Origin of the sequence: Geodermatophilus amargosae (genome assembly GCF_041028265.1) — a bacterium.
In the GTDB taxonomy this organism is placed as follows: Bacteria; Actinomycetota; Actinomycetes; order Mycobacteriales; family Geodermatophilaceae; genus Geodermatophilus; species Geodermatophilus amargosae_A.
The window spans coordinates 1-405,014 of the sequence record NZ_JABGCW010000005.1 but is presented as its reverse complement, the minus strand read 5'-3'; the positions used below and the strand labels follow the sequence as shown (position 1 = coordinate 405,014).

The following is a 405,014-nucleotide window of genomic DNA, read 5'->3' as shown; positions in this document are numbered from 1 at the left end:
CCTGGACACCCAGACGGTCACCGAGCAGCAGCAGGTCTCCGAGCAGGTGCGCAAGGAGCAGATCGAGGTCGACGGCGACGTCGACCCGACGACCCGTCGTCGCTGATCCCGCCGCGGACCGGCCGGCCCTCGCCGGCCGGTCCGCCCGGCACCCCTCGTTTCCTCAGGAAGGCACCATGAGCTCCTCTCTCGGCGGCGGCGACGCCACCTCCGGATCGGTCGGCGCGTCGGCCACCCGCGGCACGGCCCGTGACGCCGTCGACGCGCAGCACGAGCGCTTCGGCGGGATCAAGTGGGGAGCGGCCTTCTTCGGCTGGCTGTCCGCCAACGGCCTGGCCGTCATCCTGCTGGCCCTGCTGTCCGCTGCCGGCGTCGCCTTCGGCCTGACCCAGGTCTCCAGCGCCGCCCAGGCCGCCGACCAGGCGACCGAACAGGCCGACACCATCGGCCTCGTCGGCGGCATCACGCTGCTGGTCGTGCTGTTCCTGGCCTATCTCGCCGGCGGCTACGTCGCCGGGCGCATGGCCCGCTTCGACGGGGTCAAGCAGGGCATCGCCGTGTGGGTGATCGGCCTGCTGATCATCATCGTCCTGGCCGTCCTCGGCGCGGTGCTCGGCTCGGAGTACAACGTGCTCTCGCAGCTGAACCTGCCCAGCATCCCGATCAGCGGGGACACCCTGACCACCGCCGGGATCATCGCCGGCATCGCCGCGCTGCTGGTCACGCTGCTCGGTGCCGTCCTGGGCGGCAAGCTCGGCACCCGGTACCACCGCAAGGTCGACCGCGCCGGCTTCGACGTCTGAGTCGCACGGTCACGGCGGGGCCGGTCCCACACCAGGGACCGGCCCCGCTGCCGTGTCCGGGCCCGTTCCCCGCGCCCGTGGTGTCATGGCGGGCATGAGCGAACCCGGGCGGACCGTCCACGTCGGTGTCCCGCTCATCCGGGCGGCCGAGCCGCGTGACGTGCCGCGGATCGCCGCGACCCTCACCGTGGCGCTGGCCGAGTCGCGCTGGGTCCGCTGGGCGCTGCCGGTCGACGGGCGCACGCAGCGGCTGACCCGCCTCGCCGAGCTCGACGGGCACCGCGGCGTCACCACCGGGACCACCTGGGTCAGCGAGGACGTCGACGCGGTGGCCTCGTGGGACGCCCCCTCCGGTGCGGCGACACCGGTCCCCGCCGACGTCCGGGCCGCGCTCGACCGGGAGGTGCCGCGGCTGCACGCCGACCGCGCCGACGCCGTCGCCCGGACCGAGGCCGAACTGGCCGCCGCGCTCCCCGACGGGCCGCACTGGCGGCTGCGCGCGCTGGGCACCCGGCCGCGCTCCCGCCGTCGCGGGCTGGGCGGGGCGGTGCTCGGCCCGGCGCTCGCCCGTTGCGACGCCGAGGGCGTGCCCGCCGCGCTGGTGGCGCCGGCCTGGGCGATCGTGCGCTTCGCCCGCGGCCTGGGCTTCGAGGTGACGCAGGCGACGCGCTCGGCCGACGGGCAGCTGCCGCTGTGGGTCGCCGTCCGGCCGCCCGGCGTGCCGATGCCCGAGCTCTAGCCCGCGGCGTCAGTCCCAGCTGCCGCGGCGGCGCTTGATCTCGCCGCGCCGCTTCTTCTCCGCGATCCGCCGCTCCTGCGAGCCGCGGGTCGGCTTCGTGCGCCGGCGGGCCGCGGGCGGTGCGGCGAGCGCCGCGCGCAGGACCGCGGCCATCCGCTCGCGGGCCGCCGCCCGGTTGCGCAGCTGCTGGCGGTGCTCGCTGGCCGTGACGGTCAGGACGCCGTCGACCAGCCGCGTCCCCAGCCGCTCGGCCAGCCGCTGCCGATGCACGTCGGTGAGCCCGCGCAGCTCCAGCGGGGCGAGTGACAGCTCGACGCGGGAGTCGGCGGTGTTGACGCCCTGCCCGCCGGGGCCCGAGGACCGGGAGAACCGCCACGACAGCGCCGTGGCGGGGACGACGAGCGAGCCGGTGACCGGGAGGTCACCGGAAGCGTCGTCGCTGGCGGGCACCGACCCAGTCTCGCCGACCCGTGCGGGGCCGCGGTCAGGGGGCCGCCGCCTCCCCCGGCGTGTCGACACGCCCGTCGCGCGGCCGCCGCGACGACCCGGCCGTCCGCCCTGTCGGCCGTGACCTGCGCCAACGCGGACCAGTCCGTATCGTTTGTCACCGATCGCTCACGAAGAGTGGACGTCGTTACTTCGCCTACCTAACGTCAGCCCGGGCTGCCGCACCGTGATCCCGGTGGATCCCCACCGGGATCGGCGGCCCTCGTCCGACACTCGGGAGACGATCCTTGAAGAAGAGAGCTCTTCCCCTGGTCGTGGGTGCCGCGCTGGTCGTGGCCATGCCCGCGACCACCGCGCACGCAGCACCGCCACCGGAGGACGCCGCCGCGGGTCCGGCCCGGGCGCACGACCTGCCCAACCCGCTCGGCGACAAGCAGCGCGAGCTTCGCGAGCAGGCCCTCGAGCAGGTCCTCCAGGGCGAGTCCACGCCGCAGGGCCCCAACCGGGTCGTCGAGGTCGCGCGGGGTCAGTACGTCGAGCTGGCCCAGGAGGACAGCGACGCGATCTGGACCGTCCTCGGCGAGTTCAGCGACCTGCCGCACAACACGATCGAGCGGCCCGACCGGACCGTGGACAACTCCACCATCTGGACCGAGGACTTCTCCCAGCCCTACTTCGACCGACTGCTCTACGGCACCGAGGACGGGGTCGACTCGGTCGCCGACTTCTACGAGGAGCTGTCCTCGGGCCGTTACACCGTCACCGGTGAGGTCGAGGACTGGGTGCAGGTGCCGGGCGACGGCGGGTCCTACGGCGCGGGCGACGACGGCCAGCGCCCGTGGGCCTTCGTCAACGACAGCGTCGACACCTGGTACACCGGCCAGCTGGCGGCCGGGCGGACGGCCGCCCAGATCGACGAGTACCTCTCGCAGTTCGACGTCTGGGACCGCTACGACCACGACGGCGACGGGGACTTCGACGAGGCCGACGGCTACATCGACCACTTCCAGGCCGTGCACTCCGGCATGGGCGAGGAGGTCGGCGGCGGGGCCCTCGGCGAGGACGCCATCTGGAGCCACCGCTGGTACAACCAGCAGACCCGCATCGGCGCCGGCGGCCCGACGGTCGACGGCGCGGTGAACCCGCTCGGCGGCACGCAGGTCGGCGAGTCGCGCTACTGGATCGGCGACTACACCGTGGAGCCGGAGAACGGCGGCGTCGGCGTCTTCGCCCACGAGTTCGGCCACGACCTCGGCCTGCCCGACCTGTACGACACCTCCGGCAACAGCGGCGGCGCCGAGAACAGCACCGCCTTCTGGTCGCTGATGAGCTCGGGGTCCTACGGCAGCAGCGGCGACCCGGCCGACGGCATCGGCACCCGGCCGATCCACATGGGCGCGTGGGAGAAGCTGCAGCTGGGCTGGCTCAACTACGAGACGGTGCAGCCCGGCGCCCGGGCCGACACCCGGCTCGGCCCGTCGACGGCGACCACCCGGCAGGCGCAGGCGCTCGTCGTCCTGCTGCCCGACCGCGAGGTCACCACGACCATCGGGGCGCCGTTCGAGGGCGCGGACTACTGGTACTCGGGCTCGGGCGACGACCTCGACAACACGATGCTGACCGCCAAGCCGGCCGGCGCGACGACGCTGACGGCGAAGGTGGACTACCAGATCGAGGAGGACTGGGACTACGCCTACGTCGGCTACCTGCAGGGCACCACGTTCACGCCGCTGCCGACGAACCGTTCGACGTCGACCGACCCCAACGGCCAGAACGCCGGCAACGGGATCACCGGGACCACCGACGGCGAGTGGGTCGACCTCAGCGCCGACGTCAGCTCGGTCCCGGACGGCGCCCAGGTGGGTTTCCGCTACTGGACCGACGGCGCCGCCAGCGAGCCCGGCCTGCAGGTGGACGCCGTCTCGATCGGCGGCGCCCCGGTGACGACCTGGACGCTCGACGGGTTCACCGTCACCACGGGCACGGCGACGGAGTCGCACTTCAACGCCTACATCGCCGAGAACCGGACCTACACCGGCTACGACGCCGGCCTGCGCACCGGCCCGTACAACTTCGGCGACCCGGCGCGTCCGGACTGGGCCGAGCGGCTCCCCTACCAGGACGGCCTGCTCATCAGCTACTGGAACGAGCAGTACACCGACAACAACGTCGGCACCCACCCCGGTGCCGGCCTGATCCTGCCGGTCGACGCCCACCCCGGGCTGCTGTACGAGCCCACGGACGACGAGGGCACCGACCGCACCGACGGCGAGAGCTGGCGGCCGCGGGTCCAGTCCCACGACTCGACCTTCGGGCGCCAGGTGACCGACCGGATCACCCTGCACGACCCCGACACCGGCGTGGCCGGCACCTACGGCGGGCTGCCCGCGGTGCCGACCTTCGACGACACGCGGGACTGGTACGTGGCACCCGGTGAGCAGGCGGACGCCAACGGCTGGACCGGCGTGGACGTGCCGCGCACGGGCACCCGGATCACCGTGGTCAGCACCAGCGCGCAGGACACCTTCATGCAGGTGCGGGTGAACTGACCCGCTCCCAGGACGGCCCCCCGGCGGTCGCCGGGGGGCCGTCCTGCGTCCGGGCCCGGGCCCGGGCCGGCACCGGCGGGACGAGCGCGCCCAGCAGCCGCCGCACGACGGCGGCGTCGCCGTCGACGCGCAGGTCCCCGGCGGTCAGGGCGTCGTCGAGGGACCGGCGGCCGAACGCCACGGGGCGCAGCGCGGAGGACCGGCCGGACAGCACGGCGTCGGGCCGGTCGGCGGCACCCCGGATCGCCGACAGCCGTCCGCCCGCGACGGTGAGGGTGACCCGGTCCGGCGCGCCGGGGTCCTCGATCCCCAGCTCCACCCGCGCCGACCAGCCGGCGAGGCGCGCGGGGTCGGCCACGGTGCGCAGGGCGAGGACGAACGCATCGGGCGTCAGCTCGCCGGCCGCGGTCTGCACCGTGCGCGAGCCCCAGCGGCCGAGCGCCACCAGCACGTCCTCGAGCTCCCGGCCGTGCGGGGTCAGCGCGTACACCCGGCCGCCCACCGGCGGGCCGGCCACCGAGCGCTCGACGATCCCGGCGGCCTCCAGGTCGCGCAGGCGCTGGCTGAGCACGGTGGGGCTGCTGCCGGGCAGGCCGCGGGCCAGGTCGGTGTAGCGCTTGGGCCCGAGCAGGAGCTCGCGGACGACGAGCAGCGCCCACCGCTCCCCCACGACGTCGAGGGCGCGGGCCACCCCGCACGGGTCGTCGTAGCTGCGCCGGTCGGACACGTCGACGACGGTAGCCCTTGCGCTACGCCGTCGCTAGCGGCTACTACTAATTCAGTAGCAGTCGACCGGAGGAGGAGCGATGGGCGGCATCAGCATCGTCGAGAACGTGAGCCTGGACGGCGTCGTGCAGGCACCCGGCAGTCCGGACGAGGACACCCGTGGCGGGTTCGCCCACGGCGGCTGGTTCGCGCCCTATCCCGACGCCGTCCTCGGCGAGGTGATGGGCCGCGGGATGGCCGGCGAGGGCGCCATGCTCTTCGGCCGGCGCACCTACGAGTCGATGCAGGCCGCATGGGCGGGCACCACGGACAACCCGTTCGGCCCGCTGCTCGACGCCCGGCAGAAGTACGTCGCGACGCGCAACCCGGGCTGGTCCCCCACCTGGGCCAACACCACCGTACTGGCCGGCGACGCCGCCACCACGGTCGCCGACCTCAAGGCCGCCGTCGACGTCGACCTCACGGTGCTCGGCAGCCCGGACCTGCTGGCCACCCTGTTCCCGGCGGGGCTGGTGGACGACGCGTGGCTCGCCGTCGCCCCGGTGGTCCTGGGCAGCGGCCGGAGGCTCTTCCCGGACGGCGCGCACCTGCGCTGGGAGCTGGTCGAGGCGGTGCCGACGACCACCGGCGTGGTGCTCGGCCACTACCGGGCCGCGCGCTGATCCCTTCCCCGCCACCCGGGGCCGTGGTGCGCTGGCGGCATGCCTCCCACGCTCTACGAGTGGGCCGGGGGCGACGTCGCCTTCCGGCGCCTGATCGACGCCTTCTACGACCGGGTCGAGCGCGACGACCTGCTCGGTCCCCTGTTCCCCGGCGGCGTGACCGAGTCGCACCGCGCCCACGTGACCCTGTGGTGGTGCGAGGTGTTCGGCGGGCCGGCGCGCTACACCGAGGAGCTCGGCGGCTACGAGCGGATGCTGGCCCACCACCGCCGGCTGGACCTGGTGCCCGAGCAGCGCTTCCGCTTCGCCACGCTGATGAGCCGTGCCGCCGACGACGCCGGCCTGCCCGACGACCCCGAGTTCCGTGCGGCCTTCGTCGGCTACGTCGAGTGGGGCACCCGCCTGGCCCTGGCCAACTCCCAGACGGGGGCCGCCGTCGCCGAGCACGCCCCGGTGCCGCGGTGGGGCTGGGGGGTGGCCCCGCCCTACCAGCCGGGCTGACCCGCGCCGCTCAGGCGGCGGCAGGGACCGGGTCGGCTCCGCCGGCGGCGCCCGGCCGGCACCGCACCAGCCGGCGCAGGGTCAGCCACGTGCCGCGCCGGGCACCGTGGCGCTCGAGCGCCTCGACGGCGTAGGCCGAGCAGGTGGGGCTGAACGAGCAGCACGGCGGCCGCGCCGGGCTGATCTCGCGCTGGTAGACCCGTACGGCCGCCACCAGTCGCTCGGCGGCGCGGGAACCCCGCGGCCCCGTGCCTGCGCGGTGCACGTGCCGCACCGTCGTGGGCACCAGGAACATCCCGTCGACGCTGCAGCCGACGGCGTTGGCCAGGCAGCAGCCGGTGTTGAGGAACAGCAGGTCGCGCAGGCACGAGTCGTTCCGGCGGTAGCCGTAGCCGGGCGGCGGGCCGTACGCGCGGCCGTACCCGGGGCCGAAGCGGGGCCCGTACCCGTAGCCGCGGGACGGGCCGTACCGCCGGCGCCGGCGCGGACGCCAGTTGCTGCTCCAGATGAAGACCATCCCCCGATCCTGCGGGCCGACCGCGCTCCGCGCTGACCGGGACGATGGGGCGGTGACACCTCTGCCCGCCGCACTCGCCGCCGGCCCCGTCGTGCTCGACGGCGGCCTGTCCACCGAACTGGAGGCCCGCGGGCACGACGTCGCCTCGGCACTGTGGTCGGCGCGGCTGCTGCGCGACGACCCGGGCGCCGTCGTCGCGGCGCACGCCGCCTTCGCTGCCGCGGGCGCACGGGTGGCGACGACGGTCAGCTACCAGGCGAGCGTCGAGGGCTTCGCCTCCGTGGGCGTGGACCGGGACGAGGCGCTGGGGCTGGTCGCCCGCTCGGTGCGCCTGGCCCGCGAGGGCGCGCCGGGATCGTGGGTCGCCGGGTCGGTCGGCCCCTACGGCGCCGCGCTGGCCGACGGCTCGGAGTACACCGGCGCCTACGTGGCCGAGGTCGGCGTCGGCGCCCTGCGCGCCTTCCACCGGCCGCGGATGGCGGCGCTGGCCGAGGCGGGAGCCGACGTGCTGGCCTGCGAGACCCTGCCGGCCGCCGCCGAGGTCGAGGCGCTGCTGGCCGAGGCGACGTCGCTCGGCGTGCCGGTGTGGCTGTCCCTCACCACGGTGGTCGGCGCCGACGGCGTGGCCCGCACCCGCCGCGGGGAGCCGGCCGCCGAGGTGCTCGCGATGGCCCGCGGCGTGGCCGAGGTGGTCGCCGTCGGCGTCAACTGCACCGACCCGGCCGGGGTGCTCCCGGCACTGCGGGCCGCGGCCGCCGCCGGGGTGCCGCTGGTGGCCTATCCGAACAGCGGCGAGGACTGGGACGCCGCGGCGCGGCGCTGGACCGGCACCGGGGAGGTCCCCGCCGGCGACGCCGCGGCCTGGGTGAGCGCCGGCGCCCGGCTGGTCGGCGGCTGCTGCCGGGTCGGCCCGGCCGGCATCGCCGCGCTCGCGCGCACGATCAGGTGACCTGGTCGTGCTGCGTCCTGGCTCACCGCCGGCGGTGAGCCAGGACGCGTGGCGCTGAGCTCAGCTGATCGTCCGTGGGCGCCGGCTCAGAGGATGGGGTTGCCGCCGGTCACGGCCACCCGGGCGCCCGAGACGTAGGACGCCTCGTCGCTGGCGAGCAGCACGTACACCGGCGCGAGCTCGGCCGGCTGCGCCGCACGGCCCATCGGCACCTGCTCGCCGAAGCTGGCCACCTTCTCCTCGGGCATGGTCGCGGGGATCAGCGGCGTCCACACCGGCCCGGGCGCCACGCTGTTGGCCCGGATGCCCTTGTCCGCGTACATCTGCGCGAGGCTGGCGGTGAAGTTCGCGATGCCGGCCTTGGTCATCGCGTAGGGCGCCAGGCTGGGGCTCGGCATGTCGGAGTTCACCGACGACGAGTTGATGATCGACCCGCCCGAGGGCATGTGCGGGACGGCGTCCTTGCAGAGGACGAACATCGCCGTGAGGTTGGTGGCGACCGTGTGGTCCCACTCCTCGTCCGAGACCTCCTCCAGCGTGTCGTGCGACATCTGGAAGGCGGCGTTGTTCACCAGGACGTCGACCCTGCCGAACTCCTCGACGGCCTTCGGGATGATCGTCTTGGCGTGCGCGCGGTCGGAGAGGTCACCGGCCACCAGCACGCACCTGCGGCCGGCCTCGCGCACGTACGTCGCGGTGTCCTCGGCGTCCTCGTGCTCGTTCAGGTACGAGATGAGGACGTCGGCACCCTCGCGGGCGAAGGCGATGGCGACCGCGCGGCCGATGCCGCTGTCGCCGCCGGTGACGACGGCGGCCTTGCCGGTCAGCTTGCCCGACCCCTGGTAGCTCTCCTCACCGTGGTCGGGCTTGGGGTCCATCTCGCCCAGCGTCCCGGGCGGGGTCTGCTGCTGCTCGGGCTGGGACTCGGGGCGGGGTGACGACACGGGGCTCTCCTCGGTGCGCTGGGCGGACGGCGCACGACGGCGGGGGTCGTCTCCCCCCACGTCGCGTCGCGGTCCCGCCTACCCGCGCTCCCCGGTCCGAACCCGCGGGCCGGGCGGCGTCAGGCCGCGCGGGCCACCTGCACCGGCGCGGCCGAGGGCAGCTCCCAGCGCATCTCCAGGTGCCGGCGGCCGTCCCGGCCGACGACGGGAACCCAGCGGACCAACGGTCGTTCCTCTACGCGCATGCTTCCATCCACCTCTCGTTCACTCGTTGTTCACCTTCTCACCTGATCGGCAGCAGGTGCGCGGGGACGCAGCAGTCGTTGTCGTCTCGTGACCGAGGGCGGTCCGCGGGAAGCGCGGCGCCGTCGGGCACGCTGGTGCCCACGATGACGACCTCTCCGACGACAGGGACCGCGCCCCGCCCCCTGCTCGACGACCCCGGCGACCTCGTCGCCCTGCGGGCACGCGGCAGCGACCCCGACGACCTGTTCACCTCCTTCGCCGCCTGGGCGGCCGACGGCGGCACGCCGCTGTACCCGCACCAGGAGGAGGGGCTGATCGAGCTGGTCAGCGGGGCCAACGTGGTCCTCGCGACGCCGACCGGCTCGGGCAAGTCGCTGGTGGCCACCGGCGCGCAGTACGCCGCGCTGGCCGCCGGGCGGCGCAGCTACTACACGGCGCCGATCAAGGCCCTCGTCAGCGAGAAGTTCTTCGCCCTGTGCGGGGTCTTCGGCGCGGCCAACGTGGGCATGCTCACCGGGGACGCGAGCGTCAACGCCGGCGCGCCGGTCATCGCCTGCACCGCCGAGATCCTCGCCAACGTGGCGCTGCGCGAGGGCGCCGACGCCGACATCGGTCTCGTGGTCATGGACGAGTTCCACTTCTACGGCGACCCCGACCGCGGCTGGGCGTGGCAGGTGCCGCTGCTGGAGCTCCCCCGCGCCCAGTTCCTGCTGATGAGCGCCACCCTGGGCAACACCGACCGGCTGCGCGAGGACCTCACCCGCCGCACCGGCCGGCCGACGGCGCTGGTGGCCGGTGCCGAGCGCCCGGTCCCGCTGCACCACTACTACGCGACGACGCCGGCGCACGAGACCATCCAGGAGCTGCTCGACACCCGGCAGGCGCCGGTCTACGTCGTGCACTTCACCCAGGCCCAGGCGCTCGAGCGGGCGCAGGCGCTGACGAGCGTGAACGTGTGCAGCAAGGAGGAGAAGGCCGCGATCGCCGAGGCCATCGGCGGGTTCCGGTTCACCTCGGCGTTCGGGACGACGCTGTCGCGGCTGGTGCGCCACGGCATCGGCGTCCACCACGCCGGGATGCTGCCCAAGTACCGACGGCTGGTGGAGCAGCTCGCCCAGGCCGGCCTGCTCAAGGTCATCTGCGGCACCGACACCCTCGGCGTCGGCATCAACGTGCCGATCCGCACCGTCGTGTTCTCCGCGCTGTCGAAGTACGACGGCACCCGCACCCGGCTGCTCAACGCCCGCGAGTTCCACCAGATCGCCGGGCGCGCGGGGCGCGCGGGCTACGACACCGCGGGCACCGTCGTCGTCCAGGCGCCCGAGCACGAGGTCGAGAACCTGCGGCAGTTCGCCAAGGTCGCCGACGACCCGAAGAAGCGCCGCAAGCTCGTGCGCCGGAAGGTGCCCGAGGGGATGGTGCCCTGGTCTCAGGCGACGATGGACCGCCTGGTCGCCGCCGAGCCCGAACAGCTCTCCAGCTCCATGCGGGTGACGACGGCGATGCTGCTCGACGTCGTCGACCGGCCCGGCGACCCGGTCGCGGCGCTGCGGCACCTGCTCACCGACAACCACGAGCCGCGCAGGCGGCAGCTGCGGCTCATCCGCGAGGCGGTCGGCATCGCCCGCTCGCTGCTGCAGGCCGGGGTGCTGGAGCGGCTGGCCGAGCCCGGGCCCGACGGGCGCCGGTACCGGCTGACGGTCGACCTGCCGCCGGACTTCGCCCTCAACCAGCCGCTGTCGACCTTCGCGCTGGCCGCGATCGAGCTGCTCGACCCGGCGTCGGACACCTTCGCCCTCGACGTCGTCAGCGTCGTGGAGGCGACCCTCGACGACCCCCGGCAGATCCTGGCCGCGCAGCTGAACAAGGCCCGCGGCGAGGCCGTGGCGCAGATGAAGGCCGAGGGCATCGAGTACGACGAGCGGATCGAGCTGCTCGACGACGTCACCTACCCGAAGCCGCTCGAGGAGCTGCTGGAGCACGCCTTCGAGGTCTACGTGCGCAGCAACCCGTGGGCCGCCGACGCGCACCCCTCTCCGAAGTCCGTCGTCCGGGAGACGTGGGAGCGCGCGATGACGTTCAAGGAGCTGGTCGGCGACTACGGCCTGACCCGCGCGGAGGGCGCCGTGCTGCGCTACCTGTCCGACGCGGTCAAGGCGCTGCGGTCGGGGGTGCCGGCGGCCGCGCGCACCGAGGAGGTCACCGACGTCGTCGAGTGGCTCGGCGAGCTGGTGCGGCAGGTGGACTCCAGCCTGCTCGACGAGTGGGAGCAGCTGACCAGCCCGGACTCGCCGCTGGACGTGCCGGTCGCCGTCCCGGCCCGGGCGCGGCCGCTGACCGGCAACGAGCGGGCGTTCACCGCGATGGTCCGCAACGCACTCTTCGCCCGCGTGCAGCTCTGGGCGCGGCGGCGCTGGTACGACCTCGGCGAGCTCGACGCCGGCTCCGGCTGGGACGCCGAGCGGTGGGGCGAGGTGGTCCGCGGCTACTTCGCCGACCACGGCGAGGTGCGCACCGGTGCCGACGCCCGCGGCCCCGCCCTGCTCGTGTGGGACCGGGGGACGCCGGGCGTGTGGCGGGTGCGGCAGATCGTCGACGACCCCGCCGGCGACCACGACTGGGGCATCGACGCCGAGGTCGACCTCGCCGCCTCCGACGAGGCCGGGGAGCTGGTCCTGCGCGTCGTCGACGCCGGCCGCAGGGACGACGCGTGGACCTCCGGCACCTGACCACCCCGCGGCTGCGACTGGACGCCGTCGTCCCCGGCGACCTGGACGCGCACGCCGCACTGCTGTCCGACCCCGGCACGTGGGAACACCTGCCCTCGGGCCGACGCACCTCGGCGGAGCAGACCACCGCGGGGATCGCGCACTCGCAGCGGCACTGGGCGCGCGACGGGCTCGGGTACTGGACGGCGCGGCTGCGCGCGGACCTCGGCGGCCTGCGGGCCGGCCAGGTCGTGGGCACCGGCGGCTGCGCGCGCCGGGACGGCACCGACTGGTGGGACCTCCACTACCGGTTCACGCCGGCCGCGCGGGGGCAGGGACTGGCCGCCGAGCGCCTGGTGTACGCCGACCGACCGCTGGACGCGGACCTGCCGGCCCGCGTCGCCGCACTGCCGTGACCGGCGACGTCGACCGGGAGTCCGTGATCACCCCGGCCGCCGCGGGGTCTCCCGTCGAACGAGTGCCCGGTGCACCCGGGGTGGTCACGGGCGGCCTCCCCGGCGTGTGCCACGCTCGCCGGTGATGTCCGGATGACCGGCTGGGAGGCGCTCGCCGTCGCCGTGGCCGGGTGCGCAGCGGGCGCGATCAACGCCGTCGTCGGGTCGGGGACGCTGGTGACCTTCCCGGTGCTGCTGGCCACCGGGCTGCCGCCGGTGACCGCGAGCGTGTCCAACACGCTGGGCCTGGTGCCGGGCAACGTCAGCGGCGCGGTCGGCTACCGCCGCGAACTGGCCGGACAGCGCGGCCTGGTGCTGCGGCTGCTGCCGGCCTCGGCGCTGGGCGCCCTGACCGGCGCGGTCCTGCTGCTGACCCTCCCCGCTGCGGCGTTCGAGGCCGTGGTGCCCGTGCTGGTGGGGCTCGCGGTCGTGCTCGTCGCCCTCCAGCCGCTGCTCACCCGGCGGCTGGCCGCCCGGCACGGCGAGCCGGGCACCACCCCGCGCGGCTGGCGGCTGGCCGGCCTGGTCGCCGGCGCCTACGCGACCGGCAGCTACGGCGGCTACTTCGCCGCCAGCCAGGGCGTGCTGCAGGTGGGGGTGTTCGGGCTGCTGCTGGCCGAGCCGCTGCAGCGGCTCAACGCGCTCAAGAACGTGCTCAGCGCCGCGGTGAACGCCGTCGCGGCGGTGGCCTACGTCGTCGTGGCCACCGACCGGGTCGACTGGACCGCCGCCGGGCTGGTCGCCGGCGGCTCGGTGGTGGGCGGGATGGTGGGTGCCCGTTACGGCCGCCGGCTGCCTGCGGCGGTCCTGCGGACGGCGATCGTCGTGCTGGGCTGTGTGGCCATCGGCGTGCTGGTGACCCGGTGAGCGCCGTCGAGTGGCTGCTGCTGGTGCTCGCCGGGGTCGGCGCCGGCCTGACGGGCAGCATCGCCGGGCTGGCCTCGCTGGTGAGCTACCCGGCACTGCTGGCGACCGGGCTGCCGCCGGTGACCGCGAACGTCACCAACACCGTCGCACTGGTGCTCACCAGCGTCGGGTCGGTGAGCGCGTCTCGACCCGAGCTGGCCGGTCAGGGCCGGCGGCTGGTGCCGCTGGCCGTCGCCGGGGTGCTCGGCGGAGCAGCGGGCGCGGCGCTGCTGCTGGTCACCCCGGCCGAGGCGTTCGAGCGGCTGGTGCCGGTGCTCATCGCCGCCGCGGCCGTCGCCATCCTGCTGCAGCGCCCGCCCGCGGAGCTGGCCGCCGAGGGCCGGCGGGCGCACGGCGAGCGCGACCCGTGGTGGCTGGTCGCCGCCACCGCCGCGGTCGCCGTCTACGGCGGGTACTTCGGCGCCGCGGCCGGCGTGCTGCTACTCGCCCTCGTCCTGCTGGGCACCGGCGAGGGGCTGCCGCGCAGCAACGCGGTCAAAAACGTCGTCCTCGGGTCGGCCAACGCGGTGGCCGCGCTCGGGTTCGTGCTGCTGTCGCCGGTGGCCTGGAGCGCGGCCCTGCCGCTGGCGCTGGGCTGCCTCGTCGGGGGGCGGCTCGGCCCGCGGGTGGTGCGCCGGGCACCGCAGGGCGCGCTGCGCCGGCTGATCGCGCTGGCCGGGCTGGCACTGGCCGCCGTCCTGGCCGTCGACGCCTACCGGTGAGGCCACCGCGGCACCCGGGTGGTGTCCAGGGCCCGGTTCCGGGCAGGCTGTGCGGGCGATCGGGACGACAGGGAGGCAGACGGTGGCGGAGACGGATGCGGCGGGGCGGTTCCTGCAGGCGCTGAGCGAGCCGGCCGAACCGGACGAGGGCGGTCTGGAGATGGTGCCCTCGCGGCTGGCCCGCGCGGCCGCGGAGGCGGTCGGCGTGGACGGCGTGGCGCTGAGCATCCACGAGGGCGCGGGACTGCGGACGCCGATCGGCGCGAGCGACCGCGTCACCTCGCACGCCGAGCAGCTGCAGTTCACCACCGGCGACGGCCCCTGCCTGCGCGCCCATGACACCGGCAGCGCGATCGTCTTCGACCTCGACGACATCAACCGCAACTGGCCGGACCTGCACACCGCCCTGCTCGGCGAGACGCCGTTCCGGGCGGTGTTCTCGGTACCCCTGGCCCCGCCGCTGGGCCCCACCGTCATCGTCGACCTCTACGCGCGGGACCTGATCACGCTGACCCAGGTCCCCCGCGACGACGTCGAGGCGGTCGTGCTCTGCCTGACCGAGGAGCTGGTGCGCACCTCGGGCGGGGTGTCCGCCGACGAGGGCGGGGCCCGGTGGTGGGACTCCCCCGCCGCCCGCCGCCGCAGCCGGGTGTGGCAGGCGACGGGCCAGGCCACGGTGGCCCTCGGCCTCGACGTCGTCGACACCCTCACCGTCCTGCGCGCGCACGCCTTCGCCAGCGGCCGGGTGGTCGACGACGTCGCCGAGGACATCGTCGAGGGCCGGCTCGACCCCGCCGAGCTGCGCGACCCCAGCAACCGCTGAGGCGCCGCCGTCAGCGCGCGACGTAGGCGGCGAGGAAGAGCACGAAGGCGCTCGACCCGAGCAGCAGCCGGGCCGGCGTCAGCCCGTTGATCAGGCCCGCGGTCACCTCCACCCAGGCCGGGCGGACGGCGGCCTCGCGCGCGCCGCGGCGCACCAGCCGCACCTCGTCGGCCAGCAGCGCCCCGGCCGCGCCGAGCATGGTGAGGCCGACGACGAGGAACACCAGCGCCAGGCCCTCGCCGAAGGCGTCGGCCCGGCCCCGGAGCAGCAGCACGGCGAGCAGCCCGGCGAGCAGGCCGACGACGGCACCGGCGACCGGCGCCCACGGGCCCATGCGGGTCAGCGGGTCGGTCCGGCGCCGCCGCGCCACCGGCGGTGCCGCGGGTCGGCCGGTGACCGGCCCCGTCGGGTGCGGGCCGTCGTCGACGACCGCCGCGGACGGTCCGCCGGGAGGGCCGCCGGGGGCAGGGGCGGCGGTACCGGGGGACACGGCGCTCCCGGTGCCGGGGGGCACCGTGCTGGCGCCGACGGCGGTCGCGCCGGGCGGCCCCGGGACCGTTCCGGGGGCGGTCGGCGGCGCGGACCCGGCGGGGACGCCCGCGGTGGGTGCCGGGGCGGGAGGCGGTGCCGTCGGCGGGGCGGTCGGCGGGGCGGCGGGCGCGGGGACGGGGACGGCGGGCTCGGTCATCACCCGCGACGCTAGGGCGCACCCCTGACGGGTCCGGGCAGGTCAGGCGGGCGCGGCGCGACCTCGCCGGGACCGCGCCCGGAGGTCGCGGCGCGCGGCCACGGTTCGTCGACCGGGCGTGACCGCGCGTGCCCCCGCGCTCCGGTCCGGGGGCTCAGAGCAGCCGGCGGCTGTCCTCCGACACGACCCGCAGCCAGCGGTACCCGTAGCCGTCGAGGGTGAGCTCGACCGCGCCGTCCTCCCCGATTCCCGTGGACTGGGTGACCAGCAGGTCCTCCAGCCGGTGGGAGGCGTCGCAGCCGTCGAGGCGCAGTGGCACCGTGCGTGGCTCGGGCCCGAGGTTGTGGACGGCGAGCAGCGTGCCGTCGTCCCACTCGCACACGTGCGCCAGGACCGCGGCGTGCGGCTGCTCCAGCACCCGGAACGACCCCCACCCCAGCTCCGGCGACTCCCGGTAACGGCGGATGAGCAGCTTCGTGAACGACAGCATCGAGTCCTCGTCGCGGCGCTGGTCGGCCACGTTGACGAACTCGGGGGCGAAGCCGCCGGAGACCACCGGGCCGGGCAGCCGGTCGGGGTCGGCGGGAGAGAACCCGCCGTTGACGCCCGACGTCCACTGCATCGGGGTGCGCACGGCGAGCCGGCCCTCGGCGGAGAGGTCCTCGCCCATCCCGATCTCCTCGCCGTAGAAGAGCACCGGCGTGCCGGGCAGCGAGAACAGCAGGCTGTAGACCATGCGCACCCGCCGCGGGTCGCCGTCGAGCATCGGCGGCAGCCGCCGGCGCAGGCCGCGGCCGTAGACCTGCATCCGCTCCTCCGGCCCGAAGGCGGCGAAGACCTCCTTGCGCTCGTCCTCGGAGAGCTTGTCGAGGGTGAGCTCGTCGTGGTTGCGGACGAAGGTCGCCCACTGGCTGTCCGGGTCGACGAACGGCCGCTCGGTGAGCGCCTCCACCAACGGGGCGGCGTCGGCGCGGGCCAGGGACAGGTACATCGCCTGCATGCCGATGAAGTCGAAGAGCATGGTCAGCTCGTCGCCGTCGTCGCCGCCGAAGAAGTCCCGCTGCTGGTCGTGCGGGAGGTTCACCTCGCCGAGCAGGACGCCGCTGCCGGTGCGGCGGCCGAGGAAGGACCGCAGGTCCCGCAGGTACTCGTGGGGGTCGGGGAGGTCAGGGTCCGCGCCCTGTGTCTCGAGGAAGAAGGGGACGGCGTCGACGCGGAAGCCCGACAGGCCCAGCTGCAGCCAGAACCCCATGATCTTGGCGACCTCGTCGCGGACCCGGGGGTTGGTGACGTCGAGGTCGGGCTGCTCCTTGTAGAAGCGGTGCAGGTACCACTCCCCCGTCGGCTCGTTGTACGTCCAGACCGAGTTCTCCTGGTCGGGGAAGACGACCTGGTCGGAGGTGTCCGGCGGCTCGTCGTCGCGCCACACGTAGAAGTCGTGGAAGGGGTCGTCCCGGCTCTGCCGCGCCCGCTGGAACCACGGGTGCTCCACCGAGGTGTGGTTGACGACGAGGTCGGCGATCACCCGGATGCCGCGGTCGTTGGCGGTGCGGATCACCTCGACCAGGTCGCCGTGGGTCCCCAGCCGCGGATCGACGCCGTAGAAGTCGGTGATGTCGTAGCCGTCGTCCCGCTCGGCGGTCGGGTAGAAGGGCATCAGCCACAGGCAGGTGACGCCGAGGTCGGCCAGGTGGTCGATGCGCTGCGCGAGGCCGGCGAAGTCACCGCAGCCGTCGCCGTTCCAGTCCAGGTAGGTCTCGACGTCGAGGCAGTAGACGACCGCCGTCTTCCACCAGACGTCGGCCGTGTCGGTGATCTTCACGGAGGCGAGACTGTCGACCGCGCCGTCGCGGGGCAACAGGACGACGCGGGCTCGGTGGACGGCGCCCGCTGGGGCGACCTCTGCCTCGAGCCGGTTCCGGCCCTCACCTCTGGCCCAGGCCACCCCGCACGAAGGAGAACAGCGAGCCGATCAGGACCGCCACGACCACCGCGGCCCCGAGTCGCCAGCGCGGCGACACCGGCTCGGGCACCACCGCCGGCATCACGAGGTAGAGGCCCAGTCCCACGAGGAGTCCGGCCAGTGTGGACACGAGGGGTGAGTGCACCACGCCGCCACCCTGCTCGGACACGGCGACCGCGGGCTACGCGGCGCCACGGGGACCACGCGGACGAGTGGCCCCTGCGGTGCGGCCACGCGCCGCCCGCCGTCTCGATCATCGGCTGCATGAACGCGACACGCGCCGACACGCCGGCGGGTGCGACACACAGCCGATGATCAACACGGGCGGCGCCTACTTCAGGAGGGCGGGCTGCGGCTCCTGCTCCGGGCGCAGCGGCCGCGTCGCCACCGCGGGCGCGGGCCGGGTGACCCCGAGCTGCGGCAGCACGGACTCCCCGAAGGCGTCGAGGAACGGCCGCTGCTCCTTGCCCACGTGGTGCAGGTAGACCTGGTCGAACCCGAGGTCGACGTACTCGGCGATCCACTGCGCGTGCTGCCCGAGGTCGGAGGACACCCGGACGGCGGAGGTCACGTCCTCGGGGCGCACGTGCGCGCTGGCCTGGTCGAAGGACGTCGTCGTGTCGAGGTCCCAGCACAGCGGCGGCGGGAAGACGTTGCTGCGCCACTGGTCGTGCGCCATCGCCAGCGCGCGGTCCTCGTCGGGGTCCCAGGAGACGTGCACCTGGATGGTCAGCGTCCCCTGGCCGCCCGCGTCGCGGTACGCGCCGATCACCTCGCGCAGCACGTCGTGCGGCTGGTTGATGGTGACCAGGCCGTCGGCCCACTCGGCGTGCCGGGCGGCGGTGCGGGCGGTGACGGCGGGGCCGATGAGCGCCGGCTGCTGCTCGGGCAGCGTCCAGATCCGCGCCCGGTCGACGACGACCAGCCCGTCGTGGCTGACCTCCTCGCCGGCCAGCAGCGCACGGATCACGTCGATGCACTCCCGCAGGCGGGCGTCGCGGATGTCCTTGTTCGGCCACACGTGCCCGGTGACGTGCTCGTTCATCGCCTCGCCGGAGCCCAGCGCCGCCCAGAACCGGCCGGGGAACATCGCGCCGAGGGTGGCGATCGCCTGCGCCACGATCACCGGGTGGTAGCGCTGGCCGGGCGCGTTGACCACGCCGAAGGGCAGCGAGGTGGTGGCCAGCGCGGCGCCCAGCCACGACCACGCGAACCCCGACTGGCCCTGCCGCGGGTTCCACGGCTCGAGGTGGTCGGAGCACATCGCCGCGGTGAAGCCGACGTCCTCGGCGTGCGCGACGGCGGTCAGGAGGTCCGCCGGGTGGATCTGCTCGTGGGAGTTGTGGAAGCCGATCACGGTCACCGGTCGTGCCTACCGCAGCGTCGCGGCCCGCGCCCGGTGGACCGGCAGGCGCCGCAACCGCCGCGGCCCACGTCGCATGCGGTCCGACCCGACGACCGTCGGCCACAGGTGCTCGCGTCGTCGGGATTGACGCCGCGGTGACGCCTTCCGGTGTGTCCTCCTCGAGTTCGACCGACCATGGGGGTGTAGCCGTGTCCGAGGAGATCGCAGCAGGACTCGCCGAGACCATCGCCGCGCTCCGCTCCGAGTTGGCGGCCGCGTTGGTCGAGGGGCAGGGACACCCTCTGCAGTTCCGTCTCGGAGACGTCGAGATCGAGTTCCAGCTGGCCGTCACCCGGGATGCCTCGGCGGATGGCGGTGTCCGCTTCGGCGTCATCTCCTTCGGCGCGAAGGGCGGCTTGTCCAACGAGGCCACGCACCGGATCTCCCTGACGATGCAACCGGTCGAGGTGAAGGCCGGTGGGGTCGCCGTGCCCGCACAGATCAGCGGCCGCACGTCCGGCGAGCCCGAGTGACCCGGGCTGACGGAGCGCACCGTGTCGCTCGAGCCGTCCCGGGTCACCGAGATCTACGTGCCCGGCAGGGAAGCCGCACAGACGGCTGAGGGAAGCGTGGGCTCCGGGTACCTCGTAACACCGAGGCTGGTGCTCACGGCCAAGCACGTGGTGCAGGCGGCCGTCCCCACCTCGCTGGAACCGGCACCCGACGAACACCTCACCGCCGAGCGACTGGCGGCGCTGACCGCCGACAACCCACGGTGCCGGATCAGGCCCCTCGACCGGGACCAGACGTCCTTCCGGGACGCTTCGGTCGTCTGGACACATCGCGAACTCGACGTGGCACTGATCGCCGTACTGGGCGCCGACTGGCCCGTGCGCCCCGAGCTGTCGACCTCATGGACCGACATCACCGGCTTCGAGGCGACCAGGTGCACGGCCGTAGGCTTCCCCGTCGTCGACCAGGTGCCCGGACGCCGTGTCCGGGAGAGCCGGCAGGTGTTCGGGGAGATCCCTCCCTTGTCACAGTTCAAGACCCAGCGCTGGGCGATCGCGGTCCTGCACGGCATCGGGACGACCGCGCCGCCCGGTCACCACCTGTATCCGCCGGAGAGCTCGTGGGCCGGCATGTCGGGTGCGGCGGTGTTCGTCGATGACGAACTCGTCGGCGTGATCGAGTCGGATGTCGACGCCGGCGACCGGACCCGCCTGGAGCTCCGGGCTCTGCCGGCGCGCACCTTCGCCAGCGACCCGGACCTCGTCGCCTGGCTGTCGGCCGACTCGGGACCTCGTGCGTGGACGAGGTCGTCGCCCCACGGACACACCACCTCTCCGCGATCGGCCAGTGGCGTGTTCCTGGACGTGTCGGTCCCTGCGGCACGCACGCTGGTCGGTAGGACGGGACTGCTCACGGACGTCCGGCGTCGCCTGGTGGCCGGCGAGGACACGGCGCTGCTGTCCGGCCTGCCGGGGGCTGGCAAGACCGCCCTGGCCGTCAACGCCGCCCGGGACGACACGGTCCTCGGACGCTTCTCGGACGGGCGTCTCTGGCTCCCCGTCGGACGGCAGAGCACGACAGGCCTCAGCCACTGGGTCCACCGCATGACCTCGTGGGCCCAACAGCTCGGGGTCAGGGCGGATGAACGGGCCGAGGCGCAGAGCGCGGAGGACGGCCCCCGCATGGCCCAGCTGGTGAGCGAGGCCCTCGGCGAGCGGAGGGCCCTCCTGGTGTTCGACGACGTGTGGTCCCGCGAGGATGCGCTCCTCTTCAAGGACATCGGGACGAACTGCGTCCACCTGCTGACCACCCGGATCCCGAAGGTGGCCGCTCTCTTCGCCGACCAGGCGACGGTGGTCGATCAGCTCGATCGGCGTGCATCGCTGGAGCTCGTCGAGCACCACTGCCGTGGGGCACACCAGATGTTCGGTGAGGATCTCGAGGCCGTCCTCACCGTGGTCGACGGCCTCCCCCTGACGCTCGTGCTGGTCGGCGTCAAGCTCCGCCAGGAGGTGGCCGAGCTCGGTAGCGACGCTGGGCGGGAGTTCCTCCACGACGTGCTGTCGGCGGAGGAGAGACTGCAGCTGCCCCTCGACCTCCCCCAGCAGGACCTCCCGTTGGTCGGCAGCCGGCACCGGACCCTGCAGGCCGTGATCGGTCTGACGACCGAGGGGCTGGAGCCCGACGAGCTCGATGCGCTACGGGCGCTCACGGCCTTCCCCCCCAAGGCCAACACCTTCTCGCGGGAGGCGGCCAGACACGTCGCGGGTGGACGACGGCACGTCGACGTCCTCCGCTCGAACGGCCTGCTCGAGCTGGTGGACGTCCAGGGTCGCCGGATGACGATGCACCAGGCGATCGCTGACTTCGCGCGGCGAGGTCAGGAGGGAGACGACGACGCCTTCGGCCGCATGGCCGAGTACTTCGTCGACTACGTGGGACGAGAGGTCCAGGGATCTCCCTCGGACAGCTGGGTGGACACGCTGGACGCGGAGTCCGAGAACATCCGCGCCGCACTGGAGTGGACTATCCGGAGAGGCCACAGCCACCTCGGTCTGCGGATGATGGCAGCGCTGTGGCCCTACTGGTACGAGCGCAGCCTCTTCGCCCGGGGCCGGGACCTCGCCGACCGCATCCTCGCCATCCCACCCACCCAGGACGCCGACGAGGTCGAGTACCGCATCCTCAGGGCGAAGGTGCTCAACGACGCCGGCAACTTCGCCTACAACATGGCCGACCTCTCCGGTGCTGAGAAGCTCCACACGGAGGCCCTCGCCATCCGGACGTCGCTCGGCGAAGAAGCCCTCACGGCGGGCTCGAAGAACAACCTCGGCCTGGTCCTGCGGGAACGCGGGGACCACGAGGCCGCCCGTGCCTCGTTCGAGGAGGCCCTGGAGATCAACGAGCGGACCCGGCACACTCAGTGGCGGCTGTGGCGTGGCATGAACCTGAACAACCTCGGCATCCTCGACTACCGGCTAGGCCGGTTCGTAGACGCGCGGGACCGCCAGTGCGAGAGCGTTGCGCAGTTCGACGAGATGGGCCATGCGTGGGGCCGCGCGATGGCCCGGCTCGACCTCGCCCAGTGTCTGATCGCCCTGGGCGATCCCGACGTCCCCGGGATGCTGGCCGCACTCCTCGAGGAGCGTTGGGCCGTGCGCGACGACAAGGCCGTCGCGACCGCCCTCCGGGCACTCGGTGACCTGGCTCTGCGGAATGCCGCTCCTGCTGCCGCGAGCCGCCTGTTCCTGGCGGCCCTGCAGCTCTCGGCTCCGCTGTCCGACCGGCTTGGGGAAGGGATCGCCCTGCAGGGACTCGTCCTGGCCTCCCACGCTGTGGAGGATTGCCGCCTCGGTGGCCGTGCCAGTGGAGCACTGCGGGGATACCAGGAGATCAGCGGTGTCGTGCCACCGCCGTGGCAGGTCCGACGACTGACGGACGCGCAGCAGGACCTGCGGCGGGTGGACCCGGCCGGGTACGACCGCGAGGCCGCCGCGGGTCGCCAGGTCGCGACCGCCGGCATGTCCCACCTCCGTGACGCGTTGGGGTCTGCGGTCCCCGACCTCCGCCCGGAGGACGAGGTACGCCGCTTCCTCGGCAGGCCGGCTACGTGACAGGTGCCCGCGGGCCATCCGTGACGGCGCGGCGGGCGGTCAACAGTTGCCGGACGGGCGGGCAGCCCGAGTCCCAGTCCGCGCAGCGTGCGGACCAGGTCCAGGCGGGCGACGGCGCGGGGGCCGTAGAGCCGGTAGCCGCCCGTCGAGCGGACCGGCGGGTCGACCAGTCCCTCGTCGGTCCAGAACCGGACGGTGCGCACCGGCACGCCCAGCCGCGCGGCCACGGCGCCGATGGTCAGCCGCACGTCCCCGTCGTCCATCCCGCGACCCTGCACCCTCCAGCGGCTGGAGGGTCGACGGAGGGAGACCGGCACCACTCCCGCCCTGCGCTGCGATCACCCCGGGCGCACCCGAGGATCGGGGGGTGACACGCACCAGCAGCACCGACCGCTGGGGCGTCGACGCCACCTGGCTCGACGCCCTCGACGAGGAACACGAGGTCGCGCAGGCCACCATCGAGCGCCTGCGGGAGGTGATCGGCGAGCCGCCCGAGGACCTCGAGCACCGGGCGCCCATCGTCGCCCGGCCCGGCGACGCCCTGGAGGTCGACGAGGCCGAGGTGACCCTCGAGGACGGGTCCACCCGGCACGTCGACGGCGAGCTGCCGGCCGACTTCCCCCTCGGCTACCACTGGCTGCAGGAACCCGACGGGCCGCGGCGCCGGCTCGTCGTCTCCCCCGGCCGCTGCTGGCTGCCCGAGGACCGCGCCTGGGGCTGGGCGGTGCAGCTCTACGCCACCCGCAGCCGCGGCAGCTGGGGCATCGGCGACCTCGCCGACCTGCGCGCCGTCCGCGAGATGGCCGCCGCCCAGGGCGCCGGCTTCGTCCTCATCAACCCGCTGCACGCCGTCGCGCCGACGCCGCAGCAGGAGGCCAGCCCCTACCTCCCGGCCACCCGCCGCTTCCGCAACCCGGTGTACCTGCGGGTCGAGGAGGTGCCCGGCGCCGACCGGGTCGACCTCGACGGCGACGCCGGCCGCGCGCTGTCCGACGGCGAGCTCATCGACCGCGACGCGATCTGGGCGCGCAAGCGCGAGGTGCTGCGCCGGGTCTTCGACGCCACCGGCCGCGACGACCCCGCCTTCCCCGACTGGTGGTGGCACCAGGGGCAGAAGCTGCAGGACTGGGCCACCTGGTGCGCCCTGGCCGACGTCCACGGCCCCGACTGGCACACCTGGCCCGAGGAGTCGCGCGACCCGCGCGGCGCCGCCGTCGGCGCCTTCGTCGCCGACCGCGAGCACGAGGTCGCCTTCCACGCCTGGCTGCAGTGGTGCCTGTCGCTGCAGCTGGACCGCGCCACCGAGGGCATGACCGTCATCCAGGACCTGCCGATCGGCGTGGCCGGCGGCGGTGCCGACGCGTGGACCTGGCAGGGCGTGCTCGCACAGGGCGCGACCGTGGGCGCGCCGCCGGACGAGTTCAACTCGCAGGGGCAGGACTGGGGCTCCCCGCCGCTGGTGCCGTGGCGGCTGCAGGAGGCGGACTACGAGCCGTTCGTCGAGTCGATCCGCGCCACCATGGCCGGCGCCGGCGGCCTGCGCATCGACCACGTGATGGGCCTGTTCCGGCTGTGGTGGGTCCCCTCGGGCGGCAGCGCCGCCGACGGCGCCTACGTCCGCTATCCGGCCGAGGACCTGCTCGACATCGTCGCGCTGGAGAGCCACCGGGCGCAGGCCGTCGTCGTCGGGGAGGACCTCGGCACGGTGGAGGACGGCGTCCGCGAGGCCATGGCCGAGCACGGCGTCCTGTCCTACCGCCTGCTGTGGTTCGAGGACGACGACCCCGCGGAGTGGCCCGAGGAGGCGATGGCCGCGATCACCACGCACGACCTGCCCACGGTGGCCGGGCTGTGGAGCGGCGCCGACCTCGAGGAGCAGCGCGAGCGCGGGACCGGCACCGACGAGGAGCTCGAGCGCGGCCGGTCGTCGCTGCTCGAGCGCCTGCCCGGGCTGAAGAAGAAGGCGAAGGTGGACAAGGCGGTGAAGCGGGCGCACGAGCTGCTGGCGCGCGCGCCCTCGCTGCTGCTCTCGGCCACCCTGGACGACGCCGTCGCCGAGCGGCGCCGTCCGAACATGCCCGGCACCACCGACCGGCCCAACTGGTCGCTGCCCCTGCCGGTGCTCGTCGAGGACCTGCCGTCGCACCCGCTGCTGCAGCAGGTCGCGCGGACCCTCGCCGAGGGCGTCGCGGCGACGACCGACCCCGAGGAGGACGCGATCGGCGAGCAGGCCGGCGGGGAGGCCCGCGCCGACTGATCCGGCCCCGACACGCGTCCGGCGCGGCACCCGCTCGGGGTGCCGCGCCGGACGAGTATCCAACTGCCGATCAGGACTCGCGACCGCCCTGCTCGCTGCTGCCGGCGCCGCGCCCCTGGTCCAGGACGTCGGTGCCCGGGCCGCCGACCAGCGTGTCCTCGCCGTTGCCACCGGTGAGGGTGTCGTCGCCGAAGCCGCCGAGCAGCCGGTCGTCGCCGTTCTCACCCGTCAGCCGGTCGTTGCCGGCGCCACCGCAGATGACGTCGTCGCCGTTGCCCCCGGTGATCGTGTCGTCGCCACTCAGGCCCATGATCACGTCGACGCCGTTGGTCCCGCGCAGCACGTCGTCGCCCGCGGTGCCGCGGAGGGTCGGCGCCAGCCCGTTGCAGCGCTCGTCGAGGTCGATCCCGACCAGCAGCGGGTCGTGGTCGCTGGAGCGGTACGGGGTCGCCGCGTAGAGCGCCTCGTCACCCGAGTACTGGTAGGCGAACGACTCGACCGAGTTGATGTTCCAGTGCACCGCACCGGTCACCTTCGCGGTCAGCGACGCGGTGGCCAGGGCGTGGTCGAGCGAGCCGGACAGCGCGTCGAAGACGTAGCTGTACCGCTCCGCGTCCCACCGCGAGCCCAGGTCGGCCAGGCCGGCCTCCTCGAGGGCCACGATCGGGTCCTCCCGGGTGTAGGCGTTGTAGTCACCCAGGGAGACGACGTCGGGATCGCGTTCCCGCAGCTCCCCGACGAAGGCGGCGAGCGACTCGGCCTGCCGGATGCGGTCGCCGTTCCAGGCACCCTGCCCGTCGCCGGCGTCGGCGTTGTCGCCGGTCGCGTTCTCGCCCGAGCCCTTGGACTTGAAGTGGTTCGCCACGACGGTGAACAGGTCGCCGTCCGTGCTGAACGTCTGGGCCTGCGGCTCGCGGGCGTTGTCCCAGACCTCCTCGTCGACCAGGCCCACCGGGTCGCCGACCGGCTGCACGACCCCGACCTGGTAGATGATCGCGCTGCGGATCACGTCCCGGTCGACCTCGTAGAGCTCCTCGGGCAGCGGGACGTGGGCCCACTTCTGGTAGCCGGCGGCGGCGTTCAGCCGGCCCACGAGGTCGGCCAGCGCGGCGTCGGCGTTGCCCGGGCTGTGGCCGGTGGAGTCGGTGTCCTCGATCTCCATGAGCGTGACGACGTCGGCGTCGAGGGCGTTGACGGCCGGGACGATCTTGCCCGCCTGCTGCTCGAACTCCCGCGCACTCGTGGCCCCGCGGGCGTTCGGGCCGCTGAGGGTGAGGAAGTAGTTCAGCACGTTGAAGGCGCCGATCTGCACGTCGCCACCGACCTCGCCGGGCGTCTGCGGGCGGGTGTCCTGCTGCGCGAGGACACCCTGGGCGGTCCCGTCGGCCGGCTGCAGGCGCCAGGCGGTGAAGCCGTAGCCGAGGACCAGCGGCTCGGTGAAGGTCAGCCCGTCGCCGACCCGGACCGGCGTGCCCGGCGAGAGGTACGGGCGGGTCGTGGTGGTGACCCGCGCGCTGAGGCCGTCGTCGAGGACGATGCTGCGCTGCGCGTTCGCGGCGGCGATGGCCTGCGCCTCGGCGCCGGGGCGCGCGAGCTCCGTCGGCTGCACGAGGACGCCGCCCGCGGAGAGGGTCAGCTCGCCGAAGCTGGTCAGGTCGAAGACCTCGCTGACCGTGAGCGTGTCGACCGGCTGCACGTGCATGCCCTCGAGCCGCTCGCGCTCGGCGTCGCCCGCCGGGAGGTCCAGCGGCGCGGCGGCCGGCAGGTCCGCGGCGGTGCCCTCGGCGCAGACGGCAGCCGCGGCGGGCGAGCTGATCTGCGTCTGGCCGCCGAACTCCTGCGCCTGGCCGGTGACAGCGACGGTGTCACCGAGCTCGACCGCGACCGGGCTGAACACGAACACGCCGTCGGAGGTGGAGGCATCGCCGTCACCGTCGGGATCCTGCAGGTGGAAGCCGGACAGGCCCGGTACGTCGCCGACGACGACACCGCGCACGGTGACCGTCTCGCCCGCGAGCGGGGTGGCGGTGCCACTGCCCTGGACGGCGCCGATCTCGTGCGTCGGGGTGGTGTCGCAGGCGTCGGTGGTCGGCAGCGGGGGCGTCGTGGTGCCACCGCCGTTGACGACACCCTTGCTGTTGTCGCCGAGCGCCCAGGACCCACTGGTGTCGGTGGCCGAGGTGGAGGTCCGCGACAGCGACCTGCCGGGCGTCTCCGTGCCGGCCTCCGAGATCCCGATGTCGGTGCTGGTCATCCCGGCGGCTGCGGTGCCGGGCGCCGCTGTGATGACACCCTCGTAGGAGAGGAACTCGACGACGCTGCCGGTCGGGTCGACGAGGGCGAGTCCGTCGTACGGCCCGTTCTGGAACCCGTCCACGGGGTAGTCGACCACCGCCGCAGCCGGACCCGTGACGGCCGGTAGCGCGCCCAGGTCGTACTGGGCGGCGGCTCCCCTGTTGGCGCCGCTGGTGCCGCCGTTGTACAGCGCGATCCGCCAGCCGGCCGAGGTCGTGCCGGCGGGGAAGGTGACCTCGACGAACTCACCGGAGTCGGTGCCTGCGTCGTCGTAGTGGATCTCGGAGATGAAGGGCGTGGTGGGCGGAGCAGCGGACGCGGTCGCCGGGAGACCCACGACGGCGGCCGACACGGCGGCCGCACCGAGGACGGCGCGGCGCGCGAGCAGGCGCCGGGAACCGGTTGACGAGAGCACGGGTGACCCTTCAGGCAGGTGCGGGGACGTGAGCGAGGCTAAGGACGCTCGGTGCACACTCCAACAACACGAAGTGACGACGAGGTCACCGTACGCTCGGACTGTTACCCACATCACAGGACGGACGGCGTGTCGATCTGTCGACACGCCGCCGACCCGCCGCGGGCACCCGACCGCCGGTTGATCGAACGGGTGTTCGAGAGGCGTGCCAGACTGCCCGGGTGGCAGGCGGGATGCACGGGGGCAGGTCGCGACCCTCGCTCGGGGAGCGCGCCGCCGACTCCGGCGTCGCGCCGCCTCCCGCGCCGGATCCGCCGCGTCCCGCTCCGCGCACGACCGCCGCGGGCCGCCACTGCTGGGTGCACGCCCCGCCGGGCGCGGACGGCACCGTCCCCGGGCTGCTGGTGGAGTGGCGTCAGCACTCCGGCGGGTGGCAGGGCCGGGTGGCCTACGCGGTCCCCGGTCCGCACGGCGCGGTCCTCGTCGAGGCCTGGTTCCCGGCGGGGTCCCTCGAACAGCGCTGAGGTGTTTCCGCGACCGCCCGGCGGCTATGGCCTCCCGTCGAGAACGATCGACGACGCAGCGGAGGTACCGCGATGACCACCCCACCCGACCGCCCGACCCTCGACGACGTCATGGACACCGAGGAGTCGGCGCCGCGCGACCGCCAGGCGCACGGCAAGGCCGACCCCCGGCCCAGCGACGAGGCCTTGCAGCACCGCACCGAGCAGGAGCGGCAGGCCGTCGGCTCCGACGACGCCGACCCGGCCGGCGCGGAGCCCCACGCCGCCACCGACTGACCGCCCGGGGGCGGGTGCCGACCGGCGCCCGCCCTCAGCCGCGGCCGGGACCCGCGCTGCGGCCCAGCAGCAGGGCCAGGAGGAGCGCGCCGCCGATGCCGGTGCCCGCCACCGCCACCGCGCCCGGCCACCCGGCGGCCGCCCAGGCCCGGCCGGCCAGCGTGCCGCCCACCGAGGACCCGACGTAGTACCAGAACGAGTACAGCGAGGCGGCCTGCCCGACCGGTCGGTCCCCCGTGGCGGCGCGCGCGGCGACCCAGCCGCTGGCCACACCGTGCGCGGCGAAGAACCCGACGGTCAGCACCGCCAGGCCCGCGACGAACAGCGCCAGCGGCGCGGCCAGCGTCAGCGCCAGCCCGGCCGCTGTGAGCGCCAGTCCTACGGGGACGACCACGCGCCGTCCGGCCCGCTCGGCGAGGCTCCCGGCGAGCGGCGCGGCCGCCGACCCGAGCAGGTAGGTCAGGAAGACCAGCCCGGCCAGCGCGGGCGACAGGCCGTAGGGCTGCGCCTCCAGCCGGAAGGTGCCCGCGTTGTAGACCGCCACGAACCCGCCCATGAGCAGCGCCGCCAGCCCGTACAGCCCGAGCAGCACCGGGTCCCCGAGGCCGCGCGCGAGCTGCCGCAGCACCGGCGTCTGCCGCGGTACCGGCACGAAGCGGCGCGGCGCCGGCAGGAGCACCCACACCGCGACCGTGCAGGCGACCGCCAGCCCGGCGATGCCGCCCAGCGCGGTCCGCCAGCCGCCGAGGTCGGCCAGCACGCCGGCCACCAGACGGCCGCTGAGCCCACCGATCGCCGTCCCGCCGACGAACAGCCCGATCGCCCGCGAGCTCACCGACGTGTCGAGCTCCTCCCGCAGGTAGGCCACGCCGACGGCCGGCAGCCCGGCCAGCGCGAACCCCTGCAGGCCGCGCAGCCCGAGCAGCACCTCCCACGCCGGTGCCGCCGCCGTCAGCACCGCCAGGCCGCTCGAGACGGCAAGCGCGGCCCGCAGCACCGAGGTGCGGCCGATCCGGTCCGACAGCGGGCCGAGCACCAGCAGGCCGAGGGCCAGCCCCGCCGTCGCCGCGGAGACCGACAGCGTCGCGGCCGCCGGCGAGACGCCGAAGGCGCGGGTCAGCTCCGGCAGCAGCGTCTGGGGCGCGTAGAGGACGGCGAACACCGCGAGGCCGGCGAGGAGGACCGCGACCGACGCGCGGCGCAGGGCCGGCTCCCCCGCCCGGTGCCCGCGGGGCAGCGGCCCCTCGTCGGGATCGGACGAGGGCGGCACGCGCCCATCGTGCCGGGCTGCTGGGATGACCTCGTGCCCCGCCTCCAGCCCGCCGACGTCGCCTGCTGGGTGGTCAAGACCGCGCGGCCACCGGAGGTCGTGGTGCCCGGGTGGCGGGCCGGTCAGGCCGCTACGTTCTCCCGGTGCCTGCGCCCCTCCTACCGGCTGGGGCTGATGCGCCCCGGCGCGCCGTGCCTGCTGTGGCTCAGCGGCGCCGACCGGCCCGGTGTGCACGCCGTCGGGGAGCTGGCCGGGGAGGTCGGCGAGGACCCCGGTGGCCCGGCCGTCCCCGTGCGGCTCACACTGCTCGCCGCCCCCGTGCCGCGCGGTGACCTGCTGGCCGACCCGGTCGCCCGCGACGCCGAGGTGCTGCGCATGCCCGCCGGCAGCAACCCCTCCTACCTCACCCCCGCCCAGTACGCCGCCGTCCTCGGCTCCCTCGCCTGACCGGCTGGGACCATGGGTGGCGTGCCGAGCAAGTGGATCCCCTGGGGAGCGGTCGCCTGGCTGCTGACCCTGCAGTTCTTCGTCGTCGAGACGATCGCCCAGGTGCGGTCGGTACTGCCGTACTCGCGGTCGGCCGACGTCATCAGCGCGCTCGGTGACGCCGTCCAGCCGGCCTCCTCGCTGATGAACGCGTCGTTCGTGGTGCAGGCCGGCCTGATCGGCGCAGGGGCGGTGGCGCTGCTACCGGCCCTGCGCGGGCGCGCGGCGCGGCCCGCGGTGGCGCTGCTGGGCGTCGCCGCGCTCGGGGTGCTGCTGGTCGGCGTCTTCCCGCGGCTGACCTCGCCGGCCCTGCACACCGCCGGCGCCGCCCTCTACCTGGTCGGCAGCGGGCTCGGCGTGATGGCGCTGGCCTATGCCGTGCGGCCCTGGTCGGAGGCGCTGGGCACCACGCTGGCCCTGCTGGGCCTGTTCGGCACCGCGATGACGGTCTTCTACGGCGCCGGGGTGGTGGGGTTCCTCGGCGAGGGCGGCACCGAGCGCGCGGCGGCCTACGTGCTGCCGGTCGCGATGGCGCTGGCCGGCCCGTCGCTGTGGTGGCTCGGCCGCACCCGCGCCGAGCCGGACACCAGCCGCCCGACGCGGCGCCAGCTCAAGGTCCAGGAGCGCGAGCGGGAACGGCTCGCGCGGGCCCGGCGCGCCGCCGAGCGGGACGACGCGCTGCAGGCCGCCGCCCGCCGCACGGCGCCGGCACCGGCGACCACGGCCGACCACCTCCACGACGACCACCTCCACGACGACGACCTGCACGACGACGACCTGGACCCCGACGACCCGTGGGCCGGGCCGCGCCGCCGCGAGCGCTGAACCGGTCGCGGCCGTTCCCGGGCACGGCCACCAGGGGATCGTGACCGCCGACGAGACCGCGCCCACGATGCAGGAGATCCCCGTCGACGAGTGCCACCGGCTGCTGGCCGGCCAGGAGATCGGGCCCGAGCACCGCGCCGCCCTCGTGGCGCGGACCGAGGCGACCGGGGTGACGCCCTGGGCGCCCGGCGGGCACGGGCGGTGGCCGCGGCTGATCCCGACGTCGGTCACCGGCCGGCGGATCGTGCCGGGCGAGCCGCCGGCCGTGGACCCCCGCGCCTACCTCGGACGAAGCACCCCCTGCCCCCCACCACTCGCAGGCTCGCGGCGGGGCCCTGCAGAGGGCCGAGGAGAAGACGGGCTCCGCCGCCGCGAGACCGCCACCCCGGCCAGGCAGACCACCCCGCCCACCACGGCGAGCGGCGCCGGCACCTCGTCGAGCAGCAGCCACGACAGCAGCACCACCAGCGGCGGCACCAGGTAGGTGGTGACGCCGAGCCGGCCGGCCTCGGTGCGCGCCAGCGCGTAGGCCCAGGTGCTGAACGCCAGCGCCGTCGGCACGACGCCGAGGTAGACCATCCCGAGCACCGACGACGCGGGCGCCGTAGCCAGGTCCGACGCCAGCGCCCCGGCCCACGGCAGGCAGCACCCGGCGCCGATCGCGCAGGCGGTCGCGGTCACCTGCAGGGGCGGCAGCCGGCGCAGGACCGGCTTCTGCGCCACCACGCCGACCGCGTAGGTCACGGCGGCGACCAGGCACAGCAGCACCCCGAGCAGGTCACCGCCGCTCCCCCGCCCGGCCAGCCCGATGAGCAGCACCCCGGCGAACGCGACGGCCAGCCCGGCCACCAGCCGGCGGGGGAAGCCCTCGCCCAGCCACACCCCGGCCAGGACGGCGATGAGGATCGGGCCGATGTTCACCAGCATCGCCGTCGTCCCGGCGTCCAGGTGCTGCTCGGCGGCGTTGAGCGCCACGTTGTAGACGGCGAACCAGCCGATCCCGCAGACGGCCAGCAGGCCCCACTCGCCGCGTGTCGGTGCCACCCAGCCGCGACCCAGCGACAGCAGCACGAGCACCGCCGTCCCGACCAGCAGCCGGCCGAGCGCCAGCGCGCCGGGTGAGAGGTCGGCGCCGACCGCCCGGATGGCGATGAAGGCCGAAGCCCAGGCGACGACGGTGACGACGACGGCGGCGAGGACCGGCGCGGAGGTCGGACGGGCGGGCACGGACCGGACCCTAGGTCGCCCCCGGGGCCCGGGACCGGCGCTTTCCGGACCTGGCGCTCGCCTTGCGCAGAACGGCAGGGCCGCTGCGGTCGGTCAGGCCCTCAGGTGCTCGGCGTAGGTGCGCCGGCCGCGGGCGGCCCGCGGTCCGGGCAGCACGCCGCCCTCGCGGAACGCCGCGGACAGCCTGCCCGGCAGCGGGGTGGCCACCACGCGCGTGCCCGGCTCGCGGGCGGCGGCCCAGGCGCGGGCGATGTCGGCCGCGGCGAGGTCCTCGGGGCCGCCGAACTCGACGACGCCGGAGGTGGCCGGCCCCGCGGCGACCTCGGTGAGGAACCCCGCCGCCTCCGTGACGTCCACCGGTGCGGCGCTCCAGCCCATCGGCACGATCAGCACCGGCCCGCGGCGGGCGGTCGCCATCATCTCGTCGACGAAGTGGTGGAACTGGGTGATCCGCACCAGGCTCACCGGCAGCCCGGAGGCCAGCAGCACCTGCTCGGCGGCGTACTTGGCCCGGTAGTAGTTCCAGGGCACGCGGTCCACACCGACGATCGAGACGTAGACCAGGTGCTGCAGCCGGTCGCGGTCCAGCGCCTGCACCAGCCGCCGGGTGCCGGCGACGTCGACCTCCCACGGGTTCCCACGCGGGTCGCTGGCCGCGTGCACGACCACCTCGGCACCGCGGACCGCCGTCGCCAGGTCGAGGCCGGTGGCCAGGTCACCGCGCACGCCGCCCGGCCCCGCTCCCCGACGTGACATCTGCCGCACCTGGTGCCCGGCCGCCTGCAGCGACGGGACCAGGACCCGGCCGAGCGGACCGCTTCCTCCGGTGACCACGACGTCCATGGGTGCAGTCTGGCCGGACCGGTCCTTCCCGTTCCACCGGCGTGCCGCGGCATCCGTATCTCATCTGCGAGATACCGTCTCCTCTCGTGACGGCGACCGACCTCCCGGCCGAGACCACCTCCCTCCCCGCGACCGGCTCGCTCCCCGCGGCCAGTGCCACCCGGCGCATCGGGCTGCTGGTGCGCGACGCCCGGCGGCACCGCGGGCTGACCCAGCAGCAGCTCGCCGAGCGGCTGGGCACCAGCCAGAGCGCGATCGCCCGGATCGAGCAGGGCGGGCAGAACCTCACCCTCGAACTGCTCGGGCGGCTGTCCGAAGCGCTGGAGAGCGAGCTGATCAGCGTCGGCCCGGCCGGCCCCACCCACCTGCGGGTCACCGGGGGCACGCCGCTGCGCGGCAGCGTGACGGTGAAGTCGTCGAAGAACGCCGCCGTCGCCCTGCTGTGCGCCTCGCTGCTCAACCGCGGCCGGACGACGCTGCGCAACGTGGCCCGCATCGTCGAGGTGGACCGCATCCTCGACGTGCTGCGCTCGATCGGCGTCGCGGCCACCTGGGACGCCGGCGGCCGCGACCTGACCCTGCAGGTGCCCGACGAGCTCGACCTGGCCGGCATCGACGCCGACGCCGCCCGGCGCACCCGCAGCATCATCATGTTCCTGGGCCCGCTGCTGCACCGGGCGCAGGCGTTCCGGCTGCCCTACGCCGGCGGCTGCGACCTCGGCACCCGCACGGTGGAGCCGCACATGATCGCGCTGCGCCCGTTCGGCCTGGACATCGAGGCGCACGCCGGCGAGTACCACGCCTCCGTCGCCCCCGCGGCCACCGCGCGGCGGACCATCGTGCTGACCGAGCGCGGCGACACGGTGACCGAGAACGCGCTGCTGGCCGCCGCCCGCGCCGAGGGCACCACCGTCATCCGCAACGCCAGCTCCAACTACATGGTCCAGGACCTGTGCCTGTACCTGCAGCTGCTCGGCGTCGGCGTCGAGGGCCTCGGGACGACGACGCTCACGGTGACCGGCCGCGCGGTGCTCGACGCCGACGTCGACTACACGATCAGCGAGGACCCGGTCGAGGCGATGAGCCTGCTGACCGCGGGCATCGTCACCGACTCCGAGCTGACCGTGCGCCGCGCGCCGGTGGAGTTCCTGGAGATCGAGCTGGCGGTGCTGGCCGAGATGGGGCTGCGCTACGAGCTCTCGCCGGAGTACCTCGCCGACAACGGCCACACCCGGCTGGCCGACGTCACCATCTCCCCGTCGCAGCTCAAGGCCCCGATCGACAAGATCCACCCGATGCCGTTCCCGGGGCTCAACATCGACAACCTGCCGTTCTTCGCGGTGATCGCCGCCTCGGCCACCGGCTCGACGCTCATCCACGACTGGGTCTACGACAACCGCGCGATCCACCTGTCGGACCTGACCCGCCTGGGCGCCGACGTCCGGCTCATGGACCCGCACCGGGTGCTCGTCACCGGCCCGACCCGCTGGCGCAGCGCGGAGGTCGTGTGCCCGCCGGCGCTGCGCCCGGCCGTCTGCATCCTGCTGGCGATGCTCGCCTCGCGCGGCACGTCGGTGCTGCGCAACGTCGACATCATCGCCCGCGGCTACGAGCACCTCTACGAGCGCCTGGTCGAGATGGGCGCCTCCATCGAGGTCTTCTCCGACTAGCGGGGCACAGGAAGCTCTCCGCACGTCCTCGCGACCAGGACGTGCGGAGAGCTTCCTGTGCCTCAGCGCTCCTGGGCGGTGGGGCGGACCAGCACCTCGTTGACCGCCACGTGCGCGGGCTGGCTGACGACGTAGAGGACCGCCCGGGCGACGTCGTCGGCCTGCAGCGGCGTCATCTCGGTGTACATCCGCTGGGAGGCGGCCTTCGCGTCGGGCTGGGTGATGTGGTCGGTCAGCTCGGTGGCCACCGCGCCCGGCTCGACCAGCGAGATCCGCACGCCCCTGGCCGTCACCTCCTGGCGCAGCGACTCGCTGAAGGCGTTCACCGCCCACTTGCTCGCGTTGTAGACGCCGGCACCCTTGCGCGCGGTGCGTCCGGCGACGCTGGAGACGTTGACGACGTCGCCCGAGCCCTGCTCGACCATGCCGTCGATCGCGGCGTGGGTCATGTACATGAGGCCGAGCACGTTGGTCGACAGCATCCGGCGCCAGTCCTCGACGTCGGCGCCGACGATCGTGCCGAGCAGCATCACCCCGGCGTTGTTGACCAGGACGTCGAGGCCGCCGAGCTCGGCACGCGTGCGGGCGACGGCGTCGCGGCAGGACGCCTCGTCGGTCACGTCCAGGTCGAGGGGCAGCACGCGGGTCCCCTCACCCTCCAGCTTCGCGGCCAGCGCGGACAGCCGGTCGGCGCGGCGGGCGCCGATCGCGACGGCGGCCCCGGCCTGGGCGAGCGCGACGGCGGTGGCCTCGCCGATCCCCGACGACGCCCCGGTGACCAGGGCGACCTTCCCGGACAGTGGTCGGCCGGCGTCGGTCATGCGGTCCTCCTCCCGGGCCGCCTGCGTGCGGCACCCCGGACAGCCTGCGCCCACCCGCGGCATCCGGCAGCACGGGACTCAGTCCGGCGGCAGGCTGACGCCGAAGCCGCGGACGGCCAGTCGCAGCAGCACCGGCCCGCCGCGCTGCAGGTCGGCCACCCGCGCGGCGGCCGCCGCCTCGAGCTGCGCCGTCCGGCGGGCGAGCTCCTCCGGCCCGCGCAGCCGGGCCCGGTGCAGGAGCGTCGTGTTGGCCCACACCCGCCGCCGCGACTCGCGCAGCAGCACCCGGGTCGCCGCCCGGTTGAGCCCTCCCGTGAGCCGGTCCAGCGGCGTGCGCGGGCTCCCGGCCGCCTGCAGCTCCCGGTCCTCGGCGGGCACGCGCGCGGCGAGCACCTCGTCGATCGCCTCGTGGTCGCGGCGGCGGGAGTCCAGCAGCGGCGGGTCGGCGAAGTCGGCCGGGCCGATGACCCGTACCAGTGACTGCGGCAGGTCGTAGTTGATGTGCGCGTTCATCCCGAGCAGCACGTGCGCCTCCGGCCGGGCCGCCGGGTCGGTGCGGAAGGCGGCGCGCCAGGGCGCCGGCGGGGTGGCGGGGTCGCGGCGGTGGGCGTCGAGGGCGTCGAGGTAGAGGCCGGCGAAGTCGACGTCCCACGCGGTCACCCAGTCCGGGTCCTCGAACCGGCCGGCGTCGATGGCGGCGTTCACGGCCCGCGTCGTGCGCAGGTAGGTGCCCAGGAAGTGGCGGGCCGGGTCGCCGGCGGCGGTCACGTCGTCGAGCAGCTCCTGCATGCGGGCGACGAGCTCGTCCACCGGTGCGGTCACGCGGCGATCCTCCCCGGGACGCCCGCGGTCCGCCGGTCAGGCCTCGAGCAGGCCGGGCAGGCGGTCGAGCGCCGCCGTCAGCAGGTCCGGCAGGTCGCCGGGCCCGCCGGCCAGCCAGTCGGCCTGGGCCACCTCGAAGCAGGCGACGACGAGCTTGGCGAGCAGCAGCCCGTCCTGCTCGGGGACGCCGCGCCCGGCGACCAGCCCCTCGGCGAACGCCGCCTCCCAGCGGCGCAGCTTGGCCGCCGCCCGCGACCGCAGCGCCGGCACGCCGGCCACCACGCGCTCCCGGGTGAGCAGCACGTCGCGCAGCGGGGCGACCTGCCCGGCGATGGCGACGGCGGCCGAGCGCAGCGCCGCCCACGGCGGCAGGCCGGCCGGCGCCCCGGCCACGGCGGCCCGGGCCGAGGCGAGCAGGTCGTCCTCGAGGCCGAAGAGCAGGTCCTCCTTGTCGGCGAACAGCCGGAACAGCGTGCTGCGCGAGACGTCGGCCGCCGCGGCGACCTGTTCGGTGCTCGTGCCCGCGTAGCCATGCTCGGCGAACAGGGCGACGGCGCGGCGGGTCACCTCGGCGCGCAGCCGACGGCGACGCCGCTGTGCGGCTGTCTCCTCCACCGGTCCTCCTGTTGACACGACGTCCAGTTCTGACACAGAGTCCCACATCGGGACGACGTCCCGGAAGTACCCGGCGAGGACGCGGGAGACGCGATGGACGGCAGGCGCACGGCACTGGTCACCGGGGCGACGTCGGGACTCGGGCGGGCCGCCGTCGGGCTGCTGGCCGCCACCGGGGACTGGCGGGTGCTGGCGGGCGCCCGCGACCCCGGCCGCGGCGCGCAGGTGGCCGCGGAGCTCGGGGCGGCCGCGGCCGTCGTCGAGGTGGACCTGGCCTCGCTGGACTCCGTCCGGGCGGCCGCCGCCTCCGTCGCCGCCACCCGGGCCCCCCTGGACGCGCTGGTGCTCAACGCCGGCGTGCAGTTGCCCGTCGCCGACCGGGCGAGCGCCGACGGGTACGAGCTGACCTTCGCGGTCAACCACCTCGCGCACTTCGTGCTCACCGTCGAGCTCCTGCCGCACCTGGCCCCGGGCGCCCGCGTCGTCGTGGTCAGCAGCGGCACCCACTGGGGCACCTGGCGGAAGTCCGGCCCCTTCCCCGCGCCGCGCTGGGCCGACCCGCGTGAGCTGGCCCGCCCCCGGCGGGAGTCCGGGCAGCGCGCCTACGCCACGTCCAAGCTGGCCAACGTCCTCTTCGGCGCCGAGCTGGCCCGCCGGCACCCGGAGGTCGACGTCGCCGTGCTCGACCCCGGCCTGGTGCCCGGCACCGAGCTGCACCGGAGCTACCCGGCCCCGGCGCGCGCGGTCTACAGCGGCCTGGCGCCGCTGCTGGCCCGGCTCCCGTTCGCGTCGACGCCGGAGCGCGCGGCGGCCGTGCTCGCCGCCGCCGTCACCGGCCCGCCCGGCACCAGCGGGCGCTACCTCGAGCGCGGCGCCGAGGCGCCGTCCTCCCCCGCCAGCCGCGATCCCGCCCGCGCCCGCGAGCTGTGGGAGGCCAGCGAGGAGCTCACCCGCCCTCAGACGAGCGCGTCGTAGCCGTCGTCCGGCGGGAGCAGCCCCGAGTCGACGGGCGGGCGGTGCGGCTGGTCCAGCCCCCGCATGCGGGCCGCGTGCAGGGCCAGCAGCAGGTTCAGCCGCAGCGTGGGGTCGGTGGTGAAGGGCCCGAGCAGCCGCTCGAGCTTGCCGATGCGGTACCGCATCGTGTTGTAGTGGAAGTGCAGCCGGCGGGCGGACTCCGCGACGTTGAGGTTGGTCTCCAGCAGCACCCGCAGGGTCTCGCGCAGGTCGGCGGAGTCGGGGTCGGCGGCGTCGGCCAGCGTGCCGAGCACCTCGTCGACGTAGGAGCGCAGCTCGGTGCTGTCGGGGATGAGCGACAGCAGCCGGAAGACCCCGAGCTGGTCGAAGTGGGTGACCGCCGCGGTCCCGTGGATCTCCTGGCCGACGCCGAGCGCCCGCTGCGCCTGCTGGTGCGCCTCCCCCAGCGCCGAGATCGACTCGGCGGGGCGGCCGATGCCGGTCCCGAGCACGCGGCCGACCCGGCGCACCCGCGCGTTGACCCGGGAGGTGACCGCGGTGACCAGGGAGGTGACCTCCTCCGGCGTCCGCCCGTCCAGCGGCAGCACGGTGACGATCTCGGTGGACAGCCCCGCGACGGCCGCGCCGGTCACCTCGGTCTCCAGGGCCGCCCGCCAGCCGTCGGCCAGCCGGTCGAGGACGTCGAGGGCGCGGGTCGGGTCGGCCTGCGGGTCGGCAGCGGTCTCGGTGGCGGTCACCAGGACGACGACGGGGCCGTCGAGCCGCCAGCCGAACGAGCGGGTCTGCGCCAGCGCGCGCTCGGTGTGCCGCAGCGAGCCACCGACCAGCCGCCGCACGAGGTCGCCCTGGAAGCGCAGCTCGACGGAGTGCACCGCCTGCTGGCGGATGACCGACAGCGCCGAGATGACGGCGGCCCGCTCGAGGACACCGCCGGCACCGACCACCATCTGCCCCGTCCGGTGCACCGCGACCAGCCAGCCGTGCCGCTGGTCGCCGGCCATGATCGGCGCGACCGCGTACTCCCCCACCCCGCCGGGCAGCTCGTGGTGGCCGGGCACGAGCAGGATGCCGTCGGCCGGCGAGAGGTCGGCGTCGGCGAGGACGTCGGCCGGGGTGACCACGGTCTGGTCGGCGCGCACGCCCGAGAGCCGGTTCGACGGCGCCATCATCGCCAGCTCGTCCTCGGCCTCGGCGTCGAGCAGCCACAGCCAGTCGCTGATCTCGGCGACGTCGTCGGCAGGGCCGGCACTGGTGGTGATCTCGCGGTCGGAGCCCAGCCCGAGGACGGCGGCGCCCTCGAGGTAGGTGGCCAGCTGCTCGGTCACCTCGGGCAGGCCGCCCCCGCTGAGCGCGACGTCGATGAACTGGTCGTGCATGCGGGCCGAGAGGGCCAGCGCCTCGCTCTGCTTGCGCACGACGGCGCCGAGGACCTCCGAGACCGCCTCGTCCATGCGGACGCCGGCCGGCAGCGCCACCACCGGGAAGGCGTGCCGCTCGGCCTCGGCCAGCAGCTCCGCGGGCACCGGCGGCGGGCCCTCGGTGCGGCGGAAGGCCAGTGCGGCGGCGCCGACCTGCACCAGCCGCTCCACCAGGGCCCGGCACGCGGCGGGGTCGGCGGGGGGCAGGCGGGCCCCGAGGACGACGAGGACGTCGGGTCCCGCGGCGGCGAGCGGTGCCGACGGGTCGTCGACCACCATGTGCCGTACGGTGCGGTCCGCGCCCGCGCGGCCGGCGACGACCTCGGCCCCGGCCAGGCGGGACAGCCGCAGGGCCTCGTCGACCCGCAGGCCCACCCGGTCACGCCACTCGGTGCGGTCGTCTCGGGCCGGCGCGGTCCGGGGAGGGTCCTGCCACCCCCGGGGCAGCTGGAAGGGTGCGGTCGGGTAGGACCCCGAGGTCATCGATGCCTCACTGTGGGTCACGACACACTCTCCTCGTCGGCCAGTGTCCATGTCGAGTTGCAGCAACCTGGCAGGTGTGCCTGGACGGGCACACCCATTCTTGGCCACATTCGCCATACGAGGACGTGCGACTCGCCGCCTAGCTTCGAGCCAGTCGGCCCGTCCGCTGGATGGTAGGCGCTCACCGGAGACGGTGTGCCGCCCCCTCCGGAGGACGATCCGGCTCGGCTGGAGCCGAGTGGAGGGTCGCTCCCGCCGTCCGACGGGGAAGGGCAGCTCAGATGCGCACCATCGACCACACGACCACCGGTCCCACGACCGCCGGCCCCGGACGGGCCGCCCGTGCCGGCGTCCCCACGATCCCCCTGCCCCGCGCGTCGGCGCAGGAGACGGTGCGGACCGCGTCGCCGGTCCGCACCCCGTCCGCCGTGCCGTCCTCCGCCAGCACCGGCATCGCCGACCTGCTGCGTGGCCCGGTGCGCCCGGCCCGGGTGCTCATGAGCGGGCCGGCCGCCGTGTACCTGCAGGTCTCCACCGAGCGCGGCAGCGACGTCGTCGGCGTCCTCACCAGCGACGCCGCCCGCCTGCCGCTGGGCTGCGTGCTCTTCCGGCCGAGCAACGGCCGCCCCCTGGTCGCGCTGCCCAGCGGCGCGCCCGCGCAGGTCGGTGGCGGCCGGATCGTCGTCGGCGACCTGGTCGTGCGGGCCGCGGCCTGGTGGGACCCGCAGCCCCGGCTGCCCAGCCCGCACCCGGCGCTGCTGCCCGAGGGCGTGCGCCAGCTGCGCACCACGCTCTACGGCGAGGGCGTCCCGCACAGCGCGTTCACCCTCCCCGGCCTGCCGGCCGGCCCGGGTGGCCCGCTGGCCGCGCTGCGCGGCGCCGTCCGCCGGGCCGACCTCGACGCCGCGCTGCGCACCGCCGCCCGGCTGATCGGCCTCGGCCCCGGCCTCACCCCCGCCGGCGACGACGTCATGGCCGGCACGATGGCCGGGCTGGTGCTGCTGCGGCACCCGGCCGCCGAGCGGTTCGCCGCGGGCGTCTACTCGCTGGCCGCCGGCCGCACCACCGAGCTGTCCCGGGCGCTGCTGCGGCACGCCGCGGCCGGCCGGGTCAGCGGTGAGTACGCCGCCGTGCTGCAGGGCCTGGTCGGGGAGCGCCCGCTCGGCCCGGCCATCGAGTGCCTGCTGGCCACCGGCTCCACCAGCGGCCGGGCCATGGCGCTGGGCCTGTGCACCGCGATCGACCTGGTGGACCGCACCACCCGGCGCTGACCGCACCGGCACACGCCGGCGGCCCCCTCCCCACCCGGGGAGGGGGCCGCTGTCGTGTGGTCGACGAGTTCCCGCGCCGGCGGGCGTCTCCCCTGCGACCCCCCTCGACTCCAGGAGTCCGCGATGTCCTTCCGGCCCACCTCGACGCGCTCGAGGGGAGGACCGGGCACACCCCGCGCGAGCTCCTCGCGCAGGCGCACGAGCGCGGCCTCGACGCCCCGGGCACGAAGGCCGGGGTCGTCGTGTCCTGGATGGCCGACGACCACGGGGTCGGCCGGCGGCACGCCATGGCCCTCGTCCACGTGCCGAGGAACGGCGCGACGATCAGCGCGGGGCACGTGGGCGGCACCGGCTCGCACCGCGACGGGTCCGGCACCCTCCGGCTCGACGGCGTCGCCACGAAGCCGGCCTGAGGACCGCGCCCGGGTCCTCAGATGCGGCAGGCGTGGATGCTCGTGACGAGGATCGCGCGGGCGCCGAGCTCCCAGAGCTCGTCCATGACCCGGTTGGTGTCGTTCTGCCGCACCATCGCGCGCACCGCCGACCAGCCCTCGGTCTGCAGCGGGCTGACCGTCGGCCCCTCCAGGCCGGGGGTCAGCGCGGTGGCCCGCGGGAGCAGCTCGTTGGGGCAGTCGTAGTCGAGCATCACGTACTGCCGGGCCACGAGGACCCCGCGCAGCCGGCGCCGCAGCTGGGCGACGGCGGGGATCTCCTCGGCGCCCTCCCGGCGGACCAGCACCGCCTCGCTGGTGAGCACCGGCTCCCCGATGATCCGCAGGCCCGCCGCGCGCAGCGTCGTCCCGGTCTCGACGACGTCGCACACCGCGTCGGCCACCCCGAGGCGGCAGGCGGTCTCCACCGCGCCGTCGAGCTTGACCACGGCGGCCTTGATGCCGGACTCCTCCAGGTACCGCTGCAGCAGCACCGGGTAGGCGGTGGCGATCCGCTTGCCGGCCAGCTGGTCGACGGAGTCGATGACGGACTCCACGGGGCTGGCGAAGCGGAAGGACGAGCGGCCGAAGCCCAGCGGCATGACCTCGGCCGCGGCCGGGCCCTCGCCGTCGGCCGGTGCGGTCTCCAGCAGCATGTCGCGGCCGGTGATGCCGACGTCGAGGGTGCCGGCGGCGACGTAGACGGCGATGTCGCGCGGGCGCAGGTAGAAGAACTCGGTGTCGCTCTCGGGGTCGTACACCGCGAGGTCCTTGGTGCTGCGCCGCTGCCGGTAGCCGCTCTCGCTGAGCATATCGGCCGCGGGCTCGCTGAGGACGCCCTTGTTGGGCACGGCGATGCGCAGCACTGTCTGTCTCCTTCGTCGAGCGGGTGGGACGGCCCCCGCGCAGGGGCCCGCGGTGTGCGGAGCGTGCCGTGGGGGCCGTCGTCAGAGGTGGGTGTAGACGTCGTCGAGGCTCAGCCCGCGGGCGAGCATGAGGACCTGCACCCGGTAGAGGAGCTGGCTGATCTCCTCGGCGGTCCGCTCGGGCCCCTCGTGCTCGGCGGCCATCCACGACTCGGCGGCCTCCTCGACCACCTTCTTGCCCGCGGCGTGCACGCCGTCGCGGACGGCGGTCACGGTGCCCGAGCCGGGGTCGCCCACGGCGACCTTGGCCGAGAGCTCGGCGAACAGCGCGTCGAAGGTCTTCACGCCAGGCCCTGCCCGACGACGGGGGTGGCCTGGAAGCCGGTGGCCCGCGGCGCAGGACGCAGCCCGCGGAGGGTGAGGGCGGTGGCCAGCGCGGCGACCGCGGCCTCCCAGCCCTTGTCCTCCGTCGAGCCGGGCAGGCCGGCCCGGGCACGCGCCTGCTCCTCGGTGTCGCAGGTCAGCACGCCGTTGCCCACCGGCTTGCCGGCGTCGAGCGCCACCCGGGTGAGGCCCGCGGTGACGGCGTCGCAGACGTACTCGAAGTGCGGCGTCCCGCCGCGGATGACCACACCGAGGGCGACGACGGCGTCGTGCCGCTCGGCCAGCGCCTGCGCGACCACCGGCAGCTCCACCGCGCCCGGCGCGCGCACGACCGTCGGCGACGGGATGCCGCTGGCGCGGGCGGCCTCGACCGCGCGGCTGAGCAGCGCGTCGGTGATCTCGGCGTGCCAGGTGGTGGCCACGATGCCCAGCGTCAGGCCGGCGGCGTCGACCGCACCCGCCTCCGGGCGCCCCTGACCGCTCACAGCTGCTGCTCCTGCTGCCGCAGGGGGACGTCGGTCCCGGGGACGGTGGCCGGCTCCCCGGCGGGGACGTCGGCCGGGCCGGACTCGGTCTCGGGCTCGATGATGTCGAGCAGGTGGCCCATCCGGTCGCGCTTGGTGCGCAGGTAGGCGAGGTTCTCGGCGGTGACGGTGCTGGGCAGGGGCACCCGGCCGGTGACCTTGAGCCCGTAGCCCTCCAGGCCCGCGCGCTTGGCCGGGTTGTTGGTCAGCAGCCGCATGGTGTGCACGCCGAGGTCGACGAGGATCTGCGCGCCGGTGCCGTAGTCGCGGGCGTCGGCGGGCAGGCCGAGGTCGAGGTTGGCGTCCACGGTGTCCACGCCGGCGTCCTGGAGCTGGTAGGCCTGCAGCTTGTGCAGCAGGCCGATGCCCCGGCCCTCGTGCCCGCGGACGTAGAGCACGATGCCGCGGCCCTCGTGGGCGACGGCGGCCAGCGCGGCCTGCAGCTGCGGGCCGCAGTCGCAGCGCAGCGAGCCGAAGACGTCGCCGGTGAGGCACTCGGAGTGCACGCGGACCAGCACGTCCTCGCCGTCGCCGATCTCGCCGTAGACGAAGGCCACGTGCTCGCGGTCGTCGTAGGAGCTCGCATAGCCGACCGCGGTGAAGGTGCCCGGTGCCAGCGGCACGGTGGCCTCGGCGACCCGCTCGACCAGCTTGTCGAAGCGCTTGCGGTAGGCGATGAGGTCGGCGATGGAGATCAGGCAGAGGTCGTGCTCGTCGGCGAAGACGCGCAGCTCCTCGGCGCGGGCCATGCCGGTCGGGTCCTTCTCGCTGACCAGCTCGCACAGCGTGCCCGAGGGGCGCAGGCCGGCGAGGACGGCGAGGTCGACGGCGGCCTCGGTGTGCCCGGGCCGGCGCAGCACGCCGCCGTCCTTGGCGCGCAGCGGCACGATGTGGCCGGGCCGGGAGAGGTCGGCCGAGGTCGTGTCGGCGCCGGCGAGCAGCCGGATCGTGTGCGCGCGGTCGACGGCCGAGATGCCCGTCGAGATGCCCTCGCGGGCGTCCACGGTGACGGTGTAGGCGGTGCCGTGGCGGTCCTGGTTGACCCGGAACATCGGCGGCAGGTCCAGCCGGTCGGCGTCGGCCTCGGTGACCGAGACGCAGATGTAGCCGGAGGTGTAGCGGACCATGAAGGCCACGAGCTCCGGCGTCGCGAGCTCGGAGGCGAAGATCAGGTCGCCCTCGTTCTCGCGGTCCTCGTCGTCGATGACGACGACGGGCCGGCCGCTCTTGACCGCGGCGATGGCGGTCTCGACGGAGTCCAGGCGGACGGTGCCGCTCATGCGCGTGCTCCCAGCAGGCGTTCCACGTACTTGGCGATCACGTCGACCTCCAGGTTGACCGGGTCCCCCGGGGCGCGGCGGCCCAGCGTGGTCTCGCGGAGGGTGGCGGGGATGAGACTGACCTCGAACCAGGGCTCGGGGTCGTCGGCAGCGCTCAGCGCGCTCACCGTGAGCGAGACGCCGTCGACGGTGATCGAGCCCTTCTCGACGACGTAGCGCGCGAGCTGCGGCGGCAGGGCCACCCGGACGACGTCCCAGTGCTCGCTCGGCGTGCGGCTCGCGACCGTGCCGACGCCGTCGACGTGGCCCTGCACGACGTGCCCCCCGAGACGACCGCCGGCGGCGACCGCGCGCTCGAGGTTGACCGGGTCACCGTCGGCGAGGGCGCCCAGGCTGCTGCGGCGCAGCGTCTCGGCCATCACGTCGGTGGACCACACGGAGGCGCCGTCGCCGCCGGGCTCGACGCCGGTGACGGTGAGGCAGACGCCGTTGACCGAGATCGAGTCACCGAGGGAGACGTCCTCCAGCACGCGGCGGGCGCGGATGCGCAGCACGGCGGCATCGGCCGAGTCCTCGCGTGCGGCCAGGGAGCCGACCTCCTCGACGATGCCGGTGAACACGTCAGCCCCTCTCGTCGGCGTGCGCTCGGTCCCCAGTGTGACGGGTGGGCCGCAGGCGGATCTGCACGTCCCCGCCCAGCGGGGTGACCTCCCGTAGCTCCAGGGACAGCGCCGCGCCGATCGTGCTGATTCCCAGGTCCCCCACCAGGGAGGGACCGGCGCCGAGGAGTGCGGGTGCGAGGTGGACGACGGCCTCGTCGACCAGCCCGGCGCGCAGGAACGCCGCGGCCAGCGTCGGGCCGCCCTCGAGCAGCACCCGGCGCACGTCACGCTCGAACAGCTCGGCGAGCAGTTCGGCGGGGCCCTCGGCGCGGCTGACGTGGGTGGGCGCCGCGCCGTCGAGGACGCGGGCGGTGGCCGGCAGCCGGCCGCGCCGGTCGTGCACCACCCGCAGCGGCTGGCGGGCGGCGTCGCGGCCGTCGGCGTCGCGGACGGTGAGCCGTGGGTCGTCGGCCAGGGCGGTGCCCGAGCCGACGACGACGGCGTCGCAGGTGGCGCGCAGCGCGTGCACGGCCGCGCGGGCGACCGGGCCGGTGATCCAGCGGCTGGTGCCGTCGGCGGCCGCGACCCGCCCGTCGAGGGTGGCGCCGACCTTCCAGACGACGAACGGCCGGTGCTCGCGGACGCCGGTGAGCCACGCGCCCAGCGCGCCCTCCTCGGCGGCCTCCTGCTCCACGCCCACCTCGACGTCGACCCCCGATGCGCGCAACCGCTCGGCACCGCCGACGGCGAGCCGGGTGGGCTCGGGCACCGCGACGACGACCCGCGCGACCCCCGCGGCCAGCAGCGCGTCGGCGCAGGGGCCGGTGCGGCCGGTGTGCGCGCACGGCTCGAGGGTGACCACGGCGGTGCCGCCGCGGGCGCGCTCTCCGGCCCGGCGCAGCGCGTGCACCTCGGCGTGCGGCCCGCCGGGCGGGGAGGTGGCCCCCTCCCCCGCCACCGTGCCGCCGGCGTCGAGGACGACCGCGCCGACGGCGGGGTTCGGGCTGGTGGTGCCGAGGACGCCCGCACCGAGCTCACGGGCCCGGGCCATGGCGGCCAGCTCCACCGGGGTGACGGTCACGCGGCTCCGGCCGCCTGGGCCCGCAGCGCGGCGATGGCGCGGGCGGGGTCGTCGGCGCCGTAGACCGCCGAGCCCGCCACGAAGACGTCGGCGCCGGCCGCGGCGGCCTGCTCGATGGTGTCGGCGTTGATGCCGCCGTCGACCTCGACCAGCAGCCGCAGGTGGCCGGCGGCGACCAGCTCGCGGGCCCGGCGGACCTTGGGCAGGACCTCGGCCATGAACGCCTGGCCCCCGAAGCCGGGCTCGACGGTCATGACCAGCAGGGTGTCGAAGTCGCGCAGGACGTCCTCGTAGCGCTCCAGCGGCGTGCCGGGCTTGAGTGCCAGGCCGGCCAGGGCGCCGGCGGCGCGGATGTCGCGGGCGACGTCGCGGGGGTCGCCGGTGCAGGCCTCGGCGTGCACGGTGACGTTGCGGGCGCCGACCTCGGCGTAGCCGGGCGCCCAGCGCTCGGGCGCCTCGATCATCAGGTGGCAGTCCAGCGGGATCGGGCTGACGGCCTGGATCGCCTCGACCACCGGCCGGCCCAGGGTCAGGTTGGGCACGAAGTGCGCGTCCATGACGTCGACGTGCAGCCAGTCGGCGTCGGCGACGCGGGCCACCTCGTCGGCCAGCCGGGCGAAGTCCGCCGAGAGCAGGCTGGGGGCGATCATCGGGGTCCGGGCCCCGTCGTCCGAGTGCACGGCGTCCGAGTCTAGGTGCGGGGTGATCACCCCCGGTCCGGCCGGGTGGGCGACCCGTGACACAGCTGCCGGTGCCCCGCGAGATCTGCGCACTCGGGCCCGTCGGGGTGCTGGATGCCCCGAGTGCGCAGATCTCGCCCGAACGGAGGGCTCGATCCCGCTCGGGCAGGGCGTTCCACTCGGCCCAGGAGAGGTCGCGGCCGACGTGGCGGGGTGCGCGCAGCGGCCAGTCCTCGGCCAGCCAGCGGGGCACGAAGGCGTCCAGCGCGGCCTCGACGTCGGTGCCCACCAGCCGGTCCACCACCCACCAGGACACCTCCGCGTCGGCGTCCCCGGCCTTCTCCGGCGGGTCGACGTACACGCAGCCGAGCAGCTCGGTCTCGTCCTCGTCGAGCAGCGCGTGGTCGAAGCTCTCGTGCGCCTCGATCTCCCGCTCGTGGCGGGCGAGGTCCTCGCGGTCCTGCTCCTCGGTCATGGTGGCCGGCGGCCAGCCCCACGCCTCCCCGTAGACGCCCCACAGCCGCTCGCGCGAGCCCATGACGGCGGGGTGGTCGATGGCGGTGTCGGACGCGCGGATCGGGCGCAGGTGCTGTCCGGTGGGCAGGTCGGCACGGGTCGGGTGGGCGAAGTCGTCGGGGAGCCACGGCACGGGCGGGGAGGCTGGGCGGGAACGCCGGCCCGGGGAACGGTGTCCGTCACGGAGCCGGGTGACCGGCGGCCGGACGGGCGTCACCTGGGCGGGTGCCCCCGACCCGCCGTCCGCCTGTTCCCGCCTACCGTCCGTCACCGTGCGTACCGCGACGTCCCCCGGCCACCGGCGCCCGACGTGGCCGTCGGGTGATCCGGTGACGGTCGGTCACCCCCTCCCCGTCCGGCCGGACGTCGACGCCGAGCAGCGGGCCCGCCGGTCGGCGTTCCTGCTGCCGGCGCTGGTGCTCGGGCTGGGCGTGCCGCGGATGGTGCTCACCGGCGAGTACGCCGGCCTGCACGGGGACCTGGCGTGGACCGTCCTCGTCGCCGTCGCCGTGCTCACCGCCGCCGTTCCGCTGCTGGCGCCGCTGGTGCCGGCGCTGGAGCGCCGCGCGGCCGACACCGCGCGGCTGCACGTCGCGCTGCACACGCACACCGACCCCGGCCCGCGGCTGCGGGAGCGGCTCGACCTCGCGGCCCGGCGGGTGGTCCGGCTGCACTGGGTCGGCCGCTTCGTGCCGGTGCTCCCGCTGGTGCTGCTGCTGCAGGCCGACTGGGACCGGCCGGGCGCGGTGCCGGCCGCCGTCGCTGTGGTCGGCGGCTACGCGGTGCTGCGCTCGTGGCACCAGCGGCAGACGCTGGCCGCCGCGCGCTGGGTGGCCGAGCCGCCCGGGCCGCTGCGGGAGGTCCCGCCGCCGTCCTGGTGGGAGCCGTGGCTGGGCGGCCGCCGCCTGCTGGGACTCGTCGCGCTCTACACCCTCGCCGTCGCCGTGGGAGTGCTGACGACCGGCTGACGCCGCACGTCGGCCTGCGGTCGTCTCGCGCCCGCCGGGACGACCACGGGTCGACGACGGGCGCAGGCCGACGACGGGCGCGAGCTCAGCGGGTGCGGCGGAGCAGGGCCATGAACATCGCGTCGGTGCCGTGCCGGTGCGGCCACAGCTGCCCGTACGGCCCGCGCTCGACCCCGGGCACCCCGGCGAACAGCGGCGCCACCGGCAGCACCTCGACGTCGTCGCGCGCGGCCGCGGCGTCGGCGACGTCGACGGTCTCGGCGGCGTGCGGAGAGCAGGTCACGTAGGCCACGACGCCGCCGGGACGCACCGAGGCCAGCGCCCCGTCCAGCAGCGCCGTCTGCAGCTCCACCAGCGGGCCGACGTCCTCGGGCGTGCGGCGCCAGCGCACCTCCGGCCGGCGGCGCAGCGCGCCCAGCCCGGTGCAGGGCGCGTCGAGCAGCACCCGGTCGAAGGAGCCCGGCGGCCACGGCGGCTCGCGGCCGTCGGCGACCAGCACCTCGACGTCGTCCTCCCCGGCCAGCGTGCCGCGGACGAGCTCGGCGCGGTGCGGCGCGCGGTCGGCGGCGGTCAGGTGCACCCCGGCCGGGCGGACGGCGGCCAGCAGCCCCGCCTTGCCGCCGGGACCGGCGCAGACGTCGAGCCAGCGGACGTCCGGGCCCTCGAGGGGTGCGCGGGCCAGCAGCAGCGCCGCGAGCTGGCTGCCCTCGTCCTGCACCGCGGCCGCGCCGGCGCGCACCGACGGCAGCCGGCCGGGGTCCCCCCCGCCGAGCCGCACCGCGTGGGGCGACCACGGCCCCGGCGTCCCGCCGGACTCCTCGGCCAGCGCCGCGCGGTCCACGTGCCGGGCGACCAGGTGCACCTCGGGCGCGGCGTCGTCGGCCAGCAGCGCCGCTTCCAGCTCGTCGTCGCCCCCCAGCGCCTCCCGCCAGGCCGACACGATCCACTCGGGGTGGTCGGTGGCCAGCGCCAGCCGCCGGTCGCCCTCGGCGGCGAGCTGTCCGAGCCAGGCGGCCCGGTCGCCGCCCGTGGCCACCTTGCGCAGGACGGCGTTCACCAGGCCGGAGGCGCCGGTGCCGACGATGGCGCGGGTCAGGTCGACGGTGGTGGTGACGGCGGCGTGCGCGGGCACCCTCAGGTCCAGCACCTGGTAGGCGCCCAGCCGCAGCAGGTCGAGGACGCGCCGGTCGAGGTCGGCCAGCGGGCGGTCGACCAGCCGGGCCAGCACCGCGTCGAGGGTGCCCTGCGCGCGCAGCGCCCCGTAGGCCAGCTGGGTGGCGAAGGCGGCGTCGCGGGGCTCGAGGGAGCGCTCGCGCAGGAGCTGGGGCAGCAGCAGGTTGGCGTAGGCCCCGCGCGCCGAGACGCCGTCGAGGACGTCGTAGGCGGTCAGCCGGGCGCCGTCGAGGGGCGCGCGCCGGGTCGGTCGGGAGGGCCGCCGCTCCGGGCGGCCGGCCGGGCGCCGGGGCGGCCGCGTCATGCGCCCAGCCGCTCGCCGGGCGCCGGGCGGGCGCCGCGGGCCCAGTCGGCGGCCGGCAGCACCCGCTTGCCGGCCGGCTGCACCTCGCCCAGCCGGACCGCACCCCGGCCGGTGCCGACGACGACGCCGTCCGGACCCGCCGCGACCTCACCGGGCTCCAGCGCGGGCGGGCTCGGCAGCGGCTCGACCGGGCCCAGCCGCAGCCGGTCCCCGCGCCAGGTGGTCCACGCGCCCGGGGCCGGGGTCACGCCCCGCACCCGCCGGTCGACGACGTGCGCCGGCAGCGCCCAGTCGACCTGCGCGTCGGCGGTCTCGATGCGCGGCGCGAGGCTCACGCCGTCGGCCGGCTGCGCCCGGGGCACGAGCGTGCCGGCGGCGATGCCGTCGAGGGTGGCGACCAGCAGCCGCGCGCCGCTGACCGCGAGGCGGCCCAGCAGGTCCCCGGCGGTGTCGCGCGGGCCGATCGGCTCGGTGACCACGCCGAAGACCGGCCCGGTGTCCAGGCCCTGCTCCAGCCGGAAGGTGCACGCGCCGGTGACCTCGTCGCCGGCCATGAGGGCGTGCTGCACCGGAGCGGCGCCGCGCCAGGCCGGCAGCAGCGAGAAGTGCAGGTTGACCCAGCCGTGCGCGGGGAGGTCGAGCGCGGCCGGCGGGACCAGCGCGCCGTAGGCGACCACGGGCGCGCAGTCGACGGCGAGGTCGGCGAGCTGGGCCAGGAACTCCGGCTCGCGCGGCGAACGGGGCTGCAGCACGGGCAGGCCGGCGGCGTCGGCGCGCTCGGCCACCGGGGAGCGGCTGACCTTCCGGCCGCGGCCGGAGCGGGCGTCGGGGCGGGTGAGGACGGCGGCCACCTCGTGGCCGGAGGCCAGCAGCGCCTCCAGCGAGGGGACGGCGGGCCCGGGCGTCCCGGCGAACAGGAGCCTCAGTGGGGGCTCACCTCCACGCGCGGCACCCAGGCCTGCATGCCCCGCCACTCGGCCTCGGCGAGCTCGGCCAGCGCGGCGGCGCGCGCCTCGGGGTCCAGGCGGTCGACGAACACCACGCCGTCGAGGTGGTCGACCTCGTGCTGGACCGCGCGGGCCAGCAGGTCCGAGCCCTCCACCCGCACCGGGTCCCCGTGCACGTTCCAGCCGGTGGCCACGACGTGCAGGTGGCGCCGGCAGTCGAAGCGGTAACCCGGGATGGACAGGCAGCCCTCCGGCGCCTCCTCGGTCTCCTCGCCGACCAGGTCCACCGACGGGTTGACCAGGTGGCCCAGCTCGCCGTCGACGTACCAGGTGAACACCCGCAGCCCGACGCCGATCTGCGGCGCGGCCAGCCCGGCACCGCCGGCGGCGTGCATCGTCTCGGTCAGGTCGGTGACCAGGCCGCGCAGCTCGGCGTCGAAGTCGACGACGGGGGCCGCGGGCCGGTGCAGGACGGGGTCGCCCAGCAGCCGGATGGGGGTGACGCTCACCGGTCGATCGTAGGTGAGCGGCAGGAATGGCCATCTCCGCCGCCCGGCTCCTGCGGCTAGACCAGCTCGAGCGGGTCGAGCTGGACCCGGACGTGCTCGGGCACCTTCCTCGCGCTGCGCACGCCCTGCACCTCCGCCAGCGCGGTGGCCAGCGCCAGGCCCTCGCCGCGCGGCACCCGCACGAGGAAGCGCTCGCGCTCCCCCTCCTGACCCGGGCGGGGCGGCTCGGGGACCGGGCCGAGCAGGTCGGCGGCGGCGGGGAGGCGGGCGGCCGCGAGGAACTCCGCCAGCGCCGACGGCGACCCCGACAGCGCGGCCATCCGGGTGGCCGGCGGGAAGCCGAGCTCGCGGCGGTCGACGAGCTCCCGCTCGGCCAGCCAGCCCGGGTCCCAGCGGACCAGCGCCTGCACCACCGGGTGCGCGGCGTCGGCGGCGACGACGACCGAGCCGTGCGGCCGCACCAGCGTGGCGGCGTTCATCCAGCGGCGCAGCGTCTCCTCCCCGGCGCGCAGGTCGGCGCGCCCCAGCAGCGCCCAGGAGTCGAGCAGCAGCGCCGCGCCGTACCCGCCCTCGGCCACCGGCTCGGCGCCCGGGGTGGCCACCACCAGCGACGGCCCGCCCGGCACGGACGGCAGCACGCCTGAGCCGCGGCCCGACACCCGCACCGCCGCGCCGGGGAACGCCCGGCCCAGCTCCTCCGCGGTCCGCGAGGCGCCGACGACGGAGGCGCGCAGCTTGGTGCCGTGGCAGTGCGGGCAGTCGAAGGTGGCCGCCGGGCGGGCGCACCAGCGGCAGGCCGGCACCCGCGATCCGCCCGGCCCGGGGGCCGGCGCGATGCCGAGCGGCCCCGAGCACACGGCGCAGCGGGCCGGTCCCCGGCAGCGGTCGCAGGACAGCCCGGGCGCGTAGCCGGCGCGCGGCACCTGCACCAGCACCGGCGCCCCCTCCGCCAGCGCGGCGCGGGCCACGCGGTGGGCGAGGCTGGGCAGCCGGGCGGTGCGGGCGGCGGGGTCGCGGGCGAGCTCGTGGTCCTCGCCGAGGGCCTGCACGCGCGGGGCGGCCGCGCGCAGGGTGGCCCGGTCGGCGGTCAGCTCGTGCGCCCAGCCGCTCTGCACCAGCAGCTCCGCCTCGGCCGTCCGCGCGGTGGCCGCGACGACGGCGGCGCAGGAGGTCAGGTGCGCGCGGTGCACGAGCACGTCGCGGGCGTGCGCGTAGGGCGCGCGGGGCTCGGCGTGCAGGTCGTCCCCGTCGTCCCAGACGGCCACCAGGCCGAGGTCGGCGACCGGCGCGAAGGCCGCGGCGCGCGTGCCGAGGACCACCCTCGCGCTGCCGCGGGCGGCGTCGAGGAAGCGGCGGTAGCGGGCGTCGGGGGCGGCGTCGGCGCGCAGGACGACGAAGGAGCCCCGTGGCAGCCGGGCGGTGGCCGCGGCCTCCAGTCGGTCGAGGTCGCGGCCGTCGGGGACGACGACGAGCGCGCCGCGGCCGCCCGACAGCGCCGCCTGGCACAGCTCTGCCAGCCGCGCGGGCCAGTCCTCCCCCGGCAGCGCCGTCCACACCGCGCGGGCCGGACGGCCCTCGGCGACGGCGCCCAGCAGGGCCGGGCCGGTCGGGTAGCGGGCGAAGCCGGCCGGGTCGGGCGGTTCCGGCGGCGGGGGCGGATCGGCGGCGGGGCGCTTCTCGGCGGCGGCGCGGCGCGGCGGGACGGCCAGCCGCAGGACGTCGGTCAGCGTGCCGCCCCAGCGCTGGGCGACCGAGCGGGCGAGCGCGGCGACCTCCGGGGTGAGCACCGGCTCGCCGGAGACGAGCTTGGCCAGCGGCGCGAGCGTGCGGCCGCTCTCGCTGGTGTCGGCGAGCTCGAGGACGAACCCGTCGACGAGCTGCCCGGCGAAGCGGACCCGCACCCGGCAGCCGGCCCGGACCCCACCGGCCAGCTCGTCGGGGACCGCGTAGTCGAAGGTGCGGTCCAGGTGCGCCAGGGGCACGTCGACGACGACCCGGGCCACGCGGGGATGGCCCGGGTCGCCGGGAGGGAGAGCGGGAGCGGACGTCAGCGGGATCTCCGTTCGGCGCGGCCGGTCCCCGGCAGTCTCGTCGCCGGGTCCGACAGCGCCGGCGGGGACGTCCTCAGGCCCCGACGGCCGAGCGCAGCGCCTCGACGCGGTCGGTGCGCTCCCACGGCAACTCGACGTCGGTGCGGCCGAAGTGCCCGTAGGCGGCGGTCGGGCCGTAGATCGGCCGCAGCAGGTCCAGGTCGCGCACGATGGCGCCCGGGCGCAGGTCGAACACCGTGGTGACCGCCTTCTCCAGGACGTCGTCGGCGACGGTGCCGGTGCCGTGCGTGTCGACGAACAGGCCGACCGGGTGCGCGGCGCCGATGGCGTAGGCCACCTGCACCTCGCAGCGGCGGGCCAGGCCGGCCGCGACGACGTTCTTCGCCACCCAGCGCATCGCGTAGGCACCCGACCGGTCGACCTTCGACGGGTCCTTGCCCGAGAACGCGCCGCCGCCGTGGCGGGCCATGCCGCCGTAGGTGTCGACGATGATCTTGCGGCCGGTCAGCCCGGCGTCGCCCATCGGCCCGCCGATGACGAACTTGCCGGTCGGGTTGACCAGCAGCCGGTAGCCGTCGGTGGGCAGCCCGAGGGCCTGCAGCTCGGGCTCGACGACGAGCTCCTGCACGTCCGGGGTCAGCAGCTGCTCGATCGAGATGTCCTCGGCGTGCTGGGAGGAGACGACGACGGTGTCCACGCCGACCGGCCGGTCGTCCTCGTAGACGACGGTGACCTGGGTCTTGCCGTCGGGCCGCAGGTAGGGCACCGAGCCGTCCTTGCGGACCGTCGAGAGCCGGCGCGAGAGCCGGTGGGCCAGCGCGATCGGCAGCGGCATGAGCTCGGGGGTCTCGTCGGTCGCGTAGCCGAACATCAGGCCCTGGTCGCCGGCGCCCTGGCGCTCGATCTCGTCGTCGTCGGCGGCGCCGGTGGTGCGCGCCTCGTAGGCGGTGTCCACGCCCTGGGCGATGTCGGGCGACTGGGCGCCGATCGAGACGCTGACCCCGCAGGAGGCGCCGTCGAAGCCCTTGCGGGAGGAGTCGTAGCCGATCCGCAGCACGGTCTTGCGGACGATGTCGGCGATGTCGACGTAGCCGGCGGTGGTGACCTCGCCGGCGATGTGCACCTGGCCGGTGGTGATCAGCGTCTCGACGGCGACCCGGCTGCGGGGGTCCTGGCGCAGCATCTCGTCGAGGATCGCGTCGCTGATCTGGTCGGCGATCTTGTCGGGGTGGCCCTCGGTCACCGACTCGGACGTGAAGAGGCGGCGTGGCACTCGGTTCTCCCTGCTTCGGTGACGAGCTCGTGGCGCGGCCGGCCTGCGCCGCGTGAGCACGGTACCGGCGTCCCTCCCCCGCGGCGGCCGACGGTCACCCCAGGCGGGGGAGCACGACCTGCCAGACGGCCGCGGCGACGGCGTCCTTGGTGCCGTGCGGCACCTCGGTGGCGGTGCCGTCGGCGGCGAGGACGACGGCGGAGTTGTCGGGCCGCCCGAACACCCCGCCGCCGGAGACGTCGTTGACGACGAGCAGGTCGCAGCCCTTGCGGGCGAGCTTGGCGCGGGCGTGGGCGAGCACGTCGGCGTCGGCGTCCCCGGTCTCGGCGGCGAAACCGACCACGACCTGGCCGGGCGGGCGCTTGGTGACCAGCTCGGCGAGCACGTCGGGGTTGCGCACCAGCGGAACGGCGTCGGGCTCGCTCGCGCTGTCCTTCTTGAGCTTGGTGGCGGCGACCGTGGCCGGCCGGAAGTCGGCGACGGCGGCGGCCATGACGACGACGTCGGCCGTCGCTCCCCCGCCCGACCCCGCCTCGGCGAGCATCGCGGTGCGCAGCTCCTCCGCCGTCCCCACGGGGACCACGCGCACGCCGAAGGGCGCGGGCAGGTCGACGTTGGCCGCGACGAGGGTCACGTCGGCGCCGCGGGCGGCGGCGACGCGGGCCAGCGACCACCCCTGCCTGCCCGAGGAGCGGTTGCCCAGGTAGCGGACCGGGTCCAGCGGCTCGCGGGTGCCGCCGGCGCTGACCACCACCCGGCGGCCCGCGAGGTCGGCGCGCAGCACGTCGGCGCCGGCGGCGAGGACGACCCGGGCCAGCGCGGCGACGTCGGCGGGCTCGGGCAGCCGGCCGGGGCCGGAGTCGGGACCGGTCAGCCGCCCGACGGCCGGGGGCAGCACGATCGAGCCGCGGCGGCGGAGGGTGGCCACGTTCTCCCGGGTGGCCGGGTGCAGCCACATCTCGGTGTGCATGGCCGGCACGAACACGACCGGGCAGTGCGCGGTGAGCAGCGTGGCGGTGAGCAGGTCGTCGGCCCGGCCGGCGGCGGCGCGGGCGAGCAGGTCGGCGGTGGCCGGGGCGACGACGACGAGGTCGGCGGTCTGCCCGATCCGCACGTGGGCGACCTCGGGGACGTGCGACCACACGTCGGTGGTCACCGGCTTGCCGCTCAGCGCCTCGAAGGTGGCCGCGCCGACGAAGTGCAGCGCCGACTCGGTGGGCACCACGCGGACCTCGTGTCCGGCCTCGGTCAGCGCGCGCAGCAGCAGCGCCGACTTGTACGCGGCCACGCCGCCGCCCACGCCCAGCACGATCCGGCTCATGCGCAGGATCCTCCACGTGCGACGAGGCACCCGGCGACTGCCGGGTGCCTCGTCCTCAGTACGGGTGGGACCGGCTCAGTTCTCGCCGGCGGTGTGGGTCAGCAGACCCTCGTTGATCTCGCGCAGCGCGATGGAGAGGGGCTTCTCCTGCGGAGCGGTGTCGACCAGCGGGCCGACGTACTCCAGCAGGCCCTCGGAGAGCTGGCTGTAGTAGGCGTTGATCTGCCGCGCGCGCTTGGCGGCGAAGATCACCAGCCCGTACTTGCTGCTGGTGCGCTCGAGCAGCTCGTCGATCGGCGGGTTGGTGATGCCCTCGGGAGAGGGTGCGACTCCGGACACGGGCGCGTGGACTCCTCGGCTGGTCTGGTGGGAGCGACGGGCCTCGCGGCCGGTCACTCGGAGGCGCCGACGGACCTCTCGGACGACGGCGCAGCTAGCAAGGATACCAACTCGTCCGCAGCCCGCGCGACGTCGTCGTTGACCACCACGACGTCGAACTCCCCGGCGGCGTCCAGCTCGGCCTGCGCGATGGCCAGCCGGCGCTCCTGGACGGCCGGCGGCTCGGAGCCGCGGCCGGCCAGCCGGCTGACCAGCTCGGCCCAGGAGGGCGGGGCGAGGAAGACCAGCTGCGCCTCCGGGGCCCGCGCGCGCACCTGGCGGGCGCCCTGGAGCTCGATCTCCAGCAGCGCCGGCGCCCCGGCCGCGAGGCGCTCGCGGACCGGGGCGGCCGGCGTGCCGTAGCGGTTGCCCGCGTACTCGGCCCACTCGAGCAGGCCGTCGTCGGCGACCAGCCGGTCGAACTCGTCGTCGGTGAGGAAGTGGTAGTGCACCCCGTCGACCTCGCCCGGACGCTGCCGGCGGGTGGTCACCGACACCGACACCCACACGTCGGGGTGCCGGCGGCGGACCTCGGCGACGACGGTGCCCTTGCCGACCCCGGAGGGACCGGAGAGCACCGTCAGGCGCGCCTGGGAGAGAGCCGGCTGAGCTGTGGGCAACGCGGAGGTCCTCGTGGTGCTCGTGTCGGACGGGTGGTGCGGCGGGGACCTCAGGCCGTCGAGTCGGCGGGCACCTGGTCGGCGACCACCTGATCGCCGCCGAACTCGGCCTCCAGCGCCCGGCGCTGGTTGGCGCCCAGGCCGCGCACCCGGCGGGTCGGGGAGATCTCGAGCCGCTCCATGATCTTCGCAGCCCGCGCCTTGCCCACGCCGGGCAGGGACTCCAGGACCGCGGAGACACGCATCTTGCCGATGACCTCGTCGGTCTCGCCCTGCTTGAGGACGTCGCCGACCGTGGCGCCCTTGCTCTTGAGCCGCTCACGGAGCTCGGCGCGCGCCTTTCGGGCGGCGGCGGCCTTCTCGAGAGCGGCGGCGCGTTGTTCCGGGGAGAGGTCGGGGAGGGGCATGGTGCGTCCCATCGTGTCGTTGCCGGGATCTGCCACCCGGCGGGTGCGTGCGGTGTCGTCGGCCGGGGCCCGCGGTCTGAGCCCGGCGGTCAACCTAGTAACCCCGAATGCGCAGGTCACGCCCCCTGCGCGCGACCAATCCGATCTCCACTCGTCCGCCGGTGACGCGCTGTGGAGCCCTCGGGTGACCGTCCGTGAGGACTGCAGGTCAGGAAGTATACGAAACGCATTCGTTCCGAGCTCGTCTCCGGTACCGACCTCGGCGCGACACGCCGGTGCGAGCTGCCCGCCGGCCCGCTCAGCCGGCGCGGCGGCGACCCGACCGGCGGCCCAGCGCCCATCCGCCGACGGCGGTGAGCACCAGGATCCCGGCCGCGACCAGGCCTGCGCCGACGAGGTGGCCGCGCTCCCACAGCACCGCCCCGCCGTCGAACGTCAGGGTCAGCGTGCTCGTGTAGGCCGAGTCGGGCACCAGCGGCGCGTGGGCCCGGGGGGCGCCGGCTCCCCCCGGATGCGTGTTGGTCCACCAGAAGACGGCGACCCCGGCGACGGCGAGGCCCGCGCCCAGCGCCGCGAGCGCCCACGGCAGCGCGCGCCTCACCGGGTGAGCTCCTGCACCCAGCGGGCGGCGGCGGTGCGCAGCGCGGCCGGGTCCGGGCCGGCGGCCAGCACGTCGCGGGACACGGTCGGGACGACGGCGCGGCCGGGGCCGAACAGCCGCCGCAGGTCCGCCGGCGTCCCGCCCTGCGCGCCCAACCCCGGCGCCAGCACCGGACCGCCGAGCCCGTCGAGGTCGACGTCGAGGTCGGTCAGCGTGGCTCCCACGACGACGCCGAAGCTGCCCGTGGTGGCCCCCCAGCGGCTGGACAGGTCCTGCACCGCGCCGAGGTCGGGCAGCGGGTCGCCGACCACCCAGCCCGGCGTGTTCCACCCGCGCACGGTGTCGACGACGACCTGCGCCACCGAGCGCCCCCCCACGGCCGCGGACTGCAGCGTGGCGGCGTCGGGGTTGGAGGTGCGGGCGAGCACGAACAGCCCGCCGCCGGCCAGGCGGGCGGTGTCGACGGCCGGCTGCAGCGAGCCCGGGCCCAGGTACGGGCTCACCGTGAGCGCGTCGACGGCCATCGGGTGCTCCGGGCGCAGCACGTCGGCGTAGGCGTCCATCGTCGAGCCGATGTCGCCGCGCTTGGCGTCGAGCAGCACCAGCGCGCCGGCCGCGCGGGCCCGGGCGACGGCGTCCTCCAGCACGGCCAGGCCGCGCGAGCCGTGCCGCTCGAAGAACGCCGACTGCGGCTTGAGGACGGCGACCTCGCCGGCCAGCGCGTCGACGACCGTGTCGGCGAACCGGCGCAGCCCGTCGACGTCGTCGGCCAGCCCCCAGCGCTCCAGCAGCGGCGCGTGCGGGTCGATGCCCACGCACAGCGGGCCGCGGGCGGCGACGGCGTCGGCGAGCCGCTGCCCGAAGGGCAGGGTCCCGGACCGCGCCGTCCCGGACGGTGCCGTCACCGCGGCACCGACCGCGGCAGGGTGTCGCCGAGGGCGGCGATGCAGTCGCGGGCGAGGAACGGGTCGGCGAAGGCGCCGGAGGCGGACTGCACGGCGTCGGCCCCGGCCTCGAACAGCGCCGCGAACGAGGCGACGTCGGTGACCCCGCCCATGGCCAGCACGTCGAAGCGGTGCCCGCCGGCCTCCCGCAGCACCACCAGCCGGCGGGTGAGGTCGAGGGCCGCGCCGCGGGCCGCCGCACCGGACAGCCCGGCCAGCGCCCGGCCGGGGAAGGTCGGCTCGCCGTCGCTGCGCACCACGCGGCGCTGCAGCGTGTTGATGCCCGCGACGCCGTCGACCAGCGGCGCGAGCCGGGGCACCAGCGCGGCCAGGCCCGGCTCGTCGAGCCAGGACAGCTTGGCCACCAGCCCGGTGCGGTCGTCGAGCGCGCGGCGCACCCCCTCCACGACGGCGAGCGTGGCGTCGGCGTCGAGGCACAGCGGCGGCTTCACCCCGTCCGGAGAGCCGCTCAGGGTGTTCGGGCAGGACAGGTTCAGCTCGACGACGGGGGCGCCGGCCTCCTGGGCCATGCACGCGACCCGCGCGAAGTCCTCGACCAGGCCGGGGCCCTCGCCCTCCCCCATCACGCTGGCCAGCAGCAGCTGGTCGGCGTCGACGGTGGCCAGCGACCGCTCGAGGTCGGGCATCCACTCCTCCGGCGCCGGCGAGGGGACGCCGAAGGAGTTCACCGTGCTGACGTCCGGGGAGCCGGGCGCCACCCAGTCCCACGGGTCGGACACCACGACGTCGGCGGCCGGCCGCGGCGCGAAGGTCCAGTTCGGCTGCACGTTCGGCTCGTGGGCGCGGCTGCGGACGGTCTTGTACGTGAGCACGCCGAACCCGTTGCGGGCGTGGAAGCGCACCCACTCCGTGCTGCCGTTGAGCACGCAGGCGGGCACGCCCAGCGGGAAGCCGACGTCGCGGCCGAGCACCCGCCAGCGCCGGTCACCGGCCCGCGGCCGCTCCGCCAGCCGCGGGCCGACCGGGGTGCTCAGGTTGTCGCGGTAGGAGCCGAGCACGTCGTAGGACGGCGTCCGCACCCCGTGCGCGGCGAGCAGGCCGCCGTGCCCGGCGAAGAAGGCGACCCGGGTGAGCAGCGGCAGGTCGTCGTCACCCGCCTCGCCGGCCGCCAGCCGCGCGGCCAGGTCCCGCGCCGCCGTCCCGAGCGCGTCGAGCTCGGCGGCCGGCGGCGCCGCGAACCGGGTGACCCCGGCGAGGAACGCCGCCGGCAGCCCGTCGAGCAGCCCCAGGGCGGCCAGGTCGTCCCGCACCCGCCCCACCACCCCGGAGGAGCCCTTGTCGCGACATCGGCCGTTCACGGGCGCGGGGCGAGCAGGGCCGCGTGGACCTCCTGCAGGCTGCGCACGCCGAGGCCGCCGCGGCGCAGCGCCTCGATGCCCTGCACCGCCGCGGCCATGCCCTGCACCGTGGTGATGCACGGGATGCCGGCGCTGACCGCCGCGGTCCGGATCTCGTAGCCGTCCAGCCGCGGGCTGCTGTTGCCCGGCGACCCGAACGGCGTGTTGACGACGATGTCGACGTCGCCGGCGAGGATCCGCTCCACGCAGTTGCCCGGGCCCTCGCTGTACTTGCCGACCACCTCGCAGTCGACGCCGTTGCGGCGCAGCACCTGCGCGGTGCCGGCGGTGGCCAGGACGCGGAAGCCGAGGTCGGCCAGCCGCTTGACCGGGAAGACCGCGGCCCGCTTGTCCCGGTTGGCCAGCGAGACGAACACCGTGCCCTCGGTGGGCAGCGAGCCGTAGGCGGCGGCCTGCGACTTGGCGAACGCCGTGCCGAAGCCGTCGTCGAGGCCCATGACCTCGCCGGTGGACTTCATCTCCGGCGAGAGCACCGTGTCCACCCCGTGCCCGTCGACGGTGCGGAACCGGTGGAAGGGCAGCACCGCCTCCTTGACCGCGATCGGCGCGTCCTCGGGCAGGTCGGTGCCGTCGCCGGTGGCCGGCAGCACCCCGGCGGCGCGCAGGTCGGCGACGGTCTCCCCCACCGCGATCCGGGCCGCGGCCTTGGCGAGCTGGACCGCCGTCGCCTTGGACACGAACGGCACGGTGCGGCTGGCCCGCGGGTTGGCCTCGAGCACGTGGAGGACGTCGTCCTTGAGGGCGTACTGGACGTTGATCAGGCCGCGCACGCCGATCCGCGCGGCGAGCTTCTCGGTGGCGGCCCGGATCCCCAGCAGGTCCGCCGACCCCAGCGTGATCGGCGGCAGGGCGCACGCGGAGTCGCCGGAGTGGATGCCGGCCTCCTCGATGTGCTCCATGACGCCGCCGAGGTAGAGGTCGGTGCCGTCGTAGAGCGCGTCGACGTCGATCTCGACGGCGTCCTCCAGGAACCGGTCGACCAGCACCGGGTGCGCGGGGCTCACGTCGGTGGCCTTGGCGATGTAGGCCTCGAGCGTGGCGTCGTCGTAGACGATCTCCATGCCGCGCCCGCCCAGCACGTAGGACGGCCGCACCAGCACCGGGTAGCCGATCTCCGCGGCGATGGCGCGTGCCTCGGCGAACGTCGTGGCGGTGCCGTGCTTGGGGGAGAGCAGGCCGGCGTCGGCGAGCACCCGGGAGAACGCCCCGCGGTCCTCGGCGTCGTCGATGGCCTCCGGCGAGGTGCCCAGCACCGGCACGCCGGCGTCCTTGAGCCGCTGGGCCAGGCCCAGCGGGGTCTGCCCGCCGAGGGTGCAGACGACCCCGGCCACCGGGCCGGCGGTGCGCTCGGCCTCCACCACCTCGAGGACGTCCTCGAAGGTCAGCGGCTCGAAGTACAGCCGGTCGGCGGTGTCGTAGTCGGTGGAGACGGTCTCGGGGTTGCAGTTGACCATCACGGCCTCGTAGCCGGCGTCCTGCAGCGCCATCACCGCGTGCACGCACGAGTAGTCGAACTCGATGCCCTGCCCGATCCGGTTGGGGCCCGAGCCGAGGATCAGCACGGCCGGCTTCTCCCGCGGCTCGACCTCGCTCTCCTCGTCGTAGGACGAGTAGTGGTACGGCGTGCGGGCGGCGAACTCCGCGGCGCAGGTGTCCACGGTCTTGAACACCGGCCGCACGCCCAGCCGGTGGCGCAGCAGCCGGACGCCGTCCTCCCCCGACAGCTCCGGGCGCAGCGCCGCGACCTGCCGGTCGGACAGGCCGTGCCGCTTGGCCCTCCGCAGCACCGCGGCGGTGAGCGCCGGCGCGTCGCGGACCTCGGCGCCGACCTCTCCGACCAGCGCGATCTGGTCGACGAACCACGGGTCGAAGCCACTGGCCTCGGCCACCTGCTCGACGGTCGCGCCGGCCCGCAGCGCCGCCTCGGCCACGTAGAGCCGGCCGTCGACCGGCGTCCGCAGCGCCTCCAGCAGTTCCTCGGCGCTCGACCCGTCGTCGGGGCCGGTCCAGAACCCGGCGACCTTCGTCTCCGTGGACCGCATCGCCTTGCCCAGCGCCTCGGGGAAGTTGCGGCCCATCGCCATGACCTCGCCGACGCTCTTCATCGTCGTGGTCAGCCGCGGGTCGGCGCCGGGGAACTTCTCGAACGCGAACCGCGGGATCTTCACCACGACGTAGTCCAGCGCGGGCTCGAAGCTCGCCGGGGTGACGCCGGTGATGTCGTTGGTGATCTCGTCGAGGGTGTAGCCGATGGCCAGCTTCGCGGCGATCTTGGCGATCGGGAAGCCGGTGGCCTTCGACGCCAGCGCCGACGAGCGGGACACCCGCGGGTTCATCTCGATGACGACGAGCCGCCCGTCGGCCGGGTTGACGGCGAACTGGATGTTGCAGCCGCCGGTGTCGACGCCGACCGCGCGCAGCACCGCGATGCCGACGTCGCGCATCCGCTGGTACTCCCGGTCGGTGAGCGTCATCGCCGGGGCGACGGTGACCGAGTCTCCGGTGTGCACGCCCATCGCGTCGACGTTCTCGATCGAGCAGATGACGACCACGTTGTCGCTGCGGTCGCGCATGAGCTCGAGCTCGTACTCCTTCCACCCGAGCACCGACTCCTCGACCAGCACGGTGTGCACCGGGGAGTCGGCCAGGCCGTGGGAGGCCATCCGCCGCAGCATCGCCTCGTCGGTGGCGAAGCCGGAGCCCAGGCCGCCCATGGTGAAGCTCGGCCGGATGACGACCGGGTAGCCGACCTCCTCCGCCGTCTGCAGCGCCTCCTCGACGCTGCCGCAGACCCGCGAGCGCGGGGCGTCGGCGCCGATCGACCGGACGATGTCCTTGAACATCTGCCGGTCCTCGCCGCGGTTGATCGCGTCGACGTCGGCGCCGATGAGCCGGACCCCGTACCGCTCCAGCGTGCCGTTCTCGTACAGGCCGATGGCGATGTTGAGCGCGGTCTGCCCGCCGAGGGTGGCCAGCAGCGCGTCGGGGCGCTCCTTCGCGATCACCCGCTCCACGAACTCCGGCGTCAGCGGCTCGATGTAGGTGGCGTCGGCGACGTCGGGGTCGGTCATGATCGTCGCCGGGTTGCTGTTGACCAGGCTGACCCGCAGCCCCTCGGCGCGCAGCACGCGGCAGGCCTGGGTGCCGGAGTAGTCGAACTCGGCGGCCTGGCCGATGAGGATCGGCCCCGAGCCGATGACCAGGACGTGCTCGATGTCGGTGCGCTTGGGCATCAGGACTGACCCTCCCCGCCCGCGCGGACGGACTCCATGAGGTCGACGAAGCGCTGGAACAGCGGCGCGGCGTCGTGCGGACCGGCGGCGGACTCCGGGTGGAACTGCACGCTGAACGCCGGGGCGTCGAGCAGCCGGAGCCCCTCGACGACGTCGTCGTTGAGGCCGACGTGGCTCACCTCGACCCGGCCGTGGGGGGTGTCGGTGGGCCGGTCCAGCGGCGCGTCGACGGCGAACCCGTGGTTGTGGCTGGTGACCCGGACGGTGCCGCTGACCCGGTCGAGCACCGGCTGGTTGAGCCCGCGGTGACCGAAGCGCAGCTTGTAGGTGCCCAGGCCCAGCGCGCGGCCGAGGATCTGGTTGCCGAAGCAGATGCCGAACAGCGGCCGGCCGGCGTCGAGCACGCCGCCCACCGCGGCGACGGCGTAGTCGGCCGCGGCCGGGTCGCCGGGGCCGTTGGAGAGGAAGACCCCGTCGGGACCGGCGGCCAGCAGGTCGGCCGCGGTCGCCGTCGAGGGCAGCACGTGCGTCTCCACGCCGAGCTCGGCGAGGTGGCGCGGGGTGGCGGTCTTGATGCCGAGGTCGAGCGCGGCGATGGTGAACCGCGTCTCCCCCACCGCCGGGACGACGTAGGGCTCGCGGGTGCTCACCTGCGGCGCGAGGTCGGCGCCCGCCATCCCCTCGGCGGCGCGCACCCGGGCGAGCAGGGCGCCCGCGTCGGTGTCGACGCTGCTGATGCCGGCGCGCATCGCGCCGCGCTCGCGCAGGTGGCGGGTCAGCGCGCGGGTGTCGATGCCGCTGATCCCGACGACGCCCTGCGCGGCGAGCTCGTCGTCGAGACCGCCGGTGGCCCGCCAGTTGGCCGGGCGGCGGGCGGGGTCGCGGACGACGAAGCCGGCCACCCACATGCGGCCGCTCTCGTCGTCCTCGCCGTTGACGCCGGTGTTGCCCACGTGCGGCGCGGTCATGGTGACGATCTGGCCGGCGTAGCTGGGATCGGTCAGCGTCTCCTGGTAGCCGGTCATCCCGGTGGCGAACACCGCCTCGCCGACCGTCGTGCCGACCCTGCCGTAGGCCTCGCCGCGGAACGTCCGCCCGTCCTCCAGGACGAGGATCGCCTCGGTCACTTCTGTGCCTCTCCGTCCAGAACGGTCGCCGTCCCCCGGAGGAACGTGGCGACCACCCGGCCGGGCAGCTCCCGGCCGGCATAGGGGCTGTTGCGGCTGCGGCTGGCCAGCGCGGCCGGGTCGACGACGGCCCGGGCGGCGGGGTCGAGCAGCAGCAGGTTCGCCGGCTCGCCGGGCGCCAGCGGACGCCCGTGCCCGTCGAGGCGGCCGATCGCCGCCGGGCGGACCGACATCCGGTCGGCCACGCCGGCCCAGTCGAGCAGGCCGGGCTCCACCAGCGTCTCCAGCACGACCGACAGCGCCTGCTCCAGCCCGAGCATCCCGGGCCGGGCCTGCGCCCACTCGCTCTCCTTGTCCTCCACCGCGTGCGGGGCGTGGTCGGTGGCGACGGCGTCGATCGTGCCGTCGGCCAACCCGGCGCGCAGCGCCTGCACGTCGGCGTCGGTGCGCAGCGGCGGGTTGACCTTGAACACCGGGTCGTAGGACGCCGCAGCCGACTCGGTGAGCAGCAGGTGGTGGGGGGTGACCTCGGCGGTCACCTGCACGCCACGCGACTTGGCCCACCGCAGGATCTCGACCGACCCGGCGGTGGACACGTGGCAGACGTGCAGCCGCGCGCCCACGTGCTCGGCGAGCAGCACGTCGCGGGCGATGACCGCCTCCTCGGCGGCGGCCGGCCAGCCGGTGAGCCCCAGCCGCGCGGAGAGGTCGCCCTCGTTCATCTGCGCGCCGGCGGTCAGCCGCGGCTCCTCGGCGTGCTGGGCGACGACGCCGTCGAAGGCCTTCACGTACTCCAGCGCGCGGCGCATGAGGGCGGGGTCGGCGACGCAGTGCCCGTCGTCGGAGAAGACCCGCACGCGGGCGGCGGAGTCGGCCATCGCGCCGAGCTCGGCCAGCCGCTCGCCGCGCAGCCCGACGGTCACCGCCCCCACCGGGACGACGTCGACCAGCCCGGCCTGCCGGCCCAGCCGCCACACCTGCTCGACGACGCCGGCGGTGTCGGCGACCGGGTCGGTGTTCGCCATGGCGTGCACCGCGGTGAACCCGCCGAGGGCCGCGGCGCGGCTGCCGGTCTCGACGGTCTCGGCGTCCTCGCGGCCGGGCTCGCGCAGGTGGGTGTGCAGGTCGACCAGGCCGGGCAGGGCGACCAGCCCGTCGGCGTCGACGACGGTGGCGCCCGGGACGGACAGGCGCTCCCCCACCGCGGCGATGCGGCCGTCCCTGAGCAGCAGGTCCGTGGGATCGCCGCCGAGCACGCGCGCCCCCTTGATCAGCGTGGTCACGAGGGAGCCCCTCCCAGGAGCAGGTAGAGGACCGCCATCCGCACGCTGACGCCGTTGGCGACCTGCTCGACGATGGTCGAGCGGACCGAGTCGGCGACGTCGGCGGCGATCTCCATGCCGCGGTTCATGGGGCCGGGGTGCATGACGATCGCGTCGTCGGAGAGCACGCCCATGCGGCGGGCGTCGAGGCCGTAGCGGCGGCTGTACTCCCGCGCGCTCGGGAAGAACGAGGCGTTCATCCGCTCGGCCTGGACGCGCAGCATCATCACCGCGTCGGCCTTCGGCAGGACGGCGTCGAGGTCGTAGGAGACCTGCACCGGCCAGGAGCCCACGCCCACCGGCAGCAGCGTGGGCGGGGCGACGAGGGTGACCTCCGCGCCCAGCGTCGACAGCAGCCAGACGTTGGAGCGGGCCACCCGGCTGTGCAGGACGTCGCCGACGACGGCCACCCGCACCCCGTCGAGGCGGCCCAGGCGGCGCCGGATCGTGTAGGCGTCCAGCAGCGCCTGGGTGGGGTGCTCGTGGGTGCCGTCACCGGCGTTCACGACGCTGCCGCGCACCCAGCCGGCCAGCCGGTGCGGCGCCCCCGACGACGGGTGGCGGACGACGATCGCGTCGCTGCCCATCGCCTCCAGCGTGAGGGCGGTGTCCTTGAGGCTCTCGCCCTTGGAGACGCTGCTGCCCTTGGCGGAGAAGTTGATGACGTCGGCACTGAGCCGCTTGGCCGCCAGCTCGAAGGAGATGCGGGTGCGGGTGGAGTCCTCGTAGAAGAGGTTGACCACGGTGCGCCCGCGCAGGGTGGGGAGCTTCTTGACCTCGCGGCCGGCCAGCGCCGAGTCGATCTGCGCGGCGGTGTCGAGGACCAGGGTGGCGTCGGCGCGGTCGAGGTCGGCCGCCTCCAGCAGGTGCCGCTTCACGCGTTGCTCCCCTGGCCGGCTCCGGCCACGACCAGGACCTCGTCGACGCCGTCGGTCTCGGCGAGGTGCACCCGGACCTGCTGGGCCCGGGAGGTGGGCACGTTCTTGCCCACGTAGTCGGCGCGGATCGGCAGCTCCCGGTGTCCGCGGTCGACCAGCACCGCGAGCTGCACCGCCCGGGGCCGGCCGAGGTCCCGCAGCGCGTCGAGCGCCGCCCGGACCGAGCGGCCGGAGAACAGGACGTCGTCGACGAGGACGACCAGCCGGCCGTCGATGCCCTCGGGCGGGAGGACGGTGTCCTCCAGCGCGCGGACCCCGCGCAGGCGCAGGTCGTCGCGGTAGAGGGTGATGTCGACGGTGCCGACGTCGACCGCGGTGCCGGCGAAGGCGGCGATGCGGCCGGCCAGCCGGCGGGCGAGCGGGGCGCCGCGGGTGGGGATCCCGACGAGGACGACGTCGCGGAGCCCGGCTCCGTCGTCGCCGGCCCCACCACCCCCGGCGCACTTCTCGATCACCTGGTGGGCGATCCGGTCGACCACGCGGGCGACGTCGGCGGCGCCCAGCAGGACGGTGGACGGGTTCTCGGGCACGGGCGCGGGCGAGCCGGCCATCGGGCCTCCTTCCCCGCCTCACGGGACGGGTCGTTAAAGGAGTGGGGTGGACCGGCGCCGACCGTACTGCACCCGTGCGTGTGATCGTCGTCGCGCGTCGTGGTCCCGCAGGTGGGCGCCGGTGTCCCAGGATGATCCGGAAGAGGGATGCGCTGTCGCTCGGCGAGATCACTGAGTACGCTGCGTGACGACGGAGCCCCGGACACGACGACGGACAGTGAGCGACTGACGCATGAGCACCGACTACTCTCGGGCCCTCGGTGCCCGGCTGCGGGCGATCCGCAACCAGCAGGGCCTCTCCCTCCAGGGCGTGGAGGACAAGTCGCACGGCCGCTGGAAGGCCGTCGTCGTCGGCTCCTACGAGCGTGGCGACCGCGCGGTGACCGTGCAGCGACTCTCCGAGCTGGCCGTGTTCTACGGCGTGCCGGTCTCCGAGCTGCTGCCCGACCCGCGCCCGTCGTCGGCCGTCACCTCGACGACGAAGATCGTGCTCAACCTCGAGTCGCTGGGCTCGCTGCCCGCCGACGAGGCCGGCCCACTGGCCCGCTATGCCTCGACCATCCAGGCGCAGCGCCACGACTACAACGGCAAGGTCCTCTCCATCCGTGCGGAGGACCTCAAGTCGCTGGCGATCATCTACGACATGAGCCCCGACGAGCTGACCACCCGGCTCATCGAGTGGGGCGTGCTCAACCCCGGCATGGACGCCGCCGCCCTCATGGCCGAGGACGAGGACGAGAGCTGGGACCGCCGCCGCGCTCCCCGCTGAGGGAGCGCTCCCCACGGTCCGCCCCCGGACCCACGGGGACGTCACGGGGAGGGCACCGGGAACCGTCGGTGGGCGGACCTAGCGTCGGCGGCGCCGAGACCGCGCATCCCGAGGAGCAGCCGTGAGCACCGTCCCGCCCGTCCCGATGCCCGACCGGGACACCCTGCTGGCCGCGGACCGCCGGGCCGCGGTGCGGCGCGCACGGCGGCTCAACGCCGGCGCCCGGGCCGCGGCGATGCTGGCCGCCGCGGAGGCCGGCCGGCGGGCCTGAGGGCTGGGACCCGGCACTCAGGACCCGGCACTCAGGACCCGGCACTCAGGACGAGGTGGGCACCTCGGCGTCGAGGATGGCGCCGAGAACGCCGTTGACGTAGGCCGGCGAGTCGTCGGTCGACAGCGACCGGGCGAGCTCCACGGCCTCGTCGATCACGACGGCGTCGGGCACGTCGTCGGCCCAGAGCAGCTCGTACACCGCCATCCGCAGGATCGCGCGGTCGACGTCGGGCAGCCGGTCGATCGACCAGCCGCGGGCGTGCCGGTCGATCAGGTCGTCGATGCGGGCGCTGTTCGCCGCCACGCCCTCGACCAGCCGGACGGCGTGGTCGGGGACGGGCGGGGAGACGTCGGCGATCCGCTCGCGCAGCAGCTCCACCGGGTCGGCGCTCCGCAGGTCGGCCTCGTAGAGGACGTCGACGGCGCGCTTGCGCGCCTTGGTGCGGGCAGCCATGTCAGTCCTACCCGGCCCGCCCGGTCAGTTGGCGCGGCCGAGGTACCGGCCGTCGCGGGTGTCGACCTTGAGCCTGTCGCCGGTGTTGACGAACAGCGGCACGTTGATCTGCGCCCCGGTCTCCAGGGTCGCGGGCTTGGTGCCGCCGGTCGAGCGGTCGCCCTGCAGGCCCGGGTCGGTGTGCTGCACCACGAGCTCCATGGTCACCGGGAGCTCGACGTAGAGCGGGGTGCCCTCGTGCACCGCGACGACGGCCTCGGTGTTGTCCAGCAGGTAGTCCGCGCCGGTGCCGACGGTGGCGGCGGGGACGTAGATCTGCTCGAAGGTGTCGCCGTCCATGAAGACGAAGTCGTCGCCCTCGCGGTACAGGTAGGTCATGTTCCGCTTGTCGACCGTGGCCGTGTCGACCTTCGTGCCGGCGTTGAAGGTGCGGTCGACGACCTTGCCCGAGAGCACGTTCTTCAGCGTCGTCCGGACGAACGCGCCGCCCTTGCCGGGCTTGACGTGCTGGAACTCGGTGACGGCCCACAGCTGGCCGTCGAGGTTGAGGACCAGGCCGTTCTTGAGGTCGTTGGTGGTAGCCATCTAGAGGACCAGCAGTTCCTTGCTCGTGAGGGTCAACAACTCCGGCGCGTCCGCCGTGACGACGAGCGTGTCCTCGATGCGGACACCGCCGTGGCCGGGGAGGTAGACCCCCGGCTCCACGGTGACGGCCATGCCTGCGGTGAGCCTACCCGCGCCCAGCGGGCCGATGCCCGGCGCCTCGTGGATCTGCAGGCCCACCCCGTGCCCGAGGCCGTGGGTGAAGTGGTCGGCGTGCCCGGCCGCGGCGATGACGTCGCGGGAGGCCGCGTCGACGGCGACGACGTCGGCGCCCACCGCCAGCGCCGCGCGCCCGGCAGCCTGCGCCTCGGCCACCAGCGCGTAGACCTCCCGCTGCCAGTCGGCGGCGTGGCCGAGCACCAGCGTGCGGGTCATGTCGGAGTGGTAGCCGTCGACGGTGGCGCCGAAGTCGAGCTTGAGGAAGTCGCCGCCGGCCAGCACGGTGCGGTCGGGGCGGTGGTGCGGGATCGCGGAGTTGGCGCCGGTGGCCACGATTGTCTCGAACGACGGCGCCTCGGCACCCAGCGCCAGCATGCGGGCGTCGAGCTCCCGGCCCACCTCGAGCTCGGTGCGCCCGGGGCGCAGCGCGCCCTCCGCGGCGAGCTCGGCCAGTGCCTGGTCGGCGACCGCGCAGGCCCGGCGCAGCGCGTCGACCTCGTCGTCGTCCTTGACCGCGCGCAGCTCCTCGACCGCGCGGCGCACCGACACCAGGTCGGGCACCGTGCCACCGGCCGCGGCGTCGGCGAGCACCCGCTCGAGCTGGGCGAGCCCGTCGACGGTCACCGAGTGGCTCTCGTAGCCCAGGCGACCGGCGCCGGCGCGCACCGCCTCACCGGCCAGCGCCGGCACGGTGGCGCGGTCGACCAGCAGCTCGAGGTCGGGGACCTGGGTGCCGGCCTGGGTGGTGTAGCGGCCGTCGGTGCCGAAGAGGTCCGACCCGTCGGTGCGCAGCAGCAGCGCGCCGTTGGAGCCGGTGAACCCGGTCAGGTACCGGACGTTGAGCAGGTCGGTCACCAGGACGGCGTCCATGCCCCGCTCGGCCGCCGTGGCCCGCAGCCGCTCCCGACGCTCGGCCGCCCTGCTCACCGCACACCCCGCAGGGACAGCCACTGCAGGGCCAGTACGTAGCCCTCGATGCCCAGGCCGGCGATGACGCCGTCCGCCACGGCCGACACGTGGGAGTGGTGCCGGAACGGCTCGCGCTTGTGGATGTTGCTGATGTGCACCTCGACCAGCGGCGCGCCCAGCGCGGCGAGCGCGTCGTGCAGCGCGATCGAGGTGTGCGACCAGGCGGCCGGGTTGAGCACCACGGGGTCCCCGGCGTCGGTGGCCTCGTGTATCCAGCGCAGCATCTCGGCCTCGTCGTCGGTCTGCCGGACGCGGACCTCCATGGCCAGCTCGCGGGCGGCGTCCTCGAGCAGCTGGACGAGCTGGGCGTGGGTGGTGGTGCCGTAGACCTCCGGCTCCCGGGTGCCGAGCCGGCCGAGGTTGGGACCGTTGAGGACCTGGACGGTCACTGTTCCTCCGATACTGCGGCCCACGCCGCGTCCAGCCACGCCGGGTCGGGGTCGGTCAGGATGCCGGGGTTGCCCAGCCCGTCGAGGACGACGAACCGCAGCGTCGCCCCGCGGGCCTTCTTGTCCACGCGCATCACCGACTGCAGCGCCGCCCAGTCGCCGTCGTAGCGGGTGGGCAGCCCCATCGCCGTGAGCAGCTCGCGGTGCCGGTCGGCCTCGGCCCGCGGGAGCCGCCCCGCCTGCACGCCGAGCTCGGCGGCGAAGACCAGCCCGACGGCGACCGCCTCGCCGTGCCGCCAGCCGAAGTCCTCCACCCGCTCGACGGCGTGGCCCAGCGTGTGCCCGTAGTTGAGGTACTCGCGGACGCCGGTGTCGAACAGGTCCTGGCCCACGGCGTCGGCCTTGACCCGCACCGCGCGCTCGATGAGCTCCTCGGTGTCGCGGCGACCGGTCGGGTCGGCGGCGAGCAGGTCGAGGATGACGCCGTCGGCGATGAAGCCGCACTTGACGACCTCGGCCATGCCGGCGCGGAACTCCGCCTCGGGCAGCCCGGCGAGGACGTCGGTGTCGGCGAGCACCCCGGCCGGCGGGTGGAACGCGCCCACCAGGTTCTTGCCGGCGCCGGTGTTGATGCCGGTCTTGCCGCCCACCGCGGCGTCGACCATGCCCAGCACGCTGGTGGGCAGGTGCACCACCCGCACGCCGCGGGTCCAGGTGGCGGCGAGGAACCCGGCGAGGTCGGTGACCGCTCCCCCGCCGACGCCGACCACGGCGTCCGAGCGCGTGAGGCCGAGCCGGCCGAACTGTTCCCACGCCTGCGCGGCGACCTCGGCGGTCTTGGCGGCCTCGCCGTCGGGCACGACGACGGCCTCGGCGGCGACCCCGGCGGTCTGCAGCGTCTCGACGGCGGCCCCGGCGAGCGCGGCCAGCGGTGGGGCGTGCACGACGGCGGCCTTGGGCGTGCCGGCCAGCACCAGGCCGAGCTCGACCTGCGCCCCCGGGCCGATGACGACGTCGTAGGGCACCTCGCCCCCGACGGTCACGCGCCTCACCGGCCGGCTCCCGCGGGCAGGGCGGCGAGCACGGCGGCGACGACGTCCTGCGGCGCACGGCCGCCGGTGGGGACGACGGCGGTGGCCACCTCGGCGTACAGCGGCGCGCGCTGCTCGAGGAGGGAGCGCAGCATCGCCCGCGGGTTGACCGCCAGCAGCGGGCGGTCGCGGGAGAGCCCGGCGCGCCGGGCGGCCGAGGGCAGGTCGACGTCGAGGTGGACGACCGTCCCGCCGGCGCGGCCGTACTCCACCAGCAGGGCCCGGCTCGCCGCGCTGAGCACCGCGCCGCCGCCGAGGGCGAGGACACCGTCGTGCCCGCCGAGGGCGCGGGCGACCGCCTGCTCCTCCAGGTCGCGGAAGTGCGGCTCCCCGGCGGTGATGAACAGGTCGGCGACGGTGGTGCCGGCCACGGCCTCGACGTCGGCGTCGGTGTCGCGGAAGGGCACCCCGAGCCGCCCGGCGACGGCCCTGCCGACCGTGGTCTTGCCCGACGCCGGCGGACCCACCAGCACGAGGACGGGCCGGATCACCGGTACGGGAGGGCGTCGAGGTAGGCCCGGGCGTTGCGGCGGGTCTCGGTCACCGAGTCGCCGCCGAACTTCTCCAGGGCGGCGTCGGCCAGGACCAGCGCGACCATCGCCTCCATCACCACGGCACCGCGCGGGACGGCGCAGGCGTCGCTGCGCTGGTTGATCGCGACCGCGGCGTCCCCGGTGGCGACGTCGACGGTGGCCAGCGCCCGCGGCACGGTGGAGATCGGCTTCATCGCCGCGCGCACGCGCAGCGCCTCGCCGTTGGTCATGCCGCCCTCGATGCCGCCGGCGCGGTCGGTGACCCGGCGCAGCCGGCCCTCGGAGCTGACGATCTCGTCGTGGGCGACCGAGCCCCGGCGGCGGGCCGTCTCCAGGCCGTCGCCGACCTCCACGGCCTTGACCGACTGCACGCCCATGAGCGCGCCGGCCAGGCGGGAGTCCAGCCGGCGGTCCCAGTGCACGTGGCTGCCCAGGCCCGGCGGCAGCCCGTGGACGACGACCTCGACGACGCCGCCGAGGGTGTCGCCGTTCTTCCGGGCGTCGTCGACCTCGGCCACCATCGCCTCGCTGGTGGCCGGGTCGGCGCAGCGCACCGGGTCCTCGTCGATGCGGGGGTTGTCCTGCGGGCCGGGCAGCACGCCGTCGGGCACGGTGACCGGGCCGATCGCGACGACGTGGCTGACCACCTCGACGCCGAGCGCCTGGCGCAGGAACGCCTTGGCGACGGCGCCGAGCGCCACCCGCGCGGCGGTCTCGCGGGCGCTGGCCCGCTCGAGCACCGGCCGGGCGTCGTCGAAGCCGTACTTCTGCATGCCGGCGAGGTCGGCATGGCCCGGCCGCGGGCGGGTCAGCGGCGCGTTGCGGGCCTGGCCGGCGAGCACCTCGGGGTCGACCGGGTCGGCGGACATGACCGTCGTCCACTTCGGCCACTCGGTGTTGCCCACCTGCACGGCGATCGGGCCGCCCTGGGTCAGCCCGTGCCGGACGCCGCCGGTCAGCGTGACGGCGTCCTGCTCGAAGGACATGCGGGCGCCGCGGCCGTGGCCCAGACGGCGGCGGGCGAGGTCGACGTCGAGGTCGGAGGTCTGCACCTGCACGCCGGCGGGCAGGCCCTCGAGGATGGCGGTGAGCTGCTGGCCGTGCGACTCACCGGCGGTCAGCCAGCGCAACATGCCCCGGAGTGTAGAAGGCCCCTCAGGAGAGCGGTCCCTCCACCAGGAGGGCGAGGACGGCCCCCACCAGCAGCGGCGGCCCGAAGGGCACCGGGGTGCGCCAGCCGGCCCTCCGGGTGGCCACCAGCAGCAGCGCGGCGGCCGCGCCGGCGAGCAGGCCGAGGAACACCCCGGCCAGGAGCACGCCCCAGCCGGCCCAGCCCAGCAGCAGGCCGAGCAGCGCGAGCAGCTTGACGTCCCCGAGGCCCAGACCCGACGGCCCGGCCAGCGCGGCGAGCACCGCGATCCCGCCCGCGACGGCCGCGGCGATCAGCGCCCGCAGCAGCGCCGGCCAGGTGCCGAGCAGGGCGGCGTCGGCGAGCAGCGCGGCCGCGGCGACGGCGGCGGCCGGGTAGGTCACCCGGTCGGGCAGCCGGTGCACGGCGAGGTCGACCTGCGCGAGGACGACCGCCGCGCCGGCCGCCCAGGCGTAGGCGGCCGTCGCCGGGCGGGCGCCGGTGAGCAGCACCGCGCCGCAGAGCAGCGCGGCGAGGACGACGGCGCTCGCGACCGCGCGGGCGGCGGTGGGTCGCGCGGCGTCGGAGCCGGCCAGCCGGACGGCGGTGCGCGCCAGCAGCGGTCCGGCGGCGGCACCGGTCAGGACGGCGGCGGCGAGCAGCAGCCCGCGCGGGAGGACGTCGTCCACCAGGTCAGCGGTCGTCCAGGGCGGCGCGCATCGGGCCCAGGGGCGCGGGCAGCCCGGTCATCAGTTCCACCTGCGCCGTCGCCTGCCAGAACAGCACCTCGATGCCGCTGATGACGGTGGCGCCCGCGGCGGCGGCCCGGCCGGCCAGCGGCGTCGGCCACGGCGCGTACAGGACGTCGAGCAGGGTCTGCCCCGCGCGCCACTCCAGGCCGGCGAGGTCGGGATGGGCGCCGATCGGGACGGTGCTGACGACGACCGGCGCCTCGACCGGGCCGGGCGCCAGCGGGCGGACCGCGGCCCGGACGCCGAGCACGCCCAGCACCCGGGCGACGTCGGCGGCGCGCGCGGGCTCCCGCACCAGGACGTCGACCGACTCGGCACCGAGCTCGGCCAGCGCGACCGCCGCGGCCGCCGCCGTGCCGCCCGCGCCGACGATCGCCGCGTGCGCGACGTGCTCGACGCCGCCGGTCTGCAGCGCCATGCCGACGCCGTGCACGTCGGTGTTCTCCGCCCGCCAGCCGTGGTCGGTGTGCACGAGGGTGTTCGCGGCGCCGAGCAGGCGGGGCAGCGGGTCCACGTCGTCGGCGACGGCGACCGCGGCCTGCTTGCACGGCATGGTGACGGAGAACCCCCGCCACTCCGGGCCGAGGCCCGCCACCAGGTCGGGCAGGTCCCCGGGCCCGACGTCGAGGGCGTCGTACGTCCAGCCGGTCAGGCCGAGCGCGGCGTAAGCCGCGCGGTGCAGCAGCGGGGAGAGCGAGTGCCCGACCGGGCGGCCCAGGACGGCCGCCCGGCCGGGCGGGATCGGGTCGGGCACGGGCCGGTCAGCCACCGCACCCGAGGCCGGCGGCGGCGCAGCGCTGCTTGGCCGCCACGAACTCGTCGTAGCTGGCGGTGAAGAAGTGCGTGCCGTCGCGGGACTCCAGGACGTAGTAGAGGAGGTCCCCCGTGGTCGGCGCCAGCGCCGCCTCGAGGCTCGCCTCGCCCGGCGCGCTGATCGCGGTCGGCGGGAGGCCGGCGCGGGTGCGCAGGTTGTACGGGTGGTCCGACTGCAGGTCGCTGACGGTGAGGTCGTTCCCGTTCTTGTCCAGCCCGTAGGCCAGCGCGGCGTCGATGCCGAGCGGGATGCCCTCCGTCAGCCGGTTGTAGATCACCTGCGCGACGTCCGCCCGCTCGTCGTCGACCCCGGTCTCGGCCTGGACCATCGAGGCGACGACGACGACGTCGTGCACCGAGCGGCCGGCGGCGGCGGCGCGCTGCTCGAGCTGCATGCCCGACGCCGTGTCGGTGAACCGGGAGACCATGGCACCGAGCACGTCGGCGGCGGTGTCCCCGGGCTCGACGTCGTAGGTGGCCGGGAACAGGTAGCCCTCTAGCTGGCCCTCGGCGTAGGCCGGCAGGCCCAGCGCGGCGGGGTCGGCGGCCGCGGCCTGCAGGTCCTCGATCGGCAGCCGGGTGGTCTCGGCGATCCGCTGCAGCGTGGCCTCGAGGGTGAAGCCCTCGGGGACGGTGACCCGCGAGACCTGGCGGGTGGCGGGGTCGAGCAGCAGGTCGAGGGCGGCCTGGCCGCTCATCTGCGCCCGCAGGACGTAGACGCCGGGCTGGATGCCGGTGGCGGCGGGCTCGGACTCGGCGGCGTCGACGAACGGCTCGGAGGAGGCGATGACGCCGGAGTCGACGAGGGTGCCGGCGATGTCGCTGAGGGTGTCGCCCTCGCCGACGCGCACCTCCACGGTGCCGCTGCCCGCGCCGGCGTAGTCCTGGGCCTCGGGGTTGACCAGGCCGATGAGCGCCCGGCCGCCGAAGACGATGCCGGCGATCACGCCGGCGAGGACGAGCAGCGCCAGCACGTTGGCCAGCGGGCTGCGGCGACGTCGTCCGCCGCGCGTGCGGCGCGGCCCGTGGTCGTCGTGGTGGTCGTGGTGGTCGTGGTGGTCGTCGTCGTGGTGGTCGTCGTCGTGGTGGTCGTCGTCGTGGTGGTCGTGGTGCTCGTCGGCGAAGAGGCCGGGCGCCTCGACGGTGGCGGGCTCGGCGGCGGCCTGGCGCCGGGCCCGGCGGCCGCGGCGACGGCCGACGTCGGAGCCGCCGGCCCCGAGGACCTCGAGGCCGCCGGTGGCGTCCTCGTCGTCGTGGTGGTGGTCGTCGTGGTGGTGCTCGTGGGGGTGGTCGTCGTGGTGCCCGCTGTGGGCGTCGACGGCACCGTGGTCGCCGGCGTGCGGGCCGAGGGCCTGCGCGGCCACGGTCGGTGCGTCGTCGGCATCGCCGGGGGCCGCGCTGCGGCGGGCGAGCTTCGACCAGGGGCCGGACGGCCGCGGCGGCAGCCCGGCCGGCGGCGGCACGGGCTGGCCTCCACCGGGCAGGGGGCCGGTGCGGTCGTCCTGTGGGGCACCGTCCTGGGCAGCACCGTCCTGCGGGGGGCCGTCGGGAGCGGCGTGCCGGCCGGCGGACACCGACCGGACCTCCCGGCCGAGCAGTTCCGCGCGGGTGCGGCCGGCGAGGTGCCCCGGCACCGGGCCGGAGGGCGGCAGCCGCGTCGTCGGCGGTCCGGCCGTCCAGGGAGCCGGAGGGCTCCCGGCCGGGACGGCGGGCAGACCGGTCGGGCCCCGCCCGAACGGCGGGACCGGACCGTTCACGAGCGCCCCCGCTGGGCGTCCAGATACGTCTGGAGGATGACCACGGCCGCGGCCTGGTCGATCACGGGGCGCTGGGCGCGGCTGTCGAGCCCGTTCGCCCGCAGGGAACTGGCTGCGGTCACGGTGGAGAGCCTCTCGTCGACGAGGTGCACGGGCACGCTGCCGATGCGCCCGGCGAGTGACCGAGAGTAGGCACGCGCTTCCCGCGCCGAGGCACCCGACGCACCCGACAGGTGCCTCGGCTCCCCCACGATCACCTCCGTCACCTCGTGTTCCTCGACGAGGGCGACGATCCGGTCGAGGTCCCCGCCGTCGCGGCGCCGCTCGACGGTCTCCAGCGGGCTGGCCAGCATGCCGGTCGGGTCCGACAGCGCGACGCCGATCCGCACGGTGCCGACGTCGAGACCGAGCCGCCGGCCCTGGCGCGGCCGCCGCGGCGGCAGGGGCAGGCCCTGCGACATGTCGATCTCGGTGGTCTCGTGGCGCACCGGCGGGAAGCCGGCGCGCAGGTCGATCTGCTCGGTGCGGTGGTGCACCGGCTGCCGCGTCGCGGGCGGCGGCGGGCTCTGCCGGGGCCGCGACGGCGGCACCGCCGGACGGCCCTGCACCCGCCGCTCCTCCATCGGACCGGTCTCGTCGGGGCGCTGCTCGGGCACTCCGCTCACCTCCCTGCGGCGGTCGAGACCGCCTCTTCGCCGGCCTGCAGGGCGGCGGGGATGCCGCCCGGGTCCGTGCCGCCGCCCTGCGCGACGTCGGGCTTGCCACCGCCCCGGCCACCGACCGGGGCCGCCGCGGCGCGCAGGACGTCGCTGGCGGAGAGCCCGCGTTCCTGGGCGGCGGGGTTGAGGGCGGCGACGAGGGCCACCTTGCCGCCGCTCTCCGACGCCAGCAAGACGACGGCCGGGCGCTCACCGAGCCGGCCGCGGACGTCGAGGGCGAGGGTGCGCAGGTCACCGCCGGACAGGCCCGCCGGCGAGGCGGTGACGACCGCGAGCCCGCCGACGTCCTTGGCTCCGGCGGCGAGCGACCCGGCGGCGGCCTGGGTCTGCTGCGCGCGGAGCTCGGCGATCTCCCGCTCGGTCTCGCGCAGCCGGGACAGGATGCCGCCGACCCGGTCGACCAGGCCGTCGGGAGGCGACTTGAGCAGGTCGCCGAGCTGGCGCACCAGGTCCCGCTCGCGGGCGAGGTAGCGGAAGCCCTCGATCCCGACGACGGCCTCGACGCGGCGCGCGCCCGCCCCGACCGAGGACTCCCCGGTCAGCGCCAGCGTGCCGATCTGCGCCGAGCCCGCGACGTGCGTGCCACCGCAGAGCTCACGCGACCAGGGACCGCCGATCTCGACGACGCGCACCTGCTCGCCGTAGGTCTCGCCGAACAGCGCGAGCGCGCCGATGGCCTGGGCCTCGGGCAGCGTCATGTACGTGGCGCTCACCCGGTGGTCGGCGCGGACGGCGGCGTTGGCGACGTCCTCGATGTCGTGCCGCTGCGCAGACGTCAGCGCGCCCTGCCAGGCGAAGTCCAGCCGCAGGTAGCCCGGGCGGTTGTAGGAGCCCGACTGCAGCGCCTGCGGTCCGAGGACGTGGCGCAGCGCGGCGTGCACCACGTGCGTGCCGGAGTGCGCCTGGCAGGCCGACAGGCGCCACTCGCGGTCGACCTCGGCGGTCAGCTCCGCGCCCTCGGCCAGCTCGCCCTCGAGCACCCGCACCTGGTGCACGACCAGGCCCTTGACCGGGCGCTGGACGTCGAGCACCTCGGCGCGGCCGCCGTCCCAGGACAGCGTGCCGGCGTCGGCCACCTGGCCGCCGGACTCGGCGTAGAACGGCGTGCGGTCCAGGACCACCCGGGTGACCTCGCCGGGTCCGGCCGGGGTGGCCACGCCGTCCTCGCCGGCCAGGTCGGCGACCAGGCCGAGCACGCGGGAGTCGGTGCGCAGCGTCCGGTAGGCCTGCCAGTCGGTGGGGCCGTGGTCGGCCAGCAGCCGGCGGTAGGCCAGGACGTCGACCGAGCCGGTGCGCTTGGCACGGGCGTCGGCACGGGCGCGGTCGCGCTGCTGCTGCATGAGCGCGCGGAAGCCGGCCTCGTCGACGGTCACGCCCTGCTCGGCGGCCATCTCGAGGGTGACGTCGATCGGGAAGCCGTAGGTGTCGTGCAGCGAGAACGCCTGCTCGCCGCTGAGCGCCGGCGTGCCGGCCGTCTTGGCCTCCCGGACGGCGGTGTCGAACAGTGCGGTGCCGGAGGTGAGGGTGCGCCGGAACGCCTCCTCCTCGGCGTAGGCGACGGCGGAGATGCGGTCGAAGTCGGTGGCCAGCTCGGGGTAGCTGGAGCTCATCGCGTCGCGCGACACCGGCAGCAGCTCGGGCAGCGAGGCGGCGTCGACGCCGAGCAGCCGCATCGAGCGGACGGCGCGGCGCAGCAGCCGGCGCAGGATGTACCCGCGGCCCTCGTTGCCGGGCGTGACGCCGTCGCCGATGAGCATCAGGCCGCTGCGGACGTGGTCGGCGACCACGCGCAGCCGCACGTCGGCCTCGTGGTCCTTGCCGTAGGTGACCCCGGCGAGGTCGGCGGCCCGGCGCAGCACCGGCGCGACCTCGTCGATCTCGTACATGTTGTCGACGCCCTGCAGCAGGAAGGCCACCCGCTCCAGGCCCATGCCGGTGTCGATGTTCTTCTTCGGCAGCTCGCCGACGACCCGGAAGTCCTCCTTGCTCCGGACGTCGGTGAGCTCGTACTGCATGAAGACGAGGTTCCAGATCTCGAGGAACCGGTCGCCGGCGGTGTCGACCAGCGGACCGCCGTCGGGGCCGAACTCCGGCCCCCGGTCGAAGTAGATCTCCGAGCAGGGGCCGCCCGGGCCGTCGGCGCCGGTGTGCCAGTAGTTGTCCTTCTTACCCAGCCGCTGGATCCGCTCGTGCGGCAGCCCGGCGATGCGGTGCCAGGCCTCGGCGGCCTCGTCGTCGTCGAGGTAGACGGTCACCCAGATGCGGTCGGGGTCGAAGCCCAGCCCGCCGCCGTCCACGGGGCCGGTCACCAGCTCCCAGGCGTGCTGGATGGCCCCCTCCTTGAAGTAGTCGCCGAAGGAGAAGTTGCCGTTCATCTGGAAGAACGTGCCGTGGCGGGTGGTCTTGCCCACCTCCTCGATGTCGAGGGTGCGCACGCACTTCTGGACGCTGGTGGCCCGCGGGAACGGCGCGGGCTCGCGGCCGGTCAGGTACGGGATGAAGGGCACCATGCCGGCGACGGTGAACAGCAGGGAGGGGTCCGGCGACACCAGCGAGGCGCTGGGGACGACGGTGTGGCCGCGCTGCTCGAAGTGCTGCAGGAAGCGGCGGCGGATCTCGGCGGTCTGCATGGCCTACTTCGTCCTCGGGGCGGGGGCGTCCCCCGCGGAGTGGGTGCTGCTCAGCGGTCGGCGGCGTGCGCGCCGCGTCGTGCGGGGAGCTGACGGCCGGGCAGCGGGAGCTGGGTCTCGTCGCGCTCGGGCAGCGGTGCGTCGAGGCCGGTGCCCGAGCGCAGCTCCTCCTCGCGCATCGCGGCGGCGGCCCGCACGTCGGCGCCGAAGTCGCCGATCGCGTCGGCGAGGTCGCGCAGGCCGTCCACCAGCGCCCCGGCGATGCCCTGCGGGGTCAGCTTCTCCGCGGCCCGGGAGAGCTTGCGGACGACGAGGGCGCCGATGGTGATGCCCATCGCCAGCCAGAACAGCCGGCGCATCAGGCGGCCCGCCGCGCGGCGCGGCGCGTGCGCCGGTCGGCCTTGTCCCGGGCGGCGGCCTCGGCGAGGGCCTGGCCCTCCCGGCGCTTCTTGGTCGCGCTGCGGACGCCGTAGCTGAAGGCGGCGACCTTGATCAGCGGGCTGCCCACGGTGGCGGCGACGACGCTGGTCAGGGCGGCGACGTTGCTCGACACGTTGGCCGCGTTGCCGGTGATGTCGTCGACCCGCTCGAGGTTGCTGTTGACCTGGGCGATCGTCGTCTGGGCCTGACCGAGGATCGGCGCGCTCTGCTCGCGCACCTGCCGGATGGTCAGCGTCGTCTCGTCGAGCGTGCGCCCCAGCTTGAGCAGCGGGACGGCGAGCAGCACCACCAGCAGCACCAGCGCCAGGGCGGCGATCAGTCCGGCCCACTCTCCTGCGGACACGCGGGATCTCCTCTACCTCGTCGGCTCGTTCGTCGGCGGCCGGCGTGGTCGCACGCCCGGCGTGGCAACAGTAGTCGCGGCCCTCGGCGGTCAGCGGGTGCGGCGGAGGATCGCCCGGAGCTTGCCGAGCCGGGCGCCGATGCCCGCCTCGGCGCCACGCGAGGTGGGGCGGTAGTAGTCGCGGCCGACCAGCGCGTCGGGCGGGTACTGCTGCGGGACGATCCCCTCGGGCGCGTCGTGCGGGTACACGTAGGTCTTGCCGTGCCCCAGCTTCCTGGCCCCGCCGTAGTGCGCGTCGCGCAGGCCCGCCGGGACGGGTCCGCCGAGGCCGGCCCGCACGTCGGCCACCGACTCCCCGATCGCCACGGTGACGGCGTTGGACTTCGGTGCGGTGGCCAGGTGGACGACGGCGTGCGCGAGCGGGAAGTGGCCCTCGGGCATGCCGATGAGGGCGACCGCCTCGGCCGCGGCCACGGCGGTCTGCAGCGCCGTGGGGTCGGCCATGCCGATGTCCTCGCTGGCGGAGATCACCAGCCGCCGCGCGATGAAGCGCGGGTCCTCCCCCGCCACGACCATGCGGGCGAGGTAGTGCAGCGCGGCGTCGACGTCGCTGCCGCGGATCGACTTGATCAGCGCGCTGGCGACGTCGTAGTGCATGTCGCCCTGGCGGTCGTAGCGCACGGCGGCCTGGGCGACGGCGGTCTCGAGGGTGGCCAGGTCGATCTCGGCGGCGCCCGCGGCGACGGCCGCGCCGGCGCCGGACTCCAGCGCGGTCAGCGCCTTGCGGGCGTCGCCGCCGGCCACCCGGACCAGGTGCTCCTCGGCCTCGGCGCTCAGCGTCACCGCGCCGGACAGCCCGCGCTCGTCGTCCAGCGCGCGGTGCAGCACGGCGCGGACGTCGTCGTCGCCCAGCGGCTGGAGGGCGAGGACGAGGCTGCGGGACAGCAGCGGGCTGACGACGGAGAAGAACGGGTTCTCGGTGGTGGCGGCGATCAGGCTGACGATGCGGTCCTCGACGGCCGACAGCAGCGAGTCCTGCTGGGTCTTGGAGAACCGGTGGACCTCGTCGATGAACAGCACGGTGCGCCGGCCGGCGTAGGTGAGCTCGCGCCTGGCGCCGGAGATGACCGCACGGACCTCCTTCACGCCGGCGTCGAGCGCGGAGAGCTGCACGAACTGCCGCCGGGTGGCCAGGGAGATGACGTGCGCCAGCGTCGTCTTGCCGGTGCCCGGCGGGCCGTACAGGACCAGCGACATCGGCTCGTCGGCCTCGACCAGGCGGCGCAGCGGCGAGCGCGGGCCGAGCAGGTGCGCCTGGCCGACGACCTCGTCCAGCGAGCGCGGGCGCATCCGCACCGCCAGGGGCGCGCCCGGGTCGACGGCGTCGCCGCCGGGCTCGACCGGCTCGTCGAACAGGGACGTCACGCGTGAGGACGCTACCCGCGGGGCACGACGGTCCCGTGCAGCAGCGACGCATCGGTGACCGTCCCGTCAGCGCCATCGGCCTCGGGGCGATGCCCCTGTCGACCAAGACCGACCGCCCCTCCCGCGAGGACGCGGTCGCCGTCGTGCACGCCGCGCTCGACGCCGGCGTGACGCTGGTCGACACCGCCGACGCCTACGCCCGCGACGAGGCGGAGTTCGGGCACAACGAGTCGCTGGTGGCCGAGGCGCTGGCCTCCGCCGGCGCGTCCGACGTGCTCGTGGCCACGAAGGGCGGGCACACCCGGAAGGGCAGCGACTGGCTGCTCGACGGGTCCCCGGCGTACCTGCGGCAGGCCTGCGAGGCGTCCCTGCGGCGGCTCGGCGTCGACGCGATCGGGCTCTACCAGTTCCACCGGCCCGACCCGGACACGCCGTGGGAGGACTCGATGGGCGCGCTCCGGCAGCTCGCCGACGACGGCCTGGTGCAGATGGTGGGCATCTCCAACGCCGACGTCGCGCAGATCGACGTCGCCCGCTCGATCGTGGGCCCGGCGCTGGTGAGCGTGCAGAACCAGTTCTCGCCCGGCTGGCGGTTCTCGGCCGACGAGGTGGCGCACTGCGCGGCGCACGGGCTGGCGTTCCTCCCGTGGAGCCCGTTCGGCGGGGTGACGGCGGCCGGTTCCCTGTCGGCGACGGCGCCGGCGTTCGCGGAGGTGGCCGGCGAGCTGGGCGTGTCGGTGTACCAGGTGACGCTGGCCTGGCACCTCGCGCAGTCCGACGTCGTCGTGCCCATCCCGGGGGCGTCGCGGCCGGCGTCCGTCCGGGACTCCGCGGCCGCGGCCGACCTGCAGCTGACGCCGGAGCAGCTGGCCCGCCTCGACGCCTGAGGTGGGTTGATCATCGGATGCGTGCACGACACCGCGCGGGACACGCCGCCGGGACGTGCACACGTCCGATGATCACGGTGACGCCCCGGCCGCTGCGCACAACCGCCGGCGCCGTCCACAGATGACCGTTGCGCGCCCTCCGTCGACCAGGTGCGCCCGAGCGTGGCGGCATGGAACCCCTGGACCTCGGGTCGACGTGGACGTGGCGGGACGCGCGGGCCCGCGGCGCCACCCGCCGGCAGATCGCGGCAGGCGGCGAGGAGCTGACCCGCGGCCTGTACCTCTCGCACGCCGACGCTGCCTCCTTTCGCGCCCGGTGCGCAGCGTGGACCCGACTGCTCCCTGCCGACGCGGCCTTCGGACTCCAGAGCGCCGCCGTGCTGCTCGGCGCGCACCCTGACCCTCCAGCTGAGGTACAGGTCGTGCTGCACCCACGCCCCGTGCTGCCGCAACGGCGCGGACTGTCGGTGGCCGTGCGGCAGCTGAGGAGCGAGGACGTCGTCGTCTCGGGCGGCCTGCGGGTCACCTCCGGCGCGCAGACCCTCCTCGATCTGGCGGCCGTCCTGCCACCCGCCGAACTCGTCGCGGTCGGTGACGCCCTCCTCCGCACCGGGGTGCTGAAGCCGGAGGCGCTCGAGGCTCGACTGCACCGCGCCTGCCGCGTGCGCGGTGTCGTGCGGGCGCGGGAGTGTGCCGCCCTGCTCGACGGCCGCGCGATGTCGCGGCCGGAGAGCCTGTTGCGCTACTGGCTCGCGGCCAGCGACCTGCCGCTCCCCGAGCCGCAGGTGCCGGTGTGCGACCGCCGTGGGCGCGTGGTCGCACACGCCGATCTCGGCTGGCACCGGTACCGGGTGGCCGTCGAGTACGAGGGACGCCAGCACGCCGACGCCGGTCAGTTCGGGCGGGACGTCGACCGCTACTCGCTGATGGCGGCGGATGGATGGCTGGTGCTGCGTTTCGCCGCCCGGCACCTGTCCGGACCCGCCGTGGTGGTCGAGCGGTCGCGCGGCGCACTGGTCAGCCGCGGATGGCGTCCCGGGACCCTGTCGTGTTGATCACCGGATGCGTGCACGGGACACGCGCTGACACGCCGCCCGCCCGTGCAGGCATCCGATGATCGACGACGACCGGGGCGCTCAGCGGCCCAGCACCTCGCGGAGCGCGGCCAGCACCAGCGCCACCTTGTCGGGCGCGGCGTTGGGACCCATCAGCCCGATCCGCCAGACCGTGGCCGCGTAGGCGCCGACGCCGCCGCCGATCTCCAGGTCGTAGCGCTCGAGCAGCTCCTTGCGCACGGCGGCGGAGTCCACGCCCTCGGGTACCCGCACGGTGGTCAGCTCCGGCAGCCGGTGCCCCTCGGCGGCGAACGGCTCCAGGCCCATCGCGTGCAGGCCCTCGTGCAGCAGCCGGCCGGCCTCGGCGTGCCGGGCGTGCACCGCGTCGAGGCCCTCCTCGAGGATCCGGCCGAGCCCGGCGTGCAGTGACACGACCATGCCGGTGGGCGCGGTGTGGTGGTAGGTGCGGCCACCCGACCCGGCCGCCTCGCCCGCGTAGCCGCCGAGCATGCCGAGGTCGAGGTACCAGCTGCGCGGCTTCTCGATCCGCCGCTCCCAGGCGCGGTCGGAGATGGTGAACGGCGCCAGGCCCGGCGCCACGCCCAGGCACTTCTGCGAGCCGGAGTAGGCGAGGTCGACGCCCCAGTCGTCCAGCCGCACCGGGATGCCGCCCAGCGAGGTGACGCAGTCGGCCAGCAGCAGCGCGTCGCCCTTCCCGGCCGCCAGGGGCCCGAGGTCGGACAGCACGCCGGTCGAGGTCTCCGCGTGCACGGCGGCGATCAGCTTCGGCGAGGGGTGCGCGGCGAGTACCCGCTCGGCGTCCACGGGCGTGCCCCACTCGTGGTCCACCCGCACGACCTCGGCGCCGCAGCGCGACGCGACGTCGACCATCCGCTCGCCGAACAGCCCGTTGACCGCCACGACGACGACGTCGCCCGGGCCCACGGTGTTCACGAACGCCGCCTCCATGCCCGCCGACCCGGTGGCCGACAGCGGCAGCGTGCGCCGGTTGGCGGTGCCGAACACCGTCCGCAGCCGCTCGGAGGTCTCGTCGAGGATGCCGAGGAACACCGGGTCCAGGTGTCCGAGCAGCGGCTGCCCGAGGGCGACCATGGCCTCCGGATAGGGGTTGGAGGGGCCGGGACCGAGCAGGGTGCGGGCGCGCAGCGGCATGCGCCGCACCCTAGGACCGGCTCCGGGTCACCGCTCCCCCGACACCCCACGGGTCGGCCTCCGCGCGCGGCACCGGCCCTCCGTCCCCGACCAGCCGTTCCATGAGGTCGACGGCGGCCGGGGTGCCGCCGTGCCGGGCCAGCGACGCGGCCACCGCGCCCGCCCGGTCCCGGTAGCCGGGGTCGGCGAGCACCTCGGCGACGGCCTCGGCCACCCGGCGCGGCGAGGGCCGCCCGGTCCGCAGGTCGACGCCGGCACCGGACCGGGCCACCCGCCGGGCGATCTCGGGCTTGTCGAGCGTGCCGCCGGCCACCACCAGCGGCACCCCGGCCCCCAGCGCGGCCAGCACCCCGCCCCACCCGCCGTTGGTCACCACCACCCCGGCCCGCGGCAGCAGCACGTCGTAGGGCAGGAACTGCGCCTGCCGGGCGTTCGCGGGCACGGCGTCGGCCGGCAGGGGACCGGACCCGGTCGCCGCCGCCACGACGACGTCGGCGTCGGCCAGCCCGCGCAGCGCCGGGAGCAGCAGGTCGCCCAGGTCGACGTCATAGGTGCCCTGGGTGACGTGCACCAGCGGCCGGCCGGCGGCCAGCAGCTCCGGCCACCAGGGCGGCGGCTCCCGGCCGGCCGGCGGCGGCGCGAGCTGGCCCACGAAGTGCACCTGCGGCGGCAGGTCGCGGCGCGGGTGCTCCAGCTCGGGGACGCCGTGCGCGAGGACCAGCTGCGGCGAGGCGAACGCCTCCAGCGCCGAGGACCGCGCCGGCGGCAGGCCGACCTCGGCCCGGGCCGCGGTCAGGGCGGCGTCGAGCCGGCGCACGAGCGTCCGCGCCACCACGGCCCGCAGCGCGGCGTCGCGCGCCCGGCCCACCCGCGTCCGCCCCGGCAGCAGCCCCGTCCCGAACGGCGGCAGGTCCCGCGACGGCATCGACAGCGGCACCAGCGACACCGACGCCCACGGGGTCCCCCGCCGGTCGGCGACCAGGCTGCTGCCGATCGCCAGCTGGTCGCTGACCAGCAGGTCCACCGGCCCGGCGGCCTCGATGTCCCGGGCCTGCCCGGCGCCGGTGCGCAGGAAGACGTGCTCCAGGTTGGCGGCCACCGCCCTGATCCCGCGGCCGTCCCCGACCTGCGGGAAGGTGGCGCGCAGGTCGGCGTCGTCGAAGTCGGGGGCCTGCTCCCACGGGTGCCAGGACGCACCGACGGCGGTGAACCGGTCGGCGTACCGGCGGCCGGTGTAGGCGACCACCTCGTGGCCGCGGCCGGTCAGCTCGCGGGCCAGCGCGGCCATGGGGGCGGCGTGGCCGGCGAAGGGCATGGCCGCGACCAGCACGCGCATGGCAGACCTCCTCCGTGCGCGCGCAGTCTCCCGCCCCGGGCGGGTCCGCCGCCAGACCCGGCGAGGATGGGCCCATGAGCACCGACGACGCACCGGCACCCCTGCGCCGCGACGAGGCCGCCGCGATGTGGCGCGAGTACGCCGCCACCCTCCCGCCGGGCGGCCCGCCCGGGGACGAGCCACCCGTCGAGCGCTTCGGCGACAGCCGCCCGCTCGCCGAGGAGCTGCTCGCCCTCGTGCTCGCCGGCACCAAGCGGGCCACCGCCGGCCTGGTCGCCGACTTCGCCCACGAGGGCGAGCCGCTCCCCCGCATCGGCGGGCACTGGATCGCCTGCGACGGCGAGGGCCGGCCCCGCGCGGTCCTGCGCAGCACCGAGCTGCGGGTGGGCCGCCTCGACAGCGTCGACGACGCCTTCGCCCGGGACGAGGGCGAGGGCGACCGCACCCGGGCGAGCTGGCTCGCCGGCCACCTGCGCTACTTCACCCGCACCCTCGCCGCCCGCGGTGGCCGGTGGGACGACGACCTCGAGGTGGTCTTCGAGCGCTTCGCCGTCGTCTGGCCACGCGAGGTGGCCGACTGAGTCAGGCCGTCGGGTCGGTCGGCCCCGGGGCACCGGGCGGGCCGGGCAGCGCCGGCTCCTCGGCGACGGCGTCGATGCCGGCCTCCGTGCGCTGGGCGTCGCTGATCGGCGTCGGGGCGCCGGTCAGCGGGTCGTAGCCGGCACCGGTCTTCGGGAAGGCGATGACCTCGCGGATGGAGTCGACGCCGGCCAGCAGCGCGGTCAGCCGGTCCCAGCCCAGCGCGGCGCCGGCGTGCGGCGGCGGGCCGTACGCGAAGGCCTCGAGGAAGAACCCGAACCGCTCGCGGGCCTCCTCGCGCGACATCCCGAGTGTCTCGAACACCCGCTCCTGCAGGTCCGGGTCGGCGATCCGGACCGAGCCGCTGGCCAGCTCGTTGCCGTTGACGACCAGGTCGTAGGCGTCGGACAGCGCGTTGGCCTTGTCCTCGGCGAAACCCTCGCGCCACTCCGGGGTGGGCGAGGTGAACGGGTGGTGCATGAAGGTCCAGTCGCCGTCCTCGGTCTCCTCGAACATCGGGAAGTCGACGACGAACAGGAACGACCAGCTGCCCGGCTCGATGAGCCCCAGCCGCTTGGCGATCTCGTTGCGGGCGGCGCCGAGCAGCTCCTGCGAGGAGCGGCGCGCGCCGGCGGCGAAGAACACGCAGTCCCCCGGCGCGGCGCCGACGGCCTCGACCAGCCCGGCGCGCTCGGCGTCGGAGACGTTCTTGGCCACCGGGCCGCCGAGCGTGCCGTCCTCGGCGACCGTCACGTAGGCCAGGCCGCGGTAGCCGCGGGAGCGGGCCCAGTCCTGCCAGGCGTCGAACGCCCGCCGCGGCTGCGACCCGCCGCCGGGCATGACCACCGCGCCCACGTACGGCGCCTGGAACACCCGGAACGGGGTGTCGGCGAAGAAGGAGGTCAGCTCGGTGAGCTCGATGCCGAAGCGCAGGTCGGGCTTGTCCGAGCCGAACCGGTCCATGGCCTCGCGGTAGGTCATCCGCGGGATCTCCCCCACCTCGTGGGCGGCGAGCTCCGCCCACAGCGCACGGACGACGTCCTCGACCACGGCCAGGACGTCGTCGCGCCCGACGAAGCTCATCTCGAAGTCCAGCTGGGTGAACTCCGGCTGCCGGTCGGCGCGGAAGTCCTCGTCCCGGAAGCAGCGGGCGATCTGGTAGTAGCGCTCCAGCCCGCCGATCATCAGCAACTGCTTGAACAGCTGCGGGGACTGCGGCAGCGCGTACCACTTGCCCGGCTGCAGCCGCACCGGCACCACGAAGTCGCGCGCGCCCTCGGGGGTGGAGCGGGTGAGGTCGGGCGTCTCCACCTCGGTGAAGCCGTTCCGGGCCATGACGCCGCGGGCGATCCGGTTGACCTCGCTGCGCAGCCGCAGGATCCGGGCCGGGCCCTGCCGCCGCAGGTCGAGGTAGCGGTACTTGTAGCGGACGTCGTCGGAGGCGGCCTGGTCGGTCTCGATCGGGAACGGCAGCGGCGCCGACGACGACAGCACCCGCAGCTCGGTGGCGGCCACCTCGACCTCACCGGTGGGCAGGTCCGGGTTCTCGTTGCCGGCCGGGCGCCGGCGCACCTCACCGGTGACCAGCACGCAGAACTCGTTGCGGAGGGCGTGCGCCTCCTCCTCGCGGACGACCACCTGGACGTAGCCCGAGGCGTCACGGAGGTCGACGAAGACGACGCCGCCGTGGTCGCGCCGGCGGGCCACCCAGCCGGCGAGGGTGACGGTCGAACCGGCGTCGGAGGCGCGCAGCGTCCCGGCGTCGTGGGTGCGGAGCACTAGAGGGCCTTTCGGGGGGAGGGGGTCGTCACCAGCGGTGGTGCACGTGCGGCCGGATGCGCTCGTCGTAGAGCCGCTCGAGGTCGGCGAGCTCGGTGTCGGTCAGCGGCGGGAGGTCGGCCGCGGCGGCGTTGGAGCGTGCCTGCTCCACCGAGCGCGCGCCGGGGATGACGCAGGTGACGCCGGGCTGCTGGACGACCCAGCGCAGCGCGACCTGGGCCGGGGTCCGGTCGCCGCAGATCGCGGTGAACTCCCGGGCCGCCGCCACGCCGACGTCGTAGGGCACGCCGGCGAAGGTCTCGCCGACGTCGAAGGCCTCGCCGTTGCGGTTGAAGTTCCGGTGGTCGTCGGCGCCGAACGTCGTCGACTCGGTGTACCGCCCGGACAGCAGGCCGCTGGCCAGGGGCACCCGCGCCAGGATCCCGACGCCGCGCGCGGCCGCGGCCGGCAGCAGCTCCTCCAGCGGCTTGCGCCGGAAGACGTTGAGGATCACCTGGACCGTCTGCACGCCCGGGTGCTCCAGCGCGGTCAGGCCCTCGGCGACGGTCTCCACCGAGACGCCGTAGGCCGCGATCGCCCCGTCGGCGACGAGGGAGTCCAGCGCGTCGTACACCCGCTCGTCGGAGTAGACGGCGGTCGGCGGGCAGTGCAGCTGCACCAGGTCGAGGGTCTCGACGCCGAGGTTGCGCCGCGACCGGTCGACCCACGCCCGGAGGTTCTCCGGCGTGTACTGCGCGGCCTCGAACGGGTCGGCGCGGCGGCCGGCCTTGGTGGCCACGAACGGCCGGTCCGGGCGGGCGGACAGCGCCTTGCGGATGCGCTCCTCGCTGCGCCCGTCGCCGTAGACGTCGGCGGTGTCGAGCAGCGTCACGCCGGCGTCGAGGGCGGCGTCCAGGACGTCGCCGGCGGTCGCCTCGTCGACGTCGCCCCAGTCACCGCCCAGCTGCCAGGTGCCCAGGCCGACGACGCTCACGTCCGCGCCGGTCCGTCCGAGGGGTCGGGTCTCCATCAGATGCTCACCGCAGCCTTCAGCGCCTCGAACAGGTCACCCACGGGGACGGCGCGTTGCTCCCCCGTGCGCAGGTCCTTCAGCTGGCCGACGCCGTCGGCCAGGTCCCGCTCGCCGACGACGAGGGCGTGCGACGCCCCCGACCGGTCCGCGGCCTTCATGGCGCCCTTGAGCCCGCGGTCGCCGTACACGGTGTCCGCGGACACCCCGGCCGAGCGCAGCTGCCCCACCAGCCGGACGGCCAGCCGCTTGGCCTCGGCCCCCAGCGGGACGACGAACGCCTGCACCCCGGCGGTCGCGGTGACGTCGAGCCCCTCGGCCTGCACCGCCAGCAGCGTCCGGTCGACGCCGACGGCGTAGCCGATGCCCGACACGTCGGGTCCGCCCAGCGCCGCCGACAGCCCGTCGTAGCGGCCACCGCCCCCGATCGCCGACTGCGCGCCGAGGCCGGAGTGCACGAACTCGAACGTCGTCTTCGTGTAGTAGTCCAGCCCGCGCACCAGCCGAGGCGCCTCGGTCCAGGTCACGCCGAGGTCGGTCAGGTGCTGGCGGACGGCGTCGTAGTGCGCCCGGGTGGAGTCCGACAGGTGGTCGACCATGAGCGGGGCGTCGTCGAGCTGGGCCTGCACCTCGGGCCGCTTGTCGTCGAGCACCCGCAGCGGGTTGATCTCCGCCCTGCGCCGGGTCTCGTCGTCGAGGTCCAGCTCGTCCAGGTACGCGACCAGCAGCTCGCGGTACCGCGGCCGGCAGGTGGCGTCCCCGAGCGAGGTCAGCAGCAGCTCGAAGTCGGTCAGCCCGAGGTCGTGGAAGCCCTGCACGCCCAGCGCCACGACCTCGGCGTCCAGCGCGGGGTCGTCGACGCCGAGCGCCTCCATGTCGACCTGGGTGAAGTGCCGGTAGCGGCCGGCCTGCGGTCGCTCGTAGCGGAACGCCGAGCCCACCGTCCACAGCTTCACCGGCAGGGGGCCGGTGTGCAGCCGGTGCTCGATGAACGCGCGCATCAGCCCGGCGGTGAGCTCGGGGCGCAGCGTGAGCGAGCGGCCGCCACGGTCGTCGAAGGTGTACATCTCCTTCGTCACCACGTCGGTGGACTCCCCGACGCCGCGGGAGAACACCGCGGTCTCCTCGAACACCGGCGTCTCGACGTAGCCGTAGCCGGCCCGCCGCAGCGGCGCGGTCAGCGTCTCGCGGACGGCGAGGAACCGCGCCGAGTCCGGGGGCAGGACGTCGAAGGTCCCCTTGGGGGCGGACAGCCCGCTCACAGCCCGCGTCCCCGCGGTTCGGCCGCGCCGGCCTCGGCGAGGTAGGGGTTGGTGGCCCGCTCGCGGCCGATGGTCGTCGCCGGGCCGTGGCCGGGCAGCACGACGGTGGCGTCGTCGAGCGGCAGGACGACGTCGCGCAGCGACGTGAGCATCGCCTCCCACGAACCGCCGGGCAGGTCCACCCGGCCGACCGACCCGGCGAAGAGCACGTCGCCGGCGAGCAGGCCGGGCGCCTCCCCGAGGTCGAGGGAGAACACGACCGACCCCTGCGTGTGCCCGGGGGCGTGGCGGACGGTCAGCTCCACGCCGGCCAGCGACAGCACCGCGCCGTCGTCGAGGCGGCGGACCTCGGAGGGGTCGGGCAGGCGCAGGCCGGTGAGGAGCGGCGCGAGTGCCGGGCCGTGCCAGCGCGCGGGGTCCGACAGCATCCCGGCGTCATCGGGGTGCAGGTAGGCCGGGATGTCGTAGCCCTCGCAGACGGGCAGCACGGAGAAGGTGTGGTCGAGGTGGCCGTGGGTGAGCACGACCGCGACGGGCTTGAGGCCGTCCTCGGCGAGCATCCGGGCCAGCGGCTCCACCGCGTCCATGCCCGGGTCGACGACGACGCACTCCTGGCCCCGCCCGGGTGCGACGGCGTAGCAGTTGGTGCCGAAGGCGCCGGCCGGGAACGAGCGGATGAGCACCCGTGCAGGTTACGCGGGTGATCAGGGGCCCTCCGGTCCGGCAACCGGGCGCTCACAGGCGCGCCACCTAGACTCGCGCATCGACCAGCGGGCTGACCGCGGAGCGCGGCCGGAGGCCGCGGCCCGGCCCCGCGGAACACGTCGCCCGTCCGAGGAGTGCCCGACCCCGTGCCGACCAACAAGCAGCAGCGTCTCGCCGCCCAGCGCCGCCTGCAGCGACAGCTCGAGAAGCGCGCCGAGACGGCCCGCAAGCGCCGCCGCAACCTGCTCGTCGTCGTGACCGTCGTCGCCGTCGTCCTCGTGGCCGGGGCGGTGGCCCTCGTGGCCGGGCTCGGCGGGGACGACGACAGCGCCCGGGCCGCGGCCAGCAGCAGCTCGGCCCCCGCCACCGACGGCACCGGGGCCACCGCGGCACCGGCGGTCCCCAACGCCGACGGCACGGTCACCTGCACCTACGCGCCCGACACCTCCGGCAACCCGAGCCTGACCGACGTCGGCACCCCGCCCGACGCGGCCTCGACGCCGGCCAGCGGCACCCTGGGGCTGCTCATGTCGACCGACCAGGGCGACATCCCGCTCACCCTCGACCGCACGCAGGCGCCGTGCGCGGCGGCCAGCTTCGCCTACCTGGCCTCCGTGCAGTTCTTCGACGGCAGCCCCTGCCACCGCGAGGTCAACCAGCCGACCTTCGGCGTGCTCCAGTGCGGCGACCCGACCGGCTCGGGCTCCGGCGGCCCCACCTACAAGTTCGCCGAGGAGGTCACGCCGGAGACGACCTACCCGCGCGGGACGATCGCCATGGCCAACAGCGGCCAGCCCGGCTCCACCGGCAGCCAGTTCTTCCTGTGCTTCGTCGACACGCAGCTGCCGCCGGACTACACCGCCGTCGGCACCGTCGACGAGGCCGGCCTGGCCGTGCTCGACACCATCGCGGCGGCCGGCAACGACGGCTCCTTCGAGCCCAGCCCCGGCGGCGGCGCGCCCAACCTCCCGGTGACCATCACCTCGATGACCGTCGTCGCATGAGGCCGGCGCGGGCGGGCGCCGGCGGCCTCCTCGGGCTGGCTGCCGGTGCCCTGCTGGCGCTCACCGCCTGCACCGGCTCGGTGGACGGCTCGGCGTCGCCGGTCCCCGGCGGGACCCGCGACACCCCGGGGAGCGACGACGGCGGCAGCGCGACCGTGGGCTGCGAGTGGGTCGCCGCCCGCTCGGGCAACCCCTACGCCGTGGAGGTCGCCCCGCCCGACGCCGAGGCGCCCGCCGACGGCACCGCGGCGCTGCGGATGACCACGAGCCTGGGCGAGCTGGTGCTCACCCTCGACCGGGCCGGCGCCCCGTGCGCGGCGGCGAGCATGGTCCACCTGGCCGGCCTGGGCTACTTCGACGGCTCCCCCTGCCACCGCGAGGTCGACAGCGCCGGGCTGCGGGTGCTGCAGTGCGGCGACCCCACCGGCACCGGCGCCGGCGGGCCCACCTACGCCTTCCCCACCGAGGTCGACGGCAGCGAGACCTATCCCCGGGGCACGATCGCGATGGCCAACAGCGGCCAGGGCCTCGACGGCAGCCAGTTCTTCCTCGTGTGGGGCGACAGCGACCTGCCGCCGGACTACACCGTCGTCGGGACCGTCGACGAGGCCGGCCTGGCGGTGCTCGACGTCGTGGCGGCCAACGGCAACGACGGCTCGCTGGATCCCTCCCCCGGCGGCGGCGCCCCGGCCGTCCCGGTCACCGTGACCGCGATGACCCCGCTGCCGTGACCGACCCCTACGCCGGTTTCCCACCGGGGTTCTTCGCCCGCGACGACGAGGGGCCCGACGCGCTGTTCTACGGCCCGCCCCGGCTGGTCACCCACATCGACGACGCCGCGGTCGCCGCGGTCGGCGACCTCTACGCCGAGCTCGGCATCGACGGGTCCGCACCGGTCCCCCGCCGGGTGCTCGACCTCATGTCCTCGTGGGTGTCGCACTTCCGCACGCCGCCGGCCGAGCTGGTGGTGCTCGGCATGAACGCCGCGGAGCTGGACGCCAACGCCGCGGCCACCGAGCGGATCGTGCGGGACCTCAACACCGACCCCACGCTGCCGCTGCCCGACGGTTCCGTCGACGCCGCGGTGTGCTGCGTGTCGATCGACTACCTGACCCGGCCGATCGAGGTCCTCGCCGAGGCCGGGCGGGTGCTGCGGCCGGGCGGGCCGCTGGCGATCACCTACTCCGACCGCTGCTTCCCGACCAAGGCCGTGCACGGCTGGCTGGCCACCACCGACGAGCAGCACGGCGCGCTGGTCGCCGAGCTCGTCCGGCGGACCGGGCTCTTCACCGAGCCGGAGGGATCGCTGCGCACCCGCCCCGGCCGCGGCGACCCCCTCTACGCCGTGGTGGCCCTCAGGCGGTGACGCGCTCGACGTCGAAGACGCCCTCGACGTTGCGCACCGTCTGCAGCACCGCGCCCAGGTGCGCCGGGTCGGCCAGCTCGAAGGTGAACCGGCTGACCGCCACCCGGTCGCGGCTGGTCTGCACCGACGCCGAGAGGATGTTGACCCGCTCGTCGGCCAGCGCCTTGGTGACGTCGGAGAGCAGCCGGTGCCGGTCGAGCGCCTCGACCTGGATGGACACGAGGAACACCGAGCCGGGCTGGCTGGCCCATTCGACCTCCACCAGGCGCTCGCTCTTGCGCCGCAGGTCGGCGGCGTTGGTGCAGTCGGTGCGGTGCACGCTCACCCCGCCGCCGCGGGTGACGAAGCCCAGCACGTCGTCGCCGGGCACCGGGGTGCAGCACTTGGCGAGCTTGGCCCAGACGTCGCTCATCCCGTGCACGACGATGCCGGGGTCACCGCTGGCCGCGCGCCGGTGCGACGGGCGGCGGGTGGGGATGGCGGTCTCGGCGATGTCCTCGACCGCGCCCTCGGCGCCGCCCAGCGCGGTGATCAGCTTCTCGACCACCGACGTCGCCGAGATCTGGTTCTCCCCCACCGCCGCGTAGAGCGCGGTGACGTCGGCGTGGCGGAGGTCCCGGGCCAGCGTGACCAGCGCCTCGCCGCCCAGCAGCCGCTGCAGCGGCAGGCCGGACTTGCGCATCGCCCGGGTGAGGGCCTCCTTGCCGGCCTCGACCGCGTCGTCGCGGCGCTCCTTGGTGAACCACTGGCGGATCTTGGTCCGCGCGCGGGAGGAGCCGACGAAGGTCAGCCAGTCCTTGGAGGGGCCGGCCGTGGGCGAGCGGGAGGTGAAGATCTCGACGACGTCGCCGTTGGACAGCGTGCTGTCCAGGCTGACCAGCGTGCCGTTGACCCGGGCGCCGATGCAGCGGTGGCCGACCTCGGTGTGCACCGCGTAGGCGAAGTCCACCGGCGTCGCCCCGCCGGGCAGGCTCACCACGTCGCCCTTGGGCGTGAAGACGAAGACCTCCTGCGGACCGAGGTCGTAGCGCAGGGTCTCGAGGAACTCGCCGGGCTCCTGGGCCTCGCGCTGCCAGTCCAGCAGCTGGCGCAGCCACAGCATGTCGTCGGGCGAGCCGACCTTGGTGGCGCCGAACTCGCCGGGGCCGGGCTTGCCGCCCTGCCGCGCCTTCTCCTTGTACTTCCAGTGCGCGGCGATGCCGTACTCGGCGGTGCGGTGCATGTCGTGCGTGCGGATCTGCAGCTCGACCGGCTTGCCCTGCGGCCCGATCACCGTCGTGTGCAGCGACTGGTACATGTTGAACTTCGGCATCGCGACGAAGTCCTTGAAGCGGCCGGGCACCGGCTGCCAGTGCGCGTGCATGATGCCCAGCGCGGCGTAGCAGTCGCGCACGGTGTCGACCAGGATGCGGATGCCGACGAGGTCCCAGATGTCGGTGAAGTCCCGGCCGCGGACGATCATCTTCTGGTAGATCGAGTAGTAGTGCTTGGGCCGGCCGGTGACGACGGCCTCGATCTTGGCGGCCTTGAGCTGCTCGGTGACCGACGTGGTCACCTCGGCGAGGTAGGTGTCCCGCGACGGCGCCCGCTCGGCCACCAGGCGCACGATCTCGTCGTAGCGCTTCGGGTAGAGCGTGGCGAAGGCGAGGTCCTCCAGCTCCCACTTGATCGTGTTCATGCCCAGGCGGTGGGCCAGCGGGGCCAGGATCTCCAGCGTCTCGCGCGCCTTCTTCTCCTGCTTCTCCGGCGGGAGGAAGCGCAGCGTGCGCATGTTGTGCAACCGGTCGGCGAGCTTGATGACCAGCACCCGCGGGTCACGGGCCATCGCGACGATCATCTTGCGGATGGTCTCGGCCTGGGCGGCGTCGCCCAGCTTGACCCGGTCGATCTTCGTGACGCCGTCGACGAGGTGGGCGACCTCGGGGCCGAAGTCGGAGCTGATCGCCTCCAGCGTCTTGCCGGTGTCCTCCACGGTGTCGTGCAGCAGCGCGGCGACCAGCGTGGTCGTGTCCATCCCGAGCCCGGCCAGCACCGTGGCGACGGCGAGCGGGTGGGTGATGTAGGGGTCGCCGCTCTTGCGCTTCTGGGCGGCGTGCGCGGCCTCCGCGACGTCGTAGGCCCGCTGCAGGAGCGCGAGGTCGGCCTTGGGGTGGCTCTGCCGGTGCAGCGCGGCCAGCGGCTCGAGGACCGGCCGGACCTCGCTGCGCTGGCCGGCGACGATGCGCCGGGCCAGCCGGTCGCGGACGCGGCGCGGGCGCGGAGCGCCCTCCTCCGGCGGCTCGCTGCCGACGTCGTCGGGACGGCGGACCAGCGGTCGGGACGGCAGCGGGATGCGCTGGTCCTGCGGCGTGGCGGTGCCGTCCGGGGCGGTGCTCCCCGGGGCGGTGACTTCCGGCGCGGCGCCCTCGGGCCGCGCAGCAGCCACGCGGGTGGCGGGCGCGTCGGGGGCCACGGCGACTCCTGCGTGGACGGCGGAGGAACGACCCTGACCATGCTAGCCGCGCCGGGTCGGCGCGAGCCCCCGCCGGGCGGGAGAGCTCCCCCTCAGGTGGTCCAGAGGGTGTGCACGGCGTGCGGGGCGATCCGCTGGCGCCCGCCGAGGGCGGCCAGCTCGATCACCACCGACACCGCCGTCACCACCGCGCCGAGCTCCTCGATCAGGGCCACCGCCGCCGCCAGCGTCCCGCCGGTGGCGAGGACGTCGTCGACCAGGAGCACCCGCTGACCGGGGTGCAGCGAGTCGGTGTGCATCTCGATGGTGGCGGTGCCGTACTCCAGCGCGTAGTCGGCCGCGATCCGCGCGCGGGGCAGCTTGCCGGCCTTGCGCACCGGGACGACGCCCACACCGGAGTGCAGCGCGACGGCGGCGGCCAGCAGGAAGCCGCGGGCCTCCACGCCGACGACGACGTCGAAGCCGGGGTCGCCGGACGGGCCGTCGTCGGTGTGCGCCACCGCCGCCGCCCGCGGGTCGACGAACGACGGCGCGGCCAGGCCCTCGACCATCCGGCGGAAGGCCGGACCGTCGGCGAACACCGGCGTCAGGTCGCGGAACACGACGCCGGGCTCCGGGAAGTCCGGGACGTCGACGGCCAGGCCGGCGATGACCTCGTCGAGGGGCGGCAGCGCCTCGGCCGTGCTCACCGGCGCCGCTTCCCCCCGCCCGGCCGCTGGGGGCGGACGCCGGGGCGCGGAGCGGCCGTGGCGCCGTGCGGGCGGCCCGCGTCGGGCCCGACCGAGGACGGGGACTCGACGACGACGTCGGCCCGCGCGGGACCCAGCGACCCGGCGTCCCGCTCGGCGAGGGCCACCCCGCCGCGCGCGGCACCGCGGGCGCGGCGGGCGCTGGCCACCGGGCCGGCCGCGGCACGGGCACCCTGGCGGGCGGCCGCCGACCGCCGGGCGAGCACCCGGCGGCGCAGGGCCACCTGCTCGGGCTCGCGCTCCTTGAGGTCGGCGACGATCGGCGTGGCCAGGAAGATCGACGAGTAGGTGCCGGCCGCGAGCCCGACGAAGAGCACCAGCGCGAGGTCCTTGAGCGTGCCGACGCCGAGCAGGCCGGCACCGACGAACAGCAGCCCGGCCACCGGCAGCAACGCGATGACCGAGGTGTTGATCGAGCGCATGAGGGTCTGGTTGACCGCCAGGTTGGCCGCCTCGCCCCACGTCATCCGGGCTCCCGAGGACAGGCCGCGGGTGTTCTCGTCGACCTTGTCGAACACCACGACGGTGTCGTAGAGCGAGAAGCCGAGGATGGTCAGCAGGCCGATCACCGTGGACGGCGTGACCTCGAAGCCGATCAGCGAGTAGATCCCGGCCGTGACCACGAGGTCGTGCAGCAGCGCCACGATCGCCCCGACCGCCATCTTCGGCTGGAACCGGATGGCGAGGAACAGCACCACGGCGACGAGGAAGACCACCAGCGCGATCAGCGCCTGGTCGGTGATGTCCTGACCCCACTCGGCGCTCACCGACTCGGGGCTGACCTGGTTGGTCTCGACGCCGGCGGCCTGGGCGACCGCGTCGACGACGGCCCGCTCGGCGTCGTTGTCCAGCCCGCCGGTGCGCAGCAGGATCTCGCCGCCGCCCACCACCTGGGCCGAGGCGACGTCGGCCCCGGCGTCGGTGGCGGCCTCGCGCACCTGCTCGAGCTGCTCGGTGGTGCCCGGCAGCCGGAAGCTGTTGCCCCCGGCGAAGTCGATGCCGAAGTTGAAGCCGCGGAACACCATCGAGGCGATGCAGATCAGCACGATCACCGCGGTGACCTTGTAGATCAGCCTGCTCCGGCCGACGACGTCGAGGCCGGCCTCGCCGTTGTAGAGCCGGTGCGCCAGCGAGGCCCGTTGCCGCCGGCCGCGCGAGCCGCCCTCGGCCGGCAGGCCCGCGTCGGCGAGCGCGGCGTCGTCGGCGGCCGCGGCCGCGTCGTCGACCGCGTCGACGTCGGCCGCGCGCGCCTCGTCGGCCTCGGTACCCACCGGCACCGGGGTCTCGGTGTCGTGCCCGGTGTCGTGCCCGGTGTCGTGCCCGGTGTCGTTGCGGCGGTCGCTCATGACCGGCTCCTGTCCTGCGACGCGCGGGCACCCGACCCGGCGCCGACCAGCTCGCGGTCGGGAGGCACGGACGGCGCGGTCGACCGGCGGGACCGGTCGACGCGGCCCAGCCCGGAGAACCGGCTGGTGCCGAAGGTGCGGAACCGGGCGAGCACGGCCATCAGCGGGTGGGTGAAGAGGAAGACGACGACGAGGTCGAGGACCGTGGACAGGCCGAGGGTGAACGCGAAGCCCTTCACGTCGCCGATGGCCAGCCAGTACAGGATCGCCGCGGCGAGGAAGCTGACCGCGTCGGCCGACAGGATCGTGCGGCGGGCGCGGACCCAGGCGCGCGGCACCGCCGAGCGCAGCGTCCGGCCCTCGCGGATCTCGTCCTTGAGCCGCTCGAAGTAGACGACGAACGAGTCCGCCGTGATGCCGATGGACACGATGAACCCGGCGATGCCGGCGAGGCTCAGCGTGAAGCCGATCTCCCGGCCCAGCAGCACCAGGCTGGCGTAGACCACGACCGCCGACAGCAGCAGGCTGACGATCATCACCAGACCGAGCAGCCGGTAGTAGAGCAGCGCGTAGACGAACACCAGGGCCACGCCGATGGCACCGGCGATGAGGCCGGCCCGCAGCTGCTCGGCACCGAGCTCGGTGGAGATCGACTGGGCGGTCGCCTGCTGGAAGGTCAGCGGCAGCGCGCCGTAGCGCAGCTGGTTGGCCAGCTCCTCGGCCCCGGACTGGTCGAACGAGCCGGTGATCGTCGTCTGGCCGTTGATGGCGCCCTGGATGGTGGGCGCGGAGACCACCCGGCCGTCGAGGGTGAAGGCGACGTTGCTGCCGACGTTGGCGGCGGTGTACTCCGCCCACGTCGTGCGGCCCTCGGAGTCGAAGTCGAGCAGCACGACCCACTCGCCGGTGGTCTGCTGCGTGCCGGCGCTGGCGTCGGCGATGTCGGTGCCCTCGATGATCGTGGGGCCGAGCAGGAACTTGGACGTGCCGTCCTCGCTGCAGGCGGCGACGAAGTCGTCGGGACGGGCCACCTCGCCGGTGGTGTCCGTGGCCTCGCAGGTCAGCGTCGCGTACTGCGCGGCGGCCTCCTCCTGCGTCACCGCCGGGCGGTCGGTGTCCAGCGCCGGGTCGCTCACCGCGCCGTCGTCGTCCGGGGTGGCGGCGTCGGTGGCGGCGTCGGTGGGGGCGGCGGGGTCCGTCGGGGTCGCGCCGTCGGTGGGCTCCGCGGGCGCGGCCGCCTCGGGGCCGGTGACCACGGGGCGGAACCGCAGCTGCGCGGTCTGGCCGAGCTCGCGGGCCTGCTCACCGTCGTCGCCGGGCACCGAGATGACGATGTTGGCGTCGCCCTCGGTGACCACCTCGGCCTCGGCGACACCGATGCCGTTGACCCGCTGCTCGATGATCTGGCGGGCCAGCTCGAGGTCCTCGGGCGCCGGCGCCTGCCCGTCGGGGGTGCGGGCGGTGAGCGTGACCGTCGTCCCGCCGCGCAGGTCCAGGCCGAGCTGGGGCGTGCGGTCGGTGCCGGTGAAGAAGATCAGGCCGTACATGACGGCGATGATCAGGACCAGCGCGCCGAAGTACCGGCGGGCGGGCAGGGCGCGGTTGGCCACGGGTCCTCCGTCAGAGGGTCTTGCCGGACGGGCCGTCACCGGGACGGTCGTCCCGGACGGAGGGCCCGTCCACGGCGGGGTCGACCACGGTCTCCCCGGTCGCGAGCGGTCCGGGCACCTCGCCGGCCGCCGGGCGCACCTGGATGACCGCCTGGCGCGCGTAGGTGACGACGACACCGGGCGCGATCTGCACCTGGATGGTCGCCGGGTCGTCCAGGCCGGCCACGCTGCCGTACACGCCGCCGGCCATGGTGACCGGAACGCCGATCGCCAGCGCCGACTGCGTCTGGGTCTGCTGGCGCTTGCGCGCCCGCGCCGGGAGCACGATGAGCGCCACGAACGCCAGCGCGAGCAGGAGCAGGGGGAACAGTTCCACGACGGGAGTGCCTCTCTACCGCGCGGGGTGCACGCGGTCGGTGCGGCCCGGGTCGGGACCGCTCGGGTACGTCGGCCGTGGCGCGCGGGCACCGGCCCACGCCGACACGGGATCGCGCGGCCGGGACCGGTCGGCCCGGGGAGGGCCGGGTTGCGCGCCAGCGGCGATGAGTCTAGGCGTCGAAGAGCGGTTCCGACGACGCCCCCGGGTCACGCGGGACGGCTGTGACACCACCGAGGGGGATCCCGCCGCGCGGCACCGGGTGGCCGAGGTGCTGCCAGGCCGCCTCGGTGGCCACCCGCCCGCGCGGGGTGCGGGCGAGCAGCCCGGCGCGCACGAGGAACGGCTCGCACACCTCCTCGACGGTGGTCGGCTCCTCCCCCACCGCCACCGCCAGCGTGGACACGCCGACCGGCCCGCCGGAGAAGCGCAGCACCAGCGCCTCGAGCACCGCCCGGTCCAGCCGGTCCAGGCCGAGGTCGTCGACGTCGTAGAGCGCGAGCGCGGCCTGCGCGACCGCGCGGGTGACCCGGCCGTCGCCCTCGACCTCGGCGTAGTCGCGGACCCGGCGCAGCAGCCGGTTGGCGATGCGCGGCGTCCCCCGGGAGCGGCCGGCGATCTCCGCCGAGCCGTCGTCGGTGAGCTCGACCCCGAGCAGCGCGGCGCTGCGCGCGAGCACCTGCTGCAGCTCGGCGGGCTCGTAGAACTCCATCTGCCCGACGAAGCCGAACCGGTCGCGCAGCGGCCCGGTGAGCAGGCCGGCCCGGGTGGTCGCCCCGACGAGGGTGAACGGGCTGATCTCCAGCGGGATGGCCGTGGCGCCGGGTCCCTTGCCGACGACGACGTCGACGCGGAAGTCCTCCATCGCCATGTACAGCAGTTCCTCGGCCGGGCGGGCGATGCGGTGGATCTCGTCGATGAACAGCACGTCGCCGGGGCCGAGGTTGGACAGCATCGCCGCGAGGTCGCCGGAGCGCTCGATGGCCGGGCCGCTGGTGATCTTCACCGCGGTGCCGAGCTCGGACCCGATGATGAGCGCGAGGCTGGTCTTGCCGAGCCCGGGCGGGCCGGACAGCAGCACGTGGTCCGGCGGCCGGCCCCGGCGCTTGGCGCCCTCGAGCACCAGTGCGAGCTGGCGGGCCACCTTGGGCTGGCCGATGAAGTCGTGCAGCGAGTGTGGCCGCAGCGCCGACTCGACGACCCGCTCCTCGTCACCGGCCTGCGGCGAGACGCCGAAGTCGCGGCTGACCCCGGACTCCAGCTCGCCGGTCAGCGACCGGTCGAACGGCGCGCTCATGACCGGCCCAGCAGCTGCAGCGCCTGGCGCAGCAGCGACGCGACGTCGACCCGGCCGGTGCTCGTGAGCTGCTCGTCGGCGACCGGCGCCAGTGCGGTGAGCGCGGTGTCGGCCTCGCGGGTGGACCAGCCGAGCCCGACCAGCGCGGAGGACAGCTGGTCGCGCCAGGGCGCCACGGCGGGAACCGGCGCGCTGCCGGCGGCCGGCGGGCCGTCGAGCTGGGTGTCGGTGGTCGTGGAGCCCAGCCGGTCGCGCAGCTCGAGGATCAGCCGCTCGGCGCCCTTCTTGCCGATGCCGGGCACCTGCATGAGCGCCTTGACGTCGGCCAGCGAGACCGCGCGCCGGACCTCCCGCGGCGGGTGGATGGCCAGCACCGCCTGCGCCAGCCGCGGGCCGACGCCGTTGGCGGTCTGCAGCAGCTCGAACAGCTGCCGCTCGTCGTCGTCGGCGAAGCCGTAGAGGGTGAGGGAGTCCTCGCGGACCACCAGGCTGGTGGCCAGGCGGGCGTCCTCCCCGACGGCGAGCCGGGCGATGGTGCCCGGGGTGCACTGCACCGCCAGCCCGATGCCGCCGACCTCGACCACCGCGCCGTCGGGCGAGACGGCGGCGACCCGGCCGCTGACCGAGGCGATCACCGGGAGACCCCCTGCCAGCGCGGCAGCGTGCGCTGCACGACCGGCGCGCCGATGCCGCCGGCGATCGCGGCCGACCGCAGCCGCTGCTGCGCCGGGCCGCGCCACACGTGGCAGACCGCCAGCGCCAGGGCGTCGGCGGCGTCGGCCGGCTTGGGGGCCGACGCCAGGCCCAGGACCCGGGTGACCATGAGGGTGACCTGCTCCTTGTCCGCCCGGCCGTTGCCGGAGATGGCCGCCTTGACCTCGCTGGGCGTGTGCCAGGCGACCGGGCGGTCGGCCTGCGCCGCCGCCAGCGCCGCGACGCCGGCGGCCTGCGCGGTGCCGGTGGCGGTTCCCTTGTTGTTCTGGGTGAACACCCGCTCGATGGCCACGACGTCGGGCCGGTGCTCACGCAGCAGCGCGGTGACCTGGGTGTGCAGCTCCAGCAGCCGCAGCTCGAGGTCCAGCTCCGCGGAGCTGCGGATCACGCCGACGCCCACGGCGGCCGGGCGCGCGCCGGGCCGGCCGTCGACCACGCCCCAGCCGCACCGGGTCAGCCCCGGGTCGATGCCGAGCACCCGCATGCCCGCTCCCCCTTTCCCCGAACGCCTGTTCGACGGTCACCGTAACCGTCGCCGACGACGGCCCTGCGACGCAACACGCGGCAGGCCCGGGCTGCGGCCGGGAGGGAGGGGGCTCGGGTCAGGAGGGTCGGTCCTACCCGACGTCGGCCATGACCTCGTCGGGGACGTCGTAGTTGGCGTAGACGTTCTGCACGTCGTCGCAGTCCTCGAGCGCGTCGATGAGACGGAACACCTTGCCGGCGCCGTCCGCGTCGAGCTCCACGGAGACGCTCGGCACGAAGCCGGCCTCGGCGGAGTCGTAGTCGATGCCGGCGTCCTGCAGGGCGGTGCGGACGGCGACCAGGTCGCCCGGCTCGCAGACCACCTCGAGGGTGTCGCCGAGGTCGCGGACCTCCTCGGCGCCGGCGTCGAGGACGGCCATGAGCACGGTGTCCTCGTCCACGCCGTCGGCCCGGGACACGACCACGACGCCCTTCCGGGAGAAGAGGTAGGAGACCGAGCCCGGGTCGGCCATCGACCCGCCGTTGCGGGTCATGGCGGTGCGGACCTCCATGGCCGAGCGGTTCTTGTTGTCCGTCAGGCACTCGATGAGGACCGCGACCCCACCGGCCGCGTAGCCCTCGTAGGTGATCGTCTGGTAGTCGACGCCGCCGGCCTCCAGGCCCGCGCCGCGCTTGACCGCCCGGTCGATGTTGTCGTTGGGGACCGAGCTCTTCTTCGCCTTCTGGATGGCGTCGTAGAGCGTCGGGTTGCCCGCCGGGTCACCGCCGCCGGTGCGCGCCGCGACCTCGATGTTCTTGATCAGCTTGGCGAACAGCTTGCCGCGCTTGGCGTCGATCCCGGCCTTCTTGTGCTTGGTCGTCGCCCACTTGGAATGGCCGCTCACGGCTGTCCTCCCTCGTCCCGGCGCCCGGCACCGGCACCCGGACGCACCGGTCGATCCTACCGGCGGGGCCGGGGAGCCCGTCCGGGCGGCAACCGGCGCCGGGGTCCTCGGCCGGAGGCGCCGATGTCCTCGGCCGGAGGCGCCGATGTCCTCAACCGGAGGCGCCGGCGCCGGTGGTCACGGCGTCCAGGCCGTCCTCGACGTCGAAGAAGCGCGGCAGCGGGCGGTCGGCGTGCAGCCGCAGCAGCCGGGGCAGCCGCCGCGTGCGCAGCAGCGCGGTGTCGCGCACGGCGTCGTTGTAGAAGCGCCGGGCCAGCCCCATGCGGGCCTCGGCCTCGGCCAGGTCGGCCAGCAGCGCCCGCGGGACCCCGGGCACCTCCGCCGGCAGCGCCCGCAACTCCCGGCCGAGCGCGTTCTCCGCCAGCTCCCGGTCGCCGGCCGGCGTCGCGCGGGCCTCGTACGCGGCGGTCTTCAGCCGGCCCGCGCGGTCCTCACCGAGGGCGGCGCCGTGCAGCGACACCAGGTCCTCGGCGAGCGCGGCGCGCTGCCGGAGCCGGTCCTCCAGCACCGCACGGGCCCGGGCGACCCGGGCCTCCAGGCGGCGCAGCCGGGTGAGCGTCCAGGCGGTCCAGGCGGTCAGCAGCAGCGCGACGACGCCGAGCAGCAGCCAGGCGTCGGGCGTCACGACCGGTCACGCTAGCGCCGGACCCGCCGCAGCAGGGAGGGCAACACCCCGTCAGTGGGGGCGCTCACCCCGGCCACCTGTGCCCACGCCTCGTCGTCGCTGGCGGTCACCGCGCCGGCGCCGGGCAGCACGACGGTCTCGTAGACGGCGAGCACCCGGCGGGCGACCACCTGCCAGTCGTAGGCGGCCGCCGCCTCCCGGCCCGCTGCCGACAGCGCGTCGCGCCGGGAGGGGTCGGCGAGCAGGTCCGACAGCGCCCGCGCCAGCGCCACGCTGTCGCCGCGGCGGACGAGCACCCCGGCCGCGCCGTCGGCGAGGACCCGCGCGAAGGCGTCGAGGTCGCTGGCCACGATCGGCGCACCGGCGGCCATCGCCTCGATGAGGACCACGCCGAAGGACTCGCCGAGCAGGTTGGGCGCGCAGTAGACGTCCACCGAGCGCAGGAAGGCGGCCTTGTCGGCCTCGGAGACCTCGCCGAGGAGCGCCACGTGCGCGCGCAGGTCCTCCCCCACCGCCTCGCGCAGCGCGTCGGGGTCGCCGCGGCCGGCCACCAGCAGCCGGGCGCCGGGGTGCTCGCGGACGACGGCACGCATCGCCTCGAGCAGCACCGGCAGGCCCTTGCGCGGCTCGTCGAAGCGGCCGAGGAACCCGACGGTCGGCCCGTCGACGCCGCGCGCGGCACCCGGCAGCGTCGGTCCCTCGGCGAACACGTCCACGTGCACGCCGTTGGGGATGATCACGGCGTCGCCGCCGAGGTGCTCGACCTGCAGGCGGCGGGCGAAGTCGGAGACGGCGATCCGGCCGGAGATCTTCTCCAGCCACGGCCGCACGACCGGACCCCAGGCGGCCAGCCACTTCGACCGGACGCTGGCGGCGTGGAAGGTGGCCACGATCGGCCCGGTGGCGATCATGCAGACCAGCAGGCCGATCGACGGCGGCGCCGGGTCGTGCACGTGGACGACGTCGAAGTGCCCCTCCCGCAGCCAGCGGCGCACCCGGGAGGCCGAGACCGGCCCGAACTGCACGCTGGCCATCGAGCCGTTGTAGGGGATCGGCACGGTCCGCCCGGCGAAGGTGATCCAGGGGTCGGCGAGTGACTCCTCGTGCTCGGCTGGGGTGAGCACCTCGACGTGGTGGCCCAGCCCGCGCAGCGTCTCGGCGAGGTCGCGCACGTGGTACTGGACGCCCCCGGGGACGTCCCACTGGTAGGGACACACCAGCCCGATGCGCATCAGCGGCGCTCCCCCGTCGGCGGGTCCGGGGGCACGTCCGCCCAGATCCGGCCCAGCACGTGCCAGTCCTCGGGGCGGACGGCGAGGTCGGCGGTGAACGAGTCGGCCACGCCCTGCATGCCCGCGGCGACCCGGTCGCGCAGCCGCCCGGGGCCGCCCACCGGCACCTCGGGCCGGATGGCGAACTCCCAGCCGCGGTCGGTGAAACGGCAGATCGCCGGGTGCAGGGCGGCACCGGTCTGCGCGGCCAGCAGCGCGGGGCCGGCGGGCATCGTCGTCGGCCGGCCGAAGAGGTCGACCGGGACCCCGCCGGGCCCCAGGTCGCGGTCGACGACCAGGCAGCTGAAGCCCCCGCCGCTGAGCCACTCGCGCAGCACGGCGGAGCTGGGCCGCTCGCCGCCGGTCAGCGGGAGCACCCGGATGCCGAGGGACTCCCGGTACTCCAGGAACCGCCGGAACAGCGACTCGGGCTGCAGGCGCTCGGCGACGGTCGCGAAGGGCCCGCCGAGCCAGTCGACGAGCCACACGCCCGCGGCGTCCCAGTTCCCGCTGTGCGGCAGGGCGGCGATGAGGCCGCGGCCGGAGTCCCGGGCCCGCTCGAAGTGCTCGACGCCGGAGTGGACGGTGTCGGCCACGATCCGCTCGCGGGGCAGCCGCGGCAGCCGGAAGGCCTCCTGCCAGTAGCGGGCGTAGGAGCGCAGCGCCCGGGTGGTGAGCTCGTCGAGCTCGTCCTCGGCCAGCTTCCCGCCGGTGGCCACCCGCAGGTTCGCCTTCAGCTGGCGGGCGCCGCGGCCCGCGCGGCCGGCGGCGTACCGGCCGGCGGCGTCGAAGGCGCCGCGGGCCACCGGCTCGGGCAGCCGCTGCACCGCCTGCCAGCCCGCCGCGTAGCCCAGGTCGGTGAGCCGGGCGGCGGCCCGCGCCCGCAGGCCGCTCACGAGGCGGGGGCCGACGGCGTCAGCGACGTCCCCCGGGCGCCGCGGCGCACGGCGACCACGCGCTGGGCGACGGTGACCGCGCCGCCCACCACGAGCAGCCACAGGCCCACGTCCACGGCGTACGGCAGGCCGAGGCCGGTGAGGCCGGTCCCGGTGAGGACCAGGATCAACCGCTCGGTGCGCTCGACCAGCCCGACGTCGCAGGGGATCCCCACGCCCTCGGCGCGGGCCTTGATGTAGCTGGTCAGCACGCCGAGGACCAGGCCGACGAGGGCCAGCAGCGCCAGCAGCCGGTCGCCGCCGGCGCCGGTGTACCACCAGATCAGGGCCCCGAAGACGGCGGCGTCGACGGCGCGGTCGCAGGTGGAGTCGAGCACCGCGCCGAACGCCGAGCCGCCCCCGCGGGCCCGCGCCAGGGCACCGTCGAGCATGTCGAGCAGTACGAAGATCGTGACGGTGAACGCGCCCCAGAACAGGACGCCGTGGGCGATGAGCACCACGGACGCCGCGATGGCGCCGACCGTCCCGGTGACGGTGATCGCGTCCGGCGTGACCCCGGCCCGGGCCAGCCGGGCCACCACCGGCGCCCAGAACCGGCCGACGGCCGCCCGGGCGCCCGACCCCAGCACGGTCAGTCCCCCGCCGGTCGCGGCCGGACGGCGGCCGGCCAGGCCGCGGCCAGCAGCGCGCGGGTCTCGGCGAGCACCTGCGGCAGCACCCGGGTCAGCCCGATGACCGGCATGAAGTTGGTGTCCCCGCCCCAGCGCGGCACCGTGTGCTGGTGCAGGTGGTCGGCGATGCCGGCGCCGGCCACCGAGCCCTGGTTCATGCCGATGTTGAAGCCGTGCGCTCCGGTCACCTGCCGCACCACCCGCATCGCCGTCTGCGTGAACGCGCCCAGCTCGGCGACCTCGTCGTCGGTGAGGTCGGTGTAGTCGGGCACGTGCCGGTACGGGACCACCATGAGGTGCCCGGCGTTGTAGGGGTAGAGGTTCAGCACCGCGAAGACGTCCTCCCCGCGCGCCACCACCAGCCCGTCCTCGTCCGGCATCGCCGGGATGAGGCAGAACGGGCAGTCGTGCTCACCGGTCGGCTTGCCCGAGCCGCGGATGTAGGCCATCCGGTACGGCGTCCACAGGTGCTCGAAGACGGTGGCCGGGCCGCCGTCGTCACTGGAGACGGGGACGGTGAAGCCGTCCGGGCCGACGGTCACCGCCGTTCCAGGGGCGCGTCCGCCGTGGGGTCGGCGTTGTGCCGCCCGGCCACCCACGCGGCGACCGCCTCGACGGCCTCGGCGACCGGCACGCCGTTGCGCTGGCTGCCGTCGCGGTAGCGGAAGGAGACCGCGCCCGCCTCGGCGTCGGTGGCCCCCGCGATGAGCACGAAGGGCACCTTCTGCTTGCTGGCGTTGCGGATCTTCTTCTGCATCCGGTCGTCGGAGTCGTCGACCTCGGCGCGGATGCCGCGGGCCCGCAGCTGCAGGGCGACGTCAGTGAGGTACCCGACCTGGTCGTCGGTGACCGGGATGCCGACCACCTGCACCGGCGCCAGCCAGGCGGGGAACGCGCCGGCGTAGTGCTCGGTGAGGACGGCGAAGAACCGCTCGATCGAGCCGAACAGCGCGCGGTGCAGCATCACCGGCCGCTGCCGGGAGCCGTCGGCGGCGGTGTACTCCAGGCCGAAGCGCTCGGGCAGGTTGAAGTCGACCTGGATGGTCGACATCTGCCAGCTGCGGCCGATCGCGTCGCGGGCCTGCACGGAGATCTTGGGTCCGTAGAACGCCGCGCCGCCCGGGTCGGGCACGAGCTCGAGGCCGGAGTCCAGGGCGGCCTGCCGCAGCGCCTCGGTGGCCACCTCCCAGCTCTCGTCGGAGCCCACGGACTTGTCCGGGTTGCGGGTCGACAGCTCCAGGTGGAAGTCGGACAGGCCGTAGTCGGCGAGCAGGCCGAGCACGAAGTCGAGCAGGCCGCGCAGCTCCCCGGCCATCTGCTCGGGGGTGCAGTAGATGTGCGCGTCGTCCTGGGTGAAACCCCGGGCGCGGGTGAGGCCGTGGACGACGCCGCTCTTCTCGTAGCGGTAGACGGTGCCGAACTCGAACAGCCGCAGCGGCAGCTCCCGGTAGGACCGGCCGCGGGACCCGAACACCAGGTTGTGCATCGGGCAGTTCATCGGCTTGAGGTAGTAGTCCTGCCCCTGCCGGCGCAGCGTGCCGTCGGCGTCGCGCTCCTCGTCGAGCTGCATCGCCGGGTACATGCCCTCGGCGTACCAGTCGAGGTGCCCGGAGATCTCGAACAGGCGTCCCTTGGTGATGTGCGGGGTGTTGACGAAGGAGTAGCCGCCCTCCTCGTGCCGCTGCCGGCTGTAGGCCTCCAGCTCCCGCCGGACGACGCCGCCCTTCGGGTGGAACACCGCCAGGCCGGAGCCGATCTCGTCGGGGAAGCTGAACAGGTCCAGCTCCGCGCCCAGCCGGCGGTGGTCGCGGCGCTCGGCCTCGGCCACCTGCTCCAGGTACGCCTTGTGCGCCTCGCGGCTCTCCCACGCGGTGCCGTAGACCCGCTGCAGCTGCGGGTTCTTCTCGCTGCCCCGCCAGTAGGCGGCCGCCGACCGGGTGAGGCTGAACGCCGGGATGCCGCTGGTGCGCGGCAGGTGCGGGCCGCGGCACAGGTCGGTCCACACCCGGTCGCCGGTGCGGGCGTCGAGGTTGTCGTACATGGTCAGCTGCGCGCCGCCGACCTCGACGTCGGCGCCCTCGGCCGCCTCGCCGGCGCCGCCCTTGAGGCCGATCAGCTCGAGCTTGTAGGGCTCGTGCGCCAGCTCGGCGCGGGCGTCGTCGTCGCTGATCTCCCGGCGGGAGAAGCGCTGCCCGGCCCGGACGATCTGCTGCATGCGCTTCTCCAGCGCCTGCAGGTCCTCCGGGGTGAACGGCTTCTCGGGGTCGAAGTCGTAGTAGAAGCCGTTCTCGACCGGCGGGCCGATGCCCAGGCGGGTGCCCGGGAACAGGTCCTGCACGGCCTGGGCGAGCACGTGCGCGGTCGAGTGGCGGATGACCGCGCGGCCCTCGGGGCTGGCCGCCGGCACCGGCTCGACCTCGGCGTCGGCGCCGGGCACCCAGGCCAGGTCGCGCAGCTCGCCGGTGACCGCGTCCCGGACGACGACCGCGCCGTCGGGGCCCTTGAGCGCGATCCCGGCGTCCTTGAGCGCCTGCTCGGCCGTCGTCCCGGCCGGCACCCGGACGGGGGTGGTGGCGGCAGGACGGGGCGCGGCGGACACGGGGTCTCCTGGGGGTCGCGAGGTGCTCGGGACGGCGTCCGGCAGGGCGGACGCGCACCGCTCAGCCTAACGAGCGCCCTCCTCCCGTCCGGGCACCCGACTCCGCTCCGACGACCCCGCCGGGACGACCTCGTCCCCGACGGCGACCGTCCCGGCCTCGGCCACCTCGGCGTACACGCCCAGGCAGTGCTTCGGCAGCCGGGTGACCTGCAGCACCGCCGAGCCCAGCCGCAGCCGCCGGCCGACCCACGAGCGCTCGTCGTCGGCGGGCAGGTCGAGGAGGAGGTTGGCCCGCGGGTCCTCCGCGCCGCAGCCCGCGGGGACGATCCCCGAGGCCGCCCGCTCCAGCGCCTGGCGGGAGACCAGGTGCACGGCCGCGCCCCCGTCCGGGCGCCCGGCCAGCGGCTCGAGCCGCACCGGCTCCCCCAGCGCCGCGGCGACCGCGGCGGCGTCGGCGGCCGGGTCGCCGGTCACCGCGACGCCGGCCAGCGCAGGGGCGTGCTTCCCGCGCACGACCTCGCCCGAGGCCGCCGCGACGACGGCCCACGCGCGGTCGCCGGCCAGCCCGGCCGGGCCGACGTCGGCCCGGGGCAGCACCGTCCCGGCGCAGCCGCGCACCGGGTAGACCGAGATGCCGACGAGGGTGCTCACGCCGTCACGCTACGACCGGCGGACCGCGGGAGTGGAGGCGGCGCGGGGTCAGGCGGCGAGGGCGCCGCGCCTGCGCAGCCGGCGGAGCTGTGACTCCAGGTACGGCCGCGCCTTGCGCTGCCCGCCGCGGACGGAGATCGCGGCGGCCAGGTCGGCCAGGACCCGGGCCAGGCGCGCCTCGTCGGCCGGCCAGCCGCGGCGCAGGCACTCCTCCAGCCACTCGACCGGCGCGGTGTGCCCCCGCTCGCCGTTGCACCGGCCGCAGGCGGCCACCTCGTTCTCCAGCCACGACGGGCCGCCCTTGACCCGCGGCACGACGTGCTCGGTGGTGGCGGGGACCTGCCCGGTGAGGGCGCGGCCGCACCAGATGCAGGTGGGGCCGTCCCGTTCCACGGCCGCCTCGAGACGGGCGGCCCTGTCCAGTGCCATCCCCTCCATGGTGCGCCGGGCCGCGCCGCGGCGCCTGAGGGATCGGCCACGTCCCCCGGCGGCGCCGCCCGGCCACCCGGCGGGTCCGCCACCGATGAGCGACGGGATCGGCCAGGGTCTGACCCACGGAACCGACCGACCTCGCGAGGAGAGCAGACATGGGCGTCATCCGGGTGCACGAGTTCACCACCGTCGACGGGGTCGTCGACGCGCCGATGTGGACGATGGACTACGGCTTCCCCGACGACCTGGCCACGTCCATCGGTGCGCTGACCGCGCCGGCCACGGGCATCCTGCTCGGGCGCACCACCTTCGAGATGTTCGCCCCGGCCTGGTCGACGCGGACCGTGGAGGAGGACCCGGGCGCGCCGTTCTTCAACGACACCACCAAGTACGTCGTCTCCTCGACGCTGGCCGACGCCGAGGGCGTGTGGCAGAACTCGACCGTCCTCGGCGGCTACGACGCCGACCGGATCCGCGCGCTCAAGGCCGACCACGACCTCTACGTCAGCGGCAGCGCCACCCTCGTCCGCGGCCTGGTCGACGACGGCCTGGTCGACGAGCTGCACCTCTACGTCTACCCGGTCGCCGTCGGCTCGGGCATCCGGCTGTTCCCCGAGGGCCGGCCGCAGACGAACCTGTCCCTGCTCGGCGTCGAGCAGCTGAGCAACGGCGTGGCGCACCTGACCTACGGCCCCGCGGCCTGAGACGGCGGCCGGCCCGGGCCCCCGGGGGCCCGGGCCGGCCGATGAGTCCCGGGGCCCGCGCGGGTCACGGCCTCCAGGACCACTCGGAGACCCACGCGCCCGTACCCGGAGGAGACGCATGGCCAGGCTCGTCTACTCGATGATCACCTCGCTCGACGGCTATGCCGAGGCGGCCGAGGGCGGCCTCGGGACCGGGGCCGACGACCCGGAGGTGCACACCTTCGTCGGCGACGTCTTCCGCTCCCTCGGCACGTACCTCTACGGCCGGCGCATGTACGAGACGATGGTCTTCTGGGAGACCGCGCACACCGAGCTCGACGCGCCGCCGCACATCGTGCAGTACGCGCGCGACTGGCAGGCCGCCGAGAAGGTCGTGTACTCCACGACGCTGGAGTCGGTGTCGAGCGAGCGGACCCGCATCGAGCGGACCTTCGACCCGGACGCGGTACGCAGGCTCAAGGACGAGGCCGAGGCCGACCTCTCCGTCGACGGGCCGAACCTCGCCGCCCAGGCGATCGCGGCCGGCCTGGTGGACGAGTACCACCTGTTCATCACCACGAGCGTGGTCGGCGGCGGCAAGCGGTTCTTCCCCGACGGCGTGCGCCTCGATCTCGAGCTGGTCGAGGAGCGTTCCTTCGACAGCGGGCTCGTCTACGCGCGCTACCGGACCCGCTGAGCCGGGGTCCCGATCACGACGGAGGGCCAGGCTCCCCCGTCCCCGGGTTCCCCTGGCCCTCCGTGCGCGTGGGCGATACTGGGTTCGAACCAGTGACCTCTTCGGTGTGAACGAAGCGCTCTACCACTGAGCCAATCGCCCGCTGCGCCGTCCATGATGCCAGACGGTCACCGCCAGAGCGGCACCCACCCCGGCATCCAGTCCGGCACGCCCATCACGTGCAACGTGACCACCACGACGCCGTAGACGAAGGCCGCCGTCAGCAGGGCGATGCCCAGCCGCACCCAGACCGGCTGGCGGCCCAGCCACTCGGTCCAGGCCGTCACGTGGCGCTTGGTGTACTCCAGCAGCCGCTCGGCCCAGGTGAACTCGGTGGCGAGCACGAACAGGCCGGCGATGACGGTCAGCCAGCCGGGACCGGGCAGCGGGATGGTGACCAGGCCGACGGCGACGATCACGGCGCCGACGATGCCCACGCAGACGCGGTAGGCGTGGTCCAGCGAGCGGCGGGCACCCAGGCGGCGGCGCCAGCCGGTGTCGGCGACGCGCTCGCGCAGGCTGTGGTGGCCGTCGTGCGCGTACTGCTCCCGCCGCTCCTCCGCGGTCGGCCGTGCCCGTCGCGCCCGCGGGGGCGGGGGCACCGTGTCCTGTTCGCTCAGCTGGTCACCTGCCCGCTCGCCACCACGTCCGACGGTTCCGACGGAGCCTGACGACCGGGCTCGATGCTGATCGCGTACCCCACGTAACCGTCCAGCCCGGTCGAGGCGGAGCCTACGGTCCGGAGGTCCGTTTGTGGGGAGACGACGTCGAAGGTGCCGAGCGCCACGGGCGCGTCGTCGGCCATCCCCCACACCACGTACACGCTGGTGCTGCTGTCGTTGACCTGCAGTCCGTGGGTGACGACCTCCAGCTGCGCCTCCCGGGCGACGACGGTGGCCACGCGCTCGCCGTCGCCGTCGCGCTGGACGGGCGCGATCGTCGCGCGGCCCGGCTGCAGCAGGGCCTCGACGACCCGCTGCTGCTCGGCGGCGACCTCCTGCGCCTCGTCGCGGGCGGAGCCGAGGACGACGTTCCAGGTGCCCAGCGCCAGGATCGCGGCCACGGCGGCGGCGACCAGCGCGTTGGGCAGCACCCGGCGCCACGCGGTGCGCTCCTCCGGGACCGGCGGCCCGGCCTGCGGCGGCGCGTAGCCCGGGAAGCCGGTGGCCGCCGGGACGTCGGTGCGGCGACGTCTGCCGGAGGCCGCGGTGGCCCCGGACGGCAGGTCGGCGGTCGTGCCGGCGGGCAGCTCGACGCCGGCCGGGGGCGGCAGCTGCTCGGTCTGCTCGACGGCGGCGCGCAGCCGGTCGCGCAGTCCCTCGCCGGGCTGGGCCTGCGGGAGGTCGCCGGCCAGCGCCGCCATCACCTCGGAGGTCTCGGCGACCGTCCGGGTGCAGCGGGGGCAGCTCGGCAGGTGCGCGCCGAAGAGCGCCTCGTCCTCGGGCTCGAGCGCGTGCAGCGCCCAGCCGACGGCGAGCTCGTCGTAGGGCTCGTGGTCGTCGTGGCGCGGGTTCACCGAGCACCTCCGTCGACCGCGGCGGGACCGCTGAGGGCGCCGCCGGCGGTGGCTCCGCCGACCGCGCCGAGCTCCTCCTTGAGCCGGCGCATCCCGGCGAGCATGCGGGTCTTGACCGTGCCCAGCGGGGCGCGGGTCAGGGCGGCGACCTCCCGCTGGGTGTAGCCGCCGTAGTAGGCGAGCGTGAGGGCCTCCCGCTGGGCGTCGGGCAGCGTCCCGAGGGCGGTGCGCACCCGCTCGGCCACCAGGCGGGTCCAGGCGTCGTCCTCGACGTCGCGGGCGCTCGTGGGCGCGCTGAGCGCGAGGTCGTCCTCGGCGCGGGCCTGGCGGCGGCGGTGGGACTCCTCGCGGCGGACGGCGTCGACGGCCTTGTGGTGCACCATCGCCATCAGCCACGAGGCGAAGCTGCCGCGGGCGCCGTCGTAGGCGTGCGGATCGCGCCACACGGTGAGGAAGACGTCCTGCACGACGTCCTCGGCGAGGGTGTCGTCGGCGAGGATCCGGCGGGCCAGGGCGAAGGCGGGCCGGCGGAACCGGTCGTAGAGGTCGTCGACGGCACCCCGGTCCCCGGCGCGCACCCGCACGATCAGGTCCGCGTCGCCGGAGTCCCCCTCCGGACGTCGTGCCGGACGCGTCACGGCTCCCATCGTCACACGCCGCGTTCGTGTCAGACAGGCATCATGGTTCACCACGCGGGGTAGGAGTCCCCCAGCCGAGGTCCCTGCCCCGACCCGGCGAGGTCCGTGGACCGGTCCAGAAGGCGACCTCCGCGGCCTCAGCCCGCACGGGCGACACGCCCGGAGCCCGGTCGGCGCAACATCCGGCCGTTCCGGTCGTTCTACGGAACATGGATCGAGGCGACATGGCAGACCGCACCTCCCCCGGGTACTCCGTCCCCACGACGCTGTACCTGGTCGGCCCCACCTCCTGGACCGAGGTGCCCGCCGTCCTCACCTACGCGATGTCGGACCCCTTCGCGGTGCGCATCGGCTTCGGCGACGCCGGGGACCCGGTCGACGACGGCATCACCTGGCTCCTGGGCCGGGAGCTGCTCGCCGACGGGCTGGAGCGGCCGGCCGGCGACGGCGACGTGCGGGTCTGGCCGGCCCGCACCAGCGGCGACGTGCTCTACCTGCACCTGCGCGCGCCCTCCGGCGAGGCGCTGTTCGAGCTGTCCCGCGCCACGGTGGCCGCCTTCCTCCAGCGCACCGAGGAGCTCGTGCCCTCGGGGCAGGAGACCGCGGCGCTCGACGTCGACGACGCGCTGGCCGCACTGCTCTCCGGCGGCGGCGCCGACCCCGGGGCACGGTGATCCAGCGGGGGGACCCCCCGTGAAACCCCCTCCCCGGGTCGGGTATCGTCCTCTCTGCACGACAGCGACACGGAAACACAGCAGCACAGCAACGCGGACGTGGCTCAGTTGGTAGAGCATCACCTTGCCAAGGTGAGGGTCGCGGGTTCGAATCCCGTCGTCCGCTCGGGACCTCGGGCGCTGGTCGCGAGACCGGCGCCCGTGTGTGCGGTGGAGTGGCCGAGAGGCGAGGCAACGGCCTGCAAAGCCGTCTACACGGGTTCAAATCCCGTCTCCACCTCGCCTCCTCGCAGCAGCGCGGTGGAGCGGGCCGGTCAGCCGACCGGACTCGGGCGATTGGCTCAGTGGTAGAGCGCTACCTTGACACGGTAGAGGTCACTGGTTCGAACCCAGTATCGCCCACCAGCACGCAGAGCCCCGGACCCTCGCGGTCCGGGGCTCTCGTCGTCCCGGGCCCCGGCCGTCCCCGGGCTAGCGCTGCCCGCCCACGGCCGGCGCCACGTGCTCGTCCCAGAACCGCTCGACCTGCCCGGCCAGGTCCTCGGGGGCGCCGCTGTTGTCCAGGACGACGTCGGCCACGGCGCGCCGCTGCGCGTCGGTGGCCTGGGCGGCGATGCGGGCGCGGGCGTCCTGCTCGGACAGGCCGCGCAGCCCCAGCCGCGCCACCCGCGTCTCCAGGTCCGCCTCGACGACGAGCACGAGGTCGTGCACGCCGGCCTGGCCGGTCTCCACCAGCAGCGGCACGTCCTGCACGACGACGGCGTCGGGCGGGGCGGCGCCGATCAGCTCCCGCGCCCGCGCCCGCACCAGCGGGTGGACGATGCCGTCCAGCCGCGCCCGCGCCTCCGGATCGGCGAACACGATCGAGGCCAGCGCCGGGCGGTCCAGCACCCCCTCGACGGTGAGCACGCCGGGGCCGAACGCGGCCACCACGGCGGCCAGCCCCGGCGTGCCGGGTTCGACGACCTCCCGCGCGATCCGGTCGGCGTCCACCACCAGCGCCCCGCGGGCGGCCAGCAGCGCCGCCACCGTGCTCTTCCCCGACCCGATCCCGCCGGTCAACCCGATCCGCAGCACGTACGGACGGTAACGAGCACGCGGACAGCGGTCACGGACGGGTAACACCTGCCCGCCCGGCGCGGCGCGTCGCTCCAGTCACACCCGTCACTCCTCTTAACGTCCGCCACGTCGGTTCCCCATGGAGGGGGACGCAGCCGAGAGAGGCAGGCACTCCGATGTCGCAGTCCCGCACCGCCGTCGCGACGGTCCCCGCCGGTCCCCGTACCCCGGGACGGCACCGGGCGGAGCGCGCCGGCGGCATCCGGGTGGCCGACCTGCCTGCCGTCCGGGAGCGTCTCGCGGTGCAGCCGGCCACGCCGTCGCGCCGCACCACCTTCCTGCGCTGGCTGCTCGACGCCGCACCGGCCGGCCGGCACACCTGGCAGGCGCTCGCCGCCGCCGGTGGCCGCCCGCGCTCGGCGTTCGCGATCATCCTCAGCCTCTGAGGAACGGCCCCCTGCCGGGGCCGCCACAGACCGGGTGCCCGCCCGGACGGGGACGGCGGGCGGGCACCCCTCCTCCTGCGCCTCCCGGCGAGGTGCGTGCACGACGGAGGCCCAGGACCTCGCGGGTCCTGGGCCTCCGTCGTCGATCGGACCGTCAGCCGACGGTCAGCGGGTCACTCCCCGCCGGCGAGCTTGGCCCGCAGCGCGGCGAGCGCCTCGTCGCTGGCCAGCGTGCCACCCGTGGCGGCCTCGGGGCCGGGCTCGGCACCGCCGGAGGTGTAGTTGCCCCCGGCAGCAGCCTCGGCGTCGGCCTCGCGGGCCGCGGCGATCTGCTTGCGGTGCGCCTCGAACCGGGCCTGGGCCTCGGCGTACTGCCGCTCCCAGGTCTCGCGGGCCTCGTCGTAGCCCTCGAGCCACTCACCCGTCTCGGGGTCGAAGCCCTCCGGGTAGATGTAGTTGCCCTGGTCGTCGTAGGACGCGGACATGCCGTAGGCGGCGGGGTCGAACTGCTCCTCGTCGCCGACGACGCCCTCGTTGGCCTGCTTGAGCGACAGCGAGATGCGGCGCCGGTCGAGGTCGATGTCGATGACCTTGACGAGGATCTCGTCGCCGACCTGCACGACCTGCTCCGGGATCTCCACGTGGCGCTCGGCCAGCTCGGAGATGTGGACCAGGCCCTCGATGCCCTCGTCGACCCGGACGAACGCACCGAAGGGCACCAGCTTGGTGACCTTGCCCGGCACGACCTGGCCGATCTGGTGGGTGCGGGCGAACTGGCGCCACGGGTCCTCCTGCGTCGCCTTCAGCGACAGGGAGACCCGCTCGCGGTCGAGGTCGACGTCGAGGACCTCGACGGTGACCTCCTGGCCCACCTCGACGACCTCGGACGGGTGGTCGATGTGCTTCCAGGACAGCTCGGAGACGTGCACGAGGCCGTCCACGCCGCCCAGGTCGACGAACGCGCCGAAGTTGACGATCGAGGAGACGACGCCGGTGCGCACCTGGCCGCGGGCGAGCTTGTTGAGGAACTCGCTGCGGACCTCGGACTGCGTCTGCTCCAGCCACTGCCGGCGGGAGAGGACGACGTTGTTGCGGTTCTTGTCGAGCTCGATGATCTTCGCCTCGAGCTCGCGGCCCACGTAGGGCTGCAGGTCGCGGACGCGGCGCATCTCGACCAGCGAGGCGGGGAGGAACCCGCGCAGGCCGATGTCGAGGATCAGGCCGCCCTTGACGACCTCGATGACGGTGCCGGTGACGACCTCGTCCGCTTCCTTCTTGGCCTCGATCGTGCCCCAGGCGCGCTCGTACTGGGCGCGCTTCTTGGACAGGATCAGGCGGCCTTCCTTGTCCTCCTTCTGGAGGACGAGGGCTTCCACCTCGTCGCCGACCTTGACGACCTCGTTGGGGTCGACGTCGTGCTTGATGGACAGCTCACGCGAGGGGATGACGCCCTCGGTCTTGTAGCCGATGTCCAGCAGCACCTCGTCCCGGTCGACCTTGACGATGACGCCTTCGACGATGTCGCCGTCGTTGAAGTACTTGATCGTCTGGTCGATCGCGGCGAGGAAGTCCTCGGCGGTGCCGATGTCGTTCACCGCGACCTGGGGGGTGCTGTCGGGACGGACCTGGGTGGAGGTCATGTGGTCGAGTGCTCCGGACGGGGGGTGCGTAGGGACGGGGTACCGCGGCCGGGTGACCGCGGGAGCGGGGAGAGCCGGCGCGGGCCGATCCCTGGTGGGGACAGCACTGACAGACCTCTGGCGCATCCCCATGGTACGGACGCGTGCGCACCCGGGTCCACCTGGGTGGGCGACCTCTGCCGGCCCCCGGCGGCGTGTCACGCTGGGCGTGTCATGGTCCCGCCGCCCGAGCTCCCCCTCGGCTCCGACGGCTACCCGGCCGCCGGGGGTGTCGAGCGCCGGCCGGCGGGGTCCGCGGAGTCGGTCCGCGCGAACCGCGGCTGGTGGGACGCCGCCGCGCCGGCCTACCTCGCCGAGCACGGCGGGGACCTGGGCGAGGTCGACTTCCTGTGGTGCCCCGAGGGTCTGCGCGAGGCCGACGCCTCCCTGCTCGGCGACGTCGCCGGGCGCCGGGTGCTCGAGGTCGGCTGCGGATCGGCGCCGTGCGCGCGGTGGCTGCGGCGGGCCGGGGCCGACGTCGTCGCGCTGGACCTGTCGGCCGGGATGCTCGCCCGCGCCGCGGAGCTGAACCGGTCCACCGGGGTCGCCGTGCCGCTGCTGCAGGCCGACGCCGGCGCACTGCCGCTGGCCGACGCGTCCGTCGACGTCGTCTGCTCGGCCTTCGGCGGGCTGCCGTTCGTGGCCGACGTCGAGGGGGCGCTGGCCGAGGTGGCGCGGGTGCTGCGCCCGGGCGGGCGGGTCGCCGCGTCGGTCAACCACCCGTTCCGCTGGCCGCTGCCGGACTCCCCCGACCCCGACGACCTGCGGGTGGTCTCGTCCTACTTCGACCGGCGGCCGTACGTGGAGACCGACGGCGGGGGGCGGACGGTCTACGTCGAGCACCACCGCACGGTCGGCGACTGGGTGCGCGCCGTCGTCGGCGCGGGCCTGGTCCTCGACGACCTGGTCGAGCCGGAGTGGACGCCGGGCCGCACCCAGGAGTGGGGCCAGTGGTCGCCGGCCCGCGGCGCCCTGGTCCCCGGCACGATGATCCTGGTCGCACACCGACCCTGACCCTCCACCGCAGGTGGAGGGTCGGGGTCCTCCGTCAGTGGGCCGCGGCGTCCCAGCTGGCGCCGAGGCCGACCGAGACCTCGAGCGGCACCGACAGCGAGGCGGCGCCGGCCATCTCGCGGCGGACGACGGTCTCCAGCGCCTCCCGCTCCCCCGGCGCCACCTCGAGCACGAGCTCGTCGTGCACCTGCAGCAGCATCCGTGAGCGCAGCCCCGCGGCCTCGATGGCCCGCTGGACACCCAGCATGGCGACCTTGATGACGTCGGCCGCGGAGCCCTGGATCGGGGCGTTGAGCGCCATCCGCTCGGCCATCTGCCGCCGCTGCCCGTTGTCGCTGGTGAGGTCGGGCAGGTAGCGGCGGCGGCCCAGCGTCGTCTCGGTGTAGCCGGTCTGGCGGGCGTCGTCGACGACGCCGTCGAGGTACTCGCGGATCCCGCCGAAGCGCTCGAAGTAGGCGTGCATCTGCTCGCGCGCCTCCTCGGTGGAGATGCGCAGCTGCGCGGCCAGGCCGTAGGCGGACAGGCCGTAGGCCAGGCCGTAGCTCATCGCCTTGATCCGGCGCCGCATCTCCGGGTCCACCTGCTCGATGGGGATGTCGTAGGCCCGCGAGGCGACGAAGGAGTGCAGGTCCTCACCGGAGGTGAACGCCTCGATGAGGCCGGCGTCCTCGGACAGGTGCGCCATGATCCGCATCTCGATCTGGCTGTAGTCGGCCGTCATCAGCGACTCGAAGCCCGGCCCCACGACGAACGCCCGCCGGATGCGGCGGCCCTCGGCGGTGCGGATCGGGATGTTCTGCAGGTTCGGGTCGATCGAGGACAGCCGGCCGGTGGCGGCGATCGTCTGCTGGAAGGTCGTGTGGATGCGCCCGGCGTCGTCGACCATGGGGATCAGCCCGTCGATGACCGTGCGCAGCCGGGTGACGTCGCGGTGGCGCAGCAGGTGCTCCAGGAACGGGTGCCCGGTCGAGGCCAGCAGGCCGGTCAGCGCCTCGGCGTCGGTGGTGTACCCGCTCTTGATCTTCTTGGTCTTGGGCAGGCCGAGCTCGTCGAACAGGACCGCCTGCAGCTGCTTGGGCGATCCGAGGTTGATCTCCTTGCCGATCACGGCGTAGGCCTCGGCGGCCGCGGCGGCCACGCCCTCGGCGAACTCGCGCTGCAGCTCGTGCAGCAGGTCGGTGTCGACGGCGATGCCGGTCCGCTCCATGCCGGCGAGCACGCGCGTCAGCGGCAGCTCGATCTCGCCGAGCAGGTGGTCGCCGCCGCGCTGGCCGAGCACCTGCTCGAGGGCGTCGGAGAGGTCGTTGACCGCGACGGCCTTGAGGACGTCGGCGTGGGCGGCCTCGGCCGCCAGGTCGGCCTCGCTCGGCCCCAGCCCGTCGAGGGTCATCTGGCTCTCGGGCTCGGCGGTGTCCCTGAGCTCGCGCTTGAGGTAGCGCACCGAGAGGTCGCCGAGGTCGAAGGAGCGCTGCCCCGGCGTCGCCAGGTAGGCGGCCAGCGCGGTGTCGCTGACCAGTCCCTGCAGGTCCCAGCCGCGCGCCCAGACCGCCAGCAGCGGGCCCTTGACGTCGTGGGCGACCTTCCCGGCGCCCGGGTCGGCGAGCCAGGCGGCCAGCGCCTGCTCGTCGGCGACGTCGAGGTCGGGGCCGAGGTCGACGAAGACGGAGTGGTCGTCGGCGGCGGCCAGCGCCAACCCGGTCAGCTCGCCGGTGCCCCGCCCCCACGTCCCGCGGAGGACCACGCCGGTCCGCCCGGTGCGGGCGTGCGCGTCGAGCCAGGCCGAGAGCCCGCCGGCGGGGACGTCGTCGGCGGTGACGTCGAAGCCGCCCTCGACCTCGGGCTCGGCGCTGGTCAGCGTGGCGAACAGCCGGTCGCGCAGCACGCGGAACTGCAGGTTGTCGAAGAGCGTGTGCACCTCGTTGCGGTCCCACGCGCGGACCGCGAGGTCCTGGGGGCCCAGCTCCAGCGCCACGGACCGGTCGAGCTCGGTGAGCCGCCGGTTCTGCAGCACCGAGGACAGGTGCTCGCGCAGCTTCTCCCCCACCTTGCCCTTGACCGTGTCCACGCGGTCGACGAGCTCGTCGAGGGAGCCGTACTCGCGGACCCACTTGGCGGCGGTCTTCTCCCCCACGCTCGGGATGCTCGGCAGGTTGTCGCTCGGGTCCCCCCGCAGCGCGGCGAAGTCGGGGTACTGCCGCGGCGTGAGGCCGTACTTGGCCTCGACCTCCTCCGGCGTGAACCGGGTCAGGTCGGACACGCCCTTGCGCGGGTAGAGCACGGTCACGTGCTCGTTGACCAGCTGCAGCGCGTCGCGGTCGCCGGTGCAGATCAGCACGTCCATGTCCTGCTCGACGGCCTGGACGGTGAGCGTGGCGATGACGTCGTCGGCCTCGAAGCCCGGCGCGGTGATCACCGGGACGTGCAGGGCGGCGAGCACCTCCTGGATGAGGCTGACCTGCCCGCGGAAGTCGGTGGGGCTCTCGCTGCGGTTGGCCTTGTACGCGGCGTAGATCTCGCTGCGGAAGGTCTGCCGGCCGACGTCGAAGGCCACCGCGAGGTGGGTGGGCTGCTCGTCGCGCAGCACGTTGATCAGCATCGACGTGAAGCCGTAGACGGCGTTCGTCGGCTGGCTCGTGGTGGTGGAGAAGTTCTCCACCGGCAGCGCGAAGAAGGCCCGGTAGGCCAGGGAGTGCCCGTCGAGCAACAGCAGCCGTGGCCGCGTCCCCGGGCTCGTGGGGGCGGCGGACTCTGTGGTGGTGACCGGAGCGGACATCGCCGCCGATCTTAGGTGCGCCCGACGACGGCCCGAGGGTCCGGCGGGGACGTCGTCCTGGCGCTGACTACCGTGCCGGGCGTGACCACCGCTCCCCCGGACTGGCTGCCCCCGAGCGCGAGCAGCCCGCTCGACGACAAGCTCGGCATCACGATCGTCGACTACGACCCGGCCCGGATGGTGGCGACGATGCCGGTGGAGGGCAACCAGCAGCCCTTCGGCCTCCTGCACGGCGGCGCGACGTGCTCGCTGGTCGAGACGATCGGCTCCTGGGCGGCGATGCTCAACGCCGGGCCGGGCAGGAAGGCCGTGGGCGTGGAGCTCAACGCCAGCTACCTGCGCGCGGCCACGAAGGGCACGGTGACCGCCGTCTGCACGCCGGCGCGCACCGGCCGCACGCTGTCGACGTTCCTCATCGAGGTCACCGACGACCGGGGCCGGACCACGGCCACCGCGCGGCTGACCTGCGCGATCCTCCCGGCCTGAGCCTCCCCTAGACCTCCGCGGCCACGGGCAGCACCCGCGGCACCGGGCGGCGCCGCGCGAGCGGCCGGCGGGGAACCGGGACCCCGCCGCGCTGCCAGGCGGCCAGCGACCGGGCCAGCGTCTCGCGCGGCACGATCCGGCGGGTGGTGAGCGGCGCGAACCCCATCCGCGCGAAGAAGCGCTGCCGCTCGGCCTCGTGCCCGCCGACCGCCGCGACGACGTGCTCGGCGCCGACCTCCGCGGCGTACCCGGCGGAGGCCGCGAGCAGCGCGGCGCCGGCTCCGCGGCGGCGGTGCTCGCGGTGCACCACGAGGTTGTCCACGGTGACCTGCGGGACGCCGAGCACCGTCGAGAGCGGGTCCAGCCCCAGGACGGCCAGCCCGACGACGACCTCCCCCGCACCGGACGCCGTCGCCGCGTTCGCCCCGGGCAGGACGGCGAGGACGACCCGGTGCGCCGGGTCGGCCAGCAGCCGGCGGAACCCGGCCGCCGCGGCCGTCCCCGGGACCTGACCGGTGAGGACGCCCTCCGCGTGGGCCTCGGCGCGGTGCTGGCGCACCAGCGCGAGGACGGCGGGCAGGTCGTCGGGCCGCGCCGTGCGCGTGACGACGCGGGACCGCTGGCCGGAACCTGACACGGGACACCCCCCTGGACGGTGCCGCCGAGCGTGCACCCCGCACCCCCGGCCGCCGCGCCGACGCGCCGGTCCTGGGACGGGAGTGATCACGGCGACGGGGACGTCGGCGCGTCGCTCTTAGATCACAGTGCGGCGACGAGGGACCGGGGACGCAACACGCCTGGGTTACCGTCACGCCTCCACTGCCACGACCAGGGAGGTTGTGTGAGGCACCCGTCAGCCACTGCGGGGCGACCCGAGCCGCTCCGGAGCGCGATCCGCCCGGGCCCCGGGACCGCCCTCCGCGGGGTGCTGCTGCGGCTCGTCCTCGTCCTCGTCGCCGCCACCGGCCTGGCCCTGCTCGTCCCCGGCGTCGCGAGTGCCGAGGGGGAGACGATCGTCGGCACGCTGCAGACCGGACGCAGCGGCCCGATCGAGGGCATCGAGGTCACGGTCGCCACCGCCGACGGTGACGAGGTCGAGAGCGTGGAGACCGACGAGGACGGGAAGTTCGCCGTCGAGGTCCCCGGCGCCGGCCAGTACACCGTCAGCATCGACGCCGACTCGCTCCCCGAGGGCGTCGTCATCACCGGCGAGGACAGCCGGACGGTCACGGTCGACGTCGGACGGCGCCAGCCGGTGCAGTTCGGCCTCAACGACGGCACCCAGGGCTCGGGCAGCGGCAACATCCAGGCCATCCAGCTGCTGGTCGACGGACTGCGGTTCGGCCTGCTCATCGCGATCTCCGCCGTCGGCCTGTCGCTGATCTTCGGCACCACCGGCCTGACCAACTTCGCCCACGGCGAGCTGGTCACCATCGGCGCCCTGTTCGCCTGGTGGGTCAACACCGGCCTCGGCGTCCCGCTCCTCCCGGCGGCGATCATCGCGATGATCGGTGGCGCGGCCTTCGGCGCGCTGAACGAACTGGGCCTGTGGCGGCCGCTGCGCCGCCGGGGCACCGGGCTGGTGGCCGCGCTCGTCGTCTCGATCGGCCTGTCGCTGCTGCTGCGGTACCTGATCCAGATCCTCTACGGCGGCGGCTCCAACCCCTACCAGGGCCTGGGCACCTCGCGGGCGGTCGACTACGGCCTGTTCCGCCTGACCAACCAGTCGCTGGTCTCGATCGTCATCTCGGTCGTCGTGCTGGTGCTCGTCGCGCTCATGCTGCAGCGCACCAAGATCGGCAAGGCGATGCGGGCGGTGGCGGACAACCGCGACCTGGCCGCGTCGTCGGGCATCAACGTCAACCGGGTCATCCTCGTCGTCTGGATGATGGGCGGCGGCCTCGCGGCCCTCGGCGGCGTCCTGCTGGGGTTGTCCGACCAGGTCCGCTGGGACATGGGCTTCCAGCTGCTGCTGCTCATGTTCGCCGGCGTCACGCTCGGCGGGCTCGGCACGGCCTACGGCGCCCTGGTGGGCAGCGTCATCGTCGGCGTCTTCGTCCAGATGTCGACGCTGGTGATCCCCAACGACGTCAAGTACGTCGGCGGGCTGCTGCTCCTCATCGTCATCCTCGTCATCCGGCCCCAGGGGATCCTGGGCAGCCGCGCACGGATCGGCTGAGCCATGGGCGACCTCCTCAACGCGTTCGCCGTCGCCGGCAAGTCGGCGCTCGGCTTCCAGGCCGTCTTCTTCGCGCTGCTGGCCATCGGCCTCAACGTGCACTTCGGCTACACCGGCCTGCTCAACTTCGGCCAGATCGCCTTCGCCATGCTCGGCGGCTTCGGGATCGCCATCTCGGTGTCCCAGTGGGGCCTGAACTTCTGGGTCGGCGTGCTGGTCGGCATCGTGGCGACCGTCGTCCTCGCCCTGCTGCTCGGTCTGCCGACCCTGCGGCTGCGCGCGGACTACCTGGCCATCGCGACCATCGCCTCGGCGGAGGGGCTACGGCTGCTGTTCCGGTCGGTCTCGGCGAGCGAGGTCACCGGAGGCACGCGCGGCCTCTCGGCGTTCAACGGCGACTTCGTGTCCCTGGCGCCGTGGGACACCGGTCAGCGCTACTCCGTGCTCGGCACCCGCTGGAGCGGCGGCGAGCTCTGGGTGGCGCTGGTGGGCTGGCTGCTCGTCGCGCTGCTGTGCCTGCTCGTGTGGCTGCTGATGCGCAGCCCGTGGGGGCGGGTGCTCAAGGCGATCCGCGAGGACGAGGACGCCGTGCGCGCCCTGGGCAAGAACGTCTACCTCTACAAGATGCAGTCGCTCGTGCTCGGCGGCGTGATCGGCGGCCTCGGTGGCATGGTGTACGTCATCGGTACCGGTGCCGCGAACCCCGACCAGTTCCAGAACGCGAACACCTTCCTGGCCTACGCCGTGCTCATCCTCGGCGGCGCCGCGCGGGTGCTCGGGCCGGTCGTGGGCGCGATCATCCTGCTGTTCGTCATCCAGTTCGCCGACACCGGTCTGCGGGCACTGATCAACAACGGCGTCATCCCGGAGGGACTGCTGTCGGCCACCGACGTCGCACAGATCCGGTTCGTGCTCGTGGGCCTGGGTCTGATGCTGCTGCTGGTCTTCCGTCCGCAGGGCATCTTCGGTGACCGACGAGAGGTGATGCTCGATGCCCGCTGAGGACACCCCGCCCGGCGCGACCGCGGCCTCGCTGCAGAAGGGCGCCGCCGGCACCGGCCGCGCTCCCCAGCGGCTGGCCCAGGCGGCGCTGCGCGACCTCCCGTGGGAGGTCGGCGTCGCCAAGCCCGACCCGGTGGTCGTGGTCGACCACGTCACGCGCACCTTCGGCGGCCTGACCGCCGTGTCGGTCGACCACCTGGAGGTCCAGCGCGGTGGCATCACCGGCCTGATCGGCCCCAACGGCGCCGGCAAGACGACGCTGTTCAACCTGCTCACCGGCTTCGACCAGCCCAACACCGGCACGTGGACCTTCGACGGCCGGTCGCTGGGCAAGCTCGCGCCGCACCAGGTGGCCCGGCTCGGCGTCGTCCGCACCTTCCAGCTGACCAAGGCGCTGTCGCGGCTGACCGTGCTGGAGAACATGCTGCTCGGCGCCCAGGGCCAGCGCGGGGAGAGCTTCCTGCGCGCCCTGGTCCCCGGCACCTGGCGGTCCCAGGAGAAGGCGAACACCGCCAAGGCGATGGACCTGCTGCGGCGGTTCAAGCTCGACGCCAAGAAGGACGAGTTCGCCGGCACCCTGTCGGGCGGCCAGCGCAAGCTGCTCGAGATGGCCCGGGCGCTGATGAGCGACCCGAAGGTCGTCATGCTCGACGAGCCGATGGCCGGGGTGAACCCCGCACTGACGCAGAGCCTGCTCGGCCACGTCAAGGACCTCCGCGAGGAGGGCATGACGGTGATCTTCGTCGAGCACGACATGGACGTCGTCCGGGACATCAGCGACTGGGTGGTCGTCATGGCCGCCGGCCGCGTGATCGCGGAGGGCCCGCCGGAGTCGATCAGCCAGAACCAGGCCGTCGTCGACGCCTACCTCGGCGCGCACCACGACGCGCCGCTCACCGTCGAGGAGGAGGACCGGGTCCTCGCCCAGGCGGAGGCGGCCATCGCGCAGGAGGAGCACGGCGGCGGCGAGGTGCTGGGGACCGACAGCACGACCGGGAGGACCGAGCGTTGAGCGATCCGCTGTTCGAGGTCGACGAGTCCGGCGAGGACGTCACCCGGGCCGACGAGGCCGCGGCCGGGAGCACCGAGCTCTCCCCCGCGGAGAAGGCCGCCACCCGTGAGGAGCACCTCCGCCTCGCGGAGGGCGCCCTGGTGCGCGCCGACGACCTCGTCGCCGGCTACGTGCCCGGCGTGAACATCCTGCGCGGCTGCGACTTCTACCTGCAGGAGGGCGAGCTCGTCGGCATCATCGGCCCGAACGGGGCCGGCAAGTCGACGCTGCTCAAGACCCTCTTCGGGCTGATCCCGGTCCGCTCGGGCCGGGTGTCCCTGCGCGGCGAGGACATCACCTCGGCGCCGGCCCACCGGCTGGTGTCCCTCGGCGTCGGCTACGTCCCGCAGAACAACAACGTGTTCCCCTCGCTGACCATCGAGGAGAACATGCAGATGGGCGTCTACCTGCGGTCGAAGACCTTCAAGGAGCGCTTCGACTACGTCATCGACCTGTTCCCGCTGCTCGGCGAGCGGCGCAAGGGCAAGGCCGGGTCGCTCTCCGGCGGTGAGCGGCAGATGGTCGCCATGGGCCGGGCGCTGATGATGGACCCGTCGGTGCTGCTGCTCGACGAGCCGTCGGCGGGCCTGTCCCCCGCGTACCAGGACGAGGTGTTCATCCGCTGCCGGCGGATCAACGCCACCGGCGTCTCGATCATCATGGTCGAGCAGAACGCGCGGCGGTGCCTGCAGATCTGCGACCGCGGCTACGTCCTCGACCAGGGCCGCAACGCCTACACCGACACCGGCCGGTCGCTCATGACCGACCCCAAGGTCATCGAGCTCTACCTGGGGACCCTCGCCAAGGCCCAGTGAGCTCCCGCACGGCACGACGGAGGCCGGTGTCCCCGCGGGGGCGCCGGCCTCCGTCGTCCGTCCCGGACCGCCCGCCCGGTCGACGTCCCGCGATCTCGCACGTCCACGGCCCGGGGGCCTCCGAGATCGCGCGATCCCGCCACCCTGGGACGCAGGGCTGCGGCACCTGGGCGGTGCGCCCGGTGCCGGGAACGACAGCGGCCCGGCACCCCGGGTGGGGTGCCGGGCCGCTGCCCGGGACGAGGTGGATCAGCGCTGCGGGCCGATGCCGTTCTCGTTGAGCCCCTCGATGATCCGGGAGGACTCGTTGAACCCGATGACGACGATGCCGTCGGGGTTGAGCTCCACCATCTGCTGGACCTCGGCGTCGAAGTTCGCCGCGTTGGGGTCGTAGATGACGTTCACGACCTGGTCCTCGCTCAGACCGCCGGCGAGCAGGTTCTGGCGGGTGTTCTCCGCGAGGCCGTTGCCGTAGGCGTCGTTGCGGGCGAGGATCCCGATGGTGTTGTTGCCGTCCTCGGCGAGCAGGTCGGCCAGGGCGCGGGCCTGCAGGACGTCCGGCGGCGCGGTCCGGAAGAACAGACCGTTGTCGTTGTACGTCGTGAACTGGTCCGACGTGTTGGCCGGGCTGATCTGCATGACGCCGGCCGCGGTGATCCGGTCGATCACGTTGAGGCTGACGGTCGAGGACGCCGCACCGACGATCACGTTGACGCCGGCCTGCAGGAGGCGGTCGACGGTCTGCGTGGCGGTGTCGGTCGTGGCGTCGCCGGAGTCACCCTCCTCGAGGCGGATGTCCTGACCCAGGACACCACCCGCGGCGTTGATCTCCTGCACGGCCAGCTTGGCGCCGGCGACCTCCGGGGGCCCGAGGAAGGCGAGGTCACCGGTCAGCGGCAGCAGGGTGCCGACGACCAGCTGCTCGCCGGTGGTGCCGGGGGGCGCGGGAGCGGGGCCCTCGTCGGTGGTGGCGTTGGCCTCGTCGCCGGCGAGGACGAACTCGGTCTGCGAGTCGTCGATCGCGTTGTCGTCGCCGAACGTCTGGATGCCGAAGCTCGCCGCCGCCGGCTCACCGGCGTCGACGAAGGCCAGCGGGCCGCTGATGCCGTCGTAGTCGGGGTTGCCCCCGGCGTTGACGATGTCGATGCAGGCCTGGAAGGTGTCGCACTTCTCGCCACCGGTGGTGGTGCCGTTGACGTAGGCCTTGAAGACATTGGCGTCGTTCGTGCCGGCCAGCTGCGCCGCCAGCGCCGTGATGACGATGGCGTCGTAGGTCTCGCCGGCGTAGTTGAACGTGTTGCCCAGTTCCGGGTCGACTTGCAGGAGCCGCTCGGTGAAGTCACCGGACAGCTCGGTGAGGGGCAGCGTGCCGCTCATCCCGGCCAGGGCCCCCTCCTCCTCGAAGTCCTCCCCGAGGGTGGACCCCATGTTGCCGTCGGTGCCGTAGATGTTGACCTGCTTCTCGCCGCCGCCCTCGGCGGCCTCGCCGCCCGAGCCGCCACCGCTGTCGTCCCCGCCACCGCTGCAGGCGGAGAGGACGACGAGGGCGGCGGACGTGACGGCGATGCTGCGGGCGTAGGTACGCGTGCGCATCCAGCAACTCCCAGTTGTCGAGCGTCGGTCCGGCGGGCTCCGGGCGTGCCGGGGCCCCGTCAGTCCGCAGAACCTAACCGCTGTGCCGGGGAGTGGAAGTGGGTGCGGAGAGACCGTGACGAGGTCGTGACCTGCTCTGTTACGGGCCTGTCCCGGCTCACTCAGGAGGGTGTGCCCTCCGCCGTCGTCGCGTCCGCGGTCAGGATGCGCTCGGCGAGTGCCCTCATCGACGTGCGCTCGTTCATGGCCGTGCGCTGGATCCACCGGAACGCCTCTGCCTCGGTCATCCCCTGCTCCGCCATGAGCCGGCCCTTGGCCTTCTCCACGACCTTGCGGGCCTCGAGGCGCTCCTCGAGCGTGCGGACCTCGCCGTCGAGCGCGGTCATCTCGGTGAAGCGGGCGCGGGCCACCTCGATGGCCGGCACGAGGTCGTTCTTGGAGAACGGCTTGACCAGGTAGGCCATCGCGCCGGCGTCGCGGGCACGCTCGACCAGCTCGCGCTGGCTGAAGGCGGTCAGCACGATGACCGGGGCGATCCGGTCCGAGGCGATCTGCTCGGCGGCCGCGAGCCCGTCGAGGACCGGCATCTGGATGTCGAGGATGACCAGGTCGGGGGTCAGCTCGCGTGCCCTGTCGACGGCGGTCTGCCCGTCGCCGGCCTCGGCGACGACGACGTACCCCTCCTCCTCGAGCATCTCCTTGAGGTCGAGGCGGATGAGTGCCTCGTCCTCCGCGATGAGGACCCGGGTCGGCTCGCTGCTCACGCGGAGGAGCCTAGCGACGACGGCCGGGAGCGGCTGCCCGGTTACGCTGACCGGGCTGCGACCTCGGTCGCAGCACCTGCCCCCGTACCCCAATCGGCAGAGGGAGCGGATTCAAAACCCGCGCAGTGTGCGTTCGAGTCGCACCGGGGGCACGACGACACTGCGGTCCTCCGGACCGCACCGCGGCCACGTGCCGTCCCCACGGCCGCGGAGCCCGTCCCGGTCCTCGTCGCGGAGGCCTCCGGCCCCACTCCTCGAACCGCCTCGCGGGGCGGCTCTCGTCCCGGCGTCCTCGTCCTGCGGCCCGCCGTCGGGCACCGCATACGGTGTCGGGGTGAGCGAGCCCGTGCCCCACATGACGCCCGAGCAGTTCCGGCAGCACGGTCACGAGGTGGTCGACTGGATCGCCGACTACTGGTCGCGCATCGAGTCCTTCCCCGTCCGCTCGCAGGTCTCCCCCGGCGACGTCCGCGCCGCGCTGCCGCCGTCGGCGCCCGAGCAGGGCGAGCCGTTCTCCGCCGTCCTCGCCGATCTCGACCGGGTCGTGCTGCCGGGCGTCACGCACTGGCAGCACCCGGGCTTCCTCGCCTACTTCCCCGCCAACACCTCCGGCCCGTCGGTGCTCGGTGACCTGCTCTCGGCCGGCCTCGGCGTCCAGGGCATGTCCTGGGTGACCAGCCCGGCGGCCACCGAGCTCGAGCAGCACGTCATGGACTGGCTGGCCGACCTGCTCGGGCTGCCGGCGTCCTTCCGCTCCACCGGCACCGGCGGCGGTGTCGTGCAGGACTCGAGCTCCGGCGCCAACCTGGTCGCGCTGCTGGCGGCCCTGCACCGCGCGAGCGGCGGGGCCACCGTCCGGCACGGCGTGCTGCCCGACGAGTACACGGTCTACGTCTCCTCCGAGACGCACTCGTCGATGGAGAAGGCGGTGCGCATCGCCGGCCTGGGCACCGACGCCGTCCGGATCGTGGAGGTCGACGGCGACCTCGCCATGCGCCCGGCCGCGCTGGCGGCCCGCCTCGAGCGCGACACCGCCCGCGGGTACCGCCCCGTGCTGGTCTGCGCCACGGTCGGCTCCACGTCGACCACGGCGATCGACCCGCTGGCCGAGATCGGGGCGGTCTGCCGGAGGTACGGCGTCTGGCTGCACGTGGACGCCGCCTACGCGGGCGTCAGCGCCGTCGCCCCGGAGCTGCGGGCGCTGCAGGCCGGCGTCGAGGAGGCCGACAGCTACACCACCGACGCGCACAAGTGGCTGCTCACCGGCTTCGACGCCACCCTGTTCTGGGTGGCCGACCGCGCGGCGCTGACCGGGGCGCTGGCGATCCTCCCCGAGTACCTGCGCAACGCCGCCACCGACGCCGGCGCCGTCGTCGACTACCGCGACTGGCAGATCGAGCTGGGCCGTCGCTTCCGGGCGCTCAAGCTGTGGGCGGTCCTGCGCTGGTACGGCGCCGCGGGACTGCGCGCGCACGTCCGATCCGGGGTCGCGCTGGCGCAGGAGCTGGCCGGCTGGGCCGACGCCGACGACCGCTTCGACGTCGCCACGCCGCACCCGCTGTCGCTCGTCTGCCTGAAGCCCCGCTGGCCGGCCGACGTGGACGCCGACGTGGCCACCATGACCCTGCTCGAGCGGCTCGACGACGGCGGCGAGGTGTACCTGACCCACACCACCGTGCGCGGCGCGGTCGTGCTGCGGGTGGCCATCGGCGCGCCCACGACGACGCGGGCGCACGTCGAGCGGGCATGGGCGCTGCTGTGCGAGGGCCACGACTGGCTGGCGGCCGACTTCGCCGAGCAGGCCGCCGAGCGGGCGCGGGCGGAGGCCGAGCGCAAGGAGGCCGAGCGCCGGGCGGCCGAGGAGGAGGCGGCACGCCGCCACGCGCGCGAGCAGGCGGCGGAGCGGGCGGAGTCGGAGCAGGCCGCGGAGCAGGCTCCGGAGCAGGCCCCGGCCGACGACCAGCCGGTGGCGGCTACTCCTCCAGTGACCGGATGAGCCCCTCCTGGGCGACCGTGGCCACGTGCCGGCCGTCGGCGGTCCAGATGCTGCCGAAGCACAGCGCGCGGCCCTCGGAGGCGGCCGGGCTGTCGGTCTCGTAGAGGAACCACTCGTCGGCGCGGACCGGTGCGTGGAACCAGATGGCGTGGTCGAGGCTGGCGCCCACGTAGCGCCCGCCCCAGCCGCCGCCGACCCGGGCCAGGCCCGCCGACAGCAGCGTCAGGTCGCTGACGAAGGTGAGCGCCGCGGCGTGCACGCCGGCGTCGTCGGGCAGCCGGCCGGCCACCCGGAACCACGCGTGCGACTGGGTCCTCGGCGGGGACTTCGGCTCCGGGGCGAAGGGGTCGGCCAGCGGCCGCTGCTCCACCGCCCGGCTGATCTCCAGCGCCGGGGCGGCCAGCTCGCCGTACCCGGCGGCGTGGTCGGCCAGCGTGCGCAGCTCGTCGGGGCCGGGGACCTCCGGCATCGGCTTGGCGTGGGTGACCATGGCCGGCTCGCCGGCGTGGAAGTCCGCCGTCAGCGCGAAGACGGCGACGTCCTCACCGCGGCGCCGCTGGCAGGCGATGACCCGGCGGGTGGAGAAGGACCGGCCGTCGCGGATGCGCTCCACGGTGTAGCGCAGCTCCTCGTGCGGGTCGCCGGGCCGCAGGAAGTACGAGTGCAGGGAGTGCACGCCGCGCCCGCCGGGCACCGTCCGCGCCGCGGCCATCAGCGCCTGCCCGGCGACCTGACCGCCGAAGATGCGCTGCAGCCTGGTCGTGGGCGTCTGCCCCACGAAGACGCCGGCCGAGCGCTCCTCGAGGTCCAGGACGCCCATCAGCGCGGCGGCCTGGGTCTCCCCACCGCTCACGAGTCGGTGCCGACTTCGTGCACCCGGATCAGGTTGGTCGAGCCGACCGTGTTGGGCGGGCTGCCGGCGACGACGACGACGCGGTCGCCGACCCTGAGCCGGCCGATCGACAGCAGCGAGAAGTCCACCTGCTCCACCATGTCGTCGGTGTGCTCCACCGAGGGCACGAGGAAGGTCTCCACGCCCCAGGACAGCGCCAGCAGGCTGCGCACCCGGCCGTCGACGGTGAAGGCCAGCAGCGGCTGGCGGGGGTGCAGCGAGGCCAGCCGGCGCGCGGTCTCGCCGGTCTGGGTGAAGGTGCACAGCGCCTTGACCTCGAGCGCCTCGCCGATGTCCTTGGCCGCGCGCACGATGGCGCCCGAGCGGGAGCGGGAGCGGCGCACGAGGTCGGGGACGTGCACGTCGTCGCTCTCGACGGCGTCGATGATGCGGTCCATCGTGCGCACCGCCGCGATCGGGTAGCGGCCGACGGAGGTCTCGCCGGAGAGCATCACCGCGTCGGCGCCGTCGAGGACGGCGTTGGCCACGTCGGAGGCCTCGGCGCGGGTGGGCCGGGAGTTGGTGATCATCGACTCGAGCATCTGGGTGGCCACGATGACCGGCTTGTTGCGCTCGCGGGCGGCCTGCACGGCGCGCTTCTGCACCAGCGGCACCTGCTCCAGGGGCAACTCGACGCCCAGGTCGCCGCGGGCCACCATGATCCCGTCGAAGGCCTCCACGATGGCGTCGAGGTTGGCCACCGCCTCGGGCTTCTCCAGCTTGGCGATGACCGGGACGACGACGTCCTCCTGCCGCATGATGTCGCGCACCAGCTCGACGTCGGCGGGCGAGCGGACGAACGACAGCGCGACGAAGTCGACCGACAGGTGCAGGGCGAAGCGCAGGTCCTCCTCGTCCTTGTCCGACAGCGCCGGGACGCTGACGGCGACGCCGGGCAGCGACAGGCCCTTGTTGTTGGAGACCTCGCCGCCTTCGACGACCAGGCACCACACGTCCGGGCCGTCGACGGAGACGACCGACAGGGCGAGCTTGCCGTCGTCGACCAGCAGCCGGTCGCCCACGCGGGCGTCGTTGGCCAGGCCCTTGTAGGTGGTCGAGACCCGCTCGGCGGTGCCCGGGACGTCCTCGACGGTGATGCAGACCCGGCTGCCGGTGGCCCAGTGGACCGGGCCGTCGGCGAACGTGCCGAGGCGGATCTTGGGGCCCTGCAGGTCGGCCAGGACGGCGACGGCGTGCCCGGTCTTGTCGGAGGCCTGCCGCACGTTGACGTAGGCCGCCTCGTGGTCGGCGTGCGCCCCGTGGCTGAAGTTGAGCCGGGCGACGTCCATCCCCGACTCGACCAGGGCCGTGATCTGCTCGAGGGAGCTGGTGGCCGGACCGAGGGTGCAGACGATCTTCGCGCGGCGGGACATGGGTCAGACGCTAGTAGAAGGACCTCCCCGGCCTCCCACCACTCAGGAGACCGGAGTGGCGGGAGACGGGAGGCCCGATCAGCGGAGCGCGACCGCCGTCGGGGTGACCGGACGCGGGAGCATCGAGCTGCCGGTCAGGTACGTGTCGACGGCGCCGGCGGCGGCACGGCCCTCGGCGATGGCCCACACGATCAGCGACTGGCCGCGGCCGGCGTCCCCGGCCACGAACACGCCGGGCACGGTGGACATGAACTCGTCGTCGCGCGCGACGTTGCCGCGCCCGTCGACGTCGACGCCGAGCGCCTCGACCAGGCCCTCGCGCTGCACGCCGGTGAAGCCCATCGCCAGCAGCACCAACTGGGCGGGCAGCTCGCGCTCGGTGCCCTCGACCTTCTGGAACCGGCCGTCGACCCGCTCCACCTCGTGGATCACCAGCGCGCGCACGCGGCCGTCGTCGTCGCCGACGAAGCGCTCGGTGTTGACCGAGTACAGCCGCTCGCCGCCCTCCTCGTGCGCCGAGGAGACCCGCATGACCATCGGGTAGGTCGGCCAGGGGTTGCCCTCGGAGCGCTGGTCCGGCGGCGCCGGCATGATCTCCAGCTGCGTCACCGAGCGGGCGCCCTGGCGGTGCGAGGTGCCCAGGCAGTCCGCGCCGGTGTCGCCGCCGCCGACGATGACGACGTCCTTGCCGCGCGCGGTGATCGGCGGGTCGTCCAGCTCGCCGAGCGCCTGCTTGTTGCCGAAGGGCAGGAACTCCATCGCGAAGTGGATGCCGTCGAGCTCGCGCCCGGGGGCGGGCAGGTCGCGGCCGATCGTCGACCCCGCGGCGAGGACGACGGCGTCGTGCTCCCCGCGCAGCTGCTCGGCCGAGACGTCGCCCTCGCCGCTGCCGCCGACCTCGACGCCGGTGACGAAGCGGGTGCCCTCGGCGCGCATCTGGTCCAGCCGCCGGTCCAGCACGGACTTCTCCATCTTGAACTCGGGGATGCCGTAGCGGAGCAGCCCGCCGACCCTGTCGGCCCGCTCGAAGACGGTCACGTCGTGCCCGGCCCGGGTGAGCTGCTGGGCGGCGGCCAGGCCCGCCGGGCCTGACCCGACGACGGCGACCTTCCGGCCGGTGCGCTCGGCCGGCGTCTGCGGCTCCACGTGGCCGTGCTCGAAGGCCTGGTCGATGATCTCCCACTCGATCTGCTTGATCGTGACCGGTGAGTCCTGCAGGTTCAGCACGCAGGCGCCCTCACAGGGCGCCGGGCACAGCTTCCCGGTGAACTCCGGGAAGTTGTTCGTGGCGTGCAGCCGCTCGATCGCGTCGCGCCAGTCGTCCCGGCGGGCGAGGTCGTTCCACTCGGGGATCAGGTTGCCCAGCGGGCACCCGTGGTGGCAGAACGGGATACCGCAGTCCATGCACCGCGCGGCCTGCTGGCGCAGCGCGGCGACCGGGTAGACGGCGTCCTCCCCGTTCTGCCGGGTGAGGTAGACGTCCTTCCAGTCCAGGATCCGGACGTCGACCGGCCGCCGGGGCGGCATGGCCCGCTCGTACTTCAGGAACCCCGTGGAGTCAGCCACGTGCGGCCTCCATCACTGCTCGGTCGACGTCGGTGCCGGCGGCCTCGGCGGCGCGCCGGGCCTCCAGTGCGCGACGGTAGTCGCGCGGCATGATCACGCTGAACTGCTCGGACCAGCGGCCCCAGTCGGCCAGCAGCGCGGTGGCCACCGGCGACTCGGTCTCGGCGGCGTAGCGCACCAGGACCTCGCGCAGCCACTGCGCGGACTCCCCGTCCAGCGACTCGACGTCGACCATCTCGGGGTTGACCCGGTGCCGGGCCAGGTCGAGGACGTAGCCGACGCCGCCGGACATGCCGGCCGCGACGTTGCGCCCGGTGGGCCCGAGGATGACCGCGCGGCCGCCGGTCATGTACTCCAGCGCGTGGTCGCCCACGCCCTCGACGACGGCCAGGGCCCCGGAGTTGCGGACGCAGAAGCGCTCGCCGACCCGCCCGCGCAGGAAGAGCTCCCCGCTGGTGGCGCCGTAGCCGATGACGTTGCCGGCGATGACGTTGTCCTCGGCGGCGAAGGTCGCCTCCCGGGCGGGGCGGACCACGATCCGCCCGCCGGAGAGGCCCTTGCCGACGTAGTCGTTGGCGTCGCCGAGCAGCCGCATGGTGATGCCGCGCGGGACGAACGCACCGAAGGACTGCCCGGCCGACCCGGTGAAGGTCAGGTCGATCGTGCCGTCGGGCAGTCCCTCGCCGCCGAAGCGGCGGGTGACCATCGAGCCCAGCATCGTGCCGACGGTGCGGTTCACGTTGCGCACCGGCAGCTCGAGGCTGACCGGCCGCGCGTCGAGCAGCGCGCCCTCGCACAGCTGGATCAGCGTCTGGTCCAGGGCGACGTCGAGGCCGTGGTCCTGGGTGCGCACCGCGCGGCGCGGGGTGCCCTCGGGCAGCTCGGGCAGCGCGAGCATCTTCGACAGGTCCAGGCCGCGGGCCTTCCAGTGGTCGACCGCCTCCCGGGTGTCGAGCAGCTCGACGTGGCCGATGGCCTCCTCGACCGAGCGGAAGCCCAGCTGCGCCAGGTACTGCCGCACCTGCTCGGCGAGGAACTCGAAGAAGGTGACGACGAACTCCGGGCGGCCGGTGAACCGCTTGCGCAGCTCCGGGTTCTGGGTGGCCACGCCGACCGGGCAGGTGTCGAGGTGGCAGACCCGCATCATGATGCAGCCAGAGACGACCAGCGGAGCGGTGGCGAAGCCGTACTCCTCGGCGCCCAGCAGCATCGCGACGACCACGTCGCGGCCGGTCTTCATCTGGCCGTCGACCTGCACCACGATCCGGTCGCGCAGGCCGTTGGCCAGCAGCGTCTGCTGGGTCTCGGCCAGCCCGAGCTCCCACGGGGACCCGGCGTGCTTCAGCGAGGTCAGCGGCGCGGCACCGGTGCCGCCGTCGTGCCCGGAGATGAGCACCACGTCGGCGTGCGCCTTGCTGACGCCGGCCGCGACCGTCCCGACGCCGACCTCGGCGACCAGCTTGACGTTGACCCGCGCCGCGTCGTTGGCGTTCTTCAGGTCGTGGATCAGCTGCTTGAGGTCCTCGATCGAGTAGATGTCGTGGTGCGGCGGCGGGCTGATCAGGCCGACGCCGGGCGTGGAGTGCCGGGTGCGGGCCACCCACGGGTAGACCTTGCCGCCGGGCAGCTGGCCGCCCTCACCGGGCTTGGCGCCCTGCGCCATCTTGATCTGGATGTCGTCGGCGTTGACCAGGTACTCGCTGGTCACGCCGAAACGGCCGCTGGCCACCTGCTTGATCGCCGAGCGGCGCAGGTCGCCGTTGGGGTCGGCCACGTACCGGTCGGGGTCCTCGCCGCCCTCCCCGGTGTTGGACCGACCGCCGAGCCGGTTCATGGCGATGGCGAGGGTCTCGTGCGCCTCCTGCGAGATGGAGCCGTAGCTCATCGCGCCGGTCTGGAAGCGCTTGACGATCTCGCTGACCGGCTCGACCTCCTCGACCGGCACCGGCGGGCGCTCACCGGTCCGGATCCGGAACAGCCCGCGCAGCGTCGCGGCCTCCTCCGACATCTCGTCCACGGTCGCGGTGTAGCGCTCGAAGACCTCGTACTGCCGCGAGCGGGTGGAGTGCTGGAGGAGGAAGACCGTCTCGGGGTTGAACAGGTGCACCTCGCCCTCGCGGCGCCACTGGTACTCCCCGCCGGTCTCCAGCCGGCGGTGGGCCCGCTCGGTGGGGTTGACCGGGTAGGCGCGCCGGTGCCGCATGGCGACCTCCTCGGCGAGCACGTCCATGCCGACGCCGCCGAGGGGGCAGGAGGTGCCGGTGAAGTACTCGTCGACGACGTCCTGCGACAGGCCGACGGCCTCGAAGATCTGGGCCATCGTGTACGAGCCGACGGTGCTGATGCCCATCTTGCTCATGACCTTGAGGACGCCCTTGCCCAGCGCCTTGACGACGTTGCGCACCGCCTGCGCGGGCTGGACGCCGGTGAGGACGCCGTCGCGGATGAGGTCCTCGATGGACTCGAAGGCGAGGTAGGGGTTGACCGCGGCGGCGCCGTAGCCGAGCAGCAGCGCGACGTGGTGCACCTCGCGGCAGTCGCCGGACTCGACGACCAGGCCGACCTCCATGCGGGTCCGCTCGCGCACCAGGTGGTGGTGGACCGCGGCGGTCATCAGCAGCGACGGGATCGGGGCGCGCTTCTCGTCGCAGTCGCGGTCGGAGAGCACGATGACGCGCGCGCCGGCCGCGATGGCCTTGCTGACCTTGGTCCGCAGGTCCTCGACGGCCTGGACCAGCGCCGCGCCGCCGCCGGTCACGTCGTAGTGGCCGGTGATCCGGACGGCGGCGAAGCCGGGCAGGTCACCGTCGTCGTCGATGTGCAGGATCTTGGCCAGCTCGTCGTTGTCGATGACGGGGTAGGGCAGGTACACCTGCCGGCAGGACGCCGGCGTGGCCGAGAGCAGGTTCTGCTCCGGCCCGAACGTGCGCCCGAGGCTGGTCACCAGCTCCTCGCGGATGGCGTCCAGCGGCGGGTTGGTCACCTGGGCGAACAGCTGCTGGAAGTAGTCGTAGAGCTGCCGCGAGCGGTCCGACAGCGCCGCGATCGGGGTGTCGGTGCCCATCGAGCCGATCGGCTCGGCGCCGCTGGAGGCCATCGGGGTGAGCAGGACGCGCAGGTCCTCCTCGGTGTAGCCGAAGAGCATCTGCCGGCGCACGACCGACTCGTGGCTGGGCCGCGCCCGCCGCCGCGTGGGCAGCGAGGGCAGGTGCACCAGGCCGGCGTGCAGCCAGTCCTCGTAGGGCTGCTGGACGGCCAGCGCGCCCTTGACCTCCTCGTCGGAGACGATCCGCCCGGAGGCGGTGTCGACGAGGAACATGCGGCCGGGCTGCAGCCGGCCCTTGGCGACGACGTCGCCGGCCGGGATGTCGAGGACGCCGGCCTCGCTCGCGAGGACGACGAGGTCGTCCTTCGTGCGCCACCAGCGGCCCGGGCGCAGGCCGTTGCGGTCGAGGACGGCGCCGATGAGCGTGCCGTCGGTGAACGCGACGCAGGCCGGCCCGTCCCAGGGCTCCATGATCGAGGCGTGGAACCGGTAGAAGGCCCGGCGGGCCGGGTCCATCTCGTCGTGGTTCTCCCACGCCTCCGGGATCATCATCAGCACCGCGTGCGGCAGCGAGCGGCCCGACAGGTGCAGCAGCTCGAGCACCTCGTCGAAGGTCGCCGAGTCGCTGAAGTCGCTGGCGGTGACCGGGAAGACCCGCTCCAGGCCGAGCTCGCTGGCCGGGCCGGCGGGGCCGTCGAACAGCTCGGTCTCGAGCTTGGCCTCGCGGGCGCGCATCCGGTTGCGGTTGCCCTTGATCGTGTTGATCTCGCCGTTGTGGGCGATGAACCGGAACGGGTGGGCCAGCGGCCAGCTCGGGAAGGTGTTGGTGGAGAACCGGCTGTGCACCAGCGCGATCGCCGACTCGTAGCGCTCGTCGCGCAGGTCGGGGAAGAACGCGGGCAGCTGGTCGGTGGTCAGCATGCCCTTGTAGGTGATGGTGCGCGAGGACAGCGAGACCACGTAGAGCGAGCTGCCGGCGTCGCGGGCCTCCCGCTCGGCGCGCTTGCGCAGCACGAACGAGCGCCGCTCCAGGCGGGTGACGCCGTTGACCTCGCTCGGGCCGCCGAAGGCCGCCGCGTCGGCGCGGGCGCCCATCGTCTCGGCCACGAACAGCTGGCCGAAGTGCGGCATGACGGCGCGGGCGGTGGGGCCGAGGTCGGCGCCGTCGGGGTCGACCGGCACGTCGCGCCAGCCGAGGACGGTGAGCCCCTCCTCGGCGGCGATCCGCTCGACGTCGGCGTAGCGGGCGGCCCGCTCGTCGGCGTCGACGGGGAGGAAGGCGATGCCGACGGAGTACTCGCCCGCCGGCGGCAGGTCGAAGTCGACGCCGGCGCGCAGCAGCGCGTCGGGAACCTGGGTCAGGATCCCGGCGCCGTCCCCGGAGTTGGGCTCGGAGCCGGCGGCGCCGCGGTGGTCGAGGTTGTGCAGCGCGGTCAGCCCGGCCGCCACGATGGAGCGCGAGCGGCGCCCGCGGGCGTCGGCCACGAAGGCGACACCACAGGCGTCCGAGTCGTTGGCCGGGTCGTAGAGACCGTCGGCCGGCGGAGTGGCCGAGAAGGGGACCGCCGAGCCGGTGGCGGCGCGGCGGGCGGGGGTGGTGGACCCGGACATGATCACTCCCGTCGTCGGCTCACGCGCCGTCCGGGGAGGACGGCGCGGGGCGCGGGGCCCGGCCGGTGGTCAGAGGTGCGGTGCCTCGGCAGGTGCGGGGCACGACGAGCAGCGGAGGACAGCGGTGACCGGCGACCGGCCGGGACACGGTGGCCCGGGCCGGGAGGAGGACCGGCGGCCCCACGGGTGGTGCCGCGGGGTCGTCGTCCCGCGGGGCAGCGCTGGCCCGGTTCCGACGCGTGGACCCACCGGGATCACCGGTGGATCTGACGAGGAGGGTACACAGCCGTCACACCGTGCCCACCCGTGAAAACCGGCCGGTCAGCGTGTCCGGTCAGGGCGTTCCCGGCGCGTCGTGAGACCGGTCACTCCGCCGCCCCGGGGTGTGCACGTCGGTGCTGGTCGGCGCCTCGTCGGCGGTCGCCGGGACGTCGTCGGCGGTGTCGTCGTCGTCACGCCGGCCGTCGTCGCCGGTGCTGCCGGTGCGGTCGATGACCTCGCGCGGGCGGCCCCGCTGCCACACCAGGTAGGCCACCGCGAGCAGGCCCACGACGATGCAGGTGAACACGTTGAGCCGGATGCCGGAGAAGCGGTTGGCGTCGTCGATGCGCAGCACCTCGATCCACAGCCGGCCGGCGCAGTAGAGGGCGACGTAGAGGGCGAAGACGCGGCCGTGCGACAGCCGGAAGCGGCGGTCGGCCCACACCACGATGGCGGCCGCGGCCAGGTTCCACAGCAGCTCGTAGAGGAACGTGGGGTGGAAGGTGGCGAAGGCCTCGTAGCCGTCGGGCCGGAAGCGCGGGTCGATCTCCAGGCCCCACGGCAGCGTCGTCGGGCTGCCGAAGAGCTCCTGGTTGAACCAGTTGCCCAGCCGGCCGATGGCCTGGGCCACCAGGAGGCCCGGGGCGATGGCGTCGCCGAACGCGGGCAGCGGGATCCCCCGGCGCCGGCAGGCGATCCAGGCGCCGACCCCGCCCAGGGCGATCGCGCCCCAGATGCCCAGGCCGCCCTCCCAGATGGCGAGGGCCCGCAGCGGGTCACCACCCTCCCCGAAGTAGGGCTGGGGCGTGGTGATCACGTGGTAGACCCGGCCGCCGACGATCCCGAACGGCACGGCCCACAGGGCGATGTCGAGGACCTCGCCGGGCCGCCCGCCGCGGGCCACCCAGCGCTTCTCGGTGATCCAGGCGGCCGCGACGATGCCGGCGATGATGCACAGCGCGTAGGCGCGCAGCGGGAAGGGCCCGAGGTGCCACACGCCCTGGGCCGGGCTCGGGATCGCGGCGAGGACGCTCACGGCACGGCCACCCGGCGGCGCACGCCCGCGGCGAGCTCCTCCGACAGCGCCCGGACGCCGTCGGGTCCGGTGCCGTCGAGCACGCGGCGCACGTAGGCCGTCCCGACGATGACGCCGTCGGCGAAGGCGGCCACCTCGGCGGCCTGGTCGCCGTTCGAGACGCCGAGGCCCACGCAGACCGGCTTGCCGGTGACCGCGCGGGTGCGGACGACGAGGCGCTCGGCGGCGTCGCCGACGGTGGCGCGGGTGCCGGTGACGCCCATGGTGGAGGCGGCGTAGACGAAGCCGCGGCACGCCTCGGTGGTGGAGGCCAGCCGCACGTCGGTGGACGACGGCGCGACGAGGAAGACGCGGTCGAGGTCGGCGGCCTCGGCGGCGGCCAGCCACGCGCCGGCCTCGTCGGGGATGAGGTCGGGGGTGATGGCCCCCGCTCCTCCGGCGGCGGCCAGGTCGGCGGCGAACCGCTCGACGCCGTAGCGCTCGATCGGGTTCCAGTAGCTCATGACCGCCGGCACCGCACCGGCCGCGGCCACCGCCTCGACCGCGCGCAGCACGTCGCGCATGCCGACGCCGGCGCGGACGGCCGGCTCCACCGCCTGCTGGATGACCGGGCCGTCCATGCCCGGGTCGGAGTACGGGACGCCGATCTCGACGACGTCGGCGCCGCCCTCGACCATCGCGGTCATCGCGGCGATCGAGCCGTCGACGTCGGGGTAGCCGACCGGCAGGTAGCCGACCAGGGCGGCGCGGCCCTCGGCGCGGGCGGCGCCGATGCGGTCCTCGAGCAGGCTCATGCCCGGCTCCCCGCGTCCTGGCCGGGCACCGCGTCGCCGTTGGTGACGGCGCCCTCGGTCGGGTGCTGGTCGGTGTCCATGCCGGCGCCGGGCTCGACGCTCCCCCGGTCGCCGAGGCCGAACCAGCGCGACGCCGTCTCGACGTCCTTGTCGCCGCGGCCGGAGAGGTTGACCAGCAGCAGCGCGTCCGGGCCCACGTCGCGGCCGAGCTTCATCGCGCCGGCCAGGGCGTGCGCGGACTCGATCGCCGGGATGATCCCCTCGGTCCGGCACAGCAGCGCGAAGGCCTCCATGGCCTCGGCGTCGGTGACCGGGGAGTACTCGGCGCGGCCGATGTCGTGCAGGTACGAGTGCTCGGGGCCGACGCCCGGGTAGTCGAGGCCCGCGCTGATCGAGTGCGACTCGATCGTCTGGCCGTTGTCGTCCTGCAGCAGGTAGGAGCGGGCGCCGTGCAGCACGCCGGGGGCGCCCCCGGTGATCGTCGCGGCGTGCCGGCCGGTGCCGACGCCGTCGCCGCCGGCCTCCAGGCCCACCAGGCGCACGCCCTCGTCGGGGACGAAGGCGGTGAAGATGCCGATCGCGTTGGAGCCGCCGCCGACGCAGGCGAGCACGGCGTCGGGCAGCCGGCCCTCCCGCTCCAGCACCTGGCCGCGGGCCTCGTCGCCGATGACCCGCTGGAAGTCGCGGACCATCGCCGGGAAGGGGTGCGGGCCGGCGACGGTGCCGAAGACGTAGTTCGTCGTCTCGACGTTGGTCACCCAGTCGCGGAATGCCTCGTTGATGGCGTCCTTGAGGGTGCGCGAGCCGGTGGTCACCGGGATGACCTCGGCGCCGAGCAGCCGCATGCGGGCGACGTTGAGCGCCTGCCGGCGGGTGTCCTCCTCGCCCATGTAGACCGTGCAGGACAGGCCCATGAGCGCCGCCGCGGTGGCCGTCGCGACGCCGTGCTGGCCGGCCCCGGTCTCGGCGATGACGCGCTGCTTGCCGATCCGCTTGGTGAGCAGTGCCTGGCCCAGCACGTTGTTGATCTTGTGCGAGCCGGTGTGGTTGAGGTCCTCGCGCTTGAGCAGCACGCGGGCGCCGCCGCAGTGCTCGGCGAAGCGCGGCACCTCGGTGACCGGGCTGGGGCGGCCGGTGTAGTCGCGCTGCAGCGCGGCGAACTCGGCGAGGAACGCGGGGTCGACCCGCATGGCCTCGTAGGCCTCGGTCAACTCGTCCAGCGCGGCGATCAGCGCCTCGGGGACGAAGCGGCCACCGAAGACGCCGAAGTGGCCGGTGGCATCGGGCCAGGTCGGGCGGGCCGGCTCGAGTCGATCCTCGGGCGGGTGCACGGCACTGGTCGTCATGCGCCCAGTGTCGCGCGCCTCCGCCTCCTGGTGGTGGAGGGGGTCAGCGCGTGGTGCGGGGCACGGCGGGGTGCGACCCGGCGGTGACCAGGTCGGCGACCGCCTGGCGCGGGTCGCCGGCGGTGACCAGGCCCTCGCCGACCAGGACGGCGTCGGCGCCGGCGGCGGCGTAGGCGATGAGCTCGCGCGGGCCGCGGACGCCGGACTCGGCGATCTTGACGATGCCCGACGGCAGCCCGGGGGCGATCCGCTCGAACGTGCCGAGGTCGACGTCGAGGGTGGTGAGGTCGCGGGCGTTGACGCCGATCACCGACGCGCCGGCCGACAGCGCCCGGTCGGCCTCGGCCTCGGTGTGCACCTCGACCAGGGCGGTCATGCCGAGCGACTCGACCCGCTCGAGCAGGCCGGTCAGGGCGTTCTGCTCGAGCGCGGCGACGATGAGCAGGACGACGTCGGCACCGTGGGCGCGCGCCTCGTGCACCTGGTAGCTGCTGACCACGAAGTCCTTGCACAGCACCGGCACGCCGACGGCGGCACGGACGGCGGCGAGGTCGGCGTGCGAGCCGCCGAAGCGGCGCCGCTCGGTGAGCACGCTGATCACGCGCGCGCCGCCCGCGGCGTACTGCGCGGCGAGGACGGCGGGGTCGGGGATGTCGGCGAGCGCGCCCTTGCTCGGGCTGCGACGCTTGACCTCCGCGATGACCCCGACGCCGGGCTCGCGCAGGGCGGCGAGCGCGTCGAGGGCGGGACGGGCGTCGCGGGCGGCGGCCTTCACCTCGGCGAGCGGGGTGGCCGCCTCGCGCGCCGCGACGTCCTCACGGACGCCGGCGACGATGTCGTCGAGGACGGTCACTCCGCCTCCTCGCTGCTGGGGGTCGGCCGTGCCCGGCCGGACGGTGCGTCCACCCTAGCCACGGCGGCTCCCGCGGTCGGTCGCCGGGTCGGGGGCCTCCCCCGGCGTCCCGTCGCCGGGGTCGTCGGTCGGGTCGTCGGTGGGGTCGTCGGTGGGGTCGTCGCCGCGGTCGAGGGCGCGCCAGGCGTCGAGCGCGCGGTCCTCGTCGGTGCGGGTCCGCGCCGGGGCCGGGGCGGCGCCGGCTGCCCGTTCGTAGCGGCGCCCCATGGCCGGCCAGCGGCGGCCGCGGACGGCGACCAGGAGCCCGGTCGCTCCCGCGAGGACCGCGGCGACCACGACCAGCACCGGCCAGGCCGCGGCGAGGTCGGCCGCGCGCTGCTCCCCCGGCCCGGCGGCCGCGGTGTCCGCCCCGCCGACGAGGACGCGCAGGGCCGACCACGCCAGCGCGGCCCCGGCGAGGGTGACCAGCACCCCGACCGCGATCCGCCCCGCGCCGCGCACCGCGAGGACGGCGACCGCGGCGGCCAGCAGCAGCAGCCCGGCAGCGGTGACCATCGGTGCGACCGCCGACCCGGTCAGCGTCTCGGTGACCGGCGGCAGCGGCGGCGTGCGGGTCACCGTGACCGTCGCCCAGGTCTGCCCGCCGGCCGACAGGGCCAGGCCGCCGGCGACCGCACACCCGGCGACCGCGGCGCCCACCTCGCGCCGGGACGCGTTCTGCATCAGGCTCCGCTCCCGCGGTGCGCTCCGCTCCCCGCTCGTCCCTCGCTGCGGTGCTCACGCCCCTGTCCGCTCACCGGACCTCCCGCATGCCCTCCGCCGTCGCGATGGCCGACAGCACCGCCCGCGCCTTGTGCCGGGTCTCGGCCTCCTCGGTGGCGGGGTCGCTGTCGGCGACGACGCCGGCGCCGGCCTGCACGTAGGCCCGGCCCCGGTGCAGGACGGCGGTGCGGATGGCGATGGCCATGTCCATGTCGCCGCTCGCGTCGAGGTAGCCGACGGTCCCGGCGTAGAGGGCCCGCCGGGTCGGCTCGAGGGACTCGATGATCTCCATCGCCCGCGGCTTCGGGGCGCCGGAGACGGTGCCGGCCGGGAACGTCGCGTCGAAGACGTCGAGCGCGTCGCGGCCGGGCGCCACCTCGCCGGCGACGGTGGACACCAGGTGCATGACGTGGCTGTAGAGCTCGACCCGCATGAAGTCGGGGACCTCGACGGTGCCCGGCACGCACACCCGGCCCAGGTCGTTGCGGGCCAGGTCGACGAGCATGACGTGCTCGGCGCGCTCCTTGGGGTCGGCGAGCAGGCCCTCGGCCAGCCGCAGGTCCTCCTCCTCGGTGGCCCCGCGCGGGCGGGTGCCGGCCGGCGGGTGCACCACCGCGCCGGTCCCGGTGACGGTCACCAGCGCCTCCGGCGAGGAGCCGACGACGTCGAAGGGCGTCTCCCGCCCGGCGAAGCGCAGCAGGTACATGTACGGCGAGGGGTTGGTGGCCCGCAGCACCCGGTAGAGGTCGAGTGCGTCGACGTCGGTGTCGGTCTCGAACCGCTGGGCGAGCACGACCTGGAAGGCGTCGCCGGCGCGGATGTGCTCGCGCACCGTCTCCACCCCGGCCTCGTAGACGCCCGGCGCCATCGTGCTGCGCACCGGCGGCGGCTCGGCGGGGGTGAACACGGCCACCCCCGGCGGGACCGCCTTGGTCAGGTCGGCAACCATGGCGTCGAGGCGGGCGACGGCGTCGTCCCAGGCGGCGCCCGGGTCGCCCGCGCCCGTCAGGGCGTTGGCGATGAGCAGCACCGTGCCGTCGGTGTGGTCGAGCACGGCGAGGTCGGTGACCAGCATCAGCGACAGCTCGGGCATGCCGAGGTCGTCGGTGGCGGTGTTCGGCAGCCGCTCCAGCCGCCGGACGACGTCGTAGCCGAGGTAGCCGACCAGGCCACCGGTCAGCCGCGGCAGGTCGGCCCGGCGCGGCGAGCGCAGCCGGCGGGCCAGCGTGCGGACGGCGGCCAGCGGGTCGGCGGGCAGGTCGCCGGTCAGCCCGGGCAGGTCCTCGCCCAGCCACAGGGTGCGGCCCTCGCGCTCGCTCAGGACCCCGGCGCTGCGCACGCCCACGAAGCTGTAGCGCGACCAGCGCTTGCCCTGCTCGGCGGACTCGAGCAGCACGGTGCCGGGCCGGTTGCCGGCCAGCTTGCGGTAGATGCCGACCGCGGTCTCGCCGTCGGCCAGCAGCCGCCGGGTGACCGGCACCATCGCCCCGCTCCGCCCGGCCCGGCCGAGGGCGGCGAACTCCTCCCGGGACGGGCCGGTCTCAGCGAGTCGCACGGGGGACCTCCGTGTCACGGGAGGGGAGGTCGCGGGAGAAGCAGGAGCGGGTGCCGGTGTGGCAGGCCGGGCCCTCCTGGTCGACGAGCACCAGCAGGGCGTCGCCGTCACAGTCCAGGCGCACGTCGCGGACCCACTGCCGGTGACCGGAGGTCTCCCCCTTGACCCAGTACTCGCCCCGGCTGCGCGACCAGTAGGTGGCCCGGCCGGTGGTGAGGGTGCGGTGCAGCGCCTCGTCGTCCATCCAGGCGACCATGAGCACCTCACCGGTGTCGTGCTGTTGGACGACGGCGGCGACCAGCCCGGCGGCGTCGCGGCGCAGCAGTGCCGCGACGGCGGGGTCGAGGGTGGAGTCGACGGCGGGCACGGCGGACATGCCGGCGATTCTCCCCCGCCGCCGGGGTGGACCGGGTCAGCGGCCCCGCACGGCCCTCCGGACGGCGCTCAGCGCGCGGGTGCGGCGTCGGTGCCGTCGGCCCAGCGGCGGACTCCCCCGACGAGCAGCAGGCCGAGGGCGACGGCCGGCGCCGCCACGTAGAACAGCACCGCGGCCACGAGCAGGCCGGCGGAGCCGACGACGTCCTCGGTCAGGGCGTCGAGCGTGGACAGCCGCACCAGCCAGTAGAGGGCGATGACCAGCTGGACGGCCAGCGCGACGACCAGCGTCAGCCAGGACGAGCGGCTGCGCCGGTTGAGCACCAGGATGCCGCCGACCACCAGCGCCACCACCGACAGCACCTGCACGACGGTGACGACGACGCCCTCGGTGACCAGGGCGTCGGCCTCGGCGTCGCCGCCGAACCCGGTGGAGACGACGCCCAGGGTGCTGGCCAGCAGCAGCACGTAGGCCGACGTCAGGGCGACCAGGGCGGCCTGGACGAAGGCCAGCACCGCGGACGCGACGACCTGCCCGGGACGGCGCGGGCGGGCCGGCACCGGCGGGCCGTAGGCCGGCCAGTACGGCGCCGGCACGGGCCACCCCTGGGACGCGGTGGCCGGGTACGCGGCGCCCGGGTACGCGGCGCCCGGGTACGCCGCCGGCGGCGGGGCGTAGGGGATCGTGGGCGGCGGCCCCCCGTAGGCGACCGGCTCGGTCGTGGTGGCCGGGTCGGCCCACGGACTGCCGGGCGCGGTCACAGCGCCGCCGCCAGCGCCCGGCCGGCGACCCGCCCGGAGAACAGGCAGCCGCCGAGGAAGGTGCCCTCGAGCGACCGGTAGCCGTGCATGCCGCCCCCGCCGAAGCCGGACGCCTCGCCGGCGGCGTACAGGCCGGGGAACGGGTCGCCGCCGGCGCGCAGCACCCGGCCGGACAGGTCGGTCTCCAGGCCGCCGAGGGTCTTGCGGGTGAGCAGGTTGAGCCGCACGGCGATGAGCGGGCCGGCCTCCGGGTCGAGCAGCCGGTGCGGCGGGGCCACCCGGATGAGCTTGTCGCCGAGGTAGCTGCGGGCACCGCGGATCGCGGTCAGCTGCAGGTCCTTGGTGAAGGGGTGCGCCACCTCGCGGTCGCGGGCGACCACCTCGCGCTCCACCGCCTCGAGCGCGATCTCCGGGGTGCCGCCGGTGACCCGGTTCATCCCGGCGACGAGCTCGGGCAGCGTCGTCGCCGTCACGAAGTCCTCGCCCCGGTCGAGGAAGGCCTGGACGGGCGCGGAGACGCCGGACCTCACCCGGTTGAGCAGGAGCCTGACGTCCTTGCCGGTGAGGTCGGGGTTCTGCTCGGAGCCCGAGAGCGCGAACTCCTTCTCGACGATCTTCTCCGTCGAGACGAACCAGGTGTGCTCGTACCCGGTCTGCCCGATGTGGGCGAGCGTGCCGAGGGTGTCGAAGCCGGGGAACAGCGGGACCGGCAGCCGCTGCCCGGTGGCGTCGAGCCACAGCGAGGAGGGGCCGGGGAGGATCCGGATGCCGTGCCGCGCCCACACCGGGGAGTGGTGGGTGATGCCCTCGGTGTAGTGCCACATGCGGTCGCGGTTGATGAGGTGCGCGCCGGCGTCCTCGGTCGCCTGCAGCATCAGCCCGTCGACGTGCGCCGGCACGCCGGAGAGCAGCCGCTGCGGCGCGGGGCCCAGCCGGGCCGGCCAGTTCCGCCGGACGAGGTCGTGGTTGCCGCCGATGCCGCCGGAGGTGACGACGACGGCCTGCGCGGCGAGCTCGAAGTCGCCGGCGGCGGTGCGCGAGCTGGCCTCGCCGCGGGCGGCGTCGCTGGGCTCGAGCACCTCGCCGCGCACGCCGGTCACCGTTCCGCCGGTGACGACGAGCGAGGTCACCCGGTGCCGGAAGCGCAGCTCCACCAGCCCGCGGTCCACGGCGGCGCGCACGCGGCGGGCGAAGGGCTCGACGATGCCGGGCCCGGTGCCCCAGACGACGTGGAAGCGCGGCACCGAGTTGCCGTGGCCGTTGGCCGTGTAGCCGCCCCGCTCGGCCCAGCCGACGACCGGGAAGAAGCCGATGCCCTGCTCGCGCAGCCAGGCCCGCTTCTCCCCCGCCGCGAACTGCAGGTAGGCCTCGGCCCACTGCCGCGGCCAGTGGTCCTCGGGGCGGTCGAAGGCGGCGGTGCCGAACCAGTCCTGCCGGGCCAGCTCGAGGGAGTCGTGCACCCGCAGCCGGCGCTGCTCGGGCGAGTCGACGAGGAACAGGCCGCCGAAGGACCACCACGCCTGCCCGCCGAAGGACGCCTCCGGCTCCTGCTCCAGCAGCACCACCCGCTTGCCGGCGTCGGCCAGTTCTGCGGTCGCCACCAGGCCGGCCAGGCCGGACCCCACGACGACGACGTCTGTGTCGCTCACGGCGGGCACGCTAGCGGGCGCGGCCGTTCCCACGGTCACGCGCGGCCGACGGGGGCGGCGGTGTCGCCCGGCCGGGGCGGGTCCACTCCCGGATCGGGCGGCGCACTGCCAGCGCGAGGCACCCGACCGGGCCGACGAGCAGCAGCAGCGCCCAGCCGACCGAGGAGTCGTCGCCGAGCGCGCCGAAGAGCGCGGCCACGCCGAGCAGCAGGAGCAGCGGGAGCGCCGCGGCGACGGCGAGGACCAGCCAGCCGCGGCCCCGGCCCCGCCAGACCAGCACCGCGCCCGTCACCGCGAGCAGCGCGCCCGCCGCCGACACGGCCAGGTACCGGCCCCAGCCCTCGGGGAGGCCCGCCCACAGCAGCCAGCCGAGGTAGAGGTCCTCGGCGGCGACCAGCAGGCCGAAGACGGCGGCGAACGGCGCGGTGAGCGGGCGGCCCGGCGGAGGCGGGAGCGGGGCGGTCCGCCGGACCGCCGACGACGTCGCGGCCGCCGCCCGGGGCGAGCGGCGGGTGGTCGTCCGGCGGGGTGGGGACGACGGCATGCCGCGCAGCGTAGAGAGAGGACCTCCCTGCCCTCCCGCCACGCGCACGCTCGCGGCGGGACCCTGCGGGGAGGCCACCTGTGGTGGCTCAGGCCGCGCGGCCGCGTCGCTGCGCCCGGGCCTCGGCCAGCCAGCGGCCGACCGCCGGGGTCATCGCCAGCACCGCCGCCAGCACCGGGCAGATCGCCAGGACGAACGGGCCCAGGCCCACCGACGAGCCCACCGACGCGGCCGTGGTGAGCACCAGCACGCCGACGGCGATCGCGGCGAGCGCGGCGAGCACCAGCGGCACCCGGCCGCGCCGGAACAGGAACCAGCCGAGGGCGAACAGCTGCAGCAGGGGCGGGAGGACCAGCAGGACCACGCTGACCCAGTCCCGCCCGGCGTCGGCCTCCAGCCCGCCCAGCGCGACCACCAGGAAGGCGACCACCACCAGCGGCAGCACGCCCAGTGCCGCGAGGACGGCGGCGGCGAGGGCCGGCCCGGGGATCGACGAGGGCGCGCTCATGCGGCGCAGCCTAGGACGGCGGAGCCCGTCCCGACCCCGCCGCTCCCGCGCGTCAGCCGACGCGCTGGGGGACGCCGGCCGAGGAGCGGCGCCAGGAGGTGTGCAGGCGCGCGTAGGGGCCGACGGCGTCGACGAGGTCGGCGTGCGTCCCGCGCTGCACGACCCGGCCCTCGTCGACGACGAGGACCTCGTCGGCCCGCTCGGCGGTGGACAGCCGGTGGGCGATGGTCAGCGTGGTGCGCCCCTCGGTGAGCCGGTCCAGCGCCAGGGTCAGCCGCCGCTCGGTGGCCGGGTCGACGGCGCTGGTGGCCTCGTCGAGCACCAGCAGGTCGGGCGCGGCCACGTGCGCGCGGGCGATCGCGACCAGCTGCCGCTCCCCCGCCGACAGCGAGTCCCCGCGCTGGCCGACCGCCGTGGCGACGCCGTCGGGCAGGCCGGCCAGCCAGTCCCCGAGGCCCAGCTCGTGCAGGGCCGCGGTCACCTGGGCGTCGGTGAGCCCGGGGCGGCCGTAGCGGACGTTGTCGGCGACGGTCGCGTCGAACAGGAAGCCGTCCTGCGGCACCATGCCCACCCGCCGCCGCAGCGAGGAGAACGCCACCTCGGGCAGCGGCACCCAGCCGGACTCCGCCGACCCGAGCAGCACCCGCCCCCCGGTGGGGTCCATCAGCCGGGTGACCAGCTTGGCGAACGTCGTCTTGCCCGAGCCGGTCTCCCCCACGACGGCGTAGCGGCGCTGCGGCGCCAGCGTCAGGTCGACGTCGTCGAGGGCCGGCCGCGCGCCCGGCGCGTAGCGGAAGGTGACGTGCTCGAGGCGGACGCCGAGCGGCCCCGCGGGCAGCTCGAGCGCGGAGCCGGTGGCGGCGGGGTCGCGGACGTCGGGCTCGGTGTCGAGGACGTCGAGCACGCGGCGGAACCCGGCGATGGCGTTCTGGCCCTCGTTGAGCACCTCGCTGGCGGTCTGCACCGGCGCGACGAACAGCGTGACGAGGAAGAGGAAGGCCACCAGCGTGCCGGCGGTGACCTGCCCGGCGAGCCCCAGCCAGACGCCGACCACCACGACGGCGGCGTTGGCGACCGCGGCCACGAACTCGCCGCTGACGAACACCGCGGCAGTGACCTTCTGCGCGTCGACCTGGGCGCGGTAGTGCCGGCCGATGGCGGCGTCCAGACGGGCCGCCGTCCGCTCGCGGATGCCGTAGGCGCGCACCGTCGGGGCGCCGACGACGGACTCCGAGACCGCGGCCAGGACGTCGCCGACCCGCTCGCGGACCACGCCGTAGGCGAGGGCCAGCCGCTTGGCGAACCAGCGGACGGCGATCGCCAGCGGGATGAAGCAGACGAGCACCAGCAGGGTCAGCTGCCAGGAGTAGACCGCCATGACGACGGTGGCCACGACCAGCTGGCCGAGGCTGACCACGCCGAGGACGCCGCCCCACTGCATGAAGGTCGACAGCTGGTCGACGTCGCTGGTGACGCGGGAGACCAGCGAGCCGCGGCGCTCGCCCTGCTGGTGCAGGACCGACAGGTCGTGCACGTGCCGGAACGCCCGGGCGCGCAGCCCGGCCAGTGCGGTCTCGGTGGTGCGGAACAGGCGGACGTTCATCCGGTAGACCGCGACGCCGGTCAGGAGGACGACGACCGCGCAGACGAGCACCAGCGTGCGGACCAGGCCGAGGTCGGGGCCGCCGGGGGCGAGCAGGCCGCGGTCGATGACCTGCTGGACGGCGATCGGCACGACCACCCGCCCGGCGGTGGCGACCAGCGCCAGGGCGAACGTGGCCGGCAGCCCGCGGCGGAACTCCGGCATGGTGCGCAGCCCGCGGCGCAGCGTCGCGAGCGCGCCCTCCCGCTGCTCCCGGCTCACGCCGCCACCTCCGCCTGCGAGTACGCGCGGACCAGCGCGGCGTAGCCGGGCACGGTGGCCAGAAGCTCGTCGTGGGTGCCGCGGGCGGTGACCCGGCCGTTCTCCAGCCAGACCACCTCGTCGGCCAGGGCGATGGTGGCCTGCCGGTAGGCGACGACGACCACGGTCGAGGGCCGGTCGGCCGAGCGCAGCGCGTCGAGGATGCGCGCCTCGACGGAGGGGTCGACGGCGCTGGTGGCGTCGTCGAGGACCAGCAGCCGGGGACGGCGGATCACGGCGCGGGCCAGTGCCAGCCGCTGCCGCTGGCCGCCCGACAGCGTGGCGCCGCGCTCGCCGACGCGGGTGTCGAGGCCCTCGGGCAGCCGGTCGACGAAGTCGTCGGCGGCAGCCACCCGCAGTGCCGCGCGGACCTCCTCGTCGCCGTACTCACCGCCCAGGGTGACGTTGCCGCGCACGGTGTCGTCGAAGAGGAAGGTGCCCTGCGGGACGAACGCGACCTGGCCGCTGACCTCGCCCTCGCGCAGCCGGCGCACGTCGACGCCGTCGAGCAGGACCTCACCGGCGGCGGGGTCGACCAGCCGTACGAGCAGCCCGGCCAGCGTCGACTTGCCCGAACCGGTCGGCCCGACGACGGCGACCGTGCTGCCGGCCACGACGTCGAAGGTGACCCCGGACAGCACCGGCTGCGAGGCGCCGTCGAAGACGTGGTCGACCGCGCGCAGGCCGAGCCGGGCGCCGCCGGTGCCGCCGGCCGCGGTCTCCGGACCGTGCGGGGTCTCGCCGGTGGCGTCGAGGACGGGCGTGACCCGGTCGAAGCCGGCCAGGGCCCGCGGGAGGTCGGCGAGCACCCAGCCGATGGCGCGGATGGGCAGCGCGAGCAGGGTGAAGAGGTAGGCGATGCTGACCAGGTCGCCGGCGTCGGTGTCCCCGGAGGCGACCCGGCCGGCCCCGATGAGCAGCACGGCGAGCGTCCCGAGGTTGGGCAGCGCCTCCATGAGCGGGTCGAACAGCCCGCGCACCCGGCCGACGGCGACCAGCCCGTCGCGCAGCTCCTGCGCGCGCTCGGTGAACCGGGCGCTCTCCACGTCCTCGCGGCCGAGGGTCTTGACCACCAGGCCCGCGTCGAAGCTCTCGTGGGCGATCTCGCTGACCTCCGCGCGCAGCTGCTGGGCGCGCTGCATGCGCGGGCTCATCACCTGCGAGTAGACGGCGTTGACGACGAAGACCAGCGGGAAGACGACGAGGCCGACCAGCGCGACCACCGGGTCGGTGAGGACCAGCGCGACGGCGGTGATGGCGATCATCACGAGCGTCCCGCAGGCGAAGGGCAGCGGCGAGACGAAGTACCAGGCGGCCTCGACGTCGGAGTTGGCGTTGGACAGCAGCTGCCCGGTCGGGTGGCGCTGGTGCCAGGCCAGGGGCAGCCGGAGGTACTGCCCGGTCACCCGGCGGCGGTAGTCGGCCTGCAGCCGGTAGGCCATGACCCCGGCGAACAGCCGGCGGCCGAGGATGCCGACGATCTTCAGCAGCGCGACGCCCAGGAGCACCGCGACGGTGAGGGCCAGCGCGCCGCCGGTCGTGTCGCCCTCGGCGAAGGCCGGGAGGATGACCCGGTCGGTGATGCCGCCGATCACGAAGGCCGAGAGCACGGTCATGGCGGCGTAGAGGCTGCTGGCGAGCACCGCGAGGGTGAACATGCCCGGCTGCTCGCGGATGGACAGCAGGACGTGGCGCAGGCCCCGCCGGACGACGGCGTCTCGGGCGCGGGGCACGGGTCTCCTCGGGGACGGGACGGCGGCCGGGCCCGGGGGTTTCCGGGCACGGCCCTGTCGGTAACCCGCCGCGGTGACCGATGCTTCCCGCCCGCTCGCCGCCCGCGAGCGCGCGGCCCTCGCGGACCTGCTCGACGACCTCGGACCGGACGCGCCGACGTGCTGCGAGGGGTGGACGACGGCGCACCTGGCGGCCCACCTGGTGACCCGCGACCGCCGGCCCGACGCGATGCCCGGCTACGCGCTGGAGCGCACGCCGCTCGGTGCGCGGCTGCACGCGTACTCGGACCGGGTCGAGGACCGGCTGCGGACGTCGACGCCGTACCCGGAGCTGGTGTCCCGCGTCCGGAAGGGCCCACCGGGGTGGCTGCCGGGCGGGTGGCCGGTGGCGCAGCTGGTCGACGGCCCCGAGTTCGCCATCCACCACGAGGACGTGCGGCGCGCCCGGCCGGGCTGGGAGCCGCGCCCCCTCCCCCTGCCCGACGCCGACCGGCTGTGGAGCGCGGCGCAGCTGTTCGCCCGCATGGCGGCGTCGCGGTACCCCGGCGGCCTGGTGCTGCAGCGCAGGGACGTCCCGGGGCCGGGGAAGCGGATCCGCGCGGGCTCGGACGTCACGACCGTCGAGGGCGAGCCGCTGGAGGTCCTGCTGTGGGCGACCGGCCGCGACGTCGCCCGGGTGGCCGTGCGGGGCGGCGCGCCGGCCGACTGAACGGTGTTGCGCCGAGTGGGCCCCCGGAGGGCTCCGCGCAGGCGGAACGGACACGCTCCGCTCAGCGGGGGGACGGCACCTGGCCGCGGTGCGATCCGGAGGACCGCGGTGTCATCGCCGGGGGGTGTCGCGCTCGGCCCGCACCGGGGCGCCGGCCTGCGCGAGGGCTGCCTTGACCTCGCCGATCCGCAGCGTGCCGAAGTGGAAGACGCTGGCGGCGAGCACCGCGTCGGCGCCCGCCTCGACCGCGGGCGGGAAGTGCTCGACCGCGCCGGCGCCGCCGCTGGCGATGACCGGCACGCTCACCTCCCGGCGCACCGCACGGATGAGCTCGGTGTCGAAACCGGCGCGGGTGCCGTCGGCGTCCATGGAGTTGAGCAGCACCTCCCCGACCCCGAGTTCAGCTGCCTGCACCACCCACTCGACGGCGTCCCGGCCGGTGCCGCGGCGTCCGCCGTGGGTGGTGATCTCGAAGCCGGAGTCGGTGACCGCGCCGTCGCGCACGCGGCGGGCGTCGAGGGAGAGCACGAGCACCTGGTTGCCGAAGCGGTCGGCGATCTCGCTGATCAGCTCGGGCCGGGCGACGGCGGCGGTGTTGACCGCGACCTTGTCCGCGCCCGCCCGGAGCAGCCGGTCGACGTCGTCGGGGCTGCGCACGCCGCCGCCGACGGTGAGCGGGATGAACACGCTCTCGGCGGTGCGCCGGACGACGTCGTAGGTGGTCTCGCGGTCGCCGGAGCTGGCGGTGATGTCGAGGAAGGTCAGCTCGTCGGCGCCCTCGGCGTCGTAGACGCGGGCCATCTCGACCGGGTCGCCGGCGTCGCGCAGGTCGACGAAGTTGACGCCCTTGACCACCCGGCCGGCGTCGACGTCCAGGCACGGGATCACGCGGACGGCGAGGCTCACGGCGCCCTCACCGCGTCGGCCTCGACCTCGACGAGCATGTCGGGGTGCAGCAGCGAGGCCACACCGATCATGGCGGTGGCCGGACGGACGGCGCCGAAGACCTCGCCGTGCACGCGTCCCACCTCCTCCCAGCGGGAGGTGTCGGTGACGTACATGCGGGTGCGGACGACGTCGGCCGGGGTGAACCCGGCGGCGGCGAGCGCGTCGACCAGCACACCGAACGCCACGCGCGCCTGGGCGGCCGCGTCGCCGGGGTGCACGACGGCGCCGTCGACGGTGGCGGTGCAACCGCTCACCCACGCCGAGTCGCCGACCGCGACGACCCGGCTGTAGCCGACGACGTCCTCCCACGGCCCGCCGGAGCCGATCCGCCGCACGGTCACGACGACGCCCCGCGGGTCACCTGCAGGGCCTCGGGCAGCGTGAAGGCGCCGGCGTAGAGGGCCTTGCCGACGATGGCGCCCTCGACGCCGACGGCGGTCAGCCCGGCCAGCGCGCGGATGTCGTCGAGGGAGCTCACGCCGCCGGAGGCGACGACCGGCTTCGGCGTCGCGGCGCAGACCTCGCGCAGCAGGTCGAGGTTGGGGCCGCGCAGCGTGCCGTCCTTGGTGATGTCGGTGACCACGTAGCGGGCGCAGCCCTCGGCGTCGAGGCGGGCGAGGGTCTCGTAGAGCTCCCCGCCCTCGCGGGTCCAGCCGCGGGCGGCCAGCCGGGTGCCGCGCACGTCGAGGCCGACGGCGATGCGGTCGCCGTGCTCGGCGATGGCGCGGGCGCACCACTCGGGCGACTCCAGCGCGGCGGTGCCGAGGTTGACCCGGCGGCAGCCGGTGGCCAGCGCGGCGGCCAGCGACTCGTCGTCGCGGATGCCGCCGGAGAGCTCCACGTCGGCGTCGAGCTCGCCGACGACGCGGGCCAGCAGCTCGCGGTTGCTGCCGCGGCCGAAGGCCGCGTCGAGGTCGACCAGGTGCACCCACTCGGCGCCGTCGCGCTGCCACTGCATCGCGGCGTCGAGCGGGTCGCCGTAGGAGGTCTCGCTCCCGGCCTCCCCCTGCACGAGACGGACGGCCTGGCCGTCGGCGACGTCGACGGCGGGGAGCAGCTGCAGGGTCGGCACGCCGTCAAGCCTAGGGACCGGCCCGCTGTGACCCGGGGCACCCGGGGCAGGCTGCAGCCGTGGAGTTCGCCGACGTCGTCCGCAGGCGCCGCATGGTGCGCGACTACGACCCCGACCGGCCGGTGCCCCCGGAGGTGCGCGAGCGGCTGCTCGCGCACGCGATCCGGGCGCCGTCGGCCGGGTTCACCCAGGGCTGGGCGTTCCTCGTCCTGGAGTGGGCCGCCGACCGCGAGCTGTTCTGGTCGGTGACCGCCTCCGATGCTCTCCCCCACCCACCCGGCCGCGACGCGTGGCTGACCCGGATGCGCCGGGCACCGCTGCTGGTGGTCCCGCTGTCGTCGAAGGACGCCTACCTCGACCGCTACGCCGAGCCGGACAAGGGCTGGACCGACCGCGACGAGGCCCGCTGGCCGGTGCCCTACTGGGACGTCGACGCCGGGATGGCCGCGCTGATGGTGCTGCTGACCGCCGTCGACGAGGGGCTGGGCGCCTGCCTCTTCGGCATCCCGGCCGAGCGGGTGGACGCCTTCCGGGGCGCGTTCGGCATCCCCACGACCCACCGGCCGGTCGGGGTGGTCTCCGTCGGCTACCCGGGCGACGGCGACCGGCGCTCGCCGTCGCTGCGGCGCGGGCGGCGGGGCGTGGACGAGGTCGTGCACCGCGGGCGCTGGTGAGCCGGCTGGTTGACTCCCGGGCCGTGACCGACTCCTCCCGCGCCGTCCTCGTCACCGGTGGGTCCCGCGGCATCGGCCGGGCCATCGCCCGCGCCTTCGCCGAGCGGGGCGACCGGGTGGCCGTCCACTGGGGCACGTCCCGGGAGCGGGCCGAGGCCGTCCTCGGGGAGCTGCCCGGGTCCGGCCACGTGCTGGTGCAGGCCGACATGGCCGACGCCGCGTCCGTGGGCGCGATGGTCGACTCCGCCGCCGCCGCCCTCGGCGGGCTCGACGTGCTGGTCAACAACGCCGGCGTCTTCGTGGCCTCCCCGCCGCTGACGTCGTCGTTCGAGCACTGGCAGCAGGTGTGGGAGCAGACGCTCGCGGTCAACCTGCTCGGCGCCGCGCACGCGACCTTCCGCGCCGTGCCGCACCTGCGGGCCGCCGGCGGTGGCGCGGTGGTCAACGTGTCGAGCCGCGGGGCGTTCCGCGGGGAGCCGGACAACCCGGCCTACGGCGCGTCGAAGGCCGGGATGAACGCGTTCGCGCAGTCGATGGCGCTCGCGCTGGCGCCGCTGGGCATCTCGGTGACCTGCGTGGCGCCGGGCTTCGTGCAGACCGAGATGGCGCGCGAGGTGCTCGACGGCCCGGGCGGGGACGCCGTCCGCGCCCAGTCGCCGTTCGGCCGGGTGGCGCGGCCGGAGGAGGTGGCCTCGGCGGTGCTGTGGCTGGCCTCGCCGGAGGCCCGGTTCAGCACCGGGACGATCGTCGACGTGAACGGGGCGTCCCACCTCCGCAGCTGAGCACCCGGGGTCAGCCGCCGTGGGCCGACGCCCAGTGCGGGTTGGTCATGACGCCGAGCAGGTTGCCGAACGGGTCGGCGACCACGGCGGTGACCCAGCCCTCGCCCCGCACGGTGGGCGGCTGGACGACGGTGGCGCCGGCGGTCCCGAGCCGCTGCACCGCGGCGGGCAGGTCGTCGACGTGCCAGTGGACGACGACGCCGGCCGGCTGCCCGGCGGCCCAGGTCGCGTAGCGGGCGTCCATGATGCCGAGCTCGTCCTCGTCGTCGCCGACGCGGAACTCGACGTAGGCGGGCGGCCCCTCGACGGGGCGGGTGAAGTAGGGCTCGGCGTCGAGCACGCCGGCGTACCAGCGGGCGGCCGCGGGGACGTCGTCGGCGAGCAGGGTCACGGTGGCCAGGCCTCGGAGCACGGGAGGGTCCCTCCGTCGGGCGGTCCGCCCGCTGCGGTCCGCTCGAGGTCCACCCTGCCGCTGGAAGTGCTCACCTCCTGAGCACTTTCTCCGGCATCCTCAGCCCCGTGCGCGCCGACCGGCTGGTGGCCCTCCTCCTGCTGCTGCAGACCCGCGGCCGGGTCACCGCTGCGGAGGCCGCGGGCGAGCTGGAGGTCTCGGTGGCCACGGCCCGGCGGGACCTGGAGGCCCTGTCGGCCGCGGGCGTGCCCGTGTACCCCCAGGCGGGTCGCGGCGGCGGGTGGCAGCTCGTCGGTGGCGCGCGGACCGACCTGACCGGGCTGTCCGCGCCGGAGGCCCGGGCGCTGTTCCTGCTGCTGGGTCCCGCGTCCTCGGCCGGGCCCGACGCGCGGGGCGCGCTGCGCAAGCTGCTGCGGGCGCTGCCGGGGACCTTCCGCGCGGACGCCGTGGCCGCGGCGGAGGCGGTCGTGGTGGACCCGGCGGGCTGGGGAGAGCGGGTGCGCGAGCGGCCGGAGGTGGCGCTGCTGCTCGACGCCGTCGTCGCCCGGCAGGTGGTGGAGTTCGACTACGCGGGCCGCGGGGGTCCGCCGGGCCGGCGGCGAGTGGAGCCGTGGGGGCTCGTGGACAAGGACGGCACCTGGTACCTCGTCGCGGGGACGCCCGCCGGGCGGCGCACGTTCCGCCTGGACCGCATGGGAGCGCCCGCGGCGACCGGGCAGGTCTTCCAGCGGCCGGCCGACCTCGACCTGCCCGGGGTGTGGGACGAGGTGGTCGGTGCGATGGAGCGCTCGCGGTCGCTGGTGTCGGCGACGGTGCGCGCTCCGGCGCGGCTGGTGCCGGTGCTGCGCGACCGGTTCGGCCGGCACTGCGCGGTGGAGGACGGCCCGGACGACGACGGGCGCGTGCGGCTGCGGGTGGCCGCGCACACGGCACGGTCGGCCGCCGAGCAGCTGGCCGGCCTCGGCGGTGCGGTGGAGGTGCTCGACGCCCCGGCCGTCCGCGCCGGGCTGGCGGCCCTGGGCGCGGAGCTGGTCGCCCGCCACGGCTCCGCCTGAGTCCGCCGCAGGCACCGTCCACCAGATGGGGCAGTCGGCCGCACTCGGTGGGTCGGTGCCCGCGACCTCGTGCAGGTGTGCGCCGGTCCGCACGAGCGGCTCGTCGACCGTCCGCGGCGGGTCGGTGGCGCGGGTGACGCCCGAGGGCGTGGTCACCTCGGGCCGTCCGCCGGGGAGCATCCGGAAGCGCCAAGCCGCGGGCGTGGGTCTCGAGCCGGTGGTGCCGGCGGCACAGGCAGCAGAGGTCGTCGCAGCTCGTGGCGCCGCGTGGGCAGGGGACGCAGCGGTCGAGGTCGGTGCGGCCCACCCGGCGGGTGCGGTGCGGATGACGGCACCGGCGGTCGTGGATCGCCGTGGACCGCCGCTGACCCGCGCGCGGGCGGTGGTGCGGGGTGTCGGGGGGACGCCGGAGGCCGGTGCCGCGGGCGGCCCGCGCAGGCGCCCGCCGGGTGCCCCCGGCGACCAGGTCCCCGGCCGCGTCGTGGACGGCGACCTCGAGCGTCCCGCCGTCGGGGCGCCGGAGGCCCAGCGCGTCGGCCTCGGCCAGCAGCGACCGGCACTGCGCCGCGGTGACCGCGTGCCGGTCCACCTCGGCCGGCTCGTCCCCGCCGCCCAGCGTGGACGGCTGGGCGTGCACGACGAGCGAGACGCCCACCGCCGGGCGCCGCTCCCAGGGCCTCCCAGGGCCACCCAGGGCCACCCAGGGCCACAGCACGAGGTCGCGAGGACCTCGGCGCGCAACTGCCCGATCGGCCGCTCGTCGCCGGCGTCGCGCAGCCGGCGCGCCAGGCGTCGATGACGGTGCCGCACGCGGCGGCCTCGGGGAGCGGCAGGGCCTCCACGAGCCGGCCCGTGCCGTCCTCCGTCGCCCACCAGCGGACGTCGGCGGCGGCACGGGCCCGCTGGTGGCGCCGCTCGCGCGCCGCGGGGTCGAGCCGGTCGATCCGCCGGCGGAGTGAGTCGCGCAGCCGGGCGGGTGTCGGACCGCCCGCCCGCGGCAGGACGTCGGCCTCCACGCGGGCGGCGAGGTCCGCGTCCAGCGGTTCCGACAGGTCGACGACGGCATCGGCCTGCGCCTCGTCGATCCCACCGCGGCGCAGCGCGTCGAGGTCGCCGGGAAGCGGGTGGTCAGCGCCAGCGACGTCCGGATCAGCCGTCCGGCCCGGCGTTCCCCGTAGGGGTGCACGAGGGCGAGCCCGCACGGCAGCCACTCGCCGTCCAGGACCTCGGGACGGCGGGCTCCTGCCCGGCAGGACGCTGGGCGGCAGCAGCCCGACCAGCTCGGCGCGGTCGGCGACCAGGGCGGCGGCGCGGCGCTCCCCCCGCTGGAGCAGCCGCACGAGCCACCGGTCGGGCAGCGCCGCCCGCGCGGGACTGCCCGGTGGGCACGCGGCGGCCATGGACTCGTCGGTGGACGGCAGCGCGTCCAGGGCCGCGAACAGCTCGTCCCGGGACACCGGTGTGCCGTCGTCGGCGAAGCAGCCGAGGAGTCGCAACCACCCCGTCGGCCGAGACCTCCGCACGCTCGAACACGTGGACGAGACGAGTCGATCGTGACGTCGCACACCAGCCGAGATCCCGGGTCAGGCGGCTGTCCACAGATCTGCCGAGGGGCTAGCCGAGGTCCGTCGTCGCCCCCACCACCACGAGGTCGGAGCTGTGCGTGCCGGCCGCGTCCACCCCGGCGGGGCGCGACTCGAAGCCGGGCAGCCCGGTCAGCCCGTCGCTGCCGTCCACCACCCGCAGCGACAGCGGCCCGCCGCCGTCCACGGTGAACGTCGCCTCGAGGCCCCCCGCCGGCGGCGCGTGGAAGGGGATCCACAGCCGGTCCTCCCCCAGCGCGTCGGCGGGCACCTCGCGCGCCGCCACGCGGGCCGCGGTGACCGCGCCCCCGGGAGCACCCAGGTCCAGCACCACCAGCCGGACGTCACGCTGCGGCGTGACCCGTACGGTGACCGTCCGCTGCCCGCCGGAGGACCGGTCGTCGACCACCTCCACCGTCGGCGCGGGCAGGCCGGCGACCTCCGCGGGACCGGCCGCCACCGCCCGCCCGGCCAGGTAGGGGTAGTCGTGCGGCAGCGTCCGCGGGGTGCCGACGTAGCGCGCGGTGTACTCCCCCGGCTGCTCCTCGGTGCTGGCCCACCACGCCTCGCCGGTGTCGGCCTCGAGCGCGTACACGAGCTGGCTGGGCACCGGGTGCTGCTGGTCGAAGCGGTCCACCGCCAGCCCGACCGCCGTCAGCAGCACCACCAGCACGACGGCCACGCCCGGCACCGCGAGCGCCCGCACCCGCGCGGGCCCGGACGGGAACAGTCCCTCGAGCGCCGGCAGCAGGACGAGGGTCAGCAGGGTCGCCACCGCCGCCGGCGCCGCCCCGCCGGCCAGCCCCAGCGCCGGGAAGAACAGCGCCACGGTCGGCGCAAGGACGACGACCGCCACCGCCCCCGCGCCCAGCGCCCCGAGCACCCGCACCGGCCGCGGCAGCAGTCCCCCGAGCACGCCCGCCAGCGCCGGCAGCGCGGCGAGGTAGGACCCGCCGGGCGCCAGCGCCGCGAGCACCACCGCCAGGGCGGCGAGCAGCGCCAGCCCTCCGGTGCGCAGCGCGGGCGCGCCCAGCCGGCGGCGCAGCAGCGCGTACCAGGCGAGCACCACGAGGACGACCAGCGCGACCGCCGCCAGCCGGAACCAGCCCGGCCGCCACGGGTCGATCATCGAGGCGTACGCCGGACGGACCAGCACCAGCAGCCGCCACAGCCCGACCACGGCCAGCGGGGCGAGCACCAGGGGCACCAGCGCGGCGAGCGTCCCGAGCAGCGTCCGCGGCAGCGGGGTCCCGCGGCGCCGGTCCACGACCGCCAGCACGACGACGCCGAACACCGCCAGACCCGCCAGCGGCCACACCAGCCACCCGGGGTAGCGCACCAGCCCGGTCGGCAGCGGGAAGTACGTGGCGTCGCCGTCGCCGGGGCGGGCGAGGTCGGTCAGGTCGGCGTCGCCCAGTTCCCGGGTGAGCGCCAGCGTGTTGTCACCGAGCGCCTGCAGGGTGCCCCGGTCCAGCCGCGAGGGCGTGTCCTGCGGGGTGTGGTAGGCCGCGTTGCCGTCGATGAAGGCGGTGTTCAGGCCGGTGAAGCCGTCGGCGAGCAGGACGCTGAAGTCGGTGTCGTTGGGCAACGTCCGGTAGACCTCGACGGCGAAGCTCGTGGCCACCGGGTGCGGCGCCGCGGCGGCGTAGCGCGCGGCCAGCCCCTCGTTGCCCAGCGACGTCTCGAAGGTGATCGGCGGCCCGGTGGTGCCGCGGGCCTCGAGGTTGAGCACCACGCCGCCCTCGCCGGCCAGCGGGTGGCTCTCGGCGAACGCCTCCGCGCCGCACAGGCACGCCTCCTCGGCGTCGGTCAGCACCACGACGACGTCGTTGCGCAGCGGCTCGCCCTCGGTCAGCGCCCGCACGGTCTCCAGGAGCGTGGCCACGCCGGCGGCGTCGTCGCCGGCGCCCGGCCCGGTCTCCACCGAGTCCGAGTGCGCCGTCAGGAACAGCCGCCCGGTGCTGGCGGTGCCCGGCAGCACCGCGACGACGTTCCGCACCCGCGCCATCTCCGCCGCGCCCGGCCCGGACTGCCAGGTGCCGACGGCGTTCTGCACGCGGGTGTCCAGCCCCAGCCCGCCGAGCGTGGCGACCAGGCCGTCGACGACGCGGTCGTGCGCCGGGCTGCCGGTGACGTGCACCTCCGCGGCGATCTCCTCGACGTGCACGAACGCCCGCTCCGCGCTGAACGACGCCGCGGGCGCGTCCGCCGCGGCCGGTGCCGGCGGGTCCAGCGTCAGCACGCTCCACGCCGTCAGCCCGGCCAGGAGCAGCAGGACGACCAGCGACCCGAGCAGGCCGCCGCGGCTCTCGGGTGCGGGGGCGGGCGGGCGCGACGCGGGCAACGGTCCTCCTCGACCTGGTGCGGGACCGCGTCACCCTAGGTGCGCGGAGGGGACACTCCGGGGATGCCCGCCGTCGCGCTGCCCCGTCGTGCCGGGCGGCGGACCAACCTCGGCCTGCTCGCGCTCCTGCTGATCGCGGGGGTGTCGGGGGTGCTGGCCTTCGGCGTCGGGACCCCGCTGCCCTCCCGCGTGGTGGCCGCCGTGCACGGGGCCGCCGGTCTCGGGCTGCTGCTGCTCGTCCCGTGGAAGGCCGTCGTCGTGCGGCGCTCGCGGCGGCGCACCCGGGGTCGCCGCGACCCCACGGCCGCGTGGGCCCTCGTCGTCCTGCTGGGGCTGACCGTCGTCACCGGCGTGCTGCACAGCGTCGCCGGCACCACGGTGGCCGGGGTCGGCGTGCTGCAGGTGCACGTGGCCGCCGCCGTCGGCACCGCCGTGCTCGTGGGAGTGCACGCCGTCGGCAGCCGGCAGCGTCCCCGGCGCACCGACGCCTCCCGCCGCGCCCTGCTGCGGACCGGCGGGCTGGCCGTCGGCGCGGCGGCGCTCTGGGGTGCGGTGGAGGGCGGCCTGCGGCTCACCGGGGCGCCCGGCGCGCGACGGCGCGGCACCGGCTCGCACGAGCGCGGCAGCGGCGACCCGGCCGCCATGCCCGTCACCCAGTGGTTCACCGACACGGTGCCCGACGGCGACGACGGCGGGCTCGAGCTGGTCGCGGGCGGCCGCACGTCACGGCTGCGGCGGCGCGACCTCGACCGCGGCGACACCGTGCGGGCCGTCCTCGACTGCACCGGCGGCTGGTTCGCCGTCCAGGAGTGGCGCGGCGTGCGGCTCGACCGGCTGCTGGCCGGGCTCGACCTGCCCGGGGACGGCAGCGTCGACGTCGTCAGCGTCACCGGCTACCGGCGGCGGCTGCCGCTGGCCGACGCCGGGTCGCTGCTGCTGGCCACCCACTGCGCGGGCCGGCCGCTGTCGGCCGGGCACGGGGCGCCGGTGCGGCTGGTCGCGCCGGGCCGCCGCGGCTACTGGTGGGTCAAGTGGGTGCGCCGGGTGGAGGTCGTCGACGCGCCGTGGTGGCTGCAGCCGCCCGTCCCCCTCCAGTAGTCAGAGCGTCCCGAGAGTCAGAGCGTCCCGAGCCAGTTGGTGAGCAGCTGGGCGCCGGCGTCGCCGCTCTTCTCCGGGTGGAACTGCGTCGCCGACAGCGCGCCGTTCTCGACGCCGGCCACGAACCGGTCACCGTGCTCGGCCCAGGTCACCTTCGGCGGGGCCAGGGGGCCGGGCCGGCCGTCCTGGCCGAGGGGGAACTCCCGGACGCCGTAGGAGTGCACGAAGTAGAAGCGCTCGTCGGCCAGGCCGTCGAAGAGCACCGTGTCCTGCGGCGCGGCGACGGTGTTCCAGCCCATGTGCGGGAGCACCGGTGCCTCCAGCTGCTCGACCGTCCCGGGCCACTCGCCGCACCCCTCGGCGTCCTGGCCGTGCTCGACCCCCCGCTCGAAGAGCACCTGCATGCCCACGCAGATGCCCAGCACCGGGCGGCCGCCGGCCAGGCGGCGGCCGATGGTGCGCGGGCCGTCGACGGCGCGCAGCTCCTGCATGCAGTGGGCGAAGGCGCCCACGCCGGGGACGACGAGCCCGTCGGCGTCGAGCGCGGCCTGCCGGTCGGCGGTGACCGTCACGTCGGCCCCCACGCGGGTCAGTGCCCGCTCGGCGGAGCGCAGGTTGCCCGACCCGTAGTCGAGGACGACCACCTTCTTCACGGCTGCCACGGTACCGAGCAGCGTCGCGCGGCCCGGCCGTTGTTCCCGCGCCGCTCAGACCAGCCGCAGGATGCCCGACGCCGTCGCGAGCAGGGCCGCCACCAGCAGGATCACCGCGAACAGGACCTGCGGACCGGTGCGGCCCGCGGTGTCGTGGTCGGCCCTCCAGATGCTCCACGCCCCGCCGAGGAGGAACCCGCCGAGGATCATCAGGCCGACGCCGAAGTCCATGCGGTTACAGCGCGCCCTTGGTGGAGGGGACGTCGGCCACCCGCGGGTCGATCGCGACGGCCGTGCGCAGCGCCCGCGCGAGCGCCTTGAACTGGCCCTCGACGATGTGGTGGGCGTCGCGGCCGGCGTAGAGCACCCGCACGTGCAGCGTGATCCGCGCGTTGAAGGCGAAGGACTCCAGCACGTGCTTGGTCAGCGACGTCGGGTAGTCCGGCCCGATCATCGGCGTCATCGTCTCGGGCTCGGCGTGCACGAAGTACGGCCGGCCGGAGAGGTCGACGGCGGCCTGCACGAGCACCTCGTCCATGGGGATCGTGGCGTCGCCGTAGCGGGTGATGCCCCTCTTGTCCCCCAGCGCCTCGGCGAAGGCCTGGCCCAGCGCGATCGCGACGTCCTCGACGGTGTGGTGGGCGTCGATGTGCAGGTCGCCGTCGGCGCGGACGGTGAGGTCGATGCCGCTGTGCTTGGACAGCGCGGTGAGCATGTGGTCGTAGAAGCCGACGCCGGTGCTGATCGAGCTCTTCCCGGTGCCGTCGAGGTCGAGCTCGACGACCAGCTTGGTCTCGCTGGTGGCGCGCTCCACGCGGGCGGTACGACTCATGGGTCTCAGTCTCCCAGGCGGTGGTCGGGGGCGACCTCACCCAGCGCGGTGAGGAAGGCGTCGGTCTCCTCGGCCGTGCCGGCGGTGACCCGCAGCCAGCCGGGGATGCCGACGTCGCGGACGAGGACGTCGTGCTCGAGCAGTGCCGTCCAGGCGGCCGAGGCGTCGGCGAACCGGCCGAACAGGACGAAGTTGGCGTCGCTGGGCACGCTGGTCAGCCCGAGCGAGGGCAGCGTGGCGACGATCCGGTCGCGCTGCTCCTTGACCGCGTCGACGGTGGCCAGCAGCGCCTCGGTGTGCGCCAGCGCGGCACGGGCGGCGGCCTGCGTCAGCGAGGACAGGTGGTAGGGCAGCCGGACCAGCTGCAGCGCGTCGACGACGGCGGGGTCGGCGGCCAGGTAGCCGAGGCGCAGGCCCGCCATGCCGAAGGCCTTGCTCATCGTGCGGCTGACCAGCAGCCGCGGCCGGCCCGGCAGCAGGGTCAGCGCCGACGGCGTCCCGGCGCGCGCGAACTCGGCGTAGGCCTCGTCGACGACGAGCACGCCCTCGGTGGCGTCGTACAGCTCGGTGACCGTGTCCAGCGCGACGGCGGTGCCGGTGGGGTTGTTCGGGCTGGTCACGAAGACGACGTCCGGGCGGACCTCGCGCACCTGCGCGACGGCGGCGGCGGGGTCGAGGGTGAAGTCCGCGCGCCGGTGCCCGTCGACCCACGCCGTCCCGGTGCCGGCCGAGATGATCGGGTGCATCGAGTACGACGGCGTGAAACCCAGCGCCGTCCGCCCGGCGCCGCCGAAGGCCTGCAGGACCTGCTGCAGGACCTCGTTGGAGCCGTTGGCCGCCCACACCTGCGCCGGCTCGATCGGCTCGCCGCCGCGCGACAGGTAGGTCGCGAGGTCGGTGCGCAGCGCGACGGCGTCGCGGTCGGGGTACCGGTTGAGCTCCAGCGCCGCGTGCCCCAGCGCCTCGCCGAGGGTGGCCAGCAGCTCGGCGGGGAGCGGGTGCGGGTTCTCGTTGGTGTTGAGCCGGTGGGCGACCTGCAGCTGCGGGGCGCCGTAGGGCGTGCGGCCACGCAGCTCCGGGCGCAGCGGGAGCTCGTCGAGGGGTGTCACTGCTGCTGCCGGAGCCGGACGGCGGCCGCGTGCGCGGGCAGGTCCTCGGCGTGCGCCAGGGCGTCCACGTGCCCGGCCACCTCGGCGAGGGCCTGCTCGTCGTACTCGACCACGTGGATGCCGCGCAGGAACGTCTGCACCGACAGGCCGGAGGAGTGCCGCGCGCAGCCCCCGGTGGGCAGCACGTGGTTGGAGCCGGCGATGTAGTCGCCCAGCGACACCGGCGACCAGGCGCCCACGAACACCGCGCCGGCGTTGCGCACCCGCATCGCCACCTCGCGGGCGTCCCGGGTCTGGACCTCCAGGTGCTCGGCGGCGTAGGCGTCGACCACCGCGAGGCCGGCGTCGACGTCGTCGACCAGGACGACCCCCGACTGGCTGCCGTCGAGCGCGGTGAGGATGCGGTCGGAGTGCTTGGTGGCCGCGACCTGCGCCGGCACGAGGCCGAGGACGGCGTCGGCGAGCTCCTCGCTGGTGGTCACCAGCACCGCACCGGCCAGCGGGTCGTGCTCGGCCTGGCTGATCAGGTCGGCGGCGACGTGCACCGGGTCGGCGGTGTCGTCGGCGAGGATGGCGACCTCGGTCGGGCCGGCCTCGGAGTCGATGCCGATCAGCCCGCGCAGCAGCCGCTTGGCGGCGGTGACGTAGACGTTGCCCGGGCCGGTGACCAGGTCGACCGGTTCGCAGGAGCCCGCGCCGTACCCGAAGACGGCGATCGCCTGCGCCCCGCCGACGGCGTGGACCTCGTCGACGCCGAGCAGCGCGCACGCGGCCAGCACGCCGGGGTCGGGCAGGCCGCCGTGGTCGCGCTGCGGCGGGGAGGCGACGGCGATCGACCGCACGCCGGCGATCTGCGCCGGGACGACGTTCATGACCACGCTGGACAGCAGCGGGGCGAGGCCGCCGGGCACGTAGAGCCCGACGCGGCGCACCGGCAGCCAGCGCTCGGTGACCGTGCCGCCGCGGACGACCTGGGTGGTGACGTCGCTGCGCGCCTGGTCGGCGTGCACCCGGCGCACCCGGGCGATCGACTCCTCGAGCGCGGCGCGCACGGCGGGGTCGAGGCCGTCGAGCGCGGCCCGGATGGCCTCGGCCGGGACGGCGAAGTCCTCGGCGTCGACGCCGTCGAGGCGGGCGGTGATCTCCCGGACTGCCTGGGCGCCGCGGACGCGCACGTCCTCGCACAGCGGGCGGACGGTGGCCAGGACCGAGTCGATGTCGGTGGCGGCGCGCGGCAGCAGGCCGGCCAGGTCGCGGACCCCCGGCAGCACGGAACCGCGCAGGTCGATGCGGGCGAGCACGGGCGGGCCTCCGGGGACGACGAACGGGGGGACGGCGACCCCCGAGGGTAGTCGGGGCGCCGCGGCGGCCTGCCGCCAGCGCCCGGCCCCGCGCCCGCCCCTCTAGTCTCGGCTGCGTGGGCGACCTCATCCCGCTCTTCCCGCTCGGGTCGCCGCTGTTCCCCGGGGTCGTGCTGCCGCTGCAGGTCTTCGAGCCCCGCTACCGGGTGCTGGTGCAGGACCTGCTGGCCCTGCCCGAGGACGGCGACCGGCGGTTCTTCGGGGTGGTCGCGATCCGCCAGGGCTGGGAGGTCGAGCGGGTCGCCCCCGCCGAGGCCCTCTACGACGTCGGCTGCACCGCGCGCGTGCAGGTGGTCCGGCCGCAGCCGGACGGCGGGTTCCGGATCGTCACCGTGGGCGGGGACCGGTTCCGGCTGCTCGACGTCGTGGTCGGGGACGCGCCCGGGGAGGACGCCGGGAGCGCCCCGCCCTACCTGCGCGCCGAGGTGGAGTGGCTGGCCGAGGAGGAGGCCGCCGAGGAGGCGGCCGGCGACCAGGAGCAGGTCCTCGGCGGAGCGCCCGCCGCCGGTGTGGACGAGGGCATGGTCGCCGAGGCGGCCCGCGGGTCGCTCGGCCTGCTCGAGCGTGGGGTGGGCCGGCTGTTCACCCGCTACGTCACCGCCGTCGCGGGCCTGCAGACCGGCCGCGAGGAGACCGCGGTGGCGGGCGAGGCGGAGGAGTTGAGCGGCGCGGCGGCACTGCTCGACGCGGTGGCCGGGGACCCGCGCGCGCTGTCCTACCTGGTGGCCTCGGCCGCGCTGCTGACCACCGAGGACCGGCAGGCGCTGCTGGCCGAGTCGGCCACCCGCCGCCGGCTCGTGACCGAGACGCGGATGCTGCGCCGCGAGCTGACCCTGCTGGAGACGGTGGGGGCGGTCCCGGCGCCGCTGCAGCAGTTCGCCGGGCCGCTGAGCCTCAACTAGGTCAGGCCGGGTCGCAGCGGCCCAGGTCGTCGGCGTCGGCGAAGAGCGCCGCGACCACGTAGACCAGCAGCGCGGTGAACGGCGCCACCGCCAGCGCCGGGAGGCTGGAGAGGTCCAGGCCGGTGGTCACGCGGGCGCCCACGTCGCCGAGCTGGGCCGCGGTGGGCCCGGGTGCGAGCAGCTCCCCCAGCTGCCAGGCCAGGACGGCGGCCAGCGCCGTGCCGAGCGCGGTGGCCACGACGGTGGCCACCCCGCGCCGGCGGCGCATCGCCCAGGCGACGCCGCCGGCGAGCAGGCCCAGGCCGGCGAGGACGAGGACGAGGACCGAGTCGTCGGCGACCAGCAGCTCGGCGGACGGGGTGCCCACCGGCACCGCCCCGCCCTCGACGACCTCGAACCGGGCGCGCGGGGCCAGCCACACCCACAGCAGGCCGGCCGGGATCCCGGTGACGGCGAGGACGAGCGCCCACACCGCGGCCCCGCGCAGGTCCCGCCGCACCTCGGCGAGGACCGCGCCGGCGACCGGCGTCACCGGCACCGCGGCGGCGCCGGTGACGTCGGACGCGGTGACGTCGGACGCGGTGCCGTCGGACGCGGTGCCGGCGGATGCGGTGTTCGTCAGCACCGCGCCGGGTGGGGCGTACGGCCCGTCGGGGAGCGGGGAGGGACTGCTCACGGACCCCAGTGAACCCCGCCTCCCCGGGTCGTCGCTCACAGGAGGGCGACGCTCGTGGGTCCCAGCAGCGCCTTGATGTCCCCCATGAGCGCGGTGCTCGGCCGCACGCGGAGGCCCTGGTCGAGCCGCAGCACGGTCTCCCGGCCGTTGTTCACCAGCTTCAGGTGCACCTCGGTGGTGCCCGGGTGGCTGCCCAGGACCTCGCGCAGCCGCTCGACCACCGGCGGGGTGCAGCGGGCCGCCGCCATCTGCACCAGCACCGGGCCGCGCGGCCCCTCGGTGAGCTCGGGGACGGTGACCTCCGACCCGAACAGCGAGGGCTGGTCGTCGCGGCGGCTGATCCGGCCCTTGACCACGACGATCTGGTCGCGGACGACCTTCTCCGAGACCTCCGCCCACGTCTTCGGGAAGAACAGCACCTCGATGCCGGACTCGAGGTCCTCCAGCGTCGCGATGGCCCACGGCGCGCCCTGCTTGTTGGTGCGCGGGGAGACCGCCGTGAGGATGCCGGCGATCGTGACGTTCGCGCCGTCCTCGACACCGCCGGCGTTGATCTCGGCGATCGGGGTGTCGGCGTTCGACGCCAGCACGTGCTCGACGCCGTGCAGCGGGTGGTCGGAGACGTAGAGGCCGAGCATGTCGCGCTCGAAGACCAGCCGCTCGGACTTCGACCAGTCCGCCGTCGGGACGACGATGTCCAGCGCGCCGCCGAACGGGTCGTCGTCGCCGGCGTCGGCACCGAAGCTGCCGAAGAGGTCGAACTGCCCCTCGGCCTCCTTGCGCTTGAGCGCCATCGCGGAGTCGACGGCCTGGGCGTGCACGGCCGCGATGCCCTGCCGCGAGTGGCCCATCGAGTCGAACGCGCCGGCCTTGGCGAGGGACTCGATGACCTTCTTGTTGCAGGCGACGGTGTCGATCTTGCGCATGAAGTCGGCGAAGTCCTTGAACGCACCCTTCTCCTCGCGCGCCCGCACGATCGAGTCGACGACGTTGTGCCCGACGTTGCGCACCGAGGCCAGGCCGAAGCGGATGTCGGTGCCGACGGCGGTGAAGTCCCACGAGGACTCGTTGACGTCGGGCGGCAGCACCTTGATGCCCATCCGCCGGCACTCGGCCAGGTAGACCGGGCGGCGGTCCTTGTCGTCGCCGACGCTGGTGAGCAGGCCGGCCATGTACTCGGCCGGGTAGTTCGCCTTGAGGTACGCCGTCCAGTACGAGACCAGCCCGTAGGCGGCCGAGTGGGCCTTGTTGAAGGCGTAGTCGGCGAACGGGACGAGGATGTCCCACAGCGTCTTGATCGCGGCGTCGGAGTAGCCGCGCTCCTTCATGCCGCCCTCGAAGCCGACGAACTCCGCGTCGAGGACCGACTTCTTCTTCTTGCCCATGGCGCGGCGCAGCAGGTCGGCCTTGCCGAGTGAGTACCCGGCGACCTTCTGCGCGATCGCCATGACCTGCTCCTGGTACACGATCAGGCCGTAGGTGCCGCCGAGGATCTCCTCGAGCGGCTCGGCCAGCTCGGGGTGGATCGGCGTGATCTCCTGCTGGCCGTTCTTGCGCAGCGCGTAGTTCGTGTGCGAGTTCGCACCCATCGGGCCGGGCCGGTAGAGCGCGCCGACGGCGGAGATGTCCTCGAAGTTGTCCGGCCGCATGAGCCGCAGCAGCGAGCGCATCGGCCCGCCGTCGAACTGGAAGACGCCGAGGGTGTCACCGCGGGCCAGCAGCGCGTAGGTGGCCGGGTCGGTGAGGTCCTTGCTGATCTCGTCGAGGTCGATCGGCTCCTTGCCGTTCGCGACGATGTTGCGCAGCGCGTCGTCGATGACCGTGAGGTTGCGCAGCCCCAGGAAGTCCATCTTCAGCAGGCCGAGCGTCTCGCAGGTCGGGTAGTCGAACTGCGTGATGACCGCGCCGTCGGCCTCGCGCCGCATGATCGGGATCGAGTCGATCAGCGGGTAACGGCCGATGATGACGCCGGCGGCGTGCACGCCCCACTGCCGCTTCAGCCCCTCGAGCTTGCGCGCCTGGTCGACCACCTCGGCCGCGCCCGGGTCGGACTCGTAGCGGGCCCGGAACTCCGCGGCCTCCTTGTAGCGCGGGTGCGCCGGGTCGAAGACCCCCGACAGCGGGATGCCCTTGCCCATCACGTCCGGGGGCATGAGCTTGGTCAGCTCGTCGCCCACCGAGTAGGGCCGGTCGAGCACCCGGGCGGCGTCCTTGATCGCGGCCTTGGCCTTGATGGTGCCGTAGGTGACGATCTGGCTGACCCGCTCCTCGCCGTACTTCTGCGAGACGTACTGGATGACCTCGCCGCGGCGGCGGTCGTCGAAGTCGATGTCGACGTCGGGCATGGAGACGCGCTCGGGGTTGAGGAACCGCTCGAAGATCAGCCCGTGCGCCAGCGGGTCGAGGTCGGTGATGCCCATGGCGTAGGCGGCCAGCGAGCCGGCGGCCGACCCACGGCCGGGCCCCACCCGGATGCCGTTGTCCTTGGCCCAGTTGATGAAGTCGGCGACCACGAGGAAGTACCCCGGGAAGCCCATCTGCGTGATGATCCCGACCTCGTAGTCGGCCTGCTTGCGCACGTGGTCGGGGATGCCGTTCGGCCACCGCTTGTGCAGGCCGCGCTCGACCTCCTTGACGAACCAGGAGGTCTCGTCCTCCCCCGGCGGCAGGGGGAAGCGCGGCATGAGGTCGGCGCCCTCGGTGAAGGTCACCTCGCACTGCTCGGCGACCAGCAGCGTGTTGTCGCAGGCCTGCGCCAGGTCGCCGGGGAACAGCGCCCGCATCTCCGCGGCGCTCTTCAGGTAGTAGCCGTCGCCGTTGAACTTGAAGCGGTTGGTCTCGTTGAGCCGCGCCCCGGTCTGGATGCACAGCAGGGCGTCGTGGGCCTCGGCGTCCTCCTTGTGCGTGTAGTGCAGGTCGTTGGTGGCCAGCAGCGGGATCCCGAGGTCCTTCGCGATCTCCAGCAGCGCGGGGCGGGTCTTCTGCTCGATGGACAGGCCGTGGTCCATGAGCTCGGCGTAGAAGTTCTCCTTGCCGAAGATGTCCTGGAAGTCGGCCGCGGCCTGCCGGGCGCGGTCGACCTTGCCCGCGCGCAGCCACATGTTGACCTCGCCGGACGGGCAGCCCGTCGTCGCGACGAGGCCCTTGCCGTACCGCTCGAGCAGGTCGCGGTCGAAGCGCGGCTTGCGGTACTGCCCCTCGAGGCTGGCCAGCGAGGAGATGCGGAAGAGGTTGTGCATCCCCTCGGTGGTGCGGGCCAGCAGGGTCATGTGGGTGTAGGCGGCCTTGCCCCGGTTGGACCCGCCGTCCCCCTCCTCGTCGATCAGCTTGTCGCCGAAGTCGAACGGGGCACGGTCGAAGCGGGAGCCGGGCGTGTAGTAGCCCTCCATGCCGATGATCGGCTTCACGCCGGCGTTCGTGGCCTGCTTGTAGAAGTCGTAGGCGCCGAACACGTTGCCGTGGTCGGTCATCGCCAGCGCCGGCATGCCCTGCTCGGCGGCGGCCTTCGTGACCTCGGGGAGCTTCGCCGCCCCGTCGAGCATCGAGTACTCGGTGTGGACGTGCAGGTGCACGAACGAGTCGGACGGGCTGCTCACGGCGGTGCGGTGCTCCTCACGGGTCGTGCTGGCCCGGCCGTCGGGTGCTCCGGCGGGCGACCGGCGGGGAAGACCGGGTGGTGCGGTGCGGGCTCGGGGAGGTCCTCCGGCCGGGCGACCGACGCGGTCCGGGCCGGTCCCTGCGATCCTCGCACCGGGGACGTCCTACGCCGAGGGTCTGACAGGACGTGTCTTCCGTCCGGGAGGAGGCGCCGGTCACGTCCGCAGGGCGCCGTGGCCCAGGAGTAGTCGCATCGTGACGTGCACGATCCCCGCCTCCTCGTACTCGCCGCCGACGGCGGTGTAGCCGGCCCGCTCGTAGAAGCCGCGGGCGGTGACCTGCGCGTGCAGCTCCACCTGGGTCAGCCCCCGGGCCAGGGCCTGCCGGTGCAGCTCGTCGAGCACCGCCGCCCCGTGACCGCGGCCGCGGACGCCGGCCTCGACGGCCATGCGCCCGATCACCGCCCGCCCCTCGCGCTCGAGGAGGCGGCCGGTGGCCACGACCCGGCCGGTGGCGTCCCTGCTGACGGCGTGGACGGCCGTGGCGTCGGCGGCGTCCTGCTCGACCTCCGGCGGCACGCCCTGCTCCTCGACGAAGACCCGGGTGCGCACCGCGACCACCTCCGGCCAGTCGGCGGCGGTGGCCACGGCGGCCGTCACGGCGCTCACGCGAGCGCTCCGCCGGGTGCGCGCGGGGCGGGCAGCACCTCCGGCAGCGCCGAGGACGGGACCAGCAGGAACCGCAGGTCGACGGCTGCGTGCAGCAGAACCGGCAGCAGCAGCGACCCCGTCTCCAGGTACAGCGCGGCGAACACCCCGCCCAGGACGCCGGTGAGCACGATCCCCGACGGGCCCTGGTAGGCGTGCGCCAGCCCGAAGGCCACGGCCCCGACGAGGACGAGCGCCACGTCGGGCAGGCCGCCGGCGACCGCGGCCACCACGGCCAGGAAGAAGCCGCGGTAGAGCCACTCCTCGCAGACCCCCGCGGTCACCCCCACCACGGTGAACAGCCGCCGCTCCGAGCGGCTGCGCGGCAGCAGCGCCAGCGTGGCGTGCACCGGGGGCTCGGCGTGCCGCCCCTGGGGAGGCGGGGACGAGCCCGGCCGCGGCTGCGGGACCGCCCGGGCGAGCGCGCCGCCGCGCAGCGCGCGGACCGACGCCAGCGCGAGGACCAGGACCAGCACCGCGGCGACGCCGGCCACCGGCCCCGGCGGCCCGGTGGGCCAGGCCAGCCCGACGGCGGCGGCGTCGACGTCGGTGGCGGCCAGCCAGATGACCAGCGCCAGCAGCGCCAGCCCCCACTCGAGGACCAGCAGCCGCAGGTAGAAGGAGCGGCGCGCGTTGGGGTCCGACCGCAGCCGGCCCTCGAACCGGCGGTGCAGCACGTGCCCGGCCAGCGGCTCGCCGAGGACGAGGTACACCCCGACGACGACGGCCGAGAGCGCGGCGGGGCCGTAGTCGGCGAGGGAGGCGGGCAGGCCGGTCACGGGCTGCCCTCAGGGCTGCGGGCGCACGGTCAGGACTCGGCGCGCAGGATCGCCAGCGCCCCGGCGAGGTCGTCCGGGTAGTCGCTGGTGAACTCGACCCGGCGACCGTCGGCGGGGTGGGCGAAGCCGAGCCGGACCGCGTGCAGCCACTGCCGGGACACCCCGAGGCGGGCGGCCAGCGTCGGGTCGGCGCCGTAGGTCGCGTCGCCGACGCAGGGGTGGCGCAGCGCGGAGAAGTGCACCCGGATCTGGTGCGTGCGGCCGGTCTCGAGGCGGACGTCGACCAGGCTGGCCGCCGCGAAGGCCTCCACGACCTCGTAGTGGGTGACCGACGGCCGCCCGCCCGAGACGACGGCGAACCGCCAGTCGTGCCGCGGGTGCCGGTCGATCGGGGCGTCGATGGTGCCGCGCGAGGGGTCGGGGTGGCCCTGCACCAGCGCGGAGTAGCCCTTGTCGACGGTCCGCTCCTTGAACGCCGCCTTGAGCACGGTGTAGGCCCGCTCGCTCTTCGCCACGACCATCAGCCCCGTCGTCGCGGCGTCCAGGCGGTGCACCACGCCCTGCCGCTCCGCGGCACCGGAGGTGGAGATGCGGTAGCCGGCCGCGGTCAGGCCGCCGACGACGGTCGGGCCGTCCCAGCCGGGGCTCGGGTGCGCGGCGACGCCCACCGGCTTGTCCACGACCACCACGTCGTCGTCGTCGTGGACGACGGTGAGGCCGGGCACCGGCTCCGGCGGCGGGGCCTCGACCGGGGGCGGGGGCAGCTCGACCTCCAGCCAGCTGCCGCCGCTGAGCCGGTCGCCCTTGCCGCGCACCCGCCCGTCGACCCAGACCCTGTCGGTGTCGGCGAGCTGGGCGGCGACCGCGCGGGAGAGGCCGAACAGCCGCGTCAGCGCCTGGTCGACCCGCTGGCCCTCGAGGCCGTCGGGCACCGGCAGGGCGCGGTGCAGGCCGGGAGCGCTCACGCCCCCATCGTGACAGGTGGGGCCGGTCAGCCGCGGGACACCGTGTCGTCGCCGCGGTCGCGGGCGCGGCTGCCGTCGAACTCGATGCCCCGCAGCGCGAGGACGGCCCCGAGCAGCCCGCCGCAGACGATGGCCGAGTCGGCCACGTTGAAGATCGGGTAGACCTCGCCGTTCGGCGCGAACACCGACACGAAGTCGACGACGCCGCCGCGCAGGAAGCCGGGGTCGCGGAACACCCGGTCGACGAGGTTGCCCACGGCACCACCGAGCACCAGGCCCAGCGCGACCGCCCAGGCGGTGGAGGACAGCCGCCGCGCCGTGCGGACGATGACCACCACCACGACGACGGCGATCAGCGTGAAGACGACGGTGAAGCCCTCGGCGAAGGAGAACGCCGCGCCGGTGTTGCGCGCGTGCGTGAGGTAGAGCAGGCCACCGAGCAGCCGGACGTTCTCGCCCCGGTCGACGGTGGCGACGACGAGCAGCTTGCTGCCCAGGTCGGCGAGGAAGACCAGCGCCGCGAGCAGGACCAGCAGCCGGGTCCGCGGCCGGCGGACCGGTGCCGCGGCGGCCCCGGCCCCGTCGTCTGCGGCGTCCTCGGGCTGCTCGCTCAGCGGGGGCTCCTCGTGCTCACGGTCGTCTCGGGGCGGCCTCGGGTCGGGCGGCCGACGAGCCGACGATAACCTCGGCCGCCGTGCCCTCCGGGCCGCCGCGCGGCCGCGCGGCCGGGCGGCACCGTCCCGACGGTGGGGCACGTCACGCACCGGTAGACGAATGTCACACCCTGCCGGGGGCGTGTTCGGCCGCCGGTCGGCCGATCGTCGGAGTTGGCGCACGTCCACCCGGCAGGAAGGCAGTCGTGTCCACCGACCCCGGTTCAGCAACCGACCCCGATGTGGTGCTCGTCGGCGGGGGCATCATGAGCGCGACGCTGGCGTCGCTGCTGGGTGTCCTCGCGCCGGAGTGGAGCATCACCGTCTTCGAGTCCGCGACCGAGGTCGCCGGCGAGAGCTCGGACGCGTGGAACAACGCCGGCACCGGGCACGCGGCGCTGTGCGAGCTCAACTACACCCCCGGCGGGCCGGACGGCCGAGTCGACACGACCAAGGCCCGCACCATCAACGAGCAGTTCCAGGTCTCGCGCCAGTTCTGGTCGCACCTGGTGCGCACCGGCCTGACCGGCTCGCCCAAGGAGTTCATCTCCCCCGTCCCGCACGTCAGCTTCGTCACCGGCGAGGGCGGGCGCACCTACATGCACGCCCGCCACGCGGCGCTGTCGGCCGAGCCGCTGTTCGCCGGGCTGGAGTACACCGACGACCCCGCCGAGCTGGCGCAGTGGGTGCCGCTGGTCATGGACGGCCGCGACCCGGCGCAGGTCGTGGCCGCGACCCGCTCGGTCGCCGGCACCGACGTCAACTTCGGCACCCTGACCCGGCTGCTGCTCGAGCAGGGCGCCGAGCGCGGCGTGCAGGTGCACACCGGCCAGCGGGTCACCGGCTTGGAGAAGCTGGACGACGGGCGCTGGAAGGTCACCGTCACCGACAAGCGGACCGGTGAGGAGCGCTCGGTGCGCACCCGGTTCGTCTTCGTCGGCGCCGGCGGCGGGGCGCTGCCGCTGCTGCAGCGGGCGGCGATCCCCGAGATCCGCGGATTCGGCGGCTTCCCGGTCAGCGGGCTGTTCCTGCGCACCCGCTCGCCGGAGCTGGTCAGCCGGCACCAGGCGAAGGTCTACGGGCAGGCCGCCGTCGGCGCGCCGCCCATGTCGGTGCCGCACCTGGACCTGCGCCTGGTCGACGGCGAGTACTCGCTCCTGTTCGGCCCCTACGCCGGGTTCTCGCCGAAGTTCCTCAAGGCCGGCTCGGTGTTCGACCTGCCGCTGTCGGTCAAGCCCAACAACCTCGGCTCGATGCTGGGCGTGGCCCGCACCGAGATGGCGCTGACCAAGTACCTGGTCACCGAGCTCCTGCAGAACCGCAAGGCCCGCCACCGCACGCTGGTCGAGTTCGTGCCGCTCGCCGAGCAGGCCGACTGGGAGATGATCACCGCCGGGCAGCGGGTGCAGGTCATCAAGCAGGACCCGCGGTCGGGCAAGGGCGTGCTGCAGTTCGGCACCGAGCTCATCGTCGGCTCCGACGGCTCGATCGCCGGCCTGCTCGGCGCCTCCCCCGGCGCCTCGACGGCGGTCTCGGCGATGCTCACGCTCGTCGAGCGGGCGTTCCCCGACCGGGTCGCGGCCCGGCGCTCCGCGCTCGAGGAGGCCATCCCCTCCTACGGCCGCGACCTCTCCTCCGACCCGGCCCTGCTGGCCGCCGTCCGGGCGGAGACGATGCAGACCCTCGAGCTCAACGGCTGAGCCCCGGGGGCCTGTCAGTCGCGGCCGGTGGCGGCGCCCTCCTCGCCGCGCCAGGTGGCCAGCCGGCCGGCGCGGCTGACCGCCCGGAGCCGGCGCTCGGCCTCCCGGCGGGACCGTCGCGCCGAGACCAGCAGTGCCTGGTCCCCGCGCATGAGCCGGGTGCCGGCGTCCGGGACGAACGAGCGGCCGTCACGGACGATGAGCACCACCGCGGCGTCCTCGGGCAGCCGCAGCTCGGGCAGGTACACCCCGTGCAGCCGGGAGCCCTCGGGCACCGTCAGCTGCATCATCTCGGCGTCCAACTCCTCCAGCGGCGCCGCCTCGACCTGCACGTCGCGGGGGGTCACCGGGGTGGCGATCCGCAGGCGCCGGGCCACCCAGGGCAGCGACCAGCCCTGCACGATCGTGAAGACGACGACCAGCACGAACACCGTGTCGAAGACCGTCGCCGCGCCGGGGACCTCCGCGGTCAGCGGGATGATGGCCGCCACGATCGGCACCGCCCCGCGCAGGCCCGCCCAGGAGATGAACGCCTGCTGGGCCCACGGGAAGCGGAACCACACCAGGCTGGCGGCCACCGACAGGGGCCGGGCGAGCAGCAGCAGCGCGCCGCCCACGACGAGCGCGGGCCCGACGGCCTCGGGCAGCCGGCCCGGGGACACGAGGAGACCGAGCAGGACGAACAGGCCGATCTGGGCCAGTGACGCCATGCCCTCGGCGAACCCGATGCTGGCCGCCCGGTGCGGCAGCGTGGCGTTGCCCAGCACCAGCCCGCACAGGTAGACCGCGACGAAGCCGGAGGTGTGCGCCAGCGACGCCGACGAGTACGCGAGCACGCAGAGCGCCAGCGTCGCGAGCGGGTAGAACCCGGCCACGGGGAGCGCCACCCGGCGCAACAGGGCGACACCGCCGAAGCCGATCGCGACCCCGATGACGGCGCCCCCGACGAGCTCGACGACCACCACCAGGGCGACCAGCCACCACGCCTGCGTCACCGCCCCGGTGAGCGACTCGGCCAGTGCGGTCACCAGCAGGATGACCGGGGCGTCGTTGAGGCCGCTCTCGGCCTCCAGGGAGGCGGCCACCCGGCGCGGGAGGGGCAGCCGCCGCAGGGTGGCGAAGACGGCGGCGGCGTCGGTCGAGCTGATGACCGCGGCCAGCAGGAGGGCGAAGCCCCAGTCGAAGCCCAGCACCCAGACGCCGACGGCCGCGGTCGCGCCCACGCTGACCGCGACGCCGACGGTGGACAGCGCGACCCCGGGGCCGATCGCCCGGCGGACGTCGCCCCACCTCGTCGTGAGACCGCCCTCGGCGAGGATGACGAGGAGGGCGGCGTACCCCAGCGTGTGCGTGAGCCGGTAGTCCTCGAACTGGATGCCGAGGCCGCTCTCCCCCAGCGCCACGCCGAGCGCCAGGTACAGCAGCAGGCTGGGCAGGCCGAGCCGGTCGGCCAGGCGCAGGGCGATCGCGGCGACGAGCACGACCAGCGCGCCGACGGCGAGGGCCACGGTGACCGTGGTGTTCACCGCCGCACGCCCATGGTGATCAGTCTCCCGTACGCCGTGGCGGGCCCGGTGCGCCTGCACGCGAAGGCGCTCGACGGCTCGGGGACAATGGGACCGTGAGTTCTCCGTTCCGTGCGCTGCCGCCCCAGGTCGACCTGCCCGCGCTCGAGCAGGACGTGCTGCGGCGCTGGGAGGAGGCCGACGTCTTCGCGCGGTCCCTGGAGGCCTCGCAGGGCCGGCCGCAGTGGGTCTTCTACGAGGGTCCGCCCACCGCCAACGGCCGCCCGGGCACCCACCACATCGAGGCGCGCGCCTTCAAGGACGTCTTCCCGCGGTTCAAGACGATGCAGGGCTGGCACGTGCCGCGCCGCGCCGGCTGGGACTGCCACGGCCTCCCGGTCGAGATCGCCGTCGAGCAGGAGCTCGGCTTCGCCGGCAAGCCCGACATCGAGCGCTACGGCATCGCCGAGTTCAACGCCCGCTGCCGCGAGTCGGTCATGCGGCACGTCGGCTCCTTCAGCGACCTCACCCGCCGCATGGGCTACTGGGTCGACATGTCCACCGCCTACTGGACGATGGACCCCGCCTACGTCGAGAGCGTCTGGTGGTCGCTCAAGACGGTCTTCGACAAGGGCCTGCTCGTCGAGGACCACCGCGTGGCCCCCTACTGCCCGCGCTGCGGCACCGGCCTGTCCGACCACGAGGTCGCCCAGGGGTACGAGTCGATCACCGACCCCTCGGTGTACGTCCGGCTGCCGGTCACCGACGGCGAGTGGGCAGGGAAGGCCGACCTGCTGGTCTGGACGACGACGCCGTGGACGCTGCCGTCCAACACCGCCGTCGCGGTCAACCCGGAGGTGACCTACCTGGTCGCCCGCCGCGGCGAGGACACCCTCGTCGTCGCCGAGCCCCTGCTCGGCACGGTCTTCGGCGGCGACCTCGACGACGTCGAGGTGCTCGCGCGCACCACCGGTCGCGACTGGGAGCGCACGCACTACCGGCGCCCCTTCGAGCTGGTCGACTTCCCCGAGGGGGAGGACACCCACTACGTCGTCCTCGCCGACTACGTCACCACCGACGACGGCACCGGCCTGGTCCACCAGTCCCCCGCCTTCGGCGCCGACGACCTCGCCGTCTGCCGCGCCTACGGCCTGCCCGTCGTCAACCCGATCGACGCCTCCGGCCACTTCCTGCCCGAGGTGCCGCTGGTGGGCGGGCGGTTCTTCAAGGCCGCCGACGACGAGCTCGTCGTCGACCTGCAGAACCGCGGGGTGCTGTGGCGCGAGCAGCGCTACGAGCACAGCTATCCGCACTGCTGGCGCTGCCACACGCCGCTCATGTACTACGCGCAGCCGTCCTGGTACATCCGCACCAGCGCGATCAAGGACCAGCTGCTCGCCGAGAACGAGAAGACGTCCTGGCACCCGGAGACCATCCAGTGGGGGCGCTACGGCGACTGGCTGAACAACAACGTCGACTGGGCGCTCTCGCGGGACCGCTACTGGGGCACGCCGCTGCCGATCTGGCGCAACGACGCCGACCCGCAGCGGATGGTCGTCGTCGGGTCGCTGGCCGAGCTCTCCGAGCTGACGGGGCAGGACCTCGCCGACCTCGACCCGCACCGGCCCTTCATCGACGAGGTGACCTTCACCCGTGCCGGCGAGGAGGGCACCTACCGGCGGGTGCCGCAGGTCATCGACGCCTGGTACGACTCGGGGTCGATGCCCTTCGCCCAGTGGGGCGCCCCGCACCGCAACCAGGAGCAGTTCGAGGCCGCCTACCCCGCGCAGTTCATCTGCGAGGCCATCGACCAGACCCGCGGCTGGTTCTACTCGCTCATGGCCGTGGGCACGCTGGTGTTCGGCCGGAGCTCCTACGAGGACGTGCTGTGCCTCGGCCACATCCTCGCCGAGGACGGCCGCAAGATGAGCAAGCACCTGGGCAACATCCTCGAGCCGATCCCGCTGATGGACCGGCACGGCGCCGACGCCGTCCGCTGGTTCATGCTCGCCGGCGGCTCACCGTGGTCGGCGCGGCGGGTGGGCCACGAGACGCTGTCCGAGGTGGTCCGCAAGGTCCTGCTGACCTACTGGAACACCGCCAGCTTCCTCAGCCTCTACGCCGAGACCAACGGCTGGGACCCCGTGGGCGACCGGGAGGGCGACCGGGTGCCGCCGCGCGCCGAGCGGCCGCTGCTGGACCGCTGGGCGCTGGCGCAGCTGGCCGCGGTCACCGAGGGCGTCACCGACGCGCTGGAGGCCTTCGACACCCAGGGCGCCGGCCGGCTGCTCGCGCAGTTCGTCGACGACCTGTCCAACTGGTACGTCCGCCGCTCGCGCCGGCGCTTCTGGGACGGCGACCCCTCGGCGCTGGGCACGCTGCACGAGGTGCTCGACGGCCTGACCCGGCTCATGGCCCCGTTCACGCCGTTCGTCACCGAGGAGGTGTGGTCGCGGGTGGTCCGCCCGGGGCTGGGCGCCGACGCGCCGGACTCGGTGCACCTCGCCTCCTGGCCGGCGGTCGACGCCGGCGCCCGCGACCCGCAGCTGGTGGCCCAGGTCGACCTGGTGCGCCGGCTGGTGGAGCTGGGCCGCGCGGCCCGCACCTCGGCGAAGGTGCGCACCCGGCAGCCGCTGGCGCGGGCGCTGGTCGCCGCGCCGGGCTGGGCGTCGATGGGCCGCGACCTGGTGGCCGAGGTCGCCGAGGAGCTGAACGTGGCCGAGCTGGCCGAGCTCGCCGCGGTGGGCGGCGACCTGGTCGACGTCAGCGTGAAGGTCGACTTCCGCGCCGTCGGGCGGCGGCTGGGCAAGCAGGTCCAGGCGGTGGCCAGGGCGGTCGCCGCGGCCGACCCCGCCGCGCTGGTGGCCGCCTACCGGGCGGGGACGGCGTCGGTCGACGTCGACGGGCAGGCCGTGCCGCTCGAGGACGGCGACCTGGTGGTCACCGAGACGCCGCGCGAGGGCTGGACGGTGGCCAGCGCCGGCGGGCTCACCGTGGCGCTGGACCTCACGCTGACCCCGGAGCTGGAGCGCGCCGGGCTGGTCCGCGAGGCGGTGCGGCTGGTCCAGGAGGCCCGCAAGAACGCGGGTCTGGCGGTCAGCGACCGGATCGCCCTGTGGTGGACCGCCGAGGGCCCGATGGCCGAGGCGCTCACCGGAGCCGGCGACCAGCTGGCCGGCGAGGTGCTGGCGACCGCCGTGCACGCCGGCGCCGCCGGCGAGGGTCCGGGCGTCGAGGGGCCCGCCGGCTCACGGTTCTGGCTCGCCCGCGCCTGAGCCTCCGGAGGGGCCCTCCTCAGCGGCGCCGGGCGGCCCGGCGGGCGCGCTCGGCGCCGGCCAGGAACCGGTCGGGGCCGCAGCGTCCGCACGGGGTGAACCCGTCGGTGCGCGCCTCCTTCACCGGCAGCGGGAACGTCGGCCGGCCGGCCAGCCACGGGCAGCCGGCCAGGTGGTAGCGGGGGTGCTCGTCGACGACGAGCACCTCGTCGGTCAGGTCCACGACCATCAGCAGGTCGGTGAACTCGACGTCCTCCTCCGGCGGGTCGGCGGGGCCCGCGGGGGCGCTGTTGTCCCGAGCGGCCGCCGTCGGCCGGGCCGCGGTGACCGGCGCCGGGGGCTCCGGGGATTGCGGGTCCTCCCCGGTCGCCGGCTCGTCGGGTGCCGCCGGCGCCACCGGCACCGCCGCGGGGATCGCCGTCGCGGGAGTCTCGGCGGTGCTCGCGGTCCCCGCCGACGCGCCGGCCGCCGGACGGCCGACGGACCGCGCCGGCGGGGGGACGGACTCCGGCCGGCCGGCCGGGACGCCGGTCCCGGCCGGCGTGCGCAGCCGGGCGACCAGCAGCAGCACCGCGGCCAGCGCGCAGGCGACGACGCAGGCCCAGTACCAGACGGTGACGGCGGTCAGGACGCCGGCGACGAACAGCCCGAGGCCGGCGAGCACGAGGAGACCGGCGGCGACGACCACTGCGCGACTGTAGCGGCGGCTCCACCGGCTCCACCGGCGCCCCGGCCCCGGCCGGCCCCGGACGCGACAGGACCCCCGGACGCGGAGTCCGGGGGTCCTGTCGGCAGGCGGTTACGCCGTGGCGTGCTGCGTCTGCCGGCTGGCCGACGACGGCTCGGCCGAGCCGCGGGCGTCGAGGTCGCGCAGGTGCGACTCGAGGTAGGACCGGAAACGGGTCCGGTACTCGCGCTCGAAGGTGCGCAGCTCCTCGATCTTCCGCTCGAGGCTGGCCCGCTTCTCCTCGAGGCCACCCATGACCTCGGCGTGCCGGCGCTCGGCGTCCTGGTCGAGGGCCGCGGCCTTGGCGCGGGCCTCGCGCTCCATCGTGTCGGCGCGGGTGCGCGCGTCGTTGAGCATCGAGTCGGCGCGGGTGCGGGCCTCGTTGACCATCTGCTCGCTCTTGGCGCGGGACTCGGCGATCATCCGGTCGCTGCTGGTCTTGGCGCTGGAGACCATCTGGTCGGCCTGCGACTTGGCCTCGTTGACGTAGCGGTCGGCGGTCTCGGAGGCCAGCGCCAGCATCCGGGAGGCGCGCGCGGTGTCGTCCTCGCGGGCGGCCGGCGGCGGCGGGGCGGGCGCCGGAGCCGGCGCGGGGGTCGGCTCGGGGGCGACGGGCTGGGCGGCGACCCGGCCGGTGCTGGACCCCGCGCGCAGCTCGTTGTTCTCCTCGATCAGCCGGGCGAGCTCGGCCTCCACCACGTCGAGGAACGCGTCGACCTCGTCCTCGTCGTAGCCACGCTTACCGATCGGCGGCTTCTTGAAGACGACGTTGTGCACGTCGGCTGGCGTGAGTGGCAAGGGGCTCACCTCGGGTCGGACGGCGGGTACGGGATCTGTCGGGTCGCGCGCCGGTGCGCGCGCACGGCGGTCACGCGGTGAGGGCGAGACCGGACGTGATGCTCCGCAGGATGTAGACGGCGATCAGGAGCACCATAAACGCGAGGTCCAGACGGATGGACCCCAGGTTGAGGGGCGGGATCACCTTCCGGATCGCCTTGAGCGGCGGATCGGTGGTCGCGTACACGACCTCCAGGCCCGCGGCGACGAGGCCGGACGGGCGCCAACTGCGCGCCAGCACCATCACCCAGTCCACGACGAAGCGCGCGAACAGGAGGATGAGGAAGACGAGCAGGATCGATGACACGACCTGCCAGAAGATGCCCACTGTCCTCGCTCGTCCCGGGGCACCCAGCGGTGCCGACTCTGCCTGCGCTCCAGCGCCCCGGCCGACGGCGTCAGGACTCCTCGAAGAACCCGCCTTCGCGGATCTTGGCCTTGTCCTCGGCCGTCACGTCGACGTCCCGCGGGCTGAGCAGGAACACCTTGGCCGTGACGGGCTCGATGCTACCGCGCAGCCCGAAGACGAGTCCGGCGGCGAAGTCCACGAGCCGTCGCGCGTCGGCGTGGTCGAGCTCGGTGAGGTTCATGATGACCGGGCTGCCGTCGCGGAACGCCTCGCCGATGGCGCGCGCCTCGTTGTACGTCTTCGGGTGCAGCGTGGTGATCCGGTAGGGCTGCGCCACCGGGGCGGGCGCCGGCTCGGGTGCCACGGTCACCGGCTCGCGGGCGGCCAGGCCGGCCGCGGCGCCTGCGCCGCCGCTGACGCCGCCGCTGACGCCGCCGCCACCGATCCCGCCGCTCATGCCCCCGCCGACCGCGCCGATCCGGGACGGGCCCGAGGCGGCCGGCGCGATGCCGGACACCGGCTGTGCCAGTCCGAGACGGGTCGCGCCCGCGCGGCGGAGGACGGCGGGCTCGGAGCCGGCCGGGGCGGCGGCGCGCACGCCGGGACGGCCGTCGTCGACGCGGTCGCCGTCGTAGCGCTCGGGGTCGAAGCGCTCGCCGTCGTAGCGGTCGCCGTCGTGCCGGTCGGCCTCGCGGCGGCGCCCCTCCTCGGTCCGGTCGCCGGGGTAGGGGTCACCCGGCCGGTCGTACCGGCGCTCGTCGTAGCGCCCGGAGTCGTACCGGCCGTCGTCGTAGCGGGCCGGGTCGTAGCGGCCCTCGTCGAACCGGCCCTCGTCGTAGCGGCCGTCGTCGTACCTGCCGTCGCCGTACCGGTCGTGGGGGTCGGACTGGCGCACGTCGTAACGCCCGTAGGCGCGGGCGTCGTCGTCCTCGACGAGTCCGAGGTAGATGCCCATCTTCCGCATGGCACCGGCCATCAGACGACCTCCTCCGGGGATCCGGCTGGGACCCCTGTGACTGGTGTGACTCGGGCCGAGGTTAGGGGTCGGGAGCCGAAGATCGCGGTACCGACACGCACGAGCGTGGCGCCCGCCGCGACCGCCTCCTCGAGGTCGCCGCTCATCCCCGCGGACAGCTCGGCGGCACCGGGGTGGTCGGCCCGCACGCGCTCGGCGAGGGCGGCCAGCCGGAGGAAGGCGGGGCCGGGCTCCTCGCCGCGCGGCGCGACCGCCATGAGGCCCCGCAGGGTCAGCCCGGGCAGGTCCGCCACGGCGTCGGCGAGCGCCGGGACGTCGCCGGGCGCGGCGCCACCCCGCTCGGCCAGCTCACCGGCCGCACCGCCGAGGTCGACCTGGAGGAAGACGCCGACCGGCCGCCCGGCCTCCTCCCCCACCCGCGCCAGGGCGCGGGCCAGCGGCAGCCGGTCGACGGAGTGGACGACGGCGCCGGTGCGGGCGACGGCGGCGGCCTTGTTGCGCTGCAGCTGGCCGATGAAGTGCCACTCGAGCGGCAGGTCGGCGAGCTCGGCGGCCTTGGCCGTGAGCTCCTGGGCGCGGTTCTCGCCGAACGCCGCCTGGCCGAGCGCGGCGAGCTCGCGGACCGCCTCGGCCGGCCAGGTCTTGCTGACCGCGAGGAGGGTCACCGCCGCCGGGTCGCGCCCGGCGGCGCGGGCGGCGGCGGCGATGCGGTCGCGCACGGCCCGCAGGCGGTCGGCCGGGGAGGTCATGGACCGATCCTCCCCGGTGACGTACGGGAACGGCTCTCCTGCCGGCCCTGCGATCAGCCGAGCCAGGTGACGCCGGCCTGGCGGCCGGTGACGCCGTCGCGGCGGTGGCTGAACAGCCGCCGGTCCTCGACGGTGCAGCGCGGGTCGTGGACCACCTGGGGCAGGCCGGCGCGGGTGAGCAGCTCGGCGAGGCCGGCCCGCAGGTCCAGCCCCGGCGTCCCCGTCCGGGTGCGCACGGCGGACGCGGGCGCCACCCGGGCCAACTCGGCCTGCATCACCCGCGGCACCTCGTAGTCGGCGCCGCAGACGGCGGGGCCGAGCAGCGCGGTGGTGTCGGCCGGCCGGCTGCCCAGCCGCGCCATGGCGGCGAGCGTGGCGGGGACGACGCCCTTCCGGACGCCCTCCCGGCCGGCGTGGACGGCGGCGACCACCCCGGCGACCGGGTCGGCGAGGAGCACGGGGACGCAGTCGGCGACCAGCACGCACAGCACCAGGCCGGGCGTGCGGGTCACCAGCGCGTCGGTGCCGGGCAGCGGCCCCTCGACCGGCCCGTCGACGACGGCGACACCGGCGCCGTGGACCTGGTCCATCCACACGAGCTGCTCGCCGGTCACGCCGAGCTCGCGGGCCAGCCGCTCGCGGTTGGCCGCGACGTCGACGGGGTCGTCGCCGACGTGGCCGCCGAGGTTGAAGGCGTCGTAGGGCGGACGCGAGCGGCCGCCCCGCCGGTCGGTGACGACCCTGCGGGGTCGCACCGCCGACGGGGCGACCGGGATCGAGCTCACCGCGCGGCCCCTACTGGCGGAGGAACTCCGGGATGTCGAGCTCCTCCTCGAAGTCCTCGTTGCCGAGCGGGCGGCGGCCGGCCGAGGCGGCGCTGGCCGCGGAGTTGTGCACCGGCGGCAGCGGCGGGACGGTGATCCCCCCGCCCGTGGGCGGAGCCTGCCGCGCCGGAGCCGGAGCCGGAGCCGGGGCCTGGGCGGCCTGCGGCGCCGACACGGGCGCCGGAGGCACGTGGCCGACGAGGCGCTCCCCCGTCGCCCGCGGCGGGGCGGGCGCGACCGGCGGCGGCGGGCTGCTGAACCGGCTGGGCGCGGCCGGGGCCGCCGCCGGGACCGAGGCGACGGCGCCGTCCTTGCGGGAGGAGGGCCGGCCGCCGTCGAAGCCCGCGGCGATGACGGTCACGCGGACCTCGTCGCCCAGGGCGTCGTCGATGACCGCGCCGAAGATGATGTTGGCGTCGGCGTGCGCGGCGTCCGACACCAGCGAGGCGGCCTCGTTGATCTCGAACAGGCCCAGGTCCGAGCCACCGGAGATCGACAGCAGGACGCCGTGGGCGCCCTCCATCGAGGCCTCCAGCAGCGGGCTGGCGATCGCCTGCTCGGCGGCGAGCAGGGCGCGGTTGTCGCCCCGGGCGCTGCCGATGCCCATCAGCGCCGACCCGGCACCGGACATGACCGACTTGACGTCGGCGAAGTCCAGGTTGATCAGGCCCGGCGTCGTGATCAGGTCGGTGATGCCCTGGACACCGGAGAGCAGCACCTGGTCGGCGGTGCGGAACGCGTCCATGACGCTGACGTTGCGGTCGCCGAGCTGCAGCAGCCGGTCGTTGGGGATGACGATGAGCGTGTCGCACTCGTTGCGCAGCTCCTCGATCCCCGATTCGGCCTGCACCGCGCGCCGCTTGCCCTCGAAGGAGAACGGCCGGGTGACCACACCGATGGTCAGCGCGCCGAGCTTGCGGGCGATCGAGGCGACGACGGGTGCACCGCCGGTGCCGGTGCCGCCGCCCTCGCCGGCGGTCACGAAGACCATGTCGGCGCCCTTGAGCACCTCCTCGATCTCCTCGCGGTGGTCCTCGGCGGCCTGGCGGCCGACGTCGGGCTGCGCGCCGGCGCCGAGGCCGCGGGTGAGCTCGCGGCCGACGTCGAGCTTGACGTCGGCGTCGCTCATCAGCAGCGCCTGCGCGTCGGTGTTGATGGCGATGAACTCCACCCCCTTCAGACCGACCTCGATCATCCGGTTGACCGCGTTCACACCGCCGCCGCCGATGCCGACGACCTTGATGACCGCGAGGTAGTTGTGCGGAGGTGTCATGTGGGGCTCCCGACCTCGACCCTCATCCTCAAGTGGAGACTTAGTGTTATGTCAACTGGGTCGACGCGGACGAAGTTAGGTGGGGCACGTCAGGCCCTACAAGCACCCTCCCCGGCCCGGCGTGTCGCGAGCACGACACCTCACGGACACCGGACGACCCGGTGGTCACATCTGCACCACGGTCGGTGACGACCCGCCTGTCGCAGGCCTCATCCCCGGCTCGAGGGTCGCCACCCGGGCGGGACGGGGACGAATCGGATCCGGACCGCGTGTCGGGCGTGTCGCGGAGCTGGGCGTGTCGGCGCCGCGCCGCCCGGACCGCCCTCCGCACTCGCGCGCACACGGTGCGCGAGGACGCGGTCCTCAGCGGAGGACGACGGCGCCCGGCGCGCTGACGTCGATGGTCGCCGCGGGGTCGAGCCCGCCGGACGCGACCTGGGCCAGGAGCGCGACCAGGGCCGCGGACTTGTCGTCGGCGTCGTCGGCACCGCCCCAGACGACGGCCGTGCCGTCGGCGAGGGTCAGCGTGACGTCCTCGCCGGTGGTGGCCCGGGCGCCGGTGACCTCTCCGCGGACGTCGGCCGGCAGCGACACCAGCGCGCCCAGCGCCGAGCGGGTGGCCGGGTCGTCAGGGCCGGGCGAGGCGACGTCGAGCGGGACGACGCCGTCGGGCGCGGGGCCGGTGACGGTGTCGAACAGCATCCCGGAGGCGTCGACCAGCGAGCGCGTCCCGGCCTGCTCGACGACGGCGACCGGCCGCCGCTCGACCACCGTGACCACGACGCTGCGCGGCCAGCCGCGGGTCACCGAGACGTCGGCCACCTGGGGCAGCCGGGACACGCGCGCGGCGGCGGCGTCGACGTCGACCCGCAGCAGCGGGGTCCCGTCGGCGATGCCGGCCGCGGTGCGGACCTGCTCGGCGGTGAGCGTCGTGGCGCCGTCGACGTGCACCCGGTGCACGGCCAGCAGCGGGCTGGCCCACACCGCCCACCACGCCAGGGCGACGACGGCGACGGCGACCGCGGCCCGGACGACGCGGCGCCGGCGGCGGTCGGCCGGGGTGTCGCGGCGCGGGCGGCGCCGGGCCGGCCGGGCGACCTCCGCCGGGGCCCCGCGCTCCCGGTCGGCGGTCGTCAGACCGGTGCGGCTCACTGCCCCGGGCCCCCGTCCCCGGCGACGGCGCCACCGGGGACGCCGTCGCCCAGGACGGCGAGGACCTCCGGGCCGAGCATGGACACGTCGCCGGCGCCCATGGTGATGACCAGGTCGCCGGCACGGGCGCGGCCGGCCAGCGCCGGGGCGGCCGCCGACCACGAGGGCTCGAAGGCCACCCGGCCGGGCGGGAGCGGGACGGCGTCGGCCACCAGCGCGCCGGTGACGCCGGGGACCGGGTCCTCGCGGGCGCCGTAGACGTCCATCACCACGACCTCGTCGGCCAGGCCGAGGGCCGTGCCGAAGGCGGTCGCGAACTCCCGGGTGCGGCTGTAGAGGTGCGGCTGGAAGGCCACGACGACGCGGCCGTCGCCGGCCACCGCGCGGGCGGCGTGCAGCTGGGCGGTCACCTCGGTCGGGTGGTGGGCGTAGTCGTCGAAGACGCGCACGCCGACGGCCACGCCCTTGAGCTCGAAGCGGCGGCGCACTCCCCCGAAGCGCTCGAGCCCCGCGATCAGACCCTCGGCGGGCAGGCCGAGCTCGAGGCCGGCCAGCAGCGCGGCGGCGCTGTTGCGGGCCATGTGCTCGCCGGGCACCAGGATCCGGACCCTGCCCAGCACGGCGCCGTCGAGGACGGCGGTCCAGCTCGTGGCGTCGGGGCCGACGTCGAGGTCGACGAGCCGCAGGTCGGCGTCCTCGGCGGTGCCGTAGGTGCGCACCCGGGCCGGGGTCGGGACGCCACGCAGCCGGGCCGCGCCCGGGTCGTCGGCGCACAGCACGACGAACCCGTCGGGGTGCACGGTGCCGAGGAACCGGTCGAAGGCCGCCTCGACCGCGGCGAGGTCGCCGTAGTTGTCCAGGTGGTCGGCCTCGACGTTGGTGACGATCCCGCCGTGGGGGGCCAGCAGCAGGAAGGAGCGGTCGCTCTCGTCGGCCTCGGCGACGAAGACGTCGCCCTCCCCCGCGTGCGCGTTGCTGCCCGACTCGTTGAGGTTGCCGCCGATGGCGAACGACGCGTCGACCCCGCAGGCCTGCACCGCGACGGTGAGCATCGAGGTGGTCGAGGTCTTCCCGTGTGTCCCGGCGACGGCGACGCTGCGCCGTCCGGCCATGACCGCGGCGAGCGCCACCGCACGCGGCAACACCAGCAGCCCGCTGGCCCGGGCGGCCGCGAGCTCGGGGTTGTCCTCGCGGATCGCCGAGGAGACGACCACCGAGTCGGCGTCGCCGAGGTGGGCGGCGTCGTGCCCGACCTCCACGCGGGCCCCGAGGGCGCGCAGCGCCAGCAGGGTGGGGGTGTCGCGGCGGTCGCTGCCCGACACCGGAACCCCGCGGGCGAGCAGGATCCGCGCGATGCCGCTCATGCCGGCACCGCCGATCCCGACGAAGTGCACCGCGCCGAGGTCCTCCAGCGAGGGCACGGGCGCCGACCAGGCCGCCGTCGCGTCAGCGGTCACCGGCCGCCACCTCCAGCACGATGTCGGCCAGCCGCTCGTCGGCGTCGGGCACGCCGGCCGCGGCGGCGTGCGCGGCGTAGCCCGACAGCGCGGCGGGGTCGGTCAGCAGCGGGAGCAGCGTGGCCTCGATCCACTGCGGCGAGAGCTCGGCGTCCTCCACGAGCAGCCCGCCGCCAGCCTCGACCACCGGCAGGGCGTTGCGCCGCTGCTCGCCGTTGCCGATGGGCAGGGGCACGAACGCCGCGGGCAGGCCGACGGCGGACAGCTCGGCGACGGTCACCGCGCCCGAGCGGCACAGGGCCAGGTCGGCGGCGGCGTAGGCGAGGTCCATCCGCTCCAGGTAGTCGACGACGACGTAGGGCGCCGCACCGGCCGGGCGGGGCGGCACCGCGACGTCGGTGTTCTTGGGGCCGCGGGCGTGCAGCACCTGGACGCCGGCGGCGGTGAGCGCGTCGGCCGCGGCGGTGGCCGCCCGGTTGAGCGAGGCGGCGCCCTGCGAGCCGCCGACGACCAGCAGCGTGGGCCGGTCGGCGTCCAGGCCGAGGGTCTCCCGTGCCTCGGCGCGGCGGGCGGCGCGGTCCAGGCCGCTGATCGCGGTGCGCAGCGGCATGCCGACGTGCTCGCCGCGGTGCAGCGGCGTGCCGGGCACGGTCACCGCCACGCGGGCGGCGATCCGGGCGCCGACCCGGTTGGCCAGCCCCGGCAGGGCGTTCTGCTCGTGCACCACGACCGGCACGGAGGCGCGCCGCGCGGCCAGGTAGGCCGGCAGGGCCACGTACCCGCCGAAGCCGACGACGACGTCGGCGGCCAGCTCGTCGAGCAGCGCACGGGTGTCGGCGACCGAGCGGCGCACCCGGCCGGGCACGCGCAGCAGGTCGAGCGTGGGCCTGCGCGGCAGCGGCACGGGCGGGATGAGCCGCAGGTCGTAGCCGCGGGCGGGCACCAGCCGGGTCTCCATGCCGCGGGCGGTGCCCAGGCAGGTGATCCGCGGCGGGGCGTCGTCCCCGGGGGTGGTGCGGCGGCCCAGCGCGTCGGCCAGCGCCAGCATCGGCTCGATGTGGCCGCCGGTGCCGCCACCGGCCAGGACGACCGACAGCGGGCTCACCGGGACCGTCCGGGACGGTCGGCCGGGCGCACCGGCGTGCGGTCGCGGTCGGCGGGCCGGGTGGGCACGCGGTCCCGGTCGGGACGCCGGAGCGCCGGCCGGGGCACGTCGGCCGACGGCCGCCGGACGGGGTGGGCCTCCACGGGGCGGCGGGCACCCGGAGCGGCCGGGCGCCCGGGCCGGTCCCTGCGGGGCCGGACCGGGTCGACGGCGTGGGCGGGGACGGGCAGGAGCCAGCGGGCCAGGCGGCCGCGGGGTGCGCGGCGCAGGTGCTCGATGGCCTCGGGCTCGGATCGGGCGAAGCGGATGAGGAGCCCCACGATGAAGAGGGTGAGCACCAGCGAGGTGCCACCGGCGGAGACCAGCGGGAGGGTGACCCCGGTGACCGGGAGCAGTCCCACCACGTAGCCCATGTTGAGGGCCGCCTGGCCGACCAGCCAGACGGTGATCGCCACGCTGGCCAGCGACACGAAGCGATCGGCGGCGCGGCGGGCGATGCGGAAGCCGGCGTAGGCCAGCACCGCGTAGAGGGTGATCACGACGACGCAGCCGAGGAAGCCGAGCTCCTCGCCGATGATCGCGAAGATGTAGTCCGACTCGGCCTCGGGCAGCAGGTTCCACTTCATGGCGCTGTTGCCCAGGCCCACGCCCCACAGGCCGCCGGTGGCCAGGGCGTAGAAGCCGCGGATGGCCTGGAAGCCGGTGTCGGTGGGGTCGTCGAAGGGGTGGAGGAAGGCCGTCACCCGCTCCATCCGGTACTCCGACGTCCCGACCATGAGGACGACGAGGGTGACCACGCTGGCGCCGCCGACCGCCCAGAGCCGGCCGGGCAGGCCACCGGCGTAGAGGAGGCCCGCCACCACCAGCAGCAGGCTGATCACCGCCCCGAAGTCGGGCTCGAGCATGAGCAGCCCGCACAGCAGGACGAACACCGGGATGAGCGGCAGCAGCAGTGTCTTGACCGTCAGGTGCCGCCCGTGGACGGCCAGCACGTGCGCGCCCCACAGGGAGACGACGAGCTTGGACAGCTCGGAGGGCTGGAAGTCGGTGAACCCGAGGCTGATCCAGGCCCGGGAGCCGTTGTACTCCACGCCGATGCCCGGGACGAGCACGGCCACGAGCAGGACGACGACGGCGATGAGCGCGATCGGCGACCAGCGCCGGACCAGCCCGGCGGGCAGCCGCACCGCCACCCCGAGGGCGACCAGGCCGAGCGCGGCGAACAGCAGCTGGTCCACGCCCGGGCGCCAGGCCGGCTGGTCGGCGAGCGCCGCCTCGATCGCCGAGGCGGAGAAGACCATGACCAGCCCGATGGCCAGCAGCAGGCCGGCGGCGCCGATGACGAGGTGGCAGCTGGTCATGGGCCCGTCGAGCCAGGCGGGACCGCGCAGCCGCCGCCGCGTCCCCGCGGCGGGCGTCCGGCGGGGCGTGCGGCGGGCGCGGGTCGACTCGCTCCGGCCGTCCATCCCGCCATCGTCGCCGCTGCGGGCGCGCAGCCCGGTCAACGGCCGCGCGTGTCGCGCGCGGTCCCCGCGGACCGGCACGCTCCCCGACCGCCCGCTCACAGTCCGGTGATGGACAGCCAGTCGGCGTAGAACAGGCCGAGGCCGAACGCCACGGCCATGCCGGTCACCAGCCAGAACCGCACGATGACGGTGTTCTCCGCCCATCCGGCCAGCTCGAAGTGGTGGTGCAGCGGCGCCATCCGGAACACCCGGCGCCGGGTGGCGCGGAAGAAGGCCACCTGGATGACCACCGACAGGGTCACCGCCACGAACAGGCCACCGAGGACGATGAGCAGCAGCTCGGTGCGGGTGACGACGGCCAGCCCGGCCAGCAGGCCGCCGAGGGCCAGCGACCCGGTGTCGCCCATGAAGATCCGTGCCGGGCTGGTGTTCCACCACAGGAAGCCCAGGCAGGCGCCGAGCCCGGCGGCGGCCACCAGCGTGATGTCCAGCGGGTCGCGGACCTGGTAGCAGCCGTCGACCACCGCGCTGGAGCAGTCGTGGGTGAACTGCCAGAACGAGATGACCGTGTAGGCGCCGCAGACCATCGCCGAGCAGCCGGCCGCCAGCCCGTCGAGGCCGTCGGTCAGGTTCACCGCGTTGGAGAACCCGGCGATGAACAGGTAGGCGAGGATCACGAACCCGACCGAGCCGAGGAACAGCGGCCCGATGTCGCGGACGAAGGAGACGAACTCCGAGGCCGGCCGCACGCCCGCCTCGTCGGGGAAGTTCAGCGCGAGGACGGCGAAGGCGACACCGATCACCAGCTGGCCGACCAGCTTCGAGGTCTTGTTCAGCCCGAGGCTGCGCCGGAACCGGATCTTGAGGTAGTCGTCGAGGAAGCCGACGGTGCCCAGCCCCACCATGAGGAAGAGCACCAGCAGGCCGCTGGCGGTGACCCCGCGGTTGGGCTGGCCGATGAGGAACAGGTGCGAGAGGAGGTACCCGCCGACGGTCGCACCGACGATGACGGTGCCGCCCATGGTGGGCGTGCCCTTCTTGGACAGGTGCGACTCGGGGCCGTCGTCGCGGATCTCCTGCCCGAAGCCGCGCCGGCGGAAGACCCGGACGGCCAGCGGCGTGCAGAGGATCGAGATGATCAGCCCGAAGGCCGCGGCGATGAGGACGGACTTCACGCGCCTGCCCCGGACCGGTCGCCGTCAGCGGCCCCGCCGCGGGCCAGCAGGCCGTCGGCCACGACCTCCAGCCCGTGGGACCGGCTGGCCTTCACCAGCACGACGTCACCGGGCACCAGCACCTCCGAGAGCAGGTCGAGGGCGGCCGCCCGGTCGGGCACGGACACGACCCGTGTCCCGGCGCCCACCCCGTGGTGGGCACCGGCGGCCGTGGCACCCGCCACCATCCCTACCCCATCCGGTCCGACGGCGACGAGCAGGTCGACCCCGGCGGCGAGCGCGTCGCGGCCCAGCCGCTCGTGCTCGGCGTCGGCGTCGGGACCGAGCTCGGCCATCCCGCCGAGGACGGCGACCCGGCGGGTGGCGGACAGGCCGGCGAGCGCGGCGAGCGCGGCGCGCATCGACTCGGGGTTGGCGTTGTAGGCGTCGTTGACCACGGTCACCCCGTCGGCGCGGCGGGAGACCTCCATGCGCCAGCGGCTGCGCGGCTGCGCCGCCGAGAGCGCCTCCGCCACCGCGGCGGGGGTCGTGCCGGCGGCCAGGGCGGCGGCCGCGGCCGACAGCGCGTTGGCCACCTGGTGCTCCCCCACCACCTGCAGCGCCACCGGGTGCTCCTCGCCGCCGGCGGCGAGCGTGAAGCGGGCGCGGGCGGCGTCGTCGAGGGTGACGCCGGTGGCGCGGACGTCGGCGCCGTCGGCGCGGCCTGTGGTGACCACCCGGGCCCGGGTGCGCGGCGCCATCGCGGCCACCCGTGGGTCGTCGGCGTTGAGCACGGCGGTGCCCGACTCCGGGAGCGCCTCCACCAGCTCGCCCTTGGCCAGCGCGATCCCGTCGGCCGAGCCGAACTCGCCGAGGTGCGCCGAGCCGACGTTGAGCACCACGCCGACGTCGGGCCGGGCGACGGCGCACAGCCGGGCGATGTGCCCGATGCCGCGCGCGCCCATCTCCAGCACGAGGTAACGGGTGTCCTCGTCGGCCGAGAGCACGGTCAGCGGCAGGCCGATGTCGTTGTTGAACGAGCCGGGCGGGCTGACCGTGGGCCCGGCGGCGGCGAGCACCTGGCCGAGCAGGTCCTTGGTGGAGGTCTTGCCCGAGGAGCCGGTGATGCCGAGCGTGAACAGCCCGCCCGCGGCCAGCCGGGCGTGCACCGCGGCGGCCAGCCGGCCCAGCGCGGCGACGGCGTCGTCGACCACCAGCGCCGGCAGCGGCCCGCCGGGGCGGGTGGTCAGCGCGGCGACGGCGCCGGCGGCGGCCACGTCGTCGAGGAAGTCGTGCCCGTCGACGCGCTCGCCGGCGACCGCGACGAACAGGTCGCCGGCCCCGACGGTGCGCGAGTCGAGGGTGACGCCGGTGACGGTCCCCTCGGCGGCGTGCGGCAACGCTGCGCCGACGGCCTCCGCGACCTCGGCGAGGGTCAGGGCGATCACCGGCGGGCCGCCCCGGCGGGAGTCCCGGTGATGACCTCGCGCAGCACCGCGCGGTCGTCGAACGGCGTCACGGTGCCGGCGACCTCCTGACCCGACTCGTGTCCCTTGCCGGCCACCAGGACGGTGTCGCCGGGTCGTGCCAGCGCGACCGCGCGGGCGATGGCCGCCCGCCGGTCGCCGATCTCCTCGACCGACCCCCGCCACGCGTCCGGCACCCCGGAGAGGACGGCGGCGCGGATGGCCGCGGGGTCCTCCGAGCGCGGGTTGTCGTCGGTGACGACGAGGTGGTCGCTGCCGAGCGCCGCGGCGGCACCCATCGCCGGGCGCTTGCCGGGGTCGCGGTCGCCGCCACAGCCGAGCACGGTGACCAGCCTGCCGGTCGTGGCGCCGCGCAGCGCGGCGAGCGCGGAGGCGACGGCGTCGGGGGTGTGCGCGTAGTCGACGACGGCGGTGAACGACTGGCCGGCGTCGACCGGCTCCATGCGGCCGGGCACGACGGCGCCGCCGATCCCCTCGAGCGCCGCGGGCACCGGCACACCGACCGCGTCGAGCAGCGCGACGGCGAGCACCGCGTTGGTGACGTTGAACCGCCCGGGCAGCCGCACCCGCGCCGGCCAGGTGCCGCCGGGGCCGGCGACGGTGAACGCCGAGCCGCCGTCGGGGGCCCGGACGACGTCGGTGGCCGTCCAGTCCGCGTCCGCCCCCTCGGCGGAGACGGTCAGCGCCCGCTCCCCCACCATCCCGGCCAGGCGGCGGCCGTGGTCGTCGTCGACCACGACGACCTCCCGCGCGGCGCGGCCGTCGAACAGCAGCGCCTTGGCCCGGAAGTAGTCCTCGAGGTCGCGGTGGAAGTCGAGGTGGTCCTGGCTGAGGTTGGTGAACCCGGCCACGGCGAAGGGCACCCCGCCGACCCGGCCCTGCACCAGCGCGTGGCTGGAGACCTCCATGACCACGGTGTCGACGCCGGACTCGGCCATGGTGGCCAGCAGCGCGTGCAGCACCGGCGCCTCGGGCGTGGTGCGGACGCTGGGGAAGGCGGTCTCGGTGCCCCGGGCGCGCACCCGGGTCTGCACGGTGCCGATCAGGCCGGTGCCGCGCCCGGCGGCGGCCAGCCCGGCCTCGACCAGGTACGCCGTCGTCGTCTTGCCGTTGGTGCCGGTGATGCCGACGACCGGCAGCCGGCGCGCGGGCTCGCCGTAGACGCGGGCGGCGACGTCGCCGAGCAGCGCGCGCGGCTCCTCGACGACGCACACCGGCAGGCCGGTGGCGGCCGCCTCGTCCCGGCCGGTGGGGTCGGTGAGGACGGCGACGGCGCCGCGGCCGGCCGCGTCGGCGGCGTAGCGCGCGCCGTGCGTGCGGGCGCCGGGCAGGGCGGCGTAGAGGTCGCCGGGCCGCACCTCGGGCGAGGCCAGCGTGACGCCTGTGACCGCCGTCGCGGGGTCCCCCTGCACGGGGTCGCCGACGAGGTCGCGCAGCGCGCTGAGGGCGAGCGGGCGGGTCCCCGCAGGCCGGGGCACCGACGCGGGTCCGGTCGGGCTCACGTCGGGCCAATCTACCGGCGGTCCGGTCCCGTCCCGCGCACCCGCAGGCGCTCGGCGGTGTCCGGGGGCGTGCACCTCCGCGGAGTCGCCCGTCCCGGGGTCAGTCGCCGGCCGCGGTCCCGGCGAGGTCGGCACCGGTGAGCGCGAAGTCCGGCCGCGGCGTGCCCGACGGCACCACCCCGCCCTCGGTGAGCACGTAGCGCATGACGTCGGCGAACACGGGCGCGGCGACCTGGCCGCCCTCGGCGGAGCTGGTGGGCCGCTCGAGGTCGACCGCGACGACGTACTGCGGGTCGTCGGCCGGGGCGAACCCGACGAAGGTGGTCACGTAGCCGCCGCCCTCGTAGCAGCCGCAGTCGGGGTTGGCCCGCTGTGCCGTCCCGGTCTTGCCGGCCACCCGGTAGCCGTCGACCTCGCCCAGTGGCGCCGTGCCGCCCGGGCCGACGACGGCCTCGAGCATGTGGGCGAGGTCGTCGGCGGTGTCCTCGCTGACCACGCGGGTCGGCTCGGCCGCGGCCGGGGTCGACGTCGTCCCGTCGGGCGCGGTCACCGAGGCGACCACCCGCGGCGGGACGCGGACGCCGCCGTTGGCGAGGGTCTGGTAGATCGAGGCCATCTGCAGCGTCGTCACCGACACGCCCTGGCCGATCGGCACGTTGGCCGCGCGGCTCTCGGTCCACTCGGCGGAGTCCTGCAGGATGCCCGCGCTCTCGCCGGGCAGCTCGATGCCGCTCCGCTCGCCGAGGCCGAAGGCGCGCAGGTAGCGCTCCAGCGTCTCGTCGCCGACCTCGCGGGCCAGCATGATCGTCCCGACGTTGCTGGACTTGGCGAGGATGCCGGTCACCGTCCAGTCGATGGGGGCGTGGTCGTGGGCGTCGGTGACGACGGCGTCGCCGGCCTGGATGTGCCCGTCGACCGTGAGCACCCGGTCCGGGGTGGCCCTGCCCTCCTCGATCGCGGCGGCCAGGGTCACCGCCTTCATCACCGAGCCGGGCTCGAAGACGTCGGAGACCAGCGGGTTGCCGAGCAGCTCCGGGTCGGTGCTGCTCGCCCGGGCGGGGTCGTAGCCGGGGCAGGACCCCATGGCGACCACCTGGCCGGTGTGCACGTCGAGGACGACGGCGGAGGCGCGGGTGGTCGCGCCGTCGGCGCAGGCCTGCGCGAGGCGCTGCTCGGCCATGTACTGGACGTCCTGGTCGATCGTGAGCTCGACGGTGCTGCCGTCGGTGGCCGGTGTGGACTCGTCGATGCCCGACGGGATGGGGTTGCCGCCGCTGCCCACCTCGACCCGGCGCTGCCCGTCGGTGCCGGCGAGCGCGTCCTGGAAGCCCAGCTCGACGCCGGCCAGGCCCTCGCCGTCGCGGCCGACGAAGCCGATCACCTGCCCGCCGACGGTCCCGGTCGGGTACAGCCGCACCGGGTCGTCCTCGAAGGAGACGCCGGCCAGCTCGAGCGCGTCGATGGCCTCGACCGTCTCCGGCGACACCTGCCGGGCCAGGACGACGTAGCGCCCGTCCGCCGTCAGCCGGCCGGTGAGGTCGGACACCGGCACGTCGAGCAGCGCGGTGAGGGCCAGCGCGGTGCGCTCGGGGTCCTCGACCACGGTCGGGTCGGCCACCACCCGCGAGGCGTCGACGGTGTAGGCGAAGGGGTTGCCGTCGCGGTCGACGATCGCGCCGCGCAGGGCGGCGATCGGGTAGGTGCGCAGCCGGTCCTGCTCGGCGGCGTTGGCGTACGCGCCGCCGTCGACGCCCTGCAGCAGCACCAGCTTGCCGGTCACCACCAGCAGCGGGACGACGACGAGCACCAGTCCCCACCACAGCCGCCCCGGGCCGGAGGTCAGCGGCCGGCCGACCCGCCGGCTGCCGGGGGCGCGGCGCGGGGCGAAGGCGCCGGAGCGGGGCAGCGGCTCGCGCGACAGCGGCTCACGCGGGGCGCGGGGCGCGCCGGCGCGCGGCGCGGGACGCGGCACCACTCCCCGGCTCCCCCGGGGAGCCGTGCGCGGTGCGGTGCGGCGGCCGGGCTCCGGGCCGCGGACGGGTGGCGCCACCTCAGTCCCCCTCCGCCGGTGCGCCGGGGACCGGGGCGGGCTCGGGCTCGCCGCGCAGGACGGCGGTGCCGTCGGGACCGATCACCAGGTGACCGGCGGCACCGGCGGGCACCAGGCCCGCGGCGACCGCGGCCGCGGCCAGCTGCGCCGGCGTGCTGCCGGAGACGACCTGCTGCTCCAGCTGCTGCACCTCCTCGGCCTTCTCGGCGTTGGCGGTGCGCAGCTCGGTGGCCCGCAGCGAGTTGACCGCGATCGCGGTGTTGAGCACCAGCAGGCCGATGGTGGTGAGCACCAGCAGCGCGACGAGCAGCAGCGCGAACGGCGCGCGCCGCCGGGCGGCCGCGCGGCGGGACCGGGACGCGCCGCCGGGCAGCAGCCGCAGCTCGGGCGCCGGGGTGCGGGGGGTCGGGGTCCGGGGGGTCGGGACGCGCGGGGCCGGGCCGGTGCCCCGCGTCCGGCCGGGAACGGCCCGGAGCGGACGGGACGGGACGGCGCGCGAGGGGACGGCCCGGGCGGCCCGGTCCCCCGGCGGCCCGGGCTCGGCGCGCGGGGCGCGGGCGGTGGCGCTCATGCGGCCCGCCGGATGCGCTCGGCCGCGCGGACACGGGCCGAGGCCGCCCGCGGGTTGGCGGCCAGCTCGTCGTCGCCGGGGCCCTCGCCGCCCCGGGTGAGCAGCCGCAGCACGGGGCCGTACTCGGGCAGCCGGACCGGCAGCTCCGGCGGCGTGCGGTCGGTGGCACCGGCGGCGAGGGTCTGCTTCACGATGCGGTCCTCGAGCGAGTGGAAGGTGATGACGGCGATCCGGCCGCCGACGGCGAGCGCGTCCAGTGCCGAGGGCAGCGCCCGCTGCAGCGCACCGAGCTCGTCGTTGACCTCGATCCGCAGGGCCTGGAAGGTCCGCTTCGCCGGGTGGCCGCCGGTGCGGCGGGTGGCGGCGGGGATGGCGTCGCGCACGAGGTGGGCCAGCCGCTCGGTGCGGGTGAACGGCTCGCGGGCCCGCTCGCGGACGATCGCGGCGGCGATCCGGGAGGCGAATCGCTCCTCCCCGTACACGCGCAGCACCCGGGCGAGCTCGGCCGCGGGATAGGTGTTGACGACGTCGGCGGCGCTGCGCGGGGCGCCGGGGTCCATGCGCATGTCCAGCGGCCCGTCGCCGGCGTAGCTGAAGCCGCGCTCGGGCCGGTCGAGCTGCAGCGAGGAGACGCCGAGGTCGAACAGCACCGCCTGCACCTCGGGCAGGCCCAGCCGGTCGAGGACGTCGGGGAGCTCGTCGAAGACGGCCGGCACGAGGGTGGCGCGGTCGGCGTGCCCGGCGGCGTCGATGCGGACGGCGGCCTCGGCACGGGCCTGCGGGTCGCGGTCGAGGCCCACCAGGCGCAGCCCGGGGTGGGCGTCGAGCAGGGCCAGCGAGTGCCCGGCCAGGCCGAGGGTGGCGTCCACGAGCACGGCGCCCTCGGCGGCGCAGGCCGGGCCGAGCAGCGCGGTGACGCGGTCGAGGAGGACCGGCACGTGCACCGCGGGCGTGCTCACGTCGTCCTCCTCGCGGGTCGGGCCCCCGGGCGGGGCGGGCGTCTCATGGTGACGCGGACGGCGGGTGGGCTGCGGGAGCTCGCCGGGCGTGCCGCGCGGCAGGTGCGGTGCCCGGGTGCTGTGGTCGGGGGTGCGGAGAAGAGGAGACCCCCGCCTCCCGCGGGACCGCCTGGCGCCGGGGAAGTGCGTCAGGAGGCCGCGGGGGGCGGGGGTCGCCGGTTGCCGGTGGCCGGTCCGGCCGGGGGCGCGGGGAGGCGCCGGTCCGCGCGGGGACCGAGCCGCGGGGAAGGCGGTTCGGGCCGCATCCGGTCGAGCCGCGGGGAAGACGGCTCGCAGCGGGGCGCGCGGCGGTCGGGGCGACCGGCGGGACGGAGGATCAGGACAGCGTGGGCATCCCCTCGCTCTCCATGGCGGCGTAGGCCGCCTCCTGCTCCTCCACGTAGGCGTCCCACGTGGCCTGGTCCCAGATCTCGAAACGGGTGTCGACGCCGACCACGACGACGTCGCGGTCGAGGCCGGCGTACTGGCGGAGGTTGGCGGGGATGGTGATGCGGCCGGTCTTGTCCGGTTCGACCTCGACCATCGAGCCGAAGCTCATGCGGGCCCGCATGCGGGCCTCGGCGGTGTCAGCGGGAGCCATCGAGGCGGCGGCGCGGCTCTGCTCGGCGACCCGGCCCAGGGTGAGGCCGTAGATGCAGCGCTCCTGCCCCTTCTTGATCACCATGCCGTCGGCCACCTGCTCGCGGAACCGCACGGGGAGTGCAAGCCGGCCCTTCTCGTCCAGACGCAACGCGAAGCTGCCGACGAACACCGGAACACCTCCCCCATCGGTCCTCCTCGTGCCCTCCGCGGACCCGGGACGGGCCCTGGCTCCCCACCGCGCCACACCCTAACCCACTACGCCCCACCAGACACCACTCGACACCATGTCGTGACCGCTCTCCTCCACCCGCTCGCGTGCAGGTCAGAGGCGTGGGGACGGCCGGAGGGAGCGGGGTGGGGCGCGGTGGGGTCCCGGCCCGCCCCGAGGGGTCCCGGGGACGTCCCACGGAGGGGCCGGGTGGGGACCGGGCGGAGGTGCGCGCGGGGCGGTCCGGTGGGAGCGCGATCGGCCGTGCGGACGCCTCCGGGCACGTACCGTGGGTCGGGTGACCGACACCATGCGTGCGGCTGACGGGACGGCAGGGCTGCCGGTCGACGTCGCCGCCGAGGGCGCACGGATCGCGGCCAACGTGTCGCGCGTCGTCCAGGGCAAGCCCGACGTCGTCCGCCTGGCCCTCGTGGTGCTGCTCGCCGAGGGGCACCTGCTCGTGGAGGACGTGCCCGGGACCGGCAAGACGACGCTGGCCAAGGCCCTGGCCGGCTCGATCGACGCCAGCGTGCGCCGCATCCAGTTCACACCCGACCTGCTGCCGAGCGACGTCACCGGTGTGGCCGTCTACGACCAGGAGACGCGGGCCTTCGAGTTCAAGCCCGGCGCGGTGTTCGCCAACGTCGTCGTCGCCGACGAGATCAACCGGGCCTCGCCCAAGACCCAGTCGGCACTGCTGGAGTGCATGGAGGAGCGCCAGGTCACCGTCGACGGCGTCAGCTACGAGCTGGCCCGGCCGTTCCTGGTGATGGCCACCCAGAACCCGGTGGAGATGGAGGGCACCTACCCCCTCCCCGAGGCGCAGCGCGACCGGTTCACCGCGCGGGTGTCCATGGGCTATCCCGACCGCGAGTCCGAGATCGCCATGCTCGACGACCGCGGCACCACCGACCCCCTCGCCACCCTGCAGCCGGTGGCCGACGCCGCCACCGTGCGCGCCCTGGTCACGGCGGTGCAGGGGCTGCACGTCTCCGACGCGATCCGCCGCTACGTCGTCGCGCTGGTCGAGGCCACCCGCCGCTCCCCCGACCTGCGGCTGGGCGCCTCGCCGCGCGCGGGTCTGCAGCTGCTGCGCACCGCCCGGGCCTCGGCCGCGCTGGCCGGTCGCGACCACGTGCTCCCCGACGACGTCCAGGCGATGGCCGGCCCGGTGCTGGCCCACCGGCTGCTGCTCACCGCCGACGCCGCAGCCACCCGCCGCACCGCCGAGCAGGTGGTGTCGGGCCTGCTGTCCACGGTCCCCGTCCTCCGCGGGCGCTGACCGGCGTGGGCGGGCCGCTGCGCACGGCGCTGACGTCGCTCACCCTGCGCGGCCGCTGCCTGGTCGCCGCCGGGGTCACCCTGCTCGGCCTCGGCGCGCTGCTCGGCGAGCGTCCGCTGGTGCAGATCGCCGTGTTCGTGCTCGCGCTGCCGGTGCTGTCGGCGCTGTCGGTGGCCCGGCAGCGGTTCCGGGTGGGCGTGCGGCGCACGGTCAGCCCGGCGCGGGTGCCCCGCGGGCAGGACGCCGAGGTGCTGCTCGAGGTCACCAACGCCGACCGGCGCGCCGGCCGGCTGTGGCTGCTGTCGGAACAGCTGCCGGCCGAGCTCGGCCACACCCCCTCCTTCGTCGTCGAGCGGCTGCCGGCCGGCGGCACCGCGGCGATGCGCTACCGGGTGTCCGGCGCCCGCCGCGGGCGGTTCCGGCTCGGCCCGCTGCGGCTGCGCCTGGTCGATCCCTTCGGGCTCGTGCAGCGCACCACCAGCGGCACCGACGGTGCGCCGCTGGTGGTCGTGCCGCGGGTGCGGCCGCTCGGGCCCGGCGGCCCGGCCGGCGGGCACGGGGGCGGCGGCGCGGGCGTCCGCCGCTCCATCGCGGTGCACGGCGAGGACGACGTCAGCACCCGGCAGTACCGGCACGGGGACGACCTGCGGAAGGTGCACTGGCGGGCCACCGCCCGCACCGGGGAGCTGATGGTGCGGCTGGAGGAGCGGCCCTGGCGCGCCCAGGCGGCGCTGCTGCTCGACACGCGTGCCGGCGCGCACCTGCTCACCCGGGCCGCGGGACCGGGGCCGGCCGCGGGCAGCACGCCCCCCGGCCCGGCCGGTGACCCCGCGCCGCCGCAGGACAGCCTCGAGTGGCTGGTGGAGGCCGCGGCCAGCATCGGCAGCACCATGGCCGGGCGCGGCGCGGTGCTGCGGGTGGTCACCACCGGCGGCGAGCTCACCCCGGCGCCGGGCGCCGCGGCGCGGGCGTCCGCGGGCCTGGGCACTCCCGAGCTGCTCGACCGGCTGGCCGCGCTCGGCCCGAGCCGGGGCCACGGGCTCGGGCACGCCGTCCAGTCGCTGCACCGCGCGGCCGGCGAGGGCCCGGTCGTGGCGCTGCTCGGCGCCGTCGGCCCCGACGACCTCACCGAGCTGGTCTCCCTGCGCTCCGGCCCGTCCACCGACGTCGCCGTCCTGCTCGACGTGACCAGCTGGGCCGATCCGGCTCCCCGCAGCCGGCGCGGCCTGTCGGCGACGGCCCGCGCGGCGCTCACCGCCCAGCTGGAGCAGTCGGCCGCGCTGCTGCGCGGCGCGGGCTGGCAGGTCGTCGTCGCCGACGCCTCCCGCACCGTCGAGGCCGTGTGGGCGGACCTGGCCCTCGCGGGGAGCGGAGCCGGGTCCCGATCCGGCGGCGTCGGGGTGCCGGCGTGACCGCCCTCGCCCCGCCGCCCGTCCGCGCCGGCGGCCCGGTCCCGCCGCCGGTGCCCCCGCCGCTCCCCCCGGCCTCCCCGGCCGTCCCGGGCACGCTGCGCCGGGAGGGCGCCACGACGCTGGCCGCCGCGGTCGCGACCGCGCTCGGCGCCTGGGCGCTGGGGCCGGTCTTCACCCGTCCGGCCTGGGTGCCGCCGTCGCTGGCGGCGGTGGCCGTCGTCGCACTCACCGGGCTGGCGCTGCGGGCGGCCGGCCCGGCGCTGTGGGCCTGGGCCTCCGGCGGCCGCGCCCTGCCCGCGCGGGCCGCCGCCGTCGGCGTGCCGCTCGTGCCGCTGGGCCAGCTCGCCGCCCTGCTCGGCCTGATGACGCTGCTGTTCTCCCCCGGCGAGGCCGTCTGGGGCTGGCTGCCCACACCGGACTCGCTGGCCGACCTCGGCGCGGTGCTCACCGACGGCTCGGCCGAGATCCGCGAGCAGTCGACCCCGGCACTGCCACTCACGGGGCTGCTCGCGCTCACCGTGCTGCTGGTGGGGATCGTCGCGGTCGTCGTCGACCTCATCGCCGTCGGCGGGCGGCAGCCGGCGCTGGCCGGGCTCGGCCTGCTGGTGCTGTTCTGCGTGCCGGTCAGCACGGTGACCGGCGGCATCGGGCTGGCCGCGGTCGCCGCGCCGGCCGCCGGGCTGGCGCTGCTGCTGTGGTCCGACCAGTCGCGGCGGCTGGCCTCGCGGGCCGGGCGCGGGGGCGTGGGCGCGCTCGCCGCCACCGGCACCGCGGTGCTCGCGCTGGCCGTCGCCCTGGTCGTGGGCAGCGTGGTCCCGACGCTGCCCGAGGGCCGGCTGGCGCAGGGCTTCGGGTCCGGGGACGGCGGCGGGTCCACCGGGACCGCGCTGGACCCCGCGGCGGCGCTGCAGGGCCAGCTCATGCTCCCCGAGCCGATCAGCCTCCTGGAGGTCCAGGCCTCGGTCCTCGAGCCCGGGTACCTGCGCGTGGTGACCCTCGACGTCTACTCCGCCGAGGAGGGGTGGACGATCGGCAACCTCGACGGCGAGGCGTCGGTGGCCCAGGCCGAGGAGCTCGCGCCGCTGCCGGGACGCCGCGAGGGCCGGGAGGTCACGGCCACGATCACCGCCGTCGGCCACGACGACCGGTTCCTCCCGGTGTTCGCCTCGCCGCTGGCGGTGTCCATCTCCGACCCCGGCGCCTGGCGGTTCGACCCCGCCACCGGGACCGTCTTCGGCCGGGACGTGTCGACGACCGGCGACCGCTGGGCGGTCACCGCCGTCGAGCCGCAGCCCACCGAGGAGGAGCTGCGCGCCTCCGGCCCGCTGCCGCCCGGATCCCCGGTGCTCGAGCGCGACACGGCGCTGCCGCCGCTGGACCCCACCGTCACGGAGCTGGTCGCCGGCCTCACCGCGGACGCGGCCACCCCGTACGACGCGGTGCGCGCGATCCAGGGCCACTTCTCCCGGGAGAACGGCTTCGTCTACAGCCTGGCCACCACGCCGGGCACCACCGGCGACGACCTCGCCGACTTCCTGCGGTTCAAGCAGGGCTACTGCGAGCAGTACGCCGGGGCGATGGCCGCGATGGTCCGTGCCGCGGGCATCCCCGCCCGGGTGGCGCTGGGCTACACGCCCGGCCGGGTGCAGCCCGGCGGCGGGCGGATGGTCACCAGTGACGACGCGCACGCCTGGGTGGAGGTCTACTTCGACGACCTCGGCTGGATCCCCTTCGACCCGACGCCGATCGACAGCGAGCGCGCCGTCGACCTGCCGTGGGCGCCGCGTCCGGCCGACCAGGAGGTGCTCGAGCGCCCGCAGGACGTGCCGGCCGTGCCCACCGTGCCCACCGGGCCGACGGTGCCCCCGGTGGACCGGGTCGACAGCGGCATGCCGCAGGGCTCGGCCGCCGCGCAGTCGTCGTCGGCGCGCCCGGTGCTCGTCGGCGCCGGCGTGCTGCTGGGGCTGGCGGCGCTGCTGGCGGCGCCGGCCGGCGCCCGGGCGCTGCAGCGGCGCCGCCGGGTCGCCACCAGCACCCCTGCCGCGCTGTGGGACGAGCTGGCCGCGACCGCCCGCGATCTCGGTCTCCCCTGGGACCCGGCGCAGACACCACGCCAGCAGGCAGCCGAGCTGACCTGCACCCTCACCGGTCCGGGCGGCGGCGGTGCGCACCGGGCCGGCGGCGCCGCTGCCGGCGGGGGGGTGGAGCGGCTCGCCCGCGCGGAGGAGACGGCCAGTTACGGCCGTCCCGGCACGGCCGCCGACCCGGCGCTGGAGGTCGCCCTCGCGCAGGCACGGCGGGGGCTGACCGCCGCGGTGCCGCCCCGGACCCGGCTGCGGGCGCTGCTGTGGCCGGCCTCGCTGGGTGACGCGCTGGGCGCCGCGGTCACCGCCCGGCTCCCCCGCCGCACCTAGAAGGACCCCGCTGCCTCCACCGCTCGCACGCTCGCGGCGGGACCCTGCAGCGGGGCCGGACGCCGGTGGCAGGAATGGCCCGTTCCTGCCGACCCCGGGAACGCCGACGGCCGCCGTCCCGGGTGGGACGGCGGCCGTCGAGGAGGTCGGGGTGCCTGCGGCTACTGGTCGTAGCGGCGGCGGAAGCGCTCCTCGAGCCGGTTCTTCAGCGGCTGCTTGCGGGGCCTGCCGCCGCGGCCGCGGGCGGCGGTGCTGCCGCCGCGGGCACCGGCCGCGCCGGCCGGACCGGCCTCGACCGCGCCGGTGGCGGAGCGGTAGTTCAGGACGCCCAGGGCGGCGCCGCCGAACATCACCAGGAAGCCCAGGACGCCGAGCGGGACGGACGGGGCGACCGCGCCACCGACGAGGACGGCCAGGCCCACCAGCACCAGCAGCGCACCGAGTTGCAGCTTCCGGCGGGCCTTGAGCCTGCGGTCACCCGTGCGGACGGAGGAGGCGAACTTGGGATCGTCGTCGACGAGGGCGCGCTCGATCTGCTCAAGCAGTCGCTGCTCGTGCTCGGAGAGCGGCACCGAGACCTCCAGGTGGGCGGAGCCAAATACCCCCGGTCTCTACCCGGGGGTGACACCGAGGATACGAGCCGTTGGCGGGGTGCGAAAGGCGAGCGCGCGGCGACCCGCCGCAGCACCCCCGCGACCACCCTCACGGGTGGCGTCGGGGCAGGTCAGGAGGGCCATCGGGTCAGCGCACCCGGCGGTCGCCGTCGCGGTGCAGCAGGGTGGCCGGCCGGACGGCGCCGGCGCCGAACCGGCGGGCGGCCCGGTCGGCGGCCAGTTCGGCGTCTCGGCGGCCGTGCTCGCGGGCGCCGAGCTCGAGCTGGCGCGGCGTCTGGCCGGCCTCCACGAGCCGCTCGGCGCGGACGCCGACCAGCCGGATCCGCGCCCGCTCCAGGCCCAGGGCGTCGAACAGCGCGCGAGCGGTCTCGTACACCTCCTGCCCGACGTCGGTGGGGACGCCGAGCGTGCGGCTGCGGGTGATGGTCGTGAAGTCGGCGAAGCGCACCTTGATGCTCACCGTGCGGGTCAGCCAGCCGCCCGAGCGCAGTCGGCCCGCCGTCCGCTCCGACAGCCGCAGCAGCTCCCGGTGGATGACGGCGGGGTCGTCGACGTCGGTGGCGAAGGTCTCCTCGTGCCCGGTCGACTTCTCCGGCTCGTCGGGCACCACCCGGCGCGGGTCGCGGCCCCAGGCCAGCTCGTGCAGGTGGCTGCCGGCGGCCGGCCCGACCGCCCGCTGCAGGGTGCGCGCCGGGACGTGCGCGAGGTCGCCGACGGTGCGCAGGCCCAGCCGCAGCAGCACCTCCTCGGTCTTGGCGCCCACGCCCCACAGCGCACCGACCGGCAGCGGGTGCAGGAAGTCGATGACCTCGGCCGGGCGGACGACGAGCAGCCCGTCGGGCTTGGCGCGGGTGGAGGCGAGCTTGGCCACGAACTTGGTGCCGGCCACCCCGACCGAGCAGGTGATGCCCTGCTCGTCGAAGACGCGGGCGCGCAGGTACTCGCCGATCTCCGCGGCGTCGCCCAGCCGACGGCCGGCCCCGCCGACGTCGAGGAACGCCTCGTCCAGGCTCAGCGGCTCCACGATCGGCGTCACCGACCGGAACAGCGCCATGACCGCCCGGGACACCTCGGCGTAGAGGGCCAGGTCCCCCGGCAGCACGGTCGCCGTCGGGCACAGTCGCAGCGCCCGCGCCGTCGGCATGGCGGCGTGCACGCCGTACGCGCGGGCCTCGTAGGTGGCCGAGGTGACCACCCCGCGGTTGCCGGCGCCGCCCACGATGACCGGGGTGCCGGCCAGCTCGGGGTGGCGGCGCACCTCGACGCTGGCGAAGAAGGCGTCCATGTCGACGTGCAGCACCGTGCACCCCTCGGCACGCCCTCCCGACGACCGCACGCGCCCTCCCTGATCGAACACCTGTTCGGACCGACCCGCGGAGGGTAACGGCACCGCCCGGCCCGGGGCGCGTCGTCCCCGCGGACCCTCCCGGCGTGTCCGCGCGCGGCGTGGACTCGCTGGTCGACGCATGTGTGACCGGCCCGTGATCGCGGTAGGTGGGACACGACCGACCGTCGTCCGGCGGCCGGTCCCGACCCGGATCCCGGAGGAGCTCCATGGCGCTCGACGACGACGACATGACCAGCGTGGAGGGCCCGGCCGACAGCGGGGCCGGCGAGGGCACGCCCGGTCACCAGGACGGCGGCGCGGACGGCGGCGCCGACGGCGGTGCCGGCCACGGCCCGGCCGACGGCGGCGCGGCCGGTGGCGGCTCGGACGGCGGCGCGGACGGCGGTGCCGACGGCGGTGCCGACGGCGGTGCCGGCCACGGCCCGGCCGACGGCGGCGCGGCCGGTGGCGGCTCGCGCGGCGGCGCGGACGGCGGCGCGGACGGCGGCGCGGACGGCGGTGCCGACGGCGGCGCGGACGGCGGTGCCGACGGCGGCGCGGACGGTTCGGCCTGAGCCAGGACCCGACCGTCGCGGGGCCGGGTGGGGCGCAGGCCCGCCCGGCCCTGCGCCGGTGCACGCACCTCGACCCCGCGGCCTTCGCCGAGGAGTACTGGTCCCGCCGCCCGCTGCTCGCCCGCGCGGAGGACACCGGGGAGTCGTTCACCGACCTGCTGACGCTGACCGCCGTCGACGAGCTGCTCTCGCGCCGCGGCCTGCGCACGCCGTTCCTGCGGATCGCCAAGGACGGCTCCGTCGTCGACCCGAAGCGCTTCACGACCTCCGGTGGCGCCGGCGCCGAGGTGGCCGACCAGGTCTCCTCCGACGCCGTGCTGCGGCTGTTCGCCGACGGCAGCACCGTGGTCCTGCAGGGCCTGCACCGGCTCTGGCCGCCGCTGATCGAGTTCGCCGACCAGCTGGCCGCCGACCTCGGGCACCCCACTCAGGTCAACGCCTACGTCACGCCGCCGTCCTCGCGCGGGTTCTCCCCCCACTACGACGTCCACGACGTCTTCGTGCTGCAGGTGGCCGGCGAGAAGCACTGGACGATCCACGCGCCGGTGCTCGACGACCCGCTGCGCACACAGCCGTGGACCGACCGCGCCGCCGCCGTCGCCGCGGCCGCCGGACGCGAGCCGGTCATCGACGCCGTGCTGCGCCCCGGCGACGCCCTCTACCTCCCGCGCGGCTACCTGCACTCGGCCGTGGCGCTGGGTCAGACCAGCGCGCACCTGACCATCGGCGTCCACCCGGTCACCCGCTGGGCCGCCGCCGAGTCGGCGCTGGACCTGGTGCGGGTGCTGGCCGCCGAGGACCGCGAGCTGCGCCGGTCGCTGCCGCTGGGCCTGGACCTGTCCGACCCCGCGTCGGTCCGCGACGACGTCGGCACGGTCGTCGCCGCGCTGCAGGAGTGGCTCGGCCGGGTCGACCCCGACGAGGTCGCCGACCGCCTGCGCTCGCGGACCTGGTCGCAGGTGCGGCCCGAGCCGGTCGCGCCGCTGGCCCAGGCCACCGCTGCCGCGGCGCTGTCGCCGGACACCGTCCTGCGGCTGCGCCGGCGGCTGCGCTGCACCCTGCGCGAGGCCCCCGCCGGCGCGGACGGCGAGCGGGTCGCCCTGCTGGCCGGCCGGCGCCGGCTGGAGTTCCCCGCCTCCGTGCGCGAGGCGCTGACCGGGCTCCTGGCCACCGGTGAGACGAAGGTCGCCGACCTGGCCGGGCTCGACGCCGGCGAGCAGCTCACCCTCGCCCGCCGGCTGGTGACCGAGTCGGTCGCGCTGGTCGCCGACGCGGCCGTCCAGGGCGCCGACGGTGCCGACGGCGTCCCGGCCACCGCGCCCGAGCCCGGACCGACCGGACCGGGCGCTCCCGCCCCGGACGCCGGCGGGGACGATGGGGAGCGTGCCGACGCCCTCGGGACCGGGTCGTGACCGGGCCGCTCCCTCCCGGGTGAGCGGCGCAGCCCTCGAGCGCAGCGGCCGGCTCGACGCGACCCGCTGCTCGGTGACGGCCCTGGTCCGGGGGGACTCCCCCGTGGCCTCGGCCGGGCCGGCGCAGCGCTGGCTGCTGGTCGAGCAGCCGGGACCGTGGGGCCGCGACGCGCTCACCGGCTCCCGCTTCGACCAGGCGGTCGCCGCCCGGTTGTCGTCGCGGGCCCGCGCCGAGGGTGTGCGGGTCCTGCTGGTCCGTCGGCCGGGCGGCCGACTGGCCGACTCCGGCCGCGGCTGGGCCTACGTCGACGGCCGCCCGGGCCGCGAGGGCCTGTGGTGGTCGGTGCGCACCGACGACGCCGACCTGGTCGACGCGCCGTGGGACGGCTCGGTCGGCGAGCGCACCGACCGGCCCACCTACCTGGTGTGCACGCACGGCCAGCACGACGCCTGCTGCGCGCTGCGCGGCCGGCCGCTGGCCGCCGCGATGCCGGCACCCGACGTCTGGGAGTGCAGCCACCTCGGCGGGTGCCGCTTCGCCACCAACGTGCTGGTGCTGCCGCACGGGTTCGCCTACGGGCAGGTGCCCGGCGACGGCTCCGACGTGGTGTCGGCCCACGCGCGCGGCGAGGTCGCGCTGCCCTGGCTGCGCGGGCGCGCCGGGGTGCCGCTGCCGGCGCAGGCCGCCCAGCAGGCCGCGCGCGAGCGGCTGGGCCTGCTGGGGGTCGACGACCTGCCGGTGCGTGGGTCGCGGCGGCTGGCCGGGACCGGTACCGAGGACGCCGACGGCGTCGAGCGGTTCGAGGTGGTGCTCGGCGGCGCGGACGGCGACGTGGTGGTGCGGGTGGAGAGCCGGCCGGCGGACGAGGCCGCGCAGCTGACCTGCCGGGCGGTGCACCCGGCGCACCCGCGCACCTGGACGACGCTGTCGGTCTCGCCGGTCCGCTGAGCCGGGACCCTGGGCGCCCGGGAGCCGCTAGCCGAGCGCGCGGCCGCGGGCCAGCAGCAGCGGGATCGCCACCTCGGCCTCGGTCAGCGAGCCGTGGTAGGCCGCCAGCCGGCTGGGGCCGGGCTCGGTGGCCGACGCGGTGATCGCCCACGGGCCGCGGGCCAGGGCGACGACGTCGCCGATGCGGGCGGCCAGGCCCTCGCCGACGGCGCCGAAGACCCCGCTGGCGACGGCCTGCTCGCGCCCGGCCACCCACGCCCGGTCGCCGAGGACGCCGCGCCAGGCGTCGAGGACGTCGCCGGCGGCGCCCGGGACGGCGTGCACGTAGCGGGCGCGGGGCTCCCCGGCCAGCAGCGCGACGCCGTCGAGCAGCGCGGGCTCGTCGTCGACGTCGACCCGGGTGGCGCGGGGGACGTCGAGCATCCCGTGGTCGGCGGTGACCAGCAGGGCGGCGTCGTCGGGCAGCCCGTCGACGACCTGCTCGACCACCCGGTCGACCAGGGCGAGCTGCATCCGCCAGCTGTCGGAGTCGACGCCGCGGACGTGGCCGGTGAGGTCGAGCTCGGGCGTGTAGCCGTAGACCAGCCCGGTGGGCGTGGCGGCGAGCGACCGCAGGATCCCCGCGGCGAGGTCGCCGGCGCCGACCGTGCCCGAGTAGCCCGCGCCGCGGTAGGCGGCGGTGGTCAGCCCGGAGCCGGCGTAGGCGTACGGGGCGACGGCGGTGACCGGCAGGCCCGCCGCCGCGGCCTGCTCGAAGACGGTCGGGCGGGTCTGCCAGTCGCGCGGGTCGGGGTCGTCGGCCCACTGGACGTGGTTGAGCAGCCGGTCCTCGCCGGGGACCGCGGTGACGAAACCGAGGACGCCGTGCCCGCCCGGCGGGACGCCGGTGCCGAGCGTGACCAGGCTGACCGGGGTGGTGCTCGGGCACGGGGCGGCGAGGTCGCCGGCCGGGCCGGCGAGCGCGGCGAGGACCGGGGCGAGGCCGGCGTGCGCGCGCAGCAGGTGCGCGCCGAGGCCGTCGACGAGCAGGACCGCCACCCGGCGGGCACCGGCCAGGGCGCCGGTCAGGCCGAGCGGGTCGGCGGGCAGCCCGCCGCGGTCGACGGCGACGCCCAGGGCCGCGGCCGCGCCGGGCAGGACGTCGGCGAGGCTGGCCGCCCCGTAGGCCGGCCGGACCAGGTCGGGGGGCAGCACGCCGGGGGGCACCGCTGTCACGGGCGGGTGGCCAGGACGTGCAGGCCGGTGGCGACGTCGCGGTAGGGCGAGGTGCCGGCCAGCGCGAGCTCGAGCCGGCGGACGGCCTCGGGGTCGGCGCCGGAGTTCGCGTCGAGCAGGTCGGCGACCACCGCGACGCCGCGCCACTCCGCCGGCTCCAGGCCGGCGTTGCGCAGGAGGGCGAGCAGGTCCTCGGGGGTGAAGCGGCGGCGGGCCGGGCGGGCGCGGCTGGGTGCGGGGTCGCGGTCCTCGAGGAGGGCCAGCGCCTCCTTGGGGTGCCCGCTCAGCGCACGGGCGAGGACGGCGCCGGCCCGGTTGGCGGTGGCGACGCTCACCTGCCCGCCGGGGCGCAGCGCGCGGGTGATCTCGCCGAGGGTGGTGACGGGGTCGTCGACGACCTCGAGGACGGCGTGGCACAGCGCGAGGTCGTAGCCGCCGTCGGAGCCGCCGTCGGAGCCGCCCTCGGCCAGGGGCAGCTCGTGCAGCAGGTCGCCGTCGCCCTGCAGACCGCGGACCCGGTCGCCGACGCCGGCGGTCGTGGCGCGGCGCCCGAGGGTGGCCAGCGCGTCGGCGCTGGGGTCGACGACGGTGACCTGGTGGCCGAGTCGGGCCAGCGGAACGGCGAAGACGCCGCTGCCCCCGCCCACGTCGAGCACCCGCAGCGGGGTGCCGCCCCCGGCCAGCGCGTCGAGCGCGGCCCAGACCGCGGCGGTCCGGACGGGCAGGTGCTCGCCGGAGGACGGTGCGGGGGCGCTCACCCGTCCGACCCTAGTGGCGCGGGCGCGGGCCGGCCCTCGCGCCGCCCGGCCGTGCCCTCAGGCGGAGACGGAGTCGGCGGCCCGCTCCAGGTCGGCGATGACGATCTTCGTCATCGTGAACATCTCCTCGACGGCGCGCCGCCGGCGACCGGGGTCGTGGTCGTTCTGCAGCTCCATGAGGCGGACGGGCACGACCTGCCAGGAGACGCCGAAGCGGTCCTTCAGCCAGCCGCACGGGGCCTCCTGGCCGCCGTCGGTGAGCCGGTCCCAGTAGTGGTCGACCTCGGCCTGGTCGGCGCACATGACCTGGAAGGAGACGGCCTCGCTGAAGTGCCAGTCCGCGGGGCCGCCGTTGAGGGCGACGTACTCGGTGTCGCCGAGGCGGAAGTGCACGGTCATGGCCTGGCCCTCGCGCTCGGGGTTCTCCGAGCCGTAGCGGAGGGCGCCGAGGATCTCCGAGTCCGGCCAGATGGACGTGTAGAACCGCGCGGCCTCCTCGCCCTCGGTGTCGAACCACAGGCACGGGATCTGCTTGGGCATGGTCGTGTCCTCTCCGGACGGGCCGGCGGGATGCCGGCGCTCACGGGTCCTGACCTCCCGGCGGGACGGGACTGATCGGTGCGCAGCCCCGTCAGTGGCCGGAGCTGCCGGGACTGGAGTGCCAGAGCTTGCGCGGCGCGGCGGCGGCCTTCCGCACGGCGGTCGCGGCGTCCTCGCCGGCGGGCTTGACGTCGGCGTAGGGCGACATCCGGAAGCCGGTCGGGTGCACGAGCACCGGCTTGACCACCACCGGCCGCGCGCCGTGCGAGGCCGCCGCCCCGGCGATGGCCCGGTCGGTGTACTCCCCCGGTGCGGCCATGTGCTCGGCCACCGCGGCCGGCCCGCCGGCCTCCCACGCCTCGTGCAGCGCCGGCAGCTCCCACGCGCCGGTGGCCCGGATCGACACCCCGCGGGGGCCGGTGCGCCGCAGCACCCCGCGGATCACCAGCAGCCAGGAGTGGAACACCGTCGCCGCACAGGGGCCCTGCACGTCCTCGAAGAAGGTCGAGTCGGTGCAGCCGGTGCCGTCGTCGAGGGTCACGAAGACCACCCGGCGCCCCGACCGGATCGGCGGGGTCTGGGTGGCCACCTTGACCCCGGCCACCAGCACCTCGGCGCTGCTGCGGCAGCCGAGCAGCTCCCCGGCCGGGACCGCGCCGATGGCGGACAGGAACGGCCGGTAGAAGTCGACGACGTGCCGGCTGGCGTCGAGCCCGAGCACCTCGAGCTCGGCGCGGACCAGCTCGGCGTCGGTGAACTCCGGCAGCCCGCTGCCGCCGGCCCAGTCCGGCCCGGTCCCGTCGGAGGCACCGTCCTCCCCCGGCGGCTCCCCGCCCTCGAGGTCGAGGCCGGGCAGGTCCAGGCTGAGCTGCCCGACCGCGCCGGCCTTCCTCCCGCTGCGGCTCCAGCGGTCCAGCTCGCTGATCTGCAGCAGCAGGTCGCGGCGGGTCACCGACCGGCGTGAGCGGGTGGGCCGGCCGGCCTCGCGGTCGCGGATCCCGAAGCCGTAGAGCGAGTCGAACCCGCCGGCGAGCACCAGCCGCTCGACCACCGGGCGGGACACCGAGGCCCTCGACCAGAAGTCGGTCAGCGACCGGTAGGGCTGCCCGGCGACGATCCGCTCCACCTCGTCCCCGCCGATGCCCTTGACGTCGGTCAGCGACAGCCGGATGCCGTGACGCGACGGGTCGGCCATCGACGGCGGCATCCAGTCCGGCCGCCGCCAGTCCTCCCGGCGGTCGTCCTCGTCGTCAGTGGGGGCCAGCCGTTCCACCCGGTAGGTGCCGGCCGAGGCGTTGACGTCGAGGCCCAGCACGCGGATCCCGAAGTTGCGGGCGTCGTCGAGGATCAGCCGCTTCGGGTACATGCCGGGGTCGTGGGTGAGCACCCCGGCGAGGAAGGCCGCCGGGTGGTGGGTCTTGAGCCACGCCGACTGGTAGGTGGGCAGCGCGAACGCCGCCGCATGCGCCTTGCAGAACCCGAACGAGCCGAAGGCGACCAGCACCTGCCACACCTGCTCGACCACCTCGACCGGATAGCGCCGCAGCGCCTCCGGCATGAACCAGGCCCGCACCTCCGGGTGCAGCTCCTTGTCCCCGAGCGCGCGGCGCGCCTCGTCGGCCTGGGCGAGGTCGCAGCCGGTCATCTGCGCCACGATCTGCAGCACCTGCTCGTGGAAGACGACGACGCCGGCGGTCTGCTCGAGGAACGGCGCGAGGTCGGGGTGCGGGTAGACCGGGTCCCGCCAGCCGTTCCGGGCCAGCAGGAACGGCGTCACCATGTCGCTCTTCACCGGCCCGGGCCGGAACAGCGAGATGTCGATGACGATGTCCTCGAACGTCTCCGGCCCGAACTTGCCGACCAGCTCCCGCTGCCCCGGCGACTCGATCTGGAACATGCCGAGGGTCCGGGTGCTGCGGATGAGCTCGAAGGTGGTCGGGTCGTCGCGCGGGACGGCGTCGATGTCGACCGTCTCGCCGTCGACCCGGGCCACCTCGTCGAGGGCGTGCGCGATCGCCGACTGCATCCGGATGCCGAGCAGGTCGAGCTTGAGCAGCCCGAGCTCCTCGACGTCGTCCTTGTCGAACTGGCTCATCGGGTAGCCGAGGTAGCTGCTCTCCACCGGCGTGCGGTCGAGCAGCGTGGCGTCGGACAGCAGCACCCCGCACGGGTGCAGCGCGATGTGCCGGGGCAGGCCGTCGAGCCGGGCGACCAGGTCGAAGAGCAGGTCGAGGTCGCCGGTGCCGCCGCCGCGCGTGGACCCCAGCCGGCTGGCCCGCAGCTCCGGCAGGTCCTTGAGCGCGGCGTGCACCTGGTTGGCCCGGATGTGCGGGAAGGCCTTGGCGACGGCGTCCACCTCGGCCGGCGGCAGCCCGAGCGCGGCGCCGACGTCGCGGATGGCGTGCCGGACCCGGTAGGTGTCCATCATCGAGATGCAGCTGACCCGGTGGGCGCCGAAGCGGTCGATGACCGCGTCGTAGACCTCCATCCGCCGGGCGGACTCGACGTCGATGTCGATGTCGGGCAGCTGGTGGCGCAGCGGGGAGAGGAACCGCTCCATCAGCAGGCCGTAGCGGATCGGGTCGACGTCGGAGATGCCCAGCAGGTAGGTGACCAGGCTGCCGGCGCCCGACCCGCGGGCCGCGGCGCGGACCCGCAGGCCCTTGATGAGGTCGACCACGTCGGCGACGGTGAGGAAGTAGGACGGGTAGCCGAGGGAGTCGATCACCGCCAGCTCGTCCTCCAGGCGCCGGGTGACCTGCGCGGTGGGTGCCATCCCCCGCCGGCCGAGCCCCGCCTCGCAGCGGGCGCGCAGCACCTCCGAGGGGACCGTCCCCCGCTCTGCGGGCGCGGTGACGACGTCGAGCTCGGGATAGCGCACGGTGCCCACGCCGAGGTCCTCGCGGACGTCGACGGCGCACTGCTCGGCCAGCCGGGCGGTGCGCTCGGTCAGCCGCAGCGCCGCGTCGCGGTCGGGGCCGGCGAGGTCGGCGGCGACCTCGGCCATCTCCTTGCCCGACTTGAGGTACCCCTCGGCGGTGCGCCGGTCGACGTGCCGGGTGTCGAGGGCGACCAGCCGCCGGGAGGCGTCGAGGACGTCGGCGGTGGGCGCGTCGAGGGCGTCGACGTAGCGGACGGCGTTGGTGAGCACCACCGGCACGCCCTCCTCGTCGGCCAAGCGCAGCAGCCGCTGGGCGCGGGAACGGTCGCCCCGGCCGCGGTGGTGCACCAGCTCGACCACCAGCGAGCCGGGGCCGAACACCGACCGCCAGGCCGACAGCCGCGCCGAGGCGACGTCGGCCCGCCCGGCCGCGAGCGCCCGGCCCACCGGCGAGTCCGGCCCCATCACCGCGACCAGCCCCGGCGCGTGCTCGGCGGCCAGGGCCAGCGAGGCCACCGGCTCGCCGCGGGTGCCGCGCAGGTGCGTGGCGCTGGTCAGCCGGCACAGCGAGCGCCAACCGGCGCCGTCGCGGGCGAGGAAGGTGACCCGCGGCAGCCGGGGGTCGACACCGGCGCCGCCGCGCACCGGACTGCGCCGCGCCGGCGCCGGCCGCACCGAGGCACCGGTGCGGCGGAGGGAGAACTCGTCCTCACCCAGCACGTGCGCCCGCGCCGGCGGCACGGCCGTGTCCACCGCGGGGGCGACCGCCAGGTCGACCCCGAACACCGGCCGCAGCCCCGCCGACCGGCACGCCAGCGCGAACTTGACCGCGCCGTAGAGACCGTCGCGGTCGGTCAGCGCCAACGCCGTCATGCCGTGCTCGGCGGCGCGCGTGACCAGGTCGCCCGGGTGGTTGGCCCCGTACCGCAGGGAGTAGCCCGAGGCGACGTGCAGGTGGACGAAGGGGTCCCCGCTCACCGCCCGCGGACGGGACGGGAGGCGGGGGCGCGCATCTGCGTGCCACCGACCACGCGGGGCCGGGGGGCGGGCTCGGGCGTGCTGGCGAGCGCGCTCTGGACCACGGTGAGGAAGGCCCCGACGTCGCGGACCAGGTCGTCGGCCTCGCGCTCGGTGACCGCGCGGGACAGCCCCGCCTCGGCCGCGGCGCGCTTGGCGGCACCGGCGGCGAAGAAGGTGGCCCACTCCCCCAACTCGGGGGCGACCTGCTCCAGCAGCACCCAGGCGCTGCGCGGCCGGCGGCGGCCGCTCTCGGGGCGGGTGCGCGCGGCCAGCACCGCCGCGGCGGCGCGCAGCGCGCCGAGGTGGGCGGTGGCGTAGCGGTCACGCGCGTCGGTGGCGCGGGCGGCCTCGGCCAGCGCCCGGGTGGCCTGGTCGAGCAGCTGGGCCGCGGCCGCCGGGAGCGGCGGGGGCAGGGGCAGCTGGTCGGCCGGGTCGTGGGTCATGGCGTACGCGGCGCCCATCAGTCGTGCACCCGGACGAGCGACCAGCGGTTGTCCGCCGCGTCCCAGCACAGGTCGTAGACACCGGCGAAGCTCGTCCGCGAGCGCCCGGCCCGCAGTGCCTCGACCCGGAACACCTCACGGGGTGCGACCAGGTCGGCCGAGGCACCGCCGGCGGCGCGCTGCCACCACGGCGCGGTCTCGACCCAGGAGTCGAGCAGCTCACCGACGACGTAGCGGCCCTGCCCGCGCCAGAACTGCGCCGGCCCGAGCGGACCGCGCTCGACCTGCACCTCCTCGCCGACCCGCTCGCCGACGTCTCCCAGCACCCGGCTCATGTCCGACTCCCCACCCCGTGCCGCTGACGGTCGCCACCGGCCCGGGCGGGGAAGGTCCCGGGAACGGTGGTCGACCCGTTCGAACGCCTGTTCGAACACCTCGAGTAGACCCGACCCCGCCGGTCGCGTCAAGCCGGACGCGCCACCCCGGTCCTCCCAGGTGGGAGGGCCCCTCCCGCCCGCATGCCCGGACGGTACGGCGGGGGTCTGACAGCGGTGGCAGGATCGACGCATGAGCCGACCCACCCACCCCCGGGTGGCCGCGATCGCCGGCCTGCTCGCCGCGGCCGGGGTCCCCGGACGGGTCCGCGAGCTCGCCGAGGGCGCGCACACCGCCGCCGCGGCCGCGGCCGGGCTCGGCGTCCCGGTCGGGGCGATCGCCAACAGCCTGGTCTTCGACGTCGGCGGGCAGCCCCTGCTCGTGCTCACCAGCGGCGCGCACCGGGTCGACGTCGGCCGGGTGGCCACCCTGCTCGGCGTCCCCCGCGTGCGGCGCGCCTCGGCCGACTTCGTCCGCGAGCACACCGGCCAGCCGATCGGCGGGGTCGCCCCGGTCGGCCACCCCGCGCCGATCGGCACGCTCGTCGACGTCGAGCTCGCCCGGTACGAGCGCGTCTGGGCCGCGGCCGGCCACCCGTCGGCCGTCTTCCCCACCACCTACGACGAGCTGCTGCAGCTGACCGGCGGCACCCCCGCCGAGGTCGGCGACGGCCCTCCGACCGACGGCCCGACGACCGACGGCCCCCCACCTGACAGCCTGGCCACCGTGACCCACCCAGCCGCGGTGGGCCCGTGAGCGAGGAGACCCCCGTGACCGGCACGACACCCGCGACGCGGGTGACCGAACTGCCCGCCGGCTGGCTGCGCGAGCACATGCACGAGGCGCTGACCATCTACGGCGAGGCGATGGGCTACGACGCGTCGGTGGTGGCCGGCCGCTACGGCTACGCCGTCCAGCACACCGAGCGCCCCGGCTTCCGCGCCGTGGGCGGCTTCGAGGCGGTGGCCACGGCGGACGGGCCCGACGGCGAGCGGCTGGTCGGCTTCGCCTACGGCTACCTCGTCGCCCCCGGGCAGTGGTGGCACGACCAGGTGCGCGCGGCCCTGGACCGGCGCACCGCCAAGCGCTGGCTGCCCGGCGCGTTCGAGGTCTGCGAGCTGCACGTGCACCCCGACGCGCAGAGCCGCGGGCTGGGCCGGCAGCTGCTGCACGCGCTGGTCGAGGGCGTGCAGGCGCCGGTGGCGCTGCTGTCCACGCCCGACGCCGACACCAAGGCCTTCCGGCTCTACCACGCCGACGGCTTCGTCGACCTCGCCCGCGGCCACCACTTCCCCGGTGACGCCCGCCCCTTCGCCATCCTCGGCGCCCGCCTGCCGCTGCGGCCGGGCGCGGGCCCGTCCTGAACGCCCCGGCACCGGCCCGCGCCGTCGACACCGCCGTCGACGCCGTCGTCGTCGGCGCGGGCCACAACGGGCTGGTCGCCGCCTGCTACCTGGCGCGGGCGGGGCTGTCGGTCGAGGTCGTCGAGCGCGACGAGGTCCTCGGCGGGGCGGTGTCCACCGTCGAGCGCTGGCCCGGCGTGCGGGTCGACCGCGGCTCGAGCGCGCACGTGATCGTCCGGCACAGCGGCGTCGTCGAGGAGCTCGACCTGGCAGCAGCCGGGCTGCGCTACCTCGACTGCGACCCGTGGGGCTTCGCGCCCGCCCCCGTCCCCGGCGACCCCGGTCCCGACGGCTGCCCGCTCGTGTTCTCCGTCGACCTCGACGCCACCTGCGCCTCGATCGCCGCCGCCTGCGGGGACGCCGATGCCGACGCCTACCGCCGGTTCGTCGGCGTGTGGGGGCCGCGCAGCCGCGCCGTCGTCGACTCCTTCGGCCGCCGGCCGACCCCGCTGGGCCTGGCGCGGGCGTTCTGGCCGCTGGGCGCCCCCCGCGGCGACGCCCCGCGCACCCCGGGCGGCGACCTCGCCGTCGACTTCCTCGGCTCGGGCGACGCGCTGCTGGACCGCTGGTTCACCAGCGAGCGGCTCAAGGCGGCGCTGGCCTGGTTCGGCGCGCAGTCCGGGCCGCCGATGTCCGAGCCGGGGACGGCGGCGATGGTCGCCTGGGTGGCGCTGCTGCACGACACCCCGCCGGGCCACCCGGTGGGCGGCTCCGGCGGCCTCACGCAGGCACTGCGGGCCCGGCTGGAGGCCGACGGCGGGACCGTCACCCTCGGGGACGGCGCCGCGCGGCTGCTGGTGGACGACGGCCGCGTGACCGGCGTCGAGACGGGATCCGGACGGCGGCTGCACGCGCCGGTCGTCGTCGCCGCCTGCCACGTGCTGGCCACCCGCGACCTCGCCGGCGCGGCCGCCCCGCCGGCACTGGCCGACGCGGCGCCGCCGGTGGGCAACGGCTTCGGCCTGGTCCTGCGGGCGCTCACCGACGCGCTGCCCACCTATCCCGGCGTGGACCCGGCGGTGTCCAGCCAGGGCCTGCAGCTGCTGTGCACCGACCGCGCCCAGCTGGCGGCCGCGCACGGCGACTGGCTGGGCGGCCGGCTGCCGCGCGAGCCGGTGCCGCTGGCGATGTCCTTCTCCGCCAGCGACGACACCCTCGCCCCGCCCGGGCAGCACGTGGTCACGGTGTGGGGCCAGTGGTACCCCTACGCGCTGGCCGACGGCGGCGACTGGGACGCCCTCGCCGAGGCCGAGGCGCAGCGGCTGGTGGCCGCCGTCGACCGCCACGCCCCCGGCTTCGCCGACTCGGTGCGGGAGCTGTACGTCCAGACGCCGCTGCTGCTGGAACGCGAGCTGTCCCTGCTGCGGGGCAACGTCATGCACGTGGAGATGGGCCTGGCCAGCATGTTCTCGCTGCGCCCCACGCCGGCGCTGGCCGACTACCGGGTGCCGGGGCTGGCCGGGCTGTACCTCGCCGGCGCCTCCACCCACCCCGGCGGCGGGGTGTCGGGCAACTCCGGCCGGACGGCGGCGCGCGCCGTCCTGGCCGACCGCCGTCCGCTCGCCCGGGCACGGGCGGCCGCCGGCCGGGCGGTGCGCGCGGCCCGCGCCCGGTGAGCGTCGGCCTGGCGGCCGTACGGCGGGCCACGGCACCGGCCGCGCGGCTCCCGCTGGCCCTCGCCGTGCTGCTCGTGCTCGCCGCGGTCGCCTATCCGCTGACCGGCGGCGCCGCCCGGGACGCGGTGTCCTGGACGATCGTGCTGCTCGGCTCGGCAGTGTCGGTGGCCTCCGCGGCGGCCGCGCACGGCGCCCGCACCGGCGCGGCGGTGCTCGGGACGGTGGCGGTCACGGCCGTGGCGTTCGAGGCGGTCGGGCTGGGCACCGGGTACCCCTACGGCGAGTACTCCTACAGCGACGCGCTGGGCCCCACGCTGCTGGGCGTCCCGTTCCTGGTGCCGCTGGCCTGGCTGATGATGGCCTGGCCGAGTCGGGTGCTGGCCGCGCTGCTGACCCGCCGGGTGGCGCCGGCCCGGCGGCGGGCCGCGCGGGTCGCCGTCGCGGCGGCGGTGTTCGCGGGCTGGGACGTCGTCCTCGACCCGCAGCTGGTGCAGGCCGGCTACTGGACGTGGGCGCACCCCGCGCCGGGGCTGCCGGGCATCGACACCGTGCCGCTGACCAACCTCGCCGGCTGGCTGCTGGCCGGGCTGGTGCTCATGACGCTGCTCGAGGTCGTCGTCGCGCGCACCGCCCGCGCCGACGTCCCGGGCACCGACGCCGCTCCGCTGCTGGTGATCGCCTGGATGGTGGCCGGCGGGGCGCTCGCGCACGCCGTCTGGCTGGACCTGCCGGGCTCGGCGGCGTGGGGCGCGGCGCTGTCGGCGGTCGTGCTGGCCGGGCTCGCGGTGCAGGCCCGCCGCCGGTGAGCGGCCCGGCCGTCCGGGTGCTGTCCGGCCTCGCGGTCGCCGGTGCGGTGCACGCGGCGGTCAACGCGGCCCTGCTGCGCCGCCCGCCGGCCGATCCGTCGGAGGTGACCCGGCCCGTCACCGTGGTGCTGCCGGTGCGCGACGAGGAGGCCCAGGTCGGCGGCTGCCTGGCCGCGCTGCTGGCCTCCACCGGCGTGCCCGGCCTGCGGGTGGTCGTGGTCGACGACGGCTCCACCGACGGCACCGCCGCCGTCGTGCGCGCGGTCGGCGATCCCCGCGTGCGGCTGGTGACCGCTCCTCCCCCGCCGGCGGGCTGGCTCGGCAAGCCGCACGCCTGCTGGGTGGGCGCGCAGACCGTGCGCGACGACGGGTACCTCGTCTTCCTCGACGCCGACGTCCGGGTGACCCCCCGCGCGCTCGCCGGCGCCGTCGCCCTGCTCGACGCGCACGGCCTGGCCCTCGTCTCGCCCTGGCCGCGGCCGGTGGCGGGCACGCTCGCCGAGCGGCTGGTGCAGCCGCTGTCGCCGTGGCTGTGGATGACCATGCTGCCGCTGCGGCTGGCCGAACGCTCCCCGCGGCCCTCGCTCACCGCCGCCAACGGCCAGTTCCTGGCGCTGACCCGGCGCGGCTACCTGCGCGCCCGCGGCCACGCGGCGGTCCGTGACGAGGTGGTCGAGGACGTCGCGCTGGCGCGGGCGGTGAAGCGGTCCGGCGGGCGGGCGGTGCCGGCGGCCGGTGCGGCGCTGGCCGAGTGCCGGATGTACGACGGCTGGGCGGCGATGCGGGAGGGCTACGGCAAGTCGCTGTGGGCGTCGGTCGGCGGGTCGCCGGCGGCGTCGGGAGCCGCGGCCGCGGTGCTGACCGCCGTCGGCGTCGTCCCCCCGCTGGCCGCGCTGCGCGGGTCGCGGGCCGGGCTGGCCGGCTGGGCGGCCGGCGTGGCCGGGCGCGCGGTGAGCGCGGCGGCCACCGGCGGGCGGGTGTGGCCCGACGCCGTCGCCCACCCGGTCTCGCTGCTGGCCCTCGACGTGCTGCTGGCCGGATCGGTGGCCGGGCACCGGCGGGGCACGCTCACCTGGCGCGGGCGCGCGCTGGCCTGACCCGCGCGAGGATGGGGCGTGACCTCGCCCGACGACAGCCCGCCCGACAGCAGCCCGCCCCGCACCGCCTTCGACCCCGGTGACATGCGCCCCTCGGACTTCTACCGGGTGATGAACTCCGTGGTGGTCCCGCGGCCGATCGCGTGGGTGTGCAGCCGCTCGTCCGAGGGCGTCCACAACCTGGCGCCGCACTCCTTCTACACGGTGGCCTGCGTGCAGCCGCCGGTCGTGCAGTTCACCTCGGTGGGCCGCAAGGACTCGCTGAACAACGTCGAGGCCACCGGCGACTTCACCGTCAACCTCGTCCCCGAGGAGCTGTTCGAGCAGGCCAACGCCACCGGCACCGACTTCCCGCCGGACCAGAGCGAGGCCGAGGCCGCCGGCGTCCGGCTCGAGCCCAGCGAGAAGGTGGCGGCGATGCGGGTGGCGCAGTCGCCGGTGAGCATCGAGTGCACGCTGCACTCCACGATCCGACTGGGCGACAGCACCGTCGTCTTCGGCCGGGTCGAGTGGGTGAGCGTCTTCTCCCGCGCCGTCCGTGACGGCCGCCCGCGGGTCGAGGAGCTCCGGCCGCTGGCACGCCTCGGCGGCAACGAGTGGTGCACCGTCGGCGACCTCCGCGTGATCCCGCGGATCCCCTACGCGACGTGGGCCGAGGACCCCTCCATCGGCGAGCAGGTCCGCGGCACCCCTCGGGCATAGGAAGCTCTGCCCACGTCCCCGGCCTCAGGACGTGCGTATCGCTTCCGATGCCTCGTCAGGCGGGCAGGTGCTCGGCCACCTCGGCCGCCGCGTCGTCGCCGAAGGCCGCGGCGAACCGCTCGAGGAAGGGCTCGCGGCGCAGCTCGTACTCCTGCGTGCCCACCACCTCGACGGCCTCGGTGGCCACCGCGGAGCCCAGCTGGGTGGCGCGCTCGAGGCCCAGGCCCCAGGTGCGGCCGGCGATGAAGCCGGCCCGCAGCGCGTCGCCGCCGCCGGTGGGCTCGACCGGCTTGGTCTCGGGGACGGCGATGACCTCGATCGGGTCGGCCCCGGCCCGGCGGACGAGCACGCCGCTGGCCGCGCGCGTGGTGACCCAGGTGCCCACCCGCCCGAGGACCTCCGCGGCGTCCCAGCCGGTCTTCTGCATGAGCAGCGCCGACTCGTACTCGTTGGTGAACAGCAGGTCCGCGCCGTCGACCAGCTCGCGGATCATCTCGCCGTCGGCCCACGCCAGCTGCTGGCTGGGGTCGGCGGCGAAGGCGTAGCCGCGGTCCCGGCACTCGCGGGTGTGGCGCACCATCGCCCTGGGGTCGTTGGGGCCGACGACGACGAGGTCGGGGGCACCGACCCGCTCGCACACCGGCGCCAGCTCGATCTCCCCCGCCTCGCTCATGGCACCCGAGTAGAAGCTGGCGATCTGGTTGTTCACCGCGTCGGTGGTGCACACGAACCGCGCGGTGTGCTTGAGCTCCGACCAGCGCACGTCGGCGGTGTCCACGCCGTTGCGGGTCAGCCAGGCGTCGTAGTCGGCGAAGTCGCTGCCGACCGACCCGACGAGCACCGGCGAGAGGCCGAGCAGACCCAGACCGAAGGCCATGTTGGCGCCGGCGCCGCCGCGGTGCTGGATGAGGTCGTCGACCAGGAAGGACAGGGAGACGTTCTCCATCTGCCCCTCGACGAACTGCTCGGTGAACCGACCCGGGAAGGTCATCAGGTGGTCGGTCGCGATGGAGCCGGTGACGACGACGGGCACGGGGGCTCCTCGGGAGCTGCGGGAGGACGGCGAGCAGCGCAACCCTAAGAGGCGCCGGCGAGGGACCGCGCCCCGGCGGGGTGCCCGACCCTAGGCGGGCGGAGCGGGGGGCGGGAGGTCCCCGAGCGCCCGGCGCAGCGAGAACCCGAGCTGCGCGGTGCCGACCAGCCCGAGGACGGCGCCCACGGCGGTCCCGGTGGTCACCACGACGGCGGGGCCGGCGACCCCGCCCACCGTCTCCGCCAGCCCGGTCGCCGCCACGATCCCGGCGCCACCCACCGTGAACCCGGTCATCACCACCCGGGTGGGCCGCTCCCACACCGAGATCGACCCGGTCTCGGCCACCCCCGCCTGACCGGCACGGGCGCGCAGGTAGTCCGGCAGCCAGCACAGCGCCCCGAAGACGGCGGCCAGCCAGCCCGGCGCCCCTGCGACCCACAGCGTGAGGGCGTAGGCGGCCTCGGTGAGCCGGTCGACCGCGGAGTCGAGCACGTACCCGCGGCGCGAAGCGCGCCCGCCGGCCAGCGCGAGCGCGCCGTCGAGGGAGTCCAGCAGCCCCGACAGCCCGACCAGCAGCCCGCCCGCGACGAGCCAGGCACCGCCGGCCAGCGCCGGGCCGACGGCGGCCAGCGACACCAGCAGGCCCAGCGCGGTGGCGGCCAGCGGCGGCAGCCACGACACCGCACGGGCCAGGGCGTAGGCCAGCGACAGCCAGCCGTGCACCAGGCGGCTGGCCGCCGGGTCCGTGCCGCCGTGCCACCGCGACCACTCGGCGAGGTACTCGTCGCGGCTCAGCACCGGCGCAGTCTCCCCCAGTCGCGCACGTCCCCGGACGCGACCGGGGACAGTGGGGAGGTGCTCGCCGGCCTCGCTCCCGCCCGCCGCCGCCTGATCCTCGCCGCGCTGGCCCTCCTCGTCGTCGCCGTCCTCGCCGCGGTCACGCTCGTGCTGGTGACCCGCGACGGCGCTGCCGGCCCGGCCGCGCCGGTGTCGCAGGAGGAGCCCGGCCCGGTGCTGCTCGTGCCCGGCTACGGCGGCGGCACCGGCTCGCTGCGCGGGCTGGCCGACCGGCTGACCGCCGCCGGCCGCGACGCCACGCTGGTCGCACTGCCGGCGAACGGCACCGGCGACCTCGCCGCCGCGGCCGACGCCCTGGACGCCGCCGCCGGCGCCGCGCTGGAGCGGACGGGCGCCGGCAGCGTCGACGTCGTCGGCTACTCGGCCGGGGGCGTCGTCGCCCGGCTGTGGATCGCCGGCGGCGGGGCGGACCTCGCCCGGCGGGTGGTGACGCTGGGCTCGCCGCACCACGGGACGACGCTGGCCGACCTCGCCGCCGGCGTCGCTCCCGGCCAGTGCCCCGAGGCGTGCCGACAGCTGGCCACCGACAGCGACCTGCTCGCCGGTCTCAACGCCGGCGACGAGACGCCGGCGGGCCCGACGTGGGTGTCGGTGTGGACGGTGCAGGACACGACGGTGACCCCTCCGGACTCCGCCCGGCTCGACGGCGCGCTGAACCTCGAGGTGCAGTCGGTGTGCGCCACCGCGCGGGTGGCCCACGGCGACCTGCCGCGCGAACCGCTGGTCCAGGCGATCGTGCTGGCGCAGCTCGCCCCGGGCGACCCCGTGCCGCTGGGCGCGGCCGACTGCCCGCGCCTGGGCGGTTGACGGCTCCTCCCGTCGTCGACGCATGCAGGCAGACACCTGCACGACGTGACGGTGGACGCACCCGACGCCGACCGGTATGCGAGGCCCTGGCCGACCGCACGCGCCGGCTGCTCCCCGACCGGCTGCGCGAGCAGGACGGGCAGACCCTCGGCGAGCGGTGCGCGCGCCTGGGCACGGCCCGGCAGTCGGCCACCCAGCACCTCGACGTCCTCGTCGGCGCGGGCCCGGTCACCGTGGTCCGCCGCGGGCGGGAGCGGCTGCACTCCTCGACCCGGCGGCGATCTCCGAGATCTGGGGGCACGGCAAGGTGTCGGACTGGCAGCCCGGCAGCCGCCGGGAGCACCGCCGCACCGACGGCTCGGGGACGGTGGACGCCGGCGGCCGGGTGCTGGAGACCGATCCCCCGCACCGGCTGGTGATGACGTTCGGCGACGCCACCGGGGACCGAACCGCCGGGCGGCGCCTCGGTCGTCACCTTCCTGGTCGAGCAGCACGGCGGGATCGTCCGGCTGACGGTGACCCACGAGAACCTCGCCGACGGTCAGGCGCTGCGCGAGGTCCCGCTGGGCTGGCCGGCCGTCCTCGCCGACCTCGAGTCGCTGCTGGGGACCGGCGAGGTGCTGCCCGAGGAGCCGTGGGCGATGCCGGCGCGGGTCCGAGGCGGCCGTCCGGCGTCAGCGGGCCCGGGTGGCGAGGTGCGCCAGCACCTCGTCGTGCGTCCCCCGGGCCTCGGCCCACCGGAGGAACTCGACCTCCGGCACGCGCACCTCGGCAGCGTCGGGCCGCTCGCGCAGGACCCGCATGACGCCGTCGAGGTAGTCCTCCAGCGGCATGCCGGCCCCGGCGCGGTCCTGGCCCATGAGCGACGTCCGCACCGCGGGCGGCACCAGCTCGAGGACCTGCACCGGGGTGTCGGCCAGCTGCACCCGCAGGCTCTGCGTCCACGAGTGGACCGCCGCCTTCGTCGCGCTGTAGGTCGGGGTGGCCGGCAGCGGCACGAACGCCAGCCCCGAGGACACCGTGACGACGGCGGCCGACGGGCGCGACAGCAGGTGCGGCAGGAACGCCGAGACCAGCCGCATCGGGCCGAGCAGGTTGGTGGTCACCGTCGCCTCGGCGGTGGCCAGGTGCGCGGGGTCGCGCAGGTCCTCGGGCAGCATGATCCCGGCCATGGCGACCAGGACGTCGAGCTCCGGGTGGGCGGCCGTCACGGTGGCCGCGCACGCGGTGATCGACGCCGGGTCGGTCACGTCGAGCACCGCCGTCCCGACGCCGGGGTGCTCCCGCTCGATCCGGTGCAGCTCCTCCTGACGCCGTCCGGCGACGACGACGGTGCTCCCGGCCGCCTGCAGCCGCAGCGCCAGGCCCAGGCCGATGCCCGAGGTGCCGCCGGCGACGAGCACGGTCTTCCCGCTGGTGTCCATGGGTCCTCCTGTGGTGGATCGTGTCCCCACCCTCCGGCGGGCGGCGGCCGCGCGGCAGAGAGCACCTGTCCGGGGACCGGCGGTCCCTGGATGGGCCGGCGGGCGGCGGCGAGGATGACCGGCGTGGACCGTCCCCTGCTCGCCGACTTCCTCCGCCGCCGCCGTGAGGCGCTGCGGCCGGCCGACCTCGGCCTGGTCGCCGGACCGCGCCGGCGGACCAGCGGGCTGCGCCGCGAGGAGGTGGCCGCGCTGGTCGGGATGTCGGCGGACTACTGGACGCGGCTGGAGCAGCAGCGCGGCCCGCAGCCGTCGGAGCAGATGCTGACGGCGATCGCCCGGGCGCTGCGGCTCACCCTCGACGAGCGCGACCACCTGTTCCGCCTCGCCGGACACTCCGCGCCCCTGCGGGTGCGCCGCTCCGAGCACGTGGCGCCGGCGCTGCACCGGGTCTTCGACCGGCTGGCCGACACCCCGGCGCTGGTGCTCTCCGACCTCGGCGACACGCTGCTGCAGAACCGCCTGGCCACCGCCCTGCTCGGCGACGAGACCCGTCACACCGGCCTGGCCCGCAGCGCCTTCTACCGCTGGTTCACCGATCCCGACGCCCGCAGCAGGTACCCCGGACGCGACCACGCCCACCAGAGCCGGCTGCAGGCGGCGGGGCTGCGCGCGGCGCTGAGCGCGGGCGGGACCGATCCCCGGGCGGCGGAGATCGTGCGCCGGCTGCTGGCCGGGAGCGCCGAGTTCGCCGCCGTGTGGGAGCAGCACGAGGTGGCCCGCCGGTTCGACGACGCCAAGACGCTGGTGCACCCCGAGCTCGGCGAGATCGACGTCGACTGCCAGGCGCTGTTCACCGAGAACCAGGCCCAGGTGCTGCTGGTGCTCACCGCGGCGCCGGGCAGCGGGAGCGCCGAGAAGCTGGCGCTGCTGTCGGTGATCGGCGAGCAGTCGTTCAGCTCGTGACGTCCTTGGTGGCGAAGTTGGCCCACGCGGCGGTCAGCAGCACGCCGACGTAGACGCCCTGCAGCGCCAGCCCGCGGACCACGTCGCGCTCCAGGACCGGGTCGCGGAACAGGTCGACGAACGCCAGCCAGTAGCGCGTGGGCAGGTACGGCGCGATCGGCGAGGCGGCGTCGAGGGTGAGCAGCAGCGAGGAGGTCACCAGCACCGCCAGCGCGCCGAGCGCGGCGGCCAGCGGCGAGTCGGTGAGCGTGGAGAAGAACAGCCCGAACGCCGCGACGCCGAGCATCGACACCGCCACGTAGCCGATGGCCAGGCCCGTCCGCGCGGCCAGCTGCTCCGCCGTCAGCGAGGTCCCTGACACCGACGTGCCCGCACCCACCGGCCGGGCGTCGAACAGCAGGGTGCCCACCAGGTAGCCGACGACGGCCACCACCACCACCGTCACGACGACGAAGGCGAGCACCGCCACGAGCTTGGCCACCAGCAGCCGGGTGCGCCCGGCCGGGCGGGCGAGCAGGTAGCGCAGCGTCCCGGCCTGGGCCTCCCCGGCGACGGCGTCCCCGCTGACCACCGCGACGGCGATCGGCAGGAAGAGCGGCAGCACGATGGCCAGCGCGGCGAGCGGGTACAGCTGGCCGTTGGTGAGGACGGCGGACAGGAACGGCGGCCCCTCCCCCGGACGCGGCGCCAGGTCGGTGAGCCGCAGCAGCACCGCCACCAGCACCGGCAGCGCGTTGAGGACCGCGATGGTCACCCAGGTGCGTGGCCGGCCGAAGGTCTTGCGCAGCTCGACCCCGATCACGGCCGCTCCACCCGGTCGGCGCTGGTGCCCGCGGCGGCGAGCACCACCTCCTCGAGCGTGGGCCGCTGCAGCGCCAGGCCGGTCACCGGCACGCCGGCGCCGACGAGCAGCGCGTTGACCTCCGCCGGGTCCGCCCCGCGCACCACCACCCGCTCGCCGGAGGTGTCCAGCACCCGCCCGTCGAGCACCGCGCGCACCCGCTCGGGCGCCGGGGTGTCGACGACGGTGGCGCCGGTGGGGGCGGTCAGGTGCGCCATCTCGTCCTGCAGCACCAGCCGCCCGCGGTCGAGCACGCCGACCCGGCTGCACAGCTGCTCGACCTCGGCCAGCAGGTGGCTGGACAGGAACACCGTCGTCCCGCCGCGGTGCAGGTCCAGCAGCAGCTCCCGGACCTCGGCGATGCCCTGCGGGTCCAGGCCGTTGGTCGGCTCGTCGAGGACCAGCAGCTCCGGCCGCCGCAGCAGCGCCCCGGCCAGCCCCAGGCGCTGGCGCATGCCGAGGGAGTAGGCGCCGACCTTCCGCCGTCCCACGCCGCCCAGGCCCACCTGGTCGAGCACCTCGGCGATCCGGCGCTTCCGCGTGCGACGCGACCCGCCCGGACCGGCGGCGTCGAGCAGCGCCAGGTTGGCCTCGCCGGACAGGTGCCGGTGGTGCGCGGGGCCCTCGACGAGGGCGCCCACCCGGGGCAGCACCCGCCGTCCCGCGCGCGGCATCCGCCCGCCCAGCAGCTCCACCTCCCCGCGGGTGGGCAGCACCAGGCCGAGCAGCATCCGCACCGTCGTCGTCTTGCCCGAGCCGTTGGCCCCGAGGAAGCCGTAGACGTCGGCGGCCCGGACGTCGAGGTCGATCCCGTCGACGGCGCGCACCCGGCCGTACTGCTTGACCAGCCCGCGCGTGACGATCACCGAGGTCACGACGTCATCCCGGGCAGCGCCGCCGCGGCGTCGGCGAGCGCGTCGAGGGTGACCGTGCCGGTCAGGACGTACGCGCCGCTGCGCGGTGGCTCGACGAGCATGAGCCCGAGCGGGCCGGCGGCGATCCGGGTGCCGAGCTCGTCGGTGACCGCGTCGGGCGCGGCGGTCAGCGTCGAGCGCAGCCCCGCGGCCAGCCGGCCGGGCACGGGGGCCACCGCCAGCAGCGTCACCCCGCTGCCGTAGAGGCCGACCGCGGCCGGCGCCCCGGCCACGTCCCGGCGGCCGAGGCCGGCCAGCTCGACCGGGAGCCGGACGGGCGACAGCTCCCGGTCGGCCGCCTCCCGCAGCAGGCCCGCGGGGTCCTCGCCGGTCCGCACCCGCGCCTCGGCGGGCGGGGTGAACGCGACGATCCCCGCCGGCGGGACGGTGAGGTCGAGGTCGAGGAACCGGGTGTCCAGCGCGGGCACGGACGCCTCCCCGCCCCCCTCCTCGACGGCCACCACCTCCACGGCCAGCGGCAGGCCGGTGGCGGCGTCGGCCCACACGTCGACGCGGGCCACCGAGGCTGCGGGCGCGGCGGGCACCAGCCGCAGGCCGAGCGCGTCCCGGCCGGCCACCCGGCGGGCGCCGATCCGCGACAGCTCGCCGTCCTCGGCCTCCGACAGCAGCCGCCGGCCCAGGCTCGCGGGCACCAGGTCCGGCGGGGCGGGCAGGGTGAGAGCGGCGGGCGCCGTGCGGGTGGCGGTGGCCGACTCGTACTCCCACGTCCAGGTGCCGTCCGCGCCGACGTGCACGCCGGTCTCCCCCGCCGCGGACACGACGTCGACCCGGTGCTCGCCGGGGCCGCGCCACCAGACGCGCAGCGCCGTACGGTCGCTGAGCAGGTCGGCGACGCCGGGGAGCTGGTCGCCGACCGGGAGTGCCAGGCCGCCGGCCGAGACCGCGTACCCGGAGAACCCGACGCCGTCGCTGGCGAGGACCGCGGCGCGCAGGTCCGCGGCGTCCACGTCGGCGTCGTCGGCCGGCAGGGCGCCGACGAGCGCGGGCAGCGAGGCCAGGACGGCGACCAGCGCGACCACGACCGACCAGCGGCGGGTCCGCCCGTGCCCCGACATGCGCGCCACGCTACGACCGCCGCGCGCGGACGGCTCCGGATGACCAGCACGCGTGTACGGCGGTTCCACGGCTGCCCGGACCGCCCGGGACGGGAGGTGATCACCCGGCACCCGGCGGGTAGGTGTCCGGCATGGCCCCTCCTCTCAGTGACGCCGTCGTCGTCGACGTCCTGCGCCGGCTCGACCGGCTCACCGCGCCCCTCGTGCGGCGGCTGGGCCGCCCGCCGGAGATGCCGGCGGCCGCGCGCGACGACTGGTGGGCACAGCGGGCCGCGCAGGTGGGTGCCGTCGCCGGCGGCCTGCCGCGGCTGGCCGGCCGGCTCGCCGACCTGCTCCCGCTGCAGAACACCGTCGGGACGGCGGTGCAGTCGCTGGTGGTGCTCGGCGTGGCCGGCGAGCACGGCGTCACCGACCCGGCCGAGCGGGTGTCGCTGCTGTCGGCGGTGCTGCTGGACCGCGACCTGCCGGCCGAGCGGGTCCGCCCGCTGCTGGAGCGGGTCCGCGGCAGCTACGCCGAGGCCGCCTTCGGCGCGCGCGAGGAGCGGGCGGGACTCGCCGGGACGGCGCGCACCGTGTGGCGGGCGGCGCGGCTGCTCAGCCGCATCGACGACGCGCTCGACGCCCGCCCGAAGGGGCGCCTCGGCGCGCGGGCGCTGGCGCAGCTCCCGGTCGTCGGTGTCCTGGGCGGCTACGCGGCCGAGCGCGAGGCGCTGCGGAAGGCCGCGCGGCGGACGGCCGAGCTGCTCGAGCCCGGCCACCGGGTGACCGTCTAGGAGATCGCGGCCAGGGTCGAGGGCACGGAGGTGCCGGTGCCTGCGTCGGTGAGGTTCAGGAACACCTCACGGGTCGCCGTCGACCGGTTCATGGTGATGAAGTGGATGCCGGGGACGCCCTCGTCCAGCAGTTGCCGGCACATCGCCGTCGCCACCTCGACGCCGTAGGCGCGCACGGCCGCCTTGTCCTCGGGCCGGTCGCCGTCCAGCTCGGCGAACCGCCCGGCCAGCTCCTCGGGGAACGCCTGGCCGGACAGCTGCACGATGCGGGCGATCTGCCGGGCGTTGGTCACCGGCATCACCCCGGCGATCAGCGGGACGTCGCAGCCGCGGGCGGCCACCCGGTCGCGCAGCCGCAGGTAGTCCTCGACGCGGAAGAACATCTGCGTGACCGCGAAGTCGGCGCCGGCGCGGCACTTGCGCACGAACATCTCGACGTCGGTGGCGAAGTCCGGTGAGCGGGGGTGCCGCTCGGGGAACGCCGCCACGCCCACGGAGAAGTCGCCCATCGAGCGGATGAGCTCCACCAGCTCGGAGGCGTACTCCACCCCCTGGGGGTGCTTGACCCAGTCGGCCTGCGGATCGGCGCCCGGCGGGTCCCCGCGCAGGGCCAGCAGGTTGCGCACGCCCGCGGCGGCCAGCCGGCTCACCACGTGCCGCAGCTCGGCGATCGAGTGGTCGACGGCGGTCAGGTGCGCCAGCGGGGTCATCGTGGTCTCGGCGGCGATCCGCTCGGTGACGGCGACGGTGCCCTCGCGGGTGGAGCCGCCGGCGCCGTAGGTGACCGACACGAACGACGGCCGCAGCCGCTCGAGCTCGCGCAGCGCCGTCCACAGGTGGGCCTCGCCCTCCGGCGTCTTGGCCGGGAAGAACTCGAACGACCACGTGGGCCGCGACGAGGCGAGCAACTCGCGGACGCTTGGGGTCACGGGGACCCAGGGTACGTGCGGCACCGGGCGCTCTCCCGCATCCGTCCCGGCACCCCGGGCGGAAGACACCGCGGAGAGACCCCGAGGAGGAGCCCGTGAGCAGTCGATCCCACCCCCTGGACAGGACGCGCGCCACTCGATGGGGCGATACTGGCCGGGTGATCACCGGCGCGGCGCAGCGGAACCCCGTGGTCCGGCCCCTGGCGCCGTCGCTCGCGGCCGCCGACCTGGGCCGGGTCCGCGGCGCGGTGTCGGCCGCGCTGACCGGCTTCCTCGAGGAGCAGCGCACCACCCTGGCCGCGATGGACCCCTCGCTGACGCCGGTCGTCGACGAGGTCTGCGCGCTGGCCGACGGCGGCAAGCGGCTGCGGCCGGCCTTCGCCTACTGGGGCTGGCGCGGCGTCACCGAGGGACTCAGCGCCCCGGCGGAGGACGACGCCGCTGTGCTGCGCGCCGTCGCCGCGCTGGAGTTCGTGCACGCCAGCGCCCTGGTCCACGACGACGTCATGGACGGCGCCCTGACCCGCCGGGGCCGCCCGGCCACGCACGTCGGCTTCGCCACCCGGCACGGCGACGGCGGCCTGTCCGGCGACGGCGACACCTTCGGGATCGGCGCGGCCATCCTGGTCGGCGACCTGGCGCTGGTGTGGTCCGACGAGCTGCTGCGCCGCTCCGGGATCAGCGGCCCGGCCCTCGCCCGCGCCCGCTCGGTGTGGGACACCATGCGCACGGAGGTCACCGCCGGGCAGTACCTCGACCTGCTGCGCGCCGCCGGCGGCCTGCCCGGCGCCCAGGGCGCCCTCACCGTGGCCCGCTACAAGAGCGCCGGCTACACCGTGCAGCGCCCGCTGCAGCTCGGCGCCGCGATCGCCGGTGCCGGTCCGCGCGCGGCCGACGTGTACACCGCCATCGGCCTGCCGCTCGGCGAGGCCTTCCAGCTCCGCGACGACGTCCTCGGCGTCTTCGGCGACCCCGCCGTCACCGGCAAGTCCGCCGACGACGACCTGCGCGAGGGCAAGCAGACGCTGCTCATCGCGCTGGCCGAGGAGGAGGCCGACGACGAGGGCCGCCGGCTGCTGCGCGAGGCCCTCGGCGACCCCGACGCCGGCGAGGCGCAGTTCGCGGCGCTGCGCGCGCTGATCGAGGACACCGGCGCCCGCGCCCGGGTCGAGGAGCGGATCGCCGAGCGCACCGCCACCGCCCGCGGCGCGATCGCCGACGCCCCGATCGCCGACGAGGCCCGCGCCGCCCTCGACGCGCTCGCCGTCGCCGCCACCTCGCGCACGGCCTGAGCGTGCGGACCGTCCCCGGGAGGACCGACCGGGTGGTCGTCGTCGGTGCCGGCCTCGCCGGGCTGTCCACCGCGCTGCGACTGCGCGGCGCCGGGCGCGAGGTCACCGTCGTCGAGCGCGGCGACGGGCCGGGCGGGCGGGCCGGCGTCGTCACCCGCGACGGCTACGTCCTCGACACCGGCCCCTCGGTGTTCACCGCGCCGGAACTGGTCGCCGACACGCTGGCCGCCGTCGGCGAGCGGCTGGAGGAGCGGCTCACGCTGGTCCCGCTGGACACCACCTACCGGGCGCAGTTCGCCGACGGCTCGCACCTGGACGTGCACGCCGACGTCGACGCCTTCGCCGCCGAGGTGGAGGCGCTGGCCGGCCCGGCCGAGGCCGCCGCGCTGCGCCGCTACCTCGCCGACCTCGCCGAGCTGTACCGGCTGCAGCTGCGGACCTTCATCGACCGCAACCTCGACACCCCGCTGGACCTGCTCGGCCCGGAGCTGTGGGCGCTGGCCCGGCGCGGCGGGTTCGGCCGGCTGTCCGGCCACGTGGCACGGTTCTTCGACGACGACCGGCTGCGGCGGCTGTTCAGCTTCCAGGCGCTCTACGCCGGGGTCTCGCCGTTCCGTGCCATCGCCGCGTACGCCGTGATCGCCCAGCTCGACATCGGCGCCGGCGTCTGGCACCCGGTCGGCGGGATCGGCGCGGTGCCGCGGGCGATGGCCGCCGCAGCCGAGGACGCCGGCGTGGTGTTCCGGTACGGCGCCACCGTCGAGCACCTCGACGTCCGTGGCCGCCGCGTGACCGGCGTCTGCCTCGAGGGCGGTGAGCGGCTGCCGGCCGACGCCGTCGTCGTCACCACGGACGTCCCCGAGGGGCTGGTGCCCGGGTTCCGGCGCCGCCGGCCCACCTACTCCCCGTCGTGCGTGGCCCTGCACCTGGGCGTGCGCAGCGAGCTGCCCGGGCAGGCGCACCACACCATCAGCTTCGGCGCGGCGTGGGAGCAGGTCTTCGACGAGCTCACCCGCACGGGCCGGCCGATGAGCGACCCGAGCCTGCTGGTGAGCATGCCCTCCCACACCGACCGGTCCCTGGCCCCCGACGGCGGGCAGGTGCTCAGCGTGGTCGCGCCGGCGCCGAACCTCGACCCGCACAGCGGCGGCAACCCCGGCATCGACTGGGACGCGCTGACCCCGCGCTACCGCGAGGAGGTGCTGGGCACTCTGGAGGCCCGCGGCTGGACCGGACTGACCGACGCGATCGAGGTGGAGCACGTGGACACCCCGCTGACCTGGGCACGGCAGGGCATGGCCGCCGGCACCCCGTTCGCCCTCGCCCACACCTTCGGCCAGACCGGCCCGTTCCGGACGCCGACGCTGCCCCGCCGCGGCCCGGAGAACGTGGTGCTGGCCGGCTCGTCGGTGCAGCCCGGCGTCGGCGTCCCGATGGTGGTCATCAGCGGCCGGCTCGCCGCCGAGCGCATCACCGGCCCGGTGACGGCGTGACCGCGACCGAGCGGCCGCTGTCCATGGCCGAGCGGCAGGAACGGCTCGACGCCGCCTACCGGTTCTGCGCCGCGGTCAACGCCGAGCACGGCAAGAGCTACCACCTGGCGACCCGGCTGCTCACCGCCGACCGGCGCCCGGCCGTCCACGCGCTCTACGCCGCGGCGCGCACCGCCGACGACCTCGTCGACCACCCCGGCGCCGACCCCGAGGGCGACCTCGCCGACTGGTCGCGGGCGCTGCTGGCCGAGCTCGAGGCCGGCTGGTCCGACGACCCGGTGCGGCTGGCCACGGTGCACACCTACCGCCGCTACCGCATCCCGGTCGAGCACCTGGTCGACTTCCTCGCCGCCATGACCAGCGACCTCACCGTCACCGGCTACGCCGACATGGCGGCGCTGGACCGGTACATGTGGGGCTCGGCGTCGGTGATCGGCCTGCAGGTGCTGCCCGTGCTCGGCACCGCGCCCGGCATCGCGCGGGAGGAGGCCGCGCCGCACGCGATCGCGCTCGGCGAGGCGTTCCAGCTGACCAACTTCCTGCGCGACGTCGCCGAGGACGCCGACCGCGGCCGCGTCTACCTGCCCGCCGACGTGATGGCCGCGCACGGCGTGACCCGCGAGCAGATCGAGGCCAAGCGGTACGACGCCCGGTTCCGCGCGCTGATGCAGGAGATGGTGGCGATCGTGCGGCGCCGCTACGACGACGCCGCCCCGGGGACGCCGATGCTGGCGCCGGAGTCACGCGACTGCGTGCGGGCGGCCACCGCGCTCTACGGCGGGATCCTAACCGAGATCGAGCGCGCCGACCACCGGGTGCTCGACCGCCGGGTGACGGTGTCCAAGCCGCGCCGGCTCGGCATCTTCGCCCGCCGCCTCGCCGCCGCCCAGGCCGTGCGGCTCGCGGCCCGGCGCAGGGCATAGGAAGCTCTCCGCACGTCCTGGACCCGAGGACGTGCGGAGAGCTTCCTATGCCGCGTCAGGAGGCGTCAGAAGGCGAGGGCCTGTGCGCGCCGCGTCACCTCGGTGTGCCGGTCGTCGCGCAGCGCCTGCACCGGCGTGCCCGGCAGCGACTCGTCGTCCCGGAACAGCCACTCGAAGACCTCGGCGTCGGTGAACCCGCCGTCCTTGAGGACGGTGATCAGCCCCGGCAGGTGCCGCAGCACCGCGCCGTCCTGGAGGAAGTCGGCCGGGATGCGGCTGTTGCCGCTGCCCGGCACCGCCATCAGCTTGCCCTCCCGGATCAGCTGCCGGACCTTGTTGGACGAGACCCCGAGGGTGTCGGCGACCTCGGTGGCGCTGAGCGTCTGCATCTGGTCGGACTGCACGCTCCGAGCCTAGGACGCCGCTCGCCGGTGCTCGGGACCGGCGCCGGGCTAGGATCGGGGTCGGGCCGTGACTGGCGCATCGAGGTGGGTCACCACCGGGGAGCGGCCTGCACTCCCCCGCCGGGCGCCTGGGCACCGCTGCCGCCGATCCCCCGCCAGGAGCCCCCATGAGCGACGTGACCCCCTCCTTCGACGCCGCTGCCGCGTCGACCGCCTACCGCAGCGCCCTGTCGGTCATCGCCGAGGTCGAGCCCCGGGTCGCCGACGCGATCGACGCCGAGCTCGCCGACCAGCGCGCCTCCCTCAAGCTGATCGCCAGCGAGAACTACGCCAGCCCCGCGGTGCTCCTGACGATGGGCAACTGGTTCAGCGACAAGTACGCCGAGGGCACCGTCGGCCACCGCTTCTACGCCGGCTGCCAGAACGTCGACACCGTCGAGGCGCTGGCCGCCGAGCACGCCCGCGAGCTGTTCGGCGCCCCCCACGCCTACGTCCAGCCGCACTCGGGCATCGACGCGAACCTGGTCGCCTTCTGGGCGGTCCTGGCCCAGCGGGTCGAGTCCCCGGCGCTGGAGCGCGCCGGCGTCCGGCACGTCAACGAGCTCACCGACGAGGACTGGGCCACGCTCCGCCACGCCCTCGGTGACCAGCGGATGCTCGGCATGAGCCTCGACGCCGGCGGTCACCTCACCCACGGCTTCCGCCCGAACATCAGCGGCAAGATGTTCGCCCAGTCCTCCTACGGCACCGATCCGGAGACGGGGCTGCTCGACTACGACGCCGTCGCCGCCCGCGCCCGCGAGTTCCGCCCGCTGATCCTCATGGCCGGCTACTCCGCCTATCCGCGCCGGGTGGACTTCGCGAAGATGCGCGAGATCGCCGAGGAGGTCGGCGCCACGCTGATCGTGGACATGAGCCACTTCGCCGGCCTGGTCGCCGGGAAGGTGTTCACCGGCGACTTCGACCCGGTACTGCACGCGCACGTGGTGACCAGCACCAGCCACAAGTCGCTGCGCGGCCCGCGTGGCGGGTTCGTGCTCAGTCAGCCCGAGTACGCCGACGCCGTCGACCGCGGCTGCCCGATGGTGCTGGGCGGCCCGCTGCCGCACGTCATGGCCGCCAAGGCGGTCGCCTTCGCCGAGGCCCGCCGCCCGCAGTTCGCCACGTACGCGCAGGCCGTCGTCGACAACGCCGTGTCCCTCGCCGACGGGCTGTCCCGGCGCGGCGCCCGGCTGGTCACCGGCGGCACCGACAACCACATCGTGCTGCTCGACGTCTCCGGCTTCGGCCTGACCGGGCGGCAGGCGGAGTCCGCGCTGCTCGACGCCGGCATCGTCACCAACCGGAACTCGGTCCCGGCAGACCCCAACGGCGCCTGGTACACCTCCGGCGTCCGGCTGGGCACCCCGGCGCTGACCACCCGCGGGTTCGGCGCGGCCGAGTTCGACCGCACCGCCGAGCTGATCGTCGAGGTGCTGTCGAACACCACCCCGACCGCGGCGAAGGACGGCTCGCCGTCCAAGGCCAGGTACGTCGTCGACGGCGGCCTGGCGGAGAAGACCCGCGCGGCCGCGGCCGAGCTGGTCGCCGCCCACCCGCTGTACCCCGGCCTGGAGCTGTAGGGAGGACGGGTCCTCCCCGCTCGGCGCCCCCGGCGCGGGGAGGACGCCGGTGTCGTCGTGACCGGTGTGACGGGAGGGTGGAGCGGCCCGTTCGCCTGCGCGTGTGCCGCCGTGTTCGGCGCCGCTCGCTCCTAGACTCGTCCCCGTGGACACCGCCGTGACCGACCCCGTGGTCGGCCTGGTCCTCGAGGGGCGCTACCGCCTCGAGGAGCGGCTGGCGCGCGGCGGCATGTCCACCGTGTACGCGGCCACCGACCTGCGGCTGCACCGCACCGTCGCGGTCAAGGTCATGGCCGAGCACCTGGCGCACGACCCGACGTTCGTCGACCGGTTCACCCGCGAGGCGCGGGCCGCGGCGATGCTCAGCCACCCCCACGTGGTCTCGGTGAGCGACCAGGGCGCCGACCAGGGCCTGGTCTTCCTCGTCATGGAGCTCGTCCGCGGCCGCACGCTGCGCGACCTGCTGCAGGCCCGCGGCCGGCTGACCGTCGCCGAGGCCTTCGCGGTCCTCGAGCCGGTGCTCGCCGGGCTGTCGGCCGCGCACCGGGCCGGGATCGTGCACCGCGACGTCAAGCCCGAGAACGTCCTCATCGGCCACGACGGCACGGTCAAGGTCGCCGACTTCGGCCTGGCCCGCGCGCTCACCGGCACCGGGCAGACCAGCCACACCGGCGGCGTGCTGATCGGCACGGTCGCCTACCTCTCCCCCGAGCAGCTCGAGCGCGGCCGCGCCGACGCCCGCAGCGACGTCTACGCCGCCGGGCTGGTGCTGTTCGAGATGCTCACCGGCCACCCGCCCTACGGCGGGGACACCCCGCTGGCGGTGGCCTACCAGCACGTGCACCACGACGTCCCGCTGCCCTCGTCCGAGGTGCCGACCGTGCCGTGGCAGGTCGACGAGCTGGTCAAGCGGACCACCCGCCGCGACCCCGCCGTCCGCCCGCTGGACGCCGGCGCCTTCCTGGCCGACCTCGAGGACGTCCGCAGCGACCTGGGCCTGGCCCGCGTGCCGGTGCCCACCGGCCGCAGCTCGGCCGGGCCGGCCACCATCCGGCCGACCAACCGGCCCTCGCGGCGGCACCCCAGCGACCCCGGCGACGGCAGCGACCCGGGCACCGAGGTGCTCGGCGGCCGCTCCTCGCGCGCCGGGCGCACCAGCCTGCTGCCCCCCGTCGGCACCGGGTCCACCGCCGACGTCGGCGGCCGGCGGCCGGTCCCCCCGCACCGCACCGGCGCCTCGCCGCACGTCCGGCGCCGCCGCGCGCGGCTGGCGCTGGCGGTCGTGCTGCTGCTGGCGGTCACCATCGGCGCCGTCGGGTGGTGGATGGGCTCGGGCCGCTGGACCGAGGTCCCCTCCCTGGTCGGCAGCGACCGCGCCGCCGCCGTCGACCTGCTGCAGGAGGCGGGCCTGGACCCCGTCTTCGCCGACGACCAGTTCAGCGAGACGGTGCCCGAGGGCGTGGTCATCTCCGCCGACCCCGAGGGTGGCGAGGCCATCCGCAACAGCGACGTCGAGCTCGTCGTCTCCAAGGGCCCCGAGCGCTTCGTCGTGCCGACCGACCTGGTCGGGCAGCCCCTCGAGGCGGTGCGGGCCGCGCTGACCGACATCCCCGTCGTCCCCACCGAGCAGCAGGACTACGACGACGACGTCCCGGTCGGCTCGGTCACCGGCTTCGAGCCCGAGGCCGGCACGGAGGTCAGGCGCGGCGACCCGGTGACGGTCTACGTCAGCCGCGGCCGCGCACCGGTGGCGATCGCCAACGTCGTCGGCCAGCCCGCCGACGCCGCGCAGGCCAACCTCGAGACCCAGGGCTTCAGCGTCGTCCGCACCGCGGGCCGCAGCGCCGACGTCGCCACCGGGGCGGTCATGGCCGTGAGCCCCGCGGCGGGCACCGCGGCGCCCTACGGCAGCGAGGTGACCATCCAGGTCTCCGAGGGCGTGCCCCAGGTGACCGTGCCCGACGTGGGCGGGGAGCGCGCCGCCGACGCCATCGCCACGCTGGAGGCGGCCGGGCTGGAGGTCACCACCTCGACCTTCATCACCGGCGACCGCGTGTACCGGCAGAGCCCGGGCGCCGGCACCGTCGTCGACCAGGGCAGCGAGGTCAGCCTGCTGCTCAGCTTCGGGTGAGCGCCGCGCCGTCGATCCCGGTCGGTGCGCACGTCCAGGTCGCCGGCGGCCTGGCCACCGGCGGGCTGCGCTACACCGACGACGTCGGCGCGCAGGCGGTGCAGGTCTTCGTCGGCAACCCGCGCGGCTGGAAGCGGTCGGCCGGCCACCCGGCGCAGGACGCCGCGTTCGTCGCGGGCCTGGCCGAGCGTGGCGTCCCGTCGTTCGTGCACACGCCGTTCCTGGTGAACGTCGGCTCCCCCACGCCGGCCACCGTGGACCGCTCGGTCGAGACGATCGCCGCCGACCTCGCCCGCGGCGTGGCGCTCGGGGTGCGCGGCGTCGTCGTGCACGCGGGGTCCGCCGTCGACGAGGACCGCTACGAGGCCGCACTGCGGCAGCTGCGCGAGCGGCTGCTGCCGGTGCTCGACGCCCTGCCCGAGGACGGCCCGCGGCTGCTGGTAGAGCCGACGGCCGGCGGCGGGCGGTCGCTGGCGGCCACCGTCGAGGACCTCGGCCCCTACCTCGCGGCGCTGGACATGCACCCTGGGGTGGGCGTCTGCCTGGACACCTGCCACGCCTGGGCGGCCGGGCACGACCTGGCCGCGCCGGGCGGCACGACGGCCACCCTCGACGCGCTGGAGGCCGCCGTCGGCCCCGGCCGGCTCGGGCTGGTGCACGCCAACGACTCCCTCGACGAGCGCGGCTCGAAGCGGGACCGGCACACCACGATCGGCGAGGGCTCGATCGGCGTGGGCGCCTTCGCCGAGCTGATGGCGCACCCGTCGATGGCAGGGGTGCCGGTCGTCGTCGAGACGCCGAGCGCCGACCGGGGCCACGCCCGCGACATCGCCCTGCTGTGCGCCCTGCGCGACGGCCGCCCCGCGGACGCGATCCCCTCCGCCGCCTGAGGACGACGCCGGCGAGGACGGTGCCGGTCCGGTCAGTCTGCCGCGGTGCCCGAGCCGCCCCCGGACCTGCTGCGCCGGCCCTCCCGCGGCGGCGAGGCGCTCCGCCGCGGCCTTGTCGACGCGGGGCCGGCTGCGGACGTCGGCCTGGCGGCGGCTGCGGCCCCACGTCCACGTGGCCGCCGACCGTGTGGTGACCCACCTCGTCCAGGCCGACGCCGTCGCGCTGGTCGCGCCGCCACAGGCGGTCTTCGGCGGCGGCAGCGCCGCCGTGCGGCACGGCGCCTCGCGGGTCCCGACGACCCCGTCGAGGTCGTCCTGGCAGCGCCCAGGCCCGCCGGGTCACCGCCGGGCCGACGGGTCGCCGAGTCCCCCAGGGAGACGCGGCTCCGGCTGCTGCTCGCCCGCTCCGGACTGCCCGTCCCGGTCGCACAGCACGTCGTCCGGCAGGGCTCCCGCTTCGGCGCCCGCGTGGACGTCGCCTGGCCAGACCGCCGCCTGGCCCTGGAGTACGACGGGACCTGGCACGGCGGGCCCGAGCAGTTCGCCCGGGACCGCGAGGGGCTCGACCGGCTGCTGGCCGCGGGCTGGCGGGTCGTCTTCGTGCCCGCCCGGGACCTGCACCGGCCGCACGAGCTGCTCGCCCGGGTGCCCGCCGCCCTGGCTGCGTGATCGGCACGCGTCCACGGTGGTCCCGGCGTCCTCCGCACCACCGTGGGCGCGTGGTGGTCTCGCAGGGAGGGGTCAGCGGTCGAGGAGGTCGGCGAGGGCGTCGCCGGCGCGGTCGACCGCGGCCCGGTCGACGTCGAGGTGCGTGACCAGGCGGATGCGGCGTGGGCTGACCTGCGAGACCAGCACGCCGCGCGCCTTGGCGGCCTCGGCGACCAGCGGCGCCGGGACGTCGTCGACGACGACCATGTTGGTGTCCACGGTCGACGGGTCGACGCCGAGCCGCTTGGCCAGCAGCCGGGCGTGCTCGTGGTCCTCGGCCAGCCGTGGGAGGTGGGCGTCGAGCGCGTGCAGCCCGGCCGCGGCGAGCACCCCGGCCTGGCGCATCCCGCCGCCGAGGCGCTTGCGCCACAGCCGGCCGACGGCGACCCGCTCGGCGGAGGCCACCAGCACCGACCCGACCGGCGCGCCCAGCCCCTTGGACAGGCAGACCGACGCGGTGTCGGCCAGCCGCCCGTACGTGGCCAGGTCGACGCCGGAGGCCACGGCCGCGTTCCAGATCCGCGCGCCGTCGAGGTGCACCGCGACGCCGGCGTCGCGGGACCAGGCGAACAGCCGCTCGAGCTCGGCCAGCGGCTGCACCCGCCCCCCGCCGCGGTTGTGCGTGTTCTCCACGGCGACGGCGGCGGTGGCGGTCAGGTGCCAGTCGTCCTTCGGCCGGACCTGCTCGATCAGCGCGCCGGCGTCGAGCAGGCCGCCGGAGGAGACCACCGTGCGGGTGGAGAGCCCGAAGACGGCGGCCGCGGCGCCCATCTCGTAGGTGACCACGTGCGCGTCGGCGTCACAGAGCACCTCCTGGCCGGGCTCGCACACGAGCCGCATGCCGATCTGGTTGCCCATCGTCCCCGACGGCACGAACAGCGCGGCCTCGTGCCCGAACAGGTCCGCGACCCGCTCCTCGAGCGCCCGGACCGCCGGGTCCTCGCCGTAGACGTCGTCGCCGACCTCGGCCTCGGCCATGACCCGGCGCATGGCCGGGGTGGGGCGGGTGACCGTGTCCGAGCGGAGGTCGATCAGCTCACCCACGCAGCATCTCCGCCACGAGGAAGGCCAGCTCGAGGGACTGCCCGGTGTTCAGCCGCGGGTCGCAGGCCGTCTCGTACCGGCTGTTGAGGTCCTCGTCGCTGATCTCCATCGCCCCGCCGAGGCACTCGGTGACGTCCTCACCGGTCAGCTCCACGTGGATGCCGCCGGGCCAGGTGCCCAGCGCGCGGTGCACGTCGAAGAAGCCGAGGACCTCGTCGACGACGCGGTCGAAGTGCCGGGTCTTGTAGCCGGTGGAGGACTCGTGGGTGTTGCCGTGCATCGGGTCGCACTGCCACACGACCTGGTGGCCGGAGGCGGTGACCTTCTCCACGATCGGCGGCAGGACGTCGCGGATCTTCCCGTTTCCCATGCGGCTGATCAGCGTCAGGCGGCCGGGGACGCCGTCGGGGTCGAGCCGCTCGACGAGCTCGGTGGCCTGCTCCGGCGTCGTCGTCGGGCCGATCTTGACGCCGATCGGGTTGGCGACGCGGGACATGAACTCCACGTGCGCGCCGTCGAGCTGGCGGGTGCGCTCGCCGATCCACACGAAGTGCGCCGAGGAGGCGTAGGGCCGGCCCTCGTGCACCCGCAGCAGCGCGGCCTCGTAGTCGAGGACCAGCGCCTCGTGGCTGTTGTAGAGCTCCACGCCGCGCAGCGCGGTGTCGTCGACGCCGCAGGCCCGCATGAACGCCAGCGCGCGGTCGATCTCGCGGGCGATCACCTCGTAGCGGACGCCGGCCGGCGAGTGGGCGACGAAGTCCCGGTTCCAGTCGTGGACGGCGTGCAGGTCGGCCAGGCCGCCGCGGGCGTAGGCGCGGATCATGTTCATCGCCGCGGCGGAGTTCGCGTAGGCGCGCACCAGCCGGTGGGGGTCGGGGATGCGCTTCTCGAGCACCGGCTCCAGCGAGTTGACCATGTCGCCGCGGTAGGACGGCAGGCCCAGGGCGTCGAGCTCCGAGGAGCGCGGCTTGGCGTACTGCCCGGCCACCCGGCCGACCTTCACCACCGGCACGCTCGCCCCGTAGGTGAGGACGACGGCCATCTGCAGCAGCGTGCGCGTGGTGCTCTGCAGGTGGGCGTCGGTGTTGAGGTCGAAGGTCTCCGCGCAGTCCCCGCCCTGCAGCAGGAACGCCCGCCCCTGCGCCACCTCGGCCAGCCGCCCGCGCAGCTCGTCGACCTCGCTGGGCGCCACGATCGGCGGCACGGTCGCCAGCGTCGTCAGGACCCCGTCGAGGGCGGCGCGGTCGGGCCACTGCGGCTGCTGGGCGGCGGGGAGCTCCCGCCACCCGTCGAGACCGGGGACCAGCGGGGCGGACTCGGGCAGGTTCACGCCCCGAGCGTACGGCGGGCCCGCCGGTCAGCCGAAGAAGACCTCGGCCTCGGCGTACCGCTCCAGGGGCACCAGCTTGAGGTGGGCGGTGGCCTCGGCGATCGGCACCAGGACGACGTCGGTGCCGCGCAGGGCCACCATGACACCGGTCTGCCCCTCGTGCACGGCGTCGACCGCGGCCAGGCCGAAGCGGGTGGCCAGCACCCGGTCGAAGGCCGAGGGCGTGCCGCCGCGCTGGACGTGGCCGAGCACGACCGCGCGGGCCTCCCGCCCGGTGCGCTCCTCCAGCAGCGCCGCCAGTGCCGCGCCGATGCCGCCGAGCCGGACGTGGCCGAAGGCGTCGGTCTGCCCTGAGGCGGTGACCAGCGCGCCGTCGGCGGGCCGCGCGCCCTCGGACACGACGACGATCGGCGAGTAGCCGGACTCGAAGCGGTGCAGGCAGTGCCCGACCACCGCCTCGACGTCGAAGGGGCGCTCGGGGACCAGCACGACGGTGGCCCCGCCGGCCATGCCCGCGTGCAGCGCGATCCAGCCGGCGTGCCGGCCCATCACCTCGACGACGAGCGTGCGGTGGTGGCTGTCGCCGGTGGTGTGCAGCCGGTCGATGGCCTCCATCGCCACGCCGACGGCGGTGTCGAAGCCGAAGGTGTAGTCGGTGCCGTCGAGGTCGTTGTCGATGGTCTTGGGGACGCCGACCACCCGCAGTCCCTCCCCCGCCAGCTTCGCGGCCACGCCGAGGGTGTCCTCGCCGCCCACCGGCACCAGGGCGTCGAGGCGGTGCCGCTCCAGCGTGGCCACCAGCCGCTCGGCGCCGCCCTCGATGGCGTACGGGTTGGTGCGGGAGGTGCCGAGCACGGTCCCGCCGCGGGGCAGCAGGCCGCGGACGGAGGCGAGGTCGAGGGGGACGGCGTCGTCGTCGAGGACGCCGCGCCAGCCGTCGCGGAAGCCGACCACCTCGTCCCCGTTCGACATCGCGCTGCGGACGACGGCGCGGATGACCGCGTTGAGGCCGGGGCAGTCGCCGCCGCCGGTCAGGATGCCGATGCGCACGACGCCTCCCGTGAGGACGAACCGCAGGTCAGCACCGATCCTGCCCCATCGACGTGACCGCGGTCACGTCCGCCGGCGTGACACGGCAGGATCCGCCCATGGACCCCGCCGCCCTGCTCGCGCTGATGCCCTTCGCCGTCGCCACCGGCATCGAGCTGGACCGGGCGGACCCCGGCGAGGTGGCCGGGCGGCTGGCGTGGGCGCCGGAGCGGTGCACCGCCGGCGGCGTCCTGCACGGCGGCGCCCTGATGACCCTGGCCGACTCCGTCGGGGCCGTCTGCGCCTTCCTCAACCTGCCCGCCGGCGCGTCGACGTCCACGCTGGCCTCGGCGACGTCGCTGCTGCGCGCCGTCCGCGGCGGCACCGCGCACGCCACCGCCCGGCCGCTGCACGTGGGCCGCTCGACGATCGTCGTCCTCACCGAGGTGACCGACGACGACGGCCGCCCGGTCGCCTCGGTCACCCAGACGCAGGCCGTCCTCGGCGGCGCCTGACCACACCGCCGTCACGGCTCGTCCCACCCGTCGCAGGCGCCCCCCGCCGGGAGGTTCCGGTACAGGGACGGCCGCCTCGTGCCGACCCTGCGCGCAGTGCCGGGGCGTCCGGCCGGGAGGGGGACGACGGGGGCGGGCTCGGTCAGTGGGGCATCCGGACGAAGGTGGTCGCGCTCGCGGTCGCCGGCGTCGCGGTCACCGGCGGGGCGATGGCCGGGGTGAGCGCCTGGCAGAGCGCCCGGTTCGCCGACACCGCGCAGGACTCGGTCACCGAGCTGGTCGCGACCAGCGTCGCCCGCACCGCCGCCGGCGTGCACGACGTCGTCGCCACCCAGGGGCAGTCCACCGCCGCGCGCGTGGACAGCCAGCTCGCCGTCGCGCTCGACGTGCTCGCCGACTCCGGCGGGCTCGCCGTCGGCGGTCCCGGCGGGCCGGTGCGCTGGGAGGCGAGGAACCAGCTCTCCGGCGGGACCGCGCCCATCGACCTGCCCCGGGTGACCGTGGGCGGGGCCTGGCTCGGGCAGAACGCCGACCCGGCGGTGCCCACGGCCGTCGTCGACGAGATCAAGGTCCTGGTCGGCGGGACCGCGACGATCTTCCAGCGGACGCCGTCCGGCGCCGAGGACGTCGGGCGGGCGCACGCCGCCGCGGTGGAGCTCGACGGGCTGTCGCAGGAGCTGACCCGCCTGCTCGCCGCCTTCACCGTGTGAGGCCCGCTCAGGACCGGGCGGCCTCCATCACCTGCCAGCGGGCGAGGTTGTAGCGGGCGTCGACGAGCGCGTCGTGCGTGCCGGCCGGCTTGGGCGGGAGCTCCGGCCGGCCGACGTCGTCCCACCGCTGCCGCAGCTCGCGGGTGAACCGCGGCACCACCCGCGGCAGCGCGGTCATCGGGCCCCACAGCTGGGCCAGCGCGACGTGGTCGTAGGCGGCGAACCACGCCCAGAGCTCCACCTCCTCCCCCGGGCCGGTGAGGAAGGCCAGCAGGTCGTCGCGGATCCGCTGCCGGCTGCGCCAGGCCCGGTCGGCCGGCGGCGGCAGCTGGTCGAGCACGTTGCGGCGCACCCAGGGGATGGCCCGGCGCTCGTCGAACTCGGTGCTCACCGCGTAGAACTCGCGGCCGGTCTCGTCGACGACGCCGATCGACACGAGGTCGATCGTCGTCCCGTCCTCGATGAACTCGGTGTCGTAGAAGAAGCGCCGCACGCCGACCCGGCCCTGCCGGAGGGCCGTCAGCCGGCCAGCGACTGGGGAGCCCGGTCGCCGGCCTCGTCGGCGGGCGGCTGCAGCCGGCCGACGACGTCGGAGGCGCTGGCGCCGGTGGCGTCCATCGTCTTCTTCACCGTGGCGCCGTAGACGTCGACGTACTCCTGACCCGACAGCGTCATGATCTCGTACATGATCTCGTCGGTGACCGACCGCTCGACGAAGCGGTCGCCGGCCAGGCCCTCGTAGCGGGAGAAGTCCAGCGGCTCGCCGAAGCGCACGCAGACCCGGACGAGCTTCCTGCCGAACGGCATCCGCCGCGGCGTGTAGGTCATCGCCACCGGGACCACCGGGACGCCGGTCTCCAGCGCCATGCGCGCCACCCCGACCTTGCCGCGGTAGAGCCGGCCGTCGGGCGACCGGGTGCCCTCCGGGTAGATGCCGAGCATCCGGCCCTGCTCGAGCATCCGGATGCCCGTGCGGATGGCGTCCTCGGCGGCGGTGGCGCTGGACCGGTCGATGGGCACCTGGCCGGCGGCGGTGAAGAAGGCCCGCTGCAGCATGCCCTTCAGGCCCGGGCCGGTGAAGTACTCCCGCTTGGCCAGGAACGTGACCCGGCGCCGCAGCGACAGGGGCATGAAGATCCAGTCCGCGGCCGAGATGTGGTTGCTCGCCAGGATCGCGGCTCCACCGGCCGGTACGTGCTCACGGCCCTCCGCCCGGGGACGGAACACCAGCTTCACGACCGGACCGATCGCCACGAACTTGAGGAACCAGTAGAACAACACGCCTCCCTGTGGAAATGCCAGACTAGGGAGCCGGGCGCCCCGGCGACAATCGGCCCCGCGCGTCGGCTCCCGACGGCACCCCGCCCGACCTCGGAGGAGGACCACCGTGGCTGCAGACCGGCCGATCGGGGACCGGGCGTGCACCCGCGGAGCAGCCGCGTGACCGGCCCGCGCCGGGGGCGCGGCCGGCGCGACAACGGCCTGGACGCCGCGCTCTGGGCTCCCCTGCGCGACGTCGACCCGCGCGTCGGCGAGCACCTGCTCGACGTCCTCCGCGACGCCGGCATCCCCGCCTACCTGGAGCCCGCCGCCGACGTCGGCCCCTACACCCGCACCGTCTTCCTCCCCAGCCCGCCGGCCGACCGGCTGTTCGTCGACCGCACCCGCCTGGGCGAGGGCCGCTCGCTGGTCGACCGGCACGCCGACGACCACGCCCCCGACCACGCCCCCGCCCGCGGCCCCGCCGCCGAGCACCGCCCGCTGCGCCGGGACCTCGACGAGGACGCCGAGTGGTCGCGGATCGTCGCCGCCTACGAGGCCGAGCACGGGCGCACCGTCGTCCCGGACGCCGAGCCCGCGCAGACGCCGGTCCCCCGGCCGGTCCCGCCGGCGGTCGACGAGGTGGACGACGAGGTGGACGACCTGCCCGCCGAGGAGCACTACGAGCCGCCGCCCGCGCCGCCGGTCCCGATGCCCTCGCCGTCGACCCTGTACGCCGTGCTGCTGGCCGCGGCCGGCGTCGTGCTGGTCGGTGCTCCGGGGGTGCTGCGCCTGACCAGCGAGACCGGCCTGGTGCTCGGGGTCGCGGCGCTGGTCGGCAGTGCCGCGCTGGCGCTGTCCCGGATGCGCGACCGCGACGACGACGGCGACGACGGCGCCGTGGTCTGAGCACCGTGGTCCGGGCGCCGTGCTCTAGGTGGGCGCCGTGCTCCAGGTGCCGGCCGCCTCGGCGCAGACCGCTCGGCGGGCGAGGTCGGCGGCACCGACCAGCCCGGCCTGGGCGCCGAGCGCCGCGGCCACCATCCGCGGCCCGGGCCGGAAGCCACGACCCGGCAGTGACCGCCCGAGCCGCTCGCGCGCGGGGTCGAGCAGCATGTCGCCGAGCACGCTGACCCCGCCGCCGATCACGACGACGTCGGGGTCGAGGACCGTCGCGAGGTCGGCGATGCCCTGCCCGAGCCACTCGCCGACGTCGTTGACCAGGCTCAGCGCCACCGGGTCGCCGTCGGCCGCGGCGCGGGCCACGTCCTCGCCGGTCAGTCGCGACGGGTCGCCGTCGACGCGGTGGAGCAGCCGGGCCGCGGCGGCCGGCGAGCGGGTGGCCACCTCGCGTGCGGTGGTGGCCAGGGCGCTGCCGCTGGCGTACTGCTCCCAGCAGCCGCGGTTGCCGCAGGCGCACAGCCGGCCGTCGGGCACCACGCGCATGTGCCCCCACTCCCCCGCCACCCCGTGCGCGCCGCGCTGCAGCCGACCACCGGCGACGATCCCGCCGCCGATGCCGGTGCCGAGGGTGATGCACAGCGCGAGCTCCGCTCCCCGCGCGGCGCCGAAGCGGTACTCGGCCCAGGCCGCGGCGTCGGCGTCGTTGCCCACCCACAGCGGGCGCTGCAGCCGGGCGGCCAGGTCCCGCCGCAGCGAGGTGTGCCGCCAGGCCAGGTGGGGGCTGAACAGCACGACGTCGCCGGTGCGGTCGAACCAGCCCGCCGCGCCCACCCCGACGGCCGCGAGCGGTCCGCCGTGCCACACGGCGAGCTCCTCGACGACGCCGGCGATCGCGGCCTCGGCCTCGGCCACCGACGCGGTCGGCGTCGAACGGCGGGCGGTGCCGAGCACCGTCCCGTCGGGGGCGACGACGCCACCGGCCACCTTGGTGCCGCCGACGTCGACCCCCAGGGCGGGCAGCCCCGCGGGGTCGGTCCGGTCGGCGGTCACTCAGCCGAGCTCGATGTGCTGCACCTGCGCCTGCGGCGGCGCCGGCGCGGGCTCCTCCGGCCGGGCCGGAGCCTCGGGCGGGGTCGCCACCGTCCGCAGCGCGACCGCCGCGGAGGCCAGCAGGTCCGCCAGCGCCTCCGACACCTCCGGCCGCCGGGCGACGGCCGCCGCCCGGCACACCGGACACCACTGACAGTCCCCGCCCGGCACGTGCGTGGTGTCCGCGTGCCCGGTGTCCGCGTGCCCGGTGTCCGCGTGCCCGGCGCCCGCGTGCCCGGCGCCCGCAGCGGCGCCGGACTCGGCCCAGGCCTGTCCCAGACCGGTCACCAGCCGCCGTGCCTGGTCGAGCCAGTCGGCTCCCTCGGTCACTCCGTCCCCCTGTCCTGCGGCCCCGTGTCCGGCGACCCCGTGTCGTGTGGCTCCGTCGTCCGCGCCGGGTCCTGCGGCTCCGTCGTCTGCCCCGGGTCCTGCGGCTCCCTTGCCTGCGGCGGGTCCTGCGGCTCCCTCGTCCGCGCCGGGTCCTGCGCCGCCGCCGCCAGCAGGTCCACCGGCCACTGCTGCGGATCCGGCGCGAACCCGACCTCCAGCCGCGCCGCAGCGGTCCCCGCGTCGGCCAGCCCGCCCGAGGTCACCACGCAGCGGCGCAGCAGCGCGTCCAGCCGCACGGAGCGGCGGCCGCCCGCCGCGGTCAGCACGAGGTCGTCCTCCCAGCGCGTGAGCTGCACGCCCTCCCGCTCGGCGAAGGGCAGCGGCAGCGTGAGCCGCCAGCCGCCCTCCACCCGCTCGGGGGCGAGCTCGGGTGACTGCCCGGCGGGCTCCGGGAGGTCGGGCAGCAGCGCGGCGAGCACGTCGGCCCCGGCCGGCTCGACCGCGGCCTCGGCGACCTCTCGCACCGGGGCGACGTCGGCCAGCGCGGCCAGCGCGGCCTCCTGCTCGGCGGCGCGGGTGCCCGCCCAGTCCTCCGGCCCGCCGCCCGGCGACCGGCGCACGAGCACGCCCACCGGGTGCTGCCCGTGCACGGCCAGCGCGGTGGTGGCGGTCCGCAGCGCGGCCACGGCGGAGGGCCGTGGCCGGCCCACCAGCCAGACGGCGGTCCCGGCCGGGTCGGCGAGGGCCAGCCGGTCCAGCAGCGCCTCCAGCTCGGGGACCGCCGCCAGCGCCAGGTCGACCGCGCCCCGGCGGACCGTGCCGGCCCGCACCGCGGCGGTGCGCACGGCGGCCAGCACGCGGACCCGCGCGGGGAAGGCCTGGTCCAGCCACCAGCGCAGCGCACCCGGCAGTGCCACCAGCCCGGCACCGGTCCCCAGCGGACCGCCGTCGACGACGACGAGGTCGGTCCCGGGTCCCACGCCGCCCAGCGCGGAGAGGACGGCGAGCTCACCGGCGCCCGGCAGCGGAACCACCGACGTCGCCGGTGGCAGGCCGAGGTCGGGCAGCGTGGCCGCCAGCTCCGCCGCCCGCGCGCCCCACAGCGCCTCGAACGCGGCCTGCGGCTCGACGCGCACCACCTCGACGCCGTCGTCCGCCGTCCCGGCCGGCACCTCCTGGCGGGTCAGCAGGACCACCCGCCGCCCCGCCCGGGCGGCGCGCACCGCGGCGGCGGCGGCGAGGGTGGTCGTGCCGGCCCCGCCGGGACCGGTGAACAGCAGGGTGCGCACGGGGGTCAGCCCTCGACGCGCTTCTTGAGCTCCTTGAGCGCGGTGTCGAGGATGACCTTCTCGGCGCGGCGCTTCATCATCCCGAGCATCGGCATCGCGATGTCCACGGTCAGCCGGTAGGTCACCTCGGTCGTGCCGCCGGTCTCGCGCAGGGTGTAGGAGCCGTCCTGCCGCTTCATCAGCTTGCTGGTGACCAGGGTCCAGGAGACCTGCCGGTCGTCGTCCCAGGTGTAGTCGAGGACGTACTCGTCGGTGAGGACGGTGGCGTCGATGACGAACCGGACCCGGCGGGCGCGGCCGTCGGGCCCGCGCTCCTGCACCTCGACGGTGCGCGCGGCCCCCACCCACTGCGGATAGGCCTCGAAGTCGGCGATCACCGCCATGACGTCGGCCGCGGGCGCGGAGACGACGATCGACTGGGTGGACTGCTCGGCCATGCGCCAGAGGCTAGAGCGGTCTCCGTTCCCCCTGCAGGGCGGGCGTGGCGGCCACGGCTACTCCCCAGTAGCCCCAGCCGGTAGATTTCCCAGGACGTGTCCCGCGCGGGACCGCGGGCAGCGGCGCCCCGGCCGCGCGGAGGAGGAGGACCGAGCGTGCGCGAGTACAGCGTCCCGGCGACGACCGAGGTGGGGCCGTCCGAGGCACTCACCGACATGCTGGCCGAGAACGTCGCCGAACACGGCGACGAGGTGGGCCTGCGCATCCAGCGGGAGGGCCGCTGGGTGGACGTCACCTGGCGGGAGTTCGGGGAGCAGGTCGCGGGCGTGGCCAAGGGGCTGGTCGCCGCGGGCGTGCAGCCCGGCGACCGCGTCGCCCTGCAGGCCAAGACCCGCTACGAGTGGACCGTCATCGACTACGCCATCTGGTCGGCCGGTGCCGTCACCGTCCCGGTGTACGAGACCTCCAGCCCCGACCAGGTCGCCTGGATCCTCTCCGACTCCGGCGCGGTCGCCGCGATCGTCGAGAAGGCGGAGCACGCCACCGCCGTCGACTCGGTGCGCGACCAGGCCCCCGACCTCGGCCCGCTCTACGTCATCGAGGACGACGCCGTCGGCACGCTGACCGCCGCGGGCGCCGACGTCCCCGACAGCGAGCTCGAGGCCCGCCGGGCGACGCTGGGGGCCGACAGCCTGGCCACGCTGATCTACACCTCGGGCACCACCGGCCGGCCCAAGGGCTGCGAGCTGACCCACGGCAACTTCCTGTTCGAGGTCGGCAACGGCATGAGCCTGCTCGACCGGTTCATGAACGTGCAGGGCTCCCTGCTGCTGTTCATCCCGCTGGCGCACGTGCTCGCCCGGGTCATGCAGGTCGGCGCGGTCAAGACCCGCACCGTCCTCGGCCACACCCCCGACGTGAAGAACCTGGTCGAGGACCTCGGCGGGTTCAAGCCGACCTTCGTCCTGGCCGTCCCGCGGGTGTTCGAGAAGGTCTTCAACCAGGCCAAGGCCAAGGCCGAGGGCGCCAGCCCGGTGAAGGGGAAGATCTTCGACCGGGCCGCCCAGGTGGCCATCGCCTGGTCGAGCGCGCAGGACACCGGCGGCCCCGGGCTCGGGCTGCGCGCCCAGCACGCGCTGTTCGACCGGCTCGTCTACAGCAAGCTGCGCTCCGCCCTCGGCGGCCGCTGCCTGGGCGCCATCTCCGGCGGCGCCCCTCTCGGCGACCGGCTGGGGCACTTCTTCCGCGGGGCCGGCGTCACCGTCTTCGAGGGCTACGGCCTGACCGAGACCACCGCCGCCGCCTCGGTCAACCACGACCGCGCACTGCGGATCGGTTCGGTCGGCCGCCCGCTGCCCGGCGTCGGGTTCCGCATCGCCGACGACGGCGAGATCCTCGTCCGCGGCGGCGTGGTCATGCGCGGCTACTGGAAGAACGAGCAGGCCACCGCCGAGGCGATCGACCCCGATGGCTGGTTCCACACCGGCGACATCGGCGAGATCGACGCCGACGGCTTCACCCGGATCACCGGCCGCAAGAAGGAGATCCTGGTGACCGCGGGCGGCAAGAACGTCGCCCCGGCGGTGCTCGAGGACCGGCTGCGGGCACACCGGCTGGTCAGCCAGTGCATCGTCGTCGGCGACCAGCGGCCCTTCATCGCCGCGCTGGTCACCCTCGACGAGGAGGCGCTGCCGGGCTGGCTGGAGAGCAAGGGCAAGCCGGCCGGCACCCCGGTCGCCCAGCTCGTCGACGACCCGGACGTCAGGGCGGAGATCGACGCCGCCGTCGCCGAGGCCAACAAGGCCGTCTCCCAGGCCGAGGCGATCAAGAAGTACCGCGTCCTCGGCACGGACTTCACCGAGGACAACGGGATGCTCACCCCGAGCCTGAAGCTCAAGCGCTCGGTGGTCGTCAAGGAGTTCGACGCCGAGGTCGAGGCGCTCTACTCGCGCTGAACGAGCACCCCTGGGCCCCCGCCGCGCACCCGCGGCGGGGGCTCAGTCGTCGAGCAGGGCGGCGAGGTCGGCGGCGATCGTCGTCCAGGACCAGCGCTCCTGCACCCACGCCCGCCCGGCGGTCCCCATGGCGCGGGCCCGGGCAGGGTCGTCGAGCAGCGCCGTCACGGCGGCGGCCACGGCCTCCGGTGAGCGGGGGTCGGCCACCACGGTGCCGGTCTCGCCGTCGCGGACGGCCTCCGGGGCACCGCCGGACGTGCCCGCCACCACCGGCAGCCCGACGGCGGCGGCCTCGAGGTAGACCATCCCCAGGCCCTCGACGTCGAGCCCGCCGCGGCGGGTGCGGCAGGGCATGGCGAACACGTCGCCGGCCGCGTAGTGCTCGGGCAGCCGCGCCGGCGGCACCGGGCCGGTCAGCACCACGGAGCCGCCCAGCCCCCGGTCGGCCACCGCGCGGCGCAGCCGGCCCTCGTCCGGACCGCCGCCGACCAGCAGCAGGCGTGCGTCCGGGTGCCGGGCGAGGACCCGCGGCCACCCGGCGACGAGCACGTCCTGCCCCTTGCGCGGCACCAGCCGGGACACGCACACGACGACCGGCGCCTCCCCCAGCCCGTACCGCCGGCGCACACCGCTCCCGTCGGCCGACGGGGTGAACCGGTCGACGTCGACCCCCGGGGACAGCTGGGCCAGCCGGGTGCGCCCGCCGAGCGCGGGTTCCAGGCGGCTGCGGGTGTAGTCGCTGATGTAGGTGAGGACGTCCAGGCCGCCGGCGATCCGGCGCATGAGCTGCCGGGCGCCGGGCAGCGCGACCCAGCCGGTCTCGTGGCCGTGGGTGGCCCCCACCAGGCGGCGCACGCCGGCGGCGCGCAGGGCGGGCGCGACGAGACCCAGCGGCGCGGCCGCGCCGAAGAACGCGGTGTCGCAGCCGTGCTCGACCGCCAGCGCGGCGGCGGCGCGTGAGGTGGCCGGGGTGGGCAGCAGCATCGCGGTCCGCTGCCGGACCACCGGGTAGGGCAGCTGCGCGTCGTACCGCTCCCAGCCCGGCGAGCGTGAGGCCAGGACGACCAGCGACTCCGGCGGGCGGCGCTCGAGCAGGGCCGCGACGAAGGTCTGGATGCCGCCCTGCCGCGGGGGGAAGTCGTTGGTGACGACGAGGGTGCGCCGGGCGCTCACCGGTCGTCCAGCCGCAGCCAGTCCTCGGCCATCGCGATCCGCTGCGCCGCGGTCGGGTGCGAGCCGAACCACCACTGCCACGGCACCGGCGGGCTCGGGTCGGAGACGTTGGTCTCGGCCAGCCGGCGCTGCATCTCCTCGAATGCCGCCGCGTTCCCGGTGAGGTCGAGGGCGTGCAGGTCCGCGCGGGCCTCCACGTGCCGCGAGACCAGGTTCTGCACCGGCGTGGACACCAACGTCCCGACCGCGATCAGCAGCAGCGCGAGCGGGACCACGCGCGGGTCGCCCGGGGACTCCGCGCCCGCCCGGCGCAGCAGCGGCGCCCAGGTCAGCAGCCAGCCGAGCAGGGCGACGGCGGCGGCCGCGCCGAGCGCGCCGATCAGCGTGCCGGTGAGGACGTCGTCGGTGGCCACGTGCCCGAGCTCGTGGGCGACGATCGACTCGATCTCGTCGTCGGGGACGCTGGTCAGCAGCGTGTCGTAGAGGACCACCCGGCGGGTCGACCCGAACCCGGACACGTACGCGTTGAGCGACGTCGTCCGCCGCGAGGCGTCGGCCACCAGGACGTCCTCGACCGGCGTGCCGCTCTCCTCGGCGAGCGCGAGCAGGTCGGTGCGCAGCGGACCGGCCGCCAGCGGGGTGAAGGAGTTGAACGCCGGCTCGATGACGACCGGGTAGAGGAAGGAGCCGGCCACGACCAGCGCGGCCGCGCCGCCGGCGGCCCAGGCCCACCAGGTGCGGGGCGCGCGCCGGGCGAGGGCGACGAGCACCAGCAGGCCGAGCGCGGTGAGCGCGGCGTCGATGGCGGTGGAGACGGCGACGTCGCGCAGCCACAGCGGCCACGAGCGGGTGGACAGCCCGTAGCGGTGCCGCACCATCTCGCCGTAGGCGGAGATCGGCAGCGTCGCCAGCCGGCCGACGACGAGCAGCGCCACGGCGCCCAGGAGCACGGTGAGCGGCCACCGGCTCCCGGTCGGGCGGGCGAGGGCGCCCACCAGGCGGCTGCCCAGCCGGGTGAGCCCCAGCACCGCCGAGACCGCCAGCCCGAGCAGCAGGTTGGCCAGGGACGCGGGGCGGATGGCGGCGGCGAGCGCCTCGGCCCGCGCGACGGCGGCGGCGGGCAGGCCGGCGTCCTCGCTGACCGGAGCGGGTCCGCCGGGCGGGGTGGGCAGCAGGGTCCACGGCGTACGGACGGCGATGACCACCACGAGCGCCGCGCCGAGCACGGCCGCGACCAGCAGGGCGGCCCGGCGTGGGCTCACCCGGCCGATCCTAGGCGGACCGGTCCGGACGTCGACCGACCCCTGACGACGCCGGGGGCCGGTGACCCGAGGAAGGGGTCACCGGCCCCGGTGAGGTGGTGGACTACGCGATGCGGCGCATGGCGGTGATGCCACCCATCGCGTCGACCGACACGACCTTCACCGGCTGACCCGAGGTGGACGCGTGCACCATCTGCCCGTTGCCGATGTACATCGAGACGTGGCTGACCGGGCTGTAGTAGAAGATCAGGTCGCCCGGCTGCAGGTCCGCCCGCGAGACGGCGGTGCCCATCCGCGACTGCATGCTGCTGGAGTGCGGGAGGCTGATCCCGGCCGCCGCGTAGGCGTACTGGGTCAGGCCGGAGCAGTCGAAGGCGTTGGGACCGCCGGCGCCCCAGACGTAGGGGTCACCGACCTGGGCCAGCGCCGTCTGCACCGCGGTCTGCCCGGCGCCACTGCCACCACTGCCCGCGGACGCCGCCGGCGCGGGGGCGGACGCCGCCGGCGCGGGGGCGGGCGCCGCCGCGCGGGTGGCTGCGGGCGCCGGAGCGCTCGGAGCGGCGGACTGCCCGCCGGCGCCACCGGACGGAGCGCCGGCCGTCTCACCGGACGCGCCGCCGGCCGCCTCGGCCTCCGCGGCGGCGGCAGCAGCAGCGGCGGCAGCAGCAGCGGCGGCCCGGCCGGCCTCCTGCGCGGCCAGGGCCGCCTGCCGCTCGGCCTCGGTGAGCGCGGCGAGCTGCGCCTGGTAGTCGGCGATGTCGCCCTCGAGCCGCTCCTCCTGGGCGCTGAGGCCGTCGAGGGTGCGCTGCGCCTCGGCCTCGGCGGCGTCGGCCTCGGCCTGGGCCCGCTGCGCGGCGACCGCCGCCTGCGAGACCTGGTCGAGCACGGAGCTGGTGTGGCCGGCGATCTGGTCGAGCGTGGCCAGCGAGCTGACGAAGTCCTCGGCGGAGTCGCTGCTCATCAGCAGGTCGAGCCCGGCGAGGGTGTCACTGTGCCCGCCGGTGTAGGCGCTGCGGGCGACCTGCCGGATCTGGCCGTCGAGGTCCTGCAGCTGCGACTGCGTGTCGGCGGCGGCCCGGTCGGCCTGGTCGGCGGCGGCCTGCTGCTGGGCCAGGACCTCGCGGGCCTCGTTGACCTGCTCGCTGAGGACCTCGAGCCGGTGACCGGCCTCGGCGGCGAGCTGGGCGGCCTGCTCGGAGGTGGTGGCCTGCTCCGGGTCGGCGGCCGCCGTGCCGGGCAGGAGGCTCATGGTCAGCGCCGCGGTGGTGCCGACGAGCACGACCCGGCCGAGGCGGCGGGCTCGCGACGGGCGGTGCGGGCCGGCGATCCGGGTGGGAGCGGTGGACTGTGCGCGGGCATGCCCCAGGGAGGGGCGGGGGGTCGCCACGGGCGGCGGCTCTCCGTTTCTTCCTCAGCTACCGCCTACCGAGTTAGCTGACGGGTTCGGGCTGGGAAGACGTGCCCTATCTCCGTACACCGGTCGGGACCGGCGCACACGAGAACTCACCCCAGTGCTGCGGTGGGTCCCCGGCTCACCTCGCGCACCCCAGGGAGGGGCGTCCGGTGACTCGGCGGTGCCCGGCCGAGGTCACCTCGTGGTGGGTGACGACCACCCGGCTGGACGCGGCCACAGTACGGACGTGATGCAGTTGTGACAAACGAGGGGTGCGGGGACTGTGAGGACACACACGGTCAGGAGCCGCGCCACTCCGAGGTGTCCCCGGATCGGGTGTCCCCGCTGGTCGTCAGCCCGTGCGCCGGCGCCCGTCCCCCGACGGCCGGTGCCGCAGCGGGGGCACCAGGCCACCCTCGGCCAGCGCCCGCACGGCCCGGCGCTCGACGTCGTCGAGCTCCACCACCACGCCGGGCCGCGGCACGGCGGCGTCCGCCGCCCGGGCCGCCGGGACCGGTGGCACGGGCAGCAGCACGGGGGTGGTGTCCCGCTCCCCCGGCGGAGCGCCCAGCAGGGCGGTGACGACGCAGTCGGCGCAGCCGGCGCCGCGTGCGGTGCACGAGTCGCAGTCGATGAGCATGGCCGTGTCCCTCCGGTGGCCCCCGCCGCTCCGCCCGGTGCCGGGCCGCGGTCGGGACGGGTCTCCCTGTCGGTCTGTCCGCACGCTAGGGACGACCACCGACAGTCCCGGCTCAGCTGCCCGCGTACTCCCAGTGCCAGGGTTCCTCGCGGCCGTTGCCCGGGTCGGCCCACGTGGGGTGCAGCCAGCCGAACCGGCCGGCGTTGGCCACCATCCAGGCGTACTGCGGGGTGCCGAAGCCGTCGATGCCGCCGCAGAGGTCGACCGCGAGCCCCCAGCCGTGGTTGCTGGTCCCCGGGACCGCGGCCAGCGCCGGTTTCTCGCCGTAGAGCCGAACCTGGCCGGCGTAGGTCCGGTAGGAGTCGGTGATGCAGACGGGCTGCCCGAAGGCCGCCGCGTAGGCCTCGCCCATCGCCCGGTAGGCCGCGGCGGCGTCGCAGCGCAGCGAGTGGCCGCCCACCCCGATCGGGCACAGCGCGCTCGGCGGGATGAGCCCGTTGGGGTAGCCGCCCCACGAGCGGGCGCCGTCGAAGCCGGGCGGGTGGACGGCGTTGCCGCACTCGACCCGCGGCGCGCCGGCGGTCGGCCCGGGGGCGGGCTCCTCCGGCCGCGGTCCCAGGCTGGGCCGCCCGACGTGCACCACCTGCTCGACGGGCAGCCGGCGGACCACGACCGCGCCGGCCCGCCCGTCGGCGGCCAGCATCGTCCGGCTGTCGAGCGCGATGCCGACGTGGCCCAGCCCCGACTCGGGGGTGCCGAGGAAGACCAGGTCACCAGGCAGGACGTCGGCCGGGTCGACCGGCGTGCTGACCGCGAACAGGGCGGCCTGGTCGTCGGGCAGGTCGATGCCGGCTGCGCCGTAGGCCGTGGACACCAGCGACCCGCAGTCCCAGGAGTCCGGCCCGGCCGTCCCCGGCGCGTAGGGCCTGCCCAGGGCGTCCATCGCCGCGGTGACCGCCGCGATCGTCTCGGCGGGCAGCACGAGCAGGGACGTCGGCGCGCGCGGGAACTGCGCCGCGCCCCGCTGCGCCCCGCCGGCGGCGGCGGCGATCGGCGTCAGCCCGGCGCGCAGGCCCTGGACCGGGTCGAGCATCTCCGCCGCCGGCGGCGGGACGACCCCGGCCCCGCCCAGCTGGTCGACGTAGGCGCGCCAGTTGGCCGCCGTCTGGGTGTTGACGTCGACCTGCTGCCGCTGCAGGTCCGACAGCTGCCGGTCGACGTCGGCGAGGGTCGCGTCGAGCTCGGCGGTCACCGCGTCGGCGGCGGCCTCGAGGTCGGCCACCTCCGCGGCCAGCTCGTCGGCCTGCTGCCGCGCCCCGGCGAGGGCGGCGTCCGCGGTGGCCTGCTGCGCCAGCGCCGCCCGCCGCTGCTCCTCGGCGGCCCCGACCACCGCGGCGGTGTGGTCGTCGACGGCCTCGAGGTAGCCCAGTGCCGCGACGACGTCGGCCGGGTCGCCGCCGTTGAGCAGCACGGTGAGCGCGGTCAGCGCGCCGCCGTCCCGGTAGACCGCCGCGGCGTACCGGGCCACGACCTCCTGGTCCTGCGCCAGTGCACCCTCGGCCGACTCGACCGTCGCGCGGGCGGCGTCGACGTCGGCCTGCGCGTCGGCCAGCTGCCGGCGGGCCGCGGCGACCTCGGTCTCCCGCTGCTGCAGGTCGGCCTGGACCTCGGCGGCGCGCCGCTGCAGGCGGTCGAGCGCCTCGCTGTCGAGGACGCCGCTCGTGCCGCCGGGCTGGTCGCTCGGCTCCGCGCCCGCCGGCCCCGCCGGCGGCACCGCCAGCAGGACGGCGGCCGCCACCGTGACCAGCACCGACGCCGGGCTCCGGCGGGTGCGCCACGGGCGGCGCGGGCGCATCGGTCCCCCCTGCTGATCCGGACCCACCGGGTCCGCCGGGGCATCGTCGTCCCCGCGCAGCCGCCCCTGCAACCGGCTGTGGCGCCGCCCGCCCCCGCCGCCGGCGAGGCGTCCCCCGGGCGGGTCGCGGGGCGCGCGTCCCCGGGACTGTCCGACCCCCGGCCTACCGTCCCGCCGTGCTCTTCCCCGCCAGTGGCACGGGCTCCTCGCTGCCGCGCCACGAGCAGGCCCCGGCGCACGGTGACCGGCCGATCCCCCGCTCCCGCCCGGCTCCTCCCGTCCGGGAGCCCGCCGTCCCCGCCCGCTACGTGCAGGCGAGCATCGACGACCTCGGGACGCCGCTGGCCGGCACCACCTTCGTCGTCGTCGACCTCGAGACCACGGGGGGATCGCCCAAGGACAGCGCGATCACCGAGATCGGGGCGGTCAAGGTCCGCGGGGGCGAGGTGCTCGGGGAGTTCCAGACGCTGGTCGACCCGGGCTGCGAGGTCCCGCCCTACATCAGCGTGCTCACCGGGATCACCACGGCGATGGTCGCCACCGCCCCGCGGATCGGCGCGGTGCTGCCGGCCTTCCTGGAGTTCGCCCGCGGCGCGGTGCTCGTGGCGCACAACGCCCCCTTCGACCTCGGCTTCCTGAGGGCGGCCTGCGAGCAGACCGGCACCGCCTGGCCCGCGGCCGCCTCGGTCGACACCGCGGTCCTCGCGCGGCGGCTGCTGTCCCGCGACGAGGTGCCCAACTGCAAGCTGGCCACCCTGGCGCCCTACTTCTCCGCCACGACCTCGCCGTGTCACCGCGCCCTCGACGACGCCCGCGCGACCGTCGACGTCCTCCACGGCCTGTTCGAACGACTCGGTCCCCTCGGGGTGACGTCGCTGGAGGAGCTGCACGGACTGACCCGCCAGGTCGACCCCGTGCGCCGCACCAAGCGCCACCTCGCCGACGGCGTCCCCTCCGGCCCCGGCGTCTACGTGTTCCGCGGCCCGCGCGACGAGCCGCTCTACGTCGGGACGTCCAACGACCTGCGCACCCGCGTCCGCAGCTACTTCTCCTCCGGCGAGCAGCGCAGCCGCATGACCGAGATGGTGGCGTTGGCCCAGCGCATCGAGGCGGTGTCCTGCGCGCACGACCTCGAGGCCGCCGTCCGGGAGCTGCGGCTGATCGCGGAGCACAAGCCCCGCTACAACCGCCGCTCGCGCTTCCCCGAGCGCGCGCTGTGGCTGAGGCTCACCGACGAGCACTTCCCCCGGCTGTCCACGGTCCGGCGGGTCCGGCCCGGCGCGGGCGTGTTCCTCGGCCCGTTCGCCGACCGGCGCGCCGCCGACATGGCCACCGCCGCCATCCACGAGGCGCTCCCGCTGCGCCAGTGCACCACCCGGCTGTCCCCGCGGGTGCCCACGAGCACCTGCGCCCTGTTCGGGATGGGCCGCTGCGGAGCGCCGTGCGCGGGCCACCAGTCGGTCGAGGAGTACGCGCGGATCGCCGCCGTGCTGCGCGCCGCCGTCGACGGCGACCCGACCGCACTGGTCCAGCCGCTGCTCGGCCGCGTCGACCGGCTGTCGGCCGAGCACCGCTTCGAGGACGCCGGGGTCCTGCGCGACCGGGTGGCGGTCCTGGTGCGCGCGGTGCGCCGGCGCCAGCGGCTGCAGTCGCTGGCCGCCGTCCCCGAGCTGGCGATCGCCCGGCCCGACGGCGAGGGCGGCTGGGCGCTGTCGATCGTGCGCCGCGGCCGGCTGGTCGCCGCCGGGTGCGCCCCGCGCGGGACGTCGGTGCGCGACACCCTGGCCGGCCTGCGCGCCACCGCCGAGACCACCCCGGACGACGACGGCGAGCTGGCCGCGACGGTCGACGAGACCGAGCTCGTCATGCGCTGGATGGAGAAGCCCGGCACCCGGCTGGTCGAGGTCACCGGCACGCTGGCCTGCGTCGCTCCCGGCACCGGCGGGCTCAGCGGCTTCCTCGCCCGGGTCGAGGCCGGCCGCGCGCTGCGCGACCCGTTCGCCGACGGCCGCCAGCTGGGCACCCGGAGCCGTCCGGAGCGGGTGACCGGCGGCTCCCCGGCGGTCGGCGGCGGAGGGGTGCCGCCGCTAGCATCCCCGACGTGATCACCGCCATCGTGATGATCGACGCCGCCACCGACGCGATCCCCGAGGTGGCGGCCGCGATCGCCGACCTCGAGGGCGTCAGCGAGGTCTACTCGACCGCGGGTGAGGTCGACCTGATCGCGCTGGTCCGGGTCCGCGAGTTCGACCAGGTCGCCGAGGTGATCGCCGGGCGCATCAACAAGGTGCCCGGCGTCCTCGAGACCGAGACGCACATCGCCTTCCGCGCCTACTCCCGGCACGACCTCGAGGCGGCCTTCTCCCTGGGGCTCGAGGGCACGGGCTAGGCCTCAGCGGCCGGCGGCCTCGCGGCTGACGGCCACCCACCGGTCGAGCAGCGTCGCGGCCCGGCCGTCGTCGACCGCGGCGGCGGCCCGCTGCAGCCCGGCGGCGAGCACGTCCGGGAGTTCCCCGCCGCGCTCGTCGAAGGCGGCCAACGCGGCCGCGGCGTTGAGCAGGACCGCGTCGCGCACCGGCCCGCGGTCGCCGTCGAGGACCCGCCGGAAGACCGCCGCGTTGTGCGCCGGGTCCCCGCCGCGCAGGGCGCCCGGGCCGGCCGCCGCGATCCCGAGGGCGGCCGGGTCGACCCGCCCCGGGGTCACCGCGCCGTCGCGGGCCACCCACACCCGCGACGTCGTCGCGGTGGTGAGCTCGTCGAGGCCGTCGTCGCCGCGGAAGACCAGGGCGCGGGCGCCGCGGCCGGCGACCACCTCGGCCAGCACCGGCGCCATCCGGGCGTCCGCGCAGCCGATGGCGGCGGCCACCGGCCGCGCCGGGTTGGTCAGCGGCCCGAGGAAGTTGAAGACGGTACCGATGCCCATCTCCCGCCGCGGCGCCGCGGTGTGCCGGTAGCCGGGGTGGAAGACCGGCGCGAAGAAGAAGCCGATGCCGGCCTCGCGCACGCAGCGGGCCACGGCCGCGGCAGGCAGGTCGATGACGACGCCGAGGGCCTCCAGCACGTCCGCGGCCCCGGAGGACGACGAGGCCGCCCGGTTGCCGTGCTTGGCCACCGGCACGCCCGCGGCCGCGGTGACCACGGCGGCCATCGTGGAGATGTTCACCGTGTGCGCGCCGTCGCCGCCGGTGCCCACGATGTCGACGGTGGCCACGGGCAGGTCGACCGGCGTCGCCTGCTCGAGCATCGTGGCCGCCAGCCCGGCGACCTCCTGCGGCGCCTCGCCCTTGGCCCGCAGCGCGACCGCGAACCCGGCCACCTGCGCCGGCGTCGCCTCCCCGGTCATCACCTCCCGCATGGCCCAGGCCGTGTCGGCGGCACTGAGGTCCTCACGGGCCAGCAGGCGCGTCAGGAGACCGGGCCACGTCGGCCCGGCGGTCGTGCCGGCGCTCACCGGCGAACGGGACGGCGGCCCCGGGCCGCGTGCGCGCGCAGCAGGTCGGCGACCACCTGCGGGGCGGTCAGCGGGTCGACCGGCAGCGCGAGCGTCGCGTCGGCCTGCGACCAGTGCGCCAGCCAGCGGTCGGGCTGCCGGGCGATGAGCACGCACAGGGCCGGGCGGTCGGCGACCTCCACGGTGATCTGGCGGGACAGCGCCAGGCCACCGGTCGGCTGCGCCTCGCCGTCGAGGATGCACAGGTCCACCCCGCCGCCGTCGACGGTGTCGACGACGTCCTCGCCGATGGCGCACTCCACCCAGGTCAGCGGGCCGACGTCGGGTGCCGGCCGGCGGCCGACGGCGGTGCGGACGGCCTCCCGGACCTCGGGCCGGGAGCTGTAGACCAGGACGGTCGCGGGCGCGTCGCTCACGCCCGGCAGCCTAGTGCCCAGGCGGCTCCCGTCCGGGTGGACGCGACCCCCGTCCGGGGGACGGTCTCGGAGCGGTCACGGCGCGGGCACGCCGTGCCACCCACGGTCGGTGCGTGTCGACAGCCGGTGCCATGATGGGCGGCGTGACAACGGCCCCCGTGGCGAGCAGCACCTTCGACACCTCGCGGGTGCACTCCCTGACCCGACCGAACATGGTCAGCGTCGGCACGATCATCTGGCTCTCGAGCGAGCTGATGTTCTTCGCCGGGCTGTTCGCCATGTACTTCACCGCGCGGGCGCGCGCGACCGAGGGCTGGCCGCCGGAACCCACCGAGCTGAACCTGCCGTACGCGCTGGTCTTCACGCTCGTGCTGGTGGCCTCGTCGGTCACCTGCCAGATCGGCGTGTTCGCCGCGGAGAGCGGCAACGTCTACGGCCTGCGCCGCTGGTTCACGATCACCTTCGTCATGGGCCTGATCTTCGTGCTCGCCCAGATGAACGAGTACCGCGTGCTGGTCATCGAGCACGGCACCAGCATCTCGAGCAGCACCTACGGCTCGGTCTTCTACATCACGACCGGGTTCCACGCCCTCCACGTCATCGGGGGCCTCGTGGCCTTCGTCTACGTGCTCATCCGGTCCACCATGGGCCGGTTCACGCCCGCGCAGGCGACCTCGGCCATCGTGGTCTCCTACTACTGGCACTTCGTCGACGTCGTGTGGGTCGGGCTCTTCGCCACGATCTACCTGATCCGCTAGGGAACCGGTGTCCACCACGAACCCCCAGTCCGACACCCAGCCCGACGAGGGGCCGCGGCGGTCGCGCTGGTCGCGCCGCCCGGCCGAGGGCACCCCGGCCGCCGCCGCCCGCGCCCGCCGCCGTTCCAAGCAGCGTCGCCGGATCGGCAACGTCGCCGCGCTCATGGCCGGCCTGGTCCTCACCGGCGCGCTGTACTCCACCTTCGCGCCGGCGCAGGCCGCCGACGAGGGCAGCGAGTCCAGCGCCGAGGCCGCCGGCCGCGAGCTCTACGAGCGCAGCTGCATCAGCTGTCACGGCGAGAACCTCGAGGGCGTGCCCAACCGCGGCCCGTCGCTGATCGGCGTCGGCGAGGCCTCCGTCTACTTCCAGGTGCACACCGGCCGCATGCCGCTGGTGCGCCAGGGCGCCCAGGCCCCCGACAAGCCGGCGATCTTCTCCGACGAGGAGATCGACCAGCTGATGGCCTACGTGCAGGCCAACGGCGGCGGCCCGGTGCTCCCCTCCGGCGACCTGCGCGACGGCGACCTCGCCGCCGGCGGCGAGCTGTTCCGGCTCAACTGCGCGCAGTGCCACAACTTCGTCGGCCAGGGCGGTGCGCTGTCCTCGGGCAAGTACGCGCCCAGCCTCGAGGACTCCAACGACCTCGAGATCTACGCCGCGATGCTGAGCGGGCCGGAGAACATGCCGGTCTTCGGGGACAACCAGATCACCCCCGAGGAGAAGCGGGCGATCATCAACTACGTGCAGACGATCACCGACATGCCGGACCCGGGCGGCGCCGGCATCGGCCGCATCGGCCCGGTCAGCGAGGGCCTGGTCATCTGGACCGTGGCGATCTCCGCGCTGTTGTTCGGGATCTTCTGGATGGGGAGCAAGGCGTGACCACGCACGACACCCGCCCCGGCACCACCGGCGGAGCGGACACGCCGGGCCCGCTGTACGGCGGCCCGGACGACGACTACACCCCCGAGCAGCTCGCCGCCCTCCCCCGCGAGGAGCTCGACCGCCTCGGCGCCCGGTATGACGGCGTGGAGGTCCTGCACGTCGAGCCGGGCCCCGAGCCGGGGTCGCCGATGGAGAAGCGCGCGGTGCGCCAGGTCGGGCTGATGTTCGCCCTCGCCGGCCTGTGCGCCTTCGCCTTCTGCGTCGTCTACGCCGGCGCCGGCTGGTTCCTCCCCGACTGGCAGTGGGAGCTGGGCAGCAGCACCTTCAGCGCCCTGTACACCCCGCTGCTCGGGCTGCTCATGGGCCTGGCGTTCACCTTCTTCGGCGTGGGCCTCGTGCTCTACACCAAGAAGCTGCTGCCGCACGAGACCGCCGTGCAGGACAAGCACGACGGCTCGCACTTCGACCGCGTCACCACGGGTGCGACGCTCGTGGGCGGCCTGCACAACAGCGGCCTGAAGCGCCGCAAGCTGATCACCCGCTCCCTGCTCTTCATGGGCGGCGGCCTGGGCCTGATGCTGGTCGCCCCCCTGGGTGGCCTCATCAAGAACCCCAACCGCGGCAACCCGCTGGGTACCACCCAGTGGGCCGAGGGCGTGCGCCTCGTCCGTGACGACGGCACCCCGGTCCGCCCCGGCGACCAGGAGCCCGGCTCGCTGGAGACCGTCTTCCCCGCCGTCCCCGGCGGCAACCACCAGACCGACGCCGCCACCATGCTCATCCGGCTGCGCCCCTCGCAGCAGGACGAGGCGGTGCCGCGGCAGGGCCAGGAGGACTTCGGCTACGGCGACTACGTCGCCTACTCGAAGATCTGCACCCACGCCGGCTGCCCGGTGTCGCTGTACGAGCAGGAGACCAGCCGGATCCTCTGCCCGTGCCACCAGTCCCAGTTCGACGTCACCCAGGGCGCCAAGCCGATCTTCGGCCCCGCGACCCGCTCGCTCCCGCAGCTGCCGATCACGGTCGACGACGAGGGATTCTTCGTGGCGCGCAGCGACTACATTGAGGCCGTGGGTCCCACTTACTGGAACCGGGAGCGCATCTGATGGCTCGTACCGCCACCGCGCCGGGCGCGCCCAAGACGGCTCTCGGCAAGGCCGCTCTCGAGGTCGACGACCGGCTCATCGTCGCCGGTCCGCTGCGTCGCACGCTGAACAAGGTCTTCCCCGACCACTGGTCGTTCCTGCTCGGGGAGATCGCGCTCTACTCGTTCATCATCCTGCTGCTGACCGGCACGTACCTGACGTTCTTCTTCCAGGCCGCGATGACCGAGGTCACCTACGACGGCTCGTACGCGCCGCTGCGGGGCGTCGAGATGTCGATCGCCTACGCCTCGACGCTGGACCTCTCCTTCGACGTCCGCGGCGGTCTGCTGATCCGGCAGATGCACCACTGGGCGGCGTTGCTCTTCGTCGCCTCGATCGTCGTCCACATGCTGCGGATCTTCTTCACCGGCGCCTTCCGCCGGCCGCGGGAGACCAACTGGCTGATCGGTGTCGCGCTGCTGGTGCTGGCCCTGGTCGAGGGCATGACCGGTTACACCATGCCCGACGACCTGCTCTCGGGCACCGGTCTCCGGATCATCAGCGCGATCATCCTGTCCATCCCGGTGATCGGGACGTGGGCGCACTGGGCGGTGTTCGGCGGCGACTACGTCGGTGAGCTGATCGTCGGCCGGTTCTACATCGTGCACGTGCTGCTGATCCCGGCGATCCTGCTCGGGCTGATCGCGCTGCACCTGCTCATCCTGGTGAAGCAGAAGCACACGCAGTTCCCCGGCCCCGGCCGCACCGAGCACAACGTGGTCGGCAACCGGCTCTTCCCGACGTTCGCCGGCAAGGCGACCGGGCTGCTGCTCGTGGTCTTCGGAGTCGTCGCCGCCCTGGGCGGGCTGGTCCAGATCAACCCAGTCTGGCTCTGGGGCCCGTACAACCCGGCGCAGGTCTCGGCCGCCTCGCAGCCCGACTGGTACGTCATGTTCCTCGACGGGTCGACGCGACTGTTCCCCGCCTGGGACATCTACCTGCCGGGGAACTACAACATCCCGGCACTGTTCTGGCCGACCCTGGTGCTACCCGGGATCCTCTTCACGCTGATGCTGGCCTATCCCATGCTGGAGCGGAAGCTCACCGGCGACACCGCGTCGCACCACCTGCTGCAGCGGCCGCGCGACGTCCCCGTCCGCACCTCGCTGGGCGTCATGGCCATCACCTTCTACCTGGTGCTGCTGCTGTCGGGTGGCAACGACGTCATCGCCGACAAGTTCGACATCAGCCTCAACGCGATGACGTGGGTCGGGCGCATCGGCCTGATCCTCCTGCCGCCCATCGCCTACGTGATCACCTACCGGATCTGCCTCGGTCTGCAGCAGCACGACCGTGAGGTCCTCGAGCACGGCATCGAGACCGGTGTCATCCGCCGGCTGCCGCACGGTGAGTTCATCGAGGTGCACCAGCCCCTCGGCCCGGTCGACGCCCATGGCCACGGCCAGCTGGCCTACGGCGGTGCTCCGGTGCCCAAGAAGATGAACCAGGTCGGCGGTGCCCGTCGCGCCATCCGCGGGTTCTTCTCCCCGATCGAGGAGCCCACGGCGGTCGAGCTCGAGCAGCGCGGTGAGGAGCGGGGTCTCGCCTCGGCCGAGCCGCAGCGCGAGCTGACCAGCAGCGGCCGGCCCACCGAGGGTGGCCGTCCGTCCGAGGGTGGGCGCCCCTCCGAGGGTGGCCGTCCCGCCGAGGGCGGGCGCCCCTCCGAGGGTGGTCGCCCCTCTGAGGGTGGCCGTCCGCAGGAGCCGCGCGACTAGCGCGATCGCACGACACCAGCAGGGCCCCGGTGGAGCACTCCACCGGGGCCCTGCTGCGTCTCACGGAGATCCGCGACTCTCCCCCGCGCCGCAGCCCCACCATGCACGCGGGGAGCTCGGCCGGCGCCCACCGGACTGACGAGGTACGGGCACGGGGCGACGACGGCGCGTCCACGGTGGCGCCCGCACACCTCGAGCAGCCACCCACGCGCGGTGCTCACGCCGTCGGCTGGTCACGGCAGCGCACTCGTCCGGTCCGGCTCCGCTCCCCGGACCACCTCCTGGGCCGTACGTCGTCCCAGGGGTTCACGCGCCTGCCGGCGTCCCGGCCCCTGCAGCGGCTCCTGCAGCAGCTCCTGACGACCGGGACTCCTGCCCGCGTCAACCGGGGTCCGGCGCCGGTGCGGCGGCGCCTGGACGTCCTCCAGCGGCCGGCTCGATGAACGGGCAGCCAGGGCGTCTGCGTGCGGGATCGCCCAGGGGCCGGAGCGGACCGCCGTCAGCCCTCCTGTGGACGCACGAGGGCCCCTCCCGCAGGTGCAGGAGGGGCCCTCGTCAGCTCGGGGACGTCAGCTGGACTGCGCGTTCTGCCCCGTGTAGTACTCGAACAGCAGGCCACCGACGGTGACCAGGACGCTGACGACGCCCAGCAGGATCAGCCAGTCGTACCAGAACGCCAGGCCCAGGCCGGTGACCGCGGCGGCCGACGCCAGGGCGAACGGCCAGTAGCTCGCCGGGCTGAAGAACCCCAGCTCACCGGCGCCCTCGGCGATCTCGGCGTCCTTGCGGTCCTCGGGGCGGGCGTCGATGCGCCGCGCGACGAACCAGAAGAAGCCGCCGATCAGACCGCAGAGCCCGCCGGAGAGGATCAGCGCCGTGGTGCCGATCGGCTCACGGGACCAGACGCCATACACGGCTGCGGTGATGATGCAGAAGACCGCGATGAGGTTGAAGATGAGCGCCTCGACCTTCACGGTCGTCCTCCCTGCGCAGCGTCGGTGCGGTGGTGGTGGATGCCGGCGGTCACGTCAGTCGGCCGCACGCTGGTAGTAGCCGTCGCCGACGCGGAACGGCCGGGTGGTCGTCGCCTCGCCCTCCTGGCCGATGCTCTCCAGCGCCTCGCGGGTGCTCTGGCCCTGCTCGCGGGCCGCCAGGTAGGAGTCGTAGTCGTCGGCGCTGACCACGCGGACCTCGAAGTTCATGTACGCGTGGTAGCTCCCGCACAGCTCGGCGCACCGGCCCACGTAGGAGCCCTCCTCGTTCGGGTGCACCTCGAAGACGTTGTCCCGGCCGTTCTCGTTGCCCGGGATGACGTCGAGCTTGAAGAGGAACTCCGGCACCCAGAAGGAGTGGATGACGTCGGCGGAGGCGACCTCGAACCGGACGTCCTGGTCCACCGGGATCACCAGGATCGGGATCTCGTCGGTCGCGCCGACGGTGTTCACCGGCTCACCGTCCGGGCCGGTGGTGTCGGGGTAGACGAACTGCCAGTTCCACTTGAACGCGTTGACCGCGATCGTCGTGTCGGGGTCGTCGCTGCGCTCCTGCACGTCGTTCTGCACCGTGACGGTGAAGAAGAACAGGCCCGCGATGATGATGAACGGGAAGATCGAGTACGCGATCTCCAGCGGCAGGTTGTAGGCCGTCTGCCGCGGGAGGTCGTCGCCCTTCTTCCGGTGCATGATCACCGACCAGACGATCAGGCCCCACACGATGAACCCGATGACCAGGGCGGCGATCACCGAGCCGGTCCACAGCTGGCGGACCCCGGTGGCCTCCTCGGTGACGCCCTCGGGGAAGCCGAAGCGCCAGAACTCGTTGTTCAGGTCGCACCCGGTGAGGGTGAGCACCCCCAGGAGACCGAGCGCGGCGACCCGCGCGAGCCTGCTGCGTCGAGCCACTGCTCGCTGCCTCCTCGTCCTCCGTCCGGGGGACCCCGGACGGTTCTCCGGCGCGTCCGGCAGCGGGTGTCCCGCGCCGGCTGGTGCGCCGACCACAGTCTGGGCCGAGACTAGCCGACCCCGCACGGCGGCCGAGCACCGGAGAGCAGGGACCGGCGGGTCGGGCGGGGCGGCCGGGACACCGGTGACCGGGCGGTCCGTGGGGCTCCTCACCGTGGCACCTCCCCGTCCGCGCGGGCGGTTAGAGTCAGGACCGTGTGGACGCGGCTGCTGACCCCCCGATGGGTCCTGCTGCACCTGCTGGTCGCGGTGCTGTTCGTCGCCACCTTCCTCCTCGGCTACTGGCAGCTGACCAAGGCCGAGAACGGCGGCGGCGCGGTCAACTGGAGCTACGCGCTGCAGTGGCCGCTCTACGGGTTCATGGGCCTGTGGTTCTACGTCCGCATGGTCCGCGTCGAGCTCAACCGCCACCCCGACGAGGAGGAGCCCAGCTCCGCCGTCGTCCTCTACCAGCGGCCGCGGGTCGACACCACCGGCGACCCGGAGCTGGCCGCGTACAACGCCTACCTCGCCGAGCTGAACGAGAAGGCACTGGGACAGCGGGGTCCGGGTGGCCGCTGAGCGCGCCGCGCGCCCGGCCACCGACCGTGGCGTGCCCGCCGCCCTGACCCGCTACCGCGTCCTCGCCCACGTCGTCGGCGTGATGCTCCTGCTGCTGGTGCTGGTCGCCATGCCGCTGAAGTACCTCGCCGACGTCCCCGGCCCGGTGGCGGTCATCGGCCCCGCGCACGGTTTCCTCTACGCCGTCTACCTGCTGACGGCCTTCGACCTGGCCCTGCGCGCCCGCTGGAGCGCCAAGGGCACCGTCCTGGTGCTGCTGGCGGGGACGATCCCCTTCCTCTCCTTCGTCGCCGAGCGCTGGGTCACCCGACGCACCCGCGCCGGCGAGCGGGTCTGACGCCCGACGTCGGTCCCACCCCGCACCGCCTCTCGACCCCGGAGGACCCCCGCCCCATGTGTGGCCTGCTCGCCTACCTGTCCACCGACGCGCCCCGGGTCGCCGAGGCCCACGTCGACGACGTCCGGGAGGCGCTGCACTGCCTGCACCACCGCGGTCCGGACGACACCGCGGTCTGGTCCGACGACCACGTCGTCCTCGGCTTCAACCGGCTGTCGATCATCGACGTCGAGGGCAGCCCGCAGCCGCTCCCCTACGCCGGGGACCGCTACCGGATCCTCTTCAACGGCGAGATCTACAACTACGTCGAGCTGCGCGAGGAGCTGCAGGCGGCCGGCGCCCGGCTGGCCACGCACGGCGACACCGAGACGATCGTCGCCGGCTACCACCTCTGGGGCCAGGACGTCGTCCGGCGGCTGCGCGGGATGTTCTCCTTCGTCATCTGGGACACCCACACCCGGACCGCCTTCGGCGCCCGTGACCCCTTCGGCATCAAGCCGCTGTTCACCGCGCGCCTCGCCGACGGCGGCCTGGTCTTCAGCTCGGAGAAGAAGGCGCTGCTGCAGCTGCTCGGCGGCAGCGCGGCCGCGGGCGGCGTCGACCCCGCGTCGCTGCAGCACTACCTGACGCTGCAGTACGTGCCGGAGCCCGCGACGCTGCACCGGGGCATCCGCCGGATCCAGAGCGGCACCAGCTTCACCGTCGTCGACGGCGAGCTGGCCACCGCCCGCTACTTCCACCCCGCGTGGACGCCGCGTCCGGTGCCGGCCGGCGGTGAGCAGGAGCTCTACGAGCGCATCGCCGACGTCCTCGACGAGTCGGTGGCCAAGCACATGCGCGCCGACGTCACGGTCGGGTCGTTCCTGTCCAGCGGCATCGACTCGACGGCGATCGCCGCGCTCGCGCACCGCCACAACCCCGACCTCATGACCTTCACGGTCGGCTTCCAGCGGCAGGCGCAGTCGGAGATCGAGATCGCGGCGGAGTCGGCGTCGATCCTCGGCGTCAAGCACGTGCCGGTGGAGGTGACCGCCGAGGAGTTCGCGGCGGCCATCCCCGAGGTGGTCTGGTACCTCGACGACCCGGTCGCCGACCCCGCGCTCGTGCCGCTGTACTTCGTGGCCCGCGAGGCGCGCAAGCACGTGAAGGTGGTGCTCTCCGGCGAGGGCGCCGACGAGCTGTTCGGCGGCTACACGATCTACCGCGAGCCGATCAGCCTGGCCTGGGCCTCGACGCTGCCGCCGGCCGGCCGCCGCGCGATGGCCCGCATCGCCGACCTGCTGCCCGAGGGCGTCCGCGGCCAGGACCTGCTGCGGCGGGCCTCCACCCCGCTGGAGCAGCGGTACTACGGCAACGCCCGGAACATGCGCGACGACGAGCTGGCCGCGCTGCTGCCCGGCCGCGACCCCGACCTCTCGCACGTCTCGGTCACCGAGGCGCTGTACCGGCAGACCCGCGAGGCCGGCTACGACGACGTGACGGCCATGCAGTACGTGGACCTGTTCACCTGGCTGCGCGGCGACATCCTGGTCAAGGCCGACAAGATGACGATGGCCAACTCCCTCGAGCTGCGCGTGCCGTTCCTCGACCCCGAGGTGTTCGCCATCGCGAGCTCCCTGCCGGTCGAGCAGCGGGTCCCGCGCCGCGGGGACGCCACCAAGTACGCGCTGCGCCAGGCGATGCGCCAGATCGTGCCGCCGCGGATCATGAACCGGCGCAAGCTCGGCTTCCCCGTGCCGACTGCGGAGTTCCTCGCCGGCCCGCTGCACGAGTGGGCCCGCGGCATCGTGACCGACAGCCAGACCGGGCAGTGGCTGGACCGCGACGTCGTCCTCGGCCTGCTCGACCGGCTGCGCGCCGAGGAGGTGCCGAGCAAGCGGGTCGCCCGTCAGCTGTGGTCGGTGCTGGTCTTCATGGTGTGGCACGGGATCTTCGTCGAGGACCGGATCGTCGTCGACGTCCCGGAGACGGTGTACCCGGTCCGGCTGTAGTCCCCCGGAACGCCGAACGGCGCCCGCCCCGGATGGGGACGGGCGCCGTTCCGCGTCAGGCGGTGGAGCTCAGGAGAACGAGTCCCCGCAGGCGCAGGAGCCCTGCGCGTTCGGGTTGTCGATCGTGAAGCCCTGCTTCTCGATGGTGTCGACGAAGTCGATCACCGCGCCGCCCAGGTACGGGCCGCTCATCCGGTCCACGATGACCTCGACGCCACCGAACTCGTAGGTCTGGTCGCCGTCGAGGAACCGCTCGTCGAAGAAGAGCTGGTAGCGCAGGCCGGAACAGCCACCGGGCTGGACGGCGATGCGCAGACGCAGGTCGTCACGGCCCTCCTGGTCCAGCAGCGTCTTGACCTTCGACGCCGCCGGCTCGCTGAGCAGCACGCCGGTGCTGCCGGCGGTCTGGGTGTCCTGCACCGTCATGTGTTGTCCTCCCACATCCGAGGGCGTCCGTTGCGGCACTCCCTGCAGCGGACCAACAGCGCCGGAGTCGACGCTGTTCCATGGCCGGGGACAACTGTACGGCGCGAGCGCGCGAGGACCAGTCCCCCGCGGGGACGCACGTAGACTCCCCGGTCGTGAAGCTCCGCCTGCCCGGGCGCCGGACCCCCGCCGCCGAGACCGCCCCGGACACCGCTGCCGACCTGACCCCCCAGCTGGTGAAGGCCGGCGGCAAGGGCCGTCCGACGCCCCGGCGCTCCGAGGCGCAGGGCCGCCGTCCGGGTCCGCCCCCGCCGCCGCCGACCACGCGCAAGGAGGCCTACGCCCGCCAGCGCCAGCAGCAGGCCGAGCGCCGGGCCGACACCCGGGCGGGCATGGCGCGGGGCGACGACTCCTACCTCCCGGCGCGCGACCGCGGCCCGGTGCGCAAGCTCGTGCGCGACCTCGTCGACACCCGCCGCAACGCCGGCAGCTTCTTCCTGCCGGTGGCCGCGCTGGTCCTGGTCGGGTACTTCATCCCCAACCCGGCGGTGCAGAACTACACGGTCTTCGTCTGGTTCCTCTTCTTCCTGGTGATCATCGTCGACTCGGTGTTCCTGGGCCGGCGGATCTCCCGGACGGTGCGGCAGCGCTTCCCCGAGCAGCCGCACCGGATGAAGTCGCTGACCTGGTACGGCATCAGCCGGGCCACGATGATCCGCCGGTGGCGCTTCCCGAAGCCCGAGGTGGCGATGGGCGCCGAGGTGTGAGGTCGGGCGTCTCGCCCTAGCGTCGGGGCACGTGGAGTACCGACGCCTCGGCCGTTCCGGCCTGACCATCTCCGAGATCGCCTATGGCAACTGGCTCACCCACGGTGGCCAGGTCGAGGAGGACGCCGCGCAGGCCTGCGTGCGCGCCGCCCTCGACGCCGGCATCACCACCTTCGACACCGCCGACGTCTACGCCGGGACCCGTGCCGAGTCCGTGCTCGGCCGCGCCCTGGCCGGCCAGCGCCGCGAGGGCCTGGAGATCTTCACCAAGGTCTACTGGCCCACCGGCCCCGGCCCCAACGACCGCGGTCTGGGGCGCAAGCACGTCACCGAGAGCTGTGAGGCATCGCTGCGGCGGCTGCAGACCGACCACATCGACCTCTACCAGGCGCACCGCTACGACGCGACGGTGCCGCTGGAGGAGACGATGACCGCCTTCGCCGACCTCGTCCGGGCCGGCAAGGTGCTCTACATCGGGGTCTCGGAGTGGCGCGCGGACGAGATCGCCGCCGGTGCCGCCCTCGCCCGCGAGCTCGGGATCCAGCTCATCAGCAACCAGCCGCAGTACTCGATGCTGTGGCGGGTGATCGAGGACGAGGTCGTCCCGACGTCGGAGCGCGAGGGCGTCTCGCAGATCGTCTGGTCGCCGCTGGCCCAGGGCGTGCTCACCGGCAAGTACCTCCCCGGCGAGCAGCCGCCGGCCGGCAGCCGCGCCACCGACCCGGAGGCCGGGCGCTTCATCCGCCGGTTCATGGCCGACGACGTCCTCGCGCGCGTGCAGGACCTGCGGCCGGTCGCCGACGACCTCGGCCTGTCGATGGCGCAGCTCGCCGTCGCGTGGGTGCTGCGGAACGAGAACGTGGCCGCGGCGATCATCGGGGCCACCCGGCCCGAGCAGGTGCACGACAACGTCGAGGCCGCCGGCGTCCGCCTCGAGGACGACGTCATGGCGCGCATCGACGAGGTGCTCGGCGACGTCGTCGAGCGCGACCCGGAGAAGACGGCGCGCGGCTGACCCTGGGGCCCGGTCCGGACCTCGACCTCCAGTCGAGGTCCGGACCCGGTTCAGGCCGGGGCGAGGCCCATCGGGCCGTACGCCCGGGTGTCGCCGTCGAACAGGCTCACCTGGGCCACGCCGCGGGCCAGCAGGTCACGCCAGTTCTCCCCCAGCCAGGACTCGGCGTCGCCCTGGTTGTCCGCGGGCGGCACCTCGACGCCCAGGACGGCCGGGTCCAGGGTCGCGCCGTCCGAATCCTCGAGCCGCCACGTCCAGGTCATGGCCGCGAGGGTAGTGACGTCGGCCTCCCCGTGCCCCGCGCTCCGCGCCGTGTCCGGTGTGTGACCACCCGCCGGGTTAAGCGGGCGATCATCGGGGGCACAGGAGGTCATCGACCGTTCCACTTGCTCGGAGGACCGATGACCGTGCCCACCACGGGGGGCGCCTCGCGCGCCACCCCACCGCCCCCGACCACCGAGGACTCCTCGACCGGGCAGCTGATCAGCCAGCTGACCGAGCAGGTCTCCCGCCTGGTCCGGGACGAGGCCCGCCTCGCTCAGGCCGAGATGACGCAGAAGGCCAAGCGCCTCGGCGTGGGTGCCGGCCTGTTCGGCGGCGCCGGCCTGTTCGGCTTCCTCGGCCTGTGCGTGCTGGTCGCCACCGCCGTCCTCGCCCTCGACGTCGTCCTGCCGGCCTGGCTGGCGGCGCTGATCGTGGCCGTCGTGCTGTTCGCCGTCGCCGGGGTCCTGGCCCTGGTCGGCAAGAAGGACGTGCAGAAGGGGTCGCCGCCGGTGCCCACCGAGGCCATCGCCAGCACGAAGGCCGACATCGCGACCGTGAAGGAGAACGCGCGCCGATGAGTACCCCCTCCGGGAGCTCCCGTCCCGACGACGCCGCACGCGCCGACGCCGCGCGCACCGACGCGGCGGCCGGCGAGACCAACGGCCCCACCGACCCCGACGCCATCAAGGCCGAGATCGAGGCGACCCGCGAGCAGCTGGGCCGCACCGTCGACGAGCTGAGCCACCGCCTCGACGTCCCGGCCCGGGCCAAGGAAGGCGCGGCCCGCGCGAAGGACACCGCGGTGGAGACCTACCGCGAGAGCCCGCCGGCCGTCGCGGGCGCCGGTGCCGGCCTGCTCGGCCTGATCGGGCTCGTGGTGTGGCGGCGGCGCCGCAAGCGCCGTCGCGCCGCAGCCGCCGTCACCGGGAACAGCGCCGCGCTGGCCCAGGCGCGGGCGGAGGCACGGGTGGCCCGCAAGAAGGCCGCGCGGGAGGCGGCGCGGGCGCGCAAGGCGGTGGCCCGCAACGCCCAGCGGAGCAGGAAGAGGACGCGCAAGGCCACGAGGAAGGTGCGCAAGTGAGCGGCAGCAAGGGCGCCAAGCTGGTCTACCGCCCGGTCGGCCTGATCGGCGGCGTCCTCGCCGGCGTGGTCTCCGGCGCGATCTTCAAGCAGGTCTGGAAGCGGGTCTCCGGTGAGGACGACGCCCCCGACGCGCTGCAGAGCGAGTACGGCATGCGCGAGGTGGTCCTCGCCGCCGCGATCCAGGGCGCGCTGTTCGCCGCGACGAAGGCGGCGATCGACCGGGCAGGGGCGCGCGGCTTCACCAAGCTGACCGGCAGCTGGCCGGGCGACTGACGCGAGGACGACGGGACAGGGGGCCGGGCATGTCAGGGACCAGGCAGCGCGACAGCGCGGTCGACCGGATCCGGGAACGGGTCGAGGAGAAGGCGGCCCGGCGGGCCGCCGCCCGGGAGGCGGCGGAGCGGGCCGAGCGCGGGGAGCAGGCCGCCGACCCCGGCAGGGTCCCGCCCGGCGGCCCGGGTCACGCGGAGCTGCCCGGCGTGCACGCCGAGGCGCCCACGCAGATCCCGGCACGCGGCTGGAAGCAGATCGTCAAGCGCGCGTGGGCCGAGAACAACGCCGACAACATGCCGATCATCGCCGGCGGCGTCGCGTTCTTCGCCTTCCTGGCGATCTTCCCGGCGCTGATCGCGACGATCTCCATCTACGGCCTCGTGGCCTCGCCGGAGACGGTCGAGCGCCAGATCACCGAGCTGTCGGGGCAGCTGCCGGAGAGCGCGGCCGACCTCATCGGCGACCAGCTGACCTCGATCACCCAGAACAGCGGCGGGGCGCTGTCGGTCTCGCTGGCCATCTCGGTGCTCGGCGCGCTGTGGTCGGCCTCGGGCGGGACGGGGAACCTCCTCACGGCGGTCAACATCGCCTACGACGAGGTCGAGACCCGCTCGTTCATCAAGCGCAAGGCGCTGGCCCTCGGGCTGACGCTCGGCGCGATCGTGTTCGTCCTCGTGACCTTCGCCCTGGTCGCGGTCGTGCCGGCGGTGCTCGACATGCTGCCGCTGGGCGTCGTGGGCAGCGTCCTGGCGCAGGTGCTGCGGTGGGTGCTGCTGCTCGGCGTCTTCGCCGGGTCGCTGGCCGTCCTGTACCGGGTCGCTCCCGACCGCGACGCCCCGCAGCTGAAGTGGGTGAGCCTGGGCGCCATCTTCGTCACCGTCATCTGGGCGCTGGTCAGCCTGGGCTTCAGCTTCTACGTCAACAACTTCGGGTCCTACGACAAGACCTACGGGACCATCGCCGGCGTCATCGTCCTGATGCTCTGGCTGTACCTGACCTGCTACCTGGTCCTGCTCGGTGCAGAGATCAACTCTGAGTCCGAGCACCAGACGGCCGAGGACACCACCGAGGGCCCTCCGGTGCCGATGGGCCAGCGCAACGCCACCATGGCCGACGAGCTGCCCGACCCGCCGGAGCCGACCAAGGAGTCACACCCGAAGCAGTAGGGGTCTGCGCCTCAGCGCACGTGCGAGGGCACGAACGGCGGCCTGACCACCTCGACCGGCTGCGGGCGTCCCCGGACGTCGACGGCGAGCTCGCCGCCCTCGGCGACGCCGGCAGCGGTGTCGAGCAGGGCCAGCGCGATGCCGGTGCGCAGGGTCGGCGAGAAGGTGCCGCTGGTGACCTCGCCGACCCGCGCGCCGGTCCCGTCCAGGACGGCCATCCCGGGACGCGGGATGCCCCGGCCGGGCGCCCGCAGGCCCCACAGCAGCCGCGCCGGGCCGGCCTCCTTCTCGGCGCGCAGCGCCTCGCGCCCCCAGAACGCGGGCTTGCCCCAGCCCACCGCCCATCCGCTGCGCGCCTGGTTCGGCGTGACCTGCCGGGACAGCTCGTGGCCGTGCAGCGGATAGCCCATCTCGGTGCGCAGCGTGTCGCGCGCCCCCAGGCCGCAGGGCCGGATGCCGGCGGCGGCGCCGGCCTCGAGCAGCCGGTCCCACAGCGCACCGGCCTCGTCGGCGGCGACGAGGAGCTCGTAGCCGTGCTCGCCGGTGTAGCCGGTGCGGCAGACGGTGACCTCCCGCCCCTGCCCGCCCGCGAAGGCCATGTAGGACAGGTCGGCGACCAGCCCCGCGACCTCCAGGACGGCGGCCGAGCGCGGCCCCTGGACGGCGAGGACGGCGACCTCCTCGTGCCGGTCGGTCACCGTCACCCCCGCCGGCGCCGCGGCGGCCAGCCGGCCGAGGACCTCGGCCGCGTTGGCCGCGTTGGGCACCAGCAGCACGTCGTCGGGACCGTGCAGGTAGACGATCAGGTCGTCGACCACACCGCCCGCGTCGGCCTCGCCGTCGGGGACGCAGCACAGCGTGTACTGCGCCTGGCCGGGACCGATGCGGCCCAGGTCGTTGGTGAGGCAGGCGTCGACCAGGGCGGCGGCACCGGCGCCGCGCACGGTGCCGGTGCCCAGGTGCGAGACGTCGAACAGGCCGGCCGCCTCGCGCACGGCGGCGTGCTCGGCCAGCACCCCGCCGCCGGCGTACTCGATCGGCATCGACCAGCCGCCGAAGTCGGCCAGCTTGGCGCCCGCCGCGACGTGGCGGTCGTGCAGGGGCGAGGTCCGCGCGGTCACCCGCGCACGCTATCCGTCGACGTGCGGGGACGGCCCCGGTGCGGGGGCCCGCGCCAGCGTGCGAGGGAGGGGGCGCACGGGGGTCCTTCTAGGATCGAGCGGTGCCGCCGACGATCACCGCCACCGACCGCCCGCTCGAGAAGACCCCCGCCGACGCCGTCGTCGTCGGCATCGGGAAGGGCGCCTCGGGCCCGCTGCCCACGCCAGGTGCGGAGGCCGTGGACCGGCTCCTGGGCGGCCGGCTGCTCCCCGCGCTGGCCGACCTCGGCGCGCGCGGCGGCCAGGACGAGGTCACCCGCGTGGCCACCCTCGGGCAGGGGCCGTTCCCCGTGGTCGCCGCCGTCGGGCTCGGCACTCCCGAGGCCACCGGCGGGTACTCCTCCGAGACGGTCCGCCGTGCCGCGGGCGCGGCCAGCCGCGCACTGACCGGGCGCAGCTCGGTGGTGACGCTGCTGGCCGCCGTCGGCGGGACGCCGGACGCCGAGCGGCTGCACGCCGTCGGCGAGGGGGCGCTGCTGGGCGCCTACGAGTTCACCGAGTACAAGTCCGACCTGCCGGCGGACCGGCCCGCGCCACCGCGCGAGTTCACCGTCGTCGTCCCCGACGCCGGTGCGGCCAAGGCCCCGCTGGCGCGGGTCCGCGCCGTCGTCGAGGCCGTCACGCTGGTGCGCGACCTGGTCAACACCCCGCCCAACGACCTGTACCCGGCCGAGCTGGCCGCCCGCGGTGCCGCCGCGGGCAAGGCGGCCGGTCTGTCGGTCGAGGTGCTCGACGAGGACGACCTCGTGGCCGGCGGCTACGGCGGCGTCCTGGCCGTCGGCAGCGGCTCCGCCCGTGGCCCGCGCCTGCTGCGGCTGAGCTACAGCGGCAGGAAGGCGCAGAAGAAGGTCGCCCTGGTCGGCAAGGGCATCACCTTCGACAGCGGCGGCCTGTCGATCAAGCCCGCCGCGAACATGCACCACATGACCAGCGACATGGCGGGCGCCGCCGCCGTGATCGCCACCGTCTGCCTGGTCGCCCGGCTCGGCCTGCCCGTCGAGGTCACGGCCACCGTGCCGATCGCGGAGAACCTGCCCAGCGGCACCGCCTACCGGCCGGCCGACGTGGTGACCTTCCGCAACGGCAAGAAGGCCGAGATCACCAACACCGACGCCGAGGGCCGCGTGGTCCTGGCCGACGCGATCGCCCGCGCGGCCGAGGACTCCCCCGACCTCCTGCTCGAGACCTCGACGCTCACCGGCGCGCAGCTGGTCGCGCTGGGCTCGCGCACCGCCGGCGTCATGGGCAGCGACGACCTGCGCGACGCCGTCGTCGCGGCCAGCCGGCGCAGCGGCGAGCCGATGTGGCCGATGCCCATGCCGGAGGAGCTGCGGCGCGGCATCGACTCCCCCGTCGCCGACTTCGTCAACGCCAACGCCGACCGCATGGGCGGGATGCTGGTCGGGGCGCACTTCCTCGCCGAGTTCGTGCCCGCGGGCCTGCCGTGGGCGCACATCGACATCGCCGGCCCGAGCTACAACACCGGGTCGCCCTGGGGCTACACGCCCAAGGGCGGCACCGGGGTGCCGGTCCGGACCCTGCTGGCGACCATCGAGGACCTGCTCGCCCGCTGACCGCCCGCGCGGCCGGGACACCCGGCCGCGCACGGCGCGCAGCCGCCCTCGACTCCCCGCGTTCCGCGGAGTGGCAGGATGGACGCGGACCATCCCCCACCCGTTCGGGCGGGGCAGGCCGAGAGCATCGAGGAGCACGTCGTGAGCGCACCCACCACCCCCGCCGACCTGGTCATCCTCGGTGGTGGCTCGGGTGGCTACGCCGCCGCGCTGCGGGCCGCCGAGCTCGGTCTGTCGGTCGTCCTGATCGAGAAGGACAAGGTCGGCGGCACCTGCCTGCACCGCGGGTGCATCCCGACCAAGGCCCTGCTGCACAGCGGTGAGATCGCCGACCAGGCCCGCGAGGGCGAGCAGTTCGGCGTCAAGACCTCGCTGGCCGGCATCGACATGGACGGCGTCAACGCCTACAAGGACGGCGTCGTCTCGCGGCTGTACAAGGGCCTGCAGGGCCTGATCAAGAGCCGCAAGATCACCTACGTCGAGGGCGAGGGCCGGCTGGTCTCCCCCACCGCGGTGGCGGTGGGCGGCCAGACCTACGAGGGCCGCCACGTCCTGCTGGCCACCGGGTCCTACTCGCGCAGCATCCCGGGCGTCGAGCTCGACGGCGTCCGCGTCATCGACAGCGAGCAGGCGCTGCAGCTCGACCGCGTCCCGACGTCGGCGATCGTCCTGGGCGGCGGCGTGATCGGCTGCGAGTTCGCCAGCGCCTGGAAGTCCTTCGGCGTCGACGTCACGATCATCGAGGGCCTCAAGCACCTCGTGCCGCTGGAGGACGAGAGCTCCTCCAAGCTCCTGGAGCGCGCGTTCCGCCGCCGGAAGATCGGCTTCGAGCTGGGCAACCTGGTGTCCTCCGTCGAGCACACCGAGAACGGCGTGAAGGTCAGCCTGCAGAACGGCAAGGACTTCGAGGCCGAGATCGTCCTGGTCGCCGTCGGCCGCGGCCCGGTCAGCCAGGGCCTCGGCTACGAGGAGGCCGGCGTCACGATGGACCGCGGCTACGTCCTCGTCGACGAGTACTGCCAGACCAACGTCCCGACCATCTCCGCCGTCGGCGACCTGATCCCCACGCTCCAGCTCGCCCACGTCGGGTTCGGCGAGGGCATCCTCGTCGCCGAGCGCCTGGCCGGTCTCCCCGTCGTCCCGATCGACTACGCGGGCGTCCCGCGCGTCACCTACTCCGAGCCCGAGGTCGCCTCGGTCGGCCTGACCGAGGTCCAGGCCCGCGAGAAGTACGGCGAGGTCGAGACCCTCGTCTACGACCTGGGCGGCAACGGCCGCAGCCAGATCCTCAAGACGCAGGGCGCGGTCAAGCTGATCCGCGAGAAGGACGGCCCGGTCGTCGGCGTGCACATGGTCGGCAGCCGGGTGGGCGAGCTCATCGCCGAGGCCCAGCTGATCTTCAACTGGGAGGCGCTGCCCGACGAGGTCGCCGCGCTCATCCACCCGCACCCCACGCAGAGCGAGGCGCTCGGCGAGGCCCACCTGGCCCTGGCCGGCAAGCCGCTGCACGCCCACGGCTGACCGCGTCCGGTCCGCCCTCCCCCACCCGCGCCACCACGAAGGAGCCCCGCCCCGATGCCGACCTCCGTCACCATGCCCGCCCTGGGCGAGAGCGTCACCGAGGGCACGGTCACCCGATGGTTGAAGCAGGAGGGTGAGCAGGTCGAGGTCGACGAGCCACTCCTCGAGGTCTCGACCGACAAGGTCGACACCGAGATCCCCTCGCCCGCCGCGGGCGTGCTCACCAGGATCCTCGTGTCCGAGGACGAGACCGTCGAGGTCGGCGCCGAGCTCGCGGTGATCGGCGGGGGCGACGACGGCGGGGACGGCGGCAGTGGGGACGCGGGCGCCCCCGCGTCGGCCGACGACGCCACCACCCCGCAGACGCCGGCCGACCAGGTGGAGGACGCCGGCCCCGGCCCGTCCGAGGAGCCGGCGCCCGCGCCGGCCGCCGAGGCGCCCGCCTCCGACGGTCAGAGCGGCCAGGGCGGCGACGGTGGCGGTCGAGGCGCTGAGGGGACGCCGGTGACCATGCCGGCGCTCGGCGAGAGCGTCACCGAGGGCACCGTCACCCGCTGGCTCAAGGCGGTCGGTGACGAGGTGGCCGCGGACGAGCCGCTGCTCGAGGTCTCCACCGACAAGGTCGACACCGAGATCCCGGCGCCGGTGTCGGGGACGCTCCTGTCGATCAGTGTCAACGAGGACGAGACGGTCGAGGTCGGCGCGCAGCTCGCCGTGATCGGCTCCGGTGCGGCCGGTGGCGCCTCCCCTGTCGCGGCTGCTCCGGCGCCCGCCCCGCAGCAGGCCCCGGCTCCCGAGCCGGGGCCGCGCCAGGAGCAGCAGCCCGCGTCGCAGCCGCCGGGCGCGCCGCCGTCGGTGCCCGCCGGCGCCGACTACGGCTCCGGTGAGGCCGAGACCGTCCGGGCGCAGCAGGACAACCAGCCCTCCCAGCCCTCGCGGACCGAGGCGCCGGCCCAGGCGCCGGCCCAGGCGTCGGCCCAGGCGTCGGCGCAGGCTCCCGCGCCGAGCGCCGCCCCGGCCGACGGCTCGGGCACCTACGTGACCCCGCTCGTGCGCCGCCTGGCCACCGAGCACGGCGTGGACCTGTCCACCGTCACCGGCACCGGGGTCGGCGGGCGGATCCGCAAGCAGGACGTGCTCGCCGCCGCCGAGTCCGCCGCGCCGGCCGCCGCTCCGGCTGCGGCCGCCGCTCCCGCGCCGGCCGCGACCACCGGTCGTCCCGCGACGCCGTCCCCGGCGGCCCGGCCCGACACCTCGCTGCGCGGGCGCACGGAGAAGATGTCCCGCCTGCGTGGGGTCATCGCCCGGCGGATGGTCGAGTCGCTGGCCATCAGCGCGCAGCTGACCACCGTGGTCGAGGTCGACGTCACCCGCATCGCCAAGCTGCGCGACCGGGCCAAGCGGGACTTCGAGGCCCGCGAGGGCGTGAAGCTGTCCTTCCTGCCGTTCTTCGCCAAGGCGGCCGTCGAGGCGCTCAAGGCCCACCCGGCCGTGAACTCCTCGGTGGACATGGAGGCCGGCACGGTCACCTACCACGACGCGGAGAACCTCGGCGTCGCCGTCGACACCGAGCGCGGCCTGCTCGTCCCGGTCATCCACGGCGCCGGTGACCTGAGCATCGGCGGGCTCGCCCGCAAGATCTCCGACCTGGCCGAGCGGACCCGGCTCAACAAGGTCACGCCGGACGAGCTCGGTGGCGGCACCTTCACGCTCACCAACACCGGCAGCCGCGGCGCGCTGTTCGACACGCCGATCATCAACCAGCCCCAGGTGGCGATCCTGGGCACCGGCACCGTGGTCAAGCGGCCCGTCGTCGTCCAGGACCCCGACCTCGGCGAGGTCATCGCGGTGCGGTCGATGATCTTCCTGGCCCTCACCTACGACCACCGGATCGTCGACGGTGCCGACGCCGCGCGCTTCCTCGGCACGGTGAAGGAGCGGCTCGAGGCAGGGCAGTTCGAGGGCGAGCTCGGCCTGAGCTGACGTCTCCCGGTCGGGTCCCGGCGCGGTGCGCCGGGGCCCGACGTCGTACTGGGCAGGGGGACGAGGAGGGTCATGAAGATCGCGATCACCGGGGCCTCCGGCCTCATCGGGTCGACGCTGGTCCCGGCACTGCTCGCCGACGGGCACGAGGTCATCCGGCTGGTCCGCCGCACCCCCCGCACCGCCGACGAGCACCGCTGGGACCCGCAGCACCGGCGGATCGACCCGGCGGTGCTGCGCGACGTCGACGCGGTGGTGAACCTCGCCGGCACGCCGATCCGCCCCCGGCCGTTCACCGCGGCCTACCGGCGCGACCTGCTCACCAGCCGGCTGGACAGCACGGCGACCGTCAGCGAGGCGCTGGCCGCCGCGGCTGCGGCCGACCCCGCGCGCCGGCGGGTGCTGGTGTCGGCGTCGGCGGTCGGCTACTACGGCGACACCGGCGACCGGGTCGTGGAGGAGGACGCCCCACCCGGGGACGACTTCCTCGCCCGCGTCTGCGTGCAGTGGGAGGAGGCCACCCGGCCCGCCTCCGACGCCGGGATCCGGGTGGTCACCGTGCGGACCGGCCTGGTCATCGGGCGGGGCGCCATGCTGGTGCGGATCCTCGGCACCGTCTTCCGGTTCGGCCTCGGCGGCCGCATGGGGTCGGGACGGCAGTTCTGGCCCTGGGTGAGCCTGGCCGACGAGATCAGCGCCCTCCAGTTCCTGCTCACGGCCGACGAGGTGTCCGGCCCGGTGAACCTCACCGGCCCCGAGCCGGTGCGCAACAGCGAGTTCGTCCGTGACCTGGCCCGCGCCGTCCGGCGCCCGGCGGTGCTCCCGGTCCCCGCTCCGGCCATCCGGCTCGCCCTCGGGGAGTTCGGTCGCTCCAGCGTCCTGGCGGGGCAGCGCGCCGTGCCCGCGCGGCTGCAGGCCGCCGGCTACCGGTTCCGTCACGGAGACCTGCCCACCGCGCTGCGAGAGGCGCTCGGCCGCAACTGACGGTGCCGCCGCTGACGGTGTGGCGGGCTCACGCCAGCCGTCCCGCGCTCCCGATCCGCCAGCCCCCGGGCCCCGGTACCAGCACCATCTCCACGGCGGCCTCGCCCCGGCCGGGCTCGGTGCGCAGCGGCGGGCCGTCCGGAGCCGTCGCGGACACGACCGCGCACTCCGGCCGGCTGTCGACCAACCGCACCTGCACCGGCCCGTCGCCGGACGTCCCGGCGGTCACCGTCACCGCCGACACCGACGGGGCGAAGCCGCGCAGCACCTCACCGGCCGCGGTGAGCGCCTGCAGGTAGGCGCGGTCAGCGGCCAGCAGCGGGCTGTCGGCCGTGTAGACCTCCCCGAGCAGCGCCACGTCCCCTGTCGTGAAGGCCCGAGCCCGGCGTGCGTAGAGCTCCGTGAGGACGGCGGTCCAGTCGACGGCATCGGCCGGCGCGGGTGCCGGGCTCGAGGTCGGCGACGGCGGAGGGGGTGTGGGCGGGATCGGAACCGGAGTCGCAGCCGGGGTCGCAGCCGGTGTCGGGGTCGCCGGTGCGGAGGCCGTCGGCTGCTCTCTGGCCACGGCGCCGCTCGTCGCCGCCGGGACCGCTCCCCCACCCGGACCCGACCGTGTCAACGCCAGCCCGAGCGCGATCGCGCCCAGCACCAGGGCCGTGACCGCGATCCCGGCGGCGGCCCGCCGCACCAGGTGTCCGGCCGGCTGCCACGACCGGCCGGAGCGGACGCGCACCTCCGGAGGCGCTGCGCGGCGGTGCCGCCCGGGCACCTGGTGGGTGAGCTCGGTCCGGGGCCCTCGGCCGGTCCGGGCGAGATCGGCGTCCGGGATCCCCGGGGTGGGGAGCCGCACGGGTTCCGGCCGGCAGGCGTGCCGCAGGTCCAGCGCGAACGCCGCGGCCGACCCCCGGGCGTGCGGATCGGCCGCCAGACCGCGGGCGACGACATCCAGCAGCGCCGGTGGCGCGCCGGGTGCGAGCCCGGCGAGGTCGGGCAGCTCGCCCGTGGCGGCGACGGCGAGGGTGTCGGCGGGCGTGGCGGCGTTCCACGGCGGGACGCCGGTGAGCGCGTGGAAGGCGGCCGCGGCGACGCCGAAGACGTCGGAGGCCGGCCCCGGTGCGCCGCCGCGCGCGACGGCGGGGTCGACGTACGCGGGCGTCACCTCTCCGGCGGCGTCCTCCCCCAGCACCCGGGCGACGCCGAGGTCGGTGAGCACGGGGCGGCCCTCGGCGGTGAAGACGACGTTGCCCGGGGACAGGTCGCCGTGGACGACGCCCTGCTCGTGCGCGCACGCCAGGGCCGCGGCCACCGGGGCCAGCGCGGTCACCACCTCCCCGGGACGCAGCCGCCCGCGCCGGGCGAGCAGCGCGGCCAGGCTGCCGCCCTCGAGCAGGTCGAGCACCAGAGCGACCCGGGCCGGGCCGCCGCGCCGGGGCTGGTGCACCACCTCGTGCAGCCGCACCAGGTGCGGGTGGTCGAGGGCACCGAGGAGCGCCGCCTCGCGCGCCTGGCGGTCGCCGTCGCCCGCGACGAGGAGCTTGACGGCCACGGGCGCGCCGCCGTCCCGCGGGCGGGCCCGCCAGACCTCCCCGGACCCGCCGCGGCCGAGCAGCCGCTCGAGGCGGTAGCCGGGTACGACGGGCGGCACCGGCGAGGCCTCGGCATCAGCGTCGGCATCAGCAGCGGCATCAGCAGCGGCATCGGCATCGGGATGGAGAGGAGCGTCCGCGGGCACGTCGCTGGGGTCGGGAGAGGCGGGCACGGCGGGGACCGTAGGCGGTCCGGCGCCGCCGCCGCTCCGGTCGTCCACAGGCGCGGAGGGCGTCCACAGGCCCGGTGCCGGACGAGTGCGCGCGGCCGGGTGCGCCTAGGTTCGGAGCCATGCCGCTGCCCGCCCGTGCCGAGGTCGTCGTCGTCGGTGCGGGTCTGGCCGGCCTGTCGGTGGCGACCCGGCTGGCCGCCGCGGGCTGCGACGTGCACGTCCTGGAGGCCTCCGCGCACGCGGGTGGCCGGCTGGCCACCGAGCAGGTCGACGGGTTCGTCGTCGACCGGGGCTTCCAGGTGTTCAACACCGGCTACCCGCGCGCGGCCGACCTGGACCTGCCCGCCCTCGACCTCGGGTTCTTCACGCCGGGAGCCGTGGTGCGGGTCGGGGAGCGGGCGCACCGGGTGGCCGACCCCCGTCGTCGGCCGTCGGCGCTGGCGGACACCCTGCGCGCACCGATCGGCTCCCTGCCGCACAAGGTGGCCATCGCCGCCTTCTCCGCGCGGGCCGGGTACTGGCCGGTCCCCCGCCTGCTCGCCGCCCGGGAGACCTCGGCGGCCGCCCACCTGGAGGAGGCGGGCGTCGGGGAGGTGGCGCTCGAGCGATTCTTCGGTCCGTTCCTCGCCGGGGTGCTGCTCGAGGACCGGCTCGAGACCTCCAGCCGCTACCTCGACCTGCTCTGGCGCAGCTTCGCCCGCGGCGGGACGGCCCTGCCGGCGCGGGGCATCCAGGCGATCGGCGAGCAGCTGGCCGCGCGGGTCGGGGAGGGCCGCGTGCACCACCGCGTGCGCGTCACCGCGGTCTCCGGGACCTCGGTGGACAGCGACGCCGGCCGGGTGCGCGCGGACGCCGTCGTCGTGGCCACCGACCCGGGCACCGCCGCCGACCTCGTCCCGGCCGTCGAGGCCAGCGCTCCCCGGCAGGTGACGACGCACTACCACGTGCTGCCGGCCTCGCCCTGGACCGAGCCGCTCGTCGTCCTCGGGACACCCGGGGGCCGTCTGGTCAACAGCGTGGTGCTGAGCGACGCGCAGCCCGCCTACTCCCCCGACGGCCGCGCCCTGGTGGCCAGCAGCACGCTCGCCCCGACGCGGGAGGCCGAGGTGCGCGAGGAGGTGGCCCGGCTGCACGACGTCGCGACGGGCGACCTCGGGCACCTGACCACGGTGACGGTCACCGGCGCGCAGCCGGCCGCGCTGCCCCCGCTGCGGCACCGCCGTGCAGTCGACCTCGGTGGCGGCCTGTACGTCTGCGGCGACCACCGGGACACCCCGTCGATCCAGGGAGCGATGGCCAGCGGCCGGCGCACCGCCGCGGCCGTGCTGCGGGCCCTGCAGTCGACCACCCGGTCCGACGACCGCACGGGCGCAGCCTGATGCCCGCGACGTCGCCGACCATCCTGGCCACCAGCATCGGCTTCGACTCCCGCGGCCGCGGTCCCTACGACTGGGCGCCGGGGCCGGTGTTCGACCTGGCCGTCGAGCTGGCCGGGGCGCCGGAGCGGCCGCGGCTGTGCCACCTCGGCACCGCGACCGGCGACGATCCGGTCCGCATCGCCGGCGTCTACGGCGCGTTCGCCGGCAGCCGGGTGCAGGTCAGCCACCTGAGCCTGTTCCCGATGCCGACCGTCCCCGACCTGCGGGCCCACCTGCTCGCGCAGGACGTCGTCTGGGTCGGCGGCGGCAGCGTGGCGAACCTGCTGGCCGTCTGGCGCGTGCACGGCCTCGACGAGGTGCTCGCGGAGTGCTGGCGGGCCGGGGTGGTGCTCGGCGGGGTCTCCGCGGGATCGCTGTGCTGGCACGTCGGCGGCACCACCGACTCCTACGGCCCCGACCTGCGGCCGGTCACCGACGGCCTGGGGCTCATCCCGACGTCCAACGGCGTCCACCACGACTCCGAGGCCCAGCGGCGGCCGCTGTACCACCGGCTGGTCGCCGACGCACGCTCCCGGCCGGCCACGCCACCGACGACGGCGCAGGCCTCCTCTACCGTGGCACCCAACTCGTCGAGGCCGTCGCCGACCGGCCGGGCGCGGGCGCCTACCGGGTCGAGCGCGGCCCCGACGGCACCGCCGTGGAGACCCGCATCGAGCCGCGGCGGCTCCGCTGAGCACCGGGCCTAGGCTGGGCACCGTGACCGAGTTGCACGTCGTCCGGGCCGGCACCGTCCCCTACGAGGAGGCGTGGGCGCGCCAGCGGGAGGTCCACGCCGCCCGGGTCGCCGGGGAGGGCCCGGACACGCTGCTGCTGCTCGAGCACCCGTCGGTCTACACGGCCGGCCGGCGCACCGAGCCGCACGAGCGCCCGTTCGACGGCACTCCGGTCGTCGACGTCGACCGCGGCGGCAAGATCACCTGGCACGGTCCCGGTCAGCTGGTCGGCTACCCGATCGTCGCGCTGCCCGACCCGGTCGACGTCGTGGCGCACGTGCGCCGCCTCGAGGACGCGCTCATGCAGGTCTGCGGCTCCCTCGGCGTCGACACCCGGCGGGTCGAGGGGCGCAGCGGGGTCTGGCTTCCCGCCGACCCGCCCGGACCGGACAGCCGGTTCCGGCCGGAGCGCAAGATCGCCGCGATCGGCGTGCGGGTCGCCCGGGGCGTGACCATGCACGGCTTCGCCCTCAACTGCGACCCCGACCTCGGCGCGTTCGGCGCGATCGTCCCGTGCGGCATCGCCGACGCCGGCGTCACCTCGCTGTCCGCCGAGCTGGGCCGCGACGTCCCCGTCGCCGAGGTGATCGACGCGGTCGAGGCCGCGGTGCGGCGGGTCCTCACGCTCGCGCCGGCCGCCTGACCTGACCGGTCGATCGACGACGTGGCCGACCTCCCGCGCAGCACCTACGTCAGCCTGACCACCTTCCGTCGCACCGGCGTCCCCGTGGCCACCCCGGTGTGGGCAGCGCCCGACGGCGACTCCCTCGTCGTCTGGGCCCGCGCCGACTCCGGCAAGGTCGAGCGGCTGCGGCACACCGCCCGGGTCAGCGTGTCACCGTGCGAGGTGCGCGGCCGGGTGCGCGGTCCCGCCGTCGAGGCGACCGCGGGCTTCGTCGACCGCGCCGACCGGCCGCGGGCGCTCGCCGCGCTCCGCCGGACCCACGGCCGGCGGTTCCGGCTCGGCTACGTCACCTCGCGGCAGTGGTCGCGGCTGACGATGCCGGGCACCGAGCGGCACGAGCTCCTCCGGATCCGCCCCTCCTGACCGGCGGGTCAGGAGGGGCGGCGCCTCAGGACACGACGAAGTTGACCAGCCGGCCGGGCACCGCGACGACCCGCCGCACCGTCTTCCCGGCCAGCTGCGCGGCGACCTTCTCCTCGTCGCGCGCCGCCGCCTCGAGGGCCGCGGCGTCGGCGTCGGCCGGCACGGTGACCTGGGCGCGCACCTTGCCGTTGACCTGGACGGCGACCTGCACGGTGTCCTCGACCAGCCAGCGCTCGTCGGCCACCGGGAACGGCGCCCACGCCACCGACTCCTCGTGCCCCAGCCGCGCCCACAGCTCCTCGGCCAGGTGCGGGGCCAGCGGCGCCACCAGCAGCACCAGCGGCTCGGCCACCGACCGCGGAACGGGGGTGTCGGCGCCGTAGGCCGCGGTCAGCGCGTTGGTCAGCTCGGCGATCCGGGCGATCCCGACGTTGAACCGCAGCGTCGCCATGCCGTCGCGCACCCCGGCGATCGCCTTGTGCAGCGCCCGCAGCCCGTCCTCGCCGGGAGCCTCGTCGGCGACCCGCACCGCGCCGGTCCCCTCGTCGACGACGACCCGCCAGATCCGCTGCAGCAGCCGCTGCGACCCGACGACCGCCTTGGTGTCCCACGGCCGCGACTGCTCCAGCGGCCCCGTGGACATCTCGTAGACCCGGAACGTGTCGGCGCCGTAGGCCCCGATCATCTCGTCCGGCGTGACCATGTTCTTCAGGGACTTGCCGATCTTCCCGTACTCGCGGTTGACCGGCCTGCCCTCGAAGGAGAACCGCCCGCCCTCCTCCACGACCTCGGCGGCGGGCACGTAGAAGCCGCGCTCGTCGGTGTAGGCATAGGCGGAGATGTAGCCCTGGTTCACCAGCCGCCGGAACGGCTCCTCGCTGGACACGTAGCCCAGGTCGTGCAGCACCTTGTGCCAGAAGCGCGCGTACAGCAGGTGCAGGACCGCGTGCTCCATGCCGCCGACGTAGAGGTCCACGCCACCGACGTCGCCCGGCGTGCGCGGGCCCAGCCAGTAGCGCTCCAGCTCCGGGTCGACCATCTGCGTGTCGTCGCCCGGGTCCAGGTAGCGCAGGTAGTACCAGCACGAGCCCGCCCAGTTGGGCATCGTGTTGGTCTCGCGGCGGTAGGGCCGGGGGCCGTCGCCCAGGTCGAGCTCGACGGTCGTCCACTCGGTCACCCGCGACAGCGGCGGCTCGGGCGTGGACGTGGCGTCGTCATCGGCGAAGGTCTTCGGCGAGTAGTCGTCGACGTCGGGCAGCAGCACCGGCAGCAGCGACTCGGGCACCGCTCGCGGCAGGCCGTCGGCGTCGTAGACGACGGGGAACGGCTCGCCCCAGTAGCGCTGCCGGCTGAACAGCCAGTCGCGCAGCTTGTAGGTGGTCGTCGCCTCACCGTGCCCGGAGGCGACCAGCCAGTCCGTCATCGCCGCGATCGCGGCGGCCTTGTCGGTCAGCCCGTCCAGCGAGACCTGCTCGCTCGACGAGTTGATCATCGGGCCGCTGCCGGTGTAGGCGCCGCCGTCGAAGCCGGCCGGCGGCTGCACCGTGCGCACCACCGGCAGGCCGAAGGCGTGCGCGAACTCCCAGTCGCGGGTGTCCTCGCCGGGCACGGCCATGATCGCGCCGGTGCCGTAGCCGGTCAGCACGTAGTCGGCGATGAACACCGGCAGCTCGCCGCCGGTCACCGGGTTGGCGGCGGTGGTGCCCAGCCAGACGCCGGTCTTCTCCCGGCTCTCGTTCTGCCGGTCGAGCTCCGAGCGCCGCGAGGCCTGCCGCTGGTAGGCCTCGACCGCCTCGCGCGGGGTCGCCGCTCCGGCGGTCCAGCGCGGGTCGGTGCCGTCGGGCCACGCGTCGGCGGTCAGCTCCGCGACCAGCGGGTGCTCGGGCGCCAGCACCACGTACGTGGCGCCGAACAGCGTGTCGGGCCGGGTGGTGAAGACCTCGATGGTGCGGTCGCCGGCCGCGAACCGGATGCGCGCGCCGGTCGAGCGGCCGATCCAGTTGCGCTGCATCTGCTTGACCGAGTCCGACCAGTCCAGCCGGTCCAGGTCGGCCAGCAGCCGCTCGGCGTAGGCGGTGATCCGCATCATCCACTGGGTCAGCGGGCGCCGGAACACCGGGAAGTTGCCGCGCTCGGAGCGCCCGTCGGGGGTGACCTCCTCGTTGGAGAGCACCGTGCCCAGGCCCGGGCACCAGTTGACCGGCGCCTCGTGCAGGTAGGCCAGCCGGTGGGCGTCGACGACCCTCCGCTTGTCGACGTCGGACAGCTCGGCCCACGGCCGACCCGACGGGTCGGTGCCGGGCGCGGGCTCGCGCGTGCCGGCGTCCAGCTCGGCCACCAGCTCCTCGACCGGGCGGGCCTTGCCGGCCTCCTCGTCGAACCAGGCGCCGAAGATCTTCAGGAAGATCCACTGCGTCCACCGGTAGTAGCCCGGGTCGATCGTGGCGAAGGTGCGGCGCTCGTCGTGGTCGACGCCGAGGCGGCGCAGCTGGGCCCGGATCGCGGCGATGTTGGCCTCGGTGGTGACCCGCGGGTGCTGCCCGGTCTGGACGGCGTACTGCTCGGCGGGCAGGCCGAAGGCGTCATAGCCCATCGGGTGCAGCACGTTGTCGCCGTCCATGCGGCGGAACCGGCTGGTGACGTCGGTGCCCAGGTAGCCCAGGGGGTGACCGACGTGCAGGCCCGCGCCCGAGGGGTACGGGAACATGTCCATGAGGAAGGTCTTGGGCCGGTCGGCGACCCGGTCGAAGCCCGCCGAGAGCCGGCCCACGGGGTTGGGCGTGTGGAAGGTCCCCTCCCGCTCCCAGCGGTCCTGCCACTCCAGCTCGATGCGCTGCGCGAGGGCCGGGGTGTAGCGGTGCGGGGGGACGCCCTCCTCGGCCGGCTCGGTCGTGGGCTGGCTGGCCGTCTGGCTCATCGCGGTGCTCCCGGGGTCATCCGTCGGCGGACATGAAAAGACCCCTCACGCAGGAGGGGTCGCCGTGCTGCCTGGTGGAACAGGTCAGCACGGCCGGAGAAGCAGCTGCCCGCCGGTCACCCCCCGAGTCTAGCGCCCGGCAGCTCACCCGGACGGGTCGGTCGTGGCCTCCGGACTGCACTCCGGGGCCTGATCTGCCGTTGTCGCAACCGTGCGACGCGGTCCGCAGTCCCCCCGGCAGCCGGGGACCGATCCCCGCGACCCCCTCCTGGTGGTCGCGATGATCGGCGTGGCCGCCTTCGCCACCGGCGTCGGCCCGCGCCCGGCCGGTGTGGCCTGGGACGTCCTCTACGACGTCGTGCTCTACCACCTGTCCTGGCTGGCCGCCGGTGCCGCGTGCTGGATCACCGCCCGGCGCGCGCCGCGGGAGGCCCTGGCCTGGCGGGCGCTCGCGACCACGACGGTCGCCGGCGCCGCCGGCAACGTCGCCCGGATCGTGGAGACCGGCCAGGCCGGCACCACTCCCGCGCCGGTGGCCGACGTCTGCGTCGCCGTCGCCTACCTGAGCCTCTACGTGGCGCTGTTCGTCCTCATCCGCGCCCGCGTGCCCCGGTTCCTGCCCAGCATGTGGCTCGACGGCCTGGTCGGCGCCCTCGGGACCACCGCGGTCGGCACCGGCTTCCTGCTCGGCCCCTACCTCACCGACGGCGGCCACGTGTCGGTCGCCCAGCTCGCCTGGCCGGGCGCCGACGTGCTGCTGCTCTCGCTGCTCGTCGGGGTCAGCGCCATCCTCGGCGTGCACCTCGACCGCACGCTGCTGTGCGTCGGCAGCGCGGTCGCGCTCTTCTGCGTCGCCGACGTCGCCCTGTTCGCGCTGAGCGCCTCGGGCAGCTACGCCGACGGCGGGCCGCTGGAGCTGCTCTGGCAGGCCGGCATCCTGCTCGCCGCCCTCGCCGCGCGGGGCACGACCGGCGACCCGCGGCCCCGCGACGGCCAGGAGGGCGTCCGCATCACCTGGCGGCTGGTCGCGCTGCCGCTGGCCGGCACGCTCGCCGCCCTCGTCGTCCTCGCCGCCGGCTACGGCGACGACCTCCCCGGCACCGCCGGCTGGCTGGCCGTCGGCTGCGTGCTCGCCGCGCTCGCCCGGACCGCGGTCACCTTCCGCGAGGTCCGGTCCTTCGCGGCGGTCCGGCAGGAGGCGCGCACCGACGAGCTCACCGGGCTGCCCAACCGGCGTGCGCTGCTCGAGCGGGCCCGGGTCGTCGTCGCCGGGGCCAGCACCGCCTCCCCCGCGGCGCTGCTGCTGCTCGACCTCGACGGCTTCAAGGAGGTCAACGACAGCCTCGGGCACGGCGCCGGCGACCAGCTGCTGTGCCAGGTCGGCCCGCGGCTGTCGCCGGCGTTGCGCCCGGGTGAGGTGCTCGCCCGGCTCGGCGGCGACGAGTTCGCCGTCCTGCTGCCCGACCTCGGCCTCGACGCCGCCGCCGAGCGCGCCGGCATCGTCCACGACCTGCTGCGGCAGCCCTTCGAGGTCGACGGCATCCGGCTGCACGTCGGTGTGAGCATCGGCGTCTCGACCGCGCCGGTCCCCGCCGACGACGTCCAGGAGCTGCTGCGCTGCGCCGACGTCGCCATGTACGCCGCCAAGACCGAGCGCACCGGCGTGCACGTCTACGTCCCCGACCCCACCAGCGGCTCCGGCGAGCGGCTGCGCACGATGGAGGAGCTGCGCACCGCTCTCGTCGAGGACCAGCTCGACGTCCACCTGCAGCCGCAGGTCGCCATGGACGACGGCCGCGTCGTCGGCGTCGAGGCGCTGCTGCGGTGGCACCACCCCGAGCGCGGGCTGCTCTCCCCCGGGCACGTCCTGCCCGCCGCCGAGCAGGCCGGCCTGCTGCGCCCGCTCACCGACACCGTGCTCGAGCGCTCGCTCGACGCGGTGGCGCAGTGGTGGGACGAGCACCGGGTGCCGGTGTCGGTGAACCTGTCCGCGGCCAACGTCGCCGACATCGACCTGCCCGGCAAGGTCGCCGCGAAGCTGGCCCGGCGCGGGCTGCCGGCGGCGTCGCTCACCCTGGAGCTGGTCGAGGACACCCTCATGGCCGATCCCGAGCGCGGCCGGTCCGTGCTCGGCGAGCTGCGCCGCCTCGGGGTGCGCACCTCGATCGACGACTACGGCACCGGCTACAGCTCGCTGGCCTACCTGCGCCGGCTGCCCGCCGACGAGCTCAAGCTCGACCGCAGCCTCACCGCCGACGTCGACACCGACGAGCGTGCCGCGGCGATCGTCCGGCACACCGTCGCGCTCGCCCACGACCTGGGCCTGAGCCTGGTGGCCGAGGGCGTCGAGGACGTCGCCACGGCACGGCGGCTGGCGTCGCTGGGCTGCGACGTCGCCCAGGGCTACGCCGTCGCGCGGCCGATGCCCGTCGCGGACCTCCTGCGCTGGCTGTCGGCCGAACGCAGCGGGCTGCTCCGCTCCGTCTGAGCGCCTGCCCGGGGGTGTGCCGGTCGGCCCGAGCGGGCAGGATGGCCGGAGTCGATCAACCCGGAGGTGCATCACGTGTTCCGCACACAGTCCCGCGGCCAGGTCATCCAGGCCGAGCTCCAGGAGGGGCTGAGCCACCTCGGCGCCGCCGTCACCGAGGCCGGCCGCGCCGCCGCGGAGCAGCTCGGCCCGCGGATGGACGCCGCGTTGGAGGCGGCCGGACCGGTGCTCGACGCCGCCCGCGTGGCGGTCGCCCCCAAGGTCGCCGCCGCGGTCGCCGTGGCCGCGCCCGCCGTCGCCTCCGCCCGTGAGGCCCTCACGCCCCGGGTGGACGCCGCCCGCGACGCGACGGGCCCGGTCCTCGAGGCCGCCCGCGAGCGGGTCGACGCCGCCGTCATCGCCCTGACGCCGCGTGTCGTCGCGGCCCGCGAGGCCGCCGGCCCCACCGTCGCCACGGCCCTGACCGCCGCCGGTGCCGCCGCCGCCAGGGCCGCCGCCGACCTCGCGCCGCGCGTCGAGGCCGCCTCGGCCGCCAGCCGCAAGCTGGCCGCCGACGTCGCGCCCCGCGTGGCCGCTGCGAGGGACACCGTCGTCCCCGCGCTGGACAACGCGCGCGGGACCCTGATGGCAGGCGTCGGCACCGCGCTCGGCGAGCTGGAGAGCCGGCGCGCCGAACTGGTGTCGGGGACCGCGAAGGCGGGCAAGAAGACACTGCGGAAGACCGGGCGCACGGCCGCGAAGGCCACGCGGAAGGTGAGCGTGGAGTCGGGGTCGTCGCGCTGGCCGTGGCTGCTGGCCGTGGTCGGGGCGGTCGCCGCAGCGACGGTGCTCGTGCGTCGCAGGAAGGCGGACCCGTGGACGCCGGCCCCGGCCGGTGACGGGCCCGTGCCGAGCTACCGAGAGGACCCCGTGCCCAGTTCCCCGAGCAACGACGATTCCGGCAAGACCGTCTCCGACGCGATGTTCGTGGCCGGTGACTCGGCGCCCGCCGAGTCCGACATGGGCATCCGTGACGCCCAGCTCGTCGCCGGTGACGACGACGCCGGCGCCACCGACCCCACCCAGACCGCTCCCGAGCCGTTCACCGCCGGCGGCGGGTCCGACGAGGGCCCGACCGCCGGTCCGGCGGCCGGCCAGGCCTGAGCCGACCCGGCACTCCGCAGACCGCCCCCGCCGCCCCCCGAGGCAGCGGGGGCGGTCCGCGTCCGGGGGTACCGTGGGGATCATGAGCGAGACGGTGACGACCAGTACCTCCGACCCGTCCCCGACCGGCCCCGCGGGCCGCAAGCTGCTCCGTCTCGAGGTCCGTAACGCCCAGGTCCCGATCGAGCGCAAGCCGGAGTGGATCAAGACCCGGCTCAAGACCGGGCCGGAGTACACCGAGCTCAAGTCGCTGGTCCGCCGTGAGGGCCTGCACACCGTCTGCGAAGAGGCCGGCTGCCCCAACATCTACGAGTGCTGGGAGGACCGGGAGGCCACCTTCCTCATCGGTGGCGACCAGTGCACCCGGCGCTGCGACTTCTGCCAGATCGACACCGGCAAGCCCGCCGACTTCGACGCCGACGAGCCCCGCCGCGTGGCCGAGAGCGTCGCCACGATGCAGCTGCGCTACGCCACCGTCACCGGCGTCGCCCGCGACGACCTGCCCGACGGCGGCGCGTGGCTCTACGCCGAGACGGTCCGCCAGATCCACGCCGCCGTCCCCGGCTGCGGCGTCGAGCTGCTGATCCCCGACTTCAACGCCGATCCGGCCCAGCTCGCCGAGGTCTTCTCCTCCCGGCCCGAGGTCCTCGCGCACAACGTCGAGACGGTGCCGCGGATCTTCAAGCGCATCCGCCCGGGCTTCCGCTTCGAGCGGTCCCTGTCGGTCATCACCGCCGCCCGCGAGGCCGGCCTGGTGACCAAGTCCAACCTCATCCTCGGGATGGGCGAGGAGCCCGAGGAGGTCGTGGAGACCATGCGGGCGCTGCACGACGCCGGCTGCGACCTGCTGACGATCACCCAGTACCTGCGGCCCTCGCCGCGGCACCACCCCGTCGTCCGCTGGGTCAAGCCCGACGAGTTCGTCGGCTTCCAGCAGCAGGCGGAGGAGATCGGGTTCCCGGGCGTGCTCGCCGGGCCGCTGGTGCGCAGCTCCTACCGGGCCGGCCGGCTCTACCAGCAGGCCGTCGAGGCCCGCGGCCTCACCACTCGGGGCTGACCGCCCCGCCGGCTCCCCGGGACCGTGTCGCCGCGCCCCTATCCTGGGGGCATGGCACGCAGCAAGCCCACAGACTCCCCCGCTCCCGCCGGCAACGCCGGGCGGGGCCCCGCCGCGGGGCGCGGCCGGTCCCCGGGGGCTGCAGCCGGCGCCACCGCGGTCGGCAAGACCACGGCGGGCAAGCCGGCGAGGACCGGCAAGGACGGCCAGCCGAAGGTGGGCCGGCTGAAGAAGATCGGCAACCAGGCCCGCCTGATCAAGCAGGCATACACGCTCACCAGCAAGAACGACCCCAAGCTGCCGTGGCTGATGCTCATCGCCTTCGTGGTGGTGGCCGGCCTCGTCGAGCTGGTGGCCATCCTCTTCGACGCGCCGTTCCTCTTCCTGCCCATCGCGATCGTCCTGGGCCTGCTGGCCGCGATGATCGTGTTCGGCCGCCGCGCGCAGGGCTCGGCCTACCGCCAGGTCGAGGGCCAGCCGGGTGCGGCCGCGTGGGTGCTCGAGGGCATGCGCGGTGACTGGCGGGTGTCGGCCGGCGTCGCGGGGACCGCGCAGCTGGACTCGGTGCACCGCGTCCTCGGCCGTCCCGGCGTCATCCTGGTCGCCGAGGGCTCGCCCGCCCGGGTCCGCGGCCTGCTGGCGCAGGAGAAGAAGCGGATCGCGCGCGTCGTCGGTGACACCCCGATCTACGACGTCGTCGTGGGCGACGAGGAGGGCCAGGTGCCCCTGCGCAAGCTCAGCACCCACGTGATGAAGCTGCCGCGCAACCTCTCCGCCGCCGAGGTCAACACCCTCGGCCGCCGGCTGGCCGCCCTCGGCGGCCCCCGTCCCCCGATCCCCGGTGGCCCGATGCCCGGCGGCAAGCAGATGACGGTCAGCCAGCGGCAGGTCCGCCGCCGCTGACCGCCCCCGTCCCGGCGGGGTGACGTGGCGCTGCCGGCGCCGGTCGGGGCCTCAGTGGGCGGCGGCGGGACGACGCCCCTGGCGCAGGCCCAGCATGTACGGCAGGCCCGACCCGACCACGCCCACCGTCCTCCCGAGGCGTCCGAGCCAGGACGGACCCGGCAGCGGAGGCGCGGAGCCCGCGACGTCCACGACGTCCACGAAGTACTCGCGGACGGGACCGATCCCCTCCAGTTCCTGCGCGACCTCGTGGACGGGGTCCGGCAGGACCGAACCACCGGCCCGGTAGAGCTCCTCGGAGAAGAGGACGTACTCGGGGACCTGGACCGGGTTCTTCAGCATCCGGTGCACCTGGATGACGTCGATGCCGACGAGCTTGCGTCGCTGCCGGATGGTCTGGACGGCGACCTCGCCGATGTGCGCGACGAACTTCACCTTGAGGTCGTTGGCCTGCGTGCACCCGTCGCACGGGCAGAGGTTGGCCGCGACGTACTGCCGCTCGAGGTGGAACGCGCGGTGCATGGCGACGGCGGCCCGGGTGGTGGAGGTGACCGTGGCGTCGTCGTCCAACCCGTCCGCCCGGCGGTAGAGGAAGGCCGCGTCACCCTCGACCTCGATCAGGTCGAAGCCGCGCGCGGCGTCGATGACCTTCTCCAGCAGCCGCGCGGTGTTCACCTCGGCGTGCGCGAGGCTCATCCGGTGGGAACGCATGTACTCGGTGTAGCCACCGATGTCCGCTATCAGGAGGAGCGCACGTTCGGCGGCCATGCTCCGACAACCTAGCGACACCGGGACCTCAGCGGCTGGTCCGAGGAGGTCCCCCGTCCCCGTCGTGGGGGGAGAAGCGGTCGAGCATCGTGCCGACCACCGTCTCGGCCTCCCGGGCGCTCGGCGTGTACCCGAGGACGACCGCGAGGAAGTGGTCGGACCCCAGCGTCTGGAGCCGGAGCTCGCTCGTGGCCCGCACGGTGGCCGTCCGGCGGACGCTGCGGAGCAGCGCGATCTCCCCGAAGCCCTCCCCCCGGCCGAGAGCCGCCACCGCGTGTCCGTCCCCGATCACGTCGGCCTCACCCGACTCGATCACGTAGTAGGAGGAGCCGACGTCGCCCTGCTCGAAGACGGCGGTGCCCGCGGGCACCGTGACCGGCTCCAGGTGACGGGCCAGCTGCTCGACGGCGGGCAGCGGCAGCGCGTGCAGCATGGGCACGGCCTGCAGCAGACCGATGTCCCGGTCGCGGACACCCACGGAGCGGTCCATCCGCCGCAGCCGTCGCCACGACGCCGCCGCGGCCACGGGGCACAGCAGACCGACGGTCAGCAGCGCCGTGCGGACACCGGTCAGCTCGACCACCAGCGCCGCGACGACGGCCCCCACCCCCATGGCCAGGGCGACCAGGCTCTCCAGCACACCGAAGACCCGCGCCAGCACGTCGTCCGGGGTGATCCTGCCCAGCAGGGTGAACCCGCCGACGTCGATCAGCGCGTTGCCTACGCCGACGCAGGCCAGGAGGACCAGCGCAGCGGCCTGCTGGGGGAAGACGCCGATGAGCGTGACCGGCAGACCCCACAGGACGACACCAACGGCGAACCAGGCACCCAGCCGGCGCGTCCCGACCAGCATCGACGCCCCGAGCGAGCCGAGGACCGCGCCCGCCCCGACGGCGGCGGTGAGCGTGCCGACGCCCGGTTCGCCGGTACCGAGCAGGTCGATGGCGACCACCACGGTCAGCACGGTCAGCGCCCCCCGGGTGAAGGTCTGCGCCGCCGCGAGGCCCACGATGAGCGCCAGGTCGCCGTTGCCGACGACCGCCCGCACGCCCTCCACCCCCTCGCGCACGAGGTGGACGCCCGTGGTGGCGGACGGCCGCGGCGGGGCGTCGTACCGCAGCCGCAGCAGCAGGGCCGCCGCCCAGAGCGAGGCACCCGCCGAGACGGCGAAGACGACGGTGACGCCGGTGAACTGCAGCAGCACCGCCGCCAGCAGCGGACCGGCCAACGTGGCCACGGAGTCCAGGAGCCCCCGGACCACGTTGGCGCTGGCCAGCTCGTACCCGGAGTGACACAGCGACGGCAGCAGCGCGGAGTGTGCCGGCCGGAAGAGGGTGGCGGCGACCGTCGACAGCACAGCCAGCGCGTAGACGACCTGCGGCGGCCCCGACACGCCGACGACGACCGCGGCCGCCGCGGTGGCGACGCCCCGCACCGTGGACACCAGGACCAGGACGCGTTCCCGGCGTCCCCGGTCGGCGAGGGGGGACAGGAGGGGGGTCAGGACCGCGGACGGCACCATCCGGAGCAGTCCGACCAGCCCGACGGCGGTCGCCCCACCGTCCCGGTAGGCCACGATCCCGAGCCCCACGGTGAACGCCCACTCGGCCGTCCACGCGCCGAGGAAGCTCAGCTGGGCCCGGCGCAGGTCGGGGTTGCGGGCGTTGCTGGTGAACGCGGCGGCGGCGGCGGCGAGCCTCGCGCGGCCGCCCCCCTGCGCCATCCGGCGACGCTACCGCCTCCCGGACGGCGGAGGACGGGTCCGGGACCCTCCCGTCGACGACGGGCTCAGACGCGGTCGAAGGGCCCGGCGTAGCGGAAGGTGCCGTGCGGGGTGGGGTCGGCGAGCACCCGGGCCTGGAAGTGCACACCCCACGTGGGATCGGGCGGGTCGATGCCCACCTCGGTGGAGACGACGAAGCCGGAACGCCGGTAGTACGCCGGGTCGCCGAGCAGCGCGACCAGACGCTCCCCCGCCGCCTCCGCGACGGCGAGCAGCGCGTGCACCAGCACCGTCCCGACGCCCCTCCCCTGCCGGTCCGGCCGGACGCCGATCGGGCCCAGCCCCAGCGCCGGGGCACCGAGGGGCTCGACCCACCCGCGGGTGGCGATCACGTGGCCGACGACGTCCTCCCCGTCGAGGGCGACCAGCGACAGGTGGGGCAGGAAGCCGGCGTCCTCCCGCAGCTCCGCGAGCAGGCGGGCCTCGACGTCCGTGGGGAACGCCGCGAGGTGGACCGCCTCGACGGCGCGGGCGTCGGCCGGCCGCTCACGCCTGACGATCACCGGTCGAGGACGACGGCGGTGTCGGTGAGGCGGTCGTGCAGCCCGCGGCCGTCGCTGTCGACGACGAGCGCCGGCACGAGCAGCATGAGCAGCCCGGTGCGGACGACGGCCCGCCACGGCGCCAGCCGGGCCGCCGGCCGCGGGTGCGCCAGCCGCAGACCCATCACCTTCATGCCCGGCGTCTGCCCGATCGCCACGAGGGACACGACGTAGACCACGGCGAAGGACAGCAGGCTCCAGTTGCCCGGCAGGTCCGGCGCGGTGAAGAACGCGGCAACGACGGCGCAGAGGAAGGCGTCGACCAGGAAGGCCAGCACCCGCGTGCCGAAGGGCGCCAGTGAGCCGGGGCCGCTGCCGGGCAGGCCCAGGGAAGCGCCCCGCCGTCGCTCCTGAGAGGGTGGCTGCACGTCCCCGACCATGTCCACCAGCGTAGGACCCGCCCGCCGCGGACCCGTGCGAGCTGCGACGCCGACGACGCCCGGCCCGACACGCCGGAGCCGTTGTTACCGCCCCGAAACAGACGGGACACCCCGGGGCAACCCCCCGGCCATAGGTTCGCAGGCGGCTGTCCGCCCACTCCCGGAGGATCGATGTTCACCAGTCCCGACGAGGTCGCCGCCTACATCCGCGACAACGACGTCGAGTTCGTCGACGTCCGCTTCTGCGACCTGCCCGGCGTCATGCAGCACTTCACCATCCCGGCGTCGACGTTCGGTGAGGACACCTTCTCCGACGGGCTCGGCTTCGACGGCTCGTCGATCCGCGGTTTCCAGGCGATCAACGAGTCGGACATGCTGCTGCTGCCCGACGCCAACAGCGCGTTCCTCGACCCGTTCCGCAAGCACCGGACGCTGAACGTCAACTTCTTCATCCACGACCCGATCACGCGCGAGGCCTACAGCCGTGACCCGCGCAACGTGGCGAAGAAGGCCGAGGCGTACCTCGCCAGCAGCGGGATCGCCGACACCGCCTACTTCGGGCCGGAGGCGGAGTTCTACGTCTTCGACTCGGTCCGGTACGACACCGGCATCAACGAGGGCTACTACCACGTCGACTCGGTCGAGGGCTCCTGGAACACCGGCTCCCTGACCGGCGAGAACGGCGTGGGCGCCAACCGCGGCTACAAGGCGCGGATGAAGGGCGGCTACTTCCCGGTCGAGCCCTACGACCAGCAGAGCGACCTGCGCGCCGACATGATGAAGAACCTCGCCGGCGTGGGCCTCGAGCTCGAGCGCGGGCACCACGAGGTCGGCACCGGCGGCCAGGCCGAGATCAACTACAAGTTCGACACGCTGCTGCGGTCGGCCGACAGCCTGATGCTGTTCAAGTACGTCATCAAGAACACCGCCTGGGCGCACGGCAAGACCGCGACGTTCATGCCCAAGCCGCTGTTCGGCGACAACGGCTCGGGCATGCACTGCCACCAGAGCCTCTGGCGGGACGGCGAGCCGCTGTTCCACGCCGAGACCGGCTACGCGGGTCTGTCCGACACCGCCCGCCACTACATCGGCGGCCTGCTGGCCCACGCGCCGTCGCTGCTGGCCTTCACGAACCCGACGGTCAACAGCTACCACCGCCTGGTCCCCGGCTACGAGGCCCCGATCAACCTCGTGTACTCGGCCCGCAACCGCTCGGCCTGCTGCCGCATCCCGATCTCCGGCGACAACCCCAAGGCCAAGCGCATCGAGTTCCGCGTGCCCGACCCGTCGGCCAACCCCTACCTCGCCTTCTCGGCGATGCTGATGGCCGGCCTCGACGGCATCAAGAACAAGATCGAGCCGCCGGCGCCGGTGGACAAGGACCTCTACGAGCTGCCGCCCGAGGAGGCCATGGGCATCGACAAGGTGCCCGCGTCGCTGGACGCCGTCCTCGACCGGCTCGAGGTCGACCACGAGTACCTGATCGACGGCGGGGTGTTCACCCCCGACCTGATCGAGACGTGGATCGAGTACAAGCGGGAGAACGAGATCGACCCGATCCGCCTCCGCCCGCACCCGCACGAGTTCGCGATGTACTACGACATCTGAGTTCGACAGAGGGCTGACCTGCGGTTTTACCGTAGGTCAGCCCTCTCAGTCCCCAACCAGTCCCCACGAGCGGCCAACACGGCACCCACAGCGGCCCGTGCGGACTCGTCGCTGTCGGGCCATAGGTGGCCGTAGGTGTCCAGCGTCGTCTTGGCGCTGCCGTGCCGAAGTCGGTGCTGGACGACCTTGACGTCGAGCCCACTGCCGATGAGCAGCGACGCCAGGTAGTGCCGCAGATCGTGGAAGCGGAAGGCGTCGGGCAGCCCGGGGACCGTCGGCCGGGCCGAGCGGATCGCGCGCTCGATCGCCCAGGTGGAGGTCTGCCGGCCAGCGCCGTCGGTGACGACGTGGTCCCCGCCCCATCGCGCCACCGCCGCCGAGAGCTGCACAGACAGCTCCTGCGGGATGGGCAGCGGCGTGCGGGACGTCTCGCTCTTGAGCGGCTCGCCGTCGCCCTGCTGCACCGGCCGCACGACGCCGCGCATGAAGTCGACGTCCCAGACGCGCAGCCCCACGACCTCGGCGGTCCGCAGCCCGACAAATGCCCCGAGCAGGACCGCCGGGCGCAGATGATCGGCGATCGCGTCGTGCAGCGCCCACACCTGCTCGGTCGTCGCGACGTAGGGCCGCTGACCGCCGGCCCCTGGGGAGGTGCGCCGCGAGCACGGGTTGCGCGCCAGCAGCCCGTCGTGCACGGCGTCGCTCATGACCTGCGACAGCCGCGAGTGCAGCGCGTAGACGTAGCTGTCGGCCAGGCCGGCGGCCTTGAGCTCCACCGTCCACGAGCGGACCGAGGACGGCCGCACCGCCGAGAGCGGCATCGGACCGAACTCGGCGGTGATCTGAGCGACGTGCACCTTCGCCTGCCGCACTGTCCGGGGGCGGCGGGTCGCGTAGCCGGCCAGCCAGGTCGCGCACCACTCGGTGACCGTCGTCCGGGCGGTCTTCGGGTCGACATAGGTGCCGGTCACCTGGCTGGTCGTGACCTCGTCGAGCCACCGCTGCGCCTTGGACTTCTCCTTATCGGCGAAGGCCTGCGTGACCTCCTTGCCCGCGGCGTCCTTGTAGCGCGCCCGGTAGCGCATGCCCCGCCCGTACCGGGGGCTCTGCACGCGCTTCCCCGTGGCCGGGTCGGTGACGTACCACCGGTCCTGGATGCTGCGAAAGGTCACGAGCCTCTCCGATCTGCAATTCAGGCGGAGCGAGGATGCGGACCCAGCATCATGAGGTCGATCGCTCTGCGGCGACCCGCGCCTCGAGCGCCTCGCGGGCCAGTTGGGAGATGGTCTTGCCTTCTCGGTCGGCGATCCGGGCGGCGCTGTCCCGGACGCCGGGGGTGACGCGGAAGGCGATGCGCGGTGAGACCGCGGCCCGGCCGGTGAGGGAGGGCCGGCCGCCGCGGCGCCGGACCTCGTCGACGATGTCCGCGGCCTTCTGCTCGGTCAGCCGGGTTCCGTCGGCCAGCCGGACGTCGTCCCGGTCGAGGTCGACATCGGGTCCGATCGGCGTGCTGGAGCTGATGGGTGGCGGGGTGCGCTCGGTCACGGGCTGTCTCCTCGAAGGCGGGTCGGCATGACGTGGATGACCAGCAGGTAGTGCTGCCCGCCATCAGCCGGCTGCACCACCTCGACGGCGATGATCTCCAGTTCTCGGCCTCGTTCGTCGAGGCCGACGTAGAGCCAGGCGTCCGCCCCGCTGGTGGCAATGACCGCCGTCGGTCGGGTGCCGACCAGGACGTGACGGGCGGAGGTCCGGCCGATGCGGTGCTCGCGCGCCGACTGGTGAACCTGATCTCCGAGGCACCAGTATTGTTGGACAAAACATGGTCCGTCAAGATCGACCGGCGCAGCCATGGCCGTGCTGGGCGTCGACCCAGGCGCGCAGGTCGTCGGAACGGTAGAGGACGCGGCGGCCGAGCCGGAAGCTGCGCGGGCCGGTGCCGAGGTGGCGCCAGTAGCGCAGGGTGGCGACAGGGGCTCGCAGGAGCTCGGCAGCCTCGGTGATGGTGAGCAGCTCGGGCTCGCGGCCGGCGGTGTGGTCAGTCATGGTCGAGCTCCGGTGTGGTCGGTGGGCTGGACCCCTCACCTGCAGAAGGCGCCAATCGAGGTCCGGTGGTAACAGCCGACCGCCAGATCCTGCCGGGATTCTCCAGTTGGTCTGCAGTCGCCGGTGCGGCTCATCGCCCGAGGGCGGGGGCGGCGCCACCCCCGTTGAGGGACGGACCGCGACGCTCGGACTCCGGCCGCGGAACGCCGGGGTGGGCCGCTGCCCGCGGCGGAGCAGTGCGAGGCTGGCAGGGGTCGGCGGCACGGCGTGTACGCCAGTCCTCGTGAGCTGCGGCCAGCCGGTGGGCGGGCTGGCCGAGCAGCGCCGGGTCGGCCACCAGCCCGGCGATACGTGCTCGCGCGCCGGCCAACTCGTGTTCAGCGGCGGCGATGTCGTGGTCGACGTCGGCCAGCCGCCCGGCCGGGGCCGGGGTACGACCGAGCGCGCCGGACCGGGCGAGCTGCTGGTCGCGTGGGGGATCCTCGATCTGCTGCGCCCGCTCATGGGCGCACCCGGCGGCGTGGGCAGCCTGGAGCGCGGCGACGGCGCGCAGCGTCTCGTGCTGCGACTGCAGGACGGCCAGCCGGTCCAGGCAGCGCTGCTCGACCGTCCACGCCTTGGACAGGTCGGCAAGGACTTCCGCCAGCGGTCGGGGTTGCGCGTAGCGGGCCGCTTCGGCGGCGGCGAGCTGCGCGGCGTGGCCGGGGCCCAGGTCGGCGCGGTCGCGGCCGAACACCGCCGTCCACTGCTGCCGCGCCTCGGCCAGGTCGGCGGCCACCAGGTGCGCGGTGTTTGCTGTGCGGCCGCGGGTCATGCCGACGTAGGCCGACGCGGCGCCGGTGTGCTCGCCGATCACCACATGCGCCGAGGTGACGGTGTCGCCCTGCACCCCGTGCGCGGTGCTGGCGTAGGCCAACTCGACGTGGGTGGTGACGTAGCCGGCGGGCAGCACCCGCTCCCCCACTCCCGCCGGGGTGACACCGGCCGGGAGGGCGCCGGTCGGGGTGACATCGTCCGGTACGACGACCAGCGCCCCGTGGCGGTCGACAGCGGTGACGGTCCAGATATCCCGGTTGGCCACACCCAGGCGGCGGTCGTTGCGGCGGGTGGCGATCCGGTCCCCGGCGCCGATTCGCTGCCCTGCCCCGGTGACCGCGACCCGCATGTCGTCGACGCGACCGTCCGCGACCAGCCGCTCCCGGATCGCGGCGCCCATCTCGGCGGCCTGCTCGCGGGTGTCGACCACCACCGCCACCCGCTCCCCCTCCCGCTGGCGTCTGGCGGTGACTCCGGCCAGTGCCTCCCGCAGCCCAACTGGATCGGCGTGCAGGCGGATCCGGCCGCGGGCCAGCAGTGAGTCGAACACCCCGCCCGGATCCTCGCCAGCGCGCAGAACCAGGGTCAGGTCGGCGTACTCCGTGTCGGGCACCGTCTGCCCGGCCTCATCGGCGCCGGTGAAGCGGTGCACCTCGTCGAGGGTCACGTGAGCGGCCGGGTCGACTCGGCCGGCGGCGAGGTCCAGCACGCCGCCACGGCCGACTGCGGCCAGCTGCCGGCGGTCGCCGAGCAGCGCTACCCGCACCCGGCACTCATCCGCGACGACCAGCAGGGCTCGGGCGGTGTCCTGGTCGAGCATGCCGGCCTCGTCCACCACTAGGACGTCCCCGGCCCGCAGCCGCGCGTTCTCCTCGGGTCCGGCATAGAGCCGGCCGGTGGCCGGGTCGACCTCGCCGGGGATCAACCTGGTCCAGGCGCCGTCGTCGGTCCAGCGCCAGCCGTGCTGGAAGGCCAGCCAGGCCGCCGAGCCGGCGGTGGCGCCGACCTCGGCGGAGGCGACCTTGGCCGCCTTCAACGTGGGGGTGACAACCACCAGCCGTCGCCCCTGTTCCCCCATCAGTCGACGAGCCGCAGCCAGGGTGGTGGTCTTGCCCGCGCCGGCTGCGCCCTCCACCACCACGAGCGGCCGGTTCCCGGCAAGCGCGGCCGCGGTGGCGGCCTGCCCGGAACTCAGCCACTCCCGGCCGGCCACCCGGTCCGGCCGAAGGTCGGGATCTGCACCGTGGTGGGTGCCGCGGACGGCGAGGCGGGCGACCAGGTCGGCCTCGACCTCCAGCACCGCCGGGGAGGTCCAGGCCCGGACGTGTTCGGGCACTCCGTCGCGCGCCAGCAGCGGAAGGCACCGGGCCAGGGCGCGGGCGGTGAGGTCCTCGGCAAGCTCGCCGCGCACCGCTGCCTCCGCGACGACGCCTGCAGCGGCGAGCAGCCGTTCGGCCTCACCGCGCAGGTCAGCGGCGTTCCAGGCTGAGCGGCCGGCGGCCAGCCGGGTGAGCATCTGGTCCACTGCGCCATCGCGGTCCAGCGCCCCGACCGGGGTGGACCGCAGCTCGACCGGTCGGTCGGGGTCGCGGTAACCGAGAGCGGCCAGCTCGGCTCGCCACCGGGCGGTCAGGTCGACCCCCGAGCGGGGGATGACCTTGTCCGGGCGGCCGTCGGCCCACGCCCGGGCATCCCACGCCCGCCGCAGCGCCGGCCCCGGAGACTCGCCGGGGTGCGCAGCCATCCAGTCGCGTTCGTAGCGATCCACATTGCGCCCGATCTGCGCCGCCCGCGCGCTGAACGGACCGACGTACGCGGCGAGCTCCAGTATTTCTCCGGTCGCATCGACGGTGTAGCCATGGTCGGCCAGCAGGGTGCGGAACTGCGGATCGCAGGCAACCGCGGCATGTCCGATTCCGTTGATGGCGGCAAGGAAGTCGCGGACCCCGACGGTGTGCAGCCCGCGCCATCGCCCGGCGGCGAACACCCGGGCGCCCAGTTGCAGGTGGAGATGTCGGTGCGGATCTCCGGCACGGGAAGTGTAGTGCCGCACCGTCACCGCCTCCAGCACCTCGAGCGGCACCTGCACCTGCCCGCCGCGCGGACCGATCCGGGTGGTGGCGTGCCCGGCGAGCCAGCGGATGAGCTCGACCGCGGCGCGGTCTTGCGCGGCGTCGTAAGCGGCGGCGATGTCCGGGTGCACCGCGGCGGCCAGCGACCAGGACTTCGGGCCGTTGACCACCACCTCGACGAACCGCACCGCACGCTCGTCGGTACGTAGCCGCCCGCGCGGCGCCCCGGTGTCTGGGTCCTGGCCGGCCACCCAGCTCTCGTAGGTCTCCCCCGTCAAGGGCGCAAGCTCCTCCACCCGCCCAGCGGTGGCCGTGAAGCGGCAGGCCAGGCCAGCGCCGTCGGTCAGGTAGTAGTCATCCGCCCGTCCCCGATCGGCCTCCACGTAGTGCCGGGCCGCCGCCGGCGCGCCGGCGTAGACCTTCATTCCGCCGTGCAATTACCAACGCCACCCAACAATGACCAACATGTCACCCCCGAAAATGCCGAAGGGCCGTGCGAAGCGGGGCCCGTGCCACCCATATTGGTAGCATGCGTGCCGTTCTGCAGTAAAGGCCCTCCTGTTAGCGGTAAGCGTTGGTCGCTATCGGTTGTAGGCCCATCACAGGCGTCATTTTATTAGCCATTAGCAATAGTCGCTGAACGTAGACAGGATGACGACTGGCCGGTTACTTGCGACGACGACGTCCCGCTGTGCCGGTGGCACCGACTCACGGGCCTCTCAGTTCGTCCGACAGGCGGTGGGGTGTTGGGTGCCGTGCAGCACACGGACGACGCAGCGCTCTCGGCCATGAGGAGTGTCATGAGGCTGTCCCGGTTGTCCCACCGCTGCGGGACGGGTCACCGGGCAGGTCTTCCGGGATGCCGTCTCGGGGACTCCTTCCCCGCCCTGCGACGTTGCCCGTTGACGCTCCTCTTACGGGACTGCTGGCGCTGACTGCCACGTCGGGGCAGGGCATACGGGGCGCTGATAAAGGGACCTGCGGGTACTACCCCTGCCAAGGCTGTAAGAGTCGACGGCAATTCCCCAAGTTCAGTTCTTAGCTGTATAGCGCTTCCAGGGAAAGAGAATGCGCCTCATGTTTTGTGTGCCGGGGTCTACACTTACTCCCGCTGCCCACCGTAAGTATCTGCCCTCGTCCTCGCGCTGCGCGACCACGTCGCTGTCGGCCACGCGCTGCCGTCCCCGTTCATTCAGAACGTAAGTCGCGACGGTTATGTCGGCATCGGGGTAGTGCTTCCAAACCTGGTCGACCGCCTCAATCACCGTCTCTCCTGTCTGGACGGCGCCGTCGACCACGACTACTCGACGGGCCCGGATGAGGGGAAACTCGACGCCGCGGATAACCGAGGCTGGCGCTACTGCGGCTTTGGGCGGTCGAGACGCAGAGATAGCAATCCATCCCATGTATCGGCATTCGAGCGCTTCCGCGACGGCCGCGGCCAGGAGCGCGCCGCTGCGCCCTAGGGCGGCCACAACGTGGTAATGCCCGGGGTGCGCGCCCTCGGGGTAGTTGGGGTGGCCGGGGGTCGCTGTCGTCAACAGGGAGTTGAGGACCGCGCGCGTAAGGGCATCGATCTCTTCCCAACTGAGGGCTAGATCCTCAGCTTCGGCCTGCGGCGTCGGAAACTGCTGTGTCAGGCGCTCGGATTCTTGGTCGGCAGCTGGTGTAGGACGTCCGCTTACGCGCGCCAGGATCGCCTGAATGTCCGCCCGTGACCAGTCCACCTGAATCGTTTGCGCTGCCGCGGCCTGCAGCGTCCGCCGCCCGTGCCGAGCAAGCACCAAACCGCCGAGCGCCTCCATGGCGTCGGTGTCTCGGTCCCGCTCGTCGCGCAGCCTGCAGGGCAATCCGAAGAAGACATCGCGAGGCAGGTGTGCGTTGGCGCCAGGGTGCCGCATGTACTGCAGGTCGTTCTCGTAGTATTCCTGCCAAAGCCGGTAGAGCGTGATCATGCGGTCGTAGTGCCCTTGCTCCAGGAGTAGGTTCAAATACTCCTGACGGATGCGCCAGCGATTGTCTACTATTCGCCGGAGCTCCATGTCTTCCTTCTCGGCGCTAGGCGCGTGGATAGCTGCGTCGATGACCGCGGGAGGCGTTAAGCGCCAAGCGTAGTAATACGCTCGCTCGGCCGAAAAGAGGGCATACGCCTTGCGCTGTGGGTTGCGCTCGAGGCGCGCGGTGTGCATGGCCGCCGCGACCTCCAAAGTGTCGGCGCGGACCACCCGCTGATCCAGCCAGACCTCGCTACGGCCGCGGCCCGCGGTGGACAGCCCGTTGCGAAGCGCGTCACGCTTCTTCAGCCGAGCGAGTGCCGGCGCCAGCGTGTTTTCCTTCCAACCCAGCAACTCACGCAGGGCGTTCTTCTCGACCCGAAAGGCGGCCAACGCCGCGCCGCTGTTGTCTGGGGCGAGTACGAGTGCGCGAATCAGCTTCGCCTCGGAACGGTTGAGCGGCGGCGAGGCCTGGGCGCCGGCACTGTTCCCGAACACGAGCGACGCCGGGCGGGCGCTGCGCTGCCACAGCAGGGGGTTCTTGTCGTCCCGGTAGATCGGTGGCGGAACCATGAGCATGTCGGCTTGATCGAGATCGTCGTACAGGTCTCGGTCGCGGCCACGGGGACCGGACTCGCTCACCCGCTCAGTACGGGTTAGGAGCACGGGACCGCCGTGTAGCGCCAGGACCAGCATCTCCACCGTCGGCGGCATGGTGCGCAGCGCATCAGTGAGCACCCCGTGAACGTAGCCCTTCCGGTCAACGCTGCAAGCGCAAAGGCAATCCAGCTTGCAAGCTTTGAGGCTCCTTTTTGCATCGTGCCTGGTCATAGGGATTGCCACATTGCACATATTGGCAGTGCCCTGCGGCATACCTACCGTTGAGTACGGCCTCAGTGAGATGGCTGAGGTGCCAGGCTCGAGGCGAGAAGAGGACAGCTCATGAACGACACCACGTGGTCTGAAGCCCGGACCAAGGCGCCGCAGGCTGCCGCCGACCGGCCGCTGGAGTGCGACTGCCCGCGTTGCTTGGAGGCAGACAGCCAGGCGTCTCGGGCCGGTGCCCAGGCTTACGGTCCCTGGGACGGCTTCGACCCCGTCCTCAGCCGTAGCAACGAGGCCGGCTGATGTCGGACATGACCCGCGGCACAGGCCAGCAGCTGCCTGTGGCCCTGGCCAGCGGCGGTGCAGGCGCCTTGGCCACCAGCGTCGCTGGCGTGGGCCGCCCGGATGCGTCGACCGCTTCAAGCATGGGATCGAGCGTCCGCTCGCGGGACGTCGCGGTGCTGACCGGTGGCCGCAGCATGGAGCGGGACCGCTCTTTGCTGTCGGGTCAGGCCGTGGCCGAGGCGCTGGAGGCCGTGGGTCATCGGGTGCGTCTGATCGACACTGCCGAACCGGGGCTCATCGAGGGAGTTGCGGGGGTCGACGTGGCGTTCCTGGCCCTCGCCGGCCGCTTCGGCGAGGACGGCAAGTTGCAGGGGTTCCTTGAGACGCTGGCCGTGCCTTACACCGGTTCTGGGGTTCTAGCCAGTGCCTTGGGGATGCACAAGCCCGTCGCGAAGACCGTCGTCGCGGCCAGCGGCGTCTCGGTGCTACCGCATGTCCTCATCGGAGGAAAGGGAACGGCGGAGTCCACGGACACAGCGGCGAGCGCCATGCGTCGTCTTGGCGCCCCGGTGATCGTCAAGCCGCTGGGGGAGGGAGGCTCGGTGGGCGTGGCGGTCGCGCACGACGTTGCCGAGTTGGAGGAGCTCGTAGTCGGCCTGGGGCAGGCCGGGGAGGCGGTGCTCGCCGAGCCGTTCGTAACGGGCACTGCCGTCAGTGTGGGGGTCCTGGAGACGGACGGGGGTGACGTCAGGGCTCTGCCGTCGCTGGCGGTGCGTGCGGCCCGGGAGTTCTACGACTACGAGACGAAGCGCAACCCCGCGCTGCATGCGTACGCATGCCCTGCGCCCCTGCCTCGACAGGTGACGGCCCTGATCGCCGACGCGTCGTGCCGGGCTCATCGCGCACTGGGCTGCTCGGGCTACTCCCGCAGCGACTTCATCATCTCCGCCGACGGCGACGCCTGGTGGCTTGAGGTGAACACGCTGCCCGGTCTGTCGCGGACGGGGAACCTGGCCACGATGGCGGCGGCCGCCGGCCTGTCCTACGAAAAGCTCGTGTCGCAGATTCTCGGTGCGGCCATGCACAGCGCGAGGTACCGGCCGTGAGCAGCCGGACGCGTGACGGCGGCACCAGCGGCGGGCTGCTCGCCCGACACGTGGCGGCGGCCGCCGCTGCGCTCGAAGGGGTTGTCGAGCGCACCCCGATGCTGTCCAGTCCCGCCCTTGACGCAGCTGTTGGGGCCGAGGTGGTATGCAAGGCGGAGAACCTTCAGCGGACGAACTCGTTCAAGTTTCGGGGGGCCTACTACCACCTGCTGGCCCTCTCCGGAGAGCGGCGCGGACGAGGGGTGGTGGGCGCGTCCTCCGGCAATCACGCCCAGGCCCTCGCATTGGGGGGCAGGCTGTTGGACGCGCCCGTGCACGTGGTCGTCCCCGAGGACCTGCCGGACGTCAAGCTGGCGGCGATCGCGCGTCTTGGCGCCGACATCGTCACGTACCGCCGCGGTGTCGATGACAGGGACCGGATCGTCGCCCGCCTCGCGCACACGCACGGCCTAGCGGTGGTCCCGTCCGCGGACTCACTCGCCGTCATGGCGGGCGCAGGAACGGTGGGACTCGAGCTGATGCAGGACGCACCCGGGGTCGGCGCGCTGCTGGTGCCCGTGGGCGGCGGCGGCCTGGCTGCCGGCTGCGCGACGGTCGTCACGACGCATTACCCCGGCGTCAAGGTCGTTGGCGTGGAGCCCGCCGCAGGGAATGACACCCTCCTGTCGCTCCGCGCGGGACAGCTGATGGCCGTCCCGCCGCCGAGCACGATCGCCGACGGCCTTCGGCACACCGCCCCCGCGGCGGGTCCTTTCATGATCAACCAGCGACTGCTTCACGATGTCGTCACCGTTACAGACGACGAAATCGCCGCCGCCATGGCCCTGGCCTTCCAGCACCTCAAGGTCGTCGTCGAGCCGAGCGGGGCCACGGCCCTAGCGGCTCTCCTGGCTGGCAAAGCACCAGTCGGATCCGGTAGGACGGGGGTGATCCTCTCCGGGGGAAACGTCGATTGGACTGCTTACCGCTCCTTGACGAACGGGAAGATGAGCCATGCCCTGCCAGGCTTGCGAGGGAACGGCGCCTCCCTGCGCCAGCACCGTGCATGACGGAGTGCCCGCGACCACGCAGTACGCATCACCGGGCTTAATCGCCGCCATAGCTAGCTCCGAGCGCGACCCTGCAGACGACCCCGCTTGGGCGACGACCGGCGCGGCGACGCAGGAAGAGTACGGGCGGTGGTGTCGCCATCTGTGCGCTATGGCATGCCTGCAGATGGTGCTGATGCACCGCGATGGGCAAGCCCCCCGACTATTCGACCTGCTTGCAGCAGGGCTGCCCTACGGCACGTACACGAGTGATGACACCGGCTTGATCAAAGGCGTCTACTACAGACCGCTTCTTGAGTACGCACGCACCCAGTATGGCCTCGGCGGGGAGGTCCACCCCCAGCTAAGCCTCGATGAGGTTCTCCGCCGACTCTCTGTGGGTGCCAGTTTTGTCATGGTGTCCGTTCACAAGGACATCCGTCACCCCGAGCGCCTGCCGCCGCTTCGCGGAGGGCACCTTGTCCTCGTCGTCGGTCACGACGCTGCCCGCCGCACGCTGCACTTCCGCAACCCGTCCGGGCACACACCGGAGACCCGCGCAGCCGAGCTGTCGATCCCAACCTTCGCCAGGTTCTTTGCAGAGCGAGGGGTGACTCTGACGCTGCGACCGTGAACCGAGCCGACCTCACGGAGGACCAACCGGCAACACCGCGCCTCGTCTGAACCCGGCGCGACTCAGTGAAGGGTCGTAGTGCGGCGTGCAGGCCAGCCTTCTACCCGCCCACGGCGGCCGATTCTGCTTCACCCAGTCTTGATGTGTGATACCAGGGGCTTGGACCAAACAACCTCTCCAGGGTCGACGCTGAAGGCACTCCCATCAGCATTGTCTTCGAGTTGTCGCGCAAGCTCCGCAATGTCTCTGGACAGGTCGGTCCCCTCGGAGTGAGCTTCCGGCTCACGGGACCACCCACTGGCGGACGTCCGCCGTCCACACTCTCCTGCGCTTCCCACAACCCGCCAGAGCCGGCTGCCGCTAGTCGGGGGAAGGGTCGGCCGTAGGCCGATCCCGAAGGGACGCGGAGCGCCCTTCCCGCGACCGAGGCAGCCGGCACGCTGATCGGGGTGGGACGCGCGTCCCCGATACCGCGGGCGTGCCGATTCCGTTCCGCAGCCAGGAGTCAGACAGCCAACCGCGAGCCGCGCCGTCACCGGAGAGCCTTCCGCCAGTCCCCATCCAGTCCCCAAAAGGTTCAACAAGACCCATCTGTCTCCGAACATTACAAACCATGAAAGTACAGGTCAGACGCCATATCAACGAAGAGCCACAGATGCCCAATCCCGCGGAGCGAGTTCGCGATGTACTACGACATCTGATGCGGATTGGGCCGGTGACCTGCACGGACAGGTCACCGGCCCTTCTCGTGCTCTCAATCTGCTCTCAGCGCAGATGATCTCCGGTGGCCGAGCGCGCGCGGAGCACCGATCCGACGACGGTCCGGGTGGCCTCGTCCCGGTCGGGCCACAGGTGTCCGTAGGTGTTCAGCGTCGTGGTGGCCGCCGTGCCGGAGCCGGTGCTGCACGGTCTTCACGTCCAGCCCCGAGGCGATGAGCAGCGAGGCGTAGCAGTGCCGCAGATCGTGGAACCGGAAGTCCTCCGGTAGGCCGACGCCCTTCCGCCGGGCCGCTCGCACCGCCCGCTCGATCCCCCAGGTCGACGACGGACCGCGCATCCCATCGGTGACCACGGTGTGTCCGGGGAACCGGCGCATCGCCGCAGCCAGCTGGTCGACGAGCTCGACCGGGATCGGGATCGACTCGCCGCTCATCGCCGACTCGAGCGGCATCGCGCCGGCCTGCTGGACCGGGGTGACGAGTCCGGCCTCGAGGTCGACGTCGACGACTCGCAGACCGACCACCTCAGCGGTCCGCAGGCCGGCGAAGGCGCCGAGCAGCACCGCGGGCCGCAGGTGCTCCGCGGCGGCGTCGTGCAGGGCGCAGACCTGCTCGGTCATCGCCACGAAGGGCCGCGCTCGTCCTGCCGGCGGCGAGGTCCGCCCCGAACACGGGGACCGGACGAGCAGTCCGTCGTGCACCGCGTCAGCCATCAGCTGCGACGGGCGGCGGTGCAGTGCGTAGACGTAGGAGTCGGCGGCACCGGCGGCCTCGAGGCTCGCGGTCCAGCGGCGGACGTCCGACGGCCGTATCGACGCGAGGGTCCGGTCCCCGAAGGCCGCCCTGATGTGCGCGAGGTGCACGGCCGCCTGTCGCACCGTGGACGGACGGCGGGTGCCGTAGCCGGCCATCCACTGGTCGCACCACTCCATGAGCGCGGACCTCGATGCCGACCTCAGGCGTCGCGCCGACGGAGCGTCACCGCTCCCGCCATCAGGGGCACGAGGGCGTAGGCGGCAACGACCAGGATGCCGGTCACTGGAGAGAGTTCGTCGCCGACGGCCGAGAGGGAGTCCTCACCGCCACCGAGGAAGGCTCCCGAAGCCGGCAGCGGCAGGTAGTCGACGATCACCTCGACCCAGTCCAGGGTGATGAAGACCAGCACCGTCGGCAGCAGCAGCAGGACGGACAGCGCCACTGTGATGGCTCCTGTGCTGGAACGCAGGAGCGTTCCCACGCCGAGTGCGAACAGCGCCGCGGCGATGAGGAAGTAGACGGTGCCCCCGAACACCTGCCAGGTCTGGGCCTCGTCGAGCGCGGGGACCATGTCGTGCTCGGACAGCAGCGGCATCGTCGCGGCGTAGGACAGGCCGATGCCCAGCGCCGCGACCGCGGCGGTGGCCACGGACACCGCGATCGCCTTCGCGGCCAGCACCGGCACCCGGGTGGGCACGGCCGTCAGCGTCGAGCGGATGTTGCCGGTGGAGTACTCCCCGGTCATCAACAGAGCGCCCAGCACCGCGATGGTCACCATGCCGAGCTGGAAGCCGCCGGAGACGACCTCGGCACCGGACAAGGCCGCGAGTTCGGGTGCCGTCGTGGGATCGGTGGCCGTGGCGTCGAGGGAGGCGGCCACGGCCAGCGAGACGCCGGTCATGAGGAGCGCGGTCGCGGCGAGGGTCCACCAGGTCGACCGCAGGGAGAGCAGTTTGATGAGCTCGCCGCGGAGGATCCCGAGGAAGGTCAGCCTGGCGGGAACGGCGGCGCGAACGGCCGGTGCGGGCACGGGTGCGGCGACGGCGACGGTCGTGCTCATCGGTGCTCCCCCTTCGGGGCGGACGAGTTGGCGGTCAGGTCGGAGCGGTACTCGACCGCGTCCTGGGTGAGGCTCATGTAGGCCTCCTCGAGGGTGGCGCTGCGGGGGCTGAGCTCGTGCAGCGCGATGCCGTGGGCGCAGGCGATCTCTCCGACGTCCGCGGCGTCGACGCCTCGGAGGTCGAGCGTCCCCGGCTCCGGAGAGCTGACGGTGACACCGTCGGCCCGGACGAGTTCCGCCAGCTCGCCGGCGCGTGGGCTGCGCACGCGGACGGCGGCAGCCGACACGGAGTCGATGACCTCCTGCACCGGGCCGCTGGCGATGATCCGGCCCCGGCCGATGACCAGGAGCTGGTCGGCGGTCTGCGCCATCTCGCTCATGAGGTGGGAGGACAGGAACACCGTCCGTCCTTCGTCGGCGAGGGAGCGCACGAGCCGGCGCACCCACTGCACGCCCTCGGGGTCCAGTCCGTTGACCGGCTCGTCGAGGATCAGCGTCCGCGGGTCCGCCAGCATCGCTGACGCGATACCGAGGCGCTGTCCCATGCCGAGGGAGAACCCACCGACCCGTCTTCCGGCGACAGGGGCCAGGCCGGTCATCTCGATGACCTCGTCCACCCGCGATCCGGGGATGTTGTGGGTGGCGGCCATGGTGCGCAGGTGCGAGCGGGCACTGCGGCCGGGGTGCACGGCCTTGGCGTCCAGCAGTGCGCCGGCCTCGCTGAGTGGGGAGCGGTGGACGGCATAGGGCTTGCCGTTGACGGTGACGGACCCCGAGGTGGGCCGGTCCAGTCCCATGATCATCCGCATGGTGGTGGACTTGCCGGCGCCGTTCGGTCCGAGGAAGCCGGTGACGGAGCCGGGGGCGATGGTGAAGCTGATGCCGTCGACGGCGGTCTCGTCGCCGTAGCGCTTGGTGAGCTCGCGTGCCTCGATCACGACGCTGCCTCTCGCGAGTGGTGCTGGATGGACGAGGTCGTCGATCCGGGTCCACCGGTGAGGCGGAGGACGACGTTGCCCCGCTTGTGGCCGGTGTCGACGTAGCGGTGCGCCTCGACGACGTCGGCGAGGTCGAAGGTGCGGTCCCGGACCGCCCGGTAGGCGCCGGCCTCGGCGAGGGCGACGAGGGAGGCCAGGTCTTCGGCGGTGGGCTTCCCGCCATCGGCGATGACCCGATGGCCGCTGCGCCGACTGCGGATCGGTGCCCGCAGGATGGCGGGAAGGTCGGCGATGACCAGCAGCAGCGCGCCGCCGGGTCGGAGCAGGGGTCCGGCGCGCTCGTACGGGGCGTTGCCGACGCAGTCGACGATCACGTCGTAGCCGGCCCGCTCGGCGGTGAAGTCCTCGGTGGTGTGGTCGATCACCCGGTCGGCGCCCAGGGAGGTGACCAGGTCCCGGTTGGACTCGCTGCACACCGCGGTCACGTGCCCGCCGGCGTGCTCGGCGAGCTGTACCACCGCGGTGCCGACGGCACCGGAGGCGCCGTTCACCAGCACCGTGGCTCCCGGGACGAGGTGCGCCTGCCGCAGGAAGCCGCGAGCGGTGAGGCCGCCGAAGGCGAGGGTGACGGCGTCCTCGAACGTCATGGTCCGGGGCTTGAGTGCGATGGCGCCGTCGGACCGGATGCGGGCGTATTCGGCGTGCCCGCCGAAGTCCGCCCCGAGCATCGCGATCACCTCGTCGCCGGGAGCGAAGCGGGTGACGTCGCGGCCGATCGCCTCGACGACTCCGGCTGCATCCATGCCCAGCACCCGGCGCTTCGGACGGAGCAGTCCGATGCCCGTGGCGGCGAGCAGGCCGAGACCGCGGGGCACCTCGCGGCTGCGGGCACGGTGGTCAGCGGCGCTGACGGTGCTCGCGTGCACCCGGATGAGGACGTCGTCGGGCCCCACCGACGGCCGCGGGATCTCCTCGACGCCGACGGTGTCCGGTCCGCCGAAGCGGCGGTAGACCGCGGCCCTCATCGGACGGCCTGCGCGGGCGACAGGGCGGCGACGGCGGAGGGCCGGAAACCCCTGACGACCAGGTAGACGCCGAGCGAGAACTCCCACGCGGCGATCGGGAGCGCGGCGAGGAGGGCGATCGGCGCCGCACGGTCGTAGACGCCGAAGAAGATCGCGACGTCGGAGGCCAGCAGCAGCGGCGCGCCGGCGAGCCCGATGACGGGCAGGATGCGCGGCACCAGGCCCGACCGGTACAGCGCGTGGCCCAGGAACAGCGCGTTGAAGACGGGCATCAGGCTCTGGGAGAGCAGGAACGTCCAGTCGTAGGTGGCACTCAGCGCGTGGCCGGCCGTGACCAGGGAGGCCGGGTCCGCGTCGGCGGTGCCGGCGACGTCGGTCCGCAGGGTGAACAGGGTGAGGACGCTGACGACACCGACGATGATCAGGGCTCCTTCGGTGACGCGGGAGGCCAGGAAGCCGATGGCGGCGGTCTCGCTCTGCCGCCTGAGCACCGGGAAGAACACGACGGCGGTGCCGATGCAGGTCACGGCGACGACGACCTCGGTGCCCGCGGCGAGGAGCACGCCGTTGCCACTGCCGGCGCCCAGGACGAAGCCGGCGTCGTTGCGCGCGTCCTGGTACAGCGCGAGGGTCGGCACGGACACGAAGGTGAGCAGGTAGAGGATCCCGGCGGCGAGCGAGGTCCGCCGCAACGGGTCCGCCGGGGGGCGGATCACTGCCCTGATGGAGGTGGTGGTGGTCATGGCGTTTCCCTCTCGGGCTGGCGGGGTGTCGTGGTGGAGCCGTACGCCTGGTCCGCGTCGAGGCGGATGAGCGACAGCAGCGGCAGACCCAGGTCCCGGACCAGCTGCAGCACGCCGTGCAGTGCGGCCTGGTCGAGGACCGTGCCGCGCAGGACGGTGGTGCCATCGGGCTCGGTGCGGAGGGACAGCCCGTCGAACGTGGCGGCCCACCGTGCGTCGAGGTGGCCCTCGAGCCGGATCTCGTAGCGCGAGGGGACGTCCGGACGACCGGTCGCTGATCTGCTCATCGACTGCTCCCGCTTCCCTTCGACGCGGGAAAGCTAGGAGCGCAGGTGATGAGCCCGGATCACCACACCTGGTGATCCGCATGGTGATCCGCGGGGAGTCCGGTCCCCGAGGTCAGCGCTGGGGCCTGCGCGGCAGGAGATCGAGCTCGCCGGCCCGGCGGACCGCTGCCCGGCGGCTGTTGACGCCGAGCTTCGCGTAGACGTTGCGGGTGTGGGTGCGCACCGTGTTGAGCGAGAGGTACAGCTCGCGGGCGATGCCGGGACCGTCCAGATCGGTTCCGAGGAGGCGCAGGACCTCCAACTCCCGGCCACTGAGCGGTTCGATCAGACGCTGCTGGGCGAGCGGTCCGCGATCAGGGGCAGGATCGGCGTCGAGCAGCCGGCGGACGTGGGCGTGGGTGCCGCTGCCCGTCTCGAGGGTCCGGAGGAGCGAGGCCATCGCCTGCCCCTCGTCGAGGAAGACCCGCATGTGACCCTCCGGGGCGGCGAGGGTGAGCGCACGGTCCAGTGACGCGAGGGCAGCGGGGACGTCGCCGCCGGCCTGGCGGGCCAACGCCAGATGCACGGACAGCTGGATGACGCTCCCCCGGCGTTGCCCTGCAGCGGCAGCCTCCACCAGCCGCTCCAGCAGCCCGGTCGCCTGGACGAGGGAGGTCGGGTCGCCTGAGTGCTCGTGCCGGGCCAGCAGGATCCGGGCCAGGGTGGCGTGCTCGAACTCGCGCAGGTAGGACAGCGCGTCGTCGGGCGACAGTCCCCGCTCGCGCGCCCAGCCGAGGGCCTCGCCAACCCGGTGCTGTGTCACCCACGTCCGCGCCCGCACCGCGGAGATCGGCCGCACGTCGGGGAACATGTCGCCGACGTACACGCGCTCGGCCTCGTCGAGCAGGCTGACGGCGCCGTCCGGGTCCCCTTCTGCCGCGCGCAGCCGTGCCATCGCGACCCTGCTGCGATGCCGGTTCTGCGGCAGTCCGGCGCCGTCACCCAGTTGGTCACTGACAGCCAGGTGTTCGCGCGCCGCCTCGAGTTCGTTGCGCTCCAGAAGGAGCTCGCTCAGCCCCACGTGCATGTCCGCCACTCCACGCAGCACCCGCGGGTTGTGCCGAGCCGCGGTCCTCAGACCGGCCTCGTAGGTGCTGCGGGCGTCCCGGAGCCGACCACGGGCGAGGTCGATGTCCGCCAGGGCGATCGAGACGCCCAGGGTGTCCGAGTGGTGGCCTGCTCGGTGCAACTGCGCGCGGGACTCGTTCCACCATCGGTGGGCGGCGTCGAGGTCACCGCTGGTCCAGTGCGCCAGTCCCAGCAGGCCTGCAGCGGACCCGCGCACCAGGTGCTCGTCGTCCCCGGCGAGATCGAGGACGCGCTCCGCGTGGGTCATGGTCCCCTGCAGGTCGCCGGTGAGGCGCGCCTGGGCGGCGCGATAGACGGCGACCTGGCTCCGGACCGCCCGGACGACGGCCTCGTCCGCACGTGCTGCGGTCGGTTCGCGTGAGCCGACGGCCTCCAGCCACCGTTCAGCATCACGGAGGTGCTCCTCCACCCCGTCCACCTCGCCGTGGACGAGGATCGCGCCGGCGTATCCCGCGCGGAGGACCGGCCGGTCCCGGAGTGCGTGCTCGGGGAGTTGCCTGAACCAGTGGCGGAGCGTGGTCTCCTGGCGGTTCTGCCGCGCCGCCGGCATGGCGAGCTCCACCAACTCCGCGGCACGTTCGGGGTTCCCACCAGCCAGCGCGTGCCGGATCGCCTCACTGGGTTCCTCGTTGCGGGCCCACCACTCGCTGGCCCGCCGGTGTAGCACGGGCACACGCTCGGGCTGTTCGGCCAACAGCCGCGCGTGCAGCACGTCGGCGAACAGGTGGTGATAGCGGTACCAGTGGCGGCGGTCGTCGAGCGGCACCAGGAAGAGGTTCGCGCGGTCTAGGTCCTCCAGCATCGCTGCGCCGCCGCCTCGGCCGACGACGACGTCGCACAGTGGGCCGCTGAGGCGGCTCAGGACGGCCGTCGACAGGAGGAAGTCCCGGACGTCCTCGGGCTGCCGCTGCAGCACCTCCTCGACCAGGTAGTCGACGATGTACCGGTCGTCGCCTGCGAAGCCGGCGATGAAGGCCGCGAGGTCGTCGCGCCCCTGCATCGACAGGGCCGCCAGTTGCAGCGCGGCGATCCAGCCCTCGGTGCGGGCATCCAGCGCCGCGACGTGCTCTGGGGGCAGGGCGAGCCCCATCGCCTCGTTGAGGTAGGCGGCCGCCTCGTCCGCGGTGAAGCGCAGGTCGGCGGCGCGCACCTCGACCAGCTGTCCGCGCGCCCGCAGTCGGGCCAGCGGCAGGGCGGGGTCGGCACGGGTGGCGATCACCAGGTGGACGTTCGGGGGCAGGCGCTCCAGCAGGAAGGCGAGCCGGTCGTGCACCTCCCGCATGGCGACGACGTGGTAGTCGTCCAGGACCAGCACCACGTCGCCCGACAGCGCGTCCAGCTCGTTGACCAGGGTGGCCAGCACCTCGTCCATCGCCGCGTGGGGCTCCTCCAGAACCGCCAGAGCTCTGTTGCCGACCCCGTCAACCGCGGTCTGCAATGCGGAGACCAGATAGGTCCAGAAGACCACCGCGTCGTTGTCCCGCTCGTCGAGCGAGAGCCATGCGATGGACCGGCCGGGGGCTGCGACGGCCAGCCACTCGGTCACCAGTGTCGTCTTCCCGAACCCGGCGGGGGCCGAGATCAACGTCAGGACCGCCTCATCCCCCCGGTTGAGGCGCTCGCTCAACCGGGCACGCTCCACCAGGCCGCGCCGCCGCCGAGGAGCGTGCAGCTTGGTGCTGAGCAGAGGGCCCAATCCGACCACCACCCTCGCGGGGTCAGGCCCCGGCGTCGACGACTCTGCTCACCGGCAACACCGTCGGCTCAGGGAACGCATCGTGGCAGCACGGTCCGGTGGTGTCGACGGCCTTCCACCCCGTCACGTACCGACGGCCTCGCGGCATGGTGCGGCACGGACACAGATGCGTTCCTCGCCCTGCCGAGGAGACAGAGCACCTACAGCACCTGGGCGGCGGCCGGTCCGGGACCAGTGCGGCACCCCGGTGTCGAACTCGGCGGTCTCACCGAGACCGAGGGCGATGTCGTGATCGGCCAGGACGAGCCGCACCCGGTTGGCCAGGACCTGGCAAGCCGTCAAGCGCGTCCGACGGACTCCGCGTCCTGGCAATGGAGCCACAGCCTGTGGAGCCGCACATCCGCAGCTCCCCAACGGGCTGGAGAACTGCGGCTCCACGAGGCACACGCCTCTTGTACTAGCCGGCTGCATATTCGTCGGACGAGTTCCTGGAGGTCGTCCCGGACGCTGACGCCATGGCAGCTGGAAGAAGCGCCGGCTACAGGGCACGCCGGCAGGAGGCGGAGCGGCAGCGTCGAGAGCGCGCCTCACGAAGGAGCAGCAGCGAGCAGTCCGTGGGGCCTGATGCGTCGCCGCGCGGGTCCTCGGATGGCGGAGCACGACGTGCGGGAGCGTCATCGTGTGCCCGGTGCGGCGGTGCGATCACGCCACAATCCCGAGGGCCCATTCCGAAGTGGTGCTCGGTCGGCTGCCGGCGCCGGGCCCGGGAACAGGGCCGCGCGGCCACGTCCGGCCGCTCCGCTGTCGAGGTCGTCGAGCGCCGGGTCGAGGTCCGTATACTGGCCACGCCCACCCGACGGGACTGGGCGGGACTGCTGGGCGAGCTCGCCGCGCAGGTCGGTGACGGGCGGATCCATCACCGGGACGTCTCCGCTGTGGCGGCAGCACTTGCTGAGGTCGCGACGGCCCTCGAGCGCCGGAGGCCCTTCCTCGTGTAGCGGGCCGCCGGAAGGTCACGCGAGGGCAGCGATGAGGAGCAGGACGTACCAGCGAGGACGCGGAGTCCCCCACCAGACGGCGAGGCGGTCGTGTCCCTAAGCGGCCCACCATGAGACAGGCCCGCCGCGGCTGAGCCCCTGTAACGCATCGCGATTCCACGCCACACCTAGGCCTGCTCGGCGCCCCAGCGTGCGAGCGCGACGATCGCCTCGCGCAAGGCATGGCCGCGATCGGTCAGCGCGTAGGCCCGGGTGTTGTGCCGGAGCGGCAGACGGGTCAGTACGCCGGCGGCTTCGAGCTCGCGCAGGCGGGTCGCGAGCATGTTCGTCGGCACTCCGAGGTCGCGCTGCAGATCGCCGTAGCGCTGCGGCCCGTCGAGCAGCCGCTCCACGACGAGTAGGGCCCACCGTGCTCCGACGACGTCGAGGGCCGCGGCGAGGTCGCTCACGCGGTCGGATCAGCGTCCGGCTTCATCCAGAACGGCGAGTAGTGGTAGCCGTCGGGGTCGTCGAACTGGCGCTGGTACATGAAGGGGTAGTCGTCGGTGTCACCGATCCGCCCGCCGGCGGCGCCGGCGCGCTCGGCGAGCTCGTCGACCGCCTCGCGGCTGCCGAGGTCGAACGAGACCGTGACCTTCGAGGGCGTGTGGGGTCCACCGACCAGCTCCTCGACGCCGCCGACGCCTGCGTACATCTCGCGGCTGCCGAGCATGACGTACTGCTCGGGGGCGATCGCGAAGCACGACACGTTGTGATCGGACATCTCGGCGTTGAGGGTCCAGCCGAGGGCGGTGTAGAAGGCGGTCGCGCGCTCGACGTTCTCGACGGGGCAGGTGATGAAGAGGCTCATGCGGTCGACACTTGCAAAATGCAAGTGCGACGTCAAGTCCCGGCCGCGCGCTCCACATGGGTCGCGCTCAGGTCGTGACGATGTGGTCCCTGATGGAACCGCTGAGGCCGACGGTGACCGGGCGTTCGCGGCCGTGGACGGATCACCGGCTCGCTACAGAGGCATGGCGTGGGCACCGCACCGAGGCGCCGTGGCGGGACGTGTTGGAGCGGTTCGGAAAGTCGAGATCGAGCTGGAACGGTTCACCGGAAGCGGCGCCCCAGAAGGCGCCTCACGTCCCCGGGATCGATGTCCCTTAGGCCGCCCTCAGGAACGCGTCAGTGGGCCTGCGTTCACCGTCGCCGGAGAGAGATCCTTGACGAACGGGGCTCTCCGGCCTCGGATGAAGGGTCCCGCCGAAGGGTCGGACGCTGCGGCCTGGGCGGCGCTCGCGAGGGCAGCCACCCGCGCCGGGAGGACGGAGATCGTCGTGACGGGACCTGTGCACCAGCGGTCGAAGGCGGCGCTGGACGCCGACATCCGCGCCCGGCGCCGCACCGCGCTGGTCGTCAACGTCCGGTCCCGCCGGGGACGCCGTCACTTCGCGGCGGTGCACCGGCGGCTGCAGGCCACCGTGGAGCTGGTCGACGTGCGCCCGGTCGCCGACCCCCGGGGCCTGCCCGAGGCGCTCGCCGCCGCGGCCGACAGCGGCGCTGACCTCGTGGTGGTGGGCGGCGGCGACGGCACGCTGAGCGAGGCCGCGCACCAGCTCGCCCACCGCGACGTCTGCCTCGGCGTGCTTCCGCTCGGCACGACCAACAACTTCGCCCGCGGCCTGGGCCTGCCGCTCGGCCTGCCGGCCGCCCTGCGTGTGCTCACCGGCGGCAAGGTCGCTGACGTCGACCTCGGTCACGTGGCCGGGCGACACTTCGCCAACCTGACCAGCCTGGGGTTGTCGGTGCAGGTCGCCGAGCACGTTCCGCACCGGCTGAAGCGGGTGCTCGGCCGTGCTGCCTACCCGCTGACCGCGCTCGCACTGCTGCCCGGCCACCGGCCCTTCACCGCGCGCCTGCGCATCGGCGACGAGGTCCACGAATTCGTGACCCACCAGCTCAACATCGCCAACGGCAGTCACCACGCCGGCCGGGCGATCGCCTCCGACACCGGCCTCGACGACCGCGAGCTGGTGGTGTACCGGCTCGGCGACGCCAACCGGCTCCGGTTGAGCCTCGCGACCGTCCGCCAGACGGTCATCGGGCCCCGTCGGCCGCTGGCCCGCACCCGGTTCCTCACGGCCGGCGAGGTGTGGTTGGAGACCGACTCGCCCCTCGCGCTCGACGTCGACGGCGAGATCCGCGGACGCACGCCGGTGCGGATCGCGCTCGAAGCCAACGCGCTGCGGGTGATGGTCGGCACCGACTTCCCGGACCGCTGATCCGTCCTCTCCTCGCGATCATCGGCCTCTCCTGGGACGAGGAGCGCCGCCTCCGTCCGCGACGACGGAGCAAGGTGCTTCCGCCCGCACAGCCGCCCGCAGCCCGCAGCCCGCCGCCAGTCCGCAGCTGGTCCGCAAGACCACCGTCCGGGTCACATCAGCGCCACCCACCGCCAACGTTCGGACCGCAGGTCAAAGCCATACTGGAGTCCTTGGGCGCTGGTCAGGGCGGACCCCGAAGTCATGTCGGGGCGGACGCGGTAGAGAAGCCGCGCTCGACAGAGCCTGACTCACGCGCCCGCAACCGGCCCTCGATACAGGAGGTCGCCTCGTACTCGGCGGGATCTGCTCTCAATCTGCTCTCAGCGGCGCCGCTTCCACGCGCCGCGCGGTACGCCTAAGCCGGCACCCGAGTTCGGCTCGTACTTGGCGGCCCGGCTCGCAGCAGACGATGCTCAACTGCGGCTCGGTGCCCATGTCAGGCGCACGAGTTCAGGTTGAGAGCCGGTGTCTGCTCTCAACCTGAACTCAGCAGGTCCGCTGGATGCCGTTGCCGATCAACGATCGCCAACCAAGGAACCGCAGGTCAAGCCTCAGGTCACTTCTCAGCCAACGCAAGCAGATCGAACGGCACGAGAGCGCGATGTACTACGACATCTGATGCGGACCGGGCCGCTGACTCGTACGAACGGGTCACCGGCCCTTCTCGTGCTCTCCATCTGCTCTCGGCGTCGAGGATCTCCGGTGGCGGAGCGGGAGCGCAGCACCGTCCCGACAACGGCCCGGCAGGCCTCATCCGGGGTCGGGCCACCGGTGCAGGTCGTAGGACCGGAGGTCCTCCGGTGAACCCCCTTGCGGCGGGCCGCCCGCACTGCCCGTTCGATCGCCCAGGGGGACGGCTCTCGTGTCCCGTCGGTGGCCACGGGTGTCCGGGGAACCGGCGCATCGCCGCAGCCGACCGTTCGACGAACGCGTTCGGGACCGGGACCGGTCACCACTCACCGGGGAGTTGAGCGGCATCCCGCCGGCCTGGACGAGCGGACCGTCGTGCACGGCGTCGGACATGGGCTGCGACAGCCGGCGATGCGTCGACGTATGAGTCGGCAGCATCGGCGGCCTTGAGACCCGTGGTCCGACGGCGGACGTCCGACGGACGGACCGACGCCAGTCGACCGCGAGCACTGGCGTGGGGGCCTCCCTGCAGACCCGACTCAGGGAGACGGTCGAGGCAGGCGCACCGATCCTCCATCGACTGGCCTGGGACGCTGCTTCCGTGCCAGGCTGGATGCGCTGGCCGACCTCCCGTGTGCTGCTGCCGCCAGGGGGATCGACGCCCGCCGGGCGATCCGTGGTCCCCCTGCTCGAGAACGGAACGGTGTAGTTCCTGCTCTCCACCGGGACGGGGAGCATGATGAGCGCGCTGCACGATCCACCTCAGCCTCAGCCGTCACCTCGCGATCGAGAGCTCTGGGGCGCACAGGCGGGCACGGCGGGCTCGCCTCCGCCCCCGCAGTGGCAGGCGACCCCGCCCCCCTCGCCCGCCCTGCCTCCGACGGGACCGCCCTACTCGCCACAGTGGCAACCCGTGCCGACCGGGCCGTCGAGCAGGCCGTTCCACAGGCAGCCCCTGCTGTGGGCCGCGGTCGTCATGGCTCTGGTCCTGTTCGTGGCGGGGATCGCGGTCGGTCGAGCCACCAGCGCCGGGGAGGCGGCTACCGCAGCCCCTCCGGAACGATCGACTGCGGCCACCACGTCCTCCGCGGAGGACACCCCGTCGCCCTCGCCGGCTACCCGCAGTTCCGCACGGCCCAGCCCGACCACGTCCACGCCGCCTCCGCCGCCACCCACGAACGGGGTGGGCGCGGTGGTCGACTTCTCCGGCACCATCAGCGGCTCAGCGGCCGCGGGCAGCGTCACGCTCAATGGGGTCCGGCGTGTCCCTCAGCCGGAATCGAGCTACTCCGATGCCGTTCCGACGCATGGCTCCTGGCTGGTCATCGACGTCACGATCGCCAGTACCACCGGCGAGATCCCGTACAACGTCTATGACTGGACAGTGTCGACGCCCGACGGGAACGTGCAGGACTACGACTACAGCGTCCTCGAGGAGGCCCTCGGCAGCGGCACCGTCCTGCCAGGTCGCATCGTTCGCGGCGAGGTCGCCTTCGACGTCCCCGAGGGACAGTTGTTCATCGACTACTCACTGGGGTTCGAAGTCGTGACCACCTTCGAGATCACCGGGTGAGCCGCACCCGTTGTGGCCGCACCGGGAGCACGTGCCTGCTCAGCCCGTAGTCGTGCTGCCGGCGCCAGGTCGCTGACGCCCGCCCCACCCGTCGTCGCACGATCGCCACGCGAACTGCTCGCCAGGCCACCATCGCCCGTCGCTCGCGACGAGGACGGCGCGGTGGGTCGAAGCGGCGCTGTCCCTCGCCCAGCCGGTCACTGCGATACCGACTGTGCCGTCACCGCTGTCTCTCAGCGGCCCACTCGGGGACACACCGAGCCGTGTTCCTGTGGGCTCCCGGAGCTTCCGGGACCACCATCCCCAGGCCTCCTCTCGTCGGAAGGGCTGACCAAGGGCAGCGTTCACACCTGTGCTGCGATGGTGGCCACGGCGGCTCCGAGCAGCACCAGGCCCAGGGCGGCGGGCATGCTGCCGGGCACGGTGCGCGCCTGGCCGATGCGGTCGTAGACCCGGTGGAGTCGGCGGCGCACCCGCTCGCCGTGCAGCGTGCCGGCGGCGAGCAGCACCAGGCAGGGCAGGCAGTACACGACGGCGTAGCCGGCCAGTACCCACAGGCCGGTTGCCAGAGGCACGTCGGCGGTGACCAGGCGCTCGATGGCGATCACGTAGGGGAAGGCGTTGGGCAGGTCGGCCGCCGTGACGAGCACCCCGACGGGGGCAGCGGTCCACGGACCGAACCAGCGAGGCAGGACCACTGCTGACCGCTGCTGCGGGCGCAGCCGACGGACGGCTGCGACCAGCAGGAGCAGCGCGGCCAGTCCGAATGCGCCTCGGCGCACCCACACCAGCCCGTCGGTGACCAGGTCGGCGGCCAGGTCCGCGCCGGCGTACACGGCGACCCCGATGGCGAGGACGGTCAGGTACGCCCCGGCCACATAGGCCAGCGCGGTGGCGAGCCGGCGCTGCAGGGGTGCCAGCAGGATCAGGGCGACGCCGGCGATCGTGGCCGGGTTCAACGAGTCGAGTGCCGCCAACCCGGCGATGCCGGCCAGCAGGGTCGAGGTCATGGCCTGAACCGCAGTGGCATGAGACGATGATATCTCATCTGAGACTGTTATGTCTCAGACCGTTAGAGTGTCGAGGTGCCTGAGGAACCGCTCCTGTCTCGCGCGGCCGAGGTCCTGTCGGCAGCGCCGGCCGCGTCCATGGAGGAGATCGCCACAGCTGCGGGCATCAGCCGGGCCACCCTGTTCCGGCGCTATCCGAATCGGCAGGTGCTGGTGTCAGCGGTGGCGCGCGCGGCCGCCGAGGCCTACGTCGCCGCCACGGACGCTGCCCGGCTCGAGGAAGGTCCGCCGGATGACGCCCTGCGTCGGCTCATCACCGCGCTGGCCCCCCTCGGAGTCCGCTTCGGGCTGCTGACGTCCCAACCCCTGGACGCTCTGGTGGAGGAGGAGCTCCTCACCCTGGTGCGCGACAGCGACGAACAGCTGCGCGCACTGGTCCGCCGCGGTCAGGAGGATGGCGTGTTCCGCGTCGACGTCGATGCCCAGTGGGTCGTCATCATGGTCACGTGGTTGCTCGTCGGCGGTGCCGACGGCGTCCGGCTCGGACAACTCGCCGCACGAGAGGTCGAACGACTCGTGACCGAGACGGTCCTGAACGCGTTGAGACGGCCGCACAGACAGCGCTGATCGCGGGGCCGATGCCCGTGGCGACGACCACTGCCGGCGACGCTGCCGAGGACGCAAGCCCAGCCGGCCGGGAGGAGCCCCTCGAGCCGCCTCCACGGACACAGCCCGTCGCCCATCCGGTGCCCGCACCGGGCACGGCGAGCCGGACGCCGTCGTGGACGTCGTCCGCACTCGGTCCTCAGCCCGCGAGACGGCCGATGGCCGCTCCGGCCAGCGGACAGGGACCCGGGTACGCCTCTGCCCTGCAGGATCACGGCATCTGATGCGGACGGGGCCGGTGACCTGTACGAACAGGTCACCGGCCCTTCGCGTACCCGCGCCGGCCACCGCCCACCGCCGCACGACCGGGACGAGTCGATGACCCCGCGAGCCGACCTGATCGAGCGTCTCCGAGCGCTGCTCGCCGACGAGCCGTCGACCCGCGAGGTGTCCGTGTTCGGCGGCCGGGCGTTCATGGTGGACGACAAGATGGTCGTCAGCGTCCTCAAGGACGGCGACCTCCTGGTCCGTGTCGACGCCGCACGACACGACGAGCTCCTCCGGCGGCCCGGCGCCACGCAGGCCGAGATGGGAGCCGGCCGCACCATGGGCCCGGGCTGGATCACGGTGTCGGCCGCGTCGATCGCCGGCGACGGCCTGTCGTCCTGGCTCGACGTCGCCCTGGAGCACAACCGCGCCACGACGACGAGACGGGCCTGAGCGCGTCCGCCACCACCCGCGCGGCGGACCGCCTACTGCCGGGGTCCGGCGCCCTTCGGGATCGCCGCCAGCGCGGCCAGGACGTCGGACTGCGCGCGCGAGCGGTCCATGCCCAGCCCGGCGAGCACGCCGGTGCCGTCCTCGGCGTCGAGGAGCGCGAGCAGGACGTGCTCGGTGCCGATGTAGTTGTGCCCCAGCCGCAGCGCCGCGCGGAAGGTGCCCTCCAGCACGGACTTGGCGGTGTCGTCGAAGGGCACCATCTCCGGCACCTCGGCGACCGCCGAGGGCAGCGTCCGCGTGGCGACCTCGCGCACCCGCTCGAGGTCCAGGCCCTGGCCGGTGATCGCCGTGCCGGCGAGCGCCTCGGGCTCCGCCAGCAGGCCGAGCACCAGGTGCCCGGTCGTGATGCGGTCGTTCCCGTGCGCCTTGGCCGCGGCCTGCGCGGCGACCACGACGTTGCGGGCGCGCACGGTGAACCGTCCGAAGCCGGCGCTCGGGTCCAGCGTCGCGGTCTCGTCGCCCGCGCGCTGCACGAAGCGCTTCTGGGCGGCCTGCTTGGTCACGCCCATGCTGGCGCCGATCTCGGTCCAGGACGCACCGGTGCGCCGCGCCTGGTCGACGAAGTGCCCGATCAGGGAGTCCGCGACCTCGCCGATGTGGTCGGCGACGAGCACGGCGTCGGTCAGCTGCTGCAGCGGGTCGGCGTGCGCCTTCTTGATCGTGTCGATCAGATCGTCCAGACGGACGGCGGAGGTGAGCGGCGCGGGTTCGGTCATGCCGTCAACCGTAGGTTGACGGCACGACGGCGTCAACCACCGGTTGACGTCTGTCACGGCTCGATCAGGCCCGCGCGGATCGCGTACCGGGTGAGCTGCGTGCGGTCCCGCATCTCCAGCTTGGCCAGCACGTTGGCCCGGTGCCGCTCGACGGTCTTGACGCTGATCACGAGGAGGTCCGCGATGTCCTGCGAGGTCCGGCCCTCCGCGATCAGCTTGACCACCTCCTCCTCGCGGGTCGACAGGATGCTGCCGGGCAGGCGGTCGCCCCGGGCCGCGCGCTGGAGGTACTCGCGCATCAGCGCGGTCAGCGCATCGGGATAGAGGAACGGCTCCCCGCGCATCACCGCGCGGCAGGCCTCGACGAGGTCGCGGTCGGCGACGGACTTGAGCACGTACCCGGAGGCACCGGCCCGGAGGGCCTCGAAGAAGTACTGGTCGTTGTCGTACATCGACAGCAGGAGGATGCGGGTGCCCGGGGAGCGCCGGGACAGCTCGCGTGCCGCCTGCAGGCCGGTCAGGCGGGGCATCGCGACGTCGAGGACGGCGAGGTCGACGGTGTGGACGCGGGCCAGCGCCAGCGCCTCGGCCCCGTCACCGGCCTCGGCGACGACGGTCAGGTTCGGCTCCCGGTCCAGGATGAGCCGGACGCCGCGGCGGACGAGGGCGTGGTCGTCGGCCAGCAGGATCCGGGTGGTCGCGGGCCGGCTCACCGGTCGTCCCCGGTCCTGGACGCCGGCACCAGCAGCTGCAGCGCGGTCCCGCCGTCCTGGTGGGGGCCGACGGTGAGCGTGGCGCCGACGAGCATGGCCCGTTCGCGCATCCCGCGGATCCCCGCCCCCTCGTGGCCGTCCCCGAGACCGCGGCCGTCGTCGACGACCCGGAGCCGCACCGCGTCGCCGGCGAAGGTGGCCGCCAGGTCGACGCAGACGCGGCCGGCGCCGGCGTGCCGCGCGACGTTCGTCAGCGCCTCCTGCGCCACCCGGTAGACGACCAGCTCGGCGTCCGGCCCGAGCGGCGGGAGGTCCGGAGACAGCCGGCGGCACACGCCGGCGCCGGTGAGCCGGGCGTGCTCGGTCACCAGCGACGTGAGGGCGCTGACCAGGCCCAGGTCGTCGAGCACCCCGGGCCGCAGTCGCCGGACCACCTGCCGCACCTCGTCGAGACTGGCCCGCGCGGTCTCCTGCACGAGCAGCACCTCCTGCGCGAGGTCCTCCGGTGCCCGGTCCGCCACCTGGCGCAGGCCCAGGAGGACCGCGGTCAGGCTCTGCCCGACCTCGTCGTGCAGTTCCTGCGCGACCCGGCGGCGCTCGGCCTCCTGGGCGGCCAGCGCCTGTCCGCTGGACGCGGCGCGCTCGGTCTCGAGACGGTCGAGCATCGCGTTGAAGCTGCCGATCAGGTCGGAGGTCGGTCCGCCGCCGTGCTCGGGGAGGCGCTGGCCGGGGCGGAGCAGGTCGACGTCCTCCATCAGGTGCCGCAACCGGTCGAGCGGCCCCAGCACCGCGCGGAGCACCAGCCCGTTCGCGACCAGGATCACGGTCAGACCGACGGCCAGGACGAGCGCCTCGCGGGCGAGCACGGGCGTGGACACGGTGGCCGGGGAGGCCGCCAGGACGGCGGTACCGACCGCGAGGACCGCGCCGTTGACCAGGCACACCCGCCAGAACAGGGGCAGGCCGCGGCCGGCTCCCAGCCGTGACCCCTGGTCCATCCCGCACCCCACCGGCCGCTGCCCGTCGTCGACGCTGTCGAGCCTCGGGCACGGTGGCCCTCCCGGCCAAGGACCCGCCCACAAGATGGGGCCCAGCACCCATCACGGGGCGGCGGCGGACGCCGAGATGGGTGCTGCCACGGATTCCACGGAGGCCACCGGGCCCGCGACGATCGGGCGCGGCCGGATCGGCGGGCGCAGCAACGTCCACGACGGGGACGTCGGAGGAGGGCCGGATGCACCACGTCGCCGAGGCCCTGCTCGTCCTCGGCGGCGCCTTCCTCGTCTGTGGCCTGCTCGCCCGGGCCGGCGTGCCCATCGGGCTGCCCACGATCCCGTTGTTCATGCTGGCCGGGGTGCTGCTGGGGCCGCACACACCGGGGTTCGTCCTGGTGGGCGACCCCACGGACCTCGAGCTCGTCGCCCGTCTCGGCCTGGTGTTCCTCCTCTTCTACCTGGGTCTGGAGTTCTCCCTCGCCCAGCTCACCTCCGGCGGGCGGCGGCTGGCCGTCGCGGCCACGGTCTACCTGTGCCTGAACATCGGCGGCGGGCTCGCGCTGGGCCTCGCCGTGGGCTGGGGGACGTCCGAGGCCTTCGTGATCGCCGGGATCGTCGGCATCTCCTCGTCGGCCATCGTGACCAAGCTGCTGGTGGAGACACGCCGGCTGGGCAACCCCGAGACCCGCGTCATCCTCGGGATCATCGTCATCGAGGATCTCTTCCTCGCCTTCTACCTGGCCCTGCTGCAGCCGGTGCTGGGCGGCGCCTCCGGCGTGCTCGAGGCCGTCCTCGGCGTGGGCGTCGCCCTCGTGTTCCTGCTGGTGCTGTCCGTGGTGGCGCGGCACGGGACCCGGTGGGTCAGCGCCCTGATGCGGACGAAGGACGAGGAGATCGTCGTCGTCCTGGCCCTGGGCCTGGCGATCACCACGGCCGGCGCCGGGGAGCACCTGGGCGTCTCCGACGCGATCGGCGCGTTCATGATCGGCCTGATCCTGGCCTCCACCCCCACCGCGCCCCGGCTCCGGCAGCTGACCCATCCGCTGCGGGACGGCTTCGGCGCCATCTTCTTCTTCCACTTCGGCCTCACCATCGACGTCGGCGACGTCCTCGCCGTGCTGCCGCAGATCGCGATCGCCACGGGGACGACCGTCGTGCTCGCGGTCGCCGCCGGCGTCGTCGCCGCCCGCCTGCACGGCCTCGGGCGCCTGGGCGCGGCCAACATCGGCCTGACCGTCCTCACCCGCGGCGAGTTCTCCCTCGTCCTCGCCTCGCTGGCGCTGGCCGCCGGGCTGGACTCCCGGCTCGGCCCCTTCACCGCCGGCTACGTCCTCGTCCTCGCCGTCCTCGGGCCCATCGCGGTGTACTCCTCGTCCCGCCTGGCCCGCGGGATCCCCGCCCGGCTCGTGGCCGGCGCCCCGGAGCCGGCCGGGCGGCTCGACGGCGTCCCGCTCGACCTCGACGTCGGCACCTCCTCACTCCACGAGCTGGGCACCGACCTCCTGCAGGTCCGGGTCCTGCCCGGCTCGCGGCTGCACGGCGTCTACGTGAACGAGCTCCGCCTCCCCGACGGCGCGACCCCGGGGCTGCTCGCCCGCGACGGGACCACCGCGGCGGTCGCACCCCACACCCGGCTGCGCACCGGGGACGTCCTGCTGGTCTTCACCCGTCCCGACCAGCGCCACTCCACCGAGCGCCGCATCCTCGCCGTCCACCGCAGCGGCCGGCTGGCGCAGTGGCTGGGCGACACCGGCACGTGAGCGCACGACCGGAGCGCCCGGGCGACCCGCGGGGCGGTGGGGCGGACGGTCAGCCGGCCGGCGGCGCCGCGGCGGGTGCGGTCACGTTGTGCCGGCCCAGGGGCAGCATCAGGGGCCGTCCCGACGTCGGGTCGACGATGACCCGGCTCTCCAGCCCGAACACGGCCCGCACGTTCTCCTCGGTGAGGACCGCGGCCGGGTCGCCCGCGGCGTGCACCCGGCCGGCGGCGAGTGCCACCAGGTGGTCGGCGTAGCGGGCGGCGAGGTTCAGGTCGTGCAGGACCATGACGATCGTCGTGCCGCGGGTGCGGTTGAGGTCGGTGAGCAGGTCGAGCACCTCCACCTGGTGCGCGACGTCGAGGAACGTGGTCGGCTCGTCCAGCAGCAGCAGGTCGGTCTGCTGGGCGAGGGCCATGGCGATCCACACCCGCTGGCGCTGGCCGCCGGACAGCTCGTCCACGGGGCGCTCGGCGAGGTCGGTGGTCTGCGTGGCCTCGAGTGCGCTGGCCACCGCGACGTCGTCCTCCCGGCTCCAGCGGGAGAAGACGCGCTGGTGCGGATGGCGGCCGCGGCCCACGAGGTCGGCCACGGTGATGCCCTCGGGGGCCAGTGGCGACTGCGGGAGCAGCCCGAGGGTGCGGGCGAGCTCCTTGGCCGGCAGGTGGTGCACCGCCCTGCCGTCGAGGAGGACCCGGCCGGCGCGGGGGGTGAGCAGGCGGGACATCGACCGCAGCAGGGTCGACTTGCCGCAGGCGTTGGCGCCGACGATCGCCGTCATCCGGCCCGCCGGCAGGACCAGGTCGAGGTCCTCGATGACGGTGCGCTCGCCGTACCCGAGCACGAGCTCCTCGGCGGCGAGGGAGTGGGTGGTGGTCACAGCGAGCCTCCGGCCCGGTTGGTGCGGACGATCAGGTAGACCAGGTACGGCGCGCCCAGCACGCCGGTCACCACGCCGACCGGGAAGCGGGTGTCGAGGGCGAACTGCCCGACGAGGTCGGCCACGAGCACGAGCAGCGCCCCGACGAGTGCCGCCGGGACGAGCAGCGAGCCGTTCGGCCCGACGACCCGGGCGGCGATGGGCCCGGCGAGGAACGACACGAACGCGATCGGGCCGCACGCGGCCGTGACGAAGGCGATCAGCCCCACCGCCGCCACGATCGCCACGAGCCGGGTGCGCTCGACGCGCGTCCCCAGGGCGGAGGCGGTGTCGTCGCCCAGCTGCAGCGCGGCCAGGTCGCGGGTCTGCGCGAGCAGCACGGGCCCGAACACGAGGAGGGCCACCAGCGCCGGCAGCGTCGCCTCCCAGGTCGTGCCGTTGAGGCTGCCGGTCAGCCAGCGCAGCGCCTCGGCGAAGTCCCAGGTCCCGGCCTTCGACAGGACGTAGGAGACGACGCTCCGGGACATCGCGGCCACGCCGATGCCGATGAGGATGAGCCGGGTGCCCGCCACCCCGCCCCGGAAGGCCAGCGTGTAGACCAGCAGCGCCACGCCGAGCGCGGCGACGATCGAGGTGACCGAGACCGCGGTGCCCGACAGGCCGAGGAACACGATCGCGATCACCGCCGCGGCGCTCGCGCCGGCGCTGATGCCGATCACGTCGGGGCTGGCGAGCGGGTTGCGGAGCATCGTCTGGAACGTGACGCCGGCCAGGCCGAAGCCCAGTCCCGCCACGACCGCGAGCACCGCCCGCGGCAGCCGCAGCCGCCCCACGGTGAAGCCGGCCCCGGGCACGTCCTGGCCGAGGACGACGCGTAGCACGTCGCCGGGCGGGTGGAACGTGCGCCCGACCATCAGGGTGACGCAGAAGGCCGCGACGACGAGGACGGCGAGCACGGCGACGACCACCCGCCGGCGCGCGGCGCGGCGGAGCCGGCCACGGGCCAGGGCGTCGACGGCCGACGGCGTCGCGACGGGAACGGCGGTCACAGCTCACGCATCCGCTGCCGCCGCACGAGGGCGATGAAGAACGGGGCGCCGACCAGCGCGGTGACGATGCCGACGTCGATCTCGCTCGGGCGGGCCACGATCCGGCCGAGCACGTCGGCGCCGACCAGCAGGCACGCCCCCGTCAGGGCGGTGAACGGCAGCAGCCAGCGGTGGTCCACGCCCACCAGCAGCCGGCACAGGTGCGGGACGACCAGCCCGACGAAGCCGATCGGCCCGGCCACCGCGGTGGCGGCTCCGCACAGCAGCACCGAGCCGGCCGCCGCGAGGCCGCGGGCCAGGGCGACGCGCTCGCCGAGGCCGGCCGCCAGGTCGTCGCCCAGGGCGAGGGAGTCGAGGCTGCGCGCCGACAGCAGGCTGACGACGAGCCCGACCGCGAGGAAGGGCAGGACCGGGGTGATGGTCGCCGCGGTGGCACCGCCGACCCCGCCGACCTCCCAGGACTGGATGCTCGCGGAGAGGTCACCGCGCGGCAGGGCGATGGCGGTGATGAACGAGGTCAGCGCCGCGGCGGTCGCGGCCCCGGCCAGCGCCAGCTTGAGCGGGGTCGCACCGCCGCGCCCCAGCGCGCCGACGGCGTAGACGAACACCGCGGCGACGGCGGCCCCGACGATCGCCGTCCAGATGATGCTGGTGGCCGAGAACAGCCCGAACCAGGCCAGCCCGGCGACGACGGCCAGCGACGCGCCGCTGTTGATCCCGAGCACGCCCGGGTCGGCCAGCGGGTTGCGGGTCACGCCCTGCATGACCGCGCCGGAGAGCCCGAGGGCCGCCCCGACGAGGACGGCGAGGACCGTGCGCGGGATGCGCTTGGTGACCGCCGCCTGCCCGAGGTTGTCCGACGACCCGCCGAGCGCGGCCAGGACGTCGCCCCAGCCGACTCCCCGCGACCCCACCGCGACGGAGGCGGCGGCGAGGATGACGAGGAGCCCGACGACGGCGAGCAGCCACAGCAGCCGGACCGGCCCCGGGCGCCGCGCGACGGCGGCACCCGGGACCGGAGCGGGTCGGAGCGCGGTCACTGCGCCTCGTCAGCCGCCTCGGCGAGCATCGAGACGTAGTCCTCGAGCACCCAGGAGATGGCCAGCGGGGTGGGGTTCGCGGCGGTGCCGAGGGGCGTGTCGGGCAGCAGGACGATCGCCCCGTTCTGCACCGCGGGGATCTGCGAGAGCAGCGGGTCGGCGTTCAGGGCGTCGACCAGCGCCTGGTCGCCGTAGGTCACGATCACGTCGACGTCGTCGAACACGTCGATCCGCTCGGCGCTCACCGTCCCGGAGAACTGCTCGCTGTCGGTGGAGACGCTCGCCACGCTCTCGGGCGTCGAGAGGCCGAGGTCCTCGAAGAAGGCGCTGCGGGTGTCGAACGGCGTGTAGAAGCTGACCTCGCTCAGGTCGGTCGTGTCCACGTGGGTCAGGAACATCGTCGACCTGCCCTCGAGCTGCGGGTGCTCGGCGACGGTGTCGGCGATCTCCTGCTCGATGTCGGCCACGAGCGCCTCGCCCTCCTCGGCCATCCCCATGCCCGCGGCGTTGACCTCGATCGTCTCCCGCCACGGCGTCGCCCACGGCGCCTCCGGGTAGGCCACGACCGGGGCGATCTCGCGGAGCGTGTCGTAGTCCTCCTGGGTCAGCCCCGAGTAGCCGGCGAGGATGACGTCGGGGTCGGTGTCCGCGACGGCCTCGAAGTCGATGCCGTCGGTCTCGTCGAACAGCACCGGCGCCTCGGCGCCGAGCTCCTCGAGCCGCTCCTCCACCCACGGCAGCAGGCCGTTGCCGTCGTCGTCGCCGAAGTTGGCGGCGGCCATGCCCACCGGGACGACGCCGAGGGCCAGCGGCACCTCGTGGTTGGCCCAGTTCACCGTGGCGACCCGCTCCGGCGTCGACTCGATGGTCGTCGTGCCGAAGGCGTGCTCGATCGTGACGGGCGCGGAGTCGCCGGAGGCCCCCGCCTCGTCCCCGGCCGAGGCCGACGACTCGGAGCAGGCGGCGAGGCCGCCGACGAGGAGGGCGGCGGTCGAGAGCGCCGCCAGACGTGTTGCCGAACGCATGGTGTCCTTCCGGTCCTGGCCGCGCTGAGGACCAGCGCGGTCGTCCTCCCCGGTCGGCGGGGCCCGGGCGCGGGGCGGCTGACCGGACCGTGCACGCGTCCACGCGGTGCACGGAGACACCCGACCGAGACGAGATGAGGCTTGCCTAACCGAACTTAGGGTGCCCTTGCTCGTCAGACAACCACACCGCGGCCACGACCCGTCGCCCGGGTCCACGGCGGCCGGCGGCCGCGGCGGCGAGGGCGCCGAGGTCGTTGGCGGCCAGGTGCAGCAGCGCCGGCGCCAGCAGGCTGCCGCTGCGCCGGCGGAGCCAGGCGAACAGGACGTCGACGCCGGCGGTGGCCAGGCACGCCGCGGCGACCGCCCCGACCCGGCGCGCCGGTGCCGCGGCGAGGCCGTTGACCGCCAGCCCCTGCAGCGTCGGCGCCACGTGCCAGAGCCCGAACAGCACCGCGGCGACGGCGTCCGCCCGCCGCCCGCGCAGCACCCGGCGCAGCGCCGGGGGCAGGACGCCGCGGAAGGCGACCTCCTCCCAGAGCACCGTGCCGAGCGGTATGCGCACGAGCACCCGGGCCGCCAGCCCGCGGGCGTCCAGCCCGGTGACCCGCGCGTCGGAGAGCAGCGGCCGGAGCACGGGGACGGCGAGGGCTCCCGCGTAGCCGGCGCCGACCACCGCGGCGCAGGTCCCGCCCCAGCGCGCGCCGGAGCGCAGCCGCCGCGGATCGAGCCCCAGCTCGTCCCACGAGGTACCGCGGGCGCGGGCGGCCGCCAGCAGCGCGGCGGTGGCGGCGGCGTTGACCGGCACGTACGCCCGCGGGGGCAGCCGCGGCACCCCGAGGTCGTTCCACGCCGCGAGCAGCACGGCCAGTCCCGCCGCCCAGGCGACGTCGGCCGGCGCCCGCGGACCCGCCCTCACCGGTCCCGTCAGCGCTGCCGCGAGTAGGTGAGGACGGCGGGGCCGCCCGGGAAGGTCCGCACGTCGTCCAGGACGAAGCCGGTGGGCGCGAAGTGCGCGCCGAAGGCCGGGCGGCCGGCTCCGGCGACGACGGGGTACTGCTTGACCACCAGCCGGTCGATCTCGCCGAGCAGCTGACCGGCCAGCTGCCCGCCGCCGGCGAGGTAGACGTCGAGGCCCGGCTCCGCCTTGAGGGCGCGGACCGCCGCGAGCGGGTCGTCGCGGACGACGGTCACCTCCGGGGTGGGCGGCGCCAGCGTCCGCGACACCACGACCTGCCGGAGGTGGGCGTAGGGGCTCACGATGCCGGCGTCCAGGGCCGGGTCGTAGGTCCGCCGTCCCATCACGATCGTGTCGAAGCGCCGGTTGGGCGTCTCGTCGATCCCCATGGCCCGGCGCACGTGGGTGGGCAGCGCGTCGGCGTACTCGGCCGCCATCCACTCCGTGAACGGCTCGCCCAGGACGTAGAAGTCCACCTGGTCGTCGGGGCCGGCGATGACCCCGTCGATCGAGACCCCGATGTAGTAGACGAGATCGCGCACCGGTCCCCCTCCGCCGTCGCCGGGCGCCACGTTCCCGGCCCCCGGTCCGGCGCGCAACCGACATCGGGCCGGCCACCTCCGCGGGGGAGGTCGCCGGCCCGAGGTCGGGATGGGGGACTCAGACGGCCGCAGGCTCCCGCAGGTCGGCGTCGACCCCGCCGGTCTCGGCGGCGACCGGGGCGGACGCGCGGCCCGTGCGGAACCGCTCGAGGTCGAGGATGCCCTCGCGCTTGGCGACGATCGTGGGGACCAGCGCCTGGCCGGCCACGTTCACCGCGGTGCGGCCCATGTCGAGGATCGGGTCGATCGCCAGCAGCAGGCCGACACCGGCCAGCGGCAGGCCGAGCGTGGACAGCGTGAGCGTCAGCATGACCACCGCGCCGGTGACGCCGGCGGTGGCGGCCGAGCCGACCACGGAGACCAGCGCGATGAGCAGGTAGTCGGTGACCGACAGCGGCACGTCGAAGAACTGCGCCACGAAGATCGCCGCGAGCGCCGGGTAGATGGCCGCGCAGCCGTCCATCTTCGTCGTCGCCCCGAGCGGGACGGCGAAGGAGGCGTAGGACCGCGGGACGCCGAGGCTCTGCTCGGTGACCCGCTCGGTCACCGGGAGCGTGCCGATCGAGGACCGGGACACGAAGGCCAGCTGGATGGCCGGCCAGGCACCGGCGAACCACCGCAGCGGCGAGAGGCCGTGCAGGCGCAGGAGCACCGGGTAGACGACGAAGAGCACCAGCGCCAGGCCGAGGTACACCGAGCCGGCGAAGACGCCGAGCGAGCCCAGGGAGTCCCACCCGTAGGTGGCCACGGCGTTGCCGATCAGTCCGACCGTGCCGAGCGGCGCCAGCAGGATGACCCACCAGAGCACCTTCTGCACGATCGCCAGGGCCGAGCGGACCAGCCCGAGGAACGGCTCGGCCGGCTCGCCGACCTTGAGCACGGCGACGCCGATCGCGACCGACAGCACGATGAGCTGCAGGACGTTGAACGACAGCGAGCCGTCCGGCGAGCCCTGCAGGCCCAGGATGTTCTGCGGGACGAGGCCGGTGAGGAAGTCCCACCACGAGCCGGTGGACTCGGGGACGGCCTGGGCGGCGGCGTCGACGCTGCTGTTGCGGCCGGGCTGGGTGAGCAGGCCCAGGCCGATGCCGATGGAGACCGCGATCAGCGCGGTGATCGCGAACCAGAGGAGCGTCTGGCCGGCCAGCCGCGCGGCGTTGGAGACCTGCTTGAGGTTGGCGATGCTGACGATCACCGCGGTGACGATCAGCGGCGGGACCAGCACCTTGAGCAGCGTGACGAAGGTGCCGCCGATGGTCTGCAGGGTGCTGGTGAGCCAGTTGGGTGTGCCGTCGGCGACGGGACCGAGGTCGCGGGCCACGAGGCCGAGCGCGACGCCCACGACGAGGGCGAGGAGGACCTGCGCCGCGAACGGGACGCGGCGGAGACGGACGAGCACGGAGGTGGTGCCTTTCGGAGAGGACTTCAGGAGCGACGGAGGACGGCGTCGCGTCGTCAGCCGGCGGTCGTCACCCGGCCGAAGTCCAGCTCACGGCGCCGCGTGAGCCCCCAGACGTTGTCCACGCAGGACCTCAAGGCGGGCGCGGCGCCGGCTCATCCCCGGTGTGCCCGTTCTCACCCCGGGACTTGCCGGGACCCCGTGCGGCGCCCGCCCCGCCCGGGCACCGCACGACGTCCTCACCTCCGCTGCGGGCCGCCCGTCAGCACGGGGGCCGGCGGCGGTCCGGCGGCGGGCACCCCGCCCGGCGGTGGGCTCGCGGTGCCGGCGCGGTGGACGCCGAGGACCACCAGCGCGGTGCCCCCGGCGGCCAGCAGCACCCCGGCGAGCAGCAGCCCGACCGCGATCCACGTCAGCCCCGGGACGGGGGCCGCGACCGCGACCTCCGCGGCGACGCCGGCCGCGCCGTCGGCGCGCATCAGGACCAGCGTCCAGTCGCCGTCGGCCGGCCGCCAGTCCAGGTCGTGGGTGCCGGCGCCGGCTGCGGACGTCACCCAGATCCCGGCGTCGCCGGGCGCAGCGGCAGGACCCGACCCGGGGACGTCGCGGGTGGTCACCGTGTCGGAGGGGACGCCGTCGCCGCCGATCTCGTCCAGCACGGAGTGCCCGACGCCGTCGAGGTAGCGGGCCACGTCGGCGGTGCGGCCGACGCCGACGAACAACTCGTCGTCCGGGTCGGCCGGGGTCGCCCGGAGGCGGACGGTGCCCAGCAGGTCGTCGACGACCCAGTCCAGCCCCTCGCCGCCGAGGGCGAGGTCGCCGGTGGTGACCGCGTACCGGTCGCTGGTGACGTCGGCGTCGGCCGACCACAGCAGGCCGTCCTCGCGCTGGGTCGTGTCGGCCCACAGCAGCGCACCGCCGGCCGCGAGCGGTCCGGTGGAGGCGGCCAGCAGCAGCGCGCCGAGGACGACGGCGGCCACCCGCCCGGCCGTCCACCGGCCCCGCACCGGGTACGCGCCCTGCGGCGCGCCGGCCGGCCCCGCCAGGCTCCCGGTGAGCACCGCGCCCGCCGGGGCCGCCGCCGGGGCGGCCACCGCGGGTCCCGAGCCGGGGTCGGCGCCGCCGAGGTCCAGCCGGAACGGCGGGTACGTGTCGGTGAGCAGGCCGGTGTAGGCCGCCACGCGCAGCACCCAGCGGTCCATCCCCAGCACGATGTCGTGCACCGGCGCGGGATAGCGGCCGGTGAACAGCAGCACCACCCCCGCCACGACGACGAGCAGGGGCACCAGCCCACCGAAGGCCCAGCCGTCGTCCCAGACGTCGTCGGCCCCCCAGCCGGCGGTCCCCACCCAGACGCCACCGCCGATGAACAGCGCGACCACCAGGTAGTGCGGCAGGGCGAGCAGCCACTTGACCAGCACCAGGCCCCGTGACATCCGCTCGGGGTAGGCGACGGAGAAGGCGGCCGGGTAGCCCGGGACCTCGTCGAGGGTGAACGGCGGGTACCGGTCGGTGCCCAGCGCGCTGTAGCCGTAGTACTGCACCCGCCAGGTCCAGCGCAGCACCCCGACGGAGAAGTCGAACAGCGGCCGCGGGTACCGCCCGGTCACCAGCACGGCGAAGAACGCGGCGACGGTGCACGCGACCCAGGCGATCCACAGGGCCACGAGCACGACGACGTGCGGGACGAGCAGCAGCCACTTGACCAGCCACAGCCAGCGGGACAGCGGGGCGTCGAGCACCCCGTCCACCCGCACCGGGTGGGGCGTCCGGGTCTCGGTCACGGGAGCCCTCCTCCCCCGCCGTGCGGGGACCGCGACCGGCCGTCCCGGGTCGCCGGCGGACCTCCCCGAGGGTGCTCGCGGCCGCGGGCACGGGACACCGACCGAGGACCCGGGTCGACCGGGACCTCCGCCTCCGCCGCGGCCGGCCGCACGGCGCGCCGACGGTGGGTTCCCGGCCGCGGGGTCCGGTGCCAGGCTGGGGACAGCAGGGCTGACCGAGAGGAGGCGGCCGTGACCGGATCCCGGACCGTGCCGGCCCCGGGCAGCGACGGCGGCGTCGTGCTCGACGAGGTGCGCGAGCGCCTGGCCGACGTCCACCGCAGCCAGGAGCGGGTCGCCGACCTGCTCGACGCACTGCTCAGCACCGCGCCCGGGACCGGTCCGGCCGCGTCGTCCGGCGCGCCGTCCGAGGCGGAGCTCGCCGTCGCCGCCGACCGCGACCGCATCGCCCGGGACCTGCACGACCACGTCGTGCAGCAGGTCTACGCCGCGTGCCTGTCCCTGCAGTCGGTGCTGCCGCGGGTGGCCGACCCGGCGGCCCGCCGCCGGATCGTCGAGGTCGTCGAGCAGCTCGACGGGACGGTGCACGACCTGCGGATGACGATCTTCGACCTGCACGGCCGCGACGCCGGGGGCCTGCGCCGACGGCTGCTGGACGTCGTCACGGCGACGGCGGGCCCGCTGTCGTCCACCGTGCGCGTGTCCGGGGTCGTCGACGACCTGGTCACCGGCTCGCTGGCCGCCGACGTCGAGGCGGTCGCCCGCGAGGCGGTGAGCAACTGCGTCCGCCACGCCGGAGGACGGCACGTCACCGTCACCCTCGACGTCACCGCCGAGGTGGTGCTCGAGGTCGCCGACGACGGCCGTGGCATCGACCCGCGGGCGGCACGCAGCGGGCTGCGCGACCTGGCCGAGCGCGCGCACCGGCGCGGGGGCGGGCTCACGGTCTCCCCGCGGCCCGGCGGCGGCACCTGCCTGCGCTGGTGGGCGCCGCTCGGCTGACCGCCCCCGGCACTCAGCGCGGCAGGGCGCCCGTGCGGATCTCGGTGGCGAGCACGGCCGCCTGCGTCCGGCGCTCGAGGCCGAGCTTGGCCAGCAGGTGCGAGACGTGGTTCTTCACCGTCTTCTCGGCGAGGAACATCCGCTGGCCGATCTGCCGGTTGGTGAGGCCCTCCCCGATCAGCTGGAGGACCGTCCGCTCCTGCCCGGACAACCGGGTCACCGGCCCGGTCGGCTCGACCACCCGGCGCAGCCGCGCGAAGACCGCCGCCGTCGCCATCGGGTCCAGCAGCGACCCGCCGGCGGCGACCGTGCGCACGCCCTCGACGAGGTCCCGGCCGTGGACCTGCTTGAGCAGGTAGCCGGACGCGCCGGCGAGGATCGCGTCGAGCAGCGCCTCGTCGTCGTCGTAGCTGGTGAGGACGACCAGCGCGAGGCCGGGCACGCGCGAGCGCAGCTCGCGGCCGACGGTGATGCCGTCGCCGTCGGGGAGGCGGACGTCGATCACGGCGACGTCGGGGCGCAGCGCCGGGACCCTCACCAGCGCCTCCGCCGCGGTCCCCGCCTCGCCGACGACGGTCAGCCCCGGAGCGGCCCCGAGGACGGCGGCCACGCCCCGCCGGACCACCTCGTGGTCGTCGAGCACGAACACGGTCGTCGCTCGGGTCCGCCGGTCGGTGTCCACCGGTCGCCTTCCGTCCCGCCGCCGCAGCGGCGTCCGGCCACCGGCCCGCCCGGTGGCGTCCCGTGGGACGCAGGTTAGGCCCCCGGGCCGCCCGGCACACGGGGTCGGAGGTCCCGGTGCGGTGCCGGAGAACGGCCCTCGGGTCAGGAGGCGAGTGCCGACGAGCCGATCGCCGACCGTGCCGCCGAGCGGATGTGGTCGCGCCACAGGCGGCTGGCACCGTCGGCGTCCCCCGCCGCGATGCACCGCACCACGCCCTCGATCTCGGCCATGCTCTGCGCCGGGCGGCCCGGCTCGGACAGCGACCGGCCGCGCAGCCGCGCCAGCCGGTTGCCGAGCAGCCGCGCCTGGGCGTGCAGGACGTCGTTGTCCGCCCCGCGGTAGAGCACGTCGTAGAACGCGTTCTTGCGCGCCAGCATCTCGGGGACGTCCCCGCCCGCGTGCGCCTCGCGCAGCGCGTCGACGGCGGCCAGGAGCGCCTCCCGGTCCGCGGCGGACGCCCGCTCGACGAACAGCCGCACCGCCAGCCCCTCCAGCGCCTCGCGGACCTCGAACAGCCCGCGCGCCTCGCGCTCGCTCATCTGCGACACCGTCGGCCCGCGGTGCGGCACCACGACGATGAAGCCCTCGGCCTCCAGCTGCCGGTAGGCCTCCCGGAGCGTGTTGCGGGAGACGTCGAGCTGCTCGCACAGCTCCCGCTCGATCAACCGGGTCCCCGGCGCGAGCCGGCCGCTGACGATCCCCGCCCGGATGGCCTCCACCGCCATGGAGCGCAGCGAGGACAGCCGCGGGATCGGGGCCAGGCCGGGGACGTCGCTCATGCCGACATCGTAGCGGGATCCTCTGGACCTCTTGCCGGATTGTTGAACAATCCCTTAACGTGGTCGACGTCTCCAGGGCAGAGCCGGTCCCCCGGCCGCCACAGCCGCCGCAGCACCGACGCGGCGCCCGCACCGAAGAACGAGGTCTGAGCCCGATGTCCCTCGCACCCTCCCCCCTCTCGCCGCTGACCGAGCTGCAGACGACCCGCTACGGGCTGTTCATCGACAACCAGCAGGTCGAGCCGGCCGACGGCGCGTACCTCGACGTCCTCAACCCCGCCACCGGCCGGGTCTGGGCCCAGGTGCCCGACGCCTCCCTCGCCGACGTCGACCGCGCCGTGGCCAGCGCCCGTGCGGCGTTCGAGGGCGAGTGGGCCGACTGGCGCGCTGCCGACCGTGCCGCGTTCCTCATCCGCTTCGGCCAGGCCATCGCCGACCACGCCGACGAGATCGCCCAGCTGCAGGTGGACGAGAACGGCAAGCTCATCCGCGAGATGGCCGGCCAGGCCCGCCTCATGCCGGAGTACTTCAACTACTACGCGGGGCTGGCGCAGATGCCGACCGGCCACACCAACCCGCTGCACCTCAAGCAGATGCTCAACTACACGGTCCGCGAGCCGCTGGGCGTCGTCGCGGCGATCACCCCGTGGAACTCACCGCTGCTCCTGCTGGTCTGGAAGCTCGGCCCCGCCCTCGCGGCCGGCTGCACCGTCATCGCCAAGCCCTCGGAGATCACCCCCGTCTCGACCATCCGCATCGCCGAGCTGGCCGCCGAGTGTGGACTGCCGCCGGGCGTCTTCAACGTGGTGACCGGCTACGGCCAGCCCTCGGGCACCGCGCTGACCACGCACCCCGGCGTCGACAAGATCGCCTTCACCGGCTCGACCGCGACCGGCCAGGCGATCGCCGCCGCGGCCGGCCGCAGCCTCAAGAGCCTCTCGCTCGAGCTGGGCGGCAAGTCGCCCAACATCGTCTTCGAGGACGCGGACCTCACGAGCGCGGTCAACGGCCTGATCGCCGGCATCTTCGGGGCCAGCGGGCAGACCTGCATGGCCGGTTCCCGCATCCTCGTGCAGCGGTCCGTCTACGACCGCGTGGTCGAGGAGCTCGCCGAGCGCGCCGAGCGCATCACCGTCGGGGACCCGCAGGACGACCGCAGCGAGATGGGCACCATCGCCTGCCGCCCGCAGTACGACAAGGTCCTGCACTACATCGACGTCGCGAAGGGCGAGGGCGCCCGGCTGGTGGCCGGCGGCACCCCGGCCACGGTCGACGGCTTCGAGGGCGGCCTGTTCCTGCGGCCCACCGTGTTCGCCGACGTCCGCAACGACATGCAGATCGCCCAGGAGGAGGTCTTCGGCCCCATCGCCGCCGTCATCCCCTTCGAGGACGAGGACGACGCCGTGCGCATCGCCAACGACACCCAGTTCGGCCTGGCCGCCGGCGTCTGGACCGGCAACGTGCAGCGCGCCCACCGGGTGGCCGGCAAGCTGCGCGCCGGCACGGTGTGGATCAACAACTACCGCAAGACCGGCTACAACACGCCCTTCGGCGGCTACAAGCAGAGCGGCGTCGGCCGGGAGAACGGCCCCGACGCACTGCGTGAGTACACGGAGGAGAAGTCCGTCTGGGTCGACATGGGACAGGGCGTCAAGGACCCCTTCAACCCCCGCGCCTGACCTGCGTCCCAGCATCCAGAGGAGACATCCGTGACCACCCGAGACATCGTCGTCATCGGCTCCGGCATCGCCGGGCTCTCCGCCGCCGTGGCGGCGGCCGAGGAGCTGCAGGGCCGTGATGACGCCCGCGTCGTCCTCGTCGACCGCGCCGACCGGCTGGAGGCCGGCGGCCTGACCAGGTGGACGTCGGCGTACCTGCGCATCGACGACGTCTACGAGCCCGGCGAGGACTTCGTCAGCGACGTCGTCGGCTTCTCCGACGGCCGCACGCCCACCTGGTACGTCGAGTCCCTCGTCGAGCACCTGCCCGAGACGATGGAGTGGATCCAGGACAAGGGCGTCCGGTTCCGCAAGCTCCCGACCTACTTCATCAACAGCAGCCGGCCGCGGCTGCAGCCGGTCGGCGGCGGGGAGGCGCTGCTCGAGGCGCTGCGCCCGGTCGCCGAGCGGCTGGGCGTGCAGTTCCGCTACCGGACGACGGCCCAGCGGCTCCTGCTCGACGACGCCGGCGCGGTCACCGGCCTCGAGGTCAGCGACCCCGACACCGGTGGCACCACCGTGCTGCCCGCCGCCCGCGTCGTCATCGCCTCGGGCGGGTTCGAGGGCTCGGTGGAGCACCTCAGCAGCGAGCTGGGCGGCGACTGCACGCAACTGCGCCCCATCGCCCCCGGCGTCGCGTTCAACAAGGGTGAGGGCATCCGCATGGCGCTGGAGGCCGGGGCCGCCCGGGCCGGTGAGTGGGACTCCTTCCACGCCGAGCCGGTCGACCCGCGGAGCACCGACCCCGAGCCCCTGCTCATGGTGTTCCCGTACGGGATCCTGGTGAACGGCCAGGGCCGGCGCTTCCTCGACGAGGGTCGCGGCACCGTCGACGAGACCTACGAGGCCACCGCCCGTGCGATCTGGCGGCAGCCCGGGTCCACCGCCTGGTTCGTCACCGACCAGCACTTCACCGAGGTCGAGGCGCGTGAGCGCGGGATCCTGACCAGCAGGCCGCCGGTCACCGCCGGCAGCGTGGAGGAGCTCGCGGCCGCGCTGGACCTGCCGGCCGACGCGCTGGCGGAGACGATCGCCGACTACAACGCGGCGGCGCCCGGAGGCGCCTTCGACTGGCGCTCCCCGGACGGGCTGGCCACCGAGGGCCTGCAGCCTCCGAAGAGCAACTGGGCGGTGGCCCTGACCCGGCCGCCGTTCATCGCCTACCCGGTGGCCTGCGCGATCGTGTTCACCTTCGGCGGCCTCGACGTCGACGACCGCGGCCGGGTGGTGACCGACTCCGGCGCACCCGTCCCCGGGCTGTACGCCGCCGGCGAGTGCACCGGGCTCTACCACGGCAAGTACCCCGGCGGGACCTCCGTGCTCCGCGGGATGGTCTTCGGCCGCCTCGCCGGCCGCGACGCCGCGCACTCGCTCGACCTCGCCGCACTGTCCGGCCCACCGGCCGTCTGACCGGCCCGGCGGCCGGCACTCCGTCCGGCCGCCGGCCCCTCCCCCGCTCCACCGTCACCACCCTCGTGCCCGACACCGCCGTCCCGGGAGTTCCCGCATGTCCGCATCGACCACGCCCGCTGCCGTCCCGGCTCTCGAACCGGCGGCGCCGGTCCAGCAGAGCCGGTTCCGCACCCTCCTGGGAGCCGGCGTCGGCAACACCCTCGAGTGGTACGACTGGAGCGTCTACGCGATCTTCGCGCCGTTCTTCGCCGCCCAGTTCTTCGTCAGCGACGACCCCACCAGCGCGCTGCTGTCCACGCTGGCGATCTTCGCCGCGGGCTTCCTCATGCGGCCCATCGGCGGCTTCTTCTTCGGCTGGCTGGCCGACCGCCGGGGCAGGCGCTACGCGCTCACGACGTCGATGATCACGATGGCGCTCGGCAGCCTGCTCATCGGGATCGCGCCGACCCATGCCGCCATCGGCGTCGGCGCCGGCGCCGTCCTGCTGGTCGCCCGGCTGGTGCAGGGCCTGGCGCACGGCGGGGAGATCGCCGCCTCCTACACCTACATCGCCGAGGTCGCGCCGCGCGCCCGGCGCGGCCTGTGGTCGACCAGCGTCTACGTCTCGGTGACCGCCGGCATCGTGCTGGCCTCGCTGATCGGCGCCGGCGCCTCGTCGCTGTTCGGTGAGCAGGCGCTGACGGACTGGGCCTGGCGCGTGCCGTTCCTGTTCGGCGGGGTGCTCGCCGTCGTCGGGCTGTGGATGCGCCGCAGCCTGCAGGAGACGGAGGCCTACGCCGGTGAGGCCGGCCCGGTCATGCACAGCCGGCAGACCACCCGCCAGCTCCTGCACGGTCTGGTGGAGAACCGGCGCAGCGTCGTGCGCATCCTCGGGCTGTCGGCCGGCGTCACGGTCGTCTACTACACCTGGGCCGTCGGCATCCCCGGCTTCGCGATCGCCAACCGCGGCGTCGACGCCACCGGCGGCCTGTGGGCCAGCGTCGCGGCCAACCTGGTGTTCATGGCGACGCTGCCGCTGTGGGGCCGCTGGTCCGACCGCTTCGGCCGCAAGCCGATCTTCATCGCCTACGGCGTCGCGTTCCTCGTCCTGACCTTCCCGCTCATGGCGCTGGTCGACGACTCGGCCCTGCGGCTGTTCGTCCTGATGTCAGTGGCGCTGTTCTTCCTCGGCGCGTTCGTCGGGATCATGCCCGCCTTCTTCGCCGAGCTGTTCCCGACGCACGTCCGCGCTTCCGGCGTCGGCGTCCCGTACTCCGTGGTGGTCGCCCTGCTCGGCGGCACCGCCCCGTACGTGCTCACCTGGCTCAACTCCATGGGCATGGCCTGGCTGTTCTCGGTCTACATGGTGGTCCTGGTGGCCGTCGGCCTGATCACCACCGTGCTGACGCCCGAGACGCGGGGCATCGACCTGCGCTGACCCCGCCTGCCGCCGCCCCCGGGACCCGTCGGTCCCGGGGGCGGCGGTGCGTCCGGGGACGGCGGATCAGGCGGCGTCGTCGATGACGTCGTGGTCCATGGTGCCGTCAGCGGCGGCGGCGTCGTCGAGGCCGACCATGACCTCGTTGGTCTGCAGGGTGACCAACCAGGCGAGCGCGTGGTCCTCGACCGGCCGGCCGGTGACCTGCGCGATGGCGTCGAGCTGCGCGGCGACCAGCCCGCGCGCCGCCTGGTAGACGTCGGCGGCGGAGACGGCCATGTCGAGCTCGTCGAGCCACAGCCGGCCGTCGGGCAGCACCCGGACGTCGGTGTGGCCGCCGACGCCGAGGTCGGCGGCGGCACTGGTCAGGACGGACAGGCCGGCGCGCAGCTCGGTCAGACGGCGGGAGCGGCGGTCGGGGGACGACGGCACGGACATGACGTCTCCTCTCGGACGGGCCCGATGGCCTCGGGACGTGTCCTCAGAGTCGGCACCCCCGCGCCACCGCTGGAGTCCTCCTGGGACGGGCGCCGACCCCCGTGACGGGAGGGACGAGACGTTGCGCGCCCGACCCGCGCGGCAGGCCCTTCCCCCACAGGGCCGGGACCTGCAGCATGCCCCGCCGTGACCAGCCGCCCCGGGTGCACCCGCCGCCGTCAGCGCTCGAAGCGGAGGGCCGGCAGTTCCGGCGACGGCTGCGACGGCTGCGAGAGCGGCTGCGACGCCGTCAGCCTGCTGTCCCTGCTGTGGCTGGCCCTCCCCGCGGCGCTGGTCACGCCCGCTCCGGCCGGGACGCCGTGGGCCGCGCGCTGGCCGGTCCGGCTGGTCGTCGCGTACCGCCGTCGGGTCAGCCCGGCCCGGCCGCCGTGTTGCCCGTTCACGCCGACCTGCTCGACCTACGGGCTCGAGGCGCTGCGCACCCACGGGCTCCTGCGCGGCGGCCGGCTGACCGTCAACCGGCTGCGCCGCTGCCGCCCGGGCGCGGGCGGCGGCGACCCGGTGCCGGTCCGGGCCCCCGATCAAGCGCCCTTCCGGGCGTAGCCCCACACCTCCTGGGCCACCTCGACGACCAGCGCCGGCTTGCCCTCGACGGTCGAGGAGGAGCCGCACTGCGGCGAGATCGCGAGCCGCTCGAGCGGGACGTGGCGCGCGGCCTCGTCGATCCGGCGGTCGAGGTCGTCCTCGCTCCCCAGCTCCGGCCGCTTCGTCGTCACCAGGCCGAGCACGACCCGCCTGCCCGGGGGCACGAAGCGCAGTGGCTCGGAGCCGCCGGAGCGGACGTCGTCGTACTCGAGGACGAAGCCGTCGACCTCCGGCCCGCCGAAGCGCCTCGGCGGGGTCCCGCCCGGAGATCGGCTCGTCGATCGACAGCGGCCCGTCGACGGGGTGGACGGAGTCCGTGGGCCACGAGGCGCGACGGACCTCGCCGTCGGTGGCGGTCCGCAGGCCGACGTCGCCCTGCAGCCGGACGACGTCGGCGATCGCCTCGTCCTCGACGCCGCAGAGCTCGTCGGCGTCGATCTCCCGGGCCGCCGCCCGCGCCCGCGCGTCGAGGAGGGTCGGCGGGCGCAGGAGGCTGCCGACGTGGTCGGCGCGGGACGGCGGGCCGGCGACGGGACGACCGGGCTGCACCCCGGTCCCCCTGCGGGGGACCGGGGTCGCGCAGGCCTCAGCAGCAGCGGCTCACGGGGTTGCGCTCGAGCGCGTCGGCGCGCCGCCGCTCGAACTCCCGCCGGGACACCGGCTCGTGCCCGTGTTCGGCACAGTGCGCCAGGTAGTCGTCCCAGCGGGCCTCGCCGGTGAACTCCTTCAAGTACCAGCGCACGCCCTGCCAGGCCCGGACGACCGCGGCGGACGCCGTCACTTCTCCTCCGCCTCGGTGCGGCCGGCGCCGGCGCCGGCGCCGACGAGTCGCTCGTGCTCGGCGATGGCCCGCTTCTCCTCCTGCGTCGCGAACAGCCCGGCCGGCTCGACGAGCTTCGACGGCACGGCCGGTTCCTCGGTGGTCGGGAGACCACGGTTGCGGATCGCCTTCACGATGATCACGGCCGCGTGCGCGGCCACGACCAGCGTCAGCAGTGCGAAGACGGCCTGCAGGATGCCGTTGAGCGTCGAGTTGAAGATGACCTGGTCCATCTGGCCCTGGTCCTGGGCGGGCGCCAGGACCTCCCCGGCGTCCTGCGCGTCGCGGTAGACGCCCGCCTGGGTGAAGTACCCGACCCGCGGGTCACCGGAGAAGACCTTCTGCCAGCTCGCGGTCATGGTGACGACGAGGTCCCAGACCAGCGGGATGCCGGTCACCCACGCGTAGCGCAGCTTCCCGTGCTTGACCAGCAGCACGGTGCAGAGCGTCAGCGCGATGGCGGCGAGCAACTGGTTGGCGATGCCGAACAGCGGGAAGAGCTGGTTGACGCCGCCCAGCGGGTCGGTGACGCCGATGTAGAGCACCGAGCCCCACAGGCCGACGACGACGGCGCTGGCGATGACGTTGCCCGGCCGCCACGACAGGTCGCCGAACTTCTTCCAGACGTTGCCGATCGTGTCCTGCAGCATGAACCGGCCGACCCGGGTGCCCGCGTCGACGGCGGTGAGGATGAACAGCGCCTCGAACATGATCGCGAAGTGGTACCAGAACGCCTGGCCGCCGCCGCCGAACGCCTGGCTGAACACCTGCGCAAGACCCACGGCCAGCGCCGGGGCGCCGCCGGTCCGGGAGATCAGCGTGTCCTCCTGGACCGCCGCCGACGCCGCGCCGAGGCTCTCCGCGGTGGTGTCGAAGCCCAGCCCCTGCACGAACGTGGCCGCCGACTCCACGGTCCCGCCGGTGGCACCGGCCGGGCTGTTCATCGCGAAGTAGAGGCCCTGGTCGATCACGCAGGCGGCGATCAGCGCGCTGACGGCCACGAACGACTCCATCAGCATGCCGCCGTAGCCGATCAGGCGGACCTGGCCCTCCTTGGCGACCATCTTCGGCGTCGTCCCCGAGGAGATCAGCGCGTGGAACCCGGACAGGGCGCCGCACGCGATCGTGATGAACACGAAGGGGAACAGCGAGCCGGCGAAGACCGGGCCGGTGCCCTCCCGGGCGAAGTCGGTGACGGCCTCGGCCTGGAGCACCGGCCGGGCGATGATCAGGCTGATCGCCAGCAGGACGATGACGCCGACCTTCATGAACGTCGACAGGTAGTCGCGCGGGGTCAGCAGCAGCCAGACCGGCAGCACCGAGGCGACGAAGCCGTAGACGACCAGCGCGAGGACCAGCCACTCCTTGGAGAGGGTCAGCGCGTCGCCGAGACCGGTGTCCTCGATCCAGCCGCCGGCCACGATCGCCAGCAGCAGCAGGGCGACGCCGATGCCGGTCGCCTCGAGCACCCTGCCCGGCCGCAGCCGGCGCAGGTAGACGCCCATGAACAGGGCGATGGGGACGGTCAGCCCGATCGAGAACACGCCCCACGGCGACTCGGCCAGCGCGTTCACCACGATCAGCGCCAGGACGGCCAGGATGATGATCATGATCGCGAAGACCGCGATCAGCGCGGCGACCCCGCCGACGACGCCGATCTCCTCGCGGATCATCTGGCCGAGGCTCTTCCCGTTGCGCCGCATCGAGAAGAACATGACGACGAGGTCCTGGACGGCTCCGGCGAAGATGACGCCGACGACGATCCAGATGGTCCCGGGCAGGTAACCCATCTGGGCCGCCAGGACGGGGCCGACGAGCGGGCCGGCGCCGGCGATCGCGGCGAAGTGGTGGCCGAAGAGCACCCGGCGGTCGGTGACGTCGAAGTCGACGCCGTTCTCCAGCCGCTCGGCCGGGGTCGCCCGCTTGTCGTCGGCCCGCAGCACCTTGTAGGTGATGAACCGCGAGTAGAAGCGGTACGCGATCGCGTACGAGCACAGCGCGGCGAACAGCAGCCACAGCGCCGAGATGGTCTCGCCGCGCGCGATGGCCAGCACGCCCCAGCAGACCGCGCCGACGAGGGCGACCACCGTCCACACGAGGACGCTCTTCAGCGGAGGGCGGCCCGTCCCGGCGGGAGCCCCGCCGTCGGTGTCCGACCTGTTGACGGTGGTGGACACGGGCATCCTCCTCGGTGCGCAGACGGCGCCCGGACGACGCCGTCCTGGAGACGCGGCGAGCATGCCAAGAGTGCGCACCGACCGCCCGCTGTGGCGTCCGGTCGTGACCGGCTCGTGACCGGCCCGCGGCACCCGCCGGTCAGCGGCGGGACGACCAGGGCCGCACCCCGGCCTCCCCCGACACCAGCCGCTCGACCGCCCCGTAGACGAGCAGGCCGGGGACGACCAGCAGCGACGGCGGCAGCACCAGGGGCGCGGCCAGCAGCGAGATCACCAGGACGCCCGGCGCCGACAGCACCCACCCGCGCCGGCGCTGCGGGTCGGCGAGGGCTCCCCACCGGACACCGGTCCACATCAGCCAGCGCAGCGCCACCGGGACGCCGGCCTCGCGCATCGCGCGGCGGAAGACCCCATCGGCGTCGCGGGAGGAGACGGCGCCGGTGGCGATGCCGACGCTGCACAGCCAGTCGTGCAGCACCGCCGCGAGCGTGTAGCGGCCGGCCCGGGGCACCAGCCACAGCACCGGCCGCGGCACCGTGGCCAGGTCGGTGCCGAAGCCTGCCGGGACGACGAAGCGGTCGCGCCGGCCGCGGTAGGCGAGCGGCTCGACCAGCGTCCAGCCCTCGGCGCCGGTGGTGCGCAGGAGCGCGGCGGGGGTCTCGAAGGGCACGCCGCGATCCTGCCGTCCGGGGGCCGCGCCCGCGCGGACCGCTCCTCGCGCGTCATCACATCGTGCGCGGTGCATCGAACCCGCGGCGGCTGGGCATGCCCGGGACCATGCGCCTGCCCGAGCCCCGGGGCCCCCTGTCCGACGCCCTCCGCGACGACCTCCTCGCCGGATCGGTCTCCCCCGCCACCGTCGACCTGGCCCGCACCACCGCCGGGGCCAGTGCCGACCCCCTGCACGACGACGACCTGCAGCTGGCGCTGGCGCTCTGCTACGAGCTGCACTACCGCGGGTTCGACGGCGTCGACGAGGCCCTCGAGTGGGACCCCGACCTGCTCACGCTGCGGGCACACCTGGAACGCCGCCACCTCGCGGCGCTGCGCGAGCTGACCGGCCCGGTCCCCGCCACCGGCGACCCGGTGGACCAGCAGCTGACCGCGCTGATCGCCGCCGACGACGGCCCGTCGCTGTCCACCTACATGGCCAAGCGCGGCACCGCCGAGCAGTGGCGCGAGTACCTGACCCTGCGGTCGGTCTACCACCTCAAGGAGGCCGACCCGCACACGTTCGCCATCCCGCGGCTGTCAGGGCGCACCAAGGCCGCGATGGTCGAGATCCAGGCAGACGAGTACGGCGGCGGTGCGCCCGAGCGCATGCACAGCGAGCTGTTCGCCGGGATGATGCGCGACCTCGGCCTCGACGCCGGCTACGGCGCCCTGTGGGACGACGCCCCCGCCGTCGCGTTCACCTCCGTGAACACGATGTCGCTGTTCGGCCTGCACCGGCGCTGGCGGGGGGCGGCGCTGGGGCACCTCGCCTGCGTGGAGATGACGTCCTCGGAGCCCAGCCGCCGGTACGCGGCCGGACTGCGCCGGCTCGGCCACGCCGGGACGACGACGGTGTTCTACGACGAGCACGTGGAGGCCGACGCCGTCCACGAGCAGATCGCGTCGGTCGACATGTGCGGCTCGCTGGTGGCCGAGGACCCCTCGCTGACCGGGGACGTGCTCTTCGGCGCGGTCTGCTCGCTGGCACTCGACGGTCTGGCCGCCCGGCACCTGCTCGGCGCCTGGGAGGCCGGGCGCTCGGCGTTGCGCGGGGAGCGCGCGCTCGCCGCCTGAGCCGCGATCGGTGCCGCGCCCGCTCCGGATCCGTTCCGGCTGCACACCGCGGGCACCGCTGCCGAACCTCTGGGGCAGGGCCGCCGAGGAGCCGGTGGTCCCCCGGCCCCGGAGGACGACCATGTGGCGGCGCACCGAGCAGGACCGGTCCGCGACGACGGACGGCGCACCCATGCCGCGCGACGTCGAGACCCTCGAGAAGGTCGTCACCGCGCTGGACGGCGTCCGCACGGTGGTCGACGCCTACGTCGCCTCGGCCACGACCATCCGGGAGACCTGCGGCCTGGCGTACGCGGCCGTGTGGCTCCCCGACGGCAGCGGCGGGTACCGGCTGGCCTGGGAGGGCGGGCCGCTCACCCCGGCCATGTCCGCCGCCTGGTCGCGGGACGGCCTGCTGACCGAGTCCGCGGGGTTCGGCGGGCGCGCCCTGCGTGAGCGGTCGCCCGTGCACATGACCGGCGCACCGGGCCGCGACCAGTGCCTGCGCTGGCAGACCGCCTGGGCCGCCGGCGCGCGGGAGGGCTGCTTCGTGCCCGCGGTGGACGACGGCCGGGTGGCCGCGGTGATGGAGTTCCACCACACCGGCGTCCTGCCCTTCTTCGGCGCGCGCCGTCAGAAGTGGCAGGCGATCACCCGGCTGATCCTGCAGGCCGGCCGGGCGGCCCTGGCCACGTCGGCGCTCAAGGAGACGCTCGACGACCGCGCCGCCGTGACCACCGTCGTCACCCGGGTCGGCGAGGCCACCGACGAGGCCTCGGCCCTGCGGACGGCGCTGGAGACGGTGCGCACCGCCTTCGGCTGGGCCTACGGCTCGTTCTGGGCGCTCGACGAGACGGAGGACGTGCTGCGGTTCCAGATCGAGTCCGGCTCGGCCGGCGAGGAGTTCCGCAAGGTCACCCTGGCCGCCAGCTTCGCCGAGGGGGTGGGCCTGTCGGGCCGGGCGTGGAAGCGGCGCGACCTGGTGTTCGTCCGCGACCTCGCGGAGGTCACCGACTGCGTGCGCCGCCCCGCCGCCCAGCGGGCCGGCGTGAAGTCCGGCGTCTGCTTCCCGGTCACCGCCGGGGGGCGCGTCATCGGCACCATGGACTTCTTCGTCACCGAGACCATCGACCTGTCCGACTCGCGGGCCGACGCGCTGCGCAACGTGCAGCAGCTGGTCAGCCAGCGCCTGGACGTCCTGCGCCGCGCCGCGGCCGATGCCCAGCGCTCCCGCGAGCTGCTCGACAGCGTCGACCGGCTGCGCGAGGCGGCCGACGCGGCGGGGCAGGTGGCCGAGAACGCCGTCGCCCAGGCCTCGACCATGACCGCGGAGGTCGCCGCGCTGACCGAGGCCTCGACGTCGATCGGCGAGGTCATCCGGATCATCTCCGGCATCGCCGACCAGACGAACCTGCTCGCCCTCAACGCCACCATCGAGGCGGCGCGGGCCGGCGAGCTGGGCCGCGGCTTCGCCGTCGTCGCCAGCGAGGTCAAGGACCTCGCCCGCGAGACGGCGGCGGCCACGCAGCGGGTGTCGGACCAGATCGCCGGCATCCAGGCCAGCAGCGACCAGGTCACCGCCGGCATCCACGCCACCAGCGAGGTGATCGGCCAGCTCGACGCGGTGCAGGCCCGGATCACCGACGTGCTCGAGGAGCAGGTCCGGATGGCCCGGTCCATCCAGGACCACGCCTAGAGGCAGGACGACGGCGGCGCGGGCCGGGCACGGGGCCGGCCCGCGCCGCCGTGCGTCCGCTCAGTCGGGGGCGGGCCCGCGGTCCTGACGCAGGATCGCCGCGGCCGGCCGGGGCCGGCTGGGCGCGCTCGGCGCGGAGAACCCCGAGCGCTTGTGGCTGCCGTCGCAGAACGGCTTGATGCCGGACTTGCCGCACCGGCACAGCGCCACGGTCCTGCGGCCCGGGTCGATCTCGGCGCCGTCCTGGTCGACCAGCCGGAAGTCCCCGCGCACGAGCAGCGGCCCGTCGCGGTAGGGCGTGATGGTGGCGCCCTCGCTCCGGCCCTCGGCCGGCGGGTCGTCGTCGGGGAGGTCGTCGGCGGGAACGGCTGGGCTCACTCTCCCAGCGTGCCCCGCGGGCGCGACCCGCACACCCGGCCGGTCACCCGGCCGGCTGGCCGTAGAAGACCTGCTCGACGACGCCGCGGGCGTGCCGGGTGGTGCGCCGGTAGTCGTCGAGGAACTGCCCGGGGTCGACGTCGGGGCCGGTGCCGGTGGCCCGCGCGACGCCGGCCAGCTCCAGGCCGGGCCGGGGCAGCTGGTCGCCGGGCCGGCCACGGACGAGGAAGACCGCGTTGCGCGCGCGGCTGGCCAGCTCCCACGCCTCGCGCAGCGACCTCGCCTGCTCCCCGGTCAGCAGGCCCGCGGCGGCCAGCTCCGTGAGCGCTCCGGTGGTCGAGGGCGTCCGCAGCGCCGGCACGCGGGCGGCGTGCTGCAGCTGCAGGAGCTGCACCGTCCACTCGACGTCGGCCAGGCCGCCGCGGCCGAGCTTGGCGTGGGTGGCCGGGTCGGCGCCGCGCGGCAGCCGCTCCCGCTCGACGCGGGCCTTGATGCGGCGGATCTCGGCGACCTGCTCGGCCGTCAGGCCGGCCTCCGGATAGCGCAGCGGGTCGACCAGCTCCATGAACGCGGCGCCCAGCTCCGCGCTGCCGGCCACCGGCGCTGCGCGCAGCAGCGCCTGCACCTCCCACACCGACACCCAGCGCTCGTAGTACTCGCCGAAGGCGTCGAGGCTGCGCACCAGCGCGCCCTGCCGGCCCTCGGGGCGCAGGTCGGCGTCGACCTCGAAGGGCGGGTCGGGGGCGGGCTCGCCCAGCAGCCGGCGCAGCGTGTGGGCGACCGCGTTGGCGACCTGCGCCGCCCGGCCCTCGTCGGCCCCGGCCCGGGGGCGGTGCACGAAGAGCACGTCGGCGTCCGAGCCGTAGCCCATCTCGCCGCCGCCGAGCCGGCCCATGCCGATGACGGCGAGCTCCACCGGCACGTCGGCGGGGTCGATGCCGGCCTCCCGGGCCCACGCGCGGACGGCGACGTCGAGTCCGGCCTGCAGCGTCGCCACGGCGACGTCGGTGAGCGCCTGCCCGACGCGGGCGACGTCGAGGCGGCCCAGCAGGTCGGCCGAGGCGATCCGCAGCAGCTCCTGGCGGCGCAGCCCGCGCAGCACGCGGATGCCGGCCTGCGGGTCGGCCGCGCGCCCGGCGGCGGCGCGCCAGGCTCCGGCCAGCGACGCCGCGCCGCGCGGTTCCAGCTCGTCGTCGTCGGCGAGGATGCGCAGCGCCTCCGGCGTGCGGGTGAACAGCGCCGCCACGTACCGGCTGGAGCCGAGCAGCCGGGCCAGCCGCTCGGCCACCTGGCCCTCGTCGCGCAGCAGCCGCAGGTACCACTGGTTGCCGCCGAGGGCCTCGCTGACCTGCCGGTAGGCCAGCAGCCCGGCGTCGGGGTCGGCGCAGTCGGCGAGGGTCTGCAGGACCACCGGCAGCAGGTACTTCTGCATCGACGCCGAGCGCGACACCCCGCCGGTCAGCGCGCCCATGTGCCGCAGCGCCCCCTGCGGGTCGCCGAACCCGAGCGCGCGCAGCCAGTCGCCGGCGGCCTCGCTGCCGAGCTGCGCGGCCTCGGCCGGCACCCGCGCCACCGCCGACAGCAACGGCCGGTAGAAGAGCTTCTCGTGCAGCCGGCGCACCTCGCGGGTGTGCAGGTTCAGCTCCGCGCGCAGCACGTCGACGGCGGTGCCGCGGGCGTCGGGCTTGTAGCCCAGCGACCGGGCCAGCCAGCGCAGCTGCTGCTCGTCGGTGGGCAGCAGGTGGGTGCGCCGCAGCCGCAGCAGCTGCAGCCGGTGCTCGACGGTGCGCAGGAACCGGTAGGAGGCGATGAGGGTGTCGGCGTCGTCACGGCCCACGTAGCCGCCGGCGCGCAGCGCGGACAGCGCCGGCAGCGTGCCGCCCACCCGCAGCCGGACGTCGACCCGCCCGTGCACGAGCTGCAGCAGCTGGACGGCGAACTCGACGTCGCGCAGGCCGCCGCGGCCGAGCTTGAGCTCCCGATCGGCCTGCCCCGGCGGGATGTTGTCCTCCACCCGGCGCCGCATGGCCTGCACCTCGGCGACGAAGCCGGGACGGTCCCCGGCCTGCCACACCATCGGGAACAGCTCGTCGACGTAGGCGCGGCCGAGGTCGGGGTCGCCGGCCACCGGGCGCATCTTCAGCAGCGCCTGGAACTCCCACGTGCTCGCCCACTGCCGGTAGTAGGCGGCGTGGTTGGCCAGCGTGCGCACCAGGGCGCCGGCCTTGCCCTCGGGGCGCAGCGCGGCGTCGACCTCCCACGCCGCCTCGCGGCAGATCCGCATCAGCGCGGCGGCCACCCGGGTGGCGCTCTGCACCGCCGGGGCCTCGGGGTCGCTGGGGTCGACCGGCTCGGCGACGAACACGACGTCGACGTCGCTGACGTAGTTGAGCTCCCGGCCGCCGGTCTTGCCGAGCGCGATGACCGCCAGCCGGCAGGCCGCGGCCCCCTCCGGCTGCTCGGCGACGGCGAGGGCGAGCCCGGCGCTGAGCACCGCGGCGGCGACGTCGGCGAGCTCGGCGGCGACGTCCTCGGCCGACAGCCCCTCCCCGAGGTCGCGGCCGGCCAGGCTCAGCACCGCCCGCCGGTAGGCCAGCCGGAGCGCCGCGACACGCTGCGGCGAGGCGTCCGGGGCGGCCTTGCCCAGCCGGACGCCCCACGGCGGGTCGTCCGGGTCGGCGCCGACGGCCACCAGCATCTGGCGCTCCAGCGCGTACGCGGCCGGCCGCACGGGACCGCGTCCCTGACCGGAGCCGTCGGCGTCGAGGACGGTCCAGTCGCCCGGGTTGGCGGCGAGGTGGTCGGCCAGGCCCGCGCTGGCGCCGAGCACCGCGAGCAGCCGGCTGCGCAGGGAGCCCGAGCCGCGCAGGCGGGCCAGCAGCGCCGCGGCCGACCCGCCGGTGGGGTCGGCGGCGTCGAGGGCCTCGACCAGCCGCGACAGCGAGCGGACGGCGAGGTCGGGGTCGCCGGCGCGGGCCAGCGCGGAGACGACCGGCGCGGCCTCGGGGTCGGCGGGCTCGTTGCGGTCGAGGTCCCACAGCCCCAGGGCCGGGTCGGACAGCAGCAGCGCCGCCTTCTCGCCGTCCTCGAAGCCGAAGCGGACCAGCCGCACGACCGCGCGGCGGGGCACCTCCCGGGCGGTGGTCACCGGCTCAGACCGCGGCGCCGCGGGCCGCGCGCACCAGGTCGGCGAAGCGTGCGGCGAACGGCGCCCAGACCTCCTCGAGGTCGGGGTGCACGGCGGCGGCGCGCTCGGCGACGGTCGCGGCGTCGAACGGGGTGGAGGCGACGCCGGCCGGGTCGCTGTCGGCCCAGCGGCGCACGATCCCCGGCGTCGTCTCGACGTGGAACTGCAGCGCGTAGCCGGCGCGGCCGGCACGGAAGGCCTGGTGGGCGTAGCGGACGCCGCTGGCCAGCAGGGTGGCACCGGGCGGCAGCTCGCTGATCTCGTCGTGGTGCCACTGGACCACGTCGGGGCTCAGCGGCACCGCGGCGAACAGCGGGTCGGTCTCCGCAGCGTCGCGCCGGGCCACCAGCGCGGCGCCGACCTCGGGACCGTCGACGCCGGCCCGCACGCGGCCGCCGCCGGCCTGGGCCATCAGCTGCGCACCGAGACAGATGCCGAGCGCCGGGGCGCCGTCGGCCAGGGCCCGGGCCAGCAGAGCGCGCACCGGGCCCAGGCCGCTGACCGCGTCGTCGTCGAGGCTCGACTGCGGGCCGCCGGTGACCAGCAGCCCGTCGTGCCCGGAGAGGTCGGCGGGGACGTCGTCGCCGGCGTCGAGGTGCCGCTCGTCGAGGTCGAGGCCCGCGGCGCGCAGCCACTCCCCCAGCCGGGCGGGCGGGGCGGTGTCGCTGGGCACGACGACGAGCAGGCGGGGTCGGTCCGGCACGGGCCCGAGCCTAGTTCGGCCCCGTGCCGCCGGTCCGGGAGGCGCCCTTGTAGCGCTTATGGCTCAGGGCCCCGGGGCTCTAGGGGTGTTCCTCGTGCTGGTGCGGTCCTGCAGGACCGCACCAGCACGAGGAACACCGTCAGAGCGGACCCGCGTCGGGACAGGGGCCTTCGTAGCGCTATTGGCTCACAGGCCGGGGAGGTAGCGCTTGAGCTCGAAGGGCGTCACGTTCTGCCGGTAGGAGTCGAACTCCTCCCACTTGTTGCGGAGGAAGAACTCGAACACGTGCTCGCCGAGGGTCTCGGCCACCAGCTCGCTGCCCTGCATCGCGCTCAGCGCCTCGCCGAGGGACACCGGCAGGTCCTCGTACCCGGCGGCGCGGCGCTCGGTGTCGGTGAGCGACCAGACGTCGTCCTCGGCCTCCGGGGGGAGCTCGTAGCCCTTCTCGATGCCGCGCAGGCCCGCGGCCAGCAGGACGGCGAAGGTGAGGTAGGGGTTGCACGCGGAGTCCGGCGAGCGGACCTCGACCCGCGCCGACTGCCCCTTGTTCGGCTTGTACGAGGGCAGCCGCACCAGCGCCGAGCGGTTGGCCCGGCCCCAGGTGGCCGCCGTCGGCGCCTCGGTGCCGGCCAGCAGCCGCCGGTAGGAGTTGACCGTCTGGTTGGTGACGGCGGTGAGCTCGCGGGCGTGGGTGAGCAGGCCCGCGATGAACTGGCGCCCGGTGGTCGACAGCCGGATCGGGTCGGCCGGGTCGTGGAAGGCGTTGCGGTCGCCCTCGAACAGCGACACGTGCGTGTGCATCGCCGACCCGGCCAGCTCGGTGAACGGCTTGGGCATGAAGGTGGCGTGCACGCCCTGGGCGAGGGCGACCTCCCGGACGACGTGCCGCAGCGTCATCACGTTGTCGGCCATCGACAGCGCGTCGGCGTAGCGCAGGTCGATCTCCTGCTGGCCCGGCGCGACCTCGTGGTGGCTGAACTCCACCGAGATGCCCATCGCCTCGAGCGCGAAGACCGCCTCGCGGCGGAAGTCGTGCGCCACGTTGTGCGTGGACAGGTCGAAGTAGCCGCCGTTGTCGGCGGGCTTCGGCGGCCGTCCGTCGGTGGGGAGGTCCTCGAGCAGGAAGAACTCGACCTCGGGGTGGGTGTAGAAGGTGAACCCCATGTCGGCGGCCTTGCCGAGCGCCCGCCGCAGCACGTGCCGCGGATCGGCCCACGACGGCGACCCGTCGGGCAGCGTGATGTCGCAGAACATCCGGGCGGTGTCGCTGGCCCGCCCCTTGGTCGCCGGCATCACCTGGAAGGTGCCCGGGTCCGGCTTGGCGAGCATGTCCGACTCGTAGACGCGCGCGAAGCCCTCGATCGCCGAGCCGTCGAAGCCGATGCCCTCGGCGAAGGCCGCCTCGATCTCGGCCGGCGCGACCGCGACCGCCTTGAGGTAACCGGAGACGTCGGTGAACCACAGCCGCACGAAGCGGATGTCGCGTTCCTCCAGGGTGCGCAGGACGAACTCCTGCTGTCGGTCCATGCTGGCCATGATCGGGTCCGCTCGTTTCCGGGGCGTGTCGTCGGTGCACAGCCTGCCCGCTCGGGGGAGGGAGCACACGGGTGGTCGGCGCCGTGTCGCGCCCGTGCCCCGGTGGCCGGGCCCGCGCGACGGCGACGAGACTGTGCGGCGTGAGCGGTCCGGTGCAGCTGAGAGTCGCGATGGCCCAGGTCGACACCCGCGTCGGCGACCTGGCGGGCAACGCCGCGCTCGTCGTCGACTGGGCCCGGAAGGCCGCCGACGACGGCGCGCACCTCGTCGTCTTCCCCGAGATGACGCTCACCGGCTACCCCGCCGAGGACCTGGTGCTGCGCGAGTCCTTCGCCCGCGCCAGCGAGCAGACGCTGACCGACCTCGCCGGCACGCTGGAGCGGGAGGGGCTGGGCGGGGTCGCCGTCGTCGTCGGGTACCTGGCGCACACCGAGGGCCCCGGGCCGGCCGCCGTCGACACCCCGCCCGGCAGCGACGAGAGCGTCGACGACGAGCGGCCCGGCGACGCCAACCCCCGCCGCGGCCAGCCCCGCAACGCCGCGGCCCTGCTGCACGGCGGGCGGGTGGAGGGCCGCTACGCCAAGCGCCACCTGCCCAACTACGGCGTCTTCGACGAGGCGCGCTACTTCGTGCCCGGCAGCGAGCTGCAGGTCGTGCGGGTCCACGGCGTCGACGTCGCGCTGACCATCTGCGAGGACCTGTGGGTCGAGGGGGGGCCGTGCGGCGTGGCCGGGCAGGCCGGCGTCGACCTGGTCGTCTCCCCCAACGCCTCGCCCTACGAGCGCGCCAAGGACGACCTGCGGCTGCCGCTGGTCCGCCGCCGCGCCGCCGAGGCGAACGCGCCGATCGTCTACTGCAACCAGGTGGGCGGGCAGGACGAGCTGGTCTTCGACGGCGACTCCCTCGCCGTCTCGGCCGGCGGGGAGCTGCTGGCCCGGGCGCCGCAGTTCGTCGAGCACCTGCTCCGCGTCGACCTCACCCTCGACCCGGCGCGCGTGCCGCAGCGGCGCGAGGGGCGGATCGGGCCGATGACCGTCATCCGGACGGTCCTGTCCGAGGAGCCGGTGGCCGCCTTCGAGGCGCGTCCCGGGCACGTGGCCGACCCGCTGGGCGACTGCGAGGAGGTCTGGCGGGCGCTGGTGCTGGGCCTGCGGGACTTCATCGACAAGAACGGCTTCCCGTCGGTGGTGTTCGGGCTGTCCGGCGGCATCGACTCGGCGCTGGTGGCCGCGCTGTCGGTGGACGCGCTCGGCGCCGACCGGGTGCACGCCGTCGCCCTGCCCTCCCGGTGGTCCTCGGAGCACTCGCTCTCCGACGCCGAGGACAGCGCCCGGCGCCTCGGGCTGCACTTCTCCACGGTGCCGATCGCGCCGATGGTCGACGCGTTCGAGTCGCAGGTCGAGCTGTCGGGGACGGCGGCGGAGAACCTGCAGGCCCGCATCCGCGGCACGCTGCTCATGGGGCTGTCCAACCAGCACGGCCACCTGCTGCTGGCCACCAGCAACAAGAGCGAGGTCGCCGTCGGCTACTCGACGCTCTACGGCGACGCCGCGGGCGGGTTCGCGCCGATCAAGGACGTGCCCAAGACGCTGGTGTGGGAGCTGTCGCGCTGGCGCAACGCGTACGCCCGGGACCGCGGGGGGACCGAGCCGATCCCGCAGAACTCGATCGACAAGCCGCCGTCGGCGGAGCTCGCGCCCGGGCAGAAGGACAGCGACTCGCTGCCCTCCTACGAGGAGCTCGACGCCGTGATCGCCGACTACGTCGACCGCGACCTCGGGATGGCCGAGCTGCTCGAGCGCGGGCACGACCCCGAGGTCGTGGCCCGGGTGCTGCGCCTGGTCGACGTCGCGGAGTTCAAGCGCCGGCAGTCCGCGCCGGGCACGAAGATCAGCCTCAAGGCCTTCGGCCGCGACCGGCGGCTGCCGATCACCAACCGCTGGCGGGAGAGCCTGCCCAGCGTCCGCGAAGGAGCACAGGCGTGAGCGAATCGGTGCTGTACGGCGGGACGTCGACCGCGCGGGTGCGCATCCACCACCTGCAGCAGGCCAAGGAGCGCGGCGAGAGGTGGGCGATGCTCACCGCCTACGACACCTTCAGCGCGCAGGTGTTCGAGGAGGCCGGCATCCCGGTGATGCTGGTCGGCGACTCGGCGGGCAACGTCGTCCTCGGGCACAGCTCCACCGTGCCGGTCACCGTCGAGGACCTGCTGCTGATGACGAAGGCGGTCACCCGCTCCACGAAGCGGTCGCTGATCGTGGCCGACCTGCCCTTCGGCAGCTACGAGGCCGGCCCGCAGCAGGCCTTCGAGACGTCGGTCCGGATGATGAAGGAGGGCGGCGCGCAGGCGGTCAAGCTCGAGGGCGGGGTGCGGGTGGCGCCACAGATCCGGATGCTCACCGACAACGGCGTCCCGGTGATGGCGCACGTCGGCTTCACGCCGCAGAGCGAGCACGCGCTCGGCGGGTTCCGGGTGCAGGGCCGCGGCGCCGGCGCCGACCAGCTGATCGCCGACGCGCACGCGGTGCAGGAGGCCGGCGCGTTCGCGGTCGTCCTGGAGATGGTGCCCGCCCCGATCGCGGCCCAGGTGACCAAGGAGCTGTCCATCCCGACGATCGGCATCGGCGCCGGAGCGGACTGCGACGCGCAGGTGCTGGTGTGGCCGGACATGGCCGGGCTCACCGACGGGCGGGTACCGAAGTTCGTGAAGCGGTACGCCGACCTGCGCGGAGAGCTGCTGCGCGCGGCCCGCGAGTACGCCGACGAGGTGCGGGGCGGCGTCTTCCCGGGCCCGGAGCACTCCTTCGAGTAGCCGGCGGGCGGTCTCCCGCCCCTGCCGGGGTGAGCGTGTGCGAGCGACCTGACGCGGCCCTCTACGGCTGAGCCGGGCGCCGGCGTCCGGGCCGGGTCCGCACGAGCAGCAGCCCGTAGCCGGCGGCGTTGAGGCCGAGCGCCACGGAGTACGTCCCCACCTGGACGGCGGCCGAGCCGACGTCGAGGCCGAGCGGGCCGAACAGGAAGTGCCCGAGGAAGCCGCCGTCGTAGGGCGGCGCCCCGGCCCGCTCCCGCAGCGCGAGCTCGAGCGTGGTCAGCGGGCAGGCCGCGCCGGACAGGTTCACCGCGAGGACGGCCAGCGCCAGCGGCGCGTGCAGGCGCACCAGCCGCGGCCGGCGCAGCGCCAGCAGGGCGCCGGTGAGCATGAACAGGACGACGGCCGCGTGCAGGACCGCGACCGCGTTCGCGAGCAGCACCTGCCCATCCTGCCGCGAGCGGGTGCGCCGACGCAGCGTCCCGGAGCCCGGGATCCCGCGCCGGCGCACCCGCTCGCGATCCCGTCCCTTGTCGGCCGGGCCGCGGGCGGCCAGCCTGGGGGCATGCGCGTCCTGGTCGTGGCGTCCCCGCTGACCGGGCACGTCCTGCCGCTGGTCCCGCTCGCGCTGGCCCTGCGCGACGCCGGCGCCGACGTACGCGTGGCCACGGCCGGCGACGGGATGGCGAGCTGCCCGCCGGAGCTCTCCCCCACCGACGTCGCCCCCGGCCTGCGGCTGGGCCCGCTGTTCGGCCGGCTGATGCTGCGCCGGCCGCTGCTGGCCCGCCGTGAGATGGCCGGGCGGGGCGGGACGACGGGGGTCGGGCTGCTGTTCGGCACCCTCGGCACCCGGATGGCCGACGGCGTCCTCGCCGCGGCCGAGGAGCACCGCCCCGACCTGGTCGTCCACGAGCCCCTGGCGCCGGCGGGCGCGGAGGCCGCCGCCCGCCGCGGGGTCCCGTCGGTGCTGGTGGAGGGCAACCTGTACGACGCCGGGGTGCTGCTGGCCGCGGCGCTGGGCACCTACGGCCCGGCCCGCGGCCTGGGCGAGCTCCCGCCGCCGGCACGCGTGCTCACCTCGGCGCCCCCGAGCGTGGTCGGGCAGCGGACGGGGACGCCGGTGCGCTTCGTCCCGTGGACGCCGGACCGCCCCTTCGACGCGGAGTTCACCCGCCCGGGCCCGCGGCCGCGGGTGCTGGTCAGCCGCAGCACGGTGGCCTCCCCCGGCCCCGACCGGCTGATGCGCGACGTCGTCGCGGCCGCGGCGGGCACCGACCTCGACGTCGTCCTGGTCCGCCCCGACCGCCGGGTCGCCCGCCGCCGGCTGCCCCCACCGGTGCGGACGGCGGACTGGCTGCCGTTCCCCCAGGTGGTGCCGGCCGCCGCCGGGGTGGTCCACCACGGCGGCGCCGGCACCGTGCTCACCGCGCTGGCCGCCGGCGTGCCCCAGCTGGTGGTCCGCGGCGCTGGCGACCGCCGCACCAACGGCGACCTGGTCGCCATCCGCGGCGCCGGCGTGGCCGTCGACCCCGGCGGGATCACCGCGGCACTGCTCGAGCGGCTGGTGTCCGACCCGGCCCTGGCAACGGCCGCCCGCGAGGTGGCCGCCGAGATCGCCGCGATGCCGCCGCCGGCCGACGTCGTCCCCGGCCTGCTGGAGCTGGCCGGGCGGTGACCGGCCTCAGACGTCGGTGACGCGGATGCCGGCGTGGGCCTTGTAGCGGCGGTTGACCGACACCAGGTTGATCGTCAGCGCCTCGACCTGGCGGGCGTTGCGCAGCCGGCCGGCGTAGATGCCGCGCATCCCGGGCAGCCGCCCGGCCAGCGCCTGCACGGTGTCGGTGGCCGCGCGGACGTCGCCGACGACCATGACGTCGCCGTCGATGGTCGGCTGGGAGAGGTCCTCCAGCAGCCGGGCCGACAGGTGGTGGAACGCGCCGACGACGTCGGAGTCGGGCAGCAGCGCGGCGGCCTGCTGGGTGACGCTGCCCTCCTCCACGTCGAGCACGAAGGCGCCGAGCTCGTCGAAGCCCATGGGCACCACGCAGTCGACGACGACCTTGCCGGCCAGCGGCGCGGCCAGCTCGGCCAGCGTCGCGGCGTGCCCGGCGTAGGGGACGGCGACGATCGCCAGGTCGGCGGCGCCGGCGACGTCGAGGTTCGACCCGCCCTGCACCGACACCTCACCGCCGGAGACGGTCGCGGCCCGCCCGGCCACCTCTTCCGCCACCTCGCGGGCGCGGTCGGCGTCGCGGGACCCGAGCAGCACCCGCTGCCCGACGGCGGCCAGCCGGACCGCGAGCCCGCGCCCCTGGGGACCGGTGCCGCCGAGCACCCCGACGACCAGGTCCTCGACCGGACGACTCTCCGCTGCGGTGGTCACGCTGCCTCCTCCCGGGCACCGGCGGACCCGGCGCACCGGGCCCGATCATGCCGGGCGGATCCGGGAGGGCCGGTCAGCGGCCCTCCCACTCCCGGTCCTCCTGGTCGAGCTGCTCGTTGCGGTCGGCCACCGCCTGCAACGCGTGCTCGGCTTCCTCCCGGGTGTCGTAGGGACCCAGGCGGTGCCGCTCGGCGCAGCCGTCCCGGGTCTCCACGGCGTGGTGCTTCAGGCAGTAGAACCACGGTCCCTGTGCCATGGGCGCGCCTCCTCGTCGTCCGGCCGTCCCGGGTGCACGGTGCCCAGCCCGCGCCGCCTCACTCCTCGACCATCACCTGGTCGTGCCGGGCGTAGAAGGCCGTCATCTCCTCCGGGCTCGGCCGGACCCCCGAACGCCGCATCTCGGCCGTCTCGGCGAAGAACTCCTCGCGCGCGATGCCGGGGGTGAACAGGATCAGGAAGGACGCCGGCTCGTCGGAGTCGTTGCGGAAGCCGTGCACCCCGCGCTCGTGGGCGAGGGCGAAGTCGCCGGGCCGGTGGGGCTGCCAGCGGCCGCCGGCGTAGAGCGTGAGCTCGCCGGAGAGCACGTAGAAGGACTCGGAGAACGTCTGGTGGTAGTGCGGCGCCGCGCCCGGCGACCGCGGCGCGAGCCGGTACTCGACCAGCCCGAAGCGCCCCGCGGTGACCGCGCCCGGCGCCACCATGCGCAGGGCCGCGGCCCCGGCCTCGGTGAGCGGGTGGTCGGCCAGGCTGCGGACGTCGACGAGACCGGGCTCCGGGAGCGACACGCGGTCAGCCTGCCAGCGGGGACGCCCCGCCGGGGGTCCCGCGCCCGCCCTCGCCGTCGCCCCCGGGTGCGGGCGGGGACGACCGCGCACGGCGTCGTCCTCTTAGGGCAGGCTGCGACCGTGACCCCCGTCCGGCCACCTGATCCCGACCGGCCGCCGTCCCGGAGCGACCTCGGGCCCGGCGGTCCCGAGAACAGGGTCGCCGCGCTCCTGCTCGCCGTCCTGCTCCTCGCCGGCGGCCTCGTGGGCCTGGTCAACCTGGCCCTCGACGGCGTCGTCCGTGACGGCGTGGTCCGCACCACGTACGGCCTCACCATGATCGCGTGCCTGCTGGCGGCCGTGCCGCTGGTGGTGCGCCGCCGCATCGGGCTGTGGCAGACCTTCGGCCTGGTGCTGCTCGGCGACCTCGTCTACGTCGTCGTCGCGCTGTGCATCGAGGACCCGGTCCGCTACGCGACGCCGCTGGTGCTGCTGTTCCCGTCGGTGGTGGCCGCCTGGTTCCTCGTGCCGTGGATGCTCGGGGTGCACATGGCGGTCACGCCGGTGGCCGTCCTCGTCGCGATGCAGCACGGCTACGACAGCGCGGGCGGGCTGGCGGTCCAGGTGGCGATCTCCGCCGGCACGCTCGACCTCGTCGCCGTCGGCGTGAGCCTCCTGCGCCGCCGTGAGCGGCGGCTGCTCGCGGCCACCGAGGCGCTCTCGCAGCGCGACCCGCTCACCGGGCTGGGGAACCGCCGGTACCTGGTGGAGCAGGTCCCGCGCCTGTGGCGGCAGGCCCGCCGCGAGGGCGAGCGCGTCGCCGCGCTGGTCATCGACCTCGACCACTTCAAGCAGGTGAACGACCGGCACGGGCACGCCGCCGGCGACGCCGTCCTGCGGGCCGTCGCCGGCGTGCTGGCCGACACCGTGCGGCCCAGCGACGTGCTCGCCCGCCTCGGCGGGGAGGAGCTGGTGGTCCTCGGGCTGGTCGGCGACCCGGGCGAGGCGGCGCACCTCGCCGAGCGGCTGCGGCTGGCCGTGTGCGCCGCGCGCAGCGTCCACGGGCACGCCGTGACCGCCTCCATCGGCGTCGCGCTGGCCCACCCGGGAGACGTCGAGGACGCCGTCGGGGCGCTGTGGCGGCTGGTCGACCGGGCGGACGCGGCGATGTACGCGGCCAAGCAGGGCGGCCGCGACCGCGTGGCCACCTTCGCGCCGCCCCCGCCGCCACCGCCGCGCCGGGCGCCGGCCACCGAGCTGGTGGACCCGCCGACCGTGCCCGCCCCGCGCCTGCCCGGTGCGGCCCGTACCGAGTCCGGGTGACCGCTGGGTCCCAGCAGGTGGCGGCGGCGGTTCTCTGCTTCCCTGTTCCCCATGACGCTGGTCGTCCCGGACCCGACGCGGACGGTGCCCCTGCCGCTGCGCCAGCAGGCCGACGTCCGCGACCGGTGGCTGACCCAGCGCCTGCTCGACCTGCTGCCCGGGCTCATGGACCGCGCCGGCATCGACCTGTGGCTCGTCGTCGGCCGCGAGGGCAGCGAGGACCCGGTGCTGCCCACCCTGCTCCCGGCGACCTGGCTGTCGGCCCGCCGGCTCGTCGTCCTGGTCCTGCACCGCAGCGACGACGGCGTCACGCCGGTCGCCGTCTCCCGCTACCCGGTGGGCCAGTACCTGCCGGGGTGGTCGCCCGAGGAGGACGGCGACACCGACGACGGCGACGAGCGCGCCCTGTGGGCCGCGGTCCGGCGGATCGTGGCCCAGGCCGACCCGCGCCGGATCGGCATCGACGTCTCGGCCGGCTGCCCGCTGGCCGACGGCCTGTCGGTGGCCGAGCACCGGCTGCTCGCCGGAGCGCTCGGCGACCTCGCCGACCGGCTGGTGTCGGCCGAGGACCTCGTCGTCGGGTGGCTGGAGGCGCGGCTGCCGGAGGAGGTCGCCGCGCTCGACGCCCTGGCCCGGCTCACGGACCGGGTGCTGGCCGAGGTGCTGTCCCCCGCGGCGCTCGTCCCCGGCCTGACCACCGCGGCGGACCTGGCGTGGGCGGTGCGCGAGCGGCTGGCCGGCCTCGGCACCCCGTCGTGGTTCCACCCCGGGGTCACCGTGCAGCGCGCCGGCGTGCCCCTGCGGCCCGACGCCGGGGTCGACCTCCCGGCCGTGCCGCAGGACGCCGTCCTGGCGCCCGGCGACCTGGTCACCTGCGACGCCGGCCTGTCCAGCCTGGGGTTGGCCACCGACCTGCAGCGCAGCGTCTACCTGCTGCACCCCGGGGAGGACGCGCCCCCGGCCGGTCTGCGGCGGGCGTGGGCGGCCGGCCGGCGGGCGCAGGAGCTGACCGCCGCCGCGCTGGTGCCGGGCCGGACCGGCAACGAGGTGCTGGCCGCGGCGCGGGCCGCCACCGCCGCCGAGGGCCTGCCCACCGACGTCTACTCCCACCCGGTGGGCGTGCACGGGCACGGCGCCGGGCCGGCGATCGGCCGGTGGGACGACCAGCGCGGCGTCCCCGGCGACGGCGACCGGGTGCTGCACCCGGGCACCGCCTTCGCCGTGGAGCTCGCCGTCCGCGTGCCGGTGCCCGAGTGGGACGGCCAGTGCCTGCGGCTGGCGCTCGAGGAGCAGGTCGTCCTCACCCGCACCGGGACGGTGCCGCTCGGCCGGCCTCAGCGCGAGCTCTGGACGGTCCCGCCCGATCAGCTCTGACGGGCCCTGGCCGTCTCCCGGTCGTTGGCCTTCTGGATGGCGTCGACCAACTCGTCCTTGGTCATCGACGAGCGCCCGTGCACGTCCAGCCGCCTCGCGAGGTCCATCAGGTGCGCCTTGGAGGCGTTGGCGTCGACACCGCCCTTGGTCTCCCGGTCCGTGTCCGCGCCACCCTCGGCCTGCGCGTCGGAGGGACCGTTGCGCTCCTTCGGCTTCCAGTGGTCGCCGACCTTCTCGTGGGTGTGCTTGACCGCCGCCCACGCCACCCGGTTGGCCCGCTCCTCGTCGCCGTCGTACCCCTCGACGGCGGAGTCGTGGGCCTTGGCGAACGTGCGCTGCGCCTTGTCGTCCGAGCGCCGCAGGGTGCTGGGGATCTCGTCCTGCCTGGCGTCGCCGCTCTTCGTCGTCTTGGCCATGTCCGCCCGTTACCCCGCCGGGGGACCGGCGACCCCGCCGTCGCCCGGTCGGTCGACCAGCCAGCGCGACCAGTGCGCGCGCTGGTCGTCGGTCAGCGGCACCGAGGCGTCGGCGGCGTAGTCGAAGGCGACCAGCACCATCTCCGCGCGCAGGGCCACCTCGCCGTCCTGGGTGAGCTCCTGGCGCATGCCGATGGAGCTGCGGCCCAGACGGGTGATCGAGGTGGCGACGGTCAGGTGCTCACCGACCCGGTACTGCACCTGCCGGAGGTAGTCGATCTCCAGCCGGGCGAGGATGATCCCCGCGCCCGGCGAGGAGTCGACCATCGACAGCCGTGCGTCCTCGAGCAGCCCGAGCACGCGGGCGTGGTTGACGTGCCCGAAGACGTCGGTGTCGGACCAGCGCAGCTGGACCGGGTGCTCGTGCCGCCCGCTCAGGGCAGGTCCGCCGTGTCCGAGGACTGGCGGTGCCCGCCCTGCGCGTCGTCCGCGTCGGGGTGCACGGTCCGCTCCTCCGACTCGGCGAGGATGATCTCGGCGGCGACCTCCTCCATGCCGCTGCCCTTCATCGCCGCCTCCTCGGGGAGCAGGTCGGCACGTGTCTCGATGTTGTGCTCGGTGACGTTGGCCAGGGCCTCGGGGCTCGGCTCCTTCTGGGTGACCACGGGGTCCTCCTCAGAACCGGTGCTGCTCGGTGCCGATGCCCAGCTCCCGGGCCACGTCCTGCACGTTCTCGAACTGCCGGCCGGACGGCAGCCGGCGCAGGTCGGCCAGCACGCGGTCGGTCGCGTTCGACTCCTGGGCGCGGGCGACCAGGGTGTCGCGGTCGGCCGGCCAGACCTCCTTGCCGAGCGCCTCGGCGATCGCCGCGCGGCGGTCGACGTCGGCCGGGCTGGTGCCCGCGGGGGTGCCCTCCTGGTGGGGGTCGGTCATGGCTGCTGCCTCCGTCACTGGGGGGTGGGCGTGGACTCGTCGGTGTAGCGGAGGATCGCCGCCACGGGGATGTCACCCGGCATCGCCGCGCGCGGCACGACGACGAGGCCGGCGGTGCTGGCCACGGCGGCGGCGAGCAGCGCGCTGTCGGCCGGCACCGAGTGCACCTCCTGGACGCCGAGGGCGTCCATGTCGGCCTGGTCGACGCCGAGCTCGAGCGGCGAGGCGCCCACCAGCAGCTGCTCGTCGTCGGGCGGGTCGGCGAGGACCAGCGTCTCCACCTGGGCCTTGCGCAGGGCCTCCACCACGTTCGCGGTGCCGGTCACGGCCAGGCCGTGGGCGCCGGCGGAGCTGATCTTCTCGACCGTCTCGGCCTCGTCGCGGGCCTCGTGCTCGGCGACCAGCTCGGCGGCCTTGCGCTCCACGGGCTCGCGGTCGGCGCCGGCGGCGCGGCCGCCCTCGTCGATGGACACGATCAGGTCCGACCACAGCCCGCTGGCGCGGTCGGAGAGGATCTGCCGCGCGCGCATGTCACCGGCCAGCAGCACGAAACGGGGGTGCACCCGCCGCACGACCGAGGCGATGTGCTCGGCGACGTCGTCGGCGTTGTGCACCCACTTGTTCTCGGCGTTGTGCTGGTACCGGTGGTGCGCCCAGCCGCCGCCCTGGATCTTGCGGATCTGGAAGCTGTCGCCCTCCACCGTCTCCTCCTCGTCGGCATGGCCGGGGAGGTGGGCGAGGGTGAGGTCGGCACCGACGCGGTCGGTGAGGACGACGACGTGCGGCACGCGGCCGGGCAGTGCACGCAGCACCGGCAGCAGGTGCGGCTGCGGCGCCCACTCGGCGAGCTCCTGGCGCGGCACGTCGGCGAGGGCCTGGTCGAAGACGACGGTGCCGTCGGCGGCGACGACGACCGCGCGGCCACGGACGGTGCCGGCCTCACCGCCGTCGTTGCCCTCGAGCAGCCGGCCGCGCAGCGCCTCGACGACGACCTCGGGCGCACCCTGCTCGCCGAGCTTCTCGGCGATCGCACGGACGCGGAGGTCGAGCTCGGTGTCGGCGTTCTCGGTGGTGTGCGTGACGTCGGCCGTCACGGTGGCGAAGGGGCCGGCGGCCTCGAAGACCGGTGCCAGGAACGACACGTCCATGGGGTGGGGACCACTTCCTCGGTGCGGATCGGTGTGCGGGACGGCGTCCACGGCGGGGACGCGCACTGGTCCGCCGCCTACCCACCGACCCGGGTGCCACACACCGTGTGGATCCGGGTCGGACGGGTAGGCGGTGGCCATGACCGAGCACGACCAGCTGCCGTTGCCCGACTACGACCACCTGCCGGTGGATGGACTGATCTCGCGCATCCGCACGCTGGACGCCACCGGCCTGCAGACACTGCTGGACTACGAGAAGGCCCACGCGAACCGCCTCAAGGTCGTCATCGCCATGGGCAACCGGCTCAAGTCGCTGGAGGAGGGCGCCCAGCCCTCCGGCGGCGACCCGGCCGCCGCGGCCGCCGACGACCCGGTGGCCGCGTCCGCGGGCTCCAAGGTGTCCGAGGCGACCACCGGCCCGAAGATCAACCCGCCGTCGCAGGGCGACCCCACCAACCCCGGTCAGCCGCGCTGACCCCTCCCGCACACGACGACGGCCGCGCACCCGGTGGGTGCGCGGCCGTCGCGTGTCCAGGCCAGGAGCGCCGGTCTGGAGTGCTCAGAAGACCTGGGTGAGCCCGATCATCGACGGGCCGACCACGACGATCATCAGCGCCGGGAGGATGCAGGCCATGAGCGGGAAGGTGACCTTCACGGGCACCTTCATCGCCTGCTCCTCGGCGCGCTGCCGTCGCTTGAGCCGCATCTCGTCGGCCTGCACGCGCAGCACGTCGACCACCGCGATGCCGTAGGCGTCGGCCTGGTTGATGGCGCCGACGAAGCGGCGCAGGTCCTCCACCTCGGTGCGCCGGACCAGCGCCTCGTAGGCCTCCCGGCGGGGACGGCCGACCGTGACGTCCTGCAGGGTGCGCACCAGCTCGCCGGCCAGCGGTCCGGTGCCCGTGGCGGCGGCACGGGCCAGCGCACCCTCGAAGCCGAGGCCGGCCTCGACCGCGATGGTCATCTGGTCGAGGACGTCGGGCAGCTCCTGGGCGATGGCCCGCTGCCGCTCCTGCCCGCGGCTGTGCAGCACGATCTCCGGCACGTGGTAGGCGGCGCCGACGAGCACGACGGACAGCAGGACGGTGAACGGGCCGGGCGAGGAGGTGCCGAGCAGCAGGCCGACGACGGCGGCCAGGACGCCCAGGCCGAGCTTCGCCCACAGCAGGCGGGTCATCGTCCAGCCCTCGGGGCGGCCCGCGAGGTCGAGCAGGCCGCGGACGCGGCGGGCGGAGCCGTCGGGGGTGAGCGCCCGCAGGAGCGCGCCCCAGCCGGTGCGCCGCGACTCCAGCGTGCCGACCTCGAAGGAGCTGGCGAACAGGCCGCGGGTCAGGTTACGGCGGGCGATGGCGAGCACCCGGCCCGGGCGGGACAGCACGACGTGCACCGACAGGGCCAGCGGCAGCACGACCGCCATGACGGCGGCGAGCACGACTCCGGGCATCAGAACCTCACCTTCACCACGGCGCGCAGCCAGAAGCCGCCGACGACCATCAATCCCGCCGCGATCGCGAGCAGGACCAGACCCGTGCCGGTGCCGGTCAGCTGGTCGAAGTAGTCCGGGGAGACCAGGGACAGCAGCCCGGCCACCGCCACCGGAAGTGTCATGAGGACGATGCCCGACAGCCGGCCCTCGGCCGACAGCGACCGCGCGTGCCGGCGCAGCGCGTTGCGCTCCCGGATGGTGGTGCTGACCCGGTCGAGCACCTCGGCCAGGTTGCCGCCGATCTCCCGGTGGATGGCGATCGCCTGCACGACCCAGCTGAAGTCCCTGCTGTCGGTCCGCTCGGCGACCTCCTCCAGCGCCCGGTTGACGTCGCGGCCCACCCGGGTCTCGTTGACCACCCGGGAGAACTCGACCGACGTCGGCGCCGGGGTGTCCCGGGAGACGGCGTCGAGGGCGCGCAGCACGCTGTGCCCGGCCCGCAGGCTGCTGGCCATGAGGTGCAGGGCGTCGTCGAGCTGGTCGGCGAAGGCGGCCTGGCGCTTGTCCCGCTTGTTGACGACGACGGCGACGGCGCTGGCGGGTACGAGGGCGCCGAACAGGACCGCCAGCAGCACGCCGCCGAGCAGCCCTCCGAGGACGAGCGCGCCGACGGTGGAGCCGGCGACGATCACCACGACGTCGGCCGGGCTGCTGGCGATGCCCGCACGCTCCAGCGCCGTCTCGAACTGGTCGAGCCGGCCGGTGCGGCGCAGCAGCCGGTTGGCCAGCGCCGTCGTGTCGTCCGCCGCCCCGGTCAGCCGGCCGGCGGCCGGACGGGCACCCGGGGCGAGCCGCTCCAGGCCGACGCGGGGCCGGCCGGGCAGCGCGAGGGCGAGGACCACCCCGGCGAGACCGAACGCGACCAGCGCGACGGCGGCCCAGAGGACGGGGTGCATCAGCCGCGCCCCCCGAACGAGGACCGCTGCGGTGCGACGCCGAAGACGCGCGGCGAGAGGTGGATGCCGAGCTCGGTGAACCGCTCGGTGAAGCGCGGGCGCACCCCGGTGGGCACGGCCTTGCCGAGGAACCGGCCGTTGAGGTCGGTCCCGGCCGAGTAGTCGAAGAGGAAGGCGTCCTGGAGCGTCACCGTGTCGCCCTCGAGGCCCTGGACCTCGGTGACGTGGGTGACGCGGCGGGTGCCGTCGCGCAGCCGGCTGATCTGCACGATGACGTCGACGGCCGAGGCGACCTGCTCCCGGACGGCGCGCAGCGGCAGGTCCATGCCGGCCATGAGGACCAGCGTCTCCAGCCGGGCGATGGCGTCGCGCGGGGTGTTGGCGTGCACCGTCGACAGCGAGCCGTCGTGACCGGTGTTCATCGCCTGGAGCATGTCCAGGCTCTCGCCACCGCGGACCTCGCCGACGACGATGCGGTCGGGCCGCATCCGCAGCGAGTTGCGGACCAGGTCGCGGATGGTGACCGCGCCCTTGCCCTCGATGTTCGGCGGGCGCGACTCCAGCCGGACCACGTGGTCCTGCTGCAGCTGCAGCTCGACGGCGTCCTCGATGGTGATGATCCGCTCGTTCTCCGGGATGAAGGACGAGAGGACGTTGAGCAGCGTCGTCTTGCCGGTGCCGGTACCGCCGGAGACGACGATGTTCAGGCGCGCCTCGACGCAGGCCCGCAGCAGCTCGGCCATCTCCGGCGACAGCGTCCCGAAGGAGATGAGGTCGGCGACCTGGAACGGGTCGCGGCTGAACTTGCGGATGGTGAGCGTGGAGCCGCTGAAGGCCAGCGGCGGGATGACGGCGTTGACCCGCGAGCCGTCCAGCAGCCGCGCGTCGACCAGCGGCGAGGACTCGTCGATGCGCCGGCCGACCCGGGACACGATCCGCTCGATCACCTGGCGCAGGTGCTGCTCGTCGGCGAAGGACGCCGGCGTGCGGCTGATCCGGCCGTTGCGCTCGACGTACACGGCGTCGGGCCCGTTGACCATGATCTCGCTGACCGCGGGGTCGTCGAGGTACTGCTGCAGCGGCCCGTGGCCGAGCACCTCGTCGGTGATCTCGTGGATGAGCCGGCGGCGGTCCTCCGGCGACAGCGGCGTCTGCTCGTTGGCCACCACCCGCTGCAGCTCGGCACGCACCATGGCGTGCAGCTGCTCCTCGGGCATGTTCGGGTCGCTGAGCTTGGCCCCGAGCCGCTCGAACAGTGCCCGGCGCGCCCGGTCCTTCAGCCGGCCCAGCGCGTCACCGGCCGGGACCGCCGGCGCGACACCGCCCTCGGCGGCCGGCCGGGGCCCGGGCAGCACCCCGGCCTCGGGAGCCGAGTGGGCCGCCGCGGCGCGGGTCGCGAGCGACCCGGCCTCGTGCGTCTCCGGCGCGCTGCGCGCGACCCGGATCGGGTCGGCGCCGAGGGCGGCCTCGCCGCGCGCGAGGGCGACCCGGTCGTTGAGGTTCACCGGGACCCGGCCCGGAGGCGGCCGAAGAGGCCGGAGCGGCGCGGGCCGGCGTCGGGCAGGAGCCGGCCGAGCAGGGTCTGCAGCCCGCGGGCGACGGCGTCGCGGCTGCCGGTCTGCAGCAGCGGGGAGCCGGTGTTGGTCGACAGCGTGACGGCGTTGGTGCGCGGCAGCACGACGTCCAGCGGCGTGCCCACGGTGGTCTCGACGTCGCTCATCGACAGGGCACCGGCCGAGTCGGCCATGTTCAGCACCAGGTGCCGCCCGGCCGGGACCAGGTTGAGCTCCTGCAGGACGTCGAGCTCCTTGCGCAGCCCGCGCACGCCCGGCACGTCCAGGCTGCTCATCAGCACCAGGTCGGTCGCCTTCTCCAGCGCCATGAGCGTGTGGTCGGGCAGGCCCGGGGCAGTGTCGATGACGACGTAGCGGAACTCGGAGCTCAGCGTCTCGATCAGCCGGCCCACCTGCTCGGCGGTGACGGCGTCGCCCGCGGCCGGCGACTCGCTGCCGGCGACGACGTAGAGGCCGGTCGGGTGCCGCGTGAGGAACGTCTTGAGCACCAGCGGGTCGTTGCTGGCCGCCCCGTGCACGGTGTCGGGCAGCGAGTACTCCGGCGCCAGTGCCAGCGCGCTGGCGACGTCGCCGAACTGCACGTCGAGGTCGACGATGACCACGGAGCCGACGCCCGCCTGGGCCAGGCCCACGGCGAGGTTGGTCGAGACGGTGGTCTTGCCGACCCCGCCCTTGGGCGAGGTGACGACGACGACCCGGTGCTCCGGCCGGTGGGCCGAGCCGGCCTGGGTGGCCTCCCACCGGGCGCGGGCCAGGTCGGCTGCCCGGCCGAGGACGGCGGCCACGTCGGAGGCACCGGCGTCGGGACCGAGGACGTCGCGGACGCCGGCACGCATGGCCGACATCCACAGGTCGGGGTCGGGCGGGGCGACGACGACGACGCTGGTGGCCGGCGCGGTGACGTCGACGTGGCCGGCGAGGGTGAAGGCCCGCTCGAGCGGCACGGCCGGGCCGAGGACGACGACGTGCGGCGTGCCGGCTTCGGCGATCCGCGCCGGCAGCCCGCCGTCGGCGTCGAGCGCCTCGACACCGAGGCTGAGGATGTCGCCGCCACTGGCAGCGGCGAACTGCTGGACGAGGTCGGCGCCGACGCCGACGGTGAGGACCTGGGTCACTTGTCGTCTCCGGTGGTGGTGAGGGTGGTGTCGCCGGACGAGGCGGCGTCCTCGAGCGAGAGGTAGAGGGCCTGGGCGGTCGAGCCGATGACCACGGCCTCTGCATCGGCACGCGAGACGGCCAGCGTGACCAGGTGGCCGCCGTTGGCGGCGGTCTCGTCGACGCTGGTGATGCGGGTGACGAGCACGTCGTGGAGGACCCGGAAGACGGTGTAGGCAGCCAGCCCGTCCACCTCCGGGAGCTGGCTGGTCAGCTGCACGCCGACCTTGTCCCCGGCCGCGAGGACGCCGCCGGCCGCACGCTGGGCGTCGAGGGCCACGGTGACCTCGACCATGCCGGGGGGCACGGTGCCGGGCTCGGTGAGCGAGGCGGGGTCGACGAAGCGCTCGGCGCGGACCTGCTCCCCGGGGAGCAGCGGTGCGGTGGTGACCTTCCCGCTCACGACGCCGAGGTCGGCCATGCTGCCGGGAGCGGCCAGGCGGCTGGGCACCTGGACCTCGCTCACCACGCCTGCCACGGCGGCGGCATCGGTGCCGGCCGGCACCTGGGCGTCGACGACGAGGACGGTCACGAGCTCCTCGCCGGCCTGGGCGCGGGCATCCGCGCTGCGTACGTAGTCGACGAGCACGACCGCGCCGAGGACGGCGAGTACGAGGGCCGCGAGTGCGGCGATGAGGCGACGTCGCATGGGAGTCATCCCTGGGGATCGAGGAACACGGAGTAGGCGCCGCGGTACGCGGGGTCGAACGTGGTGAGGTCCGTCGCGCTGCGCGACACCGAGGCGGGCGTCCCGACCTCCGAGGGCAGGGCGGCACGGGAGAACCGGCCGACGAGGGCCGGGTCGTCGGACCGGTTGATGTAGTCGTAGCCCTCGAGGTAGAAGGCGGCGTAGGCGAAGACCCGCAGCGACTGAGCGCCGACCGGCCCGGTCACCTGGTCCCAGATCGGCACGAGCACGGTGGTGCCGATGAGACTGCCCAGGTAGGCGTTGGTGCAGCTGACGGGCAGCCGGTAGGACGTCGTGTACATGCCGGTGTACTGGGTCACCGTGCTGCCGATCCGGGACGTCGTGCCGCAGGAGGCGTTGCCGTTGTCACCGTTGGTCACCGCGTAGCCGACCGGGACCTGCGTCGTCCCGTCCGGCCCGGTGCAGGTGTCGGTACTGCCCAGATCGGTGGTCGCGTTGACGCGGATGGTGGCGTTGCCGTTCCTGTCGCGGGCCATCTGGCCGACGTACTCGCACCAGCTGATGACGAGCGGGAACTTGGCCAGCCCCTGGGAGGTGGGCGCCCAGGACGCGCGGCTGGTCGCGGTCACCCGGCTGGAGCTGGAGCCGAGGAGCGGGGCGAACCAGTGCGCCTGGTCGGCCGACGCGGTGACGGTCACCTGCCGGCCGGAGACGCTCACGGTCGGGGCGCTCGTCGTCGCACGGGCGGCGCGGGCGCGGACGGTGTTGGAGGTCACCAGGCCCGTTGCCGTGCTGGCGGTGTTGCCGCAGGCGCCCCGGGCGCAGTCGGAGGCGATGGCGATGGCCGCCGCGTCGGTGCCGTTGCGCAGTTGCGTGCGGTCGGAGTAGAGCGAGGCGACGTCGACGGCGATCGCACCGCAGCCGAGCAGCGGGACGATGAGCAGGGCGACGGCGATGGCCGAGGCGCCGCGCTCCCCGGCGAGGCGACGGGGCAGCAGCCGCCGCACCAGCGCGCGGGTCAGCCGCCGCATCGCATGCTCGCGGTGCCGACGACGTCGACGTAGGTGCGGCCGAGGAGACCGGAGGCGAAGAGCTGACGGTAGGTGATCTTGAGCGTCACGGTGTCGGTCGGCTGGGCGTTCGAGCAGGAGGAGAGGCCGCCGCGCGAGTACGACCAGACGAAGCCGGAGTTCGGGAGGCTGAGCGGGCTGCCGGCGGTCTGTGCGGCGCTGCGCGCCTGGCTGGCGTTGTTGGTGAGCGCCATGACGCGGACGCCCTCGCGGGCAGCGGCCGAGACGGTGCCCTGGGCCTGGTAGACGCGGCTGTACTCGACGATGCCCATGAGCAGGAGCAGCAGCATCGGGACCACGAGCGCGAACTCGACGGCGGCAGCGCCGCGCTGACCGAGCAGCCGGGTGCGCAGCGTGCGCGGCCGGCTGGATCGAGCACCCATGGTCTCGGCTCTCCTCTCGGGGCGGGTCTGTCGGGGCGGGGCTGGACGGGCCGGAGGCGGCGTGGTCTCGGTGGGACCACGCCGCCTCTCAGGACCCGACGACGGTGAAGAGAGACCGCCCGGGGTCAGGCGGGGACGGTGAGGCTGTTGAAGAGGCCCGACAGCTTCGGCTTGAGGACCAGGACGGCCGCACCGATGGCGGCGGCGACGGCCGCGACCAGCAGGGCGTACTCGACGGCGCTGGCGCCCTTCTCCTCCTTGACGGTCTCCATCCGGGTCACGACGCGGTCGGCGGCGATGAAGGTCAGGGTGTAGAGGCTCTGGAACAGGGTGGTCACGGTGCTCTCCTGGGTGTCGGCCGGCGACGGGTCCCGGGTCCGAGTGACGCGGTGTCGCGGCTTGCACACAGGAAGTCGGCCAGCCGACCGGGCGGGTGAAGAGCACGGCTGTGGTTCTCCCCCCAGGGGGGTGAGACGCCGCGCTCCCACGGCAGGATCCGGGGGACGTTCGTGCAGCTCAGGCCCCTGCCGAGCCGGAGACGACCGAGCGGCGGTCGGAGCTGTCGTGAGGGTGTCCGCCGGGGTCACGAGCGCCGTCGAGGACCACCGGGACGGGCGACGGGTGACACCCGACCGGGCGTCAGGGCGGTCCGACGGGGCCCTCACAGCAGCCCCTGCCAGGTGCCGGCGAGCACTGCGGCGACCAGCGCGCCGGCCACGAGCGCCGGCCCGAAGGGGAGCTCGGTCCGCCGTCCCGCCCGCCGGAGGGCGATCAGGGCGAGGCCGAGCACCGCTTGGAGGAGGAAGCCGAGGAAGAACCCGGCGAGGACCACCGGCCAGCCGAGCCAGCCGAGCAGCAGGCCGAGCAGGCCGGCCAGCTTGACGTCGCCCATGCCCATGCCGGCCGGCGAGACGAGCGCCATGAGCAGCAGGACGCCGAAGGCCGCCACGCCGGCGAGGGCGGCGCGCACCAGGTCGTCCCACCGGTCCCCCACGGCCGCGGCTCCGGTGAGCAGCAGCAGCGCGCCGACCGTCGCGGGCAGCAGCACCCGGTTGGGCAGCAGCCGCTCGCGCAGGTCGATGACGCTGAGCAGGACGCCGGCCGCCACGAACCACAGCCACGCCGGCAACTCGGCCGTGGGGCCGAAGCGCAGGGCGGCCAGGACGAACAGCGCCGCGGTCGCCACCTCGAGCAGTCCGCGCGGGACCGCTCCCCCGGGTCCGCCGAGGACGGCGCCGACCGTGGCCGGGCGCGGCCACGGGAAGCGCGCAGCGGCCCGGTCGACGAGGTGGCCGACCGCCGCGCCGCTCAGCGCCGCGGCGGCCAGCACGAGGCCGGTCACGCTGCGCTCCTGGGTCGGGGGACGGGCACGGCGAGGACGGTGACACAGCGACAGACCCGGTCCCGGCCGGTACCGGGACACCGTCCGCCGCGTCGTCCCGGACGTCACGGACGGCGCAGCCGTCCCAGGGCAGCGCGCCGCTCAAGCCGAAAGACGTACGGGATCCGGGCAGGTCAGGTGGCTGTTCCTGCAGGTGCGACGATCCCCTGGACGACCCGACCGGAGGAGACGCATGACCACGCCCGGCACCCCGTCCTCGACCCGGCTCCCCGACGGCCGCGACCTCGCGTGGACGGAGTGGGGGCCGTCGGACGGCCGGCCGGTTCTCTTCTGTCCCGGCGCGGGGATGAGCGGCGTCCTCGGCTTCGGGACCGACGTCCTGCCCGGGCTGGAACTGCGGCTGCTCGCCCTCGACCGTCCCGGCCTGGGCCGGTCCTCGGCGGACCCGGCGAAGACGTACGGATCGTGGGCCGCCGACGTCGGGCACCTGGTCGGCGCGCTCGGACTGCGCCGCGTCCTCGGCGTCGGCTTCTCGCAGGGCGCCCCGTTCGCCGTCGCGCTGGCCGGGGCCGGCCTGCTCGACGCCGTGGCGCTGGTCTCCGGGCAGGACGACCTGCGCGCCCAGCGCCACCTCCTGGTGCCCGAGGTGGCCGGGATGCTCGACGCCGCCGACGCCGACCCGGCCGGTTTCGAGCGGGAGATCGCCCGGGTCGCGAGCGCCGACTGGCTGTGGCAGGTCGTCCTCACCACCGCCGCACCCGTGGACCGGGCGCGGTACGAGGGCACCGACCTCGGCCCCGCCGTCCGCGCGGCCCTCGACGACGGGTTCGACCAGGGCGCCGCCGGTTACGCGCGCGACCTGGTCACCGCGCTGGGTCCCTGGCCGGTGCCGCCCGAGGAGCTGACCGTGCCGGTCCACCTCTGGTACGGCGCGCAGGACACCAGCACCGTCCACTCCCCCGACCTCGGCCGGACGCTGGCGGTCCGGATCCCGAGCGCCCGGCACACCGTGCTCGACGACGAGGGCGGCGCGTTGCTGTGGACCCGCGCGCGGGACGTGCTGAGCGCGCTCGCCGCCTGATCCACACCGCTACGGTCCGGTCCGTGCACGTGGTCCGGGGACTCCGGCAGGCCGCCGTGATGCTGGCCGTGGGCGCCGCCCTCGCCTGCGCCGCGGCGGGCGTGTGGGTGGCGGTGGCGGACGGCGGGTTCGGAGCGCGACTCGGGATCACGTTGATCGTGGTCGCCGGGCTCATCGGACTGCTCGGCGGGACGGTGGTGACCCGGGCCGAGACCTCCGACTCCCGCGCCTTCCTCGGGATGGGGCCGGAGCGGGAGCAGCCCGAGCCCAGCGACGCCCTCGGGCCGGTCGGCGTCTTCCTCTTCGTGGCCGTGCCCCTGGCCGTCGTCGGGCTGGTCCTCGCCGGCTGACCCGTCGTCCCCCTCCGGCAGGCTGGGCGCGTGCCCTTCGACGCGACGCTCGTCCGCCGGCCCGGCGCGGGCAGCTGGGTCTGCGCGCCGGTGCCCCCGGAGCACGCACCTGCTCGCCCAGCTCGACGCCCTCGGCGTGCGCATCCCCGACGGCGACTCGGTGACGCTGGCGCTCACCGACACCGACGGCACGCTGCGCGCCACCGGCATCCTCGACCAGCTCCGCCGGCTGGCCCGCCGCGGCTGCCCCGACCACCCCGCCGACCGGGACGGTGAGGACTGCGAGTGTGCGGTGCTCGACCGCCCCGAGCCGGTCGACCGCTACACACCGTCGCCCGCGCAGGACCGCTTCGTGCGCACCCGGGACCGCACCTGCCGGTTCCCCACCTGCGGCCGGCGCGTCGGCTGGGCCGACGCCGACCACGTCATCCCGCACGCCTGCGGCGGGGCGACGGACTGCGCGAACCCGTGCTGCCTGTGCCGCAGCCACCACCGCCTCAAGACCTTCGCCCGCGGCTGGCGCTTCCACCTGAGCCCCGACGGGGTCCTCACCGTGACCACACCCTCCGGGATCACCAGGACGACCCGCCCACCGGGCATGCGACCACCACCACCGGCACCCGACCCACCGCCAGACGACGTCGACCCAGGCGACGACCAGCCGCCCTCCTGACGCGGAGGGCCGGACCGGTCGACGGCGTGCGCGCGCGAGGAACGGATCGACGGCGGCCTGACCAGCGCTGACGCCGACCTCGACGCCGACGGCCTGATCATGGCACCAGCCCGCGGTCAGTCCCCGAGCGCGTAGGTGGCCTCGACGACGGCGTGCACGGTCACGTCCTGCGGATCGAGGTCGAGCGCCGGGCTCCCGCCGGCCGAGCCGCGGGCCATGACCGCCGGCGTCTCCGGGCCGCCGGCGACCGCCGAGGACAGCCCGGGGTCGGCGAGCTCGCGCAGCGCCCCGAGCGGCCGGCCGACGGCGTCGGCGAGGTCCTCCGCGGCCTCCCGGGCGGCGTCCACGGCGGCCCGGCGGACGGCGCGGCGCGCGGCGGCCGGGTCATCGAGCTCCCAGGAGACCCCGGCGATCCCGGCACCGGCCGCGGCCACCGCCTCGGCCACCTCCGGGACCGCACCGGCGTCGGCCTGCACGGTCCCGCCGACGGTCGCCTCCCAGCCGGCCCGCTCGTGGGTGCCGGCGGCCGGGTCCCACGCCCACCGCTCGTGCACCGACACCTGCGACAGCACGACGCGGCGGACCCCCGGGGCGCCGTCGAGCGCCGCGCGCAGGTCCGCGGCCACCGCCGAGGCCCGCGCCAGCGCGTCGGACCGGCCGTCGGGTGACGACTCGCGGACGTGCACCGCGAGCGTCGCGCGGTCGGGCGCGTAGTCGGCGGTGGCCTCCCCGCGCACGCGGACGACAGCCGGCGGCTGGGTCACCCGGGCCGTCAGCCCGCCGCGGGCGCGGGCCGGGCGGTCAGCTCCGCGACGACCGACTCGAAGCAGCCGTGCAGCAGGTCCAGGCGCTCGACGAGGCGGTCCACCCACGCCGCCGAGGTGCTCACCGGCACCGGCTCGAGCATCAGCGACCAGAACAGCCGGTCGACGTCGGCACCGTCCGCCCACCGCCGCTCCTCCACCGACAGCGGGACCCCGACGGCTGCCGCGAACCGGCCGGCGACCTCCCGCCGCAGGCGTCCCGCGTCCACCGCGGGGACGACGAGGCCGATCGCCCGGCCGAGCAGCGGCACCAGGCGCGGCCGGTCGGCGTCGGACAGGACGTCGTTCGCGTGCCGCAGCACCGCGGCCAGTTCGGCGTCGACACAGGCCGGGGCGTCGCTGAACGCCTCACCGGCCAGCAGCGCCGTGTACTCGAGGAAGCACGCCCCGCGCACGGGCGTGCGGTGCCGGCCCCGGCTCAGGACCGGCAGGAAGTCCGGGCTCCGCGTCATGCTCACCGCCCCCTCCGGGCTGCCGTCCGCCCTCGGCCCGACGAGCGTAGGTCCGTCCCGCGCTCGGTGCAGGCCTGCGGCTCCGGCGAGACCGCGTTGCGACCACCGACCCGCGGACCGCGCTCGCGCCGACCCCCTTGACACTGGCTAACACCGTTAGCCACCCTGGGTGGCACCACCTGCCGAGGAGCCGTCCATGACCAAGATCCTGACGACCGAGGTCCACATCGCCGCCCTCCGGGAGCGGGTGTGGGCCGAGCTCACCGACCTCCGCGCCTATCCGGAGTGGAACCCGTTCATCGTCCGCGCGGAGGGGGACGTCGTCCGGAACGGCCGGCTGTCGCTGCGCATGCAGCCGGTGGGCGGCAGGGCGCTGACCGTGCGCCCGCGGCTGCTCGAGGTCGCGCCGGCCCGGGAGCTGCGGTGGCTCGGCCGGCTGGGCCTGCCCGGACTGATGGACGCCGAGCACGTCTTCCGCCTCGAGCCGTCGGGGTCGGGCACCCGTCTCGTGCAGGAGGAGACCTTCCGCGGCGTGCTCGTCCCCCTGGTGGCACGGACCCTGGACCGGGGCACGCTGCCCGCCTTCGAGGCGATGAACCAGGCGCTCAAGGAGCGCGCGGAGCGGGCCCGCGCCCGTGGCTGACCCCGCCTCGCCGCGCGTCCGGGAGATCGTCGCCGTCGCCCGGGACCTCCTGGAGCGGGAGGGTCCCGAGGCGCTGACGATGCGGCGGATCGCCGCGGCGCTCGGCATCCGGGCGCCGTCGCTGTACAAGCACGTGCCGGGCAAGCCCGCCCTCGAGGTCGCCCTCACCGTGGCCGGCTTCGAGGAGGCGGCCGCGGCGTTCGAGGCCGCCACCGCGGGGTCCGACGACCCGCTGCCGGCCTTCGTCGCGGCCTACCGCGCCTTCGCCCGGGCCCATCCGCACCTGTACCGCCTGATGACCGACCGGCCCCTCCCCCGCGCCGACCTCCCCGCCGGCCTCGAGGCGCGCACCGCGGCGCCGCTGCTGCGCGCGACGGGCAGCCCGGAGCGGGCGCGCGCGGCCTTCGGCTTCGTGCACGGCATGGTGCTGCTCGAGCTCACCGGCCGCTTCCCCGACGACGGCCTGACCGGGCGGGCCTGGGCGGCCGGCATCGCCGCGCTGCGCCCGGCACCGCGCTGAGCGGTCAGGGGACGACGTCGGGCACGAAGCGCTGGCTGTCCATGGGCGGGCGCTCGTAGTCCTCGTCGACCGGCGGGCGCGGCGGGAGCTCCGGCGGCTCGGGTGTGAGGTCCTCGTACGGGACCTGGTCGAGGAGGTGGCTCATGACGTTGATCCGCGCCCGCTTCTTGACCTCGGCCTCCACCACCCACCACGGCGCCTCGGGGATGTCGGTGGCGGCGAACATGGCGTCCTTGGCCTTGGAGAACTCGACCCAGCGGTTGCGCGCCTCGAGGTCCATCGGGCTGAGCTTCCAGCGCTTGGTGGGGTCCTGCAGCCGCGCCTGGAACCGCTTCTCCTGCTCGGTGTCGCTCACCGAGAACCAGTACTTGAGGAGGATGATCCCGCTGCGCACGAGCATCCGCTCGAACTCCGGGCAGGAGCGGAGGAACTCCTCGTACTCCTCGTCGGTGCAGAAGCCCATGACCCGCTCGACGCCGGCGCGGTTGTACCAGGACCGGTCGAACAGGACCATCTCGCCGCGGGTGGGCAGGTGCTGCACGTAGCGCTGGAAGTACCACTGCCCCCGCTCGCGCTCGCTGGGCGCCGGCAGGGCCACCACCCGGGCGGCGCGCGGGTTCAGCGTCTCGGTGATGCGCTGGATCGCGCCGCCCTTGCCGGCGGCGTCACGCCCCTCGAACACGACGACGACGCGCAGCCCCTGCGCACGGACGAACTCCTGCTGCTTGACCAGTTCCACCTGCAGCCGGGCGACCTCCTTCTCGTACCAGGCGCTGTCGACCTTGCGGGTGGACTGCGGCGACTCCTCGACCGAGGGGCCGGACCGCTTCTTCGAGGCCATGCCGCAGCATCGACCCGCCGGGCCGTACCGGCAACCGCGGCGCCGGCCTCAGGTGCCGCAGTAGGTGACGAAGGGGCCCTCCGGCCCCGGCGCGGCGTAGCGCTCCAGGCCCGGGCGCTCGTCGAACGGGCGGCGGACCACCTCGACCAGGCGCTCGAACGGCGCGAGGTCACCGGCCGTGGCGGCGGTCAGCGCCTCCTCGACCAGGGAGTTGCGCGGCACGTACACCGGGTTGACCCGGTCCATGGCGTCGGCGTCGGGAGCCAGCGCCCGCCACCGCTCGAGCCAGGCGTCGACGGCGGCGAGGTCGAGGACCAGCTCGCGGGCCGGCTCGGCGTCGCCGCGGGCGGCCCGGCCCAGCCCGCGCACGAACGAGGTCAGGTCGACCCGGTTGGCCAGCAGCAGCGCCAGCAGGTCGTCGACCAGGGCCCGCGCGACGTCGTCGTCGAGCCCCTCGGGCAGGCCGAGCTTGGCCCGCCAGCCGGCCAGCAGGGCGGCGTCGAAGAGCGGACGGAACCGGCCGAGCGCCTCCACCGCGAGGGCGACCGCCTGCTCCTGCTCCTCGGCGAACAACGGCAGCAGCGCCTCGGCCAGCCGGGCCAGGTCCCACTCCGCGGCGAGCGGCTGGTTGCCGTAGCGGTAGCGCCCGCCCTCGTCGACCGAGCTGAACCAGGTGTCGGGGTCGTAGGCCTCCATGAACGCGCACGGCCCGTAGTCGATGGTCTCGCCCGACAGCGTCATGTTGTCGGTGTTCATCACGCCGTGCACGAAGCCGACGAGCATCCACCGCGCCACCAGGTCGGCCTGCGCGGCGACGACCGCCTCGAACAGCGCGAGGTGCGGCTGCTCGGCGCCGGCCGTGGCGGGGTGGTGCCGGGCGATGGCCTCGTCGGCGAGGCGGCGCAGCAGGTCGTCGTCGCCGGTGGCCCGGGCGAACTGGACGCTGCCCACCCGCAGGTGGCTGCCGGCCACCCGGGCGAGGACCGCGCCGGGCAGCAGGGTCTCGCGGCGGACCGTCCGGCCGGTGGCGACGACGGCCAGCGAGCGGGTGGTGGGGATGCCGAGCGCGGCCATGGCCTCGCTGACGACGTACTCGCGCAGCATCGGCCCGACGGCGGCGTACCCGTCGGCGCCGCGGGAGAAGGGCGTGCGGCCCGAGCCCTTGAGGTGCAGGTCGGAGAGCCGGCCGTCGGCGCCGGTCAGCTCGCCGAGCAGCAGCGCCCGGCCGTCGCCGAGGCGCGGGTTGTAGTAGCCGAACTGGTGGCCGGCGTAGGCCTGCGCCACCGGCCGGGCGCCCTCGGGGACGGCGGTGCCGGTGAGCAGGGCGACGCCCTCGGGGGTGCGCAGCGCGTCGGCGTCGAGGCCGAGCTCGGCCGCCAGCGGCTCGTTGAGCGCGAGCAGCCGCGGGTCCGGCGTCTCCGCGGCCTGCCAGGGCAGCGCCATCTCCGGCAGGGCGGTGGCGAAGCGGTCGCCGAGGGCGACGGTCAGGGCGGGGGCGACGCTCATCCTCCCGAGGGTACGAGCGGAGCCCAGCCGCGCAGGGCCGGCGGCAGGTGCCCGCCCACGCGGACGGCCAGGGCGCGCAGGCGGGCGGCCGCGGACGGGCGCGGGGCCGCCGGCCGCGACTCGACGGCGGCCAGCCGCGTCTGCAGGTCGGTGACCGACGCCGAGCCCGCTGCGGGCGGTGGTGTGGTGGCGAGCCGGGCGAGGCCGTCGGTCAGCCCGGACACCAGGCCGGCCACCTCGTCGGGGCGCAGCTTGACGGTCCCGACGCACAGGTCGTCGCGCCAGATGCTCAGGTCGAGCAGGCCCTGCGCCGGGTGGGTGGAGACGCGGACCGCGCGGGTCGGTCGCGCGCGTCCCAGACCCATCGGGCCCGCGCCGGCAGTGCGGTGACCGTCATCGCCCCACGATCGGCCTCCGCCCGCGGGAGGGCCAGCAGGGACGGCTCGGGATCAGACCTCGGTGGGGACGCCCGCCTCGAGCCAGCGCACGCGCCGGCGGACCTCCTCCGGCGCGGCGGCCAGGTCGCGCTCGGCACCCTCCCGTCCCTGGCGGAAGTGGCTCCAGCCCTCGGAGTGCACCGGGACGACGACCCGCGGCGCGGTCAACCGGACCACGGCCGCGGCCTGCCGGCCGGTCATGGAGTACCGCACCGGCCCGCTCACCGGGAACCGGACGCCGCCCAGGTGCAGCACGGCGACGTCGACCCGCAGCCGCTCGGCGACCCGCCGGAGCCCGGGGAAGGCGACCGTGTCGCCGGAGATCCACAGGACGCCGTCGGTGCGTCCCGGCTCCCGCACCGCGAACCCGACGACGTCGCCGACGACCGGGCGGCTCAGCGGCGGGCCGTGCCGTGCCGGGGTGGCGATCACCTCCAGCGGCGGGCGGCCGGGGCCGTCGAGGACCGTGGTCTCCCAGGGCCGCAGCCCGCGCACGCCGGCGCCGAGCCGGCGCGCGCCCGGAGCGGTCGTCACCACGACCGGCACCCGGGCCAGCAGCGCCCGGCCGGCGTCGTCGAGGTTGTCGGCGTGGTGGTCGTGGGTGAGCAGCACCGCGTCGACCGGCAGGACGTCGTCCGGGGAGAGCGCCGGGCCGCCCGTCTTCGTCGACCCGGTGCCCCAGCCGAAGGAGTAGTGCCGCCCCGGCGGGTCGAAGGTCGGGTCGGTGAGCAGCCGGCGGCCGGCGACCTCGACCAGCAGCGTCGGCCCGCCGACGTGCGTGAGCCTCACACGGCGCTCACTGCGCGCCGGCCACCTGCGACCGCGGGCCCGTGGCGTGGGCCAGCGCCCAGTCGAGGACCTCGTCGGCGATCCGCTCCCAGCCGGCCTGCGCGGGCAGCAGGTGGGCGTAGCCGGGGTACTCGCGCAGCTCGGTCACCGTGTCGCCGCGGTAGTGCTTCGCGTTCGACCGCTGGACCGCCGGCGGCTGGATGTGGTCCTCCCCGCCGGACACGAACAGCAGCGGCGGCCGGGCGTCGTTGGCGTAGTCCACGTGCGCGTCCTGCGGGCCGGGCATCAGGTTGGCCAGCACCGAGTTCCACAGGATCCGGCCCGACGCCGGCACGTGGTACCGCTGGTACAGAGCCCGGGACTCCTCGTCGCTGAACGTGTTGGTGAACGCGTAGTGCCACTGCTCCTCGGTCAGCCCGACGGCGCGGTGCCGGTTGGCCGGGTTCTTCAGCACCGCCCACGCCGAGCGCAGCTGCGAGAGCGGGATCACGGTCACACCCTCGGTCGGTGCCGAGTTCAGGACCACGCCCACCGCGCCGAGACCCCGGTCGAGCAGCAGCTGCACGATCGTGCCGCCGGCGGAGTGGCCGATCAGGATCGGCGGGCGGTCCAGGCCGCGCACCAGGGCGGACAGGGACTCGACGATCGCCGGCAGCGTCACGTCGGCGATCGGCGTCGGGTCGGCGTTGAGCGCCTCGACCTCGCCCTCGAAGCCGGGATAGGGCGGGGTGAGCACGCGGAAGCCGCGGCCCTCGTAGTGCGTCTTCCAGTGCTCCCAGCTGCGCGGGGTCACCCAGAACCCGTGGACCAGGACGATGGTGTCCGGTGCGGACGGCGGAGTGGTCACGGTCGCTCCCTCGACGGTGGTGGCCGGTCATCCGGAGCCTGGCAGCCCGCCCGGTCGGGAACCGGGCCGTGCGTGCAGGACTCCGGTCCCTGCCTGCACGTCCGCGGGTTCCGGTCCCGACCGCGCTCTGCCAGGCTCGGCGGCGTCCACGGGGGACGCCAGCTGCCCCAGCCCCAGGACGGCGCGATGCTGCTCTTCGACACCACCCCGCTCCCCCGCGCCGACCGCGCCGAGGCGTTCCGCGTCGCGATGCAGGAGGCGTCGGCGTCCTGCCGCGTCGAGCCCCGCGACGAGCCCGCCGCGGTGCAGGCGCGCGTGCAGCTGTTCCCCTACGGGACGGCCGCGCTGCTGGCCACCGACGCGACGCGCTTCCGGATGGTGCGCACCCCGCGGCACCTGGCCCGCGACGCCGCACCCGTGGTCTGCCTGGCCTTCCAGCACCGCGGCCGCGGCGAGTTCGCCCAGCTGGGTCACGAGCAGCTCGTCCGGGACGGCGACCTGGTGCTCGTGGACATGGCCGCGCCCTACGGGTTCGCCTGCGCGACAGGCGGCGGGTCCCGCGCGCTGCTGGTCCCCCGAGACCAGCTCGGCCTGCCGGTCGACGTCGTCCGCCGGGCGACGCCGCGGCTGCGCGCCAGCCCGCTGCACGACCTGGTGCGCGCCCACCTGCAGCGGCTCGCCGACGACGCCGCCGAGCTGTCGGCCGACCCGGGCGCGGCCGCGCTCGGCGCCGCGACCGTCGAGCTGGTGCGCGCGCTGGTGGTCTCGGCGGCCGGAGACCCCCGGCACGGGCCGGCGGTCCGCGAGGACACGCTCGTTGCGCGCGTCCGCGCCCACGTCGCGCGGCACCTGACCGATCCCGACCTCACCCCGGCGGCGGTCGCCCGGGCGCACGGGGTCTCGCTGCGCCAGCTCTACAAGGCCTTCGCCGGCGCGGGGGCCAGCTTCGAGCAGGAGGTGATCGGCCAGCGGCTGGAGGCGGCGCGGAACCGGCTGTCCTCCCCCGCCGGCCGGCAGCGGCCGATCGCCGCCGTCGCCCACGCGTGCGGGTTCGCCGACGCCAGCCACTTCGCCCGCCGGTTCCGCGGCGCGTACGGGATGAGCCCGCGCGAGTGGCAGCGGACGGCCGCCGGCCGCTGACCGGCCTCCGCCGCCCCGGGGGCCGGGCGGCTCGTTTTGCCGACCCACCGGAGGGCGGGCACCCTGTCCTCCCACGGGGCCCGTGACGAGGGGACGCCCATGAGCACTCGCGACCAGCGCTCCATCTGGCGGCGCATGCCCGTCGAGCAGATGGAGGACGAGCAGGAGCGCAACGCCGGCGGCACGCTCGCCAAGAGCCTCGGGCTCTGGCAGCTGACCGCGATCGGCGTCGGCGGCATCATCGGCGTCGGGATCTTCTCCCTCGCGGGCCTGGTGGCCCACGGCGACGCGGACAACCCCGGCGTCGGACCGGCGGTGCTCATCGCGTTCCTCGTCGCGGGCCTGGCGTCGGCGGCCGCGGCGGTGTCCTACGCCGAGTTCGCCGGGATGATCCCGCGGGCCGGCTCGGCCTACACCTACGGCTACGTGGCCCTCGGCGAGATCATCGGGTGGTTCATCGGCTGGGACCTGCTGCTGGAGTACATCGCCATCGTCGCGGTCGTGGCGATCGGCATCTCCGGCTACCTCGAGGCCCTGCTCGACGGCCTGGGGCTGACGCTGCCGACGTCGATCACCGCCTCCGCCGAGGAGGGCGGCGTCGTCAACATCCCGGCCGTCCTGATCTGCCTGCTGGTCACCTTCATCCTCAGCCGCGGGACGAAGACGTTCGGCCGGTTCGAGGTCATCGCCGTCGGCATCAAGATCGCACTGATCCTCGGCATCATCGGACTGGGCGTCTTCTACGTCGATGCCGGGAACTACGACCCGTTCCTGCCGTCCGGGTTCGGCCCGGTGCTCACGGGCGCGGCCACCGTCTTCTTCGCGGTCTTCGGCTACGACGCCATGAGCACCGCGGCCGAGGAGGCCGAGGACGGCAAACAGCACATGCCCAAGGCGATCGTGTACTCGCTGATCATCGCCATGCTGCTCTACGTCGCCGCCACACTCGTGCTCACCGGCATGCAGGACTACCGGGACATCGACCCCACCGCCGGCTTCGCCTCTGCCTTCGAGAGCGTCGGGCTCTCGGCGATCGCCAGCATCATCTCGGTCTTCGCGGTGCTGTCGATCCTCACCGTGATGCTGACCTTCCTGCTCGGCGTCACCCGCGTCTGGTTCTCCATGAGCCGCGACGGGCTGCTCCCCCGGTGGTTCGCCAAGGTGGACCACAGCGGCACCCCGCAGCGGGTGACCTGGATCGCCGGCATCGGGTCGGCCGTGCTCGCCGGCGTCTTCCCGATCCGCGCCGTGGCGGACCTGACGAACATCGGCATCCTGTCGGCGTTCATCGTCGTCTGTGTCGCGGTGATCCTGTTCCGCTACACCCGGCCGGACACGCCCCGCTCCTTCCGCCTCCCCTTCATGCCGTTCGTGCCCGCCTTCGGGGTGCTGGCGTCGCTGTTCCTGATCTGGCAGCTGCCCTGGGAGACGTGGGCGCGCTTCGGGGTGTGGCTGGCCATCGGGTTCGTCATCTACTTCACCTACGGCCGCAAGCACTCGCTGCTGGACCCCGACAGCCCGAACCACAGCCGGCCGATGCAACGGTGAGCGTCGAGCGAGGGCCGTCCTAGGGGCGCAGCGCCTGGCTCTCGCGGTAGGAGAGGTCGCGGACCGCACGGAACAGCGCCACCGGCTGCAGGTCGTCGGCGCCGAGGGTGGGGAGGAAGCGCAGCTCCTCGGACTCCGCGTCCGGCAGCGCCGCGCCGAGGGTCAGCCGTCCCCACCGGGTCCAGCCGCCGGCGAGCGGAGCCGCCAGCAGCTCCCAGCCGTCGCCGTCGCTGCGCGCTCCCAGCATGACGGTGCGGCCGGTGCCGGTGCGGTGGGGCAGCACGGAGGAGAACGTCCGGCCGATCGGCGCCGGCAGGAACAGGTGGCGCAGGCCGGGCGGGCCGCCGGCGGTGTTGACCAGCAGGTCCAGCGGTCCCCCGTCCTTCCCCAGCCCGCCGAAGCGGACGGCGAGGCCGACGACGTCGGGCAGCGGCGCGGGCAGCCCCACCGCTCGCGAGACCCGGACGACGACGTCGTGCCGGTCCGCCTCGTCGAGGAGCCGGGCGCCCCAGCTGCCGCCGCCGTCGGTGAGGACGGTGCCGGCCGACGCCTGCCCGCGGGGGTGGAAGACCCGGGCGCCGCGCACCGCCGTCCCCAGGGCGAGCGCGGACGCCGTCACGGCACGGGGCAGGGCGAGCAGGTCCATGCCGTCCCGCTACCCGGCCGGTCCCCGGGGAACCCGCGCGGGCGGGACGCGGAGCTCAGGCGGGCTCGAGGAGGAAGACCCGGAGCCGCCGCCGCTCGCCGATGCGGCGCCGGTAGGCGGCGTAGCCGAGGTACAGCGGTGCCGCCGCGGCCATCACCTGCTCCGCCTCGTCGTCGGTGGCCGGCCGCGCCACCACCTCGATCGTGCGGTTCCGGTAGGTCACGGTGGCCCGCGGGTCGGCCTCGAGGTTCAGCGCCCACGCGGGGGTGGCCGGCTGTCCGAAGTTGGACCCGATCAGCGCGAGGGTGTCCGCGAACGGAACGGCCACGAGGTGCGTGGTACGCCGCTGTCCGGTCCTCCGGCCGGTGGTGGTGACGTCGAGGACCGGCAGGCCTGCCCCGGCCTCCGGCACGCTCGTCCGGCCTCCGCTGAGCCGGCCCACCCAGGTGTCGACCGGTGGCAGGGTGCGGGCGAGCACCCACGCTCCCGGCCGCGACGCGACCGCCACCTGCATCGCCCGCTGCACCGCGTTCGGCGGGCGGAACCGGTAGCCGAGGTCGCGCGCGAGGCTCACGGCGTGCCCTCGGGGGGCTCGTCGAGGAACGCGAGGACCATCGGGAGCAGCCAGTCCAGCCGGTCGAGCACGCCGCTGCCCGGCGGCATGTAGTGCGTGGACCCCGGCAGGATCGCCAGGCGTGCCCGGGACAGGCCGGCCAGGTCACCCATCGCCCCGCCGCCGAGCAGGCGGAAGAGCTCGACCACGTGCTCGGCGCGGACGGCGTCGGCGTCCCCGGCGACGACCATGGCGGGGGCGGCGATCCCGCGGATGTCCTCGGCCGGCCAGTCGAAGGGCGTCTCGTCGAGGGTCTTGAGCTTCTGGACGAGGACCGGGAAGTGCCCGGGGTCGGGGGCCAGCGCCTGGTAGGACGCCTCCATCGGGGAGCCGGCGAACATCTCGGGCGTGATGCCGGGGACCATCTCGAGCAGCTCCGGCTGCATCCCCGTGCTGGAGTGCGTCGCCGAGACGACCACGAGCCGGCGGACGACGTCGGGATGGCGGACGGCCACCTGCAGCGCCGCGGCGCCGCCCATGCTGTAGCCCATCACGTCGGCGTGGCCGATGCCGAGGTGCGCCAGCAGGGCGGCGGCGTCGTCGGCCATGCCCTCGTAGGTGAGGGGCCGGTCGACGTCGGCCGTCCGGCCGTGGCCCTGCAGGTCGGGGACGACGACCTGCCGGGTGACCGCGAGCACCGACACCAGCGGCGCGAGGTCGCCGGCCGACATGTAGGCGCCGTGCAGGAGGAGGACCGGGGTCGCGCCCGACTCCGCCCCGTGCACCTCGTGGTACATCCGCACCCCGTTGACCGGTGCGTACCCGGTCGCCGCTGGCGTGCCGGCATCGGTCACGGCGTTCCTCCTCGGTGGTTTCCCGCAGCGGGGCGATCCTCGCGCAGGCGGGTGACGGCTGAGCCGTTCCCGTTCCCGGGAGTGCCGCTCACGGCTCGGGCGGCGGGCCCCAGCGCACCTGCTCCGGACCCGGCATCGGCAGCGGGTCGTCGGCCAGGGAGTAGACCTCCAGGCAGGACAGCCGACCGTCGTGGGCGAACAGCAGGATCCCGCCGACCGGCTCGCCGCCGGCGCCGACCACCGTCCCCTCCAGCGGCACGGGGCTCTCGGCCGACGACCGGGGCGCGGTGTCGGGCACGTGCAGGTCGAGGGTCCCGCAGCCGCACGTGCAGCCGGGTGTCGCGCTGACGTCGCGGACCTGCGCGCGGAGTTCCTCGACACCGTCGAACGGGTGGCGGAGGAGTGCGTCGAGCAGCGCGAGCTCGGTCCTCGTCAGCGGCCGCACGCCGGCAGTCTCCCCGACGGCGCCGTCGACCGGGGGCCGGCGGCGATCCCGGCCGCGACGCCTCAGACCGCGACGCCTCAGACCGCGACACCTCAGACCGCGACGCCCTGGAGGCGCGACCGCAGGATCGGGACGCCGGGGCCCTCGAGCTCGTCGACGTACGGTGCGCGACCGGCCATGCCCATCACCAGCGCGAGGGTCGATCCGCGCACCAGGGGGCCGGCGCCCGCGGCGAACGGCCCGTCGTCGGCCTCCAGCCGGAGGCCGGCGGCGTGGGTGCGGCCGGGGACGGTGAAGTCCCGGCCGGCGAAGAACCGGGCCACGGGTGTCAGCGCGTCGACGTCCGGTGTCCGGGCGAGCCCCAGCGGCCGGCGGATGTCCTGGGCGTGCACGACGACCTCGCCGAGATAGGCCGGGGTGTGGGACGACGGTGCGGTGGTGCTGCTGATGACGGCGCGGAACAGCCGCAGCGTCTCAGCGGGGGTGCTGCCGCGGTGCTCGGCCAGCCGGCGCTGGTTGTGCACGTCGGGGCGGAGGCGCGCACCGAGCATGCTCCGCAGCCACCGCCACCGGCCGATGCTCGCCGCGGCGGTGAGGTGGGCGACGACCTGCTCGACGTCCCACTCCCCGCACAGGGTGCCGTGCCGCCACTGCGTCTCGCCGAGGCCGGACAGGTCCTCCGCCAGCGCGGCCCGCTCGGCGTGCGCGAGTGCCCAGAGGGCGTCGTCCTGTGGTCTGGCCATGTCGCTCGGAGCCTCCTGGTCGGTGCAACTGCGGGAGAGACCCGCGCCGACGCCTCGACTCATCGTTCCTCGGGCGGCAGACGGCCGGGGAGCCCTAGGTTCGACGGGTGATCAGGATCTGCTTCGCCGGTGTCACCGGCTGGACGGCGCCTCCGATCGTGGCCGCGATCGACGCCGCCGACGACCTGGTGCTGGTCTCGGGGGTCTCCCGGTCCGCCGCCGGGCGGCGCCTCTCCGACGTGACGGCGTCGGGCAGTCCGGGCCCGGTCTCCGCGACGGTCGCCGAGGCCCTGGCGTCGGTCGAGGCCGACGTGCTCGTCGACTACACCAGTGCCACCGCCGTCCGGGAGGGCGTGGAGACGGCGGTCCGGGCCGGCGTGCACGTGGTCGTCGGCTCCAGCGGGCTGACCGCCGACGACTACGCGGACCTCGACCGCCTCGCCCGCGAGCACGGCGTGGGGATGATCGCCTCGGGCAACTTCTCGGTCATGGCCGCCGTCCTGCAGCGGGCCGCCACGCTGGCCGCCCGGCACGTCGGCCACTGGGAGGTCGTCGACTACGCCTCCGCCACGAAGCCCGACGTGCCGAGCGGCACCGCGCGTGAGCTCGCCGAGACGCTGGGGCAGGTGCGCACCCCCGGGTCCGCGGTCCCGCTGCCGGACCTGCACGGGCCCGCCGAGGCCCGTGGCGCCGACGTGGCGGGGACCCGGGTGCACTCGGTGCGGCTGCCGGGCTTCGTGCTGGCCACGGAGGTGGTTTTCGCCGCGGGCGGGGAGCGGCTGACCCTCCGCCACGACACCGGCGAGTCCCCGGCTCCCTACGCCGACGGCACGCTGCTGGCGATCCGGAGGGTCGCCGAGGCGCCCGGCGTGCGGCGGGGCCTGGACCGGCTGCTGTTCGACGAGCCCGGCGCGGACGGCCGGCCCGCATAGGGGTTCCTCCGGCCTACGCTCGTCGGCCATGGCGACGGTCTTCGCCGGGATGGCGGCCAGCCTGGACGGCTACATCCAGTCGGCGTCCGGGGACCTGGCCTGGCTCAACGACGCCATGGCCCCGGGCGAGGACTACGGGTTCGCCGACACCGAGGCGCGCACCGGCGCCTACGTCATCGGCGCCACCACGTACCGGGAGCTGGGCGGCACCGCCGGCCTCGGTGCCGTGCCGACCTACGTGGTCACCCACGACGCCGGCCTGGCCGCCGGCCCGCACGTGCGCCCGTACGCCGGCGACCTGACGCGGTTGATCGACACGGTGCGGTCCGACGTCGAGCCCGGCAAGGACATCTGCGTCTACGGCGGCGGACGGCTGGTCACCGGTCTCCTGGAGCTCGGCCTCGTCGACGAGCTGAGCGTCTCCCTCGTCCCCGTCGTCCTCGGCGGCGGCGTCCCCTTCTTCGGCGCGATGACGTCGAGCACGAGACTCGAACTGAGACGGTGCCGACCCTTCCCGTCCGGCATCGTGCTCCTGGACTACCGGGTCGTGCGGTCCTGACCGGGAGCCGGGGAGCTCGGCGCGGGCTCAGGCGTGCAGGGTGGGCCGGTAGAGGAGCTCCTGGATGCGGCCGTCGAGCGTGCGGCTCTCGAGCAGCTCGAGGTCGAAGTCGGCGGCGCCCCGGAAGACCG

At 75.1% G+C, this 405,014-nt stretch carries 385 protein-coding genes, 5 tRNA genes, 3 pseudogenes and 2 riboswitches; of the genes and pseudogenes, 141 read left to right on the top strand and 252 right to left on the bottom strand.

Annotated features, from left to right (window positions below; translation table 11 throughout):
* Positions 1–176: 176 nt before the first annotated feature.
* Both HLV61_RS09605 and HLV61_RS09600 read left to right on the top strand, forming a co-directional pair.
* On the top strand, positions 177–803 hold the full coding sequence (locus HLV61_RS09605) for a hypothetical protein (protein ID WP_369254687.1): 627 nt from the start codon (positions 177–179) through the stop codon (positions 801–803).
* 94 nt (positions 804–897) lie between these two features.
* The gene (locus HLV61_RS09600) at positions 898–1,542 is read left to right on the top strand and encodes an N-acetyltransferase (protein WP_369254685.1); all 645 of its coding nucleotides are present in this window, start codon (positions 898–900) and stop codon (positions 1,540–1,542) included.
* A 9-nt stretch (positions 1,543–1,551) separates the two neighbouring features.
* Here the strand turns inward: HLV61_RS09600 and arfB are convergent, their stop codons facing one another.
* On the bottom strand, positions 1,552–1,992 hold the full coding sequence (gene arfB / locus HLV61_RS09595) for an alternative ribosome rescue aminoacyl-tRNA hydrolase ArfB (RefSeq protein WP_369254683.1): 441 nt from the start codon (positions 1,990–1,992) through the stop codon (positions 1,552–1,554).
* Between the two features lie 284 nt (positions 1,993–2,276).
* On the opposite strand from arfB, the gene HLV61_RS09590 reads away from it, so the two are divergent.
* Positions 2,277–4,538 (top strand): immune inhibitor A domain-containing protein, encoded by a 2,262-nt coding sequence (locus tag HLV61_RS09590; RefSeq protein WP_369254681.1) that lies wholly within the window; start codon positions 2,277–2,279, stop codon positions 4,536–4,538.
* On the opposite strand, the gene HLV61_RS09585 is transcribed toward HLV61_RS09590, so the two are convergent.
* Positions 4,516–5,265: a winged helix-turn-helix transcriptional regulator gene (locus HLV61_RS09585; protein WP_369254679.1), complete on the bottom strand. Its 750-nt coding sequence runs from the start codon at positions 5,263–5,265 to the stop codon at positions 4,516–4,518. The two genes, HLV61_RS09590 and HLV61_RS09585, sit on opposite strands and share 23 nt — an antisense overlap.
* Positions 5,266–5,344: 79 nt before the next feature.
* Here HLV61_RS09585 and HLV61_RS09580 point away from each other — a divergent pair, with 79 nt between their 5' ends.
* Both HLV61_RS09580 and HLV61_RS09575 read left to right on the top strand, forming a co-directional pair.
* Positions 5,345–5,926 (top strand): dihydrofolate reductase family protein, encoded by a 582-nt coding sequence (locus tag HLV61_RS09580; protein ID WP_369254677.1) that lies wholly within the window; start codon positions 5,345–5,347, stop codon positions 5,924–5,926.
* Positions 5,927–5,965: 39 nt separating this feature from the next.
* Positions 5,966–6,427, top strand: coding sequence for a group II truncated hemoglobin (locus HLV61_RS09575; protein WP_369254675.1), 462 nt, complete (start codon positions 5,966–5,968; stop codon positions 6,425–6,427).
* Positions 6,428–6,437: 10 nt separating this feature from the next.
* Here the strand turns inward: HLV61_RS09575 and yidD (HLV61_RS09570) are convergent, their stop codons facing one another.
* Positions 6,438–6,944, bottom strand: coding sequence for a membrane protein insertion efficiency factor YidD (gene yidD / locus HLV61_RS09570; protein WP_369254673.1), 507 nt, complete (start codon positions 6,942–6,944; stop codon positions 6,438–6,440).
* Positions 6,945–6,996: 52 nt separating this feature from the next.
* Here yidD (HLV61_RS09570) and mmuM point away from each other — a divergent pair, with 52 nt between their 5' ends.
* Positions 6,997–7,893 (top strand): homocysteine S-methyltransferase, encoded by an 897-nt coding sequence (gene mmuM, locus HLV61_RS09565; protein ID WP_369254671.1) that lies wholly within the window; start codon positions 6,997–6,999, stop codon positions 7,891–7,893.
* A gap of 86 nt (positions 7,894–7,979) precedes the next feature.
* Here mmuM and HLV61_RS09560 read toward each other — a convergent pair whose 3' ends face one another.
* Complete coding sequence (locus tag HLV61_RS09560) at positions 7,980–8,837, bottom strand: SDR family oxidoreductase (RefSeq protein WP_369254669.1); 858 nt, start codon at positions 8,835–8,837, stop codon at positions 7,980–7,982.
* Between the two features lie 389 nt (positions 8,838–9,226).
* Between HLV61_RS09560 and HLV61_RS09555 the strand changes: the two genes are divergently transcribed.
* The 5 genes from HLV61_RS09555 to HLV61_RS09535 all read left to right on the top strand — a co-directional run bounded on the left by HLV61_RS09555 (position 9,227) and on the right by HLV61_RS09535 (position 14,697).
* The gene (locus HLV61_RS09555; protein WP_369254667.1) at positions 9,227–11,812 is read left to right on the top strand and encodes a DEAD/DEAH box helicase; all 2,586 of its coding nucleotides are present in this window, start codon (positions 9,227–9,229) and stop codon (positions 11,810–11,812) included.
* Positions 11,794–12,207, top strand: coding sequence for a GNAT family N-acetyltransferase (locus HLV61_RS09550; protein ID WP_369254665.1), 414 nt, complete (start codon positions 11,794–11,796; stop codon positions 12,205–12,207). The genes HLV61_RS09555 and HLV61_RS09550 overlap by 19 nt, the downstream gene beginning before the upstream one ends.
* A gap of 132 nt (positions 12,208–12,339) precedes the next feature.
* Positions 12,340–13,113, top strand: a complete 774-nt coding sequence (locus HLV61_RS09545) for a sulfite exporter TauE/SafE family protein (protein ID WP_369254663.1) — start codon at positions 12,340–12,342, stop codon at positions 13,111–13,113.
* On the top strand, positions 13,110–13,874 hold the full coding sequence (locus HLV61_RS09540) for a sulfite exporter TauE/SafE family protein (RefSeq protein ID WP_369254661.1): 765 nt from the start codon (positions 13,110–13,112) through the stop codon (positions 13,872–13,874). Before HLV61_RS09545 ends, HLV61_RS09540 begins: the two co-directional genes overlap by 4 nt.
* Positions 13,875–13,956: 82 nt before the next feature.
* Positions 13,957–14,697: a hypothetical protein gene (locus HLV61_RS09535; protein WP_369254659.1), complete on the top strand. Its 741-nt coding sequence runs from the start codon at positions 13,957–13,959 to the stop codon at positions 14,695–14,697.
* A 10-nt stretch (positions 14,698–14,707) separates the two neighbouring features.
* Here HLV61_RS09535 and HLV61_RS09530 read toward each other — a convergent pair whose 3' ends face one another.
* The 4 genes from HLV61_RS09530 to HLV61_RS09515 form a co-directional block, all read right to left on the bottom strand.
* A complete protein-coding gene (locus tag HLV61_RS09530) occupies positions 14,708–15,385 on the bottom strand; it encodes a hypothetical protein (protein ID WP_369254657.1) in 678 nt (225 codons plus the stop codon).
* Between the two features lie 154 nt (positions 15,386–15,539).
* On the bottom strand, positions 15,540–17,207 hold the full coding sequence (locus HLV61_RS09525) for an alpha-amylase family protein (protein WP_369254655.1): 1,668 nt from the start codon (positions 17,205–17,207) through the stop codon (positions 15,540–15,542).
* 103 nt (positions 17,208–17,310) lie between these two features.
* Complete coding sequence (locus tag HLV61_RS09520) at positions 17,311–17,496, bottom strand: hypothetical protein (RefSeq protein WP_369254653.1); 186 nt, start codon at positions 17,494–17,496, stop codon at positions 17,311–17,313.
* A gap of 183 nt (positions 17,497–17,679) precedes the next feature.
* Positions 17,680–18,711 carry a TIGR03885 family FMN-dependent LLM class oxidoreductase gene (locus HLV61_RS09515; RefSeq protein WP_369254651.1) on the bottom strand — a complete coding sequence of 344 codons (1,032 nt, stop codon included), beginning with the start codon at positions 18,709–18,711 and terminating at the stop codon, positions 17,680–17,682.
* A gap of 191 nt (positions 18,712–18,902) precedes the next feature.
* Here HLV61_RS09515 and HLV61_RS09510 point away from each other — a divergent pair, with 191 nt between their 5' ends.
* Entirely contained in the window at positions 18,903–19,226 is a 324-nt protein-coding gene (locus HLV61_RS09510) for a trypco2 family protein (RefSeq protein WP_369254649.1), read from the top strand.
* Between the two features lie 21 nt (positions 19,227–19,247).
* Positions 19,248–22,319, top strand: a complete 3,072-nt coding sequence (locus HLV61_RS09505) for an NB-ARC domain-containing protein (RefSeq protein WP_369254647.1) — start codon at positions 19,248–19,250, stop codon at positions 22,317–22,319.
* 74 nt (positions 22,320–22,393) lie between these two features.
* Here the strand turns inward: HLV61_RS09505 and HLV61_RS09500 are convergent.
* Positions 22,394–22,582 (bottom strand): annotated as a pseudogene (locus tag HLV61_RS09500) (MerR family transcriptional regulator); the annotation flags it as partial.
* A 104-nt stretch (positions 22,583–22,686) separates the two neighbouring features.
* On the opposite strand from HLV61_RS09500, the gene malQ reads away from it, so the two are divergent.
* The gene (gene malQ / locus HLV61_RS09495; RefSeq protein ID WP_369254645.1) at positions 22,687–24,576 is read left to right on the top strand and encodes a 4-alpha-glucanotransferase; all 1,890 of its coding nucleotides are present in this window, start codon (positions 22,687–22,689) and stop codon (positions 24,574–24,576) included.
* 70 nt (positions 24,577–24,646) lie between these two features.
* Here malQ and HLV61_RS09490 read toward each other — a convergent pair whose 3' ends face one another.
* Positions 24,647–27,286 carry an ExeM/NucH family extracellular endonuclease gene (locus tag HLV61_RS09490; RefSeq protein WP_369254643.1) on the bottom strand — a complete coding sequence of 880 codons (2,640 nt, stop codon included), beginning with the start codon at positions 27,284–27,286 and terminating at the stop codon, positions 24,647–24,649.
* Between the two features lie 359 nt (positions 27,287–27,645).
* Between HLV61_RS09490 and HLV61_RS09485 the strand changes: the two genes are divergently transcribed.
* Both HLV61_RS09485 and HLV61_RS09480 read left to right on the top strand, forming a co-directional pair.
* The gene (locus HLV61_RS09485) at positions 27,646–27,810 is read left to right on the top strand and encodes a hypothetical protein (protein ID WP_369254641.1); all 165 of its coding nucleotides are present in this window, start codon (positions 27,646–27,648) and stop codon (positions 27,808–27,810) included.
* Positions 27,811–27,882: 72 nt separating this feature from the next.
* On the top strand, positions 27,883–28,086 hold the full coding sequence (locus HLV61_RS09480) for a hypothetical protein (RefSeq protein WP_369254639.1): 204 nt from the start codon (positions 27,883–27,885) through the stop codon (positions 28,084–28,086).
* Between the two features lie 34 nt (positions 28,087–28,120).
* On the opposite strand, the gene HLV61_RS09475 is transcribed toward HLV61_RS09480, so the two are convergent.
* Positions 28,121–29,356: an MFS transporter gene (locus HLV61_RS09475; RefSeq protein ID WP_369254637.1), complete on the bottom strand. Its 1,236-nt coding sequence runs from the start codon at positions 29,354–29,356 to the stop codon at positions 28,121–28,123.
* A gap of 33 nt (positions 29,357–29,389) precedes the next feature.
* On the opposite strand from HLV61_RS09475, the gene HLV61_RS09470 reads away from it, so the two are divergent.
* Both HLV61_RS09470 and HLV61_RS09465 read left to right on the top strand, forming a co-directional pair.
* The gene (locus HLV61_RS09470; RefSeq protein ID WP_369254635.1) at positions 29,390–29,803 is read left to right on the top strand and encodes a hypothetical protein; all 414 of its coding nucleotides are present in this window, start codon (positions 29,390–29,392) and stop codon (positions 29,801–29,803) included.
* Positions 29,804–29,824: 21 nt separating this feature from the next.
* Positions 29,825–30,667, top strand: coding sequence for a DUF998 domain-containing protein (locus tag HLV61_RS09465; RefSeq protein ID WP_369254633.1), 843 nt, complete (start codon positions 29,825–29,827; stop codon positions 30,665–30,667).
* A gap of 279 nt (positions 30,668–30,946) precedes the next feature.
* Here the strand turns inward: HLV61_RS09465 and HLV61_RS09460 are convergent, their stop codons facing one another.
* Together HLV61_RS09460 and HLV61_RS09455 are read right to left on the bottom strand one after the other, a co-directional pair.
* Positions 30,947–31,894, bottom strand: a complete 948-nt coding sequence (locus HLV61_RS09460; RefSeq protein WP_369254631.1) for a DMT family transporter — start codon at positions 31,892–31,894, stop codon at positions 30,947–30,949.
* 93 nt (positions 31,895–31,987) lie between these two features.
* Positions 31,988–32,737: an SDR family oxidoreductase gene (locus HLV61_RS09455; protein ID WP_369254629.1), complete on the bottom strand. Its 750-nt coding sequence runs from the start codon at positions 32,735–32,737 to the stop codon at positions 31,988–31,990.
* Positions 32,738–32,823: 86 nt separating this feature from the next.
* Between HLV61_RS09455 and HLV61_RS09450 the strand changes: the two genes are divergently transcribed.
* On the top strand, positions 32,824–34,407 hold the full coding sequence (locus tag HLV61_RS09450) for a helix-turn-helix domain-containing protein (RefSeq protein ID WP_369254627.1): 1,584 nt from the start codon (positions 32,824–32,826) through the stop codon (positions 34,405–34,407).
* Positions 34,408–34,469: 62 nt separating this feature from the next.
* Here HLV61_RS09450 and HLV61_RS09445 read toward each other — a convergent pair whose 3' ends face one another.
* From HLV61_RS09445 to HLV61_RS09435, 3 genes are all read right to left on the bottom strand, one after another.
* Positions 34,470–35,228, bottom strand: a complete 759-nt coding sequence (locus HLV61_RS09445) for an SDR family NAD(P)-dependent oxidoreductase (RefSeq protein WP_369254625.1) — start codon at positions 35,226–35,228, stop codon at positions 34,470–34,472.
* Between the two features lie 78 nt (positions 35,229–35,306).
* Positions 35,307–36,050, bottom strand: coding sequence for a DUF5995 family protein (locus HLV61_RS09440; RefSeq protein WP_369254623.1), 744 nt, complete (start codon positions 36,048–36,050; stop codon positions 35,307–35,309).
* A gap of 36 nt (positions 36,051–36,086) precedes the next feature.
* Entirely contained in the window at positions 36,087–36,665 is a 579-nt protein-coding gene (locus tag HLV61_RS09435) for a TetR/AcrR family transcriptional regulator (RefSeq protein WP_369254621.1), read from the bottom strand.
* A gap of 93 nt (positions 36,666–36,758) precedes the next feature.
* On the opposite strand from HLV61_RS09435, the gene HLV61_RS09430 reads away from it, so the two are divergent.
* Complete coding sequence (locus HLV61_RS09430; RefSeq protein WP_369254619.1) at positions 36,759–37,640, top strand: SDR family NAD(P)-dependent oxidoreductase; 882 nt, start codon at positions 36,759–36,761, stop codon at positions 37,638–37,640.
* Here the strand turns inward: HLV61_RS09430 and HLV61_RS09425 are convergent.
* A complete protein-coding gene (locus HLV61_RS09425) occupies positions 37,622–39,433 on the bottom strand; it encodes a PucR family transcriptional regulator (protein ID WP_369254617.1) in 1,812 nt (603 codons plus the stop codon). The two genes, HLV61_RS09430 and HLV61_RS09425, sit on opposite strands and share 19 nt — an antisense overlap.
* A 389-nt stretch (positions 39,434–39,822) precedes the next feature.
* Here HLV61_RS09425 and HLV61_RS09420 point away from each other — a divergent pair, with 389 nt between their 5' ends.
* Both HLV61_RS09420 and HLV61_RS09415 read left to right on the top strand, forming a co-directional pair.
* Positions 39,823–40,812, top strand: a complete 990-nt coding sequence (locus HLV61_RS09420) for a DUF2877 domain-containing protein (protein WP_369254615.1) — start codon at positions 39,823–39,825, stop codon at positions 40,810–40,812.
* Positions 40,719–41,225: a DUF4287 domain-containing protein gene (locus HLV61_RS09415; protein ID WP_369254613.1), complete on the top strand. Its 507-nt coding sequence runs from the start codon at positions 40,719–40,721 to the stop codon at positions 41,223–41,225. The genes HLV61_RS09420 and HLV61_RS09415 overlap by 94 nt, the downstream gene beginning before the upstream one ends.
* 17 nt (positions 41,226–41,242) lie before the next feature.
* Here HLV61_RS09415 and hisG read toward each other — a convergent pair whose 3' ends face one another.
* The 7 genes from hisG to rpe all read right to left on the bottom strand — a co-directional run bounded on the left by hisG (position 41,243) and on the right by rpe (position 46,660).
* Positions 41,243–42,109, bottom strand: a complete 867-nt coding sequence (gene hisG, locus HLV61_RS09410) for an ATP phosphoribosyltransferase (protein WP_369254611.1) — start codon at positions 42,107–42,109, stop codon at positions 41,243–41,245.
* Between the two features lie 81 nt (positions 42,110–42,190).
* Positions 42,191–42,454, bottom strand: a complete 264-nt coding sequence (locus HLV61_RS09405) for a phosphoribosyl-ATP diphosphatase (protein ID WP_369254609.1) — start codon at positions 42,452–42,454, stop codon at positions 42,191–42,193.
* Positions 42,451–42,978: a 6,7-dimethyl-8-ribityllumazine synthase gene (gene ribH / locus HLV61_RS09400; protein ID WP_369254607.1), complete on the bottom strand. Its 528-nt coding sequence runs from the start codon at positions 42,976–42,978 to the stop codon at positions 42,451–42,453. The genes HLV61_RS09405 and ribH overlap by 4 nt, the downstream gene beginning before the upstream one ends.
* Positions 42,975–44,297 (bottom strand): bifunctional 3,4-dihydroxy-2-butanone-4-phosphate synthase/GTP cyclohydrolase II, encoded by a 1,323-nt coding sequence (locus HLV61_RS09395; RefSeq protein WP_369254605.1) that lies wholly within the window; start codon positions 44,295–44,297, stop codon positions 42,975–42,977. Before HLV61_RS09395 ends, ribH begins: the two co-directional genes overlap by 4 nt.
* Positions 44,294–44,917: a riboflavin synthase gene (locus HLV61_RS09390; RefSeq protein WP_369254603.1), complete on the bottom strand. Its 624-nt coding sequence runs from the start codon at positions 44,915–44,917 to the stop codon at positions 44,294–44,296. Before HLV61_RS09390 ends, HLV61_RS09395 begins: the two co-directional genes overlap by 4 nt.
* A gap of 1 nt (position 44,918) precedes the next feature.
* Positions 44,919–45,980 carry a bifunctional diaminohydroxyphosphoribosylaminopyrimidine deaminase/5-amino-6-(5-phosphoribosylamino)uracil reductase RibD gene (gene ribD, locus HLV61_RS09385; protein WP_369254601.1) on the bottom strand — a complete coding sequence of 354 codons (1,062 nt, stop codon included), beginning with the start codon at positions 45,978–45,980 and terminating at the stop codon, positions 44,919–44,921.
* Positions 45,977–46,660, bottom strand: a complete 684-nt coding sequence (gene rpe / locus HLV61_RS09380; RefSeq protein ID WP_369254599.1) for a ribulose-phosphate 3-epimerase — start codon at positions 46,658–46,660, stop codon at positions 45,977–45,979. Before rpe ends, ribD begins: the two co-directional genes overlap by 4 nt.
* 281 nt (positions 46,661–46,941) lie before the next feature.
* Between rpe and HLV61_RS09375 the strand changes: the two genes are divergently transcribed.
* Together HLV61_RS09375 and HLV61_RS09370 are read left to right on the top strand one after the other, a co-directional pair.
* A complete protein-coding gene (locus HLV61_RS09375; protein WP_369254597.1) occupies positions 46,942–47,169 on the top strand; it encodes a hypothetical protein in 228 nt (75 codons plus the stop codon).
* Between the two features lie 336 nt (positions 47,170–47,505).
* A complete protein-coding gene (locus HLV61_RS09370) occupies positions 47,506–48,144 on the top strand; it encodes a hypothetical protein (RefSeq protein WP_369254595.1) in 639 nt (212 codons plus the stop codon).
* An 85-nt stretch (positions 48,145–48,229) separates the two neighbouring features.
* Here HLV61_RS09370 and HLV61_RS09365 read toward each other — a convergent pair whose 3' ends face one another.
* The 17 genes from HLV61_RS09365 to pyrR all read right to left on the bottom strand — a co-directional run bounded on the left by HLV61_RS09365 (position 48,230) and on the right by pyrR (position 67,222).
* Entirely contained in the window at positions 48,230–49,621 is a 1,392-nt protein-coding gene (locus HLV61_RS09365; RefSeq protein WP_369254593.1) for an RsmB/NOP family class I SAM-dependent RNA methyltransferase, read from the bottom strand.
* Entirely contained in the window at positions 49,618–50,595 is a 978-nt protein-coding gene (gene fmt / locus HLV61_RS09360; RefSeq protein ID WP_369254591.1) for a methionyl-tRNA formyltransferase, read from the bottom strand. Before fmt ends, HLV61_RS09365 begins: the two co-directional genes overlap by 4 nt.
* Positions 50,544–51,077, bottom strand: coding sequence for a peptide deformylase (gene def / locus HLV61_RS09355; RefSeq protein ID WP_369254589.1), 534 nt, complete (start codon positions 51,075–51,077; stop codon positions 50,544–50,546). Before def ends, fmt begins: the two co-directional genes overlap by 52 nt.
* Positions 51,078–51,133: 56 nt before the next feature.
* Positions 51,134–53,080 carry a primosomal protein N' gene (locus HLV61_RS09350; protein ID WP_369254587.1) on the bottom strand — a complete coding sequence of 649 codons (1,947 nt, stop codon included), beginning with the start codon at positions 53,078–53,080 and terminating at the stop codon, positions 51,134–51,136.
* A 121-nt stretch (positions 53,081–53,201) separates the two neighbouring features.
* Positions 53,202–54,401, bottom strand: coding sequence for a methionine adenosyltransferase (gene metK, locus HLV61_RS09345; protein WP_369254585.1), 1,200 nt, complete (start codon positions 54,399–54,401; stop codon positions 53,202–53,204).
* 94 nt (positions 54,402–54,495) lie between these two features.
* On the bottom strand, positions 54,496–55,722 hold the full coding sequence (gene coaBC, locus HLV61_RS09340; RefSeq protein WP_369254583.1) for a bifunctional phosphopantothenoylcysteine decarboxylase/phosphopantothenate--cysteine ligase CoaBC: 1,227 nt from the start codon (positions 55,720–55,722) through the stop codon (positions 54,496–54,498).
* Between the two features lie 75 nt (positions 55,723–55,797).
* Positions 55,798–56,061, bottom strand: coding sequence for a DNA-directed RNA polymerase subunit omega (gene rpoZ / locus HLV61_RS09335; protein WP_093579838.1), 264 nt, complete (start codon positions 56,059–56,061; stop codon positions 55,798–55,800).
* A 53-nt stretch (positions 56,062–56,114) separates the two neighbouring features.
* Positions 56,115–56,720 (bottom strand): guanylate kinase, encoded by a 606-nt coding sequence (gene gmk / locus HLV61_RS09330; protein ID WP_369254580.1) that lies wholly within the window; start codon positions 56,718–56,720, stop codon positions 56,115–56,117.
* Positions 56,721–56,770: 50 nt separating this feature from the next.
* Positions 56,771–57,127 (bottom strand): integration host factor, actinobacterial type, encoded by a 357-nt coding sequence (gene mihF, locus HLV61_RS09325; protein WP_369254578.1) that lies wholly within the window; start codon positions 57,125–57,127, stop codon positions 56,771–56,773.
* Positions 57,128–57,425: 298 nt separating this feature from the next.
* A complete protein-coding gene (locus tag HLV61_RS09320; protein ID WP_369254576.1) occupies positions 57,426–57,728 on the bottom strand; it encodes a hypothetical protein in 303 nt (100 codons plus the stop codon).
* The gene (gene pyrF, locus HLV61_RS09315) at positions 57,725–58,633 is read right to left on the bottom strand and encodes an orotidine-5'-phosphate decarboxylase (RefSeq protein WP_369254574.1); all 909 of its coding nucleotides are present in this window, start codon (positions 58,631–58,633) and stop codon (positions 57,725–57,727) included. Before pyrF ends, HLV61_RS09320 begins: the two co-directional genes overlap by 4 nt.
* Positions 58,630–59,991 (bottom strand): dihydroorotate oxidase, encoded by a 1,362-nt coding sequence (locus HLV61_RS09310; protein WP_369254572.1) that lies wholly within the window; start codon positions 59,989–59,991, stop codon positions 58,630–58,632. The genes pyrF and HLV61_RS09310 overlap by 4 nt, the downstream gene beginning before the upstream one ends.
* The gene (carB, locus tag HLV61_RS09305; protein ID WP_369254570.1) at positions 59,988–63,284 is read right to left on the bottom strand and encodes a carbamoyl-phosphate synthase large subunit; all 3,297 of its coding nucleotides are present in this window, start codon (positions 63,282–63,284) and stop codon (positions 59,988–59,990) included. The genes HLV61_RS09310 and carB overlap by 4 nt, the downstream gene beginning before the upstream one ends.
* Positions 63,284–64,411: a glutamine-hydrolyzing carbamoyl-phosphate synthase small subunit gene (carA, locus tag HLV61_RS09300; protein ID WP_369254567.1), complete on the bottom strand. Its 1,128-nt coding sequence runs from the start codon at positions 64,409–64,411 to the stop codon at positions 63,284–63,286. Before carA ends, carB begins: the two co-directional genes overlap by 1 nt.
* The gene (locus tag HLV61_RS09295; protein ID WP_369254565.1) at positions 64,408–65,694 is read right to left on the bottom strand and encodes a dihydroorotase; all 1,287 of its coding nucleotides are present in this window, start codon (positions 65,692–65,694) and stop codon (positions 64,408–64,410) included. Before HLV61_RS09295 ends, carA begins: the two co-directional genes overlap by 4 nt.
* Entirely contained in the window at positions 65,691–66,611 is a 921-nt protein-coding gene (locus HLV61_RS09290) for an aspartate carbamoyltransferase catalytic subunit (protein ID WP_369254563.1), read from the bottom strand. The genes HLV61_RS09295 and HLV61_RS09290 overlap by 4 nt, the downstream gene beginning before the upstream one ends.
* A complete protein-coding gene (gene pyrR / locus HLV61_RS09285) occupies positions 66,608–67,222 on the bottom strand; it encodes a bifunctional pyr operon transcriptional regulator/uracil phosphoribosyltransferase PyrR (protein ID WP_369254561.1) in 615 nt (204 codons plus the stop codon). The genes HLV61_RS09290 and pyrR overlap by 4 nt, the downstream gene beginning before the upstream one ends.
* Positions 67,223–67,454: 232 nt before the next feature.
* Here pyrR and bldD point away from each other — a divergent pair, with 232 nt between their 5' ends.
* Both bldD and HLV61_RS09275 read left to right on the top strand, forming a co-directional pair.
* A complete protein-coding gene (bldD, locus tag HLV61_RS09280; RefSeq protein WP_369254559.1) occupies positions 67,455–67,991 on the top strand; it encodes a transcriptional regulator BldD in 537 nt (178 codons plus the stop codon).
* A 121-nt stretch (positions 67,992–68,112) separates the two neighbouring features.
* Positions 68,113–68,262 carry a hypothetical protein gene (locus tag HLV61_RS09275; protein WP_369254557.1) on the top strand — a complete coding sequence of 50 codons (150 nt, stop codon included), beginning with the start codon at positions 68,113–68,115 and terminating at the stop codon, positions 68,260–68,262.
* 45 nt (positions 68,263–68,307) lie between these two features.
* On the opposite strand, the gene nusB is transcribed toward HLV61_RS09275, so the two are convergent.
* The 15 genes from nusB to HLV61_RS09200 all read right to left on the bottom strand — a co-directional run bounded on the left by nusB (position 68,308) and on the right by HLV61_RS09200 (position 82,471).
* Positions 68,308–68,718: a transcription antitermination factor NusB gene (gene nusB / locus HLV61_RS09270; RefSeq protein ID WP_369254555.1), complete on the bottom strand. Its 411-nt coding sequence runs from the start codon at positions 68,716–68,718 to the stop codon at positions 68,308–68,310.
* A 24-nt stretch (positions 68,719–68,742) separates the two neighbouring features.
* Positions 68,743–69,303, bottom strand: a complete 561-nt coding sequence (efp, locus tag HLV61_RS09265) for an elongation factor P (protein ID WP_369254553.1) — start codon at positions 69,301–69,303, stop codon at positions 68,743–68,745.
* Complete coding sequence (locus HLV61_RS09260; protein WP_369254551.1) at positions 69,304–70,407, bottom strand: M24 family metallopeptidase; 1,104 nt, start codon at positions 70,405–70,407, stop codon at positions 69,304–69,306.
* Positions 70,404–70,838 (bottom strand): type II 3-dehydroquinate dehydratase, encoded by a 435-nt coding sequence (gene aroQ / locus HLV61_RS09255; RefSeq protein WP_369254549.1) that lies wholly within the window; start codon positions 70,836–70,838, stop codon positions 70,404–70,406. Before aroQ ends, HLV61_RS09260 begins: the two co-directional genes overlap by 4 nt.
* Positions 70,835–71,890, bottom strand: coding sequence for a 3-dehydroquinate synthase (aroB, locus tag HLV61_RS09250; RefSeq protein ID WP_369254547.1), 1,056 nt, complete (start codon positions 71,888–71,890; stop codon positions 70,835–70,837). Before aroB ends, aroQ begins: the two co-directional genes overlap by 4 nt.
* Positions 71,887–72,420, bottom strand: coding sequence for a shikimate kinase (locus HLV61_RS09245; protein WP_369254545.1), 534 nt, complete (start codon positions 72,418–72,420; stop codon positions 71,887–71,889). Before HLV61_RS09245 ends, aroB begins: the two co-directional genes overlap by 4 nt.
* Positions 72,417–73,595, bottom strand: a complete 1,179-nt coding sequence (gene aroC, locus HLV61_RS09240; RefSeq protein WP_369254543.1) for a chorismate synthase — start codon at positions 73,593–73,595, stop codon at positions 72,417–72,419. Before aroC ends, HLV61_RS09245 begins: the two co-directional genes overlap by 4 nt.
* A 22-nt stretch (positions 73,596–73,617) precedes the next feature.
* A complete protein-coding gene (locus HLV61_RS09235) occupies positions 73,618–74,280 on the bottom strand; it encodes a prepilin peptidase (RefSeq protein WP_369254541.1) in 663 nt (220 codons plus the stop codon).
* A gap of 4 nt (positions 74,281–74,284) precedes the next feature.
* Positions 74,285–75,112, bottom strand: coding sequence for a shikimate dehydrogenase (locus HLV61_RS09230; RefSeq protein ID WP_369254539.1), 828 nt, complete (start codon positions 75,110–75,112; stop codon positions 74,285–74,287).
* Complete coding sequence (gene mltG, locus HLV61_RS09225) at positions 75,105–76,790, bottom strand: endolytic transglycosylase MltG (protein WP_369254537.1); 1,686 nt, start codon at positions 76,788–76,790, stop codon at positions 75,105–75,107. The genes HLV61_RS09230 and mltG overlap by 8 nt, the downstream gene beginning before the upstream one ends.
* 119 nt (positions 76,791–76,909) lie before the next feature.
* Entirely contained in the window at positions 76,910–77,569 is a 660-nt protein-coding gene (ruvX, locus tag HLV61_RS09220; RefSeq protein WP_369254535.1) for a Holliday junction resolvase RuvX, read from the bottom strand.
* A 5-nt stretch (positions 77,570–77,574) separates the two neighbouring features.
* Positions 77,575–80,262, bottom strand: a complete 2,688-nt coding sequence (alaS, locus tag HLV61_RS09215) for an alanine--tRNA ligase (RefSeq protein ID WP_369254533.1) — start codon at positions 80,260–80,262, stop codon at positions 77,575–77,577.
* Between the two features lie 50 nt (positions 80,263–80,312).
* The gene (locus tag HLV61_RS09210; protein ID WP_369254531.1) at positions 80,313–80,621 is read right to left on the bottom strand and encodes a hypothetical protein; all 309 of its coding nucleotides are present in this window, start codon (positions 80,619–80,621) and stop codon (positions 80,313–80,315) included.
* A complete protein-coding gene (locus HLV61_RS09205) occupies positions 80,621–81,046 on the bottom strand; it encodes a DUF948 domain-containing protein (protein WP_093579861.1) in 426 nt (141 codons plus the stop codon). The genes HLV61_RS09210 and HLV61_RS09205 overlap by 1 nt, the downstream gene beginning before the upstream one ends.
* A gap of 90 nt (positions 81,047–81,136) precedes the next feature.
* Positions 81,137–82,471: a replication-associated recombination protein A gene (locus HLV61_RS09200; protein WP_369254529.1), complete on the bottom strand. Its 1,335-nt coding sequence runs from the start codon at positions 82,469–82,471 to the stop codon at positions 81,137–81,139.
* A gap of 35 nt (positions 82,472–82,506) precedes the next feature.
* Between HLV61_RS09200 and HLV61_RS09195 the strand changes: the two genes are divergently transcribed.
* Together HLV61_RS09195 and HLV61_RS09190 are read left to right on the top strand one after the other, a co-directional pair.
* A complete protein-coding gene (locus HLV61_RS09195; RefSeq protein ID WP_369254527.1) occupies positions 82,507–83,358 on the top strand; it encodes an aldo/keto reductase in 852 nt (283 codons plus the stop codon).
* A gap of 170 nt (positions 83,359–83,528) precedes the next feature.
* A complete protein-coding gene (locus HLV61_RS09190; RefSeq protein WP_369254525.1) occupies positions 83,529–84,413 on the top strand; it encodes a hypothetical protein in 885 nt (294 codons plus the stop codon).
* Positions 84,414–84,494: 81 nt separating this feature from the next.
* Here HLV61_RS09190 and HLV61_RS09185 read toward each other — a convergent pair whose 3' ends face one another.
* Together HLV61_RS09185 and HLV61_RS09180 are read right to left on the bottom strand one after the other, a co-directional pair.
* Entirely contained in the window at positions 84,495–85,586 is a 1,092-nt protein-coding gene (locus HLV61_RS09185; protein WP_369254523.1) for a pyridoxal-phosphate-dependent aminotransferase family protein, read from the bottom strand.
* A gap of 10 nt (positions 85,587–85,596) precedes the next feature.
* Positions 85,597–86,922 carry a glycosyltransferase gene (locus HLV61_RS09180; RefSeq protein ID WP_369254521.1) on the bottom strand — a complete coding sequence of 442 codons (1,326 nt, stop codon included), beginning with the start codon at positions 86,920–86,922 and terminating at the stop codon, positions 85,597–85,599.
* 74 nt (positions 86,923–86,996) lie between these two features.
* Between HLV61_RS09180 and HLV61_RS09175 the strand changes: the two genes are divergently transcribed.
* Positions 86,997–87,503, top strand: coding sequence for an ASCH domain-containing protein (locus tag HLV61_RS09175; RefSeq protein ID WP_369254519.1), 507 nt, complete (start codon positions 86,997–86,999; stop codon positions 87,501–87,503).
* Position 87,504: 1 nt separating this feature from the next.
* On the opposite strand, the gene aspS is transcribed toward HLV61_RS09175, so the two are convergent.
* From aspS to HLV61_RS09155, 4 genes are read right to left on the bottom strand one after another with little or no spacing between them, the layout of a single operon-like run.
* The gene (gene aspS / locus HLV61_RS09170) at positions 87,505–89,280 is read right to left on the bottom strand and encodes an aspartate--tRNA ligase (protein WP_369254517.1); all 1,776 of its coding nucleotides are present in this window, start codon (positions 89,278–89,280) and stop codon (positions 87,505–87,507) included.
* 28 nt (positions 89,281–89,308) lie between these two features.
* Positions 89,309–90,289: an aldo/keto reductase gene (locus HLV61_RS09165; RefSeq protein WP_369254515.1), complete on the bottom strand. Its 981-nt coding sequence runs from the start codon at positions 90,287–90,289 to the stop codon at positions 89,309–89,311.
* A complete protein-coding gene (gene hisS / locus HLV61_RS09160) occupies positions 90,289–91,551 on the bottom strand; it encodes a histidine--tRNA ligase (protein WP_369254513.1) in 1,263 nt (420 codons plus the stop codon). Before hisS ends, HLV61_RS09165 begins: the two co-directional genes overlap by 1 nt.
* Positions 91,548–92,234 carry an MBL fold metallo-hydrolase gene (locus HLV61_RS09155; protein WP_369254511.1) on the bottom strand — a complete coding sequence of 229 codons (687 nt, stop codon included), beginning with the start codon at positions 92,232–92,234 and terminating at the stop codon, positions 91,548–91,550. Before HLV61_RS09155 ends, hisS begins: the two co-directional genes overlap by 4 nt.
* Before the next feature lie 168 nt (positions 92,235–92,402).
* Here HLV61_RS09155 and HLV61_RS09150 point away from each other — a divergent pair, with 168 nt between their 5' ends.
* The 3 genes from HLV61_RS09150 to HLV61_RS09140 are packed head-to-tail and all read left to right on the top strand — an operon-like array spanning position 92,403 to position 94,626.
* Positions 92,403–93,260, top strand: a complete 858-nt coding sequence (locus HLV61_RS09150) for a peptidylprolyl isomerase (RefSeq protein ID WP_369254509.1) — start codon at positions 92,403–92,405, stop codon at positions 93,258–93,260.
* Positions 93,257–93,991 carry a peptidylprolyl isomerase gene (locus HLV61_RS09145; protein WP_369254507.1) on the top strand — a complete coding sequence of 245 codons (735 nt, stop codon included), beginning with the start codon at positions 93,257–93,259 and terminating at the stop codon, positions 93,989–93,991. Before HLV61_RS09150 ends, HLV61_RS09145 begins: the two co-directional genes overlap by 4 nt.
* On the top strand, positions 93,988–94,626 hold the full coding sequence (locus tag HLV61_RS09140) for a class I SAM-dependent methyltransferase (RefSeq protein ID WP_369254505.1): 639 nt from the start codon (positions 93,988–93,990) through the stop codon (positions 94,624–94,626). Before HLV61_RS09145 ends, HLV61_RS09140 begins: the two co-directional genes overlap by 4 nt.
* Here HLV61_RS09140 and HLV61_RS09135 read toward each other — a convergent pair.
* The 17 genes from HLV61_RS09135 to HLV61_RS09055 all read right to left on the bottom strand — a co-directional run bounded on the left by HLV61_RS09135 (position 94,616) and on the right by HLV61_RS09055 (position 111,742).
* Entirely contained in the window at positions 94,616–97,078 is a 2,463-nt protein-coding gene (locus HLV61_RS09135) for a RelA/SpoT family protein (protein WP_369254503.1), read from the bottom strand. The genes HLV61_RS09140 and HLV61_RS09135 overlap by 11 nt on opposite strands.
* 92 nt (positions 97,079–97,170) lie before the next feature.
* Positions 97,171–97,767: an adenine phosphoribosyltransferase gene (locus HLV61_RS09130; protein ID WP_369254501.1), complete on the bottom strand. Its 597-nt coding sequence runs from the start codon at positions 97,765–97,767 to the stop codon at positions 97,171–97,173.
* Positions 97,764–99,173, bottom strand: coding sequence for a protein translocase subunit SecF (gene secF, locus HLV61_RS09125; RefSeq protein ID WP_369254499.1), 1,410 nt, complete (start codon positions 99,171–99,173; stop codon positions 97,764–97,766). The genes HLV61_RS09130 and secF overlap by 4 nt, the downstream gene beginning before the upstream one ends.
* Entirely contained in the window at positions 99,170–100,783 is a 1,614-nt protein-coding gene (gene secD / locus HLV61_RS09120; protein WP_369254497.1) for a protein translocase subunit SecD, read from the bottom strand. Before secD ends, secF begins: the two co-directional genes overlap by 4 nt.
* Before the next feature lie 10 nt (positions 100,784–100,793).
* The gene (locus HLV61_RS09115; RefSeq protein WP_369254495.1) at positions 100,794–101,159 is read right to left on the bottom strand and encodes a preprotein translocase subunit YajC; all 366 of its coding nucleotides are present in this window, start codon (positions 101,157–101,159) and stop codon (positions 100,794–100,796) included.
* A 172-nt stretch (positions 101,160–101,331) separates the two neighbouring features.
* A complete protein-coding gene (gene ruvB / locus HLV61_RS09110; protein WP_369254493.1) occupies positions 101,332–102,456 on the bottom strand; it encodes a Holliday junction branch migration DNA helicase RuvB in 1,125 nt (374 codons plus the stop codon).
* Positions 102,453–103,091, bottom strand: a complete 639-nt coding sequence (gene ruvA, locus HLV61_RS09105; RefSeq protein WP_369254491.1) for a Holliday junction branch migration protein RuvA — start codon at positions 103,089–103,091, stop codon at positions 102,453–102,455. The genes ruvB and ruvA overlap by 4 nt, the downstream gene beginning before the upstream one ends.
* Positions 103,088–103,654: a crossover junction endodeoxyribonuclease RuvC gene (ruvC, locus tag HLV61_RS09100; RefSeq protein WP_369254489.1), complete on the bottom strand. Its 567-nt coding sequence runs from the start codon at positions 103,652–103,654 to the stop codon at positions 103,088–103,090. The genes ruvA and ruvC overlap by 4 nt, the downstream gene beginning before the upstream one ends.
* A gap of 133 nt (positions 103,655–103,787) precedes the next feature.
* On the bottom strand, positions 103,788–104,540 hold the full coding sequence (locus HLV61_RS09095) for a YebC/PmpR family DNA-binding transcriptional regulator (RefSeq protein WP_369254487.1): 753 nt from the start codon (positions 104,538–104,540) through the stop codon (positions 103,788–103,790).
* A gap of 151 nt (positions 104,541–104,691) precedes the next feature.
* Entirely contained in the window at positions 104,692–105,225 is a 534-nt protein-coding gene (locus HLV61_RS09090) for a hypothetical protein (RefSeq protein ID WP_369254485.1), read from the bottom strand.
* A gap of 11 nt (positions 105,226–105,236) precedes the next feature.
* Positions 105,237–106,457, bottom strand: a complete 1,221-nt coding sequence (locus tag HLV61_RS09085) for a glycosyltransferase family 4 protein (RefSeq protein ID WP_369254483.1) — start codon at positions 106,455–106,457, stop codon at positions 105,237–105,239.
* Positions 106,457–107,392, bottom strand: coding sequence for a phosphatidylinositol mannoside acyltransferase (locus tag HLV61_RS09080; protein ID WP_369254481.1), 936 nt, complete (start codon positions 107,390–107,392; stop codon positions 106,457–106,459). Before HLV61_RS09080 ends, HLV61_RS09085 begins: the two co-directional genes overlap by 1 nt.
* Positions 107,389–108,021 carry a phosphatidylinositol phosphate synthase gene (gene pgsA, locus HLV61_RS09075; RefSeq protein WP_369254479.1) on the bottom strand — a complete coding sequence of 211 codons (633 nt, stop codon included), beginning with the start codon at positions 108,019–108,021 and terminating at the stop codon, positions 107,389–107,391. Before pgsA ends, HLV61_RS09080 begins: the two co-directional genes overlap by 4 nt.
* A gap of 2 nt (positions 108,022–108,023) precedes the next feature.
* Complete coding sequence (locus tag HLV61_RS09070) at positions 108,024–108,605, bottom strand: HIT family protein (RefSeq protein ID WP_369254477.1); 582 nt, start codon at positions 108,603–108,605, stop codon at positions 108,024–108,026.
* The gene (gene thrS / locus HLV61_RS09065; protein WP_369254475.1) at positions 108,602–110,662 is read right to left on the bottom strand and encodes a threonine--tRNA ligase; all 2,061 of its coding nucleotides are present in this window, start codon (positions 110,660–110,662) and stop codon (positions 108,602–108,604) included. The genes HLV61_RS09070 and thrS overlap by 4 nt, the downstream gene beginning before the upstream one ends.
* A gap of 66 nt (positions 110,663–110,728) precedes the next feature.
* On the bottom strand, positions 110,729–111,313 hold the full coding sequence (locus tag HLV61_RS09060) for an MOSC N-terminal beta barrel domain-containing protein (RefSeq protein WP_369254473.1): 585 nt from the start codon (positions 111,311–111,313) through the stop codon (positions 110,729–110,731).
* 48 nt (positions 111,314–111,361) lie between these two features.
* Positions 111,362–111,742, bottom strand: a complete 381-nt coding sequence (locus HLV61_RS09055; RefSeq protein ID WP_369254471.1) for an HNH endonuclease — start codon at positions 111,740–111,742, stop codon at positions 111,362–111,364.
* A 158-nt stretch (positions 111,743–111,900) separates the two neighbouring features.
* Here HLV61_RS09055 and HLV61_RS09050 point away from each other — a divergent pair, with 158 nt between their 5' ends.
* Positions 111,901–112,449, top strand: a complete 549-nt coding sequence (locus HLV61_RS09050; protein WP_369254469.1) for a dihydrofolate reductase family protein — start codon at positions 111,901–111,903, stop codon at positions 112,447–112,449.
* Positions 112,450–112,567: 118 nt separating this feature from the next.
* Positions 112,568–113,125: a dihydrofolate reductase family protein gene (locus tag HLV61_RS09045; protein ID WP_369254467.1), complete on the top strand. Its 558-nt coding sequence runs from the start codon at positions 112,568–112,570 to the stop codon at positions 113,123–113,125.
* 69 nt (positions 113,126–113,194) lie between these two features.
* On the opposite strand, the gene HLV61_RS09040 is transcribed toward HLV61_RS09045, so the two are convergent.
* The 4 genes from HLV61_RS09040 to HLV61_RS09025 form a co-directional block, all read right to left on the bottom strand.
* Positions 113,195–113,266 (bottom strand) — tRNA-Val (locus tag HLV61_RS09040).
* A 26-nt stretch (positions 113,267–113,292) separates the two neighbouring features.
* Entirely contained in the window at positions 113,293–113,766 is a 474-nt protein-coding gene (locus tag HLV61_RS09035; protein WP_369254465.1) for a TIGR02611 family protein, read from the bottom strand.
* A gap of 14 nt (positions 113,767–113,780) precedes the next feature.
* Positions 113,781–114,680: an anti-sigma factor domain-containing protein gene (locus HLV61_RS09030; RefSeq protein WP_369254463.1), complete on the bottom strand. Its 900-nt coding sequence runs from the start codon at positions 114,678–114,680 to the stop codon at positions 113,781–113,783.
* Positions 114,677–115,327, bottom strand: coding sequence for a sigma-70 family RNA polymerase sigma factor (locus tag HLV61_RS09025; RefSeq protein ID WP_369254461.1), 651 nt, complete (start codon positions 115,325–115,327; stop codon positions 114,677–114,679). Before HLV61_RS09025 ends, HLV61_RS09030 begins: the two co-directional genes overlap by 4 nt.
* A gap of 215 nt (positions 115,328–115,542) precedes the next feature.
* Between HLV61_RS09025 and HLV61_RS09020 the strand changes: the two genes are divergently transcribed.
* The 4 genes from HLV61_RS09020 (at position 115,543) to HLV61_RS09005 (ending at position 116,397) form a co-directional block, all read left to right on the top strand.
* Positions 115,543–115,992: an SsgA family sporulation/cell division regulator gene (locus HLV61_RS09020; protein WP_369254459.1), complete on the top strand. Its 450-nt coding sequence runs from the start codon at positions 115,543–115,545 to the stop codon at positions 115,990–115,992.
* A gap of 93 nt (positions 115,993–116,085) precedes the next feature.
* Positions 116,086–116,158 (top strand) — tRNA-Gly (locus HLV61_RS09015).
* A 43-nt stretch (positions 116,159–116,201) separates the two neighbouring features.
* A tRNA-Cys gene (locus HLV61_RS09010) sits at positions 116,202–116,272 on the top strand.
* Between the two features lie 50 nt (positions 116,273–116,322).
* Positions 116,323–116,397 (top strand) — tRNA-Val (locus tag HLV61_RS09005).
* A 66-nt stretch (positions 116,398–116,463) separates the two neighbouring features.
* Here HLV61_RS09005 and coaE read toward each other — a convergent pair.
* Positions 116,464–117,069, bottom strand: a complete 606-nt coding sequence (gene coaE / locus HLV61_RS09000; RefSeq protein ID WP_369254457.1) for a dephospho-CoA kinase — start codon at positions 117,067–117,069, stop codon at positions 116,464–116,466.
* A 158-nt stretch (positions 117,070–117,227) separates the two neighbouring features.
* Here coaE and HLV61_RS08995 point away from each other — a divergent pair, with 158 nt between their 5' ends.
* On the top strand, positions 117,228–117,497 hold the full coding sequence (locus HLV61_RS08995; RefSeq protein ID WP_369254455.1) for a hypothetical protein: 270 nt from the start codon (positions 117,228–117,230) through the stop codon (positions 117,495–117,497).
* A gap of 173 nt (positions 117,498–117,670) precedes the next feature.
* On the opposite strand, the gene rpsA is transcribed toward HLV61_RS08995, so the two are convergent.
* Positions 117,671–119,137, bottom strand: coding sequence for a 30S ribosomal protein S1 (rpsA, locus tag HLV61_RS08990; protein WP_369254453.1), 1,467 nt, complete (start codon positions 119,135–119,137; stop codon positions 117,671–117,673).
* 213 nt (positions 119,138–119,350) lie between these two features.
* Between rpsA and HLV61_RS08985 the strand changes: the two genes are divergently transcribed.
* Complete coding sequence (locus HLV61_RS08985) at positions 119,351–120,190, top strand: class I SAM-dependent methyltransferase (RefSeq protein ID WP_369254451.1); 840 nt, start codon at positions 119,351–119,353, stop codon at positions 120,188–120,190.
* Positions 120,191–120,224: 34 nt separating this feature from the next.
* Here HLV61_RS08985 and polA read toward each other — a convergent pair whose 3' ends face one another.
* Positions 120,225–122,963 (bottom strand): DNA polymerase I, encoded by a 2,739-nt coding sequence (polA, locus tag HLV61_RS08980; protein WP_369254449.1) that lies wholly within the window; start codon positions 122,961–122,963, stop codon positions 120,225–120,227.
* Between the two features lie 81 nt (positions 122,964–123,044).
* On the opposite strand from polA, the gene HLV61_RS08975 reads away from it, so the two are divergent.
* The gene (locus HLV61_RS08975; RefSeq protein ID WP_369254447.1) at positions 123,045–123,449 is read left to right on the top strand and encodes a PaaI family thioesterase; all 405 of its coding nucleotides are present in this window, start codon (positions 123,045–123,047) and stop codon (positions 123,447–123,449) included.
* A gap of 7 nt (positions 123,450–123,456) precedes the next feature.
* On the opposite strand, the gene HLV61_RS08970 is transcribed toward HLV61_RS08975, so the two are convergent.
* Positions 123,457–124,086, bottom strand: a complete 630-nt coding sequence (locus tag HLV61_RS08970; protein ID WP_369254445.1) for a GNAT family N-acetyltransferase — start codon at positions 124,084–124,086, stop codon at positions 123,457–123,459.
* 288 nt (positions 124,087–124,374) lie between these two features.
* Between HLV61_RS08970 and HLV61_RS08965 the strand changes: the two genes are divergently transcribed.
* Genes HLV61_RS08965 through HLV61_RS08950 form a run of 4 tightly spaced genes read left to right on the top strand, consistent with a single transcriptional unit; the run spans position 124,375 to position 128,496 of the window.
* On the top strand, positions 124,375–125,628 hold the full coding sequence (locus HLV61_RS08965) for a branched-chain amino acid ABC transporter permease (protein ID WP_369254443.1): 1,254 nt from the start codon (positions 124,375–124,377) through the stop codon (positions 125,626–125,628).
* Between the two features lie 3 nt (positions 125,629–125,631).
* Positions 125,632–126,630, top strand: a complete 999-nt coding sequence (locus tag HLV61_RS08960) for a branched-chain amino acid ABC transporter permease (protein WP_163477933.1) — start codon at positions 125,632–125,634, stop codon at positions 126,628–126,630.
* Positions 126,620–127,642 carry an ABC transporter ATP-binding protein gene (locus HLV61_RS08955; RefSeq protein WP_369254441.1) on the top strand — a complete coding sequence of 341 codons (1,023 nt, stop codon included), beginning with the start codon at positions 126,620–126,622 and terminating at the stop codon, positions 127,640–127,642. The genes HLV61_RS08960 and HLV61_RS08955 overlap by 11 nt, the downstream gene beginning before the upstream one ends.
* A complete protein-coding gene (locus HLV61_RS08950; protein ID WP_369254439.1) occupies positions 127,639–128,496 on the top strand; it encodes an ABC transporter ATP-binding protein in 858 nt (285 codons plus the stop codon). Before HLV61_RS08955 ends, HLV61_RS08950 begins: the two co-directional genes overlap by 4 nt.
* A gap of 249 nt (positions 128,497–128,745) precedes the next feature.
* Here HLV61_RS08950 and HLV61_RS08945 read toward each other — a convergent pair whose 3' ends face one another.
* Positions 128,746–130,089 (bottom strand): ABC transporter substrate-binding protein, encoded by a 1,344-nt coding sequence (locus HLV61_RS08945; protein WP_369254437.1) that lies wholly within the window; start codon positions 130,087–130,089, stop codon positions 128,746–128,748.
* Positions 130,090–130,250: 161 nt separating this feature from the next.
* On the bottom strand, positions 130,251–130,853 hold the full coding sequence (locus HLV61_RS08940; RefSeq protein ID WP_369254435.1) for an ANTAR domain-containing response regulator: 603 nt from the start codon (positions 130,851–130,853) through the stop codon (positions 130,251–130,253).
* Positions 130,854–130,931: 78 nt separating this feature from the next.
* On the opposite strand from HLV61_RS08940, the gene HLV61_RS08935 reads away from it, so the two are divergent.
* A tRNA-Leu gene (locus HLV61_RS08935) sits at positions 130,932–131,005 on the top strand.
* A gap of 182 nt (positions 131,006–131,187) precedes the next feature.
* Positions 131,188–132,849 carry an aminotransferase class V-fold PLP-dependent enzyme gene (locus HLV61_RS08930; RefSeq protein ID WP_369254433.1) on the top strand — a complete coding sequence of 554 codons (1,662 nt, stop codon included), beginning with the start codon at positions 131,188–131,190 and terminating at the stop codon, positions 132,847–132,849.
* Here the strand turns inward: HLV61_RS08930 and HLV61_RS08925 are convergent.
* The 17 genes from HLV61_RS08925 to HLV61_RS08845 all read right to left on the bottom strand — a co-directional run bounded on the left by HLV61_RS08925 (position 132,827) and on the right by HLV61_RS08845 (position 155,418).
* Positions 132,827–133,702 carry an acyl-CoA thioesterase gene (locus tag HLV61_RS08925; RefSeq protein ID WP_369254431.1) on the bottom strand — a complete coding sequence of 292 codons (876 nt, stop codon included), beginning with the start codon at positions 133,700–133,702 and terminating at the stop codon, positions 132,827–132,829. The two genes, HLV61_RS08930 and HLV61_RS08925, sit on opposite strands and share 23 nt — an antisense overlap.
* Entirely contained in the window at positions 133,699–135,114 is a 1,416-nt protein-coding gene (pyk, locus tag HLV61_RS08920) for a pyruvate kinase (RefSeq protein ID WP_369254429.1), read from the bottom strand. The genes HLV61_RS08925 and pyk overlap by 4 nt, the downstream gene beginning before the upstream one ends.
* Positions 135,115–135,192: 78 nt before the next feature.
* On the bottom strand, positions 135,193–136,680 hold the full coding sequence (locus HLV61_RS08915; protein WP_369254427.1) for a glutamate synthase subunit beta: 1,488 nt from the start codon (positions 136,678–136,680) through the stop codon (positions 135,193–135,195).
* Positions 136,673–141,337 carry a glutamate synthase large subunit gene (gltB, locus tag HLV61_RS08910; RefSeq protein ID WP_369254425.1) on the bottom strand — a complete coding sequence of 1,555 codons (4,665 nt, stop codon included), beginning with the start codon at positions 141,335–141,337 and terminating at the stop codon, positions 136,673–136,675. Before gltB ends, HLV61_RS08915 begins: the two co-directional genes overlap by 8 nt.
* A 334-nt stretch (positions 141,338–141,671) precedes the next feature.
* Complete coding sequence (lgt, locus tag HLV61_RS08905) at positions 141,672–142,634, bottom strand: prolipoprotein diacylglyceryl transferase (RefSeq protein WP_369254423.1); 963 nt, start codon at positions 142,632–142,634, stop codon at positions 141,672–141,674.
* Entirely contained in the window at positions 142,631–143,428 is a 798-nt protein-coding gene (gene trpA / locus HLV61_RS08900; RefSeq protein ID WP_369254420.1) for a tryptophan synthase subunit alpha, read from the bottom strand. Before trpA ends, lgt begins: the two co-directional genes overlap by 4 nt.
* Positions 143,425–144,774 (bottom strand): tryptophan synthase subunit beta, encoded by a 1,350-nt coding sequence (gene trpB, locus HLV61_RS08895; protein ID WP_369254418.1) that lies wholly within the window; start codon positions 144,772–144,774, stop codon positions 143,425–143,427. Before trpB ends, trpA begins: the two co-directional genes overlap by 4 nt.
* 43 nt (positions 144,775–144,817) lie before the next feature.
* Positions 144,818–145,627, bottom strand: a complete 810-nt coding sequence (gene trpC, locus HLV61_RS08890) for an indole-3-glycerol phosphate synthase TrpC (protein ID WP_369254416.1) — start codon at positions 145,625–145,627, stop codon at positions 144,818–144,820.
* Between the two features lie 54 nt (positions 145,628–145,681).
* Positions 145,682–146,350, bottom strand: a complete 669-nt coding sequence (locus HLV61_RS08885; RefSeq protein WP_369254414.1) for a Trp biosynthesis-associated membrane protein — start codon at positions 146,348–146,350, stop codon at positions 145,682–145,684.
* Between the two features lie 70 nt (positions 146,351–146,420).
* Entirely contained in the window at positions 146,421–147,944 is a 1,524-nt protein-coding gene (locus HLV61_RS08880) for an anthranilate synthase component I (protein ID WP_369254412.1), read from the bottom strand.
* On the bottom strand, positions 147,931–148,320 hold the full coding sequence (gene hisI, locus HLV61_RS08875) for a phosphoribosyl-AMP cyclohydrolase (RefSeq protein ID WP_369254410.1): 390 nt from the start codon (positions 148,318–148,320) through the stop codon (positions 147,931–147,933). Before hisI ends, HLV61_RS08880 begins: the two co-directional genes overlap by 14 nt.
* Before the next feature lie 68 nt (positions 148,321–148,388).
* Complete coding sequence (locus tag HLV61_RS08870) at positions 148,389–149,081, bottom strand: hypothetical protein (protein ID WP_369254408.1); 693 nt, start codon at positions 149,079–149,081, stop codon at positions 148,389–148,391.
* Positions 149,078–150,730 carry an FAD-binding dehydrogenase gene (locus tag HLV61_RS08865; RefSeq protein WP_369254406.1) on the bottom strand — a complete coding sequence of 551 codons (1,653 nt, stop codon included), beginning with the start codon at positions 150,728–150,730 and terminating at the stop codon, positions 149,078–149,080. The genes HLV61_RS08870 and HLV61_RS08865 overlap by 4 nt, the downstream gene beginning before the upstream one ends.
* 10 nt (positions 150,731–150,740) lie before the next feature.
* Positions 150,741–151,274 carry a hypothetical protein gene (locus HLV61_RS08860; protein WP_369254404.1) on the bottom strand — a complete coding sequence of 178 codons (534 nt, stop codon included), beginning with the start codon at positions 151,272–151,274 and terminating at the stop codon, positions 150,741–150,743.
* A gap of 88 nt (positions 151,275–151,362) precedes the next feature.
* The gene (locus HLV61_RS08855; protein WP_369254402.1) at positions 151,363–151,782 is read right to left on the bottom strand and encodes a hypothetical protein; all 420 of its coding nucleotides are present in this window, start codon (positions 151,780–151,782) and stop codon (positions 151,363–151,365) included.
* Positions 151,783–151,834: 52 nt separating this feature from the next.
* Positions 151,835–153,646, bottom strand: a complete 1,812-nt coding sequence (locus HLV61_RS08850; RefSeq protein WP_369254400.1) for an ABC transporter ATP-binding protein — start codon at positions 153,644–153,646, stop codon at positions 151,835–151,837.
* The gene (locus HLV61_RS08845; protein ID WP_369254398.1) at positions 153,643–155,418 is read right to left on the bottom strand and encodes an ABC transporter ATP-binding protein; all 1,776 of its coding nucleotides are present in this window, start codon (positions 155,416–155,418) and stop codon (positions 153,643–153,645) included. Before HLV61_RS08845 ends, HLV61_RS08850 begins: the two co-directional genes overlap by 4 nt.
* A 73-nt stretch (positions 155,419–155,491) precedes the next feature.
* On the opposite strand from HLV61_RS08845, the gene HLV61_RS08840 reads away from it, so the two are divergent.
* Complete coding sequence (locus tag HLV61_RS08840; RefSeq protein WP_369254396.1) at positions 155,492–156,127, top strand: TIGR03085 family metal-binding protein; 636 nt, start codon at positions 155,492–155,494, stop codon at positions 156,125–156,127.
* Between the two features lie 111 nt (positions 156,128–156,238).
* Here the strand turns inward: HLV61_RS08840 and hisF are convergent, their stop codons facing one another.
* Genes hisF through priA form a run of 3 tightly spaced genes read right to left on the bottom strand, consistent with a single transcriptional unit; the run spans position 156,239 to position 158,147 of the window.
* Positions 156,239–157,033 carry an imidazole glycerol phosphate synthase subunit HisF gene (gene hisF, locus HLV61_RS08835; RefSeq protein ID WP_369254394.1) on the bottom strand — a complete coding sequence of 265 codons (795 nt, stop codon included), beginning with the start codon at positions 157,031–157,033 and terminating at the stop codon, positions 156,239–156,241.
* Positions 157,030–157,416: a RidA family protein gene (locus tag HLV61_RS08830; RefSeq protein ID WP_369254392.1), complete on the bottom strand. Its 387-nt coding sequence runs from the start codon at positions 157,414–157,416 to the stop codon at positions 157,030–157,032. The genes hisF and HLV61_RS08830 overlap by 4 nt, the downstream gene beginning before the upstream one ends.
* A complete protein-coding gene (gene priA, locus HLV61_RS08825; protein WP_369254390.1) occupies positions 157,413–158,147 on the bottom strand; it encodes a bifunctional 1-(5-phosphoribosyl)-5-((5-phosphoribosylamino)methylideneamino)imidazole-4-carboxamide isomerase/phosphoribosylanthranilate isomerase PriA in 735 nt (244 codons plus the stop codon). The genes HLV61_RS08830 and priA overlap by 4 nt, the downstream gene beginning before the upstream one ends.
* 59 nt (positions 158,148–158,206) lie before the next feature.
* On the opposite strand from priA, the gene HLV61_RS08820 reads away from it, so the two are divergent.
* Complete coding sequence (locus tag HLV61_RS08820; protein WP_369254388.1) at positions 158,207–158,821, top strand: nitroreductase family protein; 615 nt, start codon at positions 158,207–158,209, stop codon at positions 158,819–158,821.
* A 23-nt stretch (positions 158,822–158,844) separates the two neighbouring features.
* Positions 158,845–159,603, top strand: coding sequence for an SDR family NAD(P)-dependent oxidoreductase (locus tag HLV61_RS08815; protein ID WP_369254386.1), 759 nt, complete (start codon positions 158,845–158,847; stop codon positions 159,601–159,603).
* Between the two features lie 10 nt (positions 159,604–159,613).
* On the opposite strand, the gene HLV61_RS08810 is transcribed toward HLV61_RS08815, so the two are convergent.
* Positions 159,614–160,015: a VOC family protein gene (locus HLV61_RS08810; protein WP_369254384.1), complete on the bottom strand. Its 402-nt coding sequence runs from the start codon at positions 160,013–160,015 to the stop codon at positions 159,614–159,616.
* A gap of 107 nt (positions 160,016–160,122) precedes the next feature.
* On the opposite strand from HLV61_RS08810, the gene HLV61_RS08805 reads away from it, so the two are divergent.
* Positions 160,123–161,070 (top strand): helix-turn-helix transcriptional regulator, encoded by a 948-nt coding sequence (locus HLV61_RS08805; RefSeq protein WP_369254382.1) that lies wholly within the window; start codon positions 160,123–160,125, stop codon positions 161,068–161,070.
* 1,614 nt (positions 161,071–162,684) lie between these two features.
* Here the strand turns inward: HLV61_RS08805 and HLV61_RS08800 are convergent.
* Positions 162,685–164,997: a M28 family peptidase gene (locus HLV61_RS08800; RefSeq protein WP_369254380.1), complete on the bottom strand. Its 2,313-nt coding sequence runs from the start codon at positions 164,995–164,997 to the stop codon at positions 162,685–162,687.
* 63 nt (positions 164,998–165,060) lie between these two features.
* On the opposite strand from HLV61_RS08800, the gene HLV61_RS08795 reads away from it, so the two are divergent.
* Positions 165,061–166,095, top strand: a complete 1,035-nt coding sequence (locus HLV61_RS08795) for a molybdopterin-dependent oxidoreductase (protein WP_369254378.1) — start codon at positions 165,061–165,063, stop codon at positions 166,093–166,095.
* A 17-nt stretch (positions 166,096–166,112) separates the two neighbouring features.
* Here the strand turns inward: HLV61_RS08795 and hisH are convergent, their stop codons facing one another.
* The 5 genes from hisH to hisD are packed head-to-tail and all read right to left on the bottom strand — an operon-like array spanning position 166,113 to position 169,990.
* Entirely contained in the window at positions 166,113–166,748 is a 636-nt protein-coding gene (gene hisH / locus HLV61_RS08790) for an imidazole glycerol phosphate synthase subunit HisH (RefSeq protein ID WP_369254376.1), read from the bottom strand.
* A 54-nt stretch (positions 166,749–166,802) separates the two neighbouring features.
* Positions 166,803–166,979, bottom strand: a complete 177-nt coding sequence (locus HLV61_RS08785) for a hypothetical protein (RefSeq protein WP_369254374.1) — start codon at positions 166,977–166,979, stop codon at positions 166,803–166,805.
* Between the two features lie 4 nt (positions 166,980–166,983).
* Positions 166,984–167,580, bottom strand: coding sequence for an imidazoleglycerol-phosphate dehydratase HisB (hisB, locus tag HLV61_RS08780; RefSeq protein ID WP_369254372.1), 597 nt, complete (start codon positions 167,578–167,580; stop codon positions 166,984–166,986).
* A gap of 5 nt (positions 167,581–167,585) precedes the next feature.
* Positions 167,586–168,689 carry a histidinol-phosphate transaminase gene (locus HLV61_RS08775; RefSeq protein ID WP_369254370.1) on the bottom strand — a complete coding sequence of 368 codons (1,104 nt, stop codon included), beginning with the start codon at positions 168,687–168,689 and terminating at the stop codon, positions 167,586–167,588.
* The gene (hisD, locus tag HLV61_RS08770; RefSeq protein WP_369254368.1) at positions 168,686–169,990 is read right to left on the bottom strand and encodes a histidinol dehydrogenase; all 1,305 of its coding nucleotides are present in this window, start codon (positions 169,988–169,990) and stop codon (positions 168,686–168,688) included. The genes HLV61_RS08775 and hisD overlap by 4 nt, the downstream gene beginning before the upstream one ends.
* A 116-nt stretch (positions 169,991–170,106) precedes the next feature.
* Here hisD and HLV61_RS08765 point away from each other — a divergent pair, with 116 nt between their 5' ends.
* On the top strand, positions 170,107–170,952 hold the full coding sequence (locus HLV61_RS08765) for an LON peptidase substrate-binding domain-containing protein (RefSeq protein ID WP_369254366.1): 846 nt from the start codon (positions 170,107–170,109) through the stop codon (positions 170,950–170,952).
* 1 nt (position 170,953) lies between these two features.
* Here HLV61_RS08765 and HLV61_RS08760 read toward each other — a convergent pair whose 3' ends face one another.
* The 6 genes from HLV61_RS08760 to lspA all read right to left on the bottom strand — a co-directional run bounded on the left by HLV61_RS08760 (position 170,954) and on the right by lspA (position 178,431).
* Positions 170,954–171,628, bottom strand: a complete 675-nt coding sequence (locus HLV61_RS08760; protein ID WP_369254364.1) for a DUF2567 domain-containing protein — start codon at positions 171,626–171,628, stop codon at positions 170,954–170,956.
* 35 nt (positions 171,629–171,663) lie between these two features.
* Complete coding sequence (dnaE, locus tag HLV61_RS08755; protein WP_369254362.1) at positions 171,664–175,224, bottom strand: DNA polymerase III subunit alpha; 3,561 nt, start codon at positions 175,222–175,224, stop codon at positions 171,664–171,666.
* A 216-nt stretch (positions 175,225–175,440) separates the two neighbouring features.
* Positions 175,441–175,893: a GNAT family N-acetyltransferase gene (locus HLV61_RS08750; RefSeq protein ID WP_369254360.1), complete on the bottom strand. Its 453-nt coding sequence runs from the start codon at positions 175,891–175,893 to the stop codon at positions 175,441–175,443.
* Entirely contained in the window at positions 175,890–176,711 is an 822-nt protein-coding gene (locus tag HLV61_RS08745) for a CPBP family intramembrane glutamic endopeptidase (protein ID WP_369254358.1), read from the bottom strand. The genes HLV61_RS08750 and HLV61_RS08745 overlap by 4 nt, the downstream gene beginning before the upstream one ends.
* Before the next feature lie 29 nt (positions 176,712–176,740).
* Entirely contained in the window at positions 176,741–177,676 is a 936-nt protein-coding gene (locus HLV61_RS08740) for an RluA family pseudouridine synthase (RefSeq protein ID WP_369254356.1), read from the bottom strand.
* Positions 177,677–177,702: 26 nt separating this feature from the next.
* Positions 177,703–178,431, bottom strand: coding sequence for a signal peptidase II (gene lspA, locus HLV61_RS08735; protein ID WP_369254354.1), 729 nt, complete (start codon positions 178,429–178,431; stop codon positions 177,703–177,705).
* Positions 178,432–178,535: 104 nt separating this feature from the next.
* Between lspA and mqo the strand changes: the two genes are divergently transcribed.
* Positions 178,536–180,029, top strand: coding sequence for a malate dehydrogenase (quinone) (mqo, locus tag HLV61_RS08730; RefSeq protein WP_369254352.1), 1,494 nt, complete (start codon positions 178,536–178,538; stop codon positions 180,027–180,029).
* Between the two features lie 14 nt (positions 180,030–180,043).
* On the opposite strand, the gene HLV61_RS08725 is transcribed toward mqo, so the two are convergent.
* Positions 180,044–181,555 carry a potassium/proton antiporter gene (locus tag HLV61_RS08725; protein WP_369254350.1) on the bottom strand — a complete coding sequence of 504 codons (1,512 nt, stop codon included), beginning with the start codon at positions 181,553–181,555 and terminating at the stop codon, positions 180,044–180,046.
* A gap of 95 nt (positions 181,556–181,650) precedes the next feature.
* Between HLV61_RS08725 and ileS the strand changes: the two genes are divergently transcribed.
* Complete coding sequence (gene ileS / locus HLV61_RS08720; protein ID WP_369254348.1) at positions 181,651–184,809, top strand: isoleucine--tRNA ligase; 3,159 nt, start codon at positions 181,651–181,653, stop codon at positions 184,807–184,809.
* Positions 184,810–184,828: 19 nt separating this feature from the next.
* Here the strand turns inward: ileS and HLV61_RS08715 are convergent, their stop codons facing one another.
* The 18 genes from HLV61_RS08715 to mraZ all read right to left on the bottom strand — a co-directional run bounded on the left by HLV61_RS08715 (position 184,829) and on the right by mraZ (position 204,258).
* Entirely contained in the window at positions 184,829–185,497 is a 669-nt protein-coding gene (locus HLV61_RS08715; protein WP_369254346.1) for a hypothetical protein, read from the bottom strand.
* 111 nt (positions 185,498–185,608) lie between these two features.
* Entirely contained in the window at positions 185,609–186,343 is a 735-nt protein-coding gene (locus tag HLV61_RS08710) for a DivIVA domain-containing protein (RefSeq protein ID WP_369254344.1), read from the bottom strand.
* Between the two features lie 61 nt (positions 186,344–186,404).
* Positions 186,405–186,701 carry a YggT family protein gene (locus HLV61_RS08705; protein ID WP_369254342.1) on the bottom strand — a complete coding sequence of 99 codons (297 nt, stop codon included), beginning with the start codon at positions 186,699–186,701 and terminating at the stop codon, positions 186,405–186,407.
* 70 nt (positions 186,702–186,771) lie between these two features.
* Positions 186,772–187,698 carry a cell division protein SepF gene (gene sepF, locus HLV61_RS23205; protein WP_440284480.1) on the bottom strand — a complete coding sequence of 309 codons (927 nt, stop codon included), beginning with the start codon at positions 187,696–187,698 and terminating at the stop codon, positions 186,772–186,774.
* On the bottom strand, positions 187,698–188,447 hold the full coding sequence (locus tag HLV61_RS08695) for a YggS family pyridoxal phosphate-dependent enzyme (RefSeq protein ID WP_369254340.1): 750 nt from the start codon (positions 188,445–188,447) through the stop codon (positions 187,698–187,700). Before HLV61_RS08695 ends, sepF begins: the two co-directional genes overlap by 1 nt.
* A gap of 53 nt (positions 188,448–188,500) precedes the next feature.
* Positions 188,501–189,232: a peptidoglycan editing factor PgeF gene (gene pgeF, locus HLV61_RS08690; protein WP_369254338.1), complete on the bottom strand. Its 732-nt coding sequence runs from the start codon at positions 189,230–189,232 to the stop codon at positions 188,501–188,503.
* A 10-nt stretch (positions 189,233–189,242) separates the two neighbouring features.
* Positions 189,243–190,544, bottom strand: coding sequence for a cell division protein FtsZ (gene ftsZ, locus HLV61_RS08685; RefSeq protein ID WP_369254336.1), 1,302 nt, complete (start codon positions 190,542–190,544; stop codon positions 189,243–189,245).
* A gap of 363 nt (positions 190,545–190,907) precedes the next feature.
* Positions 190,908–191,696 carry a cell division protein FtsQ/DivIB gene (locus tag HLV61_RS08680; protein WP_369254334.1) on the bottom strand — a complete coding sequence of 263 codons (789 nt, stop codon included), beginning with the start codon at positions 191,694–191,696 and terminating at the stop codon, positions 190,908–190,910.
* Positions 191,693–193,153, bottom strand: coding sequence for a UDP-N-acetylmuramate--L-alanine ligase (murC, locus tag HLV61_RS08675; protein ID WP_369254332.1), 1,461 nt, complete (start codon positions 193,151–193,153; stop codon positions 191,693–191,695). The genes HLV61_RS08680 and murC overlap by 4 nt, the downstream gene beginning before the upstream one ends.
* The gene (gene murG, locus HLV61_RS08670) at positions 193,143–194,258 is read right to left on the bottom strand and encodes an undecaprenyldiphospho-muramoylpentapeptide beta-N-acetylglucosaminyltransferase (RefSeq protein WP_440284479.1); all 1,116 of its coding nucleotides are present in this window, start codon (positions 194,256–194,258) and stop codon (positions 193,143–193,145) included. Before murG ends, murC begins: the two co-directional genes overlap by 11 nt.
* Entirely contained in the window at positions 194,255–195,724 is a 1,470-nt protein-coding gene (gene ftsW / locus HLV61_RS08665; RefSeq protein WP_369254330.1) for a putative lipid II flippase FtsW, read from the bottom strand. The genes murG and ftsW overlap by 4 nt, the downstream gene beginning before the upstream one ends.
* A gap of 95 nt (positions 195,725–195,819) precedes the next feature.
* Positions 195,820–196,899, bottom strand: a complete 1,080-nt coding sequence (gene mraY / locus HLV61_RS08660; RefSeq protein WP_369254328.1) for a phospho-N-acetylmuramoyl-pentapeptide-transferase — start codon at positions 196,897–196,899, stop codon at positions 195,820–195,822.
* Positions 196,896–198,326 carry a UDP-N-acetylmuramoyl-tripeptide--D-alanyl-D-alanine ligase gene (locus tag HLV61_RS08655; RefSeq protein ID WP_369254326.1) on the bottom strand — a complete coding sequence of 477 codons (1,431 nt, stop codon included), beginning with the start codon at positions 198,324–198,326 and terminating at the stop codon, positions 196,896–196,898. Before HLV61_RS08655 ends, mraY begins: the two co-directional genes overlap by 4 nt.
* Positions 198,323–199,867 carry a UDP-N-acetylmuramoyl-L-alanyl-D-glutamate--2,6-diaminopimelate ligase gene (locus HLV61_RS08650; protein ID WP_369254324.1) on the bottom strand — a complete coding sequence of 515 codons (1,545 nt, stop codon included), beginning with the start codon at positions 199,865–199,867 and terminating at the stop codon, positions 198,323–198,325. The genes HLV61_RS08655 and HLV61_RS08650 overlap by 4 nt, the downstream gene beginning before the upstream one ends.
* Positions 199,868–199,967: 100 nt before the next feature.
* On the bottom strand, positions 199,968–201,842 hold the full coding sequence (locus tag HLV61_RS08645) for a peptidoglycan D,D-transpeptidase FtsI family protein (protein ID WP_369254322.1): 1,875 nt from the start codon (positions 201,840–201,842) through the stop codon (positions 199,968–199,970).
* Positions 201,843–201,918: 76 nt separating this feature from the next.
* Entirely contained in the window at positions 201,919–202,488 is a 570-nt protein-coding gene (locus HLV61_RS08640; RefSeq protein WP_369254320.1) for a hypothetical protein, read from the bottom strand.
* Entirely contained in the window at positions 202,485–203,447 is a 963-nt protein-coding gene (gene rsmH / locus HLV61_RS08635) for a 16S rRNA (cytosine(1402)-N(4))-methyltransferase RsmH (protein WP_369254318.1), read from the bottom strand. The genes HLV61_RS08640 and rsmH overlap by 4 nt, the downstream gene beginning before the upstream one ends.
* A gap of 376 nt (positions 203,448–203,823) precedes the next feature.
* The gene (mraZ, locus tag HLV61_RS08630) at positions 203,824–204,258 is read right to left on the bottom strand and encodes a division/cell wall cluster transcriptional repressor MraZ (RefSeq protein ID WP_093580320.1); all 435 of its coding nucleotides are present in this window, start codon (positions 204,256–204,258) and stop codon (positions 203,824–203,826) included.
* A 337-nt stretch (positions 204,259–204,595) separates the two neighbouring features.
* Between mraZ and HLV61_RS08625 the strand changes: the two genes are divergently transcribed.
* The 3 genes from HLV61_RS08625 to HLV61_RS08615 are packed head-to-tail and all read left to right on the top strand — an operon-like array spanning position 204,596 to position 209,405.
* A complete protein-coding gene (locus tag HLV61_RS08625) occupies positions 204,596–205,579 on the top strand; it encodes an AAA family ATPase (RefSeq protein WP_440284478.1) in 984 nt (327 codons plus the stop codon).
* 5 nt (positions 205,580–205,584) lie between these two features.
* Positions 205,585–206,991: a DUF58 domain-containing protein gene (locus tag HLV61_RS08620; RefSeq protein WP_369254316.1), complete on the top strand. Its 1,407-nt coding sequence runs from the start codon at positions 205,585–205,587 to the stop codon at positions 206,989–206,991.
* A complete protein-coding gene (locus HLV61_RS08615) occupies positions 206,988–209,405 on the top strand; it encodes a transglutaminase family protein (protein WP_369254314.1) in 2,418 nt (805 codons plus the stop codon). Before HLV61_RS08620 ends, HLV61_RS08615 begins: the two co-directional genes overlap by 4 nt.
* Before the next feature lie 161 nt (positions 209,406–209,566).
* Here the strand turns inward: HLV61_RS08615 and HLV61_RS08610 are convergent, their stop codons facing one another.
* Both HLV61_RS08610 and dinB read right to left on the bottom strand, forming a co-directional pair.
* Complete coding sequence (locus tag HLV61_RS08610) at positions 209,567–209,977, bottom strand: DUF3040 domain-containing protein (protein WP_369254312.1); 411 nt, start codon at positions 209,975–209,977, stop codon at positions 209,567–209,569.
* A 169-nt stretch (positions 209,978–210,146) separates the two neighbouring features.
* Entirely contained in the window at positions 210,147–211,319 is a 1,173-nt protein-coding gene (gene dinB / locus HLV61_RS08605) for a DNA polymerase IV (protein ID WP_369254310.1), read from the bottom strand.
* Positions 211,320–211,573: 254 nt separating this feature from the next.
* Here dinB and HLV61_RS08600 point away from each other — a divergent pair, with 254 nt between their 5' ends.
* The 3 genes from HLV61_RS08600 (at position 211,574) to HLV61_RS08590 (ending at position 214,282) form a co-directional block, all read left to right on the top strand.
* Positions 211,574–211,921, top strand: a complete 348-nt coding sequence (locus tag HLV61_RS08600) for a hypothetical protein (RefSeq protein ID WP_369254308.1) — start codon at positions 211,574–211,576, stop codon at positions 211,919–211,921.
* Between the two features lie 287 nt (positions 211,922–212,208).
* On the top strand, positions 212,209–213,333 hold the full coding sequence (locus HLV61_RS08595) for a cupin domain-containing protein (protein WP_369254306.1): 1,125 nt from the start codon (positions 212,209–212,211) through the stop codon (positions 213,331–213,333).
* Positions 213,334–213,352: 19 nt separating this feature from the next.
* Positions 213,353–214,282: a sucrase ferredoxin gene (locus HLV61_RS08590; protein WP_369254305.1), complete on the top strand. Its 930-nt coding sequence runs from the start codon at positions 213,353–213,355 to the stop codon at positions 214,280–214,282.
* Between the two features lie 27 nt (positions 214,283–214,309).
* Here the strand turns inward: HLV61_RS08590 and HLV61_RS08585 are convergent, their stop codons facing one another.
* The 6 genes from HLV61_RS08585 to HLV61_RS08560 all read right to left on the bottom strand — a co-directional run bounded on the left by HLV61_RS08585 (position 214,310) and on the right by HLV61_RS08560 (position 221,474).
* On the bottom strand, positions 214,310–215,497 hold the full coding sequence (locus HLV61_RS08585) for an alkaline phosphatase family protein (RefSeq protein ID WP_369254303.1): 1,188 nt from the start codon (positions 215,495–215,497) through the stop codon (positions 214,310–214,312).
* A complete protein-coding gene (locus HLV61_RS08580) occupies positions 215,494–216,255 on the bottom strand; it encodes a class I SAM-dependent methyltransferase (protein WP_369254301.1) in 762 nt (253 codons plus the stop codon). The genes HLV61_RS08585 and HLV61_RS08580 overlap by 4 nt, the downstream gene beginning before the upstream one ends.
* Positions 216,256–216,312: 57 nt before the next feature.
* The gene (locus HLV61_RS08575; RefSeq protein ID WP_369254299.1) at positions 216,313–216,795 is read right to left on the bottom strand and encodes a VOC family protein; all 483 of its coding nucleotides are present in this window, start codon (positions 216,793–216,795) and stop codon (positions 216,313–216,315) included.
* Positions 216,796–216,886: 91 nt separating this feature from the next.
* Complete coding sequence (locus HLV61_RS08570; RefSeq protein ID WP_369254297.1) at positions 216,887–220,654, bottom strand: DNA polymerase III subunit alpha; 3,768 nt, start codon at positions 220,652–220,654, stop codon at positions 216,887–216,889.
* Entirely contained in the window at positions 220,651–221,157 is a 507-nt protein-coding gene (locus tag HLV61_RS08565; protein WP_369254295.1) for an SAV_6107 family HEPN domain-containing protein, read from the bottom strand. Before HLV61_RS08565 ends, HLV61_RS08570 begins: the two co-directional genes overlap by 4 nt.
* Entirely contained in the window at positions 221,157–221,474 is a 318-nt protein-coding gene (locus tag HLV61_RS08560; RefSeq protein ID WP_369254293.1) for a DUF6504 family protein, read from the bottom strand. Before HLV61_RS08560 ends, HLV61_RS08565 begins: the two co-directional genes overlap by 1 nt.
* A gap of 232 nt (positions 221,475–221,706) precedes the next feature.
* On the opposite strand from HLV61_RS08560, the gene HLV61_RS08555 reads away from it, so the two are divergent.
* Genes HLV61_RS08555 through HLV61_RS08530 form a run of 6 tightly spaced genes read left to right on the top strand, consistent with a single transcriptional unit; the run spans position 221,707 to position 227,138 of the window.
* Positions 221,707–222,270, top strand: coding sequence for a YbaK/EbsC family protein (locus HLV61_RS08555; RefSeq protein WP_369254291.1), 564 nt, complete (start codon positions 221,707–221,709; stop codon positions 222,268–222,270).
* A 14-nt stretch (positions 222,271–222,284) separates the two neighbouring features.
* Positions 222,285–222,878, top strand: a complete 594-nt coding sequence (locus HLV61_RS08550; protein WP_369254289.1) for a GNAT family N-acetyltransferase — start codon at positions 222,285–222,287, stop codon at positions 222,876–222,878.
* Positions 222,875–224,533, top strand: coding sequence for a phytoene desaturase family protein (locus tag HLV61_RS08545; RefSeq protein ID WP_369254695.1), 1,659 nt, complete (start codon positions 222,875–222,877; stop codon positions 224,531–224,533). The genes HLV61_RS08550 and HLV61_RS08545 overlap by 4 nt, the downstream gene beginning before the upstream one ends.
* Positions 224,530–225,339: a carotenoid biosynthesis protein gene (locus HLV61_RS08540; RefSeq protein WP_369254287.1), complete on the top strand. Its 810-nt coding sequence runs from the start codon at positions 224,530–224,532 to the stop codon at positions 225,337–225,339. The genes HLV61_RS08545 and HLV61_RS08540 overlap by 4 nt, the downstream gene beginning before the upstream one ends.
* Positions 225,336–226,436, top strand: a complete 1,101-nt coding sequence (locus HLV61_RS08535; RefSeq protein ID WP_369254285.1) for a glycosyltransferase — start codon at positions 225,336–225,338, stop codon at positions 226,434–226,436. The genes HLV61_RS08540 and HLV61_RS08535 overlap by 4 nt, the downstream gene beginning before the upstream one ends.
* Before the next feature lie 18 nt (positions 226,437–226,454).
* Complete coding sequence (locus HLV61_RS08530; protein ID WP_369254283.1) at positions 226,455–227,138, top strand: flavin reductase family protein; 684 nt, start codon at positions 226,455–226,457, stop codon at positions 227,136–227,138.
* Between the two features lie 55 nt (positions 227,139–227,193).
* Here the strand turns inward: HLV61_RS08530 and HLV61_RS08525 are convergent, their stop codons facing one another.
* Positions 227,194–228,171, bottom strand: a complete 978-nt coding sequence (locus tag HLV61_RS08525) for a carbohydrate kinase family protein (protein WP_369254281.1) — start codon at positions 228,169–228,171, stop codon at positions 227,194–227,196.
* 90 nt (positions 228,172–228,261) lie between these two features.
* Positions 228,262–228,969 carry a CDP-alcohol phosphatidyltransferase family protein gene (locus HLV61_RS08520; protein ID WP_369254279.1) on the bottom strand — a complete coding sequence of 236 codons (708 nt, stop codon included), beginning with the start codon at positions 228,967–228,969 and terminating at the stop codon, positions 228,262–228,264.
* Positions 228,970–229,026: 57 nt separating this feature from the next.
* Between HLV61_RS08520 and HLV61_RS08515 the strand changes: the two genes are divergently transcribed.
* From HLV61_RS08515 to HLV61_RS08505, 3 genes and pseudogenes are all read left to right on the top strand, one after another.
* Positions 229,027–229,836, top strand: a complete 810-nt coding sequence (locus tag HLV61_RS08515) for a lipase family alpha/beta hydrolase (protein ID WP_369254277.1) — start codon at positions 229,027–229,029, stop codon at positions 229,834–229,836.
* A gap of 76 nt (positions 229,837–229,912) precedes the next feature.
* Positions 229,913–230,212 (top strand): annotated as a pseudogene (locus HLV61_RS08510) (hypothetical protein); the annotation flags it as partial.
* Between the two features lie 82 nt (positions 230,213–230,294).
* Positions 230,295–230,432, top strand: a pseudogene (locus tag HLV61_RS08505) (SRPBCC domain-containing protein); the annotation flags it as partial.
* Between the two features lie 78 nt (positions 230,433–230,510).
* Here HLV61_RS08505 and HLV61_RS08500 read toward each other — a convergent pair.
* Entirely contained in the window at positions 230,511–231,260 is a 750-nt protein-coding gene (locus HLV61_RS08500) for an SDR family oxidoreductase (protein ID WP_369254275.1), read from the bottom strand.
* 114 nt (positions 231,261–231,374) lie between these two features.
* Between HLV61_RS08500 and HLV61_RS08495 the strand changes: the two genes are divergently transcribed.
* Positions 231,375–232,223, top strand: a complete 849-nt coding sequence (locus HLV61_RS08495; protein ID WP_369254273.1) for a helix-turn-helix transcriptional regulator — start codon at positions 231,375–231,377, stop codon at positions 232,221–232,223.
* Here HLV61_RS08495 and HLV61_RS08490 read toward each other — a convergent pair.
* Genes HLV61_RS08490 through HLV61_RS08480 form a run of 3 tightly spaced genes read right to left on the bottom strand, consistent with a single transcriptional unit; the run spans position 232,213 to position 235,054 of the window.
* A complete protein-coding gene (locus HLV61_RS08490) occupies positions 232,213–233,025 on the bottom strand; it encodes an ABC transporter permease (RefSeq protein ID WP_369254271.1) in 813 nt (270 codons plus the stop codon). The genes HLV61_RS08495 and HLV61_RS08490 overlap by 11 nt on opposite strands.
* Positions 233,022–233,939: an ABC transporter ATP-binding protein gene (locus HLV61_RS08485; protein ID WP_369254269.1), complete on the bottom strand. Its 918-nt coding sequence runs from the start codon at positions 233,937–233,939 to the stop codon at positions 233,022–233,024. Before HLV61_RS08485 ends, HLV61_RS08490 begins: the two co-directional genes overlap by 4 nt.
* Complete coding sequence (locus tag HLV61_RS08480) at positions 233,936–235,054, bottom strand: transcriptional regulator (protein ID WP_369254267.1); 1,119 nt, start codon at positions 235,052–235,054, stop codon at positions 233,936–233,938. Before HLV61_RS08480 ends, HLV61_RS08485 begins: the two co-directional genes overlap by 4 nt.
* A gap of 131 nt (positions 235,055–235,185) precedes the next feature.
* Here HLV61_RS08480 and HLV61_RS08475 point away from each other — a divergent pair, with 131 nt between their 5' ends.
* Positions 235,186–235,827: a hypothetical protein gene (locus tag HLV61_RS08475; protein WP_369254265.1), complete on the top strand. Its 642-nt coding sequence runs from the start codon at positions 235,186–235,188 to the stop codon at positions 235,825–235,827.
* On the opposite strand, the gene metF is transcribed toward HLV61_RS08475, so the two are convergent.
* Positions 235,824–236,756, bottom strand: a complete 933-nt coding sequence (gene metF / locus HLV61_RS08470) for a methylenetetrahydrofolate reductase [NAD(P)H] (protein ID WP_369254263.1) — start codon at positions 236,754–236,756, stop codon at positions 235,824–235,826. The genes HLV61_RS08475 and metF overlap by 4 nt on opposite strands.
* 158 nt (positions 236,757–236,914) lie before the next feature.
* Between metF and HLV61_RS08465 the strand changes: the two genes are divergently transcribed.
* The 3 genes from HLV61_RS08465 to HLV61_RS08455 are packed head-to-tail and all read left to right on the top strand — an operon-like array spanning position 236,915 to position 240,464.
* Positions 236,915–238,048, top strand: coding sequence for a polyprenyl synthetase family protein (locus HLV61_RS08465; protein WP_369254261.1), 1,134 nt, complete (start codon positions 236,915–236,917; stop codon positions 238,046–238,048).
* A 2-nt stretch (positions 238,049–238,050) separates the two neighbouring features.
* Positions 238,051–239,541: a phytoene desaturase family protein gene (gene crtI / locus HLV61_RS08460; RefSeq protein ID WP_369254259.1), complete on the top strand. Its 1,491-nt coding sequence runs from the start codon at positions 238,051–238,053 to the stop codon at positions 239,539–239,541.
* Complete coding sequence (locus HLV61_RS08455) at positions 239,538–240,464, top strand: phytoene/squalene synthase family protein (protein ID WP_369254257.1); 927 nt, start codon at positions 239,538–239,540, stop codon at positions 240,462–240,464. The genes crtI and HLV61_RS08455 overlap by 4 nt, the downstream gene beginning before the upstream one ends.
* Positions 240,465–240,529: 65 nt before the next feature.
* On the opposite strand, the gene HLV61_RS08450 is transcribed toward HLV61_RS08455, so the two are convergent.
* Positions 240,530–240,868: an Rv2175c family DNA-binding protein gene (locus HLV61_RS08450; RefSeq protein WP_369254255.1), complete on the bottom strand. Its 339-nt coding sequence runs from the start codon at positions 240,866–240,868 to the stop codon at positions 240,530–240,532.
* 57 nt (positions 240,869–240,925) lie between these two features.
* Positions 240,926–241,009, top strand: a riboswitch (ZMP/ZTP riboswitch).
* 26 nt (positions 241,010–241,035) lie between these two features.
* On the opposite strand from HLV61_RS08450, the gene HLV61_RS08445 reads away from it, so the two are divergent.
* The 4 genes from HLV61_RS08445 to HLV61_RS08430 all read left to right on the top strand — a co-directional run bounded on the left by HLV61_RS08445 (position 241,036) and on the right by HLV61_RS08430 (position 246,180).
* The gene (locus HLV61_RS08445) at positions 241,036–242,490 is read left to right on the top strand and encodes a glycine hydroxymethyltransferase (protein WP_369254253.1); all 1,455 of its coding nucleotides are present in this window, start codon (positions 241,036–241,038) and stop codon (positions 242,488–242,490) included.
* A gap of 145 nt (positions 242,491–242,635) precedes the next feature.
* Positions 242,636–244,621, top strand: coding sequence for a Stk1 family PASTA domain-containing Ser/Thr kinase (gene pknB, locus HLV61_RS08440; protein WP_369254251.1), 1,986 nt, complete (start codon positions 242,636–242,638; stop codon positions 244,619–244,621).
* On the top strand, positions 244,618–245,511 hold the full coding sequence (locus tag HLV61_RS08435; RefSeq protein ID WP_369254249.1) for a deoxyribonuclease IV: 894 nt from the start codon (positions 244,618–244,620) through the stop codon (positions 245,509–245,511). Before pknB ends, HLV61_RS08435 begins: the two co-directional genes overlap by 4 nt.
* A 468-nt stretch (positions 245,512–245,979) precedes the next feature.
* Entirely contained in the window at positions 245,980–246,180 is a 201-nt protein-coding gene (locus tag HLV61_RS08430) for a hypothetical protein (RefSeq protein ID WP_369254247.1), read from the top strand.
* Between the two features lie 72 nt (positions 246,181–246,252).
* On the opposite strand, the gene HLV61_RS08425 is transcribed toward HLV61_RS08430, so the two are convergent.
* The 3 genes from HLV61_RS08425 to HLV61_RS08415 are packed head-to-tail and all read right to left on the bottom strand — an operon-like array spanning position 246,253 to position 249,643.
* Positions 246,253–247,263: a threonine aldolase family protein gene (locus HLV61_RS08425; RefSeq protein ID WP_369254245.1), complete on the bottom strand. Its 1,011-nt coding sequence runs from the start codon at positions 247,261–247,263 to the stop codon at positions 246,253–246,255.
* Positions 247,256–248,593: a class II 3-deoxy-7-phosphoheptulonate synthase gene (locus tag HLV61_RS08420; protein ID WP_369254243.1), complete on the bottom strand. Its 1,338-nt coding sequence runs from the start codon at positions 248,591–248,593 to the stop codon at positions 247,256–247,258. Before HLV61_RS08420 ends, HLV61_RS08425 begins: the two co-directional genes overlap by 8 nt.
* Before the next feature lie 27 nt (positions 248,594–248,620).
* On the bottom strand, positions 248,621–249,643 hold the full coding sequence (locus tag HLV61_RS08415; protein ID WP_369254241.1) for an ATP-dependent 6-phosphofructokinase: 1,023 nt from the start codon (positions 249,641–249,643) through the stop codon (positions 248,621–248,623).
* Positions 249,644–249,741: 98 nt separating this feature from the next.
* Between HLV61_RS08415 and HLV61_RS08410 the strand changes: the two genes are divergently transcribed.
* Both HLV61_RS08410 and HLV61_RS08405 read left to right on the top strand, forming a co-directional pair.
* Positions 249,742–250,137, top strand: coding sequence for a PaaI family thioesterase (locus HLV61_RS08410; protein WP_369254239.1), 396 nt, complete (start codon positions 249,742–249,744; stop codon positions 250,135–250,137).
* Between the two features lie 164 nt (positions 250,138–250,301).
* Positions 250,302–250,847 (top strand): Cache 3/Cache 2 fusion domain-containing protein, encoded by a 546-nt coding sequence (locus HLV61_RS08405; RefSeq protein WP_369254237.1) that lies wholly within the window; start codon positions 250,302–250,304, stop codon positions 250,845–250,847.
* A 7-nt stretch (positions 250,848–250,854) separates the two neighbouring features.
* Here the strand turns inward: HLV61_RS08405 and HLV61_RS08400 are convergent, their stop codons facing one another.
* Together HLV61_RS08400 and HLV61_RS08395 are read right to left on the bottom strand one after the other, a co-directional pair.
* Positions 250,855–251,340, bottom strand: coding sequence for a polyadenylate-specific 3'-exoribonuclease AS (locus HLV61_RS08400; protein ID WP_369254235.1), 486 nt, complete (start codon positions 251,338–251,340; stop codon positions 250,855–250,857).
* A gap of 26 nt (positions 251,341–251,366) precedes the next feature.
* Complete coding sequence (locus HLV61_RS08395) at positions 251,367–252,128, bottom strand: lysophospholipid acyltransferase family protein (protein ID WP_369254233.1); 762 nt, start codon at positions 252,126–252,128, stop codon at positions 251,367–251,369.
* A 159-nt stretch (positions 252,129–252,287) separates the two neighbouring features.
* On the opposite strand from HLV61_RS08395, the gene HLV61_RS08390 reads away from it, so the two are divergent.
* Entirely contained in the window at positions 252,288–253,016 is a 729-nt protein-coding gene (locus HLV61_RS08390; RefSeq protein WP_369254231.1) for a hypothetical protein, read from the top strand.
* 24 nt (positions 253,017–253,040) lie between these two features.
* Here HLV61_RS08390 and HLV61_RS08385 read toward each other — a convergent pair whose 3' ends face one another.
* From HLV61_RS08385 to HLV61_RS08370, 4 genes are read right to left on the bottom strand one after another with little or no spacing between them, the layout of a single operon-like run.
* Positions 253,041–254,060 (bottom strand): ROK family glucokinase, encoded by a 1,020-nt coding sequence (locus tag HLV61_RS08385; protein WP_369254229.1) that lies wholly within the window; start codon positions 254,058–254,060, stop codon positions 253,041–253,043.
* On the bottom strand, positions 254,061–254,429 hold the full coding sequence (locus HLV61_RS08380; protein ID WP_369254227.1) for a hypothetical protein: 369 nt from the start codon (positions 254,427–254,429) through the stop codon (positions 254,061–254,063).
* A complete protein-coding gene (locus tag HLV61_RS08375) occupies positions 254,426–255,718 on the bottom strand; it encodes an ArsA family ATPase (RefSeq protein WP_369254225.1) in 1,293 nt (430 codons plus the stop codon). The genes HLV61_RS08380 and HLV61_RS08375 overlap by 4 nt, the downstream gene beginning before the upstream one ends.
* A 5-nt stretch (positions 255,719–255,723) precedes the next feature.
* On the bottom strand, positions 255,724–256,155 hold the full coding sequence (locus HLV61_RS08370) for an SRPBCC family protein (protein ID WP_163476717.1): 432 nt from the start codon (positions 256,153–256,155) through the stop codon (positions 255,724–255,726).
* A gap of 156 nt (positions 256,156–256,311) precedes the next feature.
* Here HLV61_RS08370 and HLV61_RS08365 point away from each other — a divergent pair, with 156 nt between their 5' ends.
* Positions 256,312–258,111, top strand: coding sequence for an AMP-dependent synthetase/ligase (locus HLV61_RS08365; protein ID WP_369254223.1), 1,800 nt, complete (start codon positions 256,312–256,314; stop codon positions 258,109–258,111).
* Between the two features lie 42 nt (positions 258,112–258,153).
* Here HLV61_RS08365 and HLV61_RS08360 read toward each other — a convergent pair whose 3' ends face one another.
* The 5 genes from HLV61_RS08360 to HLV61_RS08340 form a co-directional block, all read right to left on the bottom strand.
* Positions 258,154–259,284 carry a glycosyltransferase family 4 protein gene (locus HLV61_RS08360; RefSeq protein ID WP_369254221.1) on the bottom strand — a complete coding sequence of 377 codons (1,131 nt, stop codon included), beginning with the start codon at positions 259,282–259,284 and terminating at the stop codon, positions 258,154–258,156.
* Entirely contained in the window at positions 259,281–260,546 is a 1,266-nt protein-coding gene (locus HLV61_RS08355; protein ID WP_369254219.1) for a M48 family metallopeptidase, read from the bottom strand. The genes HLV61_RS08360 and HLV61_RS08355 overlap by 4 nt, the downstream gene beginning before the upstream one ends.
* Before the next feature lie 103 nt (positions 260,547–260,649).
* Complete coding sequence (locus HLV61_RS08350; RefSeq protein ID WP_369254217.1) at positions 260,650–261,933, bottom strand: C40 family peptidase; 1,284 nt, start codon at positions 261,931–261,933, stop codon at positions 260,650–260,652.
* Between the two features lie 17 nt (positions 261,934–261,950).
* Positions 261,951–262,130: riboswitch (cyclic di-AMP (ydaO/yuaA leader) on the bottom strand.
* Between the two features lie 161 nt (positions 262,131–262,291).
* Complete coding sequence (locus HLV61_RS08345) at positions 262,292–262,579, bottom strand: hypothetical protein (protein ID WP_369254215.1); 288 nt, start codon at positions 262,577–262,579, stop codon at positions 262,292–262,294.
* A 112-nt stretch (positions 262,580–262,691) separates the two neighbouring features.
* Positions 262,692–264,434: an NlpC/P60 family protein gene (locus HLV61_RS08340; protein WP_369254213.1), complete on the bottom strand. Its 1,743-nt coding sequence runs from the start codon at positions 264,432–264,434 to the stop codon at positions 262,692–262,694.
* Between the two features lie 176 nt (positions 264,435–264,610).
* Here HLV61_RS08340 and HLV61_RS08335 point away from each other — a divergent pair, with 176 nt between their 5' ends.
* Together HLV61_RS08335 and HLV61_RS08330 are read left to right on the top strand one after the other, a co-directional pair.
* Positions 264,611–266,539 carry a DEDD exonuclease domain-containing protein gene (locus HLV61_RS08335; RefSeq protein WP_369254211.1) on the top strand — a complete coding sequence of 643 codons (1,929 nt, stop codon included), beginning with the start codon at positions 264,611–264,613 and terminating at the stop codon, positions 266,537–266,539.
* The gene (locus HLV61_RS08330) at positions 266,536–266,823 is read left to right on the top strand and encodes an Lrp/AsnC family transcriptional regulator (RefSeq protein WP_369254209.1); all 288 of its coding nucleotides are present in this window, start codon (positions 266,536–266,538) and stop codon (positions 266,821–266,823) included. Before HLV61_RS08335 ends, HLV61_RS08330 begins: the two co-directional genes overlap by 4 nt.
* A gap of 3 nt (positions 266,824–266,826) precedes the next feature.
* Here HLV61_RS08330 and trpD read toward each other — a convergent pair whose 3' ends face one another.
* Both trpD and HLV61_RS08320 read right to left on the bottom strand, forming a co-directional pair.
* Complete coding sequence (trpD, locus tag HLV61_RS08325) at positions 266,827–267,885, bottom strand: anthranilate phosphoribosyltransferase (RefSeq protein ID WP_369254207.1); 1,059 nt, start codon at positions 267,883–267,885, stop codon at positions 266,827–266,829.
* On the bottom strand, positions 267,882–268,301 hold the full coding sequence (locus tag HLV61_RS08320; protein WP_369254205.1) for a hypothetical protein: 420 nt from the start codon (positions 268,299–268,301) through the stop codon (positions 267,882–267,884). The genes trpD and HLV61_RS08320 overlap by 4 nt, the downstream gene beginning before the upstream one ends.
* 143 nt (positions 268,302–268,444) lie before the next feature.
* Here HLV61_RS08320 and ctaE point away from each other — a divergent pair, with 143 nt between their 5' ends.
* The 4 genes from ctaE to qcrB are packed head-to-tail and all read left to right on the top strand — an operon-like array spanning position 268,445 to position 272,805.
* Positions 268,445–269,059, top strand: coding sequence for an aa3-type cytochrome oxidase subunit III (ctaE, locus tag HLV61_RS08315; protein ID WP_440284477.1), 615 nt, complete (start codon positions 268,445–268,447; stop codon positions 269,057–269,059).
* 7 nt (positions 269,060–269,066) lie between these two features.
* Entirely contained in the window at positions 269,067–269,942 is an 876-nt protein-coding gene (gene qcrC / locus HLV61_RS08310) for a cytochrome bc1 complex diheme cytochrome c subunit (RefSeq protein WP_369254203.1), read from the top strand.
* Positions 269,939–271,051, top strand: a complete 1,113-nt coding sequence (gene qcrA / locus HLV61_RS08305) for a cytochrome bc1 complex Rieske iron-sulfur subunit (RefSeq protein WP_369254201.1) — start codon at positions 269,939–269,941, stop codon at positions 271,049–271,051. Before qcrC ends, qcrA begins: the two co-directional genes overlap by 4 nt.
* Entirely contained in the window at positions 271,051–272,805 is a 1,755-nt protein-coding gene (qcrB, locus tag HLV61_RS08300) for a cytochrome bc1 complex cytochrome b subunit (RefSeq protein WP_369254199.1), read from the top strand. Before qcrA ends, qcrB begins: the two co-directional genes overlap by 1 nt.
* Before the next feature lie 569 nt (positions 272,806–273,374).
* Here qcrB and HLV61_RS08295 read toward each other — a convergent pair.
* Both HLV61_RS08295 and ctaC read right to left on the bottom strand, forming a co-directional pair.
* Positions 273,375–273,779: a cytochrome c oxidase subunit 4 gene (locus tag HLV61_RS08295; protein ID WP_369254197.1), complete on the bottom strand. Its 405-nt coding sequence runs from the start codon at positions 273,777–273,779 to the stop codon at positions 273,375–273,377.
* A gap of 54 nt (positions 273,780–273,833) precedes the next feature.
* Positions 273,834–274,706, bottom strand: coding sequence for an aa3-type cytochrome oxidase subunit II (gene ctaC / locus HLV61_RS08290; RefSeq protein ID WP_369254195.1), 873 nt, complete (start codon positions 274,704–274,706; stop codon positions 273,834–273,836).
* Positions 274,707–274,961: 255 nt separating this feature from the next.
* On the opposite strand from ctaC, the gene HLV61_RS08285 reads away from it, so the two are divergent.
* Genes HLV61_RS08285 through asnB form a run of 3 tightly spaced genes read left to right on the top strand, consistent with a single transcriptional unit; the run spans position 274,962 to position 277,655 of the window.
* Complete coding sequence (locus tag HLV61_RS08285; protein WP_369254193.1) at positions 274,962–275,327, top strand: metalloprotease; 366 nt, start codon at positions 274,962–274,964, stop codon at positions 275,325–275,327.
* A 31-nt stretch (positions 275,328–275,358) separates the two neighbouring features.
* A complete protein-coding gene (locus tag HLV61_RS08280; RefSeq protein ID WP_369254191.1) occupies positions 275,359–275,664 on the top strand; it encodes a DUF3817 domain-containing protein in 306 nt (101 codons plus the stop codon).
* 56 nt (positions 275,665–275,720) lie between these two features.
* Positions 275,721–277,655: an asparagine synthase (glutamine-hydrolyzing) gene (gene asnB / locus HLV61_RS08275; RefSeq protein WP_369254189.1), complete on the top strand. Its 1,935-nt coding sequence runs from the start codon at positions 275,721–275,723 to the stop codon at positions 277,653–277,655.
* Positions 277,656–277,724: 69 nt separating this feature from the next.
* On the opposite strand, the gene HLV61_RS08270 is transcribed toward asnB, so the two are convergent.
* Complete coding sequence (locus HLV61_RS08270; protein ID WP_369254187.1) at positions 277,725–278,081, bottom strand: HesB/IscA family protein; 357 nt, start codon at positions 278,079–278,081, stop codon at positions 277,725–277,727.
* 155 nt (positions 278,082–278,236) lie between these two features.
* Between HLV61_RS08270 and HLV61_RS08265 the strand changes: the two genes are divergently transcribed.
* Together HLV61_RS08265 and HLV61_RS08260 are read left to right on the top strand one after the other, a co-directional pair.
* Complete coding sequence (locus HLV61_RS08265) at positions 278,237–278,848, top strand: DUF3043 domain-containing protein (RefSeq protein ID WP_369254185.1); 612 nt, start codon at positions 278,237–278,239, stop codon at positions 278,846–278,848.
* Positions 278,849–278,879: 31 nt separating this feature from the next.
* A complete protein-coding gene (locus HLV61_RS08260) occupies positions 278,880–279,863 on the top strand; it encodes an aldo/keto reductase family protein (RefSeq protein ID WP_369254183.1) in 984 nt (327 codons plus the stop codon).
* 50 nt (positions 279,864–279,913) lie between these two features.
* On the opposite strand, the gene HLV61_RS08255 is transcribed toward HLV61_RS08260, so the two are convergent.
* Positions 279,914–280,126, bottom strand: a complete 213-nt coding sequence (locus HLV61_RS08255; RefSeq protein ID WP_369254181.1) for a hypothetical protein — start codon at positions 280,124–280,126, stop codon at positions 279,914–279,916.
* Positions 280,127–280,264: 138 nt separating this feature from the next.
* Between HLV61_RS08255 and HLV61_RS08250 the strand changes: the two genes are divergently transcribed.
* From HLV61_RS08250 to HLV61_RS08235, 4 genes are read left to right on the top strand one after another with little or no spacing between them, the layout of a single operon-like run.
* Complete coding sequence (locus HLV61_RS08250) at positions 280,265–280,705, top strand: phage holin family protein (protein ID WP_369254179.1); 441 nt, start codon at positions 280,265–280,267, stop codon at positions 280,703–280,705.
* On the top strand, positions 280,702–281,208 hold the full coding sequence (locus HLV61_RS08245; RefSeq protein WP_369254177.1) for a DUF3618 domain-containing protein: 507 nt from the start codon (positions 280,702–280,704) through the stop codon (positions 281,206–281,208). Before HLV61_RS08250 ends, HLV61_RS08245 begins: the two co-directional genes overlap by 4 nt.
* On the top strand, positions 281,205–281,483 hold the full coding sequence (locus HLV61_RS08240; RefSeq protein ID WP_093580201.1) for a DUF4235 domain-containing protein: 279 nt from the start codon (positions 281,205–281,207) through the stop codon (positions 281,481–281,483). Before HLV61_RS08245 ends, HLV61_RS08240 begins: the two co-directional genes overlap by 4 nt.
* Positions 281,484–281,512: 29 nt before the next feature.
* Entirely contained in the window at positions 281,513–282,649 is a 1,137-nt protein-coding gene (locus tag HLV61_RS08235; RefSeq protein ID WP_369254175.1) for a YihY/virulence factor BrkB family protein, read from the top strand.
* Between the two features lie 11 nt (positions 282,650–282,660).
* On the opposite strand, the gene gcvT is transcribed toward HLV61_RS08235, so the two are convergent.
* On the bottom strand, positions 282,661–283,770 hold the full coding sequence (gene gcvT / locus HLV61_RS08230; RefSeq protein ID WP_369254173.1) for a glycine cleavage system aminomethyltransferase GcvT: 1,110 nt from the start codon (positions 283,768–283,770) through the stop codon (positions 282,661–282,663).
* A 101-nt stretch (positions 283,771–283,871) separates the two neighbouring features.
* On the opposite strand from gcvT, the gene HLV61_RS08225 reads away from it, so the two are divergent.
* The 4 genes from HLV61_RS08225 to HLV61_RS08210 all read left to right on the top strand — a co-directional run bounded on the left by HLV61_RS08225 (position 283,872) and on the right by HLV61_RS08210 (position 289,871).
* Entirely contained in the window at positions 283,872–285,383 is a 1,512-nt protein-coding gene (locus tag HLV61_RS08225; protein WP_369254171.1) for a leucyl aminopeptidase, read from the top strand.
* 141 nt (positions 285,384–285,524) lie between these two features.
* Complete coding sequence (gene lpdA, locus HLV61_RS08220) at positions 285,525–286,904, top strand: dihydrolipoyl dehydrogenase (RefSeq protein WP_369254169.1); 1,380 nt, start codon at positions 285,525–285,527, stop codon at positions 286,902–286,904.
* Positions 286,905–286,958: 54 nt separating this feature from the next.
* Positions 286,959–288,887 carry a 2-oxoglutarate dehydrogenase, E2 component, dihydrolipoamide succinyltransferase gene (sucB, locus tag HLV61_RS08215; protein ID WP_369254167.1) on the top strand — a complete coding sequence of 643 codons (1,929 nt, stop codon included), beginning with the start codon at positions 286,959–286,961 and terminating at the stop codon, positions 288,885–288,887.
* Positions 288,888–288,959: 72 nt separating this feature from the next.
* Positions 288,960–289,871 (top strand): TIGR01777 family oxidoreductase, encoded by a 912-nt coding sequence (locus HLV61_RS08210; RefSeq protein ID WP_369254165.1) that lies wholly within the window; start codon positions 288,960–288,962, stop codon positions 289,869–289,871.
* 28 nt (positions 289,872–289,899) lie between these two features.
* On the opposite strand, the gene HLV61_RS08205 is transcribed toward HLV61_RS08210, so the two are convergent.
* The gene (locus tag HLV61_RS08205) at positions 289,900–291,630 is read right to left on the bottom strand and encodes a serine/threonine-protein kinase (RefSeq protein WP_369254163.1); all 1,731 of its coding nucleotides are present in this window, start codon (positions 291,628–291,630) and stop codon (positions 289,900–289,902) included.
* A 119-nt stretch (positions 291,631–291,749) separates the two neighbouring features.
* Between HLV61_RS08205 and HLV61_RS08200 the strand changes: the two genes are divergently transcribed.
* Genes HLV61_RS08200 through HLV61_RS08185 form a run of 4 tightly spaced genes read left to right on the top strand, consistent with a single transcriptional unit; the run spans position 291,750 to position 294,830 of the window.
* The gene (locus HLV61_RS08200) at positions 291,750–293,009 is read left to right on the top strand and encodes an NAD(P)/FAD-dependent oxidoreductase (RefSeq protein WP_369254161.1); all 1,260 of its coding nucleotides are present in this window, start codon (positions 291,750–291,752) and stop codon (positions 293,007–293,009) included.
* The gene (locus HLV61_RS08195; protein WP_369254159.1) at positions 293,009–293,755 is read left to right on the top strand and encodes a Type 1 glutamine amidotransferase-like domain-containing protein; all 747 of its coding nucleotides are present in this window, start codon (positions 293,009–293,011) and stop codon (positions 293,753–293,755) included. The genes HLV61_RS08200 and HLV61_RS08195 overlap by 1 nt, the downstream gene beginning before the upstream one ends.
* Before the next feature lie 10 nt (positions 293,756–293,765).
* Positions 293,766–294,425 carry a lipoyl(octanoyl) transferase LipB gene (gene lipB / locus HLV61_RS08190; protein WP_369254157.1) on the top strand — a complete coding sequence of 220 codons (660 nt, stop codon included), beginning with the start codon at positions 293,766–293,768 and terminating at the stop codon, positions 294,423–294,425.
* Between the two features lie 21 nt (positions 294,426–294,446).
* Positions 294,447–294,830 (top strand): PPOX class F420-dependent oxidoreductase, encoded by a 384-nt coding sequence (locus tag HLV61_RS08185; protein ID WP_369254155.1) that lies wholly within the window; start codon positions 294,447–294,449, stop codon positions 294,828–294,830.
* 25 nt (positions 294,831–294,855) lie between these two features.
* Here the strand turns inward: HLV61_RS08185 and leuS are convergent, their stop codons facing one another.
* Positions 294,856–297,747 carry a leucine--tRNA ligase gene (leuS, locus tag HLV61_RS08180; RefSeq protein WP_369254153.1) on the bottom strand — a complete coding sequence of 964 codons (2,892 nt, stop codon included), beginning with the start codon at positions 297,745–297,747 and terminating at the stop codon, positions 294,856–294,858.
* A 280-nt stretch (positions 297,748–298,027) separates the two neighbouring features.
* Between leuS and HLV61_RS08175 the strand changes: the two genes are divergently transcribed.
* From HLV61_RS08175 to HLV61_RS08160, 4 genes are all read left to right on the top strand, one after another.
* Positions 298,028–300,235: a putative bifunctional diguanylate cyclase/phosphodiesterase gene (locus tag HLV61_RS08175; protein WP_369254691.1), complete on the top strand. Its 2,208-nt coding sequence runs from the start codon at positions 298,028–298,030 to the stop codon at positions 300,233–300,235.
* A 75-nt stretch (positions 300,236–300,310) separates the two neighbouring features.
* The gene (locus tag HLV61_RS08170) at positions 300,311–301,378 is read left to right on the top strand and encodes a hypothetical protein (protein WP_369254151.1); all 1,068 of its coding nucleotides are present in this window, start codon (positions 300,311–300,313) and stop codon (positions 301,376–301,378) included.
* 82 nt (positions 301,379–301,460) lie between these two features.
* A complete protein-coding gene (gene lipA / locus HLV61_RS08165; protein ID WP_369254149.1) occupies positions 301,461–302,435 on the top strand; it encodes a lipoyl synthase in 975 nt (324 codons plus the stop codon).
* A gap of 51 nt (positions 302,436–302,486) precedes the next feature.
* On the top strand, positions 302,487–303,338 hold the full coding sequence (locus HLV61_RS08160) for a DUF4191 domain-containing protein (protein ID WP_369254147.1): 852 nt from the start codon (positions 302,487–302,489) through the stop codon (positions 303,336–303,338).
* 51 nt (positions 303,339–303,389) lie between these two features.
* On the opposite strand, the gene HLV61_RS08155 is transcribed toward HLV61_RS08160, so the two are convergent.
* From HLV61_RS08155 to HLV61_RS08140, 4 genes are all read right to left on the bottom strand, one after another.
* Positions 303,390–304,106, bottom strand: coding sequence for a DUF2652 domain-containing protein (locus HLV61_RS08155; RefSeq protein ID WP_369254145.1), 717 nt, complete (start codon positions 304,104–304,106; stop codon positions 303,390–303,392).
* A gap of 28 nt (positions 304,107–304,134) precedes the next feature.
* Entirely contained in the window at positions 304,135–305,829 is a 1,695-nt protein-coding gene (locus HLV61_RS08150; RefSeq protein ID WP_369254143.1) for an MFS transporter, read from the bottom strand.
* Between the two features lie 65 nt (positions 305,830–305,894).
* Complete coding sequence (locus HLV61_RS08145; protein ID WP_369254141.1) at positions 305,895–306,392, bottom strand: GNAT family N-acetyltransferase; 498 nt, start codon at positions 306,390–306,392, stop codon at positions 305,895–305,897.
* Positions 306,389–306,799: an RDD family protein gene (locus HLV61_RS08140; protein WP_369254139.1), complete on the bottom strand. Its 411-nt coding sequence runs from the start codon at positions 306,797–306,799 to the stop codon at positions 306,389–306,391. The genes HLV61_RS08145 and HLV61_RS08140 overlap by 4 nt, the downstream gene beginning before the upstream one ends.
* A 183-nt stretch (positions 306,800–306,982) precedes the next feature.
* Between HLV61_RS08140 and glnA (HLV61_RS08135) the strand changes: the two genes are divergently transcribed.
* Entirely contained in the window at positions 306,983–308,419 is a 1,437-nt protein-coding gene (gene glnA, locus HLV61_RS08135; protein ID WP_369254137.1) for a type I glutamate--ammonia ligase, read from the top strand.
* A 26-nt stretch (positions 308,420–308,445) separates the two neighbouring features.
* Here glnA (HLV61_RS08135) and HLV61_RS08130 read toward each other — a convergent pair whose 3' ends face one another.
* From HLV61_RS08130 to HLV61_RS08105, 6 genes are all read right to left on the bottom strand, one after another.
* On the bottom strand, positions 308,446–309,591 hold the full coding sequence (locus tag HLV61_RS08130) for a site-specific integrase (RefSeq protein WP_369254135.1): 1,146 nt from the start codon (positions 309,589–309,591) through the stop codon (positions 308,446–308,448).
* A 49-nt stretch (positions 309,592–309,640) separates the two neighbouring features.
* The gene (locus tag HLV61_RS08125) at positions 309,641–309,964 is read right to left on the bottom strand and encodes a hypothetical protein (RefSeq protein ID WP_369254133.1); all 324 of its coding nucleotides are present in this window, start codon (positions 309,962–309,964) and stop codon (positions 309,641–309,643) included.
* Positions 309,961–310,272 carry a hypothetical protein gene (locus HLV61_RS08120; protein ID WP_369254131.1) on the bottom strand — a complete coding sequence of 104 codons (312 nt, stop codon included), beginning with the start codon at positions 310,270–310,272 and terminating at the stop codon, positions 309,961–309,963. Before HLV61_RS08120 ends, HLV61_RS08125 begins: the two co-directional genes overlap by 4 nt.
* On the bottom strand, positions 310,250–310,465 hold the full coding sequence (locus HLV61_RS08115; protein WP_369254129.1) for a helix-turn-helix transcriptional regulator: 216 nt from the start codon (positions 310,463–310,465) through the stop codon (positions 310,250–310,252). Before HLV61_RS08115 ends, HLV61_RS08120 begins: the two co-directional genes overlap by 23 nt.
* Positions 310,466–310,595: 130 nt before the next feature.
* Positions 310,596–313,778, bottom strand: a complete 3,183-nt coding sequence (gene mobF / locus HLV61_RS08110; RefSeq protein WP_369254127.1) for a MobF family relaxase — start codon at positions 313,776–313,778, stop codon at positions 310,596–310,598.
* A gap of 606 nt (positions 313,779–314,384) precedes the next feature.
* Positions 314,385–316,085, bottom strand: coding sequence for a phosphoribosyltransferase family protein (locus HLV61_RS08105; RefSeq protein WP_369254125.1), 1,701 nt, complete (start codon positions 316,083–316,085; stop codon positions 314,385–314,387).
* A gap of 389 nt (positions 316,086–316,474) precedes the next feature.
* Between HLV61_RS08105 and HLV61_RS08100 the strand changes: the two genes are divergently transcribed.
* The 3 genes from HLV61_RS08100 to HLV61_RS08090 all read left to right on the top strand — a co-directional run bounded on the left by HLV61_RS08100 (position 316,475) and on the right by HLV61_RS08090 (position 319,225).
* On the top strand, positions 316,475–317,563 hold the full coding sequence (locus HLV61_RS08100; RefSeq protein ID WP_369254123.1) for a D-alanine--D-alanine ligase family protein: 1,089 nt from the start codon (positions 316,475–316,477) through the stop codon (positions 317,561–317,563).
* Entirely contained in the window at positions 317,560–318,612 is a 1,053-nt protein-coding gene (locus tag HLV61_RS08095) for a threonine ammonia-lyase (protein WP_369254121.1), read from the top strand. The genes HLV61_RS08100 and HLV61_RS08095 overlap by 4 nt, the downstream gene beginning before the upstream one ends.
* 166 nt (positions 318,613–318,778) lie before the next feature.
* Entirely contained in the window at positions 318,779–319,225 is a 447-nt protein-coding gene (locus HLV61_RS08090; protein WP_369254119.1) for a hypothetical protein, read from the top strand.
* Between the two features lie 754 nt (positions 319,226–319,979).
* Here the strand turns inward: HLV61_RS08090 and HLV61_RS08085 are convergent.
* The 9 genes from HLV61_RS08085 to HLV61_RS08045 all read right to left on the bottom strand — a co-directional run bounded on the left by HLV61_RS08085 (position 319,980) and on the right by HLV61_RS08045 (position 329,425).
* Positions 319,980–320,876: a site-specific integrase gene (locus HLV61_RS08085; RefSeq protein WP_369254117.1), complete on the bottom strand. Its 897-nt coding sequence runs from the start codon at positions 320,874–320,876 to the stop codon at positions 319,980–319,982.
* 23 nt (positions 320,877–320,899) lie between these two features.
* Complete coding sequence (locus HLV61_RS08080; protein ID WP_369254115.1) at positions 320,900–321,760, bottom strand: ABC transporter permease subunit; 861 nt, start codon at positions 321,758–321,760, stop codon at positions 320,900–320,902.
* Positions 321,757–322,698: an ABC transporter ATP-binding protein gene (locus HLV61_RS08075; protein ID WP_369254113.1), complete on the bottom strand. Its 942-nt coding sequence runs from the start codon at positions 322,696–322,698 to the stop codon at positions 321,757–321,759. Before HLV61_RS08075 ends, HLV61_RS08080 begins: the two co-directional genes overlap by 4 nt.
* Positions 322,695–323,723 carry an NAD(P)-dependent alcohol dehydrogenase gene (locus HLV61_RS08070; protein WP_369254111.1) on the bottom strand — a complete coding sequence of 343 codons (1,029 nt, stop codon included), beginning with the start codon at positions 323,721–323,723 and terminating at the stop codon, positions 322,695–322,697. Before HLV61_RS08070 ends, HLV61_RS08075 begins: the two co-directional genes overlap by 4 nt.
* Positions 323,720–324,466 (bottom strand): DUF4386 domain-containing protein, encoded by a 747-nt coding sequence (locus tag HLV61_RS08065; RefSeq protein WP_369254109.1) that lies wholly within the window; start codon positions 324,464–324,466, stop codon positions 323,720–323,722. The genes HLV61_RS08070 and HLV61_RS08065 overlap by 4 nt, the downstream gene beginning before the upstream one ends.
* Complete coding sequence (locus HLV61_RS08060) at positions 324,463–324,753, bottom strand: hypothetical protein (protein ID WP_369254107.1); 291 nt, start codon at positions 324,751–324,753, stop codon at positions 324,463–324,465. The genes HLV61_RS08065 and HLV61_RS08060 overlap by 4 nt, the downstream gene beginning before the upstream one ends.
* A 112-nt stretch (positions 324,754–324,865) precedes the next feature.
* A complete protein-coding gene (locus HLV61_RS08055) occupies positions 324,866–327,508 on the bottom strand; it encodes a LuxR C-terminal-related transcriptional regulator (protein ID WP_369254105.1) in 2,643 nt (880 codons plus the stop codon).
* Between the two features lie 1,234 nt (positions 327,509–328,742).
* Positions 328,743–329,024, bottom strand: coding sequence for a winged helix-turn-helix transcriptional regulator (locus HLV61_RS08050; protein WP_369254103.1), 282 nt, complete (start codon positions 329,022–329,024; stop codon positions 328,743–328,745).
* Complete coding sequence (locus HLV61_RS08045; protein WP_369254101.1) at positions 329,021–329,425, bottom strand: VOC family protein; 405 nt, start codon at positions 329,423–329,425, stop codon at positions 329,021–329,023. Before HLV61_RS08045 ends, HLV61_RS08050 begins: the two co-directional genes overlap by 4 nt.
* 469 nt (positions 329,426–329,894) lie before the next feature.
* Between HLV61_RS08045 and HLV61_RS08040 the strand changes: the two genes are divergently transcribed.
* Together HLV61_RS08040 and HLV61_RS08035 are read left to right on the top strand one after the other, a co-directional pair.
* A complete protein-coding gene (locus HLV61_RS08040; RefSeq protein ID WP_369254099.1) occupies positions 329,895–330,839 on the top strand; it encodes a diacylglycerol/lipid kinase family protein in 945 nt (314 codons plus the stop codon).
* 1,864 nt (positions 330,840–332,703) lie between these two features.
* The gene (locus HLV61_RS08035) at positions 332,704–333,084 is read left to right on the top strand and encodes a DUF4352 domain-containing protein (RefSeq protein ID WP_369254097.1); all 381 of its coding nucleotides are present in this window, start codon (positions 332,704–332,706) and stop codon (positions 333,082–333,084) included.
* A gap of 344 nt (positions 333,085–333,428) precedes the next feature.
* Here the strand turns inward: HLV61_RS08035 and HLV61_RS08030 are convergent, their stop codons facing one another.
* On the bottom strand, positions 333,429–334,094 hold the full coding sequence (locus HLV61_RS08030; protein WP_369254095.1) for a GAP family protein: 666 nt from the start codon (positions 334,092–334,094) through the stop codon (positions 333,429–333,431).
* Between the two features lie 75 nt (positions 334,095–334,169).
* Here HLV61_RS08030 and HLV61_RS08025 point away from each other — a divergent pair, with 75 nt between their 5' ends.
* Together HLV61_RS08025 and HLV61_RS08020 are read left to right on the top strand one after the other, a co-directional pair.
* Positions 334,170–334,721 carry a TetR/AcrR family transcriptional regulator gene (locus HLV61_RS08025; RefSeq protein ID WP_369254093.1) on the top strand — a complete coding sequence of 184 codons (552 nt, stop codon included), beginning with the start codon at positions 334,170–334,172 and terminating at the stop codon, positions 334,719–334,721.
* A 357-nt stretch (positions 334,722–335,078) separates the two neighbouring features.
* Complete coding sequence (locus HLV61_RS08020) at positions 335,079–335,420, top strand: TfoX/Sxy family protein (RefSeq protein ID WP_369254091.1); 342 nt, start codon at positions 335,079–335,081, stop codon at positions 335,418–335,420.
* Positions 335,421–335,452: 32 nt separating this feature from the next.
* On the opposite strand, the gene HLV61_RS08015 is transcribed toward HLV61_RS08020, so the two are convergent.
* From HLV61_RS08015 to HLV61_RS08005, 3 genes are read right to left on the bottom strand one after another with little or no spacing between them, the layout of a single operon-like run.
* Complete coding sequence (locus tag HLV61_RS08015; protein ID WP_369254089.1) at positions 335,453–336,196, bottom strand: Clp protease N-terminal domain-containing protein; 744 nt, start codon at positions 336,194–336,196, stop codon at positions 335,453–335,455.
* A gap of 53 nt (positions 336,197–336,249) precedes the next feature.
* On the bottom strand, positions 336,250–336,909 hold the full coding sequence (locus tag HLV61_RS08010) for a response regulator (protein WP_369254087.1): 660 nt from the start codon (positions 336,907–336,909) through the stop codon (positions 336,250–336,252).
* The gene (locus tag HLV61_RS08005) at positions 336,906–337,907 is read right to left on the bottom strand and encodes a sensor histidine kinase (RefSeq protein ID WP_369254085.1); all 1,002 of its coding nucleotides are present in this window, start codon (positions 337,905–337,907) and stop codon (positions 336,906–336,908) included. The genes HLV61_RS08010 and HLV61_RS08005 overlap by 4 nt, the downstream gene beginning before the upstream one ends.
* 236 nt (positions 337,908–338,143) lie before the next feature.
* Between HLV61_RS08005 and HLV61_RS08000 the strand changes: the two genes are divergently transcribed.
* Positions 338,144–339,664 (top strand): cation:proton antiporter domain-containing protein, encoded by a 1,521-nt coding sequence (locus tag HLV61_RS08000; protein ID WP_369254083.1) that lies wholly within the window; start codon positions 338,144–338,146, stop codon positions 339,662–339,664.
* Between the two features lie 49 nt (positions 339,665–339,713).
* Here the strand turns inward: HLV61_RS08000 and HLV61_RS07995 are convergent, their stop codons facing one another.
* The 8 genes from HLV61_RS07995 to HLV61_RS07960 all read right to left on the bottom strand — a co-directional run bounded on the left by HLV61_RS07995 (position 339,714) and on the right by HLV61_RS07960 (position 348,395).
* On the bottom strand, positions 339,714–340,541 hold the full coding sequence (locus HLV61_RS07995; protein ID WP_369254081.1) for an ABC transporter ATP-binding protein: 828 nt from the start codon (positions 340,539–340,541) through the stop codon (positions 339,714–339,716).
* A complete protein-coding gene (locus tag HLV61_RS07990) occupies positions 340,538–341,590 on the bottom strand; it encodes a FecCD family ABC transporter permease (protein ID WP_369254079.1) in 1,053 nt (350 codons plus the stop codon). The genes HLV61_RS07995 and HLV61_RS07990 overlap by 4 nt, the downstream gene beginning before the upstream one ends.
* Positions 341,587–342,630 (bottom strand): FecCD family ABC transporter permease, encoded by a 1,044-nt coding sequence (locus HLV61_RS07985; protein WP_369254077.1) that lies wholly within the window; start codon positions 342,628–342,630, stop codon positions 341,587–341,589. The genes HLV61_RS07990 and HLV61_RS07985 overlap by 4 nt, the downstream gene beginning before the upstream one ends.
* Positions 342,627–343,655, bottom strand: coding sequence for an iron-siderophore ABC transporter substrate-binding protein (locus HLV61_RS07980; RefSeq protein WP_369254075.1), 1,029 nt, complete (start codon positions 343,653–343,655; stop codon positions 342,627–342,629). The genes HLV61_RS07985 and HLV61_RS07980 overlap by 4 nt, the downstream gene beginning before the upstream one ends.
* A gap of 145 nt (positions 343,656–343,800) precedes the next feature.
* The gene (locus HLV61_RS07975) at positions 343,801–344,571 is read right to left on the bottom strand and encodes a CPBP family intramembrane glutamic endopeptidase (RefSeq protein WP_369254073.1); all 771 of its coding nucleotides are present in this window, start codon (positions 344,569–344,571) and stop codon (positions 343,801–343,803) included.
* A gap of 8 nt (positions 344,572–344,579) precedes the next feature.
* Positions 344,580–345,152 carry a dihydrofolate reductase family protein gene (locus HLV61_RS07970; protein WP_369254071.1) on the bottom strand — a complete coding sequence of 191 codons (573 nt, stop codon included), beginning with the start codon at positions 345,150–345,152 and terminating at the stop codon, positions 344,580–344,582.
* A 118-nt stretch (positions 345,153–345,270) separates the two neighbouring features.
* Positions 345,271–346,611, bottom strand: a complete 1,341-nt coding sequence (locus HLV61_RS07965; protein WP_369254068.1) for a dicarboxylate/amino acid:cation symporter — start codon at positions 346,609–346,611, stop codon at positions 345,271–345,273.
* 239 nt (positions 346,612–346,850) lie between these two features.
* Complete coding sequence (locus tag HLV61_RS07960) at positions 346,851–348,395, bottom strand: DUF4389 domain-containing protein (RefSeq protein ID WP_369254066.1); 1,545 nt, start codon at positions 348,393–348,395, stop codon at positions 346,851–346,853.
* Between the two features lie 231 nt (positions 348,396–348,626).
* Between HLV61_RS07960 and HLV61_RS07955 the strand changes: the two genes are divergently transcribed.
* Positions 348,627–349,397, top strand: a complete 771-nt coding sequence (locus HLV61_RS07955) for a sensor histidine kinase (RefSeq protein ID WP_369254064.1) — start codon at positions 348,627–348,629, stop codon at positions 349,395–349,397.
* A gap of 13 nt (positions 349,398–349,410) precedes the next feature.
* Here HLV61_RS07955 and HLV61_RS07950 read toward each other — a convergent pair whose 3' ends face one another.
* Entirely contained in the window at positions 349,411–350,079 is a 669-nt protein-coding gene (locus tag HLV61_RS07950; RefSeq protein WP_369254062.1) for a response regulator, read from the bottom strand.
* Between the two features lie 143 nt (positions 350,080–350,222).
* Positions 350,223–350,900: a GntR family transcriptional regulator gene (locus HLV61_RS07945; RefSeq protein WP_369254060.1), complete on the bottom strand. Its 678-nt coding sequence runs from the start codon at positions 350,898–350,900 to the stop codon at positions 350,223–350,225.
* 155 nt (positions 350,901–351,055) lie between these two features.
* Here HLV61_RS07945 and HLV61_RS07940 point away from each other — a divergent pair, with 155 nt between their 5' ends.
* The 3 genes from HLV61_RS07940 (at position 351,056) to HLV61_RS07930 (ending at position 355,448) form a co-directional block, all read left to right on the top strand.
* Positions 351,056–352,579 (top strand): aldehyde dehydrogenase, encoded by a 1,524-nt coding sequence (locus HLV61_RS07940; RefSeq protein ID WP_369254058.1) that lies wholly within the window; start codon positions 351,056–351,058, stop codon positions 352,577–352,579.
* 30 nt (positions 352,580–352,609) lie between these two features.
* A complete protein-coding gene (locus HLV61_RS07935) occupies positions 352,610–354,028 on the top strand; it encodes an FAD-dependent oxidoreductase (protein WP_369254056.1) in 1,419 nt (472 codons plus the stop codon).
* 97 nt (positions 354,029–354,125) lie between these two features.
* Positions 354,126–355,448, top strand: a complete 1,323-nt coding sequence (locus HLV61_RS07930) for an MFS transporter (RefSeq protein ID WP_369254054.1) — start codon at positions 354,126–354,128, stop codon at positions 355,446–355,448.
* Positions 355,449–355,514: 66 nt separating this feature from the next.
* On the opposite strand, the gene HLV61_RS07925 is transcribed toward HLV61_RS07930, so the two are convergent.
* Positions 355,515–355,886, bottom strand: coding sequence for a hypothetical protein (locus HLV61_RS07925; RefSeq protein ID WP_369254052.1), 372 nt, complete (start codon positions 355,884–355,886; stop codon positions 355,515–355,517).
* A gap of 186 nt (positions 355,887–356,072) precedes the next feature.
* Here HLV61_RS07925 and yidD (HLV61_RS07920) point away from each other — a divergent pair, with 186 nt between their 5' ends.
* Positions 356,073–356,489 (top strand): membrane protein insertion efficiency factor YidD, encoded by a 417-nt coding sequence (gene yidD / locus HLV61_RS07920; RefSeq protein WP_369254050.1) that lies wholly within the window; start codon positions 356,073–356,075, stop codon positions 356,487–356,489.
* On the opposite strand, the gene HLV61_RS07915 is transcribed toward yidD (HLV61_RS07920), so the two are convergent.
* The 4 genes from HLV61_RS07915 to HLV61_RS07900 form a co-directional block, all read right to left on the bottom strand.
* The gene (locus HLV61_RS07915) at positions 356,468–356,695 is read right to left on the bottom strand and encodes a hypothetical protein (RefSeq protein WP_369254048.1); all 228 of its coding nucleotides are present in this window, start codon (positions 356,693–356,695) and stop codon (positions 356,468–356,470) included. The genes yidD (HLV61_RS07920) and HLV61_RS07915 overlap by 22 nt on opposite strands.
* A gap of 422 nt (positions 356,696–357,117) precedes the next feature.
* The gene (locus HLV61_RS07910; RefSeq protein ID WP_093583612.1) at positions 357,118–357,312 is read right to left on the bottom strand and encodes a YbdD/YjiX family protein; all 195 of its coding nucleotides are present in this window, start codon (positions 357,310–357,312) and stop codon (positions 357,118–357,120) included.
* On the bottom strand, positions 357,309–359,528 hold the full coding sequence (locus tag HLV61_RS07905) for a carbon starvation CstA family protein (RefSeq protein ID WP_369254045.1): 2,220 nt from the start codon (positions 359,526–359,528) through the stop codon (positions 357,309–357,311). The genes HLV61_RS07910 and HLV61_RS07905 overlap by 4 nt, the downstream gene beginning before the upstream one ends.
* 139 nt (positions 359,529–359,667) lie before the next feature.
* Positions 359,668–360,198 (bottom strand): DUF1353 domain-containing protein, encoded by a 531-nt coding sequence (locus tag HLV61_RS07900; protein ID WP_369254043.1) that lies wholly within the window; start codon positions 360,196–360,198, stop codon positions 359,668–359,670.
* A 62-nt stretch (positions 360,199–360,260) separates the two neighbouring features.
* On the opposite strand from HLV61_RS07900, the gene HLV61_RS07895 reads away from it, so the two are divergent.
* Both HLV61_RS07895 and HLV61_RS07890 read left to right on the top strand, forming a co-directional pair.
* A complete protein-coding gene (locus tag HLV61_RS07895) occupies positions 360,261–361,316 on the top strand; it encodes an iron-containing redox enzyme family protein (protein WP_369254041.1) in 1,056 nt (351 codons plus the stop codon).
* 121 nt (positions 361,317–361,437) lie between these two features.
* On the top strand, positions 361,438–362,991 hold the full coding sequence (locus HLV61_RS07890) for a methyl-accepting chemotaxis protein (RefSeq protein WP_369254039.1): 1,554 nt from the start codon (positions 361,438–361,440) through the stop codon (positions 362,989–362,991).
* A gap of 60 nt (positions 362,992–363,051) precedes the next feature.
* On the opposite strand, the gene HLV61_RS07885 is transcribed toward HLV61_RS07890, so the two are convergent.
* The 4 genes from HLV61_RS07885 to glnA (HLV61_RS07870) form a co-directional block, all read right to left on the bottom strand.
* Positions 363,052–363,369, bottom strand: a complete 318-nt coding sequence (locus HLV61_RS07885; RefSeq protein ID WP_369254037.1) for a CDGSH iron-sulfur domain-containing protein — start codon at positions 363,367–363,369, stop codon at positions 363,052–363,054.
* A 43-nt stretch (positions 363,370–363,412) separates the two neighbouring features.
* On the bottom strand, positions 363,413–366,517 hold the full coding sequence (locus tag HLV61_RS07880; RefSeq protein WP_369254035.1) for a bifunctional [glutamine synthetase] adenylyltransferase/[glutamine synthetase]-adenylyl-L-tyrosine phosphorylase: 3,105 nt from the start codon (positions 366,515–366,517) through the stop codon (positions 363,413–363,415).
* Positions 366,518–366,521: 4 nt separating this feature from the next.
* Complete coding sequence (locus HLV61_RS07875; protein ID WP_369254033.1) at positions 366,522–367,259, bottom strand: type 1 glutamine amidotransferase; 738 nt, start codon at positions 367,257–367,259, stop codon at positions 366,522–366,524.
* A 186-nt stretch (positions 367,260–367,445) separates the two neighbouring features.
* A complete protein-coding gene (gene glnA, locus HLV61_RS07870) occupies positions 367,446–368,786 on the bottom strand; it encodes a type I glutamate--ammonia ligase (protein ID WP_369254031.1) in 1,341 nt (446 codons plus the stop codon).
* A 149-nt stretch (positions 368,787–368,935) separates the two neighbouring features.
* On the opposite strand from glnA (HLV61_RS07870), the gene HLV61_RS07865 reads away from it, so the two are divergent.
* Complete coding sequence (locus HLV61_RS07865) at positions 368,936–370,780, top strand: NAD+ synthase (RefSeq protein WP_369254028.1); 1,845 nt, start codon at positions 368,936–368,938, stop codon at positions 370,778–370,780.
* Positions 370,777–371,607 carry a 3-methyl-2-oxobutanoate hydroxymethyltransferase gene (panB, locus tag HLV61_RS07860; protein ID WP_369254026.1) on the top strand — a complete coding sequence of 277 codons (831 nt, stop codon included), beginning with the start codon at positions 370,777–370,779 and terminating at the stop codon, positions 371,605–371,607. The genes HLV61_RS07865 and panB overlap by 4 nt, the downstream gene beginning before the upstream one ends.
* A gap of 61 nt (positions 371,608–371,668) precedes the next feature.
* Here panB and HLV61_RS07855 read toward each other — a convergent pair whose 3' ends face one another.
* Positions 371,669–372,046, bottom strand: coding sequence for a DUF2784 domain-containing protein (locus HLV61_RS07855; protein WP_369254024.1), 378 nt, complete (start codon positions 372,044–372,046; stop codon positions 371,669–371,671).
* A gap of 123 nt (positions 372,047–372,169) precedes the next feature.
* Between HLV61_RS07855 and HLV61_RS07850 the strand changes: the two genes are divergently transcribed.
* Positions 372,170–373,279, top strand: a complete 1,110-nt coding sequence (locus HLV61_RS07850) for a glycosyltransferase (RefSeq protein WP_369254022.1) — start codon at positions 372,170–372,172, stop codon at positions 373,277–373,279.
* A gap of 6 nt (positions 373,280–373,285) precedes the next feature.
* Here HLV61_RS07850 and npdG read toward each other — a convergent pair whose 3' ends face one another.
* The 3 genes from npdG to HLV61_RS07835 form a co-directional block, all read right to left on the bottom strand.
* Complete coding sequence (npdG, locus tag HLV61_RS07845; protein WP_369254020.1) at positions 373,286–373,987, bottom strand: NADPH-dependent F420 reductase; 702 nt, start codon at positions 373,985–373,987, stop codon at positions 373,286–373,288.
* Between the two features lie 73 nt (positions 373,988–374,060).
* A complete protein-coding gene (locus tag HLV61_RS07840) occupies positions 374,061–374,243 on the bottom strand; it encodes a hypothetical protein (RefSeq protein ID WP_369254018.1) in 183 nt (60 codons plus the stop codon).
* Positions 374,244–374,301: 58 nt separating this feature from the next.
* Entirely contained in the window at positions 374,302–374,772 is a 471-nt protein-coding gene (locus tag HLV61_RS07835; RefSeq protein ID WP_369254016.1) for a cupin domain-containing protein, read from the bottom strand.
* Between the two features lie 120 nt (positions 374,773–374,892).
* On the opposite strand from HLV61_RS07835, the gene HLV61_RS07830 reads away from it, so the two are divergent.
* The gene (locus HLV61_RS07830; protein ID WP_369254014.1) at positions 374,893–376,074 is read left to right on the top strand and encodes a GGDEF domain-containing protein; all 1,182 of its coding nucleotides are present in this window, start codon (positions 374,893–374,895) and stop codon (positions 376,072–376,074) included.
* 51 nt (positions 376,075–376,125) lie between these two features.
* The gene (locus tag HLV61_RS07825) at positions 376,126–377,448 is read left to right on the top strand and encodes a M24 family metallopeptidase (protein WP_369254012.1); all 1,323 of its coding nucleotides are present in this window, start codon (positions 376,126–376,128) and stop codon (positions 377,446–377,448) included.
* Here the strand turns inward: HLV61_RS07825 and HLV61_RS07820 are convergent.
* The 5 genes from HLV61_RS07820 to HLV61_RS07800 are packed head-to-tail and all read right to left on the bottom strand — an operon-like array spanning position 377,439 to position 379,945.
* Positions 377,439–377,864: a ChaB family protein gene (locus HLV61_RS07820; protein ID WP_369254010.1), complete on the bottom strand. Its 426-nt coding sequence runs from the start codon at positions 377,862–377,864 to the stop codon at positions 377,439–377,441. The genes HLV61_RS07825 and HLV61_RS07820 overlap by 10 nt on opposite strands.
* A gap of 9 nt (positions 377,865–377,873) precedes the next feature.
* The gene (locus HLV61_RS07815; RefSeq protein ID WP_369254689.1) at positions 377,874–378,302 is read right to left on the bottom strand and encodes an acyl-CoA thioesterase; all 429 of its coding nucleotides are present in this window, start codon (positions 378,300–378,302) and stop codon (positions 377,874–377,876) included.
* The gene (locus tag HLV61_RS07810; RefSeq protein WP_369254008.1) at positions 378,299–378,529 is read right to left on the bottom strand and encodes a hypothetical protein; all 231 of its coding nucleotides are present in this window, start codon (positions 378,527–378,529) and stop codon (positions 378,299–378,301) included. Before HLV61_RS07810 ends, HLV61_RS07815 begins: the two co-directional genes overlap by 4 nt.
* 10 nt (positions 378,530–378,539) lie before the next feature.
* Positions 378,540–378,797 (bottom strand): DUF2795 domain-containing protein, encoded by a 258-nt coding sequence (locus HLV61_RS07805; RefSeq protein ID WP_369254006.1) that lies wholly within the window; start codon positions 378,795–378,797, stop codon positions 378,540–378,542.
* A 14-nt stretch (positions 378,798–378,811) separates the two neighbouring features.
* A complete protein-coding gene (locus tag HLV61_RS07800; RefSeq protein WP_369254004.1) occupies positions 378,812–379,945 on the bottom strand; it encodes a baeRF2 domain-containing protein in 1,134 nt (377 codons plus the stop codon).
* A gap of 139 nt (positions 379,946–380,084) precedes the next feature.
* Between HLV61_RS07800 and HLV61_RS07795 the strand changes: the two genes are divergently transcribed.
* Complete coding sequence (locus HLV61_RS07795; protein ID WP_369254002.1) at positions 380,085–380,420, top strand: hypothetical protein; 336 nt, start codon at positions 380,085–380,087, stop codon at positions 380,418–380,420.
* Between the two features lie 84 nt (positions 380,421–380,504).
* On the opposite strand, the gene HLV61_RS07790 is transcribed toward HLV61_RS07795, so the two are convergent.
* The 9 genes from HLV61_RS07790 to HLV61_RS07750 form a co-directional block, all read right to left on the bottom strand.
* Positions 380,505–381,389: a type II secretion system F family protein gene (locus HLV61_RS07790; protein WP_369254000.1), complete on the bottom strand. Its 885-nt coding sequence runs from the start codon at positions 381,387–381,389 to the stop codon at positions 380,505–380,507.
* Complete coding sequence (locus HLV61_RS07785) at positions 381,389–382,327, bottom strand: type II secretion system F family protein (protein ID WP_369253998.1); 939 nt, start codon at positions 382,325–382,327, stop codon at positions 381,389–381,391. The genes HLV61_RS07790 and HLV61_RS07785 overlap by 1 nt, the downstream gene beginning before the upstream one ends.
* The gene (locus HLV61_RS07780; protein WP_369253996.1) at positions 382,327–383,832 is read right to left on the bottom strand and encodes a CpaF family protein; all 1,506 of its coding nucleotides are present in this window, start codon (positions 383,830–383,832) and stop codon (positions 382,327–382,329) included. Before HLV61_RS07780 ends, HLV61_RS07785 begins: the two co-directional genes overlap by 1 nt.
* Entirely contained in the window at positions 383,829–385,016 is a 1,188-nt protein-coding gene (locus HLV61_RS07775) for an AAA family ATPase (protein ID WP_369253994.1), read from the bottom strand. Before HLV61_RS07775 ends, HLV61_RS07780 begins: the two co-directional genes overlap by 4 nt.
* Positions 385,013–385,705, bottom strand: coding sequence for an RcpC/CpaB family pilus assembly protein (locus tag HLV61_RS07770; protein ID WP_369253992.1), 693 nt, complete (start codon positions 385,703–385,705; stop codon positions 385,013–385,015). The genes HLV61_RS07775 and HLV61_RS07770 overlap by 4 nt, the downstream gene beginning before the upstream one ends.
* Positions 385,706–385,710: 5 nt before the next feature.
* On the bottom strand, positions 385,711–386,736 hold the full coding sequence (locus HLV61_RS07765; protein ID WP_369253990.1) for a pilus assembly protein TadG-related protein: 1,026 nt from the start codon (positions 386,734–386,736) through the stop codon (positions 385,711–385,713).
* A complete protein-coding gene (locus HLV61_RS07760) occupies positions 386,724–387,158 on the bottom strand; it encodes a TadE/TadG family type IV pilus assembly protein (protein WP_369253988.1) in 435 nt (144 codons plus the stop codon). Before HLV61_RS07760 ends, HLV61_RS07765 begins: the two co-directional genes overlap by 13 nt.
* A gap of 125 nt (positions 387,159–387,283) precedes the next feature.
* On the bottom strand, positions 387,284–387,496 hold the full coding sequence (locus tag HLV61_RS07755; RefSeq protein WP_369253986.1) for a Flp family type IVb pilin: 213 nt from the start codon (positions 387,494–387,496) through the stop codon (positions 387,284–387,286).
* Positions 387,497–387,819: 323 nt separating this feature from the next.
* Complete coding sequence (locus tag HLV61_RS07750; RefSeq protein WP_369253984.1) at positions 387,820–388,500, bottom strand: prepilin peptidase; 681 nt, start codon at positions 388,498–388,500, stop codon at positions 387,820–387,822.
* A gap of 232 nt (positions 388,501–388,732) precedes the next feature.
* Between HLV61_RS07750 and HLV61_RS07745 the strand changes: the two genes are divergently transcribed.
* The 3 genes from HLV61_RS07745 (at position 388,733) to HLV61_RS07735 (ending at position 390,604) form a co-directional block, all read left to right on the top strand.
* Positions 388,733–389,581, top strand: coding sequence for an alpha/beta fold hydrolase (locus HLV61_RS07745; protein ID WP_369253982.1), 849 nt, complete (start codon positions 388,733–388,735; stop codon positions 389,579–389,581).
* 23 nt (positions 389,582–389,604) lie between these two features.
* A complete protein-coding gene (locus HLV61_RS07740) occupies positions 389,605–389,931 on the top strand; it encodes a hypothetical protein (RefSeq protein WP_369253980.1) in 327 nt (108 codons plus the stop codon).
* Positions 389,932–390,067: 136 nt separating this feature from the next.
* Entirely contained in the window at positions 390,068–390,604 is a 537-nt protein-coding gene (locus HLV61_RS07735) for an HNH endonuclease signature motif containing protein (RefSeq protein WP_369253978.1), read from the top strand.
* Between the two features lie 116 nt (positions 390,605–390,720).
* Here HLV61_RS07735 and HLV61_RS07730 read toward each other — a convergent pair whose 3' ends face one another.
* Entirely contained in the window at positions 390,721–391,368 is a 648-nt protein-coding gene (locus HLV61_RS07730) for an SIMPL domain-containing protein (RefSeq protein WP_369253976.1), read from the bottom strand.
* Between the two features lie 8 nt (positions 391,369–391,376).
* Entirely contained in the window at positions 391,377–391,880 is a 504-nt protein-coding gene (locus HLV61_RS07725) for a hypothetical protein (RefSeq protein ID WP_369253974.1), read from the bottom strand.
* A 196-nt stretch (positions 391,881–392,076) separates the two neighbouring features.
* Between HLV61_RS07725 and HLV61_RS07720 the strand changes: the two genes are divergently transcribed.
* Positions 392,077–392,523: an SRPBCC family protein gene (locus HLV61_RS07720; protein ID WP_369253972.1), complete on the top strand. Its 447-nt coding sequence runs from the start codon at positions 392,077–392,079 to the stop codon at positions 392,521–392,523.
* Positions 392,516–393,043 (top strand): TetR/AcrR family transcriptional regulator, encoded by a 528-nt coding sequence (locus tag HLV61_RS07715; RefSeq protein WP_369253970.1) that lies wholly within the window; start codon positions 392,516–392,518, stop codon positions 393,041–393,043. Before HLV61_RS07720 ends, HLV61_RS07715 begins: the two co-directional genes overlap by 8 nt.
* Positions 393,044–393,047: 4 nt before the next feature.
* Here HLV61_RS07715 and ppk2 read toward each other — a convergent pair whose 3' ends face one another.
* The 5 genes from ppk2 to HLV61_RS07690 all read right to left on the bottom strand — a co-directional run bounded on the left by ppk2 (position 393,048) and on the right by HLV61_RS07690 (position 397,463).
* Positions 393,048–393,884 (bottom strand): polyphosphate kinase 2, encoded by an 837-nt coding sequence (gene ppk2 / locus HLV61_RS07710; RefSeq protein ID WP_369253968.1) that lies wholly within the window; start codon positions 393,882–393,884, stop codon positions 393,048–393,050.
* A gap of 48 nt (positions 393,885–393,932) precedes the next feature.
* Positions 393,933–395,390 carry a protein adenylyltransferase SelO gene (locus HLV61_RS07705; protein ID WP_369253966.1) on the bottom strand — a complete coding sequence of 486 codons (1,458 nt, stop codon included), beginning with the start codon at positions 395,388–395,390 and terminating at the stop codon, positions 393,933–393,935.
* Positions 395,387–395,755 carry a hypothetical protein gene (locus HLV61_RS07700; protein WP_369253964.1) on the bottom strand — a complete coding sequence of 123 codons (369 nt, stop codon included), beginning with the start codon at positions 395,753–395,755 and terminating at the stop codon, positions 395,387–395,389. The genes HLV61_RS07705 and HLV61_RS07700 overlap by 4 nt, the downstream gene beginning before the upstream one ends.
* Before the next feature lie 84 nt (positions 395,756–395,839).
* The gene (locus HLV61_RS07695) at positions 395,840–396,616 is read right to left on the bottom strand and encodes an MBL fold metallo-hydrolase (RefSeq protein ID WP_369253962.1); all 777 of its coding nucleotides are present in this window, start codon (positions 396,614–396,616) and stop codon (positions 395,840–395,842) included.
* A gap of 7 nt (positions 396,617–396,623) precedes the next feature.
* The gene (locus HLV61_RS07690) at positions 396,624–397,463 is read right to left on the bottom strand and encodes an alpha/beta hydrolase (RefSeq protein WP_369253960.1); all 840 of its coding nucleotides are present in this window, start codon (positions 397,461–397,463) and stop codon (positions 396,624–396,626) included.
* A gap of 186 nt (positions 397,464–397,649) precedes the next feature.
* Here HLV61_RS07690 and HLV61_RS07685 point away from each other — a divergent pair, with 186 nt between their 5' ends.
* Both HLV61_RS07685 and HLV61_RS07680 read left to right on the top strand, forming a co-directional pair.
* Positions 397,650–398,603, top strand: a complete 954-nt coding sequence (locus HLV61_RS07685; RefSeq protein ID WP_369253958.1) for a helix-turn-helix domain-containing protein — start codon at positions 397,650–397,652, stop codon at positions 398,601–398,603.
* 99 nt (positions 398,604–398,702) lie between these two features.
* The gene (locus HLV61_RS07680) at positions 398,703–400,151 is read left to right on the top strand and encodes an amino acid permease (protein WP_369253956.1); all 1,449 of its coding nucleotides are present in this window, start codon (positions 398,703–398,705) and stop codon (positions 400,149–400,151) included.
* Positions 400,152–400,170: 19 nt separating this feature from the next.
* Here the strand turns inward: HLV61_RS07680 and HLV61_RS07675 are convergent, their stop codons facing one another.
* From HLV61_RS07675 to HLV61_RS07655, 5 genes are all read right to left on the bottom strand, one after another.
* Entirely contained in the window at positions 400,171–400,797 is a 627-nt protein-coding gene (locus tag HLV61_RS07675; RefSeq protein WP_369253954.1) for a hypothetical protein, read from the bottom strand.
* Positions 400,798–400,852: 55 nt separating this feature from the next.
* Positions 400,853–401,371 (bottom strand): nitroreductase family deazaflavin-dependent oxidoreductase, encoded by a 519-nt coding sequence (locus HLV61_RS07670; protein ID WP_369253952.1) that lies wholly within the window; start codon positions 401,369–401,371, stop codon positions 400,853–400,855.
* The gene (locus HLV61_RS07665) at positions 401,368–402,204 is read right to left on the bottom strand and encodes an alpha/beta fold hydrolase (protein ID WP_369253950.1); all 837 of its coding nucleotides are present in this window, start codon (positions 402,202–402,204) and stop codon (positions 401,368–401,370) included. The genes HLV61_RS07670 and HLV61_RS07665 overlap by 4 nt, the downstream gene beginning before the upstream one ends.
* An 88-nt stretch (positions 402,205–402,292) precedes the next feature.
* Positions 402,293–402,649 carry a hypothetical protein gene (locus HLV61_RS07660; protein WP_369253948.1) on the bottom strand — a complete coding sequence of 119 codons (357 nt, stop codon included), beginning with the start codon at positions 402,647–402,649 and terminating at the stop codon, positions 402,293–402,295.
* Between the two features lie 92 nt (positions 402,650–402,741).
* A complete protein-coding gene (locus tag HLV61_RS07655; RefSeq protein ID WP_369253946.1) occupies positions 402,742–403,392 on the bottom strand; it encodes a maleylpyruvate isomerase family mycothiol-dependent enzyme in 651 nt (216 codons plus the stop codon).
* A 107-nt stretch (positions 403,393–403,499) separates the two neighbouring features.
* On the opposite strand from HLV61_RS07655, the gene dapB reads away from it, so the two are divergent.
* Both dapB and HLV61_RS07645 read left to right on the top strand, forming a co-directional pair.
* On the top strand, positions 403,500–404,324 hold the full coding sequence (dapB, locus tag HLV61_RS07650; protein ID WP_369253944.1) for a 4-hydroxy-tetrahydrodipicolinate reductase: 825 nt from the start codon (positions 403,500–403,502) through the stop codon (positions 404,322–404,324).
* A gap of 28 nt (positions 404,325–404,352) precedes the next feature.
* Complete coding sequence (locus HLV61_RS07645) at positions 404,353–404,883, top strand: dihydrofolate reductase family protein (protein WP_369253942.1); 531 nt, start codon at positions 404,353–404,355, stop codon at positions 404,881–404,883.
* Positions 404,884–405,014: the final 131 nt, after the last annotated feature.

Excerpts from the sequence above, each read along its gene's own strand:
- HLV61_RS08100 (WP_369254123.1), top strand. The coding sequence starts at position 316,475 with ATGTCGGACATGACCCGCGGCACAGGCCAGCAGCTGCCTGTGGCCCTG.
- HLV61_RS08045 (WP_369254101.1), bottom strand. The coding sequence starts at position 329,425 with ATGAGCCTCTTCATCACCTGCCCCGTCGAGAACGTCGAGCGCGCGACC.
- HLV61_RS08080 (WP_369254115.1), bottom strand. The coding sequence starts at position 321,760 with ATGAGCACGACCGTCGCCGTCGCCGCACCCGTGCCCGCACCGGCCGTT.
- HLV61_RS07940 (WP_369254058.1), top strand. The coding sequence starts at position 351,056 with ATGTCCCTCGCACCCTCCCCCCTCTCGCCGCTGACCGAGCTGCAGACG.
- HLV61_RS08250 (WP_369254179.1), top strand. The coding sequence starts at position 280,265 with ATGACCGTGCCCACCACGGGGGGCGCCTCGCGCGCCACCCCACCGCCC.
- HLV61_RS08995 (WP_369254455.1), top strand. The coding sequence starts at position 117,228 with ATGTCGCAGTCCCGCACCGCCGTCGCGACGGTCCCCGCCGGTCCCCGT.
- alaS (WP_369254533.1), bottom strand. The coding sequence starts at position 80,262 with ATGCAGACCGCCGAGATCCGCCGCCGCTTCCTGCAGCACTTCGAGCAG.
- HLV61_RS08955 (WP_369254441.1), top strand. The coding sequence starts at position 126,620 with ATGCCCGCTGAGGACACCCCGCCCGGCGCGACCGCGGCCTCGCTGCAG.
- HLV61_RS09600 (WP_369254685.1), top strand. The coding sequence starts at position 898 with ATGAGCGAACCCGGGCGGACCGTCCACGTCGGTGTCCCGCTCATCCGG.
- HLV61_RS07945 (WP_369254060.1), bottom strand. The coding sequence starts at position 350,900 with ATGAGCGACGTCCCCGGCCTGGCCCCGATCCCGCGGCTGTCCTCGCTG.
- glnA (WP_369254137.1), top strand. The coding sequence starts at position 306,983 with ATGTTCACCAGTCCCGACGAGGTCGCCGCCTACATCCGCGACAACGAC.
- HLV61_RS09365 (WP_369254593.1), bottom strand. The coding sequence starts at position 49,621 with ATGACGCGGCCGCCCCGGCGCCCGGCCGGCCGCCCGGAGCGGCGGCCC.
- HLV61_RS09055 (WP_369254471.1), bottom strand. The coding sequence starts at position 111,742 with ATGGCACTGGACAGGGCCGCCCGTCTCGAGGCGGCCGTGGAACGGGAC.
- gltB (WP_369254425.1), bottom strand. The coding sequence starts at position 141,337 with ATGTCCGGGTCCACCACCCCCGCCCGCCGCGCCGCCACCGGCTCGGCG.
- HLV61_RS09085 (WP_369254483.1), bottom strand. The coding sequence starts at position 106,457 with ATGCGCATCGGGCTGGTGTGTCCCTACCAGTGGGACGTCCCCGGGGGC.
- HLV61_RS08150 (WP_369254143.1), bottom strand. The coding sequence starts at position 305,829 with ATGGCGCAGGGGGGCGGCCGCGCGAGGCTCGCCGCCGCCGCCGCCGCG.
- HLV61_RS08855 (WP_369254402.1), bottom strand. The coding sequence starts at position 151,782 with ATGAGCGCGCCCTCGTCGATCCCCGGGCCGGCCCTCGCCGCCGCCGTC.
- HLV61_RS08155 (WP_369254145.1), bottom strand. The coding sequence starts at position 304,106 with ATGGCCGCCGAACGTGCGCTCCTCCTGATAGCGGACATCGGTGGCTAC.
- HLV61_RS08410 (WP_369254239.1), top strand. The coding sequence starts at position 249,742 with ATGGACCCCGCCGCCCTGCTCGCGCTGATGCCCTTCGCCGTCGCCACC.
- HLV61_RS09210 (WP_369254531.1), bottom strand. The coding sequence starts at position 80,621 with ATGCGCCGGCTGTTCTGGCTGGCGATGGGCATCACCATCGGCGCCCTC.
- leuS (WP_369254153.1), bottom strand. The coding sequence starts at position 297,747 with ATGAGCCAGACGGCCAGCCAGCCCACGACCGAGCCGGCCGAGGAGGGC.
- HLV61_RS09605 (WP_369254687.1), top strand. The coding sequence starts at position 177 with ATGAGCTCCTCTCTCGGCGGCGGCGACGCCACCTCCGGATCGGTCGGC.
- HLV61_RS07930 (WP_369254054.1), top strand. The coding sequence starts at position 354,126 with ATGTCCGCATCGACCACGCCCGCTGCCGTCCCGGCTCTCGAACCGGCG.
- HLV61_RS09145 (WP_369254507.1), top strand. The coding sequence starts at position 93,257 with ATGAGGCCGGCGCGGGCGGGCGCCGGCGGCCTCCTCGGGCTGGCTGCC.
- ppk2 (WP_369253968.1), bottom strand. The coding sequence starts at position 393,884 with ATGGCCTCGAAGAAGCGGTCCGGCCCCTCGGTCGAGGAGTCGCCGCAG.
- HLV61_RS09175 (WP_369254519.1), top strand. The coding sequence starts at position 86,997 with ATGAGCACCGACGACGCACCGGCACCCCTGCGCCGCGACGAGGCCGCC.
- HLV61_RS08020 (WP_369254091.1), top strand. The coding sequence starts at position 335,079 with ATGACCCCGCGAGCCGACCTGATCGAGCGTCTCCGAGCGCTGCTCGCC.
- HLV61_RS07820 (WP_369254010.1), bottom strand. The coding sequence starts at position 377,864 with ATGGCCAAGACGACGAAGAGCGGCGACGCCAGGCAGGACGAGATCCCC.
- HLV61_RS08560 (WP_369254293.1), bottom strand. The coding sequence starts at position 221,474 with ATGAGCCGGGTGCTGGGAGACGTCGGCGAGCGGGTCGGCGAGGAGGTG.
- HLV61_RS09580 (WP_369254677.1), top strand. The coding sequence starts at position 5,345 with ATGGGCGGCATCAGCATCGTCGAGAACGTGAGCCTGGACGGCGTCGTG.
- qcrB (WP_369254199.1), top strand. The coding sequence starts at position 271,051 with ATGGCTCGTACCGCCACCGCGCCGGGCGCGCCCAAGACGGCTCTCGGC.
- HLV61_RS09575 (WP_369254675.1), top strand. The coding sequence starts at position 5,966 with ATGCCTCCCACGCTCTACGAGTGGGCCGGGGGCGACGTCGCCTTCCGG.
- HLV61_RS09445 (WP_369254625.1), bottom strand. The coding sequence starts at position 35,228 with ATGACCGACGCCGGCCGACCACTGTCCGGGAAGGTCGCCCTGGTCACC.
- HLV61_RS09395 (WP_369254605.1), bottom strand. The coding sequence starts at position 44,297 with ATGAGCGGCACCGTCCGCCTGGACTCCGTCGAGACCGCCATCGCCGCG.
- lipA (WP_369254149.1), top strand. The coding sequence starts at position 301,461 with ATGAGCGAGACGGTGACGACCAGTACCTCCGACCCGTCCCCGACCGGC.
- HLV61_RS08495 (WP_369254273.1), top strand. The coding sequence starts at position 231,375 with ATGACCGGCGTGGACCGTCCCCTGCTCGCCGACTTCCTCCGCCGCCGC.
- aroC (WP_369254543.1), bottom strand. The coding sequence starts at position 73,595 with ATGTTGCGCTGGCTGACCGCCGGTGAGTCGCACGGCCAGCAGCTCACC.
- HLV61_RS08785 (WP_369254374.1), bottom strand. The coding sequence starts at position 166,979 with ATGGACTTCGGCGTCGGCCTGATGATCCTCGGCGGGTTCCTCCTCGGC.
- HLV61_RS07795 (WP_369254002.1), top strand. The coding sequence starts at position 380,085 with ATGACCGAGCACGACCAGCTGCCGTTGCCCGACTACGACCACCTGCCG.
- HLV61_RS08245 (WP_369254177.1), top strand. The coding sequence starts at position 280,702 with ATGAGTACCCCCTCCGGGAGCTCCCGTCCCGACGACGCCGCACGCGCC.
- HLV61_RS07655 (WP_369253946.1), bottom strand. The coding sequence starts at position 403,392 with ATGGCCAGACCACAGGACGACGCCCTCTGGGCACTCGCGCACGCCGAG.
- HLV61_RS07805 (WP_369254006.1), bottom strand. The coding sequence starts at position 378,797 with ATGACCGACCCCCACCAGGAGGGCACCCCCGCGGGCACCAGCCCGGCC.
- hisI (WP_369254410.1), bottom strand. The coding sequence starts at position 148,320 with ATGTCCGCCGTGCCCGCCGTCGACTCCACCCTCGACCCCGCCGTCGCG.
- HLV61_RS09430 (WP_369254619.1), top strand. The coding sequence starts at position 36,759 with ATGGACGGCAGGCGCACGGCACTGGTCACCGGGGCGACGTCGGGACTC.
- HLV61_RS07850 (WP_369254022.1), top strand. The coding sequence starts at position 372,170 with ATGCGCGTCCTGGTCGTGGCGTCCCCGCTGACCGGGCACGTCCTGCCG.
- HLV61_RS08695 (WP_369254340.1), bottom strand. The coding sequence starts at position 188,447 with ATGACCTCCCCGGCCGACCGCCTGCGGGCCGTGCGCGACCGCATCGCC.
- sepF (WP_440284480.1), bottom strand. The coding sequence starts at position 187,698 with ATGGCCGGTGCCATGCGGAAGATGGGCATCTACCTCGGACTCGTCGAG.
- HLV61_RS08345 (WP_369254215.1), bottom strand. The coding sequence starts at position 262,579 with ATGCTCATCGACTGCGACTCGTGCACCGCACGCGGCGCCGGCTGCGCC.
- HLV61_RS08575 (WP_369254299.1), bottom strand. The coding sequence starts at position 216,795 with ATGCCCAAGCAGATCCCGTGCCTGTGGTTCGACACCGAGGGCGAGGAG.
- HLV61_RS08795 (WP_369254378.1), top strand. The coding sequence starts at position 165,061 with ATGCCCGCCGTCGCGCTGCCCCGTCGTGCCGGGCGGCGGACCAACCTC.
- HLV61_RS09025 (WP_369254461.1), bottom strand. The coding sequence starts at position 115,327 with ATGGGAGCCGTGACGCGTCCGGCACGACGTCCGGAGGGGGACTCCGGC.
- HLV61_RS08120 (WP_369254131.1), bottom strand. The coding sequence starts at position 310,272 with ATGGCTGCGCCGGTCGATCTTGACGGACCATGTTTTGTCCAACAATAC.
- HLV61_RS07800 (WP_369254004.1), bottom strand. The coding sequence starts at position 379,945 with ATGGACGTGTCGTTCCTGGCACCGGTCTTCGAGGCCGCCGGCCCCTTC.
- HLV61_RS08090 (WP_369254119.1), top strand. The coding sequence starts at position 318,779 with ATGGTGCTGATGCACCGCGATGGGCAAGCCCCCCGACTATTCGACCTG.
- HLV61_RS08475 (WP_369254265.1), top strand. The coding sequence starts at position 235,186 with ATGGCCCCTCCTCTCAGTGACGCCGTCGTCGTCGACGTCCTGCGCCGG.
- HLV61_RS08985 (WP_369254451.1), top strand. The coding sequence starts at position 119,351 with ATGGTCCCGCCGCCCGAGCTCCCCCTCGGCTCCGACGGCTACCCGGCC.
- HLV61_RS07825 (WP_369254012.1), top strand. The coding sequence starts at position 376,126 with ATGACGCTGGTCGTCCCGGACCCGACGCGGACGGTGCCCCTGCCGCTG.
- HLV61_RS08200 (WP_369254161.1), top strand. The coding sequence starts at position 291,750 with ATGCCGCTGCCCGCCCGTGCCGAGGTCGTCGTCGTCGGTGCGGGTCTG.
- HLV61_RS09165 (WP_369254515.1), bottom strand. The coding sequence starts at position 90,289 with ATGGAGACCCGACCCCTCGGACGGACCGGCGCGGACGTGAGCGTCGTC.
- HLV61_RS08085 (WP_369254117.1), bottom strand. The coding sequence starts at position 320,876 with ATGGAGTGGTGCGACCAGTGGATGGCCGGCTACGGCACCCGCCGTCCG.
- HLV61_RS09480 (WP_369254639.1), top strand. The coding sequence starts at position 27,883 with ATGACCACCCCACCCGACCGCCCGACCCTCGACGACGTCATGGACACC.
- coaBC (WP_369254583.1), bottom strand. The coding sequence starts at position 55,722 with ATGAGCCGGATCGTGCTGGGCGTGGGCGGCGGCGTGGCCGCGTACAAG.
- HLV61_RS07890 (WP_369254039.1), top strand. The coding sequence starts at position 361,438 with ATGTGGCGGCGCACCGAGCAGGACCGGTCCGCGACGACGGACGGCGCA.
- HLV61_RS08555 (WP_369254291.1), top strand. The coding sequence starts at position 221,707 with ATGAGCCGACCCACCCACCCCCGGGTGGCCGCGATCGCCGGCCTGCTC.
- secF (WP_369254499.1), bottom strand. The coding sequence starts at position 99,173 with ATGAGCGACCGCCGCAACGACACCGGGCACGACACCGGGCACGACACC.
- HLV61_RS08270 (WP_369254187.1), bottom strand. The coding sequence starts at position 278,081 with ATGACGGTGCAGGACACCCAGACCGCCGGCAGCACCGGCGTGCTGCTC.
- carB (WP_369254570.1), bottom strand. The coding sequence starts at position 63,284 with ATGCCCAAGCGCACCGACATCGAGCACGTCCTGGTCATCGGCTCGGGG.
- HLV61_RS07645 (WP_369253942.1), top strand. The coding sequence starts at position 404,353 with ATGGCGACGGTCTTCGCCGGGATGGCGGCCAGCCTGGACGGCTACATC.
- HLV61_RS07925 (WP_369254052.1), bottom strand. The coding sequence starts at position 355,886 with ATGTCCGTGCCGTCGTCCCCCGACCGCCGCTCCCGCCGTCTGACCGAG.
- HLV61_RS08070 (WP_369254111.1), bottom strand. The coding sequence starts at position 323,723 with ATGAGGGCCGCGGTCTACCGCCGCTTCGGCGGACCGGACACCGTCGGC.
- HLV61_RS08000 (WP_369254083.1), top strand. The coding sequence starts at position 338,144 with ATGCACCACGTCGCCGAGGCCCTGCTCGTCCTCGGCGGCGCCTTCCTC.
- trpB (WP_369254418.1), bottom strand. The coding sequence starts at position 144,774 with ATGACGACCAGTGCCGTGCACCCGCCCGAGGATCGACTCGAGCCGGCC.
- HLV61_RS07765 (WP_369253990.1), bottom strand. The coding sequence starts at position 386,736 with ATGCGGCGGCTGACCCGCGCGCTGGTGCGGCGGCTGCTGCCCCGTCGC.
- HLV61_RS09020 (WP_369254459.1), top strand. The coding sequence starts at position 115,543 with ATGGCAGACCGCACCTCCCCCGGGTACTCCGTCCCCACGACGCTGTAC.
- polA (WP_369254449.1), bottom strand. The coding sequence starts at position 122,963 with ATGTCCGCTCCGGTCACCACCACAGAGTCCGCCGCCCCCACGAGCCCG.
- ruvC (WP_369254489.1), bottom strand. The coding sequence starts at position 103,654 with ATGCGGGTGCTCGGCATCGACCCGGGGCTGACCCGGTGCGGCTGGGGC.
- HLV61_RS07745 (WP_369253982.1), top strand. The coding sequence starts at position 388,733 with ATGACCACGCCCGGCACCCCGTCCTCGACCCGGCTCCCCGACGGCCGC.
- yidD (WP_369254673.1), bottom strand. The coding sequence starts at position 6,944 with ATGGTCTTCATCTGGAGCAGCAACTGGCGTCCGCGCCGGCGCCGGCGG.
- HLV61_RS08945 (WP_369254437.1), bottom strand. The coding sequence starts at position 130,089 with ATGCGCACGCGTACCTACGCCCGCAGCATCGCCGTCACGTCCGCCGCC.
- HLV61_RS08030 (WP_369254095.1), bottom strand. The coding sequence starts at position 334,094 with ATGACCTCGACCCTGCTGGCCGGCATCGCCGGGTTGGCGGCACTCGAC.
- HLV61_RS08235 (WP_369254175.1), top strand. The coding sequence starts at position 281,513 with ATGTCAGGGACCAGGCAGCGCGACAGCGCGGTCGACCGGATCCGGGAA.
- ftsW (WP_369254330.1), bottom strand. The coding sequence starts at position 195,724 with ATGGACGGCCGGAGCGAGTCGACCCGCGCCCGCCGCACGCCCCGCCGG.
- HLV61_RS07770 (WP_369253992.1), bottom strand. The coding sequence starts at position 385,705 with ATGCGACGTCGCCTCATCGCCGCACTCGCGGCCCTCGTACTCGCCGTC.
- HLV61_RS07840 (WP_369254018.1), bottom strand. The coding sequence starts at position 374,243 with ATGGCACAGGGACCGTGGTTCTACTGCCTGAAGCACCACGCCGTGGAG.
- HLV61_RS08370 (WP_163476717.1), bottom strand. The coding sequence starts at position 256,155 with ATGGCCGAGCAGTCCACCCAGTCGATCGTCGTCTCCGCGCCCGCGGCC.
- HLV61_RS08065 (WP_369254109.1), bottom strand. The coding sequence starts at position 324,466 with ATGACCACCACCACCTCCATCAGGGCAGTGATCCGCCCCCCGGCGGAC.
- glnA (WP_369254031.1), bottom strand. The coding sequence starts at position 368,786 with ATGGACCGACAGCAGGAGTTCGTCCTGCGCACCCTGGAGGAACGCGAC.
- HLV61_RS07705 (WP_369253966.1), bottom strand. The coding sequence starts at position 395,390 with ATGAGCGTCGCCCCCGCCCTGACCGTCGCCCTCGGCGACCGCTTCGCC.
- HLV61_RS08060 (WP_369254107.1), bottom strand. The coding sequence starts at position 324,753 with ATGAGCAGATCAGCGACCGGTCGTCCGGACGTCCCCTCGCGCTACGAG.
- nusB (WP_369254555.1), bottom strand. The coding sequence starts at position 68,718 with ATGGCTGCCCGCACCAAGGCGCGCAAGCGCGCCGTCGACGTCCTCTAC.
- HLV61_RS09455 (WP_369254629.1), bottom strand. The coding sequence starts at position 32,737 with ATGGACGTCGTGGTCACCGGAGGAAGCGGTCCGCTCGGCCGGGTCCTG.
- HLV61_RS07720 (WP_369253972.1), top strand. The coding sequence starts at position 392,077 with ATGACCAAGATCCTGACGACCGAGGTCCACATCGCCGCCCTCCGGGAG.
- trpA (WP_369254420.1), bottom strand. The coding sequence starts at position 143,428 with ATGAGCCTGCTCGAGGACCGCATCGGCGCCGCCCGCGCCGAGGGCCGC.
- HLV61_RS07725 (WP_369253974.1), bottom strand. The coding sequence starts at position 391,880 with ATGACGCGGAGCCCGGACTTCCTGCCGGTCCTGAGCCGGGGCCGGCAC.
- HLV61_RS09050 (WP_369254469.1), top strand. The coding sequence starts at position 111,901 with ATGGGCGTCATCCGGGTGCACGAGTTCACCACCGTCGACGGGGTCGTC.
- bldD (WP_369254559.1), top strand. The coding sequence starts at position 67,455 with ATGAGCACCGACTACTCTCGGGCCCTCGGTGCCCGGCTGCGGGCGATC.
- HLV61_RS09545 (WP_369254663.1), top strand. The coding sequence starts at position 12,340 with ATGACCGGCTGGGAGGCGCTCGCCGTCGCCGTGGCCGGGTGCGCAGCG.
- HLV61_RS09555 (WP_369254667.1), top strand. The coding sequence starts at position 9,227 with ATGACGACCTCTCCGACGACAGGGACCGCGCCCCGCCCCCTGCTCGAC.
- HLV61_RS08160 (WP_369254147.1), top strand. The coding sequence starts at position 302,487 with ATGGCACGCAGCAAGCCCACAGACTCCCCCGCTCCCGCCGGCAACGCC.
- HLV61_RS09420 (WP_369254615.1), top strand. The coding sequence starts at position 39,823 with ATGCGCACCATCGACCACACGACCACCGGTCCCACGACCGCCGGCCCC.
- HLV61_RS08210 (WP_369254165.1), top strand. The coding sequence starts at position 288,960 with ATGAAGATCGCGATCACCGGGGCCTCCGGCCTCATCGGGTCGACGCTG.
- HLV61_RS07980 (WP_369254075.1), bottom strand. The coding sequence starts at position 343,655 with ATGCGTTCGGCAACACGTCTGGCGGCGCTCTCGACCGCCGCCCTCCTC.
- HLV61_RS07700 (WP_369253964.1), bottom strand. The coding sequence starts at position 395,755 with ATGGGTCTGGGACGCGCGCGACCGACCCGCGCGGTCCGCGTCTCCACC.
- ftsZ (WP_369254336.1), bottom strand. The coding sequence starts at position 190,544 with ATGACACCTCCGCACAACTACCTCGCGGTCATCAAGGTCGTCGGCATC.
- ruvB (WP_369254493.1), bottom strand. The coding sequence starts at position 102,456 with ATGAGCGCGCCGTTCGACCGGTCGCTGACCGGCGAGCTGGAGTCCGGG.
- pyk (WP_369254429.1), bottom strand. The coding sequence starts at position 135,114 with ATGTCCCGCCGCGCGAAGATCGTCTGCACCCTCGGTCCGGCCACCAGC.
- hisB (WP_369254372.1), bottom strand. The coding sequence starts at position 167,580 with ATGAGTCGTACCGCCCGCGTGGAGCGCGCCACCAGCGAGACCAAGCTG.
- HLV61_RS08340 (WP_369254213.1), bottom strand. The coding sequence starts at position 264,434 with ATGCGCCCGCGCCGCCCGTGGCGCACCCGCCGGAGCCCGGCGTCGGTG.
- HLV61_RS08445 (WP_369254253.1), top strand. The coding sequence starts at position 241,036 with ATGAGCGACGTGACCCCCTCCTTCGACGCCGCTGCCGCGTCGACCGCC.
- pyrR (WP_369254561.1), bottom strand. The coding sequence starts at position 67,222 with ATGGCCGGCTCGCCCGCGCCCGTGCCCGAGAACCCGTCCACCGTCCTG.
- HLV61_RS07680 (WP_369253956.1), top strand. The coding sequence starts at position 398,703 with ATGAGCACTCGCGACCAGCGCTCCATCTGGCGGCGCATGCCCGTCGAG.
- HLV61_RS08480 (WP_369254267.1), bottom strand. The coding sequence starts at position 235,054 with ATGTCGGGGCACGGGCGGACCCGCCGCTGGTCGGTCGTGGTCGCGCTG.
- HLV61_RS08115 (WP_369254129.1), bottom strand. The coding sequence starts at position 310,465 with ATGACTGACCACACCGCCGGCCGCGAGCCCGAGCTGCTCACCATCACC.
- HLV61_RS08600 (WP_369254308.1), top strand. The coding sequence starts at position 211,574 with ATGGCGCTCGACGACGACGACATGACCAGCGTGGAGGGCCCGGCCGAC.
- asnB (WP_369254189.1), top strand. The coding sequence starts at position 275,721 with ATGTGTGGCCTGCTCGCCTACCTGTCCACCGACGCGCCCCGGGTCGCC.
- HLV61_RS07790 (WP_369254000.1), bottom strand. The coding sequence starts at position 381,389 with ATGCCCGGAGTCGTGCTCGCCGCCGTCATGGCGGTCGTGCTGCCGCTG.
- rpsA (WP_369254453.1), bottom strand. The coding sequence starts at position 119,137 with ATGACCTCCACCCAGGTCCGTCCCGACAGCACCCCCCAGGTCGCGGTG.
- HLV61_RS09180 (WP_369254521.1), bottom strand. The coding sequence starts at position 86,922 with ATGCGCGTGCTGGTCGCGGCCATGCCCTTCGCCGGCCACGCCGCCCCC.
- mobF (WP_369254127.1), bottom strand. The coding sequence starts at position 313,778 with ATGAAGGTCTACGCCGGCGCGCCGGCGGCGGCCCGGCACTACGTGGAG.
- HLV61_RS09045 (WP_369254467.1), top strand. The coding sequence starts at position 112,568 with ATGGCCAGGCTCGTCTACTCGATGATCACCTCGCTCGACGGCTATGCC.
- HLV61_RS09185 (WP_369254523.1), bottom strand. The coding sequence starts at position 85,586 with ATGCCGCTGCGCGCCCGCACCCTGCTCGGTCCCGGCCCCTCCAACCCC.
- sucB (WP_369254167.1), top strand. The coding sequence starts at position 286,959 with ATGCCGACCTCCGTCACCATGCCCGCCCTGGGCGAGAGCGTCACCGAG.
- HLV61_RS07685 (WP_369253958.1), top strand. The coding sequence starts at position 397,650 with ATGCTGCTCTTCGACACCACCCCGCTCCCCCGCGCCGACCGCGCCGAG.
- HLV61_RS08960 (WP_163477933.1), top strand. The coding sequence starts at position 125,632 with ATGGGCGACCTCCTCAACGCGTTCGCCGTCGCCGGCAAGTCGGCGCTC.
- efp (WP_369254553.1), bottom strand. The coding sequence starts at position 69,303 with ATGGCTACCACCAACGACCTCAAGAACGGCCTGGTCCTCAACCTCGAC.
- mihF (WP_369254578.1), bottom strand. The coding sequence starts at position 57,127 with ATGCCCCTCCCCGACCTCTCCCCGGAACAACGCGCCGCCGCTCTCGAG.
- HLV61_RS08015 (WP_369254089.1), bottom strand. The coding sequence starts at position 336,196 with ATGACCGAACCCGCGCCGCTCACCTCCGCCGTCCGTCTGGACGATCTG.
- HLV61_RS09530 (WP_369254657.1), bottom strand. The coding sequence starts at position 15,385 with ATGACCGAGCCCGCCGTCCCCGTCCCCGCGCCCGCCGCCCCGCCGACC.
- HLV61_RS08255 (WP_369254181.1), bottom strand. The coding sequence starts at position 280,126 with ATGACCTGGACGTGGCGGCTCGAGGATTCGGACGGCGCGACCCTGGAC.
- HLV61_RS07675 (WP_369253954.1), bottom strand. The coding sequence starts at position 400,797 with ATGGACCTGCTCGCCCTGCCCCGTGCCGTGACGGCGTCCGCGCTCGCC.
- HLV61_RS08195 (WP_369254159.1), top strand. The coding sequence starts at position 293,009 with ATGCCCGCGACGTCGCCGACCATCCTGGCCACCAGCATCGGCTTCGAC.
- HLV61_RS07785 (WP_369253998.1), bottom strand. The coding sequence starts at position 382,327 with ATGCACCCCGTCCTCTGGGCCGCCGTCGCGCTGGTCGCGTTCGGTCTC.
- HLV61_RS08005 (WP_369254085.1), bottom strand. The coding sequence starts at position 337,907 with ATGGACCAGGGGTCACGGCTGGGAGCCGGCCGCGGCCTGCCCCTGTTC.
- HLV61_RS08565 (WP_369254295.1), bottom strand. The coding sequence starts at position 221,157 with ATGGGCGCCGCGTACGCCATGACCCACGACCCGGCCGACCAGCTGCCC.
- HLV61_RS09190 (WP_369254525.1), top strand. The coding sequence starts at position 83,529 with ATGGAACCCCTGGACCTCGGGTCGACGTGGACGTGGCGGGACGCGCGG.
- HLV61_RS08500 (WP_369254275.1), bottom strand. The coding sequence starts at position 231,260 with ATGGACACCAGCGGGAAGACCGTGCTCGTCGCCGGCGGCACCTCGGGC.
- HLV61_RS07760 (WP_369253988.1), bottom strand. The coding sequence starts at position 387,158 with ATGGGTGCTCGATCCAGCCGGCCGCGCACGCTGCGCACCCGGCTGCTC.
- HLV61_RS08860 (WP_369254404.1), bottom strand. The coding sequence starts at position 151,274 with ATGCCGTCGTCCCCACCCCGCCGGACGACCACCCGCCGCTCGCCCCGG.
- HLV61_RS08885 (WP_369254414.1), bottom strand. The coding sequence starts at position 146,350 with ATGCAGAACGCGTCCCGGCGCGAGGTGGGCGCCGCGGTCGCCGGGTGT.
- HLV61_RS08175 (WP_369254691.1), top strand. The coding sequence starts at position 298,028 with ATGATCGGCGTGGCCGCCTTCGCCACCGGCGTCGGCCCGCGCCCGGCC.
- HLV61_RS08640 (WP_369254320.1), bottom strand. The coding sequence starts at position 202,488 with ATGAGCGCCACCGCCCGCGCCCCGCGCGCCGAGCCCGGGCCGCCGGGG.